418 protein-coding genes, 1 tRNA gene, 1 other RNA gene, 2 pseudogenes and 1 riboswitch (2 of these 423 running past the window's edge) are annotated in these 461,373 nt (G+C 59.8%); of the genes and pseudogenes, 210 read left to right on the plus strand and 212 right to left on the minus strand.

Going from position 1 to position 461,373, the window contains the following annotated elements:
* Together HNR03_RS11210 and HNR03_RS11215 are read left to right on the plus strand one after the other, a co-directional pair.
* Positions 1-2,765, plus strand: partial view of a bifunctional diguanylate cyclase/phosphodiesterase gene (locus tag HNR03_RS11210; RefSeq protein ID WP_222588711.1) — the 3' portion only. 982 nt of this gene lie to the left of the window's left edge; the window shows 2,765 of its 3,747 coding nt (coding positions 983-3,747); its start codon lies beyond the left edge, outside the window; the stop codon is at positions 2,763-2,765.
* A 15-nt stretch (positions 2,766-2,780) separates the two neighbouring features.
* A tRNA-Ile gene (locus HNR03_RS11215) sits at positions 2,781-2,857 on the plus strand.
* A gap of 374 nt (positions 2,858-3,231) precedes the next feature.
* Here the strand turns inward: HNR03_RS11215 and HNR03_RS11220 are convergent.
* The gene (locus HNR03_RS11220) at positions 3,232-3,426 is read right to left on the minus strand and encodes a hypothetical protein (RefSeq protein ID WP_222588712.1); all 195 of its coding nucleotides are present in this window, start codon (positions 3,424-3,426) and stop codon (positions 3,232-3,234) included.
* Positions 3,427-3,876: 450 nt separating this feature from the next.
* On the opposite strand from HNR03_RS11220, the gene HNR03_RS11225 reads away from it, so the two are divergent.
* Positions 3,877-4,188, plus strand: a complete 312-nt coding sequence (locus HNR03_RS11225; RefSeq protein ID WP_259153570.1) for a DUF3077 domain-containing protein — start codon at positions 3,877-3,879, stop codon at positions 4,186-4,188.
* A 266-nt stretch (positions 4,189-4,454) separates the two neighbouring features.
* Positions 4,455-4,895: a transcriptional regulator gene (locus HNR03_RS11230; RefSeq protein ID WP_259153572.1), complete on the plus strand. Its 441-nt coding sequence runs from the start codon at positions 4,455-4,457 to the stop codon at positions 4,893-4,895.
* Between the two features lie 41 nt (positions 4,896-4,936).
* Here HNR03_RS11230 and HNR03_RS11235 read toward each other — a convergent pair whose 3' ends face one another.
* Both HNR03_RS11235 and HNR03_RS11240 read right to left on the minus strand, forming a co-directional pair.
* Positions 4,937-5,587, minus strand: a complete 651-nt coding sequence (locus tag HNR03_RS11235) for a peptidase M41 (RefSeq protein WP_259154156.1) — start codon at positions 5,585-5,587, stop codon at positions 4,937-4,939.
* 145 nt (positions 5,588-5,732) lie between these two features.
* Positions 5,733-8,087: a glucose/quinate/shikimate family membrane-bound PQQ-dependent dehydrogenase gene (locus HNR03_RS11240; protein ID WP_259153573.1), complete on the minus strand. Its 2,355-nt coding sequence runs from the start codon at positions 8,085-8,087 to the stop codon at positions 5,733-5,735.
* Positions 8,088-8,261: 174 nt separating this feature from the next.
* Between HNR03_RS11240 and HNR03_RS11245 the strand changes: the two genes are divergently transcribed.
* From HNR03_RS11245 to HNR03_RS11290, 10 genes are all read left to right on the plus strand, one after another.
* Entirely contained in the window at positions 8,262-8,723 is a 462-nt protein-coding gene (locus tag HNR03_RS11245) for an Lrp/AsnC family transcriptional regulator (protein WP_090179061.1), read from the plus strand.
* 206 nt (positions 8,724-8,929) lie between these two features.
* Positions 8,930-10,612: an NAD(P)/FAD-dependent oxidoreductase gene (locus HNR03_RS11250; RefSeq protein WP_222588716.1), complete on the plus strand. Its 1,683-nt coding sequence runs from the start codon at positions 8,930-8,932 to the stop codon at positions 10,610-10,612.
* Positions 10,613-10,625: 13 nt separating this feature from the next.
* Positions 10,626-11,420, plus strand: a complete 795-nt coding sequence (locus HNR03_RS11255; protein WP_259153575.1) for a carbon-nitrogen hydrolase family protein — start codon at positions 10,626-10,628, stop codon at positions 11,418-11,420.
* Positions 11,421-11,468: 48 nt separating this feature from the next.
* A complete protein-coding gene (pqqF, locus tag HNR03_RS11260) occupies positions 11,469-13,895 on the plus strand; it encodes a pyrroloquinoline quinone biosynthesis protein PqqF (RefSeq protein WP_259153578.1) in 2,427 nt (808 codons plus the stop codon).
* Positions 13,896-14,050: 155 nt separating this feature from the next.
* A complete protein-coding gene (gene pqqA, locus HNR03_RS11265; protein WP_009045898.1) occupies positions 14,051-14,125 on the plus strand; it encodes a pyrroloquinoline quinone precursor peptide PqqA in 75 nt (24 codons plus the stop codon).
* A gap of 73 nt (positions 14,126-14,198) precedes the next feature.
* Positions 14,199-15,110 carry a pyrroloquinoline quinone biosynthesis protein PqqB gene (gene pqqB / locus HNR03_RS11270; protein WP_222588718.1) on the plus strand — a complete coding sequence of 304 codons (912 nt, stop codon included), beginning with the start codon at positions 14,199-14,201 and terminating at the stop codon, positions 15,108-15,110.
* Positions 15,111-15,249: 139 nt separating this feature from the next.
* The gene (gene pqqC, locus HNR03_RS11275; protein WP_208671161.1) at positions 15,250-16,002 is read left to right on the plus strand and encodes a pyrroloquinoline-quinone synthase PqqC; all 753 of its coding nucleotides are present in this window, start codon (positions 15,250-15,252) and stop codon (positions 16,000-16,002) included.
* On the plus strand, positions 15,999-16,274 hold the full coding sequence (gene pqqD, locus HNR03_RS11280; RefSeq protein WP_090179045.1) for a pyrroloquinoline quinone biosynthesis peptide chaperone PqqD: 276 nt from the start codon (positions 15,999-16,001) through the stop codon (positions 16,272-16,274). Before pqqC ends, pqqD begins: the two co-directional genes overlap by 4 nt.
* 4 nt (positions 16,275-16,278) lie before the next feature.
* Positions 16,279-17,421, plus strand: a complete 1,143-nt coding sequence (gene pqqE, locus HNR03_RS11285; protein ID WP_259154158.1) for a pyrroloquinoline quinone biosynthesis protein PqqE — start codon at positions 16,279-16,281, stop codon at positions 17,419-17,421.
* Entirely contained in the window at positions 17,387-19,219 is a 1,833-nt protein-coding gene (locus HNR03_RS11290) for a S9 family peptidase (protein WP_259153579.1), read from the plus strand. Before pqqE ends, HNR03_RS11290 begins: the two co-directional genes overlap by 35 nt.
* Positions 19,220-19,333: 114 nt before the next feature.
* On the opposite strand, the gene HNR03_RS11295 is transcribed toward HNR03_RS11290, so the two are convergent.
* Together HNR03_RS11295 and HNR03_RS11300 are read right to left on the minus strand one after the other, a co-directional pair.
* Positions 19,334-19,492 (minus strand): YqaE/Pmp3 family membrane protein, encoded by a 159-nt coding sequence (locus HNR03_RS11295; RefSeq protein WP_007904205.1) that lies wholly within the window; start codon positions 19,490-19,492, stop codon positions 19,334-19,336.
* Between the two features lie 204 nt (positions 19,493-19,696).
* Complete coding sequence (locus tag HNR03_RS11300; RefSeq protein WP_259153582.1) at positions 19,697-20,929, minus strand: aspartate aminotransferase family protein; 1,233 nt, start codon at positions 20,927-20,929, stop codon at positions 19,697-19,699.
* 169 nt (positions 20,930-21,098) lie between these two features.
* On the opposite strand from HNR03_RS11300, the gene HNR03_RS11305 reads away from it, so the two are divergent.
* Complete coding sequence (locus HNR03_RS11305) at positions 21,099-22,028, plus strand: LysR family transcriptional regulator (protein ID WP_259153583.1); 930 nt, start codon at positions 21,099-21,101, stop codon at positions 22,026-22,028.
* Positions 22,029-22,255: 227 nt separating this feature from the next.
* Here HNR03_RS11305 and HNR03_RS11310 read toward each other — a convergent pair whose 3' ends face one another.
* The 4 genes from HNR03_RS11310 to HNR03_RS11325 all read right to left on the minus strand — a co-directional run bounded on the left by HNR03_RS11310 (position 22,256) and on the right by HNR03_RS11325 (position 29,691).
* On the minus strand, positions 22,256-24,034 hold the full coding sequence (locus tag HNR03_RS11310) for an acyl-CoA dehydrogenase C-terminal domain-containing protein (RefSeq protein ID WP_090179022.1): 1,779 nt from the start codon (positions 24,032-24,034) through the stop codon (positions 22,256-22,258).
* A 188-nt stretch (positions 24,035-24,222) separates the two neighbouring features.
* Complete coding sequence (locus HNR03_RS11315; protein ID WP_259153584.1) at positions 24,223-26,019, minus strand: acyl-CoA dehydrogenase C-terminal domain-containing protein; 1,797 nt, start codon at positions 26,017-26,019, stop codon at positions 24,223-24,225.
* 90 nt (positions 26,020-26,109) lie between these two features.
* The gene (locus tag HNR03_RS11320; RefSeq protein WP_090179019.1) at positions 26,110-27,399 is read right to left on the minus strand and encodes a GGDEF domain-containing protein; all 1,290 of its coding nucleotides are present in this window, start codon (positions 27,397-27,399) and stop codon (positions 26,110-26,112) included.
* Positions 27,400-27,549: 150 nt separating this feature from the next.
* Positions 27,550-29,691 (minus strand): cytochrome-c peroxidase, encoded by a 2,142-nt coding sequence (locus HNR03_RS11325; protein ID WP_259154159.1) that lies wholly within the window; start codon positions 29,689-29,691, stop codon positions 27,550-27,552.
* A gap of 1,143 nt (positions 29,692-30,834) precedes the next feature.
* Here HNR03_RS11325 and HNR03_RS11330 point away from each other — a divergent pair.
* Entirely contained in the window at positions 30,835-32,610 is a 1,776-nt protein-coding gene (locus tag HNR03_RS11330) for a hypothetical protein (protein WP_259153588.1), read from the plus strand.
* A 76-nt stretch (positions 32,611-32,686) separates the two neighbouring features.
* On the opposite strand, the gene HNR03_RS11335 is transcribed toward HNR03_RS11330, so the two are convergent.
* From HNR03_RS11335 to bioB, 7 genes are all read right to left on the minus strand, one after another.
* A complete protein-coding gene (locus tag HNR03_RS11335; protein WP_090179015.1) occupies positions 32,687-34,492 on the minus strand; it encodes a phenylacyl-CoA dehydrogenase in 1,806 nt (601 codons plus the stop codon).
* Positions 34,493-34,770: 278 nt separating this feature from the next.
* Positions 34,771-35,067, minus strand: a complete 297-nt coding sequence (locus HNR03_RS11340; RefSeq protein WP_222588727.1) for a pyrroloquinoline quinone biosynthesis protein PqqE — start codon at positions 35,065-35,067, stop codon at positions 34,771-34,773.
* Between the two features lie 111 nt (positions 35,068-35,178).
* The gene (gene bioD / locus HNR03_RS11345) at positions 35,179-35,859 is read right to left on the minus strand and encodes a dethiobiotin synthase (RefSeq protein ID WP_222588728.1); all 681 of its coding nucleotides are present in this window, start codon (positions 35,857-35,859) and stop codon (positions 35,179-35,181) included.
* The gene (gene bioC / locus HNR03_RS11350) at positions 35,856-36,668 is read right to left on the minus strand and encodes a malonyl-ACP O-methyltransferase BioC (RefSeq protein ID WP_259153591.1); all 813 of its coding nucleotides are present in this window, start codon (positions 36,666-36,668) and stop codon (positions 35,856-35,858) included. Before bioC ends, bioD begins: the two co-directional genes overlap by 4 nt.
* Positions 36,661-37,392: an alpha/beta fold hydrolase gene (locus tag HNR03_RS11355; protein ID WP_259153594.1), complete on the minus strand. Its 732-nt coding sequence runs from the start codon at positions 37,390-37,392 to the stop codon at positions 36,661-36,663. The genes bioC and HNR03_RS11355 overlap by 8 nt, the downstream gene beginning before the upstream one ends.
* Positions 37,385-38,563, minus strand: a complete 1,179-nt coding sequence (gene bioF / locus HNR03_RS11360; protein ID WP_259153596.1) for an 8-amino-7-oxononanoate synthase — start codon at positions 38,561-38,563, stop codon at positions 37,385-37,387. The genes HNR03_RS11355 and bioF overlap by 8 nt, the downstream gene beginning before the upstream one ends.
* A gap of 156 nt (positions 38,564-38,719) precedes the next feature.
* Positions 38,720-39,775: a biotin synthase BioB gene (gene bioB, locus HNR03_RS11365; protein ID WP_090178993.1), complete on the minus strand. Its 1,056-nt coding sequence runs from the start codon at positions 39,773-39,775 to the stop codon at positions 38,720-38,722.
* A gap of 92 nt (positions 39,776-39,867) precedes the next feature.
* On the opposite strand from bioB, the gene HNR03_RS11370 reads away from it, so the two are divergent.
* From HNR03_RS11370 to rarD, 5 genes are all read left to right on the plus strand, one after another.
* Positions 39,868-40,608: a ComF family protein gene (locus HNR03_RS11370; protein ID WP_259153598.1), complete on the plus strand. Its 741-nt coding sequence runs from the start codon at positions 39,868-39,870 to the stop codon at positions 40,606-40,608.
* A gap of 89 nt (positions 40,609-40,697) precedes the next feature.
* The gene (locus HNR03_RS11375; protein WP_259153600.1) at positions 40,698-41,462 is read left to right on the plus strand and encodes a TOBE domain-containing protein; all 765 of its coding nucleotides are present in this window, start codon (positions 40,698-40,700) and stop codon (positions 41,460-41,462) included.
* 58 nt (positions 41,463-41,520) lie between these two features.
* The gene (locus tag HNR03_RS11380) at positions 41,521-43,422 is read left to right on the plus strand and encodes a PhoX family phosphatase (protein ID WP_259153601.1); all 1,902 of its coding nucleotides are present in this window, start codon (positions 41,521-41,523) and stop codon (positions 43,420-43,422) included.
* 206 nt (positions 43,423-43,628) lie between these two features.
* Positions 43,629-44,603, plus strand: a complete 975-nt coding sequence (locus tag HNR03_RS11385; RefSeq protein ID WP_222588735.1) for a serine/threonine protein kinase — start codon at positions 43,629-43,631, stop codon at positions 44,601-44,603.
* Positions 44,604-44,808: 205 nt separating this feature from the next.
* Positions 44,809-45,696 (plus strand): EamA family transporter RarD, encoded by an 888-nt coding sequence (gene rarD, locus HNR03_RS11390; protein WP_222588736.1) that lies wholly within the window; start codon positions 44,809-44,811, stop codon positions 45,694-45,696.
* Between the two features lie 215 nt (positions 45,697-45,911).
* Here rarD and HNR03_RS11395 read toward each other — a convergent pair whose 3' ends face one another.
* Positions 45,912-46,430, minus strand: coding sequence for a glycine cleavage system protein R (locus tag HNR03_RS11395; RefSeq protein WP_222588737.1), 519 nt, complete (start codon positions 46,428-46,430; stop codon positions 45,912-45,914).
* Positions 46,431-46,966: 536 nt separating this feature from the next.
* Between HNR03_RS11395 and HNR03_RS11400 the strand changes: the two genes are divergently transcribed.
* The gene (locus HNR03_RS11400; protein WP_259153602.1) at positions 46,967-49,144 is read left to right on the plus strand and encodes a malate synthase G; all 2,178 of its coding nucleotides are present in this window, start codon (positions 46,967-46,969) and stop codon (positions 49,142-49,144) included.
* A 58-nt stretch (positions 49,145-49,202) separates the two neighbouring features.
* Here HNR03_RS11400 and HNR03_RS11405 read toward each other — a convergent pair whose 3' ends face one another.
* Positions 49,203-49,661: a response regulator gene (locus HNR03_RS11405; RefSeq protein WP_259153604.1), complete on the minus strand. Its 459-nt coding sequence runs from the start codon at positions 49,659-49,661 to the stop codon at positions 49,203-49,205.
* 262 nt (positions 49,662-49,923) lie between these two features.
* Between HNR03_RS11405 and HNR03_RS11410 the strand changes: the two genes are divergently transcribed.
* From HNR03_RS11410 to HNR03_RS11450, 9 genes are all read left to right on the plus strand, one after another.
* The gene (locus tag HNR03_RS11410; protein ID WP_259153605.1) at positions 49,924-51,858 is read left to right on the plus strand and encodes a putative nucleotidyltransferase substrate binding domain-containing protein; all 1,935 of its coding nucleotides are present in this window, start codon (positions 49,924-49,926) and stop codon (positions 51,856-51,858) included.
* Positions 51,855-52,562, plus strand: a complete 708-nt coding sequence (locus HNR03_RS11415) for a PolC-type DNA polymerase III (protein WP_259153606.1) — start codon at positions 51,855-51,857, stop codon at positions 52,560-52,562. The genes HNR03_RS11410 and HNR03_RS11415 overlap by 4 nt, the downstream gene beginning before the upstream one ends.
* Positions 52,563-52,806: 244 nt before the next feature.
* Complete coding sequence (locus tag HNR03_RS11420; protein ID WP_259153607.1) at positions 52,807-53,325, plus strand: RNA polymerase sigma factor; 519 nt, start codon at positions 52,807-52,809, stop codon at positions 53,323-53,325.
* Positions 53,322-54,293: a FecR domain-containing protein gene (locus tag HNR03_RS11425; RefSeq protein ID WP_259153610.1), complete on the plus strand. Its 972-nt coding sequence runs from the start codon at positions 53,322-53,324 to the stop codon at positions 54,291-54,293. Before HNR03_RS11420 ends, HNR03_RS11425 begins: the two co-directional genes overlap by 4 nt.
* A gap of 230 nt (positions 54,294-54,523) precedes the next feature.
* Positions 54,524-56,950, plus strand: coding sequence for a TonB-dependent siderophore receptor (locus tag HNR03_RS11430; RefSeq protein ID WP_259153612.1), 2,427 nt, complete (start codon positions 54,524-54,526; stop codon positions 56,948-56,950).
* Between the two features lie 71 nt (positions 56,951-57,021).
* Positions 57,022-58,152 carry a PepSY domain-containing protein gene (locus HNR03_RS11435; RefSeq protein WP_259153613.1) on the plus strand — a complete coding sequence of 377 codons (1,131 nt, stop codon included), beginning with the start codon at positions 57,022-57,024 and terminating at the stop codon, positions 58,150-58,152.
* Positions 58,149-58,328, plus strand: coding sequence for a hypothetical protein (locus tag HNR03_RS11440; protein WP_259153616.1), 180 nt, complete (start codon positions 58,149-58,151; stop codon positions 58,326-58,328). The genes HNR03_RS11435 and HNR03_RS11440 overlap by 4 nt, the downstream gene beginning before the upstream one ends.
* Before the next feature lie 276 nt (positions 58,329-58,604).
* A complete protein-coding gene (locus HNR03_RS11445; protein ID WP_222588746.1) occupies positions 58,605-59,900 on the plus strand; it encodes an MFS transporter in 1,296 nt (431 codons plus the stop codon).
* Between the two features lie 184 nt (positions 59,901-60,084).
* Positions 60,085-60,714: a glutathione S-transferase gene (locus HNR03_RS11450; RefSeq protein ID WP_259153617.1), complete on the plus strand. Its 630-nt coding sequence runs from the start codon at positions 60,085-60,087 to the stop codon at positions 60,712-60,714.
* Positions 60,715-60,735: 21 nt separating this feature from the next.
* On the opposite strand, the gene HNR03_RS11455 is transcribed toward HNR03_RS11450, so the two are convergent.
* Complete coding sequence (locus tag HNR03_RS11455; protein WP_259153619.1) at positions 60,736-61,242, minus strand: ATP-dependent zinc protease; 507 nt, start codon at positions 61,240-61,242, stop codon at positions 60,736-60,738.
* A gap of 191 nt (positions 61,243-61,433) precedes the next feature.
* On the opposite strand from HNR03_RS11455, the gene HNR03_RS11460 reads away from it, so the two are divergent.
* On the plus strand, positions 61,434-62,321 hold the full coding sequence (locus HNR03_RS11460) for an acyltransferase (RefSeq protein ID WP_222588749.1): 888 nt from the start codon (positions 61,434-61,436) through the stop codon (positions 62,319-62,321).
* Position 62,322: 1 nt separating this feature from the next.
* Here the strand turns inward: HNR03_RS11460 and HNR03_RS11465 are convergent, their stop codons facing one another.
* Entirely contained in the window at positions 62,323-62,877 is a 555-nt protein-coding gene (locus HNR03_RS11465; RefSeq protein WP_259153620.1) for a DUF2780 domain-containing protein, read from the minus strand.
* A 217-nt stretch (positions 62,878-63,094) separates the two neighbouring features.
* On the opposite strand from HNR03_RS11465, the gene HNR03_RS11470 reads away from it, so the two are divergent.
* The 3 genes from HNR03_RS11470 to HNR03_RS11480 are packed head-to-tail and all read left to right on the plus strand — an operon-like array spanning position 63,095 to position 65,045.
* Positions 63,095-63,688, plus strand: a complete 594-nt coding sequence (locus HNR03_RS11470; protein WP_222588751.1) for a fasciclin domain-containing protein — start codon at positions 63,095-63,097, stop codon at positions 63,686-63,688.
* 53 nt (positions 63,689-63,741) lie between these two features.
* On the plus strand, positions 63,742-64,377 hold the full coding sequence (locus tag HNR03_RS11475; RefSeq protein ID WP_259153621.1) for a sigma-70 family RNA polymerase sigma factor: 636 nt from the start codon (positions 63,742-63,744) through the stop codon (positions 64,375-64,377).
* The gene (locus HNR03_RS11480) at positions 64,374-65,045 is read left to right on the plus strand and encodes an anti-sigma factor domain-containing protein (RefSeq protein ID WP_259153622.1); all 672 of its coding nucleotides are present in this window, start codon (positions 64,374-64,376) and stop codon (positions 65,043-65,045) included. Before HNR03_RS11475 ends, HNR03_RS11480 begins: the two co-directional genes overlap by 4 nt.
* A 130-nt stretch (positions 65,046-65,175) precedes the next feature.
* On the opposite strand, the gene fdhA is transcribed toward HNR03_RS11480, so the two are convergent.
* From fdhA to HNR03_RS11520, 8 genes are all read right to left on the minus strand, one after another.
* Positions 65,176-66,375 carry a formaldehyde dehydrogenase, glutathione-independent gene (fdhA, locus tag HNR03_RS11485; RefSeq protein WP_259153625.1) on the minus strand — a complete coding sequence of 400 codons (1,200 nt, stop codon included), beginning with the start codon at positions 66,373-66,375 and terminating at the stop codon, positions 65,176-65,178.
* Positions 66,376-66,600: 225 nt separating this feature from the next.
* Positions 66,601-67,458 carry a formyltetrahydrofolate deformylase gene (gene purU, locus HNR03_RS11490; protein WP_259153627.1) on the minus strand — a complete coding sequence of 286 codons (858 nt, stop codon included), beginning with the start codon at positions 67,456-67,458 and terminating at the stop codon, positions 66,601-66,603.
* Positions 67,459-67,628: 170 nt separating this feature from the next.
* Positions 67,629-68,261 (minus strand): sarcosine oxidase subunit gamma, encoded by a 633-nt coding sequence (locus HNR03_RS11495; RefSeq protein WP_222588756.1) that lies wholly within the window; start codon positions 68,259-68,261, stop codon positions 67,629-67,631.
* Positions 68,262-68,390: 129 nt separating this feature from the next.
* On the minus strand, positions 68,391-71,408 hold the full coding sequence (locus HNR03_RS11500) for a sarcosine oxidase subunit alpha (RefSeq protein ID WP_259153629.1): 3,018 nt from the start codon (positions 71,406-71,408) through the stop codon (positions 68,391-68,393).
* Positions 71,405-71,734: a sarcosine oxidase subunit delta gene (locus tag HNR03_RS11505; RefSeq protein WP_033053963.1), complete on the minus strand. Its 330-nt coding sequence runs from the start codon at positions 71,732-71,734 to the stop codon at positions 71,405-71,407. Before HNR03_RS11505 ends, HNR03_RS11500 begins: the two co-directional genes overlap by 4 nt.
* A 14-nt stretch (positions 71,735-71,748) precedes the next feature.
* Positions 71,749-72,999 carry a sarcosine oxidase subunit beta gene (locus HNR03_RS11510; protein ID WP_007947735.1) on the minus strand — a complete coding sequence of 417 codons (1,251 nt, stop codon included), beginning with the start codon at positions 72,997-72,999 and terminating at the stop codon, positions 71,749-71,751.
* A gap of 23 nt (positions 73,000-73,022) precedes the next feature.
* The gene (gene glyA, locus HNR03_RS11515) at positions 73,023-74,276 is read right to left on the minus strand and encodes a serine hydroxymethyltransferase (RefSeq protein WP_222588759.1); all 1,254 of its coding nucleotides are present in this window, start codon (positions 74,274-74,276) and stop codon (positions 73,023-73,025) included.
* A 285-nt stretch (positions 74,277-74,561) separates the two neighbouring features.
* Complete coding sequence (locus tag HNR03_RS11520) at positions 74,562-75,278, minus strand: conjugal transfer protein TraX (protein WP_259153631.1); 717 nt, start codon at positions 75,276-75,278, stop codon at positions 74,562-74,564.
* Positions 75,279-75,411: 133 nt separating this feature from the next.
* Here HNR03_RS11520 and HNR03_RS11525 point away from each other — a divergent pair, with 133 nt between their 5' ends.
* The 3 genes from HNR03_RS11525 to HNR03_RS11535 all read left to right on the plus strand — a co-directional run bounded on the left by HNR03_RS11525 (position 75,412) and on the right by HNR03_RS11535 (position 78,274).
* Positions 75,412-76,452 (plus strand): low specificity L-threonine aldolase, encoded by a 1,041-nt coding sequence (locus tag HNR03_RS11525; RefSeq protein WP_010467030.1) that lies wholly within the window; start codon positions 75,412-75,414, stop codon positions 76,450-76,452.
* Positions 76,453-76,712: 260 nt separating this feature from the next.
* Positions 76,713-77,246: an REP-associated tyrosine transposase gene (locus HNR03_RS11530; protein WP_259153633.1), complete on the plus strand. Its 534-nt coding sequence runs from the start codon at positions 76,713-76,715 to the stop codon at positions 77,244-77,246.
* A 203-nt stretch (positions 77,247-77,449) separates the two neighbouring features.
* On the plus strand, positions 77,450-78,274 hold the full coding sequence (locus HNR03_RS11535) for an NAD(P)-dependent oxidoreductase (protein WP_259153634.1): 825 nt from the start codon (positions 77,450-77,452) through the stop codon (positions 78,272-78,274).
* Positions 78,275-78,395: 121 nt separating this feature from the next.
* Here the strand turns inward: HNR03_RS11535 and gbcB are convergent, their stop codons facing one another.
* The gene (gene gbcB, locus HNR03_RS11540) at positions 78,396-79,496 is read right to left on the minus strand and encodes a glycine-betaine demethylase subunit GbcB (RefSeq protein WP_222588763.1); all 1,101 of its coding nucleotides are present in this window, start codon (positions 79,494-79,496) and stop codon (positions 78,396-78,398) included.
* Between the two features lie 281 nt (positions 79,497-79,777).
* Here gbcB and gbcA point away from each other — a divergent pair, with 281 nt between their 5' ends.
* Positions 79,778-81,073 (plus strand): glycine-betaine demethylase subunit GbcA, encoded by a 1,296-nt coding sequence (gene gbcA / locus HNR03_RS11545; RefSeq protein WP_259153635.1) that lies wholly within the window; start codon positions 79,778-79,780, stop codon positions 81,071-81,073.
* A gap of 793 nt (positions 81,074-81,866) precedes the next feature.
* Here gbcA and HNR03_RS11550 read toward each other — a convergent pair.
* The 8 genes from HNR03_RS11550 to HNR03_RS11585 form a co-directional block, all read right to left on the minus strand.
* Positions 81,867-82,964: a retropepsin-like aspartic protease gene (locus HNR03_RS11550; RefSeq protein WP_405046055.1), complete on the minus strand. Its 1,098-nt coding sequence runs from the start codon at positions 82,962-82,964 to the stop codon at positions 81,867-81,869.
* A 181-nt stretch (positions 82,965-83,145) separates the two neighbouring features.
* Positions 83,146-83,712 carry a GNAT family N-acetyltransferase gene (locus HNR03_RS11555; protein WP_222588766.1) on the minus strand — a complete coding sequence of 189 codons (567 nt, stop codon included), beginning with the start codon at positions 83,710-83,712 and terminating at the stop codon, positions 83,146-83,148.
* 22 nt (positions 83,713-83,734) lie between these two features.
* Positions 83,735-84,505 (minus strand): electron transfer flavoprotein subunit beta, encoded by a 771-nt coding sequence (locus tag HNR03_RS11560; protein WP_208671112.1) that lies wholly within the window; start codon positions 84,503-84,505, stop codon positions 83,735-83,737.
* Between the two features lie 15 nt (positions 84,506-84,520).
* On the minus strand, positions 84,521-85,741 hold the full coding sequence (locus tag HNR03_RS11565) for an electron transfer flavoprotein subunit alpha/FixB family protein (RefSeq protein ID WP_259153638.1): 1,221 nt from the start codon (positions 85,739-85,741) through the stop codon (positions 84,521-84,523).
* Positions 85,741-87,690: a dimethylglycine demethylation protein DgcB gene (dgcB, locus tag HNR03_RS11570; RefSeq protein ID WP_259153639.1), complete on the minus strand. Its 1,950-nt coding sequence runs from the start codon at positions 87,688-87,690 to the stop codon at positions 85,741-85,743. The genes HNR03_RS11565 and dgcB overlap by 1 nt, the downstream gene beginning before the upstream one ends.
* Positions 87,691-87,837: 147 nt before the next feature.
* Positions 87,838-89,898, minus strand: coding sequence for a dimethylglycine demethylation protein DgcA (gene dgcA, locus HNR03_RS11575; protein WP_090178865.1), 2,061 nt, complete (start codon positions 89,896-89,898; stop codon positions 87,838-87,840).
* 15 nt (positions 89,899-89,913) lie between these two features.
* A complete protein-coding gene (locus HNR03_RS11580; protein WP_007947752.1) occupies positions 89,914-90,444 on the minus strand; it encodes a DUF5943 domain-containing protein in 531 nt (176 codons plus the stop codon).
* An 82-nt stretch (positions 90,445-90,526) separates the two neighbouring features.
* On the minus strand, positions 90,527-91,504 hold the full coding sequence (locus HNR03_RS11585; RefSeq protein ID WP_008033250.1) for a dipeptidase: 978 nt from the start codon (positions 91,502-91,504) through the stop codon (positions 90,527-90,529).
* 235 nt (positions 91,505-91,739) lie between these two features.
* Here HNR03_RS11585 and HNR03_RS11590 point away from each other — a divergent pair, with 235 nt between their 5' ends.
* Positions 91,740-92,141, plus strand: a complete 402-nt coding sequence (locus tag HNR03_RS11590; RefSeq protein ID WP_222588769.1) for a lysozyme inhibitor LprI family protein — start codon at positions 91,740-91,742, stop codon at positions 92,139-92,141.
* Between the two features lie 4 nt (positions 92,142-92,145).
* Here HNR03_RS11590 and HNR03_RS11595 read toward each other — a convergent pair whose 3' ends face one another.
* Together HNR03_RS11595 and HNR03_RS11600 are read right to left on the minus strand one after the other, a co-directional pair.
* Complete coding sequence (locus HNR03_RS11595; protein ID WP_259153642.1) at positions 92,146-93,384, minus strand: type II toxin-antitoxin system HipA family toxin; 1,239 nt, start codon at positions 93,382-93,384, stop codon at positions 92,146-92,148.
* Complete coding sequence (locus HNR03_RS11600) at positions 93,381-93,677, minus strand: helix-turn-helix transcriptional regulator (protein ID WP_259153643.1); 297 nt, start codon at positions 93,675-93,677, stop codon at positions 93,381-93,383. Before HNR03_RS11600 ends, HNR03_RS11595 begins: the two co-directional genes overlap by 4 nt.
* A gap of 218 nt (positions 93,678-93,895) precedes the next feature.
* Between HNR03_RS11600 and HNR03_RS11605 the strand changes: the two genes are divergently transcribed.
* Entirely contained in the window at positions 93,896-94,312 is a 417-nt protein-coding gene (locus tag HNR03_RS11605; RefSeq protein WP_222588772.1) for a DUF3010 family protein, read from the plus strand.
* Between the two features lie 125 nt (positions 94,313-94,437).
* Here the strand turns inward: HNR03_RS11605 and HNR03_RS11610 are convergent, their stop codons facing one another.
* Entirely contained in the window at positions 94,438-95,397 is a 960-nt protein-coding gene (locus HNR03_RS11610; protein ID WP_222588773.1) for a GlxA family transcriptional regulator, read from the minus strand.
* A gap of 209 nt (positions 95,398-95,606) precedes the next feature.
* Here HNR03_RS11610 and HNR03_RS11615 point away from each other — a divergent pair, with 209 nt between their 5' ends.
* From HNR03_RS11615 to HNR03_RS11640, 6 genes are all read left to right on the plus strand, one after another.
* The gene (locus tag HNR03_RS11615) at positions 95,607-96,551 is read left to right on the plus strand and encodes a choline ABC transporter substrate-binding protein (RefSeq protein ID WP_090178843.1); all 945 of its coding nucleotides are present in this window, start codon (positions 95,607-95,609) and stop codon (positions 96,549-96,551) included.
* A 73-nt stretch (positions 96,552-96,624) separates the two neighbouring features.
* Positions 96,625-97,512 carry a 3-keto-5-aminohexanoate cleavage protein gene (locus HNR03_RS11620; protein WP_017341199.1) on the plus strand — a complete coding sequence of 296 codons (888 nt, stop codon included), beginning with the start codon at positions 96,625-96,627 and terminating at the stop codon, positions 97,510-97,512.
* Between the two features lie 142 nt (positions 97,513-97,654).
* Complete coding sequence (locus tag HNR03_RS11625) at positions 97,655-98,620, plus strand: L-carnitine dehydrogenase (protein WP_222588774.1); 966 nt, start codon at positions 97,655-97,657, stop codon at positions 98,618-98,620.
* A 135-nt stretch (positions 98,621-98,755) separates the two neighbouring features.
* Positions 98,756-99,232 carry a thioesterase family protein gene (locus HNR03_RS11630; protein ID WP_259153653.1) on the plus strand — a complete coding sequence of 159 codons (477 nt, stop codon included), beginning with the start codon at positions 98,756-98,758 and terminating at the stop codon, positions 99,230-99,232.
* Between the two features lie 14 nt (positions 99,233-99,246).
* On the plus strand, positions 99,247-100,410 hold the full coding sequence (locus tag HNR03_RS11635; RefSeq protein ID WP_259153654.1) for a gamma-butyrobetaine dioxygenase: 1,164 nt from the start codon (positions 99,247-99,249) through the stop codon (positions 100,408-100,410).
* A gap of 396 nt (positions 100,411-100,806) precedes the next feature.
* Positions 100,807-101,070: a hypothetical protein gene (locus HNR03_RS11640; RefSeq protein ID WP_090178830.1), complete on the plus strand. Its 264-nt coding sequence runs from the start codon at positions 100,807-100,809 to the stop codon at positions 101,068-101,070.
* 130 nt (positions 101,071-101,200) lie between these two features.
* Here HNR03_RS11640 and HNR03_RS11645 read toward each other — a convergent pair whose 3' ends face one another.
* A complete protein-coding gene (locus tag HNR03_RS11645; protein ID WP_090178827.1) occupies positions 101,201-102,304 on the minus strand; it encodes a GlxA family transcriptional regulator in 1,104 nt (367 codons plus the stop codon).
* A 540-nt stretch (positions 102,305-102,844) separates the two neighbouring features.
* Positions 102,845-104,221: an L-serine ammonia-lyase gene (locus HNR03_RS11650; RefSeq protein WP_222588777.1), complete on the minus strand. Its 1,377-nt coding sequence runs from the start codon at positions 104,219-104,221 to the stop codon at positions 102,845-102,847.
* A 435-nt stretch (positions 104,222-104,656) separates the two neighbouring features.
* Between HNR03_RS11650 and HNR03_RS11655 the strand changes: the two genes are divergently transcribed.
* The 3 genes from HNR03_RS11655 to choV all read left to right on the plus strand — a co-directional run bounded on the left by HNR03_RS11655 (position 104,657) and on the right by choV (position 107,691).
* Positions 104,657-105,604, plus strand: a complete 948-nt coding sequence (locus HNR03_RS11655; RefSeq protein WP_259153655.1) for a choline ABC transporter substrate-binding protein — start codon at positions 104,657-104,659, stop codon at positions 105,602-105,604.
* A gap of 66 nt (positions 105,605-105,670) precedes the next feature.
* Positions 105,671-106,516, plus strand: a complete 846-nt coding sequence (choW, locus tag HNR03_RS11660; RefSeq protein ID WP_090178816.1) for a choline ABC transporter permease subunit — start codon at positions 105,671-105,673, stop codon at positions 106,514-106,516.
* Positions 106,513-107,691, plus strand: coding sequence for a choline ABC transporter ATP-binding protein (gene choV, locus HNR03_RS11665; RefSeq protein ID WP_259153659.1), 1,179 nt, complete (start codon positions 106,513-106,515; stop codon positions 107,689-107,691). The genes choW and choV overlap by 4 nt, the downstream gene beginning before the upstream one ends.
* A 224-nt stretch (positions 107,692-107,915) precedes the next feature.
* Here the strand turns inward: choV and HNR03_RS11670 are convergent, their stop codons facing one another.
* The gene (locus tag HNR03_RS11670; RefSeq protein ID WP_259154163.1) at positions 107,916-109,865 is read right to left on the minus strand and encodes a BCCT family transporter; all 1,950 of its coding nucleotides are present in this window, start codon (positions 109,863-109,865) and stop codon (positions 107,916-107,918) included.
* A 378-nt stretch (positions 109,866-110,243) separates the two neighbouring features.
* Between HNR03_RS11670 and betI the strand changes: the two genes are divergently transcribed.
* The 9 genes from betI (at position 110,244) to yccS (ending at position 124,223) form a co-directional block, all read left to right on the plus strand.
* Positions 110,244-110,837, plus strand: coding sequence for a transcriptional regulator BetI (betI, locus tag HNR03_RS11675; RefSeq protein ID WP_259153660.1), 594 nt, complete (start codon positions 110,244-110,246; stop codon positions 110,835-110,837).
* Between the two features lie 109 nt (positions 110,838-110,946).
* A complete protein-coding gene (gene betB, locus HNR03_RS11680; protein WP_259153661.1) occupies positions 110,947-112,419 on the plus strand; it encodes a betaine-aldehyde dehydrogenase in 1,473 nt (490 codons plus the stop codon).
* Positions 112,420-112,570: 151 nt separating this feature from the next.
* Positions 112,571-114,274, plus strand: a complete 1,704-nt coding sequence (gene betA / locus HNR03_RS11685; RefSeq protein ID WP_259153669.1) for a choline dehydrogenase — start codon at positions 112,571-112,573, stop codon at positions 114,272-114,274.
* A 285-nt stretch (positions 114,275-114,559) separates the two neighbouring features.
* Positions 114,560-116,002, plus strand: a complete 1,443-nt coding sequence (locus tag HNR03_RS11690) for a TldD/PmbA family protein (protein WP_259153673.1) — start codon at positions 114,560-114,562, stop codon at positions 116,000-116,002.
* Positions 116,002-117,339 carry a TldD/PmbA family protein gene (locus HNR03_RS11695; RefSeq protein ID WP_259153675.1) on the plus strand — a complete coding sequence of 446 codons (1,338 nt, stop codon included), beginning with the start codon at positions 116,002-116,004 and terminating at the stop codon, positions 117,337-117,339. Before HNR03_RS11690 ends, HNR03_RS11695 begins: the two co-directional genes overlap by 1 nt.
* A 138-nt stretch (positions 117,340-117,477) precedes the next feature.
* Complete coding sequence (gene mdtD / locus HNR03_RS11700) at positions 117,478-118,905, plus strand: multidrug transporter subunit MdtD (protein ID WP_259153676.1); 1,428 nt, start codon at positions 117,478-117,480, stop codon at positions 118,903-118,905.
* Positions 118,906-119,153: 248 nt separating this feature from the next.
* Positions 119,154-120,491 carry an ATP-dependent RNA helicase DbpA gene (gene dbpA, locus HNR03_RS11705; protein WP_259154164.1) on the plus strand — a complete coding sequence of 446 codons (1,338 nt, stop codon included), beginning with the start codon at positions 119,154-119,156 and terminating at the stop codon, positions 120,489-120,491.
* Between the two features lie 144 nt (positions 120,492-120,635).
* The gene (locus HNR03_RS11710; protein ID WP_259153677.1) at positions 120,636-121,814 is read left to right on the plus strand and encodes an NAD(P)/FAD-dependent oxidoreductase; all 1,179 of its coding nucleotides are present in this window, start codon (positions 120,636-120,638) and stop codon (positions 121,812-121,814) included.
* A 225-nt stretch (positions 121,815-122,039) separates the two neighbouring features.
* Positions 122,040-124,223, plus strand: a complete 2,184-nt coding sequence (gene yccS / locus HNR03_RS11715; RefSeq protein WP_259153678.1) for a YccS family putative transporter — start codon at positions 122,040-122,042, stop codon at positions 124,221-124,223.
* 4 nt (positions 124,224-124,227) lie between these two features.
* Here yccS and HNR03_RS11720 read toward each other — a convergent pair whose 3' ends face one another.
* Positions 124,228-124,965 (minus strand): ABC transporter substrate-binding protein, encoded by a 738-nt coding sequence (locus HNR03_RS11720; protein WP_222588789.1) that lies wholly within the window; start codon positions 124,963-124,965, stop codon positions 124,228-124,230.
* Between the two features lie 257 nt (positions 124,966-125,222).
* On the opposite strand from HNR03_RS11720, the gene HNR03_RS11725 reads away from it, so the two are divergent.
* Positions 125,223-125,675 (plus strand): GNAT family N-acetyltransferase, encoded by a 453-nt coding sequence (locus HNR03_RS11725; protein WP_259153679.1) that lies wholly within the window; start codon positions 125,223-125,225, stop codon positions 125,673-125,675.
* A 124-nt stretch (positions 125,676-125,799) separates the two neighbouring features.
* On the opposite strand, the gene HNR03_RS11730 is transcribed toward HNR03_RS11725, so the two are convergent.
* From HNR03_RS11730 to HNR03_RS11740, 3 genes are read right to left on the minus strand one after another with little or no spacing between them, the layout of a single operon-like run.
* Entirely contained in the window at positions 125,800-126,096 is a 297-nt protein-coding gene (locus HNR03_RS11730) for a helix-turn-helix domain-containing protein (RefSeq protein ID WP_090178776.1), read from the minus strand.
* A gap of 32 nt (positions 126,097-126,128) precedes the next feature.
* Positions 126,129-126,620, minus strand: a complete 492-nt coding sequence (locus HNR03_RS11735; RefSeq protein WP_222588791.1) for a M48 family metallopeptidase — start codon at positions 126,618-126,620, stop codon at positions 126,129-126,131.
* Positions 126,621-126,667: 47 nt separating this feature from the next.
* Positions 126,668-128,791: a bifunctional diguanylate cyclase/phosphodiesterase gene (locus HNR03_RS11740; protein WP_222588792.1), complete on the minus strand. Its 2,124-nt coding sequence runs from the start codon at positions 128,789-128,791 to the stop codon at positions 126,668-126,670.
* 321 nt (positions 128,792-129,112) lie between these two features.
* Here HNR03_RS11740 and HNR03_RS11745 point away from each other — a divergent pair, with 321 nt between their 5' ends.
* A complete protein-coding gene (locus HNR03_RS11745) occupies positions 129,113-129,781 on the plus strand; it encodes a polysaccharide lyase family 7 protein (protein ID WP_259153688.1) in 669 nt (222 codons plus the stop codon).
* Between the two features lie 514 nt (positions 129,782-130,295).
* Positions 130,296-130,589 (plus strand): fructose-bisphosphate aldolase, encoded by a 294-nt coding sequence (locus HNR03_RS11750; RefSeq protein ID WP_259153689.1) that lies wholly within the window; start codon positions 130,296-130,298, stop codon positions 130,587-130,589.
* 55 nt (positions 130,590-130,644) lie between these two features.
* Here HNR03_RS11750 and HNR03_RS11755 read toward each other — a convergent pair whose 3' ends face one another.
* Positions 130,645-130,923: a hypothetical protein gene (locus HNR03_RS11755; RefSeq protein ID WP_259153695.1), complete on the minus strand. Its 279-nt coding sequence runs from the start codon at positions 130,921-130,923 to the stop codon at positions 130,645-130,647.
* A 276-nt stretch (positions 130,924-131,199) separates the two neighbouring features.
* On the opposite strand from HNR03_RS11755, the pseudogene HNR03_RS11760 reads away from it, so the two are divergent.
* Together HNR03_RS11760 and HNR03_RS11765 are read left to right on the plus strand one after the other, a co-directional pair.
* Positions 131,200-131,310 (plus strand): annotated as a pseudogene (locus tag HNR03_RS11760) (transposase); the annotation flags it as partial.
* A gap of 91 nt (positions 131,311-131,401) precedes the next feature.
* Positions 131,402-132,100 carry a transposase gene (locus HNR03_RS11765; protein ID WP_259153700.1) on the plus strand — a complete coding sequence of 233 codons (699 nt, stop codon included), beginning with the start codon at positions 131,402-131,404 and terminating at the stop codon, positions 132,098-132,100.
* Between the two features lie 631 nt (positions 132,101-132,731).
* Here HNR03_RS11765 and fba read toward each other — a convergent pair.
* The 6 genes from fba to tkt form a co-directional block, all read right to left on the minus strand.
* Positions 132,732-133,796, minus strand: a complete 1,065-nt coding sequence (gene fba / locus HNR03_RS11770) for a class II fructose-bisphosphate aldolase (protein ID WP_008151974.1) — start codon at positions 133,794-133,796, stop codon at positions 132,732-132,734.
* A 270-nt stretch (positions 133,797-134,066) separates the two neighbouring features.
* Positions 134,067-134,399 (minus strand): MliC family protein, encoded by a 333-nt coding sequence (locus HNR03_RS11775; RefSeq protein WP_222588796.1) that lies wholly within the window; start codon positions 134,397-134,399, stop codon positions 134,067-134,069.
* A gap of 56 nt (positions 134,400-134,455) precedes the next feature.
* Positions 134,456-134,677 (minus strand): hypothetical protein, encoded by a 222-nt coding sequence (locus tag HNR03_RS11780; RefSeq protein WP_222588797.1) that lies wholly within the window; start codon positions 134,675-134,677, stop codon positions 134,456-134,458.
* Positions 134,678-134,711: 34 nt separating this feature from the next.
* A complete protein-coding gene (locus HNR03_RS11785) occupies positions 134,712-135,875 on the minus strand; it encodes a phosphoglycerate kinase (RefSeq protein WP_208671083.1) in 1,164 nt (387 codons plus the stop codon).
* Between the two features lie 17 nt (positions 135,876-135,892).
* Positions 135,893-136,957 (minus strand): erythrose-4-phosphate dehydrogenase, encoded by a 1,065-nt coding sequence (gene epd, locus HNR03_RS11790; protein WP_222588798.1) that lies wholly within the window; start codon positions 136,955-136,957, stop codon positions 135,893-135,895.
* Positions 136,958-137,138: 181 nt separating this feature from the next.
* The gene (gene tkt / locus HNR03_RS11795) at positions 137,139-139,136 is read right to left on the minus strand and encodes a transketolase (RefSeq protein ID WP_222588799.1); all 1,998 of its coding nucleotides are present in this window, start codon (positions 139,134-139,136) and stop codon (positions 137,139-137,141) included.
* 273 nt (positions 139,137-139,409) lie between these two features.
* Between tkt and HNR03_RS11800 the strand changes: the two genes are divergently transcribed.
* From HNR03_RS11800 to HNR03_RS11815, 4 genes are all read left to right on the plus strand, one after another.
* Positions 139,410-140,405: a metalloregulator ArsR/SmtB family transcription factor gene (locus HNR03_RS11800; RefSeq protein WP_259153706.1), complete on the plus strand. Its 996-nt coding sequence runs from the start codon at positions 139,410-139,412 to the stop codon at positions 140,403-140,405.
* A gap of 18 nt (positions 140,406-140,423) precedes the next feature.
* Complete coding sequence (metK, locus tag HNR03_RS11805; RefSeq protein ID WP_259153707.1) at positions 140,424-141,614, plus strand: methionine adenosyltransferase; 1,191 nt, start codon at positions 140,424-140,426, stop codon at positions 141,612-141,614.
* Positions 141,615-141,773: 159 nt separating this feature from the next.
* On the plus strand, positions 141,774-143,447 hold the full coding sequence (gene ligB, locus HNR03_RS11810) for an NAD-dependent DNA ligase LigB (RefSeq protein WP_259153715.1): 1,674 nt from the start codon (positions 141,774-141,776) through the stop codon (positions 143,445-143,447).
* A 95-nt stretch (positions 143,448-143,542) separates the two neighbouring features.
* Positions 143,543-143,938 carry a DUF1090 domain-containing protein gene (locus HNR03_RS11815; protein WP_222588803.1) on the plus strand — a complete coding sequence of 132 codons (396 nt, stop codon included), beginning with the start codon at positions 143,543-143,545 and terminating at the stop codon, positions 143,936-143,938.
* A gap of 111 nt (positions 143,939-144,049) precedes the next feature.
* On the opposite strand, the gene HNR03_RS11820 is transcribed toward HNR03_RS11815, so the two are convergent.
* Complete coding sequence (locus tag HNR03_RS11820; protein WP_259153718.1) at positions 144,050-144,499, minus strand: cytochrome c; 450 nt, start codon at positions 144,497-144,499, stop codon at positions 144,050-144,052.
* 128 nt (positions 144,500-144,627) lie between these two features.
* Between HNR03_RS11820 and HNR03_RS11825 the strand changes: the two genes are divergently transcribed.
* Positions 144,628-145,812, plus strand: a complete 1,185-nt coding sequence (locus tag HNR03_RS11825; RefSeq protein WP_259153719.1) for a murein transglycosylase A — start codon at positions 144,628-144,630, stop codon at positions 145,810-145,812.
* Positions 145,813-145,940: 128 nt separating this feature from the next.
* On the opposite strand, the gene HNR03_RS11830 is transcribed toward HNR03_RS11825, so the two are convergent.
* Entirely contained in the window at positions 145,941-146,324 is a 384-nt protein-coding gene (locus tag HNR03_RS11830; RefSeq protein WP_259153720.1) for an MAPEG family protein, read from the minus strand.
* Between the two features lie 39 nt (positions 146,325-146,363).
* Positions 146,364-147,197 (minus strand): EamA family transporter, encoded by an 834-nt coding sequence (locus HNR03_RS11835; protein ID WP_090178729.1) that lies wholly within the window; start codon positions 147,195-147,197, stop codon positions 146,364-146,366.
* 218 nt (positions 147,198-147,415) lie between these two features.
* Between HNR03_RS11835 and HNR03_RS11840 the strand changes: the two genes are divergently transcribed.
* Entirely contained in the window at positions 147,416-148,585 is a 1,170-nt protein-coding gene (locus HNR03_RS11840) for an MFS transporter (RefSeq protein ID WP_222588807.1), read from the plus strand.
* 137 nt (positions 148,586-148,722) lie between these two features.
* Entirely contained in the window at positions 148,723-149,988 is a 1,266-nt protein-coding gene (locus tag HNR03_RS11845) for a sodium:proton antiporter (RefSeq protein ID WP_259153721.1), read from the plus strand.
* Here the strand turns inward: HNR03_RS11845 and HNR03_RS11850 are convergent, their stop codons facing one another.
* Positions 149,989-150,876, minus strand: coding sequence for a formate/nitrite transporter family protein (locus tag HNR03_RS11850; RefSeq protein ID WP_222588809.1), 888 nt, complete (start codon positions 150,874-150,876; stop codon positions 149,989-149,991).
* A gap of 200 nt (positions 150,877-151,076) precedes the next feature.
* Entirely contained in the window at positions 151,077-151,484 is a 408-nt protein-coding gene (locus HNR03_RS11855; protein WP_090178712.1) for an acyl-CoA thioesterase, read from the minus strand.
* Between the two features lie 190 nt (positions 151,485-151,674).
* A riboswitch (S-adenosyl-L-homocysteine riboswitch) is annotated at positions 151,675-151,777 on the plus strand.
* 23 nt (positions 151,778-151,800) lie between these two features.
* On the opposite strand from HNR03_RS11855, the gene ahcY reads away from it, so the two are divergent.
* From ahcY to HNR03_RS11875, 4 genes are all read left to right on the plus strand, one after another.
* Complete coding sequence (gene ahcY / locus HNR03_RS11860) at positions 151,801-153,210, plus strand: adenosylhomocysteinase (RefSeq protein WP_090178709.1); 1,410 nt, start codon at positions 151,801-151,803, stop codon at positions 153,208-153,210.
* Positions 153,211-153,395: 185 nt separating this feature from the next.
* The gene (gene metF, locus HNR03_RS11865) at positions 153,396-154,241 is read left to right on the plus strand and encodes a methylenetetrahydrofolate reductase [NAD(P)H] (protein ID WP_222588810.1); all 846 of its coding nucleotides are present in this window, start codon (positions 153,396-153,398) and stop codon (positions 154,239-154,241) included.
* A gap of 168 nt (positions 154,242-154,409) precedes the next feature.
* Positions 154,410-155,225, plus strand: a complete 816-nt coding sequence (locus HNR03_RS11870) for an ABC transporter substrate-binding protein (RefSeq protein WP_259153722.1) — start codon at positions 154,410-154,412, stop codon at positions 155,223-155,225.
* A gap of 223 nt (positions 155,226-155,448) precedes the next feature.
* A complete protein-coding gene (locus tag HNR03_RS11875) occupies positions 155,449-157,323 on the plus strand; it encodes a DEAD/DEAH box helicase (protein ID WP_222588812.1) in 1,875 nt (624 codons plus the stop codon).
* 234 nt (positions 157,324-157,557) lie between these two features.
* On the opposite strand, the gene HNR03_RS11880 is transcribed toward HNR03_RS11875, so the two are convergent.
* The 3 genes from HNR03_RS11880 to HNR03_RS11890 all read right to left on the minus strand — a co-directional run bounded on the left by HNR03_RS11880 (position 157,558) and on the right by HNR03_RS11890 (position 160,763).
* The gene (locus HNR03_RS11880) at positions 157,558-158,151 is read right to left on the minus strand and encodes a YceI family protein (RefSeq protein ID WP_027926598.1); all 594 of its coding nucleotides are present in this window, start codon (positions 158,149-158,151) and stop codon (positions 157,558-157,560) included.
* 32 nt (positions 158,152-158,183) lie between these two features.
* The gene (locus tag HNR03_RS11885) at positions 158,184-158,735 is read right to left on the minus strand and encodes a cytochrome b (RefSeq protein WP_222588813.1); all 552 of its coding nucleotides are present in this window, start codon (positions 158,733-158,735) and stop codon (positions 158,184-158,186) included.
* A gap of 267 nt (positions 158,736-159,002) precedes the next feature.
* Positions 159,003-160,763, minus strand: coding sequence for a flavin monoamine oxidase family protein (locus tag HNR03_RS11890; protein ID WP_222588814.1), 1,761 nt, complete (start codon positions 160,761-160,763; stop codon positions 159,003-159,005).
* Positions 160,764-160,986: 223 nt separating this feature from the next.
* Here HNR03_RS11890 and HNR03_RS11895 point away from each other — a divergent pair, with 223 nt between their 5' ends.
* Together HNR03_RS11895 and HNR03_RS11900 are read left to right on the plus strand one after the other, a co-directional pair.
* Entirely contained in the window at positions 160,987-162,393 is a 1,407-nt protein-coding gene (locus HNR03_RS11895) for an adenosylmethionine--8-amino-7-oxononanoate transaminase (RefSeq protein ID WP_259153723.1), read from the plus strand.
* Between the two features lie 134 nt (positions 162,394-162,527).
* Complete coding sequence (locus HNR03_RS11900; RefSeq protein WP_259153724.1) at positions 162,528-163,247, plus strand: 16S rRNA (uracil(1498)-N(3))-methyltransferase; 720 nt, start codon at positions 162,528-162,530, stop codon at positions 163,245-163,247.
* A gap of 115 nt (positions 163,248-163,362) precedes the next feature.
* Here HNR03_RS11900 and HNR03_RS11905 read toward each other — a convergent pair whose 3' ends face one another.
* The gene (locus HNR03_RS11905; protein WP_259153725.1) at positions 163,363-163,980 is read right to left on the minus strand and encodes a hemolysin III family protein; all 618 of its coding nucleotides are present in this window, start codon (positions 163,978-163,980) and stop codon (positions 163,363-163,365) included.
* 237 nt (positions 163,981-164,217) lie between these two features.
* Here HNR03_RS11905 and HNR03_RS11910 point away from each other — a divergent pair, with 237 nt between their 5' ends.
* Positions 164,218-165,132, plus strand: coding sequence for a LysR substrate-binding domain-containing protein (locus tag HNR03_RS11910; protein WP_222588817.1), 915 nt, complete (start codon positions 164,218-164,220; stop codon positions 165,130-165,132).
* Between the two features lie 117 nt (positions 165,133-165,249).
* Here the strand turns inward: HNR03_RS11910 and madM are convergent, their stop codons facing one another.
* From madM to pilG, 15 genes are all read right to left on the minus strand, one after another.
* A complete protein-coding gene (gene madM / locus HNR03_RS11915; protein ID WP_259153726.1) occupies positions 165,250-166,014 on the minus strand; it encodes a malonate transporter subunit MadM in 765 nt (254 codons plus the stop codon).
* A 1-nt stretch (position 166,015) separates the two neighbouring features.
* A complete protein-coding gene (gene madL, locus HNR03_RS11920) occupies positions 166,016-166,432 on the minus strand; it encodes a malonate transporter subunit MadL (RefSeq protein WP_208671061.1) in 417 nt (138 codons plus the stop codon).
* A 64-nt stretch (positions 166,433-166,496) separates the two neighbouring features.
* Complete coding sequence (mdcH, locus tag HNR03_RS11925) at positions 166,497-167,408, minus strand: malonate decarboxylase subunit epsilon (RefSeq protein ID WP_259153727.1); 912 nt, start codon at positions 167,406-167,408, stop codon at positions 166,497-166,499.
* Complete coding sequence (locus HNR03_RS11930) at positions 167,405-168,025, minus strand: malonate decarboxylase holo-ACP synthase (RefSeq protein WP_259153728.1); 621 nt, start codon at positions 168,023-168,025, stop codon at positions 167,405-167,407. Before HNR03_RS11930 ends, mdcH begins: the two co-directional genes overlap by 4 nt.
* Positions 168,019-168,822 carry a biotin-independent malonate decarboxylase subunit gamma gene (mdcE, locus tag HNR03_RS11935; RefSeq protein WP_259153729.1) on the minus strand — a complete coding sequence of 268 codons (804 nt, stop codon included), beginning with the start codon at positions 168,820-168,822 and terminating at the stop codon, positions 168,019-168,021. Before mdcE ends, HNR03_RS11930 begins: the two co-directional genes overlap by 7 nt.
* Positions 168,819-169,670 carry a biotin-independent malonate decarboxylase subunit beta gene (locus HNR03_RS11940; protein ID WP_259153730.1) on the minus strand — a complete coding sequence of 284 codons (852 nt, stop codon included), beginning with the start codon at positions 169,668-169,670 and terminating at the stop codon, positions 168,819-168,821. The genes mdcE and HNR03_RS11940 overlap by 4 nt, the downstream gene beginning before the upstream one ends.
* Positions 169,663-169,962 carry a malonate decarboxylase subunit delta gene (locus HNR03_RS11945; protein ID WP_259153731.1) on the minus strand — a complete coding sequence of 100 codons (300 nt, stop codon included), beginning with the start codon at positions 169,960-169,962 and terminating at the stop codon, positions 169,663-169,665. The genes HNR03_RS11940 and HNR03_RS11945 overlap by 8 nt, the downstream gene beginning before the upstream one ends.
* Positions 169,962-170,837: a triphosphoribosyl-dephospho-CoA synthase gene (locus HNR03_RS11950; RefSeq protein WP_259153732.1), complete on the minus strand. Its 876-nt coding sequence runs from the start codon at positions 170,835-170,837 to the stop codon at positions 169,962-169,964. The genes HNR03_RS11945 and HNR03_RS11950 overlap by 1 nt, the downstream gene beginning before the upstream one ends.
* Entirely contained in the window at positions 170,837-172,507 is a 1,671-nt protein-coding gene (gene mdcA, locus HNR03_RS11955; protein WP_259153733.1) for a malonate decarboxylase subunit alpha, read from the minus strand. Before mdcA ends, HNR03_RS11950 begins: the two co-directional genes overlap by 1 nt.
* A gap of 425 nt (positions 172,508-172,932) precedes the next feature.
* The gene (locus HNR03_RS11960) at positions 172,933-173,391 is read right to left on the minus strand and encodes a chemotaxis protein CheW (RefSeq protein ID WP_259153734.1); all 459 of its coding nucleotides are present in this window, start codon (positions 173,389-173,391) and stop codon (positions 172,933-172,935) included.
* Entirely contained in the window at positions 173,384-179,287 is a 5,904-nt protein-coding gene (locus HNR03_RS11965; RefSeq protein ID WP_259153735.1) for an Hpt domain-containing protein, read from the minus strand. The genes HNR03_RS11960 and HNR03_RS11965 overlap by 8 nt, the downstream gene beginning before the upstream one ends.
* Before the next feature lie 53 nt (positions 179,288-179,340).
* Entirely contained in the window at positions 179,341-181,398 is a 2,058-nt protein-coding gene (locus HNR03_RS11970; RefSeq protein ID WP_222588832.1) for a methyl-accepting chemotaxis protein, read from the minus strand.
* Positions 181,399-181,468: 70 nt separating this feature from the next.
* Positions 181,469-182,017: a chemotaxis protein CheW gene (locus HNR03_RS11975; protein WP_259153736.1), complete on the minus strand. Its 549-nt coding sequence runs from the start codon at positions 182,015-182,017 to the stop codon at positions 181,469-181,471.
* A 10-nt stretch (positions 182,018-182,027) separates the two neighbouring features.
* On the minus strand, positions 182,028-182,393 hold the full coding sequence (gene pilH / locus HNR03_RS11980; RefSeq protein ID WP_222588834.1) for a twitching motility response regulator PilH: 366 nt from the start codon (positions 182,391-182,393) through the stop codon (positions 182,028-182,030).
* Between the two features lie 57 nt (positions 182,394-182,450).
* On the minus strand, positions 182,451-182,855 hold the full coding sequence (gene pilG / locus HNR03_RS11985; protein WP_008152601.1) for a twitching motility response regulator PilG: 405 nt from the start codon (positions 182,853-182,855) through the stop codon (positions 182,451-182,453).
* A gap of 235 nt (positions 182,856-183,090) precedes the next feature.
* On the opposite strand from pilG, the gene gshB reads away from it, so the two are divergent.
* The 7 genes from gshB to HNR03_RS12020 all read left to right on the plus strand — a co-directional run bounded on the left by gshB (position 183,091) and on the right by HNR03_RS12020 (position 189,174).
* Positions 183,091-184,062 (plus strand): glutathione synthase, encoded by a 972-nt coding sequence (gshB, locus tag HNR03_RS11990; protein WP_222588835.1) that lies wholly within the window; start codon positions 183,091-183,093, stop codon positions 184,060-184,062.
* Positions 184,063-184,168: 106 nt separating this feature from the next.
* Positions 184,169-185,068 (plus strand): energy transducer TonB, encoded by a 900-nt coding sequence (locus tag HNR03_RS11995; protein ID WP_222588836.1) that lies wholly within the window; start codon positions 184,169-184,171, stop codon positions 185,066-185,068.
* Positions 185,069-185,260: 192 nt separating this feature from the next.
* Complete coding sequence (locus HNR03_RS12000) at positions 185,261-185,833, plus strand: YqgE/AlgH family protein (RefSeq protein WP_090178629.1); 573 nt, start codon at positions 185,261-185,263, stop codon at positions 185,831-185,833.
* Positions 185,833-186,270 (plus strand): Holliday junction resolvase RuvX, encoded by a 438-nt coding sequence (ruvX, locus tag HNR03_RS12005; RefSeq protein WP_090178626.1) that lies wholly within the window; start codon positions 185,833-185,835, stop codon positions 186,268-186,270. Before HNR03_RS12000 ends, ruvX begins: the two co-directional genes overlap by 1 nt.
* A 100-nt stretch (positions 186,271-186,370) precedes the next feature.
* Positions 186,371-186,874, plus strand: a complete 504-nt coding sequence (gene pyrR, locus HNR03_RS12010) for a bifunctional pyr operon transcriptional regulator/uracil phosphoribosyltransferase PyrR (protein WP_259153737.1) — start codon at positions 186,371-186,373, stop codon at positions 186,872-186,874.
* 27 nt (positions 186,875-186,901) lie between these two features.
* The gene (locus tag HNR03_RS12015; protein ID WP_222588839.1) at positions 186,902-187,906 is read left to right on the plus strand and encodes an aspartate carbamoyltransferase catalytic subunit; all 1,005 of its coding nucleotides are present in this window, start codon (positions 186,902-186,904) and stop codon (positions 187,904-187,906) included.
* Positions 187,903-189,174, plus strand: a complete 1,272-nt coding sequence (locus HNR03_RS12020) for a dihydroorotase (protein ID WP_259153738.1) — start codon at positions 187,903-187,905, stop codon at positions 189,172-189,174. Before HNR03_RS12015 ends, HNR03_RS12020 begins: the two co-directional genes overlap by 4 nt.
* A gap of 80 nt (positions 189,175-189,254) precedes the next feature.
* Here the strand turns inward: HNR03_RS12020 and HNR03_RS12025 are convergent, their stop codons facing one another.
* A complete protein-coding gene (locus tag HNR03_RS12025; RefSeq protein WP_090178619.1) occupies positions 189,255-189,686 on the minus strand; it encodes an NINE protein in 432 nt (143 codons plus the stop codon).
* A 250-nt stretch (positions 189,687-189,936) separates the two neighbouring features.
* Between HNR03_RS12025 and HNR03_RS12030 the strand changes: the two genes are divergently transcribed.
* On the plus strand, positions 189,937-190,557 hold the full coding sequence (locus tag HNR03_RS12030; protein ID WP_222588841.1) for a C40 family peptidase: 621 nt from the start codon (positions 189,937-189,939) through the stop codon (positions 190,555-190,557).
* A gap of 149 nt (positions 190,558-190,706) precedes the next feature.
* On the opposite strand, the gene HNR03_RS12035 is transcribed toward HNR03_RS12030, so the two are convergent.
* Complete coding sequence (locus HNR03_RS12035; protein ID WP_222588842.1) at positions 190,707-191,741, minus strand: type IV pilus twitching motility protein PilT; 1,035 nt, start codon at positions 191,739-191,741, stop codon at positions 190,707-190,709.
* 196 nt (positions 191,742-191,937) lie between these two features.
* On the opposite strand from HNR03_RS12035, the gene HNR03_RS12040 reads away from it, so the two are divergent.
* From HNR03_RS12040 to HNR03_RS12080, 9 genes are all read left to right on the plus strand, one after another.
* Positions 191,938-192,636, plus strand: a complete 699-nt coding sequence (locus tag HNR03_RS12040; protein WP_259153739.1) for a YggS family pyridoxal phosphate-dependent enzyme — start codon at positions 191,938-191,940, stop codon at positions 192,634-192,636.
* A 35-nt stretch (positions 192,637-192,671) separates the two neighbouring features.
* A complete protein-coding gene (gene proC, locus HNR03_RS12045; RefSeq protein ID WP_259153740.1) occupies positions 192,672-193,490 on the plus strand; it encodes a pyrroline-5-carboxylate reductase in 819 nt (272 codons plus the stop codon).
* A gap of 24 nt (positions 193,491-193,514) precedes the next feature.
* Positions 193,515-194,102 carry a YggT family protein gene (locus HNR03_RS12050; RefSeq protein ID WP_208671040.1) on the plus strand — a complete coding sequence of 196 codons (588 nt, stop codon included), beginning with the start codon at positions 193,515-193,517 and terminating at the stop codon, positions 194,100-194,102.
* Positions 194,103-194,295: 193 nt separating this feature from the next.
* Positions 194,296-195,435 carry a homoserine O-acetyltransferase gene (locus HNR03_RS12055; RefSeq protein WP_222588845.1) on the plus strand — a complete coding sequence of 380 codons (1,140 nt, stop codon included), beginning with the start codon at positions 194,296-194,298 and terminating at the stop codon, positions 195,433-195,435.
* 7 nt (positions 195,436-195,442) lie between these two features.
* Positions 195,443-196,063, plus strand: coding sequence for a methionine biosynthesis protein MetW (gene metW / locus HNR03_RS12060; RefSeq protein WP_046029734.1), 621 nt, complete (start codon positions 195,443-195,445; stop codon positions 196,061-196,063).
* 26 nt (positions 196,064-196,089) lie between these two features.
* Positions 196,090-196,524: a DUF4426 domain-containing protein gene (locus HNR03_RS12065; protein WP_222588846.1), complete on the plus strand. Its 435-nt coding sequence runs from the start codon at positions 196,090-196,092 to the stop codon at positions 196,522-196,524.
* A complete protein-coding gene (gene rdgB / locus HNR03_RS12070; RefSeq protein ID WP_090178590.1) occupies positions 196,521-197,117 on the plus strand; it encodes an RdgB/HAM1 family non-canonical purine NTP pyrophosphatase in 597 nt (198 codons plus the stop codon). Before HNR03_RS12065 ends, rdgB begins: the two co-directional genes overlap by 4 nt.
* Entirely contained in the window at positions 197,114-198,319 is a 1,206-nt protein-coding gene (hemW, locus tag HNR03_RS12075; protein ID WP_259153741.1) for a radical SAM family heme chaperone HemW, read from the plus strand. Before rdgB ends, hemW begins: the two co-directional genes overlap by 4 nt.
* Positions 198,320-198,341: 22 nt before the next feature.
* A complete protein-coding gene (locus HNR03_RS12080; protein ID WP_222588847.1) occupies positions 198,342-198,665 on the plus strand; it encodes a DUF3392 domain-containing protein in 324 nt (107 codons plus the stop codon).
* Positions 198,666-198,807: 142 nt separating this feature from the next.
* On the opposite strand, the gene trmB is transcribed toward HNR03_RS12080, so the two are convergent.
* The 4 genes from trmB to HNR03_RS12100 all read right to left on the minus strand — a co-directional run bounded on the left by trmB (position 198,808) and on the right by HNR03_RS12100 (position 201,050).
* Positions 198,808-199,533 (minus strand): tRNA (guanosine(46)-N7)-methyltransferase TrmB, encoded by a 726-nt coding sequence (gene trmB / locus HNR03_RS12085; protein ID WP_208671036.1) that lies wholly within the window; start codon positions 199,531-199,533, stop codon positions 198,808-198,810.
* Between the two features lie 9 nt (positions 199,534-199,542).
* Entirely contained in the window at positions 199,543-200,337 is a 795-nt protein-coding gene (locus HNR03_RS12090; protein WP_222588849.1) for a thiazole synthase, read from the minus strand.
* A 60-nt stretch (positions 200,338-200,397) separates the two neighbouring features.
* Positions 200,398-200,598, minus strand: a complete 201-nt coding sequence (gene thiS / locus HNR03_RS12095; protein WP_222588850.1) for a sulfur carrier protein ThiS — start codon at positions 200,596-200,598, stop codon at positions 200,398-200,400.
* Between the two features lie 71 nt (positions 200,599-200,669).
* Positions 200,670-201,050, minus strand: a complete 381-nt coding sequence (locus HNR03_RS12100; protein WP_259153744.1) for a DUF423 domain-containing protein — start codon at positions 201,048-201,050, stop codon at positions 200,670-200,672.
* A gap of 74 nt (positions 201,051-201,124) precedes the next feature.
* Here HNR03_RS12100 and mtgA point away from each other — a divergent pair, with 74 nt between their 5' ends.
* Positions 201,125-201,847, plus strand: a complete 723-nt coding sequence (gene mtgA / locus HNR03_RS12105; protein WP_259153749.1) for a monofunctional biosynthetic peptidoglycan transglycosylase — start codon at positions 201,125-201,127, stop codon at positions 201,845-201,847.
* A 192-nt stretch (positions 201,848-202,039) separates the two neighbouring features.
* Here mtgA and rpoH read toward each other — a convergent pair whose 3' ends face one another.
* The 4 genes from rpoH to ftsY all read right to left on the minus strand — a co-directional run bounded on the left by rpoH (position 202,040) and on the right by ftsY (position 206,208).
* A complete protein-coding gene (gene rpoH / locus HNR03_RS12110) occupies positions 202,040-202,894 on the minus strand; it encodes an RNA polymerase sigma factor RpoH (RefSeq protein WP_007897890.1) in 855 nt (284 codons plus the stop codon).
* A 112-nt stretch (positions 202,895-203,006) separates the two neighbouring features.
* Entirely contained in the window at positions 203,007-204,029 is a 1,023-nt protein-coding gene (gene ftsX, locus HNR03_RS12115) for a permease-like cell division protein FtsX (RefSeq protein ID WP_259153754.1), read from the minus strand.
* Positions 204,026-204,697, minus strand: coding sequence for a cell division ATP-binding protein FtsE (ftsE, locus tag HNR03_RS12120; protein ID WP_010466809.1), 672 nt, complete (start codon positions 204,695-204,697; stop codon positions 204,026-204,028). The genes ftsX and ftsE overlap by 4 nt, the downstream gene beginning before the upstream one ends.
* Positions 204,694-206,208 (minus strand): signal recognition particle-docking protein FtsY, encoded by a 1,515-nt coding sequence (gene ftsY, locus HNR03_RS12125; protein WP_259153760.1) that lies wholly within the window; start codon positions 206,206-206,208, stop codon positions 204,694-204,696. Before ftsY ends, ftsE begins: the two co-directional genes overlap by 4 nt.
* Before the next feature lie 344 nt (positions 206,209-206,552).
* Between ftsY and HNR03_RS12130 the strand changes: the two genes are divergently transcribed.
* From HNR03_RS12130 to HNR03_RS12150, 5 genes are read left to right on the plus strand one after another with little or no spacing between them, the layout of a single operon-like run.
* Positions 206,553-207,908, plus strand: coding sequence for a pitrilysin family protein (locus tag HNR03_RS12130; RefSeq protein ID WP_222588855.1), 1,356 nt, complete (start codon positions 206,553-206,555; stop codon positions 207,906-207,908).
* Positions 207,901-209,391: a pitrilysin family protein gene (locus HNR03_RS12135; protein ID WP_259153762.1), complete on the plus strand. Its 1,491-nt coding sequence runs from the start codon at positions 207,901-207,903 to the stop codon at positions 209,389-209,391. Before HNR03_RS12130 ends, HNR03_RS12135 begins: the two co-directional genes overlap by 8 nt.
* Positions 209,391-210,002, plus strand: coding sequence for a 16S rRNA (guanine(966)-N(2))-methyltransferase RsmD (rsmD, locus tag HNR03_RS12140; RefSeq protein WP_222588857.1), 612 nt, complete (start codon positions 209,391-209,393; stop codon positions 210,000-210,002). Before HNR03_RS12135 ends, rsmD begins: the two co-directional genes overlap by 1 nt.
* Positions 210,003-210,058: 56 nt before the next feature.
* A complete protein-coding gene (locus tag HNR03_RS12145; RefSeq protein WP_259153764.1) occupies positions 210,059-211,057 on the plus strand; it encodes a hydrolase in 999 nt (332 codons plus the stop codon).
* A gap of 3 nt (positions 211,058-211,060) precedes the next feature.
* Entirely contained in the window at positions 211,061-211,891 is an 831-nt protein-coding gene (locus tag HNR03_RS12150; protein ID WP_259153765.1) for an AraC family transcriptional regulator, read from the plus strand.
* A 126-nt stretch (positions 211,892-212,017) separates the two neighbouring features.
* Here HNR03_RS12150 and HNR03_RS12155 read toward each other — a convergent pair whose 3' ends face one another.
* Both HNR03_RS12155 and HNR03_RS12160 read right to left on the minus strand, forming a co-directional pair.
* Positions 212,018-212,872 (minus strand): sulfurtransferase, encoded by an 855-nt coding sequence (locus tag HNR03_RS12155; RefSeq protein ID WP_259153766.1) that lies wholly within the window; start codon positions 212,870-212,872, stop codon positions 212,018-212,020.
* Between the two features lie 33 nt (positions 212,873-212,905).
* Complete coding sequence (locus tag HNR03_RS12160; protein WP_222588861.1) at positions 212,906-213,577, minus strand: TetR/AcrR family transcriptional regulator; 672 nt, start codon at positions 213,575-213,577, stop codon at positions 212,906-212,908.
* A gap of 144 nt (positions 213,578-213,721) precedes the next feature.
* Here HNR03_RS12160 and HNR03_RS12165 point away from each other — a divergent pair, with 144 nt between their 5' ends.
* The 5 genes from HNR03_RS12165 (at position 213,722) to HNR03_RS12185 (ending at position 218,350) form a co-directional block, all read left to right on the plus strand.
* Complete coding sequence (locus HNR03_RS12165; protein WP_259153769.1) at positions 213,722-215,152, plus strand: coniferyl aldehyde dehydrogenase; 1,431 nt, start codon at positions 213,722-213,724, stop codon at positions 215,150-215,152.
* Between the two features lie 28 nt (positions 215,153-215,180).
* Positions 215,181-215,726 carry a twin-arginine translocation pathway signal protein gene (locus HNR03_RS12170; protein WP_259153770.1) on the plus strand — a complete coding sequence of 182 codons (546 nt, stop codon included), beginning with the start codon at positions 215,181-215,183 and terminating at the stop codon, positions 215,724-215,726.
* Positions 215,727-215,805: 79 nt separating this feature from the next.
* Complete coding sequence (locus HNR03_RS12175; protein ID WP_222588864.1) at positions 215,806-217,401, plus strand: GMC family oxidoreductase; 1,596 nt, start codon at positions 215,806-215,808, stop codon at positions 217,399-217,401.
* Between the two features lie 115 nt (positions 217,402-217,516).
* The gene (gene coaD, locus HNR03_RS12180) at positions 217,517-217,996 is read left to right on the plus strand and encodes a pantetheine-phosphate adenylyltransferase (RefSeq protein WP_007945531.1); all 480 of its coding nucleotides are present in this window, start codon (positions 217,517-217,519) and stop codon (positions 217,994-217,996) included.
* Positions 217,997-218,098: 102 nt separating this feature from the next.
* Complete coding sequence (locus HNR03_RS12185) at positions 218,099-218,350, plus strand: YfhL family 4Fe-4S dicluster ferredoxin (protein WP_008150569.1); 252 nt, start codon at positions 218,099-218,101, stop codon at positions 218,348-218,350.
* 132 nt (positions 218,351-218,482) lie between these two features.
* Here HNR03_RS12185 and HNR03_RS12190 read toward each other — a convergent pair whose 3' ends face one another.
* The 3 genes from HNR03_RS12190 to HNR03_RS12200 are packed head-to-tail and all read right to left on the minus strand — an operon-like array spanning position 218,483 to position 220,517.
* On the minus strand, positions 218,483-218,806 hold the full coding sequence (locus HNR03_RS12190) for a multidrug transporter (RefSeq protein WP_222588865.1): 324 nt from the start codon (positions 218,804-218,806) through the stop codon (positions 218,483-218,485).
* 54 nt (positions 218,807-218,860) lie between these two features.
* Positions 218,861-219,673, minus strand: a complete 813-nt coding sequence (gene mutM / locus HNR03_RS12195; RefSeq protein ID WP_090178527.1) for a bifunctional DNA-formamidopyrimidine glycosylase/DNA-(apurinic or apyrimidinic site) lyase — start codon at positions 219,671-219,673, stop codon at positions 218,861-218,863.
* A 28-nt stretch (positions 219,674-219,701) separates the two neighbouring features.
* Entirely contained in the window at positions 219,702-220,517 is an 816-nt protein-coding gene (locus HNR03_RS12200) for an HDOD domain-containing protein (protein WP_222590303.1), read from the minus strand.
* A 232-nt stretch (positions 220,518-220,749) separates the two neighbouring features.
* Between HNR03_RS12200 and HNR03_RS12205 the strand changes: the two genes are divergently transcribed.
* From HNR03_RS12205 to ilvD, 5 genes are all read left to right on the plus strand, one after another.
* A complete protein-coding gene (locus HNR03_RS12205) occupies positions 220,750-221,946 on the plus strand; it encodes a class I SAM-dependent rRNA methyltransferase (RefSeq protein ID WP_222588866.1) in 1,197 nt (398 codons plus the stop codon).
* Positions 221,947-222,369: 423 nt separating this feature from the next.
* A complete protein-coding gene (locus HNR03_RS12210) occupies positions 222,370-223,449 on the plus strand; it encodes a SagB/ThcOx family dehydrogenase (RefSeq protein ID WP_259153788.1) in 1,080 nt (359 codons plus the stop codon).
* Positions 223,446-224,423, plus strand: a complete 978-nt coding sequence (locus tag HNR03_RS12215; protein ID WP_259153791.1) for a diiron oxygenase — start codon at positions 223,446-223,448, stop codon at positions 224,421-224,423. Before HNR03_RS12210 ends, HNR03_RS12215 begins: the two co-directional genes overlap by 4 nt.
* The gene (locus HNR03_RS12220) at positions 224,416-225,621 is read left to right on the plus strand and encodes an MFS transporter (RefSeq protein ID WP_259153797.1); all 1,206 of its coding nucleotides are present in this window, start codon (positions 224,416-224,418) and stop codon (positions 225,619-225,621) included. Before HNR03_RS12215 ends, HNR03_RS12220 begins: the two co-directional genes overlap by 8 nt.
* A gap of 258 nt (positions 225,622-225,879) precedes the next feature.
* Positions 225,880-227,721, plus strand: coding sequence for a dihydroxy-acid dehydratase (ilvD, locus tag HNR03_RS12225; protein WP_090178511.1), 1,842 nt, complete (start codon positions 225,880-225,882; stop codon positions 227,719-227,721).
* Positions 227,722-227,927: 206 nt separating this feature from the next.
* Here ilvD and HNR03_RS12230 read toward each other — a convergent pair whose 3' ends face one another.
* Together HNR03_RS12230 and HNR03_RS12235 are read right to left on the minus strand one after the other, a co-directional pair.
* Positions 227,928-229,142, minus strand: a complete 1,215-nt coding sequence (locus HNR03_RS12230; RefSeq protein WP_259153799.1) for an SGNH/GDSL hydrolase family protein — start codon at positions 229,140-229,142, stop codon at positions 227,928-227,930.
* Between the two features lie 178 nt (positions 229,143-229,320).
* Positions 229,321-230,388: a haloacid dehalogenase-like hydrolase gene (locus HNR03_RS12235; RefSeq protein WP_259153800.1), complete on the minus strand. Its 1,068-nt coding sequence runs from the start codon at positions 230,386-230,388 to the stop codon at positions 229,321-229,323.
* A 254-nt stretch (positions 230,389-230,642) separates the two neighbouring features.
* On the opposite strand from HNR03_RS12235, the gene HNR03_RS12240 reads away from it, so the two are divergent.
* On the plus strand, positions 230,643-232,034 hold the full coding sequence (locus tag HNR03_RS12240) for an L-cystine transporter (RefSeq protein ID WP_259153802.1): 1,392 nt from the start codon (positions 230,643-230,645) through the stop codon (positions 232,032-232,034).
* 105 nt (positions 232,035-232,139) lie between these two features.
* Here HNR03_RS12240 and HNR03_RS12245 read toward each other — a convergent pair whose 3' ends face one another.
* Positions 232,140-232,652, minus strand: coding sequence for a dihydrofolate reductase (locus HNR03_RS12245; protein ID WP_259153804.1), 513 nt, complete (start codon positions 232,650-232,652; stop codon positions 232,140-232,142).
* Positions 232,653-232,737: 85 nt separating this feature from the next.
* On the opposite strand from HNR03_RS12245, the gene HNR03_RS12250 reads away from it, so the two are divergent.
* Positions 232,738-234,117 (plus strand): DUF2868 domain-containing protein, encoded by a 1,380-nt coding sequence (locus HNR03_RS12250; RefSeq protein WP_259153808.1) that lies wholly within the window; start codon positions 232,738-232,740, stop codon positions 234,115-234,117.
* Positions 234,110-235,486: a GTPase/DUF3482 domain-containing protein gene (locus HNR03_RS12255; RefSeq protein WP_259153809.1), complete on the plus strand. Its 1,377-nt coding sequence runs from the start codon at positions 234,110-234,112 to the stop codon at positions 235,484-235,486. The genes HNR03_RS12250 and HNR03_RS12255 overlap by 8 nt, the downstream gene beginning before the upstream one ends.
* Positions 235,487-235,728: 242 nt before the next feature.
* On the opposite strand, the gene HNR03_RS12260 is transcribed toward HNR03_RS12255, so the two are convergent.
* The 8 genes from HNR03_RS12260 to HNR03_RS12295 all read right to left on the minus strand — a co-directional run bounded on the left by HNR03_RS12260 (position 235,729) and on the right by HNR03_RS12295 (position 245,309).
* Positions 235,729-236,151 (minus strand): hypothetical protein, encoded by a 423-nt coding sequence (locus HNR03_RS12260; RefSeq protein ID WP_259153810.1) that lies wholly within the window; start codon positions 236,149-236,151, stop codon positions 235,729-235,731.
* 85 nt (positions 236,152-236,236) lie between these two features.
* Complete coding sequence (locus tag HNR03_RS12265) at positions 236,237-236,803, minus strand: phosphonate degradation HD-domain oxygenase (protein WP_259153811.1); 567 nt, start codon at positions 236,801-236,803, stop codon at positions 236,237-236,239.
* Positions 236,803-237,936, minus strand: a complete 1,134-nt coding sequence (locus HNR03_RS12270; RefSeq protein WP_259153813.1) for a TIGR03364 family FAD-dependent oxidoreductase — start codon at positions 237,934-237,936, stop codon at positions 236,803-236,805. Before HNR03_RS12270 ends, HNR03_RS12265 begins: the two co-directional genes overlap by 1 nt.
* A gap of 118 nt (positions 237,937-238,054) precedes the next feature.
* Entirely contained in the window at positions 238,055-239,080 is a 1,026-nt protein-coding gene (locus HNR03_RS12275; protein ID WP_259153815.1) for a putative 2-aminoethylphosphonate ABC transporter substrate-binding protein, read from the minus strand.
* Positions 239,081-239,118: 38 nt separating this feature from the next.
* Entirely contained in the window at positions 239,119-240,843 is a 1,725-nt protein-coding gene (locus HNR03_RS12280; protein WP_259153818.1) for a putative 2-aminoethylphosphonate ABC transporter permease subunit, read from the minus strand.
* Positions 240,843-241,919, minus strand: a complete 1,077-nt coding sequence (locus tag HNR03_RS12285) for a putative 2-aminoethylphosphonate ABC transporter ATP-binding protein (protein ID WP_090178477.1) — start codon at positions 241,917-241,919, stop codon at positions 240,843-240,845. The genes HNR03_RS12280 and HNR03_RS12285 overlap by 1 nt, the downstream gene beginning before the upstream one ends.
* Positions 241,920-242,143: 224 nt before the next feature.
* Complete coding sequence (locus HNR03_RS12290) at positions 242,144-243,007, minus strand: LysR family transcriptional regulator (protein WP_259153819.1); 864 nt, start codon at positions 243,005-243,007, stop codon at positions 242,144-242,146.
* A gap of 16 nt (positions 243,008-243,023) precedes the next feature.
* A complete protein-coding gene (locus HNR03_RS12295; protein WP_259153820.1) occupies positions 243,024-245,309 on the minus strand; it encodes a heavy metal translocating P-type ATPase in 2,286 nt (761 codons plus the stop codon).
* 84 nt (positions 245,310-245,393) lie between these two features.
* Between HNR03_RS12295 and cadR the strand changes: the two genes are divergently transcribed.
* Positions 245,394-245,843, plus strand: a complete 450-nt coding sequence (cadR, locus tag HNR03_RS12300; RefSeq protein ID WP_259153821.1) for a Cd(II)/Pb(II)-responsive transcriptional regulator — start codon at positions 245,394-245,396, stop codon at positions 245,841-245,843.
* A 128-nt stretch (positions 245,844-245,971) separates the two neighbouring features.
* On the opposite strand, the gene HNR03_RS12305 is transcribed toward cadR, so the two are convergent.
* The 3 genes from HNR03_RS12305 to HNR03_RS12315 form a co-directional block, all read right to left on the minus strand.
* Positions 245,972-246,943, minus strand: a complete 972-nt coding sequence (locus HNR03_RS12305; RefSeq protein ID WP_222588884.1) for a thymidylate synthase — start codon at positions 246,941-246,943, stop codon at positions 245,972-245,974.
* A gap of 47 nt (positions 246,944-246,990) precedes the next feature.
* Positions 246,991-247,803, minus strand: a complete 813-nt coding sequence (gene lgt / locus HNR03_RS12310) for a prolipoprotein diacylglyceryl transferase (RefSeq protein ID WP_090178463.1) — start codon at positions 247,801-247,803, stop codon at positions 246,991-246,993.
* 83 nt (positions 247,804-247,886) lie between these two features.
* Complete coding sequence (locus tag HNR03_RS12315; RefSeq protein ID WP_222588885.1) at positions 247,887-248,669, minus strand: sulfite exporter TauE/SafE family protein; 783 nt, start codon at positions 248,667-248,669, stop codon at positions 247,887-247,889.
* Between the two features lie 133 nt (positions 248,670-248,802).
* On the opposite strand from HNR03_RS12315, the gene HNR03_RS12320 reads away from it, so the two are divergent.
* On the plus strand, positions 248,803-249,549 hold the full coding sequence (locus HNR03_RS12320; RefSeq protein ID WP_259153823.1) for an NRDE family protein: 747 nt from the start codon (positions 248,803-248,805) through the stop codon (positions 249,547-249,549).
* A gap of 131 nt (positions 249,550-249,680) precedes the next feature.
* On the opposite strand, the gene ptsP is transcribed toward HNR03_RS12320, so the two are convergent.
* Positions 249,681-251,960, minus strand: coding sequence for a phosphoenolpyruvate--protein phosphotransferase (ptsP, locus tag HNR03_RS12325; protein ID WP_222588887.1), 2,280 nt, complete (start codon positions 251,958-251,960; stop codon positions 249,681-249,683).
* Between the two features lie 22 nt (positions 251,961-251,982).
* Positions 251,983-252,462: an RNA pyrophosphohydrolase gene (locus HNR03_RS12330; RefSeq protein ID WP_007945562.1), complete on the minus strand. Its 480-nt coding sequence runs from the start codon at positions 252,460-252,462 to the stop codon at positions 251,983-251,985.
* 143 nt (positions 252,463-252,605) lie between these two features.
* Between HNR03_RS12330 and HNR03_RS12335 the strand changes: the two genes are divergently transcribed.
* Positions 252,606-253,262 carry an HAD family phosphatase gene (locus HNR03_RS12335; RefSeq protein WP_259153831.1) on the plus strand — a complete coding sequence of 219 codons (657 nt, stop codon included), beginning with the start codon at positions 252,606-252,608 and terminating at the stop codon, positions 253,260-253,262.
* Between the two features lie 93 nt (positions 253,263-253,355).
* Here the strand turns inward: HNR03_RS12335 and HNR03_RS12340 are convergent, their stop codons facing one another.
* Positions 253,356-253,781 carry a DUF2269 domain-containing protein gene (locus HNR03_RS12340; protein ID WP_259153833.1) on the minus strand — a complete coding sequence of 142 codons (426 nt, stop codon included), beginning with the start codon at positions 253,779-253,781 and terminating at the stop codon, positions 253,356-253,358.
* A 39-nt stretch (positions 253,782-253,820) separates the two neighbouring features.
* On the minus strand, positions 253,821-255,335 hold the full coding sequence (gene ilvA / locus HNR03_RS12345; protein WP_222588890.1) for a threonine ammonia-lyase, biosynthetic: 1,515 nt from the start codon (positions 255,333-255,335) through the stop codon (positions 253,821-253,823).
* Positions 255,336-255,480: 145 nt separating this feature from the next.
* On the opposite strand from ilvA, the gene rpiA reads away from it, so the two are divergent.
* A complete protein-coding gene (gene rpiA / locus HNR03_RS12350) occupies positions 255,481-256,155 on the plus strand; it encodes a ribose-5-phosphate isomerase RpiA (protein ID WP_090188399.1) in 675 nt (224 codons plus the stop codon).
* Positions 256,156-256,282: 127 nt separating this feature from the next.
* Here rpiA and HNR03_RS12355 read toward each other — a convergent pair whose 3' ends face one another.
* The 4 genes from HNR03_RS12355 to HNR03_RS12370 all read right to left on the minus strand — a co-directional run bounded on the left by HNR03_RS12355 (position 256,283) and on the right by HNR03_RS12370 (position 260,523).
* Positions 256,283-257,200, minus strand: a complete 918-nt coding sequence (locus HNR03_RS12355; RefSeq protein ID WP_259153836.1) for an SdiA-regulated domain-containing protein — start codon at positions 257,198-257,200, stop codon at positions 256,283-256,285.
* A gap of 103 nt (positions 257,201-257,303) precedes the next feature.
* Entirely contained in the window at positions 257,304-258,227 is a 924-nt protein-coding gene (locus tag HNR03_RS12360) for an SdiA-regulated domain-containing protein (protein WP_259153837.1), read from the minus strand.
* A 198-nt stretch (positions 258,228-258,425) separates the two neighbouring features.
* Entirely contained in the window at positions 258,426-259,091 is a 666-nt protein-coding gene (locus HNR03_RS12365; RefSeq protein WP_222588893.1) for a fumarylacetoacetate hydrolase family protein, read from the minus strand.
* 37 nt (positions 259,092-259,128) lie between these two features.
* The gene (locus tag HNR03_RS12370; RefSeq protein WP_090178428.1) at positions 259,129-260,523 is read right to left on the minus strand and encodes an FAD-binding oxidoreductase; all 1,395 of its coding nucleotides are present in this window, start codon (positions 260,521-260,523) and stop codon (positions 259,129-259,131) included.
* A 200-nt stretch (positions 260,524-260,723) separates the two neighbouring features.
* On the opposite strand from HNR03_RS12370, the gene serA reads away from it, so the two are divergent.
* Positions 260,724-261,953 (plus strand): phosphoglycerate dehydrogenase, encoded by a 1,230-nt coding sequence (serA, locus tag HNR03_RS12375; RefSeq protein WP_222588894.1) that lies wholly within the window; start codon positions 260,724-260,726, stop codon positions 261,951-261,953.
* A gap of 62 nt (positions 261,954-262,015) precedes the next feature.
* On the opposite strand, the gene HNR03_RS12380 is transcribed toward serA, so the two are convergent.
* Positions 262,016-262,441 carry a DUF4399 domain-containing protein gene (locus HNR03_RS12380; RefSeq protein WP_259153840.1) on the minus strand — a complete coding sequence of 142 codons (426 nt, stop codon included), beginning with the start codon at positions 262,439-262,441 and terminating at the stop codon, positions 262,016-262,018.
* 136 nt (positions 262,442-262,577) lie between these two features.
* On the opposite strand from HNR03_RS12380, the gene HNR03_RS12385 reads away from it, so the two are divergent.
* On the plus strand, positions 262,578-263,165 hold the full coding sequence (locus tag HNR03_RS12385; protein ID WP_259153841.1) for a transporter substrate-binding domain-containing protein: 588 nt from the start codon (positions 262,578-262,580) through the stop codon (positions 263,163-263,165).
* A gap of 142 nt (positions 263,166-263,307) precedes the next feature.
* On the opposite strand, the gene HNR03_RS12390 is transcribed toward HNR03_RS12385, so the two are convergent.
* Entirely contained in the window at positions 263,308-263,793 is a 486-nt protein-coding gene (locus HNR03_RS12390) for a DUF523 domain-containing protein (RefSeq protein WP_259153844.1), read from the minus strand.
* 2 nt (positions 263,794-263,795) lie between these two features.
* On the minus strand, positions 263,796-264,428 hold the full coding sequence (locus HNR03_RS12395) for a 2OG-Fe(II) oxygenase (RefSeq protein WP_222588900.1): 633 nt from the start codon (positions 264,426-264,428) through the stop codon (positions 263,796-263,798).
* 123 nt (positions 264,429-264,551) lie between these two features.
* On the opposite strand from HNR03_RS12395, the gene HNR03_RS12400 reads away from it, so the two are divergent.
* Positions 264,552-265,304 (plus strand): DUF2059 domain-containing protein, encoded by a 753-nt coding sequence (locus tag HNR03_RS12400; RefSeq protein ID WP_222588901.1) that lies wholly within the window; start codon positions 264,552-264,554, stop codon positions 265,302-265,304.
* A 108-nt stretch (positions 265,305-265,412) separates the two neighbouring features.
* Here HNR03_RS12400 and HNR03_RS12405 read toward each other — a convergent pair whose 3' ends face one another.
* Entirely contained in the window at positions 265,413-266,360 is a 948-nt protein-coding gene (locus HNR03_RS12405; protein ID WP_259153845.1) for an alpha/beta hydrolase, read from the minus strand.
* A 96-nt stretch (positions 266,361-266,456) separates the two neighbouring features.
* Between HNR03_RS12405 and HNR03_RS12410 the strand changes: the two genes are divergently transcribed.
* Positions 266,457-267,035 carry a DUF6436 domain-containing protein gene (locus HNR03_RS12410; protein ID WP_259153847.1) on the plus strand — a complete coding sequence of 193 codons (579 nt, stop codon included), beginning with the start codon at positions 266,457-266,459 and terminating at the stop codon, positions 267,033-267,035.
* A 101-nt stretch (positions 267,036-267,136) separates the two neighbouring features.
* Positions 267,137-269,548: a penicillin acylase family protein gene (locus HNR03_RS12415; protein WP_259153849.1), complete on the plus strand. Its 2,412-nt coding sequence runs from the start codon at positions 267,137-267,139 to the stop codon at positions 269,546-269,548.
* 118 nt (positions 269,549-269,666) lie between these two features.
* Here the strand turns inward: HNR03_RS12415 and HNR03_RS12420 are convergent, their stop codons facing one another.
* Positions 269,667-270,632 carry a GlxA family transcriptional regulator gene (locus HNR03_RS12420; RefSeq protein ID WP_259153852.1) on the minus strand — a complete coding sequence of 322 codons (966 nt, stop codon included), beginning with the start codon at positions 270,630-270,632 and terminating at the stop codon, positions 269,667-269,669.
* Between the two features lie 315 nt (positions 270,633-270,947).
* Between HNR03_RS12420 and HNR03_RS12425 the strand changes: the two genes are divergently transcribed.
* The gene (locus HNR03_RS12425; protein ID WP_222588906.1) at positions 270,948-271,589 is read left to right on the plus strand and encodes an HD domain-containing protein; all 642 of its coding nucleotides are present in this window, start codon (positions 270,948-270,950) and stop codon (positions 271,587-271,589) included.
* Positions 271,590-271,720: 131 nt separating this feature from the next.
* Here HNR03_RS12425 and HNR03_RS12430 read toward each other — a convergent pair whose 3' ends face one another.
* From HNR03_RS12430 to HNR03_RS12465, 8 genes are all read right to left on the minus strand, one after another.
* Positions 271,721-272,611, minus strand: a complete 891-nt coding sequence (locus HNR03_RS12430; protein WP_090178391.1) for an ABC transporter permease subunit — start codon at positions 272,609-272,611, stop codon at positions 271,721-271,723.
* The gene (locus tag HNR03_RS12435) at positions 272,608-273,489 is read right to left on the minus strand and encodes an ABC transporter permease subunit (RefSeq protein ID WP_259154165.1); all 882 of its coding nucleotides are present in this window, start codon (positions 273,487-273,489) and stop codon (positions 272,608-272,610) included. The genes HNR03_RS12430 and HNR03_RS12435 overlap by 4 nt, the downstream gene beginning before the upstream one ends.
* A 35-nt stretch (positions 273,490-273,524) precedes the next feature.
* Entirely contained in the window at positions 273,525-274,667 is a 1,143-nt protein-coding gene (locus HNR03_RS12440) for an ABC transporter ATP-binding protein (RefSeq protein ID WP_208670983.1), read from the minus strand.
* Between the two features lie 69 nt (positions 274,668-274,736).
* Positions 274,737-275,834, minus strand: coding sequence for a polyamine ABC transporter substrate-binding protein (locus tag HNR03_RS12445; RefSeq protein ID WP_222588908.1), 1,098 nt, complete (start codon positions 275,832-275,834; stop codon positions 274,737-274,739).
* Positions 275,835-276,022: 188 nt separating this feature from the next.
* Positions 276,023-277,135 (minus strand): polyamine ABC transporter substrate-binding protein, encoded by a 1,113-nt coding sequence (locus tag HNR03_RS12450; protein ID WP_222588909.1) that lies wholly within the window; start codon positions 277,133-277,135, stop codon positions 276,023-276,025.
* A 169-nt stretch (positions 277,136-277,304) separates the two neighbouring features.
* Positions 277,305-278,669, minus strand: a complete 1,365-nt coding sequence (locus HNR03_RS12455; protein ID WP_222588910.1) for an aspartate aminotransferase family protein — start codon at positions 278,667-278,669, stop codon at positions 277,305-277,307.
* Positions 278,670-278,727: 58 nt separating this feature from the next.
* Positions 278,728-280,086 carry a glutamine synthetase family protein gene (locus tag HNR03_RS12460; RefSeq protein ID WP_222588911.1) on the minus strand — a complete coding sequence of 453 codons (1,359 nt, stop codon included), beginning with the start codon at positions 280,084-280,086 and terminating at the stop codon, positions 278,728-278,730.
* Positions 280,087-280,167: 81 nt separating this feature from the next.
* Positions 280,168-280,488: a gamma-glutamyl-gamma-aminobutyrate hydrolase family protein gene (locus HNR03_RS12465; protein ID WP_222588912.1), complete on the minus strand. Its 321-nt coding sequence runs from the start codon at positions 280,486-280,488 to the stop codon at positions 280,168-280,170.
* A gap of 278 nt (positions 280,489-280,766) precedes the next feature.
* Between HNR03_RS12465 and HNR03_RS12470 the strand changes: the two genes are divergently transcribed.
* Positions 280,767-282,143 (plus strand): glutamine synthetase family protein, encoded by a 1,377-nt coding sequence (locus tag HNR03_RS12470; RefSeq protein WP_259153858.1) that lies wholly within the window; start codon positions 280,767-280,769, stop codon positions 282,141-282,143.
* Between the two features lie 225 nt (positions 282,144-282,368).
* A complete protein-coding gene (locus tag HNR03_RS12475; RefSeq protein WP_259153860.1) occupies positions 282,369-283,007 on the plus strand; it encodes a TetR/AcrR family transcriptional regulator in 639 nt (212 codons plus the stop codon).
* A gap of 133 nt (positions 283,008-283,140) precedes the next feature.
* Here the strand turns inward: HNR03_RS12475 and HNR03_RS12480 are convergent, their stop codons facing one another.
* The 9 genes from HNR03_RS12480 to HNR03_RS12520 all read right to left on the minus strand — a co-directional run bounded on the left by HNR03_RS12480 (position 283,141) and on the right by HNR03_RS12520 (position 292,278).
* Entirely contained in the window at positions 283,141-283,356 is a 216-nt protein-coding gene (locus HNR03_RS12480; protein WP_003229256.1) for a molybdopterin-binding protein, read from the minus strand.
* A 107-nt stretch (positions 283,357-283,463) separates the two neighbouring features.
* Positions 283,464-284,270, minus strand: coding sequence for an aliphatic sulfonates ABC transporter ATP-binding protein (gene ssuB, locus HNR03_RS12485; RefSeq protein WP_259153866.1), 807 nt, complete (start codon positions 284,268-284,270; stop codon positions 283,464-283,466).
* The gene (ssuC, locus tag HNR03_RS12490; RefSeq protein WP_222588914.1) at positions 284,267-285,049 is read right to left on the minus strand and encodes an aliphatic sulfonate ABC transporter permease SsuC; all 783 of its coding nucleotides are present in this window, start codon (positions 285,047-285,049) and stop codon (positions 284,267-284,269) included. Before ssuC ends, ssuB begins: the two co-directional genes overlap by 4 nt.
* Positions 285,050-285,056: 7 nt before the next feature.
* Positions 285,057-286,205: an FMNH2-dependent alkanesulfonate monooxygenase gene (gene ssuD / locus HNR03_RS12495; RefSeq protein ID WP_008026018.1), complete on the minus strand. Its 1,149-nt coding sequence runs from the start codon at positions 286,203-286,205 to the stop codon at positions 285,057-285,059.
* A 40-nt stretch (positions 286,206-286,245) separates the two neighbouring features.
* Positions 286,246-287,211 (minus strand): sulfonate ABC transporter substrate-binding protein, encoded by a 966-nt coding sequence (locus tag HNR03_RS12500; protein WP_259153872.1) that lies wholly within the window; start codon positions 287,209-287,211, stop codon positions 286,246-286,248.
* A 131-nt stretch (positions 287,212-287,342) separates the two neighbouring features.
* The gene (gene ssuE / locus HNR03_RS12505) at positions 287,343-287,936 is read right to left on the minus strand and encodes an NADPH-dependent FMN reductase (protein WP_259153873.1); all 594 of its coding nucleotides are present in this window, start codon (positions 287,934-287,936) and stop codon (positions 287,343-287,345) included.
* Positions 287,937-288,243: 307 nt separating this feature from the next.
* Positions 288,244-288,882 carry a peroxiredoxin gene (locus tag HNR03_RS12510; RefSeq protein WP_259153874.1) on the minus strand — a complete coding sequence of 213 codons (639 nt, stop codon included), beginning with the start codon at positions 288,880-288,882 and terminating at the stop codon, positions 288,244-288,246.
* 321 nt (positions 288,883-289,203) lie between these two features.
* On the minus strand, positions 289,204-290,580 hold the full coding sequence (locus HNR03_RS12515; protein WP_222588917.1) for an OprD family porin: 1,377 nt from the start codon (positions 290,578-290,580) through the stop codon (positions 289,204-289,206).
* A gap of 357 nt (positions 290,581-290,937) precedes the next feature.
* Complete coding sequence (locus tag HNR03_RS12520; RefSeq protein WP_259153875.1) at positions 290,938-292,278, minus strand: OprD family porin; 1,341 nt, start codon at positions 292,276-292,278, stop codon at positions 290,938-290,940.
* 351 nt (positions 292,279-292,629) lie between these two features.
* Between HNR03_RS12520 and tauA the strand changes: the two genes are divergently transcribed.
* The gene (gene tauA, locus HNR03_RS12525) at positions 292,630-293,619 is read left to right on the plus strand and encodes a taurine ABC transporter substrate-binding protein (protein ID WP_222588919.1); all 990 of its coding nucleotides are present in this window, start codon (positions 292,630-292,632) and stop codon (positions 293,617-293,619) included.
* Between the two features lie 51 nt (positions 293,620-293,670).
* On the opposite strand, the gene argA is transcribed toward tauA, so the two are convergent.
* Positions 293,671-294,969: an amino-acid N-acetyltransferase gene (gene argA, locus HNR03_RS12530; protein ID WP_222588920.1), complete on the minus strand. Its 1,299-nt coding sequence runs from the start codon at positions 294,967-294,969 to the stop codon at positions 293,671-293,673.
* A 170-nt stretch (positions 294,970-295,139) separates the two neighbouring features.
* A complete protein-coding gene (gene argE / locus HNR03_RS12535) occupies positions 295,140-296,309 on the minus strand; it encodes an acetylornithine deacetylase (RefSeq protein WP_259153881.1) in 1,170 nt (389 codons plus the stop codon).
* 157 nt (positions 296,310-296,466) lie between these two features.
* Here argE and HNR03_RS12540 point away from each other — a divergent pair, with 157 nt between their 5' ends.
* Positions 296,467-297,834 carry an inorganic triphosphatase gene (locus tag HNR03_RS12540; protein WP_259153882.1) on the plus strand — a complete coding sequence of 456 codons (1,368 nt, stop codon included), beginning with the start codon at positions 296,467-296,469 and terminating at the stop codon, positions 297,832-297,834.
* Positions 297,835-297,953: 119 nt separating this feature from the next.
* Here HNR03_RS12540 and HNR03_RS12545 read toward each other — a convergent pair whose 3' ends face one another.
* A complete protein-coding gene (locus HNR03_RS12545) occupies positions 297,954-298,427 on the minus strand; it encodes an Lrp/AsnC family transcriptional regulator (protein WP_008012567.1) in 474 nt (157 codons plus the stop codon).
* Between the two features lie 126 nt (positions 298,428-298,553).
* Between HNR03_RS12545 and HNR03_RS12550 the strand changes: the two genes are divergently transcribed.
* The 3 genes from HNR03_RS12550 (at position 298,554) to HNR03_RS12560 (ending at position 301,155) form a co-directional block, all read left to right on the plus strand.
* Positions 298,554-298,892: a hypothetical protein gene (locus HNR03_RS12550; protein ID WP_222588923.1), complete on the plus strand. Its 339-nt coding sequence runs from the start codon at positions 298,554-298,556 to the stop codon at positions 298,890-298,892.
* Positions 298,893-298,982: 90 nt separating this feature from the next.
* The gene (locus tag HNR03_RS12555) at positions 298,983-300,767 is read left to right on the plus strand and encodes a GspE/PulE family protein (protein ID WP_259153889.1); all 1,785 of its coding nucleotides are present in this window, start codon (positions 298,983-298,985) and stop codon (positions 300,765-300,767) included.
* A 70-nt stretch (positions 300,768-300,837) separates the two neighbouring features.
* Positions 300,838-301,155 carry a DUF2388 domain-containing protein gene (locus HNR03_RS12560; protein WP_007951791.1) on the plus strand — a complete coding sequence of 106 codons (318 nt, stop codon included), beginning with the start codon at positions 300,838-300,840 and terminating at the stop codon, positions 301,153-301,155.
* A gap of 177 nt (positions 301,156-301,332) precedes the next feature.
* On the opposite strand, the gene gcvP is transcribed toward HNR03_RS12560, so the two are convergent.
* Positions 301,333-304,206: an aminomethyl-transferring glycine dehydrogenase gene (gcvP, locus tag HNR03_RS12565; protein ID WP_259153898.1), complete on the minus strand. Its 2,874-nt coding sequence runs from the start codon at positions 304,204-304,206 to the stop codon at positions 301,333-301,335.
* Positions 304,207-304,360: 154 nt separating this feature from the next.
* Between gcvP and HNR03_RS12570 the strand changes: the two genes are divergently transcribed.
* The gene (locus tag HNR03_RS12570; protein WP_259153899.1) at positions 304,361-305,503 is read left to right on the plus strand and encodes a DegT/DnrJ/EryC1/StrS aminotransferase family protein; all 1,143 of its coding nucleotides are present in this window, start codon (positions 304,361-304,363) and stop codon (positions 305,501-305,503) included.
* A 53-nt stretch (positions 305,504-305,556) separates the two neighbouring features.
* Here HNR03_RS12570 and gcvH read toward each other — a convergent pair whose 3' ends face one another.
* From gcvH to HNR03_RS12615, 9 genes are all read right to left on the minus strand, one after another.
* Positions 305,557-305,940 (minus strand): glycine cleavage system protein GcvH, encoded by a 384-nt coding sequence (gene gcvH, locus HNR03_RS12575; RefSeq protein ID WP_222588926.1) that lies wholly within the window; start codon positions 305,938-305,940, stop codon positions 305,557-305,559.
* A 50-nt stretch (positions 305,941-305,990) separates the two neighbouring features.
* The gene (gcvT, locus tag HNR03_RS12580) at positions 305,991-307,073 is read right to left on the minus strand and encodes a glycine cleavage system aminomethyltransferase GcvT (RefSeq protein ID WP_090178305.1); all 1,083 of its coding nucleotides are present in this window, start codon (positions 307,071-307,073) and stop codon (positions 305,991-305,993) included.
* Positions 307,074-307,228: 155 nt separating this feature from the next.
* On the minus strand, positions 307,229-308,845 hold the full coding sequence (locus HNR03_RS12585; RefSeq protein WP_259153900.1) for an iron ABC transporter permease: 1,617 nt from the start codon (positions 308,843-308,845) through the stop codon (positions 307,229-307,231).
* Between the two features lie 139 nt (positions 308,846-308,984).
* Positions 308,985-309,989, minus strand: a complete 1,005-nt coding sequence (locus tag HNR03_RS12590; RefSeq protein WP_259153901.1) for an extracellular solute-binding protein — start codon at positions 309,987-309,989, stop codon at positions 308,985-308,987.
* A 232-nt stretch (positions 309,990-310,221) separates the two neighbouring features.
* Complete coding sequence (locus HNR03_RS12595) at positions 310,222-311,439, minus strand: 2-octaprenyl-3-methyl-6-methoxy-1,4-benzoquinol hydroxylase (protein ID WP_259154166.1); 1,218 nt, start codon at positions 311,437-311,439, stop codon at positions 310,222-310,224.
* Positions 311,440-311,448: 9 nt separating this feature from the next.
* Positions 311,449-311,934 carry a DUF4442 domain-containing protein gene (locus HNR03_RS12600; RefSeq protein ID WP_208670957.1) on the minus strand — a complete coding sequence of 162 codons (486 nt, stop codon included), beginning with the start codon at positions 311,932-311,934 and terminating at the stop codon, positions 311,449-311,451.
* Positions 311,927-313,114 (minus strand): 2-octaprenyl-6-methoxyphenyl hydroxylase, encoded by a 1,188-nt coding sequence (gene ubiH, locus HNR03_RS12605; RefSeq protein ID WP_259153904.1) that lies wholly within the window; start codon positions 313,112-313,114, stop codon positions 311,927-311,929. The genes HNR03_RS12600 and ubiH overlap by 8 nt, the downstream gene beginning before the upstream one ends.
* The gene (pepP, locus tag HNR03_RS12610) at positions 313,111-314,445 is read right to left on the minus strand and encodes a Xaa-Pro aminopeptidase (RefSeq protein ID WP_259153905.1); all 1,335 of its coding nucleotides are present in this window, start codon (positions 314,443-314,445) and stop codon (positions 313,111-313,113) included. The genes ubiH and pepP overlap by 4 nt, the downstream gene beginning before the upstream one ends.
* Before the next feature lie 27 nt (positions 314,446-314,472).
* Positions 314,473-315,033 carry a YecA family protein gene (locus HNR03_RS12615; RefSeq protein WP_222588931.1) on the minus strand — a complete coding sequence of 187 codons (561 nt, stop codon included), beginning with the start codon at positions 315,031-315,033 and terminating at the stop codon, positions 314,473-314,475.
* Between the two features lie 126 nt (positions 315,034-315,159).
* On the opposite strand from HNR03_RS12615, the gene HNR03_RS12620 reads away from it, so the two are divergent.
* The 4 genes from HNR03_RS12620 (at position 315,160) to HNR03_RS12635 (ending at position 316,584) form a co-directional block, all read left to right on the plus strand.
* A complete protein-coding gene (locus HNR03_RS12620; RefSeq protein WP_003213954.1) occupies positions 315,160-315,369 on the plus strand; it encodes a TIGR02449 family protein in 210 nt (69 codons plus the stop codon).
* Positions 315,366-315,683: a cell division protein ZapA gene (locus HNR03_RS12625; protein WP_007942435.1), complete on the plus strand. Its 318-nt coding sequence runs from the start codon at positions 315,366-315,368 to the stop codon at positions 315,681-315,683. The genes HNR03_RS12620 and HNR03_RS12625 overlap by 4 nt, the downstream gene beginning before the upstream one ends.
* A 30-nt stretch (positions 315,684-315,713) precedes the next feature.
* Positions 315,714-315,892, plus strand: a non-coding RNA gene (ssrS, locus tag HNR03_RS12630) — 6S RNA.
* Positions 315,893-315,978: 86 nt separating this feature from the next.
* Positions 315,979-316,584 (plus strand): 5-formyltetrahydrofolate cyclo-ligase, encoded by a 606-nt coding sequence (locus HNR03_RS12635; protein WP_259154167.1) that lies wholly within the window; start codon positions 315,979-315,981, stop codon positions 316,582-316,584.
* A 34-nt stretch (positions 316,585-316,618) separates the two neighbouring features.
* Here the strand turns inward: HNR03_RS12635 and HNR03_RS12640 are convergent, their stop codons facing one another.
* Positions 316,619-316,768, minus strand: a complete 150-nt coding sequence (locus HNR03_RS12640; RefSeq protein WP_166655959.1) for a hypothetical protein — start codon at positions 316,766-316,768, stop codon at positions 316,619-316,621.
* A 195-nt stretch (positions 316,769-316,963) separates the two neighbouring features.
* On the opposite strand from HNR03_RS12640, the gene HNR03_RS12645 reads away from it, so the two are divergent.
* From HNR03_RS12645 to HNR03_RS12660, 4 genes are all read left to right on the plus strand, one after another.
* Positions 316,964-317,413, plus strand: coding sequence for an EVE domain-containing protein (locus tag HNR03_RS12645; protein WP_090178272.1), 450 nt, complete (start codon positions 316,964-316,966; stop codon positions 317,411-317,413).
* 129 nt (positions 317,414-317,542) lie between these two features.
* Entirely contained in the window at positions 317,543-318,508 is a 966-nt protein-coding gene (locus tag HNR03_RS12650) for an HlyD family secretion protein (protein ID WP_222588933.1), read from the plus strand.
* The gene (gene rbbA, locus HNR03_RS12655; protein WP_259153907.1) at positions 318,505-321,228 is read left to right on the plus strand and encodes a ribosome-associated ATPase/putative transporter RbbA; all 2,724 of its coding nucleotides are present in this window, start codon (positions 318,505-318,507) and stop codon (positions 321,226-321,228) included. The genes HNR03_RS12650 and rbbA overlap by 4 nt, the downstream gene beginning before the upstream one ends.
* The gene (locus HNR03_RS12660; protein WP_259153908.1) at positions 321,228-322,346 is read left to right on the plus strand and encodes an ABC transporter permease; all 1,119 of its coding nucleotides are present in this window, start codon (positions 321,228-321,230) and stop codon (positions 322,344-322,346) included. The genes rbbA and HNR03_RS12660 overlap by 1 nt, the downstream gene beginning before the upstream one ends.
* 962 nt (positions 322,347-323,308) lie before the next feature.
* Here HNR03_RS12660 and HNR03_RS12665 read toward each other — a convergent pair.
* Positions 323,309-323,716: a flagellar basal body-associated protein FliL gene (locus tag HNR03_RS12665; protein ID WP_259153909.1), complete on the minus strand. Its 408-nt coding sequence runs from the start codon at positions 323,714-323,716 to the stop codon at positions 323,309-323,311.
* A 150-nt stretch (positions 323,717-323,866) separates the two neighbouring features.
* Between HNR03_RS12665 and HNR03_RS12670 the strand changes: the two genes are divergently transcribed.
* On the plus strand, positions 323,867-324,844 hold the full coding sequence (locus tag HNR03_RS12670; RefSeq protein WP_259153910.1) for an NADPH:quinone oxidoreductase family protein: 978 nt from the start codon (positions 323,867-323,869) through the stop codon (positions 324,842-324,844).
* A 325-nt stretch (positions 324,845-325,169) separates the two neighbouring features.
* Complete coding sequence (gene glpT, locus HNR03_RS12675; RefSeq protein ID WP_259153911.1) at positions 325,170-326,519, plus strand: glycerol-3-phosphate transporter; 1,350 nt, start codon at positions 325,170-325,172, stop codon at positions 326,517-326,519.
* Here the strand turns inward: glpT and HNR03_RS12680 are convergent.
* The 7 genes from HNR03_RS12680 to HNR03_RS12710 all read right to left on the minus strand — a co-directional run bounded on the left by HNR03_RS12680 (position 326,495) and on the right by HNR03_RS12710 (position 332,790).
* Positions 326,495-327,163: a gamma-glutamylcyclotransferase gene (locus HNR03_RS12680; RefSeq protein ID WP_259153912.1), complete on the minus strand. Its 669-nt coding sequence runs from the start codon at positions 327,161-327,163 to the stop codon at positions 326,495-326,497. The two genes, glpT and HNR03_RS12680, sit on opposite strands and share 25 nt — an antisense overlap.
* A gap of 221 nt (positions 327,164-327,384) precedes the next feature.
* The gene (locus tag HNR03_RS12685; protein ID WP_259153913.1) at positions 327,385-328,353 is read right to left on the minus strand and encodes a CDP-6-deoxy-delta-3,4-glucoseen reductase; all 969 of its coding nucleotides are present in this window, start codon (positions 328,351-328,353) and stop codon (positions 327,385-327,387) included.
* Positions 328,353-329,819, minus strand: coding sequence for a 4-hydroxy-3-polyprenylbenzoate decarboxylase (gene ubiD, locus HNR03_RS12690; RefSeq protein WP_222588939.1), 1,467 nt, complete (start codon positions 329,817-329,819; stop codon positions 328,353-328,355). The genes HNR03_RS12685 and ubiD overlap by 1 nt, the downstream gene beginning before the upstream one ends.
* A gap of 69 nt (positions 329,820-329,888) precedes the next feature.
* Entirely contained in the window at positions 329,889-330,074 is a 186-nt protein-coding gene (locus tag HNR03_RS12695) for a hypothetical protein (protein ID WP_259154175.1), read from the minus strand.
* A 48-nt stretch (positions 330,075-330,122) separates the two neighbouring features.
* Positions 330,123-331,382: a transcription termination factor Rho gene (gene rho / locus HNR03_RS12700; protein WP_007942421.1), complete on the minus strand. Its 1,260-nt coding sequence runs from the start codon at positions 331,380-331,382 to the stop codon at positions 330,123-330,125.
* Between the two features lie 250 nt (positions 331,383-331,632).
* Complete coding sequence (trxA, locus tag HNR03_RS12705; RefSeq protein WP_003206727.1) at positions 331,633-331,962, minus strand: thioredoxin TrxA; 330 nt, start codon at positions 331,960-331,962, stop codon at positions 331,633-331,635.
* A gap of 120 nt (positions 331,963-332,082) precedes the next feature.
* A complete protein-coding gene (locus tag HNR03_RS12710) occupies positions 332,083-332,790 on the minus strand; it encodes a FadR/GntR family transcriptional regulator (RefSeq protein ID WP_259153930.1) in 708 nt (235 codons plus the stop codon).
* Positions 332,791-333,046: 256 nt separating this feature from the next.
* On the opposite strand from HNR03_RS12710, the gene HNR03_RS12715 reads away from it, so the two are divergent.
* The 5 genes from HNR03_RS12715 (at position 333,047) to ppx (ending at position 337,613) form a co-directional block, all read left to right on the plus strand.
* The gene (locus HNR03_RS12715) at positions 333,047-333,832 is read left to right on the plus strand and encodes a transporter substrate-binding domain-containing protein (protein WP_259153931.1); all 786 of its coding nucleotides are present in this window, start codon (positions 333,047-333,049) and stop codon (positions 333,830-333,832) included.
* Positions 333,833-333,853: 21 nt separating this feature from the next.
* Positions 333,854-334,522 carry an amino acid ABC transporter permease gene (locus tag HNR03_RS12720; protein WP_222588942.1) on the plus strand — a complete coding sequence of 223 codons (669 nt, stop codon included), beginning with the start codon at positions 333,854-333,856 and terminating at the stop codon, positions 334,520-334,522.
* Positions 334,519-335,169 carry an amino acid ABC transporter permease gene (locus HNR03_RS12725; protein WP_259153933.1) on the plus strand — a complete coding sequence of 217 codons (651 nt, stop codon included), beginning with the start codon at positions 334,519-334,521 and terminating at the stop codon, positions 335,167-335,169. The genes HNR03_RS12720 and HNR03_RS12725 overlap by 4 nt, the downstream gene beginning before the upstream one ends.
* Complete coding sequence (locus HNR03_RS12730) at positions 335,156-335,893, plus strand: amino acid ABC transporter ATP-binding protein (RefSeq protein ID WP_090178234.1); 738 nt, start codon at positions 335,156-335,158, stop codon at positions 335,891-335,893. The genes HNR03_RS12725 and HNR03_RS12730 overlap by 14 nt, the downstream gene beginning before the upstream one ends.
* Positions 335,894-336,110: 217 nt before the next feature.
* Complete coding sequence (gene ppx, locus HNR03_RS12735; RefSeq protein ID WP_259153935.1) at positions 336,111-337,613, plus strand: exopolyphosphatase; 1,503 nt, start codon at positions 336,111-336,113, stop codon at positions 337,611-337,613.
* Between the two features lie 154 nt (positions 337,614-337,767).
* Here ppx and ppk1 read toward each other — a convergent pair whose 3' ends face one another.
* Both ppk1 and hemB read right to left on the minus strand, forming a co-directional pair.
* Positions 337,768-339,996, minus strand: a complete 2,229-nt coding sequence (ppk1, locus tag HNR03_RS12740) for a polyphosphate kinase 1 (protein ID WP_259153937.1) — start codon at positions 339,994-339,996, stop codon at positions 337,768-337,770.
* 18 nt (positions 339,997-340,014) lie between these two features.
* Positions 340,015-341,028: a porphobilinogen synthase gene (hemB, locus tag HNR03_RS12745; RefSeq protein ID WP_259153939.1), complete on the minus strand. Its 1,014-nt coding sequence runs from the start codon at positions 341,026-341,028 to the stop codon at positions 340,015-340,017.
* A 205-nt stretch (positions 341,029-341,233) separates the two neighbouring features.
* Here hemB and HNR03_RS12750 point away from each other — a divergent pair, with 205 nt between their 5' ends.
* Positions 341,234-341,857 carry a DedA family protein gene (locus tag HNR03_RS12750; RefSeq protein ID WP_090178226.1) on the plus strand — a complete coding sequence of 208 codons (624 nt, stop codon included), beginning with the start codon at positions 341,234-341,236 and terminating at the stop codon, positions 341,855-341,857.
* Here the strand turns inward: HNR03_RS12750 and HNR03_RS12755 are convergent.
* Positions 341,838-343,073, minus strand: coding sequence for a sterol desaturase family protein (locus HNR03_RS12755; protein ID WP_259153942.1), 1,236 nt, complete (start codon positions 343,071-343,073; stop codon positions 341,838-341,840). The genes HNR03_RS12750 and HNR03_RS12755 overlap by 20 nt on opposite strands.
* Before the next feature lie 115 nt (positions 343,074-343,188).
* Between HNR03_RS12755 and elbB the strand changes: the two genes are divergently transcribed.
* Entirely contained in the window at positions 343,189-343,857 is a 669-nt protein-coding gene (elbB, locus tag HNR03_RS12760) for an isoprenoid biosynthesis glyoxalase ElbB (protein WP_259153945.1), read from the plus strand.
* 34 nt (positions 343,858-343,891) lie between these two features.
* Here the strand turns inward: elbB and HNR03_RS12765 are convergent, their stop codons facing one another.
* Together HNR03_RS12765 and HNR03_RS12770 are read right to left on the minus strand one after the other, a co-directional pair.
* Complete coding sequence (locus HNR03_RS12765; protein ID WP_150653930.1) at positions 343,892-344,347, minus strand: YaiI/YqxD family protein; 456 nt, start codon at positions 344,345-344,347, stop codon at positions 343,892-343,894.
* A gap of 107 nt (positions 344,348-344,454) precedes the next feature.
* Entirely contained in the window at positions 344,455-346,353 is a 1,899-nt protein-coding gene (locus HNR03_RS12770; protein WP_259153946.1) for an FTR1 family protein, read from the minus strand.
* A gap of 166 nt (positions 346,354-346,519) precedes the next feature.
* Here HNR03_RS12770 and HNR03_RS12775 point away from each other — a divergent pair, with 166 nt between their 5' ends.
* The 4 genes from HNR03_RS12775 to HNR03_RS12790 are packed head-to-tail and all read left to right on the plus strand — an operon-like array spanning position 346,520 to position 349,662.
* Positions 346,520-347,917, plus strand: a complete 1,398-nt coding sequence (locus HNR03_RS12775) for a COG3014 family protein (RefSeq protein WP_259153953.1) — start codon at positions 346,520-346,522, stop codon at positions 347,915-347,917.
* A gap of 12 nt (positions 347,918-347,929) precedes the next feature.
* Complete coding sequence (locus tag HNR03_RS12780) at positions 347,930-348,301, plus strand: YcfL family protein (protein WP_222588953.1); 372 nt, start codon at positions 347,930-347,932, stop codon at positions 348,299-348,301.
* A 23-nt stretch (positions 348,302-348,324) separates the two neighbouring features.
* Positions 348,325-348,915, plus strand: a complete 591-nt coding sequence (lpoB, locus tag HNR03_RS12785) for a penicillin-binding protein activator LpoB (RefSeq protein WP_090178206.1) — start codon at positions 348,325-348,327, stop codon at positions 348,913-348,915.
* A 3-nt stretch (positions 348,916-348,918) separates the two neighbouring features.
* Positions 348,919-349,662 carry a penicillin-binding protein activator LpoB gene (locus HNR03_RS12790; RefSeq protein WP_259153954.1) on the plus strand — a complete coding sequence of 248 codons (744 nt, stop codon included), beginning with the start codon at positions 348,919-348,921 and terminating at the stop codon, positions 349,660-349,662.
* A gap of 54 nt (positions 349,663-349,716) precedes the next feature.
* Here HNR03_RS12790 and rhtB read toward each other — a convergent pair whose 3' ends face one another.
* The 3 genes from rhtB to HNR03_RS12805 all read right to left on the minus strand — a co-directional run bounded on the left by rhtB (position 349,717) and on the right by HNR03_RS12805 (position 352,981).
* Positions 349,717-350,349 carry a homoserine/homoserine lactone efflux protein gene (rhtB, locus tag HNR03_RS12795; RefSeq protein ID WP_208670933.1) on the minus strand — a complete coding sequence of 211 codons (633 nt, stop codon included), beginning with the start codon at positions 350,347-350,349 and terminating at the stop codon, positions 349,717-349,719.
* A 140-nt stretch (positions 350,350-350,489) separates the two neighbouring features.
* Positions 350,490-351,071, minus strand: a complete 582-nt coding sequence (locus HNR03_RS12800; protein ID WP_259153957.1) for a mechanosensitive ion channel family protein — start codon at positions 351,069-351,071, stop codon at positions 350,490-350,492.
* Positions 351,071-352,981 carry an ATP-binding cassette domain-containing protein gene (locus HNR03_RS12805; protein WP_259153959.1) on the minus strand — a complete coding sequence of 637 codons (1,911 nt, stop codon included), beginning with the start codon at positions 352,979-352,981 and terminating at the stop codon, positions 351,071-351,073. The genes HNR03_RS12800 and HNR03_RS12805 overlap by 1 nt, the downstream gene beginning before the upstream one ends.
* 50 nt (positions 352,982-353,031) lie before the next feature.
* Between HNR03_RS12805 and HNR03_RS12810 the strand changes: the two genes are divergently transcribed.
* Complete coding sequence (locus HNR03_RS12810) at positions 353,032-353,496, plus strand: TIGR02444 family protein (RefSeq protein ID WP_259153960.1); 465 nt, start codon at positions 353,032-353,034, stop codon at positions 353,494-353,496.
* Here HNR03_RS12810 and HNR03_RS12815 read toward each other — a convergent pair.
* On the minus strand, positions 353,493-354,641 hold the full coding sequence (locus tag HNR03_RS12815; protein WP_259153961.1) for an AlgP family protein: 1,149 nt from the start codon (positions 354,639-354,641) through the stop codon (positions 353,493-353,495). The two genes, HNR03_RS12810 and HNR03_RS12815, sit on opposite strands and share 4 nt — an antisense overlap.
* Before the next feature lie 192 nt (positions 354,642-354,833).
* On the opposite strand from HNR03_RS12815, the gene HNR03_RS12820 reads away from it, so the two are divergent.
* On the plus strand, positions 354,834-355,499 hold the full coding sequence (locus HNR03_RS12820) for an FKBP-type peptidyl-prolyl cis-trans isomerase (protein WP_259153962.1): 666 nt from the start codon (positions 354,834-354,836) through the stop codon (positions 355,497-355,499).
* A 79-nt stretch (positions 355,500-355,578) separates the two neighbouring features.
* On the opposite strand, the gene HNR03_RS12825 is transcribed toward HNR03_RS12820, so the two are convergent.
* The 7 genes from HNR03_RS12825 to HNR03_RS12855 form a co-directional block, all read right to left on the minus strand.
* Complete coding sequence (locus HNR03_RS12825) at positions 355,579-356,037, minus strand: Rsd/AlgQ family anti-sigma factor (protein WP_064680385.1); 459 nt, start codon at positions 356,035-356,037, stop codon at positions 355,579-355,581.
* Positions 356,038-356,213: 176 nt separating this feature from the next.
* Positions 356,214-356,762, minus strand: coding sequence for a disulfide bond formation protein B (locus HNR03_RS12830; protein WP_259153963.1), 549 nt, complete (start codon positions 356,760-356,762; stop codon positions 356,214-356,216).
* Between the two features lie 264 nt (positions 356,763-357,026).
* On the minus strand, positions 357,027-358,265 hold the full coding sequence (locus tag HNR03_RS12835) for a heme biosynthesis protein HemY (protein WP_259153964.1): 1,239 nt from the start codon (positions 358,263-358,265) through the stop codon (positions 357,027-357,029).
* Positions 358,262-359,416, minus strand: coding sequence for a uroporphyrinogen-III C-methyltransferase (locus tag HNR03_RS12840; RefSeq protein ID WP_222588962.1), 1,155 nt, complete (start codon positions 359,414-359,416; stop codon positions 358,262-358,264). The genes HNR03_RS12835 and HNR03_RS12840 overlap by 4 nt, the downstream gene beginning before the upstream one ends.
* Before the next feature lie 16 nt (positions 359,417-359,432).
* Positions 359,433-360,200 (minus strand): uroporphyrinogen-III synthase, encoded by a 768-nt coding sequence (locus HNR03_RS12845; RefSeq protein ID WP_259153965.1) that lies wholly within the window; start codon positions 360,198-360,200, stop codon positions 359,433-359,435.
* Positions 360,197-361,138, minus strand: a complete 942-nt coding sequence (gene hemC, locus HNR03_RS12850; RefSeq protein ID WP_222588964.1) for a hydroxymethylbilane synthase — start codon at positions 361,136-361,138, stop codon at positions 360,197-360,199. Before hemC ends, HNR03_RS12845 begins: the two co-directional genes overlap by 4 nt.
* Before the next feature lie 138 nt (positions 361,139-361,276).
* Complete coding sequence (locus tag HNR03_RS12855) at positions 361,277-362,023, minus strand: LytTR family DNA-binding domain-containing protein (RefSeq protein WP_090178171.1); 747 nt, start codon at positions 362,021-362,023, stop codon at positions 361,277-361,279.
* Positions 362,024-362,482: 459 nt separating this feature from the next.
* Here HNR03_RS12855 and argH point away from each other — a divergent pair, with 459 nt between their 5' ends.
* Positions 362,483-363,877, plus strand: coding sequence for an argininosuccinate lyase (gene argH, locus HNR03_RS12865; protein WP_033060676.1), 1,395 nt, complete (start codon positions 362,483-362,485; stop codon positions 363,875-363,877).
* Positions 363,878-363,982: 105 nt separating this feature from the next.
* Here the strand turns inward: argH and HNR03_RS12870 are convergent, their stop codons facing one another.
* Entirely contained in the window at positions 363,983-364,642 is a 660-nt protein-coding gene (locus tag HNR03_RS12870; protein ID WP_259153966.1) for a glutathione S-transferase family protein, read from the minus strand.
* Between the two features lie 124 nt (positions 364,643-364,766).
* Between HNR03_RS12870 and HNR03_RS12875 the strand changes: the two genes are divergently transcribed.
* From HNR03_RS12875 to HNR03_RS12885, 3 genes are all read left to right on the plus strand, one after another.
* Positions 364,767-365,051, plus strand: a complete 285-nt coding sequence (locus HNR03_RS12875; RefSeq protein ID WP_007894899.1) for a hypothetical protein — start codon at positions 364,767-364,769, stop codon at positions 365,049-365,051.
* Positions 365,052-365,279: 228 nt separating this feature from the next.
* Positions 365,280-365,525 (plus strand): TIGR02647 family protein, encoded by a 246-nt coding sequence (locus tag HNR03_RS12880; protein ID WP_210641984.1) that lies wholly within the window; start codon positions 365,280-365,282, stop codon positions 365,523-365,525.
* 193 nt (positions 365,526-365,718) lie between these two features.
* Positions 365,719-368,562 carry a class I adenylate cyclase gene (locus HNR03_RS12885; RefSeq protein ID WP_259153972.1) on the plus strand — a complete coding sequence of 948 codons (2,844 nt, stop codon included), beginning with the start codon at positions 365,719-365,721 and terminating at the stop codon, positions 368,560-368,562.
* 7 nt (positions 368,563-368,569) lie between these two features.
* On the opposite strand, the gene rnk is transcribed toward HNR03_RS12885, so the two are convergent.
* The 3 genes from rnk to cyaY form a co-directional block, all read right to left on the minus strand.
* Positions 368,570-368,980: a nucleoside diphosphate kinase regulator gene (rnk, locus tag HNR03_RS12890; protein ID WP_222588968.1), complete on the minus strand. Its 411-nt coding sequence runs from the start codon at positions 368,978-368,980 to the stop codon at positions 368,570-368,572.
* Positions 368,981-369,169: 189 nt separating this feature from the next.
* Positions 369,170-369,382 carry a DUF1289 domain-containing protein gene (locus HNR03_RS12895; protein WP_222588969.1) on the minus strand — a complete coding sequence of 71 codons (213 nt, stop codon included), beginning with the start codon at positions 369,380-369,382 and terminating at the stop codon, positions 369,170-369,172.
* A 4-nt stretch (positions 369,383-369,386) separates the two neighbouring features.
* The gene (gene cyaY, locus HNR03_RS12900; protein ID WP_222588970.1) at positions 369,387-369,719 is read right to left on the minus strand and encodes an iron donor protein CyaY; all 333 of its coding nucleotides are present in this window, start codon (positions 369,717-369,719) and stop codon (positions 369,387-369,389) included.
* 329 nt (positions 369,720-370,048) lie between these two features.
* Here cyaY and HNR03_RS12905 point away from each other — a divergent pair, with 329 nt between their 5' ends.
* Genes HNR03_RS12905 through HNR03_RS12930 form a run of 6 tightly spaced genes read left to right on the plus strand, consistent with a single transcriptional unit; the run spans position 370,049 to position 374,659 of the window.
* On the plus strand, positions 370,049-370,222 hold the full coding sequence (locus HNR03_RS12905; protein ID WP_033060682.1) for an LPS translocon maturation chaperone LptM: 174 nt from the start codon (positions 370,049-370,051) through the stop codon (positions 370,220-370,222).
* Positions 370,223-370,231: 9 nt separating this feature from the next.
* A complete protein-coding gene (lysA, locus tag HNR03_RS12910; RefSeq protein WP_222588971.1) occupies positions 370,232-371,479 on the plus strand; it encodes a diaminopimelate decarboxylase in 1,248 nt (415 codons plus the stop codon).
* Between the two features lie 4 nt (positions 371,480-371,483).
* A complete protein-coding gene (gene dapF / locus HNR03_RS12915; RefSeq protein ID WP_222588972.1) occupies positions 371,484-372,314 on the plus strand; it encodes a diaminopimelate epimerase in 831 nt (276 codons plus the stop codon).
* Positions 372,315-372,327: 13 nt separating this feature from the next.
* A complete protein-coding gene (locus HNR03_RS12920; RefSeq protein WP_222588973.1) occupies positions 372,328-373,053 on the plus strand; it encodes a DUF484 family protein in 726 nt (241 codons plus the stop codon).
* A 2-nt stretch (positions 373,054-373,055) separates the two neighbouring features.
* Positions 373,056-373,955 (plus strand): tyrosine recombinase XerC, encoded by a 900-nt coding sequence (xerC, locus tag HNR03_RS12925; protein ID WP_090178141.1) that lies wholly within the window; start codon positions 373,056-373,058, stop codon positions 373,953-373,955.
* Positions 373,952-374,659 (plus strand): HAD family hydrolase, encoded by a 708-nt coding sequence (locus tag HNR03_RS12930; protein ID WP_259153976.1) that lies wholly within the window; start codon positions 373,952-373,954, stop codon positions 374,657-374,659. The genes xerC and HNR03_RS12930 overlap by 4 nt, the downstream gene beginning before the upstream one ends.
* A gap of 186 nt (positions 374,660-374,845) precedes the next feature.
* Here HNR03_RS12930 and sutA read toward each other — a convergent pair whose 3' ends face one another.
* From sutA to glnK, 4 genes are all read right to left on the minus strand, one after another.
* Positions 374,846-375,169: a transcriptional regulator SutA gene (gene sutA / locus HNR03_RS12935; RefSeq protein ID WP_090178135.1), complete on the minus strand. Its 324-nt coding sequence runs from the start codon at positions 375,167-375,169 to the stop codon at positions 374,846-374,848.
* A 101-nt stretch (positions 375,170-375,270) separates the two neighbouring features.
* On the minus strand, positions 375,271-375,696 hold the full coding sequence (locus tag HNR03_RS12940; protein WP_222588975.1) for a secondary thiamine-phosphate synthase enzyme YjbQ: 426 nt from the start codon (positions 375,694-375,696) through the stop codon (positions 375,271-375,273).
* A gap of 214 nt (positions 375,697-375,910) precedes the next feature.
* Positions 375,911-377,248 carry an ammonium transporter gene (locus HNR03_RS12945; RefSeq protein ID WP_222588976.1) on the minus strand — a complete coding sequence of 446 codons (1,338 nt, stop codon included), beginning with the start codon at positions 377,246-377,248 and terminating at the stop codon, positions 375,911-375,913.
* 37 nt (positions 377,249-377,285) lie between these two features.
* Positions 377,286-377,624: a P-II family nitrogen regulator gene (gene glnK, locus HNR03_RS12950; protein WP_002555808.1), complete on the minus strand. Its 339-nt coding sequence runs from the start codon at positions 377,622-377,624 to the stop codon at positions 377,286-377,288.
* Between the two features lie 417 nt (positions 377,625-378,041).
* Between glnK and HNR03_RS12955 the strand changes: the two genes are divergently transcribed.
* From HNR03_RS12955 to HNR03_RS12980, 6 genes are all read left to right on the plus strand, one after another.
* Positions 378,042-378,308 (plus strand): accessory factor UbiK family protein, encoded by a 267-nt coding sequence (locus HNR03_RS12955; protein ID WP_259153979.1) that lies wholly within the window; start codon positions 378,042-378,044, stop codon positions 378,306-378,308.
* 445 nt (positions 378,309-378,753) lie between these two features.
* Positions 378,754-379,275 (plus strand): Bro-N domain-containing protein, encoded by a 522-nt coding sequence (locus tag HNR03_RS12960; protein WP_259153981.1) that lies wholly within the window; start codon positions 378,754-378,756, stop codon positions 379,273-379,275.
* 211 nt (positions 379,276-379,486) lie between these two features.
* Positions 379,487-380,023, plus strand: a complete 537-nt coding sequence (locus HNR03_RS12965) for an N-acetyltransferase (RefSeq protein WP_259153982.1) — start codon at positions 379,487-379,489, stop codon at positions 380,021-380,023.
* 558 nt (positions 380,024-380,581) lie between these two features.
* Positions 380,582-382,075, plus strand: a complete 1,494-nt coding sequence (locus HNR03_RS12970) for a YifB family Mg chelatase-like AAA ATPase (protein ID WP_259153983.1) — start codon at positions 380,582-380,584, stop codon at positions 382,073-382,075.
* Between the two features lie 99 nt (positions 382,076-382,174).
* Complete coding sequence (locus HNR03_RS12975; RefSeq protein ID WP_259153984.1) at positions 382,175-382,708, plus strand: hypothetical protein; 534 nt, start codon at positions 382,175-382,177, stop codon at positions 382,706-382,708.
* On the plus strand, positions 382,695-382,997 hold the full coding sequence (locus tag HNR03_RS12980; RefSeq protein ID WP_090178112.1) for a hypothetical protein: 303 nt from the start codon (positions 382,695-382,697) through the stop codon (positions 382,995-382,997). Before HNR03_RS12975 ends, HNR03_RS12980 begins: the two co-directional genes overlap by 14 nt.
* A gap of 52 nt (positions 382,998-383,049) precedes the next feature.
* Here HNR03_RS12980 and HNR03_RS12985 read toward each other — a convergent pair whose 3' ends face one another.
* Positions 383,050-384,264 carry an aldose 1-epimerase family protein gene (locus HNR03_RS12985; RefSeq protein ID WP_259153988.1) on the minus strand — a complete coding sequence of 405 codons (1,215 nt, stop codon included), beginning with the start codon at positions 384,262-384,264 and terminating at the stop codon, positions 383,050-383,052.
* A 267-nt stretch (positions 384,265-384,531) separates the two neighbouring features.
* Between HNR03_RS12985 and HNR03_RS12990 the strand changes: the two genes are divergently transcribed.
* Genes HNR03_RS12990 through HNR03_RS13040 form a run of 11 tightly spaced genes read left to right on the plus strand, consistent with a single transcriptional unit; the run spans position 384,532 to position 400,967 of the window.
* A complete protein-coding gene (locus tag HNR03_RS12990) occupies positions 384,532-385,914 on the plus strand; it encodes an SrfA family protein (RefSeq protein ID WP_259153989.1) in 1,383 nt (460 codons plus the stop codon).
* A gap of 17 nt (positions 385,915-385,931) precedes the next feature.
* A complete protein-coding gene (locus HNR03_RS12995; RefSeq protein WP_259153992.1) occupies positions 385,932-388,997 on the plus strand; it encodes a virulence factor SrfB in 3,066 nt (1,021 codons plus the stop codon).
* Positions 388,994-391,708 carry a putative virulence factor gene (locus HNR03_RS13000; protein WP_222589002.1) on the plus strand — a complete coding sequence of 905 codons (2,715 nt, stop codon included), beginning with the start codon at positions 388,994-388,996 and terminating at the stop codon, positions 391,706-391,708. Before HNR03_RS12995 ends, HNR03_RS13000 begins: the two co-directional genes overlap by 4 nt.
* Positions 391,709-391,711: 3 nt before the next feature.
* Positions 391,712-392,743, plus strand: coding sequence for a hypothetical protein (locus HNR03_RS13005; RefSeq protein ID WP_259153994.1), 1,032 nt, complete (start codon positions 391,712-391,714; stop codon positions 392,741-392,743).
* Positions 392,743-394,734, plus strand: coding sequence for a vWA domain-containing protein (locus HNR03_RS13010; protein WP_259153997.1), 1,992 nt, complete (start codon positions 392,743-392,745; stop codon positions 394,732-394,734). The genes HNR03_RS13005 and HNR03_RS13010 overlap by 1 nt, the downstream gene beginning before the upstream one ends.
* Before the next feature lie 10 nt (positions 394,735-394,744).
* Positions 394,745-395,446: an ABC transporter ATP-binding protein gene (locus tag HNR03_RS13015; RefSeq protein WP_259153999.1), complete on the plus strand. Its 702-nt coding sequence runs from the start codon at positions 394,745-394,747 to the stop codon at positions 395,444-395,446.
* On the plus strand, positions 395,430-396,653 hold the full coding sequence (locus HNR03_RS13020; RefSeq protein WP_208670896.1) for an ABC transporter permease: 1,224 nt from the start codon (positions 395,430-395,432) through the stop codon (positions 396,651-396,653). Before HNR03_RS13015 ends, HNR03_RS13020 begins: the two co-directional genes overlap by 17 nt.
* Positions 396,643-398,187 (plus strand): formylglycine-generating enzyme family protein, encoded by a 1,545-nt coding sequence (locus HNR03_RS13025; RefSeq protein WP_259154003.1) that lies wholly within the window; start codon positions 396,643-396,645, stop codon positions 398,185-398,187. Before HNR03_RS13020 ends, HNR03_RS13025 begins: the two co-directional genes overlap by 11 nt.
* A gap of 46 nt (positions 398,188-398,233) precedes the next feature.
* Complete coding sequence (locus HNR03_RS13030) at positions 398,234-398,968, plus strand: hypothetical protein (RefSeq protein WP_259154005.1); 735 nt, start codon at positions 398,234-398,236, stop codon at positions 398,966-398,968.
* A gap of 4 nt (positions 398,969-398,972) precedes the next feature.
* Positions 398,973-399,479 carry a hypothetical protein gene (locus tag HNR03_RS13035; RefSeq protein ID WP_208670893.1) on the plus strand — a complete coding sequence of 169 codons (507 nt, stop codon included), beginning with the start codon at positions 398,973-398,975 and terminating at the stop codon, positions 399,477-399,479.
* 57 nt (positions 399,480-399,536) lie between these two features.
* Positions 399,537-400,967, plus strand: coding sequence for a VWA domain-containing protein (locus tag HNR03_RS13040; RefSeq protein WP_259154006.1), 1,431 nt, complete (start codon positions 399,537-399,539; stop codon positions 400,965-400,967).
* 123 nt (positions 400,968-401,090) lie between these two features.
* Here HNR03_RS13040 and HNR03_RS13045 read toward each other — a convergent pair whose 3' ends face one another.
* Both HNR03_RS13045 and HNR03_RS13050 read right to left on the minus strand, forming a co-directional pair.
* A complete protein-coding gene (locus HNR03_RS13045) occupies positions 401,091-403,067 on the minus strand; it encodes a methyl-accepting chemotaxis protein (protein WP_259154008.1) in 1,977 nt (658 codons plus the stop codon).
* A gap of 180 nt (positions 403,068-403,247) precedes the next feature.
* Positions 403,248-404,168 (minus strand): LysR substrate-binding domain-containing protein, encoded by a 921-nt coding sequence (locus tag HNR03_RS13050; protein WP_259154012.1) that lies wholly within the window; start codon positions 404,166-404,168, stop codon positions 403,248-403,250.
* A 178-nt stretch (positions 404,169-404,346) separates the two neighbouring features.
* Between HNR03_RS13050 and HNR03_RS13055 the strand changes: the two genes are divergently transcribed.
* Positions 404,347-405,741, plus strand: coding sequence for a NorM family multidrug efflux MATE transporter (locus tag HNR03_RS13055; RefSeq protein ID WP_259154013.1), 1,395 nt, complete (start codon positions 404,347-404,349; stop codon positions 405,739-405,741).
* A gap of 108 nt (positions 405,742-405,849) precedes the next feature.
* On the opposite strand, the gene HNR03_RS13060 is transcribed toward HNR03_RS13055, so the two are convergent.
* On the minus strand, positions 405,850-407,523 hold the full coding sequence (locus HNR03_RS13060; protein ID WP_259154015.1) for a bifunctional diguanylate cyclase/phosphodiesterase: 1,674 nt from the start codon (positions 407,521-407,523) through the stop codon (positions 405,850-405,852).
* 262 nt (positions 407,524-407,785) lie between these two features.
* Here HNR03_RS13060 and rep point away from each other — a divergent pair, with 262 nt between their 5' ends.
* Both rep and HNR03_RS13070 read left to right on the plus strand, forming a co-directional pair.
* On the plus strand, positions 407,786-409,795 hold the full coding sequence (gene rep, locus HNR03_RS13065) for a DNA helicase Rep (protein WP_208670888.1): 2,010 nt from the start codon (positions 407,786-407,788) through the stop codon (positions 409,793-409,795).
* A gap of 56 nt (positions 409,796-409,851) precedes the next feature.
* The gene (locus HNR03_RS13070; protein WP_007934646.1) at positions 409,852-410,424 is read left to right on the plus strand and encodes a xanthine phosphoribosyltransferase; all 573 of its coding nucleotides are present in this window, start codon (positions 409,852-409,854) and stop codon (positions 410,422-410,424) included.
* A gap of 129 nt (positions 410,425-410,553) precedes the next feature.
* Here the strand turns inward: HNR03_RS13070 and HNR03_RS13075 are convergent, their stop codons facing one another.
* The 6 genes from HNR03_RS13075 to dadA form a co-directional block, all read right to left on the minus strand.
* On the minus strand, positions 410,554-412,476 hold the full coding sequence (locus tag HNR03_RS13075) for an acetyl-CoA hydrolase/transferase C-terminal domain-containing protein (protein ID WP_259154019.1): 1,923 nt from the start codon (positions 412,474-412,476) through the stop codon (positions 410,554-410,556).
* Between the two features lie 134 nt (positions 412,477-412,610).
* Complete coding sequence (locus HNR03_RS13080; protein WP_259154168.1) at positions 412,611-413,024, minus strand: cytochrome c5 family protein; 414 nt, start codon at positions 413,022-413,024, stop codon at positions 412,611-412,613.
* A gap of 182 nt (positions 413,025-413,206) precedes the next feature.
* A complete protein-coding gene (locus HNR03_RS13085; RefSeq protein ID WP_007947433.1) occupies positions 413,207-413,755 on the minus strand; it encodes a cupin domain-containing protein in 549 nt (182 codons plus the stop codon).
* Between the two features lie 128 nt (positions 413,756-413,883).
* Entirely contained in the window at positions 413,884-414,957 is a 1,074-nt protein-coding gene (gene alr / locus HNR03_RS13090) for an alanine racemase (RefSeq protein ID WP_259154021.1), read from the minus strand.
* Between the two features lie 97 nt (positions 414,958-415,054).
* Entirely contained in the window at positions 415,055-415,408 is a 354-nt protein-coding gene (locus HNR03_RS13095; RefSeq protein ID WP_090178046.1) for a RidA family protein, read from the minus strand.
* Positions 415,380-416,684: a D-amino acid dehydrogenase gene (gene dadA / locus HNR03_RS13100; protein WP_259154022.1), complete on the minus strand. Its 1,305-nt coding sequence runs from the start codon at positions 416,682-416,684 to the stop codon at positions 415,380-415,382. Before dadA ends, HNR03_RS13095 begins: the two co-directional genes overlap by 29 nt.
* Positions 416,685-416,841: 157 nt before the next feature.
* On the opposite strand from dadA, the gene HNR03_RS13105 reads away from it, so the two are divergent.
* Positions 416,842-417,330 carry an Lrp/AsnC ligand binding domain-containing protein gene (locus HNR03_RS13105; RefSeq protein ID WP_003177284.1) on the plus strand — a complete coding sequence of 163 codons (489 nt, stop codon included), beginning with the start codon at positions 416,842-416,844 and terminating at the stop codon, positions 417,328-417,330.
* A 136-nt stretch (positions 417,331-417,466) separates the two neighbouring features.
* Here the strand turns inward: HNR03_RS13105 and HNR03_RS13110 are convergent, their stop codons facing one another.
* Positions 417,467-417,820, minus strand: coding sequence for a YkgJ family cysteine cluster protein (locus HNR03_RS13110; protein WP_064680422.1), 354 nt, complete (start codon positions 417,818-417,820; stop codon positions 417,467-417,469).
* Positions 417,821-417,967: 147 nt separating this feature from the next.
* On the opposite strand from HNR03_RS13110, the gene HNR03_RS13115 reads away from it, so the two are divergent.
* A complete protein-coding gene (locus HNR03_RS13115) occupies positions 417,968-419,281 on the plus strand; it encodes an FAD-binding oxidoreductase (protein WP_259154024.1) in 1,314 nt (437 codons plus the stop codon).
* Positions 419,282-419,393: 112 nt separating this feature from the next.
* Here HNR03_RS13115 and HNR03_RS13120 read toward each other — a convergent pair whose 3' ends face one another.
* A complete protein-coding gene (locus HNR03_RS13120; RefSeq protein ID WP_259154025.1) occupies positions 419,394-419,639 on the minus strand; it encodes a DUF1127 domain-containing protein in 246 nt (81 codons plus the stop codon).
* A gap of 179 nt (positions 419,640-419,818) precedes the next feature.
* Between HNR03_RS13120 and HNR03_RS13125 the strand changes: the two genes are divergently transcribed.
* On the plus strand, positions 419,819-421,240 hold the full coding sequence (locus HNR03_RS13125) for a PLP-dependent aminotransferase family protein (RefSeq protein ID WP_222589018.1): 1,422 nt from the start codon (positions 419,819-419,821) through the stop codon (positions 421,238-421,240).
* Between the two features lie 72 nt (positions 421,241-421,312).
* Positions 421,313-422,881 carry a phospholipase D family protein gene (locus tag HNR03_RS13130; RefSeq protein ID WP_259154028.1) on the plus strand — a complete coding sequence of 523 codons (1,569 nt, stop codon included), beginning with the start codon at positions 421,313-421,315 and terminating at the stop codon, positions 422,879-422,881.
* Positions 422,882-422,910: 29 nt separating this feature from the next.
* Here HNR03_RS13130 and HNR03_RS13135 read toward each other — a convergent pair whose 3' ends face one another.
* Positions 422,911-424,056: an MFS transporter gene (locus tag HNR03_RS13135; protein ID WP_259154029.1), complete on the minus strand. Its 1,146-nt coding sequence runs from the start codon at positions 424,054-424,056 to the stop codon at positions 422,911-422,913.
* A gap of 176 nt (positions 424,057-424,232) precedes the next feature.
* Positions 424,233-425,726: an aldehyde dehydrogenase gene (locus HNR03_RS13140; protein ID WP_084317776.1), complete on the minus strand. Its 1,494-nt coding sequence runs from the start codon at positions 425,724-425,726 to the stop codon at positions 424,233-424,235.
* Positions 425,727-425,963: 237 nt separating this feature from the next.
* On the opposite strand from HNR03_RS13140, the gene HNR03_RS13145 reads away from it, so the two are divergent.
* Positions 425,964-426,326 carry a cupin domain-containing protein gene (locus tag HNR03_RS13145; RefSeq protein WP_259154030.1) on the plus strand — a complete coding sequence of 121 codons (363 nt, stop codon included), beginning with the start codon at positions 425,964-425,966 and terminating at the stop codon, positions 426,324-426,326.
* Positions 426,327-426,513: 187 nt separating this feature from the next.
* Here HNR03_RS13145 and rpmG read toward each other — a convergent pair whose 3' ends face one another.
* Positions 426,514-426,669: a 50S ribosomal protein L33 gene (gene rpmG, locus HNR03_RS13150; RefSeq protein ID WP_007894709.1), complete on the minus strand. Its 156-nt coding sequence runs from the start codon at positions 426,667-426,669 to the stop codon at positions 426,514-426,516.
* An 11-nt stretch (positions 426,670-426,680) separates the two neighbouring features.
* Positions 426,681-426,914, minus strand: coding sequence for a 50S ribosomal protein L28 (gene rpmB, locus HNR03_RS13155; RefSeq protein WP_003176907.1), 234 nt, complete (start codon positions 426,912-426,914; stop codon positions 426,681-426,683).
* Between the two features lie 447 nt (positions 426,915-427,361).
* Here rpmB and HNR03_RS13160 point away from each other — a divergent pair, with 447 nt between their 5' ends.
* Positions 427,362-428,948, plus strand: a complete 1,587-nt coding sequence (locus HNR03_RS13160) for an ABC transporter substrate-binding protein (RefSeq protein WP_259154032.1) — start codon at positions 427,362-427,364, stop codon at positions 428,946-428,948.
* A 135-nt stretch (positions 428,949-429,083) separates the two neighbouring features.
* Here HNR03_RS13160 and radC read toward each other — a convergent pair whose 3' ends face one another.
* A complete protein-coding gene (gene radC / locus HNR03_RS13165; protein ID WP_090178019.1) occupies positions 429,084-429,758 on the minus strand; it encodes a DNA repair protein RadC in 675 nt (224 codons plus the stop codon).
* 136 nt (positions 429,759-429,894) lie between these two features.
* Between radC and coaBC the strand changes: the two genes are divergently transcribed.
* The 5 genes and pseudogenes from coaBC (at position 429,895) to HNR03_RS13190 (ending at position 434,549) form a co-directional block, all read left to right on the plus strand.
* The gene (gene coaBC, locus HNR03_RS13170; protein ID WP_090178016.1) at positions 429,895-431,103 is read left to right on the plus strand and encodes a bifunctional phosphopantothenoylcysteine decarboxylase/phosphopantothenate--cysteine ligase CoaBC; all 1,209 of its coding nucleotides are present in this window, start codon (positions 429,895-429,897) and stop codon (positions 431,101-431,103) included.
* 5 nt (positions 431,104-431,108) lie between these two features.
* Positions 431,109-431,564 (plus strand): dUTP diphosphatase, encoded by a 456-nt coding sequence (dut, locus tag HNR03_RS13175; RefSeq protein ID WP_059403885.1) that lies wholly within the window; start codon positions 431,109-431,111, stop codon positions 431,562-431,564.
* Between the two features lie 287 nt (positions 431,565-431,851).
* A pseudogene (locus HNR03_RS13180) lies at positions 431,852-433,225 on the plus strand (phosphomannomutase/phosphoglucomutase); the annotation flags it as partial.
* A gap of 25 nt (positions 433,226-433,250) precedes the next feature.
* Positions 433,251-434,156: an acetylglutamate kinase gene (gene argB / locus HNR03_RS13185; RefSeq protein ID WP_003229488.1), complete on the plus strand. Its 906-nt coding sequence runs from the start codon at positions 433,251-433,253 to the stop codon at positions 434,154-434,156.
* A 189-nt stretch (positions 434,157-434,345) separates the two neighbouring features.
* Positions 434,346-434,549 carry a zinc ribbon-containing protein gene (locus tag HNR03_RS13190; protein ID WP_259154033.1) on the plus strand — a complete coding sequence of 68 codons (204 nt, stop codon included), beginning with the start codon at positions 434,346-434,348 and terminating at the stop codon, positions 434,547-434,549.
* Between the two features lie 54 nt (positions 434,550-434,603).
* On the opposite strand, the gene pyrE is transcribed toward HNR03_RS13190, so the two are convergent.
* Positions 434,604-435,248: an orotate phosphoribosyltransferase gene (gene pyrE, locus HNR03_RS13195; RefSeq protein WP_090178008.1), complete on the minus strand. Its 645-nt coding sequence runs from the start codon at positions 435,246-435,248 to the stop codon at positions 434,604-434,606.
* An 82-nt stretch (positions 435,249-435,330) separates the two neighbouring features.
* On the opposite strand from pyrE, the gene HNR03_RS13200 reads away from it, so the two are divergent.
* The gene (locus HNR03_RS13200) at positions 435,331-436,110 is read left to right on the plus strand and encodes an exodeoxyribonuclease III (RefSeq protein ID WP_259154034.1); all 780 of its coding nucleotides are present in this window, start codon (positions 435,331-435,333) and stop codon (positions 436,108-436,110) included.
* A 175-nt stretch (positions 436,111-436,285) separates the two neighbouring features.
* On the opposite strand, the gene HNR03_RS13205 is transcribed toward HNR03_RS13200, so the two are convergent.
* Together HNR03_RS13205 and rph are read right to left on the minus strand one after the other, a co-directional pair.
* Positions 436,286-436,654 carry a DUF4870 domain-containing protein gene (locus tag HNR03_RS13205; protein ID WP_090178001.1) on the minus strand — a complete coding sequence of 123 codons (369 nt, stop codon included), beginning with the start codon at positions 436,652-436,654 and terminating at the stop codon, positions 436,286-436,288.
* Between the two features lie 27 nt (positions 436,655-436,681).
* The gene (gene rph, locus HNR03_RS13210) at positions 436,682-437,404 is read right to left on the minus strand and encodes a ribonuclease PH (RefSeq protein WP_010465211.1); all 723 of its coding nucleotides are present in this window, start codon (positions 437,402-437,404) and stop codon (positions 436,682-436,684) included.
* A 281-nt stretch (positions 437,405-437,685) separates the two neighbouring features.
* On the opposite strand from rph, the gene HNR03_RS13215 reads away from it, so the two are divergent.
* The 6 genes from HNR03_RS13215 to HNR03_RS13240 all read left to right on the plus strand — a co-directional run bounded on the left by HNR03_RS13215 (position 437,686) and on the right by HNR03_RS13240 (position 442,994).
* Complete coding sequence (locus tag HNR03_RS13215; RefSeq protein WP_090177998.1) at positions 437,686-438,549, plus strand: YicC/YloC family endoribonuclease; 864 nt, start codon at positions 437,686-437,688, stop codon at positions 438,547-438,549.
* A gap of 11 nt (positions 438,550-438,560) precedes the next feature.
* Complete coding sequence (gmk, locus tag HNR03_RS13220) at positions 438,561-439,181, plus strand: guanylate kinase (protein WP_208670868.1); 621 nt, start codon at positions 438,561-438,563, stop codon at positions 439,179-439,181.
* A gap of 168 nt (positions 439,182-439,349) precedes the next feature.
* A complete protein-coding gene (gene rpoZ, locus HNR03_RS13225) occupies positions 439,350-439,613 on the plus strand; it encodes a DNA-directed RNA polymerase subunit omega (RefSeq protein ID WP_003177259.1) in 264 nt (87 codons plus the stop codon).
* A 56-nt stretch (positions 439,614-439,669) separates the two neighbouring features.
* Positions 439,670-441,775 carry a bifunctional GTP diphosphokinase/guanosine-3',5'-bis pyrophosphate 3'-pyrophosphohydrolase gene (spoT, locus tag HNR03_RS13230; protein ID WP_090177991.1) on the plus strand — a complete coding sequence of 702 codons (2,106 nt, stop codon included), beginning with the start codon at positions 439,670-439,672 and terminating at the stop codon, positions 441,773-441,775.
* A 25-nt stretch (positions 441,776-441,800) separates the two neighbouring features.
* Positions 441,801-442,181: a RidA family protein gene (locus tag HNR03_RS13235; protein WP_003229509.1), complete on the plus strand. Its 381-nt coding sequence runs from the start codon at positions 441,801-441,803 to the stop codon at positions 442,179-442,181.
* A gap of 72 nt (positions 442,182-442,253) precedes the next feature.
* Positions 442,254-442,994 carry a hypothetical protein gene (locus HNR03_RS13240; protein ID WP_222589027.1) on the plus strand — a complete coding sequence of 247 codons (741 nt, stop codon included), beginning with the start codon at positions 442,254-442,256 and terminating at the stop codon, positions 442,992-442,994.
* A 140-nt stretch (positions 442,995-443,134) separates the two neighbouring features.
* On the opposite strand, the gene HNR03_RS13245 is transcribed toward HNR03_RS13240, so the two are convergent.
* A complete protein-coding gene (locus HNR03_RS13245; protein ID WP_259154036.1) occupies positions 443,135-443,992 on the minus strand; it encodes an SDR family oxidoreductase in 858 nt (285 codons plus the stop codon).
* A 189-nt stretch (positions 443,993-444,181) separates the two neighbouring features.
* On the opposite strand from HNR03_RS13245, the gene exbB reads away from it, so the two are divergent.
* From exbB to HNR03_RS13275, 6 genes are all read left to right on the plus strand, one after another.
* On the plus strand, positions 444,182-445,153 hold the full coding sequence (gene exbB / locus HNR03_RS13250; protein WP_259154037.1) for a tonB-system energizer ExbB: 972 nt from the start codon (positions 444,182-444,184) through the stop codon (positions 445,151-445,153).
* Positions 445,154-445,159: 6 nt separating this feature from the next.
* Positions 445,160-445,588, plus strand: coding sequence for a TonB system transport protein ExbD (gene exbD, locus HNR03_RS13255; RefSeq protein ID WP_109626740.1), 429 nt, complete (start codon positions 445,160-445,162; stop codon positions 445,586-445,588).
* Entirely contained in the window at positions 445,585-446,334 is a 750-nt protein-coding gene (locus tag HNR03_RS13260) for an energy transducer TonB (RefSeq protein WP_259154038.1), read from the plus strand. Before exbD ends, HNR03_RS13260 begins: the two co-directional genes overlap by 4 nt.
* 280 nt (positions 446,335-446,614) lie before the next feature.
* Positions 446,615-447,544: a hydrogen peroxide-inducible genes activator gene (locus HNR03_RS13265; protein WP_090177974.1), complete on the plus strand. Its 930-nt coding sequence runs from the start codon at positions 446,615-446,617 to the stop codon at positions 447,542-447,544.
* Positions 447,545-447,550: 6 nt separating this feature from the next.
* Positions 447,551-449,626 carry an ATP-dependent DNA helicase RecG gene (recG, locus tag HNR03_RS13270; protein WP_259154039.1) on the plus strand — a complete coding sequence of 692 codons (2,076 nt, stop codon included), beginning with the start codon at positions 447,551-447,553 and terminating at the stop codon, positions 449,624-449,626.
* Between the two features lie 78 nt (positions 449,627-449,704).
* Positions 449,705-451,105, plus strand: a complete 1,401-nt coding sequence (locus HNR03_RS13275) for an aminoacyl-tRNA deacylase and HDOD domain-containing protein (protein ID WP_259154040.1) — start codon at positions 449,705-449,707, stop codon at positions 451,103-451,105.
* 162 nt (positions 451,106-451,267) lie between these two features.
* On the opposite strand, the gene HNR03_RS13280 is transcribed toward HNR03_RS13275, so the two are convergent.
* Positions 451,268-451,651 carry a helicase gene (locus tag HNR03_RS13280; RefSeq protein ID WP_259154041.1) on the minus strand — a complete coding sequence of 128 codons (384 nt, stop codon included), beginning with the start codon at positions 451,649-451,651 and terminating at the stop codon, positions 451,268-451,270.
* Positions 451,652-452,137: 486 nt separating this feature from the next.
* Here HNR03_RS13280 and HNR03_RS13285 point away from each other — a divergent pair, with 486 nt between their 5' ends.
* Positions 452,138-452,518, plus strand: coding sequence for a DUF6124 family protein (locus HNR03_RS13285; RefSeq protein ID WP_259154043.1), 381 nt, complete (start codon positions 452,138-452,140; stop codon positions 452,516-452,518).
* Positions 452,519-452,587: 69 nt separating this feature from the next.
* Here the strand turns inward: HNR03_RS13285 and HNR03_RS13290 are convergent, their stop codons facing one another.
* From HNR03_RS13290 to tssM, 7 genes are all read right to left on the minus strand, one after another.
* Positions 452,588-453,697 (minus strand): hypothetical protein, encoded by a 1,110-nt coding sequence (locus HNR03_RS13290; RefSeq protein ID WP_259154044.1) that lies wholly within the window; start codon positions 453,695-453,697, stop codon positions 452,588-452,590.
* Between the two features lie 151 nt (positions 453,698-453,848).
* Positions 453,849-454,439, minus strand: coding sequence for a lysozyme inhibitor LprI family protein (locus tag HNR03_RS13295; protein WP_259154046.1), 591 nt, complete (start codon positions 454,437-454,439; stop codon positions 453,849-453,851).
* A complete protein-coding gene (locus HNR03_RS13300; RefSeq protein ID WP_259154047.1) occupies positions 454,421-457,072 on the minus strand; it encodes a pesticin C-terminus-like muramidase in 2,652 nt (883 codons plus the stop codon). Before HNR03_RS13300 ends, HNR03_RS13295 begins: the two co-directional genes overlap by 19 nt.
* Before the next feature lie 53 nt (positions 457,073-457,125).
* Positions 457,126-459,168: a type VI secretion system tip protein VgrG gene (locus HNR03_RS13305; RefSeq protein ID WP_259154048.1), complete on the minus strand. Its 2,043-nt coding sequence runs from the start codon at positions 459,166-459,168 to the stop codon at positions 457,126-457,128.
* Positions 459,169-459,196: 28 nt separating this feature from the next.
* Positions 459,197-460,213, minus strand: a complete 1,017-nt coding sequence (locus HNR03_RS13310; protein WP_222589041.1) for a serine/threonine-protein kinase — start codon at positions 460,211-460,213, stop codon at positions 459,197-459,199.
* Complete coding sequence (locus HNR03_RS13315) at positions 460,210-460,938, minus strand: PP2C family serine/threonine-protein phosphatase (RefSeq protein WP_222589042.1); 729 nt, start codon at positions 460,936-460,938, stop codon at positions 460,210-460,212. Before HNR03_RS13315 ends, HNR03_RS13310 begins: the two co-directional genes overlap by 4 nt.
* Positions 460,938-461,373, minus strand: the end of a protein-coding gene (gene tssM, locus HNR03_RS13320) for a type VI secretion system membrane subunit TssM (RefSeq protein WP_259154052.1). It continues 3,104 nt past the right edge of the window; only the last 436 of its 3,540 coding nucleotides appear in the window; its start codon lies off the right edge, out of view; it ends in the stop codon at positions 460,938-460,940. The genes HNR03_RS13315 and tssM overlap by 1 nt, the downstream gene beginning before the upstream one ends.

The raw sequence follows: 461,373 nt of genomic DNA on the forward strand, positions 1-461,373 counted from the left end.
CACGGATGAGCGATTACACCTACAGCTACGTGTCGCCCCATGCCGAAGCCCTGCTCGGTTATCCCCTTTCCCATTGGCTGATTCCAGGCTTCTGGCGCAACATCATTCACCCGGCAGACCTGACCCGAGCCCAGACGTTCTGCGATCACGAAGTGTTGGCCGGACGCGATTACAGCGTCGATTACCGGGTCATCACGGCCGATGGCCGGTGCCTTTGGGTGCGCGATATCGTCAGCCTGATCGAGCATGGTCACGAACCGGTGTTGCGCGGCTTGATGATCGACATCAGCGAAGCCAAGCGCACTGAAGAGGCATTACGCCTTTCCGAGCAAAAATTTGCTTCCGTGTTCAAGCAATGCCCGGACATCCTGGTGATTGCACGGCTGTCCGACGGCTGCCTGCTGGAGGTCAACAAAGCGTTCGAGGAGCAGATAGGCCTCAAGGCCGAAGACGTCATCGGCCAGACCGCTACCGACCTCAATATCTGGGGCATACCCGGTGTCGGCCCGGGTTTGTTGCAGCGCCTGCAGGCTGGCAGCATCCGCAACCTGGAAATGCCCTTTCGCCGCAACAACGGCCAGGTGTTTACCGGCCTGATTTCCGCCGAGCCTTTCGACCTCGATACGACGCCTGCCCTGGTCGTCGTGGTGCGCGATATCAGCCAGCTCAAGGAAACCCAGCAACAACTGCAAACCTCCGAAGAAAAATTCGCCAAGGCCTTCCACGCCTCCCCGGACGGATTGTTACTGTCCCGGCAGAGCGACGGGTTGCTGCTGGAGGTTAACGAAGGCTTCAGCCGCATCACAGGCTTCAACAGCGCCATGTCTGTGGACCGCTCAGCCCTGGAATTGGGGATTTGGGTCAATCTGAACGAACGCAAACAGATGCTCGACTTGCTGCATCGCGATGGTTTCGTTCGCGACTTCACCTGCCACATCCGCCGCAGCGACGGGCAGATTCGTCTCTGCGAAGTGTCCAGCCGTCCCTTGCCCATCGGCGATGAAGACTGCATGCTGACCATTGCGCGGGACATCACCGAGCGGCACCTGATGCAGGAAAAACTGCAGCAGGCGGCCACGGTGTTCGAGAGCACCGCCGAAGGCGTGTTGATCACCGATACCCAGCAGCACATCAGCGCGGTCAACCGCGCCTTTACCGAGATTACCGGCTACAGCGAGAGCGAAGCACTGGGCCACACCCCCCGCCTGCTCGCCTCCGGCCTGCACGACAGCGCGTTCTATGCGGCAATGTGGCACCAGTTGACGGCCGAAGGTCACTGGCAAGGCGAGATTTCCAACCGGCGCAAAAATGGCGAGCTCTACCCAAGCTGGCTGACCATCAGCGCCGTGCGCAACCGGGAAAAGTTCATCACCCACTTCGTAGCGGTGTTTGCGGACATTTCCAGCCTCAAGCACGCTCAAGCCAAACTCGATTACCAGGCGCACCACGATCCGCTGACCGGCCTGCCTAACCGCACGCTATTCGAGAGCCGCCTACTGACTGCGCTCAACACCCAACAGGAAAATGGCGGCCAGGGCGCAGTGCTGTTTCTCGACCTCGACCGTTTCAAACACATCAACGACAGCCTTGGCCATCCGGTCGGCGACCTATTGCTCAAGGGCATCGCCGTTCGCCTCAAGGAACAGTTGCGCGATATCGATACCGTTGCGCGGCTGGGCGGCGACGAATTCATCATTCTGCTGCCCGGCCTGCAGCAGTCCAGCGACGCAGACAATATTGCGACCAAGCTGCTTAATTGCTTCTCCGCCCCTTTCCAGGCCGGCGAACACGAATTTTTCATCAGCGCCAGCATTGGCACCAGCCTGTACCCCAGGGACGGCTGCGATGTCGCCACGCTGGTCAAGAACGCCGATGCCGCCATGTATCGCTCCAAGGCCAAGGGGCGTAACCGGGTCGAGAGCTACACCCGCGACCTCACGGCCCAGGCCAGCGAACGCGTGGCGCTGGAACATGAATTACGGCGCGCCATGGAACGCAATGAGCTGGTTCTCTACTACCAACCGAAAATCAGCCTCGAGGACCATCGACTGGTCGGCGCCGAAGCGCTCATACGCTGGCATCACCCGACCTTCGGTGCGGTGCCGCCGGAGCACTTCATTCCGTTGGCGGAAGAAAACGGCATGATCCTGCAAATCGGCGACTGGGTCCTGGAAACCGCCTGCCGACAGATGTACGAATGGAACCAGGTGTATGAAAGCGTCGGGCCACTGTCGGTCAACCTCGCCGGCGCTCAACTACGTCAGCCGAACCTGCTTGGACGAATCGAACAACTGCTCAATGACCACGGCCTGGCGCCAGGTTTTCTGCAACTGGAAATTACCGAAAACTTCATCATGAGCCAGGCCGAAGAAGCGCTGGCAGTGCTGCACCAACTCAAACACCTGGGCGTGCAATTGGCGATCGATGACTTCGGTACGGGCTACTCGTCCCTGAGCTACCTCAAGCGCCTGCCACTGGACATTCTCAAGATCGACCAGTCCTTCGTCCGCGGCCTGCCTGACGATCCGCACGATGCGGCGATCGTTCGGGCCATTATTGCCTTGGGTCGCAGCATGCAATTCACGGTCATCGCGGAGGGCGTCGAAACCCTGGCGCAGCAGCAATTCCTTGCCGAAGAAGGCTGTGAACAGATCCAGGGCTACATCGTCAGCCTGCCTCTGCCCCCGGATGAATTCGCCGCGACGTTTCTTCGTATAGCCGTATCGGATTTTTCGGATAGCACAGCCGAGAAACCATCGCTATAATCCGCGGCCTACTGAGGGCCTATAGCTCAGTTGGTTAGAGCAGAGGACTCATAATCCTTTGGTCCACGGTTCAAGTCCGTGTGGGCCCACCAAACAAGAAAGCCGCGCAAATGCGCGGCTTTCTGTTTTTCTGAGCTTAACGATTGGCCTAAGAGATCAGACCAGTCGAGCTAAAAAGGCGACAGCAACAAAAGTTACAAGAGCCAACGCGGCACCGAGGCCAAACGGCAGAAGGATCGCTCGGGTTGCGGTTGGGGTTGGGCTACGCATGTCTTCAGCCAAAGCGGCCACGTCACGGTGTAACTGTTCAATGCTGGCCTGAGTCGTTGGAGGTGTGGACATACTGCGTCTTCCTGCAGAGATCACGGGTCGCGCCTAATACGCTAACCCTTGTTAGGTAAGGTGGGCTGCTAAGCGGTAAAACTCAAGCATCCCCGATGATTGGTCGCTTCCATGCGTTGGAATTTTAAAGTTTGGACCACAGTCCGACGGCGGCGACAACGGCGGTCACCAGACCAGCGCCCACTGCGAACGGATACCAAAAAGCCTCCTGCCTAAGTTTGCTTTCTTCTGCCATAAACTTGCGGGTTTCGGCCATGAATTTCCGGATTTCGACTTGAAGCTTATCGAGCTCCAGATTATCGCGGTCATTTTGCAACATCAGTCATCCTATCGGGGCTCGGGTCGCGTCCTGTGCGCTGCTCCGCGGCGGAACGTGAGTCATTTTCCTTTCTGCCCTTAGGTTATATTTTACGCATTCGTCGGGTTATCGGATGACGTCCTCTAAGGTTGTAGGCAAACTCCGAGAATTGCGTAATGGGTGCGTTTGGGCACTTTGCCGCCTTGTTGGCGTTCTCTTCGACGGGATACTCTCCGGACGTCGCTGCAAATGCAGTGATCGGGTGTGGTAACCCGGCTAGGCAAAGTGCAACAGTGCTCCCATCACGATTTCATGCGTTTTTACGCCTGTAATCCTTCGTTATGGCGGCTGTGCGTGGGAGACCTTCGGGTCTGCCGGTTCCTTTGCTCTCCGGTTTACCACCCTGCGTACAGCTGCCACCCATTCGTGTGGTAACGAATGCGGCAGCTCCTCGTTTTAAGGAGCGAAACAATGAGCAAAACAAATCCGTCCACACCCTCAGACCTAAAAACCATCGGTTTCACCCCACTCATCTACTGCTCGGATCAGGCGTTGTTCAACGTCCGCGCTGGTGTCCCCATCGTCGAAGCGTTGTCACAAGCCTCCGATTTGCTGTTCCTCGCCAAATCTTTTGCCGAGGACGCAGCCTACGCAAAAGACACCGACCGCCACGCATGGGCCGCGCACTATCTGACAGCGATGGGTAAGGCGGTTATTGATGATGTGGTGAAGGTGTTGACACCTCGGCCTCCCCGGACCGAAACGGAATCCGAAGAACAGTAACGAGCCATCTCTGATGGGGCTCCCCAATATTTGAGCGGGTCATCACGATTGGGATGGCTGCTAGAGGCTTCTAGCAAATCTGTATATCTGCCTTCCTTTCACGGTTCCCCGCTTATCCGGCGCCGCGCTAATGCGCGGCTTTTCCGTTTCTAGCGCTCAAGTTTCCAAAGCGATTTTTCCGTCAGAAACATCTGAATTACCCAAAACGAATTCACCTCGACTTGCCAGCAAACTAAAGTCGAGGGTCAAAATAAAAGGTGGATTTTATGTACCACTACGTAGAAAGCGGCCTACCAAACGTATGGCTTAGCAATGGCTTCGTGGTGAAACAGACCGCATATGGCGAGTCTGTCGCCATCACGGATGTGAAGGGACTGCATGACGTTATCGGCAAGGCCATCGCTGAGAAGCCTTCAGTGCTGACGGGGGCTGAGTTTAGATTTTTAAGAAAAGAGCTTGGGCTGTCTCAGGAAAGCCTCGCCGAGATCGTCGGTTTGACGAGTCAAGCCGTAGCGATTTGGGAAAAAACCGACAAAATCCCAATCGTAAATGACCGGTATTTGCGTGGTCTTTATCTTGAAGCCAAAACTGGCGAAGCGGATCTGATGGCTGCTATCAATACAATCAACAAACTGGACCATGACCTTTATAAACTGAATCTGGAGTTCGAAGGCGAATGGCACAATCAGGCGAAAGTATGCGCATGAGCCTGACTACGTTGCTGACAGCCCCGGCAGAAATGCCGGGGTTAATAAGTTCTGACACCTGACGCAGGGATTGCCTGCACTAACCGCAGCCCATCAAGCACTTCCCTCGTCAACACCCCCTCATACGTATCCGCCGCCCTGCCCCATTGCTCCACAATGTCCATGCCGTCTACCAGCATCCGCGCCAATTTGGTAATCGTATCGGCCAGTTTTTCCACGATGGTTTGAGTCCGAAACCACAGGCGATCCGTTATCTCTTTCAGCTCAGCCGCTGTACGGTCAGATGAAGCCGCATCCGTATCGGGGTAAGTGATGTTGCGCAGCAAGTGTCCTAGCTCTCTTATTTTTGCGTAATCCTGTTCCGCCCCCTGCTCCCCTTTCAGGATCGTGGCCGCCTTGAGCTTATCGACGCGTTTGCCGGAAGACTGTTCCGAGGCCAATGACTGCCCCATCGCGCCAGCGAAGAGCACCATCATCCGGGCTTCGAGATAGTCCTTGATGGCGTCTATCGACGACATTGACCGCGCCAGGGTAATGGACGCGCCTGCTTGATGCCTCAAGTCCATGGTGACTGTCAGGGTTACGCCACCCGTTTCGAACCCCAAGGCGCGGGCGACGACGTAGTGCCCCATTTCGTGATGGGCAATCTGCACCGCATGATCCCGTACAGCGGAAGGCATTTTCTGCGTCATGTTCATCACCTCGCATCCCTCGATATCGCATTCGACTATGACTGTCTGTTCGTGTCCATCCCGGCATCCTTGCCCCACCCGGGTGGACTCCACAATAGAAAAAGCCGCGCAATGGCGCGGCTTTTTCGTACCTGCGATTCAGACCTTACTTGGGCAACGCGTAGGCAATCACGTAGTCGCCGCGATCCGGCGACTGACGAGCGCCACCAACTGTCAGCAGGATGTACTGCTTGCCGGTTTTAGGCGAAACGTAGGTCATCGGCCCCGACTGGCTACCGACGGGCAAACGCGACTTCCAGATCTCATTACCGTTGCCGGTATCGAAAGCACGCAGGTAGAAATCCTGAGTACCGGCGAAGAACAACAGGCCCGACTGGGTGGCCAGCGAAGCGCCAAGGGTCGGCATGCCGATCGGGATCGGCAGGTGCATGCGGATGCCCAACGGACCGGTGTCTTGTACGGTGCCGACCGGAACTTGCCACATCAGTTTGTGGGTCTTGAGATCGATGGCGGACATCGTGCCGAACGGCGGTTTCTGGCACGGAATGCCGGCCGCCGACAGGAAGCGTTCGCGCATGGCACCGAACGGCGTGCCTTCCTGCGGCACTACGCCCATTTCGATACCACTGGCCCCGGCGGCAATTTTGTTGCGCGGGATCATGTAGTTGGCCAGGCCCAGGCGCATGTCGTTGACGAACATGTAGTTCGTGTTCGGGTCCACCGAAACGCTGCCCCAGTTCATGCCTCCCAGCGAGCCCGGGAATTGCAACGCTCGATCAAGGCCCGGCGGGGTGTAGACGCCTTCGTGGCGCATGCCTTTGAACTGGATGCGGCACATCAACTGATCAAACGGCGTGGCCCCCCACATGTCCGACTCGGTCAGGGTTTTGTTGCCGATTGACGGCATGTCCACCGAGAACGGCTGGGTCGGCGAATAGCGTTCGCCGGGCACATTACCCTGTGGCACCGGACGCTCCTCGACGCGGGCGATTGGCACGCCGGTTTCGCGGTTGAGCAGGAAGATCTCGCCCTGTTTGGTGACTTGCGCCAAGGCCGGCTGCATGCCGCCTTTTTCGTCCGGCACGTCGTACAGCAGTGGCTGCGCCGGCAGATCGAAGTCCCACAAATCGTGGTGAGTGGTCTGGAAGTGCCAACGCACCTGACCGGTCTTCACGTCGATGGCAACGATGGACGAGTTCCACTTGTCATCGAATGCCGTGCGCTGGCCGCCGAAAAAGTCCGGTGTGGCGTTGCCGGTTGGCAGGTACACGAGACCAAGTTTGGCGTCGTAGGACATTGCTGACCAGACATTCGGCGTGCCACGGGTGTAGGTCTCACCGGCCGGCGGACGTTTGGTTGTGTTCGGGTTACCCGGATCCCAGGCCCACACCAGTTCACCACTGCGTACGTCGTATGCGCGGACAACGCCTGGCGGTTCGCCGGTGGAATAGTTATCGGCAACACGACCGCCGACAATCACCACATCACCCGCTACCAATGGGGTCGAGGTCTGCTGATAGTAACCGGGCTTCACTTCGCCCATGTCGGTGGTCAGATCGACCGTGCCTTTGTTGCCGAACTCTTCGCAGGGCTTGCCGGTGTCGGCATTGATCGCGATCAGACGCGCATCGCCGGTCGGCAGAAACAGGCGTTTCGTACAGGCAGTAGGCTGGGTGTCCGACGATGCAGGGGTTTCGGAATAGCCCAGGCCCCGGCAGCGTTGCCAGTTAGGCGCGGTGCCTTGCGGGTCGAATTTCCAGCGCTGAGTGCCGGTGTCGGCGTCCAGGGCGAAGACTTTGCCATAGGCAGTGCAGGTGTAGACCGTGTCGCCGATTTGCAGCGGCGTGTTCTGGTCTTCGGCACCGGCCCCGGTGCTTTGCGGGATGTCGCCGGTGCGGAAGGTCCACGCCACCTGCAACTTGTCGATATTGCCTTTGTTGATCTGATCCAGCGCGGCAAAACGGTTACCGGCCGTGGTGTTGCCCCAGTGGGCCCAGTCCTTCTGCTCGGAGCCGGGTGTGACCGGCGTTACAGCCGGTTCCGTGCTGGCTTTGACGACGTGAGTCGGCACGAACATGTACGCCATCGTGGCAACAACGCCGACGCCGAGGATACCGGCCAAACCATAAGCACCACGGCCCGCCGTCGCGCCCGAAGCACGTACCAGCGTCGGATAGACCAGCGCCACGACCAGGCCGATCACGGCAAAGGTCAGCACGCGCGAGACCAGCGGCCAGTATTCAAAACCGCCGTCCCAGACCGCCCAGATCGCTGTCAGGATCAACGCCACGCCATACAGCCACGCGCCTTGCGGCTTGCAACGGGCGATCATCAGGCCCGAAACCAGCATCGCCAGGCCCATCAGCAAGAAGTACGCGCTCCCGCCGAGCGACATCAGATAACCACCGCCGCCGGCCAGGCCGAGTCCGATCAACGCGATCAGGACACCCAGCCCCAACAGCAACCATTTGCCGCCGCCGGCAGCCCCAGAATTATTCATGTCGGAAATTATCCCCATTTGTGACAAGCGCGAAATGATGTACTACCTAGTTACTTATGGCAATTTGTCGCAGATAAAAATGTCCCGAACGGTACTGAGGCCAGATCAAACCTGCGTTGTGCGAGCCGTGCTGTAACATGCCAAATCAATGTTTTGTGTTGCTGGAGACGACCCTTGCCTGACACCCGCCCGCCTGTTCTTGACGAAATCGACCGCCAATTGATCGCGGCCTTGCAGATCAACGCTCGCGAAAGCGTGGCCATGCTCGCTCGCCAATTGGGCATCGCCCGCACCACGGTGACCTCGCGCCTGGCGCGACTGGAGAAAACCAAAGTTATCACCGGTTATGGCGTGCGGTTGGGTCAGCGGGTGGTCGATGGCGGCTTGCAAGCGTATGTCGGGATCACGGTGCAACCGCGCTCAGGCAAGGAAGTGCTGCGCCGGCTCAGCGCCATGGCACAGGTGCAGCAGCTGTGTGCGGTGAGTGGCGAATTTGATTATGTGGCGTGGTTGCGCACCGATTCGCCGGAGCAGCTGGATCAGTTGCTCGATCAGATCGGCAGCGTGGACGGGGTGGAGAAGACGACGACTTCGATCATCCTGAGCAGCAAGATTGATCGGGGGCAGCCGGTTTGATTTGCAGCGTCTTTGAGGGCCTCATCGCGAGCAGGCTCGCTCCCACATTAGTCGGTATGTAGTATCTGATCGTCATATTGATCAAGTATTCGGCAAAACGACGACACATTGCGTCTTATTAACGTGTTCTACGCTCTCTAGAATGGCTGCCATCTTTTCCTATACTCAGATGCGCATTCCGCGTCGGGTCGCCAGCAAGGTCAGCCATGAACAAGAACAATCGCCATCCTGCAGACGGTAAAAAACCAGTCACTATTTTCGGCCCGGACTTTCCGTTCGGCTTTGACGACTGGATCGAACACCCGGCTGGCCTGGGCACTATTCCTGCGCACAACCACGGCGCCGAAGTGGCGATTGTCGGCGCCGGTATCGCCGGCCTGGTAGCGGCTTACGAGTTGATGAAGCTGGGTCTCAAACCCGTCGTCTACGAAGCCTCGAAAATGGGCGGCCGCCTGCGCTCGCAGGCATTCAATGGCGCAGAAGGCATCATCGCCGAACTGGGCGGCATGCGTTTCCCGGTATCGTCCACCGCGTTTTATCACTATGTCGACAAGCTCGGCCTGCAAACCAAGCCCTTCCCGAACCCGCTGACGCCCGCGTCGGGCAGCACGGTGATCGACATCGAAGGCAAAACCCATTACGCGCAGAAACTGGCGGATCTTCCTGCACTGTTCCAGGAAGTGGCTGACGCTTGGGCGGACGCGCTGGAAGCCGGCTCGCAGTTCTCCGATATCCAGCAAGCCATCCGCGACCGCGATGTGCCGCGCCTCAAAGAGCTGTGGAACACCCTGGTTCCGCTGTGGGACGACCGCACTTTCTACGACTTCGTCGCCACCTCCAAAGCCTTTGCCAAGCTGTCGTTCCATCACCGCGAAGTGTTCGGCCAGGTCGGTTTCGGCACCGGCGGCTGGGACTCCGATTTCCCGAACTCGATGCTGGAAATCTTCCGTGTGGTGATGACCAACTGCGACGATCACCAGCACTTGGTGGTCGGCGGCGTGGAACAAGTGCCGCTGGGCATCTGGCGCCATGTGCCGGAGCGTTGCGTGCACTGGCCTGAAGGCACCAGCCTCAGTTCGTTGCACCGGGGCGCGCCACGCTCCGGGGTGAAGAAAATTGCCCACGCGCCTGGCGGCCGTTTTGCCGTCACCGACACCTATGGCGACACCCGCGAATACGCAGCGGTGCTGACCACCTGCCAGAGCTGGCTGCTGACCACGCAGATCGAATGCGATGAAACGCTGTTTTCGCAAAAAATGTGGATGGCCCTGGACCGCACCCGCTACATGCAATCGTCGAAAACCTTCGTGATGGTCGACCGCCCGTTCTGGAAGGACAAGGACCCTGAAACCGGCCGCGACCTGATGAGCATGACCCTGACCGATCGCCTGACCCGCGGCACGTACCTGTTCGACAACGGCGACGACAAGCCGGGCGTTATTTGCCTGTCGTACTCGTGGATGAGCGACGCGCTGAAAATGCTCCCGCATCCGGTTGAGAAACGCGTGAAACTGGCGCTGGACGCGTTGAAGAAGATCTACCCGAAAGTCGACATCGCCGCGCGCATCATCGGCGATCCGATCACCGTGTCGTGGGAAGCCGACCCGCATTTCCTCGGGGCTTTCAAAGGCGCCCTGCCCGGTCACTACCGCTACAACCAGCGCATGTACGCGCACTTCATGCAGGACGACATGCCGGCCGAGCAGCGCGGGATTTTCATTGCCGGTGACGACGTTTCGTGGACGCCGGCGTGGGTCGAAGGCGCGGTGCAGACCTCGCTCAACGCGGTGTGGGGCATCATGAAACACTTCGGCGGTGAAACTCACGCCGAGAACCCGGGTCCAGGTGATGTGTTCAACGAGATCGGTCCGATCGCCCTGCCCGAGTAAAAGGAATCGAGAAATGCGCGTAGCCCTGTACCAATGTCCACCGTTACCCCTGGATGTCGCCGGTAATCTGCAACGTTTGCATCAACTGGCGCTGGAGGCCAAGGGCGCAGACTTGCTGGTGCTGCCGGAGATGTTCCTGACCGGCTACAACATCGGCCTAGATGCGGTCAACGTGCTGGCCGAAGTGCACAACGGTGAATCGGCGCAGCAGATCGCGCGCATTGCCAAGACGGCGGGCATCGCCATTTTGTATGGCTACCCCGAGCGCACCGAAGACGGGCAGATCTACAACGCCGTGCAGCTGATCGACGCCAACGGCGAGCGCCTGTGCAACTACCGCAAGACTCACCTGTTCGGCGACCTCGATCACTCGATGTTCAGCGCCGGGCAAGACGAGTTTCCGCTGGTTGAACTTAACGGCTGGAAGCTCGGCTTTCTGATCTGCTACGACCTGGAGTTCCCGGAAAATGCTCGCCGCCTGGCCTTGGCCGGCGCCGAGCTGATTCTGGTGCCGACGGCGAACATGATTCCCTTCGACTTCGTGGCCGACGTCACCGTGCGTTCCCGCGCCTTCGAAAACCAGTGTTATGTGGCGTATGCCAACTATTGCGGGCAGGAAGGCGAGATCCACTACTGCGGCCAGAGCAGCATCGCCGCGCCGGATGGCAACCGTATCGCCCAGGCGGGCCTGGATGAAGCGTTGATTGTCGGCGAGTTGGACCGTCAGTTAATGATCGATTCCCGCGCGGCCAACCGCTATTTGATCGATCGTCGTCCCGAACTCTACGGTGCACTGAACAAGCGCTGAGCCCGCGTTATCCGCTAGCATTAGCGCTTCTCTGTTCTGGAAGTGCTCATGCCTGCGCTGAACCCCCCTCGCCCCCACACTGAAACCCTGGCCAACGGCCTGCGGGTGACGCTGCGTCATGCTCCAGATTTGAAGCGCTGCGCTGCTGCGTTGCGGGTTTCTGCGGGCAGTCACGACGTGCCATTGGCATGGCCAGGCCTGGCACACTTTCTCGAGCACCTGTTGTTTCTTGGCACCGAGCGTTTTCCTGCGGAACAAGGGCTGATGGCTTACGTCCAGGGTCATGGCGGGCAGGTGAATGCTCGGACCAGCGAGCGCACCACCGACTTCTTTTTCGAATTGCCACCGCACGCATTTGCCGCTGGCCTTGAGCGTCTGTCAGACATGCTCGCTCACCCGCGTATGAATCTGCACGATCAGCAGCGAGAACGGGAAGTGCTGCATGCAGAGTTTGTTGCCTGGTCGCAGGACGAGAAAGCGCAACAGCAATTGGCGCTGTTCGACGGACTGTCGCCGAGTCACCCGTTGCGTGGTTTTCATGCCGGTAACCGCGACAGCCTTCCCGTGCAGCAACTGCCGTTTCAGCAAGCGCTGAAGGATTTCCATCAGCAGTTTTATCGAACCGGACAGATGACGCTGAGCATGGCCGGCCCGCAAAGTATTGAAGAGTTCAAGCAAATGGCGCAGAGCTTCGGCGCGGCCATTCCTGCGGGAGCAAACATCCCACAAGTGGCCCCTGTGACGCTGATGGAGTCTTCACAGACAAGTTATCAACAGGTCAACGGACCCAGGCTCGATCTGCTGTTTGCTTTCGAATCGCTACTGCCTTCATCGGCCCAAGCGTTGGCGTTCCTGTGCCATTGGTTGAACGCCGCGAAACCCGGTGGGTTGCTGGCTGAATTGCGCTCGCGCGGTTTGGCTGAACATTTGAACGCCACACTGCTGTATCAGTTTGCCGGACAAGCCGTACTGCACATCGAGTTGACACAGGCGGCGCCGGCGAGCGCGATTCGCGAGAAACTCCTGGATTGGCTGGGCTTTTTTGCCTCGCAGCTAGACTGGGCTCGTCTGCGCGAAGAGTACGCCACGGTGCTTGAGCGCCAGCAACAAGTCAGTAGTGCTCTGGAATTGGCCCGGCGCGACAGCGAACAGCTTGAAGACGGGTTAACCGAGCAAGGCGTTGTAGCACTCAAGGACATCCTGAAGAAAATCGGCGCTGTGGATAACTTCATTGGCGACTGGCAACTGCCAGCGCCCAACCCGTTTTTACACGTCGAGGCACCGGCGCAAAATGCCGGGCTGATTCGCGGGCAAACCAGTAAACACCGGGGCCTGAGGACGTTTGCCCAGGACCGCTCGCGTAGTCGCCGGGAAAACTCTCCGATGCAGTTCAGCCAGGCCTTGCCGGACAACACGGCACAAGGTGCGATTTATCTGCGCTGGCGCCTCGAGTCCAAACCACACACCCGCCTTCAATACCATCTGGAAAATGGCCTGCAGTCGTTGCGCGAAGATGCACGTCAGGCTGGCGTTGACGTGTCTTTCAGCGTCTCAGGCAATGAATGGTTGCTGAAGATGACGGGGCTGCAGGCGCCGATGCCGACGGTCCTCGAACATGCGCTGAAAGCACTGACAACGCCTGACAGGGATTTCTCACAGGAAGAGCCGAAAAGCCCTGCACTGATACCGATTAAACACCTGCTCAAGGCACTGCCCGATCTTTGCCTCGAGCCTTCGGCAAGCTCTGGCGACTTGCAGCAACTGTGGTCGAGTGCGCGCTGGGAAGGCCTGGCGGTCGGCTTGTCAGCACACACGCAAGCGGCCTTAGGTTTGACTCTGAGCCGCGTGCCCGGCGTTGCCGACACCCAACCGTCTACGCCACCCTCGATCAACTCGCAGCGTCTGTGGACAACGCTCGACACCGGTTCCAGCGAACATGCATTGCTGCTCTTCTGCCCGGCGGCAACGCAGGACATCTGCGAAGAAGCCGTCTGGCGCTTGTTGGCGCTCGTCTGTCAGACCCCGATCTATCAGCGCCTGCGCGTGGAACTGCAACTGGGTTACGCGGTGTTCAGCGCATTGCGCCAGATCCATGGGCAGACCGGTATTGTGTTTGGTGTGCAATCTCCGGGCACCGCACCATTGAAGTTGCTGGAGCACATGGAACGTTTCCTGCGCGACTTGCCCGCCATGATCAGCGGAATCGAGGAGGCGACGTTCATCGCACAGCGTCAGGCGTTGTCCGATCAATTCAAGGAGGCAGCATTACCTTTGGCCCAAGCCGCCGAACTGCTCTGGCAGGGCAAGCAGGCTGGCCGTTCGTCGGATTACCTGACGCAGCTGCCCTTGTCGATTCTGGCCATCGATCGCGACGCCTTGGTCGCCGCCGCGCATAGACTGAGCAACGCCGAAGGTGGCTGGCGCTGCCTGGCCAGCAGCTCGGAACCGCAAGCGCCGTGGCAAGTGACAAAATGATCATTACCGCTGGCGCAATTAGCTTTTTCCGAGATAGCAGGCCAATCAATCGGTAATTTTGAGTAACATAGCCACCTAACTATCTGAACATCTCCGGCTGGAGGTGGACTATATGTATAGATCTCAACCGTCCCATCACCCTGAGGAGCGCTCCCATGTCCTGGTCCAAACCTGCTTACACCGACCTGCGTATCGGCTTTGAAGTCACCATGTACTTCGCAAGCCGCTAAGATTGTCGTGTGGTTCAGCGCCTCGGTATTGCCGAGGCGTTTTTATTTTCAGTGTTGAAATGATGGAGCGGCCATGTTTGTCCAGATTCTAGGTTCCGCCGCTGGCGGTGGTTTCCCGCAGTGGAACTGCAACTGCGTGAACTGTGCAGGTTTTCGCAACGGCACCCTCAGGGCCAAGGCGCGAACCCAGTCGTCCATCGCGATTTCCGATGACGGCGTGAACTGGATCCTGTGCAACGCATCACCGGACATCCGCGCCCAGCTTCAAAGCTTCACCCCGATGCAACCGGGCCGCGCCCTGCGCGATACCGGCATCGGCGCGATCATTCTGATGGACAGCCAGATCGACCACACCACCGGCCTGCTCAGCCTGCGCGAAGGTTGCCCGCACCAGGTCTGGTGCACCGACATGGTCCACGAAGACCTGAGCACCGGTTTCCCGCTGTTCACCATGCTGACCCACTGGAATGGCGGGCTGGACTGGAACCGCATCGAACTCGATCACAGTTTCACCATCCCGGCCTGCCCGAGTTTGCGCTTTACCCCGCTGCCCTTGCGCAGTGCTGCGCCACCCTATTCGCCGCATCGCTTCGATCCGCACCCGGGCGACAACATCGGCCTGATCGTCGAAGACCTCAACACCGGCGGCAAACTGTTCTACGCCCCGGGCCTGGGCAAAGTCGACGCGCCACTGCTGGAGATCATGGCCGCCAGCGATTGCCTGCTGGTGGACGGCACGATGTGGGATGACGACGAAATGCAACGCCGTGGCGTCGGCACTCGCACCGGTCGGGAAATGGGTCACCTGGCGCAAAACGGCCCTGGAGGCATGCTCGAAGTGCTGGAGCAATTGCCCAAGCAGCGCAAGGTGCTTATCCACATCAACAACACCAACCCGATTCTCGATGAGGATTCGCCGGAGCGCGCGGAGTTGGCTCGGCGCAAGGTTGAAGTGGCGTATGACGGCATGAGTATTGTGTTGTAGGACATCAAGACCGCGGCGCAGTCTATCGCCAGCAGGCTGGCTCCCACAGGGGAATGCGATCAACTGTGGGAGCCAGCCTGCTGGCGATAAGGCCGGTCCTGACACCAAAGAATCCACCGGTCGTACCCGGAGAACCGCAATGACTGACACCCCGATGTCCCCCGCCGAATTCGAAGCGGCCCTGCGCGCCAAGGGCGCGTATTACCACATTTATCACCCGTATCACGTGGCGATGTATGAAGGCCGGGCGACCCGCGAGCAGATCCAGGGCTGGGTCGCCAACCGGTTCTACTATCAGGTGAACATCCCCCTGAAAGACGCTGCCATCCTCGCCAATTGCCCGGATCGCGAGATCCGTCGCGAGTGGATTCAGCGTCTGCTCGATCATGACGGCGCGCCCGGCGAAGACGGCGGCATCGAAGCCTGGCTGCGCCTGGGCCAGGCCGTCGGCCTCGACCCGGATCAGTTGCGCTCCCAGGAACTGGTCCTGCCCGGCGTGCGTTTTGCCGTGGACGCCTACGTCAACTTCGCCCGCCGGGCCTGTTGGCAGGAAGCCGCCAGCAGTTCGCTGACCGAGCTGTTCGCCCCGCAGATTCACCAGTCACGTCTGGACAGCTGGCCGCAGCACTACCCGTGGATCGATCCGGCCGGCTACGAGTATTTCCGTACCCGCCTGGGCCAGGCGCGCCGCGATGTCGAGCACGGTCTGGCAATCACCTTGCAGCACTACACCACACGCGAAGGCCAGGAACGCATGCTGGAAATTCTCCAGTTCAAACTGGACATTCTTTGGAGCATGCTCGATGCCATGAGCATGGCTTACGAACTGAACCGCCCGCCGTATCACAGCGTGACCGGGCAACGGGTCTGGCATAAAGGAATCACCTTATGAGTTTCGATCGCAGCAAGATCCCGACCTGGCGCCAGGGTTACCGCTATCAATACGAACCGGCGCAGAAAGGCCATGTCCTTCTCTACCCGGAAGGCATGATCAAACTCAACGAGAGCGCCGCGCTGATCGGCGGCTTGATCGACGGTGAACGCGATGTTGCGGCGATCATCGCCAAACTCGACGAGCAGTTCCCCGGCGTGCCCGAACTCGGTGAAGACATCGAGCAATTCATGGAGGTCGCCCGTGCTCAGCACTGGATCGAACTTGTCTGATTCCGTGTCAGACACGTTACCGCCTAAACCTGAAATCGGCTTGCCGCTCTGGCTGCTCGCCGAACTGACATATCGTTGCCCGCTGCAATGTCCCTACTGCTCCAATCCGCTGGACTTCGCCGAGCAAGGCAAAGAGTTGAGCACCGAGCAGTGGATCAAGGTGTTCCGCGAAGCGCGGGAGATGGGCGCCGCGCAACTGGGCTTTTCCGGCGGCGAACCGCTGGTGCGCCAGGACCTCGCCGAACTGATCGCCGAGGCGCGCAACCTGGGTTTCTACACCAACCTGATCACCTCCGGCATCGGCCTCACCGAGCAGAAAATCAGCGACTTCAAGAAGGCCGGCCTGGACCATATCCAGATCAGCTTCCAGGCCAGCGACGAACAAGTGAACAACTTGTTGGCCGGCTCGAAAAAAGCCTTCGCACAGAAACTGGAAATGGCTCGCGCAGTGAAGGCCCACGGCTATCCGATGGTGCTGAACTTCGTGACCCATCGGCACAATATCGACAAGATCGACCGGATCATCGAGCTATGCATCGCCCTTGAGGCCGACTTCGTCGAACTCGCCACGTGCCAGTTCTACGGTTGGGCACAGCTCAATCGGGTCGGCCTGTTGCCGACCAAGGAACAGCTGGTCCGCGCCGAACGCATCACCAACGAATACCGCGCCAAACTCGAAGCCGAAGGGCATCCGTGCAAGCTGATTTTCGTCACGCCGGACTATTACGAAGAGCGCCCGAAAGCCTGCATGAACGGCTGGGGCAGTATCTTTCTGACAGTCACGCCAGATGGAACCGCACTGCCGTGTCACGGCGCCCGACAACTGCCGGTGCAGTTTCCCAATGTGCGCGATCACAGCATGCAGCACATTTGGTACGACTCGTTCGGCTTCAATCGCTTTCGCGGTTACGACTGGATGCCCGAGCCGTGCCGCTCCTGCGACGAGAAAGAAAAGGACTTCGGCGGCTGTCGCTGCCAGGCGTTCATGCTCACGGGTGACGCAAGCAATGCCGACCCGGTATGCAGCAAGTCCGAACATCACGGCGTGATCCTCAAGGCCCGCGAAGAAGCCGAGCACGCGACTCAGACCATCGAACAACTGGCCTTTCGCAATGAACGAAACTCACGACTCATCGCCAAGAGCTGAACCCTTCAGCGCAGCCCGGGCCGTCGCGGCCGGTATCGACTTCGCCGAGTTGCAGGTCGGCAAGCATGGCCTGTTCTGGAACGAGTACCGTCCCCAGGATGCCGCCTGCCGGATCTGGCATTGGCGCGATGGCCAGGCGCAGTGCCTGACGCCGACAGGCTTCAGCGTGCGCAGTCGCGTGTACGAATACGGCGGTGGCGCGTTTTGCCTGACCGATGACGGGATTGTTTTCGTCAACGAGGCCGACCAGCAGCTGTATCAGCAATCAATGGCTGGCGAGGCACCTGAAGTGCTGACGTCGGGGGAGTGCCGTTATGGTGACCTGCAGTTCGCCAGCGGGCAGGTGCTGGCGGTTGAAGAGCATCGCGATCGACATCGACTGGTGGCGATCGATGTAACAGACGGCCGGCGACACCTTCTGGCCGAAGGCGCCGATTTCTACGCCGCGCCGACACTGAGTCCCGACGCGCAACGATTGGCGTGGATCGAATGGAGCCGTCCGGATCAGCCATGGACCGCGACCCGCCTGATGGTTGCCGAACGTAAAAGCGAGGGTGGTTTCGCTCAATCGCGTTGCGTAGCGGGCGATGGCGTTCAGGAGTCGTTGCAACAACCCCGTTTCGATAGCGACGGCCGTCTGTTTTGCCTGACTGATCGCGGCGGTTATTGGCAGCCTTGGGTGGAGTCGGCGGACGGCCTGAGCCCACTGCCGAGCGCCACCGCCGATCATGGACCGGCGCCGTGGCAGTTGGGTGGCAGCACTTGGTTGCCGCTGGGCGACAGCAACTACCTGGCAAGCTGGACGGAAGGCGGGTTTGGTCGCTTGGGTTTATGCGGCGACGTCAGTGAGGATTTCACTGGTGACTACAGCCGCTTTCGCCATCTCGCCCTGGATGAGCAATTGATTTACTGCATCGCCGCATCGCCGGTCAGCCCTGCAGCGGTCATTGCTATCGACCGCACTACCCGGCAGGTCAACGTATTGGCCGGAGGCATTGCTCCGTTGCCCGCTGATCAGATCAGCGTCCCGCAAACCCTGCGCTACCCCAGCGGCGCGGGAGAAGCCCACGGTTTCTTCTATCCGGCGATGACCGCAGACGCAAAGCCGCCGCTGGTGGTGTTCATCCACGGCGGCCCGACTTCGGCCTGCTACCCGATGCTTGATCCACGCATCCAGTACTGGACGCAACGCGGCTTCGCCGTGGCCGACCTCAACTACCGTGGCAGCAGCGGCTATGGCCGGGAGTATCGCCAGGCCCTGCATTTAAGTTGGGGTGAGGTAGATGTAGAGGACGCCTGCGCTGTCGTCGCCCATCTCGCCGGACGCGGTTTGATCGACGGCGACAAGGCATTTATTCGCGGTGGCAGTGCCGGCGGCTACACCACTCTTTGCGCACTGGCCTTTCACAAGGTTTTCCGCGCTGGCGCCAGCCTCTACGGGGTCAGCGATCCGGTTGCACTGGGGCGCGCGACTCACAAATTCGAAGGCGATTATCTGGATTGGCTGATCGGCGATCCGCTGCTGGATGCCGAGCGCTACGCTGCGCGAACGCCGCTGCTGCATGCGCAGAACATCAGCGTACCCGTGATTTTCTTTCAGGGCGAACTGGACGCCGTGGTGGTGCCGCAACAGACCCGTGACATGGTCACCGCGCTGCAGGACAACGGAATTCTGGTGGAAGCGCATTACTACGCGGACGAACGCCACGGTTTTCGCAAGGCGCGGAACCAGGCCCATGCGCTCGAGCAGGAAGGGTCGTTTTATCGGCGGGTGATGGCGCTTGGGGGCAATGCCTGATTAGCGGCGCGGCCATCGCGAGCAGGCTCGCTCCCACATTGGATCTGCGGTGTTGCAGAAATCCCTGTAGGAGTGAGCCTGCTCGCGATAGCGGTCTATCTAAGGTCGCTAAACTCAGCGCTTGGCGATGATATACACCGCATGCACGATCCCCGGAATGTAACCGCACAACGTCAGCAGAATGTTCAGCCAGAACGCGCCGGCGAAACCGACTTGCAGAAACACACCCAATGGCGGCAACAGGATGGCAATGATGATTCGAATAAAGTCCATGGGGTAGCTCCTGATTGAAGTTGGCTCGTGTGAGCCACACAGTCAATCGACCAGCGTCATTCGTCAGGGTTCATTTGGAAGCCTGTAGACCACTGGAACCTAATGAATTTGCACACAAAAAAACGCCCCACGCGAAAAGATCCAACGTGGGGCGATGCGTTATTACCGCGAGACGGTTCGGAAATTCGTGTAGGTCGGGTCTGATCAGACTGCGATCCCTTTGCGGCATTGCAGTTGCGCGGTGCGCACTCGGGAGAAGGCACGGGCCAGTCGCAGGAGCATTTCGTCGATGTTGGCTTTGCTGACGGTGAGCGCCGGGGTAAAGCGCAGGCAGTCAGGTTGCGGGGCGGTGAGCAGCAAGCCTTCGTACAACGCTGATTTGACGACGGCATCAGCCGAATCGTCGGACAGGCTTAGCCCCCAAAGTAATCCTCGCCCGCGTAACTCGCCGTGACCATAACGATGGGACAAACGCTGCAAGCCTTCGCGCAGGTGCTGGCCGGTTTGCCCGACATGATCGAGAAAGCCCTGGTCTTGCACACTGTCGAGGACCACCAGCCCGGCGACCGTCATCAGTGCGTTGCCGTGATGGGTGCCCGCCAGGTCGCCGATGTCGAAACAGCACGCCTTGCCTCGCGCCAGCAACGCCGCCAATGGCACGCCACCACCGAGCCCGTCACCGAGGACGATGATGTCAGCCCGAACGCCGCAGGACTCTTCGGCAAGCAAGGCGCCACAGCGGCCAATGCCGGTTTGTACTTCGTCGAGGATCAACAAAATACCCAGTTCCCGGCACAGGCGTTCGACACCTTTGAGGTAAGACTCGGTGGCTGGAATCACTCCGGCTTCGCTCTGAATCGGTTCAAGCATGATTGCCACGGTCCGGGCATCGACCGCCGCGTGCATCGCCATAAGGTCATTGAAAGGAACGTGCTGGAAGTCTCCAGCAGAAGTCATCCCCGGACGTTGGCCATTACTGGCCACAATAATCCGAGAAGCTCCACCGCGATGACGTTGACCCCATTTACGCGCCAGTTGAATCGCTGCGTCACACGCCTCGCTGCCGCTGTTGAGCAGGTAGGCCTGATCACTGCCGGTATGGGCGCAAAGCTGCTCGGCAAGGCTGAGCATGCCGCGGTTATGCAAGCCGAATCCCGGATTGATCAGCGACCGGGCCTGCTCCGAAATCGCGTTGACCAGCACCGACGGGCTGTGCCCCAGGCTATTGGCGCCGCCGCCCTGTGAGAAATCCAGGTACGCGCGGTCATCGATGTCCCACAACCATGAGCCCTGGCCCCGGACGAAAATCTGGCTCGGCCGCTCGACACTGGGCATCAGGAACTCACTGGAAAGGTTGTCGCTACGCGATGGCCGGAAAGTATCGACGGCCAGGTCATCAAGACTTGGCGGATTGCGCCGCAAACTGAACAAATTCATGCAAAAAAGCCTCGTGAGAGGTTTTTTGTCTTACCTATGCAAACACCATCGAAGTAAACGGTATTCATCGCGTTCTATGGCCCTGTAAGCCTTGTGAATGCGGTTAGACTAGGCCCAGGCGAGGCGTTGAGCCATTTCGATTTCCCAGCATTTTCGATAAGTACACCTTATGGATTTCAAGCAACTGCGTTATTTCGTCGCGGTCTACGAAGAAGGCCACGTGGGCCGGGCCGCCGAGCGACTTTCCATCTCCCAGCCGGCACTGTCCCAGCAGATCCGTCAGCTGGAACAAAACCTTGATGTGAGCCTGTTCGAGCGCAGCAGCAAACGGTTGTTGCCCACGTTGGCCGCACACACGCTGTACAACCACGCCCTGCCTTTGCTCGATGGTTTGCAAAGGGCTCGCGAGGCGTTGGGCAATTTCAAGGGCCAGGCGTTACGTACCTTGGCCATCGGCGTGCTGCAAACGGTTCACAGCAGCCTGGTGCCCCAGATGCTTGAACGCGTGCGCAAGGCGCAGCCGCACCTGGTGGTGCAAATTTATGAATTGACCGGGCTGGAGATCGAACGCCGGCTGCTCAATGGCTCACTCGATATCGGTATTAGCTACCTGCCGCCTCGTCAGCCGGGTCTGCACGGCGTGATGCTGTACGAAGATGAACTGACGCTGGTGATCCCGGCGGACCACCCCTTGCGTGAATTCAAGAAAGTCTCGATGAGTCAGGCCGCCGAATTGCCGATGCTGTTGCTGGGGGAAGAGTTTCAGGTACGGCAGATCTGGCAAACACAGCTGGCCAATCTGGGACGGCGTTCGCAGGTGCAGGCGGAGCTGAACAACATGGCGGGGATACTCGACAGCTTGCCCCACACACGGCTGGCAACGGTCCTGCCGGGGCGCTCGCAAAAGGCGCTCGACAATAATGAACTGCTTTGGAAACCGCTGACCGAGCCGCGGGTGCCGCTGAAGGTCGGGTTGGTGTGCCGCGATGTGCAACGGCAACAAGCTTCGCTGGCCTTGTTGCGGACATTGCTGGAGGAAGTCATGAATGGGCCGGATGACCGCTTGAACAGCGCGCCAACTCTCGATGCACTGAGCTGAGTACTTTTCTGCAGGCAAAAGAAAACCCCGCCGAAGCGGGGCTTTGCAGACTGTTTCCCTGACATCCATTTCACTCCGCCGTCCTGGCAGAATCCTACGTGTCCGTGTTGTTGCTTTGCGCTTCCTGCGCGACGTCCATGTGAAGTAGATTAGCTCTGGATCCAATCTTCGCATATGGGAAAACAGCAGTACGTCATGTAAGAGAATGCTTACATGACGCTACATAGTTAGAACTGTGCGGCGTCCAGCAGGAACAGCGATTCGCTGCCGGCCTTCACCGACGCGCTCAACGAGTGAATGCGCGGCAGCAGGCGGGCGAAGTAGAACCGCGCCGTGCCCAACTTGCTCGCGTAGAAATCGTCCTGCGCTTCTTTGCCCAAGGCTGCCTTGGCCATCAATGCCCACATATAGGCGTAGGCTACGTAACCGAAGGTTTGCAGGTACTCGACCGACGCAGCGCCGATTTCGTTCGGGTTGCTTTTCGCGCGGTCCAGCAGCCAGGCGGTCAGTTCGTCGAGGGTGGTCACGGCATCGTTCAGCGGCTTGGTGAACTCCGCCAGGTCAGCGCTGGCCGTGGCGGTGAAATGACGAATCTCGTCGGCAAACAGGTTGTAGAACGCACCGCCGGTGCCGACGATCTTGCGTCCGACGAGGTCCAGCGCCTGAATGCCGTTGGTGCCTTCGTAGATCTGGGTGATACGCACGTCGCGCACCAGTTGCTCCTGGCCCCACTCACGGATGTAACCGTGGCCGCCAAAGATCTGTTGGCCATGAACCGTGGTTTCCAGGCCCAGATCGGTGAGGAACGCCTTGGCCACCGGGGTCAGCAATGCCACCAGGTCTTCAGCACGCTTGCGGGTGGTCGCGTCTTCGCTGAACTTGGCGGTGTCCAGTTGCATCGCCACGTAAGTCGAAAAGGCACGGCCGCCTTCGTTCGAGGCTTTCATGGTCAGCAACATGCGACGCACGTCCGGGTGGACGATGATCGGGTCAGCGACTTTGTCCTTGTTCTGCGCGCCGGTTGGCGAACGACTTTGCAGACGGTCGCGGGCGTACTCGATGGCGTTCTGGTAGGAGCGCTCGCCCGTGGCCAGGCCCTGGATACCGACGCCCAGACGCTCGTAGTTCATCATGGTGAACATGGCCGCCAGGCCTTTGTTCGGCTCACCGACCAGATAGCCCACGGCTTCGTCGAAGTTCATCACACAGGTCGCAGACGCCTGGATGCCCATCTTGTGTTCGATCGAACCGCAGTTCGCCGGGTTGCGCGCGCCCAGGCTGCCATCGGCATTGACCATGAACTTCGGCACCAGGAACAGCGAAATGCCTTTCGGCCCAGCCGGTGCATCCGGCAGCTTGGCCAGCACCAGGTGGATGATGTTTTCGGTGAGGTCGTGTTCACCACCGGTGATGAAGATCTTGGTGCCGCTGACTTTGTAGGAACCGTCGGCCTGAGGTTCGGCCTTGGTGCGGATGATCCCAAGGTCCGTGCCGGCGTGCGGCTCGGTCAGGCACATGGAACCGGCCCAGACGCCCGCGTACATGTTCGGCAGGTAAGCGGCTTTCAGCTCGTCGCTGGCGTGGGCGTTGATCGACAGGCAGGCGCCGGCGGTCAACATCGGGTATAGACCGAACGACAGACTCGCGGAGTTGACCATCTCTTCGACTTGCGCCGAAACCGCCTTGGGCATGCCCATGCCGCCGTAGGTCGGATCGCCACCGACACCGACCCAGCCGCCTTCAGCGTAAGTCTGATAAGCCTGTGGGAAACCTGCCGGCGTGGTGACGGCACCGTCCGCCCAATGGCAACCTTCTTCGTCAGCCGCACGGCTCAGCGGCGCGATGCTTTTGCTGGTGACTTTGCCGGCTTCTTCGAGAATGGCCTCGACGGTTTCCGCATCGACGGTATCGGCCAGCGCAGGCAGTTCGGCCCAGAGTTTGGCGACCTCGAATACTTCATTGAGGACGAAGCGCATATCGCGCAGGGGCGCTTTGTAGTCAGCCATGGCAAACCTCGCAAGATCTTTACAGGTGATTCGTAGGAATAGTGCTTTCGTTGGGTCGGAGTGTACCCCAACAACTTTTGCGACACATAGGGTCAGCCAGTGACCGTTTTGTAATGTTTAGTCACTGACTAAACAGTCATGAAAAAGCCCGCATTAGCGCGGGCTTCCTTTGTCACTGGTTTTAAAGATTAAAGCGCAAACAACTCCGCCGGCAGCTTCATCAGGCAATCACTGCCCGCCTCAATGGCGGCACGATGAGCGGCGGTGCGCGGCAGCAATCGCTTGAAGTAAAACTCGCTGGTCGCCAGTTTGCCCTTGCAGTAATCGGCATCGCCGCTGCCAGCATCGAGTTGGGTCTGGGCCACCAGCGCCATGCGCAGCCACAGATAGCCGAGGATGATGTAACCGCTGTACATCAGGTAATCCACCGACGCAGCACCGACTTCGTCCGGATTTTTCATCGCGGCCATGCCGACCTTGGTGGTCAACTCGCCCCACTGCTGGTTCAGCTCGTTGAGCTGTGCCACGTAGCTGGCCAGCTGCGGATGTTCAGCGTTCGCTGCGCAGAATTTGTGGACGATTTTGGTGAAGCCGCGCAACAGTTTGCCCTGGCTGCCAAGCACTTTGCGCCCGAGCAAATCCAGCGCCTGAATGCCGTTGGTGCCTTCATAGATCGGCGCAATCCGGCAGTCGCGAACCAACTGCTCCATGCCCCATTCGCGAATGAAGCCGTGACCGCCGAACACCTGCATGCCCAGGTTTGTCACCTCCAGCCCGGTGTCGGTCATGAAGGCTTTGCAGATTGGCGTGAGGAACGCCAGCAGGTCTTCGGCATCCTGGCGCGCGGATTCATCCGGACTCAGGTGCGCCGCGTCCAGCAGCTGCGCGGTGAAGTACGTCAGTGCGCGGTTGCCTTCGTTGAAGGCTTTCATAGTCAGCAGCATCCGCCGCACATCGGGATGAACGATGATCGGGTCGGCGGCTTTTTCGGGTGCTTTCGGACCGGTGAGCGAACGCATTTGCAGGCGATCATTGGCGTACTTGATCGCCCCCTGGAAACTGGCCTCGCCGAGACACAAGCCCTGCATCCCGGTGCCAAGCCGCGCATGGTTCATCATGGTGAACATGCAGTTCAAGCCCTTGTTCGGCTCACCGATCAAGAAGCCTTTGGCCTCATCGAAGTTCAGCACGCAGGTGGCCGACGCCTTGATGCCCATTTTGTGCTCGATGGACCCGCAGGAAACACCATTGCGCTCGCCCGCTTCACCCTCGGCATCGGGCAGGAATTTGGGAACGATGAACAACGAAATACCCTTGGTGCCCGCCGGAGCGTCCGGCAGTTTCGCCAACACCAGGTGAATGATGTTGTCGCTCATGTCGTGCTCGCCGGCAGAGATGAAAATCTTGCTGCCGGAGATCGCATAGCTGCCGTCGGCCGCGGGCACCGCACGGGTCTTGATGATGCCCAGGTCGGTGCCGCAGTGGGCTTCGGTCAGGCACATGGTGCCGGTCCACTGGCCTGCGGTGAGTTTGCTCAGGTAATTGTTTTTCTGTTCTTCGGTGCCGTGGGCGTGGATGGCTGACATCGCGCCGTGGGTCAGGCCGGGGTACATGCCCCAGGAGGTGTTGCTGGAGCCGACCATCTCGCTGATAACCAGCCCCAGCGAACTCGGCAGACCCTGACCGCCATACGCCGGATCAGCCGCCAGTCCATGCCAGCCGCCTTCCACGTATTGTGCGAATGCCTGCTTGAAGCCTGTAGGCGTCGTTACCACGCCATTGTCGAAATGGCAGCCTTCTTCGTCGCCGCTGCGATTGAGCGGCGCAAGAACGTTCTCGCAAAACTTCGCGCCTTCTTCGAGGATCGCATTGACCATGTCCGGGCTGGCGTCGGTGGCGCCCAGCGCTGCGTAGTTGGTGTGGAAGTCGAAGACGTGGTCGATCAGAAAGCGCATGTCGCGCAAGGGGGCTTTGTACTCGGGCATGGTCATTTCTCCGTCAGCAGATCATTCAAACCTACTGCCGCCCACCACGCCTCACAATCACAGTCCAGACGCTGAATGCGCCATCATCACTCAACCCGCAGCGGTGTCCATGCGTACCGCGCCACGGCGGCTCTGACCGAACGCCACCACACAGTTTCGCCCGGCACCCTTGGCGCTGTAGAGCGCTTCATCCGCGGACTTGAGCACTTTTTCAGGGGTGCGCTGATCCACTCGTTCGGCGACGCCAATGCTGACGGTGACCGAAACACTGGCAGCACCCGGGCCCGCGCGCCGCTGGCGACCTTGCTGGTCGTCCTGAGGGCGACTGTCCTGGTTGCGCAGCTGAATGTTGTACGTGGCGATGGATTCGCGAATGACTTCCAGGTGCGGCATGCACTCTTCAAGCGTCTTGCCCGCGAACACCAGCGCAAATTCCTCACCGCCATAGCGATACGCCCTACCGCCCCCACCGATTTTCGACAGCTTGCTGGCAACAAGTCGCAATACCTGGTCGCCGACGTCGTGACCGTGGGTGTCGTTGAATTTCTTGAAGTGATCGACGTCGCTCATGGCCAGCACATAATTGCGCCCCAACCGCTGCATCCGTTCATTCAAGGCTCGACGCCCCGGCAAACCGGTCAGTTCATCGCGAAAGGCCATTTGATAGGCCTCGTGGGCGACCGCTGCCGCAATCATCAGCATCACCTGACTGCACATGATGTTCAGGGTGAACGGCAGGATGAACGTTTTCGGCAGCGCCCAGAACAAACCCAGCAAACCCACCAATTGCGCGGCGTGCAAGGGTCTCGGGTTGCGCCAGTATTGCCAGCTCAGCAGCAGGAACGATGCGATGAACACCGGATAGGACAGCTGGATCAGGCTCATCCACGCACCATGCAGGGCTGGCCAGCGAATTTCCGACAGCCACAGCAGCAGAGCCTGTGGGTAACTTTGCTCCAGGCCCAACGCGATACTGCCGACGGCCAGCAAGACAGCGAAGCGCGCCACCATGTCCTGAAACAAGTGGGTGCGTTCCTGCCAGGCACCGAACACACCGAACATCAACGGCAACAAAAGGCAACACAGGTGAAACACCACGGCGGCGTCATCGCGGACTTTGCCGTTGTCGCGGTAATAGTCGGTCTGCGTATCGAGCAGGAAGTAGGCGATGTACACCGTGACCATCAGAAACAGCTCTCGCTGACGTCGGTAAACCGCGCAATACGCACCGCCGAGCAACAGCACCAACGTGGGCAAAACGTTGAACAGCGAGGTAAAGAAGACGTTGAGATCCTTGACGTAGGCAGCCGCCAGCCCCGCAAGCAATAGCAGCAAAGACGGTAAAAAATGGCTGAAACGTACAGCTGAAGAACGCGGCAAGGGTAAAGCTCCGACCGTCATAGCAATAGATGGCATTGTGCCCACGCACTGTAACGGCAGAAACCCCGATTTGCTGAGTGAAATACTGCGGAATTTACAAAGGGCGTCACTGGCGTCCATCAACCGCCAGTGACGCAAAGGGGATCAGGATTACAGGTCGTTGTTGAACGGTTGCAGTGGCCCCTCCAGACTTGGGCGACCTTCAGCACCGACCGGTTTGAGCTGGATTTCGGCATCCTGCGCTTGCCGGGTAGTGATCTTCGGACTCGCCGGCTTTTGCCCGACGGAGTTTTCATCACCCTTTTCGCCCTGTGGCAGCACCAGCGAAGGATGATCAAACGGTGCCCGTTCCCATGCGACCCGAGGATCGGTCAGTCCGACTTCCATGAATTTGACCAGTGCATCCACTTCATCCGGGGTGAGGTTCAGCCGAGTCATGTCCGGATCGAGGTTTGAGCCGTTGTGCTGATTAACCGTAGGGTGGTCAAAGCCACTGGTATTGCTGGCATCTTCACCACGCCGGTCGCCGCCACGGTTGTAGAACTCCATGACCTGACGCAGCGTCGCGCGACTGCCGTTGTGGAAATACGGTCCGGTCAACGCGATGTTACGCAGGGTCGGCGTCTTGAAGGCGCCATCGACCGCGTCGCGGAAACCGACATTCGGCTTGAGCGTCGCATCACAAGGGATCGCCGAGCTCAAACGCGCTTCGAAGGTGCATACATCGACCTCCAGCGGGTCAGGGATCTGGCCGCCCTGGAGTAGGGTGTTGTACTCGCGAGTGAAGGACAATGGATTGCCCCAGGCATCCGAGCCACCGAGGGCCAGGTCTTCCGACGTTGGACGCACCCCGGTGTTGTAGAAGCCGTTGTCATACAGCGTGGTCAGGTTGTCGGCCATAACCATGCGCTCGATCCGTTCCCGGGGATGGAACAGCAACCGGCTGCCGGCGTTGGTCAACTCCGCACCGCCGTGGCAACTGATGCACTTGCCCTTGCCCAGGAACAGATTCATGCCCTTGACCTGCTGGTCGTTCATGGCAGTATGATCGCCCTGCAAATAGGCATCCAACGGCGCCTGATCCGAGATCAGCGTGGATTCATACATCTGAATCGCCAGCCCGAAGAACAGCGGGAAATTCGCTTCCATCTGGGTGTAGGGCGCACCACCCAGCGAGACCTGCTGCGTCGCATTCCACAAGCGCGGCTGGAACGCGTTCTTGATCAGCTCACGGTAGGTCGGCCGGCGGGCGCCGGACACTGGGCCCAGTACCGAATCGGTAGACGAAATCCGCTGCTGCTTGAGCATCAAGGTGTCGAGCATGCGCCGGCCAATGTCGGCGAAGGTACGACCGCCGCAGGACATTTCCACCGGACTCCCGGGAGGCCCTACCGCTTGTGAAGCGGCGGAAGCATCCTTGAGTGCCAACCTGACTTTGGTCGCCACGCCACTGCGATCGCTGGTCACGAAAATCCCGGCGTCAGGATCGCGATTACCAAATGGAGAGAAGCCGTTGAAGACGTTATTGGCGCGGCCATCCCAAAAATTACGCACGTTGAACGCGGCATTGATCACCGTGGGTGCGTTGCGCCCGGTGCTGCGGCGAACATTGATGCCACCGACCTGGAAGATGCCGTCCGGTTGCTGAATGCACTTGTCGAAACGAGCCTGATGAGGTTTGACGAAGTTGGCGTCGAATACGCCTTGGGACCCAATCACATCGTCAGTCGAATAGACAATTGCCGAATTTCGATCCATCGGATCAGCCAACACATGGGTCGGGAAGTCATCTTTCTTCAGCAGGTAGTTTGGGCCGCCCTTACCTCCTGATTTGGTGGTGTAGCTTGGCACGTCGCCTGGAATGCCCGAGGCGGTGAACGGCTTGTTGAAGATCGACGAGACGTTCGCGTTGGTGTTCGCCTGACCTGGATTGATCTGGTTGGTGGTGCGGTGATCAACACCCGCGTGGAAGTGGCAGGAGGCGCAAGCCGTCGAACCGTCACTGCCGATCTCCATGTCCCAGAACAGTGCTTTGCCCAAGAGAACCGCCGCAGAGCGATTAAGCACGTAGTCAGTCATGAGGTCGACTTTGCGCCCGCCTTCGGTTCCCGACGGGTCGGGCGGTACCATCCCACGCAGCGATTGCAGAGTGGGCACGTCCGGTACAGGCGGATCGACCGCTACTGGGTCGGCGGCCCAGGCACTCGCGGCCGGTAAACCGATGGTCAATAGAACGCCCGCCATCGCACCGGCTAAACGGGTAATTCGATAGAGGTCCAAGTACTTAAACATCATGACATTCTCTATTCAATGCGGAGTAGCCAGGCTCCGGGATTGTCCTGTTGCGAGATGAACTCATCGCCACAATGCTTGCCGCTTGCACCAGTAGTTACACCACTCGAAATGGCTCGGGCAAGGCAACGCTTAACTGGCAAAGTACTCTCTTGGCTCAGGCTTGATTAAGACACTGCTCTGTCACACCGACGGTGCGCTTAACCGAACTTTAGCTGTAACAAAAGATTTCAACCGAAAAAAATCAAAAAATTTTTCTGAATCGATTCAAATAAAAATGCCTTGCAAACACACCCCACACACATAACAAAAAAACTACAAACGCCTCCCCCTCAAATTTGGTGAACTTCCCCCCAATACTGGGTAACAAACCCCAATGCGAGCAAACACCGGATTGCACATGAACCAAAACCATATGATTTTAAAGGAAAATATTTTTTAAGATTTATTTTACGGTTTGGCATAGCAAATGCTCAATCACTCTTCATGGAAACTAAATTAATTTACCGAACCGTATACAAGCCTGGTTATCAGGGGAATAGCCTTTTATAAGAATCAAACATTCCGCGCGTGCACTAGTTGCACTGCGCGAGCTATGGCTTTTATTTAACATCGCGACAAAAATTTTTGGTTAATACGCCAATACATTTTACTTGAAACATCATTTCGCCCGGAGTAGATATAGACAACCTTTCTCATTCACTACTTAGTGCCAGACTGATACAGCGAATACCTAAATCTCACTTCGCACACTCCCAATCCTGGGTATATATCCCCCCCTATGTTGGTGGGTATTAATTCGATAGTGTCATGGCGCAACATCATCCTTGGCCGCGCAGCCCGCAGTTTGAGTGTGTCGGCGGTTGTTTGTGTCTAATTGTTTCAAAACAGGCACGACAACTGCTTTGTACGTTTCAGGCTCAAGGAAATGTCTCTCGCGTTTGCGTCCATAACCGGCCGACGCAACGCAGGTGAAAGCATCCGAACGGCAAGTGTCAACCTCACGCAGGCACTTACACCGCTGGATCGGGCCAAAATTCGACACTCACGGCTTTGCGTTTTTCCTGCGCAGGATTCAGCGCATCAGCAAATCCAAGGGCTCGATTGGCCGGCAATTGGTCTTGCAAGATACTGGAGTGAGCCATGAGCTTATCTTTGTACGAAAAAACGCTCGGCATACCGCTGCTGCCCAACAAACGACTCAACGGCATCTTCAGTCGCCGAGCATTGCTCGCCAGTGCCGTCGCTGTCGCACTGACCATGGGTGGTGGCGGAGTTGCATTTGCCAAAAACGGAGCTGGCGGCGGTGGTGGCGGCGGGACTGCCAAGCCCCCGGGAACGCCCTCGCCGTTCACGACTCCCACACTGCCAGACCCGGTTTTTACAAACCCGACTGCGATACATGGGTTTGACGTTACAGGCTTTATCCAGAACATGACGCTGGACACCTCTAATGCGAATTGCCCCAATACCAGCGACCCGGGCCGCTATGGGGGGACCGTTCAATTAAACGGCGTCACGATTACTGTTCCTTGCAACACCGTTATACAGATGCCGGCCAACACCCTGACCTGGGCCGACTTCGTCAGGGGTGGAACCCTGGCGCTCGGAAAATCTGCGGCGGCCTACCCCTCGTTCGAGATTCATGTGGTGGGCAATAGCGTCTCCAACAAGCAGATTGCCGGGCTGATCTTTGTCTCCCAGCAATCAGTCAACGCGGGAAGCGGTTTCATTACCCGGATCGACTACACCAACGGCAACCTTGAAGTTGACAGCGGGAACCCGACGCAACCCACGATTATTCAGATCAACGACCCTAGCGGACGTTTTGGCCGTCCCCAAAGCCCCGACCCACGCTTCTCCGTCGATGATGCCAACCCGACCATCCATGCAGCCACCGGCTACCCGATGTGCGTGCCACGCACGATTTCCGGGGACGATGCGCTCTGCCCACAGAAAAACCGCCCAAAAGTGGTCACCCCGACCACGACCAACAACTGCCGCAATTTCAGCCAGGCCGGTGTCACACTTCCAGCCAGTGGGGAACTCTCGGCGCCCGCAGTGGGCCAGGTCTATTGCAGCCAGTACGTCATGAAGAGATTCAGCGATGCTACACGCACGGCGACGGACCCCGACCCGACACAACAGGCACCCTTTGAAGTCGGCGACTTCATCAGTTGGTCTGGTACGCTGTTCAAGTCGTCAACATCGGGAGCCCCGGACTTCATCTCAGCACACACGATCGAGGCGAATGTCGGGATCTACACTCAGCCTGGTTCGCAGCCCAGCTACCTGGCAATCGGGGAATTTGGCATCGGTACGGCCGACCCCGCCGCAACGGCCATCAACGGGGTAGCCCAAGAGACGCAGGACCGGATCTTCCTTGAAGCCTCGACCACCGACATCAAGACCCCGGTCGACATCTATCTGATAGATGTCAATCCATCGACAGGTGTGCAAACCAATCGCTGGGTTACACCCTTTGAGATGACGGGTGAATGCAACCCTGCGCTGGGCCTTGCGACCGGTTGCCTGGGAGCGTCGGGGGGCATTACCACACAGAACACGGGTCCTCAGCCACAACGCGCCAGATTACGTGCGACCAAAGCGCCAGCCGGGCTTCTTAGCCAGCCGACACGTACCTTGCGCGTCGTTGCGCGGTCACTTTGCGTGCCACAGCAAAGCTTATCCCAGACCGCCGTGGACAGTTGCCTCCAGAATGCGGGCAGGCTGACCGTCGCCAATGGACTGATTGCCGGACAGTATGTGGCACCGGTGTTTGAGTTCATCTTTCCGGAAGGCGTCAAGCCTGGCGATCCTGTAGTGCCTAACGACTTCTGGCATCTGCCGTTCATACGTAATGGCGAAGGCGTGAGCACCCCGACTGGCGTTGGCCCGCTGGATCCGACGCCATGGTGATCAAGGCCTGACCTCGGCGCAAAAAAAACCGCCGCTCCCGGAGGAAGCGGCGGTTTTTTAAGGACCGCGTTAAGGCTTAGTAGCCCAGCGCGAAGTCTTCTTCTTTCATGTCCATCAGGTTATTGGCGCCCGACAGCATGGTTGCAACGTGAGTGCGGGTACGCGGCAGGATGCGCTGGAAGTAGAAGCGCGCAGTCTGCAGCTTGGCGGTGTAGAACGCCTCTTCGGAAGTGCCGGCAGCCAGTTTCTCGGCAGCCAGGCGCGCCATGTCAGCCCAGAAGTAGGCCAGGCAGGCGTAACCGGAGTACATCAGGTAATCCACCGATGCCGCGCCGACTTCTTCGCGGTCTTTCATGGCAGCCATACCGACCTTCATGGTCAGCTCGCCCCACTCTTTGTTCAGCGCTGCCAAGGGCTCGACGAACTCTTTGACAGCTTCGTTGCCTTCGTTGGTCTGGCAGAACTTGTGGACGATCTTGGTGAAGCCTTTCAGAGCTTCGCCTTGAGTCATCAGCACTTTACGGCCCAGCAGGTCGAGTGCCTGGATACCCGTGGTGCCTTCGTACAGCATCGAAATGCGGCTGTCGCGAACGTTCTGCTCCATGCCCCACTCGGCGATGAAGCCGTGACCGCCGTAGATTTGCACGCCGTGGTTGGCGGATTCGAAGCCGACTTCGGTCATGAAGGCTTTGGCGATTGGCGTCATGAAGGCCAGCAGTGCGTCGGCTTTCTTCTTCTCTTCTTCGTCCACGCCGTATTTGACGATATCGACTTGTTTGGCAGTGAAGTAAACCATTGCACGGTTGCCTTCGGCGAACGCCTTCATGGTCAACAGCATGCGACGTACATCAGGGTGCACGATGATCGGGTCAGCGGCTTTTTCCGGCGCTTTCGGGCCAGTCAGGGAACGCATTTGCAGACGATCGCGAGCGTATTTCAGGCCGCCCTGGAAGCCGATCTCGGCGTGAGCCAGACCTTGCAGCGCGGTGCCCAGACGTGCGGTGTTCATAAAGGTGAACATGCAGTTCAGGCCTTTGTTCGCTGGGCCGATCAGGAAACCGGTGGCCGCGTCGAAGTTCATCACGCAGGTGGCGTTGCCGTGGATGCCCATCTTGTGTTCCAGGGAACCGCAGGTCACAGCGTTGCGAGCGCCGATCGAACCGTCTGCGTTTGGCATGAACTTGGGAACGATGAACAGCGAGATGCCTTTGGTGCCAGCCGGTGCATCCGGCAGACGTGCCAGCACGATGTGGACGATGTTGTCGGCCATGTCGTGTTCACCGGCCGAGATGAAGATCTTGGTGCCGCTGACTTTGTAGGAACCGTCGGCCTGAGGTTCAGCCTTGGTACGCAGCATGCCCAGGTCAGTGCCGCAGTGCGGTTCGGTCAGGCACATGGTGCCGGTCCATTCGCCGGACACCAGCTTGGTCAGGTAAGCCTCTTGCTGCTCAGGCGTGCCGTGTTCGGAAATGGTGTTCATCGCGCCATGCGACAGGCCTGGGTACATGCCCCACGACCAGTTGGCTTCGCCAACCATTTCGCTGACAGCCAGACCCAAAGATTCCGGCAGGCCTTGGCCGCCGTGCTCTACGTCGTGAGCCAGGCTTGGCCAGCCGCCTTCAACGAATTGCTTGTAGGCTTCTTTGAAGCCCGTTGGAGTTTTTACGCCGGACTCGCTCCAGGTGCAGCCTTCGGTGTCACCCACGCGGTTCAGCGGAGCCAGCACCTGCTCACAAAACTTGGCGCCTTCTTCGAGAATGGCGCTAACCATGTCTGGAGTTGCGTCTGCACAAGCCGGAAGGCTCTGATAGTGCGCTTCGTAGCCGAGCAGTTCGTCACGAACGAAGCGAATATCACGCAAGGGGGCCTTGTAGTCAGGCATAGCGATAAACCTCTGCTGATGTAACCGGGAATGAACGACCGTGTTGATTTGTTGTGACGGTCAAACAGTTGTTTGAAACATACGTTTACGCCCAAATCTTGTCAAGCGCCGATCTTTTGCCGTTCGTCATCACGCCAGACAAATGCTCGGCGCGCGACCGCGCACCGCCGTTGAACGAGCAACACGTTATGTAGGGAAGATTAGTTGAGAGAGAAGGACTTACGCACAAAAACGCCGCGAACAGTCGCGGCGTTTTGAGAGACGGATTCAGCGAGGGATCAAGCGAAGGTATCGATCAACGTTCCCAGCATTTCATCGGAAGCCTTGGCGACCTTTGCACCGGCCTCGACCTGGAACTTGCCTTGTGCCATCTCGACCATGTTGCTGGCCAGGTCCGATTGCTGACTGCGGTCTACCGAACGCAAACGATCGACCTGAGCTTCGGAAGACTGGCTCGTCACCGAACGTTCGACGGTATTGCCGGCGATCTGGCTCGAGGCCTGATCGACACGGTTCTGCCCTGCCTGAATAGCGTTCAGACCGGCATAAAAAGCGCTGTTTCCTGAGATTTCCATAAAGGACCTCGTCCTGCAAAGGATCAACAGTGGCCATTGAAACAGACCCACTGACAAAAGACCCGACAAAAACACTAATGGCACAGTGCCTTGTCATAGAGAGAACCGACGTCAGTCGAGCAAATCCAGCTGAAGATGCTCCGCCACCGCTTCGGCCGTCACCGATTTGAGTTTCGGCACGCGCCCAAGACAAGGCGCAGGAATCCGCTCGGCGAGGGTCGCGAGGTTCTCCTCCAGCCGCGAGGTCTTCGGATCGATGATATTCGCCACCCAACCTGCCAGCTGCAAACCGTCCTGGGCAATCGCTTCGGCCGTCAGCAGCGCATGATTGATGCAACCCAATCGCACGCCGACCACCAGAATCACCGGCAAGCCCAGCGCCTTCGCAAGGTCGGACAGATTGTCCTGATCGGCCAACGGCACGCGCCAGCCGCCAGCGCCTTCGATCAAGGTGAAATCGGCCTGCATGTCGAGAATCTCGAGCATGGGGGTCAACAGTGATTGCACCGTCAGTGCCACCCCGGCCTCCCGCGCCGCCAGATGCGGAGCGATCGCTGGCTCGAATGCAACCGGATTGACCTGTGCATAAGTCAAAGGCAATGAGCACTCGGCCAGCAGCGCCAGCGCATCGGCGTTGCGCAATCCCTTGGGCGTCACGTCGCAGCCCGAGGCGACCGGCTTGCCCGCCGCCGTACTCATGCCCGCCGATCGCGCAGCATGTAACAAGCCTGCAGCAACGGTGGTCTTGCCGACATCAGTGTCAGTGCCGGTGATGAAATAGGCTGCGCTCATACGGGTTTCTCCAACACGGCGTAGACCACCTGATAAGTCGCTGGCAGTCCTTTGGCCTCACGAAACTGCTCATAAGCCTCGATCAAGCCGAGGATACGCGCCCGACCGGTCAAACCACCCGGTCGACCGGGGTTCAGGTTGTGCGCACCCAACGCCTTGAGCTCATGGGTCAGGCTGCGCACGTCCGGGTAATACAACACGTGAGGAAGGGCCTGCAGACTTGTAATGCCCAGGCCACTGGCCGCACACAGCTGTTGATAAACGTCCAACTCGCGGAAGCGATTGACATGCACCATGCCATCCACCACACGCCAGCTGTCACGCAACTCGAACAACGTCCCTACACAAAGACTAGCAAACGCGAAAATCCCGCCCGGTTTGAGTACCCGGTACGCCTCGCTGAGCACCGATTCGAAGTCCGCACACCACTGCACCGCAAGGCTGGAGAAGATCAAGTCGCAGGTCGAGTCCCGCAGCGGCAATCGCTCCGCATCGCCGGCGATGAAATGGCTGGCGCCACCCAATGGTCGGGCGTGGTTGAGCATGCCTTCGGCAATGTCCATCGCCAAGCCGTTACCCGAGGGGAATCGCTCGCCCAAGGCCCGGCTGAAATACCCGGTGCCGCAGCCCAGATCCAGCCAGACACGCGGAACAAACTCGCCCGGCAAAAGGCTCAACAATTGGTTGCCGACATCGCGCTGCAATTGAGCGACGCTGTCGTAGCTCGCCGCCGCACGGGAAAAGGAGGCCGCTACCTGGCGCTTGTCGGGCAAGTCGCCGGGCAGATGGGGAAAAGATAAATCAGTCATCACCGGACTCGTGCAAAAAGGCCTGGATCGCCCCGGCCACGCCGTGGGGGTCTTCCAGAAGAAACGCATGGCTGGCCTGTTCGATCAGGCCGATTTCGACATCCGGCAGCAACGCCAGCAAGTCCCCCGCCGCTTCTGCCGGGACCAGCCCGTCGAGGCCGGCGAACAAATGCAGTTGTGGACCACGGAACGCCTGCAACGCCTGACGCGTATCCAGTTGTGCAAGCAGCTCCAGACCGTTCATGAGAATCGATGCAGACGTATTCGGCGCACCACCGAGCAACAATCGCGACAGTCCGCGCGGGTCTTCCGAGCCCTGAGCGCAAAGCAGCGAAAAGCGTTTCAACGTCAGGCGCGGATCAGCCTTGCAGCCGGCCAGAAACGCGTCAAAGGTCTCGCCGGCCATCGCGCTCGGCCATTGCTCATGGGCGACAAAAGAAGGGTTGCTCGCCAGCGTCAGCAAACCGCAGCAACGATCACCACGCCGCGCCGCCAACTCGGACGCGAGCATGCCGCCAAGCGACCAGCCGCCGAGCCACGTATCCTGCGGCACCGTTGAATCGAGTTCATCGAGCCATTCGTCAAGATCGCTTGATTGCAGTTCCGGCAACGGCTCGATCTCGACCCGCAGGTGTTCATCCAGCCCTTGCAGCGCTGCCGCCAAAGGCTCCAGCGGCGAAATGCCGAGACCCCAGCCGGGAAGCAGAATCAGTCGATCACGCATGGCTTGGCTCCGGTCCAAGTTGTTGAAAACAATCGGCCAGTCCATTCAACAATAGCTGTACCTGCGCCTCGCTGTGGGCGGCGGTCAGCGTCACACGAAGACGGGCGCTGCCGGCAGGCACGGTGGGCGGACGTATCGCCGTTACCATCAGACCGCGCTCACGCAGCATCTGCGACAACCGAACCGCACGCCCGGCGTCGCCGATCATGATTGGCTGGATCGGCGTGAAGCTGTCCATGAGTTCCAGGCCAATCTGCTCGGCGCCATGGCGGAACTGGCGGATCAGCGTTTTCAGATGCTCACGCCGCCAGTGCTCTGTGCGCAGCAACTCGAGACTCTTGAGCGTCGCGCAGGCCAGCGCCGGCGGTTGGCTGGTGGTGTAGATGTAGGGACGGGCAAACTGGATCAGGCTTTCGATCAGCTCTTCGCTGCCAGCGACAAACGCCCCGGCCGTACCGAAAGCCTTGCCGAGGGTCCCGACCAGCACCGGCACGTCTTCCTGGCTCAAACCGAAATGCTCGACGATCCCGCCGCCATTGGCACCCAGCGGACCAAACCCGTGAGCGTCATCGACCATCAGCCACGCCCCCTTGGCCTTGGCTTCCCGGGCCAGCGCCGGCAGGTCGGCGATATCGCCGTCCATGCTGAACACGCCGTCGGTGACCACCAGCGTATTGCCGGTCGCTTTCTCAAGACGTTTGGCAAGGCTCGCCGCGTCGTTGTGCAGATAGCGATTGAAACGCGCCCCCGACAACAAACCGGCATCGAGCAAAGACGCATGATTGAGACGGTCTTCCAGCACCGTATCGCCCTGCCCGACCAGCGCAGTGACCGCACCGAGATTGGCCATGTACCCGGTGGTGAACAGCAACGCACGCGGTCGACCGGTCAGATCGGCCAAGGCTTCTTCCAGCGCGTGATGCGGACTGCTATGACCGATGACCAGGTGCGAAGCCCCTCCGCCAACACCCCAACGAGACGCACCGTCGCGCCAGGCCTCAATCACCTGCGGGTGATTGGCCAGGCCCAGGTAATCGTTGTTGCAGAACGCCAGCAACGGCTGGCCGTCGACCACCACTTCCGGGCCTTGGGGGCTTTCGAGCAGCGGGCGCTGGCGATAAAGGTTTTCGGCACGACGGGCAGCAAGGCGTGCGGCGAGATCAAATGACATGCAGGCCTCGGCGGTCAGATCACAAACTCAATGTGGGAGCGGGCTTGCCCGCGATAGCGATCTATCAGCCGATATTTATGGTGATAGTGACGCCGTCATCGCGGGCAAGCCCGCTCCCACAGGGTTTTGCATTTATTCAGAAAGGTCGGGAAAGCTTCAAACAGCAGCGTTGTAAAACTGCTCGCTGCTCTTCTGCTCAACCAGTGCCTGTTCGATCGCGGCCTGATGCACCTCGTCTGCATGCTCTTCGCGTGCTTCCGGCAGGATGCCCAGGCGACCGAACAGTTGCATGTCCTTGTCGGCCTGCGGGTTGGCGGTGGTCAGCAGTTTGTCGCCGTAGAAAATCGAGTTGGCGCCAGCAAAGAAAGCCAGGGCTTGCATCTGCTCGTTCATCGCTTCGCGGCCGGCGGACAGGCGCACGTGGGATTGCGGCATCAGGATGCGTGCGACAGCGAGCATGCGGATGAAGTCGAACGGGTCGATATCGTCGGCATTTTCCAGGGGTGTACCCGCGACTTTCACCAGCATGTTGATCGGCACCGACTCCGGATGCTCTGGCAGGTTGGCCAGCTGGATCAGCAGGTTGGCGCGGTCATCAAGCGACTCGCCCATGCCAAGGATCCCGCCGGAGCAGATCTTCATCCCCGATTCACGCACATAGGCCAGGGTTTGCAGGCGCTCGCTGTAGGTGCGGGTGGTGATGATGCTGCCGTAGAACTCAGGCGAGGTGTCGAGGTTGTGGTTGTAGTAGTCGAGGCCGGCCTGGGCCAGCGCTGCGGTCTGGTCCTGATCCAGGCGACCGAGGGTCATGCAGGTTTCCAGGCCCATGGCCTTCACGCCCTTGACCATCTCCAGCACGTACGGCATGTCTTTGGCCGACGGGTGTTTCCACGCCGCACCCATGCAGAAACGAGTCGAACCGATGGCCTTGGCGCGAGCGGCCTCTTCGAGGACCTTCTGCACTTCCATCAGTTTTTCTTTTTCAAGACCGGTGTTGTAGTGGCCGGACTGTGGGCAATATTTGCAATCTTCCGGGCATGCGCCGGTTTTGATCGACAGCAGCGTCGACACCTGGACGCGGTTGGCGTCGAAGTGCGCGCGGTGCACCGTCTGCGCCTGGAACAACAGGTCGTTGAATGGCTGGACGAAGAGTGCTTTGACTTCGGCCAAAGACCAGTCATGACGCAGGGTTGCAGTGGTGCTGGCGCTCATGGGTGCTTCCTTTGTTTTATGCTTGGCAAGCGGCTGAGGGATGGAATACCCACAGACGCGACACGGATGTTCGGCATATTTAAGGAAGAGCGATGCGCTGTCAACCACGATACGAAGGACCGGTTTACATCTGGTTAAAAAACAAACAATTCTGTTTGCTTTGCTCGGAAGAGGCCGATGAGGCAACGCCCATCTGCATCGCCTGTGAAACCGAGTTGCCCTGGCTGGGTGATCAGTGCCGAACCTGCGCGCTGCCGTTACCCTCCGCCGGCCTGACCTGTGGCCAGTGCCTGAATCAACCGCCCGCCTTCGAGCAAGTCGCCGTGCCGTGGACTTACAGCTTTCCGGTGGACACCTTGATTACCCGTTTCAAACACTCAGCGAAGTGGCCACTTGGCCACCTGCTGGCCGAACTTCTTGCCCAATTCCTGCAACATCGCTTCGATGAGGACCTGAACCGGCCAGATGCACTGGTCCCAGTGCCGCTGGCCTCCAAGCGCTTGCGCCAGCGTGGTTTCAATCAAGCGGCGATGCTCGCCCGCTGGCTTGGCACCCGCCTTGACCTACCGTGTGACGAACGGATGCTGCTGAGAGTCCAGGACACCAGTGCGCAACAGGACCTGACTGCCGACGCTCGCAAAAAGAACCTGCGCAATGCCTTTGCCTTGGTGCCAGATGCGTCAATCAAGGGCCGGCATCTGGCATTGGTCGATGACGTGCTGACCACCGGTGCTACGGCGCAGGCTCTGGCCCGATTGCTAATGGATGCTGGCGCGGCACGAGTTGATGTCTATTGCCTGGCCCGCACACCCAAACCCGGTGACACAATTTAATCCGCTCCTACAAGAAGCGCGGCCTTACTTGACTCCCGGCACCCAAGCGGCGAACGTCCTCTCATCGCCACGACCCAAAGCACCTCGCCATGTCCCTGCCTACGTTGTTGTCCCAACACATTGTCCGCCGTCCCCAGCGCATCGCGTTGCTGCAACACATTGCCGAACAGGGTTCGATCACCCGCGCGGCGAAAAGCGCGGGGCTGAGTTACAAGGCGGCGTGGGATGCCATCGACGAGCTGAACAACCTCGCACAAAAACCGCTGGTGGAGCGCAGCGTCGGCGGTAAGGGCGGCGGTGGCGCCAGACTTTCCAGTGAAGGTGAGCGCGTATTGCGCCTTTATCAAAAGCTCCAAGCCTTGCAGGCCCAGGTACTGGAGGCCGCCGAGGAAGCCAGCGATCTGGACCTCCTCGGTCGGCTGATGCTCAGGACCAGCGCGCGTAATCAGTTGCATGGCAAGGTCCTGGCAATTGAAAGCCAGGGGCACAACGATCGAATCCGTCTTGAACTGGCCGAAGGCTTGACCCTCGATGCGCAGATCACGCACGACAGCACGGTGCGTCTGGAGCTGGAAACCGGCACTGAAGTCGTCGCATTGATCAAGGCAGGATGGCTGGAGTTGCTGGCTAATGATCACCAGGCAACACCTGGCAACAATATTCTGCACGGCACCATCGAAGCCATTCTCGATGCCCAGGACGGGCCCAGCGAAGTGCGCATCGGCCTGCCCAATGGCCAGACACTCTGCGCGCTGGCAGCACCGCTGCACTTGAAGGCACTTGGGCTGGCCCCTGACAAGCCGGTGCTGGTGCAGTTCGCGCCCTCCAACGTGTTGCTCGGGACACCGCTCTGAAACAAAAGCTTCATTAAGGCTCTTTAAGGTGGCTGCAAAAACCAGCAGGGAGCCTGATGTGAGCCTATTAGAAGAAGACCAGTCCACCGACCTCGAAAAAATGGTCGGTCTCAGCCGCCGCGGCTTCATCAGCGCCGGCGCCCTCTGCGGTGCGGCCATGTTTTTGGGGGGCAACCTGCTGAGCCGCAGCGTGCTGGCCGCGAGCGTCAGCGCCGGCACAAGCAAACTGTTGGGCTTTGACAGCATCCCTGCCGCCACCAGCGACGCCATCAGCCTGCCACCGGGTTACAAGTCTTCGGTGTTGATCAGTTGGGGCCAGCCGCTGCAAAAAGACGGTCCGGCGTTCGACCCCAGCGGCAACGGCACCGCGGAGCAGCAGGAAGTCCAGTTCGGCGACAACAACGACGGCATGAGCCTGTTCGAGTTTCCCGATGATAAAAACCGGGCGCTGATGGCAATCAACAACGAATACACCAACTACCGCTACCTCTACCCGCATGGCGGCATGCCGCAATCGGCCGAAGAAGTGCGCAAGGCGCTGGCCTGCGAAGGCGTGTCGGTGATTGAAGTGCAGCGCAAGAACGGTCAGTGGCAATTCGTCCAGGGCTCGCGCTACAACCGACGTATTCACGGCAACGCGCCGATCAGCCTCAGCGGCCCGGCCGCCGGCCACGAACTGCTTAAAACCAGCGCCGACCCTCACGGCAAAAATGTCCTCGGCACGTTCCAGAACTGCGCCAACGGCAAGACGCCATGGGGCACTTACCTGACTTGCGAAGAGAACTTCACCGACTGCTTCGGCAGCAGCAGTGCCGAGCAGAAATTCGACGCCGCGCAAAAGCGCTACGGCGCCGTGGCCGCCAGCAAAGAGATCAACTGGCACCCACACGACGATCGCTTCGACCTGGCGAAAAACCCCAACGAACTCAACCGTCACGGCTGGGTCGTGGAAATCGACCCGTTCGATCCGCAATCCACCCCGGTCAAACGCACCGCCCTGGGTCGCTTCAAACATGAAAACGCGGCCCTGGCCGAAACCCATGACGGCCGCGCCGTGGTGTACATGGGCGACGACGAACGTGGCGAGTTCATCTACAAATTCGTCAGCCGCGACAAGATCAACCACAAAAACCCCAAGGCCAACCGCGACCTGCTGGACCACGGCACCTTGTACGTGGCGCGTTTCGACGCGGGCGACGGCAACGCCGACCATCCGAAAGGCCAGGGCGAGTGGATTGAACTGAGCCACGGCAAAAACGGCATCGACGCCAGCAGTGGTTTTGCCGATCAGGCCGAAGTACTGATTCACGCGCGCCTCGCTGCCAGCGTGGTGAAAGCCACGCGCATGGACCGCCCGGAATGGATCGTCGTCAGCCCCAAGGATGGCCAGGTCTATTGCACGCTGACCAACAACGCCAAACGCGGCGAGGACGGTCAGCCGGTGGGCGGGCCGAACCCTCGTGAGAAAAACGTTTACGGACAGATTCTGCGCTGGCGCACTGACCGGGACGATCACGGCTCTAAAAGCTTTGCTTGGGACCTGTTTGTGGTCGCCGGCAACCCGGGCGTCCACGCAGGTACGCCGAAGGGCGGTTCCTCGAATATCACACCGCAGAACATGTTCAACAGCCCGGACGGTCTGGGCTTCGACAAGGCCGGACGTTTGTGGATTCTCACCGATGGCGATTCGAGCAACGCCGGTGACTTTGCCGGCATGGGTAACAATCAGATGCTGTGTGCCGACCCGGTAACCGGGGAAATACGCCGCTTCATGGTCGGGCCGATCGGCTGCGAGGTCACGGGGATCAGTTTTTCGCCGGATCAGAAAACGCTGTTCGTCGGGATTCAGCATCCGGGGGAAAACGGCGGATCGACATTCCCTGAGCACCTGCCTGACGGCAAGCCGCGGTCGTCGGTGATGGCGATTACGCGTGAAGATGGCGGAGTCGTCGGCGCCTGATCAGGCCTTATCGCGGGCAAGCCCGCTCCCACATGGGCCTGTGTTGTGCACACGATTTGTGCCACAAAGCAGATCCCTGTGGGAGCGGGCTTGCCCGCGATGGCGTCAGTCCAAACACCGCACATCTCAACCCACCCCCTAAAGAAGCCCCGTCTGCGCTACCATGCTTGGCCGGACGCGGCAGCCTGCTGCGCGCAGGAGTCAGCATGGCCCACCCGTTTGCAACCCTCACCCCAGACCTCGTGCTCGATGCCGTCGAAAGCATCGGCTTTCTCAGCGACGCGCGCATCCTGGCGCTCAACAGCTATGAGAACCGCGTCTATCAAGTCGGCATCGAAGACTCCGAGCCGCTGATCGCCAAGTTCTACCGTCCGCAGCGCTGGACCAACGAAGCGATTCTCGAAGAGCACCAGTTCACCTTCGAACTCGCCGAGTGCGATGTGCCGGTGGTCGCGCCGATGATTCACAACGGTGCCAGCCTGCACGAACACGCCGGTTTCCGCTTCACCCTGTTCCCCCGCCGTGGCGGCCGTGCGCCGGAGCCGGGCAACCTCGATCAGCTGTATCGCCTGGGCCAATTGCTCGGACGACTGCACGCGGTCGGTGCGACCAAGCCGTTCGAGCACCGTGAGGCGCTCGGGGTAAAAAACTTCGGTCATGATTCCCTGACCACCTTGCTCGAAGGCAATTTCATCCCCAAAAGCCTGCTGCCGGCCTACGAGTCCGTAGCCCGCGACCTGCTCAAGCGAGTCGAAGAGGTCTACAAGGCCACGCCGCACCAGAACATCCGCATGCACGGCGACTGCCATCCCGGCAACATGATGTGCCGCGACGAGATGTTCCACATCGTCGACCTCGACGACTGCCGCATGGGCCCGGCGGTACAAGACATCTGGATGATGCTGGCGGGTGATCGTCAGGAATGTCTCGGTCAGTTGTCGGAATTGATGGACGGCTACAACGAGTTTCATGACTTCGACCCGCGCGAATTGGCGCTGATCGAGCCGCTGCGGGCGTTGCGCCTGATGCATTACAGCGCCTGGCTCGCACGCCGCTGGGATGACCCGGCGTTCCCGCACAGTTTCCCGTGGTTCGGCAGTGAACGGTATTGGGGCGATCAGGTGTTGGCGTTGCGCGAGCAACTCGCTGCACTGAATGAAGAGCCACTTAAACTCTTCTGACTCACCCTGACCCCCTGTGGGAGCGAGCCTGCTCGCGATAGCGGTTGATCAATCAACATCGATGTCGACTGACTCGACGCTATCGCGAGCAGGCTCACTCCTACAGGTATTGTGTTCACAATTGCCCAACCTATTCAGGCAGGACATTCGCCGACAAATCTCCTTACAATCCCCCCTTTGTTAGCTGCCTAAGCAAGGATTCTGCATGCAAGCTGCCAACCCGCGTCGCGGGTACATCCTGGGCCTGAGTGCCTACATCATCTGGGGACTTTTCCCGATTTACTTCAAAGCCATCGCCTCGGTGCCGGCCGTAGAAATCATCATCCACCGCGTACTCTGGTCCGCGCTGTTCGGTACCTTGTTGCTGATGGTCTGGAAACACCCCGGCTGGTGGCGCGAGCTGCGCGAGAACCCTAAACGCCTGGCGATCCTGGCCCTGAGCGGCACGCTGATCGCCGCCAACTGGCTGACTTACGTCTGGTCGGTGAACAACGGACGGATGCTCGAAGCCAGCCTCGGTTACTACATCAACCCGCTGGTGAACGTGCTGCTGGGGATGTTGATTCTCGGTGAACGGCTACGGCGCATGCAGTGGCTGGCGGTAGCACTCGCCGCCATTGGCGTGGCGCAACAGGTGTGGCAGGTCGGCACTCTGCCGTGGGTGTCACTGGTGTTGGCACTGACCTTTGGTTTCTACGGATTGATCCGCAAGCAAGCACCGGTCAAGGCGTTGCCGGGGCTGGTGGTGGAAACCTGGATGCTGGTGCCGATTGCCATCGCCTGGTTGCTGTTCAATCAGACAGCTACCAGCGCGCAGCCTGAGTTCTGGACGACCTCCCAAGCCTGGTGGCTAGTGGCGGCAGGTCCCGTGACGCTGGTGCCGCTGGTGTGTTTCAACGCCGCCGCACGGCATTTGCCCTACACCACGCTGGGATTTCTCCAGTATGTGGCGCCGACATTGGTGCTGCTGCTGGCCGTCTTGCTGTTTGGTGAACAAATGTCGCCGAGCACCTTGGTGACGTTCATCTTTATCTGGACCGGCCTGGCGGTTTACACCGTCGATGCCGTGATCAGCATGCGCCGCCGTAGCTGATCAGAAAACGTACAAACCTCTGCAGGCCACGTTGTCCGTGGCCTGCATCATTCCTTCCCAAGGTTATCCACAGCGTGATCCCCGGCGTTTGTGTGCAACTTATTGAAACTGCTGGTTTTTTGATCAATTCCTGAAGAACCCCGGCCCGTGTGGCCTGGCGGGCTGTCTCTACAGGTTATCCACAGGCAGGTGCACGTATAACTTGGATAACCTGCTCAAACTTCGCTGCGCAGTACCAATTCCACCATCAGATCGTCGGCCAGGGTTTCCAGACGCGACTGCAATACGTCCAGAGACAAGGTCAGCGGCACCGCAAGAATCGCTTCGGCGTGGAACAGCGGCTCGCTGCTCATCGGCGCCGGGCGGACTTCAGTCACCAGACGCTCCAGGTTCACCCCTTGCTCGCTCAACAGACGGGTAATGTCGCGGACGATCCCCGGACGATCATTGCCCACCAGTTCCATGGCGATCGGTTTCCAGGTGCAGGATTGCTCGATGCTGCTTTCGGCGATCATTACGCGAATGCCTTGAGCTGACAGCGCCTTCAGGGCATCGACCAATTCATCGTAGGCCTCGGCCGGCACGCCCACGCGAAGAATTCCGGCGAACTGGCCGGCCATGCGCGACATGCGGCTCTCCAGCCAGTTGCCGCCGTGCTCGGCAATGCATTGGGCAATGCGCTCGACCTGCCCAGGCTTGTCCGGAGCGAAAACAGTGAGTACGAGGTGGTCCATGGCGCAGCCCTCTTTTGTTATAGAAACAGAAGTATAGGCAAGGCTTGATCCTGCGCTGAATCAACTGACGCCATCGCGAGCAGGCTCACTCCTACAGGTTCTGTGCTGTACCTGTGGGAGCGAGCTTGCTCGAGATTGGAGCGCCGCCGACAAACCTGCCGACCACAAATCGTGTACAAGTTTTTATATTTAACTGGAACAATCCGATAGTTTTTTGAGAACATCCCGTGCCCCGTCGTGACTGCAATGCGTCATGGGGTCGCAGAACGACGTAATTAGTCTAATTTTCACAACCGCAATTCATCATGTAGTATGCCGCAGCGCGCACTACATAACGTTGGATCGATGTCTGCCACAGGCACAGTCGCATCCCTGAAAGCCCTATCAGCAAGGCCTCAAAGCCGTTGATCGGTTCCATCCCAGCCGCCCGAAATGGCATGTACTGGTGGAAGGGGTTTGTGGTTTAAATAGCCCGAGGCTTCATTGTTAATTTGAAGAGCTGAAAAGCGAAATAGCTGAGCAGAGTGAGGCAAGCAATGACTGAACACGTTCAAGTCGGTGGCCTGCAGGTCGCCAAAGTCCTGTTCGACTTCGTGAACAACGAAGCCATTCCCGGTACCGGCCTCACCGCCGATAAGTTCTGGGCCGGTGCCGACAAGGTCATTCATGACCTGGCCCCGAAGAACAAAGCCCTACTCGCCAAACGCGATGATATCCAGGCTCGTATCGATGGCTGGCACCAATCCCGTGCCGGTCAACCACACGACGCCGTGGCCTATAAAGCCTTCTTGCAAGACATCGGTTATCTGCTGCCAGAAGCGGCCGATTTCCAGGTCACGACGCAAAACGTCGACGACGAAATCGCCCGCATGGCTGGCCCGCAACTCGTGGTGCCGGTCATGAATGCCCGTTTCGCACTCAATGCCTCGAACGCCCGCTGGGGTTCGCTGTATGACGCGCTCTACGGCACCGACGCCATCAGCGAAGCCAACGGCGCGGAAAAAGGCAAAGGCTACAACAAGGTTCGCGGCGACAAGGTTATCGCCTTCGCCCGCGCCTTCCTCGACGAAGCGGCGCCCTTGGCGGCCGGCTCCCATGTCGACTCCACCGGCTACAAGATCGTTGACGGCAAACTGGTCGTTGCCCTTAAAGGCGGCAGCAACAGCGGCCTGCGCAACGATGCCCAGCTGATCGGTTTCCATGGCGATGCCTCGGCACCGACTGCGATCCTGCTGAAAAACAACGGCCTGCACTTCGAAATCCAGATCGATGCCAGCACTCCGGTCGGCCAGACCGACGCTGCCGGCGTCAAAGACATCCTGATGGAAGCTGCGCTGACCACCATCATGGACTGCGAAGACTCCGTTGCCGCTGTCGATGCCGATGACAAAGTGGTGATCTACCGCAACTGGCTCGGCCTGATGAAGGGCGACCTGGCGGAAGAAGTCTCCAAGGGTGGCCAGACCTTTACCCGCACGATGAACGCCGACCGCACCTACACCGGTGTCGACGGCAAGGAACTGAGCCTGCACGGTCGTTCGCTGCTGTTCGTGCGCAACGTCGGTCACCTGATGACCATCGATGCGATTCTCGATAAAGACGGCAACGAAGTGCCGGAAGGCATTCTCGACGGCCTGATCACCAGCCTGGCGGCGATTCACAGCCTCAATGGCAACAGCTCGCGCAAGAACAGCCGTACCGGCTCGGTCTACATCGTCAAACCGAAGATGCACGGTCCGGAAGAAGCCGCGTTCACCAACGAGCTGTTCGGTCGCATCGAAGAAGTCCTGGGCCTGGCACGCAACACGCTGAAAGTCGGGATCATGGACGAGGAGCGCCGCACCACGGTCAACCTCAAGGCGTGCATCAAGGCAGCGAGCGAGCGTGTGGTGTTCATCAACACCGGTTTCCTCGACCGCACGGGCGATGAAATCCACACCTCCATGGAGGCCGGCCCGATGGTGCGCAAGGCCGACATGAAGGCCGAGAAGTGGATCGGCGCCTACGAGAACTGGAACGTCGATATCGGCTTGAGCACCGGCCTGCAAGGTCGCGCCCAGATCGGTAAAGGCATGTGGGCAATGCCCGACCTGATGGCGGCGATGCTCGAACAGAAAATCGCCCACCCGCTGGCCGGCGCCAACACTGCATGGGTTCCATCGCCGACCGCCGCTGCGTTGCACGCGCTGCATTACCACAAGGTCGACGTGTTCGCCCGTCAGGCCGAACTGGCCAAACGTGCGCGCGCTTCGGTGGACGACATCCTGACCATCCCGCTGGCCGTCAACCCGAACTGGACGCCAGAGCAGATCAAGAACGAACTGGACAACAACGCCCAGGGCATTCTCGGTTACGTGGTGCGCTGGATCGATCAGGGCGTGGGTTGCTCGAAAGTGCCGGACATCAACGACGTCGGCCTGATGGAAGACCGTGCGACGCTGCGTATTTCCAGCCAGCACATCGCCAACTGGCTGCGTCACGGCATCGTCACCGAAGCGCAAGTGATGGAAAGCCTCAAGCGCATGGCGCCGGTGGTTGATCGTCAGAACGCCAATGACGCGCTGTACCGTCCGCTGGCACCGAACTTCGACAGCAATATTGCCTTCCAGGCAGCGGTCGAATTGGTGGTCGAAGGCACCAAACAGCCGAACGGCTACACCGAGCCGGTTCTGCACCGTCGTCGTCGCGAGTTCAAGGCTGCCAACGGCCTGTAACTGAACCCTGACGCCGGACAAAAAAAGGCCCTGATCGAAAGATCAGGGCCTTTTTGTTTCAATCCGGTACATCCATTTCCAATCCCAACTCATGCTTGACCAGCTCCAACAGCTTGCCGGTATCGACAGGTTTGAGCAGGAAGTCGACCACGCTCAAGTGCATCGCGGCGATTGCATCTTTTACGTCGGCGTCACCGGAAACGATGATGAACGGCATTGCCGCCCGAACCGATTCACGAACCTGGCGGATCAGGTCCAGGCCATCGACATGCCCCATGCGCAGGTCGGTAATCACCAAACCGATCGAAGGCTTCTCTTCCAGCATCTTGAGGGCGGTTTCGCCACTGGCAGCAATCATGCAGCGGACGCCATTGAGTCCGAGAATCTCCGAAAGCAACTCTCGCGCGTCCTTGTCGTCATCGACGATCAGTACTCGCTGTGGTGGCAAATCGGGTTCGAGCATGACTGCACTCAGCGCCTCGCGCTCGGCGTCACTCAAAATATCGTGGTCGGACATGGCTTTCTCTACGGTTTCAATTCAATCCCCTAGCACAATCGTCAGACATCGCTAAGCAGACCTTCAATGTGCACTTCGTCGGAAACTATTCCTATAGCCAATGTAGGGGGTTTTTCCCGTATTTGCGTCAGACATTTCCTAACTTCCGACACTCGCACGCCCTACCTAGACTTACGTCCAATGGGCACCCTACGCGCAGGGGCCGACCATGACGGAGTCACCCGACCACAACAATTCAAAAAAAAGACTGCGGTAATAGGTTATGAGTAAAGCGGACGCCTTCACCCAGGCAGGGAAAACCGCGGTGTTGCAGAACATCCAGGGCACCTTGCAATTTCTCCAGCGCTTCCCGCCCTTCAATCAAATGGAACACGCTCACCTGGCGTACCTGGTTGAACAATGTCAGCTACGTTTTTATGCCCCGGGCGAAAGCATCATCAAACCCGCCGACGGGCCGGTCGAGCATTTCTACATCGTCAAGCAAGGCCGGGTCGTGGGTGAGCGCCCGCACACGGCCAAGGGTGGGACCGAGACTACGTTTGAAATCACCACCGGCGAGTGCTTCCCCCTCGCGGCGCTGCTGGGTGAGCGTGCGACCCGCACCGAACACCTGGCCGCCGAAGACACCTTTTGCCTGCAGCTGAACAAGCTGGCGTTCATCAAACTGTTCGCGCTGTCCAACGCCTTCCGCGACTTTGCCCTGCGCGGCGTCAGCAGCCTGCTCGATCAGGTCAACCAGCAAGTCCAGCAAAAGGCCGTGGAAACCCTCGGCACTCAATACTCGCTGAACACACGCCTGGGCGAACTGGCCATGCGTCACCCGGTAACCTGCAGCTGCGCCACCCCGTTGCGTGAAGCCGTGAGCCTGATGCATGAGCAACAGGTCGGCAGCATCGTGATCGTCGACGAGCATAAAGCGCCGCTGGGGATTTTCACCTTGCGCGACCTGCGTCATGTGGTGGCCGACGGCATCAATGATTTCAACGAGGCCATCGAGCACCACATGACCCGCGCGCCGTTTTTCCTGACGCCGGACCACAGCGCCTTCGATGCGGCGATCGCCATGACCGAACGGCACATCGCCCACGTCTGCCTGGTGAAGGACCATCGTCTGTGCGGCGTGGTGTCCGAGCGGGATCTGTTTTCCCTGCAACGGGTGGACCTCGTGCACTTGGCACGGACCATTCGCAGTGCGCAGAAAGTGGAAAACCTGGTGGCGCTGCGCGGCGAGATCGGCCAACTGGTCGAACGCATGCTGGCGCACGGCGCGTCGTCGACCCAGATCACTCACATCATCACCCTGCTCAACGACCATACCGTGTGCCGGGTGATCGAACTGACCCTCGCCGAAAAAGGCGACCCTGGCGTGCCGTTCAGTTGGCTGTGCTTCGGCAGTGAAGGCCGCCGCGAACAGACGCTACACACCGATCAGGACAACGGCATCCTGTTCGAAGCCCGGGACGCGGCTCATGCGGCGGAGATTCGTGGCAAGTTGCTGCCCATCGCCCAGCAGATCAACCAAAGCCTGGCGCTGTGTGGCTTCACGCTGTGCAAAGGCAACATCATGGCCGGCAACCCCGAGTTGTGTTTGTCGCGTGCTGAATGGGCGCGGCGTTTTGCAGCCTTTATCCGCGAGGCGACACCGGAGAACCTGCTGGGATCGAGCATTTATTTCGACCTGCGCGTGGTCTGGGGCGATGAGCAAGGTTGCGAGCAGTTGCGCAAAGGGATTCTCGATCAGGTCGGCGACAATCGATTGTTCCAGCGAATGATGGCCGAGAATGCGTTGCGCAACCGGCCGCCGGTAGGACGTTTCCGCGAGTTTGTGCTGGCGCGCAAGAATGGCGAAAAAGCCACGCTGGATTTGAAAGTCCAGGGGCTGACGCCCTTCGTTGATGCCGCCCGACTGCTGGCATTGGCCCACGGAATCGAAGCGAACAATACCCTGGAGCGTTTTCGTCAATTGGTCGCCAAGGAAGTGATCGAACGACTGGACGGCGCGGCCTATGAAGAGGCCTACCACTTCATCCAGCAAACCCGTATGCAACAGCATCAGCTGCAAACCCGGGAGAACTTGCCCTACTCCAACCGGGTCGATCCGGACAGCCTCAATCATCTGGATCGGCGGATCCTGCGTGAATCCCTGCGTCAGGCTCAACGCCTGCAAAGCAGCCTGGCCCTGCGGTATCAGCTATGAGCCTGTTTTCATGGCTGCGTCCGGCGGGTCCAAGCCTTCCCGGAGAACTCCAGCAACGTCTGCAACGGTTGCCTTCGGCCCCGGAGCTGAGTGAATGCAGCCTGCGCGAGCAACGCTGGGTAGTGCTGGATCTGGAAACCACCGGGCTGAACCTGAACAGGGATCGAGTGCTGTCCATCGGTGCAGTGGTGATTGAGGACGGGGCGATTGATTTCAGCCAGCAGTTCGAACGCACGCTGCAATGCGCCGACCTGAAACTGGCCCCCAGCGTGTTGATTCATGGCCTGGGGCCCAGCGCGATTGCCGCTGGCAGCGATCCGGCGCAGGCGCTGCTCGATTTCATGGAGTTTGTCGGTGACAGTCCGGTGCTGGCATTTCATGCACCCTTCGATCAACACATGCTCGGGCGCGCGCTCAAAGACCACCTGGGCTACAAGTTGCAACATCCGTTTCTGGATGTGGCGGACATCGCACCGCTGCTGTGTCCTCAGGCGCACATTCGCGACGCCGGGCTGGATAACTGGATCGACTGGTTCAAGCTTGAAGTCTTCGAACGCCACAACGCCAGTGCCGATGCGCTGGCCACTGCCGAGTTGGCGTTGATTCTGTTCAGCCGCGCACGGCAGCAGCAGATTCACAGCCCGCTGAATTTGCAGCAGCGGGTGAATCAGTGGAAACGCCGGCAGCGCGCACCGTCGTTCTGATATCCCGTCCCCCGGTAGGAGCTGTCGAGTGAAACGAGGCTGCGATCTTTTGACTTTTATTTTTTAAAAACAAGATCAAAAGATCGCAGCCTCGTTTCACTCGACAGCTCCTACACAGCTCCTGCACAAATCCTACGGGCTTCTCCCACCTGACCTGACCAGTGGCCAATTGCTTACCTTCCTCGCCTCTGCCACAATCGCGAATAATTCTCGTTAGTTAATACTTCCCAATCGGTGATGCCGCGTGTCGTCAGTCCAAAGCCCTCAGAGTGAGCTCGTTGGTGCGTTATATCGCGACCATCGCGGTTGGCTCTTGGCCTGGCTACGACGCAACGTGGCCTGTCCGCAACGGGCCGAAGACCTGAGTCAGGACACCTTCGTGCGGTTGCTGGGCCGCGACGAGCTGAAGGAACCTCGCGAACCACGGGCGTTTCTGGTGGCGATCGCCAAAGGCTTGCTGTTCGACTATTTCCGCCGCGCAGCGCTGGAACAGGCCTACCTCACCGAATTGATGCTGATCCCCGAAGGCGAACAACCGTCAGTGGAAGAACAGCTGTTGATTCTCGAAGACCTGAAAAACATCGACCGCCTGCTCGGCAAACTGTCGAGCAAGGCGCGGGCAGCGTTTCTGTTTAACCGTCTCGACGGCCTTGGCCATGCCGACATCGCCGAACGCCTGGGCGTGTCGGTGCCTCGGGTTCGCCAGTACCTGGCCCAAGGCATTCGTCAGTGCTACATCGCGTTGTACGGTGAACCGGTATGAATCCGGTCAGTTCCAAACCGGTGTCCGCCCATGTGCTGGACGCGGCGATTGCCTGGCAATTGTCCCTCGATTCCGGCAACCCGGTGGAGCGCGAAGAATTCGCCAAATGGCACGCTGCCCACGAAGAACATGCTCGTGCCTGGCACCAACTGGGCATGCTCGACCAGCGTTTCAGCGTCGCCAGCGGCCCGGCCCGCACGGCACTGTTGCAGTCGCGCGAAAGCATTCGCCGCCGGGTGCGCAAACTGGGCAGCGGCGTGGCCAGCCTTGTTGCAGTGATCGGATTGGCGCTATTCGCCGGTGATCGTTTTCTGCCCATCGACTATTGGCTGGCCGACCAACGCACCGCCACCGGCGAGCAACGCACCCTGCGACTGACTGACGGCACGCTGATCAACCTCAACACCCACAGCGCCATCGACGTGCGCTTCGATGAAAAGGAGCGGCTGATCGTCCTTCAGGAAGGGGAAATTCTCGTCGAGACCGGTCATGGTGATGCCCGGCCATTTATCGTCGAGACCCGCGAAGGCAGCCTGCGCGCACTCGGCACCCGCTTCCTCGTCCGGCGCGAAGACGACGGCACGCGCCTGAGCGTGTTGCAGTCAGCGGTGGCCGCGCATCCGCAATCAAGTCCTGAAGAACAGATTCTGCATGAAGGCCAGCAAGTGCTGATGCGCGGCAATGGCCTGGGACCGATCACCACGCTCAACCTCGGCGCCGATGCCTGGACCCGCGGCATGCTGGTGGTGGACAACGCGCGACTGGAAGATCTGGTGCATGAACTCGCCCGCTACCGTCGCGGGCACCTGGGGATTGCGCCCGAGATCGCCGACCTGCGAATCACCGGCAGCTTCCCGCTGCACGACACCGACAAGGCCCTCAACGCGCTGCTGCCGACCTTGCCGGTGCAGATCGAACAGCACACGCCGTGGTGGGTGACGGTGGCGAAGGTTCAAACCAACCCCTGAGGATCGTTCCCACGCTCTGCGTGGGAATGCAGCCCGTGACGCTCCGCGTCACATGCCGAAGCGGACGCAGAGCGTCCATGGATGCATTCCCACGCAGAGCGTGGGAACGATCATGTTATGTGTAACGGCTCGCTATCTAAATACAAATTATTTTCATCCAGCCCTATCACTTTTGGAATCTCGTGCGGCACCTAGGCAATTGAGAAATATTTCCATTCAGGAGCCGCTGTATGTCCCGTTCGCTCGACACCCTGTTGCGTCCCAGCTTGCTGGCAGTCGCCATTGCCTTTTGTGCCCCTCTGGCCAGCAGCCCGCTGATCGCCGCTGAACAGGCGTCCAGCGTTCGCGCCTACGACCTGCCGGCCGCGCCATTGGCCAGCACCCTGAATCAGATCGCCAGCCAGGCCGGCCTGGCGCTGTCGTTGAATCCGTCGTTGGCGGCGGGCAAGACCTCGGCACCGGTGAAGGGTCAGTTCGACGCTGCCGGCGCGCTGCGTGAAGCCTTGCGTGGCAGCGGTCTGCAACTGGAACAAAGCAGCGCTGGCACCTACAGTCTGGTCGCCATTCCCGAGGGCGTGCTGGCCCTGCCGGAAACCGCCGTCATCGGCGTCGAAAATACCGAAAGTGCCTGGGGGCCGGTCGACGGCTACCTGGCGACCCGCACCGCCGCTGGCACCAAGACCGACACCGCGCTGGTCGAAGCGCCGCGCTCGATTTCGATTGCCACCCGCCAGCAGATGGACGATCGCAACGTGCAGAACCTCGATGATGCCGTGCGCTACATGCCCGGCATCGTCGCCAGCAGCTACGGCAGTGACACCCGCGCCGACTGGTTGCGCGTGCGCGGTTTCGAACCGACCCAGTTCCTGGACGGCTTGCCGCTGCCCAAAGGCGTGTATGCCAACCCGAAACAGGAAACCTGGAACCTCGAGCGCCTCGCCCTGCTGCGTGGCCCGGCTTCATCGGTGTACGGCCAGACCCCGCCGGGCGGCCTGCTGGACATGATCAGTCGTCGTCCCACTGCGCAAGACAGCCATGAGATCGAGCTGCAATACGGCAGCGACAACCAGCGCCAGATCAACTTCGCCAGCACCGGCAAGATCGACGACGCAGGCCAGTTTCTCTACAGCCTGAGCGGTGTGGTGCGCGACAGCGGCACACAGATCGACCACGTCGACAACAAGCGCTACAACATTGCGCCAAGCCTGACCTGGAACATCGACGACGACACCTCGTTCACCCTGCTCACGCAATTCACCCGCGACGATACCGGTATCACCAGCCAGTTCCTGCCGGTGCAGGGCACCAAGATCGACATGCCGTTTGGCAAGGTGTCCCATCACAAGAACCTGGGCGATCCGGATTGGGAATTCTACGACCGCACCTATTACGCGCTGGGTTATGCGTTTGAGCATCGCCTGAACGATGTCTGGCAATTCAGGCAGAACCTGCGTTACACCAAATCGGACCTGTCGTTCCAGGCTCTCACGGTCGGCTCTTACCCGTTTACGCAGGTGGATAACCAAGGAAACGTCGGGCGCACCAGCACCACCGTCGACGAAGACATCAGCCAGTTCGCCGTGGATAACAACTTCCAGGCTGACTTCGCCACCGGCGATGTGCGCCACACCCTGCTGCTCGGTCTCGACCACCAGCGCAGCAACACCAACTACACCTCGATTTTCGGTGACGGGCTGACCACCAACGTCAACAACCCGATCTATGGCCAGCCCATCGTTCGTCCGCCGCGCTCCTCCGCGTTCTACGACTACGACCAAAAAACCCACCAGACCGGCGTGTACGTGCAGGACCAGATGGCCCTCGATCAATGGCGCCTGACCCTCGGCGGCCGTGAAGACTGGGTGCACACCGGCACAACATTCTTCAACAAGGGCGATGCCACCAACACCGAGCGCGACAAGGCGTTCAGCGGCAACGCGGCGCTCAGCTATGTGTTTGATTCGGGGTTTGTGCCGTACCTGTCCTATGCCGAATCCTTCCAGCCAACCACCGGCGCCCTGGCCTCGGCCACCGAATCGTTCAAGCCAACCGAAGGCAAGCAGTGGGAGCTGGGCGTGAAATACCAGCCGCCGGGCAGTAAAACCCTGCTCAGCGCGGCGGTGTATGACCTGACCCAGAAAAACGTTTCCGTCACCACCACCGTCGGCTCCACGCCGATCACCAGCCAGACCGGCGAAGTGAAGGTCAAGGGCCTGGAACTGGAAGCGGTGTCCGACGTGACCGACAACCTGAAAATCATCGCCGCCTACACCCTGGCCAAGTCCGAAGTACAAAAAGGCGATTTCAAAGGCAATCGCCTGCAACTGATACCTAACCAGCAAGCGTCGCTGTGGGCCGATTACACCTGGCACAACGGCGTGCTCGACGGCTTCGGCCTCGGCGCCGGCGCCCGCTATACCGGCAACACGTATGGCGACCAGGCCAACACCTTTCTGGGCAAGGCCGACGCCTACACCGTGTTCGACGCGGCGGTGCATTACGACCTCGGTCGTCTGGACAACAGCCTGAAAGGCGCATCGCTGGCTCTCAACGCGACCAACCTGTTGGACAAGGACTACATCTCCACCTGCGACAGTTTCTACTGCTACTACGGCGACCAGCGCAGTGTCGTCGCCAGTGCGACTTACAAGTGGTAATGGCCTGATTTGTCACGCCCAAGACCGAGCCGTCCAACAAGGACGGCTTTGGTATTTCTGAAGGCTATGAGATGAAAAGCAAAACGATTCGACGCTGGTCCTGCGTCCACACCTGGACCAGCCTGATCTGCACGGTATTTCTGCTGATGCTGGCGCTGACCGGCCTGCCGTTGATCTTTCACCATGAGATCGACCACCTGCTGGGCGATGCTGCGCAGTTGAAGCAGATGCCGGCAGACACGCCGCAGCTGAATTTGCAGCAGTTGGTGCTGGCGGCTGAAAAACATCGCCCTGGCGACGTCCTGCAATATTTCGGCTTTGACGAAGACGAGCCCAACGCTGCAATCACCATCATGGCAGCCACTGCCGGCACCGAGCCGAACTCGTCGCACACCTTCATGCTCGACGCCCGTACCGGTGAAGCGCTGGAGATGCCGTCGGCCAATGGCGGTTTCATGATGGTGATGTTGCGCCTGCACGTGGACATGTTTGCCGGGCTGCCGGGCAAGTTACTGCTGGCGTTCATGGGATTGATGTTTGTCGCGGCCATTGTTTCCGGAACGGTGCTGTACCTGCCGTTCATGCGCCGCTTGAAATTCGCCACCGTGCGCCAGGACAAGTCGACTCGCCTGCGCTGGCTCGACCTGCACAACCTGATCGGCGTGGTCACCCTGACGTGGGCGTTGGTCGTGGGTGTGACCGGGGTGATCAGTGCCTGCGCCGACCTGCTGATCGCCGCCTGGCGCAACGACAGCCTGAGTGCGATGGTCGCGCCGTATCGGGACGCGCCGCCGCTGACGCAATTGGCCCCCGCGACCCGTTTGCTCGACATCGCCAAGGAAGTCGCACCGGGCATGACGCCTGATTTCATCGCCTTCCCCGGCACCCGATTTTCCAGCGAGCACCATTACGCGGTGTTCATGAAAGGCAGCACCCAGCTGACATCGCACCTGCTGACCCCGGTGCTGATCGACGCCAGCACCCTGCAAGTCACGGCAGTGGCCGAACGACCGTGGTACATGGACGCCATGGGCATGTCGCAACCGCTGCATTTCGGTGATTACGGCGGCATGCCGATGAAAATCCTCTGGGCGACCCTGGATGTGCTGACAATTATTGTCCTGGGCAGCGGGGTTTATCTGTGGGTGGTGCGGCGCAAGACGGCGAAACCGGTGGTGAAATACGCGCAGGCTCAATCATGAGGCCAAGGCAGTCGAACTTCTGGAAGGTGTTTGCCACACCCACCGTCATCGCCCTGCTCAGCGCCGCGGGGTTATTCGCCGCGCTGCTGGGGGATGGCGTGTGGGACGCCTTGAGCTGGCTTGGCCTGGGCATCCCCGCTGTCCTCGCCCTGCGCGGCCTGCTGCAACGCCGCTGATCCTTGTGGGAGCGAGCTTGCTCGCGATGAGGCCTTCACATTCAGCATCGATGTTGAATGGAATTCCGCCATCGCGAGCAAGCTCGCTCCCACAGTCGGTATAAACCCTTCGGTCATACGACGACATCATTCCCCCGCCCGTCGCCTGAACCCGCAAATTCTTTGACATATTTATTGACAGTTTCGCCCTTGCACTTCTATAAAGGCGCATGTTGTACGACAACCTACAACAAACCTTGTTTAACACCAAAATCCAAAAATAATCATGGTGAAGCAATGAAAGTCAAAGGCATCCGCTGGTGGATGGTCGGCCTGGTGACAGCCGGCCTGATGGTCAACTACCTGGCTCGCAATACCCTCTCAGTGGCCGCTCCGACCCTGATGAGCGAAATGAACATCTCCACCGAGCAGTACTCGCACATCGTGGTTGCATGGCAAGTTTGCTATGCGCTGATGCAACCGGTGGCGGGCTACATCATCGATGCCATCGGCACCAAAATGGGCTTTGCGATCTTCGCCTTCGCCTGGTCGATTGCCTGTGCGGCAGCGGCAATGGCGTCAGGCTGGCAAGGGCTGGCATTCGTTCGGGGCCTGTTGGGCCTGACGGAAGCGGCCGGTTTGCCGGCAGCGGTCAAAGCCTCGACCGAATGGTTTCCGGCCAAGGAGCGTTCGGTCGCGATTGGCTGGTTCAACATCGGCTCCTCGATCGGCGCACTGCTGGCGCCGCCGCTGGTGGTTTGGGCGATTCTGCACAGTGGCTGGGAACTGGCATTCCTGATCGTCGGGGGGCTGGGCATTGTCTGGAGCTTCCTCTGGCTGATCCTCTACAAACATCCACGCGATCAAAAACGCCTGAGCGATGAAGAACGCGATTACATCCTCAGCGGCCAGGAAGATCACTTCAAAGACCCCACCACGAAAAAGGGCAGCTGGAAGAAGATCATCGGCAGCCGCAACTTCTACGCCATCGCCAGTGCGCGGATGCTCTCAGAGCCCGCCTGGCAGACGTTCAACGCCTGGATCCCGCTGTACCTGATGACCGAACGGCACATGAACATCAAAGAGATCGCGATGTTCGCCTGGCTGCCGTTTCTGGCCGCCGACCTTGGCTGCGTCCTTGGCGGTTACCTGAGCCCGTTGTTCCACAAGCACTGCAAAGTATCGTTGTTCACCTCGCGCAAAATGGTCCTGCTGTTCGGTGCCTCGTGCATGATCGGCCCGGCCTGCATCGGCCTGGTGGCCAGCCCCTACACCGCGATCGCGCTGCTGTGCGTCGGCGGCTTCGCTCACCAGACATTGTCCGGCGCGCTGTATGCGATCACCTCCGACTCGTTCGGCAAGAATGAAGTGGCCACCGCCACCGGCATGGGCGGGATGTTCGGCTACCTGGGCGCTGCGGCCTTCACCATGGTGTTCGGCGTCATGGTGACCAAGATCGGTTACAGCCCACTCTTCGTGGTGCTGGCGATTTTCGACATCGTGGCCGCGTTCATCGTCTGGACCGTCGCCCGCGAACTGAAGCCACAGCAGACTGCTTCGGGTCCACAAGCCACCTTGCAACCGGCAACCTGAACATAACCCTGTGTGGGAGCAAGCCTGCTCGCGATAGCGGTGTATCAGTCGACATTTCTGTTGCCTGTCATACCGCCATCGCGAGCAGGCTCACTCCCACAGGGATTTTGTGTTCGCTGCTCATCTTGAGCTATCGCTTTAACGCGCTATGCTGCCCGGCACTGCCCCACACCGAGATGCTGCCATGTCCGCCCCCAGCATGACCCTGTTCCACAATTCCTTATCGCCCTTCGTTCGCAAAGTCATGGTGCTGCTGCACGAAACCGGTCAGACCGACCGCGTGGCGTTGCAAGACTGCGTGCTGACACCGGTGAGCCCGGATCCGGCCCTCAATGAAGACAACCCGCTGGGCAAGATTCCGGCCCTGCGTCTGGCCGACGGCAACGTCATCCATGACAGCCGGGTCATCCTCGATTACCTCGATCACCAACACGTCGGCAATCCGCTGATTCCTCGCGACGGATCGGCCCGCTGGCGGCGCCTGACCCTGGCCTCCATGGCCGACGGGATCATGGACGCTTCGGTGATGGTTCGTTACGAAGTCGCCCTGCGCCCGCCGGAGAAACACTGGGATGCGTGGCTCGATGGCCAGCGCGACAAGATCAGGCGTGCCTTGGCATTGCTGGAGAAAGAGGCGATTGCCGAACTGACCAGCCATTTCGATGTGGCGGCAATCAGCGTGGCGTGTGCGTTGGGTTACCTCGACTTGCGCCACCCGGACCTGGCGTGGCGCGAGACGAATCCGCAGTTGGCGGCCTGGTATTTTGAGGTGAGTCAGCGGCCTTCGATGTTGGCGACGATGCCGAAGGTTTAGAGCTTCACTGGCTGTCCTGCCTCAGCAGTCGGGTTTGTCGGCTGTGAAACGTCGTGCCGGATTGACCGCTGCGCCGAATTCACGCAAGGCCTTGGCGCCGATCAACAGTGGATAATTGAAGCTGCTGCGGTCGGTGAGGTTGACCTCGACGGTGCGCTTGACGTTGCCCAGGCAAAGTTCGAGATCGACCACTGGACGCTTGGTCGGTGCGCTCACGTTCGCGTCATCGTCTTCTTCTTCGGAGCGGGTCTTGATCTTGCTGATCCGCGCGACTTTGTGTTCGTAGACCTTGTTGCTCGCGTCTTTGGTGGCGAGGCGAAAACGCACCCACTCTTCGCCGTCGCGAGTGAAGGTTTCGATGTCCTTGGCCGACAGCGAGGCGGTCAGGGCGCCGGTGTCCATCTTGGCCTTTAAGACCTGGCCACCGATTTCCGGCAGCGCAATGTATTCGTAGCGCCCGTACAGGGTCGGCTCAGCGGCCAGGACTGGCAGGGCCACGAGGGAAAGCAGTGCTAGGAGGGATTTCACGTATTGGGCATCCATAAGGAGTGGGCAGCGGGATTTTAGACCTTGATTGGATAGATCGTTCCCACGCGCTGCGGGGAATGATTTGTGTAGCCAGACTAAAGGTTCAAAGGTGAAACATTCGTCACCGCCGATTTGGCCTGACGCCCGAAGCTGCATATCATGGCGCGCCCAAATGCTTACAAGAGTCTCTTATGCGCCGCCTGCTCACCGGCTGTTTCGTTACCTTGCTGCTGTTGCTCAACACCCTGGTCCTGTTCGGACCGCTGATGGTGTTCGCACTGCTCAAACTGGTCCTGCCCGGGCGCTTTCGCGACTATGCCTCATGGGCAGTGATGTGGATCGCCGAGACCTGGGCCGAAATCGACAAGCTGATCTTCCGCCTGTGCATCCCCACCCAATGGGACATCAGGGGTGGCGATGAGCTGCGCCGCGATACGTCATATCTGGTGATCAGTAACCATCAATCCTGGGTCGATATCCCGGCGCTGATCCAGACCCTCAACCGGCGTACGCCGTTCTTCAAGTTCTTCCTCAAGAAAGAGCTGATCTGGGTACCGTTCCTGGGGCTGGCGTGGTGGGCGCTGGATTATCCGTTCATGAAGCGCTACAGCAAGGCGTTTCTGGCGAAAAACCCGGAGCTGGCCGGCAAGGACCTGGAGATCACCAAACAAGCCTGCGAGCTGTACAAGCGCCAGCCAGTGACGGTGGTCAATTATCTGGAAGGCACCCGCTACACCGCAGCGAAAAGCACCCAGCAGCAATCACCGTTCACCCATTTGCTCAAGCCCAAGGCGGGCGGCGTGGCGTTTGTGCTGGCAGCGATGGGCGAACAGCTGGACGCCATTCTTGATGTGACGGTGGTGTATCCGCAGCAAAAGATTCCGGGTTTCTGGGACTTGATCAGTGGCAACGTGCCGCGGGTCATCATCGACATCAAGACCCGCGAACTCGACCCGGCACTGTGGCAGGGCGATTACGAGAACGACCCGGTGTTTCGCCAGACGATCCAGAATTGGGTCAACCACCTCTGGATCGAAAAGGATCGGCGCATCGACGCTTTGCGCGCCGAGAACCGTTAGATCAGATGCCGGAGCCGGCGCCCCAGATCCCGCCCAGACTGTTCAGCAGCGAACCGCCTACGCCCTGCTGACCGAAGTATTGCAACAGCACCGGGGCAAACTGGCCGATCATGCCGGCGTCCATCCCCAATGCGCTGAACGCGCTACTCAAATCCGTGGTGTTCTTCACGGAGCCCAAGGCGTTGCCCAGACCGGCCGCGTTGCCGGAAGACCCGAGCAAACCTGCCAGCGCACCCAGCTCACCGCCGCCGGACAATATGTCGATCCCCGGAACGCTTTTGGCAAGTTCCGAGTAATCGGTGGAGCTCAGTTGATTTTTTGCCAGCCCCAGCATCGCCCCGGCGCCCCCAATGGCTTGTTCTGGCGTGACATTCAATTCGCTGAGAGCACTCAGCAGGTCAGCCGTTTGTGGAGTCTGCGCGGCTGAGGCTGCGGTGTTATCACCCTTCATACCGGAAATGGCACTGGCCGCATCACTGAGGTTGAACTGAGCAAAGACCGGGCTGGCGGCCAGAGTCATCAGCGAAACCAATGCAAAACCGCGTGAAATCTTCATCCAGACATCCTCTTGTGCCAAGAAAACCGCCCGGCAAGCGGGCGGCGAAAAACTGCCTGTTTGACTGGCATCCCGGGGGATTGTTCCCAGTCCTGGCGAGCGTCTGACGAACCGTTAAAAAAGAATGTTTCGTCGCTGCATCCAGTATGACCCTGCCCACGTATATCAAGCACGGACAGACACTCCTGGCCGATTCTCCCCACAAAGGATCATCACCATGAAACGCACTTCGATCAAAACACCCCTGATTGCCAGCCTGCTGACCTTCGCCCTTGGCGGGGCACTCGCACTGAACACCGTGCAAGCCGCAGACATGAGCCACGATTCAGTCATCGTCGGTGGCCAGAGCATGATGCCGGGCAAGGACATCATCGATAATGCCGTCAACTCCGCCGACCACACCACGCTGGTGGCCGCCGTCAAAGCCGCAGGCCTGGTCGATACCCTCAAGGGCAAAGGCCCGTTCACCGTATTCGCGCCGGTCAACTCGGCGTTCGCAGCGCTGCCTGCCGGCACCGTCGATACTCTGCTCAAGCCCGCCAACAAGGCAACCCTGACTCACGTTCTCACCTATCACGTCGTCGCCGGAAAACTCGACATGATGACCCTCGCCGAGAAGATCAAGGCCGGTGGCGGCAAAGCCGAGCTGACCACCGTCGCCGGCGGCAAACTGTGGGCGATGATGAACGGCCCGCACAACATCACCATCAAGGATGAAAAAGGTGACGTCGCCGACATCACCACCTATGACGTGTATCAATCCAACGGCGTGATTCAGGTCATCGACAAAGTGCTGATGCCAAAAAGCTGAGCCCAACCGCCGACCTTGAACATCAGGGTCGGCGGTTTCCCGAGGTGTCTGCCGTGAATGGAACAACTGCGCGCCGTCAACTAACCTCTGCCTGCAACAAGAACCATGCGCAGTCCGCGCCGATTGTCCGGAGAATCACTATTTCCACCGCCGACACCGATCAACTCAGGCAACTCCTGGCCCAGTGTTCACTGGGTGACCGTCGCGCGTTCGAGACGCTTTACCGTAGCGTCGGCCCACGCTTGCACGGTGTTGCCCTGCGTTTCATGGGGCGTGCGGATCTGGCCGAAGAAGTGCTGCAGGAAAGCTTCGTGCGCATCTGGAACAATGCCTCGCGCTATGAGGCGCACCTGTCCGCGCCGTTGACCTGGATGATCAACATCACCCGCAACCAGGCCATCGACCAGTTACGCAAACACCGTGACCGGCCATTGAGCGAACTCGAAGAACAAGCGCTGGTGGATGAAAGCCCGTCGGCCCACGAACAGTTAGCCAGCGCACGTGAAGCCGGTGCTTTGAAGCGCTGCCTGGAAAGCCTCGAAGGCATGCAGCGCCAATCGATCACTGTCGCTTACTTCCAGGGTTTGTCCTGCTCTGAGCTTGCCGAACATCTGGCCGCGCCGCTGGGCTCGGTGAAATCCTGGATCCGCCGCGGTATGGAGCGACTGCGCAGGTGCCTTGAATCATGAACTATCAAACTCCGACCCTGCGCCGCGCCCTCGCCGCCGATTACGCCATCGGCTTGATGCCTGCCGCCGCTCGTCGGCGTTTCGAACAGTTATTGCTGGAGGATGCGGCATTGCGCGTGGAACTGGCGCAATGGCAGGAAAGCCTCGCCAGTCTGACCGACGCGTTGCCAGAGCAGCCGGTGCCAGATCGCGTTTGGAAAGGCATCACCGCGAGAATCGAACCGCAGGTGCTTCATGTGCCAGAGAAGCGTCCGTTCTGGAACTGGCTGCGGGTGACGGCGGCAGTGTGTTCGCTGGTGATTGCCGTGACGCTGGGCGTGATCTACAACCGTGACAGCGCGCGTTACAGCGCCACGTTGCTGACCGCCGACGCACAGCCTGCGCTGAAGGTCGAAGCCCACAAGAACTACCTGAACGTCGAACCGCTCACCCTCGCCGCCGTCGAACCGGGGCGCAGTCTGGAGCTGTGGGCAATTGCGGATGGAAAACCCGTTTCCCTCGGCGTGATTCCGGCTGACGGCAAAGGTCGCGTAGCGCTGAACGATGCGCAGAAAGCGTTGATCGCCAAACCGATTACGTTGGCGGTGAGTCTTGAGCCCAAAGGGGGTTCGCCGACGGGGCAACCGACAGGACCCGTTCTATATCAAGGAGCGTTGGTGGTCCTCTAATGATCGTTCCCACGCTCTGCGTGGGAATGCAGAGCGTCACAGGAGGCGTTACCACGCAGAGCGTGGGAACGATCATTATCGAACAAAAAAACGGCGACCCGAGGGTCGCCGTTTTGTATTGCGTGAAGTCTTACGCCGCGCTGAACAGTTTGTGTGGATCGATCACAAACTTCTTCGGCACGCCCGCATCGAACTCACCGTAACCACGTGGTGCGTCATCCAGGCTGATGACTTCCACGCCAACGATGTCGGCGATGTGAATGCGGTCCCACATGATCGCCTGCATCAGCTGACGGTTGTACTTCATCACAGGCGTCTGGCCGGTGTGGAAGCTGTGGGATTTTGCCCAGCCCAGACCGAAGCGAATGCTCAGGCTGCCCATTTTCGCGGCGGCATCCACTGCACCTGGATCTTCGGTCACGTACAGGCCCGGGATACCGATTTTGCCCGCCACACGCACCACGCCCATCAACGAGTTGAGCACGGTGGCCGGAGCCTCGTGTTTCACGCCGTCATGGCCGTGACCGCGCGCTTCGAAGCCTACGGCGTCGACGGCGCAATCCACTTCTGGCTCGCCCAACAGTGCAGCGATTTGCTCGTGCAGCGGGGTGTCCAGGGACAGGTCGGCGATTTCAAAACCCTGCGCCTTGGCGTGTGCCAGGCGAACGGTATTGACGTCACCGATGATCACTACCGCCGCGCCCAGCAGGCGTGCGGAAGCGGCAGCCGCCAAGCCGACCGGACCGGCACCGGCGATGTATACGGTGCTGCCAGGGCCAACGCCGGCGGTCACTGCGCCGTGGTAACCGGTCGGCAGGATGTCGGAGAGGCAGGTCAGGTCGCGGATTTTTTCCATCGCGCGATCGCGATCAGGCAGTTTCAGCAGGTTGAAGTCGGCGTACGGCACCATCGCGTACTCCGCCTGGCCGCCGGTCCAGTCGCCCATGTCGACATAACCGTAGGCACCGCCCGGACGCGCCGGGTTAACGCTGAGGCAAACACCGGTATGCATTTCCTTGCAGGAACGGCAGCGCCCGCAAGCCACGTTGAACGGTACGGAAACCAGGTCGCCGATCTGCAGGTTCTCGACGTCGCTGCCCTTCTCGATCACTTCACCGGTGATCTCGTGACCCAGCACCAGACCGGTCTGAGCGGTGGTACGACCGCGCACCATGTGCTGGTCGGAACCACAGATGTTGGTGGAAACCACACGCAGGATGACAGCATGGTTGATCTTCCTGCCGCGCGGGTCCTGCATTTTTGGATAGTCGATTTTCTGTACTTCGACTTTGCCACTGCCGAGATACACCACACCACGATTGCCAGACATGCTTTCACCTCGCTGTTGTTTTTATGTAGCGGTCGCGTCGCCATGGATCGGCGGCGCGTTGATTGCTCTGGTTTGTTGCCTGTGTCTTGCGTTGTCCTTTAGGGCCTCATCGCGAGCAGGCTCGCTCCCACAGTGGATCTTTGTTGTGCCCGGGATCTATGTACTGTCACAACCTCCTGTGGGAGCGAGCCTGCTCGCGATGGGTCGCGAAGCGGCCCCAAAAATCTAGAGAACGACCGTGCGATTGGCGTTCAAAAACACTCGTCGTTCAATGTGATAACCCACAGCCCGCGCCAGGGTCAGCCCTTCGATATCCCGCCCCTTGGCGATCAGATCTTCCGGGTAATGACTGTGGTCCACGGCCTCTACGCCCTGGGCGATGATCGGGCCTTCGTCCAGGTCGTTATTGATGTAATGCGCCGTGGCGCCAACCAGTTTCACGCCCTTGTTGTAGGCCTGGTGATAAGGCTTGGCGCCTTTGAAACCGGGCAGCAGGGAGTGGTGAATATTGATCGCCTTGCCGTCGAGTTTGCGGCACAGCTCCGGCGACAGCACTTGCATGTAGCGGGCAAGAATCACCAGTTCCGCGCCGGACTCTTCGATGACCTGCCACACCTGGCGCTCTTGCGACGGCTTGTCGTTCGGGTCCAGGGGGAAGTGGTAATACGGAATCTGGTGCCAGTCGGCCAGCGGCTTGAGGTCGGGGTGGTTGGAGACCACGGCGGCCACGTCCATCGACAACTGGCCGATGCGCTGGCGGTAGAGCAAGTCGTTTAGGCAGTGGTCGGCCTTGGAGACCATGATCACCACTTTTGGCCGGTAATTCGGCGCAGTCAGCTCGAAGACCATGCCGAAGGCTTTGCCACGTTCTTCCAACCCGAGACGAAATGCCTGTTCATCAAAGCCGTCGGGCTGGCGGAATTCCACGCGAATGAAGAAACGGCCCGAGAGCCGGTCATCAAAAGAGTGGTGCTCGGTGACGTAGCAGCCCTGCTCGAACAGAAAGCGCGTCACCGCGTCCACGGTGCCGAGAACGCTTGGGCAGTCGGCGGTCAGAATCCATGTGTCTGGGGCGCGGCTCATAGTGCGGTGACTCCTGAGGCATCGATAAACGAAAGCTGCATCTTGTGGGAGCGAGCCTGCTCGCGATGGAGGTTAACGATAACGCGTACTTCCTGAATCAACGCGCTGCCCTAAAGTCCATCGCGAGCAGGCTCGCTCCCACAGTTGATCGCCTCCATGACTGACTCTGATCAGGCCTGAACGCTAAGCCCGTATTCGGCGGCAGCATCCTGCAACCACAACCACCAGTAGTCCGAGAAGCTGCGACGAATCAGCAGTTCCCAGGTGTCTTCGGCGGTATGGCGGATCACCAGTTGCGACTTGGCAAACACGGTGCCCACAGCCTTGCCGACCGGGAAACTGTTGGGGTGCACGTCGTAGCTGGTGGACTTCATCAGCACCTGGCGCACGTTCGGGCCGCTCAGTTCGAGGATCTGCTGACCACCGCTGACGTTGGTGATTGCGATGTGCAGGTCGCCCAGCGCTTCACGCAGTTTTTTCTCGGCGGCGAACTCTTCACCGGTCGGCACGATCAGCAGCCATTCATCCGGCCCCATCCATTGCAGGCTGGTTTCGCCTTTGACGACGACGGTCAGCGCAGCGGGCAGTTCGATGCCGAGGGCTTTGTGCACGCCTGCTGCGAAAGCCGCATCGTGGCCATCGCCACGAATGGTCAGGTGGCCGAGGAGTTTTTTCTCACGCACGATCACGCCGGCGTTCTTGCGGCCCTTGCCCACCAGGCTTTGCAGGCCTGCGTGATGCAGCGACGACTCGGCCTTGGCCCCGTTGGTTGGGCGTTGTTGGTAAACATTGGCTGCGGTCATAAAGCACCTTTCTTTTGTTGATCGTTCCCACGCTCTGCGTGGGAATGCCGCCATGGACGCTCTGCGTCCGCTCTTGGGACGCGGAGCGTCCCGGGATGCATTCCCACGCAGAGCGTGGGAACGATCGACTTACACGTTCTGGCGATCACCTTTTGGATCGAAGAACACCGAAGAAACGATTTCCGCCTCGATCACGCTGCCGTCGGCCAGCGGTGCGAACACACGCTCACCGATGCGCTTCAAGCCGCCCTTGACCACGCCCATGGCAAACGAATAGCCGAGGGAGTTGTGCAAGTAGCTGGAGGTGACGTGACCGACCATGGTCATCGGGATCGCCTGCTTGGCGTTGAACACCAGTTGCGCACCTTCCGGCAGCCATACGTTCGGATCGATCGGCTTCAGCCCCACCAACTGTTTGCGCTGATCACGTACGCAGTCTTCACGGTTCATGCCGCGCTGGCCAATCCACGAGAACGGTTTGGTGCGACCCACACACCAGCCCATGTTCAGGTCGTCCGGGGTCATCGAGCTGTCAGTGTCCTGACCTACGATGATGAAACCCTTCTCGGCCCGCAGGATGTGCATGGTTTCAGTGCCATACGGGGTCAGGTTGTACTTCTTGCCAGCCTCGGCGATTTTCTCGAGCACGCCCATGGCGTAGTCGGCCTGTACGTTGACTTCGAACGACAGCTCACCGGTAAACGAAATCCGGAAAATCCGCGCCGGCACACCGCCGACCAGGGCTTCTTTCCAGGTCATGAACGGGAAGGCTTCGTTGCTCAAATCGGCGTCGGTGACTTCGCTGAGCAGCTTGCGGCTGTTCGGCCCGGACAGGGTCATGGTTGCCCAGTGATCCGTCACGGAAGTGAAGTACACCTTCAGGTCCGGCCATTCGGTCTGGTGGTAGATTTCCAGCCATTGCAGCACGCGTGCAGCGCCGCCGGTGGTGGTGGTCATCACGAAATGGTTGTCGGCCAAGCAGGCAGTTACGCCGTCGTCGAACACCATGCCGTCTTCTTTACACATCAGGCCGTAACGCGCCTTGCCCACGTCGAGCTTGGTCCAGGCGTTGGTGTAGACGCGGTTCAGGAACTCGCGGGTGTCCGGGCCCTGGATGTCGATCTTGCCCAGGGTCGAAGCGTCCAGCAGGCCAACGCTGTCGCGCACGGCTTTGCATTCGCGTTTCACCGCGGCATGCATGTCTTCACCGCTTTTCGGGAAGTACCACGGACGTTTCCACTGGCCGACATCTTCAAACTCGGCGCCGTTCTTCACGTGCCAGTGATGCAGCGCGGTGTGACGGACAGGTTCGAAAATGTGCCCACAGTGACGGCCGGCCACAGCCCCGAAAGTTACCGGTGTGTAGTTCGGACGGAACATGGTGGTGCCCATCTGCGGGATGGTCACGTTCAACGAACGGGCGGCGATGGCCAGGCCGTTGACGTTGCCGAGTTTTCCCTGGTCAGTGCCGAAGCCCAGTGCGGTATAGCGTTTAACGTGCTCGACCGACTCGAAGCCTTCGCGGGTCGCCAGTTCGATGGCGGCGGCGGTGACGTCGTTTTGCAGGTCGACGAATTGCTTCGGCGCACGTGCGGTGTTCTTTTCGTGCGGTACCTGGAACAGCGCCAGGGTCGGCTCTTCCAGACGGCTCAGGGCTTTTGGCAAGGTGCCTTCGACCACACTGAAACCGGCTTCGCTGGCTGCGCGAGCGCCGCCTTCAAAACCATCGGCCAGGGAATCGCCCAGACCATAGACGCCGTTGATGCCACCAACGCACACGCGTTTCTGTGGTGCTTCGCCCGGTACGAAACCGAGGATGTCTTCACGCCAGATCGGCTTGCCACCCAAGTGCGAAGCCAGGTGAACGACCGGGCTGTAGCCGCCGGAGCTGGCCACCAGGTCGCACTCAAGCCATTCGCCAGGGCTGGTGACTTTGTGTCCTTTGACATCGATGGCGGCCACGCGAGCGGCGGTCACATGCTTGCTGCCACGGGCCTCGATCACAGCGCTGCCGGTCAGGATGCGGATGCCTTTGGCGCGCGCTTCTTCAACCAGCGCACCGCGCGGGTTGCTGCGCGCATCGGCGATGGCCACGACTTGCAGGCTGGCGTCGAGCCAATCCAGGGCCACGCGGTAGGCATGGTCGTTGTTGGTCGACAGCACCAGTTTCTTGCCTGGAGCCACACCGTAACGACGCACATAAGTCGACACAGCGCCGGCGAGCATGTTGCCCGGCACGTCGTTGTTGCCGTAGACCAGTGGACGCTCGTGAGCGCCGGTCGCCAGCACCACGCGCTTGGCGCGAACACGGTGGATGCGCTGACGCACCTGGCCAATCGGAGCGCGGTCGCCGAGGTGATCGGTCAGGCGCTCGTGAATGGTCAGGAAGTTGTGGTCGTGGTAACCGTTGACCGTGGCGCGCGGCAACAGCAGCACGTCCGGGGTGTTCTTCAGCTCGGCGATGACGCTGGCGACCCATTCGGTAGCCGGCTTGCCGTCGAGGCTTTCGCGGGAGTCGAGCAGGCTGCCGCCGAACTCTTCCTGCTCATCGGCCAGAATGACGCGAGCGCCGCTGCGGGCAGCCGCCAGTGCAGCAGCCAGACCCGCAGGACCAGCGCCGACGATCAGCACGTCGCAGTGCTGGTTCATGTAGTCGTAGGTGTCCGGATCGTTTTCGGTCGGCGAACGGCCAAGACCTGCGGCCTTACGAATGTACTTCTCGTAAGTCATCCAGAACGATTGCGGATACATGAAAGTTTTGTAGTAGAAGCCCGGTGGCATCAGCTTGCCGCCGACCTTGCCGAGAATCCCCATCATGTCGTTGTTCACGCTCGGCCAGCCGTTGGTGCTGGTGGCGACCAGGCCTTGATACAACGCTTGTTGCGTGGCGCGTACGTTAGGGATCTGCGTGGCTTCGGTCGCGCCGATCTGCAGCACGGCGTTCGGCTCTTCGGCGCCTGCAGCGAAAATGCCGCGCGGACGGGAGTACTTGAAGCTGCGACCGATAATGTCGACGCCGTTGGCCAGCAGTGCAGCGGCCAGCGAGTCGCCTTCAAAGCCTTTGTAGACCTGGCCGTTGAAGGTGAAGCTCAGCACTTTGTTGCGGTCGATCCGTCCGCCATTGGACAGGCGATTGATCTGGCTCATACCTTCTCTCCCAGAGCCGTGGCGGCCGCTTTCGGGCTATCGGTCTTGTCGGTGAACTGTGGCTTGGCGCCGATTTTGTACGTTTCCAGAATCTCGTAGGTCACGGTGTCACGGGTGGCGTTGAAGTACTGACGGCAACCGGCAACGTGGTCCCACAGTTCGTGGTGCAGACCGCGAGGGTTGTCGCGGAAGAACATGTAGTCGCCCCACTCCTCGTCGGTGCAGCTGTTCGGATCCAGTGGACGCGGGATGTGCGCCTGGCCGGATGCGTGGAATTCCTCTTCAGAGCGCAGCTCGCCGCAGTGAGGACAGAAGATATGCAACATGGGGATTTCTCCTGTTAGTGGGCAACCGCAGCAGCGCCGTGTTCATCGATCAACGCACCGTTGTGGAAACGGTCGATGGAGAAAGGTGCAGCCAATGGGTGCATTTCACCCTTGGCCAGACTCGCGGCAAATACGTTGCCCGAGCCAGGTGTTGCCTTGAAGCCACCGGTGCCCCAACCGCAGTTGAAGAACATGTTCGGAACCGGGGTTTTCGAAATGATCGGGCACGCATCCGGCGTGGTGTCGACGATGCCGCCCCACTGACGGTTCATGCGTACGCGGGACAATACCGGGAACATCTCGACGATGGCCTGGATGGTGTGCTCGATCACCGGGTACGAACCACGCTGGCCGTAGCCGTTGTAGCCGTCGATGCCGGCACCGATCACCAGGTCGCCCTTGTCGGACTGGCTGATATAACCGTGTACTGCGTTGGACATGATCACGCTGTCGATAATCGGCTTGATCGGCTCGGACACCAGCGCTTGCAACGGATGGGATTCGATCGGCAGGCGGAAACCGGCGAGTTTGGCCATGTGCCCGGAGTTACCGGCAGTCACCACACCGACGCGCTTGGCGCCGATGAAGCCCTTGTTGGTTTCAACACCGATGCACACGCCGTTTTCCTTACGGAAACCGATCACTTCGGTCTGCTGGATCAGGTCCACGCCCAAGGCATCGGCGGCACGGGCAAAGCCCCACGCCACGGCATCGTGACGGGCCACGCCGCCGCGGCGCTGGACGGTTGCGCCCATCACCGGGTAGCGGGTGTTCTTGGAGCAGTCGAGGTACGGAATCTCGTCGGCCACTTGTTTGGCATCGAGCAGCTCACCGTCAACGCCGTTGAGGCGGTTGGCGCTGACCCGACGCTCGGAATCACGAATGTCCTGCAGGGTGTGGCACAGGTTGTAAACGCCACGCTGGGAGAACATCACGTTGTAGTTCAGGTCCTGGGACAGGCCTTCCCACAGTTTCATCGCGTGTTCGTACAGGTGCGCCGACTCGTCCCACAGGTAGTTGGAGCGAACGATGGTGGTGTTGCGCGCGGTGTTACCGCCGCCCAGCCAGCCTTTCTCGACCACGGCCACGTTGGTGATGCCGTGTTCCTTGGCCAGGTAGTAGGCGGTCGCCAGACCATGCCCGCCACCGCCGACGATGACCACGTCATAGACCTTTTTAGGGGTCGGCGTGCGCCACATCTTCTGCCAGTTTTCGTGATGGCTGAGGGAGTGTTTGAAGAGGCCGAAGCCCGAGTAGCGTTGCATAGTCATTTACTCCAAAACCGCGCTCAGCGATAAACCGGGAAGTCTGCGCACAGGGCCGACACTTGCTGCGCGACATTCGCTTCCACGTCGGCGTCACCGAGGTTGTCGAGGATGTCGCAGATCCAGCCGGCCAGTTGAACGCACTGGGTCACCTTGAAGCCGCGAGTGGTCACAGCCGGGGTGCCGATACGCAGGCCGGAGGTCACGAACGGTGACTGTGGATCGTTCGGGACAGCGTTCTTGTTCACAGTGATGTGGGCGCGACCGAGTGCTGCATCCGCCTCTTTGCCGGTGAGGCCCTGACGGATCAGGCTGACCAGGAACAGGTGGTTATCGGTGCCGCCGGACACTACATCGTAGCCGCGTTTCATAAACACGCCGGCCATGGCCTGGGCGTTGTCGATCACTTGTTGCTGGTAAGCCTTGAAGCTCGGCTCCAGCGCTTCCTTGAAGCACACCGCTTTACCAGCGATGACGTGCATCAGCGGGCCACCCTGGGCACCCGGGAATACGGCGGCGTTGAGCTTTTTCTCGATTTCTTCGTTGGCCTTGCACAGGATCAGGCCGCCACGTGGACCGCGCAGGGTCTTGTGGGTAGTGGTGGTGACCACATCGGCGTACGGCAGCGGGTTCGGGTACAGACCGGCAGCAACCAGACCGGCGACGTGAGCCATGTCGACGAACAGCAGCGCACCGACCTTATCGGCGATCTGACGGAAACGCGGGAAGTCGAGGGTCTTGGAGTAAGCAGAGAAGCCGGCAACGATCATCTTCGGCTTGCATTCAACCGCCAGACGCTCGACTTCGTCGTAATCGATCAACCCGGTTTTGGTGTCGATGCCGTACTGAACGGCGTTGTACAGTTTGCCCGAGGACGACACTTTGGCGCCGTGGGTCAGGTGACCACCGTGGGCCAGGCTCATGCCGAGAATGGTATCGCCTGGCTGGATCAGGGCCAGATACACAGCGCTGTTGGCCGAAGAGCCGGAGTGCGGCTGCACGTTGGCGTAGTCGGCACCGAACAGTTGCTTGGCGCGTTCGATGGCCAGGGCTTCAACCTTGTCGACGTGCTCGCAGCCACCGTAGTAGCGCTTGCCCGGATAACCTTCGGCGTATTTGTTGGTCAGGCCGCTGCCTTGCGCTTCCATCACGCGTTTGCTGGTGTAGTTCTCTGACGCGATCAGCTCGATGTGATCTTCCTGGCGTTGCTCCTCGGCATTCATCGCCGCCAGCAGTGCATCGTCGTAACCCTGGATCTGGTCTTGCTTGCTGAACATCGCGTCTCTCCCAGCGGCATCTATGCGCCATTCGTCTCGGTAAGGCACCGGTGTTTCGACAGTGCCCTTTGAATGCGATGGTATGACCGGCGCAGACAGGCCAAATGCCTACGGACGCCACGCAAAGGTGCGTTTACGACATGGGCTGAAATGGCTGACCGGACTCAATCTTCGATTCAGCGAAGATCCCCTGTGGGAGTGGGCTTGCCCGCGATGGCGGGGTCACATCCGCCATTGATGTCGGCTGACCCACCGCTATCGCGGGCAAGCCCGCTCCCACAAGGGTTAGGCGGCGATATGCCGGACGAGTAACAGCAGTAGAAAATGCAGCGGATACAAGGCATACGCCCAACGGCGCATCGGTGGCGGCTTGAGATGCTTGGCATGTCGCAACACGACCAATCCCAGCAATGGCGCAATCAGACAAGCGACAATCCCGAGAGCGGCGGCCGTGTTACCGAACAGGGCGGCCTGATACAACACCTCCCATTGATTAGCCGCCAGACACACCAGCCCGGGCAACAGGCTGAAATACCAGGGCTGCTTGATCACCCATAACATCGCCAACGGCAACAGCACGCCGAACAGACCAAACATCAGGTGCTCGGAAAACAGCGCCGCCAGCAGTAACGCGCCAGCTGCAAACAGACGCGTTTGCAGGGTTCGGTCCTGCCAGCCACGTGCCACCAGCAAACCCAGCGCCAAAGTGGGCATCACGTTCAACGTGTCGGGATCAGGTATGAACATCCGGTAGGGAATTTCGCTGATGGCACTAAACAGCAGCAACCAACCCAGATAACGCCACTGGCCTTCAGTTGCCTGGCTCCGGGCACGGGACAGATTGGCCGCCATCGCCAGGCAAAACCACGGGAATGCCAACCTGCCCGGCACATACAGGATATCGACGGAATAACCGACATATCGCAGGTGATCGAGCACCATGCACAACAGCGCCATCCACTTGAGCAGATCCAGTGCCCTATCCCTTTGCGTCATGTGCATAATTGCCCGTCGTCTTTGTATTGTTCTGTCAGACGCATCCCGTGTGCTCGCCGGATGATCTTCGGTAAAGTGCGCACCATCATTGACCACGACACGCTTCACCATAAGCGTCTCGATCACGGAAAGCAGGGCCATGACCGATAAGAGCCAACAATTCGCCAGCGACAACTATTCCGGTATCTGCCCTGAAGCCTGGGCTGCCATGGAACAGGCCAACCACGGCCACCAGCGCGCTTACGGCGACGATGAATGGACCGCTCGCGCGTCCGATGATTTCCGCAAATTGTTCGAAACCGACTGCGAAGTGTTCTTCGCCTTCAACGGCACCGCCGCCAACTCCCTGGCCCTGTCGTCGCTGTGCCAGAGTTACCACAGCGTGATCTGCTCGGAAACCGCTCACGTCGAAACCGACGAATGCGGCGCACCGGAATTCTTCTCCAACGGCTCCAAGCTGCTGATCGCCCGCACCGAAAACGGCAAGCTGACCCCGGAATCGATCCGCGAGGTCGCCCTCAAGCGCCAGGACATTCACTACCCCAAACCCCGCGTAGTGACCCTGACCCAGGCCACCGAAGTCGGCAGCGTCTATACCCCGGAAGAAATCCGCGCCATCAGCGCGACCTGCAAAGAACTGGGCCTGAACCTGCACATGGACGGCGCGCGTTTCTCCAACGCCTGCGCCTTCCTCGGTTGTTCGCCAGCGGACCTGACCTGGAAGGCCGGCGTCGACGTGTTGTGCTTCGGCGGCACGAAAAACGGCATGGCGGTGGGTGAGGCGATTCTGTTCTTCAACCACAAACTGGCCGAAGACTTCGACTACCGCTGCAAACAGGCCGGGCAACTGGCCTCGAAGATGCGCTTCCTCTCGGCGCCGTGGGTCGGGATTCTGGAAAACGACGCCTGGCTCAAATACGCCCGCCACGCCAACCATTGCGCGCAACTGCTGGCGGAACTGGTCAGCGACATTCCCGGCGTGGAACTGATGTTCCCGGTGCAGGCCAACGGCGTGTTCCTGCAACTCTCGGAACCGGCCATCGCCGCACTGACCGCCAAGGGCTGGCGCTTCTACACCTTCATCGGCAACGGCGGCGCACGCTTCATGTGCTCCTGGGACACCGAAGAAGAACGCGTGCGCGAATTGGCGGCCGACATCCGGGAAGTGATGTCCCACTAACTCCACACCTGATCGTTGCCTGATCGTTCCCACGCTCCGCGTGGGAATGCCTCTCGGGACGCTCCGCGTTCCTGCCTCACCACCTGCGCAGAGCGGGACACCGTTGTGACGCAGAGCGTCACGGGCTGCATTCCCACGCAGAGCGTGGGAACGATCATTACGGGCGTGTCGCAATTTCCCACTTGCTTCGCGTCGCTGTCTGCTAGACCCATCACACCAAGGCGCTCACCCTAGCCATTCCCGCGCAAAGGAATGCACTAATGGGCCGAAGCCGCTACACCATCACCGAACCCGACAAACCCCACTTCCTCACCTGCACTCTCATGGAATGGCTGCCGCTGTTCATCCGCCCCTACATCGTCGATCACCTGCTCAATTGCTGGCGCTATCAACAAACTCATCAAGATCTAAAGCTGTATGGCTATGTGGTCCTGGAGAACCATCTGCACTTCATTGCCGAGGCCCCAGACCTGGGCAAATGCCTCAGCCAATTCAAGTCCTTTACTGCCCGACAAATCATCGACGACCTGCAATGCAAAGGTGCCGAACGTGCATTGCAGCGTCTGCGCTTCAGCAAACGCGCGCACAAACAGGACAGGGTTTATCAGCTTTGGCAGGAAGGTTCACACGCAGAGATGGTGTACAGCGAACCGGTGATGCGCCAAAAGCTCGATTACATCCATTACAACCCGGTGAAGCGTGGGTATGTGGATTTGCCGGAGCAATGGCGTTATTCCAGCGCGAGGAATTACGCGGGGATGGATGGCCTGATCGAGATTCAGCGCTGGTTTTGAGGCGTGATCGTTCCCACGCTCCGCGTGGGAATGCCTCTCGGGACGCTCCGCGTTCCAGCCTCACCACCTGCGCAGAGCCGGACACCGTTGTGACGCAGAGCGTCACGGGCTGCATTCCCACGCGGAGCGTGGGAACGATCAGTCGTGGCGTACGCCTTGGTCTACATTAATCCGCTCACATAACAATAATCAGGAGCGTACGCATGTCATTGAAAGGCAAAACCCTGTTCATTACCGGCGCCAGTCGCGGGATTGGTCGTGAGATTGCGCTGCGGGCCGCGCGGGACGGGGCCAACATTGTGATTGCCGCCAAGAGCGCCGAACCGCATCCCAAATTGCCGGGCACGATTTTCAGTGTGGCCAAGGAAGTCGAAGCCGCCGGTGGCAAGGCGCTGGCCCTGCAAGTGGATGTACGCGATGAAATCGCGGTGCGTGAAGCCCTGGCCAAGGCCAACGAACATTTCGGCGGCATTGATGCGCTGATCAACAACGCCGGCGCGATCAAGCTGACCGGAGTTCAACACATCGAACTCAAGCGCTTCGACCTGATGCACCAGATCAACACCCGCGCCGTGCTGCTGTGCAGCCAGGCCGCTCTGCCCTACTTGAAGAAGAGCCACGGACACATCCTCAGCATTTCCCCGCCACTGAACCTGGCAAGCAAATGGTTCGCCCAGTACAGCCCTTATACCGTGACCAAATATGGCATGAGCATGCTGACGCTGGGCATGAGCGAGGAGTTCGAGAACTACGGCATCAGCGTCAATTCGCTGTGGCCGCAAACGATGATTGCGACCGCCGCCATCGAATTCCAGCTGGGTTCACGCGAATCCTTCAAGCACGCGCGAACGCCGGCGATCATGGCGGATGCGGCGCATGTGATTCTGGACAGCAGCAGTCGCAGCATTACCGGGCGGTTGCTGATTGATGAAGAGATTTTGCGGGAACATGGAGTGACGGAGTTTGAGGGGTATCGGTTTGAGCCGGACTCGACGGACACGCTGATGCCAGACCTGTTTGTCGACTGAAAACACCACCTCTGTGGGAGCGGGCTTGCTCGCGAAAGCGATTATTCATTCAACATATTTGTCGACTGAAATGACGCCTTCGCGAGCAAGCCCGCTCCCACAAGAGGATAGAGGGTGTTGCTTAAAACTCGATGCGCACATCGCCCTTCGGCACGCTGCAGCACGACAGGATGTAACCCTCGGCTTCGTCTTCCTCGGTAATCCCGCCGTTGTGGTCCATTTCGACCTCGCCCCCCAGCTTCAGCACCTTGCAAGTGCCACAGATGCCCATCCCGCAGGCCTTCGGAATCAGCAGGCCGAGCTTGGCCGCCGCCGCATGCACGGTTTCACCCGGGGCCACGCGAATGCTCTTGCCAGAGGAGATAAATTCGACTTGATGCAGGTCCGCCAAATCGACTTCCGGTGCGTCCGCCGCTTGTTCGGCTTGCTCCACCGCATCGGCACGGGCTTCCGGTGGCGTCGCGCCGAAAGATTCCTCGTGATAGCGCTTCATGTCGAAGCCAGCCGCTTCGAGCATGCGCTTGACCGCGTTCATGTACGGCGTCGGGCCGCAGCAGAACACTTCGCGCTCCATGAAGTCCGGCGCCATCAACTCGAGCATCTTATGGTTCAGGTAACCGCGATAACCGGCCCACGGCTCGCCCAGACCATGCTTCTCGCAGATCAGGTGCAGGCTGAAGTTATCGATCCGCGACGCCATGTGTTCCAGCTCGCGGTGATAAATGATGTCTTTTGGCGAACGGGCGCTGTGGATAAACACCATGTCGACATTGCCGTTGGTGTCGTAGAACCAGCGCGCCATCGACATGACCGGCGTGATACCGACACCGCCGCTGAGGTACAAAACCTTCGGCGCGGTGAAATCCATGGCGTTGAACAGCCCGACCGGTCCGTGCACGGCCAGCTCCTGGCCTTCATGCAGGGTGTCGTGCAGCCAGTTCGAAACCTTGCCGCCCGGCACGCGCTTGATCGTTACCGAAAAGCTGTACGGCACCGATGGCGAACTGGAAATGGTGTAGGAGCGCATGATCGGCACGCCTTCGATTTCCAGCTCCAGGGTGACAAACTGCCCCGGCTTGAAGAAGAACAGGATCGGTTGGTCGGCCATAAAGCAGAAGGTGCGCACATCCCAGGTTTCCTGGATGACTTTGACGCAACGGACAATGTGGCGGCCATTGGCCCAGGTCTGGGTAGTTACCGGATTCAGGAAGCTGTTGGACATGCTGTTCTCCACCGCCGATGGTCGGCCTTATGTTGGCGATTCTGCGTATAGCGCGAATCACCCATTTACCTATCTGCGACATTCACATACTTATCGCGACCAGCCTGCAACTACCGGGGGTTGCGCGTCGGGAACAGATTGGGCCATGTCGCCCATGGATAAGGTTCTGCCCAGCGCCGGCCCCACACTCGCCCCATACCAAGACACAACCTTTACACCTTGCGTAGCAACCCTGATCAGCCACTTTCGCGGCCACGCAGATGGCCTTGAGGAAATACACGATGGACGTCACCACTACCCTGAGCCTGGGCGATCCACTGGAACCCGCACGCAAGGCCACCGCGCAGATGCTACAAGAGCGCGAGCGTACTTTTTCCCTGCCGCAACCGTTCTACTCTGACGAGCGGCTGTTTGATATCGACATGCAGGAAATCTTCCAGAAAGAGTGGTTGATCGCTGGCATGACCTGCGAGATCCCGACCAAGGGCAACTTCCTGACCCTGGAAGTCGGCAAGAACCCGATCATCGTGATTCGTGGCGCCGACGGCGTGGTGCACGCATTCCACAACGTCTGCCGCCATCGCGGTTCGCGGCTGTGCACCACTGAAAAAGGCAAGGTCGCCAAACTGGTTTGCCACTACCACCAGTGGACCTACGAACTGGACGGTCGCCTGCTGTTCGCCGGCACCGAAATGGGCGACGACTTCGACATGAAGCAGTACGGCCTCAAACCGGTCAACGTCAAGACTGCCGGTGGCTACATCTTCATCAGCCTGTCGGAGAACCCACCCGCCATTGATGACTTCCTGTCGACGCTGAGCCATTACATGGAACCGTACGACATGGAAAACACCAAGGTGGCCATCCAGACCACCTTGTTCGAAAAAGCCAACTGGAAACTGGTGCTGGAAAACAACCGCGAGTGCTACCACTGCAACGCGTCGCACCCGGCACTGCTGAAAACCCTGCTTGAATGGGACGACGTTACCGACCCACGCGCCGACCAGGCGTTCAAAGACCACGTCGCGGCCTCTGCCGCTGCCTGGGAAGCCGAGAAGATTCCATACGCTCACGCCAGCTTCGGCCTGCGTAACCGCATCGTGCGCATGCCGCTGCTAAAGGGCACCGTGTCGATGACCCTGGACGGCAAGCAAGCCTGCAACAAACTGATGGGCCGGATCCAGAACCCTGACCTGGGCTCTATGCGCATCCTGCACCTGCCGCACTCGTGGAACCATTGCATGGGCGACCACGTCATCGTCTTTACCGTGTGGCCGATCAGTGCGCAGGAAACCATGGTCACCACCAAGTGGATCGTGCACAAGGACGCGGTCGAAGGCGTGGATTACGATGTAGAACGCATGCGTAAGGTTTGGGATGAAACCAACAACGAGGACCGTCGCCTGGCCGAAGAGAACCAGCGCGGCATCAACTCCACCGCTTACCAGCCAGGGCCTTACTCCAAGACCTATGAATTTGGCGTGGTGAACTTTGTGGACTGGTACAGCGAGCGCCTGCTGAACAACCTCGGCGCTGAGCCTGCGCCGTACCTCAAAGGCGTTCCGGTTCAAGGCTAAAACCTCAACAGCATCGCGGGCAAGCCCGCTCCCACAGTTTTGATGTCATTCACTAACATATGTGAACACCATCAGTCCCATGTGGGAGCGAGCCTGCTCGCGATGGCGGCTTCCCTGTCACACCTTCTCTCCTGCAACACCCCCTTTCCTGATTTAGAACTGTACGAAATATGACCTATTCCGTTCAGGCCTATACCGCACGTGGCTCCCAGCCTTCCGCAAACAAGTTATCCACACCTCCACCCACAGCAAATGGGGACAAGTGTGGTTTTAGTGCAAACTTTCTCCACAGAAACCGAAGAAAATCCGTGACTTATCCAGAACCCGGGTTTTGACCAGCGATTGGTTGTTTTTTGATCTAAGCCTTGAAAGGCACGGACTACGTGGCCTGTAGAGGATGGCAAACACCTTATCCACAGAAGCGCCAACAGACTTTGGGGGCAACTCCAGAGCATCTGTGGAAAACCACTGAAAGCCGCGATTAATCGGGGTTTGCGTTGTATTTAACGGTGCAAACCGATGATTTGATCGTTTTTTAATCAGAACCCTGATAAGACCGTTTTATAAGGCCTGTAGCGGTTAGCGAACATCTTATCCACAGAAGCGCCAACAGAGATTGGGGGCAACTATGCTTGCGCGAGCAAACTTATCCTCAGGAAAAAACCAGTAAAAACCGTAAGTTAGCCTGGTTATTTTTTGTACGAAGGCTTGCACGCCCCTATTTACCTGGGGTGCAGCAAGGGGCAAACATGTTATCCACAGAAGCGCTAACAGGGATTGTGGGTAAGCGCGATCAGATCCTGTTGAAACATGACCGACCCGCGTCGAGATCCAGATTCAACTCATAGTCATCGAATGCGCGCCACCCGAACAAAATCGACGGTACGTACTTGCCGCGCAGCATGGACGGCGGAATCGTGAAGTCCGGGTAGAATTTGTAAGTGATCAGCCGGGTGTGCCCTGACAGGCTCAATTCGCCCCTGTAGGTTTGATAGAGCGGGTTATTGACGACGCTGATGGGCTTGTTGCCCGGAGCGGCCGACGTCAGGTAATCAACATTGCCAGTGTCAATAATTGCCAATGTGGCCTTGCGGTCCAGGCGTGCCGCGATGGTCAGCCACTGGTTGATATCCATACGCTCATACGTAATGTGCGAGTCACAGCGTTCTGGCGGCTCGGCATTGAGCACCAAGGTCTTTTTCGTGACTTTCAGGCGCCCCAGCTTACCGATCAAATCGAGCCCTAATAAGTTGTCCCGGTCGCTGACGAACACCAGCACATTCCTGAACTCGCTTCCGCCGATCTTCAGGGACTTGAAAATCCCGAGCTTGGCAGACAGTCCGTGCTCTCCGTAAAAGGTGCTGTAGCCATAATGGGAGTCGCCCAACAAGGTGATCCCCATCCGCTTGGCGGTGTCGATATTGACGCGGGTTTGCGGCGCTCCCGTGTCCACAATGAAGCGTGACGAGGCGCCATTGGCCGCGCTGACATCAATGTAGGGAAACACCTCATCGGTCACATCACCGTCACGGGGATAAGGATGAATCGCCAGCTCTTCGCGATGCCTGGACCTGGTCACCGAAAAATCACCGACCGAGCGCAGCGCCGCGATGGACTCGTTACCAAACATGGAAAACAGGGCGTTGAGCTCGGGATCTTTAGCGATGGTCTGGGCGTGACGTCGCTTGATCGCCAAGTAGTAGTCGGGAATCTGGTTTGCCGCTTTCGCCTCGAACATGCGGGCGAAAACCGACACTGAGCAATCGAGGTTTTTTCCAGCATCCGACACGTCGTCGCATTGCTGCCTCATTTGCGCCAGCGAAGCTTTTTTTCCCTGCTCAGACGCCAGCCAGGTGTAGAAATCTACCGATGCCTTGCCGGCCTGCGCCATCGCACACGGCGCTGCGCACAGGCAAAACGCAAACAGCAGCAGAGACGACGTTAGGGAGATGCCGCCGATCCGACCTGTCTGACGCCGACCGACCGCTGCCATCGTCAACCCATTCTTGAAAACGAGTTTTATGAATTAGCGCTGCTGCGAACCCGGGCAGCTCATAGTGAAATGTAGCTCACTACGGCCGATACATCAGATAGGCCTCACCCGTGACCCGAATCATCGGATGCGGCGTGATCTGGCAGGTATCAACGACACGAAAGCCATGCCGCTCGTAAAAGCGTCGGGCGCCGGTGTTTGCGGCGTAGTCGATCAGGCTCAAGCCATTGAGCCCCAACTGATTGGCACGGTCGTAAGCGTAAGCCAGAAACTGCTTGCCCAGGCCCTGATTGCGCCACTCTTCATGCAGCGCCAGGCTGGAAATGTAGAGGGTGTCGGGAATCTCCATCGTGGCGTAGGGCGCCAGGACCGGATCGGTCACGGGAGCCGCCATCGGATCGTGACGCATGATGTAGCTGTGCATCATGCCGATGACCTGCCCGTTGGCTTCGGCAATCAGGCAGTTCTGATAAGAAAAGTCCACGTCGTCACGGGCATAACGCAGAGCACCGACGTCAAGCAGATCCTGGCCCGGCTCTGCTATCTGGCTCCAGATGTAATCCGCAGCGCCTTCTGATGAAATCTGGAACAAACGCGCAATCTCTCGCGCATCGCTGCGCCGCGCCGAACGAAACTCAACTGCCATTTTCCTGCCCCCAACAAGACCGCTAGCGAACCACGCCTTCTTCGATCAGCAACTTGAGAATCGCCTCGGCCCCCGCCTCGGCACTCAACCCTTTGAGCACTTGCCCGCCGCCGCCACTGGCCTTGGCCGTTGCCGCTTTCATCCGGTCCGCGCCGCTCTTGGCCTTGATCACCTTCAAGCGCTTTGGCCGTGGCTTGGCCGGTTGCAGCGTTGCGACCGCGAGCAGTTCATCGTCGATGACTTCCACTTCGTCCGCCTGCAACACACCACGCCGGGCCGGCCCATAGGCGCTCTGCCGAGGCTTCGGCGCGGCGTTATCCACAGTGGCCAGAAACGGCAGGCGCACTTTCAAGCGACGGCGCTGACCACGGGGCAAGGCTTGCAGCACCAGGGCCGAACTGCCGTCGATGGATTCCACTTGCGCCAACCCCACCACCAACGGCCAGCCGAGGCTTTCCGCGAGCAGGAACGGCAGCATGCCCGAGCCTTCACCGGTTTCCGCCTGACTGCCGGTCAGCACCACCTGCGCCCCGGCGTCGCGTAAATACGCGGTCAAGGCCGGCAATGCATCGGCGCCAGCAGGTTGTTCAAGCACATGCAGCTGCTCCAGGCCCATGCCCAGATAAGCGCGCAATGCAGGCTCGGCGACGTCGCCGGCATGCAACACTTGCAGGTTATCCCCAGCCAGTTGCAGACCCAGTTCCACGGCGCGGGCGTCCTGCTCGGCGCGGCGTGGCCGGCCGGAGGTCGGGTGGGCACCGATGGACACCAGGCTGATGATTTTCGTGCTCATAACCCTTTCCTTTCCTTAAGCCGCATCGCGCTTGGCTTCGTTGCGGTAAGCCTCTACCGCCGCGATCAAGGCTTGAAGAATCTCGGCACTTTCGCCGATCACCGACAGGTCGGCCCGTTTGATCATGTCGCAGCCAGGGTCGAGGTTGATCGCCACCACCTTGTCGCAGGCTCCGATGCCTTGCAGGTGCTGGATCGCTCCGGAAATTCCCACCGCCACGTAGACCCGCGCGGTTACCCAGGTGCCCGACGCGCCGACCTGACGGTCTCGCGCCATGAAGCCATCGTCCACCGCCACTCGGGAGGCGCCTTCGGTGGCGCCCAAGGCTTGGGCAGTCCTGTGGAAAAGTCCCCAGTCCTTGACCCCGTTGCCGCCGGAGAAGATGAACTCGGCTTCGGCCATCGGAATCGCCGCCGGATCCACCGCCACCGCGCCCAAATCTTCGATGCGCGACAGGCTGCGTGCGACGGCTGTGGATAACTCCACCGGCAACGCTTCATGACGAGTTTCACTGACCGGTTCGGCGCACTCGGCAGCCGCCAGAATCAAGCGTGCCACCGGGCGCGCAAGGTCCTGCAAACCAGCGCCGGCGCGGCCGATGCATTCCTGATCCTTGACCTGCCAGACCCGCGTGGCCGGGCGTTCGCCCAGTGCCGCGGCGAAGCGTCGACCCAGTTCACCACCACCGCTGCGACTGTCCGGCAGCAACCAGTGACGCGGACTGAACTGGTTATCCACAGCCCGCAGACCCTGGACCCGTTGTTCTGGTGCATAACCGCTGAATTCGTCGCCTTCCAGTACCAGCAAGCGATCGACGCCAGCCGTGGCAAAGGCATTTTCTTTGTGTTCACCGAAAACCACGGCCAACACCGCGCCATCCTTGCCGGCCAGTTGATGCGCCAGGCCGAGCAAGTCGCGATCGTGGCTGCTCAAGCGGCCGCCGACCATGTCCGGCACCACGCTGATGTAGAACGCGGGTGCAGCCACTTGATGCAGCGGCAATTGCACTTCAACCGCGGCCGAGCGCTTAGTCGCCCCGCCCTGTTGTGCGCCACTGCGGTCGATGCGCTTGATGCCGTTGGGGCCGATAAACCCGATGCCATGCAGATTTTTACGGATGACTCCGTTAGGGCCCATCCAGCTGTGTTGCGCCGGTTGCATGGCCGCGTGGAGCGGGTGCAGACGGTTGCGGGCGATCCATTCAGCGCGAGGATCGCGGCGGATAATGTCGCTCATCAATGCACCTCCGCAGGTTCACGTTTGGCCGGTGCCGAAGGCTTTCCCGGCGCTGCGTCTTCGAGCAGCGCATCGGCGACCAGTTCAGCAATGTCCTTGATCAGCGGTCGCGGTTCGACCACGCCTTCAAGCATTGCGGTGCACTGTGGGCAACCCACGGCCACCAGCTCAGCGCCCGTCTCGCGGATGTCTTCCATGCGCATGTCGGGGATCCGTTGCTTGCCCGGGATGTCGGTGATCGGCGCACCGCCGCCACCGCCGCAGCAGCGCGAACGGAAACCGGAGCGTTGCATCTCTTTGACTTCAATCCCTAGGGCGCGCAGCACTTCACGCGGTGCCTCGTATTCACCGTTGTAGCGGCCGAGGTAGCACGGGTCGTGATAGGTGACGCTGCTGCCTTTGTGCTGGCCGAGGTTCAGGGCGCCAGCGCCAATGATTTCGGCCATGTAGGTGCTGTGATGCTGCACGAGATAGTTGCCATCGAAGGCGCCGTACTCGTTTTTCAGCACGTGAAAGCTGTGCGGGTCGCAGGTGACGATACGGTTGAAGTTGTACTTGGCCAGGGTCTGGATGTTGCGCTTGGCCAACAGCTGGAAGGTCGCTTCGTCGCCCAGACGTCGGGCTACGTCACCGCTGTCGCGTTCTTCAAGACCGAGCACCGCGAAGTCGACCTTGGCCGCTTTCAGCACTTTGACGAAGGCACGCAGGGTGCGCTGGTTGCGCATGTCGAACGCACCGTCGCCAACCCAGAACAGCACGTCGACCGACTTCTTCTCGCTCATCAGATTGAGGTTCAGGTCCGCCGCCCAGTTCATCCGCCCGCCCGGAGCGAAGCCGCCCGGGTTGTCGGTGGCGATCAGGTTTTCCAGGACTTCGGCGCCCTTGTTCGGCGTCGCGCCTTTTTCCAGGGTCAGGTGACGGCGCATGTCGACGATGGCGTCGACGTGCTCGATCATCATCGGGCATTCCTCGACGCAGGCGCGGCAAGTGGTGCAGGACCACAGGGTTTCAGCGTCCACCAGGCCGTTGACTATCGGTTGATGCGGATTGCCGGCGTGCTCGCCAATCGCTTTGCCAGGATACGGACTGCCAGCGAACTTGGCGTCGGTGCCGCCAGCGAGGCCGACGACCATGTCCTGAATCAGTTTTTTCGGGTTCAGCGGCTGGCCAGCAGCGAACGCCGGGCACGCGGCCTCGCATTTACCGCACTGCACGCAAGCGTCGAAGCCGAGCAATTGGTTCCAGGTGAAATCCTTGGGTTTTTCCACGCCCAGCGGCGCGTTCGGATCGTTGAGGTCCAGCGGTTTCAAACCGGTGGAACGGCCGCCGCCAAAGCGTTCGGCGCGACGGTGCCAAGCCAGGTGAAGGGCGCCGGCGAAGGCGTGCTTCATCGGCCCGCCCCAGGTCATGCCGAAGAACAGTTCCGAAACGCCCCACAGCACGCCCACACCGAGAATCGCAGCCAAGACCCAACCGCCAAAGTTTTCCGGGAGGATGCCAGCGACCGGCAGGGTCAACAGGAAGAAGCTCGCCGAGAACGCCAGCAGGCTTTTCGGCAGGCGCATCCACGGGCCTTTGGACAGACGGGCCGGCGGGTTGCGTCGACGCAGGTAAACGAAGATCGCACCGACGAACATCACGGCCGTCATCAGCAACAGGGCATAACCGAGGATGCGGTTATGCAGGCCGAAGCCGTGAACCAGAATCGCCAGCACGATGGATGCCACCGCGCCACCGGCCGTGGCGACGTGGGTGTTGGCGATGTATTTGTCCCGCGCGACGACGTGGTGCAAGTCGACCATGTAGCGCTTGGGCATGGCGAACAGGCCGCCAATCAGGTCGACTTTCGAAGCCCGGCCTCGGCGCCACATAGCCACCCGCCGCAACGCGCCCAGAACCGCAAGGCCCAGGGCAGCGAACAACAGGATTGGAAGAAGGGTGTTCAACATGGTGGAGCTCCCAAAGACCGCAGGGTCAATGATCGTTCCCACGCTCTGCGTGGGAATGCAGCCCGGGACGCTCTGCGTCCCAAGAGCGGACGCAGAGCGTCCATTGAGGCATTCCCACGCAGAGCGTGGGAACGATCAGTTCGTGGCTTAGAAATCCTTGCACAACCGCAGCGCGTCATAAATGGCGGCGTGGGTGTTGCGCTGCGCCACGCAGTCGCCGATGCGGAACAGCAAGTAGCCGTCGCCCGCCTGGCTCAGCGAAGGTTGTGGCTTGATCGCGAACAGGGCTTCGATGTCCATCTGGCCTTTGTTGCGCGAGCCTTCCTTCAGCGCGTAGTAGATTTCTTCGTCCGGACGCACGCCGTTTTCGACGACAACCTGGTCCACCACCCGCTCCTCTTTGGCGCCGGTGTATTCGTTTTCCAGCACCGCTACCAGCTTGTCGCCTTCGCGGTAGACCTTCTCCAGCATCATGTCCCCGGTCATGATCACTTCTTTGGGGTACATGCTGCGGTAGTAAGTCGGGAACGAGGTGCCGCCAATCGCTACGCCCGGCTTGATGTCGTCAGTGACGATCTCGACCTGGCTGCCCTTGTCGGCGAGGAAGTCGGCAGTCGACATCCCGGTGAACTCGCAAATGGTGTCGTAGACCAGCACGTTCTTGCCCGGTGCAACCTTGCCATCGAGGATGTCCCAGCTGCTGACCACCAGGCCTTCGGCCGCGCCCCAATGCTCGTTCTGCTCCAGGAATGGATGACCGCCAACGGCGAGCACCACCACGTCAGGACGCAGGTCGAGAATGGTCGCCGCATCGGCGGCCACGCCCAGGCGCAGGTCGACTTTCAAACGCGCCAGTTCCAGCTGGAACCAGCGAGTGATGCCGGCGATCTGGTCCCGTTGCGGGGCTTTCGAGGCAGTGGTGATCTGCCCGCCGATGAATTCTTTCTTCTCGAACAGGGTCACGTCGTGGCCACGTTCAGCGGAGACGCGCGCTGCTTCCATCCCGGCAGGACCGGCACCGACCACCACAACCTTGCGCTTTACACCGGTCGACTTCTCGATGATGTGCGGCACGCCCATGTATTCACGGGAGGTCGCGGCGTTCTGGATGCACAGCACGTCCAGGCCTTGGTATTGACGGTCGATGCAATAGTTGGCGCCGACACACTGCTTGATCTGGTCGACCTGACCCATCTTGATCTTGGCGATCAAGTGCGGGTCGGCAATGTGAGCACGGGTCATGCCGACCATGTCCACGTAGCCGCCTTCCAGAATACGGGTCGCCTGGTTCGGGTCTTTGATGTTCTGCGCGTGCAGCACCGGAGCCTTCACCACTTCCTTGATACCGGCCGCCAAGTGCAGGAACGGCTCCGGCGGATAACTCATGTTCGGAATAACGTTGGCCAGGGTGTTGTGGGTGTCGCAACCCGAACCCACCACGCCGATGAAGTCGATCATGCCGGTGTCGTCGTAATACTTGGCGATCTGCTTCATGTCTTCGTGGGACAAGCCGTCCGGGTGGAACTCGTCACCACACAGACGGATGCCGACACAGAAATCCGGACCGACTTCCTTGCGAACAGCCTTCAGGACTTCCAGGCCAAAACGCATGCGGTTCTCGAAGCTGCCACCCCACTCGTCGGTACGCTTGTTGACTCGCGGGCTCCAGAACTGGTCGATCATGTGCTGGTGCACAGCAGACAGTTCGACGCCGTCCAGGCCACCGGCCTTGGCCCGCGCCGCAGCGCTGGCGTAGTTGCCGATCACCCGCCAGATTTCTTCCGGCTCGATGGTTTTGCAGGTCGCACGGTGCACCGGTTCACGGATACCCGATGGTGACAGCAGGGTTGGCCAATGCTCGCCATCCCAACGCGAGCGTCGGCCCATGTGGGTAATCTGGATCATGATCTTGGCGCCATGCTTGTGCATGGCATCGGCCAGGTTTTGGAAGTGCGGGATGATCCGGTCGTCGGCCAGGTTGACCGACTTCCACCAGCCTTGCGGGCTGTCGATGGCCACACTGGAAGAACCGCCGCAAATCGCCAGGCCGATCCCGCCCTTGGCTTTCTCTTCGTAATACTTGACGTACCGGTCGGTGGTCATGCCGCCGTCGGTGGCATAAACCTCGGCGTGCGCGGTGCTGAGCACGCGGTTGCGGATGGTCAGTTTGCCGATCTGGATCGGCTGGAACATTGCTTCGAAAGCCATGGCGGGTTCCTCGACTTACAACGGCTTGACGGTGAACAGGCCGTCGTCGTGGCCTTCTTCGGAGCCACCGTAAACCTGTTCGGCAACGGTGCGGATCTTGCTGCCGCGGGCCTGCAGGATCTGGTCCATGGCACCGGCAAACCAGCCAGTGAACATGTAGTCGACCTTGCGTCCGACCTTGCCGTACACGTAGACAAATGCCGAGTGTTCGAGCTTGACGCTGGCGGTGCCTTTGTCGAGGTCGATGTCCTGAATTTTGAACAGGCCCCAACCGCGTTGCGACAGGCGCTTCATGTAGTGCTCGAACACCGCGACGCCTTCCAGGCCGTGGCATTCAGCTTCTTTTTCACACCAGTGCCAGGCGGACTTGTAGCCGGCCTTGTAGAGGATTTCAGCGTAGGCTTCGGCGCCCAGCACTTCCTCGATGCCCATGTGGTTATTGACGAAGAAGTGACGCGGCACGTACAGCATGGGCAGGGCGTCGGAGGTCCAGACACCAGTTTCGCTGTCGACTTCGATTGGCAATTGCGGGGCGATCTTGGCCATGGAAACTTAACTCCAGAAAAATTTTGGTGTTGCCCCCGGCGCGGACGGCCGGGGGAAAGGATTCAGAGGGGGGGGCGGTGGCTTATTCGCCCCAGACATCTTTCAAGACGTTGACCCAGTTCTCGCCCATGATCTTGCGGACCACGCGCTCGGAATGGCCGCGCTTGAGCAGGGTTTCGGTCAGGTTCGGGAACTCGCCGACGGTGCGGATGCCCAGCGGGTTGATGATCTTGCCGAAACTGGTCAGACGGCGGGCGTAGCCCTTGTCATGGGTCAGGTATTCGAAGAAGTCCTGGCCATGGCCCTGGGTGAAGTCGGTGCCGATGCCGATGGCGTCTTCGCCGACGATGTTCATGGTGTATTCGATGGCCTCGGCGTAGTCGTCGATGGTCGAATCGATGCCTTTGGCCAGGAATGGCGCAAACATGGTCACACCGACGAAACCGCCGTGGTCGGCGATGAACTTCAGTTCTTCATCGGATTTGTTGCGCGGGTGGATTTTCAGACCCGACGGCAGGCAATGGGAGTAGCAGACCGGCTTCTTGGATTCGAGGATGACTTCTTCGGAGGTTTTCGAACCGACGTGGGACAGGTCGCACATGACGCCAACGCGGTTCATCTCGGCAACGATCTCACGACCGAAGCCCGACAGGCCGCCATCGCGCTCGTAGCAGCCGGTGCCGACCAGGTTCTGGGTGTTGTAGCACATCTGCACGATACCGACGCCCAGCTGCTTGAACACCTCGACATAGCCGATCTGGTCTTCAAAGGCGTGAGCATTCTGGAACCCGAACAGGATGCCGGTCTTGCCTTGCTCCTTGGCCTTGCGGATATCGGCGGTGGTACGCACCGGAATCACCAGGTCGCTGTTCTCGCGGATCAGCTTCTGGCTGGCGGCGATGTTGTTGACGGTGGCCTGGAAGCCCTCCCACACCGACACGGTGCAGTTGGCAGCAGTCAGACCGCCCTTGCGCATGTCTTCAAACAGCTCGCGGTTCCACTTGGCAATAATCAGCCCGTCGATAACGATGCTGTCGGCGTGCAATTCGGCTGGGCTCATCAGGCTGTCCCCTATTAGCGATTCATGCGCCGAATCGTGTGCCGGCGCTTTGGGGCCAGCATATGCCTGAGGGACGGGGCAGCCGGGTGCAAAAACGACAGGGGGTTTGCCGAAAGCGTCAATCCGCGACAAAGGGTCGTCGCCGGGCATGATCACGCACCTGTTCAAGGGCCTGCGCATGGGCCAGAATTCGCCGCATCACTGAATATGCATTGGAAAAAGGGGCGGCGGCGCAATGAAATCAATCTTCCTGGCTTTGGCACTGATAGCGACCGGCGTACAGGCGGCTGAAGAGTCCGACATTAACCCGTGCGATGCGGTCGAAAACGACGTCCAGACCCTGGAATGCTCGGCCTACAGCAGAACCACCGCGGAAGATCTGCTGAAAGACAACTACAAAAGCCTGAACGAACGCATGCAAACGACATACAGCAAGAACCCGGCGCAACTGGCCGACATCACCGCCAAGCTCAAGACCGCACAACAGCAATGGATCAAGACCCGGGACGCAGACTGCGCAGTTGAAGCGTTCCCGGCGACCAGCGGTAGCAAGGCATTTACCATCGCGCAAAATGATTGCGTGGCGCGGATGAGCGATGAGCGGTCGGAGTTTTTGGAGTCGATTGGGCAGGAGTGATGCATTAGAGCGCCTGCCACACAGACTCAAGCGAGGTCAGCAGTGTTTGGTTCGTCGTTTTATCGATGCCCAGATCGACGCAACAGGCATTCCACCCGGAAAAAGCATCCAGCGTTTGTTCCATGTAGCGCTCGGGCGCAAGGAAACTGAACGGTTTGCACACTTCGATGAGCGCCTTGCGTGAGGGTTTGCCTCTTCCCGCGAATGCTGTGGTGTGTTCGTTGCCGCGCCCAGCGGTGTTGGAAAAGGTCAGGTCGTAGGCCGGCGCCATTTTCCAGCCATCCTTATCGCCAAAAAACGAGAAGTTCTTCGCGTGATCGTCGTGGTTGTGAGCGAGAGCGTTGAACACCATCAATCGGGCCATTTTCTCGACCTCTGCCGCGTCCTTGGTCATTGCCCAGGTCGCTCGCAGTAAATCACTGTAATCGAGGCTTGGTGTCCGGAAGTCGGCGTATAGAATCGCTGCGGCGGTAAGCATGTGGCGCTTGGCACCGTCCTTCCGATCGAAGCGTTTCGTGGCGAAGAATTGCTCTGCACCCTTTGTGGTTTCTACCTGAAACAGTTTCGACTCGGAAATTTCGATCCCTGCTCGACGGGCCATCAGAGCATAAACCTGCTCAATGGCGCCGCTGTCTCGATGTTCCTCTTCACAGCGAAACTTGATTAACCAATGCTCAAAACCCTCGGGCATTTTGCCAAATGACGAAACGGCACGCTGTTTGTCCGGGGAAAGACCAATTACCGCTTTAGGACGTGCACCACCGGGGGAACCGCCTGCCAGTCGCAGAGATTTGATGACCTCGTCCGTGCTGCCTGAAAGTATCGTTTGTGAAGCCTCGTAGAGGGCAGCCAAGTCGAGGTCTTCGTCTGCCTCAACGGTTTCGGACATCGGCACGTATTCCAGCGCGCCCATGCTGCGATTGCCCATGTAGGCCAGACGATCCAGCGGACCGATTGCGTGGCGCTCGACACCCAATTGACTGCGCAAGAATCGATCCATTAGCAGCAGTCCCCAACAATCGGGCAACGAATCGCTGAACGCGCCGTGCAGACCGTCGAACAGCAGCGGATCAGCTGCGCCCTGGGGCTTGATCGAAAAATCCATATGAAACGGCGCGAGGTTGAACCCTTTCGCCAGCCAGCCTGGGTCATAAGAAAAAAACACGCCCTGACGAGGAATCGCGACCATCTCGCCGACGCGTGATCCTTGGAGCATGACGCTGATTGCGTTGACGGATTTCATTGTCGGCCACGAGCCCTTTCGTAGTTTTTCAGTTCCTGAAGCGTCAGCGATTGAGCCGATGCGAACAAATTTGTCAGGGGTTCTTCTGCTCCGAGGCAGATAGCGATCAGTAACAGGCCATCCAAAGAGATTTTGCCGGTGGTTTCAAAGCGCTTGATATTCGACTCGGGGACACCTGACTTTTGCGCCAGCGTGCGCCGCGAAAGGTTTTTACTAAGCCTCAGCCGTTTGGCATTTCCGGCGATCTGTAAAGCGATTTCGCCAGGGGAGTAAAGGATATGGGTAAGGGCCACGAGTTGACCTCAAGAAGGATGTGAGCAAGTGTAGCAGCGAGACAGGTAGAGAGTATTTAACGGACAACATTTAATCTTTTATGAAGATAAAAAGCTATTAATAGACATTATTTTACCCATTAAATAGCTACGATAATTACCCTTCGAATATTTTGCGTACACGCTACATTTGTCATTTGAGCTATAAGCTCCGCGTCTACCTACCGGGAAACACATAAATGAAAATCTGCGGCATCGAAATCAAAGGCAGCGAAGCGATCATCGCCGTGGCCTCCCTCGACGGTCAGGCACTGAGCCACGTCGCCCTGGCTACCAAGAAAATCGCCCTCGACGATGATGACGAAGCCGCCAACGTCAAAGTCTTTGCCGCTCAGGTGGCCTCGTTTGTACGTGAGAATTCCATTGATCGGATTGCGATCAAGAAGCGCAGCAAGAAAGGCGAGTTCGCCGGTGGGCCGACCACGTTCAAGATCGAGGGCATTTTCCAGTTGCTGGAGAGTTGCGAGGTGACGCTGCTGTCACCGCAGACGATCAATGCGCAGGCAAAAAAACACAATTTCGAACTGCCGGCGACGCTGAACAAGTATCAGCATGAGGCTTACAAGGCCGCGTGCTCAGCCTTAATGAAGAAGTAAGATAAACGCAAATCAAATGTGGGAGCGGGCTTGCTCGCGAAGACGGTGTACCAGCCAACATCAATGTTGGATGACGGACTGCTTTCGCGAGCAAGCCCGCTCCCACATTTCGTTTTGCGCTTGGCTCAAACCAGCTCTCGCCCATCCCCCAACCGTCGGCGATCCTCCCGCGGGCACCGCTCAAACTTCGCCCGATAACTGCGGGTGAAATACGACGGCGATTCAAACCCGCACGCAATGCTCACTTCCAGCACGCTCATGTCGGTCTGGCGCAGCAACTGCCGCGCCTTCTCCAGCCTCAACCGCAGGTAGAAATTGCTCGGCGTGTCGTTCAAGTGCAGCCGAAACAGGCGCTCCAGTTGCCGGCGCGTTACCTTGATCGATTCGGCCAGCTCAAGCGTGCTCAGCGGCGGTTCGCTGTGCTGTTCCATCTCGCCAATCACATGCACCAGCTTCTTGTTGCTGATGCCATAGCGCGTGGCGACTTCCATGCGCTGGTGGTCTTTGCGCGGGCGGATGCGCCCGAGTACGAATTGTTCGCTGACCTGGATCGCCAGTTGCGGGCCATGGGCCTGGGCGATGAGGTCGAGCATCAGGTCGATGGACGCGGTGCCGCCCGCCGAGGTGATGCGCCGGCGATCGATCTCGAACAGCTCCTGGGTGACGCTGAGCTGCGGATACGACTCCTTGAAGGCGTCGATGGCTTCCCAGTGCAGGGTCAGGCGATGGCCGTCGAGCAGCCCTGCTTCGGCGAGGATGAAACTGCCGGTGTCGATGGCGCCAAGCGTCACGCCTTCGTTGTCCAGCCGACGCAACCAGTGCTCCAGCGCCGGGGTTGCGAACTTCAAGGGTTCGAAACCGGCGACCACCAAGAGCGTCGCACCTTTCTTTAGCGGTTCCAGCGCCGCGTCGGCGTTGACCGACATGCCGTTGCTGGCCAGCACCGCCCCGCCGTCCGCGCTCAATACATGCCAGCGATACAGCTCGCCGCGAAAGCGATTGGCGACCCGCAGCGGCTCGATGGCCGAGATAAATCCAATCGCCGAGAAACCCGGCATCAACAAGAAGTAGAAATCCTGGGACATGGAGCGCACTCGATAGGCGGGTAATGTCAGGGCGGGTAGCGTGTTGACGTTGATACGCCACTTGCAAGCGGCAATCAAGAGCACAGGTCGCTGCAGTGCAAGAGCTGGTCGCCGCAGTGCGCTTTCACGGGGGCGTAGCTGCGTAACTTGGCATCACCGGCGCACGAAGATGCCGGGACCCACAATAACGACTGCCGAGGAAACCTGAGATGAAACGACTGATCAGCAGCTGTGTTCTTGCACTCAGCGGTACCGCTTTCCTGAGCGCCAGTGTCATGGCGGCCGAACCTGCTTCATGCCAGAACGTACGCATGGGCGTCGTGAACTGGACCGATGTGATCGCCACCAGCGCCATGACCCAGGTACTGCTCGACGGCCTCGGCTACAACACCAAACAAACCAGCGCCTCCCAGCAAATCATCTTCGCCGGGATCCGCGACCAGCGCCTGGATCTGTTCCTGGGCTACTGGAACCCGCTGATGACCCAGACCATCTCCCCGTTCGTCGATGGCAAGCAGGTCAAAGTGCTTGAAGCGCCTAGCCTCAAAGACGCCCGCGCCACCCTCGCCGTTCCGACTTACCTTGCCGACAAGGGCCTGAAAACCTTCGCCGACATCGCCAAGTTCGAGAAAGAGCTGGGCGGCAAGATCTACGGCATCGAGCCAGGTTCGGGCGCCAACACCCAGATCAAGGAAATGATCGCCAAGAACCAGTTTGGCCTCGGCAAATTCCAACTCGTCGAATCCAGTGAAGCCGGGATGCTGTCGGCGGTTACCCGCGCCACCAAACGCAACGAAGCCATTGTGTTCTTCGGCTGGGCGCCGCACCCGATGAACGTCAACGTGAAGATGACTTACCTCACCGGCAGCGAAGATGCCCTGGGCCCGAACGAAGGCATGGCCACCGTCTGGACCGTCACCTCGCCGAACTACGCGCAGCAATGCCCGAACATCGGCAAGTTGCTGAGCAACCTGACGTACACCGCCGAAGACGAGAGCCGGATGATGCAGCCATTGCTGGATCACAAGGACGCCTTCGAATCGGCCAAGCAATGGCTCAAGGATCATCCGCAAGACAAGCAACGCTGGCTGGAAGGTGTGACCACCTTCGATGGCAAACCGGCGGCTGAAAACCTGCAACTGACCAGTAAATAAACCGAACCGAACCACCGATTCGCAGCCCGACCGGGCTGCGAACGGGACCACCACGCCTGCAAGGAACCATCAAATGAACCACGACGTCATCATCACCTGCGCACTCACCGGTGCTGGCGACACGACCAGCAAGAGCCCACACGTGCCGGTCACTCCGAAACAAATCGCCGCTGCCGCCGTTGAAGCGGCCAAGGCCGGCGCCACGGTGGTCCACTGCCACGTACGCAACCCCGAAACCGGCAAATTCAGCCGTGACGTGGCGCTGTACCGTGAAGTGATGGAGCGTATCCGCGAGGCGGACGTCGACATCATCGTCAACCTCACCGCCGGCATGGGCGGCGACCTGGAAATCGGCGCTGGCGAGAACCCGATGGAGTTCGGCCCGAACACCGATCTGGTCGGCCCGCTGACCCGTCTGGCGCACGTCGAAGAATTGCTGCCGGAAATCTGCACCCTGGACTGCGGCACCCTGAACTTCGGTGACGGCGACACCATCTACGTGTCCACCCCTGCCCAGCTGCGTGCTGGCGCCAAACGCATTCAAGAGCTGGGCGTAAAAGCCGAGCTGGAAATTTTCGACACCGGTCACCTGTGGTTCGCCAAACAGTTGATCAAGGAAGGCCTGCTCGACGACCCGCTGTTCCAGCTCTGCCTGGGCATCCCGTGGGGCGCGCCGGCCGACACCACCACCATGAAAGCCATGGTCGACAACCTGCCCGCCAACGCGGTGTGGGCCGGCTTCGGCATTGGCCGCATGCAGATGCCGATGGCGGCGCAAGCCGTGCTGCTCGGTGGCAACGTGCGAGTCGGGCTGGAAGACAACATCTGGCTGGACAAGGGCGTACTGGCGACCAACGGCCAACTGGTCGAACGCGCCTCGGAAATCCTCAGCCGTCTCGGCGCCCGTGTTCTGACACCGGCTGAAGGCCGGGCAAAAATGGGCCTGACCAAGCGCGGCTAACTGCTGACAACTCTTTCCAACTGTGGGAGCGGGCTTGCTCGCGAAGAGGCCGTTACATCCGACATCTCTGTCGACTGACACTCCGCTTTCGCGAGCAAGCCCGCTCCCACATTGGATCACCGAATTCTTTTAGGACGTCGCCATGACCTTCATCACCGAAATCAAAACCTTCGCCGCCCTGGGCAGCGGTGTCATCGGCAGCGGCTGGGTATCCCGCGCCCTCGCCCACGGCCTCGACGTAGTGGCTTGGGACCCGGCGCCCGGTGCCGAAGCCGCACTGCGTAAACGCGTCGCCAATGCTTGGGGCGCGCTGGAGAAACAAGGCCTGGCACCGGGTGCCTCGCAGGACCGTCTGCGCTTTGTCGCGACCATCGAAGAGTGTGTTCGCGATGCGGATTTCATTCAGGAAAGCGCCCCCGAGCGTCTGGACCTGAAACTGGAACTGCACAGCAAAATCAGCGCGGCGGCCAAGCCCAATGCCCTGATCGGTTCGAGCACGTCGGGCCTGTTGCCGAGCGAGTTTTACGAGAGCTCGACGCACCCGGAACGCTGCGTGGTCGGCCACCCGTTCAACCCGGTTTACCTGCTGCCGTTGGTGGAAGTGGTCGGAGGCAAAAATACCGCGCCGGAAGCCGTTCAAGCGGCGATGAAAGTGTATGAATCCCTAGGCATGCGTCCACTGCATGTGCGCAAGGAAGTGCCCGGCTTTATTGCCGACCGTTTGCTCGAAGCGCTCTGGCGCGAGGCGCTGCACCTGGTCAACGACGGTGTCGCGACCACTGGTGAAATCGACGATGCGATCCGCTTTGGCGCGGGCCTGCGCTGGTCGTTCATGGGCACTTTCCTGACCTACACTCTGGCCGGCGGCGATGCGGGCATGCGGCACTTCATGGCGCAGTTCGGTCCGGCATTGCAGTTGCCATGGACGTATCTGCCCGCACCGGAACTGACCGACAAGTTGATTGATGACGTGGTCGACGGCACCAGCGATCAGTTAGGCAAACACAGCATTTCGGCGCTGGAGCGCTATCGTGATGATTGCTTGCTGGCGGTGCTCGAAGCGGTGAAGACCACCAAAGAGAAGCACGGGATGGCGTTTAGCGAGTAATGAGCCAACAGGGCCGGCCCCATCGCGAGCAGGCTCGCTCCCACAAGGGATCTGCGTCGTTCACAGAACCACTGTGGGAGCGAGCCTGCTCGCGATAGCGGCTGTCCAGTCACCACACATGCGGGATCACTCATCATGCCCACCCTCACCACCTACCAAACCAAAATCATCCCCGACTGGGTCGACTACAACGGCCACCTGCGCGACGCCTTCTACCTGCTGATTTTCAGCTACGCCACCGATGCCCTGATGGATCGGCTGGGCATGGACAGCAACAATCGCGAAGCCAGCGGCAACTCGCTGTTCACCCTCGAACTGCACCTCAACTACCTGCACGAAGTGAAGCTCGACGCCGACGTCGAAGTGCGAACCCAGATCATTGGCCACGACAGCAAACGCCTGCACCTCTATCACAGCCTGTATCTGGTGGGAGATGACAAGGAACTGGCCGGCAACGAGCAAATGCTGCTCCACGTTGATCTCGCCGGCCCGCGCTCAGCACCGTTCAGCGAAGTAACGCTGAGCAAGCTGCAAGCCATCGTCGCCGAGCAAACCGACCTTCCCGCCCCCGACTACATTGGCCGAGTGATCGCGTTACCGACTAAAAAATAACAAGGAGATCGCCATTGAACACCGCCGCCGCTTTTGCCGACTTCCGTACTTACCCGTTGATCAGCGCGTTGACCGCCGTGCAAACCCTGGCGGACCGTATTCACGTGCAATGGGCTGACGGTCGTCTCAGCCCTTTCCATCACCAATGGTTGCGCGACAACTGCCCGTGCCCGCTGTGCGTCTACACCGTAACGCGCGAACAGGTGCTGGAAATCGTCGACGTCGCGCAAGACCTGACGCCTTCAAAGGCTGATGTCGATGCCGAAGGTTGCCTCAACATCGAGTGGCAAGACGGCCACCTCAGCCGCTTCGATCCCGGCTGGTTACGCGCTCACGCCTATGACGACGAGTCCCGCGCCGAACGTCGCGCAGCCAAGCCCAAAAGCCAGCTGTGGAACAGCAACCTGAAGCTGCCGGTATTCGACTACCAGGCGCTGATGAACGACAACGACGCCTTGCTGCAATGGCTGTTGGCGGTGCGCGACATCGGCCTGACCCAAGTGCGCGGCGTACCCACCGAACCCGGCTCGTTGAAGCTGATCGCCCAGCGGATTTCCTTCATCCGCGAGAGCAATTTCGGCGTGCTGTTCAACGTGCAATCCAAGGCCGATGCCGACAGTAACGCCTACACCGCTTTCAACCTGCCATTGCACAGCGACTTGCCGACCCGGGAGTTGCAACCGGGGCTGCAATTTCTGCATTGCCTGGTCAATGACGCCGAGGGCGGCGAGAGCATTTTCGTCGACGGTTTCGCCATTGCCCACGCCTTGCGCGAGGAAGATCCCGAGTCGTTCAACGCCTTGTGTGAAATCCCCGTGGAGTTTCGCAACAAGGACCGCCACAGCGACTATCGCTGCCTGGCGCCGATCATCGCTCTGGATGCATTGGGGCAGGTTTCGGAGATCCGCATGGCGAACTTTTTGCGCGGGCCGTTTGATGCGTCGATGGAAGACATGCCCAAGCTCTATCGCGCTTATCGGCGCTTTATTGCCATGACCCGCGAAGCGCGTTTCCGGGTGATGACGCGGCTCAACCCCGGCGAATTGTGGTGCTTCGATAACCGCCGCACGCTGCACGCCCGCAACGCCTTCGACCCCGCCACCGGCGCCCGGCATTTCCAGGGTTGCTACATCGATCGTGATGAATTGCTGTCGCGGATATTGGTGTTGCAACGTTAGACCGCGTCACCGTTCATCGCGAGCAAGCTCGCTCCCACAGGGATTTGCATCGGACACAGTATTTGTGCACGACACAGTTCCAATGTGGGAGCGAGCTTGCTCGCGATGGCGTTAGTCCATACACCATATCTCCCTGATTCACAGGCAAAAAAAACCCCGATCAAGCCGTGACAAGATCGGAGCTGAGGAGGGTACTGTTGAGGAGCCGTTGCGCGAGGGTGACCAAACCTTCGTGTAGCCAGCTGAATCCAGTGTGCCCACTCCCTTGAATCACAAGTTAGCCGAAAACGACCTGTTCATAGGTATTGCGGCCATTGCGACAAATCGTCCTTGCCGCCACTTCGCACCCCTATGAGAATCGAACCAAGACACCGTTCCCTAAAGAAGGATTGCGTCATGATGCACGCCGATTTGATAGACCAGGAAGACCTGTTGGGCCAGCTGAAATCATTGGGTTTTCAAGTGCCGAGCGGGGCCACGGCCGAGCAGGCTTGCGAGTGCGCAGTGCGAGGCTTGAACGATGAACGGGCAATGACACTGCGTACGATGGTCAAGCAGATGTACACCAGCAGCGCGACCATCCTGCCAGCCGTGCGCCAGGCGATCGACAAGCAATTGTTGCCAGCGTTGGCGGCCTACCAGCAGAGCCGTAGCGCCTGAATACTTCCTCCACTGATCGTTCCCACGCTCTGCGTGGGAATGCAGCCCGGGACGCTCCGCGTCCCTGCCGAAGCGGACGCAGAGCGTCCATTGAGGCATTTCCACGCAGAGCGTGGGAACGATCAGAGCATCAGAGCCTTACGCTGGCGAACGTCGACTCATTACGCGCCTGACTCAACGCCGACAACGGCCCGGACAACGGCGACAGTACCAAGGCTTGTGGCAGCGGCATCATCGCCACCTGTTGCGTGGTGTTCGAACCTACGCGCTCGTCACGTGGCGGAATGCCGAAGTATTCGCGGTAGCACTTGGAGAAGTGCGGCGTGGACACGAAGCCACAGACCGACGCCACTTCGATGATCGACATCGGCGTTTGCTTGAGCAGTTGCCGAGCCCGGATCAGGCGCAGTTTCAGGTAGTAACGCGACGGCGAGCAGTGCAGGTATTTCTGGAACAGACGCTCCAGCTGACGACGCGAAACAGCGACATACACCGCCAGTTCATCGAGGTCGATCGGCTCTTCCAGATTGGCTTCCATCAGCGCGACGATTTCCTGCAATTTCGGCTGATTGGTCCCCAGCATGTGCTTGAGCGGCACGCGCTGGTGATCCTGCTCGTTGCGGATGCGCTCGTAGACGAACATTTCCGAGATCGCGGCGGACAGTTCACGACCGTGATCGCGGCTGATCAGGTGCAGCATCATGTCCAGTGGCGCGGTGCCGCCGGAACTAGTGAAACGGTTACGGTCGAGGGTGAACAAGCGGGTGCTCATGGCCACACGGGGGAAGGCTTCCTGCATCGAGGCCAGGCATTCCCAGTGCACGCTGCAATCGAATCCGTCCAGCAGGCCGGCGCACGCCAGGGCCCAGCTGCCGGTGCAGACCGCACCAAGACGGCGCGACTGGCGAGCCTGGCTTTGCAACCATGACACGTGTTCGCGGGTCACGGTGCGCTGAATGCCGATACCGCCGCAGACAATGATGGTGTCCAGGGGTGGCGCTTTGTGCATGGAGCAATCGGGGGTGATCTGCAGACCGTCACTGGCCCAGACCTGACCGCCATCGACGGTGAGCGTCGACCAGCGATACAACTCGCGACCGGACAATTGGTTGGCCATGCGCAGTGGTTCTACTGCGGAAGCCAGAGAAATAAGCGTGAAATTGTCCAGCAGCAGAAAGCCGATGGATTGAGGCGCACGGTTCTGGGGTTGGGCCCCTGAGTTGAACGTCGTCATCGCGGTATCTCCTCACACAAAGCGGGTGATGGCCTCAGGCGGAGGCTCTTGTTATTGCCATCGTTCTCGCGTGGGAGACGGGCTTTGTAATGACAGAGCAATTGCCATGCCTAAAGTTGAATGGGCATTCAATAACTCCTGAAAACGACGTCGCGGCGTGTCTATATAAGCCGTGCGCAGAGTGGGGGTTATAAGTGCCATTATCGGCGGGAAGCGCTCTGCCCCGTTGGGCTTGAGCAAATCGGTAGCACTTGTGGGAACAGGGCTACAGCGACCTGAGGGAGAGTGTCACCGCAAGCACAGGTGACAGGCGGTAATGGCCATTTTGGATCCCTGGCCATGGATGAGTCACTTATCTGTAAGCGACGCGCCAAAACGTGGCGCGTTTTGAATTCGGTGTTCACTTAGCGCGCAGTTTTGACTGGTCTGGCGCTATCGCAGGCAAGCCCGCTCCCACAAGGATTTTTGGTGTGCCTTAGTTCTCGGCCACACAACAAATCCTGTGGGAGCGGGCTTGCTCGCGATGGGGTCAACTCAATCTCAACACTCGACCGCGCTGACCGCCAATCCACCGCGCGATGTCTCTTTGTATTTGTCATGCATGTCCGCACCGGTATCACGCATGGTCCGGATCACCCGATCCAGCGAGATAAAGTGCTGACCATCACCGCGCAACGCCATCTGCGCCGCGTTGATCGCTTTTACGGCCGCAATCGCATTGCGCTCGATGCACGGCACCTGAACCAGCCCGCCCACCGGATCGCAGGTCAAACCGAGGTTATGTTCCAGACCGATCTCCGCCGCGTTGCACAGCTGCTCCGGCGTGGCGCCGAGAATCTCCGCCAACCCCGCCGCCGCCATCGCACAGGCCGAACCGACTTCACCCTGGCAACCGACTTCGGCACCGGAGATCGAAGCGTTTTTCTTGCAAAGAATCCCCACCGCGGCGGCACTGAGGAAATAGTCGACCACGTTGGCGTCCGTCACCGCTTCACTGAACTTCATGAAGTAATGCAGAACCGCCGGAATAATCCCCGCCGCGCCGTTGGTCGGTGCTGTCACCATGCGCCCGCCGGCGGCGTTTTCTTCGTTGACCGCGAGGGCGAAAAGATTGACCCACTCCATGGCGCTCAAGGTCGAGCCAATGACATTGGGTTTACCCAACTCTTGAAGACTGCGATGCAATTTGGCCGCACGACGACGCACATTCAATCCGCCGGGCAGGATGCCTTCGTGCTTGAGGCCCTGGTCAACGCAATCCTGCATGGCGCGCCAGAGTTTCATCAGGCCGCTGCGGATTTCTTCTTCGCTGCGCCAGACCTTTTCGTTGGCCATCATCAATTCAGCCACGCGCAGGTTGTGCTGCTTGCAAAGACTGAGCAGTTCGACGGCGCTGGAGAAATCGTACGGCAATACTGTGCTGTCCAGATCGACCACGCCGCTGGACGCCTGCGCTTCATCGACGACAAAACCGCCGCCGATGGAATAGTAGGTGTCGCGATGCAGTTCGCCGTCATCGCCTTCGACAATCAGGGTCATGGCGTTGGGATGGAATGGCAGGTTTTCGTCGATCAGGCGCATGTCCCGGGCCCAGATGAACGGGACCGACAAGCGACCGTCTAGCAACAAGGTGTGGGTTTCGCGCAGGGTTTCGATACGAATGCCGATTTGCGACGGATCGATCGCATCCGGCCACTCGCCCATCAGGCCCATGATCACGGCGTTGTCGCTGCCGTGACCGATGCCGGTAGCCGACAACGACCCGTAAAGCTGAACTTCGACGCGCCGTACTTGTTCCAAAAGACCCTGCTCACGCAAACCTTGCACGAACAGCGCGGCGGCCCGCATAGGCCCCACGGTGTGCGAACTGGAAGGGCCGATGCCGATTTTGAACAGGTCGAAAACACTGATAGCCATTACTGCCGAACTCCTGGATGTGCCGACTCCAGACGCAAAGGCGCCCAGTGGCGGAGCTGCTACGCTCAAGCTGCAATCCGCCGAGATGGCCGCATCATCAGGCTTTTGTCATGTCGTTCGACGTCTCACACCGACGCACTCATGCCCACTAACGCCGCGAGGCGGCGACGCAATGTTTTCGCCGTTTTTTAGCGGATCAGAGGGGGAAAAAGGGCTGAAAAAAGCTGTAAACGACGTCACCGACACTGGATGCGACCATCCCTGTACTGGTTACGACGCCCCCTGTAGGCGTCAGATTTTCACTGGTACATGATCGTATCGACTCGATTGCAAGGCGCCGTGGTAGAGCTGTCTCCAAAACGCCATCCAACCGCAACCTATAAGTGCGGTGGTCCAGTCGGAACACTGCCAAAAAAAACACCAAGGAGTCCATCCATGAAAGGTTCCCCGTCGTTGTTGTTGGCCGCCATGCTGAGTCTGCCGTTACTGGCTCAAGCTGCAGAACCCGCTCAGTGCAGTACCGTAAACTTCTCTGATGTCGGCTGGACCGACATTACCGCAACAACCGCCACCACCAGCGTCGTGCTCGACGCCCTCGGCTACAAGACCAAAACCACGATGATTTCCGTGCCGGTGACCTACAAGTCCCTGGCCGACGGCAAGAACATGGACGTGTTCCTCGGTAACTGGATGCCGACCATGGAAAACGACATCAAGGCTTACCGTGATGCCGGCACCGTCGATGTCGTGCGCACCAACCTGACCGGCGCCAAGTACACCCTCGCCGTGCCGCAAGCGCTGTACGACAAAGGGCTGCATGACTTCGCCGACATCGCCAAATTCAAGAAAGAGCTCGACGGCAAGATCTATGGCATCGAACCTGGAAACGACGGTAACCGCCTGATCCAGAGTATGATCGACAAGAACGCCTTCGGCCTTAAAGACGCTGGTTTCAAAGTGGTCGAGTCCAGTGAAGCCGGCATGTTGTCGCAGGTTGACCGCGCCCAAAAACGCGACACCGCCGTGGTGTTCCTCGGCTGGGCGCCGCACCCGATGAACAAACGCTTCAAGATCCAATACCTCACCGGTGGTGACGATTTCTTCGGACCGGACTTCGGTGCCGCCACCGTGGCGACCAACACCCGCAAGGGGTACGTCCAGGAATGCAGCAACGTTGGACAGTTGCTGAAAAACCTGGAGTTCACCGTCGACATGGAGAGCTCGCTGATGGGCAACATCCTGGATGACAAAATGAAGCCTGACGCGGCCGCCAAGGCCTGGCTGAAAAAGAACCCACAGGTCCTCGATACCTGGCTCGCTGGCGTGACCACCATTGACGGTAAACCAGGCCTGGAGGCCGTTAAAGCCAAGCTCGCGCAGTAATCGCTTACGCCGGGCGGGTTCGCTCGCCCGGGCTGTTTATTTCCTTGCATGCGGACGTTCACTACCATGCTGATTGATCAGAAAATCCCTTTAGGCCAGTACATCGCGGGCTTCGTTGAATGGTTGACGCAACACGGCGCCAGCACGTTCGACGCAATCGCCGTGTCACTGGAAACGATGATCCACGGCGTGACTTTTGCGCTGACCTGGTTCAACCCGCTGGCATTGATCGGCCTCATCGCGCTACTGGCACACTTCATTCAACGAAAGTGGGGGCTGACCGTATTCGTCATCGCCTCCTTCTTGCTGATCCTCAATCTGGGGTACTGGCAGGAAACCATGGAAACCCTCGCCCAGGTGCTCTTCGCTACCCTGGTCTGCGTAGTCATCGGCGTGCCGTTGGGCATCGTCGCTGCGCATAAACCGATGTTCTACACATTGATGCGTCCGGTGCTCGATCTCATGCAGACCGTGCCGACCTTCGTGTACCTCATTCCTACCCTGACCCTCTTCGGTCTGGGTGTGGTCCCGGGCCTGATCTCAACGGTAGTGTTCGCGATTGCCGCGCCTATCCGCCTGACTTACCTGGGTATTCGCGATGTTCCGGAAGAACTGATGGACGCCGGCAAGGCCTTTGGCTGCTCGCGACGTCAGCTGCTCTCGCGAATCGAACTGCCCCACGCCATGCCAAGCATCGCGGCCGGTATCACCCAGTGCATCATGCTGTCGTTGTCGATGGTGGTGATCGCGGCACTGGTGGGCGCCGACGGCCTGGGCAAACCCGTGGTCAACGCACTGAACACTGCTGATATCGCCCTGGGCTTCGAAGCAGGCCTGGCGATCGTACTGCTGGCGATCATGCTCGACCGTATCTGCAAACAACCCGACGCCAAAGTAGGGGGTGACGCATGAGCATTATTCGCTTCGATAACGTCGACGTTATCTTCTCCAAGGATCCACGCGAGGCTCTCAAGCTGCTGGATCAAGGCATGACCCGTAACGAGATCCTGAAAAAGACCGGGCAGATCGTAGGCGTGGAAAAAGCCAGCCTGGATGTCGAAAAAGGTGAAATCTGCGTACTGATGGGCCTGTCCGGCTCCGGCAAGTCCAGTTTGCTGCGCTGCATCAACGGCCTCAACACGGTCAGCCGTGGCAAGCTGTTCGTCGAGCACGAAGGCAGGCAGATAGACATTGCCTCCTGCACCCCGGCGGAACTGAAAATGATGCGCACCAAGCGCATTGCGATGGTGTTTCAGAAGTTCGCCCTGATGCCTTGGCTGACCGTTCGCGAGAACATCAGCTTCGGTCTGGAAATGCAGGGGCGCCCTGAAAAAGAGCGGCGCAAACTGGTGGACGACAAGCTTGAGCTGGTGGGCCTGACCCAATGGCGCAACAAGAAACCCAACGAGCTGTCCGGCGGTATGCAACAACGTGTGGGCCTGGCCCGCGCCTTGGCGATGGACGCCGACATCCTGCTGATGGACGAACCGTTCTCGGCACTCGACCCACTGATCCGCCAAGGCCTGCAAGACGAACTGCTGGAACTGCAACGCAAGCTGCACAAAACCATCGTGTTCGTGAGTCACGACCTCGATGAGGCCCTGAAGCTCGGCAGCCGTATCGCGATCATGAAAGACGGTCGGATCATCCAGTACAGCAAGCCGGAAGAGATCGTCTTGAACCCGGCGGACGACTACGTGCGGACCTTCGTGGCCCACACCAACCCGCTGAACGTTCTGTGCGGTCGCAGCCTGATGCGCACCCTGGACAACTGCAAACGCATCAACGGCTCCGTCTGCCTCGATCCGGGCGGCGATTCGTGGCTGGACCTGGCCGAAGGCAACACCATCAAGGGTGCCCGTCAGAACGGTGCGAGCCTGGATCTGCAGAACTGGATTCCAGGGCAAGCGGTTGAAGGCCTGGGCCGTCGCCCAACGCTGGTGGACTCGAACATCGGCATGCGTGATGCATTGCAGATTCGTTATCAGACCGGCAACAAACTGGTGCTGCACGACAACAACAAAGTGGTCGGGATTCTCGGCGACAGCGAGCTGTATCACGCGCTGCTCGGCAAGAACCTGGGGTAAGGCAGCAGACACAAAAACGCCGCGAGAGGATCGCGGCGTGATCGTTCCCACGCTCCGCGTGGGAATGCATCCTGTGACGCTCCGCGTCACGATTCAAAAGCGGACGCAGAGCGTCCGTGGCGGCATTCCCACGCAGAGCGTGGGAACGATCAGGCACAAAAAAGGGGCTCAACTTGAGCCCCTTTGTGTTCCTGCGCCAAGCGCAGGAACGATCATCTCGCTACTCAGCTATAAACCCGGCCAAGGAGCTGCCGATGGCTTTCAAACTGATCGAGCACGTCACGGGTGATTTGATCCGCAGTAAAGCCCATCAGGTCATAGTCCTGGCTGCCGTTGTGCAGGTAGACCTCGGCGCGGTAATAGCGCGCACGCGGTTCATCGGCACTTTCCGCCGACACCGTATCGCTCGCCGCTGCCAGATAGCCATCCAGGCTCACTTCGTAGACAAAAGGGTTGCCCTCTTCCATCTCGATCCGCACGCCCATGCAACGCTTGGACTTGCCCAGCAGCGTTTGCACATCCAGCCCTTGGGCACGCAATTGCACCGCCGCATCTTCCAGCGCCGGGCTGACCTGCTTATCCATGAAGCGCTGAACGATCGACTGGTTCGGTTGCAGATCCAATTGGGTCAAACGCTCGCTGAAACCACGACGACCGCGCGCAGCCAGTTCCGCCTGCTCCTGTTCGATCTGCACGTCCTGGCGCATCGCCTTGTGCAAGCCGAACATGAAGAACACCAGCACCACCGAGAACGGCAGACCGGCCAGCACCACCATGGTTTGCATGGCTTCGAAGTTACCGGCGAACAGCAGGCCGATGGTCACCAGAGTAATCACCGCCGACCAGAAAATCCGCAGCCAGTGCGGCGCATCTTCGTCGACATTGCCGCCCTTGCAGGAAAGGTTGGCCATCATCACCGCGCCGGAATCCGCCGGGGTCAGGAACAGCACGAAACCGACAAAGATCGACACGCCGATCACAATCTTCGACGCCGGGTAATGCTCAAGCAGTTGGTAGATCGCCATGGACGGCTGTTCGAGCGCCGTCTTCCCAAGCTCCACCGCCCCATGGTTCATCACCAGGTCCAGGGCCGAGTTACCGAAGATCGACAGCCACGCCAGGGTGAAACCCAGCGGGATCAGCAGTACGCCAGCCACCAGCTCACGCACCGTACGACCACGGGAAATACGCGCGATGAACATGCCGACGAATGGGGCCCAGGAAATCCACCAGGCCCAGTAGAACAAGGTCCACAGGCCCAACCAGCGGTCGGACTTCTCACTGTCGCCTTCGTACACGTAGAGATCGAAGGTTTTCAGCACCACACCGTTCAGGTAGTCACCGATGTTTTGCACGAAGCCATTGAGCAGGTGCAGGGTCGGGCCGAACAGCAGCACGAAAATCAGCAAACCGCTGAACAGCACGATGTTCAGGTTGGACAGACGGCGAATGCCGTTTTCCACGCCCGACACGGCGGCGATGGTCGCCACGGTGCTCATCACGATGATCACGATCAGCAGGTTGGTGTTGCTGTGTGCCATGCCGAACAGGTTTTCCAGGCCCGAGGACACTTGCAGCGAACCAATCCCCAGGTTCGTCACCAGCCCCAGCAGGGTCACGAACATGCCGAAGCCGTCCACGGCATGACCGGCCGCGCCTTTGACCCAGCGCTCGCCCACCAGCGGATACAGCGCCGAACGCAACGCCAGCGGCTGGTTGTGACGGTACGCAAAGTACGCCACGGCCAAGCCGACCAGGGCGTAAATCGCCCAGCCATGCAGGCCCCAGTGCAGGAACGTCAGTTGCACGGCCTGACGCGCGGCCATGTTGCTGGCCGAAACGCCTTCCGGCGGATTGAAGTAGTGGTCCAGCGGCTCCGAAGCACCGAAGTACAAGAGCGAGATGCCGATACCCGACGAGAACAGCATCCCCGCCCAGGCGCCGTAGCTGAAGTCCGGGGTGTCATCCTTGCTGCCCAGTTTGAGTTTGCCGTAGGACGAAAACGCCAGGCCGACGACGAATACCAGATAAGCGGCAATCACCACCATGTAGTACCAGCCGAAGCTGCGGGACAACCAGGCCTGGGCAATACCGAGCAATCTGCCAGCCTCTTGCGGGGCGATGATCAGAATGGCGGTCAACAACAGGATCAGCGCGGTAGAGGTGTAGAACACCCAACCGTTGACCGTCACCTTCTCGGGCGGGGTCTTTATAAGAGAGGCAGAACTCATGGCACAGATGCTCCAGGCAGTGCGAGAGAAGAACACAAGGCAACGCGTTACCCGACCAATCGGTTAGTTGGCAGCCGACCGGCGGGTGATATAAAGACACCCCGAAAAAAGCCCGAAGCCCGTGAGCGCCAGTGCGCACGGGTTTCGAGCATTTTGTGATGTCGGTTTTCCGCTAACTACGAGCAGGAAAAACCTGTAGGCAGCGACGAATTGTCGCAGATCTTATTCTTTGTTGATTGAACGTTCAATCAAAACAAAATAGACTGGCCCTCAATCCGGTAGGCGTATTCGTCCACCGAGAGGCCTAAGGAGATGTGCAAGATGCCCAAGGTCGGTATGCAACCCATCCGTCGCCAGCAATTGATCGAAGCCACGCTACTGGCCGTCGATCAGGTCGGAATGGGGGACGCCAGCATTGCGCTGATCGCCCGTTTGGCCGGTGTCTCGAACGGCATCATCAGTCACTATTTTCAGGACAAGAATGGCCTGATCGCCGCCACGATGCGGTATCTGATGAGTGTCCTCAGCGAGAACGTCACCGCGCGCCGTCAGGCGCTGACAGATGACAGCCCGCGGGCGCATCTGCAGGTGATTATCGAAGGCAACTTCGACGCCAGCCAGGTCAATGGCCCGGCAATGAAAACCTGGTTGGCCTTCTGGGCCACCAGCATGCACCAGCCGTCTTTGCACAGGTTGCAGCGGATCAACGATCACCGTCTGTATTCCAACCTGTGCTGCCAGTTCCGCCGTGCGTTGCCGCTTGATCAAGCGCGCAGCGCCGCCCGGGGCCTGGCAGCCCTCATTGACGGTTTGTGGTTGCGCGGCGCGCTGTCGGGAGATGCTTTCGACACCGAGCAGGCGCAACGGATCGCTTACGAATACATGGATATCCAATTGGCCAAGCAGGTGAGTTAGAGCACACATAAAACGCTCAACCACCTGAACCGCCACTGATCAGCGATGCCCAGGCTACACGGCACGCCCAGTGGTCAACGCCAACCACTTATGCACTTGCGAGGACTTTATGGCCCGTTTCGAACTGCAAAAACTCTACATCGATGGCGGCTACAGTGACGCCAGCAGCGACGCCACCTTCGAAGCCATCAACCCGGCTAACGGTGAAGTCCTCGCAATCGTTCAGCGTGCGACCAAGGAAGACGTCGAGCGCGCTGTGGTCAGCGCCGAAAAGGGCCAGAAAATCTGGGCTGCGATGACCGCCATGGAGCGTTCGCGCATCCTGCGCCGTGCCGTCGACATCCTGCGCGAGCGCAACGATGAACTGGCCGCCCTGGAAACCCTGGACACCGGCAAATCGTTCTCCGAAACCAAGTATGTCGACATCGTTACCGGTGCCGACGTGCTGGAATACTACGCAGGCCTGGTGCCCGCCATCGAAGGCGAGCAGATCCCGCTGCGCACCACTTCGTTCGTCTACACCCGTCGCGAGCCGCTGGGCGTCGTCGCCGGTATCGGCGCGTGGAACTACCCGATCCAGATCGCCCTGTGGAAATCCGCGCCTGCCCTGGCAGCCGGTAACGCAATGATCTTCAAGCCAAGCGAAGTCACCTCGCTGACCACGCTGAAACTGGCCGAGATCTACACCGAAGCAGGCCTTCCGGCTGGCGTGTTCAACGTCTTGACCGGCAGCGGTCGTGAAGTCGGCACCTGGCTGACCGAGCATCCACGCATCGAAAAAATCTCCTTCACCGGCGGCACCGACACCGGCAAGAAGGTCATGGCCAGCGCTTCCGCTTCGTCGCTCAAAGACGTGACCATGGAGCTGGGCGGCAAATCTCCGCTGATCATTTTCGACGACGCCGACCTCGACCGCGCCGCCGACACCGCGATGATGGCCAACTTCTACAGCTCGGGCCAGGTCTGCACCAACGGCACTCGCGTGTTCGTACCAAGCCACCTGAAGGCTGCCTTCGAAGCCAAGATCGTTGAACGCGTTGCGCGCATCCGCGTCGGCAACCCGGAAGACGAGAACACCAACTTCGGTCCGCTGGTGAGCTTCGCCCACATGGAAAGCGTGCTGGGCTACATCGCCAAAGGTAAGGAAGAAGGCGCTCGCGTACTGTGCGGCGGCGACCGTCTGACCGAAGGCGAATTCGCCAAAGGCGCGTTCGTGGCACCGACCGTGTTCACCGACTGCACCGATGAGATGACCATCGTTCGCGAAGAAATCTTCGGCCCGGTGATGAGCATCCTGACTTACGAAACCGAAGAAGAAGTGATCCGTCGTGCCAACGACACCGACTTCGGTCTCGCCGCCGGTGTCGTCACCAAGGACCTGAACCGCGCCCACCGCGTGATTCATCAACTGGAAGCCGGTATCTGCTGGATCAACGCCTGGGGCGAATCCGACGCCAAGATGCCGGTTGGTGGCTACAAGCAGTCGGGCGTGGGCCGTGAAAACGGGATCAGCTCTCTCAACAACTTCACGCGCATTAAATCGGTACAGGTCGAACTGGGCGATTACGCCTCGGTTTTCTAAGCAGGCAACTGATTCGCCTGCCAGGCCGTCATCGCCAGCAGGCTGGCTCCCACAGGATTACACATCCCCCTGTGGGAGCCAGCCTGCTGGCGATCGAGTGCGCAGCACTCGCCGTGGCCAGACCTGACCAACTTCAAAGAGGGTGCATTCAATGTCCCAAGAATTCGATTACATCATTATCGGTGCCGGCTCGGCCGGTAACACCCTGGCGACCCGTCTGACTGAAGACGAAGGCGTCACCGTCCTGCTGCTCGAAGCGGGCGGGCCGGACTACCGCATGGATTTTCGCACGCAAATGCCGGCGGCCCTGGCGTTCCCGTTGCAAGGCCGTCGCTACAACTGGGCCTACGAAACCGATCCAGAGCCACATATGGATGGTCGCCGGATGGAATGCGGTCGCGGCAAGGGCCTGGGTGGATCTTCGCTGATCAACGGCATGTGCTACATCCGCGGCAACGCGATGGACTACGACAACTGGTCGAAACTGCCGGGTCTGGAAGACTGGTCGTACCTCGATTGCCTGCCGTATTTCCGCAAGGCCGAGACCCGTGACATCGGTCCGAACGACTACCACGGTGGCGACGGCCCGGTCAGCGTGACCACGCCCAAAGCCGGCAACAACCCGCTGTTCCATGCGATGGTTGAAGCAGGCGTGCAGGCCGGTTACCCGCGCACCGAAGACCTCAACGGTTACCAGCAGGAAGGCTTCGGTCCGATGGACCGCACCGTGACGCCGAACGGCCGTCGCGCCAGCACCGCTCGCGGTTACCTGGACATCGCCAAAAAGCGTTCGACGCTGACCATCATCACCCACGCCCTGACCGACAAGATCCTGTTCGAAGGCAAGCGTGCCGTCGGCGTGCGTTACCTGATCGGTGCGGCTGAAGAGCGTGTTGAAGCCCGCGCCCGCAAAGAAGTGCTGCTGTGCTCCGGCGCCATCGCTTCGCCGCAGATCCTGCAACGCTCCGGTGTCGGCCCGGCCGAACTGCTGAAAAAACTCGACATCCCGGTGGTCCACGACCTGCCGGGCGTTGGCGAAAACCTGCAGGATCACCTCGAGCTGTACCTGCAATACGCCTGCACCCAACCGGTCTCGCTGTACCCGTCGCTGCTCTGGTACAACCAGCCAGCTATCGGGGCAGAGTGGCTGTTCAACGGCACCGGCATCGGCGCCAGCAACCAGTTCGAAGCCGGCGGTTTCATCCGCACCCGTCCGGAATTCGATTGGCCGAACATCCAGTACCACTTCCTGCCGGTCGCAATTAACTACAACGGCAGCAACGGCGTGAAAGAACACGGCTTCCAGGCGCATATGGGCTCCATGCGTTCGCCGAGCAGGGGTCGCATCCAGGCCAAGTCCAAGGATCCGCGCGAGTACCCGAGCATCCTGTTCAACTACATGGCCACCGAGCAGGACTGGCAGGAGTTCCGTGACGGCATCCGCCTGACCCGTGAAATCATGCAGCAGCCTGCACTGGACGCATTCCGTGGCCGCGAAATCAGCCCGGGCATCGACGTGCAAACCGATGAGCAGCTCGACAAGTTCATCCGCGAACACGCCGAAACCGCGTTCCACCCGTCCTGCTCGTGCAAGATGGGCACCGACGAAATGGCTGTGGTCGATGGCGAAGGTCGTGTGCATGGCATGCAAGCCCTGCGCGTGGTCGATGCTTCGATCATGCCGATCATCACCACCGGCAACCTGAACGCGCCAACGATCATGATTGCCGAGAAAATCGCCGACAAGATCCGTGGTCGCAAGCCATTGCCGCGTAGCAAGGCAGCTTACTTCGTGGCCGGCGATACGCCAGTGCGTGGCAAGCCGTTGCGTGATGTGAGCCCGACTGCGCAGTAATTCGTAACACCGCGGTGCTGCCTTCGCGAGCAAGCCCGCTCCCACACTGGATCTCGGGTGAGCACAAATTTTGTGTTCACTGAAAATCCAGTGTGGGAGCGGGCTTGCTCGCGAAGGGGTCCTACCAAACAACACATCCCCATCCGACACCCCCAGGTAATCCTTTCCTACACCGCTCCACTCTTGATATCGCTCCCCGCACAGGCCTAATCTAGCGCCACGCAAACGTTTCACCCCCCTTCGCAACACCGCTACACCGCCACTCCATACCAAGGAGGTTCCCGAATGTTCGATTTCCACCCCCAGCTCAAGCAGCGTTTCGCTGCCTTGCGCACGGGCGCTGAATTCTTTTCGCTGCGTTATGTGCGCGAATCCGGCCAGTACCTGTCGGTGCGCAAGAATGTCGCCGAACCTCCGAGCCTGAGCCGTGACGAAGGCGCGATGCTGACCGTACGCGTCAACGGTGTCGAAGCCTACGCCGCGACCAACGACCTGTCCCAACAAGGCCTGCAAGCCGCACTGGAGAAGGCCGAGCAACAAGCGCGACGCCTCAAGCCCCACGCCTTGCTGGACTTGCGCGAACAAGCCGTTTCCAGCGACCGCGCCGACTATTTCTCGCCGAACCTCGACCAGCCCATCCCGTCCCTGAGCGATTGCTACCAATTGCTCGGCGCCGAATCCGCGTCCGTGCCCAAGGACGAGCGACTGGTGAACTGGCAGGTGAGCATCGGCATCACCCACGTCGAGCAGATCTACCTCAACAGCGCCGGCGCCGAACTGCGTCAGGCGCAACGGTTCGTCTACCCGGGCCTGGATGTCACCGCCTACGACGGCAGCGACAGCCAGACCCGCAGCCTTGGTCGCGAGAACTTCGGCCAGCAAGGCAGCGCTGATGTGATCAGCCGTTGCGGGCTGATCGGTGCCGGCCCGAAAGTCGCCGACCAGGCGTTGCAATTGCTGCTGGCGCCCAACACTCCGCAAGGTCCGCGCGACCTGCTGCTGATGCCCGACCAGATGATGCTGCAGATCCACGAATCCATCGGCCATCCGCTGGAGCTGGATCGCATCCTCGGCGATGAACGCAATTACGCCGGCACAAGTTTCGTCAAGGCAGAAGATTTCGGTCATCTGCAATACGGCTCGAAACTGCTCAACGTGACCTTCGATCCGGACATTCCCGAACAGCTCGCCAGCTACGGCCATGACGACGACGGCACGGCCGCGAGCAAACAGTTTCTGATCAAGGAAGGCTTGCTGCTGCGTCCATTGGGCGGCGCGCTTTCGCAATTCCGTGCCGGCATGGACGGCGTCGCCAACAGCCGCGCCTGCGGGTGGAATCGCCCGCCCATCGACCGCATGGCCAACCTGAACATCGAGCCCGGCGATCAACCGCTGGAGCAACTGATCGGCAACATCGAGCACGGCATCATGATGTCGACCAACCGCTCATGGTCGATCGACGATGCACGCAATAAATTCCAGTTCGGTTGCGAATGGGCGCAGTTGATCGAAAACGGTGAGCTCAAAGGCGTGGTGAAGAACCCGAACTATCGGGCGATTTCCGCGCAATTCTGGAAGAGTCTCAGCGCCGTCGGCGACGCCAGCACCTTCAAGGTCCTGGGCACACCGAACTGCGGCAAGGGTGAACCGAACCAGGTGATCCGCGTCGGTCATGCCTCGCCGGCCTGCGTGTTCAGCAACGTTGATGTGTTTGGGGGAGACGCCTGATGAGTACGTCCAACAATCAGGCCGCCTCGTTCAAGGCCTTGGTGACCTGGCTGCGCGATGCGATTCGCGAGCCGGAGCAATTCACCCTCAGCTACGCCGCCGAATCCTCGGCCTTCGTGCGCTTCAACCACGCCAAGGTGCGTCAGGCCGGACAGGTGCAGCAAGCGAGCGTCGGTTTCAAACTGATCAACGAAGGCCGGCATGCCGACCTCCACATCACCCTGGCCGGCGACGCTGAAGTCGACCGTCAGCGACTGGCGGAAGGGTTGCAACAGTTACGTGAAACACTGCCGCTGCTGCCGAAGGATCCGTACCTGCTGCTCAATCACAACGGCTGGCAGAGCAAGAACGTGCAGGAGCGCCCGCTGCCGGACACTGAACACGTGGTCGCTGAAATCACCCGGGCGGCCGAAGGGCTGGACCTGGTGGGTTTCTATGCCGCCGGGCCGATCAGTCGTGGCTTCGCCAGTTCGGCAGGTGCGTTCGGCTGGCATCAGGCTAACAGCTTCAACTTTGACTTCAGCCTGTTCCATGACAATGGCCAAGCGGTGAAAGCCAGCTACGCCGGGCACGACTGGAGCAGCGAAGGGTTTGCCAGGCGCTTTGCCCAGGCGCGCGAACAGTTGGCGTTTCTGGGCAGGCCGCAACGCACCCTCGCGCCCGGTCAGTATCGCGCCTACCTGGCGCCCGCTGCCCTGGGAGAAATCATGGACATGCTCGGCTGGGGCGGTTTCTCGGCGCAGTCGATTGCCAGCAAACACAGTCCGCTGCAGAAACTGTACGCGGGAGACAGTTCGTTCAGCCCGCTGGTGTCGGTCGATGAAAAGGTCAGCGGCTCGTTGAGCCCGGCGTTTTCCGGCGAAGGTTATCCGCGCAGCGATCTTGGCTTGATTGTCGAAGGCAAGGCTGGGGCGCAGATGGTCAATTCACGCAGCGCAGCCGAGTACGGCCTGACGGCCAATGGCGCCGGTGGCGGTGAAATGCCGAGCGCACTGAACATGGCGGCGGGCACATTGCCTGACGCCGAGATTCTCAAGCAACTGGGCACCGGGCTGTACATCAGCAACCTCTGGTACCTGAACTACTCCGACCAACCGGCGGCGCGCCTGACCGGCATGACGCGGTTTGCGACCTTCTGGGTCGAGAACGGCGAGATCCAGGCGCCGGTGAGTACGATGCGCTTTGATGACAGTGCTTACAGCTTGCTCGGTTCGCACCTGGAAGCATTGACCGAGGAGCGGGAGCTGATGTTATCCGCCAGTACTTACAGCCAGCGAGCCACGGCTTCGTCGTTGTTGCCGGGTGCGCTGGTCAGCCGGTTGACCTTGACCCTCTGATACCGATCGTTCCCACGCTCCGCGTGGGAATGCAGCCCGGGACGCTTTGCGTCCCTGCCGAAGCGGACGCGGAGCGTCCATTGAGGCATTCCCACGCAGAGCGTGGGAACGATCAACGTTCAAATCAAATGAGGTCCCATGCCCAACCGCCAACCTCTCGACGCTGTCACCGCCCGCTGGGTGCCGTGGGTCGTCGCCATCGCTTTCTTCATGCAATCCCTCGACGGGACCATTCTCAACACCGCCCTACCCGCCATGGCTCGCGATCTGGCCGAGGATCCGCTGCGCATGCAAGGCGTGATCATCGCCTACATGCTCACCGTCGCCTTGCTGATCCCCGCCTCCGGCTGGATCGCTGACCGCTTCGGCACCAAGAAAATCTTCTTCGGCGCCATCCTGCTGTTCAGCCTCGGCTCACTGCTTTGCGCGTTGTCGAGCACCTTGAGCATGCTGATCGGTGCCCGGGTGATTCAGGGCCTGGGCGGTGCGCTGATGCTGCCGGTCGGGCGGCTGGTGGTCCTGCGCGCCTACCCGCGCTCGGAACTGGTGCGGATCATGGGATTCATCACCATTCCCGGACTGCTCGGCCCGTTGATCGGCCCGACCATGGGCGGCTGGATGGTGGAATACCTGACCTGGCACTGGATCTTCCTGATCAACCTGCCAGTGGGTGCCGTCGGCTGCTACGCCGTATGGAAATTCATCCCTGACCTGCGCGGCACCGAACGCACGCGTTTCGACAGCCTGGGCTTTTTGCTGTTTGGCGCGGCGATGGTGCTGATCACCATCGCCATGGAAGGCCTGGGTGAACTGCACCTGCCGCACTTGCGCGTGATGTTGCTGCTGTTCGGCGGCATGGCGTGCCTGGCGGCGTATTGGTTGCGGGCCGGGCACACCGAGAATCCGTTGTTCGCGCCGTCACTGTTCAAGACCCGGACCTTTGCCGTGGGCATTCTCGGCAACCTGTTCGCCCGCTTGGGCAGCGGCGCGTTGCCGTTCCTCGTACCGTTGTTGCTGCAAGTGGCGCTGGGTTATTCGCCGTCCCAGGCGGGGATGAGCATGCTGCCGCTGGCCGCTGCGGCGATGGTCGCCAAGTCGGTGGCGCGACCGCTGATCGAACGCTTGGGCTATCGCATCGTACTGACCGGCAACACCTTGGCGCTGGGGCTGATGCTGGCGAGCATGGGCCTGGTCAGTGAGCACACGCCGTACTGGTTATTGCTGGGGATGCTGGCCATTCTCGGCGCGATCAACTCGTTGCAGTTCACCGCGATGAACACCGTGACCCTGATCGACCTCGACGATGCCAGCGCCAGCAGCGGCAACAGCCTGCTGTCGGTGGTCGCGCAATTGTCCCTGAGCCTGGGGGTTGCCTGCGCCGGTGCGCTGCTCGGTGGCTTCACCGCAGAAATCGGCAACGATGGTGTCGACACGGTGCTGGGTGCCTTCCAGCTGACCTTTGTGACCGTCGGAATCATGGCAATGCTGGCGGCGACGATCTTCTCCCAGCTGTCAAAGGAAGACGGACGGCGCGTCAAACGTCCAGAGGAGCACATCGAACCTTAGTTTCTGGACGAGAAGTGCCTGCGCTCGACCATGCTGCGTTGAAAACAGACTCGAAATGCTCATTGGCTAAAGCCAACTCCGCTTTCTCGTCTATTTTCGCCTTGCCTGGTCATCGCTCGGCGACTTCTCGTCCGGAAACTACGGGCCAATGGCCACGGGACTGATACACTGCGCGACATTTTGTTTTGCAGGCCAGTCCCGTGACCACCATCGCCACCGCTTTTAATACTTTGCCGCTGTCCGCCGCCATGCTGGCTAACCTCGACTCGCTCGGTTATACCCAGATGACGCCGATCCAGGCGCAAAGCTTGCCGGTGATCCTCAAGGGGATGGATCTGATCGCCCAGGCCAAGACCGGCAGCGGCAAGACCGCCGCCTTCGGTATCGGTCTGCTGAACCCGATCAATCCGCGCTTCTTCGGTTGCCAGGCGCTGGTCATCTGCCCAACGCGCGAACTGGCTGACCAGGTCGCCAAGGAAATCCGTCGCCTGGCCCGCTCCGAAGACAACATCAAGGTCCTGACCCTCTGTGGCGGCGTGTCGTTCGGCCCGCAGATCGGTTCGCTTGAGCACGGCGCGCACATCATCGTCGGCACCCCGGGCCGGATCCAGCAGCACCTGCGCAAGGGTTCGCTGGTACTTCATGGCCTGAACACGCTGATCCTCGACGAAGCCGACCGCATGCTCGACATGGGCTTCTACGATTCCATCGAAGAAATCATCGCCCAGTGCCCGGAACGCCGCCAGACCCTGCTGTTCTCCGCCACTTACCCGGTGGGCATCAAGCAGCTGGCGTCGAAGTTCATGCGTAACCCGCAGCAAGTGAAGGCCGAGGCGTTCCACGACGACACGCAGATCGAGCAGCGCTTCTACGAGATCTCCCCGGATGAGCGCATGGACGCGGTGGTCAAAGTCCTCGCGCATCACCGTCCGGCCTCCTGCGTTGCGTTCTGCTTCACCAAGCAGCAGGTTCAGGAAACCGTCGATCACCTGACCTCCAAAGGCATTTCTGCCGTCGGCCTGCATGGCGATCTGGAACAGCGTGACCGTGACCAGGTATTGGCCATGTTCGCCAACCGCAGCACTTCGGTACTGGTCGCTACCGACGTCGCCGCCCGTGGCCTCGACATCGATGCGCTGGACATGGTGATCAACGTCGAACTGGCGCGTGATTCGGAAATCCACATTCACCGCGTCGGCCGTACCGGTCGTGCTGGCGAGAAAGGTATTGCGATCAGCCTGGTCGCGCCGTCCGAAGCGCACCGCGCACAGGCCATCGAGCAACTGCAGAAGTCGCCATTGAGCTGGGATCAGCTGGACAACCTCAAATCCCAGGGCGGCTCACCGCTGCTGCCGGTAATGAGCACGCTGGTGATTGGCGCGGGCCGTAAAGACAAAGTGCGTCCGGGTGACATTCTGGGTGCATTGACGGGCGATGCCGGCATTCCGGGCGCTCAGGTCGGCAAGATCGCGATTTTCGATTTCCAGGCCTATGTGGCCGTGGAACGCGGGATCGCCAAGCAGGCCTTGCAGCGCCTGAACGATGGCAAGATCAAAGGCCGTTCGCTGCGCGTGCGTATCCTCTAAGAACGCTACGGCCCCTGTGGGAGCTGGCCTGCCAGCGATGGCATCGACTCGGTCCGACTGGTAAACCGAGTCGATGCTATCGCTGGCAGGCCAGCTCCCACATTTGATTGCATTCCAGATCAGCTCTTGTGTGAGGACACCGTTTTGCGCTCTACCGAAGTCGTGATCATTGGCGCTGGCGCCGCAGGGTTGATGTGCGCGCTGACCGCCGCCGGGCGTGGGCGCAAGGTGCTGTTGCTCGACCATGCGAACAAGGCCGGCAAGAAAATCCTGATGTCGGGCGGTGGCCGCTGCAATTTCACCAACATGTACACCGAACCGGGCAATTTTCTCTCGCAGAACGAGCACTTCTGCAAATCCGCACTGGCGCGCTACACCCAGTGGGATTTCATCGGCATGGTCGCCAAGCACGGCGTGCCGTACCACGAGAAAAAACTCGGCCAGCTGTTCTGCGATAACAAATCCAGCGACATCCTCGAGATGCTGCTCAATGAGTGCGATCAGGTCGGCGTGAGCTTGCACCTGGACACCTCGATCCAGACCATCGAGAAGCTCGAAAGCGGTTATCTGCTGGACACCACGCTAGGCCAGATCACCTGTGAATCGTTGGTCATCGCCACGGGCGGACTGTCGATCCCGACGCTGGGTGCGACCGGTTTCGGTTATCAGGTGGCCAAGCAGTTCGGTCACGATCTGCTGCCGACCCGCGCTGGCCTGGTGCCGTTCACCATCACCGATCAGCTCAAAGAGCTGTGCACCGAGTTGTCCGGTACATCAGTGGATTGCCTGGTCAGCTGCAATGACCAGAGCTTTCGCGAGAACATCCTGTTCACCCACCGAGGTCTCAGCGGCCCGGCGATTTTGCAGATTTCCTCGTTCTGGGAATCCGGCGACACGGTCGAAATCAACCTGATGCCGGACCACGACGTGCCGAGCTGGCTGCAACAGCAGCAAGCTGAACGCCCGAACAGTGAGTTGAAGACCTTGCTCGGTGAAATCTTCACCAAGAAAATGGCCAACCTGCTGGCGGACAACTGGTTCGTGTCCAAACCGATGAAGCAATACACCCATGCGGAAATTGCCGACATCGGCGAAAAACTGGCGAGCTGGAAAGTGGTGCCGGCCGGCACCGAAGGTTATCGCACGGCCGAAGTGACCCTGGGCGGCGTGGATACCCGCGAAGTCTCGTCCAAGACCATGGAATCGCTGAAAAGCCCCGGCTTGTATTTCATCGGCGAAGTGCTCGACGTCACCGGGCATCTGGGCGGGTTCAACTTCCAGTGGGCCTGGGCCTCGGGCTACGCCGCCGCGCAGTTCGTCTGACCTGCAAAAAACAAAACTGTGGGAGCGAGCCTGCTCGCGATAGCGGTCTGACAGGCAACATCGATGCTGCATGTGCTGGCCTCATCGCGAGCAGGCTCGCTCCCACATTTGTTATGCACTGATAGGTAAGGAACAGATTTTGCTGTCAGATGTGATCGGCGCCATTGCGTCGGCGTCATTACTGGCTCAATTTAGCGTCATCGCCTCGGAAGGCCCTCGCACTTCATGTCATCGACCCCTTTTAGTCAGTCTCTGCGCCGCCTCTGGGCGTTGGATAAATTCAGCTACAGCGTGCGGGTGTTCATCGCCCTGACCGGCAGCATGGCTGTCTGTTGGTATCAGGATGAAATGGGGCTGCTGATTCCGTTGTTCCTGGGGATCATCGCCAGCGCCCTGGCCGAGACCGACGACAGTTGGCAGGGCCGCCTCAACGCGCTGGCCGTGACGCTGGTGTGTTTCAGCGTTGCTGCCTTCTCCGTCGAATTGCTGTTCCCCTACCCGATCGTTTTCGTCATCGCCCTGGCGCTGGCCAGTTTCGGCCTGACCATGCTCGGCGCCCTCGGCGAACGCTATGGCGCGATTGCCTCGGCAACGTTGATTCTGTCGGTCTACACCATGATCGGCGTGGACCAACGCGGCGGCGCGGTCACCGATTTCTGGCACGAGCCGGTGCTGCTGGTGGCCGGCGCGGCCTGGTACGGTTTGCTGTCGGTGCTGTGGCAGGCGCTGTTCTCCAATCAGCCGGTGCAGCAAAGCCTGGCGCGACTGTTCCGCGAATTAGGCTATTACCTGAAGCTCAAGGCTTCATTGTTCGAGCCGATCCGGCAACTGGACGTAGAGGCGCGTCGACTGGAACTGGCCCAGCAAAACGGTCGGGTGGTGGCGGCGCTCAACGCTGCCAAGGAAATCATCCTGCATCGGGTCGGCAATGGTCGGCCGGGGTCGAAGGTCAGCCGCTACCTCAAGCTGTACTTCCTCGCTCAAGACATCCATGAGCGCGCCAGTTCCTCGCATTATCCTTACAACGCACTGGCCGAGGCGTTCTTCCACAGCGACGTGCTGTTCCGCTGTCAGCGCCTGCTGCGCCAGCAAGGCAAAGCCTGCCGCGCCTTGGCCGAATCGATCCAGATGCGCCAGCCCTTCGTCTATGACGCCAGCTTCGCCGAAGCCCTGAGCGATCTGCACGCCTCGCTCGAGCACCTGCGCATCCAGAGCAATCCGGCCTGGCGGGGTCTGTTGCGTTCATTGCGCGCACTGGCCGCCAACCTTGGCACCCTCGACCGTTTGCTCAGCGATGCCAGCAACCCCGACGCCTTGGCCGACGCCACCGACAGCAGCCTGCTCGACCGTTCGCCGCGCAACCTCAAGGATGTGTGGATTCGCTTGCGCACGCAGCTGACGCCGACCTCGCTGCTGTTTCGCCATGCATTGCGCCTGCCCCTGGCCTTGAGCATCGGCTACGGCATGGTGCATTTGATTCACCCGTCGCAGGGTTACTGGATCATCCTCACCACGCTGTTTGTCTGTCAGCCGAACTATGGCGCGACCCGGCGCAAACTCGGTCAGCGAATCATCGGCACGGCGATTGGCCTGACCTTGGCCTGGGCACTGTTCGATCTGTTCCCCAACCCGTTGATTCAGTCGTGCTTCGCGATTGCCGCCGGGGTGGTGTTCTTTATCAACCGCACCACCCGCTACACCCTGGCCACGGCCGCAATCACCCTGATGGTGCTGTTCTGCTTCAACCAGGTCGGGGACGGTTACGGGCTGTTCCTGCCGCGACTGTTCGACACCTTGCTCGGCAGCCTCATCGCCGGGCTCGCGGTGTTCCTGTTCCTGCCGGACTGGCAGGGCCGACGCCTGAACAAAGTGCTGGCCAACACCCTGACCTGCAACAGCATTTACCTGCGCCAGATCATGCAGCAATACGCCGCCGGAAAAAGCGATGACCTGGCGTATCGCCTGGCCCGACGCAACGCGCACAACGCAGACGCGGCGCTGTCGACCACGCTGGCGAACATGTTGATGGAACCGGGGCATTTTCGTAAGGAAGCGGATGTCGGGTTTCGCTTCCTGGTGCTGTCGCACACCTTGCTCAGTTACTTGTCAGGCTTGGGTGCGCACCGCGAAACCCAACTACCGGCGGATGTGCGCGAGCACCTGATCGACGGTGCGGGCGTGAGCCTGGCCGCCAGCATCGACGAGATCGCCCAGGGCCTGACAAACAAACTCCCGATAGCGATTCAGAGTGATGCGGAAGAAGCGCTGGCCAATGAACTGGAACAGATGCCGGATGAAATCGATGAAGGCCAGCGATTGGTGCAGACGCAGTTGGCGTTGATTTGCCGACAGTTGGGACCCTTGCGCACGCTGGCGGCGCACCTGATCAAGGACACCAGCGAAACCTGAGATCTCACATCCCGTGCTGCTTGATCAACCGCTCATAACTCCCATCCGCCTTCATCTCGGCAATCTCGCGGTCGAAGTTGGCGACAATCTGTTCATGCTGCGGATTTTTCAGGCTGACCAGTATGTGCAGGCTGTTCTCGCTCAATGGCTTGGGCAGGAATTCCACGGCATTGCGCACCTTGGATGATTCCCGAGCCAGGTAATAACGGGCGACGTATTCGTCTTCCAGCGTCAACTTGACCCGGTCCGCCGCCACCATGCGCACGGCCATCGCGAAGTTATGCACCGGGACTTTCTGCAGCGACACGTCTTCATCGAATGCCGCCGAGTAGGCATAACCGCGCACCACCGCAATCGGATAGGTGTGCAGTTGCTGCAGGTTGTTGAACTCGATCGGTGCATCCTTGCGCTTCAGGAAGCGCACGCGGTTGAGCAGGTACTCTCCCGAAAACTGCCCCAGCTTGGTGCGATCCTCGGTGTACCAGGCGTTGACCAACACGTCGTAACGTCCTTCACCAAGGCCCAACAAGGCTCGCGCCCAGGGCACCTGCTCGAAATCACTGGCATAGCCGGCCCGGGCCAGCGCGGTGCTGACGATATCCGTGGCCAAGCCGCCATTGACCAGCGTGGCATCGGTAAAGGGCGGCCAGGCGTCGGCCACCAGGCGCAATTTTTCCGCTGCCGCGCTCTGTGCCAGCAACAGCAATCCGATCAAAGCAAACGCTCGATGCAATCGCGGCATGCTTGAAAATCCTTAGCGGGCGGATTGCCCGGCGTATTTTTCAGCCAAACTCCAAGATCCATGTACCGACAAGCCAGGTACTCTACGTTAGCTCATTGGAGCCACTGCACAGCGCTCAATCGCAGATTACACAAAGAAGACAACGCCGCGCGAAATGAATGATGGCATTTTGGCCTTTGTCACAGATTTAGCCGCCATAAAGACATCCATCGACAGGACGCTTAGTATCGGAGCGACATTGCTCAAGGAATGTGAAGATGACAATTGATTGGGTCTGCAAACACCACAGCGATCTGGGCAAGGAACAGCTGTATGCGATTTTGCAGTTGCGTGCGCAAGTGTTCGTCGTCGAACAGCGATGCGCTTATCAGGATGTCGATGGACAGGATCTGGAAGGTGACACCTGCCATTTGATGGCGTGGGACGAGGATCAACTGGTGGGGTATCTGCGATTGCTCGATCCGCAAACCCAGGGCGGCGACGTGGTGATCGGCCGCGTGATCATTGCGCCTCAGGCGCGTGGCACCGGGCTTGGGCATGCATTGATGGAGCAGGCGATGAAGCAGGCGCAAAAGCATTGGCCTGATGTGCCGATCTATCTCTCGGCCCAGGCGCATTTACAGGGGTATTACGGGCGGTACGGGTTTGTGGTGTCGGGGGAGGAGTTTCTTGAGGATGATATTCCGCATATCGGGATGCGTCGCCCGTAATGATCGTTCCCACGTCGAGGCGTCGAACCGTCTGCGTGGGAATGCAGCCCGGGACGCTCTGCGTCCCAAGAGCGGACGCAGAGCGTCCATTGAGGCATTCCCACGCAGAGCGTGGGAACGATCCTCAGGGATATTCGAGCACCGCTTTGATCTGCCGAAGATTGCGCTCGATCCATCCGCGATCAATCGCTCCCCACTCGCGAATCCGATAGCGCCCCGCATGATTGCGTGCGCCCTCTTCCTGTTCAAATTCGCAAATGATGTCCAGGTCCGCCAATGCGGCGATGGTGTCCTGCGCCGTGCGCCGGGGCATGCCGGTCACTTCGGTCAGCGCCGGGACGCTGCTCGCCAGCCCGCTGTCGATCAGGTACGCCACGTATAAACGGCGGTAGAAGCTGCTCTTGGTCTTGCTGACATCCATTCAAACACTCCAGGCTGAGATCTTTTGATCTTTTACTGCATATCCCGCCAGGTCAGGTACACCCGCAGATCGAACTCCACCTGGTGATACCCCGGCAACATGTGTTCGCAGAGTTTGTAGAACGCCTTGTTGTGATCCGACTCCTTGAAGTGCGCCAGTTCATGCACCACGATCATTTTCAGAAATTCGGAGGGCGCTTCCTTGAACAACGAGGCCACCCGGATTTCCTTCTTGGCCTTGAGCTTGCCGCCCTGCACCCTCGAAATCGTGGTGTGCAGGCCGAGGGCGCGATGGGTCAGGTCCAGGCGGTTGTCGAACAACACCTTATCGATGGCCGGCGCGTTACGCAGGTATTCCTGTTTGAGCTCCAGCGCATAGGTGTACAGCGCCTTGTCGCTCTGTACAGCGTGTTGTTCCGGGTAGCGATTGCTCAGGTAATCGCCCAGCCGACCTTCGGCGATCAGCTGGCGCACCTGATCCTGCAACGCAGCGGGATAGGCCTGGAGGTATTTCAACGCAGTCATTGAGGTCGGCAACACACGATCACGAAAAGATCGCCAGTGTAGCGAATTCAACGGGGCAGCGCGCTCCAGTCAAACGGCTGCACAAAGTCGCCGGCGTCCTCGGCCATCATCGGCCGCCCCACCAGAAAACCCTGCACATACTGGCAACCATTGGCTTGCAGCCATTCATATTGCGTAACGGTTTCAACCCCTTCGGCAATCACCAGCATCCCGTATTGCTTACACAGGTCGATCACATTGCGCACCAACGCCGCGTCCCGCTCGGACTCCGGCAGCCGGGCAATCAAATGCCGGTCGAACTTGAGCGTGTCCAGTTCCAGGTCGCGCAGATGAGCCAGCGAGCACGGCCCGGAGCCGAAGTCGTCCAGTGCCACCCGCACCCCAAGATTGCGCAGCAGACGCAGCGTTTTGCGGGTTTCCTCGGGATTTTGCATCAACGCGTCTTCCGTCACTTCGACTTCCAGACATCGCGGCTGCAAGCCATGACGTTCAATCACCTGGCGCAATTCGGTGACCAGGTTGGGCATGCCGAACTGGGTGCTGCTCAAACTGACGCCCAGCACCAGATCCTCGGCAAACAGGGTTTCCCAGGCTTTGCGCTGTCCGGCACCGCGATGATAGATCCAGCTGCCAAGACGACTGATAAGGCGCGCCTCTTCCAGCAACGGCAAAAACAGCCCCGGCGGTACGTCGCCCACGCTTGGATGCTGCCAACGCAACAAGGCCTCAAACCCGCGAATCTGCCCGCCATCGATGGCCACTTGCGGCTGATACACCAGATTGAAATCACGGTTTTCGATGGCCGTGCGCACACTCTCTTCAAGCATCAATCGCGAGCGCGCCCGTCCATTCATTTCGTGATCGTAAAACCGGTATTGCTGGCGGCCAGCGCGCTTGGCCTCATACATCGCGATGTCCGACGCACGCAACAAGCCATCGAGATTGGCCCCGCAATCCGGAAAAGTAGCGATGCCGATGCTGGCGCCCAAGGCGATATCCAGCCCATCGATCTGCTGACAGATCGACACCCGCTCGATGAGCTTCTCGGCAATCTTCGCCGCTTGTTCCGGGAATTCCAGGTCCAGCAACGCGGTGAACTCGTCGCCGCCCATGCGCGCCAGAATGTCGAAGGGCCGCAGACACGCCTTCAATTGCTCGGACACCCAGCGCAACACCCGGTCCCCGGCATCGTGGCCGAGGGAGTCGTTGACGCGCTTGAAGCCGTCGAGGTCCAGGTACAACAGCACCCATGCGCTGTCGGACCGTTCGCCACGCAACAGCAGGTTTTCGACGGTCTGATAGAAGCCGCGACGATTGAGCAGCCCGGTCAATGGATCGGTCACCGCCTGGAATTCCAGCTGCTGATGCAGATGGCGCACCACCGACATGTCCAGCACCGTGACGACCATCGCATGCTGTTCGCTGGGCAACGGCGCGCAAGACAGCGCCACCGGCACCTGCTGGCCAGGCGCGGTGCGCAACAGCGCGTCGTGCAGGCGCAAGGTTTCACCGCGCTTGTAACCGGTATAAAGCTCAGAATCGGCCCACACCGGGATATGCGGTTTCTGCAGGAAATCGAGGAATTCCTTGCCTTGCAGATCCTGCACCGTGGCGTTAAGCAGCCGTGACATCGCCGGATTGGCAAAGCGGATCAAACCGTCTTCCCCCACCACCAGGATGCCCTCGGCGGCGTTGTCCAGCACTGAAGCATTAAACGCGCGAGCGACCTCCAGATCGCGGCTCAGGCGCTGCAACGCACGGCGGTTGCGCTGGTGCTCGAGCAACGCCTGGACTTTGGGCTTGAGAATTTGCGGGTCAAACGGTTTGAACAGGTAATCCACCGCACCACTGGCATAGCCCTTGATCACGGCGTCCTGAGACTGTTCGTTGGCGGTGAGAAAAATAATCGGAGTGAGGCGGGTTCGCTGACTGCCGCGCATCAGACGCGCGACTTCAAAACCGTCCATGCCCGGCATCTGCACATCCAGCAGCACCAGGTCGACGTCATGTTCGAGTAAAAGACTCAGGGCTTCAAAGCCGGAAGCCGCGGTGATGACCTGCCAATCCTGGCGTTGAAGTAACGCCCGCATGCTGATCAGGTTTTCAGGGTAGTCATCGACAATTAAAAGGATCGAGTTGCCTTCAGCTGGCGTGGGGTGCGCGCATTCCATGCTGCTTCTCTTGTTCGGGGCGTCAGGCCGGTTTCTCGTGAAAACCGGACAAATACTGAGACTTCACTCTAGACCGGGATCCGCAAAAGCAGAAGCTGTCAGTGCGCCATCATTTAACCATCAGGTTCATTTGCCGACTAACGGTCACCGCTAAAAGCCCCTGAAACCGGGAAAGATGGCCTTTTGACAGGATTTTGGCGTCAGCCACCTGTCGATCCGCTGTTAACAAATTGAACTTCTACGATTATAAAGACCCCCCCCCAATGCTTGTGCTAGAGCTTCTGGTACGCGCGTGCAGTAAAATTTGTGGAAGCTTTTCCTATGATCGATCTCGCAACCTGGAACCTCAGCGTTCCTGTCGGCAACCCGCCGTACACCGTTGACACGCCGAAACTGGTTAAAGGCTTCAAGGATCAATACTTCCACTCCAACACCGGCACACTGTTTTTCTGGGCCCCCGTCACCGGCTCAAAAACTGAAAATGCCAAATACCCCCGTACCGAACTTCGCGAAACCTACAGTAATGGCACCCTGAAAAACTGGCTCTACCCGGACGCCGACAACTTACTGCACGCCACCCTGGCGGTGAACCAGGTGCCGAGTTCGGGCAAAGTCGTCATCGGCCAGATCCATGCCTATGAAAGCCAGAAGCCTTTGATCAAGCTTGAGTATCAGTACAAGACCAGCACCTCGACCGGCAACATCGTCGCCAAAGTGCGCATGCACCCGGATGACGGCGAAGGCAGGGTGATCACCATTGCTACTGGCGTGAGGCTGGATCAGGAATTCTCCTACCTCATTCACTTGAGCCATCGCGGTGCGCTCGGCATCAGCGCTGCGGGCAATCAATGGGACACCGACATCAGCAAGACCTGGAGCGTAAAACCGCTGTATTTCAAGGCTGGGGTTTATGTGCAGGACCACACCGGTTACACCAGCGAAGGCGCGCAAGTGACGTTCAGCAAGCTGGATATTGATCACGATAAGTAAGCCCCGCAGCTCGTAATCCCTGTAGCAGCTGCCGAGCGGCTGCTACAGCGTCCGAAAAACGCGTAGGACGTCTCCGACTGTGGCGAGGGAGCTTGCTTCCGCTGAGCGGCGAAGCAGCCCCAAACCTTGCCACCTGATTCCCACAGACACGCCACGCCCCCGATTTACGGCGCCTGCGCCGCCGAACGGGAGCAAGCTCCCTCGCCACAATGACCGCATACAGGTCCTACAGCCCGGTTGCGGCTACCCGAATCGCTGCCTAAAGTTGGCCCGTCGCTGACCATTGTTGGCGACAGGGTTTCGCAGCCCTAACGATACGTGTAGTAACCTAGCGCCTCGAAAAAAGGGGCGCGTCAACACTCGCTCCCCTTCTTTATGGTGGCTGTGTGTGGGAGACCTTCGGGTCTGCCGGGTTCCCGTATCCCTGGTCTGCGAACCCGCACATAGCTACCACCTCAATCGTTTCGCAGCGAACGGTAGTAGCTCTTCTTTCAGATACGAGGAAGATTTACTTATGCCAATGAACAATCCGCCACGCCGCTTCACCCCAATGTCCCAACTGGCCACCGACTATCCCGTCCTTCTCATCGACAGCGACGCCCCGCTACGCGAACTCCATAACTGCGTCAGCGAACGTCTCAATGCCGTACTCAAATACTTGAATCTTATGGCCTGCACCAGCCTGCCGGACTACGCCGAGAACGACATCAACACCGTTACCAATATCGCGCGGATCCTTGTTCAGGATATTGCTGATGTGTTTGGGGTGATTGAGCAGCGAGGGTTTGAAGCGCCTAGGGGCCAGTAGCCGACTTTCAGATCATAAAAAACCCGCGTTTAGCGGGTTTTTTAATGTGCGAGCCTTATACCACTTTCGAGTTAAAACCAATTTTCGAATAGCTTACGAGTTTTACAGCGGCAGTAATTTTTTGCTCATCCCCACCCTGCAATCTAACGACCAGATCATCGGAGTCAACTTCAACTAAAATACCAACCTCCTCAACTGAAAGGCCGCCCCCTTCGCCAACGGTATATTTAATAAGATCGCCAGGAGTTACGTTATTTTTAATTTGTTGCCAGACGGGGAGCGTTACCGGCGCCGGACCGCGCGCCTGCATTTTTGGTTTTTTTTGTTCATCCATGATGCGTTTCCTTATAAAAATGTAGAAACATGAAATAAGTGGGAGGGTTTATTTTCCGATTACCTCTTACGACCAGTTAGAGGATATAACTGTACTACCATTTCGGCACCTGTAAGAACTAACAGTTTTTTAGAAGAATCAGCGATAGGATCTCATCCAAAAACAAAGGAACAAAGGGGACGGAACAAAGGGACGGAACAAAGGGGACAGATTTATTATTTAATCGATTGTCTGCTGCTATGCTTCAACCATCACTACAAGGACGTAGGAGGCTATATGCCCAGAATGGGACGTGTTGTGTTACCTAATTATCCGCATCATGTCGTGCAACGAGGCAACAATAAGCAGGTTGTGTTCGCCGAGCCGGGGGACTTCCAGCGCTACCTCGAAACAAAGGGGACAGATTTATTATTTATATTATTTAATCGATTGTCTGCTGCTATGCTTCAACCATCACTACAAGGACGTAGGAGGCTATATGCCCAGAATGGGACGTGTTGTGTTACCTAATTATCCGCATCATGTCGTGCAACGAGGCCACAATAAGCAGGTCGTGTTCGCCGAGCCGGGGGACTTCCAGCGCTACCTCGAGGACCTGCGAGAGCTCAAAGCGCTATACAACGTTAAAGTTTATGCATTCTGCTTGATGACCAATCATGTCCATCTACTGCTCGCACCAGGAAATTCCGCAGCGAGCCTCGGACAATTGATGAAAGGCCTGGCAGGCCGAATGACACGCTATCGCAACAAGCTGGAGGGACGCTCCGGCACCTTGTGGGAAAGTCGGTACAAATCCAGCGTGGTTCAAACCAACACCTATTTGCTGGTTTGTAGTCGATACATCGAACTGAACCCGGTGCGAGCGCAAATGGTTCAGCATGCACAGGATTACCCTTGGTCGAGTCTGCACCTGCGCCTCAATGAAACGGCTGAAAATCATTGGCTGGATGAGGATCTTTGCTTCACCGAACTCGGCGCAACCCATACCGAACGTCTTGCCCGCTACACCTCCTTTATGGAACAGACGATTCCTCCCTCGGAGTTGCAGTTAATCAGAGGCGCCCTTCAGCGCGGACAATTGACGGGCAACCCTCGATTCACAGACGAGATAGAAAGTATCACTGGAACGCGAATATCACATCGCGCGCGAGGCAGGCCTACGAAGCAAACCGAATAGAGGCACCAAAGCCAGGGGACAATTAAATAAATCCAATTAATTAAATCCGTCCCCTTTTCTTACTTTTCTTAGAAAGCTTTTTTTCTGTGCATCAACGACTCAGAACCGTTTTCTTATCGCAAAAAAATATTAAAAACTGTCATTTATTACAGGTGCGATCAGAGGAGCCGGCACCTAATCTTGTCCATGCAACATGCAAAGCAGAAAAATGGATATCAAACAATGAATACTTCCACTTTTCTGCCTCAATTAAACAATGGAGATGGTTAATCATGGCAGTTACAAGCATCCGTTTAAACTACTGTTCTGCGCCAGGAAGCGCTGTGGTTTCCGGCACACTTAGCAGACCGCACGACCCAGTTTATGCATGTATAGCAGGTCATGGAGGTCTGCTTGGATCCGCCATGGCTGATAGCGAAGGGAAATTTACTATTAATATTTCTGCCCCTGCCGGCACTTACAACGCACAGCTAACCGACGTGCCGGGCGGGACAGGGGCATGGTCAACTCCGATCACAATCAGCACTCAATAACGGCGTTTTACTGAAACACTAGTTGTTCACTTAAGAATATGCACGCCTAAAAAAACCCGCCTCACGGCGGGTTTTTCATACAGCTAAACGCTAAAAACTTAGTTCACCTTAGCGTTCAACTCACCCTTCAAATACCGCTGATACATCCCTTCCAACGAGATCGGTTTGATCTTCGAAGCATTACCGGCAGTACCAAAAGCCTCATAACGAGCAATACAAACATCACGCATCGCAGTCACCGTCGCGCCGAAGAACTTACGCGGATCGAACTCGCTCGGGTTGGTGGCCATCAGGCGACGCATCGCACCGGTGGATGCCAGACGCAGGTCAGTGTCGATGTTGACCTTACGCACGCCGTGCTTGATGCCTTCGACGATTTCTTCAACCGGCACGCCGTAGGTTTCTTTGATGTCGCCGCCGTACTGGTTGATGATCGCCAGCCAGTCTTGTGGAACCGAAGACGAACCGTGCATCACCAGGTGGGTGTTCGGGATGCGTTTGTGGATTTCTTTGATGCGGTCGATGGCCAGCACGTCGCCGGTAGGTGGCTTGGTGAACTTGTAGGCGCCGTGGCTGGTGCCGATGGCGATGGCCAGGGCATCGACCTGGGTGCGTTTGACGAAGTCAGCGGCTTCTTCCGGGTCGGTCAGCATTTGGCTGTGATCCAGAACGCCTTCGGCGCCGATGCCGTCTTCTTCACCGGCCATGCCGGTTTCCAGCGAACCCAGGCAGCCCAGCTCGCCTTCTACCGATACGCCGCAGGCGTGAGCCATGGCCACGGTTTGTTGGGTGACGCGGATGTTGTAGTCGTAGTCGGTCGGGGTCTTGCCGTCTTCGCCCAGGGAACCGTCCATCATCACCGAGCTGAAGCCCAGTTGGATGGAGCGCTGGCAGACGTCAGGGCTGGTGCCGTGGTCCTGGTGCATGCACACCGGGATGTGCGGGAATTCTTCGATTGCCGCCAGGATCAGGTGACGCAGGAACGGAGCGCCGGCGTATTTGCGAGCACCGGCCGAGGCCTGGACGATCACCGGGGAGTCAGTCTTGTCAGCGGCTTCCATGATGGCGCGCATCTGCTCAAGGTTGTTGACGTTGAAGGCTGGAACGCCGTAGCCGAACTCGGCTGCGTGGTCCAACATCTGGCGCATGCTGATAAGTGCCATTGTGTATGTCTCTCCCGGTTTGGGTCGTTAATCGTGCCAGCCTGCCGTAGCGGCGGCGGCTATTCAAGTTATTGCAGATCGGGGGTTGGCCCGGGCTGCGAATTCGGTGTTGCCTGAATCTTGAGTACCTACACAGATCCATTGTGGGAGCGGGCTTGCTCGCGAATGCGGTCTTACATTCAATATTGCTGCAAGCTGACCTACAGCTTTCGCGAGCAAGCCCGCTCCCACATTTGGATCTGTTTCCACATTAGGCCTGTGGTGTGTCAATTACTGCGCTTTACAACCGCGGCCGATCAAATCATTGGTGGCGACCCAGTAAACCAGGCCTTCCTCACCTTTTTGGTGAAACGCCAGCATGTCGTTGCTGTACAGCGAACCCGACGCGCCCGGCTCCTGCTTCAAGCGGTAGACCTGATCGGCTCCACCCAGGCGCACGTCGACTTCCTTGCGGCTGTCGTCGGTGTAGCGCCAAAGCACTTTGGCCTGGCTGTCACAGGTCCAGGTGGTCCAGTTGTCCGTCGATTCGGCAGGCTTGAACAGGTTGAAATTTGCACAACCTGCCAGCAATGCCAACGCCGTAACGGCGATAAAACCTTTCATCCATGTTCCTCGACTGACGGCGCACGCTGCCAGCCCTGAGTAATGAGTCAGACCCGTCAAGGGCAACCATGTTCCTTGGAGGGTGTCTGTGTCTCGTATTTATCCAGGCCATCAGGCCCCGCGCGCTTATTGATCACCGGGTTGGTTTCCGCTTGCCAGTCAGCCTGGTAGCAGCCTTTTTCCACCGATTGCGGCGCGGGTTCCGGCGTGGCTTTGGGGTTACTCCCGCAAGCCGCCAGCATACCCGCAGCGATCAACAGCGCTAAGGTCTTGACCATGTGAACACTCCCTTGCCTGGTCAAATGGGCGGCCTCAGGCCTTGGCCCGGCTTTCCAGGACTTCAACGGCTGGCAACACTTTGCCCTCGACGAATTCGAGGAACGCGCCGCCACCGGTAGAAATGTAGGAGATCTGGTCAGCAACGCCATACTTATCGATGGCTGCCAGGGTGTCGCCGCCGCCAGCGATGGAGAATGCCGAACTTTGTGCGATGGCCTCGGCCAGGACTTTGGTGCCGTTACCGAACTGGTCGAATTCGAACACGCCCACCGGGCCGTTCCACAGGATGGTCTTGGACGACTTCAGCAGCTCGGCGAAATTCGCCGCGGTCTGCGGGCCGATGTCCAGGATCATGTCGTCGGCAGCCACGTCGGCGATCAGCTTGACGGTGGCCGTCGCGCTTTCAGCGAATTCCTTGGCGACCACCACGTCCACCGGCAACGGCACGCTGACTTTGGCGGCGATTTCGCGAGCGGTGTCCAGCAGGTCCGGTTCGTACAGGGACTTGCCGACCGGGTGACCGGCAGCGGCGAGGAAGGTGTTGGCAATGCCGCCACCGACGATCAGCTGGTTGCAGATCTGGCTCAGGCTGTTGAGCACGTCGAGTTTGGTCGACACCTTGGAACCGGCAACGATTGCTGCCATTGGCTGGGCCGGCGAACCCAGGGCTTTGCCCAAGGCGTCCAGTTCAGCGGCCAGCAGCGGACCTGCGGCGGCGACTTTGGCGAACTTGGCCACGCCGTGGGTCGAACCCTCGGCGCGGTGGGCGGTGCCGAAGGCGTCCATCACGAACACGTCGCACAGGGCAGCGTATTGCTGGGCCAGTTCGTCGGCGTTCTTTTTCTCGCCCTTGTTGAAGCGCACGTTTTCGAACAGCACGATGTCGCCGGCCTTGACGTCAACGCCGCCCAGGTAGTCAGCCACCAGCGGCACTTCGCGGCCCAGGGCCTTGCTCAGGTAGTCAGCAACAGGCTTGAGGCTGTTCTCGGCCGAGAACTCGCCTTCGGTCGGACGGCCAAGGTGCGAGCAGACCATCACGGCCGCGCCTTTTTCCAGGGCCAGCTTGATGGTCGGCAGCGAGGCCAGGATTCGCGCATCGCTGGTGACAACACCGTCCTTGACTGGGACGTTGAGGTCTTCGCGAATCAGTACGCGCTTACCTTGCAGATCGAGGTCGGACATCTTCAACACGGTCATGGGTCGCATTTCCTGAGTTACAGTTTCTGAGAAACAGGGAGTGGAGAGGCTATTTGCAGATAGTGTTCTGCTACGTCCAGCATTCGGTTGGCAAAACCCCATTCGTTGTCGAACCAGGCCAGGATGTTCACCAGCCGTGGGCCGGAAACTCGGGTCTGACTGGCATCGACAATCGCCGAATGTGGGTCATGATTGAAATCACAGCTTGCATGGGGAAGCTCGGTATAGGCCAGAAGGCCTTTGAGCGGGCCGCTGGTGGCGGCCTCGCGCAGAATCCGGTTGACCTCGGTGGCGTCGGTGTCGCTTACGGTCTGCATCGTGATATCGAGGCAAGACACGTTAACGGTCGGCACCCGCACGGCTTTGGCCTGAATTCGCCCGGCAAGTTCCGGCAGCAGGCGCTCAATGCCTCGCGCCAGACCAGTGGACACCGGAATCACCGACTGGAACGCTGAACGCGTGCGGCGCAGGTCTTCATGATGATAGGCATCGATGACTGGCTGATCGTTCATTGCCGAGTGAATGGTGGTGATCGACACGTATTCCAGACCAATGGCCTGATCCAGCAGGCGCAACAGCGGCACGCCGCAGTTGGTGGTGCAGGACGCGTTGGACACCAGCAGCTCGTCGCCGGTCAGGCAATCCTGGTTCACGCCGAAGACGATGGTGGCGTCGACATCCGCCTCGCTGGCCATCGGCTGGGAAAACAATACACGTGGCGCACCGGCATCGAGGAAGCGCTGGCCATCGGCCCGCGTGTGGTAGGCGCCGGAGCACTCCAGCACCAGATCGACGCCCAGAGACGCCCAATCGATACCTTCAGGGGTGGCACTGCGAAGGACCTTCACGCAGTCGCCATTAATATGCAGACAATCGCCCTCAACCCTCACTTCACCGGGAAAACGCCCGTGAGTGGAGTCGAAGCGTGTCAGGTATTCGATGCTGGCCATGTCAGCCAGATCGTTGATCGCGACAATTTCAAACCCGGCCTTCGCTCCTCGCTCGAACAAAGCACGCAAGACACAACGACCGATCCGGCCGTAGCCGTTGAGTGCAACTTTGTAGGGACGCGGTTGAGGCATGGGGTTCTCGATTACCGTGGTGAATCTGTCAGTGTTGTGCTGACTGGACCAACGCTATCGCGAGCAAGCCCGCTCCCACATTGGGTTTGTGTTGTGAACACTGCTCGTGTCACACAACAAATCCCCTGTGGGAGCGAGCTTGCTCGCGATGGCGTCAGCCCGGACAACGCAGCTGTCGGACTTAGTCTTCCAGCAGCTCTTCAGCCTGACCCAGGATGTTTTCCAGGGTGAAGCCGAACTCTTCGAACAAGGCTGGCGCTGGCGCCGACTCGCCGTAGGTGGTCATGCCGATCACGCGGCCTTCCAGGCCCACGTATTTGTACCAGTAGTCCGCGTGAGCGGCTTCGATGGCGATACGGGCGCTGACTTGCAACGGCAGAACGGCTTGCTTGTAGCCGGCATCCTGGGCATCGAACACGCTGGTGCACGGCATCGAAACGACGCGAACCTTGCGGCCTTGCTCGGTGAGCTTGTCGTAAGCCTGAACCGCCAGGCCCACTTCCGAACCGGTAGAGATCAGGATCAGCTCAGGCTCGCCTGCGCAGTCCTTCAACACGTAACCGCCACGGGCGATGTCGGCGATCTGCAGCGCGCTGCGTTCCTGATGCTGCAGGTTCTGACGCGAGAAGATCAGCGCCGAAGGGCCGTCCTTGCGCTCGATGGCTGCTTTCCAGCAAACGGCCGATTCAACGGCATCGGCTGGACGCCAGGTGTCGAGGTTCGGCGTGCTGCGCAGGCTGGTCAGTTGCTCGACCGGTTGGTGAGTCGGGCCGTCTTCGCCCAGGCCGATGGAGTCGTGGGTGTAAACGAACACCACGCGCTTTTTCATCAGCGAAGCCATGCGCACAGCGTTGCGGGCGTATTCCATGAACATCAGGAAGGTCGCGCCGTAAGGCACCAGACCACCATGCAAAGCCACGCCGTTCATGATCGCGCTCATGCCGAATTCGCGAACGCCGTAGTACATGTAGTTGCCGCTGGCGTCTTCAGCCGAAACACCTTTGCAACCTTTCCACAGGGTCAGGTTGGAACCGGCCAGGTCAGCGGAGCCGCCCAGCAGTTCAGGCAACAGCGGGCCATAGGCATTGAGTGCGTTCTGGCTGGCTTTACGGCTGGCGATGGTTTCGCCCTTGGCCGCGACTTCAGCAATGTAAGCCGAAGCTTTTTCAGCGAAGTCTTCCGGCAGATCGCCACCCAGGCGACGAACCAGTTCGTTGGCCAGCTCAGGGAAAGCGGCGGAGTAGGCAGCGAAACGCTGGTCCCACTCGGCTTCGGCTGCGCGGCCGGCTTCCTTGGCGTCCCACTCGGCATAAATGTCAGCCGGGATTTCGAACGGGCCGTAGTTCCATTTCAGTGCAGCACGGGTCAGAGCGATTTCCGCGTCACCCAATGGGGCGCCGTGGCAGTCTTCTTTGCCTTGCTTGTTCGGCGAACCGAAACCGATGGTGGTCTTGCAGCAGATCAGGGTTGGCTGATCGCTTTTACGCGCGGTTTCGATCGCGATCTTGATCTCTTCCGGATCGTGACCGTCGACGTTGCGGATCACTTGCCAGTTGTAGGCTTCGAAGCGCTTAGGGGTGTCATCGGTGAACCAGCCTTCGACTTCGCCGTCGATGGAAATGCCGTTGTCATCGTAGAAGGCGATCAGTTTGCCCAGACCCAAAGTACCGGCCAGGGAGCCGACTTCGTGGGAAATGCCTTCCATCATGCAGCCATCACCCAGGAACACGTAGGTGTGGTGATCGACAACGTTGTGGCCAGGACGGTTGAACTGCGCCGCCAGGACTTTTTCAGCCAGGGCGAAACCCACCGCGTTGGCCAGGCCTTGGCCCAGTGGACCGGTGGTGGTTTCAACGCCCGGGGTGTAGCCGAATTCCGGGTGACCCGGGGTGCGGCTGTGCAGCTGGCGGAAGTTTTTCAGGTCATCGATCGACAGGTCGTAGCCGGTCAGGTGCAGCAGCGAGTAGATCAACATCGAGCCGTGACCGTTGGACAGCACGAAGCGGTCACGGTCGGCGAACGATGGATTGCTCGGGTTGTGCTTCAGGTAGTCACGCCAAAGTACTTCGGCGATATCCGCCATACCCATCGGGGCACCGGGATGGCCGCTGTTGGCTTTTTGCACGGCATCCATGCTGAGGGCACGAATGGCGTTGGCACGCTCACGACGGCTGGGCATCGCTGTTCTCCTGCGGGTTCTGTATCGAGAGTGAATAAAACGAAACGGAAAAAAGGCGAGCATTTTCCCTCACCCACCCGCCTCGGGGCAATGACAGATAGTCATCCAGAGGCGTTTTTCCAAAGGATAACGACGGTTTCGACTGATGAAACCTTTCCGCTATCCGTTTGTTGACTGAAGCTAACGCCGAGAAGTGCCATCTATCGAGCAATATCAAAACTTTTTGATATTGCCCTTGCGATGATTTCTGCCCGTCACTAGACTGCTGGCCTTATGAATTTACGTGCGCCTTCCATTCAAACTGACGATTGCGATGAGCTGGCGGCCCTGTGCAAGGCCGGCGGTGATCCTCTGCGGCTGAATGTATTGCGCGCGCTGGCCAACGACTCGTTCGGCGTGCTGGAACTGGCGCAGATCTTCGGCATCGGCCAGTCCGGCATGAGTCACCACCTCAAGGTCCTGGCCCAGGCCGACCTGGTGGCGACTCGCCGCGAAGGTAACGCGATTTTCTATCGTCGCGCCCTGCCCCACACCGATCTGCTGGGCGGCAAGCTGCACACTGCCTTGCTGGAAGAAGCGGACAACCTGACCCTTCCCGCCGATGTGCAGGCGCGGATCGCTCAAGTCCACGGGCAACGAGCAGCGGCCAGCCAGGATTTTTTCTCGCGGGTGGCGGAGAAGTTTCGCGCCCAGCAAGACTTGATCGCCGGCCTGCCGCAGTACCGCGAAAGCGTGGTGGCATTGCTCGACAAGTTGAGTTTCAGCGAGGGCGCCACGGCCATCGAAGTCGGCCCCGGCGACGGCGGATTCCTGCCGGAACTGGCGCGCCGCTTCAGCCAGGTCACCGCGCTGGACAACAGCCCGGCGATGCTCGAACTGGCGCGCCAGGTCTGCGAACGTGAAATGTTGGCTAACGTCAGCCTGCAACTGGCCGATGCATTGAATGGCGTCAGTCTCAAGGCCGATTGCGTTGTACTGAACATGGTGCTGCACCATTTCGCCGCGCCGGCGGATGCGCTCAAGCACATGGCCGACTTGCTGCAACCGGGCGGTAGCCTGCTCGTGACAGAGTTATGTAGCCACAACCAGAGTTGGGCCAGGGAGGCCTGCGGTGATCTCTGGTTGGGGTTTGAACAGGACGATTTGGCCCGTTGGGCCACCGCTGCGGGACTCGTTCCCGGGGAAAGCCTCTATGTAGGCTTACGTAATGGTTTCCAGATCCAGGTCCGCCATTTTCAGCGACCGGCTGGCGACACTCACCATCGGTAAATTCAGGAAAAAATCGAGATGAGCGAATACTCCCTCTTCACCTCCGAGTCCGTGTCCGAAGGGCATCCGGACAAAATCGCCGACCAGATTTCCGATGCGGTGCTGGACGCCATCATTGCTGAAGACAAGTTCGCCCGTGTGGCGTGCGAAACGCTGGTCAAGACCGGCGTGGCAATCATTGCAGGTGAAGTCACCACGTCGGCCTGGGTCGACCTGGAAGAAATCGTGCGTAACGTCATTCTGGACATCGGCTACAACAGCTCCGATGTCGGCTTCGACGGCGCTACTTGCGGCGTGATGAACATCATCGGCAAGCAATCCCCTGACATCAACCAGGGCGTTGACCGTGCCAAGCCTGAAGATCAGGGCGCTGGCGACCAGGGCCTGATGTTCGGCTACGCCAGCAACGAAACCGACGTGCTGATGCCCGCACCGATCACGTTCTCGCACCAGCTTGTGCAACGGCAAGCCGAAGCCCGTAAATCCGGCCTGCTGCCTTGGCTGCGCCCGGACGCCAAGTCCCAAGTGACTTGCCGTTACGAAGGCGGCAAGGTTGTGGGTATCGACGCCGTTGTCCTGTCGACCCAGCACAACCCTGACGTGTCGTACAAAGACCTGCGCGAAGGCGTGATGGAGCTGATCGTCAAGCACGTGCTGCCTGCCGAACTGCTGAGCAAAGACACCCAGTTCCACATCAACCCGACTGGCCAGTTCATCATCGGCGGCCCGGTGGGCGACTGCGGCCTGACCGGTCGCAAGATCATCGTCGACAGCTACGGCGGCATGGCTCGCCATGGTGGCGGCGCGTTCTCCGGCAAGGATCCATCGAAGGTTGACCGTTCGGCGGCCTACGCCGGTCGTTACGTGGCCAAGAACATCGTCGCTGCCGGCCTTGCCGAGCGTTGCGAGATTCAGGTTTCCTACGCTATCGGTGTTGCCCAGCCTACATCGATCTCGTTGAACACCTTCGGCACCGGCAAAATCAGCGACGACAAAATCGTCAAACTGGTTCGCGAAGTGTTCGACCTGCGTCCATACGCAATCACCACCATGCTTGACCTGCTGCACCCGATGTACCAGGAAACCGCTGCGTACGGCCACTTCGGTCGCACCCCGGCGACCAAGACTGTGGGCGAAGACACTTTCACCACTTTCACCTGGGAAAAAACCGACCGCGCCGACGACCTGCGTCTGGCTGCCGGCCTGTAAGACTTTCCCAGCGGTACCCAAAGCCCTGCACGGTTCGCCGTGCGGGGCTTTTTATTGCCCTCTCTTTCAAACCGACACACGCTGAAAAACGATCAAGCGCCTTACCCCGCAATTCCGTCCTAGCCTTCAGGCACCCCACTTTGAGCAAGGACGCTCACGATGCTTCTGCGCCTGTTTACCGTTACCTTCCTGACCTTGCTTTGCCTGAACTCTAATGCCGCCGACTGCCCCGACTGGCCACCCGCCCGTGCCTTGGACGAAATCACCGCGTTGCAAAAGCAGATCGACCTCTGGGACGAACACTATCACCGGGGCGGGCGCTCATTGGTCGCCGACGAAATCTATGATCAGTCCCGCGCGCAACTGAACGAATGGCGAGATTGTTTTGACCTCGGACTGGCGCCGGAACCGTTGCGCACCGCTGGCGGCAAGATCGCCCACCCGGTCGCCCACACCGGGCTGGACAAGTTGCGTGATGCTCAGGCGGTAGAACACTGGCTGCGTGATCGAAACGATATCTGGGTCCAACCCAAGGTCGATGGGGTGGCGGTGACGCTGATCTATCGCAACGGTGTGCTGCATCAAGCGATCAGTCGCGGCGACGGGGTAAACGGACAGGACTGGACCTCCTCGGCAAGACAGATCGCGCAGATTCCTCAAACGTTGCCCCAACCGCTGGACGTGCTGGTGCAAGGCGAACTTTATTGGCGCCTGACCGACCACATGCAAGCCCAGGCCGGCAGCCTCAATGCTCGCTCCACGGTGGCCGGGTTGATGGCGCGCAAACATCTCAACACCGAACAGGCCGAAGGGATCGGGTTGTTTGTCTGGGACTGGCCGCAGGGCCCGGCCACGTTGCCGGCACGCGTGGCGGCCCTGGATGAGTTAGGTTTCCCGAGTACGGTGCCCTACAGCCAGCCGATCAAAACGTTTGCTGACGCCGAGCGTTGGCGCGATCACTGGTATCGCGCGCCGCTGCCGTTCGCCAGCGATGGCATTGTGTTGCGTCAAAGCCAGCGTCCACCGGCGGAACGCTGGCAGGCGCGGCCGTCCTTCTGGAGTGTTGCCTGGAAGTATCCATTCGCCCAGGTGCTGGCAGAAGTGCGCAAGGTCCACTTCAACATTGGTCGAACGGGGCGAATTACGCCGGTGCTGGATCTGACGCCGGTCAAGCTCGATGACCGACAGATCAAGCGCGTCAGCGTCAGTTCTCTGCAACGCTGGACGGACATGGACATTCGCCCCGGCGACCAAGTGTCCATCAGCCTCGCAGGACTGACCATTCCAAGACTCGAGGGCGTTGTGCTGCGCAGTACCGAGCGCGCCGAACTGAATGTTCCGTCAGCGTCAGACTTTCATCATTTGAGTTGTTGGCAACCCACATCAGGCTGCGAGAGCCAATTCCTCGCGCGCCTGACCTGGCTCGGCAGCAAGCAGGGGCTGGCGTTGCCTCACGTCGGACGCGGTACCTGGGAGAAACTTTTGGACACAGGCCACCTGAACGGCCTTCTGGATTGGTTGACCCTCGACGCTCAAGAGCTTGCTACCATTGACGGCTTCGGTGAGCGCAGCAGCGCCCGACTTTTAGACAGTTTCAGCAGCGCCCGCCAACGTCCATTTACTCGCTGGCTCAAAGCCTTGGGGTTACCGCCGACAGGTCAGGCACGGCTTGGCGATTCATGGAAGGACCTGGCGCAACGAAATACCGAACAATGGCAGGCAGAACCTGGTATCGGCCCGGGACGCGCGGCGCAATTGAACGCGTTTTTCCGCGATCCGCAGGTTCTGGCACTGAGTGAAACATTACACATGGCCGGTATTAACGGATTCTGAACGCAGACGTCTCGCCAGCCGGGAACCCAAAGGTGCCAATGGGCTCCAACGCCCATCGCCACATCGACACGATCGCCTTTGCTCATGGAGCTTTTATGAAATTTCTTTCACCGCTCGCCTTGTTGACCCTTTGCAGCGTGTTGGCCGCACCACTGATGGCCGCCGAAGAAGCCCCGGAGCTGACCGGTTGCGCGGCCAAGAAACAGGGGATCATCAATCAGATCGAGCTGGCCAAATCCCACGGTAATGCAGATCAGCAGGCCGGCCTCGAGACGGCCCTGAGCGAAGTCACCGCCCATTGCACCGATGCCTCGTTGAAGAAGGAACGGGAAAACAAGGTGCTCGACGCCAAGCATGAAGTCAGCAAGCGTCAGGCCGACCTCGACAAAGCCATGAAGAATGGCGATCCCGACAAGATCAACAAACGTAAAGACAAACTCGCCGAGTCCCGCAAGGAATTGCAGGACGCGCTCGATGAACTGGATAAGTAAGTCTCAGGATAATTGATCGTTCCCACGCTCTGCGTCACTGGACGCGGAGCGTCCCTTGAGGCATTCCCACGCGGAGCATGGGAACGATCAACTCAGAGCTTCAAACGAGCATCAATGATTCCGAAACTCTTTATGACACGCGCTGCAGGCATCTTCGACCTTTTGCACGGCCGGCCCCAGGTTACTGGCCTTGTAAGGCTGAACCTTGCTGGCAGTCACCAGCTCGCCTGTTGCGGTTTCAAGGGTGCGGGCCATTTCCTGGAAACGTGCCTGCTGTTGCCACACGTTGTCCTTGGCGCTGGTGTGATCTTCTTCACGCACCTGCGGGAAATGCTTCCAGGGCTCATGGGACAACGTATCGAGTTTCACGGCGCCGTCGGCGAACTTCGGACCGTCGAACGGAATGCGACCACGCAACATGCCGCCCAGGTCTTCACCGGTCTTGAGCATCTGCTTGAAGATCGCCTTGCGCTGACCCAGCGGAGAATTCGGGTCAACACCACCGCAAGCGGACAGGGCCAGACAGGCCAGCAATACAACAGAAAGTCTTTTAAGAGTCATGTTGGCTTCAGATCACGGGAAACGGCCGCCAGTATCCTCGCGTCGCCGGCAAAGACCAATAGCCCTATTATCAATACGGGTTGCTTGAGCGCATGGAGCACTCAGGCAACCGGCAAAGGAAATACTCCATGAATAGCCTTTTCAAGGCGTGGCGTCACAATCTGGCCTGGACACTTCCGATGGTGGCCGTGCTCGCGGGCTGCACCGGCGGCGACAACAAAGCGCCCAAGACCCACGCGCTGGCCACCTATTCCAGCGCCACCTGGGAAGCACTGCCGGCAGTGACCGACAACGACCTCGTCGCCGGCTTCGGCTCGTGGCGCAGCGCCTGCACGCGACTCAAGGCCGACCCGATCTGGGGTTCGACCTGCGCGGCTTCCGCCAATGTGCCGCAAACCGCCAATGACATCCGCGCTTTCCTCAAGCAGAACCTCGACGTCTACGGTCTGCGCGCCGCCAATGACAACGCCAACGGATTGATCACCGGCTATTACGAACCGGTCTACCCCGGCAGCCTGACCCAGACCGAGACAGCGAACATTCCGGTGTACGGCGTACCTGACGACATGATCATCGTCTCGCTGGACAGCATCTACCCGGAACTCAAGGGCAAACGCCTGCGCGGACGACTCGAAGGTCGCGTACTCAAGCCTTACGACGATGCGGCAACGATTGAAACCAAAGGGGTCAAGGCACCGGTCGTGGCCTGGCTGACCGATCCGATGAACCTGCAATTCCTGCAAATCCAGGGTTCGGGCCGCATTCAACTCGACGACGGGCGCCAACTGCGCATTGCGTATGCCGACCAGAATGGCCATCCGTATCGTCCCATCGGCCGTTGGCTGGTGGAGCAAGGCGAACTGAAAAAAGAAGACGTGACCATGGGCGCGATCAGCACTTGGGCCAAGGCCAACCCGTCGCGGATTCCCCAATTGCTGGGCAGCAACCCGAGCTACGTGTTCTTCACCCGTAACCCGGACAGCAACGAAGGCCCACGGGGCTCGCTGAACGTTCCACTGACTGCCGGTTACAGCGCAGCCGTGGACCGCAAAGTGATTCCGCTGGGCAGCCTGCTGTGGTTGTCGACCACTAAACCGGATGGCACCGCATTGGTAAGGCCGGTTGCGGCTCAAGACACCGGTGGCGCGATTGCCGGCGAAGTGCGTGCGGACTTGTTCTGGGGCACTGGCGAGGCGGCCGGGCAACTGGCCGGGGACATGAAGCAGCAGGGGCAAATCTGGATGCTATGGCCAAAAGGTGCGCCGCTGCCGCAAGTGCCTCAAGTGGCCGATGTGGCGAAGGCCAATCCGTAACTCTTGTATTAGCAGTCCGTTAGTCATCGCGAGCAGGCTCGCTCCCACATTGGATCGATGCAACACCAGAGATCAACTGTGGGAGCGGGCTTGCCCGCGATGAGGCCAGCAAAATCACCTCAATATTCTCAGATCGACACCACAAAGAAACTGGCGATCAACCCCATCCCCACAAACCACATCAGCGACCGCAAGATCGCCCAGTCCGCCAGGTAGCAAATGATGTAGAGCAACCGGCTGGTGATGAACAACACCGACAACACATTGATCGTCACCAGCTCGGCATTGCCCACCAGGTGCGCCACGATCACTGCCGCCGCAAAGGCGGGAGTCACCTCAAAGCCGTTCAGTTGCGCCGCATGCGCGCGTCGGCCCACACCATTGAGCGATTCGAGAAAGTCCCGGGGGTCATGGTTGTCTTTCAACGTGTACCTGCCACTGACCTTGGCAATAGCCGTGCAGATGTAAGGCAAAAAAATCGCGATCAAAATGCACCACAGAGCAACCGTCATATGCTGTCCTTTTCAAATTTCAAAAAATGCAGGGCGCCGTCAAAACTTCATGACCAGCATGCCGATCAGCACCAGCCCACAGGCTAAGAGCCGTGGCCGGCCGAAAGGTTCTTTCAGGTAACGCATGCCGAACAGCACCACCAGTATCACGCTGATTTCGCGCAATGCCGCCGCTTCGGCAATTGACCCCAGCTGCATCGCCCATAGCACCAAAGCGTAGCTGAACAACACGCAAAACCCGACCGCCAGTCCCAGCCGCCACTGTTCCCGCCAGAACAGCATGAACGCCGGCCGCTTGCTCACCAGCGCCAGCAACGGGAACGGCCAGGCGCTGAGCAGCGTGACCCAGACCAGGTAATCCAGGGGGTGCGACCAACGCCGCAGCGCCTGGCCATCGATGTAGGTGTAGCAGCCGATGCACAGGCCGATCAACGCCACCACCGGCAACATCGACCAAGGCAACCGCGCGCCGCCGCCGCCCTGCCATAACAGGCAAAGCATGCCGAACGGGATCAACAGAATCCCGAAGACCTGCTGGTTCGTCAGTACTTCGCCAGCGAAGATCAGTGTCAGTGCCAGCACCACCAGCGGTGACAAACCGCGCATCAGCGGATAGACCAACCCGAGGTCGCCGACCCGGTACGCCTGGATCAGCAAATAGCGATACAGCAATTCGAACGCCGCCGACGCCAGAATCCATGGCCAAATCTCAATCGGCGGTAATGCCACAAAGGGCAGCATCAGAGCGACGAACAGCAGCGCCACGCTGTCCATGCAGGCCACCACCAGCAACCGTTCGGCACTGAATTTGATCAGGGTATTCCACGCAGCGTGCAACAGCGCCGCCACCAACACCAACACCGTCGCAAGCACGGCACACTCCTTATTTTGTTGTTGTTCCCTTCCAGACACGCCCGGATTATTGATTCGCCATAGGCTCGCAGCTGTTTATACTGCAAGCGACCACGCCGCACTCAGTTGCGCACAGACTAATTCCAATAATTTCTGCCCCTGCCCGCTCTCCTCGAGAACGGTCATCGGCATGCGTATGCCTGATCAGAGCGTCAAGACTACCGACAGAGACCTTGCGCATGCCACTCGCCTTGCTTGCCCTCGCTGTTGCCGCTTTCGGCATCGGCACCACTGAATTCGTCATCATGGGTTTGCTTCCCGATGTCGCCCGCGACCTCGCCGTGAGCATTCCCCACGCAGGCCTGCTGATTACCGGCTACGCCCTGGGCGTGGTATTCGGCGCGCCGATCCTCGCGATCGGCACCGCCAACATGCCGCGCAAAGCCACGTTGCTGGGCATGACGCTGATGTTCATCCTCGGTAACGTGCTGTGTGCGCTGGCGCCGAACTACGCCACGCTGATGGCCGCGCGAGTGGTCACTGCGTTGTGCCACGGGGCGTTCTTCGGTATCGGTTCGGTGGTTGCGGCGGGCCTGGTCGCCCCGAACAAGCGGGCGCAAGCGATTGCCATGATGTTCACCGGCCTGACGCTGGCCAACGTGCTCGGCGTGCCGTTGGGCACCGCGCTCGGTCAATACGCCGGCTGGCGCTCGACGTTCTGGGCGGTCTCGGTGATCGGTGTGATTGCCGCCATCGCGCAATGGGCCTGGCTGCCAAAGCACATCGCAATGGACAAGGCCAACCTCGCCAGCGAGTTCAAAGTGCTGGGCAAGGTCAATGTGTTGTTGGCATTGGGCATGAGCGTGCTGGCGTCGACCAGTCTGTTCAGCGTGTTCACTTATATCGCGCCGATCCTGCAGGACATCACCGGCGTCAGCCCGCATGGCGTGACCATCATGCTGCTGTTGTTTGGCGTCGGCCTGACCGCGGGCAGCATGCTGGGCGGCCGCTTGGCGGACAGCCGCTTGCTGCCGTCACTGGTCGGCATGGCGTTGGCCGTAGCGGTCGTACTGGCTGCTTTCAGCCAGACCAGTCACTCGGTCATTCCGGCGGCGATCACGCTGGTGTTGTGGGGCATCTTCGCTTTTGCCCTGTGCCCGATTCTGCAATTGCTGATCATCGACCAAGCGCATGAAGCACCGAACCTGGGATCAACGCTGAACCAGAGCGCCTTCAATCTCGGCAACGCGGCTGGTGCGTGGATCGGCGGGCTGGTGGTGGCCAGCGGCGCGGACCTGGCAGACCTGCCATGGACCGGCGCCTTTGTGAGTGGCTTGACCGTGCTGACCGCGCTTTTCTTTATTTACCTGCAACGTCGCAGCGCGGCTGCGGTCAATGTGTCCGGCTGAACCATTGCGTCGTGCAAGCTCGTTCCCGCTTGACTGCGTAGATCCCTGTGGGAGCGAGCCTGCTCGCGATGAAGCTGACGCGGTAACCTGCCGATTTACGCAATCGCTATCTCCTACCTCCCATCCAAGGACCCCGGATGCTTGAACTTGTCGCTGCATTCATTTGCCTCACCACGCTCCTCACCTACGTAAACTTCCGTTTCATCGGCCTGCCCCCGACCATTGGCGTGATGGTCACGGCCCTGATGTTTTCCCTGCTGCTGCAAGGCCTGAGTCTGCTCGGCTACCCCGGCCTCGAAGATCGGGTCCAGCAGTTGATCAGCCAGATCGACTTTGGCGATCTGTTGATGAACTGGATGCTGTCCTTCCTGCTGTTCGCTGGCGCCCTGCACGTCAACCTCAATGACCTGCGCGATTATCGCTGGCCCATCGGTTTGCTGGCGACGGTCGGCGTATTGATCGCCACCGCAGTGATCGGCAGCCTCGCCTATTACATTTTTGCCCTGTTCGGCTGGCACGTGAGCTTTCTCTATTGCCTGCTGTTCGGCGCGTTGATTTCTCCCACCGACCCGATCGCGGTGCTCGGCGTGCTACGGACCGCCAATGCGTCCAAGCCCCTGAAAACCACCATCGTCGGTGAGTCGCTGTTCAACGATGGCACCGCCGTGGTGGTTTTCACCGTGCTGCTGGGCATTGCTCAACTCGGCGAAACCCCGACCGTCGGCGCCACGGCGATGCTGTTCGCTCATGAGGCGATTGGCGGCGTGCTGTTCGGTGGGCTGATCGGCTATCTGGCGTACCTGATGATCAACAGCATCGAGCAGCATCAGATCGAAGTCATGCTGACCCTGGCGCTGGTGATCGGCGGCTCGGCCATGGCGTCGGAGCTGCATGTGTCTGCACCAATCGCGATGGTGGTCGCCGGACTGATCATCGGTAACCTGGGCCGCAACCTGGCGATGAACGACATGACGCGAAAGTACCTGGACGGTTTCTGGGAACTGCTCGACGACATGCTCAACGCCCTGCTGTTCGCCCTGATCGGCATGGAATTGTTGCTGCTGCCGTTCAGTTGGCTGCATGCGCTGGCCGCGGGTTTGCTGGCGCTGGCGATTCTGCTGTCGCGCCTGCTGACAGTCGCACCGGCCATCCTTCTGATGCGGCGCTGGCGCACGGTGCCGCGCGGAACGATCCGGATTCTGACCTGGGGTGGCTTGCGCGGTGGTGTTTCGGTTGCGCTCGCCCTGGCCCTGCCGCTGGGGCCGGAGCGTGACTTGCTGCTGAGCATCACCTACATCGTGGTGCTGTCATCGATCCTGTTGCAGGGTCTGAGCATTGGCAAACTGGTCAAGTTCGTGACCCGGGATGAGCCTGCGCCAGCGGCACAGGCCGAGCATCACTGATCAGTCTTTGCGTTTCTGCGGATCGGGGGCCGCGCCCTGATTCGCAGTGTTCTTCGGCGGTCCGCTTTCGCTGCGGATCTGCGCATGGCTGATCAGCGCGAAGATGAAGCTGCCGCCGATGATGTTGCCCGCCAGTGTCGGTCCGGCAAACACCAGCCAGAAATCCTTCCACGGCAACTCGCCGGCAAACACCAGGTAAGAAACCTCGGCGGACCCGACCACGATATGGGTGAAATCCCCCAGCGCCATGAGGTAGGTGATGAGGATGATGATCCACATCTTTGCGCTTTCCATGGACGGAATCATCCAGACCATGGTGGCAATCATCCAGCCGGAGACGATGCCCTTGGCGAACATCTGGCTGGCGCTGTTTTCCATGATCTTGCGTCCGATCTCGAGAAAGGCCAGGTCGGTCTTGCTGTCGAAAATCGGCAAATGCAACATCACGTAGGCCACCAGCAAGGTGCCGCAGAGGTTGCCGACCAGCACGACACTCCACAAACGCAGCAACCGGCCGACATTGCTCAATGTGGGCTTGGTCATGATCGGCAGCACGGCCGTCAGGGTGTTTTCGGTGAACAATTGCTGGCGGGCAAGGATGACCGCGAGAAACCCTGCGCAGTAGCCGAAACTGGCGATCACTTTAAACGCTTCGCCGTCAGGCAACCGAGAGTTGAGCAGCCCCATGGCCATCAACGACAACCCCATGGTCAGGCCGGCGGCCAACGCCGACCACCATAAGGCAGCGACACTGCGTTCCAGCTCCTGATCGCCCTGGGTACGAATGATCTCGTGCAGCACCGCCGCGCGCGGTGGCTGGTTCTTGTCGACGTCTTTCTGCTCTTCAGGCGAGAGATTCGGGGTCTTGCCGTCTTTTTGCGTGTCCATAAAGCTCCGGAACCAGTGGTGTGTCATGAAGGTACGACACGCGGGTTTCGGAGCTGTTCACTGCCCTCAACAGATCGTTCTCATACTCTGCGCGGGAATGCCTCAATGGACGCTCTGCGTCCGCTCTTGGGACGCGGAGCGTCCCGGGCTGCATTCCCACGCAGAGCGTGGGAACGATCAGCGATCAGCCGCCGCCGAGGTTACTTGGTGACCAATTCATCTTCCTTGAACTGGTCTTTGACGTACTTGATCTCGGTGCGCCCGTGCGGTGCCGGCAGTCCGTCTTCGCCGAGGTTGACGAAGACCATCCTCTCGACGGTCAGGATGCTCTTGCGGGTGATCTTGTTGCGCACTTCGCAGGTCAGGGTAATCGAGGTGCGGCCAAATTCGGTGGCGGTGATCCCCAGCTCAATGATGTCGCCTTGGCGCGAGGCGCTGACGAAGTTGATTTCGGAAATGTACTTGGTCACCACGCGTTGATTGCCCAACTGGACGATGGCGTATATCGCCGCCTCTTCGTCGATCCAGCGCAGCAGGCTGCCGCCGAACAGGGTGCCGTTGGGGTTCAGGTCTTCGGGTTTTACCCATTTGCGGGTGTGGAAATTCATGGGGGGCTCCGGGCTTGAGGTGCTTGGGCAACAGGTTATGCCCCCCAGCTTCAAGTTTTAAGCGACAAGCTGCAAGTTAAAAGCAGATTCGCTTTTACTTGCCGCTTGTAGCTTGTCGCTTGCCACTAGCCGGATAAAGAAAGCTATAATCGCCACCGTTTTAGAACGGCTACTGCCGTTTTCCCGCCACCTGTCCGAGGGGCGCTGCAGCAGGTTCGACCTGTCAGGCTCGGATGGGGCGTTGACTGGCCATGATCGGCCGGACACTAAACGCACAACGGCGCCCATTCGCATACATTACGAATGGAGGCTCTTCATGAGCGCTGTTATCACGCCTGCAGATTTTAACGATTACAAAGTAGCTGACATGTCCCTGGCTGCCTGGGGCCGTCGCGAGACCATCATCGCCGAATCCGAAATGCCTGCCCTGATGGGTCTGCGTCGCAAATACGCCAGCGAGCAGCCGCTCAAAGGCGCAAAAATCCTCGGCTGCATCCACATGACCATTCAGACTGCCGTGCTGATCGAAACCCTGGTTGCCCTGGGTGCCGAAGTACGCTGGTCGTCCTGCAACATTTTCTCGACTCAAGACCAGGCCGCTGCCGCTATCGCCGCTGCCGGCATCCCGGTTTTCGCCTGGAAAGGCGAGACTGAAGCTGAGTACGAGTGGTGCCTGGAGCAAACCATCCTCAAAGATGGCGCGCCTTGGGATGCCAACATGATCCTCGACGACGGCGGCGACCTGACCGAGCTGCTGCACAAGAAATACCCGGCCATCCTGGACCGCGTCCACGGTGTGACCGAAGAAACCACCACCGGCGTTCACCGCCTGCTGGACATGCTGGCAAAGGGCGAGCTGAAAATCCCGGCCATCAACGTCAACGACTCGGTGACCAAGTCCAAGAACGACAACAAGTACGGCTGCCGTCATAGCCTGAACGACGCGATCAAGCGCGGCACCGACCACCTGCTGTCCGGCAAGCAAGCGCTGGTCATCGGTTACGGTGACGTGGGCAAGGGCTCCGCTCAGTCCCTGCGTCAGGAAGGCATGATCGTCAAGGTCTCCGAAGTCGACCCGATCTGCGCCATGCAAGCCTGCATGGACGGCTACGAGCTGGTTTCGCCGTTCATCGACGGCATCAACGACGGTACCGAAGCCAGCATCGACAAAGCCCTGCTGGGCAAGATCGACCTGATCGTGACCACCACCGGCAACGTCAATGTTTGCGACGCAAACATGCTCAAAGCCCTGAAGAAGCGCGCTGTTGTCTGCAACATCGGCCACTTCGACAACGAAATCGACACCGCTTTCATGCGCAAGAACTGGGCATGGGAAGAAGTGAAGCCTCAGGTTCACAAGATCCACCGTACCGGTCCTGGCGCGTTCGACGCCCAGAACGACGACTACCTGATCCTGCTGGCCGAAGGCCGTCTGGTTAACCTGGGTAACGCTACCGGTCACCCAAGCCGCATCATGGACGGTTCGTTCGCCAACCAGGTGCTGGCTCAGATCTTCCTGTTCGGTCAAAAGTACGCCGACCTGTCGCCAGCCCAGAAAGCCGAGCGCCTGACCGTTGAAGTACTGCCGAAGAAACTCGACGAAGAAGTGGCTCTGGAAATGGTTCGCGGTTTCGGCGGCGTAGTGACTCGACTGACCAAGACCCAGGCCGACTACATCGGCGTGACCGTCGAAGGCCCGTTCAAGCCGCACGCTTACCGGTACTGACAGCAGCTGCAAGTGGCAAGCTTCAAGCGGCAAGTAAAAGCGTTTCGTTTACTTGAGGTTTGAGGCTTGTTGCTCGCTTCTTCATCGCTATTACGCAGCCGTTAGTTGCGGGTTTCAACGACGAGAGTCGGCGCTACGCCCTCTTGTAGCTTGCAACTTGCAACTTGCAGCTGGAGGCCCTCTCCATGTCCCAAGACCGTCGCTACAGCTTCGAGTTCTTCCCTACGAAGACCGACGCTGGGCATGAAAAGCTGCTCGCCACTGCTCGTCAGCTGGCTACGTACAACCCCGATTTCTTCTCCTGCACCTATGGCGCTGGCGGTTCGACCCGTGATCGAACCCTCAATACCGTGTTGCAACTCGAAAGCGAAGTCAAAGTCCCTGCCGCACCGCACCTGTCCTGCGTTGGCGACAGCAAGGCCGACCTGCGCGGCCTGCTGGCTCAATACAAGACCGCCGGCATCAAGCGTATCGTCGCCCTGCGCGGTGACCTGCCGTCGGGCATGGGCATGGCCAGCGGCGAATTGCGCCACGCCAACGACCTGGTTGAATTCATTCGTGAAGAGACCGGCGATCATTTCCATATCGAAGTCGCCGCCTACCCGGAAATGCATCCGCAAGCGCGCAATTTCGAAGACGATCTGAACAACTTCGTGCGCAAGGCCAACGCTGGCGCCAACAGCGCCATCACCCAGTACTTCTTCAACGCCGACAGCTACTTCTACTTCGTCGAGCGTGTACGGGCGAAGGGCGTGAACATCCCGATCGTGCCAGGCATCATGCCGATCACCAACTACAGCAAGCTCGCGCGCTTCTCCGACGCCTGCGGCGCGGAAATCCCGCGCTGGATCCGCAAGCAACTGGAAGCCTACGGCGACGACACCCAGAGCATTCAAGCCTTTGGCGAACAAGTCATCACCGAAATGTGCGAACGCCTGTTGCAAGGTGGCGCACCGGGGCTGCACTTCTACACATTGAATCAGGCTGAAGCGAGTCTGGCAGTGTGGAACAACCTGAAGTTGCCGCGCTAAAAGCAGGATCAAGAGATCGCAGCCTCGTTTTACTCGACAGCTCCTGCACAAATCCCTGTAGGAGCTGTCGAGTGAAACGAGGCTGCGATCTTTTGCGTTTAACGCCCGAACCAGAGCTTCTGGATCCAGTTTCTGGCTCTTTATGATTTCTCGTCGTAATCTCAAGCCATGCCTCTGATCGCGCAGTTACTCACCGTGTTTCTTTTTACTTGCCTGAGCTTTGCCGCCCGGGGCGAGAAGCTGCGCATTGTCACGGAACCGTGGGCGCCGTACGTGTACGAGGAAAACGGTAAATCCCTGGGCCTGGATTACGAAACCACGGCCATCGTCTTCAAACGCCTGGGGATCGAGGTGGACTGGCAGTTCCTGCCATGGAAACGCTGCCTTTCGATGCTTGAAACGGGTCAAGCGGACGGTGCGCTGGATATTTTCCACAGCGACGAACGCGACGCGACGCTGCTCTACCCCAGCGAACCGCTGTCGGAAGTCGAGTTCGTAATGTTCTACGCCAACGAGCGCCCTCACCCCTTCCGCACCCTGGACGACCTCAAAGGCCTGACCATCGGCACCTCGCCCGGTTATCTGTACAGCCAGGACTTCAGGGAATCGACCTTGTTCACACGGGAACCTGCACCGACTCATGAGGCCAACTTCGGCAAACTGGTGCGCGGGCGGATCGACTTGCTGATCACCGATCGCCGGGTCGGTCAGCATTTGCTCGATGAGCTGGGCATCCGCGACAAGATCACTGAAAACCCTACCGTCATCAGCCACCAGAGCCAGTTTTTGGCAGTACGCCGCAATGCCGGCATGGATTTGCTGGTGCAGCGCTTCGGTGCCGAACTCAAGCGCTTCAAGCGCGAGCCCGCCTATGCCGAGCTGAGCGCCCGATACGGCGCCGATCCAGTCAACAATGTGAAAGCGGCCAGCGCCTCCTCGCCCCTCGTAAAAACCGTTGAGCAGCAGGAAAGCGGCGCGCAGTGATTGCTCTGTTATACTCCGGCCTTCCCGCCAGGCTCACGCCCGGACGCTCGGAATCGTTCAAGGCATCTCGACCCCGCTACAGCGCAGCTTTTCAGCCCGCGCGAGCGCTCCAGACGAGCCTTCGAAACCCAGCAGGACCGGACGGGATTGCGTTCCTCTTAAACGCCATTCGCGCCAGGCAAGACTCCCATTGGGCCAAGCCCTAACTAAAACAGGATTACTCATGTCCTTTGCTTCCCTCGGTCTCTCCGAGGCTTTAGTCCGCGCCATCGAGGCAGCGGGCTATACCGAGCCTACTCCGGTGCAACAGCGGGCCATTCCCGCCGTGTTGCAAGGTCGCGACCTGATGGTCGCGGCACAGACAGGTACTGGTAAAACCGGCGGCTTCGCCCTTCCGATTCTGGAGCGGTTGTTCCCCAATGGTCACCCGGACAAATCCCAGCGTCACGGCCCGCGCCAACCACGCGTACTGGTCCTGACCCCTACCCGCGAACTCGCGGCTCAAGTGCACGAGAGCTTCAAGGTCTATGCCCGTGACCTGAAGTTCGTCAGCGCCTGCATCTTCGGCGGCGTCGGCATGAACCCACAGGTTCAGGCCATGTCCCGCGGTGTCGACGTGCTGGTGGCCTGCCCTGGCCGCCTGCTCGACCTCGCCGGCCAAGGCAGCGTCGATTTGTCTCACGTGGAAATCCTCGTGCTGGACGAAGCCGACCGCATGCTCGACATGGGCTTTGTCCATGACGTGAAGAAGGTCCTGGCCCGTCTGCCGAGCAAACGTCAGAACCTGCTGTTCTCGGCGACGTTCTCCAAAGACATCACCGACCTTGCCGGCAAGCTGCTGCACAACCCGGAACGCATCGAAGTCACGCCGCCGAACACCACGGTCGAGCGCATCGAACAGCGCGTATTCCGTCTGCCGGCCAACCACAAGCGTTCGCTGCTGGCGCATTTGATCACCGCAGGCGCCTGGGAACAGGTGCTGGTGTTCACCCGCACCAAACACGGCGCCAACCGCCTGGCCGAGTACCTGGACAAACACGGCCTCTCCGCCGTCGCGATCCACGGCAACAAGAGCCAGAACGCGCGCACCAAAGCCCTGGCCGACTTCAAGGCTGGCGAAGTGCGCATCCTGGTTGCCACCGACATCGCTGCTCGCGGTCTGGACATTGACCAGTTGCCACACGTGGTCAACTTCGAACTGCCGAACGTCGATGAAGATTACGTCCACCGTATCGGCCGTACTGGCCGCGCCGGTCGTTCGGGCGAGGCGATCTCGCTGGTCGCTCCCGACGAAGAAAAGCTGCTCAAAAGCATCGAGCGCATGACCAAGCAGAAGATTGCCGACGGCAATCTGATGGGCTTCGACTCCAGCGCTGTAGAAGCCGAGAAACCTGAAGTCCGCGAGCGTCCGGATGTGCGTAACCCGCGCAACCCACGTGGCCCGCGCGGCGACGGTCCGACCGGCACAGGCGGTGGCGGCGGTCGTAAAGACAAAGGCAAGGACAAGGGCGGCAAGGAAAAACCGGCGGCCACTGGTCGCGGCGATCGTCCGGCCCGTGAACACAAGCCACGCGAAGGCACACCGGCTCGCGAGCAACAGCGTCCGGCGCCACGCGCTGCCGCTGACCGTGCTCCGGACGAGTTCCTGGACGACGACGTGGATAACTTCGGTAACCGCGTTGATTACGTGCCTCAGGCCAAACCGGCCCAGGGCCGTGGCCGCCGTCCGGGTGCTCCGGCACAAGGCGCGGCAGCTGGCACAGGCGCTCCACGCACCGGCGGCAAGCCTCAGGGTCGCCAAAGCGGTCCACGCAGCAGCGACGGCGCGACCACTGGCACACCGCCGGCCAAGCGCAGCGGCCCACGCAACGGCGCTCCACGTGACGGTCAGGCCCGTCGCGAAGAGTCGCGCAACCGTCGTCCGGCTCGTGACGATCAGCCGCGTTCGGAACCAGCCGTGCAAAACCCGCGCGGCCCGGCACCGAAGATCATTCACAAGGAGTCGAAAACCGATCGTTTCCCGACTCCTGAGCAACTTGATCAACTGCCAGGCCGTCCTCGCGGTGAAAAACCAGCCTTGCTGACCCGCAATCGCTAAGTTATCGCCGCAATGAAAAATGCCCCTGATCGCAAGATCCGGGGCATTTTTTTAGCCTGACAAATAATCCCTGTAGGAGTGAGCCTGCTCGCGATGGCGTCAGGTCAGTCGACATTAGTATTGAATGAGCCACCGCCATCGCGAGCAGGCTCACTCCTACAAGGGATTTATGTTCGGCAATAAAAAACGCCCCTGACCGTGAGGCCGGGGGCGTTTTTGTGTCAGGCGAAAAAATTACTTCGCTTTCACACCTTCAAAGGTGACGTACAGATCAACAGCATCGGACTGTGGACCCAGGTCCATCATCTTGCCGAAATCAGAACGCTTGATGCTGGTAGTGCCTTCAAAACCGGCACGGTAGCCGCCCCATGGATCCTTGCCTTCACCCAGGAAAGTGGCCTTGACCACGACTGGCTTGGTGACACCCGCAATGGTCAGGTCGCCGGCCACGTCGGCAGTGACTTTACCGTCGGCATTTTTGCCGGTGGTTTTAACGCTGGTAGACACGAACGTGGCTTTAGGGAAATCAGCCACTTTCAGGAAGTCTTTGCTGGAGATGTGCTTGTCGCGTTCAGCGTTGTTGGTAAACACGCTGGCGGTGTTCACGTTGAACTCGATCTTGCTGTCTTCAGGCTTGGCTGCGTCGAAGCTGAACTTGCCGTCGATGTCCTTGAAGGTACCGGTGATGTAGCTGTAGCCCAGGTGGCTGATCTTGAAGTCGACGAAGGCGTGCTGCCCGGTTTTGTCGACAACATAGTCAGCCGCCATCACGTTGGCGGACAACAGTGCAGAACCGATTGCCAGAGCGGCGAGAGTCTTTTTCAACATGTCTTGTATTCCTTGAGGGGCTAAGTTGAACGTCAGGCTTTACGACCCAGCATTCGTTTCAGTGTCACATCACGATCGATAAAGTGGTGCTTCAAAGCTGCCAACGCATGGAGACCGGAAAAAATCACCAGCAACCAGGCCAGGTAGAGATGAATCGCACCGGCGTTATCTGCCTGGTCCGGTAGCCCGGAAACCAGTGCAGGCACTTCAAACCAGTCAAACACCGGAATCCCGACACCTTCGGCGGTGGAAATCAGGTAACCGGCAATCATCACAGCGAACAAACAGAGATACAGAAAGGCATGCCCGAACTTGGCGCCAAGGCGCGTCATGCGGCTGTAACTGCTCAGCGTAGGCGGCGGTGGGCTGATGAAGCGCCACAATACGCGCAATACCATGACAGCCAGCAGGATCAAACCGATGCTCTTGTGCAGATCAGGTCCTGCCTTGCGCCATGGATCGTAGTAGCCGAGACCGACCATCCACAAACCCAGGCCGAACAAACCGAATACTGCCAGCGCTACGCCCCAGTGCATGAAGATGCTGACCCAGCCGTAGCGAGAAGTAGAGTTTCGTAGTTGCATTGCCGAGTCCCTGTAAGTGCTGGCCCAAGACTATCGATTTACTTATCGAATTAAAGCGGAAAATTTCGCTTTGAAATATCGAGAAATACGATCAAGAGTCTGTAAGGCATCTGTTAAGGAAAGATTAAAGACCCAGTGTGCGGAAAAAATCGAAGTCCACCTAATGAACACTTCCGCCACTTGGTTTATTCGATTCTTTGAACCTGGTTTTCTTCCGGCATAAAAAAAGCGCGGCATCTGTGCCGCGCTTTTCTTCACCCCAAAGCCTTACTGCGCTTTGGTTTCAGTCGCTGCCGGGGCAGTCGCAGCAGGTTTAGCCGCGGGTTTCTTGGCCGCTGGTTTGGCCGCTGCCTTTTTAGTCTCGGTTTTGGCCGCAGGTTTCTTCGCACCATGTTTGGTTGCGGCTTTTTTAGCGGGCTCGGCTTTGGTCGGCTCCACAGGCTTCGGTGCTTCCACGGGCGCAGGGGCCGGTGTTGGCACTGGAGCGGGCGTCGGTGCTGGCGGAGTTACAGGCTCTGGCGCCTTGACCGGTTCCGGTTTCTTGTCATCACTCGACGAACCACTGAACAGGTTGGTGAAGAAGTTGCCTTTCTTCGCCGCCACCGCGCCGGCTGCAACAGCCGTCGCTGCCGGAACCACCTTCGCTGGCTCAAACGACTTGCCGGCGGCCAGGTCTTCAACCTGGCTGGCTGCACGCTGACCGGTGCGCAATGCGCCTTCCAGAGTGCCCGGGTACAAGGTGTCGGTGTGCTCACCGGCGAACGCTACGCGTTGCAGCGGACGTTCCCACAAGCGCCAGTATTTGCTGATCTGGCCAGGACCGAAGGCCAGGTAAGCGCCGCCCATCGACGGGTCGGTGCTGTAGCGGCGGATTTCATAACCGGTGAACGAACCGCGTGCCTGTGGATAAAACGCGTGCAGACGAATCAGCACCTGATCGGCCATCTGCTTGTCGCCGAAGGCCTGCATCACCCGCGCGTTGTCGCCGGAAATGTTGATCACCACGTTGGCGCCGCCTTTCAACGCCGGCTCGACCCACAACATGCCCAGGCCGGTGTTGCTGTAGATCTCACCGGACATGCGCGCCTTGCTTTCCCACACAGGCGTCTTGAACTTCAGCATGATCTGGTCGCGCCAGCCGTAGTTGGTGCCGCTGATGGCGCCCATGTGCTGAGCATCCAGGGACGGGGTCATCTGGATCTTGCTCAGGGCACGCAATGGCACTGCAACCACGACGTAATCCGCCTGATAGCCAACGCTGCCGACTTTGACGGTCACGCCGTCCTTGTCCTGCGTGATGCTCGACACCGGGGAACTGGTCTTGATGGTTTTCAGCTGTTTGACGAAGGCCTGGGCCAACACCGGGCTACCACCGAGCAGGCGCGAAGCGCGCAGGTCACGGTCGGAGACGCCAAGGTAGACACGGTTTTGCTGTGCGAAGTACAGCAGCGACAGGCGCGAAGGCTCGTCATAACGGGTACGGATCTGCTGATTCACCAGCTGACGTGCAGTGGCGGGCAGGCTCAGACGATCAAGCCAGTTGGCCACGTTGATCTGGTCCAGCGCGAACAAGGTGTTGTTGGCGGCCGGATTCTGTGGGTCTTCAATCGAGCGTGCCAGGTCATCCAGGGTTTTTTCGTAGCGCTTGAGCGCATCGCTGGTGGCCGGTTCCTTGGTCGCCAGGTCGGCAGCGGTGTAATACACGCCGTCGATCAGGTAGCCCGGCGTCCGCACGAATTCAGGGGCTGGCGTGGTGCTCAGCTTGAAGGTCGATACGTATTTGTTCAGGACCGGCTGGGTCTTGTCGTTGCCGATCCATTCACTGGTGGCCATACCGGAGCGACCGCCCAGGCTCGGCTTGGCTTCCAGCAGGGTCACCTGCCAGCCTTTGTTCTGCAGTTCGTAAGCTGCGGTGAGGCCCGAGAGCCCGCCGCCGATCACGATCGCGGTTTTATCCTTGGCCAGCGCAGACACGCTGAACAGCCCCAACATCACCAGCGCACAGGCGCGCAGCCAACCAGCAGACATTCAGCGAACTCCGGAAATACACGAGGAAATAGCGGTTTTAGGAGCCAGACGACTCAAAGAACCGCGAAGAATACGTCAGCCATCAAAAGGCCGCCAGCGACGTCTTTACTCCCTATACAAAGTAGTTCAAACCACACAATAGGTTGTCCCCAGGCGACGCATTGCATAGGCTTGCGCGATTGTTTGCCCGCGCATGTCGCGAGCCGCCTCGAGGAGACTGAAAATGGGCCTGAATAATCAGTGGATGCAACGCGATCTCGCTGTGTTGTGGCATCCCTGTACCCAGATGAAAGACCACGAACAGCTGCCGCTGATCCCGATCAAGCGCGGTGAAGGCGTTTGGCTGGAAGACTTCGAAGGCAAACGCTACCTCGACGCAGTCAGTTCCTGGTGGGTCAACGTGTTTGGCCACGCCAACCCGCGCATCAACCAGCGCATCAAGGATCAGGTCGACCAACTGGAACACGTGATTCTGGCCGGTTTCAGCCATCAGCCAGTGATTGAGCTGTCCGAGCGCCTGGTGAAGATGACCCCGGAAGGCCTGACCCGATGCTTCTACGCCGATAACGGTTCGTCCTGCATCGAAGTCGCGCTGAAAATGAGCTTTCACTACTGGCTCAACCGCGGCCAGCCAAACAAGAAGCGCTTCGTCACGCTGACCAACAGCTACCACGGCGAAACCATGGCCGCGATGTCGGTGGGCGACGTGCCGCTGTTCACCGAGACTTACAAGGCGCTGCTGCTCGATACCATCAAGGTGCCGAGCCCCGATTGCTACCTGCGCCCCGAAGGCATGAGCTGGGAGGAACACTCGCGCAACATGTTCGCCGCCATGGAACAGACCCTGGCCGAGCATCACGACACCGTCGCCGCGGTGATCGTCGAGCCGCTGATCCAGGGCGCCGGCGGCATGCGCATGTATCACCCGGTGTACCTCAAACTGCTGCGCGAAGCCTGCGACCGCTACGGCGTGCACCTGATCCACGACGAAATCGCCGTCGGCTTCGGTCGCACCGGGACGATGTTCGCCTGTGAGCAGGCAGGCATCCGTCCAGATTTTCTCTGCCTGTCCAAAGCCCTGACCGGCGGTTATCTGCCGCTGGCGGCGTGCGTGACGACCGAGGATGTCTACAGCGCTTTCTACGACGACTACCCGACCCTGCGCGCCTTCCTGCATTCGCACAGCTACACCGGCAATCCGCTGGCGTGCGCGGCCGCCCTGGCGACGCTGGATATCTTCGAAGAAGACAACGTCATCGAAAACAACAAAGCCCTGGCGCAGCGCATGGCCTCCTCCACCGCGCACCTGGTCGATCACCCGAACGTGTCGGAAGTGCGCCAGACCGGCATGGTGCTGGCCATCGAGATGGTCAAGGACAAAGCAACGAAAGAAGCTTATCCGTGGCAGGAACGTCGCGGCTTGAAGGTGTTCCAGCATGCATTGGAGCGCGGTGCTTTACTTCGTCCATTGGGCAGCGTGGTGTATTTCCTGCCGCCGTACGTGATTACGCCCGAGCAGATCGACTTTCTGGCCGAAGTGGCCAGCGAAGGCATCGACATCGCGACCCGCAACAGCGTCAGCGTTTCAGTGCCGAAGGACTTTCACCCGGGCTTCCGCGATCCGGGCTAATTGAGCAACGCTCGTTCCCACGCTCTGCGTGGGAATGCAGCCCGGGACGCTCTGCGTCCCAAAAGCGGACGCAGAGCGTCCGGTGAGGCATTCCCACGCAGAGCGTGGGAACGATCAATTCAAAGAGAACCCGCATGAGACTGTCCCGCTTCTTTATCGACGCCCCCTTGAGCACTGGCGAACACGAGTTGCCTGAGGCCCAGGCCCATTACATCAGTCGCGTGCTGCGCATGGCCGAAGGTGATGCGCTGCAGCTGTTCGACGGCTCGGGCCATGAGTTTCGCGCCACACTGGTGGAGGTCGGCAAGAAGCGCGTCGTGGTGCAAATCGATGAAAGTTTCGCCGGTCAGGTCGAGTCGCCCTTGCAGATCCATCTTGGCCAGGGCCTGTCCCGTGGCGAGCGCATGGACTGGGCGATTCAGAAGGCGACCGAACTGGGCGTCACTGAAATCACCCCGATCTTCAGCGACCGTTGCGAAGTCCGGCTCAAGGACGAACGCGCCGACAAACGCCTGATGCATTGGCGCCAAGTGGCAATCAGCGCATGTGAACAATGCGGGCGCTCGCGGGTGCCGGTGATTCATCCACCGCTGCTGCTGGCGGACTGGTTGAAGCAGACCGAGGCAGAACTGAAGTTGGTGCTGCATCCAGTGGCTGAGCCGCTGGTGAGCCATGCCAAGCCGGCAACATTGGCATTCCTGATTGGCCCCGAGGGTGGGTTGTCGGATGCTGAAGTGGATCAGGCTCAGTCTGCAGGCTTTCACGCCGCCCGCCTCGGCCCTCGGGTGTTGCGCACTGAGACTGCGCCGGTCGTAGCGTTGGCAGTGGCGCAACAACTGTGGGGCGACTTCTAGGCTCCGATCGTTCCCACGCTCTGCGTGGGAATGCAGCCCGTGACGCTCCGCGTCACTGGACGCAGAGCGTCCCTAGAGGCATTCCCACGCAGAGCGTGGGAACGATCACTTAGGTTCAAAGGACGTAAAACAGAATCGCCACAAAGTGCAGCAAACTCCCAGCGATCACGAACAGATGCCAGATCCCGTGCGCATGCCGCAGGCGATGGTCCAGGGCAAAAAAGATAATCCCCACGGTGTACAAGATGCCGCCCGACGCCAGCCAGGCGAACCCCGCAGTACCCAGCGCGGCAATGAGCGGCTTGACCGCCACCAGCACGATCCAGCCCATCACGGCGTAAATCACGATCGACAGAATTCGCGCTTCCGAGCGCGGCTTGATCTCTTGCAGGATGCCAATCAACGCCAGGCCCCAGACAATCCCGAACAACGTCCAGCCCCACGGCCCGCGCAGGGTGACCAGGCAGAAAGGTGTGTAGCTGCCGGCAATCAGCAGGTAGATCGAAAAGTGATCGACCTTCTGCATGATCGCTTTCTTGCGCCCGCGCACGCTGTGATACACGGTAGATGCGCTGTAGAGCACCATCAAGGTAAACCCGTAAATCGCCACGCTGACGATCTTCCATGGGCTGCCGTCCATGCTGGCAATCACCAGCATCCACACCACCCCGACCGTCGCCGCCACCGCCCCGACCAGATGCGTCCAGGCATTCAATCTTTCCCCGTGATACATGTATTGCTCACCTCTGAATTCGCTACAACATTGCGCAAGGCTCAAGCCTTGAGCGTAAAAGCGCAATGTTTCAAACACAAATCCCCTGTAGGAGCTGTCGAGTGAAACGAGGCTGCGATCGTTTGACTTTGATTTTTTAGAAACAAGATCAAAAGATCGCAGCCTCGTTTCACTCGACAGCTCCTACAAGAAGCCGCATGCGTGCACAATCGAGCTATTCGAATAAGAGCGATGCCCATGCTGATTGACGAAGAGTTGACCCTGAAAAAACTCGAGGTGTTCCTGGCCTTCATGCGCACCGGCAATCTGGCCCGGGCAGCCGCCGAGTTGCAGACCAGCAACGTCAGCGTGCACCGAGCCATCCATTCACTGGAAAGCGCCCTGCGCTGCCCGCTGTTCAAACACGAAGGGCGCAATCTCACCCCGCTGGAAAGCGCTTATGTCCTGGAAGAACGGGCACAAAAGCTGATTCAGGACGTGGTCGAAACCGTGCGCCTGACCCGTGAAGCCGCCGGGTTCTCCGCTGAACGCTTCAAGCTTGGCTCGCTGTATTCGCTGACCGTGAAAACCGTGCCGCAACTGATCATGGGCCTGAAGATCCGTCGCAGCGAGCTCAACATCGACCTGATCCTCGGCTCGAATTTCGACCTGTTGTACAAGCTCAAGAACATGGAAGTCGACGCGATTCTGGTGTCCCTGGACGACAGCGTCAACGACCCGGACTGCGAGCAGATCCAGCTGTTTTCCGACGACATTTTCCTCGCCACGCCGGCGGATTCGAAATTCGCCCAACGCACGGAAGTCGACCTGGCCGAGGTCCGCGACGAGACGTTCATTACCCTGACCCAGGGTTTTGCCACGCATCAGGACGGCAATCGGGTGTTCAAGCAGGCGGGGTTCGAGCCGAAGGTGGCGATGCAGGTCAACGACATCTTCACCCTGCTGAGCATGGTCAGCTCCGGGGTCGGTTATGCGTTGCTGCCGGGGAGGATTGCGGCGGTGTACGAGAATCGGGTGAAGCTGATTCCGTTGCAGGAAAAGTATCGGTTGCAGCAGCACATCGGCGTGGTGTTCTTGAAGGCCAAGGAGCGCGATCCGAACTTGCTGGCGCTGCTGGCGGAGTGTCGGATGTATGCCAATCGGCATGCTTAAGACCGAGTTGATCGTTCCCACGCTCTGCGTGGGAATGCAGCCCGGGACGCTCTGCGTCCCAAAGCGGACGCAGAGCGTCCATAGAGGCATTCCCACGCAGAGCGTGGGAACGATCAGTCAGCCGACAATCCCGCGAACAATGAAGTACAACAACGAAGGCCCAAGCAGGCACCCAAGCCCAGTGTGGAACGTCGCCGTCAACGCGCCATAAGGCACCAGCCGCCGATCCGTTGCCGCCAACCCGGCCGTCACGCCACTCACTGTCCCGGCCAGACCGCCAAAGACCATCGCCGAGCGCGGGTTATCCAGGCCCATCCATTTCGCCGCCATCGGCGTGCCGACCATCACGAAAATCGCCTTGATCAGCCCGGTGGCAATCGACAACGCCACCACATCCGAACTCGCGCCAATCGCCGCACCGGTCACTGGCCCGACGATGTAAGTCACCGCGCCCGCGCCAATGGTGGTCATGCTGATCGCATCGCGGTAACCGAACGCCCAGGCAATGCTCGCCCCGACAATGAACGGCAGGATCGTGCCCAGCAACAGCGCAATCGCGCCGATCAAACCGGCCTTTTTCGCTTCGGTGGCTTGCACTTCGAACGCTGTCGCAACGATGGCAAAGTCTCGCAGCATGGCGCCGCCCATCAGGCCGATGCCGGAAAACAGCGACAGGTCCGCCAGGCCTTTTTGCCCACCGGTCATGGTGCCGCCGACCCAGGCCAATACCAGGCCAATCACAATGGCAATCGCCGAACCGTGAATCCGCCCGAACGTCAGGCGCTTGGACAACACCACCGACACCCACATGATCACGCCGATAAAGGCAAACGCTGTGATCAGACTGTTATTGACCAGGCCCTTCTGAATGAGATCCCACATATCAGCGGCCTCCTACTGGGGTGCCGACCGGTGTGATGTCCACCGGTTCATCGGGCAAAGGTTCACCTTTGTGAGTCCGGCTGATCAAGGCAATGGTGCAGCCGCAAATCACGACCGAGCCGATGGCCGCCAGCACCGCCACCGGGCCACCGTGCAGAGCCGCGACGACGTTCTGTTGCGCAGCCATCGCGACCACCACCGGAATGTACATCGCGCCCCAGAAACCGACGCCCATCTCGCAATCCTTGGTCATGCCGCCGCGTTTTTGCATCCACAACCGCGCGCAGATCAGCAGGATCATCGCTATGCCGACGCCACCGACGTTTGATTTCACGCCGAGCAACACACCGAGCAGGTCACCCAATATCACCCCTGCCAGCGTACAGATCGCCAACAGCGCCACACCGTAAATAATCATTGTTGTAGTCCTCAAAGTGCATCGTCGAATGTTGTTTTTGTTGTTCGAAGGCCTGAGTCGGTGTTTAAGGTTGGCGGCTTCCCTCCTCACGCAACAGCGCCTGCAAGGTATCGAGGCGCGCACCGTCGAAGGCAATCACGGTGCCCTGCTCGAACACCCGGCGCGCCAGCCCGGTCAACACCGCACCGGGCGGCAGTTCGATCTGTAGACGTACGCCGCGCTCGTAGGCGCTTTGCACCGTGCCGCGCCAATCCACCACGCGGCACATGTTGAACGCCAGGTCGTCGCGCAAGGCGTCAATGTTGATGACGGGCCGGGCGCGACTGCCGCTCAGGTAACCCAGAGTCGGTGTTTTCAACTGCACGTTGGCGAAGGCTTCGGCCAGGGTTTTGGCCGGGGCATCCAACAAAGGACAATGCGACGGCACACTCACGGCCAGGCGCTTGGCCAGGCCAGCACCGCGACGTTTCGCCAACTGCGCGACGGCTGCCATCGCCCCATCGCTGCCGGCAATGACCACTTGGTTATCGGCGTTGATATTGGCCAGATACACCGGCCTATCGACACTGTGAACCTGCGCCAGTAAACCTTCCACGGTCGCCAGATCCAGGCCGATGATCGCGGTCATGCCGTAGCCCTGTGGATATGCCTGCTGCATCAGTTCGCCGCGCAGGCGCACCAGCAGTAATGCATCGCTGAAGCTCAATGCGCCTGCCACCACCGCCGCCGGATAGGCGCCGATGGACAATCCCGCGACGTAATCTGGTGCCATCGATAACTGGCGCGACGCCGCAACACCGGCAATCAACAGGCAGAGTTGAACCGCCCGTGTCGACTTCAACGCTTCGGCAGAATCCAGCAGCAACGCATCCTCGCCGAGCACCTCGCTCGCCTCGATCAATGTCTCACGAGGCAAACCGTGGAGCATGCCCGGCTGCTGCGCGCCTTGGCCGGGGAACACCAGCAAACTGCTCACGCTGCTTGCTCCTGCGGGTTCCACGGATCGATTACCAGACAGGCTTCGCCGGCTCTTTTCAGCAATACACGCGGCGCAGAACCGGCCCATTCACGCAGCGCGACGGCACCGAAAGGTGTTTGCAACTGCATGTCCACCGGGCACACAGCCGCCTCAAGCATTTTCAGCAGGTCCCGCGCCTGAGAACGCGCCAGCGGTTGCGGCGTGCGCAGGATCAAGTCCAGATCACTGCCCTCGTGCAGGGCTTGAATACCACTGGCCAGCTCAAAACCGGCGCTGCCGCTGACGCCCCACACCCAACCGCAGCCATCGAGCAGCGGCCGCAGTTGATGGAGGGCGTGTACGGCTGGCAAATCCCGATCAATCAAGACATGGCAAAGCGCTTCCGGTTTCACGCAGCGGGAAATCACATCGACTGACATCACCGTTGCATGGCGCTGCTCACGCAACCGCCCACGCACCCCGACCGCCACTTGCCCCTGCGCGCTCAACGCGCGCCGAACCACCACCGGCTGACCCGCACCGAGCGAGTCGATCACCCATGAAGGCGCGTGCGCAGGCAACTGCTCCGGAGTCATGCCCCAGAGCAGGTCGTGGGCCAGAAGCGTGTTCACCACTGCGCTCTCAGCAATTGGCGAACCGTGCTCGACGCTGCGCGATTGGTGGCGCCCAAGCGGCTGCTCAAGTCGCGACCGTTGGCGGCGACATCGTCAATCGCCAGGCTCAGGCATTCGGAAACCCGCGCCAGATCGGCCGATGTCGGTTGTTCGATCTGCTCCACCGACAAGGTTTCCCACAGCAGTCCAAGGCTGGCGTAGCTGTCGATGTCATAGGCCATCGGCGGCACGCTGGCGGCCAACACTTCAAGTTCCTCGACGCTGCGCAGCGTCACCCGCGCCGCCGACGCCTTGCCCATGGCATGCACCATCACACCCGGATCACGCAGCGCGATCAACCGATTGGCCTGATACCCGTGCGCCAGAAACGCGCCGGACATCGCCTTGCCCACCAGCAAACCGATCACCGCATGGCCGGCCAGTCGGGCGCGGGCATAGCTGTCCGCCGCACCGGCCAATGCCTGATGAATGCCGAGTGCTTCTTCGCGCCGACCGTAGGCCTGGCTCGGCACATCGACGATGGCGATCAAGGCGCGCTTGTGCGCTTTGTCAGCATCAGCGCTGATGACGTCATCCACCGCTTTGGCCAAGCCCCAGCCTTCCAGCAGCCCGACCTCGCCATTGCGCGCACGGACGAACCGGTTGTCAGGATCAGCCACCACGGCGATGAAGCGAACGGGCCGGTCACCCAACACGCCGTCAGCCACCTTCAACGAAGCCGGCAAACCCTCCACCGGTTTTGCCCCCGCACTCAAGGCGTTAAACCAGTTCAGGCCTCTCAGGGAATACGTGCTCATGAGCGCTCTCCTTGATACAGATCGCGAACCACTGACGGCTCGATTTGCGGTGCGGCGTCCAGACGGGCCAGCCGTTGCAGGTACAACTCGGCCTGACGACTGCGCTGTTGCACTGGCAAACCGCGCTTGAGCAATTGGCTGACCTGTTGCTGAACCTGCGCCACATCGTCGGCAACAAAACCATCCACTAAACCGCTGGCGAAACGTTGCTCGCCACCGGTCAGGCTCCAGATAAAAGGACGATCCCGGGAGTCGTATTCCTCAAGCCCGGCTTCCTGTTCGATCACTTGCGGACCGTTCAGGCCCAGACGCGCTTCCTGGGTCACCAGCAAATAGCTGCACAGCCCGGCAGCAATCGACATCCCGCCAAAGCAACCGACGCTGCCGGCGACCACGCCAACCACCGGTTGGTACTGGCGCAGATCGACAATCGCCGCATGAATATCGGCAATCGCCGCCAGCCCGAGATTGGCTTCCTGCAAGCGCACACCACCGGTTTCCAGCAGCAACACGGCGCGGGTCGGGATGCCGTTGCGGTTGTCTTCGGCGGCCAGTTCCAAGGCGCCGGCCATCTTCGCCCCGCCGACTTCGCCAAGGCTGCCGCCCTGGAACGCGCCTTCAATGGCGGCGATGACCACCGGCAAACCATCGATGCTGCCCTTGGCAATTACCACGCCGTCATCGGCCTGCGGCACCACGCCCTGACGCGACAGCCACGGCGACATGACCCGTTGAAACGGGTCGAGCAACTCGCGGTAGGTGCCGGCGTCGAGCAAGGCCTTGGCCCGTTGTCGGGCACCGAGTTCGACGAAGCTGTGTTTGTTGAGGAGTTCTGCATTGTCAGTCATGGCTGATCTCCTCGAAGCCTTGTTCCAGACGCAAACGCACCACGCCCGGGGTCGCGCCGAAATCGTGGATATCGATGGCCATCGCCGGCGGTGTCTGGCCGTCGAACATCCGCGTAAACAGATGCTGCCAGCGTTGTTCGGCGCCATTGACCGAGGTCTGCACCTTGATCGTCAGTGTGCCGGACTGACCCGGTTCGATCATCACTTCCAGATCGCCCGAGCCGACGCAGCCCACCAGCGTGCGGCCCCGTGATGGCTGACCAGCAGGAAATTCAAAGGATAAGGTTTCCATCAAAAAGCTCCCTGGATAACGCCGTCGCAGGACTCGATACGGTCGATGAACAGGCAGGCTGCGAGCAAGTCGGCAGCGCCGCCGGGCGAGGCATTCAATGCGATTAATTGTTGGTCCAGCTCATGCAGACGGCGGCGACCGGCGAGGCTGGCACTGCCGCCTGCGTCGAGCACGGCTTGAGCACCGAGTTGCATGGTGTGCAGGCCTTGCTCGCCCGCGCGGTAGAGCACGCAGGTGTCGGCCAGTTGGGTCATGATCGCCAGCAAGGCATCGAGCCGAGCGTTCTGTTCGCCGTGGCCGGAGGCGCGGCTGCGTTTGAGTTGTGGCAGCGCGCGTTGAATCACCGCCGGGAAACCCAGCTGTGCTTCTTCACGGGCACCGCGTGCACCATAACGTTGGGCGACCTGGGCACCGTGGCTCAAGGGACGTGGCGCGTAACGGTCGTCGAGCAAGGCCAGGCGTGCGGCGCGCAAAGCGACTGCGCTCGCGTCACTGGATTGAGGTTCCAGCGCGGCGCCAGTGACCAAAAGACCCAACGCCCAGATTGCTCCGCGATGGGTGTTCACGTCGCGGGTGGTGGCGAGCATCTCTTGCTCCCCGTCACGACCGATCTGTCCAATGGCTTCGCGCAATGGCAGACCGACCTCGCCAAATTCGATGGCAGCTTCGGCCATTTCCTTGAACGCTGGCCACAAGGACAGCGCCGAGGCGTGCATCAGTCCCAGGTGCAAATCGGTGTGCGCGCCATTGCCGCGACGGTCGACCAGCGCCGGTTTCGGCGACAGGTCTGCTTCGTCTATCAGCGCGTCCACGGCCATATCCGCCAGCCGTTCAGCCAGGGTGAGGGTTTTCGGTTGCAGGTTGAATGCGTGCATTACCAGCTCCTGAACTTGGCGGGCGGGTTGTAGAGACCGCCGGACCACTCGACCAGATCGGCCACGCTCTTGGCGGCGAGCAGTTCGCGGGTGGCATCGGTGCGGCGGATACCGAGGTCTTCGGGCAAGGCGATCAGGCCTTCGCGGCGCATGCGCGCGGTGTCTTTGGGGTTATGGCGCAGGCCGATGACCGTCACACCGGCGACCGCGGCGATCATCGCCTGGCGCTCTTCCAGCGAACGCGCCTTGTACAGGTAGGCGATGCCTTCTTCGGTCAGCAGGTGAGTGACGTCGTCGCCGTAGACCATGATCGGCGCCAGCGGCATGCCGCTTTTTTTCGCCACGTCGATGGCATCGAGGGTTTCGACGAAGGTCGGCTTACCGCCCTCCTGGAAGGTCTCGACCATTTGCACCACAAGTTTTTTACCGCGTTCGAGCATCGGTTCGGCCACGTCGGTGTGGCGCATGTCGAGCCAGGCCGGGGTGCTGTGACGGCGACCGCGCGGGTCGTGGCCCATGTTCGGCGCCCCGCCGAAACCGGCCAGGCGCCCGCGTGTCACGGTGGAGGAATGGCCATCGCCATCGACTTGCAGGGTCGCACCGATGAACAGGTCCACCGCGTATTGCCCGGCGAGCTGACTGAACATCCGGTTGGAGCGCAGCGAGCCATCGCGCCCGGTGAAAAACACATCCGGCCGCGCCGCGATGTAGTTTTCCATCCCCAGTTCGGTGCCGAAGCAATGCACGCTTTCGACCCAGCCACTTTCGATGGCCGGGATCAGGGTCGGGTGCGGATTGAGGGTCCAGTTGCGGCAGATCTTGCCTTTGAGGCCCAGGGATTCGCCGTAGGTCGGCAGGATCAATTCAATGGCGGCGGTGTTGAAACCGATGCCGTGGTTCAACGACTGGACGTTGTGTTTTTCATAGATCCCACGGATCGCCATCATCGCCATCAACACGTGCACAGGCTTGATGTGGCGTGGGTCGCGGGTGAACAGCGGCTCGATGTAGAACGGCTTGTCGGCCACCACCACGAAATCAACCCAGGATGCGGGGATGTCGACGCGAGGCAGGTCGCTGACATCGTCCACCAATTGGTTGACCTGAACGATGACGATGCCGTCGCTGAAGGCCGCCGGTTCAATCAATGCCGGGGTGTCTTCGGTGCTGGGGCCGGTGTAGATGTTGCCGGCGCGGTCGGCCATGAAACCGGCCGAAAGCACGACGTTGGGGATCAGGTCCACCACCAGCCGCGCATAGAGTTCGATGTACGTGTGAATCGCGCCGATTTCCAGCAGGCCGTCTTCCAGCAACTGGCTGATGCGCAGGCTCTGGGTGCCGGCGAAGGAGAAGTCGAGCTTGCGGGCAATGCCGCGCTCGAACAGGTCCAGGTGCTCGGAGCGACCGACGCTGGGCATGATCATGTGCAGGTCATGCAGCTTGGCCGGATCGGCCTTGACCAGGGAGCGAGAGAGGAAATCCGCCTGCTTCTGGTTATTGCCCTCCAGCACCACACGGTCGCCGGGCAGGATCAATGCCTCCAGCGCGGCGACTATTTTGTCGGTGGGCAACACCACACCGTCGGCCAGATCCCGCACAAGCGCCATACGCCGCTGCTTTTCGCTGCGCCGCCGCGTCCATCGCGAGTCGGGGGATATTGTTGTTGTCATGACCACTCCACGGGTTCGCTGTCGTGGGTGTCACCTTAGGAGCGTTGGGTGGACGGCATCAATCAAGCACAGAGACAGATCGTTACGCTTGGAGTAATGGTTGACTGGGCTGACGCCATCGCGAGCAGGCTCGCTCCCACATTGGATCTGCGGCGCCCACAAACCCCTGTGGGAGCGAGCCTGCTCGCGATGAGGCCCTAACAATCGCCGCAGTGTTCAGTGAGAGAGTGCAATGATCGATCAGTCCCAAAAAAGGACCGATCGGTCCCTTTTTGGGACTCTTCAACTTTCGCCGGCCGATCGGTTTTTTTGTCATGATCGTTCCCACGCTCTGCGTGGGAATGCAGCCCGGGACGCTCTGCGTCCCATCCAGAGCCGAACGCGGAGCGTCCGTTGAGGCATTCCCACGCAGAGCGTGGGAACGATCAGTGGGCTAACCCCGCTTTAACAAGCAATTCCTCCAACGCCAGCAAATCCGGCACCTTGGCCACTTGCTCCCCGACCTGCACCGCCGCCTGTTCCAACGGACACAACGGCACGTCCACATAGCTCAACTGGCTGTCGAGTTTGTAGGAGCGTGGAATCCCTTGCACCAGCAACGCGATGAATTTCAGCTCCGGTCGTCCACCGAGGGCATTGAGAATGACGATTCGTGCCCGTTCGCCGATGACGATTTTCTGGTCGCATGCCGACTCGAAACTGAGCAGCGGAATCTGCCGATCTCGCCACTGCACCAGCCCCAGGTACCACGGCGGTGTATCCAGATCGAACGCCCCCGGCTGATAGTCGATCAACTCCGCCACCGCGACGTTGGGCAGGATCAGGTTGCGGTCGGCCAGAGGCAACAGCAGACCGGTGAGGTTGCTGGTGCGTTGTTCATGCATGGGTTTTGCTCCATAGGGCAATGCTTTCGAGCAGCACCGATTCCTGGTACGGCTTGCCGAGGTAGTCGTTGACGCCGATGGCCATGGCGCGGTCGCGGTGTTTCTGCCCGGTGCGCGAGGTGATCATGATGATCGGCAGGTGTTGTAATCGTTCATCAGCGCGCACCTGAGTCGCCACTTCGAAGCCGTCCATGCGTGGCATTTCGATGTCCAGCAGCATCACGTCGGGCATGTGTTCCTGGAGCAGCAGCATGGCGTCGACACCGTCCTTGGCCGTCAGCACGTTCATGCCGTGACGTTCGAGCAGACGACTGGTGACCTTGCGCACCGTGACCGAATCGTCGACCACCAGCACCAGCAGCGGTTTATGCGGTTCGACCTCGACATCTTCCGACATTGGCCGTTGTGGCACGCGCGCCTGCATGGCGCGGATTGGCGCCAACAAGTCGAGAATCAGCACCACCCGCCCGTCCCCCAGAATCGTTGCCCCGGACAAACCCTGCACCGCGGCAAACTGCGGACCGAGACTTTTCACCACGATCTCGCGGGTTCCGGCCATGGCGTCGACATGCACGGCGATGTGCCGTTCGTTGCATTGCACCAGCAATACCGGCAGCGGCAGGCTCTGGCCCAGCAATTTCGGGCGTGTGCTTGTTTTCAGCAATTCACCCAGGTAGCAAAGCTCATACGTTTGCCCGGCGTATTGGTAGGTCGGTGGATCGAGCCGGTAATGGCCTTCGAGTTCGTTGGGCAGCACGCGAACAATGCCGTCGATGGTGTTGAGTGGAATCGCGTACAGGTCATCCAGGCACTGCACCATCAGGGCCCGGTTGACCGAGACGGTGAACGGCAGACGGATGCGAAAGTGCACGCCCTGGCCAGGCACCGAATCGATGCTCATGGTGCCGCCGAGCTGCCGGACTTCTTCGTGAACCACGTCCATGCCCACGCCACGCCCGGATATCTGGGTGATTTTCTCGGCGGTGGAGAACCCCGGCTGCAGGATGAATTGCAGCACGTCGTGGTCGCTGAGATCGGCGTCCGGCGCCAGCAACCCGCGTTTGATTGCCTTGCGCCGCACAGCTTCCAGCGGCACACCGGCGCCGTCGTCGCGGATGTCGAAAATGATGTCGCCGCCTTCTCGGGACAGGTCGAGGGTGATGCGGCCTTGAGCTGGTTTGCCGGCCGCAATCCGCGCCTCGGTCGATTCCAGGCCGTGGTCCACGGCGTTACGTAGCATGTGTTCCAGCGGCGCGGCCATGCGCTCAAGCACGTTGCGGTCCATCTCGCCTTCGGCGTTGCCGACCACAAACTCGACGTCTTTGCCCAGCTCACTGGAGACTTGGCGCACGATGCGTTTCAGGCGCGGCAGCATGCGTTCGAACGGCACCATGCGCGTGCGCATCAGGCCTTCCTGCAATTCGGTGTTGATGCGGCCCTGCTGTTGCAGCAGGTTTTCCGCGTCCTGATTGCGTCGATCGAGGGTTTCCTTGAGGTCGAGCAGGTCGGAAGCAGACTCGAAAAGCGCCCGCGACAGTTGCTGCAACTGCGAGTGACGGTCCATTTCCAGCGGGTCGAATTCTTCGTAGCCCAGGCGTTCGGCATCGACTTGCTGACGACTGAGAATTCGTCCCTGGGTTTCGGTATCGAGCCGGCGCAGTTGATCGCGCATGCGCTCGATAGTGGTTTCCATCTCGTTCAGGGCCACCCGCGCATCGTTGACCTGCTGTTCGATACGGCCACGGAAGATCGATGTTTCACCGGCCAGGTTGACCAGGTCGTCGAGCAGTTCTGCCGAGACCTTGACCATGTCCGCGCCCGCCTCGCTCAGTGGCGAGGCGGTCTCGGCCTTGGGTATGGCGACGGGCGCCACCACTGGCGTATCGAGAACAGCGGGATGACTGAAGTTCTTGATCGCATCGATCAACTGATCGGCCGGTGGCAGAGGTTGCCCGGCGCGCGTGGCATCGAGCATTTGTGCCAGTCGGTCGTGACTGCTTTGCAGGAGGGAAAACAGCGCCGGGGTCGGTTGCAGCACGCCAGCGGACAGGCCTTCGTAAAGAAACTCGAGCTCATGGGCCAAGTCGCCGATGGGGGCAATTTCCACCATCCGCGCGCCCCCCTTGAGCGTGTGCAGATCGCGCAGCAGGGTTTCCACCTCCTGGCGGTTGGTCGGTTCGGCTTGCCAGCGCACCAGTGCCGCGCCCGAGTTTTCGATGATGTCGAAACCTTCCTCGAGAAAGATCTCCAGCAGCTCGGGGTCATGGCCGGGCGAGTCGTTGGCCGGCGCGGGATGCGCCGCTTCGGCACCGATGACGTTGCCTTGTCGGAACGTGCGAATCGCCTCGATCAGATCGTCCGGGGCACTCAGCGTGTGCTGGTTCTGCAGTTGATCAAGCAGCACCGCGAGCCGGTCATGGCTCTGTTGCAGCAGCTGCGCAAGGGTTTCACTGTGACTGTAACGGCGGTCCACCAAGCCTTCGTAAAGACTTTCCAGTTCATGGGCCAGATCGCCGACCGGCTCGACCTCGGCCATCCTCGCGCCGCCCTTGAGGGTGTGCAAATCCCGCTGCAAGGATGACAACGGCGCGGCGTTGTCCGGATCGCCCAGCCAGCGCTGCAAGGCCTGGCCAGCACTCTCGAGGATATCCACCGCTTCTTCGAGGAAGATCGAAACAATCTCATCGTCCAGCTCGACCTGAGTCGCCGTCTGTTGCAGTTCGGCGGTGGCGCTGCCGAGTTCGCGAATGCTCAGCGTACGGCTGCCATCGCTGCGGATCAGGCCCATGGACGACGGATCAAGGCTTTCATCGAGCAAGCCGCGCAAGGCCCGGATGCGTTCCGGTTGCGGACTGACTTCCTGGCCGGCGGCCAGTTCGTCGAGCATGTTGATCAGCGCTTCATGGGCACTTTGCGCCTCATGGAAAAACCGCTCACTGACCGCCAGGCTGCTCTCTTCCACCGCGCCGTACAGGTCGAGCAAGGCTTCGCAGAGTTCATCTACCGGATGCAGATCGGCCAGGTGTGCGCCTTCGCCCAAGGTGGTCAATTCGTCGAGCAACGCGCTGAGTTCCTGACGCTCGCCGGGGTGTTGTTGCCAGCGTTGCAACAGGCTCTCGGCGTCCAGCAGGATGTCCATGCCCTGGGCCAGGAAGTTATTGATCAGCTGCGGATCACGCTTGGTGCGTTGTGCCGTGCTCGGCGCCTTCAAGAGCGCTTCCAGGCGTTCGGCGAGCAACGATTTTGTGCGTTCGATCAACGAAGGAGCGCCCGCAATCTCGGCCAGCGGATCATCCTTGAGTTGCCGCAGCCCGAGGCGGAACAACCCTTCGGCTTCCAACAGCAACTCGACTTCATCCAGATCGAGGGCGATCAGGTGGGCTTTGTATTCACGGGCCAGTTGATCCAAGGGTGTGGCCAGTTCGGCAATCGGCAACACGCCGGCCATCGAGGCGCTGCCCTTCAAGGTGTGCAGCGCCCGCTGCAACTCGTCGCTGGCCTGCAACGGCACATGCTCGGCGGCCTGATCGAGGAAGCGGTTGAGGCTGGCGAGATGGGTTTCGGCTTCCTTACGGAAGATCTCCAGCAACAGCGGATCGAGGGCCGCGACGTCCTGGGTATCTTCATCGCTGGCAGGCGTCTCGCCCTTGGCGAGGGCGTGGGCGCGAGCAGCCAGATGGTCGACTTCGTTGCTTTGGCGCTGGGCGTTGGCGGCGAATTCGGCCACCAGTTTCGGCAGCAGCTTCAATGCATCGCCAAGCAGTTGCTGGACAGCAGGGCCAGGCGCAACGCTGTGCTCCAGCACGCGGTTGAGCAGGTTTTCCATCGCCCAGGCCAGCTCGCCCAGCACCAGCGCGCGCACCATCCGGCCACTGCCTTTCAAGGTGTGGAATGCCCGGCGCAATTCACTCAAGGCGGCCTGATCGTCGGGATTGGCCACCCAGCGCGGCAGGTAATCCCGGAGGACTTCCAGCACTTCATCGGTTTCTTCGAGGAACACTTCGCGCAGTTCATCGTCCACCGGCTCCTCACCGGCGGGCGGCGGCAACAGGCTGCCGGGAATGTTCAGCGCGGGCGGATTGACCGACGATACCGGGCTGGCCAGGACATCGGCGAGCGACTTGACGGTGTCGGGATCATCCAGCGCCTGCAAGTCCTGCATGACCTGGGCTTCAGTCGGGCTGAGCACGTCTTCGAGCATCGGCACGTGCTGTTCGCTGGGGAAAAACCCGAGTGAGGCCAGGCTTTTTTCCGCCACGTCGAGCAGTTGTTCGCCCGGCGCTTCGGGGTCGTCGCTCAGCCGCTCAAGGTAATACTCGATGCTGGTGATAACGTCAGCGAGGCTGTCCAGTTCCTGCCAACCGGGCTGGCCCGGTTCCAGCAGCAGATGCTCGCGGATGAAGTGATTGCAGGTTTCGATCAGGCTCGCCGCACGGCTCAGCGGAATCATCGACAGCGCGCCGCGCACTTGGGTCAGCAACGCCGGCAATGCCTGCAACTGCTGGCGGTCCCAGTCGGCGTCGATGTAGTCGACGATCATGTCCTTGGCCTGTTGCAGGCAGATGCGGGCTTCCTTGATCACAATCTGATGGATCTGCGTCAGGTCGATGGTCGGCAGGTGACTGTCTTCCTGGCTTTCCGGCTCGACGGTGCCGACCATGCCGGCCAGCGTTGCTTCGACGTAGAGCAAGGCCCCGGCGACGTCCATGAGGATGGCGTCGTTGGGTTCGCGCTGGCCCTGTGCGAGGCTCAGCACCACCGCCAGTTGATCGATGATGACTTTGCGCGGCTGGCCGAAACCCAGCACCGCCAGGGTGTCGGCGATTTGCCGCAGCGGCGCCAGCAGGTTGCCAAGGTCCGAGGTGTGCTGGCGGTCGCTGCGCACGAACAGGTCCAGGTGTTCCTTGACCCGCACCAGTTCTTCACAGAGCGCGGCCAGGACCGAGCGCATGGCGTCGCGGTCGGGGCCGGCCAGGCGTGCGCGTTCTTCGTCGACCATTGCACTGTCAGGCAGCGCGTCGTCCAGTCCGTAGCGATCTTTCATGGTCAGCATCTGCCCGGTGGGGTGTTCGGCTTTGGCAATGTAGAACAGCAAACTTTTAAGCAGCTCCGGCGGTGCCGGCTGATTGATTGCGCTCATGCCTTGTTCAAGCAGGCGCTTGAGTTCTTTGTCGGCGTCCTTGAACAGGCTGCGCAAGGCCGGACTGTTGGCGATCGCGCCGGCGCGCATGCCTTCGACCAGCGCCGAGGCAACGTGCCATAACGGGCTCAGCGGCGCATCGGCGCACAGCCCTTCCAGGCGTGAAAAAACCTTGGCCAGGTAATCGAGGTTGGTCTCGCCATCCTGCTCACGCAGCAATCCAACCAGGGCCATCTGCAACATTTGTCGCAACTTGCGCAGCACATTTGGCAAATCCGCCGGTTCCAGCAGTGCCAGCGATTCTTCGCCGAGCGGCGGCAGGTCCGGCAACTGCGGGCTGAACAGACTGGTTTCCGATAACAGGCTTTCGCCCCGGGCGCTGCGCAGGTCATTGATCAACGGCAGCACGACCAAGGGCAAATCGCGGCGCGCGCCTTGGACCCGGTCGAGGTAGATCGGCAGTTGTCCGAGTGCTTGCATCAACAGATGGATCGCCTCGTCGCGATGGCCGACGCGGTTGTTCAGCAAGGCGCTCGTCAGTTGCTCCATCTCTTCGGCGAGCAAGGCCGCGCCGTAGAACTCGACCATCTGCAAACTGCCGTGAACCTGGTGGATGCACGCCAGGCAATCGCTCAGCATGTGCGTCGCCTGAGGGTCATCCAGCAGGTTTTCGATAGCCTGATGAGCCACTTTCAGCGTTTCGGCAATCTCGCCTTTGACCCATTCAAGGGCCACATAGTCGTGCCGATCACCCATAACCACTCCAAATCACTGCTCTACTCAAGAAAAAGCATTCGCCCAGCGGCGCTTCACACTTTGTCCGCAGCCTGCACCTTGGCGGCCGGCAACGTGAAACCGGACACCGAACGCCGCAGCTGGCTGGCCATTTTCGCCAGATTACCGATGCTTTCGGCGGTGGCGGTAGAACCCGACGAGGTCTGCGTGGTGATCTGCTGGATCACGTTCATCGTCAGGGAAATCTGCCCCGCCGAAGACGTCTGCTGCTGCGCCGCGTTGGAAATACTCTGGATCAGCGCCGCCAGGGTCTTGGACACGCCTTCGATTTCTTCCAGGGCCACTCCGGCATCGTGCGCCAGACGCGCGCCACGCACCACTTCGGTGGTGGTTTGCTCCATCGAAATGACCGCTTCGTTGGTGTCAGCCTGAATCGCCCGCACCAGGGTTTCGATCTGCCGGGTCGCGGCGGACGAGCGCTCGGCCAGGCGCTGCACTTCGTCGGCCACCACCGCAAAACCACGCCCGGCGTCACCGGCCATGGAAGCCTGAATGGCCGCGTTGAGCGCGAGGATGTTGGTCTGGTCGGCAATGTCGTCAATCAAGCTGACAATATCGCCAATTTCCTGAGAAGACTCGCCAAGACGCTTGATGCGTTTGGCGGTGTCCTGGATCTGCTCGCGAATGTTGTCCATACCGTGGATGGTGTTGTGCACCACCTCGTTGCCCTTGTTGGCAATTTCCACCGAGCGCTCGGCCACCGCCGAGGATTCGGCGGCGTTGGCCGACACTTGGTCGATGGACTGGGCCATGTCGTTGATCGCGGTGGACGCTTCGCTGATCTGTTGCGCCTGATGCTCCGACGCCTGGGCCAGGTGCATGGCGGTGGCCTGGGTTTCCTGCACGGCGGCGGCCACCTGGCCGGCGGTGAGGTTGATGGTCGCGACCAGATCGCGCAGTTGATCGACGGAATAGTTGATCGAGTCGGCGATGGTCCCGGTGAAGTCTTCGGTCACCGAGGCGGTGACGGTCAGGTCGCCGTCGGCCAGATCCTCGATCTCGTCGAGCAGGCGCATGATCGCGGTCTGGTTGCGCTCGTTCTTTTCCGCGGTTTCACGCAGCTGGCGATTGGTTTCGCGCACCATCACCAGGCCGATGAGGATGATCGACATCAGCGCCAGCAGGCCCAGCACGTAGCCGCCGAGGGTATCGGTGTCGCGCCCGCCGGCCAGGTTCTCGAACCCGGTGGCCAGGTGCGAGGCTTCGTCAAGCAGGGTTTGCGACAGGGTAAAGATATTGGTCGCCGATTCACGAACCTTGAACAGCTCCGGCGAGGTTTCGAGGATTTCATCCACAGAGCCGGAGACAAACTCGAACAGCTCGGAAATCTCGGTCAGGCGAGCGCGCGCATCGCGGTCTTCGACCTGGCTGACCCGCAATGCCGCATTGCCCTGGAGCATGCCGTTGAGCACCTGACCGAATCGCGCGGCGTCACGACCGAACGCGTCGGCGGCCTGCTGCGAGTTTTCATCGCCGGACAGTACGGTGTTGACCGCGCCGAGAATACGTTCGGCGAGCAACGACTGACGCTGGGCCATGGCCACCTGAGCCGCCGGCGCGCCCCGTTGCAGGAGGATTTCGACGACTTTTTCGTACTCGACCTGCAACTGCGGCACGGTTTCGGCCAGCGTCGCGGCGACCTGGTGCAGCGACAGCACGGTCTGCTCACTGGAGAGAATCGCATCGGTGTTTTTCAGCAGGCGCTCCCAGTCCTGCTGCACGGCGCGCATTTCCGGGCGCACGGTGGACGGTGCTGGCGGCAGGCCGGTGGCCGGGTCGCCCTTCTTCAGGTAACCCCAGCGCTGGGCAAAATCGTTGCGCGCATCGCTGAGCAACTTGAACGCTGCAGCCTTGCCGGCGGCGGCTTCAGTGGCGTTCTTGGCAATGCGCTGGGACAGCACGCGCAGCTCGCCGGCGTGGCCGATGTACTGTTTGTCGTACGAGGCTTGCGTATTGAGGTAAGCGAAGTTGGCGAACAGCAGCATGATGAAGATGATCAGCGCGATGAACAGCACGATGATCTGCGAGCGGCTGCGCGATGCTTCCGGCTTGCCTGTTGTTGTTTTGATCATCGGTCCTCGCCTGTTAACCAACCTTTAGAACCCACCGAAGATCCCGTGTGGGACTGTAGGACTGTAGGGGTTATACCGCCACATGCATAAAGCTCTGCGATTGCGCCAACGCAAACGGGCTGAACACCTGCCAATCCTGCTCGCGCTGAAACCGGCCTTTGATGAACGGTGCTATCGGGCCGCTCAAGTTCGCTGCCGGCTCCAGGCTGTCCTGGTCAAAGTGCTGCAAGCCGACGACTTCATCGACCAGCAACCCGGCAAACACCTCGTTATGTTCTACCACCAACACGCGACGTTGTTTGCGCACCGCTGACAGTTCATGGCTGGCGTCATTACCCGCGAAGAAACCACACAAGTCCATGATCGGCAGCAATCGCCCGCGCAAGTTGGCCACGCCCCTGACCCAGGGTTTCACCCCAGGAAGCTGAGTGAAACGCGGTTCATGCAGGACCTCGCTGACTTCGCCCATCGGCGCCACGTACCAGGCCTCGCCCAGGCGAAACCCGATACCGCTCCAGCGGTCCTGTCGGGTCGGCTGCGACGGCAAATCCGCCGCCAGCAGGCGACAGCGCTGATCAATCTGCAGCAGCCGTTCGAACGCCGTCAGCGACTCGGTCATGACGGGGCGATCAATCGGGCAATACGTTGTTCAGGGTTTTGATCAGGGTGTCTTCGTCGACCGGTTTGGTCAGGTAGTCCCTGGCGCCTTGGCGCGTGCCCCAGACCTTGTCGGTTTCCTGATCCTTGGTGGTGATGATGATCACCGGAATGTGCCCGGTTTCCGGGTCTTTGGTCAGCTGGCGGGTCGCCTGGAAGCCATTGAGGCCGGGCATGACGATGTCCATCAGGACCGCGTCCGGTTTTTCCTGACGAGCCAGGGCCACGCCGTCGGCGCCGTTTTCGGCTTTCAACACTTCATGACCGTGCTTTTCCAGCATGCCGGTCAGTTTGTACATTTCGGTCGGCGAGTCATCGACGATCAGAATACGTGCCATGGTCTTCCCCATTCTTGTCGACGCCGGACCCACTGGCCGAACGTCACTGTGAGTGTCCTACTGCGGCAAAACGGCGGCAAAGCCCGGAACATGGGCCTGGATCGCGTTCAGCAGTTCTTCCTTGCTGAAAGGCTTGGTCAAAAACTGGTCGGAGCCGACAATGCGCCCCTTGGCCTTGTCGAACAGCCCGTCCTTGGACGACAGCATAATCACTGGCGTGGACTTGAACGCACTGTTGTTCTTGATTAAAGCGCAGGTCTGATAGCCATCCAGACGCGGCATCATGATGTCGACAAAGATAATGCCGGGGTGATTGTCGGCAATCTTGGCCAGGGCATCGAAACCGTCGATGGCCGTGATGACTTCACACCCCACATTCTTCAACAGCGTTTCGGCGGTACGGCGAATCGTTTTCGAATCGTCGATCACCATGACCTTCAAGGCGCTGGAATGCTGTTCCATAAATGCTCTACCGTCGCCTTTGCGAATCAATTTGTCCGTTTACGGATCTTCGGTGGCTCGAAACCCTTGATACTCAAGGGCCAGCATGACATGGCAGCCTTTTTAGCACAGTCTCCCACTCCAATCTATCGGGGGACCGGCACCGTGGTTTTTCCTTGACCGGGAACACCGTGGGCGCCAATCTGACGCCACTTTTTCGTGTCCATTCGGACCACCCTATTTCGAGGAAACACCCATGAGCGTTCGCGTCGGGATTGTCATGGACCCTATCGCCAGCATTTCCTATAAAAAGGATAGCTCGCTGGCCATGCTGCTGGCCGCGCAGAAGCGCGGCTGGGAACTGTTCTATATGGAACAGGCCGATTTGTACCAGGCCGAGGGCGAAGCCCGGGCGCGGATGCGTCCGCTGAAAGTGTTCGCCGATCCGCAAAAATGGTTCGAACTGGAAGCCGAGACCGACGCCCTGTTGAGCGATCTGGACGTGATCCTGATGCGCAAGGATCCGCCGTTCGACATGGAATTCGTCTACTCCACTTATCTGCTCGAACAAGCCGAGCGCGCAGGCGTACTGGTGGTCAACAAGCCGCAGAGCCTGCGCGACTGCAACGAAAAGCTGTTCGCCACGTTGTTCCCGCAGTGCACGCCGCCGACCATCGTCAGCCGTCGCCCGGACGTACTGCGCGAGTTCGCCGATCACCACGGTGATGTGATCCTCAAACCGCTGGACGGCATGGGCGGTTCGTCGATCTTCCGTCACACCGCCGGTCACCCGAACCTGTCGGTGATCCTTGAAACCCTGACCTTGCATGGCAAGCAGCAGATCATGATCCAGGGTTACCTGCCGGCGATCGTCGACGGCGACAAACGCATCCTGATGATCGACGGCGAGCCGGTGGATTACTGCCTGGCGCGGATTCCGGCGGCGGGTGAAACCCGTGGCAACCTCGCAGCCGGTGGCCGTGGCGAAGCCCGCCCACTGACCGAGAAGGATCGCTGGATCGCCGCGCAAGTCGGCCCGACCCTGCGTGAAAAAGGCCTGCTGTTCGTCGGTCTGGACGTGATCGGTGAGCACCTGACGGAGATCAACGTCACCAGCCCGACCTGCATTCGCGAGATTGATAATGCCTTCGGCACCGACATCGGTGGGCTGCTGATGGATGCGATCGAGAAGAAGCTGCAAGCTGCAAGCCTCAAGCCGCAAACTTGAAATACGCGACATACAGCTTGTCGCTTCAAACTTGTAGCTTGAAGCTAAAAACCAACATTGCGTTATCATGCCGGGCTTGTAAAAACGCGATGTTGGTTTTTTTCTGATGACACTCCCGTCCGATCTTCCCGTTGAACTCGCCCATCGTGGCGTGCGCCCGGCCGATCGCCTCGGATTTACCCTTTTTCTCGCGGCGCTGATTCACCTGGCCTTGCTGTTGGGCGTCGGCTTTACGATGGTCGAACCCAAGCAGATCAGCAAAACCCTGGAAATCACCCTCGCCACCTTCAAAAGCGAAAAGAAGCCTGCGAAAGCCGATTTCCTTGCCCAGGAAAATCAGGAAGGCAGCGGCACCCTGGATAAAAAGGCCATTCCCAAGACCACCGAGGTCGCGCCTTTCCAGGACAACAAGGTGCAAAAAGTCACCCCACCGCCAGCCGCCAAGCCTGAAGTGCAGGAAGCGCCGCCCAAGGCAGCCGTGACGACCGTCGCGCCGAAGCCGAAAAAAGCCGCCGCCAAGACCGAAGAGGTCAAACCCCAGACCAAACCCGCCGTGGCCGCGCCGACGTTCGACAGTGAACAGCTGTCCAGCGACATCGCCAGCCTGGAAGCGGAACTGGCCAACGAACAGCAGCTATACGCCAAGCGCCCGCGCATTCACCGCCTGAGCGCGGCCTCGACCATGCGTGACAAGGGTGCCTGGTATAAAGACGAATGGCGCAAGAAGGTCGAGCGCATCGGCAACCTGAACTACCCCGACGAGGCGCGGCGCAAGCAGATCTATGGCAATTTGCGACTGATGGTCTCGATCAACCGCGACGGCTCGCTGTATGAAGTGTTGGTGCTCGAATCCTCCGGGCAACCGCTGCTGGATCAGGCGGCCCAGCGTATTGTGCGACTGGCGGCACCGTTTTCACCGTTTACCGGGGATTTGTCGGATATCGACCGTCTGGAAATCATCCGTACGTGGAAGTTTGCCCCTGGGGACAGGCTTTCCAGTAACTGACCACCGCAAAACCCCTTGTGGGAGCGGGCTTGCTCGCGATAGCGGTCTTATATTCGACATCAATGCTGAATGTAAATCCGTCATCGCGAGCAAGCTCGCTCCCACATTTGATCTGCGTCGACTACCGAATTGGGGCATTTCCTGTGCATCCCCAGCTTGTCAGTTTGCCCCTCCAACGCCACACTAGCGCACATGAAGAACGTCAGCCCCAGCTACCTCAAGCATCACTTCCTGATCGCCATGCCTCACATGGCCGACCCGAACTTTGCGCACACCTTGACCTACATCGTCGAGCACACGGCCAATGGCGCCATGGGGCTGGTGGTCAACCGTCCGCAAGACTTGAATCTGGCCGATATCCTCGAGCAACTGCGCCCCGATATCGAACCGCCGACGCTCTGCCAGCATGTGCCGATCTTCATCGGCGGCCCGGTGCAGACCGATCGCGGTTTTGTCCTGCACCCCTCTGGCAAGACGTTTCAGGCGACCGTTGATCTGGAGGGCGATCTTTCCTTGTCGACCTCCCAGGACGTGCTGTTCGCCATTGCCGATGGCGTCGGCCCGCCGAAAAGCCTGATTGCCCTCGGTTATGCCGGCTGGGAAGCCGGACAACTGGAGGCCGAGCTGGCACAGAACGCCTGGCTGACTTGCCCGTTCGATGCCGCCATCCTGTTCAACACCAGCAGCGAACTTCGCCTGGAAGCAGCGGCCAAGCGCCTCGGCGTCAACCTCAGCCTGCTCACCAGTCAGGCGGGGCACGCCTGATGGCCCTGCGCCTGATTCTGGGTTTCGACTACGGCACCAAACAGATCGGCGTGGCGGTCGGCCAGGTAATTACCGGCCAGGCCCGCGAACTGTGCACCTTGAAGGCGCAAAACGGGATTCCCGACTGGAATCAGGTCGAAGCGCTGATCAAGGAATGGAAACCCGATGCCGTGGTGGTCGGCTTGCCGCTGAACATGGACGGCACGCCCAGCGACATGTGCCTGCGAGCCGAGAAATTCGCCCGCCGCTTGAACGGCCGCTACAACCTGCCCTTCTATACCCACGATGAGCGCCTGACCACGTTCGAAGCCAAGGGCGAGCGCCGTGATCGCGGCGGGCAAAAGGGCAGTTACCGCGACAACCCGGTCGATGCCATCGCCGCGGCCCTGCTGCTGCAAGGCTGGCTCGACGAAAACAGCGCGCTGTTCGAGTCCTGACCGCATCTAATTCTGAAGGGCCGCCGCAAGCGACTCTCTATAGCGACAACCCGAGCCATCACTCAAGCAACATCCGGCTCGGGCCCAAGAAGGAGCAACCATGAGCCTGCCCAATCCCGCCGAACTGATCAGCCAGATGGCGATCCGTCTCAAGGCATACCTGGAACACCGTGGCATCAGCGCACCGCGTTACATCGGTATTCGCACCGGTGGCGTCTGGGTCGCCCAGGCGTTGCTCGATGAACTGGGCAGCGATGCGCCGCTCGGCACCCTGGACGTGTCCTTCTATCGTGACGACTTCAGCCAGAACGGCCTGCACCCGCAAGTACGCCCCTCGGCGTTGCCGTTCGAGATCGAAGGCCAGCACCTGGTGCTGATCGACGACGTGTTGATGAGCGGTCGCACCATCCGCGCCGCGATGAATGAACTGTTCGACTACGGCCGCCCGGCCAGCGTGACGCTGGTGTGCCTGCTGGATCTGGACGCTGGCGAACTGCCGATCCGTCCCAACGTGGTCGGGGCGACGTTGTCGCTGGCAGCTCACGAACGCGTGAAGCTGTCCGGCCCCGAACTGAAGCTCGAACTGCAAGACCTCGCCCTTTAATTCGCCCTATTGAGAGTCCCCCTCGCGATGACGCCTCTACACACCAAGCGCCCGCTGCAGCTCAATGATCAGGGCCAGCTGCGCCACTTCCTCTCGCTCGACGGTTTGCGCCGCGAGCTGCTGACGGAAATCCTCGACACCGCCGACTCGTTCCTCGAAGTCGGCGCCCGGGCGGTGAAGAAGGTCCCGTTGCTGCGCGGCAAGACCGTGTGCAACGTGTTCTTCGAAAACTCCACCCGCACCCGCACCACCTTCGAGCTGGCAGCCCAACGGCTCTCGGCCGACGTGATCACCCTGAACGTGTCGACGTCGTCGGCGAGCAAGGGCGAAACCCTGCTCGACACCTTGCGCAACCTCGAAGCGATGGCTGCCGACATGTTCGTCGTGCGTCACGGTGATTCAGGCGCGGCGCATTTCATTGCCGAGCATGTCTGCCCGCAAGTGGCGATCATCAACGGCGGCGATGGCCGTCACGCGCACCCGACCCAAGGCATGCTCGACATGCTGACCATCCGTCGGCACAAGGGTGGCTTCGAAAACCTCTCGGTAGCCATCGTCGGCGACATCCTGCACTCACGCGTCGCGCGCTCGAACATGCTCGCGCTGAAAACCCTGGGTTGCCCGGACATCCGCGTGATCGCGCCAAAAACCCTGCTGCCGATCGGCATCGAGCAATACGGCGTGAAGGTGTACACCGACATGACCGAAGGCCTGAAAGATGTCGACGTGGTGATCATGTTGCGCCTGCAACGTGAGCGCATGGCCGGCGGCCTGCTGCCGAGCGAAGGTGAGTTCTATCGCTTGTTCGGCCTCACCACCGCACGCCTGGCCGGGGCCAAGCCGGACTGCATCGTCATGCACCCGGGACCGATCAACCGTGGGGTGGAAATTGAGTCGGCGGTGGCCGACGGTCCGCATTCGGTGATCCTCAACCAGGTGACCTACGGCATCGCCATTCGTATGGCCGTGCTGTCGATGGCCATGAGCGGGCAAACTGCCCAGCGCCAATTTGAGCAGGAGAACGCCCAGTGAAGCTCAGCATTCTCGGCGCCCGTGTTATCGATCCTGCCAGCGGCCTGGATCAAGTGACTGATATCCATGTTGAAGCCTGCAAGATCGTCGCCCTGGGCGCCGCTCCGGCCGGTTTTGTCCCCATCGACACCATTGATGCCAAAGGTCTGGTGGCAGCCCCGGGTCTGGTTGACCTGAACGTCGCCCTGCGTGAGCCGGGCTACAGCCGCAAAGGCTCGATTGTCAGTGAAACCCGCGCCGCCGCAGCCGGTGGCGTGACCAGCCTGTGCTGCCCGCCGAAAACCAAGCCGGTGCTGGACACCTCGGCGGTGGCCGAACTGATCCTCGACCGCGCTCGCGAAGCCGGCAACACCAAAGTCTTCCCGGTTGGCGCACTGAGCAAAGGCCTGGACGGCGAGCAACTGGCCGAGCTGGTCGCCTTGCGCGATGCCGGTTGCGTGGCTTTCGGCAACGGTCTGGAGAGCTTCCGCAATACCCGCACGCTGTGCCGGGCGCTGGAATACGCAGCGACGTTCGACCTCACGGTGATTTTCAATTCGCAGGACCATGACCTGGCCGAAGGCGGTTTGGCTCACGAAGGCCCGACCGCCAGCTTCCTCGGTTTGCCGGGCATTCCGGAAACGGCGGAAACCGTGGCCCTGGCCCGGGACCTGCTGCTGGTCGAGCAAAGCGGCGTGCGCGCGCACTTCAGCCAGCTCACCAGCGCGCGCGGTGTGGCGCTGATTGCTCAGGCTCAGGCTCGCGGTTTGCCGGTGACTGCCGATGTGGCGCTGTATCAGCTGATCCTGACCGACGAAGCACTGATCGACTTCAGCAGCCTCTATCACGTCCAGCCGCCGCTGCGCACTCGCGCTGACCGCGACGGCCTGCGTGCAGCCGTGAAGTCCGGGGTTGTGTCCGCGATCTCCAGCCATCACCAGCCGCACGAACGGGATGCCAAGCTGGCCCCGTTCGGCGCGACCGAGCCGGGCATCAGCAGTGTTGAACTGTTGCTGCCGCTGGCGATGACGCTGGTGGAGGATGGTTTGCTGGACTTGCCGACGTTGCTCGCACGCTTGAGCGCCGGGCCTGCCGAGGCGTTGCGCCTGCCTGCGGGCAAGTTGGCGGTAGGTGGGCCGGCGGACATCGTGCTGTTCGACCCTGCGGCGTCGACCATTGCCGGTGAAACCTGGCTGTCCAAGGGCGAGAACTGCCCGTTCATTGGCCATAGCCTGCCAGGTGTGGTGCGTTACACCCTGGTGGATGGGCGGATCAGCCACCAGGCGTAAGACCGCGTTGTACTCAATCGCGAGCAGGCTTGCTCCCACATGGATCTAATCGCTGTGGGAGCGAGCCTGCTCAAGATGGCTTACTGGAAAGTGCCTCTGTTCTGCGCGTTGCGCACAGATACCTGGTCATTCAAGGTCCAGAAGTCATACAGCACCCCAACGAAGAACAACCCGCCCGTCACCAGGTACAGCAGACCGCTGATCCACTTCCCCTGATACATCCGGTGTACGCCGAACACCCCCAGAAACGTCAGCAGAATCCACGCCACGTTGTATTCGATGGGCCCGGCAGTGAACCGCAGGTCCGCTTCGCGGTCCATGGCAGGGATCAGAAATACGTCAATCAGCCAGCCGATACCCAACAAACCGAACGTGAAGAACCAGATTGTCCCTGTGACCGGCTTGCCGTAGTAGAACCGATGAGCCCCGGTGAAACCGAAAATCCACAGCAGGTAACCGATCACCTTGCTGTGCGTATCTTGATGCGGGCCAGCCTGTTGATAGGTGTTCATGAAGGACCTCGAATCACGCGATAGATAAATATTCTTTAATTCTTTGTGACTTTTTTACAGGTTGCCGACGTATGGCAAATGCTACTGTGTCTCCCGTCAAAGCCTTGTAGCACCTGACTTCTGTCAGACAATTGCGTCCATTTACCGCTTATTTGGTTCCGTTACCCCCTAGGTTGAATCGACCAACGGCCTCGGAACGGACAAAAAAGCTGTTATAAAGTTGCGCGCTTCCCCATATGAGCCCTGCCTAATGCGTCCATTTTTCAAGACATGGCTAACCATTTGCCTTTTGATGCCACTGGCCGCCCACGCCACCAATCGTGAGCAACGTCTTCCAAACGTTAATGGTTACACCCCAAAATCACACGTTTCTGCTCCTTCGAGCAAAAACAAACACAATGCAAAATTCTCAACGCAGTTGAGCAAAGCCAACGGCAAACTTGTTCCGCCAATGGCGACCAAGACAAGCAGCAATGTGTTGAGCCGCGCCGTGAATGTCCTCGGCACACCTTATCGTTGGGGCGGCAGCACCCCAAGTAAAGGGTTCGATTGCAGTGGTTTGGTGAAATACGCGTTTAACGACGCCACGTTTGACCTGCCGCGTACATCCAACGCAATGGCCAGTGGTCATGGCGAGAAGGTCAATCGTAACGATTTGAAGCCGGGCGACCTGATCTTCTTCAACATCAAGAGCCGTCGGGTCAATCACGTCGCCATTTACCTGGGCAACGACCGCTTCATCCACGCACCCCGTCGTGGCAAGTCGGTCACTATCGACACCTTGAAGAAGCCGTACTGGGAAAGCCACTATGTGGTTGCCAAGCGGGTTCTGCCTAAAGAACCGAATCAGATGCGCGTCGTTCAGCGCTGAATTGAAATCCCGGGCCTGTCCCGGGATGATCGTTCCCACGCTCTGCGTGGGAATGCCTCAACGGACGCTCCGCGTTCGGCTCTGAAAGGGACGCGGAGCGTCCCGGGCTGCATTCCCACGCAGAGCGTGGGAACGATCAATCTCTCATCCTAAAAATTATCCGGCGACCGCGCCTTCTCCCGCGCATGCTCGCGGCTGATCACGCCCTTGGTCACCAGATCCTTCAGGCACATATCCAGCGTTTGCATGCCTAGCGACCCTCCCGTCTGAATCGACGAGTACATCTGCGCCACCTTGTCTTCGCGGATCAGGTTACGGATCGCCGACGTACCGAGCATGATTTCGTGCGCCGCTACTCGCCCGCCGCCGATTTTCTTGATCAGTGTCTGCGACACCACCGCCAGCAACGACTCGGACAGCATCGAACGCACCATCGACTTCTCATCGCCCGGAAACACATCCACGACCCGGTCGATGGTTTTCGCCGCCGATGTGGTGTGCAGCGTGCCGAACACCAGGTGACCAGTCTCGGCAGCCGTCAGCGCCAGGCGGATGGTTTCCAGGTCACGCATCTCCCCCACCAGAATTACATCCGGATCCTCGCGCAATGCCGAGCGCAGGGCCGTGGCGAAGCTGCGGGTGTCGCGATGAACTTCGCGCTGGTTGATCAGGCATTTGCGTGATTCATGGACGAACTCGATCGGATCCTCAATGGTGAGGATATGGTGATGCCGATGGTTGTTCAGGTAATCGATCATCGCCGCCAGGGTGGTGGATTTGCCTGAGCCGGTCGGGCCGGTGACCAGCACCAGTCCGCGAGGCGCCTCGGTAATCTTGCGAAACACTTCGCCCATGCCCAGCTCGTCCATGCTCAGGACCTTCGACGGAATGGTCCGGAACACTGCGCCGGCACCGCGATTCTGGTTGAAGGCGTTAACCCGAAACCGTGCGACGCCAGGCACTTCAAAGGAAAAGTCGGTTTCCAGGTGTTTCTCGAAGTCCACCCGCTGGGTGTCATTCATGATGTCGTAGATCAGCTCGTGCACCTGCTTGTGGTCCAGGGCCGGCAAGTTGATGCGCCGCACGTCGCCGTCGACGCGAATCATCGGTGGCAGGCCGGCAGACAGGTGCAAGTCGGACGCGCCCTGTTTAGCGCTGAAGGCCAGCAGCTCAGTGATATCCATAGCGCTCCTCAATTCCAGTAGAATGCCGCCAACCTCAGACCCGCTGGCGCCTTGATCCCAGTCTGAAAAGTCGCCGAGCGATGATCAGGCAAGGCAAAAGTCGGCGAAGAAGCGATGTTGACGTTAGTCAATGAGCATTCTGAGTCGAGTTTTAACGCCGCATGATCGAGTGCAGGCACTTTTCAGGCAGGATCGAATGTCCACGATAGCAGACAACATAGCCCTGGTTAGTTCACGCATCCGTGCCGCCGCCCTCGCCGCCCACCGCGACGAGCACAGCGTCCAGTTGCTGGCCGTAAGCAAGACCAAGCCCGCCGAGGCCCTGCGCGAGGCGTATGCCGCCGGCCTGCGCGACTTTGGCGAGAACTACCTGCAGGAAGCCTTGGGCAAACAGCTCGAACTGGCCGACCTGCCCTTGATCTGGCACTTCATCGGCCCCATTCAATCGAACAAGACTCGCGCTATCGCCGAGCACTTCGCCTGGGTGCACTCCGTGGATCGTTTGAAAATCGCACAACGCCTGTCCGAACAACGTCCTGCCGATTTGCCACCACTGAACATCTGCATCCAGGTCAACGTCAGCGGTGAAGCCAGCAAATCCGGCTGCACGCCGGCCGATCTGCCCGCGCTGGCCAAGGCCATCAGCGAACTGCCGCGCATCACGTTGCGCGGATTGATGGCAATCCCCGAGCCGACCGACGATCGCGCCGCCCAGGATGCCGCGTTTGCTGCCGTGCGCGACTTGATGAAAAGCACGCAAGCCAGCCTGAACCTGCCGCTCGACACACTTTCCATGGGCATGAGCCACGACCTTGAGTCGGCCATCGCCATGGGCGCCACCTGGGTCCGCATCGGTACGGCCTTGTTTGGTGCCCGCGACTACAGTCAGCCTTGAACCATGGCCGACACACTTCTCTATAAGGACCTGACATGAGCAAGACACGTATTGCCTTTATCGGTGCCGGCAACATGGCCGCCAGCCTGATCGGCGGCCTGCGCGCCAAGGGTCTGGACGCCGCGCAGATCCGCGCCAGCGATCCGGGTGCCGAAACCCGCGCCAAAGTGAACGCCGAACACGGCATCGAAGTATTCGCCGACAACGCCGATGCCATTCACGGCGCGGACGTGGTCGTGCTGGCGGTCAAACCGCAGGCAATGAAGGCAGTGTGCGAAGCGATTCGTCCACACCTCAAGCCGAATCAACTGGTGGTCTCGATTGCCGCGGGCATCACCTGCGCCAGCATGAACACCTGGCTCGGCGCCCAGCCGATCGTACGCTGCATGCCCAACACCCCGGCGCTGCTGCGCCAAGGCGTGAGCGGTTTGTTTGCCACCGCCCAAGTCAACGCGCAACAACGCCAGCAGGCTCAAGAGCTGCTGTCGGCCGTGGGCGTTGCCCTGTGGCTTGACGAAGAGCAGCAACTGGACGCAGTCACCGCAGTGTCCGGCTCGGGCCCTGCGTACTTCTTCCTGCTGATCGAAGCCATGACCGCTGCCGGCGTGAAACTCGGCCTGCCAGCGGACATCGCCGCCCAACTGACCCTGCAAACCGCGCTGGGCGCCGCTCACATGGCCGTCGCCAGCGATGTCGATGCAGCCGAACTGCGCCGTCGCGTGACGTCGCCAGCGGGCACCACGGAAGCTGCAATCAAGTCATTCCAGGCCGACGGCTTCGAAGCGTTGGTTGAAAAAGCACTCGGCGCCGCCGCACATCGTTCGGCCGAGATGGCTGAGCAACTCGGCCGCTAATCAGCTCTTATAAAGGAATCAAAGATGCTCGGACTCAATGACGCTGCCGTTTTCATCATTAAAACCTTAGGCAGCCTGTACCTGCTGATCGTGCTGATGCGCTTCATCCTGCAACTGGTTCGGGCGAACTTCTACAACCCGCTCTGCCAGTTCATCGTCAAGGCCACTCAACCGCTGCTAAAGCCTCTGCGCCGGGTTATCCCGAGCATGTTCGGGCTGGACATGTCGTCGCTGGTGCTGGCGCTGATCATTCAAATGCTGTTGATCGCGGTCATCCTGTTCCTCAAGGGCTTCCTGGTCGACTGGGTGCTGCTGATACCTTGGGCACTGATCGCGCTGTTCTCGCTGTTCCTGAACATTATTTTCTACGCCATGATCATCAGCGTGATCCTGTCCTGGGTCGCCCCAGGCAGCCACAATCCCGGTGCCGAGTTGGTCGCGCAGATTACTGAACCGGTGCTTGCCCCGTTCCGTCGGATCATTCCGAACCTGGGCGGCCTCGATATTTCGCCGATCTTTGCGTTCATCGCGATCCAGTTGCTGCAAAGCTGGCTGATCCCACGCCTGGCCTACTTTGCCTTCATGCCACAGGGGCTGCTCGGCCTGATCTGATCGGCAGGCCCACCGCGTCATCGTTCATCGCGAGCAGGCTCGCTCCCACAGGATTGATTCAGTCCATGTGGGAGTGAGCCTGCTCGCGATTGCAACACCACGATCTGACTGAATGAAATCAGGCCCGCCCTTTGCTTGCTGCTCGGGGCAGCGGTCTTTAGACTTACGCCTCATTTCAACGAGAGCAGGGTCGATGCCAACTGCCTTTCCCGCCGATTCTGTTGGTCTGGTGACGCCGCAAGTGGCGCACTTCAGCGAGCCCCTGGCCTTGGCCTGTGGCCGTTCGCTTCCAGCCTACGACCTGATTTACGAGACCTACGGCACGCTGAACGCCTCGGCGAGCAACGCCGTGCTGATTTGCCACGCCTTGTCGGGTCACCATCACGCCGCAGGCTTCCACAGCCCCGACGACCGCAAACCCGGCTGGTGGGACAGCTGCATCGGCCCCGGCAAGCCGATCGACACCAACAAATTCTTCGTGGTCAGCCTGAACAACCTCGGCGGTTGCAACGGTTCCACTGGCCCGAGCAGCATCAATCCAGAAACCGGCAAGCCCTTCGGCGCCGATTTCCCGGTGCTGACCGTGGAAGACTGGGTGCACAGCCAGGCGCGCCTGGCCGATCGCATCGGCATCCGACAATGGGCCGCGGTGATTGGCGGCAGTCTCGGTGGTATGCAGGCGATGCAATGGAGCATCACTTACCCCGATCGCATTCGCCATTGCCTGGCCATTGCCTCGGCACCCAAGTTGTCGGCGCAGAACATCGCCTTCAACGAAGTCGCACGCCAGGCAATCCTCACCGACCCCGACTTTCACGGCGGTTCGTTCCAGGAAGCGGGCGTGATCCCCAAGCGCGGCTTGATGCTTGCGCGGATGGTTGGCCACATCACGTATTTGTCGGATGACTCGATGGGCGAGAAATTCGGCCGTGGGCTCAAAAGCGAGAAGCTCAACTACGACTTCCACAGCGTCGAGTTCCAGGTCGAAAGCTACCTGCGCTATCAGGGCGAAGAGTTCTCCGGGCGTTTCGACGCCAACACGTACTTGTTGATGACCAAGGCCCTGGACTATTTCGACCCGGCGGCAAATTTCGACGATGACCTGGCGAAAACCTTCGCCAATGCCCAGGCCAAGTTCTGCGTGATGTCCTTCACCACCGACTGGCGCTTCTCCCCTGCCCGCTCGCGGGAACTGGTGGACGCGCTGATGGCGGCCAAGAAAGACGTCTGCTACCTCGAGATCGACGCTCCGCAAGGCCACGACGCCTTCCTGATTCCGATCCCGCGCTACTTGCAGGCCTTCAGCAATTACATGAACCGAATTTCGCTTTGAGGAAGACATGAGAGCCGATCTGGAAATCATCCAGGAATGGATCCCCGCCGGCAGCCGCGTGCTCGACCTCGGTTGCGGTGACGGCGAGTTGCTGACCTGGTTGCGTGACCACAAGCAAGTCACCGGCTATGGCCTGGAAAACGACCCGGACAACATTGCCGAGTGCGTGGCCAAGGGCATCAACGTGATCGAGCAGGACCTGGACAAGGGCCTGGGCAACTTCGCCAGCAACAGCTTTGACATCGTGGTCATGACCCAGGCGCTGCAAGCCGTGCATTACCCGGACAAGATCCTCGACGAAATGCTGCGCGTCGGTCGCCAGTGCATCATCACCTTCCCCAACTTCGGTCACTGGCGCTGCCGCTGGTACCTGGCGAGCAAGGGCCGGATGCCGGTGTCCGAGTTCCTGCCATACACCTGGTACAACACGCCGAACATCCACTTTTGCACCTTCGAAGACTTTGAAGCGTTATGCCGCGAACGTGAAGCCAAGGTCATTGATCGGCTTGCCGTGGATCAACAGCACCGCCACGGGTGGGCCAGTAAGCTATGGCCTAATCTGTTAGGTGAGATCGGTATTTACCGTGTCAGCAGCCCCGGGCTGCAGGATCACAAGGTCGCTGTCTGAACCACGACATTCCAAGGAGAACGAACATGGGTCGTCTAGCGCTGTTTTTACTCACTGCCTGCCTGAGCGTCACCGCCATGGCCGCCGACGTCATCAAAAGCGAACGCCAGGAAACATTTGGCGATGTGACAGTGCACTACAACACTTTCAACTCGACTTATCTGACCCCGGACATCGCCAAGGCCGCCGAGCTGATCCGCAGCAAGAACCAGGGCGTGATCAACGTGTCGGTGATCAAGGACGGCAAGCCGCAGATGGCGCAGGTGAGTGGTTCGGTGAAAGACCTGACCAGCCAGAGCGTGCCATTGAACTTCAAACAGATCACCGAACAGGGCGCGATTTACTACATCGCCCAATACCCGGTGGATCAGCAGGAAATCCGCACCTTCGAGATCAAGGTGCAGAACGGCGATAAAATCAACACCATCAATTTCAACCAAGAGCTTTTCCCCGGCGAATGATCAACTTCACGCAACTCGTATTGGCCAGCCACAACGCCGGCAAACTCAAGGAACTCCAGGCCATGCTCGGCGAATCGGTGCAACTGCGCTCGATCGGCGAGTTCAGCAGCGTCGAGCCTGAAGAAACCGGCCTGTCGTTTGTCGAGAACGCCATCCTCAAGGCCCGCAACGCCGCGCGCATTTCCGGGTTGCCGGCATTGGCCGACGATTCGGGGCTGGCGGTGGATTTCCTTGGTGGTGCGCCGGGCATCTATTCCGCTCGTTATGCCGATGGCAAAGGCGATGCGGCGAACAACGCCAAATTGCTCGACGCGTTGAAAGACGTCCCGCAAGCCGAGCGCGGCGCGCAGTTCGTCTGTGTGCTGGCGCTGGTGCGCCACGCCGATGACCCACTGCCGATCCTCTGCGAAGGCTTGTGGCACGGGCGCATCCTGACCCAAGCCAGTGGCGAACACGGCTTTGGTTACGATCCGCTGTTCTGGGTGCCTGAGCGCGATTGCTCCAGCGCCGAGTTGAGCCCGAGCGACAAGAACCTCATCAGCCACCGCGCCCGTGCAATGGATCTGCTGCGCCAGCGTCTGGGCTTGAAATGACCCACGATTCCTCTGCGTCGCCGCTGATCTTCGGCGGTGGCGCCCAATCGCCTCGGGCCGCGCTCCCCGTGCTGCCGCCCCTGGCGTTGTACATCCACATCCCGTGGTGTGTGCGCAAATGCCCTTATTGCGACTTCAACTCCCACACCGCGAGCCCCGTGCTGCCGGAAGAAGAGTATGTCGACGCGTTGCTGGCCGACCTCGATCAGGACCTTCATGCCGTTTACGGTCGCGAACTGAGCTCGATTTTCTTTGGTGGCGGCACGCCGAGCCTGTTCAGCGCCGATGCCTTGGGGCGTTTACTCAAGGGCGTCGAGCAGCGCATTCCGTTTGCCAGCGACATCGAAATCACTCTGGAAGCCAATCCGGGAACGTTCGAGCAAGAGAAGTTCCTCGCCTACCGCGCGCTGGGCATCAATCGCCTGTCGATCGGGATCCAGAGTTTCCAGGAAGAAAAACTCAAGGCCCTGGGCCGCATTCACAACGGCGACGAAGCGGTGCGTGCCGCCGGCATGGCGCGCCAGGCCGGGTTCGATAACTTCAACCTGGACTTGATGCACGGCTTGCCCGATCAGTCGCTGGAGGACGCCCTGAGCGACCTGCGCCAGGCCATCGCCCTGAAGCCGACGCACCTATCCTGGTATCAGCTGACGCTGGAGCCGAACACGGTGTTCTGGAACCAGCCGCCGACGCTGCCGGAAGACGACACACTGTGGGACATTCAGGAAGCCGGCCAGGCTCTGCTCGCTGAACACGGTTACGCGCAATACGAAGTCTCCGCCTATGCCCTGCCCGGTCGTGCGGCGCGGCACAACCTCAATTACTGGAGCTTCGGCGACTTCATCGGCATCGGCGCCGGCGCCCACGGCAAACTCAGCCATCCGGACGGACGCATTGTGCGCACCTGGAAGACGCGACTGCCGAAGGATTACCTCAACCCGGCCAAAAGCTTCAAGGCTGGCGAGAAAGCGCTGACCAATGACGAACTGCCGTTCGAGTTCCTGATGAACGCCTTGCGCCTGACCGAGGGCGTCGAGTCGCAGTTGTATCCGCAGCGCACCGGGCTGAGCCTGGACAGCCTCGCCGAAGGCCGCCGCGAAGCCGAACAAAGTGGCTTGTTGCAGGTCGAACCGTCACGTCTGGCGGCCACGATGCGCGGACAACTCTTTCTCAATGACTTGCTGCAGACATTTCTGAGCTGATTTCAGCCTTAAGGGAAAACGAATGGATTTGATACTCGACCTGCTCGCCACCGCATCCCGCTGGAGCCGTAGCAACCTGTCGGAAATCGCCCTGGCGCTGGTGGGCTGCCTGCTAGTGCTGTTCGGCGCCGACATCAAAGGCTGGGTCGACCAACGCCTGGGCAGCATCGCCGGCGCCTTGCGCGTCCCGCTGATGGCTCTGGTGTGCATGGTCGGCAGCGGCTTGGCGCTGATCTACGCCACGCCATGGATCATCAGAGGCCTGAGCCAGTTCAACAACTACAGCCTGGCGCCAGTGTTGTTGGTCGTACTGGTGCTCATCGGCGTGGTCGCTGACCGCCGCTGAGGGCAGACGATCGTTCCCACGCTCTGCGTGGGAATGCAGCCCGGGACGCTCCGCGTCCCAACAGCGGACGCAGAGCGTCCATTGAGGCATTCCCACGCGGACGGTTCGACGCCTCGACGTGGGAACGATCATTGCGTATCGCTTAAGACTGCTTTTCGAACTTCAGATCCCACACGCCATGCCCAAGACGTTCGCCGCGGCGTTCGAACTTGGTGATCGGGCGTTCGGTTGGGCGCGGGACGCACTTGCCGTCTTCGGCCAGGTTGCGATAACCCGGTGCAACGTTCATCACTTCCAGCATGTACTCGGCGTACGGTTCCCAGTCGGTGGCCATGTGCAGAATGCCGCCCACTTTCAACTTGCTGCGCACCAGTTCAGCGAACGACGCCTGAACGATACGACGCTTGTGGTGACGGCTCTTGTGCCACGGATCCGGGAAAAACAGCATCAGGCGATCGAGGCTGTTGTCGGCGATGCAACGGTTGAGCACTTCGATCGCGTCGCAATCGTAGACTCGCAGGTTGGTCAGGCCTTGGGTGAGCACGCCATTGAGCAGCGCGCCAACACCCGGACGGTGAACTTCCACGCCAATGAAATCCTGTTCCGGCGAGGCTGCGGCCATTTCAAGCAACGAATGGCCCATGCCGAAACCAATTTCCAGGGAACGTGGCGCCGAACGGCCGAACACCTGGTCGAAGTCCACCGGCGCGTCGGCCAATGGCAGGACAAACAGCGGCGTGCCCTGCTCCAGGCCTTTTTGCTGGCCTTCGGTCATGCGCCCGGCGCGCATCACGAAACTCTTGATGCGGCGGTGTTGGCGCTCGTCGCCTTCTTCCGTCTGGATTGGCGTGTCGTTTGATTCAGTCATCAATAGCTCTTACTTGATCAGACCATCCAGCGGCGAAGAGGCGCTGGCATAGAGTTTTTTCGGCATGCGGCCCGCGAGGTAGGCCAGGCGGCCCGCGACGATGGCGTGTTTCATGGCTTCGGCCATCATGATTGGCTGCTGGGCGTGGGCGATGGCCGAGTTCATCAGCACCGCTTCGCAACCCAGTTCCATGGCGATGGTCGCGTCGGAAGCGGTACCGACTCCGGCGTCAACCAGCACGGGAATCTTGGCTTCTTCAAGGATGATCTGCAGGTTGTACGGGTTGCAGATCCCCAGGCCTGTACCGATCAGACCGGCCAGCGGCATCACTGCGATAACGCCGATTTCCGCCAGTTGACGGGCAATGATCGGGTCATCGCTGGTGTAAACCATCACGTCGAAACCTTCCTTGACCAGCACTTCGGCGGCCTTGAGGGTTTCGATCACGTTGGGGAACAGGGTTTTCTGGTCGGCCAGCACTTCCAGCTTCACCAGGTTGTGGCCGCCGAGCAGTTCGCGGGCCAGGCGGCAGGTGCGCACGGCTTCGATAGCGTCGAAGCAACCTGCGGTGTTCGGCAGGAAGGTGTAGCGATCCGGCGACAGGACTTCAAGCAGATTCGGTTCGCCCGCGTTCTGGCCAAGGTTGGTGCGGCGCACGGCGAATGTGACGATCTCGGCACCCGAGGCCTCGATGGCCAGGCGGGTTTCTTCCATGTCGCGGTATTTGCCGGTACCCACCAGCAAACGCGACTGGTAAGTACGACCCGCCAGGACGAAAGGCTTGTCGCTACGAACGATGCTCATGGGAAATCCTCTGTAGGGGTGAGGTTCTTGCAGAATTCTGTGCCCTTGCGGGCCGGGCTACTAGCCGCCGCCGATGGCGTGCACGACTTCGACGTTGTCGCCGTCGTTGAGAACGGTGTCGGCATGCTGGCTGCGCGGGACGATATCCAGATTGAGTTCGACCGCCACCCGGCGTCCGGTCAGTTCCAGACGGGTCAGCAGGGCCGCAACGGTTTCACCGTCGGGCAGTTCAAGGGATTCGCCGTTCAACTGAATGCGCATACCGAATGCCGCCATCATTTTTAGGGGGTGGCATTCTAGCCCGATCATGACCTAAAGGTCAGCAACAAGCGTCAAGCGGTAAGCTGCAAGCGCCAGGCGGCAAAGCCCAGGCAAAACCAGCCAATCAGGAATGCCAGGCCGCCAAAAGGCGTGATGATGCCAAGCTTGCTCACGCCAGTGATCGTCAGCAGATACAAGCTGCCGGAGAACAACAGGATGCCGATGGCAAAGGACGCACCAGCCCAAGTGATCAGGCGCCCCGGCATCTGCGTGGCCAGCAGCGCGACGCCCAGCAATGCCAAGGTGTGCACCAGTTGGTAGGTGACGCCTGTATGGAAAATCGCCAGGTATTCAGGGGTCAGACGGTTTTTCAGGCCGTGGGCGGCGAACGCGCCAAGGGCAACGCCGGTGAAGCCAAAGAAAGCGGCCAGCATCAAAAAGCCACGCAGCATGAAGAACTCCAGTCAGACTCGATCAACAGGGTCTGTATAATGGCCCGCTCAACGGGTTCGGCCAAGCCATCTCTATGCTGCGTTTATTTTTGCAACGATTCATCAAAGCCCTGCTGTGGTTCGCGGGCGGCAGCATAGTGCTGGTCCTGATTTTTCGCGTGGTGCCACCGCCGGGAACGGCGCTGATGGTCGAGCGCAAGGTCGAATCCTGGTTCGACGGCGAACCCATCGATCTGCAACGGACCTGGCAGCCTTGGGATGAGATCTCCGATGACCTGAAAGTCGCGGTGATTGCCGGCGAGGATCAGAAATTCCCGGAGCATTGGGGTTTTGACTTCGGCGCGATCCAGGCGGCGCTGGCCCACAACGAACTCGGCGGATCGATTCGTGGCGCCAGCACCTTGAGCCAGCAAGTGTCGAAGAACCTGTTTCTGTGGTCCGGACGCAGCTGGCTGCGTAAAGGCCTGGAAGCCTGGTTTACCGGGCTGATCGAAGTGTTCTGGCCCAAGCAGCGAATTCTTGAGGTGTATCTGAACAGCGTCGAGTGGGACGACGGAGTGTTCGGCGCCGAAGCAGCGGCCCGGCATCACTTTGGTGTCAGCGCTAAAGGTCTCAGCCGTCAACAATCAAGCTTGCTGGCCGCCGTACTGCCAAACCCGCGAGTGTGGAGCGCCAGCCATCCGACCAACTATGTTGCACGTCGGGCCGGATGGATTCGGCAGCAGATGAGTCAGTTGGGTGGCGAAAGCTATCTGCTGGAGCTCAACAATTCGCGGCGGGCGCCTTGGGATCAATAACACCGAAAATCCCCTTGTGGGAGCGGGCTTGCTCGCGAATGCGGTGCGTTAGGCATCATTATTGCTGAATGACACACCGCATTCGCGAGCAAGCCCGCTCCCACATTGGTTTTGTGGTGGTGCAGGAAAAACGGGCTGAAACAAAAACGCCCCGATCAATGATCGGGGCGTTTTTTATTGCCGGTTCGCAGGTCAGGCCGCGATCGACAACTTGAGCTTGTTCATCGCGCTTTTCTCAAGCTGACGAATACGCTCGGCCGACACGTTGTACTTCTGCGCCAGGTCATGCAGCGTGGCTTTCTCTTCAGCCAACCAGCGCTGGTAGAGGATGTCACGGCTGCGGTCGTCCAGCACTTCGAGCGCTTCGTGCAGGTTGTGATTGGAGTTGTCACTCCAGTCGGCATCTTCCAGTTGACGGGCCGGGTCGTACCGGTGGTCTTCCAGATAGTTGGCCGGCGACTGGAAAGCGCTGTCATCGTCTGCTTCCGCAGCCGGATCGAAGGCCATGTCATGGCCGGTCAGGCGACTTTCCATCTCGCGCACTTCCCGAGGCTCCACACCGAGGCTTTCCGCCACGCGGTGGACTTCCTCGTTGTTCAGCCACGCCAGACGCTTCTTCTGGCTGCGCAGGTTGAAGAACAGCTTGCGCTGGGCCTTGGTGGTCGCGACTTTCACAATGCGCCAGTTGCGCAGGATGAACTCGTGAATTTCCGCCTTGATCCAGTGCACAGCGAACGACACCAGGCGCACACCCATTTCCGGGTTGAAACGCTTCACGGCCTTCATCAGGCCGACGTTGCCTTCCTGGATCAGGTCAGCCTGAGCCAGGCCGTAGCCGGAATAGCTACGGGCGATATGTACAACAAAACGCAGGTGGGCGAGCACCATCTGCCGAGCCGCCCCCAAATCCTGCTCATAATAGAGACTCTCGGCCAGTTCACGCTCCTGCTCCGGCGTCAGCAATGGAATGCTGTTGACGGTGTGCACGTAGGCCTCCAGGTTCGCACCCGGGACCAGAGCATATGCAGGTTGCAAAGAATTGGTCATACGAAAAAACCTCCGACTTACAAACTCGTGCAGTTCAGCACTGCGAAAATTGACCGGAAACCGAAAGACAAGTTCCCATAAACGCTGAAAGGTCAATACGAGCAAAATGATACTACTTAGGCGCAAGCTCCCTCAGGTGGCGTGCGACTGCAATCCATGCACCGATATACCCCAACAGCACCGCGCCAAGCAAGAGAGACAGACCGTCGGCAACCGGCACGCCGGCCAGCGCAAAATTACTGCCATACAAACCGGCCAGCCCGACTACCGCCTCGTTGAGCCAGTTCAGCCCAAACGCCAATACGCCCCAGGAAAGTATCCCCGCACCGAAGCCATACAACGCACCCATATACAGAAAGGGCCTGCGCACATAGCTGTCAGTGCCGCCCACGAGTTTAATCACTTCTATCTCTGTGCGGCGGTTTTCAATATGAAGACGAATGGTATTGCCTATCACCAAAAGTAATGCAGAAACCAGAAGCACGGTCAGACCGAAGACAAAACGGTCACCCAGCTTGAGAATTGCCGCCAGACGCTCGACCCAGACTAGATCAAGTTGCGCCTGTTGTACCTTCGGCAGCTCGGAAAGTTTTTGTCGTAATGCTTCAAGGGCCGGCTTGTCGACCTCTTTAGGGGTCACCAGAACCACGCCGGGCAACGGGTTTTCCGGCAGCTCCTTGAGCGCCTCGCCAAGACCGGACTGTTGCTGGAATTCTTCCAGCGCCTGATCGCGACCGACATATTCAGCGTCCGCCACACCGGGCATGCCTTTGATCTGCTCTCGCAACGACTCGCCCTCGGCAGGGCTGGCCTCGATTTTCAGGTACAACGAAATCTGCGCCGCACGCTGCCAGGATCCGCCCAGGCGCTCGACGTTGCTTAGCAAAAGTGACAGGCCCATCGGCAAGCTCAGGGCAACCGCCATCACCATGCAGGTGAAAAAGCTGCCAATCGGCTGCTTGCCCAGACGGCGCAGGCTGTCCATAAGACTGGCGCGATGGCTTTCGACCCAGGCACGAAACAGCGTGGCGAAGTCCGGGCCGTCGTCATCGTCGCGCTTTTTCTTCTGCGGCTGCGGATCGGCGGCCTTCGGGGCCACTCGTTCGGAAACCTTGGGGCTGCGTGTCGCACTCATACGCCAGCCTCCCCGTCGCCGATCAATCGCCCGCGCTGCAGGGTCAACATGCGATGACGCATACGGGCGATAAGTGCCAGGTCGTGACTGGCGATCAGCACGCTGGTGCCCAAGCGGTTGATGTCTTCGAACACGCCCATGATCTCGGCCGCCAGACGCGGGTCGAGGTTACCGGTCGGTTCGTCCGCCAGCAGCAAGGCCGGACGGTGAACAATGGCGCGGGCAATGCCGACGCGCTGCTGCTGGCCAGTCGACAGGTCGCCGGGGTACAGATCGGTTTTGTCCGACAGCGCCACGCGCTCAAGCGCCGAATCCACGCGCTTGACGATTTCGGCCTTCGACAAGCCAAGGATCTGCAATGGCAACGCGACGTTATTGAACACCGTGCGATCGAACAGCAATTGGTGGTTCTGGAACACCACGCCGATCTGTCGGCGCAGGTATGGAATCTGCGCATTGCTGATGGTGGCCAGGTCCTGGCCGGCCAGCAGCAATTTGCCGGTGGTCGGACGTTCCATCGCCAGCAGCAGGCGCAACAACGTGCTTTTACCGGCACCGGAGTGGCCGGTCACAAACAAGAATTCGCCCCGTCGGACTCGAAAGCTCAGCTCATGCAAGCCGACGTGACCGTTCGGGTAGCGTTTACCGACCTGTTCGAAACGAATCATGAACGCTCCCGCTCGGCAAACAGTGCCTGGACAAAGGGTTCTGCTTCAAAAGTTCGCAAATCATCGATGCCTTCACCGACGCCGATATAGCGAATCGGCAGGCCAAACTGCTTGGCCAGGGCGAAAATCACCCCACCCTTGGCCGTGCCATCGAGCTTGGTCAGCGCCAGGCCGGTCAGTTCGACGGTCTGGTTGAATTGCTTGGCCTGGCTGATCGCGTTCTGCCCGGTCCCGGCGTCGAGCACCAGTAGCACTTCGTGCGGCGCATCGGCGTCGAGTTTGCTGATGACCCGGCGAACCTTCTTCAACTCTTCCATCAAATTGTCTTTGGTGTGCAGGCGACCGGCGGTGTCGGCGATCAGCACATCAATGCCTCGGGCCTTGGCGGCTTGCACGGCGTCGAAGATAACCGAAGCCGAGTCCGCGCCGGTGTGCTGGGCGATGACCGGGATCTTGTTGCGCTCGCCCCAGACCTGCAATTGCTCGACCGCTGCAGCGCGGAAGGTATCGCCGGCCGCCAGCATGACTTTCTTGCCTTCGAGCTGCAGCTTCTTCGCCAGCTTGCCGATGGTGGTGGTCTTGCCGGCACCGTTGACGCCAACCACCAGAATCACGAATGGCTTGTTTTGCGAGGTGATTTTCAGCGGTTGCTCGACAGGCTTGAGCATCGCCGCGAGCTCAGCTTGCAGGGACTTGTACAGCGCATCGGCATCGGCCAGTTCTTTACGTGCGACTTTCTGAGTCAGGCGCTGGATGATCACCGAGGTCGCTTCGACGCCAACGTCGGCGGTCAGCAAGCGGGTTTCGATGTCTTCGAGCAGCTCGTCATCGATGATCTTCTTGCCCAGGAACAGCGCGGCCATGCCTTCGCCAATGGTGGCGCTGGTCTTGGACAGACCTTGCTTGAGGCGGGCGAAGAAACCGGCTTTGGTTTCGGCCGGTGTTTCAACCGGGGCGACAGGCGCAGCGACTGCGGGAACGACCACAGGTGCAGGAGCCGGAGCCGGAGCCGGAGCCGGAGCAACAAATACAGGCGCAACAGGCTGCGGAGCAGGCGGCGGCACAACCGGCGCAGGCTCAGCCACCACGACCGGCGTTACAACCGGCTCAACCACCGGAACCTGAACAGGCTCGGGCGCAAAAGCAGTCGGCGCCGGAATCGGCGGGGTAACGTGTGGCGCCAACTCGTCTGCAACCAACGCCACCGGCTCTTCGGCCACGGGCAATGTCAGCCATGGCTCGGCGATGGGCGCCAGCGGTGCCTGGGTCACGACTTCGGCGACCCGATCAGGCTCGGCCTCGGTCACCGGCTGCAACACGGGCTCGGCGATCGGCAGAACTATCGGTGCGAGCTCTTCTTCTATAACCGGAACCGGCGCTGGAGTTGGCTCAGGAAGTGGTTGTGGCTGTTCGACGACGGGTTCCTGCGGCTTTTTGCGCAGCCATCCGAACAGGCTTTTCTTCTCGCCAGCCGCAGCTGGGGTCTTCTTGTCGTCGTTGGAACCAAACATGGAGGACGGCTATCTCACGGTAGCGACGCGCCAAAGGGCGCCCCGGCAAATAAATATTCGATGCAGAACAGACTGCGATTGACCCAGCTTGTTCACGCGCAACATTTTGTCGAAGTGCTCACGGCACTTCAAAGGTCGACTAATACGAAGGACTGGAACGGCATCGTCGGCGAAAACGCTGAGTTTAGCTGACAAATTCAAAGCTTCCGCAGGTAACCCATGCAACCTTCCGGCCGATCAAAGGCCTGATAGGCGTGGCCGCCAGTAAAACGGACCAGTATCCTAGCACCCTCTCGCCCGCCGACGCTAAGACCAAGCGGGCAGCCCAACAGGTTTAAAAACGAATGAATGCTCTAGCCCGCCGCGCTGCAGGCCTGCTGCTCAGCACAGTTTGTCTGCCCCTCTCGGCCCTGGCCGCCGACCCGCAACCCACTCACGAATTCACCCTCGACAACGGTTTGAAGGTGGTTGTGCGCGAAGACCATCGTGCGCCCGTGGTGGTTTCCCAAGTCTGGTACAAGGTCGGCTCAAGCTACGAGACGCCAGGCCAGACCGGTCTGTCCCACGCCCTGGAACACATGATGTTCAAGGGCACTGAGAAAGTCGGTCCCGGTGAAGCGTCGCTGATCCTGCGCGACCTCGGCGCCGAAGAGAACGCGTTCACCAGTGACGACTTCACTGCGTACTATCAAGTATTGGCCCGCGACCGCCTGGGCGTGGCCTTTGAACTGGAAGCCGACCGGATGGCCAATTTGCGCCTGCCGGCCGACGAGTTCGCCCGCGAAATCGAAGTCATTAAAGAAGAACGTCGTCTGCGCACTGACGACAAACCGATGTCAAAGGCCTACGAACGCTTCAAGGCCATGGCGTACCCGGCCAGCGGCTATCACACGCCGACCATCGGCTGGATGGCTGATCTGGACCGCATGAAGGTCGAGGAGCTGCGCCACTGGTATCAATCCTGGTATGTGCCCAACAACGCCACGCTGGTGGTGGTGGGCGACGTGACCCCGGACGAAGTCAAAGCCCTGGCCCAGCGCTATTTCGGCCCGATCGCCAAACGCGACGTGCCCCCTGCGAAAATCCCGGTGGAGCTGGCCGAGCCGGGTGAGCGCCAGATCACCCTGCACGTGCAGACCCAATTGCCGAGCCTGATGCTGGGCTTCAACGTGCCAAGCATCGCCACCGCCCAAGACAAACGCCTGGTGAATGCCTTGCGCCTGATCTCGGCCCTGCTCGACGGCGGCTACAGCGGACGTATCCCGACGCAACTGGAGCGTGGCGAAGAGCTGGTGTCCGGCGGTTCGTCGAGTTACGACGCCTACACCCGTGGCGACAGCCTGTTCACGTTGTCGGCGACGCCCAATACCCAGAAAAAGAAAACCATGGCTCAGGCCGAAGCGGGCCTGTGGAAACTGCTCGAACAGCTGAAAACCACCGCGCCGTCTGCTGAAGAACTGGAGCGCGTAAGGGCTCAAGTCATCGCGGGGCTGGTTTACGAGCGTGATTCGATCACCAGTCAGGCCACTTCGATTGGCCAACTGGAAACCGTTGGCCTGTCCTGGAAACTGATGGACACCGAACTCGCCGACCTCGAAGGCGTGACCCCGGAAGATATTCAGAAAGCCGCCAAGCTGTATTTCACCCGCGAACGTCTCAGCGTCGCCCATGTCCTGCCACCGGAGACGACTCATGAGTGAGCGTAAGAAATCACGTTTGGCCCTGATCGGCCTGATCGCTGTCGCCCTGATCGGGTCCACGGCGTTTTATTTCTCGAAAAGCCAGGACCCCAAGGCCAGCGAAGTCCTCGACAAGGCCAAGTCCAGCCAGAAGCTGCAATCGCTGGCCGAACTGGACGGCAAGGCCCCCAGCCACCGCTCCCTCGACGTACAAACCTGGAACACCGCCGAAGGCGCCAAGGTGCTGTTCGTCGAAGCCCGCGAATTGCCAATGTTCGACCTGCGCCTGATCTTTGCCGCCGGCAGCAGCCAGGACGGTGAAGCCCCAGGCTTGGCCGTGTTGACTAACGGCATGCTCAACGAAGGCGTGGCCGGCAAGGATGTCGGCGCAATTGCCCAGGGCTTTGAAGGCCTGGGTGCCGACTTCGGCAACGGCGCATTCAAGGACATGGCGCTGGCTTCGTTGCGCAGCCTCAGCGCCGCCGACAAACGCGAGCCTGCGCTGAAGCTGTTCTCCGAAGTCATCGGCAAACCGACCTTCCCCGCCGACTCCTTCGCGCGCATCAAGAACCAGATGCTGGCCGGCTTCGAGTACCAGAAGCAGAACCCGGGCAAACTGGCGAGCCTGGAACTGATGAATCGCTTGTACGGCGACCATCCGTACGCGCATTCCAGTGACGGCACGGCGAAATCCATTCCGGCGATTACCGTGGCGCAACTCAAGGCGTTCCACCAAAAAGCCTACGCCGCTGGCAACGTGGTGATTGCGTTGGTCGGTGACCTGTCCCGCGCCGAGGCCGAGACCATCGCCGCCCAGGTCTCCAGTGCACTGCCCAAAGGTCCGGCGCTGGCGAAAATCGCACAACCGCAAGAACCGAAAGCCAGCGTCAGCCACATCGAGTTCCCGTCCAAGCAGACCAACCTGATGCTCGCGCAACTGGGCATCGACCGTGACGACCCGGACTACGCCGCGCTGTCCCTGGGCAACCAGATCCTCGGCGGCGGTGGTTTCGGCACGCGATTGATGAGTGAAGTGCGCGAGAAGCGCGGCTTGGCGTACGGCGTGTATTCGGGTTTCACTCCGATGCAGGCGCGCGGCCCGTTCATGATCAACCTGCAAACCCGCGCCGAGATGAGCGAAGGTACGCTCAAACTGGTGCAGGACGTACTCGCCGACTACCTTAAAACCGGACCGACCGAGAAAGAACTCGACGACGCCAAGCGTGAACTGGCCGGCAGCTTCCCGCTGTCCACCGCCAGCAATGCCGACATTGTCGGCCAAATCGGCGCCATGGGTTTCTACAACCTGCCGCTGAGCTATCTGGATGACTTTATGCGCGAGTCCCAGAGCCTGACCGTCGAGCAGGTCAAAGCCGCACTGAACAAACACCTGAGCACGGACAAAATGGTCGTCGTCAGCGCTGGCCCGACCGTGCCGCAAAAGCCGTTACCGGCCCCATCTGATAAACCTGCCGAGCAGCCGCTCGGGGTTCCGGAGCATTAATGGCCACTCGTCCAAAGAAACCTGTTCACAACGTGCACAACGGCGTGAACCAACTGCGCATCATCGGCGGCGAATGGGGCAGCCGGAAACTGAGCTTCCCCGATGCACCGGGCTTGCGCCCGACCCCGGACCGGGTGCGTGAAACCCTGTTTAACTGGCTCGCGCCGTACGTGGCCGGGGCCAAAGTGTTCGACCCGTTCGCCGGCAGCGGCGCGTTGTTCCTCGAAGCCTTGTCCCGTGGCGCGGCCATGGGCCAGGCGCTGGACGCCAGCAACATTGCGGTCGCCAGCATCAAGGAGCATCTAGGCACGTTGCGCTGCACCACCGGCCAGATCCAGACCGCCGATGCCTTGCGCTACCTGGAGACCCAGGCCGCAACGGCCTACGACCTGGTGTTCCTCGACCCGCCGTTCAACCAGAACCTGCTGCCCGGCGTCTGCGCGCTGCTGGAGGAGCGTCAGTGGCTGGCCAACGAGGCCTGGATCTACACTGAAAGCGAGAACGCGCCATCGAGCCTTGGCTTGCCAGGCAACTGGCGCCTGCACCGGGAGCAGAAATCCGGGCGGGTGTATTACGCGCTGTGGCAACGTATGGCAGAGATCGCCGGTTAACCGATCGGCCTGAAAAAGGTGCGCACCGGTTGCGCACCGCTGCATCGAGAATAAACGTGCCCCATCCGCCTGAACGTTTCACGCCCGCCTTCGGCCTCGGCAATCCGCACTTGCAAACCTTGTGGGGACCGCTGTGGCGCAAAACCACGCACATCGAACGCGAGCGCGAACGCCTGTGGCTTGAGGATGGCGACTTTCTCGATATGGACTGGCACGGCCCGCACACCGCCAATGCGCCGCTGGTGCTGGTGTTGCACGGACTGACCGGCTCTTCGAATTCGCCTTACGTGGCCGGTGTGCAGAAAGCACTCGGTGCCCAAGGCTGGGCCAGCGTCGCGCTGAACTGGCGTGGCTGCTCCGGCGAACCCAATCTGTTGCCACGCAGCTACCATTCCGGCGCCAGCGAAGACCTGGCCGAAGCCATCAAACACCTGCGAGCCAAGCGCCCTCTCGCACCGTTGTATGCAGTCGGCTATTCCCTGGGCGGCAACGTCCTGCTCAAGCACCTGGGCGAAACCGGCAGTGACAGCGGCGTGCTTGGCGCAGTGGCGGTGTCGGTGCCGTTTCGCCTGGATCAATGCGCGGATCGGATAGGCCAGGGTTTTTCGAAGATCTATCAGGCGCATTTCATGCGCGAGATGGTGGCTTACATCAAGAACAAGCAGCGCCAGTTCCAGCATGACGGACACGAAGAGGGACTGGCAGCCCTGGCGGCGCTGGGCTCGCTGGAAAACATGCGCACCTTCTGGGATTTCGATGGCCGGGTCACGGCTCCGCTGAATGGTTTCGTCGATGCCCATGATTACTACCGCCGCGCTTCGAGCCGCTATTTCCTTGGCGAAATTCGCACGCCGACCTTGATCATCCATGCGGCTGACGATCCCTTTGTCTTTCCTCATAGCCTGCCGCAACCGCAAGAATTGTCCGATTGCACGCAATTCGAATTGCAGACCAAGGGCGGACATGTCGGCTTTGTCGATGGCTCATTCCGGCATCCGGGTTATTACCTCGAACGGCGCATCCCGCAGTGGCTGAGTGCCGTGGGCCGCGAGTAGGTCATGGAAACCGATCAGGGCGAGTCGATCCACTTCTGGCAAACGGCGCCTTTGGCCGGGGTCGAGCTGTTGTCCGCGCGCTACATCGAGCATCGCTTCGCGCCCCATGTGCACGACGGCTATGTGATCGGCATGATCATGGCCGGGGCCCAGCGTTATCGCTATCGCGGCGCCGAACATCTGGCAGGCAGCGGCACGCTGGTAGTGATCAATCCCGACGAACTGCATACCGGGCACAAAGGCACGGAGAACGGCTGGCTGTACCGGGCGTTTTATCCCGACAGCGCTCAGATTCTCTCGCTGCTGGACGAGCTGGAATTGCCGAGCAACAACCTGCCGGCCTTTGGCGCCACGTTGTACCGCGATCCAGACCTGGTGAAGGGCTTCTGCCAATTGCATCGCTTGCTGGAAAGTCCGTCCACAGCGCTGCAACAGCAGACGGTCTGGCGAGAAATGATGCTGTTGCTGCTGCAACGTCACGCAGCCGTACCGATTGCGGGCAAACCGGGCAAGGAACATCGGGCGGTGACGCAGGCCAAGGATCTGCTGCAAGCGCAGTTGGCGGCACCGCCTTCGCTGGAAGAACTGGCGGCGGCGGTCAACCTCTCGCCGTTCCACTTCGCCCGGGTATTTCGTCGCGCCACGGGCATGCCGCCGCACACCTGGCTGATGCAGCAACGCATCGCCCGGGCGAGGGGGTTGTTACAGGGTGGATGTTTGCCGCTGGAGGTGGCGATGCAATTGGGCTTTGCCGACCAGAGTCACCTGAGTCGACAGTTCAAGCAGGTCTACGGGGTTGGCCCGGGGGCGTATCGCAGTGCCCGGTTAAGTTGAAATCTCAAAAACAACCTATAACCCTGTGGGAGCGAGCTTGCTCGCGATAGCGGTATAACAATCAGCATTAATGGTGAATGTAAAACCGCTATCGCGAGCAAGCTCGCTCCCACAGGGGATGTGTGCTTATTCGCCTTTTGCGATGCCGTGCGCTGGATCGTTGATCCATTCGCTCCACGACCCGGCATACAACGGGGCCAGCGGATATCCCGCCAGGCACAGGGCAAACAGGTTGTGGCAAGCCGTCACGCCTGAACCGCAGTACGCCACCAGATCGCTGGGTGATCGATTGCCCAGTTTCGCGGCAAACCGTTGTTTGAGCTGCTCGGCCGGCAGGAAACGCCCGTCACTGCCCAGGTTGTCGGTGAACGCCGCACATTGTGCGCCGGGGATGTGCCCGGCAATCGGGTCGATCGGTTCGACTTCGCCTTTGAAGCGCGGCAAGGCGCGAGCATCAAGCAAAGTCAGCGCGGGTTGGCCGAGACGCTGTTGAAGCTGCTCGGCGCTCAGGACCAGCGCACTGTCCGGCGTTCCGGTGAAAGTGCCGCGCCGGGTGTCGCACGCATCCAGACTCAGTGGCAAACCCGCCGCATGCCAGGCCTTGAGCCCGCCATCGAGGATAAACACGCCCTCACGCTTGCCCAGCCAGGCCAGCAACCACCACGCCCGCGCCGCAAAGGCACCGGGGCCGTCGTCGTACAAAACCACTTCGCTGTCGGCGTTGATGCCCCAGGCCTGCAGACGCTCGATCAACTCTTCAGGCTTCGGTAACGGATGGCGCCCGGTCACACCCTTGACCACCGGCCCGCTCAAGTCACGCTCCAGATCGGCGAACCTGGCCCCGGCGATATGCCCTTCGGCATAGCTGCGCTGACCGTAGTCCGGGTCTTCGAGGGCAAAACGACAATCCAGAATCACCAGCCCAGGCTGGTCCTTTTTCAGGTCCAGTGCTTGCGGGCTGATCAGTTGCGCAATGGGCATAACGGGCTCCTGTGACTAAGTCGGTTTCAAATCCTACTGCACTTCTTCCAGGGCCTGGGCCAACGGCACGTAAAACTCTTCATACAGCGCATTCACGGCATCACGAGACTGGTCCGTGACGAAGCCGGCTTCAAGCACCAGCACCTGATACACGCCACGCTTGATCGCCTGCTCGCTCAGGTGATTGGAGTTTTCCCGCGTGGTGCACAGGAAACGCACCCAGGACGTCAGGATGATCCAGGCATTGAGCGTCAGGGATTCGATCTGAACCTTGTCCATTTGCAGGATGCCAGCCTCGACGAAGCCCGCGTAGATATGCGTGCCATGGATCAGACAGCGCTGGGAAAAACGCCGATAACGGGCAGCCAGTTCCGGATCGCTGTCGAGCAGGTGCTCAAGGTCTCGGTGCAGGAAGCGGTAGCGCCACATCGCGGCCAGCAGTTCCTGAAGGTAGAAGCGCTTGTCCTCGACCGTGGCCGCACGACCCTGGGGCGGGCGCAGGAAGCTGTCCACAAGGCTTTCGTACTCACTGAACAACACGGCGATGATCGCCTGCTTGTTAGGGAAGTGGTAGTACAGGTTGCCCGGGGAAATTTCCATGTGGGCAGCAATGTGGTTGGTGCTGATGCTGCGCTCACCCTGCTGATTGAACAGCTCCAGGCTGTTCTGCACGATGCGCTCGCTGGTTTTGATCCGAGGGGCCATGGCTTGAGCTTTAATTAAGAGTGCGTTGACGGGCATCTTACGACCTATCCGCGGGTGGATAAACAAAGCTGCACCAGGATGTCATTTGACTTTCTAGAGCATAGACTCTAGAAAGTGCTGATTACAATAAATCCGGAGCCGATCATGACTGCTGACATTGCCTACCTGCAGAATCCGCAGCAGCCCCTGGAGGCTCTCCAAACCCTGTTCGACGCGCAACGCGCAGCCTACGCCGCCAACCCGATGCCGCCGGCTGCCCAGCGCCAGCAATGGCTCAAGGCCCTACGGGATATGTTGAGCAATGAGCGCGAGGTGCTGATCGATGCCATCAGCCAGGACTTCAGCCACCGCAGTGCCGATGAAACCCTGCTCGCCGAACTGATGCCCAGCCTGCACGGCATTCATTACGCCAGTCAGCACCTCAAAAGTTGGATGAAACCTTCGCGGCGCAAGGTCGGCATCGCTTTTCAGCCGGCGTCGGCCAAAGTTGTCTACCAGCCGCTGGGCGTGGTCGGCGTAATTGTGCCGTGGAACTACCCGCTGTATCTGGCCATCGGCCCGTTGGTGGGTGCGCTGTCGGCAGGCAATCGGGTGATGCTCAAACTCAGCGAGTCGACCCCCGCCACCGGTTTGCTGCTCAAGGATTTATTCGCTCGGATCTTCCCCGAAGACCTGGTTTGCGTGGTGCTGGGCGAAGCCGATGTCGGCGTGGCCTTCTCCAGATTGCGTTTCGATCACCTGCTGTTCACCGGCGCCACCAGCGTCGGTAAACACGTGATGCGCGCGGCGGCCGAGAACCTGACGCCCGTGACCCTCGAACTCGGCGGCAAATCCCCAGCCATTGTTTCGCGCGATGTGCCGCTCAAGGACGCAGCCGAACGCATCGCTTTCGGCAAAACCCTGAACGCCGGGCAAACCTGTGTTGCCCCGGACTACGTGCTGGTGCCTGAGGATCGCGTCGGCGGATTCGTCGACGCCTATCGTCAGGCGGTGCGCGGGTTTTATCCGACACTGGCCGACAACCCGGACTACACCGCCATCATCAACGACCGGCAACTGGCGCGGCTCAACGGCTATATCAGCGATGCCACCAGCAAGGGCGCGTTGCTGATTCCGCTGTTCGATCAAGGCCAGGGCCGACGCATGAGCCACAGCGTGTTGCTCAATGTCAGTGACGACATGACTGTGATGCAGGACGAAATCTTCGGCCCGGTGCTGCCCATCGTGCCGTACGCGGATCTGGATCAGGCATTTGCCTACATCAACCAGCGCCCTCGCCCGCTGGCGTTGTATTACTTCGGCTACGACAAACGCGAACAACAGCGTGTGCTCCACGAGACCCATTCCGGGGGTGTTTGCCTCAACGACACGCTGCTGCATGTCGCCCAGGACGATATGCCGTTCGGTGGCATTGGCGCCTCGGGCATGGGCCATTACCACGGTCACGAAGGTTTCCTGACCTTCAGCAAGGCCAAGGGTGTGCTGATCAAACAGCGCTTCAACGCGGCGAAACTGATTTATCCGCCGTACGGCAAAGCGATTCAGAAACTGATCCAGAAGCTGTTTATCCGCTAACGCTCACCACTGCCGGGTAATAACAATAATGAGCCCCAGCCTGCCTGCAACACCCGCGCTGTCCCGGCGCGGCCTGCTTAAATTCAGCCTCGGTGCGAGCGCTTTTCTGGCCACGGCCGGATTGGGCGCAAGCCTCAGCGGCTGCTCGTCCAGTATTCCTGCCGACGGTTTTGCGATCCTGCGCCGCGCCGACCTGCTGTTTCTTCGGGCGCTGGTGCCGGTGATGCTCAACGGCGCGGTGGCCATCGAGAAAATGCCGAATGCCGTCGCTGACACCCTGCACAGCCTGGACAACTCCCTGAATCACTTGTCGCCGGAAATGCTCAAGCTGACTCAACAATTGTTCGATGTGCTGGGGATGGCCGTGACGCGCGGACCGCTGACCGGGATCTGGGGCAGTTGGGAAAATGCCAGTGCCGATGAGATCCGGCACTTCCTCGATCGCTGGGAAAACAGTTCGTTGAGCCTGTTGCGCATGGGGCATAGCTCGTTGCTGCAACTGGTGATGATGGCGTGGTACAGCCGTGCGCAATCGTGGGTGCACTGCGGGTATCCGGGGCCGCCTACGGTTTAAGACCGTGTCGCGTCTATCGCGAGCAGGCTCGCTCCCACATTGACCGTGTTCATCCAAAAAACAATAAGAGAACCTGAGAATGCCCGTACCCGATCCGTTCCGCGAAGGCATGGCCCGTGGCTGGAAAACCCACAACGGCTCGCAACTGACCCAGGACCTGACCCTCGAAGCGGACGTGGCGATCATCGGCAGCGGTGCCGGTGGCGGGACCACCGCCGAAATCCTCAGCGCCGCCGGCTACAAGGTGCTGCTGATCGAAGAAGGCCCGCTCAAGACCAGCAGCGACTTCAAGATGCTTGAGGACCAGGCCTACACCAGCCTCTATCAGGAAGGCATCGGGCGCATGAGCAAGGATGGCGCGATCACCATCCTCCAGGGCCGCGCGGTGGGCGGAACCACGCTGATCAATTGGACATCGAGCTTTCGCACTCCGGACCCGACCCTCGAACACTGGGCCAGGGAACATGACGTCAAAGGCCACAGCTCCGTCGAGATGGCCCCCTGGTTCGAAAAAATGGAACAACGCCTGGGCGTCGCACCGTGGAGGGTGCCACCCAATGCCAACAATGACGTGATCCGCAAAGGCTGCGAAAAGCTCGGATACAGCTGGCATGTGATTCCGCGCAACGTCCGCGGCTGCTGGAACCTCGGCTATTGCGGCATGGGCTGCCCGACCAACGCCAAGCAATCCATGATGGTCACGACCATTCCGGCGACCCTGGAAAACGGCGGCGAGCTGCTTTATCTGGCCCGTGCTGAAACGCTTTCGATCAAAGACGGCAAGGTCTCCGGGCTCAAATGTGTCGCGATGGATGAACGCTGCGTTGCCCCCACCGGCAAGACAATCACGGTCAAGGCGCGGCATTACGTACTGGCCGGCGGCGGAATCAACAGCCCGGCGCTGCTCCTGCGCTCAGACGCACCCGATCCGCACAAACGCTTGGGCAAGCGTACGTTCCTGCACCTGGTGAACATGTCGGCCGGGCTGTTCGACGACGTCATCAACCCGTTCTATGGCGCGCCGCAGTCGATCTATTCCGACCATTTCCAATGGCAGGACGGCACCACCGGCAAGATGTCCTACAAACTTGAAGTACCGCCACTGCACCCGGCGCTGGCGACCACGTTGCTCGGTGGTTTCGGCGAGGAAAACGCCCGACACATGGAAAACCTGCCCCATACCCACGCCATGCTGGCGTTGTTGCGCGACGGTTTCCACCCAGACAGCCCCGGCGGCAGCGTCGAGTTGCGCGGTGACAACACGCCGGTGCTCGACTATCAGGTTTCAGCATATGCCTGGGACGGTTTGCGCCGGGCCTTCCACAGCATGGCCGAGATCCAGTTCGCCGGCGGCGCCAGCGCCGTCATGCCGATGCACGCCGACGCTCGCTATGTGAAAACCCTGGCCGAAGCGCGCACGCTGATCGACGGTTTGAGCCTGGAGTTGTATCGCACTCGCTTGGGCAGCGCTCATGTGATGGGCGGTTGCGCGATGGGCGAAGACCCGAAAAACGCGGTGACCGACAGCCTCGGTCGTCATCATCAACTGAGCAATCTGTCGATCCACGATGGCTCGCTATTCCCCACCAGCATTGGTGCAAACCCGCAATTGTCGGTCTACGGGCTGACGGCGCAACTGGCCACTTCGCTCGCCGAACGTTTGAAAAACCCATGAAAAGAGCGAATATTCCCATCGTCTATAGTGCTTTGTTACCCAACAGGCGACTTGGCCGACCGGGAAGGCTGCGATACCATCCGACTCCCCAACGGACTCCCGCCAGGACGACGCGATGAACCGAGTGTTGTACCCAGGTACCTTCGACCCTATTACCAAGGGCCATGGCGACTTGGTCGAACGCGCCGCGCGCCTGTTCGATCATGTGATCATCGCCGTCGCTGCCAGCCCGAAGAAAAACCCGTTGTTTCCCCTGGAACAGCGTGTGGAGCTGGCCCGCGAGGTCACTAAACATTTGCCGAACGTTGAAGTCGTCGGTTTCTCGACGCTGCTCGCGCACTTCGCCAAAGAGAAGAACGCCAACGTGTTCCTGCGTGGTTTGCGCGCGGTGTCGGACTTCGAATACGAATTCCAGCTGGCCAACATGAACCGTCAACTGGCGCCGGATGTGGAAAGTCTGTTTCTTACACCGTCCGAACGTTATTCGTTCATTTCCTCGACGCTGGTCCGTGAAATCGCCGCGCTGGGTGGTGATATCACCAAGTTCGTCCACCCTGCGGTGGCGGATGCCCTCACCGAGCGCTTCAAGAAGTAACGACCGCTCAAGCGGCGCCCGCGTGCACTGCGGGCGCCAATGCGGCACAATTGCGCGCATTGGTTTATTGCGCCAGGGCTCTGCGCCCCGGCTGGAGTTAGCATGTCCCTGATCATCACCGACGATTGCATCAACTGCGACGTCTGCGAACCCGAGTGCCCGAACGCCGCCATTTCCCAAGGCGAAGAGATCTACGTGATCGACCCGAACCTGTGCACGCAGTGCGTCGGTCACTACGACGAACCTCAGTGCCAGCAGGTCTGCCCGGTGGATTGCATTCCACTGGACGAGGCGCATCCGGAGACTGAAGAGCAGTTGATGGAGAAGTACCGCAAGCTTACCGGCAAGGCTTGATTCAGATAGTTTTGTAGCGACAGTGCCGGCCTCATCGCGAGCAAGCTCGCTCCCACATTAGACCGCGATCAACTGTGGGAGCGAGCTTGCTCGCGATGAGGTCATCAGCCACACAAAAAAATCCAGCTGACTTCACTCCCGCTGCTCAAACCCCTCCCCGATACACCCCAGGCACCGCACAAACGCCGCTTTCGCCGGATCCACCACCAGCGCCTGCCCGGCATCGCCGATGCCACCGCCCAGTGCGGTGAACGGCAACGACACGACAAACACCCCGGCACCGATCACCGTCGCCACGACCAGCAAAGGTCGGGCGATCAGTAAGTCACCGATCATGGCGTACGCCGGGGGATTCTGGATGGTGTAGCGCGGGTCACCGCTGCCGTTGCTGGCCGCCAGCGCGGGAGCACCGATGCTCAGCAGCAGCGCAACGACAAGGGTTCGAAACGAATTCATGGCACGGTCCTTCGGCTAGGCAGTGAGAACAATGACTATAGACCCTGGGACGTGTCAGCTCTGGCAACGCGGGCAAAAGACGCTGGCGCGCTGCCCCAGTTTCACTTCCCGAAGCTCTGTGCCACAGACTTTGCACTGTGCGCCGCCACGGCCATAGACAAACAATTCCTGCTGGAAATAACCCGGCTGACCGTCGCCGCCGATGAAGTCGCGCAGCGTGGTGCCACCGCGCTCGATAGCGGCGGCCAGAATGCGCTTGATCTCGATCGCCAGCTTCAAATAGCGTGCCCGGGAAATGCTCTTGGCCTCGCGGCGCGGATCGATGCCTGCGGCGAACAAGGCTTCGGTCGCATAGATATTGCCGACCCCGACCACTACCGCGTTATCCATGATGAACGGCTTGACCGCCATGGAGCGTCCGCGCGATTGCTGGAACAAGCGTTCGCCATCGAACAGGTCGGTCAACGGCTCCGGCCCCAGGCGAATCAGTAGTTCGTGATTGAGCGGATCGAGGCTCCAGAGCATCGCGCCAAACCGTCTCGGGTCGGTGTAACGCAGGGCCAGGCCCGACTCCAACTCGATGTCCACATGCTCATGCTTGGCCGCCGGCATGCCGACTTCCACCAGCCGCAAATTCCCCGACATGCCCAAATGGCTGATCAGCGTACCGACCTCGGCATTGATCAACAGGTACTTGGCGCGTCGTTCCACCAGCACGATGCGCTGGCCGGACAACCGCACATCGAGGTCCTCAGGAATCGGCCAGCGCAAACGGCGGTCACGCACGATCACCCGGCTGACGCGCTGGCCCTCCAGGTGGGGTGCAATTCCGCGGCGAGTGGTTTCGACTTCTGGCAGTTCAGGCATGCTGTTCTCGAATCAGGCTGTCCGACCCTCAGCGGTGAGTGCCGAGGTCGCGGATCGTTTGTTTGAGGGTGTCGAAGTCGTAGTCCGAGAGGCCGACATAATCGAGCACCAGAGGTGCGATGCTATTCCATTCATGGTCTTCGGTCTGACTACCCAGCACCCGGTACGACGCACAAATGTGTTCGGCCATTTTCAAGATCGCCAGCAGGTTCTTGAGCTGGGCGTTACGCGAAGACTCGTCGCTGAAAATCGCCAACGCATTGTGGTGATTGGCGATGGCCGCACTCACATGCTCCGGCAGGCGCCAGGATTTGGCGGTGTAGTACCCGACGACGGCGTGGTTGGTATTGAACACCCGATTTTCGGTGTCGACCACTCGGCACTCGGCACTGGCGTTGGCGTAAGCCTCCTCCACCACGCTCATGTAATTGGGGAAACGCTGCAGCATCAGGGGCACGCCGCAGTCGTGGAACAGACCCAACGCATACGCCTCGTCACCTGCCTGGGCGCCGATACGCTTGGCCAGGGTCAGGCACGTCATTGCCACGTCCTGGGACGTATCCCAGAACCGGTTCAAGGTGACGATGGTGTCGTCGTTCATCTCGCCCTTGATCGACTGCGCGTTGATCAGGTTGATGACCGAGCGGCTACCCAGCAGATTCACCGCACGCTGGATCGAGGCAATCTTGTTGCTCAAGCCGTAATACGGCGAGTTGATGATCTTCAGCAAAGCCCCAGAGAGTCCCGGGTCCTGGGAGATCAGCTTGGCGATCACCTCCAGGTCTGGGTCGGGCATGTACTGCTCCATCTGCAAATCCACCATGATCTGCGGTTGGGCCGGCACGCTGATGCCTTGCAGGGACTGTTGGATCTGTTCGGTCGTCAGCTCTTGGGACATAAGTACACACTCTGGGTCAGGCGGCGATTCTAACCCTTATAAAGTTGGATCCGACACCTTGGCGGCGACATCGCCCGCAGTTTAATCAAATGCCCGGCGGCCTCACCGCATGTCCATCCGCCAAACCGTGGCCTTGCGCAACACGCTATACTCCCGCTCTTTTTTCCGGAGCGACGTCATGTCCCTGCCTAGCCTGCGCCTCAAAGCCAACGCCGACCGTCGCCTGCGAAACGGCCACCTGTGGGTCTACAGCAATGAAATCGATGTAGCCGCCACCCCGTTACACGCCTTCAAGGCCGGTGACCAGGCGATCCTCGAAGCGGCCGGCGGCAAGACGCTGGGCATCGTTGCCATGAGCCCGAACAACCTGATCTGCGCACGTCTGCTGTCGCGCGACATCAAGCTGCCATTGGACAAATCGCTGCTGGTGCATCGCCTGAACGTCGCCCTGTCCCTGCGCGACCGCCTGTTCGACAAGCCGTTCTACCGCCTGGTCTACGGTGACTCGGACCTGCTGCCGGGCCTGGTGGTCGACCGTTTCGGCGACATCCTGGTGGTGCAGATCGCTTCGGCGACCATGGAAGCCCATAAAGAAGACGTGATCGCGGCGCTGACCCAAGTGCTCAAGCCAAGCGGCATTCTGTTCAAGAATGACTCCGCGGCCCGTGACGCCGAAGGCCTCAACCGTTACGTCGAAACCGTGTTCGGCCTGGTGCCGGAGTGGGTAGCGCTGGAAGAGAACGGCGTGAAATTCGAAGCGCCGGTCATCCAGGGCCAGAAAACCGGCTGGTTCTACGATCACCGCATGAACCGCGCGCGCCTGGCGCCTTACGCCAAAGGCAAACGCGTACTGGACCTGTACAGCTACATCGGCGGCTGGGGCGTGCAAGCGGCCGCTTTCGGTGCCAGTGAAGTGTTCTGCGTCGACGCCTCCGCCTTCGCCCTCGACGGCGTCGAGCGCAACGCCGCGCTGAACGGTTTCGCCGAGAAAATGACCTGCATCGAAGGCGACGTGTTCGAAGCCCTGAAAGAGCTGAAAGCCAGCGAAGAACGTTTCGACGTGATCGTGGCCGATCCTCCGGCGTTCATCAAACGCAAGAAAGACATGAAGAACGGTGAAGGCGCTTACCGTCGCCTGAACGAGCAAGCCATGCGCCTGCTCAGCAAGGACGGCATCCTGGTCAGCGCTTCGTGCTCGATGCACCTGCCGGAAGATGACCTGCAGAACATCCTGCTGACCAGCGCCCGTCACCTGGATCGCAACATCCAGATGCTCGAGCGTGGCGGTCAGGGCCCGGATCATCCGGTTCACCCGGCCATCGCCGAAACCCGCTACATCAAAAGCATCACCTGCCGTCTGCTGCCAAACAGCTGATCAAGCCGGTTTTGAAGGGGGGAGCCAATCGGCTCCCCTTCTGTTATCTGTTATTTAATTCCTGGCGTCCTACCCTGGCAGCCTACTGGCTTGCAGGAAGTTTCCCTGTACTTCTTGTTTTACCGGATAGAACTTACAAAATTAATTGTTCTGTAGGACCGATCCGACACAATTACTAGAAGCCTCTTACCTAATATCTCCTTGATAAGCCTCCATTACTATCTATGATTGAGTTGTCACCACGAGGTGGCGCTCACTTTCAATTACAAGGAGTTCCAACATGAAAGCAATTACTCTGGAAGCTAACAAAATCGCCAACCTGGCTTTTCTGGTTGCTCCAAAAGCCCGCTAAGTAGATAAAACGCTGGGGAGTGCCGGCTACCCAGCGTTTCCGACGCAGTGTCCAGAGAGAGCGCGATCCACATGCATATAAACCCGCATCTATTCATACTTCCGCGCACGCCCGGTCAAATTGTCTGGGATTACAAGAATCACAAACAATTTGAACTCAACCTGAAGTATTCAACCCGACTCGCCGAACTTATCGACGACCCGAACAACTTCAATGGCCAACATACTATTGATGCACAACTTCTAAGTGCGGGCATCATATCAACGACAACGCTCGTCACAGTTGAATGGGGTTGGGATGAACTGTCGAAGATATTTCATATCGGCACCAAGAACATCCCTTGCAACCATGTACCACACGATATTCATGAATGGTCGAAACAGTATCTCGACCATTGCACCGAGGTGTTGACCACACCCGCACCGCAAGCACGAGCCTGCGAACGCTCGGCGGACGCGCTGACGGTCCTGCCAAAACCTTGCAGGCTGCCGCAAGGCTCGCTGGCAGAGGCTCTGATCAAGCGAAAAACCTGTCGCGCCTTCACCGGTGAAGCCGTTTCCCTGGAGTCCGTCAGCACGCTTTTATACCTGTCTCTCGGCTATCTGCATGAACGTGAAAACGACATCGACGACGGCGTCGTCGAAGGTCTCGGCGCGCGTCGAAGCAGCCCCTCGGGTGGCGGGCTGAATGCATGCGAAGGTTTTCTTCTGGTGCAAAACGTCATTGGCCTCGAACCCGGCCTTTACGCCTATCGCCCCGCCGAACACACGCTGAGTTTCATCAGACCATTGCCTGTTCAGCCGTTGGGGCAGCTGCTTTGCGGGCAGCATTTCATCAACAACTTGCCCGTCGGGCTATTCATCACCAGCCGCTTCGACAAGCTGTGGTGGAAATACGAACACTCGCGCGCCTACCGAATGGCCTACGTCGAGGCCGGTCATATTTCCCAGACGTTTCAATTGGTGGCCACCGCGCAGGGGTTGCACACCTGGTTAACGGGCGCATTGACCGACAATCAGGTCGAAGCACTGCTGGGACTTGAAGACAGCGCGGAGCAGCCGCTGTTTTTTGTCGGCTGTGGCCAGAGCGACGGGCAGGTGATGTGCATGGAGTTAAAAGCGCTGTTGAACGCTCAGGGGCAGGAACAATGACCGGCTCCAATACCGCGCCCGCCTACGCCCCCGCCTCGTGGGCCCAGCGCTTCACCCTCGGCGACTGGAATACCCGAGCCTCGGTAAGAACCAGCCAGCACAACTACCGGCTACCTCTGGATCTGGCGCAACAACTGGAAACCCGCCACTGGTTTCCACCGGCGTTTCTGCCTTACCTGAATCACCCGGAGATCAAGGCAGCCGGTAAAACGCTTGCTCATCGCCTGTGCGCCAACCATTTGGTGTATTTCCTCGACTACACCACCCTGCTTGAGCACCGGATCGTCAACCGATCCGTTGAAACCATCATCCACAATGAGCTCGGCGTCTCCATTCCTTCACGAATGAAAACGGCTGCGCTTCAGCTCTACACGGACGAGGGTTACCACGCACTGTTCTCCCATCAACTCGCCGAACAAATTGCCGACTGCTACGGCATCACCGATCGACCGGTCGTGCCTCAACGGATAGCCCGGCTGAACGCCCTGATCGATGGTGCACCGGACAAACACAAAGCGCTGGCCTGGTTTCTCGTCGGATTCGTCTCGGAGACGATCATTGCCAAGGAATTGCTCGACGTTTGTCGCGACGAACTGGTGTGTAGCGTTCAGGCAATGCTCAGAGACCACCTCACCGACGAGGCGCGACACAGCCGTTATTTTTCTGAGGTGTTCCACTTCCTGTGGTTGCAGCTCAGTAGCGGTCAACGCACGTTCACCGCCAGGTTGCTCCTGGAAATCCTGCTGGTTTTCTTTGAAGCGGATGAACGCTGGCTTGGCGAAAGCCTGCGCAGCGCCGGCCTTGGTGAGGCGTTTGTCGTAGAGATACTGTGCGAGCTGACGTCCCCGTCCGCCTGCCAGCGCCGTGCTCGATCAGGTGCTGGCGCGACGTTGAGCGCATTGAACAAAGCGGGATTCTTCGACCTGCCTGCCAATCGCCAGCTGTTCTCCAGGGCAGGGCTTTTCGATGAGTGAAGGGAAAGAGAGCGTTGCTATAAAAAAACGTCGAGCGGCGGTCATTCTGTTGCTGACGATGGTATTACTCGGTGTATTTCCCCTCGACGTATTGCTGCCTTCCTTCCCCGCGCTGGCTGAACATTTCCGGACCACGCCAGCCGACATCGCCCTTTCCATCAGCTTGTTCGCGATCGGCATCTCGCTGTCTCAACTGCTGATCGGACCGCTCTCGGATGTCATCGGGCGCAAGGGCTTGCTGCTGGCGGGCATGGTGGTCTCCATAGTTGGCGCGCTGGGTTGTGTGACGTCGACCGAGTACGCCTGGTTCCTCATGTTCAGGTTAGTCCAGGCGATCGGCTGCGGCTGTTTTGTCCTCTCGCAGGCACTGGTTCAGGACCTGTTCGACGGCAAGGAACGCGACCAACTGCGGATTCTCATGGTCACCGCCAGCGGTATCTTCATTTCAGTTTCGCCACTGGCAGGCACCGTGCTGCAACACGCCATGGACTGGCCGGGGAGCTTTATAGCCTTTATCGCGTTGGCCGCGGCGGTGTTCCTCAAGGCCTGTTTCTTTCTTGAAAACCTGCGCCCCGCTACCGCCCCCAGCCAAGGCATGCTCCAGTCGTACCGAATGATCTGTCGCGACGCAGGTTTCCTCGGTTATTGGCTGATCGCCGCCATCGCCTTCACCTGCCACTTTTCCTTCATTGTCATCTCGCCGCTGATCTTCATGGAGCAGTTACAGCTTTCGCCGTACGAATTCTCCCTGACCCTGCTGTTTTACGGCGTGGCCTACCTGTTCGGCGGAGTCGTCGCTCGAGTGCTTGCCAACCGGATCGCACCGAACACGCAAATCATTGTGGGTCTTGGCCTGATCTTCCTTTCGGGCATCTTGATGCTCTGGCTATCGGCAACGCTGGGGCTTTCAATCCAGACAATACTGATCCCGATGATCGTCTGCACCGCTGGCACAACCATCGCCCGTCCGGTCGCGACGTCCAAAGCCATGGACATATTCCCGGACAACGCCGGCACGTCGGCCTCGGCCGGCAACACCCTGGTATTTGTCTTCGGTGGAATGGTCAGCGCGCTGATCAACTTGAGCGCCAGTCATCTGCCGGTGACGCTTGCCTTCAGTTTCCTGGCATTGAGCGCCGTGGGAATAGGCCTCAATGCGCTGATCAGCCGACGGCATCAGGCAATGAGTACCGACTGATGCCTGCCAGTCGTCATCCCGCACGCCCCGTCACCGCCAGATCAACGCTTCCCGGCATTCCCTCCTGACGCCAGCCGTGTAGAATCGCGACATTCATCGCCAGTCATCCCCCGGCGGGTTTATGAGCTCAAGCTGAAGCGCGCGGCGATCCCGCAAAGTTATCGGCAACTTCCGGACACACGGCCATTTCTGGGTGTTCCAGACGTCAATAGAAGCTCACTTCCCTTTTGATACCTGATTAGCCGCCCGGAGTGCTTCATGCCTGATTACCGCTCGAAAACATCCACCCACGGCCGCAATATGGCCGGTGCCCGCGCACTGTGGCGCGCCACGGGGATGAAAGATGACGACTTCAAAAAGCCGATCATCGCCATTGCCAACTCCTTCACCCAGTTCGTACCGGGCCATGTCCACCTCAAGGACCTCGGTCAACTGGTCGCCCGCGAGATCGAACGCGCGGGCGGTGTCGCCAAGGAATTCAACACCATCGCCGTGGATGACGGCATCGCCATGGGCCACGACGGCATGCTGTATTCGCTGCCGAGCCGCGAGATCATCGCCGACTCCGTCGAGTACATGGTCAACGCCCACTGCGCCGACGCCATCGTCTGCATCTCCAACTGCGACAAGATCACCCCCGGCATGCTGATGGCCGCCCTGCGCCTGAACATCCCGGTGATCTTCGTTTCCGGCGGCCCGATGGAAGCCGGCAAGACCAAACTCGCCTCCCACGGCCTCGACCTGGTCGACGCCATGGTGATCGCCGCCGACTCCAGCGCTTCTGACGAGAAAGTCGCCGAGTACGAGCGTAGCGCCTGCCCGACGTGCGGCTCGTGCTCCGGCATGTTCACCGCCAACTCGATGAACTGCCTGGTTGAAGCCCTGGGCCTGGCATTGCCGGGCAACGGTTCGACCCTCGCCACCCACAGTGACCGCGAACAGCTGTTCCTGCAGGCCGGCCGCACCATCGTCGAGCTGTGCAAGCGTTACTACGGCGAGAACGACGAGTCGGTCTTGCCGCGCAACATCGCCAACTTCAAGGCATTCGAAAATGCCATGACCCTGGACATCGCCATGGGCGGTTCCACCAACACCATCCTGCACTTGCTGGCTGCGGCCCAGGAAGCCGAGATCGATTTCGACCTGCGCGACATCGACCGTCTCTCCCGTCACGTGCCGCAACTGTGCAAAGTCGCGCCGAATATCCAGAAGTACCACATGGAAGACGTGCACCGTGCCGGCGGGATCTTCAGCATCCTCGGCTCGCTGGCCCGTGGCGGCCTGCTGCACACCGAACTGCCGACCGTACACAGCAAGACTCTGGCAGAAGGCATCGCCAAGTGGGACATCACCCAGACCGACGACGAAGCCGTGCATCACTTCTTCAAGGCCGGTCCTGCGGGCATTCCGACGCAGACTGCATTCAGCCAGTCGACCCGCTGGGAAACCCTGGATGACGACCGTGAAAACGGCTGCATCCGCAGTGTCGAACATGCTTACTCGAAAGAAGGCGGCCTGGCCGTTCTCTACGGCAACATCGCGCTGGACGGCTGTGTGGTGAAAACCGCCGGCGTCGACGAATCGATCCACGTCTTCGAAGGCAACGCGAAGATCTTCGAAAGCCAGGACAGCGCCGTACGCGGCATCCTCGCTGACGAAGTGAAGGCCGGCGACATCGTGATCATTCGTTACGAAGGCCCGAAAGGCGGTCCGGGCATGCAGGAAATGCTGTACCCGACGTCTTACCTGAAATCCAAAGGCCTGGGCAAAGCTTGCGCCCTGCTCACCGACGGCCGTTTCTCCGGCGGCACCTCGGGCCTGTCCATCGGCCACGCTTCTCCGGAAGCGGCAGCGGGCGGCGCGATTGGTCTGGTGCAGGACGGCGATAAAGTGCTGATCGACATTCCGAACCGCTCGATCAACCTGTTGATCAGCGACGAAGAGATGGCCGGACGCCGTGCCGAGCAGGATCAGAAAGGCTGGAAGCCAGTGGAAAAACGTCCGCGTAAAGTGACTACGGCCCTGAAAGCCTACGCCCTGCTGGCGACCAGCGCCGACAAGGGTGCTGTGCGTAACAAGGCGATGCTCGACGGGCTGTAACCCTTAACCGTCGAACGAAAAAATACCCCGCACTTGGCGGGGTATTTTTTTGTCGATCGTTCCCACGCTCTGCGTGGGCATGCAGCCCGTGACGCTCCGCGTCACTGGACGCGGAGCGTCCCTTGAGGCATTCCCACGCGGGAGCGTGGGAACGATCATCATGCCCCGCCAAGTGCGGGGCTTTTTTATGGTGATGAGATCTCGCTTCAAGGCCCCACCAGCAGGGATTGCAGATACTCGTAAAGTTCGCCGGCGCTTTTTTTATAACCTTCACCATTCAGGTGAATCAGATCATTTTGAGCCAAATGCGCTGCCTGCCAGCGCTCAATTGAACAGGCGCCGCCCATGTAACCTTGCCAGTCCCAGAACAAGGCCGCGGCCTTCAGTGCTGCTTGTCTTTGAATTTGAATGATCTGAGCCAGTTTTGCCGGTTGGCGCCCGGCGCATGAGTCAGCGGACCGTTGTTTTATCGAGTCTGCTGGCCCGACCAGCAAGATCACGGTATCAGGCAAGGCGCGTCGCAACAGGGCAAGCTTTTCGCTCAGGTCAGCCTCATAAAGTGTCAGGTCCAGATCGTCATCAAATGCTTCATTCCCCCCATACGCGAGTACCAGCAAGTCCGGGCGCAAGGCTTGCAGTGTGCTTAGCCAGCCGTCTTGCCACTTGTCGAGAATCTTCAACATCGCACCATTGACACCTAATGCGGAGTACGTGACCCCATTCTCCGTCAAAGACTCGATGTTCCAACCTCCCAGTTCTACGTCCTGACTCGAGGCTATCACCAGATCCACTGGCAGACTTACGGGTTGGATAGCCGGGCTGAAACGCCACTTTCCGGATGTCGGCAACAACTCGACACTGGTCGAGCTCCCTCCAGCACTGGCGATCAGTTGGCTATTGGAGAGCGCACGGTACAGCGCCGAAATTCTATATACGCCTTCGTTCGACGTTCGTGATTCGATATGTACCCCTGCCTTCGGGCCCATGGGTAGCGACAGATACCCCCCCAATGGAAACTCGCCGCTGTACTGATTGCGACTGGAAACCAGACGCCATTGCCCATCTACCGTCGACAGAACAATTTGATCGTAACGAGTGCCTGGTACAGGCATCGCCGCGATAAAGCCTATGCCGCCGGCGCCATATTGTTGCTGGAACAGGCGGCGCATTTCGCCGGTGAACAAATCGGCAGCCGTGTGAGAGTCGCCCAGTTGCACAATACTGATCGACGTATTGCGCGAGGCCTTTAGTTTGCCCACCAGCTTACTCAAGTTCAGGGGCGCGGCCCCTTGAGGCACGCCTGGTGAAATGACGTGATCATTTCCCGGCATCAACTCAGCCGCTGCACTAGTGCAAAGCCAGCCATATCCGCTCAACGTGGCGATAACCCACGCGATAAAGACCCGATTTAATCGTCGCATGCCCCCGTTCCTTCGGTCGTCGCCCGAACCAACTGCCCCAGCGCCAATCACCCAGTGACTAACCAATGAATATAGGCAGCAGACAGCCACTGCGCGTCGTTATTGCGAACAATAAAAAGCCCCGCATTGGCGGGGCCTGTCGCGTCCACACACTGTGCAGGGGCGATTATCGTGGCCTTTACTGAATCTCTTCCGGCTTGACGATCACCCAGTTCTTGTCTGCCGTCACAGGCAACCCTTCCTTGGCCTGGGCTGTCGCGTTTTTGGCCATCATGCCGTTCATCTGGGTCATGTATTTGTCTTTGCGGTTGACCCACAAGTGGATGCCGCCCTTGGCCACGTCAACGCTGTGGAACAGCATGTAACCGTCGCTGCTTGGGGTGTCGCCGCCAACCAATACCGGTTTTTTCCACTCGTCGATGTAGGTCAGGATTGCGGCTTGCTTGCCCGCCATCCAGGTAGCCGGTGTCCACAGGTACGGCGTCAGCTCCAGGCCCAGGTTGGCCTTCTCGTCATACTTGCCCGCCGTGATTTGCTTGCGTGCGGTGGTCAGCTCGCCAGTCTTGCGGTCCTTGAGCATCGTGGTCACGCCGATGACGTTCTGCGGTTTGACGTTGTAGCCGTACTTCGGATCGGCAGCGACCATGCGCACCAGTTCTTCGGAGGCGGCGGTCATCACGTAGACCTCGATGCCGTTCTCCATCAACTTGTTATAGAGCTCAGCCTGGCCGGTAAATACTTTCGGCGGGTTGACGTCGAGGTTTTTGACTACATCGCCGTCGTAGTACGTGGTCGGTACCGGTTTGCCGGAGGCCATCAACTCATCGACATACCCTTTGAGCTCGGTGAGGGTGAAGCCGGAGAACACCTGGGCGACCCATGGGTAGCAGACCATGTCGTCGACTTCGCAGAGGCGATAGTAGTAGCTGAACAGGCTTTCCTTGTGGTCGGCGGTGTCTTTGAATGGAATCAGTTTCAGGGAGGGATCGAGTTTCTCGCGGGTGATCAGGCCCTTGTTTTCCATGAACGGCAACAACGATTCTTCGAGGTCGTAGCGGTAACTGGTGTTGTCCATGTCGAATACCGCGAAATTACCTTTGTTGGCGTTGGCCGCAATCATCGCGTCCAGTGCCTTGGCCTGATCGGCAGGCCAATGCTTCAAATCCGTGGCGAAGGCCTGACCGGCCAGGCCAAGGCCAAAACTCAATCCCAACGCAGCAGCCAGAAATTTCGGTGCGAACTTCATCGGCATGATTCCCTTATAAAAGATCCTGATGTAGAGGCATCGACGCTAACAAATAAGTGTGACAGTCACCGTCTGTCAGCGACTGCTCACGTCCCTATTGCGCCAGCTGCATCCCTGAGAGCGACGCGTGCTTATTCCAAAAACGACGGATTCCATACGTTTTTGATATTAATTCATTGGAAATCAAACTGTTAGGCTTGCCGGTCGCAGCCACCCCGGAAGGTGACTGGCACCTGTCTTATCGGAGCTTTCCCATGAATCTGCCGCTGATCCTCAATCTGCTGGTGTTCCTCGCCCTGCTGTTTGGCCTGGCGCAAACCCGTCACACGAACTGGAGCCTGGCGAAAAAAGTCCTGCTCGCACTGGCGTTGGGTGTGGTATTCGGCGTTGCCCTGCACGGCGTTTACGGCGCGGGCAACCCAGTGCTGAAAGCCTCGATCGGCTGGTTCGATCTGGTGGGCAACGGTTACGTGCAGTTGCTGCAAATGATCGTGATCCCGCTGGTGTTCGCCTCGATCCTCAGCGCTGTGGCGCGGCTGCACAACGCGTCGTCGCTGGGCAAGATCAGTTTCCTGACCATTGGCACCTTGCTGTTCACCACCGCCATCGCGGCGCTGATCGGCATCGGCTTGACCAACCTGTTCGGCCTGACCGCTGAAGGCCTGGTGGCCGGCACTCAGGAAATGGCCCGCCTGCAAACCATTCAGACCGACTACGCGGGCAAGGTGGCCGACCTGAATGTGCCGCAGCTGCTGCTGTCGTTCATTCCGCAAAACCCGTTTGCCGATCTGGCTCGCGCCAAGCCGACCTCGATCATCAGCGTGGTGATCTTCGCGGCGTTCCTCGGTGTCGCCGCCTTGCAGCTGTTGAAAGATGACGTGGAAAAAGGTCAGAAAGTGATCAACGCCATCGACACCCTGCAAGCCTGGGTGATGCGCCTGGTGCGTCTGGTGATGAAGCTGACGCCTTACGGCGTATTGGCGCTGATGACCAAAGTGGTCGCCGGCTCCAACCTGCAAGACATCATCAAGCTTGGCAGTTTCGTGGTGGTTTCTTACATCGGCCTGGGCCTGATGTTCGTGGTCCATGGCCTGCTGGTGTCGGCGGCCGGGATCAATCCGCTGCGCTTCTTCCGCAAGATCTGGCCGGTGCTGACCTTTGCCTTCACCAGCCGCTCAAGTGCGGCGACGATCCCGCTGAGCATCGAAGCGCAGACCAGTCGCTTGGGCATCCCGCAGTCCATCGCCAGTTTCGCCGCTTCGTTTGGTGCGACCATTGGCCAGAACGGCTGCGCCGGCTTGTACCCGGCCATGTTGGCGGTGATGGTGGCGCCGACCGTGGGCATCAATCCGCTGGACCCGCTGTGGATCGCGACGCTGGTGGCGATTGTGACGCTGAGTTCGGCGGGCGTGGCGGGCGTGGGCGGTGGCGCGACCTTTGCGGCGCTGATCGTGCTGCCGGCAATGGGGTTGCCGGTGTCATTGGTGGCGTTGCTGATTTCAGTAGAGCCGCTGATTGATATGGGGCGTACGGCATTGAACGTGAGCGGTTCGATCACGGCCGGGGCGATTACCAGCCAGATCATGCAGCAGACCGATAAAGAATTGCTGGATGCGGATGAGCATGCGGAGTTGGCTCACGCTTGACTGATCGTTCCCACGCTCCCGCGTGGGGATGCCTCAAGGGACGCTCCACGTCCAGTGACGCGGAGCGTCACGGGCTGCATTCCCACGCAGAGCGTGGGAACGATCTCAAGTGCGTTCCCACACTTCGAAGTTGTATGCCGGCTTATCACCCTCTGCCGGATTCGGAACATTCGACACCAGCTTCCATTCCTTCAAATCAAACTCCGGAAACCACGCATCTCCCTCAGGGCTGAGCGCGACGCGCGTCAAATAAAGCCGATCCGCCTGAGCCAACCCCTGCGCATACAACTGCGCCCCGCCAATGAGCATCAACTCGTCGACGCCCTGCTCTTTCGCCCATGCTTGGGCGCGAATCACCGCAGCTTCCAGCGACGGATAAACCTCCGCGCCTTCCAGCACCAGATCTACCTGACGGCTGACCACGATGTTCAATCGGCCCGGCAACGGACGACCGAGGGAATCCCAGGTCTTGCGACCCATGATGATCGGCTTGCCCAGGGTGGTGGCCTTGAAGTATTTGAAGTCCCCCGGCAAGTGCCAGGGCATGCTGTTGTCGACACCGATCACACGGTTTTCACCGAGGGCTGCGATCAGGCTGAGGGGGAGTGATTTAGTCATGTCGGCGAGGATACCAGAGCCTCCCGTACCCCGATAAGCACCACAGCGGTTATGCTCACAGCTCAATTGAGCAACGGAATGTCGCGTGACTGAACTGACGCCACTGCAAAACCTCTGGTTGACCGAAACCGTGCGCCTGCGTGAAGAACACGCCGGGCCCCTGGAGGATCTGGAAGCCAACCGACTGGCCCGCAGCGCCGGTGGCGATCTGCCGACGCGGATTCAGCATCGGGCCATCTGGCTGGCCGAACGCGACGGCCTGGCCGCAGCCCTCAAGCATTGGCTGCAAGGCGCGCGACTGGCGCTGATCGTCCTCGCGGTGCTGGCCGTGGTCAGCGGCGCCGGCCTGGGGTTTGCCGCGCTGGGCGACGGACAGACGCCGGTCAATGTGTTCTGGGCCTTGGGTAGTCTGCTCGGGCTGAACCTGATTCTTTTACTGAGCTGGGCGCTGGGCCTGATGTTCGCCGGCGAACACGGCGACACCCTTGGGCGCTTGTGGTTATGGCTCAGCGAGAAACTCGCCCGCGACGCCAAAGCAGCGCAATTGGCGCCGGCCCTGCTCTTGTTATTGCAACGCCAGAAACTCAATCGCTGGGCAATCGGCGTCCTGGTCAACAGCCTGTGGTTGCTGGCGATGCTCAGTGCCCTGGCGATTCTGCTGACGCTGATGGCGACCCGGCGCTACGGTTTCGTCTGGGAAACCACCCTGCTTAGCGCCGACACCTTCGTGGCGATGACCCAAGCCCTCGGCACTCTGCCTTCCATACTCGGTTTCAACGTCCCGACGGTGGAAATGATCCGCGCCAGCGGCGACACCGCGCTCAATATCGAAAGCGCCCGCCAGGCCTGGGCCACATGGCTGGTCGGGGTTCTGGTGGTTTACGGTGTGTTGCCGCGCCTGCTGCTTGCGCTGTTCTGCCTGTGGCGCTGGAAAACCGGGCAAGCCGCCTTGCGCCTGGACCTGAACCTGCCCGGCTACGCTCAATTGCGTGAACGCCTGATGCCCACCAGCGAACGCTTGGGCATCAGTGATGCCGCGCCGGACAACCTTCATCAGATCGAAAGCAGCGTCAGCGAACTGCAAAGCGATGGCGCGCTATTGGTGGCCATCGAGCTGGACGATCAACGCCCGTGGCCGCCGCAACTGCCCAGAAACGTGAACAATGCCGGCATTCTCGACAGTCGTGAATCTCGCCACAAACTCCTCGAACAGCTGAGTCGCTTCCCGCCCGAGCGGTTGGCCATCGCCTGTGATCCACGGCGTTCGCCGGACCGTGGCAGTCTTGCACTGATTGCCGAGCTGGCGCGTAACGCGGCCGCGACGCGAGTCTGGTTATTGCAAGCGCCCAACGGTGAAGCGCTGGATTCCGAACGTTTGGGCGACTGGCACGTGGCACTGCAACAACTGAACCTGCCATTCGCCGACTGCGCGCCGATGAACTGGCTGGAGAGCGGCCATGACTAATCCGTGGAAAGCGCCGTTGAAGCTCGCCGTGGTCGGCCACACCAATGTCGGTAAAACCTCATTGCTGCGCACGTTAACCCGGGATGTCGGGTTCGGCGAAGTGTCCCATCGCCCCAGCACCACGCGCCATGTCGAAGGCGCACGGTTATCGGTGGACGGCGAGCCGTTGCTCGACCTTTTCGATACGCCGGGCCTGGAAGACGCCATCGCCCTGCTCGACTATCTCGAGCGCCTGGAACGTCCCGGCGAACGCCTCGACGGCCCGGCACGTTTGGCGCGATTTCTTGACGGCAGCGAAGCGCGCCAACGGTTCGAGCAGGAAGCCAAGGTGCTGCGACAACTGCTCACCTGCGACGCCGGTCTCTACGTGATCGATGCCCGGGAGCCGGTGCTGGCCAAGTACCGCGACGAACTGGAAGTGTTGGCCAGTTGCGGCAAACCGCTGCTGCCGGTGCTCAATTTCGTCAGCAGCGCCAACCACCGCGAGCCGGACTGGCGTGAAGCGCTGGCGCGCCTGGGCCTGCACGCCTTGGTGCGTTTTGACAGCGTGGCGCCGCCAGAAGATGGCGAACGTCGCCTCTATGAAAGCCTCGCGCTGCTGCTGGAAGGCTCACGGGAACAACTGGAACGCTTGATCGCCGACCAACAGGCCCAGCGCCTGGCCCGGGAGCAAAGTGCGGCGCGACTGATTGCCGAATTATTGATCGATTGCGCAGCCTACCGGCGTAGCGTGGTCAGCGATGCCGCGCAAGAACAGCACGCCATCAGTGAATTGCGCAAAGCCGTTCGACAACGGGAACAACGCTGCGTCGAAGCGCTGCTCAAGCTGTACGCCTTTCGTCCACAGGACGCCGCGGCCAGTGACCTGCCTCTGCTCGATGGCCGTTGGGGCGATGACTTGTTCAACCCCGAAACCCTCAAACAACTGGGCGTTCGGGTCGGCGGCGGCATCGCGGCCGGTGCGGCAGCCGGCGCTGGCGTCGATTTGCTGGTGGGTGGTCTGACCCTCGGCGCGGCAGCCTTGGCCGGCGCGATTGCCGGCGGCGCCCTGCAAACCGCACGCAGTTATGGCAGTCGATTGATGGGCAAGATCAAGGGCCAGCGGGAGCTGACGGTGGACGACAGCGTGTTGCGCCTGTTGGCGTTGCGTCAGCGACAGCTTTTGCAGGCACTGAATGCACGCGGCCATGCCGCGATGGACAGCATCAAGCTCGCCACGCCCCAGGACAAGACCTGGCGCGAAGGCAAGTTGCCCGAAGCGCTGAACAAGGCTCGGGCACATCCGCAGTGGTCTTCGCTGAACAAGCAGCCCAGGTTGAGCCAGGCTGAACGGCAGGAGCAAATCGAGGTGTTGGCGCAACAACTCTGAGCCTGATCGTTCCCACGCTCCCGCGTGGGAATGAAGCCCGTGACGCTCTGCGTCACTGGACGCAGAGCGTCCCTTGAGGCATTCCCACGCAGAGCGTGGGAACGATCAACCTTGGTGACTGTGGTGTTTGGACTGGCCCCATCGCGAGCAGGCTCGCTCCCACATTAGAACTACGAGCGACGCAAAACCCCTGTGGGAGCGAGCCTGCTCGCGATGGCCGTGACTCGGTATCGAGAGGAACGTCACCAGTCGAGCTTCAGATACTCCCGCGCCAACGACCTGACCCGATTGCGATCGGTGCGATTCGCACGCCCGTCATTGTCGACATCCGAGCTCAACATCAGCTCCAAATCCCCATCGTTATCAAGATCACGAGCCGCTGCCTTGTAGGCAATGGTCGGTCCCTCATGAAAATGCAGTCGTACAGCTTCCGGCGTACCGTCGCCGGTCGTGTTTTCAGCAAAGATCCGTAAATGCCGCTCTTCATTCTCCCCGCCGTTGAACCAGGCACATTTCAAATACGTTTTGCCGAAGTTCTTGAGCCGGTGACGCTCAGTCTCAGTGGCCTCGCGCAGCCCGTGTTCATCTTCGTGAAACCGAAAATGAAGCGTGTCTGCCTGACCCTTCCCGCTCACATCCTGTGCAATCACTTTCAAATAACGCATCCATGCGCTCCTGTTCGAAACGTCCAGACTGAGCCTTTGTTGCAGGCGGCTCCATCAACCGTTTCCCTATCCGGTGTGAGACAACTCAGCGCGCCTCGCCAGACAACAGCGTGACGGCCTTGCGCTTCAAGATCTCAAGATCAATCACCGGCACCCACATCTCCTTGGCCCGTTCATCCCACTGGCGCATCCGCAGACTGACTTCGCACAACGGATCTTTCTCGAACGCCTCCGCCTCGGACTCGCTCATCACTCCACCCTGAAATGCCAGCGTGCGGCGACTGGCTTCGCTCAGGCGCTCGTAGTACCCGGGCTCCTTGAGTGTCAGATAACGCTTGGCCTGCACGTGATATTCCACCAGTCGCGCCAAGCGTTCACCGAACCCTGCGCGACGCAGGTAATCGGCACCCAGACGCTCGTGACTGACCACGCCGAAGCCTTCCATGTTCTCGGCGCTCTGCGCGCAGATATGCCCGATGTCGTGGAAAAAAGCGGCCAGCACCACTTCATCATCGAAACCTTCGGCCATCGCCAGGTCGGCTGCCTGGGACATGTGCTCGATCTGCGACACCGGTTCACCGATGTAATCACTGTCGCCAAAGCGCTCATACAGTCCGAAGACTTCGGCGATCACTTGCTGATGACGCTCCATCAACCTTCCCCCAACAACTGTGCAATGTTGCGATCAGCCATCGCCGGCCCGACACTCATGCCGACGCCGGTGTGCATCAGCGCCACGCTCACACCCGGCAGCGGACGCAGGAACGAGAACGGTCCCGGCCCTCGTGAACCATAGACGCCCTGCCAGCGCTCGATCACTTGCACTTTGCAGCCCAAGGTCTGCTCAGCCAGTTCAAGCATCCAGTTGTCCACTTGCTCGGCATTGAACGGTGACGGGTCGCTGCCGTAGTGGTGGGAATCGCCGATGATCAGTTCACCGTAAGGCGTCGGACTGATCAGCAGGTGGATGCCGTTTTCATGCAGGTGCGGTTCGTCTCGCAAGATGTTTGCCTGCACGGCCGCCGCTTCCGGCAGATCGGCGAAGGCGCCGTAGTGCACGCAACTCAAACCGGTGAGCAACGCGTGTTGCAGATTGAGGTTGATGTGCGGACGGGCCCGGAGCATTTGCAGGCGGCAGATTTGCGGATTGAGTTCGGCGATCGGCTCGGCCAGCAAGGTCTGATAATCGTGGCCGGAGCAGACAATGATCTGCTCGGCGCTGAAGCTGCCGGCGGTACTGTGCAGACGGCCAGGCTCGATGTCGCGCACCAGTGTGGAAAAGTGAAACTCGACGCCGAGTTCGCGGCGCAGGAAATCGATCAGTGCAGGAATTGCTTCGCGCGAATACAGCTGCTGATCGTCCATGCCGTGCAACGCGGCGCGGTGATGGCTGAACTGGCCACCGTACAAATCCCGCAGCGCGGCACCGCGCAGAAGCTCGACGTTGTAGTTGTGTTCCACTGCGCGGCCGTTGCAAAAGGCTTGCAGCAGATGTTCTTCGGCTTCGGTGCGGGCGAACAGGTATGAGCCGTTGCGCTTGAGTTGCAGGCCGGCGAGTTGTGCCCACTGGCCCCAGATCTCACGGCTGGCCTTGGCCAGTTCGAGCATAACGCCCGGAGGTTGGCCGGTGACGAGTGCCTGGCCGAAGTTGCGCACCGAGGCGCCCAAAGGCGTTTCGCTGCGTTCGAAAACGGTGACCTTGAGGCCGCGTCTGGCGGCGGCATAGGCGTGGGACAGGCCGAGGATGCCAGCGCCTACGATCAGCATGTCGTTGTGTTGTGTCATTGGGTTTTGTCCTGAATGACAGACCGCATTCGCGAGCAAGCCCGCTCCCACAGGGGAACGCATTCCAAATGTGGGAGCGGGCTTGCTCGCGAAGAGGCCCTGTCAGCCGATGAAGAGCTTACTTGGCGACCACTTTCTCGGACTTGCCGTCATAGCGCTTGCGCCACTCGGCCAGGATCTCGTCGCGGTTTTTCGAGGCCCAGGCAAAGTCGTTCTTGATCAAGCGCTGCTCATAATCCGCCGGCAATTCGGTCTGCGGCTTGGCAATGCCCGGCTGCGCGAGGACGGCGAAGTTTTCTTTGTAAAGCTCCATCGCCGCCGGGCTGGCAGAGAAGTCAGCGAGTTTTTTCGCGGCGTCTTCATGGGGAGTGCCCTTGATCACAGCCGTCGCTTCAATCTCCCAACCCAGGCCTTCTTTCGGCAGGATGATGTCCAGCGGCGCACCTTGGCGCTTCAGCTGAACGGCCGGGTATTCGAAGGAAATACCAATCGGGAATTCACCCGCCGCTGCCAGTTTGCAAGGCTTGGAACCGGAATGAACGTACTGGCCGATGTTCTGGTGAAGAGCGTCCATGTAAGCCCAGCCCTGCTTCTCGCCGAAGGTTTGCAGCCAGGCGCTGACGTCGAGAAAACCGGTGCCGGACGAGGCTGGGTTGGGCATGACGATCTTGCCTTTGTACTCAGGCTTGGTCAGGTCCTGCCAACTCACCGGTTTGCTCAGGCCCTGCTTCTCGGCTTCGACCGTGTTGAAGCAGATCGTGGCAGCCCAGACGTCCATGCCGACCCAGGCCGGCGGATTGGCGGCATCGCGGTAGTTGCCGCCGATCTTGCCGAGGTCCTTCGGCGCGTAGCTTTGCAGCATGCCTTGCTGGTCGAGGATCGCCAGGCTGGAGGCGGCCAGACCCCACACGGCGTCAGCCTGCGGGCGGGCTTTTTCGGCCAGCAGCTTGGCGGTGATGATCCCTGTGGAATCGCGTACCCACTTGATCTCGACGTCCGGATTGGCCTTTTCGAAGGCATCCTTGTAGGTCTTCAATTGCTCGGCTTCGAGGGCGGTGTACACCGTCAACTCGGTTTTCGCCGCGAAGGCGTTCAGGCTGAAAGCGGTGAGGACAGCAGCGGCCAGGGCCAGGGGCTTGAACATGATCTTTTCCTGTTTTTGAGTTGAGGGGTTGTACGGAATCAATGACCGGGCGCGGTCTGCCGCCAGGCCTGGGAGCGGCGCAGCAAACCGCGCGAGGCCCAGGCCAGCAGCAGGGACACGCCCGCCGAGGTGAAGAGAATCAGGGTCGACATCGCCGCCGCGCCGCCGACGTTGCCAGCGTCGTCCATGTTCAGCACCGCGACCGCCGCGAGAATGGTGTCGGGGCTGTAGAGGAAGATCGCCGCCGAGACGGTGGTCATGGCCGAGACGAACAGGTAGCGCACGATATCCAGCAGCGCCGGCAGGCAGATCGGCACGGTGACGCGCAGGTAATGCCGATACAGCGGCGCCTTGAGCGACAGCGCGGCAGCTTCGAACTCGGCATCGAGTTGGCGCAGCGCGGTGGTGGCCGTCATTTGCGCGGTGGTCAAATAATGCGCAATGGTGCAGACCACCAGCAGGGTCATGGTCCCGTAGAGCACATGCAGCGGGTTGCCGTTGAGGTTGAAGAAAAAGACGTAACCCAGGCCCAGCACGAGGCCGGGCACCGCCATCGGTACGAAGCTGAGCATGCGCAGCGTCAGATTCAGCCCGCGCTGGCCACGGGTTTTCTCCATCAGGTAGGCGCCGGTGAAGATCAGCACGCTGCCGATCAACGCCGTGCAAATGGCCATCTTCACGCTGTTGCCGTAGGCCAGCCAACCGCCGCCCGCCGTGTCGTTGAACTGGTAATGGTTGAGCGACAGCGACAGGTTGTACGGCCAGAATTTCACCAACGACGAAAACACCGCCATGCCGAACACCAGCAGCAACACCGCGCAGATCAGCAGCACGATGGCCAGGTAGCAACCGTCGCGCAGCTTTGACGGTGCCGGTTGGAAGACTTGCGCGCGGCCGCTCATGGCGTTGCCGTGACGCCGGCGCAACCAGGCGTCGACACCGAAACTGAACAGTGCCGGCAACAACAAGACCATGCCGATCAACGCGCCGCGCCCAAACTGTTGCTGGCCGACCACGGCTTTGTAGGCTTCCAGCGCCAGGACTTGGTAATCACCACCGACCACCACGGGCACGCCAAAGTCGGTGATGGTTAGGGTGAACACCAGACAGAATGCGGCGAACACTGCCTGACGGGTGGCCGGCCAAGTGATGCTGCGAAAGGCTTTAGCCGGGCTGGCGCCCATGCTTGAGGCGGCATCGAACAGCCGCGCATCCGCCAGGGACAACGCTGACAGCAAAATCATCAAGGCGTGTGGGAAGGTGTAGATGACCTCGCCCAGAACGATGCCCCAAAAGCCGTAGATGTTGTCCGAGAGCAAACCGCGCAGCATGCCTTGATTGCCGAACAGATAAACCAGCGCAATGCCCGGCAACATCGACGGCGCCATCAACGGCAATAACGACATGCCCCGCCAGATGCCTTTGCCGGGAATCAATGTGCGTTGCAGCGCGTAGGCAAACAGGTACGCCAGCGGTACGACGATGGCCGCGACACTGAGGGAAACTTTCAGGCTGTTGCCGAGCAACCAGTGGAAGTTCGCACTGGTCACCAGCTCACGGGCGGCGACCAGGCCTCCGCCCTGTCCGGCTTCGGAACTGAAGCCGCGCCAGAAGATCGCCAGCAACGGCATCAACACTGCGATGCCCAGCAGCACCAGCAACAGCACCTTGCCGCCGACCACGAACAGCCGGTCGCCAATCTCGGCACGGGAAGTCTGCCGAACCTGCTTGTGCGGTATCGGCAGCGCGACGTTCGCGCTCATCAGGCAAATACCTGCAGGCTGCGTGGCGGCAAGGCGACCATGATCTGCTGCGCGCCGAGACGTGGCATGTCTTGCGGTGCCAATTCCGCCAGCAGTGCATGACCTGGCAATTGATCGAGCTCGAAGCTCATGCGGCAGCGGTTGCCGAGGAAGGTGATTTCGCGAACCTTGGCCGGGAACAGGTTTTCTTCATGCACCGGCGGGTTGACGTTGATGGCTTCCGGACGGCAGAACAAACGGCCCGACGCGGTTTTGGCGCTGCCTTCGGCCAGGCGCATGTTCATCCCGCCGACCTGGGCATGGCTGTCGCTGCTGCGCTGGAATGGCAGCCAGTTGCCCTGACCGACGAACTCAGCCACAAACGGTGTGGCCGGGCGATCGTAGATTTCCTGTGGCGTGGCGTATTGCTCGACCTTGCCGTTGTTCATCACGGCAATGCGGTCGGCCATCAGCATGGCCTCGTCCTGATTGTGCGTGACCATCAGGGTGGTGACGCCGAGGTTGCGTTGCAGTTGGCGCAGTTCGGTGCACAGGTGCTCGCGGACCCGGGCGTCGAGGGCGGACATCGGTTCGTCCAGCAACAACAAGGACGGTGCTGGTGCCAAGGCGCGAGCCAGTGCAACTCGCTGCTGTTGGCCGCCGGACAATTGGCCCGGGTATTTTTTCTCACTGCCGATCAGGCCGACCAGTTCCAGCATTTGACCGACACGCTGACGCACTTCATCGCGACCACTGCCGGCAAGGCCGTAGGCAATGTTCGCTTCGACGGTGAGATTGGGGAACAGCGCGTAGGACTGGAACAGAATGCCGTAGTCCCGGGCTTGCGGCGCCAGGTGGGAAACGTCGCGATCACCAAGGTACAACTCGCCACTGTCCTGTTTTTCCAGACCGGCGATGCACCGCAGCAACGTGGTTTTGCCACAGCCCGACGGGCCGAGCAGGCACACCAGTTCACCGGCTGCCACGTCGAGGGAAACGTTATCCAGCGCGGTGAAGGCGCCAAAGCGTTTCTGCACGCCACGCACCTTCATCGGTGCGCCGGGGTTGGTCAAGGCAGTTGCGATCGAATGGTTCATGGACAGGCCTCATCAAGCAGATGAAGGCCATCCTAGGGATGTAATGCGTCCGTCATGTGGCAGTAAGGCAAAAACGGCTGATAGTGGTATTCAAGGATTTGGGTTCAGGTCAGGTGGCGCCTGAACTGACGCCATCGCGAGCAAGCTCGCTCCCACAGGGGAACGCATTTCAAAATGTGGGAGCGAGCTTGCTCGCGATGAGGCCAGACAAGGCAACCGAGATATCAGGCAGGCGCCATTTCCTGCGCCAGGCCGAGAAACGCCGCCGGCAACCGCGCGCTTTTTCGTTCCTTGAGGCAATACAGATACTCGGGAATCTGCGGCGCATTCTCGAGGGTCAGCACGCGAAGTTGTGGGTCGTGTGGCACTTCCTGCCGGGCAATGATGCTGATGCCGATGTTGCGCAGCACCGCTTCACGAATCGATTCACGGCTGCCAATCTCCAGCAGCGGCCCGAAACTCACACCTGCATTGGCCAGCAATTCCTCGGTCAGGCGCCGGGTGGTGGAGCCCGGTTCCCTCATCAACAACGTGTGCCCGGCCAACGCACTGAGCGGCACATGCTCATGCACCGCCAGCGGATGATTGCGGTGCACCGCCAGCACCAGCGGATCACTGCCGAGCACCCGGCGAATCAAGCGCGCATCGTCCAGCAACTGTGACGACGCCGCGACGTCCACCCGGTATTCCTCCAGCGCTTCGAGCACTTGCTGGGAGTTGCCGATTTCCACCGACACTTCCACGTGCGGCAAACGCTCGCGGAAGGTTTTCAACAGATCGAGGATGTAATACGGCGCGGTGGCAGCGATGCGCAGCGTGCCCTGGACCTGGCCGCTGTTGCGCAGGAAAAACTCGATGTCGGCTTCCTGTTGCAACAGCGCCTTGACCATCGGCAGCAGGCGCGCGCCTTCATCGCTGACGCTGAGGCGGCGTCCGCCCCGGTAGAACAGCTCAACCGAGTACTGACTTTCCAGGTTACGGATCTGCGTTGTCACGGTGGGTTGGCTCAGACCAAGCTTTTTCGCCGCCAAAGTGATGCTGCCCAGACGGGCCACCATATAAAACGCCTTCAGCTCGGCACTCAGCACACCCGTCCCCCATCGTTTATTTGCGCAACAGGCGCAAACCGTTGAACACCACCAACAGGCTCACGCCCATGTCGGCGAACACCGCCATCCACATGGTGGCGATCCCGGCGAAGGTTACCCCAAGAAAGATCACCTTGATGATCAACGCGAGGGCAATGTTCTGTTTGAGGATGCTCGAGGTTTGCCGCGACAGTCGGATGAAAGTCGGAATCTTGCGCAGATCATCGTCCATCAGGGCGACATCAGCAGTCTCGATGGCGGTATCGGTACCCGCGGCAGCCATGGCGAAACCGATCTCGGCCCGCGCCAACGCCGGCGCATCGTTGATGCCATCGCCGACCATGCCGACATGGTGACCTCGTGCATAAAGCGCTTCGATGGCTTGCAGTTTTTCAGCCGGCAGCAGATCGCCTCTGGCCACATCGATGCCCACTTGCTCGGCAATCGCCTGCGCAGTGTGGACGTTGTCGCCGGTCAGCATCAGGGTTTTGATGCCCAGGTCGTGCAATTGCCGGATCGCCTCGCGGCTGGACTCCTTCACGGTGTCGGCCACGGCGAACAGCGCCAGCGGGCCAGACTTGTCGAGCAACAACACCACGGACTTGCCCTGTTTCTCCAGCGCAAACAGCTTTTCTTCCAGCGCAGGCGAACACAGGTTCAACTCTTCTACCAAGCGGTGGTTACCGAGGTGGTAGACCTGACCGTTGATCTCGCCCCGTACACCCCGCCCGGCCAGCGCCTCGAAGTTATCCACAACGAGCGGCATGGATTGTTTATCCACAGCCGCGTTGGCGATGGCCAGCGACACCGGGTGATCCGAGCGACCGGCTAACGCTGCGGCAATCGCCGGGGCGGTTTCCTCGGCGGTCGGATCGAGTGACAGATAATCGGTCTGCACCGGTTTGCCATGTGTGATCGTGCCGGTCTTGTCCAAAGCCAGGTAATCGAGCTTGTATCCGCCCTCCAGATAGACACCGCCCTTGACCAGAATGCCTTTGCGCGCCGCCGCGGCGAGGCCGCTGACAATGGTTACCGGCGTGGAAATCACCAGTGCACAAGGGCAGGCGACTACCAGCAAGACCAGCGCCCGGTAGATCCAGTCGAACCAGACGGCGCCCATGAACAACGGCGGGATGACCGCGACAGCCAAGGCCAGGAGGAACACCGACGGGGTGTAGATTTTCGAGAACTGATCGACGAAGCGCTGGGTCGGCGCCCGTGCGCCTTGGGCCTGCTCCACCGCGTGGATGATCCGCGCCAGGGTCGAGTTATTGGCCGCAGCGGTCACGGTGTATTCCAATGAGCCCGACTGGTTGATGGTGCCCGCGAAGACTTTGTCACCGACGGTTTTCTCCACCGGCAGGCTTTCGCCGGTGATCGGCGCCTGATCGATGGTTGAACTGCCCGACACCACTTCGCCGTCCAGGCCGACCCGCTCGCCGGGACGCACTCGCACCCGCGCGCCCAGTTCGATGGTTTTGACGTCTTGTTCGACCCAATTCCCGTCGGCCTGCAGCACCGTGGCCTGCTCCGGCGCCATTTGCATCAGGCCGCCAATGGCGTTGCGGGCCCGGTCCAGCGACTTGGCTTCGATCAACTCGGCAACCGTGAACAGGAACATCACCATCGCCGCTTCCGGCCATTGGCCGATCAGGATCGCACCCGTCACCGCGATGCTCATCAGTGCGTTGATGTTCAGGTTGAGGTTCTTGAGCGCGATCCAACCCTTTTTGTAAGTGGTCAGGCCGCCGCTGAGGATCGAGACCAGCGCGATGATTGCCACGACCCAGGTCGGCGCCGCATTGGTGAAGTGGATCACTTCAGCGGCAAGCGCAGCGACACCGGACAGCGCCAGGGGCCACCAGTGTTTTTTCTCGGGAACGGGGGCCGGCGTATCGGTGCCTTGATCCATCGGCTCGGCGACCATGCCCAGCGACTTGATCGCCTCGATGATCGGCGCCGTGTTCGGAAGGTCGTGGGTGACGCCCAATACGCGGTTGATCAGGTTGAATTCCAGCTGCTGCACACCGGAGAGCTTGCCCAGTTTGTTCTGGATCAGCGTCTGCTCGGTCGGGCAGTCCATCGCGTCGATGCGAAAACTGCTCAGCCGCGCGCCAGCGGTCTGAGTTTCGCTCAGCAACACCCGCGACGGTGCTGCGACTTTGGCCGAACAGCAGGAATCCCCGTGGCCGCCGTGCTCGTGCTTCTGCACAGGCTGCAGCTTGTGGCTGTGATCGTGATCGTGATCGTGATCGTGATCGTGATCAGCCTCGGGTTTGTGGGTGTGAAGGGAATCGCTCATTGGTCGCGTCCATAAAGGTGCCTGTTGCCAAGTAAAGACCCTGTAGCCACTATAGGGTCAAGCAACCATTTGGAGATTGTCGCAATGAAGATCGGAGAACTGGCCAAACTGACCGATTGCGCTGTCGAAACCATCCGCTATTACGAGCGCGAAAACCTGCTGCCGGAGCCCGCCCGCAGCGATGGCAACTACCGCGTCTACACCCAGGCCCACGCCGAACGCCTGACCTTTATCCGCAATTGCCGCACCCTCGACATGACGCTCGAGGAAATCCGCAGCCTGCTGGCCCTGCGCGACAGCCCGCAGGATCAGTGCGAAAACGTCAATGCGTTGATCGACGAACACATTCATCACGTCAAGTTGCGGATCGACGGGCTGCTGGCATTGCAGACGCAATTGCTCGACCTGCGCCAACGCTGTGGCGAAGGGCCGGATATTGATCAGTGCGGGATTTTGCAGCGGCTGGAGGTGAGTGGCGGGGTTGTGTCGACGGAGGTTGAGCATTCCCATGTGGGCCGCAGCCACGGCCACTAAAACACCGCATGATCGTTCCCGCGCTCTGCGTGGGAATGAATCCCGTGACGCTCTGCGTCACAGTGGACGCGGAGCGTCCATGGCGGCATTCCCACGCGGAGCGTGGGAACGATCATCCTATCAGGGCTTCAGACCGCCATCGGCGCGGTCATTGGGGCGTGGTGCTGATAACCCTCAAGCGAGAAATCCCCCGGTTCGATCAACTCCAGCCACTCCGGCTGATAAACACCGGTCTTGGCGAATTCCGGCACACGATCACTGATCACCAGTTTCGGCATCGGGAACGGCTCGCGCTTGAGCTGTTCATTGAGCATGTCCAGGTGGTTTTCGTAGACGTGGGCATCACCGATGAAATAGGTGAACCAGCGCGGCGTGTAACCGGTCAGGCGACCGATCAGGCTCAGCAGCGCAGCGCCTTCGGTGAGGTTGAACGGCGTGCCCAGGCCCAGGTCGTTGGAGCGGATGTAGAGCGTCAGAGAAATCTCTTTGGTCTCTACATTCGGGTGGAACTGGTAGAGCAAGTGGCACGGCGGCAAGGCCATTTCGTCGAGCTGCGCAACGTTCCAGCCGTGGAACAGGATACGGCGGCTGCCCGGGTCCTTGATGATGGTGTCGACGCACTGGCGGATCTGGTCGATGGCCTTGTACAGCACCACATAGGCCTGACCGTTTTCTTCGCCTTCAGCGATCTGCCGATAACCCTGGCTCAGCGTCTGCTCGATGGCGGCTTTATTGCTGACCGGAATCTGTTTGTACGCCGGCCATTTGCGCCATTGCACGCCGTAGATCTCGCCGAGGTCATCCTCGCCCTGACGGAACGGGTTGGCCAGCCACTGGGCGTTTTCGTTGGCGTTCTGATCCCAGACCTTGCAGCCCAGCGCACGGAATTCTGCGGCGTTGTTCACCCCACGCAGGAAACCGCACATCTCGCCGATGGCCGACTTGAAGGCCATCTTGCGGGTGGTGATCGCCGGAAAACCTTCCTTCAGGTCATAGCGCAGCATCGCGCCGGGGAAGCTGATGGTGTTTACGCCAGTGCGGTTGGCCTGCTTGGTGCCGTTCTTGATGACGTGGGCGACCAGTTCGAGATATTGCTTCATGAGTTACCTGTGTCCTTGAACCCGGGGCCAACGCCCCGGGATCGAATTTATACTGCCGCCGCTGGGGCCGCCGGGGCGCGGTGATAGGCCAGCCAGATCAGGAACAGCCCGGCGACGATCATCGGAACGCACAGCACCTGGCCCATGGTCAGCCAGTTCCAGGCCAGATAGCCCAGTTGCGCATCCGGCACGCGGACGAATTCGACGATGAAACGGAAGATGCCGTAAAACAGCGCGAACATCCCGGACACGGCCATGGTTGGCCGCGGCTTGCGCGAGAACAGCCAGAGAATCAGGAACAGCGCCACACCTTCCAGTGCGAATTGATACAGCTGCGACGGGTGACGCGGCAACTGCGCCGGATCGCTGAACGGCGGGAAGATCATCGCCCACGGCACGTCGGTCGGCTTGCCCCACAACTCTGCATTGATGAAGTTGCCGATACGCCCGGCGCCCAGGCCAATCGGCACCATCGGCGCGACAAAATCCATCAGCTGGAAGAACGACTTGCCGTTCTTTCTCCCGAACCACAACGCTGCCAGCATCACGCCGATAAAACCGCCGTGGAACGACATGCCGCCCTTCCACACTTCAAAAATCAGCGTCGGGTTGGCGAGATAAGCGTGCAGATCGTAGAACAGCACATAACCGAGACGGCCGCCGACAATGACGCCCATCGACATCCAGAAGACCATGTCGGAAAGCTTTTCCTTGGTCCAGGTCGGGTCGAAGCGGTTGAGCCGGCGTGACGCCAGCAACCACGCACCGCCAATGCCGATCAGGTACATCAAACCGTACCAGTGGATTTTCAGCGGACCGATGGCCAGGGCCACCGGGTCGATCTGCGGGTAAGGCAGCATTGCGACTCCTTGTTAGAGTTGAAACCTTCAAAATTCCCGGGCGACGCTGTCACGCCAGGATTAAGCCAGGATTGCGGTAAGGGTCAGAGCAGAAAATTCAGGCCCACGCAGAACAGCAAAGCGGCGAACAGTCTTTTCAGCAACTTCGGCGACAGCCTGTGGGCCAGTCGCGCGCCAATGCGGGCAAAGAACATGCTGGTCAGGGCAATCCCCAACAACGCCGGCAAATAAATGAAACCGAGACTATGGGCCGGCAGCAATGGATCGTGCCACCCCAGAATCATGAAACTTAACGCACTGGCCAAGGCAATCGGCAGCCCGCAGGCCGATGATGTCGCCACGGCCTGCTGCATCGGCACGCTGCGCCAGGTCAGGAACGGCACGGTCAGCGAGCCGCCGCCAATGCCGAAAATCGCCGAAGCCCAGCCAATCACACTGCCGGCCACGGTCAGACCCACTTTACCCGGCACCGTTCGGCTGGCCTTGGGTTTGACATCCAGCGCCAGTTGCGCGGCGATGACCAGGGCGAACACGCCGATGATCTTTTGCAGGTTCGGGCCGGAGATAGCCTCCGCCGTCAACGCGCCGAAACCGGCACCGATCAGAATACCGACGGTCAGCCAGACAAATATCGGCCAACGCACAGCGCCGCGACGATGGTGTTCGCGCACCGCGTTGACCGACGTAAAGATAATCGTGGCCAGGGAGGTACCGACCGCCAGGTGGGTCAGGATCGATGGATCGAAGCCTTGCAAGGTAAAACTGAACACCAGCACCGGGACGATAATGATCCCGCCGCCAACCCCGAACAGCCCGGCCAGCACGCCTGCGCAGGCGCCCAGCGCCAGATAGAGCAGAAATTCCATGACCTTCCCTATGTGCTTCTCAAAAAAAGCTGCGGCATGGTAACGGATGCAGGGGCCAAGGCTCCACTGGATGGCGATGGATAGAAGCAAGATGTCTGCGTAAAGTGAGCAAAAAACACACAAGGACCACCTTATGTGCCTGATTGTTTTCGCCTGGCGGCCGGGTCACGCCCAACCGCTGATCGTCGCGGCCAACCGCGACGAATTCTATGCCCGGCCCAGCCAGCCGCTGGCGCAATGGCCGCACGCCCCCCACGTCTATGCCGGGCGCGACCTGGAAGCTGGCGGTACTTGGCTCGGTATCGGCGCCAATGGACGCTTCGCGGCGCTGACCAATATTCGCGATCCGCATCAACCGCCCTCGCGCAAATCACGGGGTGAGCTGGTGGCGGGTTTTCTGTTGGGCGAGATGTCGATTGACGACTACTTAGACGATGTTGTCAGACGTTCGCTCGAATACGCCGGGTTTAACCTGCTGATCGGCAACGCCAATGAGTTGTGGCACTTCAATGCCCGGGAGCCTGAGGCGGTGATGCTGCCACCGGGTGTCTATGGGTTGTCGAACGCCGGGCTGGATACGCCGTGGCCAAAACTGCTCAAGACGCGAGCGGCACTGGAGACCGTGCTGGAAGATCCACAGCCCCAGGCTTTGCTGGCCTTGCTGAATGATCCGCAGACAGCGCCCTTTGTCGAGCTGCCAGACACCGGAGTGGGTTTGGCGACTGAGACATTGTTGTCGAGCGTGTTTATTGCCAGTCCGACTTATGGGACGCGAGCAAGTACGGCGTTGATTGTTCACGCGGACGGGACGCGGCATATGGTCGAAAGAAGTTTCGGGCCGTATGGCGGGCACTTGGGGGAAGTGGAGATCAGGGTTTAGATCGTTGTTGACTGGACTGGCCCCATCGCGAGCAAGCTCGCTCCCACATTGGTCTCTGGTGTTCACAAATAATGTGTTCACTGAAGATCGAATGTGGGAGCGAGCTTGCTCGCGATGGGGCCATCAGCCATTTAAAGGGTTTTGACCGACGCCGGATTGATCATCCGCGCCAACCCGAGGTTCTTCAGCGCCAGTTGCAGCGAGCTGTGGATAACTTGCGGGTTGTCGATGGTCATCAGCTCGGCGAGCAATTCCTTGGCCTTGCTCAGGTTGATCTGACGCAGCATCCACTTCACTTTCGGCAAGTTGGTGGCGTTCATCGACAGGCTGTCGAAACCCATCGCCATCAACAGCACGGCAGCCGCCGGGTCACCGGCCATCTCACCGCAGATACTCACCGGCTTGCCTTCGGCGTGGGCATCGCGCACCACGTTCTGCAAGGCTTGAAGCACTGCCGGGTGCAGGTAATCGTAGAGGTCGGCCACTCGCGGGTTGTTGCGATCCACGGCCAGCAGATACTGGGTAAGGTCGTTGGAACCCACGGACAGGAAGTCCACTTGCCGCGCCAGTTCCTTGGTCTGGTACACCGCCGCCGGAATCTCGATCATTACCCCAATCGGCGGCATCGGCACGTCAGTGCCTTCGTCGCGGACTTCGCCCCAGGCCCGGTGAATCAGGTGCAGGGCTTCTTCGAGTTCGTGAGTACCGGAGATCATCGGCAGCAGAATCCGCAGGTTGTTCAGGCCTTCGCTGGCCTTGAGCATGGCGCGGGTCTGGACCAGGAAGATTTCCGGGTGGTCGAGGGTGACGCGAATGCCGCGCCAGCCGAGGAACGGGTTGTCTTCCTTGATCGGGAAATACGACAGCGCCTTGTCACCGCCGATGTCCAGGCTGCGCATGGTTACCGGTTGCGGGTGGAACGCGGCGAGTTGCTCGCGGTAGATCGCCAACTGCTCCTTTTCGCTGGGGAACCTCTGGTTGATCATGAACGGCACTTCGGTGCGGTACAGACCGACGCCTTCAGCGCCGCGTTTCTGCGCCCGCGCCACGTCCGCCAGCAGGCCGGTGTTGACCCACAGCGGCATGCGGTGGCCATCGAGGGTCACGCACGGCAGGTCGCGCAGGGTGTCGAGACCGAGCGCCAGTTGTTTCTCTTCTTCCACCACCTCGGCGAATTGCTTGCGCAACACTTCGCTGGGGTTGGTATAGACCTCGCCGCGGGTGCCATCGACGATCAATTCGATGCCGTCGACCTTGGCGTACGGCAGGTCGACCAGACCCATCACCGTCGGGATGCCCATCGCCCGGGCGAGTATCGCGACGTGGGAGTTACCCGAGCCGAGGACCGAGACCAGACCGACCAGCGTGCCTTCCGGCACCTCGCCGAGCATTGCCGGCGTCAGCTCTTCGCTGACCAGAATGGTTTTTTCCGGGTAAACCAGATTCTGCTGACGCTCTTCCTGCAGATACGCCAGCAAACGCCGGCCAAGGTCCTTGACGTCCGAGGCGCGCTCACGCAGGTAGGCGTCGTCCATCAATTCGAAACGGTTGACGTGCTCAGTGACCACTTGGCGCAACGCACCCTGGGCCCACTGGCCAGTCCTGATCACGGTCGTGACTTCGTTGCCCAGTGCGGCATCGTCGAGCATCATCAAATAGACGTCGAACAAGGCCCGCTCTTCGGGACGCAGCTGCGAGGCCAATTTGGCCGACAACGCTCGCATGTCGGCGCGCACGCCTTCGATGGCGGTCTTGAACAACGCCAGTTCGGCGTCGATGTCGGAAATGGTCTTGTCCGGCACCACGTCCAGATCGGCCGGCGGCAGCATGACCACCGCGGTACCGACCGCCGCACCCGGCGAACCCGGTACGCCGATGAACTTGGCTTCCTGGATGCCTTTGCCCTGGCGGCCCAGGCCACGGATCGAACCGGTGGCCTCGGCGTGGGCGATAACGCCGGCGAGCTGCGCGCTCATGGTCACGAGGAAGGCTTCTTCACCTTCATCGAACTGGCGGCGTTCCTTTTGCTGAATGACCAACACGCCGACGACGCGGCGGTGGTGAATGATCGGCGCCCCGAGGAAAGAGGCATAGCGCTCTTCACCCGTCTCGGCGAAGTAACGGTAGCGCGGGTGATCCGCGGCATTTTCGAGGTTCAGGGGTTCTTCACGCGTGCCGACCAGGCCGACCAGACCTTCGTTGGGTGCCATGCTGACTTTGCCGATCGAGCGCTTGTTCAAGCCCTCGGTTGCCATCAGCACGAAGCGGTTGGTCTCAGGGTCAAGCAGGTAGACCGAGCAGACCTGGCTGCCCATGGCCTCTTTGACGCGCAATACAATAATGCCCAACGCCGCCTTGAGATCCTTGGCGGAGTTAACTTCCTGGACGATCTTGCGCAGCGTATTGAGCATGGCTCGGGGTCGAACTCCGTCGTCAGTCGCGCGTTAAAAGGCGCGGGGCAAGCTCTTTGAGAGCGCGTCGATACACCTCGCGCTTGAATGTCACCACCTGGCCCAACGGATACCAATAGCTGACCCAGCGCCAGCCATCGAATTCCGGTTTACCGGTCAAATCCATCCGCACCCGCTGCTCGTTGGAGATCAGGCGCAGGAGAAACCATTTCTGTTTCTGGCCGATGCACAGCGGTTGGCTGTGCGTCCTGACCAGACGTTGCGGCAAACGATAGCGCAACCAGCCCCGGGTGCAGGCGAGAATTTCAACATCTTCGCGCTCAAGCCCCACTTCTTCGTTCAACTCGCGGTACAAGGCGTCTTCCGGCGTCTCCTGAGGGTTGATACCACCCTGTGGAAACTGCCAGGCATCTTGATTGATACGGCGAGCCCATAGCACCTGTCCGGCATCATTCGTGAGAATGATCCCGACATTGGGGCGGAAACCATCGGGGTCGATCACGGCAACAACCTCGCAAACGCATGTCGCCGCATTGTTCCACAAAGGTTGTGAAGGCAGCAACGAGCCGACCGAGCTTATGTGCACTCTTGTGAAAAGTCCGTATTCTGGGCACCTTTCTACAGACTTTTCAGCGAGTAACTGCAATGCGCCTGGCTTTATTCGACTTGGACAACACCCTCCTGGGCGGCGACAGCGACCACGCCTGGGGCGATTACCTGTGCGAGCGCGGCTTTCTAGACGCCGTGGCCTACAAGGCTCGCAATGACGAGTTCTACCAGGATTACCTGGCCGGCAAGCTGGACAACGACGCTTACCTGAACTTCTGCCTGGAGGTCCTCGGCCGCACCGAGATGGCCACCCTGGACCAATGGCACCTGGATTACATGCGCGACTGCATCGAACCGATCGTGCTGCCCAAGGCTATCGAACTGCTGGATAAACACCGTGAAGCCGGCGACAAACTGGTGATCATCACGGCCACCAACCGTTTTGTGACCGGGCCGATTGCCCAGCGACTGGGGGTCGAAACCTTGATCGCCACGGAATGCGAAATGATCGACGGCCGTTATACCGGGCGCAGCACCGACGTTCCGTGCTTTCGCGAAGGCAAGGTGACGCGACTCAATCGCTGGCTGGAAGAGACCGGGCATTCGCTGGAAGACAGTTACTTCTACAGCGACTCGATGAATGATTTGTCACTTCTGGAGGAAGTGGCGAATCCGGTTGCAGTCGATCCTGATCCGAATCTGCGTGCCGAAGCCGAGAAACGTGGCTGGCCGGTGATTACTCTGCGCGACTGAAACTGCTATCGCGAGCAGGCTCACTCCTACAGGGGAACGCATTCCAATGTGGGAGCGAGCCTGCTCGCGATTGGGTCGATGCGGTCCCAAGCTTTAAACAGGCTTGGCACCCATCAACCCGGCAATAGCGATAAAGCAGACAAAGCTGAGCAGCGCGAGGGCGAAAGTGAACTTGCCATTACCGCCCTGCGCCTTGCGCAGCTTGTTAAGCCGCACCAGCATCCAGAACCATGCCAACGCCGCCACGGTGTAGAGCACGCTGGACGCCAGCAACCAGGTCTGCCCCAACGGCCAGCCCACCAGATGCACCATCCACCATCCCGTGACCGGCATACTCAGCAATGCCAGCCCCATCAGCAGCCAGATAAGCCCTCGCGGCCGCTGCAATGTGCGCGCGGGCGCCGTCGGATCGCCATTACGCCGCGTGCGCCAGACCCAGATCCCCATGCCCAACGCACACAGCAGCAACACGACCGTCGAGACGACGTGAGCCACTTTCAGGGCGGTTAACGTTTCCATTGTTCGATTTCCTTATGGGCTGCCCATCAGCGTAGCCGCTCAGCCGAGAAACAGCTGATAGGCCGGGTTGTCGCTTTCGTCCCAGTACGGGTAGCCGATTTCCTCAAGCGCTGCCGGCACCAGGTGACGCTCATCGTGCGGCACTTGCAGACCCGCGACCACACGGCCATCCGCCGCGCCGTGGTTGCGGTAGTGAAACATCGAAATGTTCCAGCGTCCGCCCAGTTTGTTGAGGAAGTTGAACAGCGCGCCCGGACGCTCCGGGAATTCGAAGCGCAGAATCACTTCATCGACCACATGGGCCGCACGACCGCCCACCATATGGCGAATGTGCAGTTTGGCCAGTTCGTTGTCAGTCAGATCCAGTACCGGGAAACCCTGCTCGCCGAGGCTGGCGATTAGCGCACTGCGCGGGTCGGTTTCCGGGTGCGTCTGCACGCCAACAAAGATGTGCGCTTCGCTGCCGGTGTTGTAGCGGTAGTTGAATTCGGTGATCTGGCGCTTGCCGATGGCTTCGCAGAACGCCTTGAAGCTGCCCGGCTTCTCGGGGATGGTCACGGCGATGATGGCTTCTCGCCCCTCGCCCAGCTCCGCGCGCTCGGCGACATGGCGCAAGCGGTCGAAGTTGACGTTGGCGCCCGAGTCGATGGCGACGAAGGTCTGCCCGGTGACACCATTGAGCTCGACGTACTTCTTGATCCCCGCCACGCCCAACGCGCCGGCAGGTTCGGTGATCGAGCGGGTATCGTCGTAGATATCCTTGATTGCCGCGCAAATTTCGTCAGTGCTGACGGTGATGACATCGTCGACATAGTCTTTGCAGATTTCGAAGGTGTGCTGACCGATCTGGGCCACTGCAACACCATCGGCGAAGATACCCACGGTCGGCAAAATCACGCGCTCGCCGGCCGCCATGGCGGCTTGCAGGCAGTTGGAGTCGTCCGGCTCGACGCCGATGATCTTGATGTCCGGGCGCAGGTATTTCACATACGCCGCGATGCCGGCGATCAGCCCGCCGCCACCGACCGGAACGAAAATCGCATCGAGACGCCCCGGGTGCTGACGCAGAATTTCCATCGCCACCGTGCCCTGCCCGGCAATGGTGTGCGGATCGTCATACGGGTGGATGTAGACGTAGCCTTTTTCGTCGACCAGTTTCAGCGAGTAAGCCAGGGCTTCGGGGAACGAATCCCCGTGCAGCACCACTTTGCCACCACGGGAGCGCACGCCTTCGACTTTGATTTCCGGGGTGGTCTTGGGCATCACGATGGTGGCTTTGACGCCCAACACTTTCGCCGCCAAGGCCAGGCCTTGCGCGTGATTGCCCGCCGAGGCGGTGACCACGCCGCGTGCGCGCTCTTCATCGCTCAGCTGGGTGAGCTTGTTGTAGGCGCCGCGAATCTTGAACGAGAACACCGGCTGCAAGTCTTCGCGCTTGAGCCAGACACTGTTGCCCAGCCGCTCGGAGAGCTGACGGGCAGTCTGCAATGGGGTTTCTACGGCAACGTCATAAACGCGCGAGGTGAGGATCTTTTTGACGTACTGTTCGAGCATCGGAAAGCATCACTGAGCGGGTTGGGCAGGGCCAACGAGTCTAACCCGCCTTTCGGCCGGGCGACCACACGAATCCAGAGGTTTTAGCCGGGCAAGGGGCTATAATGCCGGCCTTTCCGTTCCCCTTGCCCGCTTCGGAGCCCGCATGACCCAGGATCAACTCAAACAGGCAGTGGCTCAAGCCGCCGTCGACTTCATCCTCCCGAAACTCGACGACAAGAGCATCGTCGGGGTCGGCACCGGCTCCACCGCCAACTGCTTCATCGATGCACTGGCCCAGCACAAGGGCGCGTTCGATGGCGCCGTCGCCAGTTCCGAAGCCACCGCCGCCCGCCTCAAGGGCCACGGCATTCCGGTGTATGAACTGAACACCGTCAGCGACCTGGAGTTCTACGTCGACGGCGCCGACGAAAGTGACGAGCACTTGCACCTGATCAAGGGCGGCGGCGCAGCCCTGACCCGCGAAAAGATTGTGGCGGCCGTGGCCAAGACCTTCATCTGCATTGCCGACGCCAGCAAACTGGTGCCGGTACTCGGCGCGTTCCCGCTGCCGGTCGAAGTGATCCCGATGGCTCGCAGCCACGTGGCCCGCGAACTGGTGAAGCTCGGCGGCGACCCGGTTTACCGTGAAGGCGTGCTGACCGACAACGGCAACATCATCCTCGACGTCTTCAACATGCAGATCACCAACCCGGTAGAGCTGGAAAAGCAGATCAACGCCATTGTTGGCGTGGTCACCAACGGCTTGTTCGCGGCACGTCCGGCGGATCTGCTGCTGCTGGGCACCAGCGAAGGCGTCAAAACCCTGCGCGCCAAGTAATCCCAACGCAAAAAAAACTTGTGGGAGCGGGCTTGCTCGCGAATGCGGTGGGTCAGTCGACATCTTTATTGACTGACACACCGCATTCGCGAGCAAGCCCGCTCCCACAGTGGTTTTGTGGTGCAGGTCAGGGCTGTGCTGGTTTTTTGAAGACGTAAAACAGGTTTGGCTCGCTCACCAGGTACAGGTTGCCGTCGTCGTCCATCGCGATGCCTTCCGCTTGTGGCACTGACTTTTGCAGCCCCTGACGCCCCTTGCTCAGGGACAGGGTACTGAGCGGTCGCCCATCGACATCCAGCTCCAGAATCAATCGAGACTCGTCGGACAGCGCCAGCAAATGGCCGCTGCGCTCGTCGTATTGCAGACTGGAAAGATCTCGCACGAACATTCCGGCATCACGCTTGGGGTTGTTGACCACGTGCACAGCGTAGGATTTCTCCGGATTGTAATGCGGGAAGCCCTGCACCTCGTAGATCAGCATCGGGTCGCGCTCCTTGGCCACAAACAGGCGCTTGCCCACCGAATCGTAAGCCAGGCCTTCGAAGCCCTTGTTGCTGCCCATATGCACGCCGAGGGTCATCTGCTCGGCATCCGCGGCATCGAGGAACGCCGTGTCTTTCTCAAGGTGAATCTTGATCAGCCGTTGCTGGCTCTCGTCGGTGATCACGTAGGTGTCGGCGCTGATGAACTCCACCGCCTCCGGGTCGCCAAAACCAATCAACGCAACGCGCCGCAGGATTTTGCCTTCAAGGGACAGCTCGACCAGCTCTGAATTTTTGTTGGTAACCGTGAACAGGCTTTTGCGCACCGGATCAAACGTCAGCGCGGAGACATTATCGTCCAGCCCGTCGATCACCCGTGCATCGATGTCCACTCGGAATTGATCCAGACCAATGGATTCGCTGCTTTGCGGCTGCCAAAGCGCATTCAGGTTGAACCACGCACGCTCGAACAGACGCATGTATTGGCCGACTGCAATCAGAGCAATCAGCGCAATCACTGACAGGATCAAAATGAGGAATTTGGGACGCGCAAGTCGACGCATTCAGGCGAGCTCGAAAACAAAACGGGCGGATGAAATATCACGCCCGTATGAACTCAAGCTTAATGGCCAGTGGCTTGCGACCACAACAGCGGGTTTGTGGCGATTACTTCTTCTTTTCGAAGCGGTAGAACAGGTTCGGCTCACTCACCATGTACAGGTTACCCGCCTCGTCCATGGTCACGCCTTCGGCACGTGGAATAGTGTTCTTCAGGCCGTTGAAGCCACCCAGCAGGGCGATGAAACTGACTTGTTCGCCCTTTTTATCCAGTTCCATCAACAAGTGAGAGTCGGCGGACAGCACCAGCATGTGACCGGTGCGCGGGTCGATGGCCAGGGCCGACAGGTTGCGCATGTCCAGCGCATGGCTGGCCAGCTTCAGCTTGTCACCGGTAAGGACTCGGCCGTCACCTTTCCAGGCAAACAATGCCGGCGGACGCTCTTCGCCCAGCAGCAGCTGCTGGTTTTGCGAATCCCAGGTGACACCTTCAAAGGCCTTGTTCTGGTCTTTCGAAGGCCCAAGATCGTACTTCGTAAAATTATCGATGTTCAATTCACGGGTGTCGGCATCGACCTTGACGATGGTGATCAAGTGCGAGCGCTCATCGACAATCGCCAGCAGGCCATTGCCCAGCACGGTGACGCCTTCCGGGTTGCTCCAGCCCACCAAGGGCATTTTGCGCAGCACGTCGCCTTGCAAGTTCAGCTCGACGAGGAACGGGTTCTTGCCCATGACCGAAAACAGGGTCTTGGTCTGCGGGTCGTAGGCCAGGTCCGAGGCCTCGTCCTTTTCCATACCCGGCAGCAATTTGCCGTCGATCACCGCTCGGTAATCCGGTAGCCAGACACTGGCCTGACGCTCGGCCGGACTCTTGAATTGCTCTTTCACCCAGAGTACGCCGCGATCATCCCAATGCATTGCAAAGGCGACGCCGTATGCGACGGCCGCCACCAGCAGCCAGATATACCAACGCAAGGCGAACCGTGGGCGACGGGAAGTTTTGAAAGTGGGCAGCGGTTGGGTGGCCATTCGGGGTCCGTTCCAGAAATTCAGGCTAAAGGTAATAGCACAAGTGGGCCGGCTGGGAGGCCCGGATCCGCGGAATTATCCAGAGACGATGTGAAAAAAACGGCAAATGGCGGATGACCCTTCCGCCGCCAGACCTGATACCACAAGAAACCAATGTGGGAGCGAGACCGCTCCCACACGGGGTTTGCGGTGTTTCGGTTAGCGCACGCTGCTGGTGAAGCGGCTGGCGCCCGGCAATTCCAGCACGATGTCATCACCAACATTCAGCGGACCGACGCCCACCGGGGTGCCCGTCAGGATCACATCACCGGCCTGCAGCGAGAAGCAGCCGGCCATGTACTGGATCATCGGCACGATCGGGTTGAGCATGTCTTTGCTGTTGCCATCCTGGCGCACTTCACCATTGATGGTCAGGCGGATGCCGATGTCGGTCAGGTCGGCAAAGGTGCTGCCGGCCACAAACGGCGCAATCACTGCCGCACCGTCGAAGGACTTGGCGATTTCCCATGGCAAGCCTTTGGATTTCAGCTCGGCCTGCTTGTCGCGCAGGGTCAGGTCCAGGGCCGGGGCAAAACCGGAAATCGCATCCAGCACTTCTTCACGGCTTGGTTTGGTCGACAGAGGCTTGCCGATCAACACGGCAATTTCCGCTTCGTAATGCACCGAACCGCGCTCGGTCGGAATGCTGAAACTGCCTTCCAGCGGCACCACGCAACTGCCCGGCTTGATGAACAGCAACGGTTCGGTAGGCACCGGGTTGTCCAGTTCCTTGGCGTGTTCGGCGTAGTTGCGGCCGATACAAACCACTTTCCCCAGCGGGAAATGAATACGCGTGCCGTCGACATACTGGTGCTGATAGCTCATTGACCGACTCCTGGTTCGTAGCGCTTAAGTTCGAAAGTCAAACAGCGAAAATCTTGCCCGGGTTCATGATCCCGTTCGGGTCGAACACTGCCTTGACCGCTTTCATGTACTCGATCTCGACCGGCGAGCGGCTGTAGGTCAGGTAATCACGCTTGGTCATGCCCACGCCGTGTTCGGCGGAAATCGAACCGTTGTACTTCTCGACGGTTTCGAACACCCACTTGTTCACGGTGGCGCACTTGGCGAAGAACTCGTCCTTGCTCAGGTTATCCGGCTTGAGGATGTTCAAGTGCAGGTTGCCGTCGCCGATGTGACCGAACCAGACGATTTCGAAATCCGGATAGTGTTCACCGACGATGGCGTCGATTTCCTTCAGGAACGCCGGGACTTTCGATACGGTGACCGAGATGTCGTTCTTGTACGGCGTCCAGTGCGAAATGGTTTCGGAGATGTATTCGCGCAGCTTCCACAGGTTCTGCAGTTGGGTTTCGCTCTGGCTCATCACGCCGTCCAGCACCCAGCCCTGCTCAACGCAGTGTTCGAAGGTTTCCAGGGCGTGGTTGGCCACTTCTTCGGTGGTCGCTTCGAATTCCAGCAGCGCGTAGAACGGGCAATCGGTTTCGAATGGCGCCGGCACGTCACCGCGCGCCATGACCTTGGCCAGGGCTTTATCGGAGAAGAATTCGAAGGCGGTCAGGTCGAGCTTGCTCTGGAAGGCGTGCAGAACCGGCATGATCGAGTCGAAATCAGTGGTACCAAGCACCATCGCGGTGAGATTTTTCGGGGCACGGTCCAGGCGCATGGTCGCTTCGACCACAAAACCGAGGGTGCCTTCAGCGCCGATGAACAGCTGACGCATGTCGTAGCCGGTGGCGTTCTTGATCAGGTCGCGGTTCAGTTCGAGCAGATCGCCCTTGCCGGTGACGACCTTCATGCCTGCCACCCAGTTGCGGGTCATGCCGTAGCGAATCACCTTGATCCCGCCGGCATTGGTGCCGATATTGCCGCCAATCTGGCTGGAACCCGCCGAAGCGAAGTCCACCGGGTAATACAGGCCTTTCTCTTCGGCGACGTTCTGCAAGTGTTCGGTGACCACGCCTGGCTGGCAGACCGCGGTGCGGTCGGTCATGTTCACTTCGAGAATCTGGTTCATGTAGTCGAAGGACACAACGACTTCGCCATTGGCGGCGACCGCCGCGGCGGAAAGCCCGGTGCGACCACCGGATGGCACCAGCGCCACCTTGTGTTCATTGGCCCAGCGCACAATGGCCTGGACCTGCTCGGTGGTCTTGGGGAACACAATGGCAGTCGGGGCCGGGGCGAAATGCTTGGTCCAATCCTTACCGTAAGCATTCAGGGAGTCGGCATCGGTCAGCACCTTGCCAGGCTCAACCAGGGTCTTCAGCTCTTCAATCAAGGCAGGATTGGTCATCGACAGAACTCTCGAACAATTCATGGTCATCCTGAGAACGCTTCACGTCGCAGGAATGAGTGTTTAGCGGGGTGCATATGCTAGCATACCGACCCCGCAGCATAGTGCCCAACGGCCTTCTGCGGCGACGGCATTCTTGCCGTTCGGGTCAGCGTCTGCTGGCTTCCTGCCATTTTTCTCCGGGATACAGGTTTACGCAGATGAGCAAGACTTCTCTCGATAAGAGCAAGATCAAGTTCCTTCTTCTCGAAGGCGTCCACCAATCGGCTGTCGACGTCCTCAAGGCGGCGGGCTACACCAGCATCGAGTACCTTACAGGTTCTCTGCCGGAAGCCCAGCTCAAGGAAAAGATCGCTGATGCGCACTTCATCGGCATTCGCTCCCGCACTCAACTAACCGAAGAAATCTTCGATCACGCGAAGAAACTGGTCGCTGTCGGCTGTTTCTGCATCGGAACCAACCAGGTCGACCTGAACGCTGCTCGCGAACGCGGTATCGCGGTGTTCAACGCGCCGTACTCCAACACTCGCTCCGTTGCCGAGCTGGTGCTGGCCGAAGCGATCCTGTTGCTGCGCGGCATCCCTGAGAAGAACGCTTCCTGCCACCGTGGCGGCTGGATCAAGAGCGCTGCCAACTCCTTCGAAATCCGCGGCAAGAAGCTGGGCATCGTCGGTTACGGTTCGATCGGTACTCAATTGTCGGTCCTGGCTGAAGGCCTGGGCATGCAGGTGTACTTCTACGACACCGTGACCAAGCTGCCACTGGGTAACGCCACCCAGGTCGGCAACCTGCACGAACTGCTGGGCATGTCCGACATCGTCACCCTGCACGTTCCGGAAACCGCTGCGACCCAGTGGATGATCGGCGAGAAGGAAATCCGCGCCATCAAGAAGGGCGGCATCCTGATCAACGCCGCGCGCGGCACCGTGGTCGAACTGGACGCCCTGGCGGACGCGATCAAGGACAAGCACCTGATCGGCGCGGCCATCGACGTTTTCCCGGTGGAGCCTCGCTCCAACGACGAAGAGTTCGAAAGCCCGCTGCGTGGCCTGGACAACGTGATCCTGACCCCGCACATCGGCGGCTCCACCGCTGAGGCGCAAGCCAACATCGGTCTGGAAGTGGCGGAAAAACTGGTCAAGTACAGCGACAACGGTACGTCGGTATCGTCGGTAAACTTCCCGGAAGTGGCCCTGCCGGCTCACCCTGGCAAGCACCGTCTGTTGCACATCCACGAGAACATCCCGGGTGTGATGAGCGAGATCAACAAGGTCTTCGCCGAAAACGGCATCAACATCTCCGGTCAGTTCCTGCAGACCAACGAGAAAGTCGGCTACGTGGTGATCGACGTCGACGCCGAGTACTCGGAAATGGCGCAAGAGAAGCTGCAGCACATCAACGGCACCATCCGTTGCCGCGTGTTGTTCTGACAGTGACTTGAGCGAAAAAAAAGGAGCCCTTCGGGGCTCCTTTTTTCATGGGCGCTACACTGTCACTTAACGTTGACGGTGATTTTCTTCGACACGATTGGCGGATCGAACGGCATGTGGCCGCTGTCGCCCAACTCCAGCTGCAAGGTGTGCTTGCCCGGGGCCAATTTGATTTCAGCCTGGGTCTGCGCCTTGCCGAAGTGCATGTGGTTGGCATCATTCGGAATCGGCGCGCCGGCGGCAGGCATTTTGTCGACATCGATCAGCAGATGGTGGTGACCGGTGTTCTTGGTCACATCACCGGCCGGAGCCAGCGAGACATCCTTGACACCGAATTTGACGGTGAAGTTTTCCGGGACAGTGGCGCCGTCTTCGGGAGATACGATGAACACTTCCGCACCTTTCGGCGCCGGAGTCGCAGCGCTGGCCAGCACCGACACACCCATCAACAGGCCAGCCAATGCTGCTCGTGACATAAACGTTTTCATTCTCTTCTCCAGTTTTTCCGTAAAATCGGCGTGGCCATGACAACTTCACGGCCATTTGTTGTCGAAGGCACTCGACAACCATAGCAAAGCGAGCCTGACTCAGAGCATCGCAATAAATGTATTCAAAGGAGTGACCATGCGCTTTTTGCCTGGCCTGATCTGCCTGCTACCCCTCTTGAGCCCTTTGGCTCATGCCGAACTGATTGACGATGTAAACGACCGTGGCGAACTGCGCATTGCCCTTGAGGCTAATACACCGCCGTTCAATTTCAAGGACGACGGCAAACTCACGGGCTTCGAAGTCGAACTGGGCCAACTACTGGCCAGCGAGCTGGATGTGCGAACCGACTTCGTCGTGACTGACTCCAGCGACCTGTTGTCCGGCGTTGAAACCGGCAAGTACGACATCGCCATCAACCACATAGAAATGACCCCGGATTTGAAGGATCGTTTCGACTTCACCGAACCTTACATTCGCACCCATGCGCAATTGATCGCGCAGAAAGACGACACACCGCGTTCAATCCTGCTGGTGCAGTCGCTGACGGAAGAAAAGCCCAAAGCCGCCCCGGCGGTGAGCCTGGCGATTCCGTTTCAGAAGGGTAACCCGGCGTTCCACGCCAGCCTGGAAAACGCCTTGCAGCGGATCAAGACGGATGGGCGACTGCAGAAGCTGGAGCAGAAATGGTTTGGTGCGGATACGAATGTGGCGCCCAAACCCTGACCTCAGGGCTGATGAGTAACCTTGTAGGAGCTGTCGAGTGAAACGAGGCTGCGATCTTTTGATTTTGCCTTTTAAAAACAAGATCTAAAGATCGCAGCCTCGTTTCACTCGACAGCTCCTACAGGGGTTTTGTGTGGGTCCGTTAGTCTTGTGTGGCTAACGCTGCCGCCGCTTCGGGCAGCTCCAACTCACTGAAGACTTGAACGCCATGACGCTTGAGCAACGCTGCCGTCACCCCTTCGCCACTGACTTTCACGCCGCTGAACGTCCCGTCATACGTGAACAGATTCCCGCAGGACGGGCTGTTGGCCTTGAGCACCGCGATGCGGATGCCGTGCTTTTGCACCAGCTCCAGCGCCTGATAAGCCCCGGATAGAAACGCCGCACTGACATCCTCGCCCGCGGTCGTGATCACCGACGCATGGCCATCGAGCACTTCAGCGCCCTGCCCGCCGGGGATTTCCGCTGCCGCTCTGGGGGTCGGCAAGCCTCCCGCGACTTCCGGGCACAACGGCACGACGCGACCTTCGTCGAGCCACTGTTGAAGCTGATCAAACGGCCCGCTCGCCCCGCCGTCGTAACGTACGCGGTGGCCCAACAGGCAGCGGCTTACCAGAATTTTCTGCATGCTCAGAACGGCTCGTTACCACGGCGCCGGAACCAGCCCGTCAATGACAGGCGATCCCGGGTCGCGGGCAGGACTTCATGGGGCACCTCGCCCGACAGAAACACCACCAGGCATCCGCCGGTGGGCACCACATCGTGCTCGACGCCTCCCTCCAGGTACATGCGCAACTGGCCACCGTGCTCGGGCAACCAGGCGTCATTGAGGTAGATCACCGCTGACACCATGCGCCGATCGTCATCGCGGAAACGGTCGACATGCTTGAGGTAGAAGGCGCCGGGCGGGTACAGCGCGAAATGGCTTTCGAAGTCTTCCAGTCCCAGGAACAACCCGCGATTCATCGCCTCGCGCAGACTGTCCATCAAGCTCAGATAACGGTCGCAAGCCTCATTCTCACCGGGTTCAAGCCATTGAATATGGTCGCCGCGAATCCCCTCGCGAATCTCCGACGTCGGCCCGCGCCCGACGGCCGCCGGGGCCAATTCGCCTTCGGCTGCACGTTTATGGCACTCAGCCGCCAACACTCGGGTCAGATCCAGAGGCAGGAAGATATTCTGCTGCGACCAGCCGCGTTCGGCCAGGTCGTCGACGATACGTAACAGCAGCGGGTGATCAGAGGATATTTGCATGGCGCGCATAGTATTCCTGTGCCTGCAAATCCGACAGAGCCGCGCAGCGGAGGATTTGTCGGATTACTGATACGAATTCTCGACAAGTACGAAAGCCGCACGGAGAATAGTCGCCTGCTGACAGGAGTCCCTATGCGCCGTTTGCTTTTTTCACTGCTGATACTCTGTGTTTTGCCCGCATGGGCAGACGGCCACGACCAGTTGTACAAGGTCGCCGGTTGGCCAGATCAGCGCGCGCATTTCAACGACGCGCTCTCGGCGGCGCAGCAGCGCTACCAGAACAGCCTGCCACCGGCGGTGTTTCAGGCCCTGGTCAACAACAGCAATCAGCGTTTCGCTCCTCAGGCTGTGGATCAACGCGCCGAAGCACAATTGCGCAAAAGCCTCACCGACCCGAAACCCGCACTGACCTTCTTTCAATCCCCCTTGGGCAAAAAAATCGTCGCCGCCGAACTGCTGGCGACCCGCCGCGATCAGCTGGCGAAAAATGCCAAGGGGTTACCCAAGATTCAAGCCAGTGACAGCCGTACACTGATCATCGGCCATCTGGCCCAGGCCCTGCCCGCCCGCGAAGCTGGTGCCGAGGTCAGCCTGGCGATCGCCGGCGTTGCGGCGGACAGCCTCAGCTCGATGATTCCCGGTTTGCTCGGCAATGGTCAGGCGCAAGGCATGCTCAATGGTCAGCGCCAGCGCTTGATGGACCAGATCGGCGCGGACCTGAACAACACGCTGTTGTATGTCTATCGCGATCTGTCGGATGAAGAACTGGAAGAGTTCGCCACGTTCGCCGAGTCCGCCGAGGGCAAGGCTTATTATCAGGCAGCGTTGGCGGCGATTCGGGCAGGGCTGGCGGTGGGGCAGGAGACTTCGAGTCTTTCCCAGTAATCTTCGGCGCCTGATAAATCGCTATCGCGAGCAAGCTCGCTCCCACAAGGTCATGTTCGCCGGACAACTGTGGGAGCGAGCTTGCTCGCGATGAGGCCCTGACAGTCGCTAAATATTTCGCCCCTTGATCCGCTTCGTCAAAAACCCGAAATACTCCTCCCGCAACGCCAGCGTCTCATTCGCCAGATGATGCCGCGCCTGCGGCAGCATCAGCACCTGCGGCCGATCGAACTTGGCCTTCAACACCTCAAGGTTATGCTCCCAGTCCACCGTCATGTCCGATTGCCCCTGCACGATCAATGGACGTCGCGAACTGTTTGGTGCGGCCTCGATGCGTTTGATCCACCGCGCCAGTGCGCCGACCCAGGCAGTCGGCAGTCTTAACGGCTGCAACGGATCGGCTTGCAGGAACGGCAAGAAGTCAGGGTCGTTGGAGTTCTCGCTGAAGCGTCGGGCGATCGCTTTGACGAAGGGTTTGAGCAGGTAATAGCTGAGCTGCGACCAGCCCCAGGCACGCGGCCGAACCAGTGGCGAGAGCAAAATCAACTGCCCCTGGGCCGGGCTGCTCGCCCCCTGATTCAGCACATGATCGATCACGATCGCCCCGCCGGTACTTTGCCCGCACAAATGCCACGGTTGCGGTAAATCAAGGGCCACGGCATCGGCGAACAACCCTTGCAGGGTGTGCTGATACTCGGCGAAATCCTTGATGCTGGCTCGCTCGCCACTGGACAAACCATGGCCGGGCAAGTCGCAGGCAATCACCGCAAAGCCTTGATCCAGTGCCCACTCGATCACATGCCGATAGAGTCCGGTGTGATCGTAGAAGCCGTGGAACAGAAACAGCGTCGCCTTCGCTTGCTCGGGCCACCAGACCTGGCTGACCACTTGATAGCCATCGACCTCGAAGCGCCCCAGCCCGCGACGCAGCGTTCGCCCGGCGAATTCCAGCCCGTAAAACCGCTGGTACGCCAGGGCTTCTGCCGAAAGCGGCTGCCACTCGGCCAATGGCCGCAAGCTGGCGCGCAGATGATCGGGGTCGAAAGTGGCAGGCATGTACGATTCCAGACGCTAAACAGACTTTATGGGCCTGCGATATTCATCTGTCGCGGCAAGCATGGCAAGCTAGCCGACCTTCGAGGATTGAAACCCATGCGTCCGGCCTATCGCACCACACTGCTTGCCAGCCTGCTCGCCCTCGTGTGTGCTGGCGTGTTGTGGGCTGCGTATGACTGGTTTCAGGGTCGCTACCTGCGCGCGTTCAGTTCACACACCGCCGTGTTTTCAGGCGATCCACTGCGCCTGCCCGACGAACTCGCCGGCCCCGGCCCCATCCGCCTGGTGCATTTTTGGGATCCTGCCTGCCCGTGCAATGTCGGCAACCAGCAACACCTGACCGAACTGGTTGAGCAGTATGCGTCGCGCGGCGTCGAGTTTTATTCGGTACAAAAGCCCGGCAGCCATGGTCAGTTGCCCAGCACCCTGAGCCGCCTGAAAACCATCACCGTACTCCCGGGTTCCGAACAGATCCCCGCCAGCCCTGCGGTGGCGATCTGGGACCGCAGCGGCAAACTGGCGTATTTCGGCCCGTACAGCGAAGGCCTGACCTGCAATTCGAACAACAGCTTTATCGAACCCATTCTGCAAGCACTGAGCGAAGGTCGCACGGTAGGCGCGACCCATACGCTGGCCGTCGGCTGCTACTGCCCTTGGCAAGCGGATGTGAAGTAAGGCATTCCTGACTTTTCCAGGACCGCGATGCCCGGCACAGGAGGTCTGTGCTACATGTTGCAGCCCACGACGGCGGCAATCCCGAAGAACAAGGAGTCTCCATGAAACGCGTCCTGACCGTACTTGTATTGCTGATCGTCACGCTCGTCATCGGGGTTGGCGGGTACGTGTACATCAAGCAGCCGACGCGCCAGGGCCAAGTGGAACTTCAACGCCTGCAAGGTTCGGTGACGGTGCGCTACGACGAGCGCGGCGTGCCGCACATCCGTGCCGAAAACGAAACCGATCTTTACCGCACCCTCGGCTACGTGCAGGCCCAGGACCGGTTGTTCCAGATGGAAGCCATGCGCCGCCTCGCCCGGGGCGAACTGGCCGAAGTGCTCGGCCCGAAACTGCTGGACACCGACAAACTGTTCCGCAGCCTGCGCATTCGTGAACGCGCCGAAAGCTATGTGGCCGCCCTGGATCGTCAGTCACCGGCGTGGAAGGCGCTGGAAGCCTATCTGGATGGCATCAATCAATATCAGGACACTCACGCGGCGCCCATCGAGTTCGACGTGCTGGGCATCCACAAGCGTCCTTTTACGGCGCAAGACAGCATCAGTGTTGCCGGCTACATGGCGTACAGCTTTGCCGCAGCGTTTCGCACCGAACCGTTGCTGACCTACGTGCGCGATCAACTGGGCGCCGAGTACCTGAACATTTTTGACCTCGACTGGCAGCCCAAAGGCGTGCTGGCCAAGACCCGCCCAGCTGCCGCCCCCGCGCTTGCCGCCAATGACTGGAAAGACCTGAACGCCCTCGCCCGCCTGAGTGAACAGGCATTGGCCGAGAACGGCTTGCCGCAATTCGAAGGCAGTAACGCCTGGGTGATTTCCGGCAACCGAAGCAAAAGCGGCAAACCGCTGCTGGCCGGGGATCCGCACATTCGCTTCTCGGTGCCGTCGGCGTGGTACGAAGCGCAATTGTCGGCACCGGGCTTTGAGCTATACGGTCATCATCAGGCGCTGGTGCCATTCGCCTTTCTCGGCCACAACCTGGATTTCGGCTGGAGCCTGACCATGTTCCAGAACGATGACCTCGACCTGATCGCCGAGAAGATCAACCCGGACAACCCGAACCAGGTCTGGTATCGCGGCAATTGGGTGGACATGGTCAATACCGAGCAACAGATCGCGGTGAAAGGCCAGGCACCGGTCACGCTGACACTGCGCCAGTCACCCCACGGCCCGATCATCAATGACGTGCTCGGCACTGCCGCTGGCAAGACACCGATCGCCATGTGGTGGGCGTTCCTTGAAACACCCAATCCGATCCTCGACGGCTTCTACCAGCTCAACCGCGCCGACACCCTGGCCAAGGCGCGCGCCGCAGCGGCCAAGGTTCAGGCGCCGGGGTTGAACATCGTCTATGCCAACGCCAAGGGCGATATTGGCTGGTGGGCCTCGGCGCTGCTGCCCAAGCGTGCGGCCGGAGTGAAGCCCGGGTTCATTCTCGACGGCAGCACCAGTCAGGCGGACAAGGAAGGTTTCTACCCGTTCAGCACCAACCCCCAGGAAGAGAACCCGGCGCGTGGCTATATCGTTTCGGCCAACTTCCAGCCTGTGTCGCCGACCGGCATGGAGATTCCCGGTTACTACAACCTCGCCGATCGCGGCCAGCAACTCAATCGCCAGCTTGGCGACAAGAACGTGAAGTGGGACAACGACGCCAACCAGAAACTGCAACTGGGCACCACCACCGCCTATGGCCCTCGATTGCTGGCGCCGCTGTTGCCGGTACTGCGTGAAGTGGTGAGCGATCCGGCCGAACTCAAACTGGTCGAGCAACTGGCCCGGTGGCAAGGCGATTACCCGCTGGAGTCCACCAGCGCCACGCTGTTCAACCAGTTCCTGTTCAATCTGGCCGACGCGACGATGCACGATGAACTGGGCAACGATTTTTTTGAAACCCTGCTCTCGACCCGAGTGATTGATGCCGCGTTGCCGCGGCTGGCGGCCAACCCCGATTCACCGTGGTGGGACAACCGCAACACCCTCGGCAAGGAAACCCGTGCCGACACGGTCAAGGTCGCGTGGCAGGCGAGCATCGCCCATCTCAAGACCGTCCTGGGCCCTGACTTCACGCAATGGCAGTGGGGCAAGGCGCACACCCTGACGCATGGCCATCCGCTGGGAACGCAAAAGCCGCTGGAGCGGATTTTCAACGTCGGCCCGTTCGCAGCGCCCGGCACCCACGAAGTGCCGAACAACCTCTCCGCCAAGATCGGACCGGCGCCATGGCCAGTGACGTACGGACCGTCAACACGGCGCCTGGTCGACTTTGCCGATCCGGCCCACAGCCTGACCATCAACCCGGTCGGCCAGAGCGGCGTACCGTTCGACAGCCATTATGAGGATCAGGCCGAGGCGTATGTCGAAGGGATTTATTACCAGGCGCATTTCAATGAAGAAGAAGTCACGGCCAATACGCGCAGTACGTTGAAGTTTTTGCCGGCGCGGGCGGCACCTTAGATTTTTGTTGGCTGGGCTGACGCCTTCGCGGGCAAGCCCGCTCCCACAGGGATTGCGTTGCAACTGTGGGAGCGGGCTTGCTCGCGATGAGGGACTCAAGAACAACGCAAATACCTGCTCAAACCATCGCCGCAAAATTCTGCCTGAACTGCTGCGGCGTCACCCCAAGCCTGCGATTGAACACGCTGCGCATGTGCTGGGCGTCGCGAAATCCGCATTGGTACGCCACGGTTTTCAGCGGTGAGCGGGTGCTTTCAAGCAGCACCCGCGCCGCATCCACCCTCGCCCGCTCGACGAATTCCGCCGGGGTGACTTTCGCTTCCTTGGCGAACACCCTGGAAAAGTTGCGGGCGCTCATGTTGGCCGCGTTTGCCAGGTCGGCGATGGTCAGGTCGCCAGTGAGGTTGGCCAGCACGTAAAGCTGAACCAGCGCCACCGCCGAGGTCGGCTCGGCGTGCGGCGTGAGAAACGGGCTGAACTGCGATTGCCCGCCCGAACGCTGGGTAAACACCACCAGGCGTTTGGCCACGCTCAAGGCCACTTCCGGTCCGTAGTCTTGAGCCAGCAGATACAACGACAAGTCGATCCCGGCCGTGACCCCGGCCGAGGTGTAAAGCTCGCCGTCCTGCACGTACAGCCGATCGGCGTCCACCTGCGTCGACGGGCATAACGCGGCCAATGCTGGGGCATCATTCCAATGCGTGGTGACGGTTCGCCCCTCAAGCAACCCGGCGCGGGCAAGCATGAACGCACCGTTGCAGATCGAACCAAAGCGCCGCGCAGCCCCACACGCATCGCGCAACCAGGCATCGAACGCCACACCGAAATTCGTGAACGGTAACTGCGGGCCGCCGGCTACCAGCAGCAAGTCATAAGCTTCCAGCGCCTCGCTGAAATGTCGATGGGCATTGAGCGACAGACCGTTGGAACACGGCATCACTCCGTGCTCGACACCGATCACCTCCAACCGGTAATGGTCTTGCGGCTCAAGGAAGCGATTGGCCTCGCTAAACACATCCATGGGACCGGTGACGTCCAGCGACTGGACGCCCGCGAACACCACGATGGCAACGGTTTTACTCATGGCAGGAAACGCCCTCAAGGGTGGATGCCGCAATGACGGCAAACACAAAACCTGTGGGAGCGAGCCTGCTCGCGAAGAGGCCTGATCAGTCGACAGCTATGTTGAACGATCAACCGAAATCGCGAGCAGGCTCGCTCCCACAGGGACCGCAATTACCCTGCAACCCTAGCCAATCCGCGCGCAACAAGCGAGGTTGGCGCGATATGCATGCTCATTGGCCGGGATCGCAGCCATGGATCGATTGTCCGGTCCGGGGGCCCGGAACAGACTTGTTCCATCAGCGCCGCCACGGCGTTCCCCACGAGGAAAGCACCTATGAGCAGCACCATCGCCGGTATCCAAATCCCCGACAGCGCCTTAGCCAGGGCCACCACTGAATACATTCGCGACGCAGAGCCTGACCTGCTTTACCACCATTCACGCCGGGTGTTTCTGTTCGGCGCCTTGAGCGGCGAGCGCAAGCAATTGGCCTACGATCCGGAGTTGTTGTACGTCGGCGCGATGTTCCATGACCTGGGCCTGGTGGAAGGCCATCGCACTGACGACGAGCGTTTCGAAGTCGACAGCGCCAACGCCGCCAAGGCATTTCTCAAGCCGTATGGTTTGTCCGACGACGATATCGAGCAGGTGTGGCTGTCGATCGCGCTGCACACGACACCGGGCGTGCCGCAGCACTTGCGGCCTAACGTTGCGCTGGTGACTGCCGGCGTCGAGATGGACGTGTTGGGCATCGATTACGCGGCGTTCCCCACTGCACAGCGTGAGGCGGTGGTGCATGCGCATCCACGGGGAGAGGGTTTCAAGGAATGCATCCTGTGTGCGTTCGCCAACGGCTTCAAGCACAAACCGGACACCACGTTCGGCACCGTGAATGCCGACGTGCTGGTGGACAGCGAGCCGGGGTTCAAGCCGATGAACTTCGTCGAGATCATCCGCAAATCCCCTTGGGTTTCCTAAAACAAATGTGGGAGCGAGCTTGCTCGCGATGAGGCCATGTCAGTCGACAAAGATGTTGACTGATAGACCGCTATCGCGAGCAGGCTCGCTCCCACATTGGATCGGGTTGGCCACGTAATTGTGGCCAACCTTTATGCCGCTTCCGGTGCCGGGGCGCGACGCACGTCCGGTTGTTTCCAGGAGTCGGCAGCGCCTTCTTCGATCGCTTGCTGGATTGCACGCTTGCGACTTTCTTCGGCACGGCGGCTGAAGAACCAGACCAGGAACGTCATCAGCGAAACCGCCAACAGAATCAGGCTGGCCACGGCGTTGATCTCGGGTTTCACGCCCAGGCGCACCGCCGAGAACACTTCCATCGGCAAGGTCGTCGAGCCAGGGCCCGACACGAAGCTGGCCAACACCAGGTCATCCAGCGACAGGGCAAAAGACATCATGCCGCCGGCGCCCAGGGATGGCGCGATCATCGGGATGGTGATCAGGAAGAACACCTTCCACGGCCGCGCACCGAGGTCCATGGCCGCTTCTTCGATGGACAGGTCCAGCTCACGCAAGCGCGCCGATACCACCACCGCTACATACGCCGCACAGAATGTAGTGTGGGCGATCCAGATGGTGACGATGCCGCGTTCCTGCGGCCAACCGATCATCTGCGCCATGGCCACAAACAACAGCAACAGCGACAGACCGGTGATCACTTCGGGCATCACCAATGGCGCTGTCACCAGTCCACCGAACAGCGTGCGACCCTTGAAGCGAGTGATTCGCGTCAGGACAAACGCCGCCAAGGTACCCAGCACCACCGCTGCTACCGCCGTGTAGCAGGCGATTTCCAGCGAGCGCACCACCGAGCCCATCAGCTGGGTGTTGTCCATCAAGCCGACGTACCACTTGATCGACCAGCCGCCCCATACCGTTACCAGTTTGGAGGCGTTGAACGAGTAGATCACCAGGATCAGCATCGGTGCGTAGATGAACAGCAGACCCAACACCAGCATCAAGCTTGAGAAACGAAAGCGCTTCATTCTTTGCCCTCCATTTCTTTGGCCTGACTACGGTTGAACAGGATGATCGGCACAATCAGGATCGCCAGCATCACCACCGCCAGGGCAGACGCCACAGGCCAGTCACGGTTATTGAAGAACTCTTGCCAGAGCACTTTACCGATCATCAGGGTTTCCGGACCGCCCAGCAGTTCCGGGATCACGAACTCACCCACGACCGGAATGAACACCAGCATGCAACCGGCGACGATGCCGTTCTTGGACAGCGGAATGGTGATTTTCCAGAAGCTGTTGAACGTACTCGAACCCAGGTCCGACGCGGCTTCCAGCAAGCTGGCATCGTGTTTCACGAGGTTGGCGTAGAGCGGCAGGATCATGAATGGCAGGTACGAATAAACGACGCCGATGTACACCGCAAGGTTGGTGTTGAGGATCTGCAGTGGTTCGTTGATCCAGCCCATGCTCATCAGGAAACCATTAAGCAGACCGTTGTTGCTGAGGATGCCCATCCACGCATAGACGCGGATCAGGATCGCGGTCCAGGTCGGCATCATGATCAGCAGCACCAGCACCGTTTGCAGCTCTTTACGGGCACTGGCGATGGCGTAGGCCATCGGGTAGCCGATCAGCAAACAGAGGACGGTGCTGATCAGCGCCATCTTCAACGAGCCAAGGTAAGCGGCGATGTACAACTCGTCGCCGGCCAGCATCGCGTAGTTGCTCAAGTTGAGCAGCAACTGCAGCTTCTGTTCGGCATAGCTGTAGATTTCGGTATACGGCGGAATGGCTACGTCGGCTTCGGCGAAGCTGATCTTCAGGACGATGAAGAACGGCAGCATGAAGAACATGAACAGCCAGATGAATGGAACCCCGATGACCATCTGACGGCCACCGGGAATTATTCGATTGAAACGGCGTTTCAATTTGCGCATGTTCATGAGCGAAGTACCACGCCGCTATCGTCTTCCCAATACACGTAAACCTGGTCACCCCAGGTTGGGCGCTGGCCACGGCGCTCGGCGTTGGCGACGAAAGACTGGACGATCTTGCCGCTCGGCAGTTCGACGTAGAACACCGAGTGGCCACCGAGGTAGGCGATGTCGTGCACCTTGCCGCTGGACCAGTTGTATTCGCAAGTCGGCATGGTCGGCGTCACCAGCAGTTTTTCCGGACGGATCGCGTAGGTCACGGATTTGTCCTGCACCGAGGTGCTGATGCCGTGGCCGACGTAGATCTGGCGATCCAGGTCCTTGCAAGTGATGGTCGCGTGGCCTTCGGCGTCGTCGATCACTTCACCGTCGAAGATGTTGACGTTGCCGATGAATTCACAGACCAGGCGGCTGGTCGGGGTTTCGTAGATGTCGATCGGGCTGCCGATCTGCGCGATCCAGCCCAGGTGCATGATCGCGATGCGCTCGGCCATGGTCATGGCCTCTTCCTGGTCGTGGGTCACCATGACGCAGGTTACGCCGACGCGCTCGATGATCTCGACCAGTTCGAGCTGCATTTGCGAACGCAGTTTCTTGTCCAGTGCGCCCATAGGTTCGTCGAGCAGCAACAGCTTCGGACGCTTGGCCAGGGAGCGCGCCAGGGCGACACGCTGACGCTGGCCACCGGACAGCTGGTGCGGCTTGCGCTTGGCGTATTGCGTCATCTGAACCAGCTTGAGCATGTCCGCGACACGGGCATCGACTTCAGCGGCGGGGATTTTGTCCTGCTTGAGGCCGAAGGCGATGTTCTGCGCCACGGTCATGTGCGGGAACAACGCATAGGACTGAAACATCATGTTGATCGGCCGCTCGTAGGGCGGCATGTCGGTGATGTCTACGCCATCGAGGAAAATACGCCCCTCCGTAGGCCGTTCGAAGCCTGCGAGCATGCGCAGCAACGTGGATTTGCCCGATCCCGAACCGCCGAGCAGGGCGAAAATCTCGCCTTTCTTGATTTCCAGGGACACATCGTCCACGGCAATCGTCTCGTCGAACTTCTTCGTGACCCGGTCGATTTTGACCAACACCTGTTTAGGTGTCTGGTCGCCCTCGAGGGCTTTCTTATAGGCGCCGGAGGCAACTGCCATTTACGAAACTCCCAACAAATTTGCAGTTCGCTCAAGGTGAGCCAACCTTGGATAATTTGAGCCTTGCAGCTATTTACCCGACTTGACCTTGGTCCAGCTGCGGGTCATCAAACGTTGAATGTTTGGTGGTAACTCGACTGACACGTAGGTCTTGTCGAGGATTGCTTGCGGTGGATAAACCGACTCGTCAGTGCGGATGGACTGTTCCATCAATTTGTCCGAGCCGGGGTTGGGGTTCGCATAGCCAACAGAATCACTGACCTGTGCGATCACCTCGGGTTTCAACAAGTAGTTGATGAAGGCGTGGGCTTCCTTGACGTTGGCCGCATCCTTGGGGATCGCCAGCATGTCGAACCAGAGCGCGCCGCCCTCTTTGGGAATGGAGTAGGCGATGTTCATGCCTTTGCCGGCCTCAGTCGCCCGGGCCTTGGCCTGAAACATGTCACCGGAAAAACCGATCGCGATGCAGATATCGCCATTGGCCAGGTCCGCGATGTACTTGGACGAGTGGAAGTACGTCACGTAAGGCCGCACCGCCAGCAACTTGGCTTCGGCCTTCTTGTAGTCTTCGGGGTTGGTGCTGTTGGCGTTGAGGCCCATGTAGTTGAGGACCGTGGGCATCATTTCATCGGCGGAGTCGAGGAACGCCACGCCACAGCTTTGCAGCTTCTTGATGTTTTCCGGTTCGAACACCGCACTCCAGGAATCGATCTTGTCGACGCCCAATACCGCCTTGATCTTGTCGACGTTGTAACCGATGCCGTTGGTGCCCCAAAGGTACGGTACGGCGTATTGGTTACCCGGATCGTTTTGCTCAAGACGCTTGAGCAGCACCGGGTCGAGATTGGCATAGTTGCTCAGCTTCGACTTGTCGAGCTTCTGGAACGCGCCAGCCTTGATCTGCTTGCCAAGGAAGTGATTGGACGGCACGACCACGTCGTAACCAGTGCGCCCGGCCAGCAACTTGCCTTCCAGGGTTTCGTTAGAGTCGAAAACGTCATAAACCGGCTTGATGCCGGATTCTTTCTGGAAGTCGGCCAGGGTCGTCGAACCGATGTAGTCCGACCAATTATAAATATGCACGGTACTTGCGGCCTGGACGCTGACAGCCAGTGTCAGTCCGGCGCCGACCAGCACGGCATTGCGCAACAAAGAAAAAACAGGCAAGTGGAGGTCCTCTAAAATTAGTTGGGCCCAAGTTGCCCCGCGTTACATGACAGTCATGGCTGCCCAGCAACAAAACCGGCGCGCAACTTACCCTCGAAAAACCGTTCCAGCAAAACTTTCTGTCATTTAATTACACCTGCTGCCGTCACCGCGCAGGCGACGACAGCAGGTTATTGCCTCAAACCGGCTTATTTACCCGATTTGATCTTGGTCCAGCTGCGCGTCAGGATCCGCTGGGTCGCGGCCGGCAAGTCGGCAATCGCGTACAGCTTGGCCTGCACGTCCGCCGGCGGGTAGATACCCGGGTCGCTGGTGATGTCTTTATTGACCAGTGCGGTGGCGGCGGCGTTACCGTTCGGGAAGCGCACGGCGTTGGTGATCGCAGCCATGACTTCCGGCTTCTGCAGGTAGGTCATGAACTTGTAGGCGCCTTCGACGTTTTCGGCATCTTTAGGGATGGCGACCATGTCGTAGAAGCTGCCTGCACCTTCTTTCGGAATGTTGTAGCTGACTTTCACCTTGTCACCGGCTTCGGCGGCACGGGACTTGGCCTGATAGACGTCACCCGAATAACCGACTGCGACGCAAATGTTGCCGTTGGCCAGGTCGGAGATGTACTTGGAGGAGTGGAAGTAAGCGATCGAAGGACGGACTTTCAGCAGCAGCGCTTCAGCCTTGTCGATGTCTTCTTTCTTCTGGGTGTCGGTTGGCAGGCCCAGGTAGTGCAGCGCTGCCGGGATCATCTCGGTTGGCGAATCCAGCAGGCTGATACCGCAAGACTTCAGTTTGGCGGCGTTTTCAGGCTTGAAGATCAGGTCCCAGGAGTTGGTTGGAGCATCGGCACCCAATGCAGCCTTGACCTTCTCGGCGTTGAAGCCGATACCGATCGAACCCCACATGTAAGGGAAGGCGTGTTCGTTGCCCGGGTCGCTCACCGATACCGCTTTGAGCAGGTCAGGGTTCAGGTTCTTCCAGTTAGGCAGTTTGGACTTGTCCAGCTTCTGGTAAACGCCGGCCTTGATCTGCTTGGCCAGGAAGTTGTTCGACGGTACGACGATGTCGTAACCGGACTTGCCTGCCAGCAACTTGGCTTCCAGAGTTTCGTTGCTGTCAAAAACGTCGTACACCACCTTGATCCCGGACTCTTTTTCAAAGTTCGCGATGGTGTCCGGTGCAATATAGTCGGACCAGTTGTATACGTGCAGGACCTTGTCGTCCGCCTGCACCGCGCCCGCCATCATGCCCATCAGGGACATGGCGAGGAGAGTCTTGCCAGCAAACTTTTTGCCTAATGCCTTCATTCGTAATGCTCCAAATTTTTCTTTTTTGAACCACTTTGTTCAGCGGCCGAACCCGGACAACTGGAACCGCGACTAGTCTGGCAAGATCCGAGGCGGTCTTTCAAGGAAAGCCCGCCCTTCAAGACTGCTCTGAGCGAAAGTTTCATGTGTTCCGCTCAGAGCCTAGCACTTAGCCCTGCAACGCACTCAGGGTCAGGTCCAGGCACTTGCGTGCCTTGGTCACCAACTCATCGATTTCTGCCGGTGTAATCACCAGCGGTGGAGCAATGATCATGGTGTCGCCCACGGCGCGCATGATCAGGCCGTTGTCGAAGCAGAACTGACGGCAAATCATGCCGACGCCCTTGCCTTCGTAACGCTTGCGCGTGGCTTTGTCCTGAACCAGCTCGATGGCCCCCAACAAGCCCACTCCACGCACTTCTCCCACCAACGGGTGATCGTTCAGTTCCCGTAGACGCTTTTGCAAATAGGGTGCCGTTTCAGCATGAACGCGCTCGATAATTTTTTCTTCGCGCAGAATGCGGATGTTTTCCAGTGCGACCGCAGCGGCCACCGGGTGCCCCGAATAAGTGAAACCGTGGTTGAAATCGCCGCCTTCATTGAGCACCGCGACCACTTCGTCACGCACGATCAGGCCACCCATTGGGATGTAGCCGGACGTCAGGCCTTTGGCGATGGTCATCATGTCGGGCTTGAGGTCGTAGAAATCGGTACCGAACCACTCACCGGTGCGGCCAAAACCACAGATCACTTCGTCAGCCACGAACAGAATGTCGTACTTGGCGAGGATTTCCTTGATGCGCGGCCAGTAGGTGTCAGGCGGAATGATCACGCCGCCGGCACCCTGGATCGGCTCGGCAATAAAGGCACCGACGTTGTCGACGCCGATCTCGAGAATTTTTTCTTCCAACTGGTTGGCTGCCCACACACCGAACTCTTCCGGTGTCATGTCGCCGCCTTCAGCGAACCAGTAAGGCTGGGCGATATGGACGATGCCCGGGATCGGCAAGTCGCCTTGTTCGTGCATGTAGGTCATGCCACCCAGGCTCGCGCCGGCCACGGTGGAACCGTGATAACCGTTCTTGCGGCTGATGATGACTTTCTTCTTCGGCTGGCCCTTGATCGCCCAGTAGTGACGAACCATACGCAGCATGGTGTCGTTGCCTTCGGAGCCGGAACCGGTGAAGAACACGTGGTTCATGCCTTCCGGCGCGATGTCGGCGATGGCCTTGGCCAGTTCCAGCACCGGCGGGTGAGCGGTCTGGAAGAACAGGTTGTAGTAAGGCAGTTCGCGCATCTGTTTGCTGGCAGCGTCCGCCAGTTCATCGCGACCGTAGCCGATGGCGACACACCACAGGCCTGCCATGCCGTCGAGGATCTTGTTGCCTTCGCTGTCCCAGAGGTAAACCCCTTTGGCGTTGGTGATGATGCGCGGGCCTTTCTCTTTCAACTGCTTGAAGTCGCTGAACGGGGCCAGGTGGTGATCGTTGCTCAGGGCCTGCCATTCACGGGTTTGTGGATTGTTGCTGGTCATACGAATCTCCTAAAAAAAATCAGGTGAAAGCGCCGTCGACAGCACGGCGCCCGGCGCATCAGACGGCGAAGAGCAGGAATTCCCGCTCCCAGGAGCTGATCACGCGCTTGAAGTTTTCATGCTCGGCCCGCTTGACCGCGACGTAGCCAGTGATGAATTTCTTGCCCAGGTATTTCTCGACGGTCGCGCTGTTTTCCATGCGTTCCAGCGCGTCTTCGATGGTCAGTGGCAGGCGCAGGTTGCGGCGTTCATAGCCACGACCTACCACCGGCGCACTCGGCTCCAGGCCTTCGACCATGCCGATGTAACCGCAGAGCAGGCTCGCGGCAATCGCCAGGTACGGGTTGGCATCGGCGCCCGGCAGGCGGTTTTCCACCCGACGGTTTTGCGGCCCGGCATCCGGAACCCGCAGGCCCACGGTACGGTTCTCTTCGCCCCATTCCACGTTCACCGGCGCCGAGGTGTCCGGCAGGAAGCGGCGGAACGAATTGACGTTTGGCGCGAACAGCGGCAACAGCTCGGGGATGAGTTTCTGCAGGCCACCGATGTGGTGCAGGAACAGTTGGCTCATGGTCCCGTCTTCATTGGAGAAAACGTTCTTGCCGGTCTCGATGTCGATGATGCTCTGGTGCAAGTGCATGGCGCTGCCCGGCTCGCCGGTCATGGGCTTGGCCATGAACGTGGCGGCAACGTCGTGCTTGAGCGCGGCTTCACGCATCGTGCGCTTGAACACCAGGATCTGGTCGGCCAGGGACAGGGCGTCGCCGTGACGGAAGTTGATTTCCATCTGCGCCGTGCCGTCTTCGTGGATCAGCGTATCGAGGTCCAGCTCCTGCAATTCGCACCAGTCGTAGACGTCTTCGAACAGCGGATCAAATTCGTTCGCCGCTTCAATGGAGAACGATTGACGACCGGTTTCCGGGCGACCGGAACGGCCAATCGGCGGTTGCAGCGGGTAGTCCGGATCGTCACTGCGCTTGGTCAGGTAGAACTCCATTTCCGGCGCCACGATCGGCTGCCAGCCTCTGTCGGCATAGAGTTTGAGCACCTTTTTGAGCACGTTGCGCGGCGACAGCTCGATCGGGTTGCCTTGCTTGTCATAGGTGTCGTGGATCACCTGGGCGGTCGGCTCGATGGCCCACGGCACCATGAACACGGCGTTGGCATCCGGGCGGCAGATCATGTCGATGTCGGCCGGATCGAGCAGTTCGTAATAGATGTCGTCTTCGACGTAGTCGCCGGTCACGGTCTGCAACAGAACGCTCTCGGGCAGACGCATGCCTTTTTCGGCGATGAACTTGTTGGTCGGCGAAATCTTGCCCCGGGTGATCCCGGTCAGATCGGCGATCATGCATTCGACTTCTGTGATCTTGTGGTCTTTCAACCAATCGGTGAGCTGGTCGAGGTTGTGACTCATAAATGCCTCTAGGCTTTGAGTTTCCTGACTCTCGCAAGTCAGGCGATGTTTGACGCATGGGCGTCGCGTTGAAACGGGTGTCTACGACAAGCTATCGTGTTTTTTTTCGGACCGCTCGGCAAATGCCAGGCGTGCAGAATCACGAGCGGTGCCCTGCGCAATCGCCGAGCCGCTATTGTGAATCGGTTCTATATTGAATGAAGTAACCGTAATGGGGGTGTCATCGCGCCTGTCCAGAATATCGGACGGGGATACGTCATCGATCAGCATCGGGAGGATTGCCGGAAAGCCCGGGGCCGCTGAGGCCACGGCATGGGCGCAAGTGTCGCCACTGATGTGATAAGCATGCAGACCGATCTGCCTAGAGCAGATGGCGACGCCGATTAACGGCAGGCGAGACATGAAACACCCCGGTATTATTGCTGTTATGGGTTTGATTCGAGCTTAGCCTTGTTCATTTTTTTACACAACACCCCCGTAAAAAATACAACACGGCCCGCTCAAGCCTGCGGCCGCCAAAGCACTGAACAGCATAAAAACGCCCCAAACTGCCTCAAAAAAGCCCTACGAGCGCTTTTTTGGGGCAAAAAAGGCCTCGCTTGACTTCGGCATGCCGTTCGGGTTGACTGGAATCCGAAGAGATCAATGATTGATATTTTTAACAACAAAGGTGTTGCATCATGTCGGTACCCCCGCGTGCCGTTCAGCTTAACGAAGCGAACGCGTTCCTTAAGGAACATCCTGAGGTTCTGTACGTTGACCTTCTGATTGCGGATATGAATGGTGTGGTGCGCGGCAAGCGCATAGAACGCACCAGCCTCCACAAGGTTTACGAGAAAGGCATCAACCTGCCGGCCTCTCTATTTGCTCTGGATATCAATGGCTCGACGGTCGAAAGCACCGGTCTGGGTCTGGACATCGGCGATGCTGACCGAATCTGCTATCCAATCCCTGACACCCTCTGCAATGAGCCTTGGCAGAAGCGCCCTACCGCGCAGCTGTTAATGACCATGCACGAACTCGAAGGTCAGCCATTCTTTGCCGACCCGCGAGAAGTGCTGGCCAATGTCGTGCGCAAGTTCGACGAGATGGGCCTGACCATCTGCGCTGCGTTCGAACTGGAGTTCTACCTGATCGACCAGGAGAACGTGAACGGTCGCCCGCAACCACCACGCTCGCCAGTGTCCGGCAAACGCCCGCACTCGACACAGGTCTACCTGATCGACGACCTCGACGAATACGTCGACTGCCTCCAGGACATTCTGGAAGGTGCGAAAGAGCAAGGCATCCCGGCCGACGCCATCGTCAAGGAAAGTGCCCCGGCGCAGTTCGAAGTGAACCTGCACCACGTGGCTGACCCGATCAAGGCCTGCGACTACGCGGTCCTGCTCAAGCGCCTGATCAAGAACATCGCCTACGACCATGAAATGGACACCACGTTCATGGCCAAGCCTTACCCGGGCCAAGCGGGCAACGGTCTGCATGTCCACATCTCGATTCTTGATAAAGACGGCAAAAACATTTTTGCCAGCGAGGATCCCGAGCAGAACGCCGCACTGCGTCACGCGATCGGCGGTGTGCTCGAGACCCTACCCGCACAGATGGCTTTCCTCTGCCCGAACGTCAACTCCTACCGTCGTTTCGGCGCACAGTTCTACGTGCCGAACTCGCCGTGCTGGGGCCTGGACAACCGCACCGTGGCGATCCGCGTGCCGACCGGTGCCTCCGATGCCGTGCGCATCGAGCACCGTGTGGCCGGCGCCGACGCCAACCCGTACCTGCTGATGGCTTCGGTCCTGGCAGGCGTGCACCACGGCCTGACCAACAAGATCGAGCCGGGCGCGCCCGTGGAAGGCAACTCCTACGAGCAGAACGAGCAAAGCCTGCCGAACAACCTGCGCGATGCGTTGCGTGAGCTGGACGACAGCGAAGTCATGGCCAAGTACATCGATCCGAAATACATCGATATCTTCGTGGCCTGCAAGGAAAGTGAGCTGGAGGAGTTCGAACACTCCATCTCCGACCTTGAGTACAACTGGTACCTGCATACCGTGTAAGCGGTTGCAGTAAAAACAACGCCGCAAGCCTTACAGCTTGCGGCGTTTTTTTTTGCCGCCTGCGGCGGATCGCTAGCAGGCTAGCTCCCACAGTTGATCTCCAGTGAACATAAATTCTGTATACACCGCAAATCCCTGTGGGAGCTAGCCTGCTAGCGATGGCGTCCTGGCAGACAACACGGATGCCTGCTCGTACAATGCCCGCTGCCCCGCAGGAGGACTTCAATGACGCGCACCGCCACCATCCGCAAACCCCGCGCACGCAGTCAGGCCCGGATCGACTCGATACTCGATGCCGCCCGCACGCTGCTGGCAGCCGAAGGCGTGGCGAGTCTGTCGATCTACAGCGTCGCCGAACGCGCGCAGATCCCGCCCTCCTCCGTCTACCACTTCTTCGCTAGCGTCCCGGCCCTGCTCGAAGCGCTGACAGCCGACGTCCACGCCGCGTTTCGCGCCTGCCTGCAAGCGCCCATCGATCACAGCGCACTCAAAGGCTGGCGCGACCTGTCGCGAATCGTGGAACAACGCATGCTCGACATCTACGATCAGGACGCCGCCGCCCGCCAACTCATTCTCGCCCAGCACGGGCTGACCGAAGTCACCCAGGCTGACCGTCAGCACGACATCGAGTTGGGCGATCTGATGCACAAACTGTTCGATCACCACTTCGAATTGCCGAAGCTGCCGACCGAGGTTGACGTGTTTGCGCTGGCGATGGAGTTGGGCGATCGGGTCTATGCACGCTCGGTGCAGCAGCACGGGCAGATCACGCCACGCATGGCGGAAGAAGGGATGCGAGTATTTGATGCGTATCTGGGGCTTTATCTGCCACCGTACCTGCTCAAGCGCACCTTCCCCTCGTAATGATCGTTCCCTCGCTCCGCGTGGGAATGCAGCCCGGGACGCTCTGCGTCCCAAAAACCGAACGCGGAGCGTCCCAAGAGGCATTCCCACGCAGAGCGTGGGAATGATCTGGCCGCCAACCTCACTGACTGACTTACAACTTGGCGATCGACACCTCGGTGGATTTCACGAAGGCGATCACTTCGCTGCCGACCACCAGTTCCAGCTCTTTGACCGAGCGGGTAGTAATCACCGAAGTGACGATGCCGGAAGCGGTCTGCACGTCGATTTCCGACAGCACGTCACCCAGCACGATTTCCTTGATTGAGCCTTTGAACTGGTTACGAACGTTGATGGCTTTGATAGTCATGCGATTTCTCCTCGAGTCGAAATGAGCTGCAAGCTCCAAGCGACAAGCCGCAAGAAGAAGCAGAACGCTTTTACTTGCCGCTTGAAGCTTGCAACTTACCGCTGCTTCTATTGCGCCCATCGCAGTTGCGTAGGCAAGGGTGAAACAGGTTCCGGTTCCGGCGGCTGGCCAGGCAGCGACAGCACGCGATTGAGCACTTCGGCTTCCAGCGCCGCCAGCCGATGAGAGCCGCGCAAGCGAGGGCGCGGGAGCTCAACGTGCAGGTCGAGGCCGACTTCGCCCTCTTCGATCAGGATCACCCGATCGGCAATCGCTACCGCTTCACTGACGTCATGGGTCACCAGCAACACGGTGAAGCCGTGCTTCTGCCAGAGCCGTTCGATCAGTTGCTGCATTTCAATTCGGGTCAGGGCATCCAGTGCGCCCAGTGGCTCGTCGAGCAACAGCAAGCGCGGTTGATGAATCAGCGCGCGGGCCAGGGCCACGCGTTGCTTCTGGCCACCGGACAGGGCCGCCGGCCACTCGTTGGCGCGATCCGCCAGGCCGACCGACTCCAACGCTTCCAGCGCTTGTGGGCGCCAGTTGCCCTTGAGCCCGAGACCGACGTTGTCGATGACTTTTTTCCATGGCAGCAGACGTGCTTCCTGGAACATCAATCGGGTGTCTTCCCGCGCATCGTTCAGCGGCGCGGAACCGGCCAGCAGTTCGCCGCCGGTGGGTTTGTCCAGACCGGCGAGCAAGCGCAACAAGGTGCTTTTGCCGCAACCGCTGCGACCGACCACGGCGACAAACTGACCCGCCGGGATGTGCAGATCGATCTCGCGCAGCACTTGCCGCGAACCAAACGTCTTTTGTAGTTTGCGCACCACCAGCGGAATACCGCGCAGCAGGCGTGGAGGTTGTTGAGCCGTCATGCCGCACCTCCCTTGGCAACCTGATAAGCCGGATGCCAGCGCAGCCAGACGCGCTCAAGGCCACGGGCCGCGAGGTCGGCGAGTTTGCCGAGCACCGCGTACAAAAGAATCGCCAGCACCACCACATCAGTCTGCAAGAACTCCCGCGCATTCATCGCCAGGTAGCCGATGCCGGAGCTGGCGGAGATGGTTTCTGCCACGATCAGCGTCAACCACATGAAGCCAAGGGCGAAGCGCACGCCGACCAGAATCGACGGCAGTGCCCCCGGCAAAATCACCTGACGGAACAGGCTGAAACCGGACAAGCCATAACTGCGCGACATTTCCACCAACGCCGGATCAACGTTGCGGATGCCGTGATAGGTGTTCAGGTAAATCGGAAACAACGTACCCAGCGCCACCAGAAAAATCTTTGCTGACTCGTCGATGCCGAACCACAGGATTACCAGCGGTATCAACGCCAGATGCGGCACGTTGCGGATCATCTGCACCGAACTGTCGAGCAGGCGTTCGCCCCATTTCGACAGGCCGGTGATAAAACCCAGCGCCAGGCCGATGCTGCCACCGATGGTGAAACCCAGCGCCGCGCGCCAGCCGCTGATTGCCAGGTGCGTCCAGATTTCTCCGCTACGCACCAGGCTCACGCCGGCTTCGATGACTGCGATAGGTGCCGGCAGAATCCGTGTCGACAACCAGCCCGCCGACACTGACAACTGCCACACCGCCAGCAGCAACACCGGCAACGCCCAGGGCGCGAGGTTATGAATGATTTTCTTCATGTGCGCCTCAGCTCTGGGACGCGGCTTTGGGAAGAATGTCGTTGGCGACCATCTCGCCGAACGGGCTGACGTAACCGGCGCTTTTCGGCAGCTCTGGGCGTTCGATGTCCAAATGCGGGAACAGCAATTCGGCGACGCGATAGGACTCTTCCAGGTGTGGATAACCGGAGAAGATGAAAGTGTCGATGCCCAAGTCTGCGTATTCCTTCACGCGAGCGGCCACGGTCGGACCATCGCCCACTAATGCTGTACCGGCACCGCCGCGCACCAGACCGACACCGGCCCACAGGTTGGGGCTGACTTCCAGGTTGTCACGGCTGCCGCCATGCAGCGCGGCCATGCGTTGCTGGCCGACCGAGTCGAAGCGCGCCAGAGAAGCCTGGGCGCGAGCGATGGTGTCGTCGTCCAGGTGCGAGATCAGTCGATCCGCCGCTTGCCACGCTTCGGCATTGGTTTCGCGCACGATCACATGCAGACGAATACCGAAGCGCACGGTGCGTCCCAGCTTCGCGGCTTTGGCGCGCACTTGTTCGATCTTCTCGGCAACGGCGGCCGGCGGTTCGCCCCAGGTCAGGACCATTTCCACCTGCTCTGCCGCCAAGTCTTGCGCCGCTTCCGACGAGCCGCCGAAATACAGTGGCGGACGCGGTTGCTGAATCGGCGGATAGAGCAACTTGGCGCCCTTCACGCTGATGTGCTGACCGTCGTAATCAACGGTTTCGCCTTCCAGCACACGGCGCCAGATGCGGGTGAATTCCACCGAGGCCTGATAGCGTTCTTCGTGAGTCAGAAACAAACCGTCGCCGGCCAATTCTTCCGGATCACCGCCGGTAACCAGGTTGAACAGCGCACGGCCTCCCGACAAACGATCCAGGGTCGCAGCCTGACGCGCGGCCACCGTCGGGGAAATGATCCCGGGGCGCAGTGCGACAAGAAACTTCAAACGCTGGGTCACCGGGATCAACGACGCGGCCACCAGCCACGAGTCTTCGCACGAGCGACCGGTGGGAATCAGCACCCCGCCGAAGCCCAGGCGATCCGCCGCTTGCGCGACCTGTTGCAGGTAACCGTGGTCGACGGCGCGAGCGCCTTCGGCGGTGCCAAGGTAATGGCCGTCGCCGTGGGTAGGCAGGAACCAGAAGATATTAAGGCTCATGGAGTGGTCTCCTTAGGGAATCGAGTGACTGGGCTTTTGGTTACTGGGCTTTGGCAACGGCTGCCGGGGGCGTCCAGATCACGTCTTTGATGCTCAGCGGCTTCGGAATCAGCTTCAGTTGATAGAAGCTGTCGGCGATTTTCTGCTGCGCGGCGACCACTTCAGGCGTGAGGAACAGCGCTCCGTAGCCCTGGCGTTTCACCGAGGTCAGGGTGATGTCCGCTGGCAGGCCGAGCAGAGGCGAAACCTGTTGGGTCACGTCTTCAGGATTGGCCTTGGACCACTCGCCGACCGCGCGCACTTCTTCCACGAGGGTCTTGATCACCTCAGGGTTTTTCTGTGCGTAAGGCTTGGTTGCCAGGTAGAACTGGTGGTTGTCGACGATGCCCTGGCCATCGCGCAGGGTGCGCGCTTGCAGTTGTTGTTCGGCGGCGGCCTGGTACGGATCCCAGATCACCCAGGCGTCGACGCTGCCACGTTCGAACGCGGCGCGGGCATCGGCCGGCGGCAGGAAAACGGTCTGGATGTCGGTGTATTTGAGGCCGGCGTCTTCAAGCGCACGAACCAACAGGTAGTGAACGTTGGAGCCTTTGTTCAGAACGACTTTCTTGCCCTTGAGGTCCTGCACCGATTTGATCGGCGAGTCCTTTGGCACCAGGATCGCTTCGCTGTGGGGTGCGGGTGGTTCGTAGGCGACGTAGAGCAGATCGGCGCCTGCCGCTTGAGCGAATACCGGAGGGGTTTCGCCAGTCACACCGAAGTCGATGGAGCCGACGTTCAGGCCTTCGAGTAATTGCGGGCCACCGGGGAATTCAGTCCATTGCACGTCCACCCCTTGGGCGGCGAGGCGTTTTTCGAGGGTGCCTTTGGCTTTGAGTAGCACCAGCGTGCCGTATTTCTGATAGCCGATTCGCAACGTCTCGGCTTGAGCTTGAGTGATGGCGCCGAAGGACACAGCCGCAATAAACAGAGCGACCAGACCACGACGCAAAATGACAGTGCGCATAGCGCTCTCCTTTTTGCAGTAGGGTTTTGGCTGCACCTGCTAAGCCGTTAGCGGCTGAGTAAGGTGATTTTTTGTTCGAAAAGTGCCTGCGCTTCGCTCGGCGACTTTTCAAACTAAAAAATTAAAAAGCGTCAAATGCTCCAGCGAGCACTCAACAAACGTTCATTCAACAGGTTCGGATCGAGCGGCTTGGGCCGTCGGGCCATGGCGCTGAAAAACAGCTCCAGCGATTCAGTCAGTCGTTGTTCCAGCTCTGGCGCCAACTGCGCCTGGGCGCTGCCTTCGCCATACGCGATCTGGCTGTCTACGGCGAAAATCCCGTGGAGCATTTCCTGTGCTTTCAGCGCCGACAGCACCGGTTTGAGCGCGTAATCAACCGCCAGCATGTGGGCGATGCTGCCGCCGGTGGCCATCGGCAAGACCACCTTGTGCGCCAGGGCGCGTTCGGGCAGCAGGTCCAGCACGGTTTTCAGAGCGCCGGAGAACGATGCCTTGTAAACCGGCGTGGCGATCAGCAGGCCATCCGAGTTTTCGATCTGTTGCAGCAGGTCGATCACCTTCGGGCTGTCGAAGCGTGCGTGCAGCAAGTCTTCGGCCGGGAAGTCCCGTACCTGATAACTCACCACTTCCACACCTTGCTCCTGCAACCAGCGTTGGGAGCGCTCCAGCAGCACCCCGGAACGGGAGCGTTGGCTCGGACTGCCACCGAGTGAGACGACCAGCATTCAGACGATTCCTTGAAGGGTGTTGGCGATTCGCAGTTTGCGATCTCGCTTGGATGGAAGTGACCTTAACAGGTGATTGTTATATCCATAAATCATATTTATTCATTTGGTTATTCGTTGTAGATCTATGCAGACAGACTTTTCCAGGCAAAAAAAAGGCCGTAAAAAACGGCCCGAAATTCCCTGCTTTATGGTGATCGTTCCCACGCTCCGCGTGGGAATGCAGCCCGTGACGCTCCGCGTCACTGGACGCGGAGCGTCCCTTGAGGCATTCCCACGCAGAGCGTGGGAACGATAGTTAGCTGAGTTATCGATTGGGTTGTGGCGTCAGGCGCAGGTACGGCTTCACCGCGCGATACCCCTTGGGAAAACGTTTGTTGATTTCGTCTTCATCTTTGAGCGACGGCACGATCACCACTTCATCACCGTCCTGCCAGTTGGCCGGTGTGGCCACCTTGTAGTTGTCGGTGAGTTGCAGCGAGTCGATCACCCGCAGGATCTCGTGGAAGTTGCGCCCGGTGCTTGCCGGGTAGGTAATCGTCAGCCGAACCTTTTTGTTCGGGTCGATCACGAACAGCGAGCGCACGGTCAGGGTGTCGTTGGCATTCGGATGAATCAGGTCGTAGAGGTCCGAGACCTTGCGATCGGCATCGGCAAGGATCGGGAAATTGACCAGCGTGTTCTGGGTTTCGTTGATGTCCTCGATCCACTTGTGGTGCGAATCCACGGGGTCCACGGACAGGGCAATGGCTTTGACGCCGCGATGGGCAAACTCATCCTTGAGCTTTGCAGTGAAGCCCAACTCGGTGGTGCACACCGGGGTGAAGTCCGCCGGATGGGAAAACAGCACGCCCCAGCTATCGCCCAGCCATTCGTGAAAACGGAGGGTGCCGGCGCTGGAATCCTGTTCGAAGTCGGGGGCAATATCGCCCAGTCTGAGGCTCATGGTGCTGCTCCTGGTGAGTGCTTGTTGAGCTCAACTGTGCCTAAGTTTCTTATGGATTAAAAAGAATAAATATCCATTTATTTAGACCATAAATGAATATTAAAGATCTGTTCACTGGACCTTGGTGAACATCGAGACGACTATCGCTCACAAGGTTCGAGAAGGCCTTGAGTTGCTGCAAAGAGGGAAACATTCAAGGCGGGATTACGGGGGTGAGCTCGCCTTGAAACGTAAAAGCCCCGCCCGGCGAGATGCCGGGCGGGGCTTTTTTTTACCTCGATTAGCCACTGTGGGAGCGAGCAGGCTCGCTCCCACACGCTATTACAACAGCGGGATCGAGTAGCTGACGATCAGACGGTTTTCGTCCTGGTCGCGCTGGCCTGGAACATCGTTACGCCACATGGCGTTTTTCCACGTCAGGCCCAGGTTTTTCAGTGGACCAGCCTGGACGACGTACGCCAGGGTCAGGTCGCGTTCCCACTCGGAACGGCCGGAGCCGGCCACAGCGGTGCTGGTGCTGCTGATGGTGTCGATGTTGTCACCACGCAGGTAGACGATGCCGGCAGTCGCGCCGGGCAGGCCAACCTTGGCGAAGTCGTACGAGTAGCGAGCTTGCCAGGTACGTTCACCGGCGCGGGCGAACTTGGCGATCTGCGAGTCGGTGATGATGTAAGCCGACGAGCCGTCACCCTGGTTCAGCCAAGGAAAGTCGCTGCTGCCGTTGCTGACCTGGTAACCGCCACCGAAGGTGTGACCGGCAACGGAGTACAGGAACAGGCCGCTGTACAGGTTGTTGTCGACCTTGCCCTTACCGGCACGGAAGCTTTGATAGTTACCGCTGCTGAAGTAAGCCGAGTCGTGACCATTGGCACCGTCATCGGAGCTGTTGAAGTAACGCAAGTCAGACTTCAACACGCCCGGGCCGATGGCCCAGTTGTGAACCAGACCCAGGAAGTGCTGCTTGTAGAAGTCTTCCAGGTTGCCGTAGTAGTACTGGGCCGTCAGGTCTTTGGTGAGTTTATAGTCGCCACCGCCGTAGATGAACTTGTTGCTGTGACGGCCAGAAGAGGTAGGAGAGTTCGCACCGGCAATCGACAACTCTTCGTTGTTGCTGGAGTTACGACCCTTGACGTGCTCGATCTGACCGCCGACCAGTGTCAGGTCCTTGATCTCGTTCGAGGTGATCTGGCCACCCTGGAAGGTTTGCGGCAGCAGACGACCATCGTTGGTCACGATTACCGGCAGTTTTGGCTGCAGGGTGCCCAGCTTCAGTTCGGTCTGGGAGATCTTGGCTTTTGCAGTCAGGCCCAGGCTGGAGAAGTTATCAACCGCTTCACCGTTGGACTTGCTTGGGAAAACCGTGCCGCCGTAAGAGGTGGCAGTGGCGCCGTTGGTGCCGCCGCCCGAATCCAGACGTACGCCCAGCAGGCCGATGGCATCGATACCGAAGCCGACGGTGCCTTGGGTGTAACCGGAGATGAAGCGCAGGTCGAAACCCTGGCCCCATTCTTCGTTCTTGCTCTGGACACCGGCAGCCTTGTTGGCCGCAGTGCCGGCAGCGCTGTCACGGTTATCGGTGTTGATGTAGAAGTTGCGCAGCCCCAAAGTAGCCTTGCTGTCTTCGATGAAACCGGCGGCGCTCGCCTGCTGCGCCAAAACCCCTACGGCCACAGCCAGGGCCAAGGTGGACTTGTTCATTGTTTCGCTCCTATCGTTTCTAATTTTTAGGTCCTGGGTCGAATGCCCCGGATCCTGAAGTGCGCGTGTAGCGCCAGATCGCACGTCCACCGGACTGCGTGTATCTAGTGTCGTGGTCTGTCCCACGTGATTCGGGCCGGCATGTTAAACCTAAAAATATCTATTTAATTATTTTTCATGCCATTCAGGAATATAGATAGGCGCCGTGACACAGGCTATCGGCCCGACTGCCGCCCACTTTAGGCGTTTACGCTAAAAGCCAAAAAGAATATAAAATTACTAAGTGATATCTATTTGGAATATGCCAGGACAAAAAAAAGCCTCGCCCGAAGGCGAGGCTCTTTTTTTGGATGGTACTTACAGGAAGCTGTAGGTGTAGTTGAAGATCAAACGAGTCTGGTCTTGATCCAGGGTGCTGGTGTTGCCACGGTAGGTACCGTGACGCAGCGTTGTACCAAACCCTTTCAGCAAGCCTGTTTGAATCACGTAGTCGATACGCGCGTCGGTCTCGTGCTCGCTCAGGTCTTTACCAGTACCGTTGGTAGCCTTGATGTCCTGGCCATTCAGGTAAGCGATCGAAGCTTTCAGACCTGGGACACCCAGTGAGGCGAAGTCATAGGAGTACTGACCGAACGTGGTGTTTTCACCGGCACGGATAAAGCTGCCAACCGTGGCATCGGTAAACGAGTAGAAGCTGGAGCCGCCGGCACCTTCTTGACGACCCTTGTCATCAACAAGACTGCCCTGGTTCAGGAAAACGAAGCCGCCGTCATCGTTGACACGTTGGTGCCCGAGCAGGAACGCGTTACCGCCCAGGGTGTACGTGAACATGGCGCTCCAGGTCTTGTTGTCAACCTCGCCCGGGGTCTTGGCAAAACCGTTGTTGTTGTTGAAGCGGTAGCCGGCGTCGCCGTTCTTACCGTCAGAGCGGCTATCGAAATAGCGAATGTCGGTCTTGAAGGATTGGTTGGGAGCGATCGGGTAAACGTGCACCAGGCCGAGGAAGTTCTGCTTGTAGTAGTCTTCCAGGTTTGCGTAGTAGTACTGCAGCAACAGGTCTTTGGTCACTTTCCAGTCAGCACCCGCGTAACGGAACTGGTTGCTGTCCTGCGTACCGCCTGCTACCGCCAAGCCAGTTCTGTTGGAGGAGGCGCGACCCGAGGCGTGCTCCAGTTGACCCAAGTTGAAGGTCACGTTGTCGATTTCCTTCGAGGTGATGGTGCCACCGTCAAAGGTCTGAGGCAGCAAACGGCTGTCGTTCGATAGCAGAATCGGCAACTGGGGTGCCAGAGCGCCACCCAGGTGGGCTTCGGTCTTCGAGAAGCGCGCCTTGACGTTACCATCCAAACGGCTCCACTCATCCGCCGAAGCATTGCCATCGCTAGGGAAGAAGGAGTTGGCGTTACCCACCGGGTGATGACCCTTGCCGCCATCCAGATGGATACCCACAAGCGCTTGGGCGTCAATACCAAAACCAACGGTACCCGGGGTGAAACCGGACAGGTAATCGAACTTGAGCCCTTCAGCGGTTTCGCGCTGTCTGTTAGCAGCCGTACTCGGACCTTCACGCATGTCAGCGTCGTAATACATGGTGCGGGAGCTAACGGAAGCCTTGCTGTCTTCCAGGAAACCCGCGGCGCCTGCCTGCTGCGCCATAACCCCTACTGCCACGGCCAGGGCCAAGGTGGACTTGTTCATTGTTCAGCTCCTCTCGTTTCTAATTCTTGTGTTCCTGGCCCTGAGTCGAATGCCCGGGATCCTAAGATGCGCGATTAGCGCCAGACCGTGACCCACAAGTCAATCGTAACCATGTGTGTCTACGACCATCGTCTAACCCCCATTAAATTCGCTCCTGCCGGGACGTCCGCCCAAAAAGAAATCACCCAATTCTTTTTAATACCCTTTAGGAATTTAGCTCCGCGCTTTCCCCTTGAACCGGGGCATGGCACCGGCTCATAAGCTAATTCCTAAATGGTATTTGTTAGCCTTTTTTTAGATCGATTAGCTTTGATGTAACCCCGTAATCAAACCCAATCGAAAGGCAGCGCCATGACGACCAAACGCGCACTATCCAGCTTAATTGTTACAGTTTATGTATTGCTAGTGGTTTCTTCGAGCGCTCACGCGGAGAACCTCACCGTGGGCTATCAAACCGGCATCGACCCCAGCAAAGTCGCCCAGGCTGACGGCACTTACGAGCAAACCATAGGCCAGAAAATCGACTGGCGCCGGTTTAATAGCGGCCCGGAAGTGGTCACGGCGATTGCTTCGGGTGACGTACAGATCGGCAACCTCGGTTCAAGTCCGCTGGCGGCAGCCGCTTCGCGCAATTTACCGATCGTGGCGTTTATCGTTTCCGCCCAGATCAACGCGGCGGAAGCACTGGTGGTGCGCAACGGCAGCGGCATCGAGAAACCGCAGGATCTGATCGGCAAGACCATCGCTACGCCATTCGTTTCAACCTCCCACTACAGCTTGCTCGGCGCGTTGAAGCATTGGGGGCTGGATGCCTCGAAAGTCAAAGTGGTGAACCTGCAACCGGCGGAAATCGCGGCGGCGTGGAAGCGTGGCGACATTGATGGCGCGTTTGTCTGGTCGCCGGCGCTGGGGGAAATCCGCAAGACAGGCAAGACCTTGACCGACGCAGCACAAGTCGGCCAATGGGGTGCACCAACGTTCGAGGTGTGGGTGGCGCGCAAGGATTACGCGCAGAAGCATCCAGACGTAGTGGCCAAGTTCGCCAAGGTCACGCTGGACTCTTTCGCCGACTATGCCGCGCATAAAGACAGCTGGACGGCGGACTCGGTGCCCGTGCAGAAAATCGCCAAACTGACCGGTGCCAATGCCGCTGATGTGCCGGAGCTGCTGGCCGGTTCCGCGTTCCCGGATGCCAAGGCGCAACAGACCACCGCGTTGCTGGACGGTGGCACAGCCAAGGCCATTGGCGAGACGGCGAAATTTTTGAAGGAGCAAGGGAAGGTCGAGACGGTACTGCCGGATTATTCGGCGTATGTCAGCGCGAAGTTCGTTGCTGAATAACACACGTAATGATCGTTCCCACGTCGACGCCTCGACGTGGGAACGAGCAGGTCACAGGGACTTTTCGAAGATCTTCGAATTACGCTGATAGTTGTACAGCGAAGCCCGCGCCGACGGCAGGCGCTCGACGCTGCTTGGCTCGAAACCACGTTCGCGGAACCAGTGAGCGGTGCGGGTCGTCAACACGAACAAGGTTTTCAACCCCTGGGCCCGGGCACGGGTTTCGATGCGTTCCAGTAGCTCATCACCGCGACCGCCATGGCGATACTCCGGGTTCACCGCCAGACAGGCCAACTCCCCGGCATCCGAATCGGCAATCTGATACAGCGCCGCACACGCGATGATCATGCCTTCGCGCTCGACCACGCTGAACTGTTCGATCTCACGCTCCAGGACCTCGCGAGAACGGCGCACAAGAATGCCCTGCTCTTCGAGCGGACTGATCAAGTCCAGCAAACCGCCGACGTCTTCAATCGCCGCTTCGCGAACAACCTCGAATTGCTCTTGGGCGACCAGCGTACCGCCACCGTCGCGGGTGAACAGTTCGGTCAGCAGCGCACCGTCTTCGGCGTAGCTGACGATATGGCTGCGCGCCACGCCGCCCCGGCAAGCCTCTGCCGCAGCATCCAGCAGTTCAGCCTGATAGTTGCTGCCCAGGCGCTGCAAATGCGCCGGCACTTGTTGCGGGCGCAATTCGCGAACCAGACGACCGTTTTCATCGATCAGCCCCAAGTCGGCACCGAACAGCAGCAATTTATCCGCCCCCAGATCGATGGCCGCGCGGGTGGCGACGTCTTCACACGCCAGGTTGAAGATCTCACCGGTTGGCGAGTAGCCCAACGGCGAGAGCAGCACGATGGAGCGCTCGTCCAGCAGACGATTGATGCCCTTGCGGTCGACCCGGCGCACTTCGCCGGTGTGATGATAATCGACGCCTTCGAGCACACCGATCGGCCGTGCGGTCACCAGGTTGCCGCTGGCCACCCGCAGACGCGAGCCCTGCATTGGCGACGAGGCCATGTCCATCGACAGCCGCGCTTCGATGGCGATCCGCAGTTGGCCTACCGCATCGATCACGCACTCAAGCGTTGCGGCATCGGTGATGCGCATGCCGTGGTGGTAATGCGGGATCAAGCCGCGGGCAGCAAGACGGGTTTCGATTTGCGGACGTGAACCGTGGACCAGCACCAGCCGCACACCCAGGCTGTGCAGCAGCACCAGGTCGTGGACGATGTTGCCGAAGTTGGGGTGCTCGACGCCATCGCCGGGCAGCATGACGACGAAGGTGCAATCCCGGTGGGCATTGATGTAAGGCGAAGCGTGGCGAAGCCAATTAACGTATTCGGGCATGAACCTGGGCCTGTAATAAATAGCAGCCAAAAAATGGGTGAAACTGAAATGCACAGTGGGCTGATGGTTATCGTCGGAACAGGCTTGGCGACACGCGCGCTCTCCTCATGAATACAGGTTGGGACACTGGCAATTTACAAGGATTGCCAGCCATGACACAGGGGTTTCATTCAACTGACTGGCATCGGTGTTTTGGCCGGTGTCAGGCAGTAATGTTCAATCAATGAACGTAATAGATGCACGGTAGGCTGCAAACGTGACATTTCGAGGTATTCCCCCGGTTGGTGCGCACACGCGATATCACCCGGGCCGAGCACCAGCGTTTCACAGCCAAGGCGCTGAAGATAAGGCGCTTCGGTGCCGAACGCCACTGCTTCGGCCCGATGGCCGGTGAGCTTCTCCGCGACCCGGACCAATTCGGCGTCTTCGGCCTGCTCGAACGGCGGCACTTCGGGAAACAGCGGCGCGTAGTCGATCTTCACCTGATGGCGTTCGGCAACCGGCTTGAGCCGCTGCAAAATCTCCGCCCGTAACGCTTTGGGGTCCATGCCTGGCAACGGTCTCAGGTCGAACTCCAGCGAGCACTGGCCGCAAATACGGTTGGGATTGTCGCCGCCATGGATGCAGCCGAGATTCAGGGTCGGCGTCGGCACGCCGAACTGTGGATTGCGGAACTCGCGCTGCCACAACAGGCGCAGGCCACGCAGTTCGCCGATGGCATCGTGCATGGCTTCGAGGGCGCTGTGACCCAGGCGTGGGTCCGAGGAATGACCGCTCTGCCCGAGGATGTCGATACGCTCCATCATGATGCCTTTGTGCATGCGGATCGGCTTGAGCCCGGTCGGCTCGCCAATCACCGCTGCGCGCCCCAACGGACGCCCGGCTTCGGCCAGCGCGCGGGCACCGGACATGGAGCTTTCCTCATCGCAAGTGGCGAGGATCAACAGCGGCTGCTTGAACGGCTGGTCGAGCAGCGGTATGACGGCTTCGATGGCCAGGGCGAAAAAGCCCTTCATGTCGCAACTGCCCAATCCGACCCAGCGACCATCGACTTCGGTGAGCTTCAGCGGATCGGTCTGCCACAGGGCGCCATCAAAGGGCACGGTGTCACTGTGGCCCGCCAGCACCAGGCCGCCGGGACCGGAGCCGAAACTGGCCAGCAAGTTGAATTTGCCGGGGCTGACCTGCTGGATGTCGCAGGCAAAACCCAGGTCGCCAAGCCACGTCGCCAGCAAATCGATGACAGGACGGTTGGTCTGATCGAGGCTGGGCTGTGTACAACTGACGGACGGTGCGGCGATCAGCGCAGCGAACTGATCTTTCATGGACGGCAAAGGCATCGCTGACTCCCACTCCCGAATTGAAGTCCATCATAGAGCCATCTGGCGACAGGAATAAACCGCCGCGGCGCGGAGGATGATCGAGTCCTGTACACTGCACGACCTTGGCAGCCACACATTCCCCCCGGCTGCGCTCCCGATCCTGGATTTTCCGGCCATGCAGAAAGAAACTGAAATCAAACTCCGCGTCAGCCGCGAAACCCTCGCCGCCCTGCGCGAGCACCCGCTCCTGAAAAAACGCAACAAAAGTGGCTGGGAACGCCGTGAGTTGATGAACCAATACTTCGACACGCCTGAGCGCGACCTGGCCCGCGCCAAGGTTGCCCTGCGCCTGCGCAAGGATGGCGATGAAGTGATTCAAACGCTCAAGACCCGTGGCCACAGCGTCGCCGGTCTGTCCGAGCGTAACGAATACGACTGGAACCTGCCCAAAGCCAAACTCGACGTGAAGAAACTTGATGGCGAATGCTGGCCCGAAGAGTTGGCCGAGCTGGACAAGAAAACCCTGAAGCCGATTTTCACCACCGACTTCGTGCGCGAACGCGCTGAAATCGCCTGGGGCCGTGGCAAGACCAAAGTGGTCATCGAAGCCGCGCTGGACCTGGGCCACGTGGTGGTGGGCAAGCAGAAAGAAGAAATCTGCGAGCTGGAACTGGAACTGCGCGAAGGCGAGCCCGCCGCGTTGCTGGAACTGGCCGCCGAACTGGCCGCGACCCTGGCCCTGATGCCGTGTGACATCAGCAAGGCCGAGCGCGGTTATCGCTTGTACGACGCCAACAGCTACTCGCTGAGCCTGCCCGCGCCGCAGATCACCGCCGAAACGCCGCTGGACGACGCCTTCGCTGCCTTGGCCTGGCACTTGCTGAGCAGCAGCCAGCGTCTGGCCGAACAGTACCGCTTCAATGGCCATTGGCGCCTGTTGCTGGACTGGGTCGAAAACCTGGCGGAATTGCGCGCACTGTTGAGCAGTCTGGGCCAGGCCGCACCGCGTCAGTCGACTCACGATTTGCGCATAGCGCTGGATGCCTTGCTCGAAGACTGGCGTCCACTGGTGCAAGCCGGTATCGACGACGAAGACGTGCGCAAAGCCGCGCCGGAGCAGTTCCTTGAGGAACTGGAAGACCCACGCTGGGGCTTGTTCTCGCTTAACACCTCGCGCTGGTTGCTGGCCCGCACCTGGACTGCCGACCGTAACGTGCGTGGCAACCGCCAGGGCGCTGCGCAACTGGGCAGCTGGTTGCCGCGCCTGCTGGGTGAAGAAGCCACGTCCCTGCAATTGCAGCGTTATCAGCAGCAGCCAGAAGACCTGGCTGAGCAATTGCCGCGCATCGAGCGCATTCAGGCCTGGCTGCACCACGCCCGTAACGTGCTGGACATCCCGGAAATGGATCGCCTGTACGGTGAGCTGAAGCTGTTGGCGCAACTGGCCAACGAGCCAATCACCGATGAATCGCTGGATGCGCGCAAGCAGCAGGCGATTGCGGTGTATCAGAATCGTGCGTGGAAGATGCTGCTGCGCATGTGATACCCGGCGCTGATCGTTCCCACGCTCTGCGTGGGAATGCAGCCGGTGACGCTCCGCGTCACCTGGACGCGGAGCGTCCCTTGAGGCATTACCACGCAGAGCGTGGGAACGATCAATCCTTAACCCCGCAACACCGGCAAACTCGTCGTCGACTTGATCTCCGACAACGCCACAATCGAGTTCACCTCCTGTATCCCCGGCACCATCGACAGCTTCTCGAAGAAAAAGCGCTCATACGCCTCGATGTCCGCCGTCACGATCCGCAGCAAGAAATCCACCGACCCCATCAGCACGTAACACTCCAGCACTTCGGGAAAACCGCGAATCGCTTCGGTGAACTCAGTGAAGTTCGAACGCCCGTGCGCGTTGAGTTTGATCTCGGCAAAAATCTGCGTGTTAAGCCCGATCTTCTTGCGATCAAGCAGCGTCACCTGACCGCGAATGATGCCCTCCTCTTTCATGCGCTGAATCCGCCGCCAGCACGGCGACTGCGAGAGCCCCACCTGTTCGGCGATCTGTGCACTGGAGAGCGAAGCGTCCTCCTGCAGCAACGCCAGAATCTTGCGGTCATAGCCATCCAGCTCGCTGTGCATAATAAAACCTTCAATCAACGCATTATTGAATTAAACGATTCGATAAATCGCCAATACGACCAATCATAGATAAGAAATGCCCGGCAACGAATGTAAAAATTCCTCCAGAGAATATGGAGATCGACCATGCCCCCTTTGGAAGCCGTCAACACCCTGCCCACTCGCGCCGATGTCTGGAACGTCAGCAACGCCCACTGCCGCGTCCACTATCAATTGCTGGCCGAGGCCGAGCCGGACCTGCTGTGCAGAGCCCTCAACTTTTTTGCGTTGCAGTGCCTGACGCCGCAACAGGTCAATGTGCAGCGCACGGACGGTCGGCTGGCGATCGATATCGTCATGGACGGCCTGAGCTGGCATCGGGCCGAAGTGATCGCGGAAAAACTACGTAACTTGATCAGTGTGTTTTCGGTAGACCTGCAAACCGCTGATGCGGCCTGGAATGAACCGGTTCAAGCGGCGGGCTGACAAACCTCGACACGGCTTCGTCGAGTAGTGGCCCAACGGTAGGTGGCTGCGCGACTATCCTTTGCGCACCGTTGTTCATGAGGTGCCCGCATGTCCGTTCAACTCGCCATTCAGGACCGCTGGCTGGATCTCAATGATTTGCTGCGCGAACTGGTCGCCCAAGGCTTCATCAGCCAGGACTCGGCCGAGCAAGCGCTCAATGCCCGCCGTCGCCATGCCGCCAGTGGCCAGATGCATCCACTGGAATTCATCGCCAGCCAGCACCTGGACGACCTCAGCCGTCCCGGTAAACACCTGGACTTGGAAAGCCTGACCCTGTGGCTGTCACAACAGGCCGGTCAGCCTTACCTGCGCATCGACCCGCTGAAAATCAACGTTGCGGCCATTACACCGTTGATGTCCTATGCCTTCGCCCAACGACACAAGATTCTGGCGGTGTCCGTCGACCGCGACGCGGTGACCGTGGCCAGCGCCCAACCGTACGTCAACGGCTGGGAAGCCGACCTGACCCACGTGTTGAAGCTGCCGATCAAACGCGTAGTGGCCAACCCGGTGGACATCCAGCGCTTCAGCGTCGAGTTTTTCCGTCTGGCCAAATCGGTCAGCGGCGCGACCACCACCGATCAAAAAACGAGCAACCTGGGCAACTTCGAACAACTGCTCAATCTCGGTGCCAGCGACCAGGAACCGGACGCCAACGACGCGCACATCGTCAACATCGTCGACTGGTTGTTCCAATACGCATTCCAGCAACGCGCCAGCGATATCCACATCGAACCCCGGCGCGAGCAAGGCACCGTGCGTTTTCGCATCGACGGCGTGCTGCACAACGTCTACCAATTCCCGCCGCAGGTAACGATGGCGATCGTCAGTCGCCTGAAAAGCCTCGGCCGGATGAACGTCGCGGAAAAGCGCAAACCCCAGGACGGTCGGGTGAAAACCAAGACGCCGGACGGCGGCGAAGTCGAGTTGCGGCTGTCGACATTGCCGACCGCGTTTGGCGAAAAAATGGTCATGCGGATCTTTGACCCGGAAGTGCTGCTCAAGAATTTCGACCAATTGGGGTTTTCCGCCGAAGACCTGCGCCGCTGGCAGGACATGACCCGCCAGCCCAACGGCATCATTCTGGTCACCGGGCCGACCGGTTCAGGCAAAACCACGACGCTGTACACCACGCTCAAGAAACTGGCGACGCCGGAGGTCAACCTCTGCACCATCGAAGACCCGATCGAGATGGTCGAGCCCGCCTTCAATCAGATGCAGGTCCAGCACAACATCGACCTGACCTTCGCCGCCGGTGTACGCGCGCTGATGCGACAGGACCCGGACATCATCATGATCGGCGAGATCCGCGACCTCGAAACCGCTGAAATGGCGATTCAGGCCGCGCTCACCGGTCACTTGGTGCTCTCGACGCTGCACACCAACGATGCGCCGAGCGCCATCAGTCGCCTGCTCGAACTCGGCGTGCCGCATTACCTGATCAAAGCCACGGTGCTCGGCGTCATGGCCCAGCGACTGGTGCGAACCTTGTGCCCCGATTGCAAGGCCCCGCTGACCTTGGGCGAAGAAGACTGGCAAACCCTGACCAAACCCTGGCAAGCGCCACTGCCCACCAATGCCCAGCGCGCCATCGGCTGCCTGGAATGCCGCGACACCGGCTATCGCGGTCGCGCCGGGGTCTACGAAATCATGCAACTGACTGACGGCGTCAAAGCGCTGATCAATCCCGATACCGATTTGCTCGCGGTGCGGCGACAGGCGTTCAAGGAAGGCATGCGCAGCCTGCGATTGTCGGGGGCACAGAAAGTGGCGGCAGGATTGACCACGGTCGAGGAGGTTTTACGGGTGACACCACAGAGCGAGCAGAAGTAGGCTGGGCGTCACGGAACTCGATTGAGGGAATGGCAATCAAATCCCGTAGTTAACCCAGTGGAGTACCCCTATGCGTCTCAAACTTGCTGTCGCTACCCTCGCCTTGTTGTCCCTTCCAGTCGGTTCGGCGATGGCCGATAGCTTTTGGCGTAACGTCATTTCGTCCGGTGCAACCACCGGTTCGACGTACCTGACTTTCAAGGATCACAAGCTGATCGTTGCAGCCCAGGACGATGCTGGCAGCTTTGTTGCCAGTGATGGCGGTATTCGCGGTCCTTATCTGGAAGCCGCGATGCAGAAAGTCCGCGCCGACAACCCAGGCCTGCAGGCCACGGACATGGAACTGGCGAACGCGATCCTGGCGAAGAACGCCGTTGCTTCCGAGTAAGCGTTCCGGCTGAACAAAAATGCCGCTCATATGAGCGGCATTTTTTTGCCCACTGCAAAACCCCTGTGGGAGCGAGCCTGCTCACGATAGCGGTAGATCAGCCAACCTCATCAGCGACTGGTACTCCGCTATCGCGAGCAGGCTCACTCCCACAGGGGATTTGTGTTGGCCGGTAAATCAGCGGTAATCGTCTACCGGCACGCAGGCACAGAACAAATTGCGATCGCCATAAACGTTATCCACCCGATTCACCGCCGGCCAATATTTGTGCGCCCTGGTGTGTGCATCCGGCGTCACCGCTTGCTCAATGCTGTAAGGCCGCTCCCACACCCCGGTGATATCGGCCAAGGTATGCGGCGCACGCTTGAGCGGGTTGTCTTCGGCTGACCAGTTGCCATTCTGCACTTCGGTGATCTCGGCGCGGATACTCAGCATCGCGCCGATAAACCGGTCCAGCTCGGCCTTCGATTCACTCTCGGTCGGCTCGACCATCAACGTCCCCGGTACCGGGAACGACATGGTCGGCGCATGGAAGCCGTAATCCATCAAACGCTTGGCGACGTCCTCTTCGCTGATACCGGTCAGCGCCTTCATCGGCCGCAAATCCAGAATGCATTCGTGAGCCACTCGTTCGTTGCGCCCGGTGTAAAGCACTGGAAACGCGCCGGACAAATGCTGCGCCAGGTAATTTGCGGAAAGGATCGCCACCTCGCTCGCATCCGCCAGTTGCGGCCCCATCATCGCAATGTACATCCAGCTGATCGGCAGAATGCTCGCACTGCCCCAAGGCGCCGAACTGACCGCGCCGTTCTGCGCCAGCGGTCCGTCGATGGGCACCACCGGGTGATTGGCGACAAACGGCGCCAAGTGCGCGCGCACCCCGATCGGTCCCATGCCTGGCCCGCCGCCGCCGTGGGGAATGCAGAAGGTTTTATGCAGGTTCATGTGCGACACGTCGGCGCCAATGTCCGCCGGCCGCGCCAATCCGACCTGGGCATTGAGGTTGGCGCCATCCATGTACACCTGGCCGCCGTGACTGTGGATAACTTCACATATCTCGCTGATGCCTTCCTCGTACACGCCATGGGTCGAAGGATAGGTGGCCATCAGGCAGCCGAGTTTGTCGCCCGCCTCCGCGGCTTTGCCTTTGAGGTCATCCAGATCGACGTTGCCCGCCTCATCGCACTCGACGATCACCACGCGCATCCCGGCCATTTGTGCCGAAGCCGGGTTGGTGCCGTGAGCCGACGACGGGATCAGGCAGATATCCCGTGCCCCCTGTTGACGACTCTCGTGGTATTTGCGAATGGCCAGCAACCCCGCGTACTCGCCTTGAGCGCCGGAGTTGGGCTGCATGCAGATCGCATCGAAACCGGTAATCGCGCACAACCAACGCTCCAGTTCTTCGATCATCAGCCCATAACCCACCGCTTGCTCCCTCGGTGCAAACGGGTGCAGGTTGGCAAATTTCGGCCAGGTGATGGGAATCATCTCGCTGGTGGCATTGAGTTTCATGGTGCAAGAACCGAGAGGAATCATCGACTGGTTCAACGCCAGGTCTTTGTTCTCCAGTTGCTTGAGATAGCGCAGCATCTCGGTTTCGCTGTGATGGGTGCTGAACACCGGATGGCGCAGATAAGGCGAGGTGCGCAGCAGCTCGACGGGAATGCCGCAAACCACGGTTTCGGCGTCCAGTTCGTCGACGTTGAGTCCATGATCGGAGCCAAGGAAAACATCGAACAACTTGGCGACCGTGGTTTGGTCGCAGGTTTCGTCGAGGCTCAGCGCCAATTGCCCGCGCCCCAGAATCCGCAGGTTGATCTGCGCGGCCTGGGCGCTTTCGATGATAGCGGTCTGCGTACCTCCAACCTCCAGGGTCAAGGTGTCGAAGAAGTGTTTGTTGAGCCGGGTGATGCCGTGGCGTTCGAGACCGGTCGCGAGGATGCAGGTCAGCCGGTGCACCCGCTGGGCAATCCGCTTCAAGCCTTCGGGGCCGTGATAAACCGCATAGAAGCTGGCGATATTGGCCAGCAGCACTTGCGCGGTACAGATGTTCGAATTGGCCTTCTCCCGACGAATATGCTGCTCGCGGGTTTGCAGGGCCATACGCAACGCGGTGTTGCCGCGCGAGTCCTTCGAGACGCCGATGATGCGCCCGGGAATGGCTCGTTTGTATTCATCGCGACTGGCGAAAAAAGCCGCGTGAGGACCGCCGTAACCCATGGGCACGCCGAAACGCTGGGATGAACCGAACACCACATCGGCCCCCAGTTCTCCCGGAGGCGTCAGCAACAGCAGGCTCAGCAAGTCTGTGGCGACGCACGCCAGGGCTTGCTGGGCATGCAGGTGATCGATCAATGGACGCAGGTCGCGAATCTCGCCGTGGGTGTCGGGATATTGCAGCAACGCGCCGAATACCTGATGGGTTTTCAGGTTATCCAGCGCATCAATGATCAACTCGAAACCGAAGCCTTCGGCGCGGGTCTGCACCACGGAAATAGTCTGCGGGTGGCAATTCTCGTCAACGAAGAACACATTGCTCTTGGACTTGGCGACACGTTTGGCCAAGGCCATGGCTTCAGCGGCGGCCGTGGCCTCATCGAGCAACGAAGCATTGGCCAGTTCGAGGCCCGTGAGGTCGATGGTCAATTGCTGGAAATTGAGCAGCGCCTCGAGCCGGCCTTGCGCGATTTCCGGTTGGTAAGGCGTATAGGCAGTGTACCAACCAGGATTTTCCAGCACGTTGCGCGCAATGACATTCGGCGTGAGCGTGCCGTGGTAGCCCATGCCGATCAGGCTGGTCCAGACCTGGTTCTGTTCGGCGTAGCCGCGCAGCTTGGCCAGCGCGGCTTCTTCGTCGAGGGCGGGCGGCAAGTCGAGCATCCGGTTCAGGCGGATTCCCGGCGGAACTGTTTGCTCGATCAGCTCCACTCGACTGCCCAGACCGAGACTGTCGAGCATCGCCTGCTGTTCGGCGGCATCGGGCCCCAGGTGGCGGCGAAGAAAGGCATTGGGATCGCGTAACTGGCTCAAGGATGGCAACTGGGACATGACGGGCTCTCTCTTGACTGGCGCTCAACGTCGATGCAACACGGTCAAAGCAGCATAGCAGTCGATAATCATGCGGAGGGGCGTAGCGCGGTTGGCCAATTCGCATCATCATGTTCGGCGTATGCCTTACGTCCGCTGATCGGTGTCCATACTTATGAGCCAACTGCCTTTTCTGCCCTTCTCCAAACCCACCATTGATGAGACCACAATCGCCGCTGTCGGCGATGTCTTGCGTTCAGGCTGGATTACCAGCGGCCCCAAGGTTCAGGCCTTTGAAGCGCAACTCTCGGAATATTTCGGAGGGCGCACAGTGCGCACCTTCAACTCCGGCACCTGCACCATGGAAATCGCCTTGCGCATCGCCGGGATCGGACCGGGCGATGAAGTGATCACCACGCCGATCTCCTGGGTAGCCACCGCCAACGTGATTCTGGAGGTCGGCGCCACGCCAGTGTTTGCCGACATCGACCCGGTCACTCGCAACATCGACCTGGATCAGCTTGAAGCCGCCATTACCCCGCGCACCAAAGCCATTATCCCGGTGTACCTCGCCGGGCTGCCGGTGGACATGACGCGCCTTTACGCACTGGCGAAAAAGCACGGTTTACGGGTAGTGGAAGACGCGGCCCAGGCGCTGGGCTCGAGCTGGAACGGACAGCGCATCGGCGCAACCGGCGACTTCGTGTCCTTCAGTTTTCAGGCCAACAAAAACGTCACCTCCTCGGAGGGCGGTTGCCTGGTGCTGAACACGGCCGAAGAAACCCGACTGGCGGAAAAGTACCGATTACAGGGTGTAACCCGCACCGGTTTCGATGGGCTGGACGTGGATGTGTTGGGCGGAAAATTCAACATGACCGATGTCGCGGCGGCTATTGGCCTGGGTCAGTTTGCTCACATCGAGGCGATTACGGCTCATCGCCGTGAGCTGGCCAAGCACTATTTCGCCTGCTTTGGCGAGGACTTCGAAGCCCAATACGGCGCTCAACTGCCCCCGGCGGATTTCGAGAACAGCAATTGGCATTTATTCCAGCTGGTGCTGCCGGAACGCAAGGATGGCCTCGCGGCACGGGCCACATTCATGGAGCAGATGCAGGCATTGGGTGTCGGTATTGGCTATCACTACCCGCCGATTCATCTGCTGAGCCTTTACCGCGAGCGCGGATTCAAGGAAGGCATGTTCCCGGTAGCAGAACGGGTCGGACGCCTGATTGTTTCGCTGCCGATGTTTACGGCCATGAGCAAAGCGGATGTCGAGCGATCGGTGGCAGCGGTGAAGACGGTTTTGCGAGCTGCCTGAAAAAAACCCCAAAAAAAAGCCTCGAGTGATCGAGGCTTTTGCTTGTCTGGGGCTTACTCGCCGATGGCGGCTTTGTAGCCTGCAGCATCGAGCAGCTTGTCCAGATCGGCGGCGTTGCTTGGCTTGAGCTTGAAGATCCAGGCGCCGTACGGGTCGGAGTTGAGCAATTCAGGCGACCCGCTCAGTTCTTCGTTGACCGCGATCACTTCACCGGCAATCGGTGAGTAGATGTCAGAGGCGGCTTTAACCGACTCCACCACGCCGGCCTGATCTTCGGCAGCAAACACTTTGCCGACTTCGGTCAGTTCAACGAATACCACATCGCCCAAGGCTTCCTGAGCGTGATCGCTGATGCCCACGGTGACGGTGCCATCGGCTTCCAGACGGGCCCATTCGTGACTTTCGGCAAAACGCAGGTCGGCAGGGATATCGCTCATGTTCTGTATCCTCAAGAAAATTGTCAGCGGTCGTTGCCCGCCAAAAAAGGTTAGATCAAGGTTTTGCCGTGGCGTACGAAGGTCGGTTTGACCACTCGGACCGGGTACCATTTGCCACGGATTTCCACTTCTGCGCGGTCGGCAGTTGCCATCGGCACGCGCGCCAGTGCAATCGACTTGCTAAGCGTAGGAGAGAAACTACCACTGGTGATCTCTCCTTCGCCAACATTGGCGATGCGGACCACTTGATGAGCGCGCAAAACACCACGCTCCTCAAGGACCAGACCGACCAGTTTGTGCTGAACGCCACCCGCCCGCTCGGCTTCCAGAGCAGTGCGACCGATGAACTGGCGCGTGGCCGGTTCCCAGGCAATGCTCCACGCCATATTCGAGGCCAGTGGTGAAACGTCTTGATGAATGTCCTGGCCGTACAGGTTCATGCCGGCTTCCACGCGCAAGGTGTCGCGCGCGCCCAAGCCGATTGGCGAAATCCCGGCGCCCACCAGATCGTTGAAGAAACCCGGTGCCTGATTGGCCGGCAGAACGATTTCGAGCCCGTCTTCGCCGGTGTAACCAGTGCGCGCAATGAACCAGTCACCGTCGGCCAGTCCTTCGAAGGGCTTGAGCATCTGGATCAGGTTGCTGCGGGACTGGGTCACCAGTTCGGAGATTTTATGCCGCGCATGGGGGCCCTGAATGGCCAGCATTGCCAATTCGGAGCGCTCGTTGAGCTGCACATCGAAACCGTCGAGATGAGCCTGCATCCAGGCGAGGTCCTGATTGCGGGTGGAGGCGTTGACCACCAACCGATAACCGTCCTCGAGTCGATAGACGATCATGTCGTCGACGATTCCGCCACGCTCATTGAGCATGGTGCTGTACAAGGCACGGCCGGGGCTGTGCAGGCGCGCGACATCATTGGCCAGTAAATGCTGGAGCCAGGCTTTGGCCTGGGCACCGCTGACGTCGATCACGGTCATGTGGGATACATCGAATACCCCGCAATCGCGGCGCACCTGATGGTGTTCCTCGACCTGCGAGCCGTAATGCAAAGGCATATCCCAACCGCCAAAATCGACCATCTTCGCGCCGAGGGCGAGATGAAGGTCATACAGAGGCGTACGCTGTCCCATGGGTTTCTCCTTCCGGGCGTGGCGAAGGTGCGGACAGGTGCTTGACCATTGAAAGCCTTGAAATACAAGGCTTCCAGCCGATCTCAGCTACCGGGTCCGAAGGACGGACCGCACCGAATGCCGCGCATTGTAGCCTCAAGGTGTAGGACTGGCACCTAGGCGTTTCGATGCGCCGAACGTCGAATCAATCCGATGACCGGTAGAAGCCCGACCAAAACCAGCGTCAAGGCCGGGAGCGAGGCCCTCGCCCACTCCCCTTCGCTGGTCATTTCAAATATCCGTACGGCCAGCGTGTCCCAGCCAAACGGGCGCATCAGCAGGGTTGCGGGCATTTCCTTGAGCACATCGACGAATACCAGAAGCGCCGCACTCAACGTGCCGGGCAGCAGTAACGGCAGATACACTTTGAAAAACAGTCGTGGCCCACTGACCCCAAGACTACGTGCTGCTTCGGGCAAAGATGGCCGTATTCGCGCCAGGCTGTTTTCCAGCGGCCCATAGGCCACGGCAATGAAACGCACCAGATAGGCCAGCAATAATGCCGACAGACTGCCCAGCAACAGCGGCTTGCCTGCTCCGCCGAGCCAACCTGATAGAGGAATCACCAGCTCCCGGTCCAGATAACTGAACGCCAGCATGATCGACACCGCCAGCACCGAACCGGGCAGCGCATAGCCGAGATTGGCCAGGCTGACCCCGATACGGATCGACCGGGTCGGCGCCAGGCGCCGGGCAAACGCCAGCACCAGGGCAATGCTGACGGTGATCAACGCCGCCATGCCACCCAGGTACAGGGTGTGAACGATCAGTGCGGCGTAGCGCTCATCCAGATCGAAGCGCCCACGCTGCCAGAACCACACCATCAGTTGCAGCATCGGAATGACAAAGGCACAGGCGAACACCAGACCGCACCAGCTCATGGCAACCACAGCTTTAAAACCGCGCAGGTGATACAGCGCTTTGACCCGTGGCCGTTCGTTACTCGCCCGATTCGCCCCGCGCGCCCTGCGTTCGCCATACAGCACCAGCATCACCACCAAGAGCAACAGGCTGGCCAGTTGTGCGGCGCTGGAGAGGCTGAAGAACCCGTACCAGGTTTTGTAGATCGCGGTCGTGAACGTGTCGAAGTTGAACACCGATACGGCACCAAAATCCGCCAGGGTTTCCATCAACGCCAGCGCCACGCCGGCGCCGATGGCTGGGCGCGCCATTGGCAAGGCAACTCGCCAGAAGGCCTGCCACGGTGATTGTCCCAAGACCCGCGCCGCTTCCATCAAGCCTTTGCCCTGGGCCAGGAACGCGCTGCGCGCCAGCAGGTAAACGTAGGGATAGAACACCAGCACCAAAACGATGATCACGCCGCCGGTGGAGCGCACTCGCGGTAGCCGCAGGCCGTTGCCGAGCCATTCGCGCATCAGGGTTTGCACGGGGCCGGCGAAATCCAGCAGGCCGACAAAAACAAACGCCAGCACGTAGGCAGGAATGGCAAAGGGCAGCATCAGCGCCCAATCCAGCCAGCGCCGGCCGGGGAATTCGCAGAGACTTGTGAGCCAGGCGAGACTGACGCCCAACAGCGACACACCGACACCGACGCCAAGCACCAGGGTCAGCGTGTTGCCCAGCAAGCGCGGCATCTGGGTGTCCCAGAGGTGGGACCAGATTTGATGATCGATGGTTTGCCAGGACAAAAGCAGAACGCTTAGTGGCAGCAGGACCAGCGCGGCGATGGCGAAGACCAGGGGATACCAGCGGCGTTGGGCGGGGTGGGCCACGGGGGTTCTCTAGAATTGTTAAATGATTGTGCCCACGCTCTGCGTGGGCACACATCTTGTGACGCTCTGCGTCACGCTTCGACGCGGAGCGTCGGGGGATGCATTCCCACGCAGAGCGTGGGAACGATCAGCAGTAGTGTCAGTTCCAGCCTGCGCGATCCATCATGCGAATCGCTTCGGCCTGGCGCTTGCCGGCAATTTCCACTGGCAAGGTATCCGCGACAAACTTGCCCCAGCTCGCGACTTCCGCGGAGGGCTGAACCTCAGGGTTGGCCGGGAATTCCTGGTTCACGTCAGCGAAGATCCGCTGCGCTTCAGGTGTGGTCATCCACTCCACCAAGGCTTTGGCGGCTTCTGGATGCGGTGCATGCTTGGTCAGGCCGATGCCTGACAGGTTGACGTGCACACCACGATCCCCCTGGTTCGGCCAGAACAGCTTCACCGCCAGGTCAGGTTTCTGCTTGTGCAGGCGGCCGTAGTAGTACGTGTTGACGATGCCGACGTCGCACTGGCCCGCGTTGATGGCTTCCAGTACCGCGATGTCGTCGGAGAAGACGTCGGTAGACAGGTTGTTGACCCAGCCTTTGAGGATCTTCTCGGTTTTGTCGGCACCGTGCACTTCGATCATGGTGGCGGTCAGGGACTGGTTGTAGACCTTCTTCGCCGTGCGCAGGCACAGGCGTCCTTCCCAGTTTTTGTCAGCCAGACCTTCATAGGTGGTGAGCTCGCCCGGCTTCACCCGATCAGTGGAATAAGCGATGGTTCGCGCGCGCAGGCTCAGGCCGGTCCAGGCATGGGCGGAAGAGCGGTATTGCAGCGGGATGTTGGCGTCGATCACCTTGGAGGTGAACGGTTGCAGGATGCCCATCTGCTCAGCCTGCCAGAGGTTACCGGCATCGACGGTGAGCAGCAGGTCGGCGGTGGCGTTCTCGCCCTCGGCCTTGATGCGCTGCATCAACGGCGCTTCCTTGTCGGTGATGAATTTCACCTGCACACCGGTTTTCGCGGTGTAGGCATCAAAGACCGGTTTGATCAGCTCGTCGATACGCGAGGAGTAAACCACCACCTCGTCAGCGGCCTGTGTGGCAGTGCTGCCAATCAGGGTCAGGGCGAGTGCGGTCAGTAGACGCTTCGGTGCCAACATGGGAGCGATCTCACGATTGAAAAAATGAGGCCAAATGATAAGGACTCACATTTAGCTTCTCAATCGAACAGTTCGCGGAGGAGTTACCAGATGTTGCACCGCTGGAAATTGGCGGTGGAATGTTCCGGCCCCATCGCGAGCAGGCTCGCTCCCACAAGGGATCTTCAGTGTTCACAAAACCAATGTGGGAGCGAGCCTGCTCGCGATGGGGCCATCAGCCGCAATGAAGTGATCAGGCCTTGGCCAGTGCCGGCAGGTCCCCGATCAACCCCAACGCCTCGCGCACAAACAGTGCCTTGGCCTCGGGCATCTGATCGACCATCTTCAAGCCTGCGTTACGCAACCAGCGCACCGGCAACGGATCGGCCTGGAACAAGCGCTCGAAGCCTTCCATCGCCGCCATCAAGGCCAGGTTGTGCGGCATGCGCCGACGCTCATAGCGACTGAGTACTTTCACATCCGCCAACCGCTCGCCACGTTCTGCCGCCTGCAACAGCACTTCGGCCAGGACGGCGGCATCGAGGAAGCCCAGGTTGACGCCCTGCCCGGCCAGCGGGTGGATGGTGTGGGCGGCGTCGCCGATCAATGCCAGGCCCTCGGCCACGTATCGCTTGGCATGACGCTGGCGCAGCGGGACGCACAGACGCGGATCGGCGCTTTGAACCGTGCCGAGCCGGCCTTCGAAGGCTCGCTCCAGCTCACGGCAGAACGCATCATCGTCCAGCGCCATCAAGCGCTCGGCTTCGCTCGGCGTGGTCGACCAGACGATCGAACACCAATCCTGTTGTCCGTCGCGGTCCAACGGTAGAAACGCCAGCGGACCGTTGTCCGTAAAGCGCTGCCACGCAGTCATTTGATGCGGTCTGGAGCTGCGCACGCTGGTGACAATCGCGTGATGCAGATAATCCCACTCGCGCGTTGCCACGCCGGTCAGGCGCCGCACGGCTGAGTTGGCGCCATCGGCCGCAATGACCAGCGGCGCACGCAAGGTGCGGCCATCAGCCAGGGTCAGCAGCCAGTCGTCGCCGGAACGACGCATCTGCTCAAGGCGGGCATTGGCCAGCATGCCCAGGTCGCAGTCGTGCAAACGATCGAGCAAGGCGTCCTGAACCACGCGATTCTCGACGATATGCCCGAGCACATCGGCATGCACGCTGGCGGCCGAGAAGTGGATTTGCCCGGTGCCGCTGCCATCCCAGACATGCATGTCGGTGTAAGGGCTGCTGCGCCGGCTGGCGATGCCGTCCCAGACGCCGAGGCGTTCGAGAATCCGTTGGCTGGCAGCCGACAGGGCGCTCACCCGTGGCTCGAACGGCGCTTGCCCGTCGAAGGGTTTGACGCTCATCGGGCTGCCATCGAGCAGCAGGACTTCCAGCCCGCTGTCCTGCAACGCCAGCGCCAAGGCGCTGCCGACCATTCCGGCCCCGACAATCAGCAGATCTGCGCGCATTTCCATGCTTTAAGCCTGTCTCGCTTGCGGCTTGCGCCGCACGTAAAGGGTTTTTCCGACCCGCGCCACCAAGTGACCGGCACCGTCATGAATATCGACCTGCAACTGCGGCAGGTATTTTTCGCCATTGGCCGTCTGCCGGCGGATCTCGTCGAGCAAGGTGTCGTCGATCGTGAAACGGGCGAATACAGGGCCTTTGCCCGGCGTGATGAAATCGATGTCGGCGGCCTTGTCCCAGACGATGTAACGGTGACCGAGGTTTTCCATCAGCATCAGCATGAAAAACGGGTCGACCATCGAATACAGGCTGCCGCCAAACTGGGTGCCGACGTAGTTGCGGTTGTACCAGCTCAGGCCCATGGACACTTTGATGTCCCGAAAGTCATCACTGATGTGCTGAACCCGAACCCCGGCGCCCAGGTAAGGCGGGTAAAAGGTCATGAACCAGCGCATCAACCGCGCTTTGCCGAACGTGTCGGTCAGCCACTTAAGCATCGGGACGCGTACCCAGCCCCATGGCTTGCCGGGCGAACCAGCGCTTGGCCGGAGGCAGCAGATCGAGGCCGAGCAAGCCGATATTCCGGCCCAGTGAAACCAGCGGCTGGGTGCTGCCAAACAATCGGGTGACCTGATCCGAGAAACCCACGGTGAGGTTCTGATCCAGGCGCTGGCGCTCGCGGTAAGCCTGCAAGGTCGCAAAGTCGCCGGGCGCTGTCTCGCTGGCCAACAAGGCATCGGCCAACGCCTGGGCATCGCGCAAGGACAGGTTGAAACCCTGGCCGGCGATCGGGTGCAAGCTGTGGGCGGCGTTGCCAAGAATTGCCAGGTGCGGGCGCACCTGCTCTTCGGCCTCGATCAATGTCAGCGGGTAAAGATGCCGCGCGCCCACCTGTTTCAGGGTACCGAGGCGATAACCGAACACGCCCTGCAATTCACTGAGAAAGCTGCGCTCATCGAGCGCCGCCAACCGTTGCGCGTCCATCCCCAGGCGGGTCCAGACCAGGGCGCAGCGGTTTTCCGGCAGCGGCAGCAACGCCATCGGACCGTCGTCGGTAAAGCGCTCGAACGCCATGCCGTTGTGGGCTTCACTCGGGGTGATATTGGCGATCAGGGCGCTCTGGTTGTACGGACGCTTCCTGATGCCGATCCCCAACTGCTCGCGCAGGCCGGAACGGCCGCCATCGGCCAGCACCGCAAGGTCGCATTCGAGGATGGTTTCGTCGTCGAGGGTCAGGCGATAGCCGTCGGTCAACGGCTCCATGCGTGTCACTTCTGCCGGGCAACGCCAAGTGACCACGTCCTTGTCCAGGCCTTGCCAGAGGCATTGGCCCAGCCAGGCGTTTTCCACCACATAGCCCAGCGCCGGAACGCCTTCTTCCATCGCGGACAAGCGCGCGGTGGAAAAACGCCCACGGTCGGAGACATGAATCTGCTTGATCGGTTCGGCGCGACGGGAGATTTCCTGCCACACGCCCAACCGTTGATAAATCTGCTTGGCACCGTAGGACAACGCCGAAGAACGGGCGTCATAGCTCGGCTGATAAGTGTGGCCGGGAGCAAACGGCTCGATCAGTACGATCTTCCAGCCGCGCGCCTTGGCCCCGGCCTGCAGGGCCAACGCCAGACTGGCGCCCACCAGGCCGCCACCGATAATCGCCAGATTGACTCGACTCATGCCGCGTGCGCCCGTGCAGCAGCCATCAAGGCCTCGATCTCGGCGACAGTTTTTGGCACGCCGTTGGTCAGGATTTCACAACCGGTTTTGGTCACTACCACGTCATCCTCGATGCGCACGCCGATGCCGCGCCATTTCTTCGCTACGTTCTGGTTGTCCGGGGAGATGTAGATCCCCGGTTCAACGGTCAGCGCCATGCCGACTTCCAGCACGCGCCATTCGCCGCCGACCTTGTAATCGCCGACGTCATGCACATCCATGCCCAGCCAGTGGCCGGCACGGTGCATATAAAAGGCTTTATAGGCTTCGCTGGCGATCAGCTCGTCGACGTCGCCTTGCAACAGGCCCAACTTCACCAGACCGGATGTAATCACCCGGACCGTGGCTTCGTGCGCCTGATTCCAGTGTTTGTTCGGGGCGATCTCGGCGAAAGCGGCTTCCTGGGACGCCAGCACCAACTCGTAGATCGCCTTCTGCTCAGGTGAATACTTGCCATTGACCGGCCAGGTGCGGGTGATGTCGCTGGCATAGCAGTCGATCTCGCAACCGGCATCGATCAGCACCAAATCGCCATCCTTGAGCACGGCGTCATTCTCCTGGTAATGCAGGATGCAGCTGTTGCGCCCCGACGCGACGATCGAACCGTACGCCGGCATCTTCGCCCCGCCCTTGCGGAATTCGTAATCGAGTTCTGCTTCGAGGCTGAACTCGTGCAGCCCGGCCCGGCTGGCCTGCATGGCGCGGATATGCGCCTGGGCGGATATCCGCGCGGCTTCGCGCATCACCTTCACTTCTGCCGCCGATTTATACAGGCGCATGTCGTGAAGCAGATGATCCAGGGCAACGAATTCGTTCGGTGGCTGCGCGCCGAGGTGCGCCTTGGAGCGGATCACGTTGATCCAGTCCATCAGGTGACGGTCGAATTCCGGGTTGCTGCCCATGGCCGAATAGACTCGGTCACGGCCTTCGATAAGGCCCGGCAGGATGTCGTCGATATCGGTGATCGGGAACGCGTCGTCAGCGCCGAAATCGCGAATCGCGCCTTCCTGGCCGGCACGCAGACCATCCCACAACTCGCGCTCGGCGTTGCGCTCACGGCAGAACAGCACGTATTCGCCGTGCTCTCGGCCAGGCATCAGGACGATGACGGCTTGAGGCTCGGGGAAACCGCTGAGGTACTGGAAGTCGCTGTCCTGGCGATAGACATGCTCGACGTCGCGGTTGCGGATAGCCACCGCGGCGGCGGGCAGGATCGCAATGCTGTTGGGTTCCATCTGCGCCATCAAGGCCTTGCGGCGACGGCTGTATTCCGATTTCGGGATATGAATCATGGGCAGATGGCTTTCCCTGGCAAACGATTAATGCAGCGACGGTTTGGCCGCGGCCGGCGCATCTGCTTTTTTGGTTTCGGAGAACAGCAGCAATGGCGCGACCCGCAGGTATTCCATCACTTCCATATAGTCGGTTTCACCGTCTTCGGACTCTTCCAGGGCATCTTGCACCTGGGAAATCGCCGCCAGGTCCTGCAACACTTCGGTGGCCTCGGTGCTCAGCATGCTGCTGTCACGGCAGTTCAGACCGAAACCGCTGAGGAAACCCTGGCACCATTGGCCCAGTGCCACGGCACGGTCAGCCAGCGGTTCGTCATCGGTCGGCAGCAGCAGAACGACGGTCACGTCGTCGCCGGTGAGCTCGCCCTTGACCATCTCCTGCAAGCCGATCAGGGCGTTGCGGACATTGTCCTGTGGCTCGTTTTCGAGCAGTTCGGCAGCATCGACCAGCCAGCCTTCGGCGTCGAAACCTGCACCGGCGCAACTGCGGCCGAGCAACAGGCCGTGCAGTTCGGCAGGCGAGACGTTATGACCGCTGGAAGTCAGCAGGGTGGCGAAGGCTTGGTACGGGGAATTCTGAATGGGCATGGTAGCTAGGCGCCAGACGGCGCTATGTCTAGAATGAAGGCCTTGTATCCTACATCGACAGACTCGCCAAGACTATTAAAGGCTGTCCGCCATCTACCATCCATCAGACCGAATTCAGTGGACACAATGGAAGACACCGACCTGCAAGCGCTGATGGCAAGACTCGAACTGCTAATTAATCGGGTCGAGCAACTAAAGAGTCAAAACGGACTCCTATTAGCTCAGGAAAAAACCTGGCGCGAGGAACGCGCTCACCTCATTGAAAAGAACGAAATCGCCCGGCGTAAGGTCGAATCAATGATTTCGCGCCTCAAGGCCCTGGAGCAAGACTCATGAGTTCAAGCAATAGCGTTACCGTGCAGATCCTCGATAAAGAATATTCGATCATCTGCCCGCAAGAGGAGCGCAGCAACCTGGTGAGCGCCGCCCGTTACCTGGACGGCAAGATGCGCGAAATCCGCAGCAGCGGTAAAGTCATCGGTGCTGATCGCATTGCCGTGATGGCTGCACTGAACATCACCCACGATCTTCTGCACAAGGAAGAACGCCCGGATGTGCAGGCCAGCGGCTCGACCCGCGAGCAGGTTCGCGACCTGCTCGATCGCGTCGATCTGGTGCTCGCCACTGATCCGGATGTCACCAAGGGCTGATTCGGCGGACAGCTTGGGTTATACTCGCATCACTCCCTGGGGTGCTTGCCAGTTGACCACGTCCCTGAGCCGATTCGCACTACCCTGGAAGTTGCACGTTGGGCTGGTGTGCATGTCCGCTAGACGGAAAGCCTTAAAGCCTACTGCATCTTCCACCTTGAACTTTCGGGTTCAAGGGCTAAGTCAGCAGCGGTTCATCCGGGGAGCCTGATTTGTGTCCGATGCCGGTTTAATTACCGGCATCGGCTTTTTTACGGGTACGCTTTATGTACTCGTCCTGCCGAAGCCTGAATCCATGAACGAACCTGCGCTGCTACCCCGCCCGCAACTTCGACGCATGCTGCGCAAGGCCCGCCGCGCACTGACCCCCAGTCAGCAGCGCCAGGCAGCTCGCGGGTTGTACAAGCAGTTGGCCCAACAGCCATTGTTTCGTCGCGCAAAACACATCTCCCTGTACCTGCCCACCGACGGTGAAATCGATCCGCGCCTGTTGCTGCGCGCCGCGCAACGCCGGGGCAAGGCGACGTATTTGCCGGTGCTCAGTGCCTGGCCGCGGACCAAAATGGTTTTCCAGCGAATCCGTCCCGGCGAGACACTCAAACCCAACCGTTTTCGCATTCTCGAACCCCGGGCCAATATTGCCCGGCAACGCAAGGTATGGGCGCTAGACCTGGTGTTGCTGCCATTGGTAGGGTTTGACGATGTCGGCGGACGCCTCGGCATGGGCGGTGGTTTCTATGATCGAAGCCTGGCCTATATGGCGCGCCGCCAAACCTGGCGCAAGCCAACGCTGCTGGGACTGGCCCATGAATGTCAGAAAGTCGAACGTTTGGCTCAAGCGAGCTGGGATGTGCCGTTGCAAGGAACGGTGACAGACAGGGCGTGGTATTTCGCAGTCTAGACGCCACTGGTATCAGCGGCGTCCGAAGACGGGTTCAGCGTTTGAAAGCCGAGGGTTGTTGCTGGGCGATTTCGATTGGCGCGTCGGTCTTGTTGCTCCACAAGCTTTGGGCATAGCCAGTGGTTACGACGCCGAGGCCGAACAAAATAACCAAAATCCATAGTAAATCCGGTTTGCGTTTCATCGATTGCCCCCCAAAGGCACATCAACACGATGACAGCAGCGGTTTCCGTTGTAGGCCGTGCAGCAGCGTCAAGCTTAGAAGGCCGGCATTTTGCGACAACGTGAACTGACACGCAAACGCTGGCGTCAACCGACCGTCGGTTTGTCATAAAATCGCCCGACAACTTGCCCAACCACCTCGCAAGGAGCAAAAACGATGGCCTACTGGCTGATGAAATCCGAGCCCGACGAGCTCTCGATCAAAGACCTCGAGAAGCTGGGTCGAGCGCGCTGGGACGGGGTTCGCAACTATCAGGCGCGCAACTTTTTGCGTGCGATGGCGGTGGGCGACGAGTTTTTCTTCTATCACTCCAGCTGCCCCGAGCCCGGGATTGCCGGAATCGGCAAGATTGTCGAAGCCGCGTACCCGGACCCGACGGCACTGGAGCCTGAAAGCCATTACTACGACCCGAAGGCCAGCGCAGAAAAAAACGCCTGGAGCGCCATTGATGTCGCGCATGTCGAGACGTTTGCCAAGGTGTTGAAGCTCGATTATCTGAAGCAGCAGACGGCGTTGGAGCAGATGCCGCTGGTGCAGAAAGGCTCGAGATTGTCGGTCATGCCGGTGACCGCCGAGCAGTGGGCGGCCGTTCTCGATCTACGCTAAAAAATCAAAACCACTTCGCCATCACTTTTTCGCGCGGAACCGGGTTAGCCTGTGTCCCAGTTGACTGGCATCAACTCGCCCCGGCGTTTGCTCTGCCAGACTAGGACGCAATAGCCGCAGGATGCCAGCATGTCGACTCACAGCCGCTCTTCGATACTCTTTGCCAGCGCCTTGCTGGTTTTACTGCTGGCCGCCGGGGGCTTCGGTTACTGGAAGTCGATGCATGACCGGTTGCCCGAAGGCTTGTACGTCGGCAACGGCCGGCTCGAGGCCACGGAAGTGCAGATCGCCAGCAAAACACCTGGTCGACTGGCCGAAGTGCTGGTCAATGAAGGCGACAAGGTCAGCAAAGGCCAACTGCTGGCCCGGATGGACACGCGCACCCTCGAAGCCCAGCGCGAACAGGCGCAAGCCGAGGTGTTGCGTGCGCGGGAAAACCTTTCCGCTGCCCAGGCCAACGTGCAACTGCGCCAGAGCGAACAACTGCTCGCGCAACAGGAACTCAAACGGTCTCAGGAACTGTTCAAACACGGTTTCGTGAGCGGCCAGATCATTGATCAGCAGCAAGCCCGCCTGGACACCGGCGGTGCAGCCGTCGCAGCAGCCCGAGCACAAGTCTCGGCGGTCGGCGCAGCGATCGGAGCGGCGCAGGCCCAGGTCGCCATGTTGACCAGCGAAATCGATGACAGCAGCCTGCGCGCGCCCATCGACGGAGTGATCCAGTTGCGCATGGCCGAACCCGGCGAAGTGCTCGGCGCTGGCGGACGAGTGCTATTGCTGATCGACCCCAGCGACCAATACATGAACCTTTACCTCTCGGCCTCCATCACCGGACGCCTGGCAGTCGGCGAAGAAGCGCGGATCCTCCTCGACGCCCTGCCCGACCATCCGCTGCCGGCAAAAATCAGCTTCGTCGCGGCCAAGTCGCAATTCACCCCCAAGGAAGTCGAGACGCGCGACGAGCGGCAAAAACTGGTGTTCCGCGTCAAGTTGCGCCTGACCGACCCGAGCGCCCTGCCTCAGGCTAAACCGGGCATGCCGGGCGCCGGTTACGTGCGCACGGCGCCGATCAACTGGCCGGCCAACCTGCAATGACCGTCCTGGCGCTGCAAGCGACCGGCATCAACCACCGTTACGGCAAGCAGCACGCACTCAGTGACATCCTGTTCAGCCTGCCGGCAGGCACCCGCTGCGGGTTGATCGGCCCCGATGGTGCCGGCAAGTCGAGCTTGCTGGGACTGATCGCAGGCGTGAAAACCCTGCAGGACGGTCAACTGGAAGTACTGGGCGGCTCGATCCAGGATCGCCGCCACCGCACGAGTCTCTATCCCCGAATCGCCTTCATGCCCCAAGGCCTGGGCGGCAACCTATACCCTGATTTGTCGATCAGCGAGAACATCCACTTTTTCGCCACCCTGTTCGGCCTGTCGAAAGCCGAATTCGATGAGCGCATGCACAGCCTGTTGCTGGCCACCGACCTGCTGCGGTTCGCCGATCGCCCGGCGGGCAAACTCTCGGGTGGCATGAAACAGAAACTCGGTCTGTGTTGCGCGTTGATCCATGAACCGGACCTGCTGATCCTCGATGAACCAACGACCGGCGTAGACCCGTTATCCCGCCGACGTTTCTGGGAGTTGGTCGACGACGTTCGCCGCCAACGCCCGCAACTGACGTTGCTGGTCGCCACCGCCTATATGGAAGAAGCCGAGCAATTCGAACACTGCCTGATGCTCGACGGCGGCAAACTGATTGCCACGGGACTGACCAGCGAATTGGCTGCCGCGACGCCCAGCGGCAAACTCGACGAAGCGTTCACCCACTTTCAGGGCGCCAGCGGCCACGACAACCTGCCGCTGGTGATACCACCCAGAACCACCGCCAGCACGGACATCGCCATCGAGGCCCACGGCCTGACCTTGCGCTTCGGCGACTTTACTGCGGTGGATAACGTCAGCTTCGCCATCGGTCGCGGTGAGATTTTCGGCTTTCTCGGCTCCAACGGCTGCGGCAAGACCACCACCATGAAAGTCCTCACCGGGTTGATGCCCGCCACTGAAGGCAGCGCCACCCTGCTGGGCAATCCGGTAAACGCCAAGGACCTGGCCACCCGCAAACGGGTCGGTTTCATGTCCCAGAGTTTCTCGCTGTATGGCGAACTCAGTGTGCGACAGAACCTGGACTTGCATGCGCGACTGTTCGATTTGCCCAAGGTCGACAGCGCCCGACGCATTGACGAACTCATCCAACGCTTCAACTTGGGCAGCGTCGCCGATCAGCCGTCCGGCGCCCTGCCCTTGGGTTTGCGTCAACGACTGTCGCTGGCCGTGGCGGTGTTGCATCGCCCGGAAGTGCTGATCCTCGACGAACCCACCTCCGGCGTGGATCCGGCCGCGCGAGACGACTTTTGGCGGTTGCTGATCGAACTGTCCCGCGAGCAAGGCGTAACCATTTTCCTCTCCACGCATTTCATGAATGAAGCCCAGCGCTGCGACCGCATCTCGTTCATGCACGCCGGCAAGGTACTGGCCTGTGACACCCCGGCGGCCTTGCAACAACAGTTCAAGGGCGAAACGCTGGAAGCAGCGTTTGTCACTTGCCTGGAACAGGCCCAAGGCACAAGCGAAACACCGACGCCTGCGGTGCCCACCGAAGTAGCCGTCGCACCGCCTCCACCGATGAAGCAACGTGGATTCAGTGTCGCTCGCCTGGTGGCAGTGGCCAGCCGCGAAGCCAAGGAGTTGCTGCGCGATAAAGTGCGAATGGCGTTCGCTTTGCTCGGGGCGATCTTCATGATGGTGATCTTCGGCTACGGGATTTCCCTGGACGTGGAAAAACTCGCTTTCGCCGTGTTCGATCAGGACCAGACGCCGCAAAGCCGCACCTATCTGGAAGCGTTCCGCAGCTCGCGATACTTCGCCGAACAAGCGCCGATTCGCGACACCAAAGAGCTGCATCGACGCCTTCAACGCTCGGAAATCAAATTGGCGCTGGAAGTGCCGCCAGGTTTTGGCCGGGATTTGTACGCCGGACGTCAACCGGCCGTGGCAGCCTGGCTCGATGGCGGCATGCCGTTTCGCGCGGAGACCAGCCGCAATTATGTGGAGGCGGTGCATCAGGCCAACATTGAACAACTGGCCGAACAGAGCAGCCCCGCGCTGAATCGACAAGCCGCGGCCACACTGCAAACCCGATTCCGCTACAACCAGGATGTCGTCAGCGTCAACGCCATCGGCCCCGGGGTGATGGCGCTGATTCTCGCGTTCATTCCGGCCATGCTCACGGCATTGGGGATCGTGCGGGAAAAGGAGCTGGGTTCGATCACCAACTTCTACGCCACGCCGCTGACACGCCTGGAATTCCTGCTCGGTAAACAAGCGCCGTACCTGGCGGTCAGTCTGATCAACCTCGCGGTGCTGACGGCCATGAACCGCTGGTTGTTCGGCGTACCATTCAAAGGCAGCGGGCTGACCCTGGCCTTCGGCGGGCTGCTGTATGTGCTGGCAACGACCAGCATGGGCCTGCTGATCTCGGCATTCACCCGCACCCAGATCGCGGCCATCCTCGGCACGATGATCATCACCAGCCTGCCGACTATCCAGTTTTCCGGGCTGATCGTGCCGCGCTCTTCCCTGGAAGGCGCCGCCGCAGTGATGGGCATGCTGTTTCCGGCCGGTTACTTTCTCGATATCGCCGTCGGCACCTTCACCAAAGCGCTCGACCTGCGACAGTTATGGCCCCAATGCCTGGCGCTTTTCGGGTTCTTTCTCGCCTTTACCGGGCTGAGCCTGGTGATGCTGAAAAAGCAGGAGGCCTGATGCACAAGCTTGCGCATATTTTTCGGCTGGGCCTCAAGGAGCTGACCAGCCTGCGGCACGACAGCGTGTTGCTGGTGTTCCTGTTCTACGCCTTTACCGTGGCGATCTATATGCCCGCCGCCGGCTCTGTGATTGGCGTGCACAACGCCAGCGTCGCGATGGTGGACGAAGATCACAGCCACCTGTCACGCCAACTGGCGCAAGCGCTGCAACCGCCGGAGTTCCAGCGACCGGTGCTGTTGCCTTACGGGCAACTCGATCAGGTCATGGACAGCGGGAAATACACCTTCGTGATCAATGTGCCGGCGAATTTCCAGGCGGATCTGTTGGCCGGTCGCCAACCGGCGGTGCAAGTGAACGTGGATGCCACGGCCATGAGCCAGGCGTTCATGGGCGCGGGTTACATCGGGCGGATCTTCCAGCGCGAACTGCTCAATTACGGCGGGCAAAACGATCCGGCCAATCAGGCACCGGTCCTGCTGACCACCCGCTCGCTGTTCAATACCAATCTGGAAGGTGGCTGGTTCCTGGCGGTGATTCAGATCGTCAACAACATCACCATTCTGGCCATCATCCTGACCGGCACGGCACTGCTGCGCGAGCGTGAACATGGCACCCTCGATCACTTGCTGGTGCTGCCGTTGACCGCGTTGGAAATCATGCTGGCGAAAATCTGGAGCAACATGCTGGTGGTCGTCGTGTGCACTTGGATTTCGCTGGAAGTGATTGTCAAAGGCGCACTGGGCGTGCCATTGGCGGGCTCCATGAGCCTGTTTTTGATGGTCACCGCGGTTTATCTGTTCGCCAGTACGGCGCTGGGGATTTTCCTCGCGACCCTGGCCCGCTCGACTCCGCAATTCGGCCTGTTGGCCATTCCGGTGATCATTCCGATGTTGTTGCTGTCCGGTGGCAGCACGCCGCTGGACAGCATGCCGCAATGGCTGCAATGGGTGATGCAGGGTTCGCCATCAACGCATTTTGTCAGCCTTGGCGCTGCCATTCTGTTTCGCGATGCCGGGCTGAGTGTGGTCTGGCCGGATCTGTTGGCATTGGCCGTCATCGGGCTGCTGTTCTTTGCGATTGCGTTGATGCGGTTTCGCAAGAGCCTGGCGTCTTGAATGGCGGGCGATTTTGGGGGTGGGGTTGGGGGTAGGGTTGGGGGTGGGTACATATCCGTTTTTGGGGTAACGGCGGCTATTGGTTCCGCCCTGACGGCGGGTTACTTGGAAGAGCGCCAAGTAACCAAGCGCTTGCGCCCCTGACGTACGGTGCCTCGCCTAGGCTCGGCATTCCCTCACTCCGGTCCTGCTCCGTGGGCCCGCCGCCATCGGCCATCCATGGCCGGGGGCGGCTAACCCGGCATCCATGCCGGGTTGCCCACTACGCAGAACCTGCGTTCGGCCTCCCGACGGAGCAGATCAAGATCAAGATCAAAAGCGCAAGGCGAGCTAACGCTCGGCCTGATGAGTGGTGAGGAGCAAAAGCTCTGCGCCGGCCTGCTCTGCTTTATGTGGGAGTGAGCCTGCTCGCGATGCTGTTGCTGTTGATCGTTCCCACGCTCCGCGTGGGAATGCCGCCGGGGACGCTCTGCGTTCCGCTGTCGACACCAGGCTTGAGTCTTGCGCAAGGGTGACGCGGAGCGTCACGGGATGCATTCCCACGCAGAGCGTGGGAACGATCAGGGTCAGGATCACGACGCGCAAGCGTTGAAGAACCAGGCCGGCCCGTAGGCCGCCTCGCTTTGCTTTTGCGGTGCACGCCCCCTCGTGAGGCCGAGCGCAGGTTCTGCGCAGAGGGCAACCCGGCATGGATGCCGGGTTAGCCGCCCCCGGCCATGGATGGCCGATGGCGGCGGGCCCACGGAGCAGGACCGGAGCGAGGGCATGCCGAGCCTAGGCGAGGCACCGAACGTCAGGGGCAAAAGCGCTTGGTTACTTGGCGCTTCTCCAAGTGACCCGCCGTCAGGGCGGAACCCTAAGCCGCCGTTACCGCAGAAACGGATATGCCCCCAATCCCAAACCCCAAACCCCAAACCCCAAAACCATCTTAAGTGAACAGCACTGCTCGCAAACGGGAGTGCTTACTGAATGATCAGATTGTTGAACAGCAAATCCTCAACCACCGGCTTACCCGTTTCATCGTTCATCACTTGCTGAGTCTGCTTCAGGGCTTCCTGACGCAGCTTCTCCTTGGCCTCAACGTTGTTCATCGTCTCGGTAGTCTGCTGTGCGAACAACGCGACCAACTGATTGCGAATCAACGGCTCGTTGGCCTTCACCGCTTTGGTGGCATCCTCACCGGTCACGCGCAATGCCACGTCGGCCTTGTAGACCTTGAGCTTCGGCGTACCGTCCAGCCCGTAATTGCCCACGAACGGCGGGCTCAGGGTGATGTAATTGACCTTCGGAGCTTCACCTTCTTTGGCTTCTTCGGCCATCGCTGCCACAGGCAGAGACAGGGCCAGCAACAACATGATCCACACTTTCACAATTCGCTCCTTATCCGGTTTGCGGCCTAGCATAACGACCCGCCGCTCAAGCACAAGCTTATGGCTGACTATCAGGGTCGGGCATGCTCGTTGACCCATCGACTCACACACCTACACTTATCGGCCATCACTCCCAAAGGAATAGCCCTGATGAAAGCCGTGCTGTGCAAAGCCTTCGGCCCTGCCGAATCGCTGGTGCTGGAAGAGGTCGCCAGCCCTGTCGCGAAGAAGAATGAAATCCTGCTGGACGTGCACGCCGCCGGGGTGAATTTCCCGGACACGCTGATCATCGAGGGCAAATACCAGTTCAAGCCGCCCTTCCCGTTCTCGCCGGGCGGCGAGGCGGCCGGCGTGGTCAGTGCAGTGGGTGAAAAGGTCAGCCACCTCAAGGTCGGTGACCGGGTCATGGCCCTGACCGGTTGGGGCAGCTTCGCCGAACAGGTCGCGGTGCCAGGCTACAACGTCCTGCCGATTCCACCTTCGATGGACTTCAACACCGCCGCCGCCTTCAGCATGACCTACGGCACGTCGATGCACGCGCTCAAGCAACGCGCCAACCTGCAACCAGGCGAAACCCTGCTGGTGCTCGGTGCTTCCGGCGGTGTCGGCCTGGCCGCGGTGGAAATCGGCAAGGCCATGGGCGCCCGCGTGATCGCCGCCGCCAGCAGCACCGAGAAACTGGCCGTGGCTAAGGCTGCCGGCGCCGATGAACTGATCAACTACAGCGAAACCAGCCTCAAGGACGAAATCAAACGCCTGACCGACGGCCAAGGCGCCGATGTTATTTACGATCCGGTCGGCGGCGATCTGTTTGACCAGGCCGTGCGCGCCATCGCCTGGAACGGCCGCCTGCTGGTGGTCGGCTTCGCCAGCGGCCGGATCCCGGAATTCCCGGTGAATCTGGCGCTGCTCAAGGGTGCCGCCGTGGTCGGTGTGTTCTGGGGCTCGTTTGCCCAGCGCCAGCCGCAGGACAACGCGGCCAACTTCCAGCAACTGTTTGACTGGTTTGCCGAAGGCAAGTTGAAGCCGTTGGTGTCTCAGGTGTATCCGCTGAGCAATGCGGCACAGGCGATCAATGATCTTGGCCAGCGCAAAGCGGTCGGCAAAGTGGTGGTTCAGGTTCGCTGAGCCAGGAAAAGCGGTCTGGTTTACCCAGGCCGCTTTTTTATTGTCGGGGGTCAGAGCAACGTGCCTGTTCAGTTTGGCGATCAACGCCGGGGGCTGCTCACCCTTCAACTGCTACGTATCAATCACATTCAAACAAAAAGCTCGTGTGTAGCGGCATAGGACGATTCCCATACCGTCCTCCAGTTATACCTGAGCGACATGTTCGTAAAAGAACATGAGATCCCCATGATTTCTGCTGTTTTGCTAATGCGAACCGATGCTATTTTCGGTAACGAAACTGTAACATTCGCATCCGCAGTCAAAACAAGAAATCTGGAGCTCTTGAATGTTTGCTTTCTTTCGTCCTGCCGCACATCAGGCTCCGTTGCCTGAAGAAAAAATAGACAGCACCTACCGACGCCTTCGCTGGCAGATCTTCGCCGGGATTTTTATTGGCTATGCGGGTTACTACCTGCTGCGCAAGAACTTCACGCTGGCGTTCCCGGATCTGATCGCCCAGGGCTATACAAAAGGCCAACTGGGTGTGGCCATGTCGGCGATTGCGATCGCCTACGGCCTGTCCAAGTTTTTGATGGGCATTGTCTCCGACCGCTCCAACCCACGTTACTTCCTGCCCTTCGGCCTGGTGGTCTCTGCCGGAGTGATGTTCGTTTTCGGTTTCGCGCCATGGGCAACGTCCAGCGTGACCATGATGTTCATCCTGTTGTTCATCAACGGTTGGGCTCAAGGCATGGGCTGGCCGCCGAGCGGCCGGACCATGGTGCACTGGTGGTCGCAGAAAGAACGCGGTCAGGTGGTGTCAGTGTGGAACACCGCGCATAACGTCGGCGGCGGCTTGATCGGCCCGCTGGCGATTCTTGGCATGGGCTGGTTCAACGACTGGCACAGCAAGTTCTATGTCCCGGCGGCCGTGGCGCTGCTGGTCGCCGTATTTGCCTTCATTGTGATGCGCGATACGCCGCAATCGACCGGCTTGCCGCCGATCGAGAAGTATAAGAACGACTACCCGGAAGGCTACGACGCCAGCCACGAAGAAGAATTCAGCGCCAAGGACATCTTCGTCAAATACGTACTGCGCAACAAAATGCTCTGGTTTATCGCCTTGGCCAACGTCTTTGTGTACTTGCTGCGCTACGGCATCCTGGACTGGGCGCCGACCTATCTAAAAGAGGTCAAGCACTTCGACTTCGACAAGACCTCGTGGGCGTACTTCCTGTACGAGTGGGCAGGCATTCCCGGCACGCTGTTGTGCGGCTGGATGTCGGACAAGATCTTCCGTGGCAACCGTGGCCTGACCGGCATGGTGTTCATGGCGTTGGTCACCGTTGCGACAATCGTGTATTGGCTCAATCCGCCGGGCAACCCGATGATCGACATGATCTCGCTGTTCGCCATCGGCTTCCTGATCTACGGCCCGGTGATGCTGGTCGGCTTGCAGGCGCTGGAACTGGTGCCGAAGAAAGCCGCGGGTACGGCGGCGGGCTTTACCGGTCTGTTCGGCTACTTAGGTGGTTCAGTCGCAGCCAGCGCCCTGATGGGTTACACCGTGGACTATTTCGGATGGGACGGCGGCTTCATTCTGCTGGTCGTTGCCTGCCTGCTGGCGATGGTGTTCCTGGCGCCCACATTGGGCCACAAGAACGTCGCCAGTCAGACTCGCGAAGCGATCGCCTGATCGGCTTTTGACTTGCAGCGCTTGAGCCGCGCCTCCAGATTCCGGTCTGGCATGGCGTGGCTACGCAGGGCGTTGGCGGTCTGCTCGACATAATCGCGAGTGGTGCCGTAACGCCCGCAAGCGTATTCGAACACATGACTCAGCACGTGATCCGGCAAGTTGCCGGCATAGCTGGGCAGGTGTCGTTCCAATACAAAACCCAACGCCTGAACCTGGCTTCCATCTTCGAGACGGCAGTTGAGCCAGTGTGGGCGATAGGACGGGAATGGCATTTCGCGTTGCCACAAGGCATAGAGCGACGCTTCAAGTTGTTCTTCAGGCAAGCGATAAGCGAAGCCGCTGCAGGAACCACCCCGATCCAGACCAAAAACCAGCCCTGGCACTTCGGGGGTGCCGCGATGTTCGTGGGACCACAGGTACAAACCGCGATGGTAGCCATGCACTCGGCCGCGAACACGCTCGACCGCCGGGCATTCGGGGCGCCAGATCAGCGAACCATAAGCAAACAGCCAGACCGGCCCGCCCTTGTGGCGCGCCATGGTCGATTGCATCGAGCTGAGCAATTGTTCGTGCGTAAGCTGCGGTCCCAGATCGAGCCGCGGAGGGTAAGCCGGATTCAAAAACCCAGATTCAATGGCACTCATGGCGAATAGCGTTCAGCTCCCCGCGAATAAAGAATTACTTAATAGAACGCACCGCTGTAACAATAAGGCACATATGTTTTAAGGCAATTTAAGTGCCATGCACTGTTTTTGAATAATTACCTGAACGAGTTATAACCTACCGGCATTTATATAAATCTATAAATACCGATCGGCTATATAGAGAGTTATAACGATTTAAAATCGAGGATCAAGATCGAGGATCAAGATCGCGGCGCATACGCAAAAACGTCTGCGCGCATCTGGTGAGCGTCCATCCCCGCTTCCACCAGCGCATCCAGCGTGCCGTAGACCATCGCCGGTGAGCCACTGGCGTAGACATGCAAGGCCTTCAGGTCCGGGAAATCTTCGCACACCGCCTCGTGCAGCATCCCGCAACGCCCTTGCCAGCCGCATTGATCGCTGACGACTTTATGCAGGAACAGGTTGGGCAGCTTCAGCCACTCATCCCAATGTTCGATTTCATAAAAGTCTTCAGGACGGCGCACGCCCCAATACAGATGCACGGGGTGCTTGAAGCCGGTTGCCCGGCAATGTTCGATCAGGCTGTGGATCTGGCCCATGCCTGTACCAGCGGCGATCAGCACCAGCGGACCGTCGGGCAATTCCGCCAGGTGGGTGTCGCCGAACGGCATCTCGATGCGCACCATCGGATTGCGCCGAAGTTGCTCGATCAGATTCAGCGCACTGCTTTCGCGCGCCAGCACATGGATTTCCAGGTCGCGCCCCGAGTGCGGTGCCGAGGCCAGGGAGAAGGCGGATTTCTCGCCGTTCTCGCGCTCGATCATCAAATACTGACCGGCGTGATAGCGCGGCGGCTTGCCGGCCGGCGCTCGCAGGTGCACGCGAAAGGTATCCCCGCCGACGTCCCTGCATTCAATGACCTGACACGACAAGCTGCGCACCGGCAGTTCTCCCAGCGCAAGCACGCCATCCCACAGCACGATGCAGTCTTCCAGCGGCTCTGCTATGCAAGTGTAGAACTCGCCATGATCGCGCACACCGCCGGCCTGTTCGACCCGCCCTTCCACCAGCAAGGCCGCGCACACATGGCAATTGCCGTTGCGGCAGCTTTGCGGGCATTCATAGCCCAGGCGCCGCGCGCCATCGAGAATCCGCTCGCCGGGCAATATCTCAAGCACTGCTCCGGAGGGCTGCAAGGTTACACGCATCAATCTATTCCTAACTGATTCCAGATGGCATCGATCCGTTGGGTCACGGCTTCGTCCTTGACGATGACCCGGCCCCACTCGCGAGTGGTTTCGCCCGGCCATTTATGCGTGGCATCGAGCCCCATCTTCGACCCCAGGCCGGAGACCGGCGAGGCGAAGTCGAGGTAGTCGATCGGCGTGTTGTCGATCATCACCGTGTCGCGCTTGGGGTCCATGCGCGTAGTGATGGCCCAGACCACGTCGTTCCAGTCTCGCGCGTTAATGTCGTCGTCTGTGACGATAACGAACTTGGTGTACATGAACTGTCGCAAAAACGACCAGACACCGAGCATTACCCGCTTGGCGTGACCCGGATACGACTTCTTCATGGTCACGATGGCCATGCGGTAGGAGCAGCCTTCGGGCGGCAGGTAGAAGTCGGTGATTTCGGGGAACTGTTTCTGCAGGATCGGCACGAACACTTCGTTCAGCGCCACGCCCAGAATCGCCGGCTCATCCGGCGGACGGCCAGTGTAGGTGCTGTGATAAATCGGTTTGATCCGGTGGGTGATGCGCTCGACGGTGAACACCGGGAAGCTGTCGACTTCATTGTAGTAACCGGTGTGATCGCCGTAAGGACCTTCATCAGCCATCTCGCCCGGATGGATCACGCCTTCCAGGATGATCTCGGCGGTGGCCGGCACTTGCAGGTCGTTGCCGCGGCACTTCACCAGTTCGGTGCGGTTGCCGCGCAGCAGACCGGCGAATGCATATTCGGAGAGGCTGTCCGGCACCGGCGTCACGGCGCCAAGAATGGTCGCAGGGTCAGCACCCAGTGCCACGGACACCGGAAATGGCTGGCCGGGATGCTTTTCGCACCACTCACGGTAATCCAGCGCGCCGCCACGGTGGCTCAGCCAGCGCATGATCACCTTGTTGCGACCAATCACTTGCTGGCGATAAATGCCGAGATTCTGGCGATCCTTGTTCGGGCCTTTGGTGACGGTCAGGCCCCAAGTGATCAACGGACCGACATCGCCTGGCCAGCAAGTCTGCACCGGCAGCATCGCGAGGTCGACGTCGTCGCCTTCAATCACCACTTCCTGGCACACCGCGTCTTTGACGACTTTCGGCGCCATGGCGATGATCTTGCGGAAGATCGGCAGTTTGGACCAGGCATCCTTCAAGCCCTTCGGTGGCTCGGGTTCTTTGAGGAACGCCAGCAACTTGCCGATTTCGCGCAGCTCGCTGACCGCCTCGGCCCCCATACCCATGGCCACCCGCTCGGGGGTGCCGAACAGGTTGCCGAGGACCGGGATGTCGTACCCGGTCGGGTTTTCGAACAGCAGCGCCGGGCCTTTTGCCCGTAACGTGCGATCACAGACTTCGGTCATCTCCAGCACTGGAGAGACGGGGATCTTGATGCGTTTCAACTCTCCGCGCTGCTCAAGCTGCTGCACGAAATCCCGAAGGTCCTTGAATTTCATTGACGATGGCACCCCTAAAATAGGCGTACATCCTACCTGCTCTGCCGCCCGCTGGCAGCTTATCGCTGCTTACTTGGCCGCATTCACGTTGCCGTTGCTCAGAGCTGCCAGGGTTTGCAAGCGCTTGAACAGCGGCTCAAGCACCGGCGCGATGAAGCAGGCACCGACCTCAGACAGCTGATTGTCATCGGTATACAGCGAGTGAACATCGAGCTCGACGCGGCAAAGTCCTGCGTCATCAAACTTTTCAGGCAAAAAAAATGGCGCCCCGAAGGGCGCCATTCCTGACGGCTGAAAACCGTCTTACTTACGTTTCATCGACAAGAAGAACTCGTCGTTGGTCTTGGTCGTCTTCAGCTTGTCGACCAGGAACTCGATGGCAGCGATTTCGTCCATCGGGTGCAGCAGCTTGCGCAGGATCCACATACGCTGCAACTCGTCGTCGGCGGTCAGCAACTCTTCGCGGCGGGTGCCGGAACGGTTGATGTTGATGGCCGGGAAGACGCGTTTTTCAGCGATACGACGATCCAGAGGCAGTTCCATGTTGCCGGTGCCTTTGAATTCTTCGTAGATCACTTCATCCATCTTCGAGCCGGTTTCAACCAGCGCGGTGGCGATGATGGTCAGCGAGCCGCCTTCTTCGATGTTCCGTGCAGCGCCGAAGAAACGTTTCGGTTTCTCCAGTGCGTGAGCATCGACACCACCGGTGAGGACTTTGCCGGAGCTCGGGATCACGGTGTTGTAGGCGCGGGCCAGACGGGTGATGGAGTCGAGCAGGATCACCACGTCTTTCTTGTGTTCGACCAGGCGCTTGGCCTTCTCGATCACCATTTCGGCAACCTGCACGTGGCGGGTTGGCGGTTCGTCGAACGTCGAGGCAACCACTTCGCCGCGCACGGTGCGCTGCATTTCGGTTACTTCTTCCGGACGCTCATCGATCAGCAACACGATCAGATGAACTTCAGGGTTGTTACGTGCGATGTTCGCCGCGATGTTCTGCAGCATGATCGTCTTGCCCGCTTTGGGCGGTGCAACGATCAGACCGCGCTGGCCTTTGCCGATCGGGGCGCACAGGTCGATGACACGACCGGTCAAGTCTTCGGTGGAACCGTTGCCGGCTTCCATCTTCATGCGAACGGTCGGGAACAGCGGGGTCAGGTTCTCGAAGAGAATCTTGTTTTTCGCGTTCTCGGGACGATCGTAGTTGATCGTGTCGACCTTGAGCAGTGCGAAATAACGCTCGCCTTCCTTTGGAGGGCGGATCTTGCCAACGATGGTGTCACCGGTGCGCAAGTTGAAACGGCGGATCTGGCTCGGCGAGACGTAAATATCGTCTGGGCCGGCGAGATAGGAAGCGTCAGCGGAGCGCAGGAAGCCGAAGCCGTCCTGGAGAATCTCCAGCACGCCATCACCGGAGATTTCCTCGCCGCTTTTCGCGTGCTTTTTGAGCAGGGAGAAAATCACGTCCTGCTTGCGCGAACGGGCCATATTTTCTATGCCCATCTGTTCGGCCAATTCGAGCAGTTCGGTAATCGGCTTTTGCTTGAGTTCAGTCAGATTCATATAGGAATGACGTAATCATTTATGGAGGGGGGGAAATTAAGCTTTTGGCTTAATGAGGCCGCGCCGCAGAGAAGGCGACAGGATCGCGTACTTATTCGAAAAGGAGTGCGTCGGCGACGGCTAGCAGGGGGCAATGGAGAAACCAGTGCGGGGCCGAATGTACCACCTGAGTTTCAGAGCGTCTAGCCCTGAATAACGAAAAGGCCCCGCAATGTGCGGGGCCTTTTTTTCGGACACTTTACAACGACGCTTAGATGTTGGCGTCGAGGAAAGCAGCCAGTTGCGACTTCGACAGTGCGCCGACCTTGGTCGCTTCAACGTTGCCGTTCTTGAACAGCATCAGGGTCGGGATGCCACGTACGCCATGCTTGGCCGGGGTTTCCTGGTTTTCATCGATGTTCAGCTTGGCAACGGTCAGCTTGCCTTTGTAGGTTTCAGCAATTTCGTCCAGAACAGGAGCGATCATTTTGCAAGGGCCGCACCATTCAGCCCAGTAGTCGACCAGTACAGCGCCTTCGGCCTTGAGTACGTCGGCCTCGAAGCTAGCGTCGCTAACGTGTTTGATAAGATCGCTGCTCATGGAAGTCTCCAGGTTGTAAGCAAAAAAACGTGGCCCATCATAGCCGCCCTTCCCTCGTTCAGGAAGGTGCAGATGATTGAGTCTCGCTATGGTGGCGCATGAGTTTGGGTATAGCTCAAGTCAGGAGGTGGCGGGAGCGACGAAGGCAATTCCTGTACGCAGTGCCGCGTTGCGCACATGCTCATGCATGGCCTTCTGTGCCGCGGAGGACGAGCGCCGAGCCAGCGCACGAAGGATTTTACGGTGTTCCTGCCAGGTTTCGAGGGCCCTTTCGGCCCGGATGAACGGTAGCTTCTGGCTTTCCAGAAAGATCTCGGCGCTGGCCGTCAGGATGCTCAGCATCGCCTGATTGCCGCTGGCGAGCAGGATCCGCCGGTGGAATTCGAAGTCCAGTCGCGCTGCCGCCTCGAAATCACCGGCCTTCAGTTCGTTGCGCATGGCAGCGACGTTGTCTTCCAGCGCATCGAGTTCCTGCGTACTCAGGGTCCCGGCGGCCAAACCGGCGGCGAAACCCTCCAGGGCATAGCGCAACTGGAAGATATCCAGCGGTGAGGCCTGGGCCGCGAACGGCCAGCTCAACGCGGCTTCTGACCGTGACAGGTCCACCGGCGACTGCACGAACACGCCTTTACCGGGCTGAATGCTGATCACGCCCAACGCACTCAACGACGACAGCGCCTCGCGCAACGACGCACGGCTGACTCCCAACTGCACCGCCAGGTCCCGCTGCGAGGGCAAGGCATCGCCTGGCCCAAAACCCTGCTCGGTGATGAGTTTGCGGATGGCTTGCAGCGCCACTTCAGGTACGGCTCGGGAGATCGAGTTCATGTTTTTTCAGACGGACCAGGCGAATGTGCCGCTAGTTTTAAAGCTATTCGCGACGCCCGGCAAGTCGTGCCCCATGGGGGTTCGAAGGTTCAGGCCGATGCGCCATCGGGGTGCGAATCCCGGCGCAACTGTTCAGACCAGTAAGACCGAATCAACCCAGCAAAACCGTGGCCTGCAACCCCCAAAACCGATTCTTGGCATGGCCCGTGCTCTGTCGATCCGCAGAAATTACTTCTCGCCGATCCGGAGATTTGCCATGACCCTGCGTTACAGCGCCCTCCTCGCCTCCCTGTTTGCCAGCCTGATGCTGAGCCAGGTGCCCGCCCATGCCGACGGACTGGAGGACGTGGTCAAACGCGGCGTCCTCAAGGTGGCCGTGCCACAGGACTTCCCGCCATTCGGCTCGGTTGGCTCCGACATGAAACCGCGCGGCCTCGATATCGACACCGCCAAGCTGCTGGCCGACCAACTCAAGGTCAAACTCGAACTGACCCCGGTCAACAGCACCAACCGCATCCCGTTCCTGACCACCGGCAAGGTCGACCTGGTGATTTCAAGCCTCGGTAAAAACCCGGAGCGCGAGAAAGTCATCGACTTCTCAAGTGCCTACGCGCCGTTCTATCTCGCCGTGTTCGGCCCGCCAGACGCCGACATCAAAAGCCTCGACGACCTCAAGGGCAAGACCATCAGCGTCACCCGTGGCGCCATCGAAGACATCGAACTGACCAAAGTCGCCCCCGAAGGCGTGACCATCAAGCGCTTTGAAGACAATAACTCGACCATCGCCGCGTACCTCGCCGGGCAAGTCGACCTGATCGCCAGCGGCAACGTGGTGATGGTCGCGATCAGCGAAAAAAGTCCGAAGCGTGTGCCTGCGTTGAAAGTGAAGCTCAAGGATTCGCCGGTCTATGTCGGCGTGAACAAGAACGAGCCGGCGCTGCTGGGCAAGGTCAACCAGATCCTCGCGACCGCCAAGTCTGACGGTGCGCTGGAGAAAAACTCCCGAACCTGGCTCAAAGAGCCGCTGCCGGCCGATCTCTGATCGTCGCTCGGGAGATTTGATATGGCCTATCAGTTCGACTTCATACCGGTGGTGCAAAACACCGACCTGCTGCTGCGCGGTGCGCTGTTCACCCTTGAGTTGACGGCCATCGGCGCGGTGCTGGGCGTAGGGCTGGGCATCGTCGGGGCGTTGGTGCGGGCGTGGAACATTCGCCCGTTCTCGGTGATTTTCGGGATTTACGTCGAGTTGATCCGCAACACGCCGTTTCTGGTGCAGTTGTTTTTCATCTTCTTCGGCTTGCCGTCGCTGGGCCTGCAGATTTCAGAATGGCAGGCGGCGGTGCTGGCGATGGTGATCAACCTGGGGGCTTACTCGACCGAGATCATTCGCGCGGGCATTCAGGCGATTCCCCGTGGACAGCTCGAAGCCGCTGCCGCGCTGGCGATGACCCGCTTCGAAGCCTTTCGCCACGTGATCTTGCTGCCGGCGCTGGGCAAGGTCTGGCCGGCGCTGAGCAGCCAGATCATCATCGTCATGCTCGGCTCGGCGGTCTGTTCGCAGATCGCCACCGAAGAACTGAGCTTCGCCGCCAACTTCATTCAATCGCGCAACTTCCGCGCGTTTGAAACCTACGCCCTGACCACGCTGCTTTATCTGTGCATGGCCTTGCTGATCCGCCAACTGCTGAACTGGATCGGTCGGCGCTACATCGCAAGGAGCAGCCAATGAGCGATTTCACCTTCTGGGACGTCGTGCGCAACCTGCTCACCGGCCTGCAATGGACGCTGGCACTGTCGCTGGTGGCGTTTATTGGCGGCGGCTTGATCGGTTTGCTGATCATGGTCATGCGCATTTCGAAAAAGTCCCTGCCACGCAACGTCGCCCGCACCTACATCGAACTGTTTCAGGGCACGCCGTTGTTGATGCAGCTGTTTCTGGTGTTCTTCGGTGTGGCCCTGGCCGGCGTGGAGATTTCACCGTGGATGGCGGCGGCGCTGGCCCTGACGCTGTTTACCAGTGCTTACCTGGCGGAGATCTGGCGCGGCTGCGTCGAGTCGATTCCCAACGGCCAATGGGAAGCCTCGTCGAGCCTGGCGCTCAACCCGCTGGAGCAATTGCGCTACGTGATCCTGCCGCAAGCCCTGCGCATCGCCGTGGCTCCGACGGTGGGATTTTCGGTGCAAGTGGTCAAAGGCACCGCCGTGACCTCGATCATCGGCTTCACAGAACTGACCAAGACCGGCGGCATGCTCGCCAACGCGACTTTCGAACCGTTCATGGTCTACGGCCTCGTGGCCCTTGGCTATTTCCTGCTCTGCTACCCCTTGTCCCTCAGCGCGCGCTACCTGGAAAGGAGACTGCATGCCTCTGCTTAGAATTTCGGCCCTGCATAAATATTACGGCGACCACCATGTGCTCAAAGGCATCGACCTGAGCGTCGAGGAAGGCCAGGTCGTGGCGATCATCGGCCGTAGCGGCTCGGGCAAATCGACGTTACTGCGCACGCTCAATGGCCTGGAGTCGATCAACGATGGCGTGATTGAAGTCGACGGTGAATACCTGGATGCCGCTCGCGCCGACCTGCGCAGCTTGCGGCAGAAAGTCGGGATGGTGTTTCAGCAGTTCAACCTGTTCCCGCACCTGACCGTGGGCGAGAACGTCATGCTCGCGCCGCAAGTGGTGCAGAAAGTGCCTAAAGCCAAAGCGGCCGTGCTGGCCCGGGAGATGCTGGAGCGGGTCGGGCTGGGGGAGAAGTTTGACGCTTTCCCGGATCGGCTGTCAGGTGGACAGCAGCAGCGAGTGGCGATTGCCCGGGCCCTGGCGATGTCGCCAAAAGTGTTGCTGTGCGACGAGATCACCTCGGCGCTGGACCCGGAACTGGTCAACGAGGTGCTCAGCGTGGTTCGCCAACTGGCCAGGGAGGGGATGACCTTGATTATGGTCACCCATGAGATGCGTTTTGCCCGGGAGGTTGGGGATAAGTTGGTGTTCATGCATCAGGGCAAGGTGCATGAGGTGGGGGATCCGAAGGTGTTGTTCGCCAATCCGCAGACGGCGGAGCTGGCGAATTTTATCGGAACGGTTGAGGCGGCGGTCTGAAGGGCGCCATCGCGAGCAAGCCCGCTCCCACATTGGTTCTGTGTCGTACGCGAGATGGATGACTGCACAGAAAACCTGTGGGAGCGAGCCTGCTCGCGATTGGCCACCCAGCGGTCACCGGTATGACTGCGCTGGATCAAGGCATTGAACGCTACGCGTTGGCGCCAGCGTTTGATCGTGGCACGATGTCGAGGTAATCGACCGAGACCCCCTGATCATGCCGCAATCCCAAGCCAAGAATCTGTCCCTGATCGCCGCGATCGACCTGGGCTCCAACAGCTTTCACATGGTCGTGGCCAAGGCCCAGAATGGCGAAATCCGTATTCTCGAACGTCTCGGGGAGAAGGTTCAGCTGGCCGCCGGCATCGACGAAGAGCGTCAGCTCAGCGAAGAATCCATGCAACGCGGGCTCGATTGCCTCAAGCGTTTTGCCCAACTGATCAACGGTATGCCTCCAGGCGCCGTGCGGATCGTCGGCACCAACGCCCTACGTGAAGCCCGTAACCGTAACGAATTCATCCGCCGCGCCGAAGAAATCCTCGGTCACCCGGTGGAAGTCATCTCCGGCCGTGAAGAAGCGCGCCTGATCTACCTAGGCGTGTCCCACACCCTTGCCGACACCCCGGGCAAACGCCTGGTCGCCGACATCGGCGGCGGCAGTACCGAGTTCATCATCGGCCAGCGCTTCGAACCGCTGCTGCGCGAAAGCCTGCAAATGGGCTGCGTCAGTTATACCCAGCGTTATTTCAAGGACGGCAAGATCACCCCGGCCCGTTACGCCCAGGCGTACACCGCGGCGCGACTGGAGATCATGAGCATCGAGCACGCCCTGCACCGCCTGACCTGGGATGAAGCCATCGGCTCCTCGGGCACCATTCGCGCCATTGGCCTGGCGCTGAAGGCCGGCGGCCACGGTGCCGGTGAGGTCAATGCCGAAGGCCTGGCCTGGCTCAAGCGCAAACTGTTCAAACTCGGCGACGTCGAGAAGATCGACTTTGAAGGCATCAAGCCCGACCGTCGGACGATTTTCCCCGCTGGTCTGGCGATTCTCGAAGCGATCTTCGACGCCCTCGAGCTGCAACGCATGGACCACTGTGAAGGCGCCCTGCGCGAAGGAGTGCTCTACGACCTGCTGGGCCGTCATCATCACGAAGACGTCCGTGAGCGCACGCTCAGCTCCTTGATGGAGCGTTATCACGTCGATCTGGAACAAGCGGCACGCGTTGAGCGCAAAGCGCTGCATGCCTTTGATCAGGTCGCCGAAGACTGGGATCTGGACGACGGCGTCTGGCGTGAATTGCTGGGCTGGGCGGCCAAGGTGCATGAAGTGGGCCTGGACATCGCCCACTATCAGTACCACAAGCACGGCGCCTACTTGATCGAGCACTCGGACCTGGCCGGGTTCTCCCGCGAAGACCAGTTGATGCTCGCGCTACTGGTACGGGGCCACCGTCGCAATATTCCCAAGGACAAGTTTGCCGAGTTCGGCGACGAAGGCATCAAGCTGATTCGCCTGTGCGTGCTGCTGCGCTTTGCGATCCTGTTCCATCACATCCGCGGCACCCAGGAAATGCCTCAGGTGATGCTGCAAGCCAACGGCGAGAACCTCGATGTGCTGTTCCCGGAAAACTGGCTGGACGAAAACCAGCTGACCCAGGCCGACTTCGCCCTGGAAGCGGAATGGCTGACCCGCGTAGGGTTCATCCTGAACGTTCGCTAAAAACGTTCGCTGAAATAAAAAAGGCCTTCTTCGGAAGGCCTTTTTTGTGTCCGCGATTCGGCAGACGACGCCCCCCCCTGTGGGAGCGAGCTTGCTCGCGATAGCGGACTGACCGTCAACATAAATGTTGAATATGCTGCCCCCATCGCGAGCGTTAACGCACCGCCAGGATCGGGCTGCCCAGACGCTCCAGCAACGTCGCCTGCGCACTGCGCGGGTTCTGGTTGCCGGTTGGTGTGTTGCGGATGTAACGACCGTCCGCCTGCAAGCTCCAGCTGTGGGTGTTGTCGGTCAGGTAAAGCTCCAGCTCCTTCTTGACCCGCATGATCAGCTTCTTGCCTTCCACCGGGAAGCAAGTCTCGACGCGCTTGTCGAGGTTGCGCTCCATCCAGTCGGCGCTGGAGAGGAACATCTGTTCTTCACCGCCATTGAGGAAGTAGAAGACCCGGGTGTGCTCCAGGAAACGACCGATGATCGAGCGTACGTGGATGTTGTGCGAGACCCCGGCGATGCCCGGACGCAGGCAGCACATGCCGCGCACCACCAGATCGATACGCACCCCGGACTGGCTGGCCTTGTACAACGCGCGGATGATCTTAGGATCGGTCAGCGAGTTGAACTTGGCGATGATGTGCGCCGGTTTGCCGTCGAGGGCGAACTGGGTTTCGCGGGCAATCATGTCGAGCATGCCCTTCTTCAGCGTGAACGGCGCGTGCAACAGCTTCTTCATGCGCAGGGTTTTGCCCATGCCGATCAGCTGGCTGAACAGTTTGCCGACGTCTTCGCACAAGGCGTCATCGGACGTCAGCAGGCTGTAGTCGGTGTACAGACGGGCGTTGGCCGCGTGGTAGTTGCCAGTCCCCAAGTGGGCGTAGCGCACGATTTCGCCAGCCTCGCGACGCAGGATCAGCATCATCTTGGCGTGAGTCTTGAAGCCGACCACACCGTAAATCACCACCGCACCGGCCGCTTGCAGACGGCTGGCCAGTTGCAGGTTGGACTCTTCGTCGAACCGTGCGCGCAATTCAATCACCGCGGTGACTTCCTTGCCGTTGCGCGCCGCATCCACCAACGCATCAACGATTTCCGAGTTGGCACCGGAACGGTAAAGGGTTTGACGGACCGCCAACACATGCGGGTCCTTGGCAGCCTGACGCAGCAGGTCGACCACCGGGGTAAACGACTCGAACGGGTGCAGCAGCAGAATGTCCTGCTTGCTGATCACGCTGAAAATGTTCTCGCTGTTTTGCAGCAGTTTCGGAATCTGCGGCGTGAACGGCGTGTATTGCAGCGCGCGCTGGCTGTCCAGGCCGGTGATGCTGAACAACCGGGTCAGGTTGACCGGACCGTTGACCTGATACAGCTCGGTTTCGTGCAGGTTGAACTGCTTGAGCAAGTAGTCGGAAAGTTGTTTCGGGCACGTGTCGGCCACTTCCAGGCGCACCGCATCACCGTAGCGACGGGAGAACAATTCACCGCGCAGCGCGCGGGCCAGGTCTTCGACATCTTCGGTGTCGACCGCGAGATCGGCGTTTCGGGTCAGGCGGAACTGGTAGCAGCCCTTGACCTTCATGCCCTGGAACAGGTCATCGGCGTGCGCGTGGATCATTGACGACAGGAACACATAGTTGTCGCCAGCCCCGCCCACTTCTTCCGGCAGTTTGATGATACGCGGCAACAGGCGCGGTGCCGGAATGATCGCCAGCCCGGAATCGCGACCAAAGGCGTCGATACCTTCGAGCTCGACGATGAAGTTCAGGCTCTTGTTCACCAGCAACGGGAACGGGTGCGTCGGGTCGAGGCCGATCGGGGTGATGATCGGAGCGATCTCGTCGCGGAAATAGCGGCGCACCCAGGTTTTGATCTTGGTGTTCCAGTGACGACGACGGATGAAGCGGACCTGATGTTTTTCCAGTTCCGGCAACAGGATGTCGTTGAGGATCGCGTATTGGCGGTCGACGTGACCATGTACCAGCTCGCTGATGCGGGCCAGGGCCTGATGCGGTTGCAGGCCATCGGCGCCCGCCTGTTCACGGGCGAAGGTGATCTGCTTCTTCAGGCCGGCCACACGAATTTCGAAGAACTCGTCCAGGTTGCTGGAGAAGATCAGCAAAAACTTCAGCCGTTCCAGCAAGGGATAGGACTCGTCCAGCGCCTGTTCCAGCACGCGGATATTGAACTGCAGTTGCGACAGCTCGCGGTGGATATACAGGCTACTGTCATCCAGACCGGGAATGGCAATCGCCGGGGCCACCGCTGCGGCTGCGCCATCGGCCACCACCACGACGGGAGCTGGTTCCAGCTCCGGCGGGGTCTCGGTGATTTGCTCCACCAGGGGTTGAGCGTCTTTTACGGCAACTTCAGTGAGTCCTTCGGTATTCATGGAATGTTCCTGTGAGGGCTATTTTTGCTCTCGTAACAATTGAGCGGCACGCACGGCAAAGTAAGTCAGGATGCCATCAGCCCCTGCTCGTTTAAAAGCGGTCAGGGATTCGAGGATAACCCCTTCACTCAACCAGCCATTCTGTATCGCCGCCATGTGCATGGCGTATTCACCGCTGACCTGATAAACAAAGGTCGGCACTTTAAATTCTTCTTTGACCCGGTAAAGGATATCCAGGTACGGCATGCCAGGCTTGACCATGACCATGTCTGCGCCTTCTGACAAGTCCGCAGCCACTTCATGCAGGGCTTCATTGCTGTTGGCCGGGTCCATCTGATAAGACGCCTTGTTGGCCTTGCCCAGGTTCAGCGCCGACCCCACCGCATCGCGGAACGGGCCGTAATAGGCGCTGGCGTACTTGGCCGAGTAAGCCATGATCCGCACGTTAACGTGATCGGCCAGCTCCAGCGCTTCGCGAATCGCCTGGATGCGACCGTCCATCATGTCCGATGGGGCCACCACCTGAGCACCGGCTTCGGCGTGGGACAAGGCCTGCTTGACCAGCGCGTCGACGGTGATGTCGTTCTGCACATAGCCTTCCTCGTCGAGAATGCCGTCCTGACCGTGGGTGGTGAACGGATCCAGGGCGACGTCAGTGATCACACCGAGCTCAGGGAACTGCGCACGCAAGGCGCGAGTGGCGCGCTGGGCGATACCGTCGGGGCTCCAGGCTTCAGCGGCGTCCAGGGACTTGAGTTCCGGCGGCGTCACCGGGAACAGCGCCAGCGCGGGAATCCCCAGTTCGACCCACTTGGCCGCCTCTTCAAGTAACAGATCAATGGTCAGGCGTTCGACGCCCGGCATCGACGCTACAGCTTCGCGACGGTTTTCACCGTCCAGCACAAATACCGGCAGGATCAGGTCATCGACGGTCAACACGTTTTCACGAACCAGTCGACGCGAAAAATCATCACGACGGTTGCGGCGCAGGCGGGTTGCAGGAAACAAACGGTTGGCGGGGGTAAAGCTCACGGCAGACTCCTGAGCCCGCTGGGGGCGAGCGTGACAGTTATAAGCGACCATTATGACCGTCGTATTACAGTTATGTGCACCCCTGTGGCAGGTAGTCGCATTCCATTGTCCTTGTAGGAAATGTTCACGTCGAGACACATTTGGACACTTTCATGAATGTGCACGAAGGGTTAGGCTGCGCGTTCATTTCGCCAGCATCCAGACAATGCTCCAACAATTTCTTCAGGAATTCGGCTACTTCGCCCTGTTTCTCGGTACGTTCTTCGAAGGCGAAACCATTCTGGTTCTCGCAGGCTTCCTCGCGTTCCGCGGATACATGGACATCCAGATCGTCACGATTGTGGCGTTCTGTGGCAGTTATGCCGGTGATCAGCTGTGGTATTTCCTCGGGCGTAAGCACGGCCGCAAATTGCTCGCGCGCAAACCGCGCTGGCAATTGATGGGTGACCGCGCGCTGGAACATATTCGTAAACACCCGGACATCTGGGTGCTGAGCTTCCGCTTCGTCTATGGCCTGCGTACGGTGATGCCGGTGGCCATCGGCCTGTCGGGTTATCCGCCAGGACGTTATTTGCTGCTCAACGGGATTGGTGCTGCAGTCTGGGCCGCCGCGCTGGCTGCTGCCGCATATCACTTCGGCGCGGTGCTTGAAGGCATGCTGGGCAGCGTCAAGAAGTACGAGCTGTGGGTGCTCGGTGCCCTGCTCCTGCTGGGGCTGTGCCTGTGGCTGCGCCGCCGCTTCAAGAATGCCCGCCTGGCGAAGAAGATCTACGCCGACGAGCAGGCTGAACTGGCCAAGGCTGCCGAGACTAAGACGCCAGTCGAGTAAAGCGGTTTCTGCAACAGTAGAGACCGATCCCGCTGAGCAGGCTGTAACTGAGCAAGCCGACCCAACCCACCGCGCTGGCCGGCCACAACCCGACCAGCGGCGCCAGCCACACCAGCGGCACGTTCGATGCCAGCCGCAGCAGTTCCAGCTTCAGCGCCTGCGGGCGATTCTCCAGGGCCATGCCCAATGTAAACAGACCCAGCGCCACGGCACTCCAGCCGAGCACCAGCGCCGCGGTCGGCAAACTCGGTTCTAGATTCATCAGGTAGCTGCCCAGCGCGATGTAGACACAGAACTGCACCGCCACATACAGCTGCTGGCGCCCGTCCACTGGCACCTCGAATTTACGGAACTGGCTCAAGTCCGGCTTGCTCATCGGGTACCTGGCCGCCACATCCGCCGGCCGCCAACCGGTGCGCATGAACCAGATCCGCACCTTGTCCCACTTGCTTTCGGCCCGCCGCGCATCGTCCCAGAGCTGCGCGTAAAACTGCACGTTGGCCCACAACGGATTCCAGCTCGCCAGGGGCGTGGTCACGCCGAAGATGACCGGTTCGTTTTCATCCTCTTCCTGGAACGAGCCAAATAGGCGGTCCCAAATAATGAACACCCCGCCGTAGTTGCGATCCATGTAGAGAGCGTTCTGCGCATGGTGGGCCCGATGATTGGACGGCGTCACGAAGAACCACTCGAACCAGCCAAGCTTGGGAATGTGCCGCGTATGCACCCAGAACTGATACAGCAGGTTCAACGCCGCAACGCTGACAAACACCAGCAGCGGCACCCCGACCACCGCCATCGGCAAGTAGAAAATCCAGCTCAACAGGAAACCGGTACTGGTCTGGCGCAAGGCTGTGGAGAGGTTGTAGTCCTCGCTCTGGTGATGCACCGAGTGCGCGGCCCAGAGGATGTTGCGCTCATGGCCCATGCGATGCAGCCAGTAGTAACAGAAGTCATAGAGGACAAAGGCAAACACCCAGACCCAGACGCTGTCGGCAGAGAGTTCGAACAGCGCCAGATGCTTGAGGGCGAAGGCGTAGGTGACCAGGCCGACACCCTTGGTCAGCAGGCCGGTGGTGGTCGACAACACGCCGGTGCTGATGCTGTTGATCGCGTCCGCCACCCGATAGTTGCTCACCCCGCGCCAACGATCAGCGAGCAGCTCGACGGCAATCAACACAAAGAAGAACGGCACCGCATACAGAATGAAGTCCATGACGCGCCCTGATCGGAATCTTGAGGACAGATGCTAGGTGTAGCCGTGAATTAACCCTATGGCAACGAGTGACAAATTAGTGGACATTTAACGCCATGAATCTGGAGAAAAACCCATGAGCAAAAAAATCGCAGTGATCCTTTCCGGTTGTGGCGTGTATGACGGCGCCGAGATCCACGAAAGCGTGATCACCCTGCTGCGACTCGACCAGCGTGGCGCTCAGGTGCAATGCTTTGCCCCCAATATCGCGCAGTTGCATGTGATCAATCACCTGACCGGCGACGAAATGCCCGAGTCGCGTAATGTGCTGGTGGAGTCGGCGCGGATTGCCCGGGGCAACATCAAGGATATTCGTGAGGCCAACGTCGAAGACTTCGACGCGCTGATCGTGCCTGGCGGTTTCGGCGCGGCCAAGAATCTGTCGAACTTCGCCATCGAAGGCGCTGGGTGCACGGTGCAACCGGATGTCCTGGCCTTGACCGAAGCGTTCGCCGAAGCGGGGAAACCGGTCGGCCTGATCTGCATTTCGCCAGCGCTGGCGGCCAAGATCTATGGGCCGGGCGTGACCTGCACCATCGGTAATGACGCCGATACCGCTGCCGCCATGAACAAGATGGGCGCGACCCACGCTGACTGCGCGGTGACCGACATTGTTGAAGACAAGGCGCGCAAACTGGTCAGCACCCCGGCTTATATGCTGGCTCAATCGATCAGCGAAGCGGCGTCGGGGATCAACAAACTGATCGACCGCGTCCTTGAACTGACCCACGAGAATGATGTGTAACACGGACTAAGTGGGAGCGGGCTCTTTGCAAGGCTCAGGCTTTGCGTGTCAGCCGTGTCAGGATCCGGTCCAGCGCATTGGCGAACGCTTGCTTCTCCCGCTCGCCAAACGGCGCTGGCCCGCCACTCATTTGACCTTGTTCACGCAAATCGGTGAACAGGTTGCGCACCGCCAGCCGGTCGCCCATGTTTTGCGCATCGAACTCCTTGCCTCGCGGGTCCAGCGCTGCGACGCCCTTCTTCACCAGCCGATCCGCCAGCGGTACATCGCTGCAAATCACCAGTTCACCCGGCACCGCGTGCTCCACCAGATAATCGTCCGCTGCATCCGGGCCACTCGGCACCACGATCAGCTTGACCAGGGCCAGGCCCGGCTTGATCTGCGGCTGTCCCGCCACCAGCACCACTTCGAACTGACGCTTGAGCGCAAACTTCACCACCAGATCCTTGGCCGCCCGTGGACAGGCGTCTGCATCGATCCAGACACGCATTGTGTTTTCCTCTTTTGAAAAGCATCGCGGGCAAGCCCGCTCCCGCAAGGTTAACGCTAAACCTGTGGGAGCGGGCTTGCCCGCGAATATGAGCGCAGCGAATGCTCTTAAGAAGCCGGCACCCGCCGCTTCTCCGCCATCCAGCTACGCCCATACAACACGATGATCGCAATGATCGCCACCGCCTGGGCACTCAGCGAATACGCATCCGCGTGGATCCCCAGCCAATCGAAGTCGAAGAACGCCACCGGCCGAGTGCCAAAGATGCCGGCTTCCTGCAATGCCTTCACGCCATGTCCGGCAAACACTACCGACAATGCACAGAGCAAACCGGCGTTGATGCTGAAGAACAACGCCAGCGGCAACTTCGCCGAACCCCGCAGGATCACCCAGGCCAGGCCGACCAGCAGCACCAGCGCCGTCGCACCACCGGCGAGCACCGCGTTATGCCCCGCAGGCCCAGCCTGCAACCATAAGGTCTCGTAGAACAAAATCACTTCGAACAGTTCGCGATACACCGAGAAGAACGCCAGCGTCGCAAACCCGAAACGTCCGCCACCGCCCACCAGACTGCTCTTTATGTAATCCTGCCAGGCCGCGGCGTGGCGACGGTCGTGCATCCACACGCCGAGCCAGAGGACCATGACGGCAGCAAACAACGCTGTCGCACCTTCCAGCAATTCCCGTTGCGATCCGCTGACATCGATCGCATAGGCCGCCACCGCCCAGGTCCCCAGGCCCGCCAACAGCGCCAGGCCCCAACCGATGTTGACACTGCGCACCGCCGATTGCTGGCCGGTATTGCGCAGGAATGCGAGGATCGCCGCCAGCACCAGAATCGCTTCCAGCCCTTCACGCAGCAGAATCAGCAGGCCGGAGATATAACTCAGGGACCAGCTCAAGCCATCACTGCCCAACAAACCCGCCGACTGCTTCAACTTGGCCTTGGCCGCGTCCAGACGCAGCTGCGCCTCGGCCGCCGGCAAACCGTCCTGCAACGACTGACGGTAAGCCATCAGCGATTTCTCGGTGTCCTTGCGCACGTTGGCATCGACGTTGTCCAACGAGCTTTCAACCAGCTCGAAGCCCTCCAGATACGCCGCTACCGACAGGTCATAGGCTTGATCGTGATCGCCGGCACGGTAGGCGGCGATGCTCTTGTCCAACGTGGCGGCGGTGTAATCGAGCAATTGTGCCGGGCCACGCTTGACCTGCGCCGGTTGTGCGCGCTGTGCACGGAAGGTCGCCGCAGCTTGTGGGCCGTCAGCGGCCAGCACTTCGGCCGGGGTCTGACGGGCCAGGTCGGCAATGTTGTAGGTTTTTTCGGCTTTGGTTATGGCCGGGGCGGCACTGAAGCTGGCAATGTAGGTCGCCAGGTCCCAGCGCTGCCGATCATCCAGCTGATCGGCGAAGGCCGGCATGTCGGTGCCTTCGACGCCCATCCCCAAGGTGTTGTAGATCGCATACAAACTCAGGCGATCCAGTCGCGAGGCATCACGCAGATTGGCCGGTGGCGGCGTCAGACCGACACCGGCCGGGCCATCACCGCCCCCCGTATCACCATGACAAACCGAACAATGCTGAGCGTACAGTGGCGCACCCCGTGTCGGATCCGGGGTAATGATCGGCGCCTGGCTGACTTCATAAGCCACGGCCAGTTTCGCACCGAGCTGGCGGGCCTGGCGGGCGACGTCCGCACCGTCCTGACGCGCAGAAATGGCGTTACGCAGCGTGCTGATGCCCTGCTCCAGCCCGTCTTTTTCCGGCTTGGCCGGCATTGCAGCGATCAAGCCTTGCAACACCTTGATGAATTCCAGCTGCTCGCGGTATTCACCCTCATCAATGACCTTGCCCGCTTGCACCGTGTCCGGGTAATCCGCGCCGATGTAATCGAGCAAATGCAGCGCTTGCGGCGCACCTTCTACGGTGTCAGCCAGCAGATTGAAACTGCACAAGGCAAACAGGGGAAACACCAGCCAGGCCAGAAATCGGGACGGGGCAGTCATTAATGAATCTCAATTGGGAATACGAAGTAATACATTGTTCACTTCCGATGTCATTCACTCAAGCTTTGTCTGCGGCGGCCGCTGAAGTGCAGGAACAAAGTGCCATCATTCAAGTCTATAATTTGCCGCCTCATGGCGGCTTATTTTCAAGGAAGACACACCGCAAATGGCCAACCGCCTGCGCTTCATGTTTGTACTCAGTGCGTGCCTGCTACTGAGTGGCTGTCCTACCATGCGTGACTACAACGCCGAACTGAACGAGACCCTCGATTATTTCAAGGCCGGTCAGCTCGACGATGCGGTTGCCGTACTCGACCGCAACAACCCCATTCCTCCGGGCGACCTGCTTTATCACTTCGAAAAAGGCGAATTGCTGCGCCTCAGCGGTAATTTCCCCGACAGTTATCAACATTGGGACTACGCCGACCGGTTGATCGAAGGGTGGGACAATTCGCCCATGTTCGTCCCCTTCAAAAAATTCACCGAGTTCAACAGTTACAGCGCCAACGACAAGGTGCGCTTATACGATGGCTACGATTTCGAGAGAGTCGCCCTGACCACGCAAATGGCCCTGATGCTGCTCTCCGGCTCCGAAACGGAACTGGCGCGCGTCATGATCAAGAAAACCCACGAGCGCGAAGCAACCATTGCCGACAAACGTGACAAGCAATATCTGGAACTGGAAACCCAGGCGAAAGAGCAAGGGGTCGCGATGAAATTCCAGGACCTTCAGGGCTACCCGGTAGCGACCCTCGATGCCCCAGAAGTGATCGCACTGAAAAACAGCTACCAGAGTGCGTTCAGCCATTACCTCGCCGGTTTCATCTATGAAACGCTGGACGAGAAAGACCTCGCCGCGCCGGGCTATCGCCAAGCCATTGAACTGCGCCCCGATACGCCGCTGCTCGAACAATCATTGCGTAACCTGGCCAAATCCCCGCTGAAGGCGGGTGAAAGTGATGTCCTGCTGATTGTGCAAACCGGGCTGGCGCCGGCTCGCAGTTCGGTGCGCGTGCCGATTTCGGTAGATGTCGAGGGTGAAACCTACATCACTAACATGTCGTTCCCGATCATCGTCCCCGACACCTCCACGCCCCCCGTGGACTTCGTTATGGTGGACGGCAAAAAACACAAGCTGACGCTGCTCAACAGCTTCGGCGACATGTCACGGCGCACCTTGCGTGACGACATGCCGGGCATTATTCAACGCACGCTCCATCGCGCCCGGTCCAATGTCGAATACCTGGCTTATCTGAAAAAACACAGGCCCGAGAAGCTTGAGGAAACACTCCTGCTGCAGACGCAACGCGAGGATGCCGACACCCGCGTCTGGCGCACACTGCCGGACAAGACGCTGGTCGCCCGCCTGCGACTTAAGAAAGGCGTGCATCAACTGACCGTGCCCAATGCGCCGGACGCAACACCGGTCAGCTTCAAGGTGGAACAGACACATCAAGCCTTCAGCTTGCGCGCGGTGGGTCGCCGCAGATTCGCCGCTGATATTGCCTTGCAACTCGCCCCCCTTCCCGCACCGCAGGCTGCAGCCAGCCCTGCCCGCCCCTGAACGGAGAATTTCATGGGATTGAAACGCTTCGCCATTGTCGCGCTGGCCCTGTTGGCTGGTTGCGCTACCCCACCGCCACCGGAGCCGGGCAGTGCCGCCAGCAAAGTGCTGGCCACTGGACCGATTGAGGACGTGGCAATCGGTCCCATGCGCATGGCCAGGGAGAACGGTTTCCTGACAGTCAGTGCGCAGCTGAGCAACACCGACACCCACAATCGAACGCTCTATTACCGCTATTTGTGGATGGGGCCGGAAGGTTTTCCAGTGGCCGAAGCCGACACCTGGAAAAGCTTGACCCTGTACGCCGGGCAAACCAGTTTTGTGCCGGCCATTGCGCCCGTGCCCCAAGCCGTGGATTTCCGCCTGGAGATCAATACGCCGTGAACCGCCCACTTGAGACCTTGCCCATGTTTTTACGCGTTTCGTCCCTGACCCTGGCCGCGCTGCTGATCGGTGGCTGCGCCGAGAATCGCTCGCCTGTGCTGGGCAGTGGCAACATCAGCTACGGCGACCCGAAAGCTGTTGAACTGGTGACCAACGAATTCGGCTCGACCGACCTGCAGATGATCGCTGAAAGTATGACCCGCTCGCTCGCGCAGTCAGGCGTTCTGAAAGGGCGGCCGGTGGTTCAGGTCTACGACGTGATGAACAAGACCAGCGAGTACATCGATACCCGCGAGATCACCACGTCGATCAAGACCCAACTGATGCGTTCCGGCACCGCGCGCTTTGCCAGCGACAACACGGACATGCAGAGCCAGGTCGACCACCTCAAATTGCAGAACCAGAGCGGGCTGTACAAAAAAAGCACGGTGGCCAAAACCGGCAACATGATCGCTGCCCGCTACCGCCTGGAAGGCTCGATCAGTTCGATCATCAAGCGCAGCAACGACTACAAGGACGTCTTCTACAAATTCAGCCTGCAGTTGGTCGACGTCGAAAGCGGGCTGGCCGAGTGGATGGACGAGAAAGAAATCCGCAAAACCACGGAGCGCTAAGCAATGCGTGCATGGATTGGCATCATGGCCCTGGCCTGCGCCGTTAGCGCCCAGGCAGGCCCGAAAATCGCCGTTACCGACCTTGCCTACGAAGCCAGCGTGGATCAATACGTCCACGTGATCTCGGCCCGGGACAACCATCAGCAGGATTATTACGGGGCCAGCGGCTCGTCCAGCTATGACGAGTACACGACGCAGAACAGCTATCTGGAACAGACCGAAATCCGTCGTTTCAGTGGCGACATCAAAGGCCAGATGCTCAAGACCGGCAGGTTCCAGTTAATTCAAGGCACGCCCTACACCGCCAGCGCCAAAAGCGATGTGTACGACGTGATCAAGCGCATCAAGGCTGGCCAATTTGAAGGGGCCGAATACGTGTTGTTCGGCACACTGTCGGACATCGATTTCACCGAGGACATGAATGAACTGGCCATGACCGACGGCTATTCGGCAGTGCTGGCACTCACTCTGGTCGCGGATTTCAGCCTGATCAACACCAGGACGTACGAGATCACCTCGGCGTTCACCGCCATGGGAGAAGCCCAGGACATTAAACTGGTGAATGATCGTGATATCCACGTATCGCTGAACCGCCCGCGAGTGGTGCGGGACGTGTCCAGGTCCTTGGGAGAGGACGTGGCTCGCCAATTGATCGAACAGCTCGGGGATGGCAGGTATGTACCGTCGGGGCAACCAGAACCACGCAATGACCTGCCGCCGGATACCGCGCCAGTCATTCTGCGCTGAACCCTGGAACGAAAAAGGCGACCTCTCGGGTCGCCTTTTGTATGGCTGATGGTTTTACACCGCCGCTTTGCGCAGAGTCGCCATAAACGCCGCAGCACCAATGAACAGACCGGCAAACGTGCGGTTCATGCGTTTTTGCTGTTTGGGCGTACGCAACAAGCGCAATACCTTCGACGCCAGCCCGGTGTAACCGGCCATGACGATCAGGTCAACGCAGACCATGGTCACGCCGATGATCAGGTACTGAGCCAGCAGCGGAGCATGCGGATCAATGAACTGCGGCAACACCGCCAGCATGAAGACCAGCGCCTTGGGGTTGCTGATGTTGACCAGGAATCCCCGGAACACCAACGCCATCGGCTTGCCAATCTGGCGCACCGCCGCGTCGTCGCTCATGTCGCTGGGCAGCGCGCGCCATTGCTTGACCGCGAGGTACACCAGGTACGCCACGCCAAACCATTTGATCGCGTAAAAAGCTGAAGCAGACGCCGTGAGAATCGCGCCAACACCGGCGCCAACTATCGCGATCTGCACCGCCAGACCTATTTGCAGGCCCAGCGCATTCCAGTAACCACGCCAGAAACCGTATTGCAGACCGCTGGACATCGACGCAATGGCGCCGGCACCGGGAGACAAACTGATCACCCAGCAGGCAGCAAAAAACGCCAGCCATGTTTGAAGCTCCATCGCACACCTCGACTCAGACTCGTATCAGACGTCTAAGCTAATGCGGCTTTGGGCCGATGACCACCGATTTTTTGCAGGATGTTGCGGCTGCCGACCAGTGTTTACGGCTTCAGGCTCGCAAATGCGGTCTATCAGAAGACCTACTTCTCAAACCCGCTCGAAGGAATCACATCACTGCCGCGCCAGCGTCGAACCGAGCGCTGGAAGAACAGGCTGTTGGGCACTTGCACCATGGCGCTACCAGTGCCGAGCTCTTGCGCTTCGATCAGCGTGGTGTAAAGCAGATTGATCGCCACGACCCGACCTTTGACGCCAGGCTTGTCGGTGGTGTCCACCAGTTCGACCACATCGCCGAGGCGGAACGGGCCAACTGTGAAGATCAAAACGGCACACAGCAGATTGGAGAGCACGCTCCACATGGCGAAGAACGCCACCGCAGCGACGGCCACAAACCCGGACAACGCCGTCCAGAGCACCGTCGCCGACACGCCAAGGCGTTCCAGCACGAAAATCAACGCGCTGCCCATGATCAGCCAGCGCAACCCGCCGCGCAGCGGCATGAGCAACTGCGGCGGAAACGGGTAGCGATCCCCAAGACGGGTCAGGCATTTGGCGACGAAGCGCTGGGCGACGTAGCCGGCCAGCAGGATCAACAGGATTTGCGCGACGAGCCAGATCGGCTCGATCCACACCGCCGGCAGTGGCAGCTTGAAGGCTTCCATCAGGACAGCGCCTCCAGCTCCGCCTGCATGCTTTCAAGCAGTTCCAGGGCTTCCATCCAGGCTTCTTCCAGCTCGGCTTCACGCACCTTCAGCTTGGCCTGTTCCGCCAGCAGGTCACGCAAATCGTTCTTGCGTGCTGGTTCGTAAATGTCGCTGTCGCCAAGACTCGTGTCGATCTTCGCCAGCTTCTCGTGCAGCTTGCCCAGCTCGGCTTCAAGCTTGTCAGCTTCGCGCTTGTGCGGCGCCAGTTGCTGACGCAACGCAGCAGCGGCCTGGCGCTGGGCTTTCTTGTCAGTCTTGTCCGGATTGACCGGGGTATTGCTGACCGGGGCATTGCGCTGACGGTAGTCGACCAGCCAACGGGCGTAGTCTTCCAGGTCACCGTCGAACTCCTCGACCTTGCCGTCGGCCACCAGGTAGAAATTGTCAGTGGTGCTTTTGAGCAGATGACGATCGTGGGAGACCACCAATACCGCGCCACTGAATTCCTGCAGGGCCATGGTCAGCGCCAGGCGCATTTCCAGGTCCAGGTGGTTGGTCGGTTCGTCGAGCAGCAACAGGTTCGGTCGATCCCAGGCAATCAAGGCCAGGGCCAGGCGGGCCTTTTCACCACCGGAGAAATTTAGCACCGGTTCATCGATACGCGCGCCACGGAAGTCGAAACCACCGAGGAAGTCGCGCAAGGTCTGCTCGCGTTCGGTCGGCGCCAGGCGCTGCAAGTGCAGCAACGGGCTGGCCTTGGAGTCCAGAGAATCCAGTTGATGCTGGGCAAAGTAGCCCACGACGGTGTTCTCACCGCGCGTCAGGCGACCGGACAACGGTTCGAGTTCACCGGCGAGGTTTTTGATCAGGGTCGACTTACCGGCGCCGTTTGGCCCGAGCAAACCGATCCGCGCCCCCGGAGTCAGTTGCAGCTTGACCTTCTCCAGCACCGCTTTGTCGCCGTAACCCAGACGAGCATCCGACAAATCAATCAATGGGCTGGAGATTTTCTGCGATTCGCGGAAGACGAAGTCGAACGGCGAATCGACGTGGGCGGCGGACAGTTCTTCCATCCGCTCCAGCGCCTTGATCCGGCTCTGCGCCTGACGGGCCTTGGTGGCCTGGGCCTTGAAGCGGGCGATGTAGCTTTCCATGTGCGCGCGTTGCGCCTGTTGCTTCTCGTAGGCTTGCTGTTGCTGCGCCAGACGTTCGGCACGGGCGCGTTCAAAGGCGCTGTAACCACCGCGATACAGGGTGATTTTGCGTTGATCAACATGGGCGACGTGATCGACCACGGCATCGAGGAAATCCCGGTCGTGGGAAATCAACAGTAAGGTGCCGGGGTAGCTTTTGAGCCACTCTTCGAGCCAGATGATGGCGTCGAGGTCCAAGTGGTTGGTCGGTTCGTCGAGCAGCAGCAAGTCCGATGGGCACATCAAAGCCTGCGCCAGGTTCAGACGCATCCTCCAGCCACCAGAGAAATCTCCTACCGGGCGATCCATCTGTTCATTGGTGAATCCGAGGCCGGCCAGCAGTTTGCGGGCTCGGGCATCGGCGGTGTAACCGTCGGCGCTGTCGAGTTCCGAGTGCAGGCGGGCCTGAGCCGCGCCGTCATGCGCGGCTTCGGCCGCGGCGAGGTCTCGTTGCACCTCACGCAGGCGCAGGTCGCCATCGAGCACGTAGTCGACCGCCAGGCGTTCGAGCGTCTCGATTTCCTGGCGCATGTGGGCGATGCGCCAGTCGGCCGGCAGGAAGCAGTCACCCGAGTCCGGGTGCAGTTCACCCCGGATCAAGGCGAACAGGCTCGATTTGCCGGCGCCGTTGGCACCGATTAGGCCGGCTTTGTGGCCGGCGTGCAGGGTCAGCTCAGCGTCTTCTAGCAGACGTTGAGGGCCACGCTGTAAAGTCAGGTTCTGAAGTCGAATCATAATGGCGGCGGAGTCTACCAGCTTCGCTCGCAACTGGCGCGAGTAGCACTATGTCCTCTGACCTGTGGAGCTTTTCCCTGACCACCTACGCCCGTCCCGGCGTTGAACGTTCGTGCCTGCACTTACAGTCGGCGGGGGTGAACGTGTGCCTGCTGCTGTGCGGGTTGTGGCTGGAAGAACGTGGCGTGACCTGTAACGAACAACGCTTGCAGCAGCTTCGCGACGTAGCCGGGCCTTGGGACGCGGAGGTCGTGCAACCGTTGCGAGCTTTACGCCGACAATGGAAAGCCGCCGCGAGCGAGGACGCCGGGCTGGATGAATTACGCGAACAAGTGAAGACACTGGAGATGGAAGCCGAACGGCATTTGTTGTCGCGGCTGGAGCGTTTGGCGCAGAGTTGGCCGCAGTATGAGGCGACCGACTCAACGGCCTGGCTGGAAGGTGTGGCGGCAGGCGCCGCACACCTGGACCGCGACGCGCTGCATCAGCTGCGCGTCGCGGCAACCGGCACTTAGGAAGCGCTGGTTGGGGTGGTGCTGGTGCTCGACGCGGCGGCTGGCGTTGGCGCAGGCGTAGTTGTCGAGGTTGTTGCTGGCGCCGGAGCAGCCGATGCAGCAGGTGCCGGAGTCGAAGTCGCTGGCTTTGTAACTGGCGCAGTGGCTGGCTTGGCAGTAGCGACCGGCTTTTTCACGGCTGGTTTGGCTGCAGGTTTTGCAGCTGGCTTCGCAGCGGCGGGTTTAGCTGCAGCTGGTTTTGCGGCGGTGGGTTTTACCGCAGCTTTTGTAGCCGGTTTGGCTGCAGCGGTTTTTGCCGCGGCTGGCTTGGCAGCAGGTTTGGCAGCAGCAGTTCTGGCAGTCGGTTTTGCAACTGCAGTTTTAGCAGCCGGTTTGGCAGCGGCTGCTTTAACGGCTGGCTTGGCAGCAGGTTTGGCAGCAGCAGTTTTCGCGGCTGGTTTTGCGGCCGATCTAGCAGCTGGTTTTGCCGCTGCGGTTTTCGCTACAGCCGGTTTGGCAGCAGCGGTTTTTGCAGCTGGTTTAGCAGCGGCTGTTTTTGCAGCAACTGGCTTGGCGGCAGGTTTGGCAGCCGTCGCTTTAGCAGCTGGTTTGGCAGCGCTGGCAGCGACTGGTTTTCTTGCCGCCGGTTTTGCCGCAGGCTTGGCTGCAGCTTTCACCGGTGCCTTGGCAGCAGGCTTGGCCGGTGCTTTTGCAGCAGCCGGTTTGGCAGCAGCTTTCTTGGCCGGTGCCGCAGCTGGCTTGGCCGAACGCAGGGACAACGCCTTGACGACAGCCTCTTGTACACGACCGACGCCCTGGGCCAATTTCAGGCTTTCTTGAGCATCGCGCTTGAGTTGCAGAATGTAGCTGCGCGTTTCGGATTGACGATCTTTGAGGGCATCGAGCAAGTCCTCAAGTTCTTTCACCGCATCCTTGGCTTTGGTTTGCGCCTTGGCTTTTCCAGCTGCTGCGGCGTCCTGCAATTTGGTACGGGACTTGTGCAATTTCTCCTGCGCTTTTCCGCGCTGCTTTTCCAGTTTGGCGAGCAGTTTTTCAGCATCAGCCAAGGCTTGCGAACAAGCGGTTTCCAAATGCTCGAGCAGACTGCCCGAGAGTTGTTGGAGTAAGTGCAACGGGGTATTTACTGGCTTCTTGGTGGCCGACATGGTTTACCTCCTGGCTGACGTGGGTGCGGCTCATACTAGACCTCTGCAGACACCGCCGCTAGGGCATGTTGACAGTATCGAAAGCGCTGCGTTGCAACGAATCGAAAATCTTCTGCACTTGCGCAAAACCAGTTTACCTTCGAGCGCTTTCACACTGGCATAATCCACCGCATCTCAGGTCGGAGAGTGCCCATGTCGCGCTACCTTTTTTTATCGCTGTGCGTGTTTTTTTCCGTTGCCCAGGCCGCGGAAAAAACCACTGCAAATGACGCTCACGATCTCGCTTACAGCCTGGGTGCGAGCTTGGGCGAACGCTTGCGCCAAGAGGTTCCGGACCTGCAAATCCAGGCACTGCTCGACGGCTTGCAGCAAGCCTACCAAGGCAAACCGCTGGCGTTGAAAGACGAGCAGATTGAACAGATTCTTGCCCTGCATGAAGCGCAAGTCGCCGAGCAGTCCTCCGTCCCGCAAAGTGAAGTTGCGCTTGAAAAAGAGCAGCATTTTCTCGCCGAGGAAAAAGCCAGGCCCGGTGTTCGCGAACTGGCGGATGGAATTTTACTGACGGAGTTGGCGCCGGGCACTGGAGCGAAGGCTGGCCCTAACGGCAAGGTCGAAGTGGTGTATATCGGACGCCTTCCGGACGGCACCGTGTTCGACCAGAACAGCAAGCCGCAATGGTTCAGTCTCGACAGCGTAATCAGCGGCTGGCGCAGCGCCTTGCAAAACATGCCGGTCGGCGCGAAATGGCGACTGGTGATTCCATCGTCTCAAGCCTATGGCGCGGACGGTGCCGGCGACCTGATCGCGCCGTTTACGCCGCTGGTGTTTGAAGTCGAATTGCGCGGCGTCACGAGCTGATAGCCAGAAACGAAAAACGGCGCGCATCGCGCACCGTTTTTCAGCTTCCCTTTGGGAGGGAGGATCTTGCAGGGAAGGCTCAGGCCTGAACCGAGTCCTCTTCCTTGTGAGCGGTGTGCAGCACTTCGATCAGACAATCTTCCAACTCGAAGCGCTCGTGCAACAGCCCGCCCAGCTCCTTGAATTTCTCCGCGACGCATTTGCCTGCATCACACAGATCGTTGAACGCGAGCAGCTTCTCGGTAATGACATCGATGCGCGGGTAAATGGTCTCTGCGAGTTCCAGACCACGCTTGTCGTTGAAGGCTTTGGCCTCCCCGGTCAGCTGTTCGTAGATCTCGAAGTGCCCGGCAGACACGTAGTCAACCAGCACTCCGCAAAATTCCTGCAAAGGTTTTCGATTTTCGCCCAAAGCCTCTGGCTTGGCACCGAGAGCATCGTAGGCTCGAACCAGTTCGTGACGCTCCTGCAACCAGCGATCGATCAGCAGATGCACTCCACCCCAACGTTCCTGAGCATTCTGACAACTTTCGAGCATGGTGATCTCTCTTCCCTTGTGGGTCATGCTGCCCTACACCTGTCGCAGACTTGAAATCAAGAAACGATCAGGCAGAGCGTCATCGAGCAACATAATTCCAATGACACGTGCGGGCCAGATTATGCCCGCGCGACAATGGCTTCAAGGTACGCAGGAGATAAAGTTCATACAAGTGTTTAATCTCCCGCCGGCGCCCGGTGCGACGACGTGCCGCTGAGCGGTCGTTTGCAGGCAAGCCAGACAATGCGCAGCAGCTGATAGATCCCCAGGATCGTCATCGCCATGAACAGCAGCAGACTCCATTCCGGGAGGCTCAAATCGAACAGCGTCCAGGAGATTTCTGCGCAATCCGCGTCTCCGTTGAACATTTTCGTCACTTGGCACAACCACGGTAAGTCCTCATAACCCCCCCCGGGATTGACCGGACAAGCCGAGAGCTGCAACGGATCGCTCTGCAGTAAAACCTGTCGCCACGCGGTGACCGTACCCGCAAGACTGCAGAACAGACCGAGTAGCCAATAGAGGAAGTTCCCGAAGCGACCGGGGCCATGTACCGAACCCACCAGGCAGACACCAGCGAACAATGCCAGGCAAAGTCGCTGCAAAAGGCACAATCCGCAAGGCTTGAGACCGACCGCATATTCCAGGTAATAGGAAACACCCAAGGCCAGGGCACCTGCAATGAAAGCCATGAAAAACAAGGAGCGTGAGCAGGCCAAAAACATGGCTTATCCGTAACAGTAGAGACAGGCTGTTACGGTAGAGGAAAGCGCGCCAGCCTTTCAAGGCAGGCCAGCACGGACACTTCACCAAAAGTGTAGGGAATTCCCGACAGAAGCTAGAGGACTTGGTGTAGTCCCCTGTAGGACGATGCCTATCAGGGACTACAGCACCAAACATTCAAGCCGTTTCAGGTCGAAGAACGGGCTCAAAAATCAACTCTCGTCCCGGTAGTAGCTGCGCAATGCTACAGCTACGGGGCACCGGTTTCAGGCGTAAACGGGAGCCGGCAGCGGTGCCGCCAACAAACGCTCATCCAGCAGCCCCAGACCTTCCTGAAACAACTGGTTGCTGCGTTCCGTGTCGCCCAGTTGCGCGAGCAACCGTGCCAGTTCGGCACACGCCTCGGGATTGCGCTGCACCCGCAAACTGCTTTCCAGATAGTCCCGCGCCTTACCCCACAGACTGCTTTGCAGACACAAGCGGCCGAGTGTCAGTAACAGGCTCGGGTCTGCCGGGTGATCCTTGAGCCAACCTTCGGCAGTGTGCAACTGACGCGCCGGATCGCTGCCGCGAACCAGGCCGTAGAGACGCGCCAGGTGACTGTTGTACTCACGCTTGAGGGCCGTGCGCAGAACCTCTTCAGCTTCGACTTGTGCGCCCAACTGCCGCAACTGCTCGGCGTAGGCCAGCACCAGCTGTGGCTCCTGGCGCTGAGCTGAAGTGAGCTGCTGCCAGGCGCGATTAAGCGATTGCAGACCGACCGTGCCGTCCTCGTCCTGACGCGCCGCCAGCGTAAGGTTTTCACCCCAGGCCCGGCGCTCCAGCTCGGTCAGTTCGGCGGGTGGCAAGACTTTATCCTTGCGTAGCTCCGGCAGCAGACGAATCACTGCCGACCAATCGCCGCGCTGCTGGTGCAGGCGCTGCAACTGGCGCAAGGTCTGGACGTTATGAGGATGGCGCTCGTGCATCGCTTGCAGCGTCGCCAGGGCGCCTTCGGTGTCGCCTCGATCGGTCTGCAACTGGGCATGGCTCAACGCGATGGCCAGTTCGGCCTGGGGCTGACGCTCAAGGGCGCGCTCCAGCAAGTTGTCGCTTTCCTCGTAAAGACCTTGTTCATTGGCGGCACGCGCCGCGCCGAGGTAGTAGAGCAGCGGTTGGCGCTCGGCTTCGGCGGCGCGATGCAGATGACGCTGCGCACTGGCCCAGCGCCCCTCGGCAAGGTCCAGCTGGCCGTGCTCGATCGCCACTTGGACCCGTCGACTGCGATTGCGTCGGGACCAGGGATTGACCACGCCGCTGGACGTCGTCACCAGGCCGATCAACGCCTTGATACCCCAGAACACCAGCCAGAGCACCGCGACCAGCGCCAGGGTTGCCCACAGGCTCGATTCATAGCGAAAGGTTCTGTAGGCGATCAACACGTAACCGGAATGCTCGGCGATCGCCAGGCCCAGCGCGGCGGCCGCCGCGATGACCAGGAACACGATCACATAGAGACGTTTCATGGCGTGGCCTCCTGCGCAGCGTTCGCAGCAGGTTTGGCCATTGGCTTGATCGAATCTTCGGCGTTCACATTGCGGCGCTCCAGATAACCCTGCACCGTGCTCAACGTTGCGGTCAGGTCCGGCGTAATGACGGTGACCGGCTGCTTGCTCAACTCGCCCACCTGCTCAAGCATGACTTTGCTTTGCGGGTTGTCCGGGTTGAAATTGCCTTTCAGTACGTCACGCGCCTCGGCCAGCGCCTGGGTATAAACCGCGGCCTGACCATTGAGCGCGGCCCATTGCGCTTGCTCAAGCGCCAGGCTCAGGGCCAGACGCACCTGACTCAGGCTCTGCCCTGCCAGTAACGGACGAATGTTCTTGTCGGCATTGAAGTCGATACGGATGTAGCGCGAAATCTGATCCCACCATTGCGCCCAACGACTGGCGCCGTCGCCATCGGCGGTCAGGCCTAACAACGACTCACCGCGATCCTTGTACTCGGGCGCCAGCTCAGTGAGGTTAATGACCTGATCACGCAAAGCGCCCAGTCGCAGGAACAGTCCGGTGCGATCCGGTTGTTCGGTGCTGCGCAGAGCCACCAGGGTTTTGGCCACTTGCTCGCGAGCGGCAAAGGAACCCGGGTCATTCTGTTCACGAAGAATTTCATCGGCGCCCTGCACCAGGGCCTGAGCGCTGCTGATGTCCTGCAGCGCGGAAAGGCGCAGGCTGGCCAGACGCAACAAGTGTTCCGCTTCGGCCAGACGCCAATCCTTGCGACTGGCACCGAGGACGGTTTCCAGACGCTGGTTCAGGCGTTGCTGATCTGCTTGAAGCTGAATCACCAGACGGCTGCGAGCGTCCAGTTCCTCGGCCGCGGGCAGTTGCTCAAGGCGCGCACTCAGTCGCTGCTCGTTAAGTTTCAGACTTTGCGCCTGATCGCTCAACGCCTGGACCTGGCTCAATTGCTGCTGGGTATTGGCTTGCAGGTGACGCACCTGCCAGACACCCCAACCGCCTACGGCAACACCGGCAGCGCCCAACAGCAGCGCGACGATTGCCAGCCCATTGCCCCGGCGCTGCACAGCAGCGGGTGGTGGTGTTTGAACCGGTGCATCAACCGGCGTATCAAGCACCGGCTGGACGTCATCTTTAGGCAAGGCTGTTTCGCTCACGTATCCATCCTTTGCATTAAAAAACGGGTTCGGGATGCTCCCGCAACGCCGTCAGCAAAGCCGCGGCACTGGCGCCACGACAATCCACAACTGTCAGGGCCCCGGCGGCACGTGCCAGCTCGGCGACCCTGGGGCTTGGAACAAACAACGGCAATCGCGCCAGCGCAGGCCAGGCATCACCCGCCAATTGGCGCAGGTGCTCAAAACCCTGTCCACTGCTGACCACCAGCCCGTTCAAGCGTTCCGCTTCAATCCGGTCAGGCAACGCCGTCGGCGGGTACTGAGGCAGCCCCCGACGGTACAACTCCAGATACTCGACACTAGCACCAAGCTCGCGCAAACGCTCAGCCAGCAACTCACGACCACCCTCCCCGCGCATGATCAACACGCGTGAAAAGGGTCGAACGACAGCCTCGCGCAACGACGCAAGTTCAAGCAAGGCTTCACTGTCATCGCCCTCGGCAGGAAAACTCACATTCAACCGGTTTTCCGCGAGAACCTGCGCGGTCGCCGCGCCCACGCTGAACCAGCTTGGGCTTGGTGGCTGCGGCCCATATCGATTGAGCAAGTCAACGCCGATTCGAGCGGCCGGCTTGCTGACCACGATCACCGCGTCAAACCGGTTCAGCCCCTGAATGACGTCGCGCATTGTGTCAGAGACCGGGATCGGGGCTATTTCCAAAAGCGGCAAGCTGCTGCTGAAAATCCCCACTTGCGCCAACGCGCCACTCAACGCCGCTGACTCATCCGCAGGGCGTGTCAGCAGCAGGCGCCAACCCGTCACTCGTGACCTGCCTCGCCGTAGACCGCTTTGAGGATGTCGTTGGCACCCTGGCTCAGCAAGTCTTCGGCGACTTGTACGCCCAAGGCTTCTGCGTCACCGCGCGGCGCACGGGCCTCGGCGCTGAGCAACAGGCCGCCGCTCGGATCGCCCACCAGGCCGCGCAACCAGAGTTGCTCGCCTTCAAGCACGGCGTAACAGGCGATCGGCACTTGGCAGCCGCCATTCAAATGTTTGTTGAGAGCGCGTTCAGCGATCACCCGAGTGGCGGTGTCCTGGTGATGCAGCGGCGCCAGCAACGCGTGGATTTCGCTGTCGGCGCTGCGGCATTCAATACCGACTGCGCCTTGGCCACCGGCTGGCAAGCTATCGTCGACGCTGATCGCCGAGGTAATGCGATCTTCAAAGCCGAGGCGAATCAGGCCGGCCGCCGCCAGGATGATAGCGTCGTATTCGCCGGCATCGAGCTTGGCCAGACGGGTGTTGACGTTGCCGCGCAGGAAACGGATTTCCAGGTCCGGGCGACGGGTCAACAATTGGGCCTGGCGACGCAGGCTCGACGTACCGACGATGCTGCCCGGTGGTAACGCATCCAGGCTGGCAAACGTGTTGGAGACGAAGGCATCACGCGGGTCTTCGCGCTCGCAGATGCAAAACAGACCGAGGCCTTCAGGGAAGTCCATCGGCACGTCTTTCATGGAGTGCACCGCGATGTCGGCTTCGTTTTCCAACAGCGCGGTTTCCAGTTCCTTGACGAACAGGCCCTTGCCACCGATTTTCGACAGCGGCGAGTCGAGCAGCTTGTCGCCGCGACTGACCATGGGCACCAGCGTCACGAGCAGACCCGGATGGGCCTCGATCAGACGGGCTTTGACGTATTCGGCCTGCCACAGGGCGAGAGCACTTTTGCGGGTGGCGATGCGGATTTCGCGAGAGGACATGGATCAATCCGTACTGAATAGATACGGCGGATAATAACAGCTCAGCCAAATCCACTTTGACTTGTATCAGACACTGCGCGGCCTCCCTGGCCTGGAATGTCCAGCAATCGGGTATGAAATCCGCCTGCGAACAGCGTATTAAAGCTGTTGCATCATTTTTCGCACGCCGGCCACATGGCGACGGCTGACGATCAGGGCGTCACCGTTCAGGCCTTTGAGGAACAGCTGAAAATGCCCCAGAGGCGTGCGTTGCAGGCGCTCGATACGCTCGCGAGCGACCAGTGCATTACGGTGGATTCGCACGAATCGATCGCCGAACTCATCTTCAAGGGCCTTGAGCGGCTCATCCAGCAGTACTTCGCCGCCTTCGTGGCGCAAGGTCACGTACTTATGGTCGGCAATGAAGTACACCACCTGACCCAAGGGGATCAGCTCAATGCCTTTACGGGTACGGGCACTGATATGGCTACGCGGGCCGCTGCCGGTTTCGGCGGCAGGACGGGTCAGGGCTGCGAGCTGGACGCGATTGGGCCGCTCGGCTTTTTTCAATGCTTCTTGCAAATGTTCAGTTCGCACAGGCTTCACCAGATAGCCCACGGCGCTGGCCTGCAGGGCTTCCACGGCAAATTCATCGGGCCCGGTGCAAAACACCACGGCGGGCGGGGTTTCGCGTTCGCACAACCGGGCAGCCACTTGCAGGCCATCAAGGCCCGGCATACGGATATCGAGCAGCACGATATCCGGCTTGTGGCTGTCGATCAGCGCCAACGCCTCTTCGCCGTTCGTGGCGCTGGGCTCCAGGACACTGTATCCCTCAAGTTCGCCAACCATTCGGCTCAGGCGCTCGCGGGCTAGGGGTTCGTCATCAACGATCAGGACATTCATATTGCGCTGGATTCCTGCGTGAGTCTCGCACAAGGATAGCGTAGACAGGGGAAGTGACGTCCGTCACCGCGATCCACGCTAAGACTGGCGCGAGGGCCAAAAAGTGCCGCGAGACCGGCGGCTAAATTTTCAACTGCCGAATAATTGGAGGCTCTGGCCCGCGTTAGCGAGGTATCGCCGTAGGGATTGCCGATACACAATATGAACACCCCTCTTCTTATAGTCAGCGGCAGCGCCCAGAAGTGCGCTGATCCTACTGTCCAACTGTAGACGGTTGCCGAGACGATATTGCTCAATTGAAAAATATCGTTGTGCAATTTCCCACAAGGCCTGTCCTGAGTATGGACCGGGGGATGAGAAAAAAACGTGTCGACCAGTGTCAGCGACAGGATTGGCAACCCTGTTATTATCCGCGACAGCTTCCAACGACATTTTTCTCCAGCCGATACGAGCGAATTCATGAGCACTGACAAGACCAATCAGTCCTGGGGCGGCCGCTTCAGTGAACCCGTCGACGCCTTCGTCGCCCGCTTCACCGCCTCCGTCACTTTCGACCAGCGCCTGTATCGCCACGACATCATGGGTTCGATCGCCCACGCCACCATGCTGGCCAAGGTCGGCGTGCTGACCGATGCCGAGCGCGACAGCATCACCGATGGCCTGAAGACCATCCAGGGTGAAATCGAGGCCGGCCAGTTCGACTGGCGCATCGACCTCGAAGACGTGCACATGAACATCGAGGCGCGCCTGACCGACCGCATCGGCGTCACCGGTAAAAAGCTGCACACCGGCCGTAGCCGTAACGACCAGGTGGCCACCGACATCCGCCTGTGGCTGCGTGACGAGATCGACCTGATCCTGAGCGAAATCACCCGCCTGCAAAAAGGCTTGCTGGAACAGGCCGAGCGCGAAGCGGGCAGCATCATGCCGGGCTTCACTCACCTGCAAACCGCACAGCCGGTGACCTTCGGGCACCACATGTTGGCCTGGTTCGAAATGCTCAGCCGCGACTACGAACGCCTGGTCGACTGCCGCAAGCGCACCAATCGCATGCCATTGGGCAGCGCGGCGCTGGCCGGCACCACCTACCCGATCGACCGTGAATACACCGCTCAGCTTTTGGGCTTCGACGCCGTCGGCGGCAACTCGCTGGACAACGTGTCCGATCGCGACTTCGCCATCGAGTTCTGCTCGGCCGCGAGCATCGCGATGATGCACCTGTCGCGCTTCTCCGAAGAGCTGGTGCTGTGGACCAGCGCGCAATTCCAGTTCATCGATCTGCCGGACCGTTTCTGCACCGGCAGCTCGATCATGCCGCAAAAGAAAAACCCGGACGTGCCAGAGCTGGTTCGCGGCAAGACCGGCCGTGTGTTCGGCGCCCTGATGGGCCTGTTGACCTTGATGAAAGGCCAGCCACTGGCCTACAACAAGGACAACCAGGAAGACAAGGAACCCCTGTTCGACGCCGCCGACACCTTGCGCGACTCGCTGCGGGCCTTTGCCGACATGATCCCGGCGATCAAGCCCAAGCACGCGATGATGCGCGAAGCGGCCCTGCGCGGTTTCTCCACCGCCACCGACCTGGCCGATTATCTGGTGCGTCGTGGCCTGCCGTTCCGTGACTGCCACGAAATCGTTGGTCATGCCGTGAAGTACGGCGTGGAAAGCGGTAAAGACCTGGCGGAAATGAGCCTGGAAGAGCTGCGCAAGTTCAGCGACCAGATCGATCAGGATGTATTTGCCGTGCTGACCCTGGAAGGCTCGGTCAATGCCCGTGACCATATCGGCGGCACCGCGCCGGCGCAGGTCAAGAAGGCAGTGGCGCGCGGCCAGGCGCTGCTCGCCAGCCGTTAAGGCAAAAGCCAAGAACATCGCGAGCAGGCTCGCTCCCACAGGTTCAGCGTGATCCTTGTGGGAGCGAGCCTGCTCGCGATGACTGACTTCAGAAGCTTACAAAACTCACTTTTTGGACGCGACCATCGCCATAAACGCTGGCATCGCCGCTTCCTTGTCCGCTGCAATTTTCTTCACGTTCGGATTCTGCTCCAGACGCTCCAGCAGCGCCTTGGCTCCCGGCATATCGGCCAGCAGATCGATATCGAACAGCTTCTGCCCCACCGCACAGGCCAGTGGCACGCTGTACAGGAAATACAAATCGGCAAGGCTCAGATGCTCCCCCGCCACATAAGGAGCGAATTTGCCGTGCCTGCCCAAGGCAGCAAACCCCAGCAACAGCTCCGCCTTGGTCTTGTCCTTGATCGCGTCCGGCACCTGCATGCCGAAAAACGCCTGGGGAAAACAGGCACGAGCAGGCAACTCGATGTACAGCTCGATTTCCTTGGCCAGCGCCAGCACTTGCGCCCGCTCGAATGGATCGCTTGGCAATAGCGGCGTGCCCGCCTGGCTTTGCTCGATGTATTCAAGAATCACGGCGGTTTCGTTGATAAAACCTTGTTCGACGCCCAGCACCGGCACTTTTCCGCGCGGGCTGACGGCCAGCGCCTCGGGACTATTGCCGCCATAAAAAGGCACTTCTTCAAACGGCAGTCCCTTCTCCAGCAGCGCCAGCTTCACCATGTTGTAGTAGTTACTGACGGGAAAACCATAAAGCTTGAGCATCACATAGCCTCCAGGCCGTGCGGGGTTGGCAGTGCCTGTTTATAGAACGCCATGGCGATTCTTGCCAGCAGCATCACAGCGCTGAATGCAGGTAAACTGGCCGCCTTAACTTGAGGAGCCTGCCATGAGCGAGCCAACTGATATCGAGATCGACGAAGAAGAGTTCGCCGAAAACACCCTGATCGAAGCCATCGAAAACCAGATTGAAAGCGACAACCCGCCAGCGGCCAAGGCCACCTTCAACAAGCTGACCCTGGTGGGTTACGAGCGTGAAGAAATCCTCAACCTGATGGCTCACGTGTTAGCGGTAGAAATCGACGCGATTCTGGAAGAAGACCGCGCGTTCAACACCGAATGGTACGAAACAGCGCTGCGTGCCCTGCCGGAATTGCCGCCGGAAAAGAAGTAAATCGGACACCGTTGGGAGCGTGCAACGCGCTCCCAACACAGTTTGTCACGAAACATTCCTGCCTTCCCCCAGCCCCTGACTACACTGGTACGCACCCCGCTGCCGCAGCACCCGCCGGGGAATGCTTCCCCAAGGCGAAAAAACCCTGATGCAGGTACTGGACATGCCGCACGAGTGGGCTCACCTTAGGGGCGCTGTCGTCCAATTCCTAGAAAGTCTGGAGTCCTTATGTCGCTTACCCCTGAGTTGGTTGCCGAACTGGAAATCCTTGCCCTCTTCAACCTGGACAGTTCCCAGGAAGGTTTGAAAATTCATCAGACCGCTGCCCCGAAAGCCATTGCTGCCGCTCAACGCCTGTACGAAAAAGAACTGATCGACCAGCCCGATGGCGGTTATCTGACCAGTCTGGGTCGTGACGCCGCACAAAACATACAAACCGTTCTGACGATTCTGAGCGTCCAGGAAACAGCCTGAACATCAACGCATCGCCCACGGAAACCCCTGCCACGGGATTTCCGCGGGCACACCTGGCTTCCTGCTGTCGCCGCACGATAAAAATCTGACGTCAAAAACACAAAATCAGCTTAAAAGTCCCGGGCACGAGGCGCTAAACTGCCCCTCATCCGCAGACCCTGCGTCCGAGCCACGCGAGCCGGTTTGAGCTGACATGACCCGCACCCACGAAATCCGCCCCGATCTGGACGAGGGAATCGACCGCAAGGTTCTAAGTCAACTGCGCGCACGATTTCTGAAACTCAACGAAGGTCGCATGGCCCGCGCCATGGAAGGGCTGTCGACGCGCCAACAAACAGTGCTGACGCTGCTGCCACTGTTTTTCCACGTCAATCATCCGCTGTTGCCAGGTTATGTGTCGGGCAGCACGCCGGCGGGGCTGGCGAATTTCGAGCCTGACGCCAACGCCCTCGCTGAAGCCCAACGCCTGACCCGATCGTTTTCCTATAAGCCGCGCCACGGCAGCAATCCGCCGCGACCGATTCACGGCCTGTTCCTGATGGGCAGCCTGGGCACCCTGGCCCAGGCCGATCAGAGCGACATGGATGTGTGGGTCTGTCACGCGCCGGACCTGAGCGAAAATGAACTCGGCGAGCTGCGTAAAAAGTGCCAGTTGCTTGAAGTCTGGGCCGCCAGCCAAGGTGCCGAGGCGCATTTCTTTCTGATCGATCCAACGCGCTTCGTGCTCGGCGAGCGCGACACGCAGCTGAGTTCGGAAGACTGCGGCACCACTCAGCACTACCTGTTGCTGGACGAGTTCTACCGCACCGCCATCTGGCTGGCCGGACGCACGCCCATCTGGTGGCTGGTGCCGGTCTACGAGGAAGCGGCCTACGACCGTTACACCCACACGCTGCTGTCCAAGCGTTTCATTCGGGCTGATGAGTCTCTGGATCTGGGCCATCTGGCCTACATCCCGCCCGGCGAATTCATCGGTGCCGGGCTCTGGCAGTTGTTCAAGGGCATCGAGTCGCCGTACAAGTCCGTGCTCAAGCTGTTGCTGACCGAGGTCTACGCCAGCGAACATCCTAAAGTGCATTGCCTGAGCCTGCGCTTCAAGCAAGCGGTGTTCGCCAATCAGCTGGACCTCGATGAGCTTGATCCCTATATCGTGGTTTATCGGCGCATCGAGGAATACCTCACGGCCCGCGGCGAGCCTGAACGGCTTGAACTGGTGCGCCGCGCGCTGTACCTGAAGGTCAACCGCAAGCTCACCGGCAGCAGTCGCACCCAGAGTTGGCAGCGTTCACTGCTTGAGCGGCTGGCTCATGAATGGAATTGGGATCAGCGGCAACTGGCGCTGCTCGACAGCCGCAGCCAATGGAAGGTCCGCCAGGTCAGCGCAGAGCGCCGCGCCCTGGTCAACGAGCTGAACTACAGCTACCGCTTCCTGACCCAGTTTGCTCGCAACGAACAAACCGTCAGCCTGATCAACAAACGCGACCTCAATGTGCTGGGTCGACGGCTGTACGCGGCTTTTGAGCGCAAAGCCGACAAAGTCGAGTTCATCAACCCGGGCATCGCCCCGGATCTGGCCGAAGACACCCTGACGCTGGTTCAGGCACCCAACAAAAAAGAGCCGGGGAACGTTCAGTGGTGTTTGTACAACGGCAGCCTGGCCGCCCATGAGTGGGAACATTTCGCGCCGATCAAGCGCAGCCGCCAATTGCTGGAGTTGCTGACCTGGTGCCATCGTAACGGTGTGATCGACAGCAGCACCCGTCTCGCCTTGCACCCCGGCACCAGCGACTTGAGTGAGTTTGAACTGTTCAACCTGCTCGGCAGCCTGCAACAGACCATCGCCCTGCCCTTGGTAACGGTTGCCGAAGAGCCGTTGCTGCGCCCCAGCGTGCCAAGTGAAGTGCTGATTCTGGTGAACGTCGGCGTCGATCCGCTCAAGCATCACCGCGACCTGAACATCCTGATGACCACCGAGCGCACCGACTCCTTGAGCTACGCCGGGGTCCGCGAGAATCTGGTACTGACCCTGGACCAGGTCACGCTTAATAGCTGGAACGAAGTGCTGGTCAGCCGCTACGACGGGCCTCATGCGCTGCTCGACTGCCTGCGCGACTACCTCAACAATCTCCTTGGCGGAGCACAACAACCCAAGTTGCGGGTTCGCTGCTTTTGCCACAACCGCGCGCAATTCATCGCACGCCGGGTCGAAGAGGTCCTCGACACCGCGCAGAACCTGCTGCTGAGCAACCTCAATCATCGCTACCTGATACAGGTCCAGCAGCATTACCACGTGCTGGAGCTGGTGCCCGGACAGGTCAATCACGTCGCCCTCGCCACGCTGCCAGCGCTGCTGGATTACCTCGGCGAAGAACTGGCGAGCTACAGCCCGCTGCAGCTGGACCCGATGGCGCTGGAAGATCACGACCTGGCGTTGCTTCTGCCCATGGGCCAGCCTGAGTGCATTCAGGTGTTCTACCGCGTCTATGAACAGCACGCTGATGTGTACGTGCTGGATGAGTTCAATGCGTTGTGGCAACAGCGTTTGCCTTATCACGACGAACAAAGCCTGCTGGTGCCGCTGCAACGGTTCCTGCAATCGATTCAATACCGACGCGATGCGCTGCTACCCATGAACAGCACCCAGCCCCTGAGCCTGGACACGCTGTACTACCAGCTATTGCCGTCAGGCCCCGGACGCGCTCGCCGGGTCGAGGCCCGAGCCGCACCGCAAACCCCGATCGACAAGCCGTTCTATGACGTACAGGCCATCGTCGGCAAAGCCGCACCGGGGCAGGTGCAGGTCACGTTGTATTGCAATCAGCGGGAGTTTTCGGAGCTTGAATATGGCGACCAACTGTTCAGCGTGGTCGCCCAGGAGATCGTCGAGCAGCGCCGTGAAGTCGAGCGCTATCGCTGCTACATCACCGACCTGGACCTGTCGGGCCTGATCGGTGATGGGCATGGCTCAAGCAATTTGTATCTGCGCTACAAGGCTGATCTTGAGCGCGCACTGAACGAGGCGCTCGAGCAGGTCTAAGACAGGGTCATTCCGGGAAGTGGCCGCCATTGGCAGGCTGTGATTCAACTTCCAGCAGGGTCAGTTTCAGGGTTTTGCCCCCCGGTGCCGGCCAGTCGATGTGCTGCCCGACCTTGAGACCCAGCAGCGCGCTGCCAACCGGCGCCAGAATGGAAATCTTGCCTTCATCGGCGTTGGCATCCTTGGGATAAACCAGCGTCAGGTGATAGTCCTTGCCACTGATTTCTTCACGGCAATGCACACGTGAATTCATGGTCACGACATCGGCAGGCACTTCTTCGTGACTGACCAGGTTATCGGCACGGTCCAGTTCGGTTTGCAGCGCGATAACGCCCGGCAGCGTGTCATCCAGGCTGTCGATCAGGCGCTCCAGACGTTGTACGTCCAGACGAGTAAGGGTGATGGAAGGTTCAGTCATGATAAAGGCAGACTCCTTTCTTCTGCGCAGAAAAAGCAAAACCCCGCCAGAAAAAGGCGGGGTTTTCACGAGCCTCGATGGGTTGAGGCGTTTCTGGACACTATCACAGCTCAATAAATATACAAGTCAGGGCGACCAAGCCCCGATTTGTCCTTTGCAAGCTGAGTCAAAGGAGGCCCTGCAGCAGGGTCAGGCGCAGGATTTGCGCTGGGTCGCCTGGGCGCAAATCGCTCGCCGGCGATCGTCATCCGCCGAGCGCCATTCGCGGATGTCTTCGACATGGCGAAAACAGCCGAGGCAGACCTTTTGCTCGTCCAGCCGACAGACACCGCTGCAAGGAGACGGCACTGCCGGGCTGACATTGCTGTAAAGCGGCTTGGGCGGACGAACGGGCTGGGTCACGACCTCACAGACCTTCGAAATCGAGATCGACATCAGCCTGCTGCTTGACGATGCGCTCGAGCATCTCGCCCAGTTGCTCTTCGCTCTTGTCGCACATCCAGCGCTCGCTCTCTTCGTCATAGTCGAAGTGGAAGCCACCGGACACCGCCGCGAGCCACAGCTGGCGCAACGGTTCCTGGCGGCTGAAGATCAACTGACTGCCATTTTCGAACTTGACGGTGAGAACACCGGCCGAGCTCTCCAGATCGATATCCAGATCACTCTCGTCGAAAATATCTTCCAGCATTTGCTGGGTGGTATCGACCAGATCGTGGAAACGGGCTTCGGTCAAACTCATTGCGGCAACCTCAAAAAATGTCTGTTCACGCTCAAGCGCCGCAAGATACGGGCGAGCCCCGACGATTGCAAAGGATAACGATCAAGCACCGATATAGGTACATCAAACACAGTAAATGTGGGAGCGGGCTCGCCCGCGAAGGGGTCAGCAGTTTCAACATCTTTGTTGACTGACACTCCGTCATCGCGAGCAGGCTCGCTCCCACAATGGATTGCACATAACTGATGGACATCTTCCAAGCCCCGCCGGACGGGAGCTCCGTTACATAGGCAAGCTGCCGGGTGGCCGGTATACTCCGGCGCAATTAACGCATTTTCAAGGATTTCGCCATGAAGCGCCTGATCTCTTCCCTTGCTGCGCTCGTCGCGGTTGCTTGCCTTGTGTCGGCCTGCGGTCAAAAAGGCCCGCTGTACCTGCCTGACGATTCCCAGGATCCAGCCGAGCAAGCCCAATCCTCGCAAAAGAGCCCGTCGAAAGCACACAAGCACGACGTCTACCAATAAGGGAACGCCATGGACGCTTTTAACTACCGTGACGGTGAGCTGTTCGCGGAAGGTGTTGCCCTGTCGGCCATCGCCGAGCGCTTTGGCACGCCGACTTATGTCTACTCCCGTGCCCACATCGAAGCCCAGTACCTGGCGTATGCCGATGCGCTGGTCGGCATGCCGCACCTCGTCTGCTTCGCGGTCAAGGCCAACTCCAACCTGGGTGTGCTGAATGTCCTGGCGCGATTGGGCGCCGGTTTCGACATCGTCTCCCGTGGTGAGCTGGAACGCGTCCTAGCCGCTGGGGGCAGCCCCGACAAGATCGTGTTCTCCGGCGTCGGCAAGACCCGTGATGACATGCGTCGCGCCCTGGAAGTCGGCGTGCATTGCTTCAACGTCGAATCCACCGACGAGCTGGAACGCCTGCAAGTGGTCGCCGCCGAGCTGGGTGTTCGCGCGCCGATCTCGCTGCGTGTGAACCCGGACGTCGATGCCGGTACCCACCCGTACATTTCCACCGGTCTCAAAGAGAACAAGTTCGGCATCGCCATCGCCGACGCCGAAGACGTGTACGTCCGCGCCGCGCAGCTGCCGAACCTGGAAGTGGTCGGCGTCGATTGCCACATCGGTTCGCAACTGACCACCCTGCCTCCGTTCATCGATGCCCTCGACCGCCTGCTGGGCCTGGTCGATCGCCTCGGCGATTGCGGCATTTACCTGCGCCACATCGATCTCGGTGGCGGCTTGGGCGTGCGTTATCGCGATGAAGAGCCGCCGCTGGCTGCCGACTACATCAAAGCCGTGCGCGAGCGTCTCGACGGTCGTGACCTGGCACTGGTGTTTGAGCCGGGCCGCTTTATCGTCGCAAACGCCGGCGTGCTGCTGACTCAGGTCGAGTACCTCAAGCACACCGAACACAAAGACTTCGCCATCGTCGACGCGGCCATGAACGACCTGATCCGCCCGGCGCTGTACCAGGCCTGGATGGACGTCACCGCCGTGCGCCCGCGCACCACTGCCGCGCGTGCCTATGACATCGTCGGCCCGATCTGCGAGACCGGCGACTTCCTGGCCAAGGATCGTGAACTGGCCCTGGAAGAAGGCGACCTGTTGGCCGTGCATTCGGCCGGCGCCTATGGGTTTGTCATGAGTTCCAACTACAACACCCGTGGCCGCGCCGCTGAAGTGTTGGTGGACGGTGATCAGGCAATCGAAGTGCGTCGCCGTGAGACGGTAGCCGAGTTGTTTGCTGGCGAAAGCCTGCTGCCGGAGTAACCCCATGCTGCTGCGTTTTACCAAGATGCACGGCCTGGGCAACGACTTCATGGTCCTCGACCTGGTCAGCCAGCACGCGCATATCCTGCCCAAGCACGCGAAGCTTTGGGGCGATCGGCACACGGGCATCGGTTTCGACCAGTTGCTGATCGTCGAAGCGCCGAGCAACCCGGACGTTGATTTCCGTTACCGGATCTTCAACTCCGACGGCTCCGAAGTGGAACAGTGCGGCAACGGTGCGCGCTGTTTTGCCCGCTTCGTGCTCGACAAGCGCCTGACCGCCAAGCGGCAGATTCGCGTCGAGACCAAAAGCGGCATCATCGAGCTGGATATCCGCAGCGACGGCCAGATCGGTGTCAACATGGGCGCGCCACGCCTGGTGCCGGCCGAGATTCCATTCGACGCGCCAGAACAGGCGCTGAGTTATAAACTCGATGTCGATGGCACCACGGTCGAACTGGCCGCCGTGTCCATGGGCAACCCCCATGCCGTGCTCCGGGTCAGCGACATCAATAACGCACCGGTGCATGAACTGGGGCCGAAAATCGAACACCACCCGCGCTTCCCGGCGCGGGTCAATGTCGGTTTTCTCCAGGTCATCGACCGCAACCGCGCGCAGTTGCGCGTCTGGGAACGTGGCGCCGGGGAAACCCAGGCCTGCGGCACCGGCGCTTGCGCAGCTGCAGTGGCTGCGATCAGCCAGGGGTGGATGGATTCGCCGCTATTGATCGACCTGCCCGGCGGGCGCCTGTCCATTGAGTGGGCAGGCCCAGGCCAACCGGTCATGATGACCGGCCCGGCAGTGCGCGTTTATGAAGGACAAGTGCGTCTTTGAGAGAGTCGAATCCATGAAAGATAAGCCCCAGGTTCCCGCCCTACAGCCCGACGAATCCCCTTCCGAAAGCCTTGAGGCGGCGGCAGTTGCCGCGTACCTGGAGGCTCATCCGGATTTCTTCGTCGAGCACGAAGAACTGCTCCCGGCCTTGCGCATTCCGCACCAGCGTGGCGATACCGTCTCGCTGGTCGAGCGCCAGATGAAGATCCTGCGCGACCGCAACATCGAGTTGCGTCATCGCCTCTCGCACTTGATGGACGTGGCCCGCGACAACGACCGCCTGTTCGACAAGACCCGCCGCCTGATTCTCGCGCTGATGGACGCCAACAGCCTGGAAGACGTGGTGATCAGCGTCGAAGACAGCTTGCGCCAGGACTTCCAGGTGCCCTTTGTCAGCCTGATCCTGCTGGGTGACAATCCCATGCCGGTCGGCCGCTGGGCGACCCATGCCGAAGCACAAACGGCCATTGGCGGTTTGCTCTCGGAAGATAAAAGCGTCAGCGGCAGCCTGCGCGATCACGAACTGGACTTCCTGTTCGGCGAAGAACAGCGCAAGCAGATCGGCTCGACCGCCGTCGTCGCCATCAGCCATCAAGGCATCCACGGCGTCCTGGCCATCGCCAGTCGCGATCCGCAGCACTATAAAAGCTCGGTTGGCACGCTGTTCCTGAGCTACATCGCCGAAGTCATGGGCCGGGTGCTGCCACGGGTCAACAGTTCCCTGCGCTCGGTACGCTGATCGTGGAACGGCAACTGGACGCTTACTGCGAACACCTGCGCAGTGAGCGCCAGGTGTCGCCCCACACGCTGTACGCCTACCGCCGCGATCTCGACAAAGTGCTCGGCTGGTGCGTCAAACAGAACATCAGCAGTTGGGCTGCCCTGGACATTCAACGCTTGCGCAGCCTGATCGCACGCCTGCATTCACAGGGTCAATCGTCCCGCAGCCTTGCGCGCCTGCTCTCGGCAGTGCGCGGGCTCTATCACTATCTGAACCGCGAAGGCCTGTGCGATCACGACCCGGCCAATGGCCTGGCACCGCCCAAAGGCGAACGCCGGCTGCCTAAAACCCTCGATACCGACCGCGCACTGCAACTGCTCGAAGGCGCCGTGGAGGATGATTTCCTCGCGCGCCGGGATCAGGCCATTCTGGAGCTGTTCTATTCCTCGGGCTTGCGGCTATCGGAACTGACCGGACTCAATCTGGATCAGCTGGATCTGGCCGACGGCATGGTTCAAGTGCTCGGCAAGGGCAGCAAGACCCGACTGCTTCCGGTGGGTAAAAAGGCTCGCGAAGCGCTGGAGCTGTGGCTGCCGTTGCGAGCCATGACCAACCCGGCGGATGATGCAGTGTTTGTCAGCCAGCAAGGCCGGCGCCTTGGCCCACGGGCCATTCAGGTACGGGTCAAGGCAGCCGGTGAGCGCGAGCTGGGGCAAAACCTGCACCCGCACATGCTGCGACATTCCTTCGCCAGCCATTTGCTGGAGTCCTCCCAGGACCTGCGGGCGGTGCAGGAACTGCTGGGCCACTCGGACATCAAGACTACTCAGATCTATACCCACCTGGACTTCCAGCACCTGGCAACGGTCTACGACAGCGCCCATCCACGGGCCAAACGCATTAAGGGCGATGATTCATGACCATCCAATTGATCACCTTCGACCTCGACGACACCCTTTGGGACACCGCTCCGGTGATCGTCAGCGCCGAAGCCGTACTGCGTGAATGGCTGACCGAGCATGCACCCAACCTGGGCGCGGTGCCGGTGGAGCATCTGTGGACGATTCGCGAGCGTATTCTGGGGAGCGAACCGGGCCTCAAACACCGCATCAGCGCGCTACGCCGCCGGGTGCTGTTCCATGCGCTGGAAGAAGCCGGCTACGACCATGACCAGGCTTCTGATCTGGCCGACAAAAGTTTTGAAGTGTTTCTGCACGCACGGCACCAGATCGAGGTGTTCCCCGACGTCGAGCCGACGCTGGGTACGCTGGCCAAGCACTACGCCCTCGGCGTGGTCACCAACGGCAACGCCGATGTGCGCCGGCTCGGGCTGGCGGACTACTTCAAGTTTGCGTTGTGCGCCGAAGACATCGGCATCGCCAAACCCGATGCGCGACTGTTTCATGAGGCATTGCAGCGTGGCGGGGCGACGCCGGAGACCGCGGTGCATATCGGTGATCATCCTGGAGATGACATTGCCGGAGCACAGCAGGCGGGATTGCGGGCGATCTGGTTCAACCCGGCGGGCAAGGCCTGGGAAGCCGAGAAGGCACCGGATGCCGAGATTCGCAGCTTGACCGAGTTGCCGGCGTTGTTGGCCCTCTGGAACTCCGTCTCGGCCTGACGCAAAACCTGTGGGAGCGAGCTTGCTCGCGATCGCGGTGTGACATTCAACATTGATATTGGCTGACACTCCGCTATCGCGAGCAAGCTCGCTCCCACAGGGGATCACCGCAGGCCCACGATTTGTTCCGCCCATGAAAAAGCCCGCAGCGACGGCGGGCTTTTTCAGCAAGCAGGTAGCAGGCGCTTAGATAGGCCGGCTGCCGTACTTGTTGTCAGGCTTCTTGGGAGGATCGGCGACCACATTGGCCTCCACTTCCTGCACCTTGCCGCCCCGCGCCAGAAACTCTTCCATGGCCTTGGCCAGGGCGTCGCGTTCCTTGTTCTTGGCTTCAACGCTCGGCAGCTCATCGACCGAGACCGCTGCCTTGGCTTTGCCTTTGGCGGTCGGAACGGGCGTATCACCGCCGTCGTCTTCAGCGACGTCTTCGGCCGCTGCTTCCAGACCTTCTTCGGTTTCGTCGTCGTCGCCTACTTCGAGGTCGTCGTTTTCCAGATCATCGTCGCTCATGTTCTACCTCATGACTTGCGAAAAGCAGATTAGTTATAGCCCAGCTTCGCCATCTGTCGAAGGCCGCCGGAAAAATTCAATAGCCGTTGGTGACCAGCGGCTCATGCCTCTTCACCGTGCACGGTGGCGAGGACTTTACGGGCACCGCCAAAATCACGGTGCTCGCCCAGATAAACGCCTTGCCAGGTCCCCAGCGCCAGTCGGCCCGCCGAAATCGGCAAACTGAGCTGACAGCCAAGCACACTGGCCTTGAAGTGCGCCGGGAGGTCGTCCAGGCCTTCGTCGTTATGCTCATAGCCGTCTGTTCCTTGTGGGATCAGACGATTGAAGAATCGTTCGAAGTCGCGACGTACCGCCGGATCGGCGTTCTCGTTGATGGTCAACGACGCCGAGGTATGCTGCAGCCACAAATGCAACAGGCCGACCCGGCACGCCTTTATTTCAGGCAAGCCGGCGAGTAACTCGTCCGTTACCAGATGAAAGCCCCGGGGCCTTGCCCGCAGGGTTATCAGAGTCTGTTGCCACATACAGTTCTCCGCACGTTCGGGGCGCATTCTAGCGCGCTCTGGGAAAAAACAAAGGCCCTAATATTCCTTCAATCATGTAAGCCATTGGCCGCAGAAAAACGCCCGCCGTAAACACCACTAAACATGTAGGAAAAAACCTTTCAGCAGTTCCTTCATGGACAAATCCCGGACAAAAAAATGCCCGGCAAGCCGGGCAAGTTTTTTATGCGCGTGCTTACAAGTTGTAGCCGCGTTCGTTGTGCAGCGCCAGGTCGATGCCGACAGCCTCTTCTTCTTCCGTGATACGCAGGCCCATGACAGCGTCCAGGACCTTGAGAATGATGAAGGTGACGATCGCGGTGTAGATCACCGTGAAGCCCACGCCTTTGCACTGAATCCAGACTTGTGCGGCGATGTCGGTCACGGTGCCGAAGCCACCCAGGGACGGTGCAGCGAAGACACCGGTCAGGATCGCGCCGAGGATACCGCCGATACCGTGCACACCGAAGGCGTCCAGGGAATCGTCATAACCGAGTTTGCGTTTCAGGGTGGTGGCGCAGAAGAAGCACACCACGCCCGCTGCCAGACCGATGATCATCGAGCCCATTGGGCCAACGGTACCTGCCGCCGGAGTGATCGCAACCAGACCGGCAACCACGCCCGAAGCGATACCCAGTGCGCTAGGTTTACCGTGGGTCAGCCACTCGGCAAACATCCAGCCCAAGGCTGCTGCGGCGGTAGCGATCTGAGTCACCAGCATCGCCATGCCGGCAGTGCCGTTGGCAGCAGCAGCAGAACCTGCGTTGAAACCGAACCAGCCGACCCACAACATCGCGGCGCCCATCAGGGTGTAGCCGAGGTTGTGCGGAGCCATCGGGGTGGTCGGAAAACCTTTACGCTTGCCCAACACCAGGCAGGCAACCAGGCCGGCCACACCGGCGTTGATATGCACCACGGTGCCGCCGGCGAAATCGAGCACGCCCCAGTCGCCCAACAACGAACCCGGACCGCTCCAGACCATGTGCGCAATCGGCGCGTAAACCACGGTGAACCAGATCCCCATGAACACCAGCATCGCGGAGAACTTCATCCGTTCTGCAAACGCACCGACGATCAGCGCCGGAGTGATGATGGCAAACGTCATCTGGTAGGTGACAAACACCGCCTCAGGAAACAGCGCCGCCGGGCCAGTAATGCTGGCAGGCGTGATGCCCGCGAGGAAGGCCTTGGCAAAGCTGCCGACAAAGGAGTTGAGGTTGACGACGTTGGCTTCCATCCCCGTGGTATCGAACGCCATGCTGTAGCCATAAATGAACCACAGGATGGTGACCAGGCCGGTAATGGCGAAGCATTGCATCATCAACGAAAGAACGTTTTTGGAACGAACCATGCCGCCGTAGAACAGCGCGAGGCCGGGAATGGTCATGAACAGCACAAGGGCTGTCGAGGTCATCATCCAGGCGGTATCGCCGGAATTGAGGACTGGAGGCGCCGCCGGATCTGCCGCCATAGCCAGGCCGGGCATTACGAGGGACAACAGGGCTCCTAGCCCTGCGAATTTACGCAGAGTCATATTGTTTTCTCCTGGGGCGTTGGGTTTGTGGCGGCTTTTAAATCGCGTCGGTATCGGTTTCGCCGGTACGGATGCGAATCGCCTGTTCCAGATTGACCACGAAGATCTTGCCGTCACCGATCTTGCCGGTGTTGGCAGCCTTGGTTATCGCCTCGATAACCCGGTCCAGATCCTTGTCGTCAATGGCGACATCGATCTTCACCTTGGGCAGAAAATCGACCACGTACTCCGCGCCGCGGTACAGCTCGGTGTGACCCTTCTGCCGACCGAAGCCTTTGACTTCAGTAACGGTAATGCCCTGCACGCCGATCTCGGACAGCGATTCGCGCACGTCGTCCAGTTTGAACGGCTTGATGATGGCAGTGACTAGCTTCATGAAAACTCTCTCCCGAATTGGTGGACTTGCCCCAGGAAAACAAACCCGACTCAAGTCTAAGCGCAGTGCCTGGCTTTGTAACGCATCGTCGACCTTACCTGCCCGTCCGACGCCAGCTAACCGCTCCTCACGAAACAACTCCCCGTTCCGCTTGGCGCACTGCATTCGTCACAGCGACTGCATCAGTGCATGGGTTACTACTGACTAAGCAGAAAGCTTGCCATCTCCACAAAACCTACTGTTTTCAAGCCTTTGGCCGCAGATACCCACCACATCACCGCAACACCTGACGCGTTACGCACAACAACGGTGCGATGCCGTCCGTCCGCATGCGCGAAAAGCGTGCATCCCTGCCGCTGGAATTGACTATAGACACTGCGTGATACACTGCCCGCCATTGTTGACAGGACATTTGCCATGCTCGCACCCAAAGACTTCCTCGACGCCCTGACCGGCACCGCCTCACGCCTTTTCAGCGGCGAAACCCCATTGCCGAAAAGCGAAATCGAAAGCCAGTTCAAGGCTTTGTTGCAGAGTGGCTTCAGCAAGCTGGATCTGGTGAGTCGCGAAGAGTTCGACAGCCAGATGGTCGTGCTGGCGCGGACCCGGGCACGGTTGGAGAGTCTTGAGGCGAAGATGGCGGAGCTCGAAGCGAAGCTGAATCCGCCTGCCGAATCCGAGTAACTGAATGATCGTTCCCGCGCTCTGCGTGGGAATGCCGCCAGGGACGCTCCGCGTTCCGCTTTGGGATGTGACGCAGAGCGTCACGGGATGCATGCCCACGCAGAGCGTGGGAACGATCATTCGTCCTCCGCCCCGCCACCATCTCGGCAACGTCCTACAAAGATCACACCGCCGTCCGATAGCGCCGCGAAGCCTAGGTTCCTAAGCTCATCTCAGCTGAATATTCAGCACTGGGTTTGGCGACCTGGATAGCATCTAAACGCATCGCGACCACGTTCGAATCAGGGAATTATTCCCATCTCGAATTATGGCGGCTGTGCGTGGGAGACCTTCGGGTCTGCCGGTTTCCGGATGCACCGGTTCGCCAACCCGCGCATAGCTGCCACCCTTTTCGTTTGGCGACGATCAGAGGCAGTTTCCTTAATTCGCATCCGGGAGCTGCACCATGAATGAAAACTATCTAATCCCTCACGTCTTCACCCGCCACAAACTCCACCTTCACGCGCTTTTGATCGAAAACCAGCCTTGGTTCAGCGCCCGAGACCTGGGTCGTCTGCTTCGCCTCTTCCTCGACGAACGCGCCGTCCGCAAACTCGATCCCGACCAGCACCAGACCTTGCGGATACTCATCCACGGCACCCTCGAAAACACCCTGCTGATCAGCGAATCCGGCGTCTACGCCCTGCTCGTCTACCACTACTGCCCCGAATACCGAGGCCTGCGCGAATGGCTGACCCACGACGTAGTGCCAGCCCTCAGAGACGCCCAACAACCCACCGCAACCGAACGCCCGATCCTTAGCCTGCTGAACTGGCCCGAGATGTCGTTGAGTTTGTTGCACTGGAATAACCAGCCGTGGATTCGATTGCAGGATGTTCCGCAGATGCTGGCGGATAGTGAACGGCCGCAGTCTGCGGTTTATGCGCCGTGGTGGAAACGTGCTTCGCGGATGTTGCAATCGCTTTAACAACCAATAGCACCACACAAACTGCATATGTATGTCTTCTGGCAGCACTAGCCTACGGCTAACGCTGCCATTTCCTACATCTGAAAGCTTTTGATCTAACGCCCTTCAATAATCCCAGTTCGGTCCTACAGAACGCGGCTCCCGCGCCTGATTACGGAGCACTCTCCAGCCCTTTATCTTTCATCGCCCTGATCCCAACAGAACACGAGCGATGAGAAGAAAAGGAAAAGGTACGGAACTGCGCGACCAGACTCTCAAATCGAACGCAAGGAAGCTCGCGCACAAAACCTTCGCCAAAGACTGTGCAGCTCAAGGTCTAGAGATAGATATGTCGGTCATCAGTTTTGATCCTATTACCTCTGCTGCGATAGATGCCTCTCATCTGTGGACAGAAGCAGTCCTGTATCCATGGGATAGCATCCCGGGCTGGAAGTGTAAGGACGCCAAGGGTTTCGATTTGGCGATCTGGTATGCACAAATGCTATGTGGCCTGTGCTATGCAACCCCAAGAAGGAGCACTGTTTGCATAAAGATCATCCTTTTGCAGGGGCACCCGGACAAAACTCATCCACTTCGCGGATCGATCGCTCAAATGGCGCTATTGGCGGCAGAATTTTATGCGCGGATGCTGGGGTGCAAAGAGATCGAGATACAAGATCCTGCCCCTAACGTTGTCTCGTACTATCAGGAGCTCGGATTCAATTTTGACGAGACCAACCGCCTTGTCATTTACGTGGATGGCCAATAACATCAACTCATGATCCAGACACACGAGATGTCTATGAACTCAAAAAAACGAAAGGCCAAGCTGTTATTAATTTATGAGTTTCATGTCGAGGCGCTCCGTTTGGCCGGAAACGTGTCTGCGAATCAACGACGCTTTCTTGAAGTCGGTGCAACTCGAGGCAAAGAACTTGAGCCTGCCGGCCTGCTAGCCGGAGTAAGAATCTGAACCCAGCTGTGCCCAACAGAGTCACCCGCTTGGTTCGGTAACGTGAGTGTGTCTGTTGAGGATTTGCAGGTCTTAGCCTCACCGAAGCCCGCACATAAAAAACCGCTTCTTTTAAGCGGTTTTTTTTCGCCTTCGATTCAGATTTCGCCACCGTCCTTCATAGATCCAGGCAACGTCCTACAACAACCTCATCCCGCGACTGATTACGTCGCAAATCCCCACTCCCTTACGCTTCACCCATCAGAAAGACACTCGCAACATCCTGCGAAGATTTGGCACCTGCGCCATCACGCGCCCCCGACTACCCTTCAAAAAACCGCAGGAAGCGGTTCCCGTAAAGTTCAAGGAACGACCATGTCCCTCTCCATCGTCCACAGCCGCGCCCAGATTGGCGTGGATGCGCCCGCCGTTACCGTCGAAGTCCATCTGGCCAACGGCTTGCCATCGCTGACGATGGTCGGTTTGCCCGAAGCGGCGGTGAAGGAAAGTAAGGATCGGGTACGCAGCGCGATCATCAACTCGGGTCTGCAATTCCCGGCGCGGCGCATCACGCTGAATCTCGCGCCTGCGGACTTACCGAAGGACGGCGGACGTTTCGATCTGGCGATTGCATTGGGGATTCTGTCAGCCAGTGTGCAGGTGCCGACGTTGACGCTGGATGACATTGAATGCCTGGGAGAGTTGGCGTTGTCCGGCGCGGTACGTGCCGTCAGAGGTGTGTTGCCGGCTGCACTGGCTGCACGCAAAGCCGGGCGTTCGTTGATGGTGCCGCGGGCGAACGCCGAGGAGGCGTGCCTGGCGTCCGGGTTGAAGGTGTTTGCCGTGGACCACCTGCTGGAAGCCGTTGCGCACTTCAACGGACATACGCCGGTTGAACCCTACGTTTCCAATGGCTTGCTCTACGCCAGCAAACCCTATCCGGACTTGAATGAGGTGCAGGGGCAAATCTCGGCCAAGCGCGCCTTGCTGATTGCGGCGGCCGGGGCTCACAACTTGCTGTTTAGCGGACCGCCGGGCACCGGGAAAACCCTGTTGGCGAGTCGTTTGCCAGGTTTGCTTCCTCCATTGGCTGAAAACGAGGCGTTGGAAGTCGCAGCCATTCAATCCGTCACCAGTTGCGTGCCCTTGAGCCACTGGCCGCAAAGACCCTTCCGTCAGCCCCATCACTCCGCCTCGGGTCCGGCCTTGGTTGGTGGCGGTTCGAAGCCGCAACCCGGCGAAATCACCCTCGCCCATCATGGCGTGTTGTTCCTCGACGAACTTCCGGAATTCGATCGCAAGGTGCTGGAGGTGTTAAGGGAACCGCTGGAGTCCGGGCACATCGTGATTTCCCGCGCCAAGGATCGCGTGAGGTTTCCGGCGCGCTTTCAATTGGTAGCCGCGATGAACCCGTGCCCCTGTGGATATCTTGGCGAACCCAGCGGCAAATGCAGTTGTACACCGGACATGGTCCAGCGTTATCGCAACAAATTGTCGGGGCCGCTGCTGGATCGGATCGACCTGCACCTGACTGTCGCCCGAGAAGCCACGGCTCTGAATCCTGCGCTCAAACCCGGTGACGACACCGCCACTGCTGCGGTACTGGTCGCAGACGCCCGGGAGCTTCAAAACAAACGCCAAGGCTGTGCCAACGCATTCCTTGATTTGCCAGGGCTGCGTCGACACTGCAAGTTATCCACAACCGACGAGGCGTGGCTGGAAACTGCTTGCGAGCGTTTGACCTTGTCACTCAGGTCAGCCCATCGACTGCTCAAGGTCGCACGCACGTTGGCGGACCTTGAACAAGTAAATGCAATTACACGCGAGCATTTGGCGGAAGCGCTGCAATATCGGCCGACCTCAGCGTAATTGATGACCATCACAGCAAATCATTCAGATCACTTAAGAGAGCGTCAGTAATAAATGGAGTTACTAAAGAGTCATTGGATCAGATTCGTTTATTGCCTGATGAGCATTGCCATCGTGTGGACTGCACTCCTGCAGCAGGAAATCGTTGTCGCCTCTCCGACGTCGCTAAATAACTTTTCCTACGTTGGCACGGTGATAACTATCGTTGCGCTAATCATTTCAATATCCGAAGTTCTGCACAGTGTTCGTTACTCACGCAGCATCAGTGCAGAGGCCAAGAAAGTGCTGAAGGAAGCAAAGGCTGTAGAAGGCGCCTCAGCCGTCAGCGAATGCCTTGCGACGCTCAATGAAGCAGCAGGTTATGTGGACACTGAAAACTATCCATTGGCGCTGAAGTGCTATCAGCATTTCAGAATTCTATTTGCCAAAATACCCGGTACAGGTCAGGAGTTCGAAAGGATTGACAATATCCTTGGAGAAACTGAAATCACCATCAGAAAAGGGATTTTCGCGACGGCAAACGCTCCGCTCGAAAAACCGATCAGAATTCTTCTTCACCACAATCTTGAAAACATCAAAGAAAACCTCGAAAAGGTTAACCCGGCCAGAGGGCGTCAATATGCTACCGCCTAGATTTCTCGATTTCATCAAAGCACTCACCGCGAGAACGGAGAGAGGAGAATTCTCCTGGAGTTATGACGACAACAACTCATTTGTGAAACTCAAGGAAAATGACTTTTCTCTTTCATTGCGTTACAGCTTCAACGCCGACGAGAAATATGCGGAGTACGTTATCTATTACATCGATGAGATCGGAAATAAGGAGCATCGATTTTATACCAACCAAACCTGGAACGACTTCGATTTCATCAGGCGTCTGTTTGATGCGGCACAAGCCTCAGAAATGAGACTTCCTTTTTAACCTTTTGATGAGCGGTGAACACAGACTTCCACCGCTCATCTCGCAAGGCCGCTTACTCCTTGGTCAAATCCACCAACGGCGCCTGCCTTACCTCAGTCTCCCGACCACCCTGAATATCGCTCACCGTCTTCAAAGCCTTATCCACCGCCCCTTTATCCGCCAGCAAGCTATACCGGATCTGAAACTGCTTCTGCTCTTTAACCCCAATCATCGGCACCAGACCAAGCGGCCGCTGATACCGGCGGTTGTAGGAAAAGCTAGTCCCAGGCTCCAATCCGGTGACATAACCCTGCCCTTGCGTATCGGTGTTTTTCCACAGCGAAAACACTGGCAACTGCTGAGTATTAAACCCAACCGACACTCCAAGGCTCCCGGCCTTGTTATGCAGCACGGTCAGCGTATCGCCCTTGGCGTCGCCGTAAGGCACGACGTTGTAAACCGTCTCGTCGTAGTCCTTGGTCGGCGCACGGTAAGTCTGCCAATCCGGCAAATCCCCTTTGGCCTTGTCGTTGAATGGCGACACTTGTTTCACCGGCGCAACAAACCGCGCGCCCTGTTCCAGGAAAGGAGTGCTGAAGTTGCTGTGGTACAGCGCCTGGTATTCCTTTGGATAGTCGCCGTTGTTGGTCAGCGTGTCGTTGAGGGCGAACGCGACGCTGCCGGGTTCGGTGACCAACTCGGTCGCGACGGAGAAGTCGACTTTCTTGAACGCCTGCTCTTTCAGCTCGCCACGCAGGCTGATGGCGTAAGGCGGTTTTTCGTCGATGTGCAGGGTGACTTTGCTGGCGGGGATGTTGGCGGCGCGGCCGTGCAGGGTCAGGAGTTCGCCGTTGTCGATGCCGGGGTGGCCGACCCATTCGTAACCACAGCGGGCGACCAGTTCGTTGAAGCCTTCGAGCCAACCCAGTCCGCCTCGGCCGTTGAGTTCGATGAAGGACGGATTGACCACGTCCTTGACCGGCGAATCCCAGCCCATGCGCACAGTTCCGACCGACGCCTGCAAGACATTCATCCCGCGAGTCGGCACCACCGAGAGTTTCATCGTGCCGTTATCGATGTCGACGATGCTGACGCCCTCTTGCCGACCGCCGTGCAAGGTGCGAAGGGTCACGGAAAAAGGTCGGTCGGTCTTCACCCCGAGTTGTTGGCTGGTGATCTGCCAATTCTGGGGAGCCTTGTCGCTGTCGAGCAGCACGTAATCCCAGGCCAGGGCGTGAGAGGCAGCGGTGAGCGCCCCGAAGGCGATAGCGAGTTTGAGCGGGTTCATGGAGAAAGCCTTTCTTGGAGTTGTGCGTTTTTTATAACGCTGATGAAACGTTTCAGCAAGCTTAAAAAAGCCCCCCTCCTAGCCTTCCCAAGTCAATTCAAATTGACCTCATGCAACCTCTGCACACTTACGCTAGTCTCATACGGTTTTGGACCTCCGCTAATTGACGGCGACATCATTATGACATTAAGGTCACCAGCTAATTGCAGGAGCAAGCGCAGACACCTTTGTCTGTCAATTTTGCGCAACGGAACATATGGAGTTTGAATGCGCGGGGCACTATTACGCAGCGGTAAGAGCGGGTCATTCATTGCCCTGGGCGAAACAGGTCAACCGGTCTACCGGGCTGCCTTGCAATTGCGCGAAGCCATTCGCCGCAAAAATCCTGAGTTGGTCGATCATCTGGCCATCCCTCAAAGCGATGAGCTCGGTAACCAGATCGACTGGTACAGCGGCCTCGACGGCGATGTAATTCCGTGGAGCAGTGCGACCGAAGAAGAACGCGCCCCTGCCCGCCGCCAACTTGAAGCGCTGAAAACCGCGCTCGAAGAGTTGAGCCAGCGTTTCCTGGTCACTGATTCCGGCGAACCGCAGCAAGGCGACAAAGCCGTGTTCGGCAAGCTGCTCAAGCGCGTCATTCATTTCCCCGACGAGAATTTCGTCTACCTGGTGCAGGGCAAACCGGTGCTGACCTTTTGGGGTTTCGAGCATGCCGGTAACGGTACTCGCGATCCCCTGCACTGCCTCTATCAGGTTCCGCCCGCGTTCACGCTTCCACCTGAGGTCGAACCCGCGCCTGCTGTAGTGCCTGTCGTGCCGGTGGTTGCCCGTCCATGGTGGCGTCGCTGGTGGTGGCTGTTACTGCTGCCACTCCTGCTGCTGCTTTTGTGGCTGCTGCTCGGCCTGCGCGGTTGCGTGCCGATTCCGTCGGTGGCGGTAGACCTGCTGCCTGAGGGCATCGTGCCGGTGGAAAAACAACTGGAAGAGCCGAAACTGACTGGCAATGTCACGACGTTGAATGGCGTTCCGGTGAACGGCACTGTGGTGGGCTCCACCACGGGAACCGACACCGCCGTGACCGGAACTCATGGCGTGGAAGCGCCGGCGGTCGAAGGTAGCGAGGCTGACACAGCGCCCGCCGGCGTGACCCAAGATCCCGGCAAAGACCCGGCAGCAGACCCGGCCGCCGAATTGCCAACCACGCCACCCGAAAACAAAACTGCGCCGCCGGATATCACATCGCCCGAGGCCGAAAAATCCACCGCCACAAAACCCGGCCCGCCCCTGAGCATTCCGCCAGATGCAGCCGACGGTGCCGCCAAGTTCCTCGACGGTCAGTTCCGCGCCGGTGCCGGTATTCAGGATCGCCGAACCGGCAAACCCCTGCGTCTGGAGTACCAGCTCAAGGACGGCAAGGGCGAAGTCACCGTGCACCAGGCCGACGGCACCAAGTGCAGCGGGCCAGTGAGCGCTACCATGAAGGGAGGCAGCCTGGCCATCGACAGCCAGGGTCAGGCCGTGTGCGCCGACGGCAGCACTTACGACATGCCCAAGGTCAACTGCCGCAAAGGGGCGACCACAGTCGCAGACTGCACCGGCGGTTATGGCAAAGAACAATTCCCCATGTCCATGCGGCACGTGGCCGAATAAAAACGGAATAACCCGACATGTTGCCTGAAGTCACTCAATTCGAAGACACCGTCACGCTGGTCAGCGATACCGGCATTCAGTTCATGGATTTCGCCCTGCGCCTGGATCCTCGCAAAGAACCGGCGGGCGAGTTCGCGCCGATGATCAGCGGGTTGATCTGCCGCCTGTCGTACAACGAAGAGAAAGACTTCTTTTTCTACGAGCCGGAGCCGGAAAAGGTCGAGAAGGCCAAACCTGCGTTCAGCGTCGACATGAAAAGCAGCCTCGAGCTGCTCGATGGTGTCTGGCTGCCGACCCCGTTTTTCCGCTTCATGCCGCCCCATCGCTTCGATGAAGGTCCGACCAACTGGTCGCGCATGCGCCTGGTGAAACTGGCGACACCCGACATTGACGGCAACACCCACCGTCTGACGATGGCGTTCGACAGCCGTGCGATGCCCAAGCGTGACGGCACTGCTTACCTGGCGCCAAACGAAGAAGACATCAGCTCTGGCGTGTCCTTCAAACTGGCGACCAAGGCCAGCGAGACCCGTTGGTTCCTGGCCCAGCCGTGGGTCAACGAATGGCTGCTGGAAGTCTTCAACGAGGGCAATGCCCACCGTTCGCGCGCAGAACTGGACAACGATATCCGCGCCAACTATCACCTGGCGCACTACCTCAATTTGCTCAGCCTGTTGAGCACACCGTCAGCCGCCCAGCAATCGACGGTCCGTGCAAAAGTTGAAATACCCGAGCTGAAAGTGGTCGCCAACGACAGCAACGGCTTGGTCAAACCGATTCCGGTGGACCTGGTGCTGGACGTCGGCAACTCGCGCACCTGCGGCATTCTGATCGAGAACCACGGTCAGGCCGGCTCCGGGCTGAAGCAGAATTACGTGCTGGAACTGCGCGACCTGATCACCCCTGAGCACACCTACAACCTGCCGTTCGAAAGCCGCGTCGAATTCGCCCAGGCGTATTTCGGCAAGGACCATTGCTCGGTCAAGAGCGGCCGGCACGATGCCTTCCAGTGGGCGACGATCGCCCGGGTCGGCAACGAGGCCAGCCGTCTGGCCAGCCGTCGTCGCGGCACCGAAGGCTCCACCGGCCTCTCCAGTCCGAAACGTTACTTGTGGGATGAAAACGCCTACGGCCACGGCTGGCGCTTCAACTGCTCGTACATCAAGACCGACAGTGAACCGTACGCCACCGCCGCGCCGTTCTCGCACCTGATCAACGAAACCGGCGAGGCGCTTTACAGCCTCGAAGAAGACGATCGTCTGCCGGTGTTCATGCCGCGTTATTCGCGCAGCTCGCTGATGACCTTCATGCTCGCCGAAGTGCTGGCCCAGGCGCTCTCGCAAATCAACAGCCCGGCCCAGCGCTCGCGCCAGGGGCATACCCGTGTGCCGCGCCAGCTCAACAGCATCACCCTGACCGTGCCGCCGGGCATGCCCCAGGCCGAGCGCAGCATTCTCAACGAACGCATGCTGCAAGCCATCGGCCTGGTGTGGAAAAGCCTCGGCTGGCATACCGGCGAGGAAGACCCTCATTTGGATCAGGCCGTCAGCCCGCGCACGCCGATCCCCAGCATCCGCGTGGAATGGGACGAGGCCTCGTGTGGCCAGTTGGTGTACCTGTACACCGAGGTCAACGAGAATTTCGCCGGTCACCCGGAAGAGTTTTTCGACACCATCGCCCGGCCTGACAAGGTCGATCGCGAACGCATCACCCTGGCGACCATCGACATCGGCGGCGGTACTACCGACCTGGTGATCACCGACTACCGCCTCGACCGCGCCGGCAACACCGGCAGCGGCAGCAACGTGCACATCGTGCCCGAGCAGCGTTTTCGCGATGGCTTCAAAGTGGCCGGTGATGACATCCTGCTGGACGTTATTCAGGACTTCATCCTGCCGAGCTTCGAAAAAGCCTTGCAGAACGCCGGCGTGAAAGCCCCGGATTCGCTGATGTCGCGGCTGTGCGGCGACGAATCGGTCAGCGCCCAGGACATGATCCTGCGCCAGCAATTGAACCTGCAGGTGTTCGTCCCGCTTGGCCTGGCGCTGCTCAAGGCGTACGAGCACTACGATCCGCAGGTCCCGCAAGAAGTCACCCCGCAAAGCTATCGCCAGTTGCTCGGTGACAACGCGATCAGCCAGACCGTGCTCGACTACGTCAACGCCGCCGTGCGCCGCGATGTCGGTGGTCAGAACGGTTTCGACCTGTATGCCGCGCCGATCAGCTTCGACCTGCAGAAGCTCCACGCCGCGTTCCTCAACGACCAGATCAACATCACCAAGATTCTCGGTGCGCTATGCGAAGTGGTCGCGCATTACCCGTGCGACGTCCTGCTACTGACTGGCCGCCCTTCGCGCCTGCCCGGCATCCAGGCGTTCATTCGCAAGGTGCTGCCGCTGCCACCGGGCCGCATTCTGGCGCTGCAAAACTACCGCACCGGCGGCTGGTATCCGTTCCACAAGAACGGCCGGATCGATGACCCGAAAAGCACCGCGTCAGTCGGCGCGATGCTCTGCCTGCTCTGTGCCAACCATAGCGTGCCGAACTTCTACTTCCGTGCGTCGGCGCTCAAGCCGTATTCGACGGTCAAGAACATCGGCGTGATCGACCTGAACAACGTGATCAAGGATGCCGACGTGCTGTACCGCGACATCCAGTCCGAAGACTACAAAATCAAGCTGCCGGAAATCGGCGTGGGTGAAGCCGCCGACACGCCACAACTGGAAATGCGCGGCGATCTGCGCCTCGGTTTCCGCCAACTGGCCGCTGACCGCTGGGCCGCCTCGCCGCTGTACACCTTGCGGTTCACCAAGGCCGGTCGGGAGAAGTTTTCCCGGGCGATCGGTGAAAACGGCAGTGCGCCGTTGCTCAAGGTACGGTTCGAGGTCAAGCCGGCGGACAAGTACACCCGCAAGCAGGATCTGGTCAGCGACCGCCTCTCGGTTCGCAACATCGAATCCAACTGTAACAACGTCAACTTCAACCCGCGCAGCGACCTCGAGCTGGAACTCAACACCATGCTCGACGCCGGCCTGAGCGAGACCAAGTACTGGCTCGACAGTGGAAGTGTGAAACGCAAATGAATGACCTGACCCCCGATCAAACTCAGCTCTCTGCCAGTTGGGCCGCTGTTTATGAAGGCGCCGGTCAGGCGCTGGACTGGATTGCCCAGACGCGCGGCAACGCGCCGCGCCTGGACAGCGAAGCCGACAACCTGAACATCCGCCTGCATCGTGCCCGCAACCTGGCTCACAGCCTGGGTCGCGTGGCCTGCACGCCGATGACTATCGGCTTTTTCGGCTTGTCCCAGGCCGGTAAGTCCTACCTGATTTCGGCGCTGGCGGCCGGTCAGAACGGCAAACTGGAAACCGATTTCGGTGGCCAGCGCCTGGACTTCATCAAGCACATCAACCCGGTGGGTGGTGGCAAGGAAGCCACCGGCCTGGTGACGCGGTTCAGTCGTCGCGCCACGCCGAGCCAGGATCCGCAGTTCCCGGTCGAGCTGACGCTGTTCAAGGAAATCGAGCTGGCGAAGATTCTCGCCAACTCCTGGTTCAAGGATTTCGACCTTGAACGGATTTCCTACGAGATCGACGAAGAGCGCATCCAGCGCGTACTGAAACCGTTCGAAGGACGCGAGACCGGACCGTTGCAACCGGGCGTCAGTGCCGACGACCTGGTGTCGCTGTGGGATTACCTGCGGGATAACTTCCGCAACTCGGTGAAAAAGCTTGAGCACCTGTATTGGCCGACGGCGTTGCAATTGGCGCCGCGCCTGAACTTCCAGGAACGCGCCGAGCTGTTTTCGATCCTTTGGGGTGAGCAAAGCGAGCTGACGCGTGTGTACCAGCAACTGGCCGGTGCGCTGCACAGGCTGGGTCTGCCCGAAACCGTGTTCGCCCCGCTGCACGCCTTGGTGAGTTTCGAAAACGACACCTACAGCCAGCGCGACAGCATCATGAACGTCGACATCCTCGAGCGCTTCGGCAGTCCGCAGGACTTGCCGATAGACGTGCGTCCCCAGGTCGATGGTCGCCTGCAAAACAGTCAGGGCATCCCGGTCGCGCAACTGGCGGCACTGACCGCCGAGATGACCTTCGGCCTGATCGAGGCTCCGGCGGACGACATCGTCAACCAGGTCGACTTGCTGGACTTCCCCGGTTATCGCGGACGCAAGAAGCTGCACGAGATCGCCGACTCCCGCGACCCGGAATCCAGCACCAAGGACAACTCCGTCTCGCAGCTGATTCTGCGTGGCAAAGTTGCTTACCTGTTCGAACGCTACACCGATAATCAGGAAATGAACGCGCTGGTGGTCTGCACCGGCTCGACCAAGCAGAGCGACGTCAATGATGTCGGCCCGGTACTGACGCGCTGGATCGAGAAGACTCAAGGCGCCGATGCCGCCGCTCGCAGCAAACGCGACACCGGCCTGATCTGGGCGCTGACCATGCTCGACCTGCGCATCACCAACTCGCTGAGTCTGACCCCTGATCAGTACGACGAGAGCTGGAACGGCATGGTCAAGCTGACCATGCTCGAGCGCTTCGGCAGCCTGAGCTGGATGAACGATTGGGCCGGCACACCGTTCCAGAACACCTTCCTGGTGCGCAAACCGCGGATGGACGCGGCGTTCATCGTACAAGATGAAAGCGGCGCCGAAACCGGCCTCAATGCCAGCTATCAGGATCGTGTCGACGCTTTGGGCGCGAGCTTTGCTGACAACGAACTGGTGCGCAAACACATCAACAGTCCCGCCAATGCCTGGAAAGAAATGCTGCGCAACGATGACGGTGGCATCAGCCACTTCAGCAGCAGCTTCAAGGGCGTGGCCAACATTGAATTCAAGTTGCAACGCATCCGCGAGCAATTGAGCGAATGCCTCGAAGGCCTGACCACTCACGGCCTGAGCACCTGGTACCACGCCGACGCCGATGGTGCCGCCGCCGCGAAGAAAGCCCAGGCACAAATGATTCTGACCGGCCTCGGCCGTCGCCCGGCAGTGCTCGGCGAGCTGATCGATCAACTCGACATGCCGAGCGAAGAGGTGCGCGACCTGTACCTCAGCGGTGTGTATGAAACCGATGACGAGCCGGCCGCGAACGATGAACCTGTCGCCCCGACACCGAGCCAGAGCCTGTACGGCAACGACGCCGGGTTTGATTTCGATTTCGGTGATGACACAAGCCCTGCAGCACCGGTCAGCAACAACAACGCCGGCGCCCTGGCGCCCGAGCTGCAAAGCAACGAGCACCGTTTCGCCAAAGCCGCCTTCAAGGCCTGGATCGCGCATTTGCGTGAACTGACCACCCGCCAAAGCCTGCTCAATCTGCTCGGTCTGGAAAAGGCCTTGCTCGAAGCGGTGGTCGACGAACTGATCACCGCCGGCTATCGCCAGGACTTGCCGGGGCAACTGAGCCGCGCCGTCCTCAAGCGTGCACAAAGTGGCGCGCGGCGCGATCAACTGGTCGAGCGTCAGGTATTCGAAGTGCAACGTGTGCTGCGTGATTTCGTGTCCTGGTTCGGCTACCTGCAGAAACCGGTGAACGAGCGCCCGAACAGCCGCGCCGGTGCCAAGGCGCCGCTGTTCTCGTTCTACACCGACGTTGGTCCGGGACAAGTGCCCGTGCTGCCAGCACAGCCGGCGAACCAGGCGCAGCGCTACCTCGGCGACTGGCTCTCGGGCCTGGCCTATATCACGCAGGACAATGCCGGCCATGGTGCCGGACGTGAAATCACCCCTGAACAGAACGAACGGCTGGGCAAAGTGCTCACAGCCTTCGCAGCGAGATAAGTAATGCCAATTCGTGTCGACCTGCTCGCGTTAGAGCCCAATGTGCCTGGCAAGGCCCGCCTTACTGTGAAGAAGTGGCAGGGTGGCGAGGAACAGCTGGAGTTTTCCATTCAGCGTAACCAGGACGGTTTTTACCTCCAGGACCACAAGGCCTGGAGCAACAATCCATTCTGGTTCAAGGTCTCGCGTTTCAACGTCACGGCCAGCGGCGATGGCCTGGAAGCGCAGGTCGGCCCGGACGTGGTCGACCCGCTGCTCGAAGGTGGCGCCAACTCGCAATTCCAGATTGAACTGCGCGAGCAGAGCCACGGCCACGCCGACAAAGGCGTGGTTCGCCCAGGCGTTGGCGTGTTGCCGTCCACGGCCGGCGGTCAGACGCGCTCGACGTATGGCGGCGCCGAACTGACCGCGCCGAGTGCACCGGCACCGGAAATCCTGGAAATCCCGGAGCTGCCTGAGCTGGTCCTGTCCTCCGCCGAGCCCGAAGTGGAGCTGGAGTCAGTGCCCCACGAGCCCGACTACGCACCACCTCCCCGTCCGGTGAAGAAAAGCAACAAAGGCCTGATCGGCCTGCTGATTGTCGTGCTGTTGTTGCTGGCTGCGGGTGGCGGATTCTGGTTCTACAAACGCACCCCGGCGCCTGCCCCGGTGGCCGCCAACCCTGCCGCCGCACCGGCCGGCGCTGATGCTCAAGCCTGTACCGTGGAGAGCATGAACAGCCTGCCTGAATTGACCTTCGTCCAGACCTGCATCAAGGCGGCGCCCGACAGTGCCAAGTTGCTGGAGATCATCAACCAGGCCAAGGCCGGCAAACACTGCGGCGTCGCCCAACGGCTGTACGCCAACCGTGCCCAGGCCGGTGACGCGCTGATCGCCAACGCTTATGCCCGCGAATACGACCCTAAATACCTGAAGGCCAGCGAGTGCTTCCCGACTGCCGACAACGCCACCGCCGCCTATTGGTACGAAACCATCCTCACCCAGGACCCGAACAACACCGAAGCCAAGCAGCGTTTCGAGGAGTTGCAGAAGTGATGCGTTCTCCCCTGAGTCGATTCCTGTTGAGCGGCGCCGCCCTGTTGGCGCTGTGCATCAGCCCGCTGTCCCAGGCCGATGACAAACCGCTGATCCAGGCTGGTAAAAAAACCTTGTTCCAGCGCGTGCTGACTACCCCCGGCTGCAAGATCAGCCCGACGGCGGGCGGTGCCGCCGGTGACGAACAGCCGGTGTTCAGCCGCTTTTATGTGTACGAACGCGCCCAAGCGAACAACGCGGAATGGCTGAAAGTCGGCCCCGACAGTTATGGCAAAACCATTGGCTGGTTGCCCGCCGGCTGCACCACCGACTGGAAAATGCAGCTGACGCTGGCCTTCACGAACCCGGCCAACCGCGACCGGCTGCTGTTTTTCAAGGACCGCGCCACCGTCGAAGGCATCCTTGATGCGCCGGACCCGGTCAGCAAAGTCGCGCCACTGCGGGCCACACTGAAAAAAGGCCAAAAAGCACCGGGCGTACTGGCTGAAGAACCTGAATACTTTGTCGACCTGCAAAAGCAGTTCTACCTGCTGCCGGTGCTCAGTGGCGAAGAAGTCATGACCGAAAGCGGTTTCCGCACGCGCCTGCTCAACGTCGCGTCAGTCAGCAAGCCGGATGACAAGAATGCCACGGGCGGTGCGGCAAACATCGCGGCCGGCGGCAAGGCAGCAGCGGACAAAACGTCCAACCAACTGAAAGAATTCAGTGCGGCGGTGGTGTTTGTCATCGACTCGACGATTTCGATGGACCCGTACATCGACCGCACCCGCGAGGCGATCCGCAAGGTTTATCAGCAGATCGAAGCGCAGAACCTCGGCAAGCAGGTCAAGTTCGGCATGGTCGCTTTCCGCTCCAACACCCAAGCGGTGCCGGGGCTCGAATACACCACCAAGATGTACGCCGACCCTACCAAGGTGAAAGACAGCGCCGACTTCCTCGCCAAGGTCGCCGACCTCAAGCAGGCCAAAGTCTCCAGCAGCAGCTTCGATGAAGACGCCTTTGCCGGTGTCATGGAGAGCATCGACAAGGTCGACTGGAGCCAGTTCGGCGCACGCTACGTGGTGCTGATCACCGACGCAGGCGCCATCGAAGGCGACGACAAATTGTCGAAGACCGGTTTGAGCGCCTCGCAGGTTCGCCTCGAAGCGGCCAATCCGGGCGTGGCGATCTACACGCTGCACCTGAAAACCCCAGCCGGGGTCAAGGATCACGCCAAGGCCGAGGCGCAGTACCGGAACCTGTCGACCTACCCAGGCACCAACACCTCGCTGTATTACCCGGTGAACGCCGGTGACGTTCAGGAGTTCGGGCACAAGGTCGACGCCTTGGCCACCGCGATCACCTCCCAGGTGAAAGCCGCCTACATGGGTGAAGACGCCATCGGCAGCGCCGCGAACGCCAAGCAGGACCCGGCCGAGAAGAAAATGCTTGAGGACGCGGCCCTGATCGGCCACGCCATGCAACTGGCCTATCTCGGTGAGAAGACCAACAGCAAGGCGCCGCCAGTGTTCAAGGCGTGGATCACCGACCGTGACCTGATCAAGCAGAACATCCCCACCACCGACGTGCGGGTGCTGCTGACCAAGTCCCAGCTCAGCGACCTGAGCGACGTGATGAAGAAAATTCTCGACGCTGCCAACGAAGGCCTGATTTCGCCGACGGAAATGTTTGATCGCCTGCGTTCGGTTGCCGCGACCATGGGCGCCGATCCGAATCAGCTCAAGCAGAACAGCAACGCCAAACTGGCGGACATGGGCGTGCTCGGTGAGTACCTGGAGGACCTGCCCTATCAGAGCGAAGTGCTGAACCTGGACGAAGAAACCTGGAAGAGCTGGGACGGTCTGGCGCAAGAGAAATTCATCCGAACGCTGAACACCAAACTTCGGCATTACCAGCGTTACAACGCTGACGTCGACCGTTGGGTGGCTTTAGCCAAGGACAGCGATGCGCGGGATAACGTGTACCCCGTGCCACTGGAAATGATGCCTTAACGAGACGCTGATGCTCGATATCAAGAACCTGCTGGTGCGCCGTGGTGAAGGCGCGCTGGCCCATCACGTGCGCCTGCCCCACTTGCAGATCGGTGCCGGGGAAATCCTCGCCATTACCGGCGAGAGCGGCAGCGGCAAAAGCACGTTGCTCGAAGCCATCGGCCTATTGCTGGCGCCGATGGAGCTCGAGCGGTTTCGGTTGGGCGCGGCGCAGGGTCAGGATATCGCCCAACTGCTAGCCAACGACGACCAGCCAGCCTTGGCGACCGTGCGCTCGCGACACTTGGGGTTCATTTTGCAGAGTGGCGGCTTGCTGCCGTTCCTGAGCGTACGGGACAACATCAGCCTGCCGCGCCGGTTGCTCGGGATGCCGGCAAAGAGCGAGCACATCGACCATGCGGTTGACGTGTTGCGCCTGCAAGGATTGCTGGATAAAAAACCCCAGGCCTTGTCGATCGGCGAGCGTCAGCGCGTTGCCTGCGTGCGGGCAATTGCCCATGAACCGTTGTTGCTGTTGGCCGACGAACCCACCGCTGCGCTCGACCCCCACAGCGCCCGGCGCTTGTTCGAGTTGTTGCTGAGCCTGGTGTCGAGCATGGGTTTGAGCGCGCTTGTTGTGTCCCATGACTGGGCCTTGCTGAAGGATTTCGGCTTGCCGCGACTCGGTGCGATCAGCCGTGAGGGAGAGACATCGTTTGAACCGATGGACTGAACGACTGCGCCTGCTGGTCTCACTGGCCCTGCAAGACCTCTGGCACGACCGCAAGGTGTCGCTGTGCATCGCCGCGTCGCTGGTGGCTGTGATTGCGCCGTTGTTGCTGCTGTTCGGGCTCAAGCACGGGGTGGTCAGCCAGTTGCAGGACGAACTGCTGCGCGACCCGCGCAACCTTGAAGTGAAGATGCTCAGCAACGGCAACTACGACACGGCCTGGATCGAGCGTTTGCGCCTGCGCCCCGAAACCGGTTTTGCCCTCGGCCAGACGCGCTCGCTCAATACCCAGGCTGACCTGCTGATCGGCATGCAACGGTTTGTAGAAGGCGCCGAGATCATCGCCACCGAACCGGGCGATCCACAGCTGAACCTGTCGTCGCTAACCCCTGTCGGTAATCAAGTGATCCTCAGCGCCAGCGCCGCGCAACGTTTACAAGCCAAGGCCGGCGACAGTGTGCAACTGCGTGCGTTGCGTCGTCTGGAAGGTGTCAATGAACGAGGAGAGATGACCCTGACGGTACTGGCGGTGCTCGACGGCGCCCGCTTCGGCCGCGCGGCCGGGTTTGTCGCCCCGCCGCTGCTGCTGGATCTGGAGCGCTTTCGCGACGGTTATCAGGTCAGCGCATTCGGCATCGAAACCGGCAAGCCTTTGGGCGATCTGCAACCGCTGTATGCCCGCGCTCGCGTCTATGCCCGTGACATCGATCAAGTCGCACCGCTGGAGCATTGGCTCAACGAACAACACATCGAAACGTCGAGCCGGTTGGCCGACATCGACAACGTCAAAGCCATCAACCATGTGCTGGGGCTGATCTTCGGTGTGATCGCCATGGCGGCGCTGATTGGCTGCGTGGCGTCAATGGTCGGCGCGTTTCTGGCCAACATCGACCGCAAACGCAAAAGTCTCGCGGTCCTGCGTCTGTTAGGTTTCAAGCGTCGTGCTGTTGGCGGTTTCGTGGTCCTGCAAGCGCTGGCACTGAGCCTGGCCGGCTACGTTGGCGGACTGGGGTTTTATGCCGTCGGCAGTCATCTGTTCGACTATTTGCTCGGCAGCAGTCAGGCCACCGGCACCTTCGTTTGCCACATCACTGTCTGGCATGGCCTTGCCGCCCTGCTCCTGACTTTTTTGGTCGCTGCATTGGTGGCCGTGATCGGCGCCCTGCGAGCCATCAACATCCAACCTGCGGAGAGTCTGCGTGAGCTATAAACGTTTTGGCTTGCTGTTACCCCTGAGCCTCGGCTATTTGCTCGACGCCTCGGCGGCGGGCTGGGAAGAGAAGTTTTACAACCCGATGCCGGACGCTGCCGATGTGGTGCTGCCGATGCCCTGCGAAGGCTCGATGGTGTTTCGCAAGGTGTTCATCCCGGTGGCCGGGCCGCTCGACGACTACCCGATCAACATTGGTCAGGACGGCGCGGAATACGGCTACGTCGAACAGACTCGACCGACGTTCATCGCCGGTAGCTTTACGGGTGGCAAGAACGACAAATCCCGCTATTACCTGATGGCCAAGTACGAGATGAGTCAGCTGCAATACGCCGCGCTGACCGAAGCCACCTGCCCCACCGCCGCCACCAAACTACGCGTGCCGCAGACGGCCGTGAGCTGGGTGCAAGCCATCGAAGCCGCCGACAAGTACAACCTGTGGCTGCGCAAAAACGCGGCCGACAAGTTGCCCAAGGAAGACGGCGCGCAGGGCTTCTTGCGCTTGCCGACTGAAGTCGAGTGGGAGTTCGCCGCACGTGGTGGGCTGGAAGTCGGTGCTGCAGAGTTTCGCGACACGCACTACCCAATGCCTGAGGGCATCAATGCCTATGAGTGGTTCGCCGGGGCGCAATCGTCCAACGGCAAAGTGCAGTTGTCCGGTCTGCAAAAGCCCAATCCGTTGGGTCTGCATGACATGCTCGGCAACGTCGACGAAATGATGTTCGAGCCGTTTCGCCTGAACAAACTTGATCGCCAGCACGGTCAGGCCGGCGGCTATGTGGTGCGAGGCGGCAACTACCTGACCGCCCAGGCCGACCTGCGAACTGCGTTGCGCAAGGAAGAGCCGTATTACAACGCCGACGGTCAGGTGAAAAACAAAACCACCGGCCTGCGCCTGGTGCTGGTCTCACCGACCCTGACTTCTCGCGAGCGTGTCGCCAGCATCGAAAGCAGCTGGAAAAAACTCGGCACCGGCAGCAAGGAAACCGAATCGGCCGACAAAGGCACGGTGCAATCCCTGAACTCGCTGGCCTCGGGCGTGGAAGACAAGGCGCTCAAGGAAAAACTCCAGGCCCTGGAAAACCAATTGCGCGCCAGCAACCAGCAGCAGGAAGAAACCCGCGATCAGGCGATCCGCGCCAGCCTCAACCTGGGTGCGTTCCTGTGCACCAAGATGCTCGACGACGGCCAATACGTGGATTTCTTGCAAAAGAACTACAAACTCAATTGCGAAAGCGCTGAAAAAGACGCTAGCTGCGACATGCGCAAAGGCAAGCTTGAGGAGCAGAAGGATCGCCTGCATAAACTCAGCCGTTACTACGCCAGCAGCCTGGTGGAATCGGCGACCTTGTACGGCCAGCCGCTGCTTGAAGCGCAGGTCCCGGTGATGGAAGAAATCATCACCCGCAACAAACAGCTGCAAGAACTCAAACCCTATTTGCGCACCCACTGGGCCAATCAGAAGACCTTCCTGCAAAAGCAGAAAATCGACACGGACGCCTGGCTGACCAGTTGTAAAACCGTCACTCAATAACTCACCTCAACAAAAACAGTTAACACCGTCATCAAGGAGTCTCACCATGTCGCGCAGCCTTTGGACTCGCTTCAAGCTACAAATCGCTTTCGTTGTCGCCGGCAGCCTGCTGCTGACTGGTTGCGCCAACACCGGTAGCTCCATGCTCGGCGACAGCGACGGAACCGACCCCCGCCTGACCCAGGGCCAGGACGCTGAGTTCTTCAGCAAGTCCGGCTACCAGGCCTGCGCCGTCGGTGCCGGTGTCGGCATCCTCGCTTGCGCACTGTCCAACAGCAACAACAAGGGTGTGTGCGCCATCGCCGCCGGTATTACCGCGTGTGGCGTGGCCATGGGCGCGAACTACTATCTGGATCAGCGTCGCAGCGAATACGCCGACACCTCAACCCGCTTGGCAAAAATGAACAGCGACGTCGAACAAGACACCCAGAACGTGATCGCCCGTACTGCGACCGCTCAGCAAGTGATCAATGACGACCAGGCGCAGATCGCCCAGATCAAAAAGGACATCGCCAACAAGAAAGTCGACAAAGCCAAGGCCCAGGTGCAAATCGCCGAGATCGATTCCAACATCGCGCGCCTGCGCAAAGACCTCGGCAACATGCGCACCAAAGTCACCGAGTACACCAAAGTGGCAGACGCCGAGCGTGCACAAGGCGCCACCGGCGCCGAGATCAAGCAGGTGGACATGAACATTAAGAAAATGAACCAGAAAGTCGCCACCCTGCAAAAGGAAGTCGACGGTCTGTACTCCCAACGCTCCGCGATCACCTTGGGCTAAGCACATGACGCTACGACCACTGGCGCTCCTCACCGCCGTCCTGGCTTTGAGCGGTTGCGCGACCAAGCCCGGCGAATGCGATGCGACCAATCGCGACAGCAGCATGCTGACCAAAATGAACTGCGACTACTCCGGCGGCTACAGCGATCAGGTCAAGCAGAAAGAACAGGCCCTGTCTGCCTCTCGCCAGGAAAACGCCATGTTCCGCCAGGTCTACGAGAACATTCAGGCCCAGCAACTAAGCACCAAGACCGACCTGGCCAGCCAGCAGAAATCCCAGGCGGCGCTGAACCAGTCGCTGAGTCAGTTGCTGTCCTCCCTGAAAGCCCGGCATGCCAATGAAAGCCAGGTGCAGAAGCAGATCGCCGGGCTTGAGCAGCAGCTCAAGGCCTCGCAGGCGGCGCCCGCGACCAAGGCCTCGCCCGCGACGCTGGCCGCCAAGCAGGAGCAGCTGAAGGTCTTGCAGAAAAAGGTCAACCAACTGCAATTCAGCCTCGGTTACGAAGAGTAACTTTTCACCCCGCCGGCCTCCCGAGGGAGGCCGGCACCTTTTTCAGGAATCGTCGTCATGCAGCGGGTCATCAGGGATGCGCAAGCCACACCGGAGGGGATGAGTGCGCTGCAAGCCAAAGTCGCCCTCATCCAGAAACACTTTCCGCCGACCATCGCCAGCCTCTTCGCCATTCCGCGAATGGGCAGCGGTGACGTGCTGGAATGGTGGACCGAACTGGGTGGTCAACCCACGCCCTATGCCGACCTCAACGAGGACGCGCAACGACGTTTGCTGGAAACCTATGAAGTGCGTCAAACGTCCCTAGGACAGCTGGCGGACGAACTGCAAAGACGCGGTCAAGCGACGGAAGCGCAAGACCTGCGCAGCCTGCTCGGCACGCCCGAACTGGACAAGCTTTACAGCCTTAATGGCGAGCCGCTGGTGGTGCGCTGGAACCAGCGTCCGCCCAAACCGATCGTGCCGCCGGTGGTTCCTGTCGTGCCGGTCGTACCGCCGTCGCGCCGTGGCTGGTGGATTGCGGCGGCCCTGCTGGCGCTGCTGTTGTTGCTTCTGGCGCTGTGGCTCTGGTGGTTCCTGCACCGTGAACCGGTTGTCGTGGTTTCACCGGTAGCGCCGGTGGTGACGCCTGTGGAGAAACCGGTAGAGAAACCGGCTGAACCGGTTCCCGAGCCTGTCGTGGAACCGGAACCTGCTCCGGAACCAGAACCGGTGCCCGAACCAAAACCAGTGCCGCCACCCAAGCCGGTCCCACCACCAAAACCGGTCGTGGCCGCGCCGCCACCGCCACCTCCACCTCCAGCCCCGACGCTGGATAACTACGCATGCCGCAAAAAAGCGCCTGATGCCGTGCCCCCGCAATTTGTCGTGGTACTGGACACCTCGGGTTCGATGGATTTGAACATCAAGTCGGTGAAAGCCGACGAGGACTGGTTCTTCGGCAACGAGCTGAACAAGTACCTGGACCCGAACCGCACCATGCAGATCTTCGCCAAGCCCAGCCGCATGGACGTCGCCAAGGAATCGCTGGCGGGCATGATCAATGGGCTGGACCCGAAGATCGACACGCGCCTGATCACCTTCGCCGGTTGCGAAAGAACACCGGACCAGGGCGTGTTCAAGCTTGGCGACCGCCCGCGGCTGATCAACGGGATTCGCGGCCTGGTTCCCAACGATGGCACACCACTGGCTGACAGCCTGGCCTACGCCGCCAGCAAGGTCGACGGGCGCAATAACGATGCAGTGATCGTGATGTTCGTCGACGGCGAGGACGGTTGCAATAAAGACGCCTGCGCGGTATCCCGTCGCATCGCCAGGGAACAGCCACGCCTGCGGGTCAACGTGGTGAAAATCGGCACCGGTGGCCCGTCACGTTGCATCGCTGAAAATACCGGTGGCCGGGTTTACAGCAGCACCAATGCGGCTGAGCTGGGTAGCCAGTTGAAACAGGCGACGAAGGAAGTGTCGAGTAATGCCAAGTGCGACTAGTTGTGGGCCTATCCTGAATTGAGGTGACCCCATCGCGAGCAAGCTCGCTCCCACACTGGATTTGTGATCGACACAAAACCCTGTGGGAGCGAGCTTGCTCGCGAAGGCGATTTCAGCCGCTACTCAACGAAACCGGTCAACCTCTTGACGCAAGTCCGCCGCCAGCTTCTCCAGCTCTTTAGCGGTAACGGCCAGGTTCGACACCACTTCACGCTGCTCGCTGTTGGCCAGCGCAATGCTTTGCAGGTTGCTGCTGAGCAAGGTCGCGGTGCTGCTCTGTTCCTGAGTCGCCGTGGTGATCGCCGCGAATTGCTCGCCGGCCGAGCGGCTTTGTTCGTCGATGCGCGCCAGGGCCGAGGCCACGTTGGCGTTACGCGACAGGCCTTCCTGCATTAACAGGTTGCCTTGCTCCATGGTGCTGATCGCGTTACCGGTTTCCTGCTGGATGCTATGAATCATCACGGAAATTTCATCGGTGGCCTGGCGAGTGCGCGACGCCAGGTTGCGCACCTCATCAGCCACCACCGCAAAGCCGCGACCTTGCTCGCCGGCACGCGCCGCTTCGATGGCCGCGTTCAGCGCCAGCAGGTTGGTTTGTTCGGCGATCGAGGTAATCACGCCGACGATGCCGCCTATTTCCTGGGAGCGCTGACCGAGGGTGTTGATCACGGTGGCGGTGCTGTTCAGGGCGCCAGCGATTTGCTCCAGAGACGAGGACGCTTCGTCCATTGACGTGCGACCGATCTGGGTTTGTTGTGCGTTTTCCTGGGCCAGGCGCTGGGTGCTGCCCATGTTGTCGGCGATGTTAAGCGAGGTTGCACTGAACTCTTCCACGGCACCGGCCATGCTGGTGATTTCGCCGGACTGTTGCTCCATCCCTTCATACGCACCGCCGGACAAGCCGGACAACGCCTGAGCGCGGCTGTTGACCTCGCCGGAGGCCTTGCGGATGTGCTCGACCATCGTCGACAGCGCTTGGCTCATCTGGTTGAAGGCGCGGGCCAGCTGACCAATCTCGTCATTGCTAGACACGTTCAGGCGAACGCTCAGATCACCGGCGCCCAGCGCTTCGGCCTGGCGCACCAGATCGCCCAGCGGCGCGAGTTTGCTGCGCAGCAACCAGACCGCCGAACCCACGGCAATCAACATCGCCAGCAAACTGCCGATCGCCAGTTGAATGCCAACGCTCCAGGTCACGGCGCTGATTTCGGTTTTTGGCATGCTCGCCACCACCGACCAAGGGCCGCCGTCGAACGGCACGGCCACGCTGTAGAAGTCTTCGGACTTGTCGCTCCAGAAATCGCCCTTGCCCGGCTTTTTCGCCAGGCCGGTGATGGCCGGGACTGCTTTATCGAGCGCCTGCACGCCCGCAATCGGCACCAGCCACTTGTTCTGCTCATCCAGCAGCGCCAGGGAACCGGTCTGGCCGATGCGGAAGCGTTTGAGGTTTTCGAACTGCGCGTTCTGCGCATCGGTGTAATCGAACCCTACGAACAACACGGCAATCACCTTGCCGCTGCTGTCGCGTACAGGGGTGTACTGAGTCATGTAGGAGCGATCGAAGAGCAAGGCGCGACCGACGTAGCTCTGGCCCGCCATCAACCGCGCATAGGCCGGGTTGGCGTGATCCAGCAAGGTGCCGATGGCCCGGTTGCCATCCTGCTTGGTCAGGGAGGTACTGACCCGGACAAAGTCTTCGCCACTGCGCACGAACACTGTCGCGACGCCCGCCGTCATTTGCTTGAACTCGTCGACTTCCTTGAAGTTGTTGTTCAACACTTCGCTGCCCAGGTGCAAGCCCGGTGCCTGCGTACCCGCCACGGCCAAAGGCTCATCCGGGTGCAAGCTCAGACCCGCACTGAAGCGTTTCTCGAACAGGCCGGCCAGGCGCTGGGTGCTTTCACGCAACGTGCCGTGAAAGGTGCTCAATTGGTCGGCCAGCAACCGGGCTTCGCTCGCCAGGTGCTCCTCGCGGGTGGCGAGGTTGGCGCTGTCCAGCGAACGCAGGGCGAATACGGTACTGCCAGTGATGACAATCGCCAGAATCACGGCAAGCGCAAGACCAAGCTGTGAGGCGATCCGGGCACGGGGTTGAGACATGACAGCTCCTGGCCGAGCGACCAGATAATCCTGATCACGATGCACACTCGGCAATATTCAAAGGGAATTGCGACGAACCTGCACGAAGGCTCCATCTGCAGATATTCGGCGGCAAACCTGAATACTTGAGTAAAAAACGAGGATATGGCTCAAGGCCGCTACCACTGGAGCTCTATCGATTCAGCTCAGGTGATCGACATCCGGTAAATCCATGGCCCGGACCTCCCCGAGCAGGAAATCGCTGAGGCGGCGCAAACGTTCACCTCCCGGACGGGTTTTCGGCCAGACCAGGTAATAATTCTCACCGCTGGCCACGGCGGTCGGCCACGGCAAACTCAGACGACCCTGCGCGACATCTTCCGCCACCATCAGCAAATCGCCCATGGACACACCGTAACCCCGGGCTGCCGCGATCATGCCCAGCTCCAGTGTGTCGAAGACCTGCCCGCCCTTGAGCGACACCTGATCATCCACGCCCATGCGCACCAGCCACGTGCGCCAGTCGCGGCGGTCCGGCGTCGGGTGCAGCAGTTCGGTACTGGCCAGACGCGCAACGTCCCACGGCTGATCCTTCAACAGATTGGGCGCGCCCACGGGAATCAGCTCCTCGGGAAACAACAACGTCGCCTCCCAGTCCGGCGGGAAATGCCCGTTGCTGAGGATCACCGCGCAGTCGAACGGTTCTTGATTGAAGTCCACCGAATCGATGTCCATCCAGGCGCTGGTCAGTTGCACCTCGTTGCCCGGCTGCAAGTGGCGAAAACGGCTGAGCCGCGCCAGCAACCAGCGCATGGTCAGCGTCGACGGGGCTTTCATGCGCAGGATGTCGTCTTCGGCGCGCAAGGTATTGCAGGCACGTTCCAGGGCGGTAAAACCGTCACGAATGCCGGGAAGGATCAGGCGCGCCGACTCTGTCAATTGCAGGTTGCGTCCGCTGCGGTGAAACAGACGACAGGCGAAATGCTCTTCGAGCGTACGAATATGCCGACTGACCGCACTTTGGGTGATCGACAGTTCTTCCGCCGCACGGGTAAACGAGCTATGCCGCGCCGCCGCTTCAAATGCGCGCAAGGCATACAACGGTGGAAGACGACGGGACATCGGCAAAGCTCCTGAGGCGCAGTTGCACAACGTTAGCAGAAACCTGTCAGCATGAGTTTGACTCATGCCACCCATCCTTTTTATCCCTTTGTGCAATCCCCGTGAAGCGCCGAGAATCAGCGTTCTCCTGATTTCCTTGGGGTTTCCTTTTTCTCTTCGATAGTCGAGCGTGATGATCATGCAGCATCCAGCACGTACCGAACTCTGGGCCATCCTGCGGCTGGCGGGGCCGCTGATTGCCTCGCAGTTGGCGCACATGCTGATGGTCCTCACCGACACCTTGATGATGGCGCGCCTGAGTCCCGAAGCGCTGGCCGGTGGTGGCCTGGGTGCGGCGACGTATTCGTTTGTGTCGATCTTCTGCATCGGCGTGATCGCCGCAGTCGGCACCCTGGTGGCGATCCGTCAGGGCGCCGGCGATATCCTCGGTGCTGCGCGACTGACCCAGGCCGGGTTGTGGCTGGCCTGGCTGATGGCGCTGGTGGCCGGGTTGCTGCTGTGGAACCTCAAACCAGTGCTGCTGCTATTCGGCCAGACCGAAACCAACGTCCACGCTGCCGGCCAGTTCCTGCTGATCCTGCCGTTCGCCCTGCCCGGCTACCTGAGCTTCATGGCCCTGCGCGGATTCACCAGCGCCATCGGCCGGGCGACGCCGGTGATGGTCATCAGCCTGGGCGGCACCGTGGCCAACTTTCTGCTCAACTATGCGTTGATCACCGGGATGTTCGGCCTGCCAAAACTGGGCCTGATGGGCATCGGTCTGGTCACGGCCATCGTCGCCAACCTGATGGCCGTGGCGCTGGCGCTGCACATCCGTCGGCATCCAGCCTACGACGCTTATCCGCTGCGCCAGGGCCTGTCGCGGCCTAACCGTCAGTACTTGAAAGAGCTGTGGCGCCTCGGCCTGCCCATCGGTGGCACCTACGCGGTCGAAGTCGGGTTGTTTGCGTTCGCGGCGCTGTGCATGGGCACCATGGGCAGCACGCAACTGGCCGCGCACCAGATCGCCCTGCAGATTGTTTCCGTGGCGTTCATGGTACCGGCGGGGATTTCCTATGCGATCACCATGCGCATCGGCAAGCATTACGGCGCCGGGCAGTTGCTGGGTGCGCGGCTGGCGGGTCGGGTCGGGATTGCGTTCGGGGCTGCGTCGATGCTCGGCTTCGCGATGGTATTCTGGTTGTTGCCCAATCAGTTGATCGGCTTGTTCCTGGACCACAACGACCCGGCATTTCGCGACGTCATCAACCTCGCTGTGAGCCTGCTGGCGGTCGCCGCATGGTTCGAGCTGTTCGACGGTACGCAAACCATCGCCATGGGCTGCATTCGCGGGCTCAAGGACGCCAAGACCACGTTCCTGGTCGGACTCGGCTGCTATTGGCTGATCGGGGCACCGGCCGCATGGTGGATGGCGTTCAATTTGAACGGGGGGCCAACGGGCGTCTGGTGGGGGTTGGCGCTGGGCCTGGCGTGCTCGGCGGTGAGTCTGACGCTGGCGTTCGAGTGGAAGATGAAGCGGATGATTCGGCGCGAGCCTGCGTCGCAGCGTTTCGAGATCCCCCAGACCGAATGAAGATCCCTGTAGGAGTGAGCCTGCTCGCGATGAGGCCGTGTCAGTTAACATTCATGTTGACTGATATTGCGCTATCGCGAGCAGGCTCACTCCTACAGGGGTTTTGGTTCAGCTCACGACGCCCAGCGCCGGCTGCTGGTCGCTGTCAAACGTCAAATACTCAACCAGTTCCGTCAGCGGCAGCGGCTTGCTGATCAGGTAACCCTGCACCTGATCGCAACCAAACCCTCGCAGCAAATTCAGTTGTTCTGTGGTTTCCACACCTTCAGCGACCACTTCAAGATTGAGGTTGTGCGCCAGGTTGATCATCGCGTGCACCAGTTTGCGATTCTCTTCACGTTCTTCCATGCCGCCGACGAAGCTCTTGTCGACCTTGAGCAGGGCAATCGGCAGGCTGTTGAGGTGCACGAAGGACGAGAACCCGGTGCCGAAGTCATCCAGAGAAAAGCGCACGCCCAGCCGCCCGAGCGCATCCATGGTCTGCTTCACCAGGTCGCTGCGGCGCATCACCGCGGTTTCGGTCAGCTCGAACTCCAGCCATTGCGCCTCGACGCCGCGCTCGGCAATCAGCCGGCTCAGGGTCGACAACAATTGGCTGTCCTGGAACTGACGGAACGACAGATTGATCGCCATGTGCAACGCCGGCAACCCGCGCTCGCGCAGCGCCTGCATGTCGCGCAGGGCGCGGGAAATCACCCAGTAACCGAGCGGCACGATCAAACCGCTTTGCTCGGCCAGCGGCACGAATTCGCTGGGGGCCAACAAACCACGCTCGGCATGGCGCCAGCGCACCAGCGCTTCGAGGCCGACGATTTTGCCGTCCTCAAGGTTCAGGCGTGGCTGGTAATGCAGCTCCAGTTCGTCACGACGCAAGGCACGGCGCAGCTCGCTTTCGAGATCGGCCATGCTGCGGGCATTACGGTTGATGCGTTCATTGAAGATATGAAAGGTGCAGCCCTGAGTGCTTTTGGCTTGCTGCATGGCGATGTGCGCGTGCCACATCAGAGGGTCGGCGCCAGCCTGGGCCCGGGCATGGGCGATGCCCAGGCTGGAACCGATCAACAGGCTTTCGCCATCGACCCAATAAGGTTCGGCCAGGGCTTCGGTGATGCGTTCGGCCATCCATTCGGCGCGTTGCGGCGCACGACGGGTGTCGATCAGCAGAGCGAATTCGTCGCTGCCAAGTCGTGCCAGTTGATCGCTGGCCTCAAGCTGACTTTTCAGCCGCGCGACCACTTGCAGGATCAACCGGTCGCCGGCCTGATGGCCGAGGGCATCGTTGGCGTGACGGAAGTTGTCGAGATCCAGGTGCCCGAGGGCCAGGCCGCGGCCGTCGTTTTCCGCCAGACGCGCTGCCAGCAAGGTCTGGAAACCCTGACGGTTGGCGATGCCGGTGAGCGGGTCTTGCTCGGCCAGACGCTGCAAGGTGTTTTCCAGCACACCGCGCTCACGCACGTGGCGCAGGCAACGGCGCAGCATGCCGGGATCGAGATGATCGCGCACCAGCCAGTCGCTCACGCCATCGGGCGGCGACGTCGGTTCGTGCTCGAGCAGCAACACCGTCGGCAGGTTGCAACGGCCGGGCGCAGGCTGCAGGGCAGGAATCGTCAACAACACCGCACCGCGGTTGTCATCGAACAGACTGCTGACCGAGTCCCAGCTCGGAGCGCTGATGAGCACGGCCGAGCTCCCCATCGGAGCCAGACACTCGCGCAACAACGCTGCCCACGCTGGCTCTTCGGCCAGTAGCAGCAAACGCAAGGGTTCGACAGGCGTAGACAAGCTAGCTCCCTAGACTCTGCAAAGATGTAGGCGGCAGGCATTATGCCGCGCCGCCAACCAATGACCAAATGACATCAGTTTTCAAGCGAGGCTTTGTGTCTGGAATACGAACATTAGCCGCATATTCACCGCGCATCCTGCTTGAAAGTATCAAAACCGGCAAATAGAGATAGCGCAGTACGTCACAAGTCGGAGAGAGCAGCACAATTCGCTGAGCCTGTTAAAATGCCGGCCCATTTCACAAATGACTCCCTGACTACGCATGTCCCGACTCAATCCCCGGCAGCAAGAAGCCGTGAGCTACGTCGGCGGCCCTCTTTTGGTGCTCGCCGGTGCAGGCTCCGGCAAGACCAGCGTGATCACTCGCAAAATTGCGCACTTGATCCAGAACTGCGGCATTCGCGCCCAGTACATCGTCGCCATGACCTTCACCAACAAGGCCGCGCGCGAGATGAAGGAACGGGTCGGCACCCTGCTCAAGGGCGGCGAAGGCCGTGGCTTGACCGTGTGCACCTTCCACAACCTGGGCCTGAACATCATCCGCAAGGAACACGTGCGGCTGGGCTACAAACCGGGCTTCTCGATCTTCGACGAGACCGACGTCAAAGCTCTCATGACCGACATCATGCAGAAGGAATATGCCGGCGACGACGGCGTCGACGAGATCAAGAACATGATCGGCTCGTGGAAAAACGACCTGATCCTGCCGGCCGAAGCCCTGGAAAACGCACGCAACCCCAAGGAGCAGACCGCCGCCATCGTCTACACCCACTATCAGCGCACGCTCAAGGCGTTCAACGCGGTGGACTTCGACGACCTGATCCTGCTGCCGGTGAAGCTGTTCCAGGAACACGCCGACATTCTCGAAAAGTGGCAGAACAAAGTCCGCTACCTGCTGGTGGACGAATACCAGGACACAAACGCCAGCCAGTATTTGCTGGTGAAGTTGCTGATCGGCACGCGTAACCAGTTCACCGTGGTGGGCGACGATGACCAGTCGATCTACGCCTGGCGTGGGGCGCGGCCGGAAAACCTGATGTTGCTCAAGGACGACTATCCGTCCCTGAAAGTGGTCATGCTGGAGCAGAACTATCGCTCCACCAGCCGCATCCTGCGCTGCGCCAACGTGCTGATCTCCAACAACCCGCACGAATTCGAAAAGCAGCTGTGGAGCGAAATGGGCCACGGCGACGAGATCCGCGTGATCCGCTGCCGCAACGAAGACGCCGAAGCCGAGCGCGTGGCCGTGGAACTGCTGACCCTGCACTTGCGCACGGACCGGCCGTACAGCGATTTCGCGATCCTGTATCGCGGTAACTACCAGGCCAAGCTGATCGAGCTGAAGCTGCAACACCACCAGATTCCGTATCGACTGTCCGGCGGCAACAGCTTTTTCGGTCGCCAGGAAGTAAAAGACCTGATGGCCTACTTCCGCCTGATCGTGAACCCGGATGACGACAACGCCTTCCTGCGAGTGATCAACGTTCCGCGCCGGGAAATCGGTTCGACCACGCTGGAAAAACTGGGCAACTACGCCACCGAACGCAAGATCTCGATGTACGCCGCCACCGACGAAATCGGCCTGGGCGAACACCTGGATGCGCGCTTCACCGATCGCCTGTCGCGCTTCAAGCGTTTCATGGACAAGGTACGCGAACAGTGCGCCGGCGAAGACCCGATCTCGGCGCTGCGCAGCATGGTCATGGACATCGACTACGAGAACTGGCTGCGCACCAACAGCTCCAGCGACAAGGCCGCCGATTACCGCATGGGCAACGTCTGGTTCCTGATCGAAGCGTTGAAGAACACGCTGGAGAAGGACGAAGAAGGCGAGATGACCGTCGAAGACGCCATCGGCAAACTGGTGCTGCGCGACATGCTGGAACGTCAGCAGGAAGAGGAAGACGGCGCCGAAGGTGTGCAGATGATGACCTTGCACGCGTCCAAGGGCCTGGAATTCCCGTACGTGTTCATCATGGGCATGGAAGAGGAAATCCTCCCGCACCGCTCCAGCATCGAAGCCGACACCATCGAAGAGGAACGCCGGCTGGCCTACGTCGGGATTACCCGGGCACGTCAGACCCTGGCCTTCACCTTCGCCGCCAAGCGCAAGCAATACGGCGAGATCATCGATTGCGCGCCGAGCCGCTTCCTCGATGAGTTGCCGCCGGACGATCTGGCCTGGGAAGGCACCGACGACACGCCCGTCGAGGTCAAGGCCGTTCGTGGCAATACCGCATTGGCGGATATACGCGCGATGTTAAAGCGCTAGAATCGACTACTTTTTAACCAGCCTTGGACGCACCGCCGTCCTTTGAGGAAAGCTTCATGGAAGCACTGCACAAGAAAATTCGCGAAGAAGGCATCGTGCTTTCCGACCAGGTCCTGAAAGTCGACGCCTTTTTGAACCACCAGATTGATCCGGCCCTGATGAAGCTGATCGGCGACGAATTCGCCACGCTGTTCAAGGACTCGGGGATCACCAAGATCGTCACCATCGAAGCCTCGGGCATTGCCCCGGCGATCATGACCGGCCTGAACCTGGGCGTCCCGGTGATTTTTGCGCGTAAGCATCAATCCCTGACCCTGACCGAAAACCTGCTGTCGGCGACCGTCTACTCGTTCACCAAGCAGACCGAAAGCACCGTGGCCATCTCCCCGCGCCACCTGACCAGCAGCGACCGCGTGCTGATCATCGATGACTTCCTGGCCAACGGTAAGGCATCGCAAGCGCTGATCTCGATCATCAAACAGGCTGGCGCCACCGTTGCCGGTTTGGGGATCGTGATCGAGAAATCGTTCCAGGGCGGCCGTGCGGAACTGGATGCGCAGGGTTATCGCGTTGAATCGCTGGCTCGCGTTCAGTCGCTGAAGGATGGCGTGGTTACCTTCATCGAATAACCAGCAGCAACCGCATTTCCCCTGTGGGAGCCAGCCTGCTGGCGATGGCGTCGTGTCAGTCAAAACCTTCATGACTGAAAGATAGCCATCGCCAGCAGGCTGGCTCCCACAGTTGTTTTGTGTTGGCTGTTATTGCGTGGTGGCCTTCAGGCCGGTGAGCAACAGTCGCTGAAACAAGTCCTCTTTCAAGCCTTCCGGATTGGTCAGCTGCATCCGCTCCAGATGCTCGGGAAACGCCGCAGGTTCTGGCGCATCCAGCGCTGCCTTGCCCAGTTCCAGAATCTCCGTCAGCTTGAATTTGCTCTTCAGCCAGTTCAGCGCCCGCAACAGATCCCGCTCCACCTCAGTGAAATCGCACCCCAGCGGATATTCCGGAAACAGGTTCGGGTGCCGTGCCTGAATCGCCTGCAAACGCTGCGGGCTGTTGTCGGCAAAACGTGGATCGATACGGAAATTCTTCGGCAACTTGCCAACGCTCTGCGCCTGCTCGATCAATCCCGGCTGAAAGCGAGAGTCGCTGATGTTGAGCAATGCCTCGATCACCGCCGCGTCGGTCTTGCCGCGTAAATCGGCGATGCCGTACTCGGTCACCACGATGTCGCGTAAATGCCGAGGGATCGTGCAGTGGCCGTATTCCCAGACGATATTCGAACTGACTTCACCCCCCGACTCGCGCCAGCTGCGCAGGATCAAAACCGAACGCGCGCCTTCCAGCGCATGGCCCTGGGCGACGAAGTTGTATTGTCCGCCAACCCCGCTGAGCACCCGCCCGTCTTCCAGTTGATCAGCCACGCCCGCGCCGAGCAGGGTCACGGTGAACGCGGAGTTGATGAAGCGCGCATCGAGGCGCTGCAAGCGTTTGAGCTCTTCCTGACCGTAGAGCTCGTTGATGTAGCTGATGCGGGTCATGTTGAATTCGAGCCGCTTGTTTTGCGGCAGTTCGCGCAAGCGCTCGTAGTAACTGCGCGGCCCGAGGAAGAACCCGCCGTGCACCGAAATGCCGTCGTTTTGCGCGGCTTCGTCCAGGGTGCCGGCATTCGCCTGTTGCTGGGTCGGCACATCCGGGTAGACCTTGCGCCGCACGATCCCGGCGTCGGCCAACACCAGCAAACCGTTGACGAACATTTCGCTGCAACCGTAGAGGCCTTTGACGAAGGGCTCGACACCGCCTTCGCGGTCTATCAATTGCGCCCACTGGCTGAGATTGATATCTGCCAGCAAGGCTTTGTAACCGTCATTGTCAGCCTGCCGCGCCAACAAGGCGGCGGTCAGGGCATCGCCCATGGAGCCAATGCCGATCTGCAACGTGCCGCCATCGCGCACCAGGGTGCTGGCGTGCAAGCCGATGAAGTGATCCTGGAACCCGACCGGCATGTTCGGCGTCGAGAACAACGTGCTGCTGTCCTTCTCGTCGATCAGCAAGTCGAAAGCGTCGATGCCGACTTCCGCATCCCCGGGCATATAGGGCAAGTCATTGTGCACCTGGCCGACCAGCAGGATCGTCTCCCCCGCTGCCCGCCGTTTGGCGATCATCGGAAACAGGTCGAGGGTGATGTCCGGGTTGCAGCTCAGACTCAGGCGATCGGGATGCTCGCCATGGCTGGCCACCAACTGCGCCACCAGGTTCAAACCGGCGGCATTGATGTCCCGCGCAGCATGACTGTAGTTGCTGCTGACGTAATCCTGTTGGGCTGAGGCGCTATGCAGAAGGCTGCCCGGTTGCATGAAAAATTGATGCACATGAATGTTGCTCGGCAGGCTGTCGTGCTGCAGTCCCGCGAGGAAATCCAGTTCCGGATAGTCGCCAAACACCCGCTCGATGAAGGGTTCGAGAAAGCGCTTTTGCAAACCGTCGCCCAAGGCAGGACGACCCAGGCACAGGGCGGTGTAGATCGTCAGCTGCCGCTCGGGCAATTGCGCGACGCGCTGGAACAGCGCATTGACGAAATGGTTGGGTTTACCCAGACCGAGTGGCAGACCCATGTGGATATGCGCCGGCAACCGAGCCAACACATCATCGACCGCTTGCTCGATAGAACACAGCTGCACCATCTGATCTTCCCTTACATTCCGTGAATTGGGGTTGGACCGAGCTTGCCGTGTCTTTGCTGCAATGAATAGCCTGCGAGGCTAAATCGCGGGCACAAAAAAGCCGCTCTTAGCGGCTTTTTGTTGAGGAGGCAGGCTTATTTCAGGCCGGACATCTTCTGGATGGCGCCTTTGAGCTCGGCGTCGGAGCAATCGGCGCAGGTGCCTTTAGGCGGCATCGAGTTGATACCGGTAATGGCTTTGGCCAGGATGCCGTCGAGGCCGCCTTGGTGATCCGCACGCTCTTTCCAGGCCGCAGCGTCGCCGATTTTCGGCGAGCCCAACAGGCCGGTGCCGTGGCAAGCGTTGCAATGTTTTGCAATCACTTCATCAGGGGTCTTGGCACCGCCGCCGCCAGCAGAGGCAGCCACTTCCATCCCTTTGCACTCTTGACCCGTCACACAGACCTGGCCGACTGGTTCAAGGCGCTTGGCAATATCGTCGTTCGTCGCAGCTTGAGCGCTGACAGCCCATAGGGCCAATACGGTTGCTGGTGCAGCCAGCATTTTCATAATTAGATTCACGCGTTCACCCTCAATGGTGGCTAGTCACGCCCACGGCCACGGTTCGCAGGCGGGCGCAAGTATAACGGTAAGCCCGCCGCACTGAAACAACCCCAAAGTCGAAGGGGTCTTGTGACGCGGCGGAAAAACACTTCGGGTGCCGCCGCCATACTGGCAGGACGCCTCTTCCCTTAGAAATTGGCTGGCGTGGCTGCGCTGATTAGTCGCGCCGGCGCATCGAACGGATTACGGAAACGGTGTGGCTTGGTACTTTCAAAGTAGTAGCTGTCGCCGGCTTCGAGCACAAAAGTTTCGAGCCCGACCACCAATTCCAGTCGCCCTTCTACCAAAATCCCGGTCTCCTCGCCCTCATGGGTGAGCATCTCGTCACCGGTGTCGGCGCCAGGCGGGTAGATTTCATTGAGGAATGCGATAGCCCGGCTCGGATGAGCCCGGCCGACCAGTTTCATGGTCACTGCGCCATCGGAAATATCGATCAGCTCGTTGGCCTTGTAGACGATCTGCGTCGGTTTTTCCTGCAGGATTTCTTCGGAAAAGAACTCGACCATGGACATGGGAATCCCGCCCAGGACTTTCCTCAGCGAACTGATCGAGGGACTGACGCTGTTCTTCTCGATCATCGAAATCGTGCTGTTGGTCACACCCGCGCGCTTGGCGAGCTCACGCTGGGAAAGTCCTTTGAGCTTACGGATGGATTGCAGTCGTTCACCGACGTCCAATGCTAGCGCCTCCAGGGATTCAGGTTGTTTGAATATTGAGCGTTATCATGGCGAGAGCGTTCAGTATTTACAACACTTGGACCTGAATCCTGTTCAGCGAGGCGACTTCCGGTTCGCGGCGTTTGGCCTTAACCCTCGGAATAGAGCATTGGCACCCGGCGCAGGTTGCAGAAGATCTGGTAAGGAATCGTCCCGGCGGCCACCGCGACATCACTGGCGAGGATGTTTTTGCCCCACAACTCGACAGTCGAGCCCAGACCGGCCTGCGGTACATCGGTCAGATCGATGCAGAGCATGTCCATCGACACCCGGCCGATCAACTGACTGCGTTGCCCGGCGACCAACACCGGCGTGCCGGTCGGCGCCTGCCGCGGATAACCATCGGCGTAACCCATGGCCACCACGCCGACGCGCATCGGCTTTGGCGTAATGAATTTAGCACCGTAACCAATCGGTTCACCGGCCGGCAGTTCCCGCACGCAGATCACTTTCGATTCCAGCGTCATCACCGGCTGCAGGCGCGATGCCACGGCGTTGGCTTCCTCGAACGGCGTCGCGCCGTAGAGCATGATGCCGGGACGAACCCAGTCGCTCGGAATCTGCGGCCAACCCAGGACCGCTGGCGAGTTGCGCAGACTGATCTCGGCCGACAAGCCTTTACGCGCCGCTTCGAACACCGCGACTTGCTCGACGCTGGCCTGATCGTGCAGCTCGTCGGCCCGGGCGAAGTGGCTCATCAGCACAATCTTCGCTACCTTGCCGCTGGCCAGCAGCCGTTGATAGGCCGCCTGATAATCCTTTGGGTGCAGCCCCACGCGGTGCATGCCCGAATCCAGCTTGAGCCAGACCGTGATCGGCTTGCTCAGCGCGGCCTTCTCGATGGCTTCGAGCTGCCACAACGAATGCACTACGCACCAGAAATCATGCTCGACGATCAGCGACAATTCATCGGCTTCGAAAAAACCTTCGAGCAACAATACCGGCGCACGAATACCGGCGGCACGCAGCTCTAACGCCTCTTCGATACACGCCACGGCGAATCCGTCCGCCTCGGCTTCCAGCGCCTGGGCGCAACGCACCGCGCCATGGCCGTAGGCATCGGCCTTGATCACCGCGAGGGCCTTGGCCCCGGTGATTTCACGGGCGATCTGGTAGTTGTGACGCAGGGCTTGAAGGTCGATCAGGGCACGGGCTGGACGCATGGCGGCAGACTTCTAGGCGGTCATGGGAATAAAAAACCGGCGCTGGCTGGCGGCGTGAACCGCCACCAGCACCGGAAGAGGGATCTTTCTTGCAGGCTTATGGCAGAGCGGCGACAACCGACAGCTCAACCAGGATCTCGGGTTCACACAGCTTCGACTCAACGGTGGCGCGGGCCGGAGCGACGCCTTTTGGCAGCCACTTGTCCCACACCGCATTCATGCCTTCGAAGTGCGCATCAATGTCCTTCAGGTAAATCGTCACCGACAGCAAGTGGTTCTTGTCGGTCCCGGCCAGATCCAGCAAGCGCTCGATGTTGGCGAGGGTTTCACGGGTCTGCTGTTCAATCCCGGCGCTCATATCGTCGCCGACTTGCCCTGCCAGATACACGGTACCGTTATGGTTGACGATCTGGCTCATGCGCTCATTGGTGAGCTGGCGCTGGATTGACATGTTTTGCGGACTCCTGGGTTTTCTTACCGTAACGGGAAATATCGAGGCCTTCGGCGCTGATCTGCGGCGTTTTCTTCGCCATCAGGTCAGCCAGCAAGCGACCGGAGCCACAAGCCATGGTCCAGCCGAGTGTGCCGTGACCGGTGTTCAGGAACAGATTCTTGAACGGTGTGGCGCCAACGATTGGCGTGCCATCCGGGGTAGTCGGGCGCAGACCGGTCCAGAAACTGGCCTGGGCCAGATCGCCGCCCTGAGGATAGAGGTCGTTGACGATCATCTCCAGGGTTTCGCGCCGACGCGGGTTCAGCGACAGGTCAAAACCGGCGATTTCAGCCATGCCGCCGACGCGGATGCGGTTGTCGAAACGGGTGATCGCGACCTTGTAGGTCTCGTCGAGAATGGTCGACGTCGGGGCCATCGCCGGGTTGGTGATCGGCACGGTCAGCGAGTAACCCTTGAGCGGATAAACTGGTGCCTTGATCCCCAGTGGCTTGAGCAATTGCGGCGAGTAGCTGCCGAGGGCCAGCACGTAGCGATCAGCGGTTTCCAGCTTGCCGTCGATCCACACGCCGTTGATGCGGTCACCGGCGAAATCGAGTTTCTGGATATCCTGGCCGAAACGGAATTCCACGCCCATTTTGACGGCCATTTCGGCCAGGCGAGTGGTGAACATCTGGCAGTCGCCCGTCTGATCGTTCGGCAGACGCAGGGCACCGGCGAGGATGTCGGTAACGCTGGCCAGTGCCGGCTCAACGCGGGCAATGCCGGCGCGGTCGAGCAGTTCGAACGGTACGCCGGACTCTTTCAGCACGGAGATGTCTTTCGCCGCGCCATCGAGCTGGGCCTGAGTACGGAACAGCTGGGTCGTCCCAAGGCTGCGGCCTTCATAGGCAATGCCGGTTTCGGCGCGCAATTCGTCGAGGCAGTCACGGCTGTACTCGGACAGACGGACCATGCGCTCCTTGTTCACCGCATAACGGTTGGCGGTGCAGTTACGCAGCATTTGCGCCATCCACAGGTATTGATCGATGTCGGCAGTGGCCTTGATCGCCAGCGGTGCGTGGCGCTGCAGCAGCCACTTGATGGCCTTGAGCGGCACGCCCGGCGCAGCCCACGGTGAGGCATAACCCGGCGAGACCTGCCCGGCGTTGGCGAAACTGGTCTCCATGGCAGCGGCTGGCTGACGGTCCACCACCACCACTTCGAACCCGGCACGGGCCAGATAATAAGCACTGGTGGTACCGATGACGCCGCTACCCAAGACCATAACGCGCATTTTCATATCCCTCATCGCGGCTTGCCGCTGACGTTCGTAGTTGTAGAGCATTGATGTGCGCAGTGTAAAAAAGATTAGGCAGTGCATTTCACTATATAACTGCCTATATTTGGCGAGAATTCTCGGCAAAAACCCTTTTCACGGAGGCGCATCCCCTATGCGTACCAACACTCAAACCAAACGTGAGCTGGACAAGATCGACCGCAACATCCTGCGGATCCTGCAAGCGGACGGCCGCATCTCCTTCACCGAGCTTGGGGAAAAGGTCGGGCTCTCGACCACGCCATGTACCGAGCGGGTGCGGCGACTGGAGCGTGAAGGGATCATCATGGGCTACAACGCCCGGCTCAATCCGCAGCACCTCAAGGGCAGTCTCCTGGTGTTCGTCGAGATCAGTCTGGATTACAAGTCGGGCGATACTTTCGAGGAGTTTCGCCGCGCGGTGCTCAAACTGCCCCATGTGCTGGAATGTCACTTGGTGTCAGGGGATTTCGACTATCTGGTGAAGGCGCGGATTTCCGAGATGGCCTCGTACCGCAAGCTGCTGGGCGACATTCTGCTCAAGCTGCCGCATGTGCGCGAATCCAAAAGCTATATCGTGATGGAAGAGGTGAAAGAGAGCCTTAGCTTGCCGATTCCGGATTGAGCCCACAGAGATCGTTCCCACGCTCTGCGTGGGAATGCAGCCCGGGACGCTCTGCGTCCCATCCAGAGCCGAACGCAGAGCGTCCGAAGAGGCATTCCCACGCGGAGCGTGGGAACGATCAAACCTCGGTCTTCCCTCAGACGAGGACCTGTCGGGTAGACGCCATGTACTCATGAATCTGCTTCTCCACCCGCGGATGAATCAGCTCCACCGGCCCCCGCCCATTGGGGCACGGCAAGGTCTTTGTGGTGCCGAACAGCCGGCAAATCAGCGGACGCTCGTCATACACCGTGCAGCCGTCGGGCCCCAGGTGCACGCAATTGAGTTCATCCATCGCCGCATCCTGCTCGGCCCGGGTCTTGCGCGGCAGGCGCGACATTTCTTCCGGTGAAGTGGTTACCGGGCCACAGCAGTCATGACAGCCGGGCACGCACTCGAACGAGGGAATCTGCTGACGCAGCGTGCGAATTTTCTGACTGTTGCAACTCATCGAAGCGCTAACCAATGGCGGGATAGACCGGGATTCTGACGCAAAAGCCCCGATCCAGACAGCAGCAACTGACCAATGTTGCCCGTGCCGGAAGGTCCGGCTTATGCTCCGTCAAATTTTCTCGACACAAGAATCAGGAAGACGCACATGAATGCCCGTGCCCAGCAACCTGCTCCAAGCCACCGGCACGCTGCCTCTTATTACGCGGCCAGCAGCCTGCCGCAACCCGATCATCCGGTGTTGCAAGGAGAGCAGGTGGCCGATGTGTGCGTGGTCGGCGGCGGATTTTCGGGGCTGAACACGGCGCTGGAGCTGGCCGAACGCGGATTCAGCGTGGTGCTGCTGGAAGCGCACAAGATTGGCTGGGGCGCCAGCGGACGCAATGGCGGGCAGTTGATTCGCGGCGTCGGTCACGGGCTCGATCAGTTCACTAACGTCATCGGTGCCGACGGCGTGCGCCAGATGAAACTCATGGGCCTGGAGGCGGTGGAGATCGTCCGCCAGCGCGTCGCGCGTTTTCAGATCCCCTGCGACCTGACCTGGGGCTACTGCGATCTGGCGAACAAGCCTCGCGATCTTGAAGGTTTTGCCGAAGACGCCGAAGAACTGCGCAGCCTCGGTTACTGCTACGAGACCCGTCTGTTGCAAGCCAATGAAATGCACTCGGTGGTGGGGTCCGACCGCTACGTCGGCGGCTTGATCGACATGGGCTCCGGCCATCTGCACCCGCTGAACCTGGCGCTGGGTGAAGCGGCAGCCGCGCAGCAGTTGGGGGTGAAACTGTTCGAACAATCGGCCGTGACCCGCATCGATTACGGCCCCGAGGTCAAGGTCCATACCGCCCAAGGCTCGGTCCGCGCGAAAACATTGGTGCTGGGCTGCAATGCCTACCTCAATGAACTCAATCCCGAACTCAGCGGCAAGGTGCTGCCCGCCGGTAGCTACATCATTGCCACCGAGCCATTGAGTGAGGAACTGGCGCACTCGCTGCTGCCACAGAACATGGCGGTCTGCGATCAGCGAGTGGCGCTGGATTACTACCGGCTTTCGGCGGATCGGCGTTTGTTGTTCGGTGGCGCTTGCCACTATTCGGGCCGCGACCCGAAAGACATCGGTGCCTACATGCGCCCGAAGATGCTGGAAGTTTTCCCGCAATTGGCCCAGGTGAAGATCGACTATCAATGGGGCGGGATGATCGGCATTGGCGCGAATCGATTGCCGCAGATCGGCCGGCTCAAGGATCAGCCGAATGTGTATTACGCCCAGGCATATTCGGGCCATGGGGTAAATGCCACGCACTTGGCGGGCAAGTTGTTGGCTGAAGCGATCAGTGGGCAGCAGAGCGGCGGGTTTGATCTGTTCGCCCGGGTTCCCCATGTCACCTTCCCCGGGGGCAAGCATTTGCGTTCGCCGTTGTTGGCGCTGGGGATGTTGTGGCATCGGCTTAAAGAGTTGGTCTGACCTGATCGTTCCCACGCTCCTGCGTGGGAATGCATCCCGTGACGCTCTGCGTCACAGCGGACGCGGAGCGTCCGAGGCGGCATTCCCACGCGGAGCGTGGGAACGATCATTACTAGATCCGCCAGAAGGGCTTCAAGCCTTCCTCCCGCGCCTGCTCGCGACTCAACCCGACATCCCTGAGTTGGTCCGGCGTCAGCTCAAGCAACGTCTTGCGCGTGTGCAGGCGATGCCAGAACAGACCCCAGCGACTCAGGCCGGACGGTGCGTTGCGCATGACCGCCTCGCGCGCGCCGTTGTGTTGCCCTGCCGCAAGTTCCTGACTGTGTAACGTCAGCCGCACATCGCTCAAGCCGTTCATTTTGATTGCTCCTGTTTACTTGGGTAGCCAGAGCTTTCATGATGCGCGGACGGCGAAAAGCATTACAGATTCAACACAACTGTATTAACTCCATACAGATTAGGTGCTTCTGCCACTGAATCCTGTATTTTTGCCCCATCTGTACTGGTTAACCGAATCACCCAAACCGAGACTGCGCCATGACCCTTTACGTCAACCTCGCCGAATTGCTCGGCACGCGTATCGAACAGGGCTTCTATCGCCCCGGTGACCGGCTGCCCTCGGTCCGGGCATTGAGTGTTGAACATGGCGTCAGCCTGAGCACGGTCCAGCAGGCCTATCGCATGCTGGAAGACAGCGGGCTGGCGACGCCCAAACCCAAGTCCGGCTATTTCGTGCCGGTAGGTCGCGAATTACCCGAGTTGCCGGCGATTGGCCGCCCGGCCCAGCGCCCGGTGGATATTTCGCAATGGGATCAGGTGCTGGAGCTGATCCGCGCCGTGCCGCGCAAGGATGTTGTGCAATTGGGCCGGGGCATGCCGGACATCACCACGCCGACCATGAAACCGCTGCTGCGCAACCTTGCGCGAATCAGTCGCCGCCAGGACATGCCCGGCCTGTATTACGACAACATCTACGGCACCCTCGAACTGCGCGAGCAGATCGCCCGCCTGCTGCTCGATTCCGGTTGCCAATTGACTGCCAGCGATCTGGTGATTACCACGGGTTGCCACGAAGCGCTGTCCACCAGCATTCGCTCCATTTGCGAGCCCGGCGACATCGTGGCGGTGGACTCGCCGAGCTTTCACGGCGCCATGCAGACCCTCAAGGGCCTGGGCATGAAGGCGCTGGAAATCCCGACCGACCCGATTACCGGGATCAGCCTCGATGCGCTCGAACTGGCCCTGGAACAATGGCCGATCAAGGCCATACAGTTGACCCCAAACTGCAACAACCCGCTGGGCTACATCATGCCGGAGTCGCGAAAACGTGCGTTGTTGACGCTCGCACAGCGTTTCGACGTGGCGATCATCGAAGACGATGTGTATGGCGAACTCTCCTACAGCTACCCACGCCCGCGCACGATCAAATCCTTCGACGAGGACGGCCGCGTCCTGCTCTGCAGCTCTTTTTCCAAGACGCTGGCGCCGGGCTTGCGCATTGGCTGGGTTGCACCCGGCCGATACCTGGAGCGGGTGCTGCACATGAAATACATCAGCACCGGTTCGACCGCGCCGCAGCCGCAGATCGCTATCGCCGAATTTCTCAAGGCCGGGCATTTCGAACCGCATTTGCGGCGGATGCGCACGCAATACCAGCGCAATCGAGACCTGATGATTGACTGGGTCACCCGCTACTTCCCCGCCGGCACCCGCGCCAGCCGTCCGCAAGGCAGCTTCATGCTGTGGGTTGAACTGCCGGAAAGCTTCGACACCCTGAAACTGAATCGTGCCCTGCACGATCAAGGCGTACAGATTGCCGTCGGCAGTATCTTTTCCGCCTCAGGCAAATACCGCAATTGCCTGCGCATGAACTACGCTGCCAAGCCCACACCGCAGATCGAAGACGCGGTGCGCAAGGTCGGCGCAGCCGCCATCAAGCTACTGGCGCAAAACGACTGAACGCCAGACTGACCTTTCTCGCAAAACCAGCGTCCATATCCCGATAACTGCCGCCACTCGGAACGATCTCACGTGAGATTCAGACAGCCACTGCCCGCTCTTCTGCTACTCACCTCGTTTCTTGGTGGCTGCGCGACCCTCGACGTTCCTCGCGAACCGAGCCAGGCGTTGCCCGCCAGCGACTCGGCATTCGGCCGCTCGATCCAGGCCCAGGCCGCACCTCATCAAGGGCAGTCCGGCTTTCGCCTGTTGTCCAACAGCACCGAAGCCTTCACCGCCCGCGCCGAGTTGATACGCAACGCTCGAAGCAGCCTCGATTTGCAGTACTACATCGTTCATGACGGCATCAGCACGCGGATGCTGATTGAGGAGTTGCTGAAGGCTGCCGACCGTGGCGTACGAGTGCGGATCCTGCTCGATGACACCACCAGCGATGGCCTCGACCGGATCATCGCGACACTGGCGGCGCATCCGAACATCCAGATTCGTCTGTTCAACCCGCTGAACCTTGGTCGCAGCACTGGCGTGACGCGCACCGCCGGACGGGTGCTCAATCTCTCGCAGCAGCACCGACGCATGCACAACAAACTGTGGCTGGCGGACAACAGTGTGGCCATTGTGGGCGGACGCAATCTGGGGGATGAGTATTTCGATGCCGAACCCAATCTGAACTTCACCGACATCGACATGCTCAGCGTCGGGCCGGTCGCTGAACAGCTCGGGCACAGTTTCGACCAATACTGGAACAGCGCGCTGAGCAAGCCGATCGACGAGTTTCTCTCAAGCAGGCCCACCGCAACGGACCTGGCAAACACCCGCACGCAGCTGGAAGAGTCACTGCAAGAAACCCGTAAACAGAATCACGCGCTCTATAAGCAACTCATGAGGTTCACCACCCATCCGCGCCTGGACATTTGGCGCCGGGAGCTGATCTGGGCCTGGAACCAGGCGCTATGGGACGCGCCGAGCAAGGTATTGGCAAAGGGCGAACCTGATCCGCATTTGCTGCTGACCACGCAGTTGGCGCCCGAGCTTAAAGGTGTCAGTAAAGAGCTGATCATGATCTCGGCGTACTTCGTCCCCGGACAGCCGGGGCTGGTGTACCTGACAGGCCGCGCAGATGCCGGGGTGTCGGTGAAGCTGCTGACCAACTCGCTGGAAGCCACTGACGTGCCGGCTGTGCACGGCGGTTATGCACCGTATCGCAAGGCGTTGCTGGAACACGGCGTGCAGTTGTTCGAACTGCGGCGCCAGCCGGGTGCGGGTGGAGGCAGCGGTCCGCATGTGTTTCACAGCAAGGCCTACCGTGGCTCCGATTCCAGCCTGCACAGCAAGGCGATGATCTTCGACCAGCAGAAGTCCTTTGTCGGTTCGTTCAATTTCGACCCGCGCTCGGTGCTGTGGAACACCGAGGTCGGCGTGTTGGTGGACAGCCCCGAGCTGGCAGCGCGTGTTCGCGAACTGGCGATGCAAGGCATGGCGCCACCCCTGAGTTATCAGGCGAAACTGGAAAACGGCAAGGTGGTCTGGGTCACCGAAGACAACGGCAAGCTGCACACCCTGACCACCGAACCGGGCAGCTGGTGGCGGCGGTTCGAATCTTGGATGAGCACGACCGTAGGCCTGGAGCGGATGCTCTGACAGGGCGATTGGCTGACTGAAGGTCAGCTTCAAGCCGGTTCAGTCACCGCGCCAAACGCGCCTTGTCGCGACAACAGAATCACCAGGCCCAATGCACCCGCCGCCATCAGCAACGGCAATGCATGCCCGCTGATCCACTGGCTGCCCGCCCCCGCCGCCAACGGTCCGACCAGACAACCAATCCCCCATAGCTGCGCGATATGGGCATTGGCGCGGACCAGCGCATCGTCGCGATAACGCTCGCCGATCAGGATCAGTGACAAGGTAAACAAGCCGCCAGCACTGGCACCAAACAGCACCCACAGCGGCCAGATCAGCAACGTATCGATGAGCAGCGGAATCGCCAGGCTCGATACCAGCAACACCACGGCGCACCCGGTGAACAGCGTGCGACGGGACAAGCGATCCGCCAGCGCGCCAATCGGCAATTGCAGCAAGGCATCGCCAACCACCACAGTGCTGACCATCGCCAGTGCGATGTCCGTGCTGAAGCCCTGGCGCAGGCAGTAGACCGGTAACAAGGTCAGGATCATCGCTTCAAACGCCGCGAACAACGACACCGCCCAGGCAATCGCCGGCAAGCCACGGCAGAAGCCCAACAAGTCGCTGAAAGTCACACTGCAGGCTTCGCTGGTGGGGGCGCCGCTGCGACCCAGCAACAGGAGCGGCGCGGCCGTGAGCAAGCCGACGCCGACCCAGAATCCGTAATCGTGATCCGTGCCCAACACGCCGAGCAGCAATGGCCCGGCCAACTGGCTCAACGCATAACTGCTGCCGTACAACGCCACCAGCCGCCCGCGCCATTGCTCGACCACCAGTTGATTGATCCAGCTTTCACCGAGGATAAAGACCAGCGTCAGGATCACCCCGATCATCAACCGCAACAGCAACCAGATCGGATAGCTCGGTAACAGCGCCAGCAAACCGATGGACAACGCCCCGCCCCACAGGCACATACGCATCAGATTGGCCGTGCCCAGACGCGCCGCCAGATGGCTGGAAATCTTCGCGCCCAGCAACACGCCAATGGCCGGCATCGCCGCCATCACACCGATGGCAAATGAACCGTAGCCCCAGCTTTCCAGGCGAAACGACACCAGCGGCATGCTGACACCCAAGGCCAGGCCGACACTCAAGACAGACGCCAACACGGCGAAATAAGTCGCCCAACGCATGTTCCACGCTCCTGTGGATATTTTTATGTACAACACAAAACAATGTGGGAGCGAGCCTGCTCGCGATTGCAGTTTCACATTCAACATTGACGTCGACTGTCAGACCGCTATCGCGAGCAAGCTCGCTCCCACAGGGGATCTTCGTTGTGCTTGGCCCCGCGGGGCCTGCTACAAATTTACAACTTGATCCAGGTCGCCTTCAGCTCGGTGTACTTGTCGAACGCGTGCAGCGACTTGTCACGGCCGTTACCGGACTGTTTGAAGCCACCGAACGGAGCAGTCATGTCGCCACCGTCGTACTGGTTGACCCAAACGCTACCAGCACGCAGCGCCCGCGCGGTCAGGTGAGCCTTGGAGATGTCCTTGGTCCACACCGCTGCGGCCAGGCCATACGGCGTGTCGTTGGCAATCGCTATGGCTTCTTCGGCCGTATCGAATGCGATCACCGACAGTACCGGACCAAAAATCTCTTCCTGGGCGATTTTCATCGCGTTGCTCACACCGTCGAAAATCGTCGGTTCAACGTAAGTGCCGCCGGTTTCCTGAAGCGTGCGCTTGCCGCCCGCCACCAGCTTGGCACCGTCGGCATGGCCGGACTCAATGTAGGACAGCACGGTGTTCATCTGCTGGGTATCGACCAGAGCGCCGACGTTGGTCGCCGGGTCCAGCGGATTGCCTGGCTTCCAGGTTTTCAGCGCTTCGATCACCAGCGGCAGGAAAGTGTCCTTGATCGAACGCTCGACCAGCAGACGCGAACCGGCGGTGCAGACTTCGCCCTGGTTGAAGGCAATGGCGCCTGCGGCCGCTTCGGCTGCGGCTTGCAGGTCCGGGGCATCGGCGAACACGATGTTCGGGCTCTTGCCGCCGGCTTCAAGCCAGACGCGCTTCATGTTTGATTCGCCGGAGTAGATCAGCAGTTGCTTGGCGATCTTGGTCGAACCGGTGAACACCAGGGTGTCGACATCGTTGTGCAGGGCCAGGGCCTTGCCGACGGTGTGACCGTATCCCGGCAGCACGTTCAGCACGCCTTTCGGGATGCCGGCTTCAACGGCCAGGGCCGCGATGCGAATAGCCGTCAGCGGCGATTTTTCGGATGGCTTGAGGATTACCGAGTTGCCGGTGGACAGCGCCGGGCCGAGTTTCCAGCAAGCCATCATCAGCGGGAAGTTCCAAGGCACGATGGCGCCAACCACGCCGACCGGTTCGCGAGTCACCAGACCCAACTGATCGTGCGGGGTGGCGGCGACTTCGTCGTAAATCTTGTCGATGGCTTCACCGCTCCAGCTCAGGGCTTGCGCCGCGCCGGGAACGTCGATGTACAGGGAGTCGCTGATCGGCTTGCCCATGTCCAGGGTTTCAAGCAGGGCCAGCTCTTCGGCGTGCTGTTTCAGCAGGCCGGCGAAACGGATCATGGTGGCTTTGCGTTTGGTCGGCGCCAGGCGCGACCAGACGCCGGAATTGAAGGTGGCGCGGGCGTTTTCAACAGCGCGCTGGGCGTCGGCGGCGTCACAGCTGGCAATCTTGCCCAGCAGACGGCCATCGACCGGGCTGATGCACTCGAAGGTCTCGCTGGAGACGGCATCGGTGTATTCGCCATTGATATAGGCACGGCCTTCGATCTTCAGATCGCGAGCACGTTGTTCCCAATCGGCACGAGTCAGGGTGGTCATTCGAGTGTCCTCCTCTTGTTGAATACGAGCGCCCCGCGCTCTTCGCGGGCGTCCTCAGGAATTCTGCCCGGCCAGCCTGCATTTTCGGCCCAAGGCAACCGCCACCCTAAACCAGCCACCCCTCATGTTTCAATATATTTGACATAAGGCCGGCAAACGGCCTTGCGATGTTCATTTTAATAAACATAGACTTTGGGCTTTCCAGCCATAGCGCCGCAATCACGGGGGATTAGAACAATGAATATCCAGGATGTCGTCGACTTCAGCCAAGCCAAAACCGAGCCCGAACGCTATAAACCGGACCAGGCGAAAATCCTCAAAGGCGACCCGGAACAAGTGGTCTACAACCACTACAACAGCCCTTGCGGCCAGTTGAACGCGGGTGTTTGGGAAGGTGCGGTTGGCCAGTGGCTGGTGAATTTCACCGAGCACGAATACTGCGAGATCGTTCAGGGCGTCTCAGTGCTGCGCGACAATGACGGCAACAGCAAAACCGTGCGCGCGGGTGATCGCTTCGTGATTCCGGCCGGGTTCCGGGGCACCTGGGAAGTGCTGGAAACGTGCCGCAAGATCTATGTCGCGTTTGAGCAGAAAGCCTGAGGATTTGCGTTGCCCTGGCCGGCCCCATCGCGAGCAAGCTCGCTCCCACAGGGGATCGGTGTCGATCATAAAACCTGTGGGAGCGAGCTTGCTCGCGATGAGGCCCTGACCAGCACGACAAAATTCAGGCAACAAAAAAGGCCCGTATCTCGCGATACGGGCCTTTTTTGTAAGAGGGAAAAATCAATTACTTGATTTTGCCTTCTTTGTAGATCACGTGCTTACGAACAACCGGATCAAATTTCTTGATCTCGATTTTGTCCGGAGTAGTGCGCTTGTTCTTGTCGGTAGTGTAGAAGTGACCAGTACCGGCGCTCGAAATCAAACGAATCAATTCACGCATGATTAGCTCCCTTAGATCTTGCCAGCGGCGCGGATTTCGGCCAGCACGACAGTGATGCCGCGCTTGTCGATGATACGCATGCCTTTGGCAGATACGCGCAGACGCACGAAACGTTTCTCTTCTTCAACCCAGAAGCGGTGATGCTGCAGGTTCGGCAGGAAACGACGACGGGTTTTGTTGTTTGCGTGGGAAATGTTATTCCCAGTCACCGGACCCTTACCGGTAACTTGACATACTCTCGACATGCCTCAGCCCTCTAAAACCACATGCCCAACCCGGCATGGGTTGGCCGCTTAATCTCTCAGTCATTTGGCGCCAGGCGCCGCGTTTCTTTAGAGGTCTTACCGGCTACACCTACAAGTGAAGGAACCGGGCCCCTAGAAAAGAGCGCTGCTTTATACCAGAAAGACTGGAGAGCAACAACTTTCCGTGTGCACAGACTTTATGAAAACCCGATTTTTCTGGCTCCAAGCGCCTTGAATAAAGGCTATCGTCGATAAAGACCGCTCGTCGCAGAGAATCGGCCAACAGGCCAATCCAGGGTTTTCCTCGGTCCGCGCGCACCGAAAACAATCGCACATACTCCCCTTAAAATGAAAAAGGGGATAGTCATTTGCAAAAGAGCCCTCTAGGGTAAGCCTTTTCCAGACTGCACTTGCAGATGGGCCTTCGATCTGTAAAGGAATCCGACCATGCGCCTCGCTGCCCTACCGCTGCTGCTTGCCCCGCTTCTATTGAGCCCGCTGGCCCATGCCGCCGCCCTGACCGTCTGCACCGAGGCCAGCCCTGAAGGGTTTGACGTGGTGCAATACAACTCGCTGACCACCACCAACGCCTCGGCCGATGTGCTGATGGATCGCCTGGTGGACTTCGATACCGCCAGCGGCAAAGTGGTCGCCAGCCTCGCAGACAGCTGGGAAGTCTCGCCCGATGGGCTGACCTACGTGTTCAAACTGCACCCGCAGGTGAAATTTCACCGCACTGAATATTTCAGCCCGACGCGTGAGCTGACCGCCGAAGACGTGAAGTTCAGTTTCGACCGCATGCTCGACCCGGCGCATCCTTGGCACAAAGTGGCTCAAAGCGGTTACCCGCACGCCCAGTCGATGCAGTTGCCGGCGCTGATCAAGAAGATCGATGCACTTGACCCGCTGACCATACGCTTCACCCTCGACCACCCGGACTCGACCTTCCTCGCGACCCTGAGCATGGGCTTCGCTTCGATCTATTCAGCTGAATACGCCGACAAGCTGCTCAAGGCCGGCACCCCGGAAAAATTTAACAGCCAGCCGATCGGCAGTGGTCCGTTCGTGTTCACGCGGTTCCAGAAAGACGCTTCGATTCGCTACAAGGCCAACCCGGACTACTTCCGCGGCAAGCCTTCGGTGGACCCGCTGATCTTCGCCATTACCCCGGATGCCAACGTGCGGCTGCAGAAACTGCGCCGCAATGAATGCCAGATCGCCTTGTCACCCAAGCCTCTGGACGTACAGGCCGCGCTGAAAGAGCCGACGTTGAAAGTCGAAAAGACTGACGCCTTCATGACCGCGTTCGTCGGCATCAACAGCCAACATCCGCCGCTGGATAAACCTGAAGTGCGCCAGGCCATCAACCTCGCATTCGACAAGGCCAACTACGTCAAAGCCGTTTTCGAAGACACCGCCGAGCCCGCCAATGGCCCGTACCCGCCCAACACCTGGAGCTACGCCAAAGGCTTGCCGGGCTATCCCCATGATGTCGAGAAAGCCAAGGCATTGATGGCCAAGGCCGGACTCAAGGACGGCTTCCAGACCACCATCTGGACCCGCCCGTCGGGCAGCCTGCTGAATCCGAACCCGAGCCTGGGCGCCCAATTGCTGCAGTCCGACCTCGCGGAAATCGGCATTCAGGCTGAGATCCGCGTGATCGAATGGGGCGAGCTGATTCGCCGCGCCAAGGCGGGTGAGCACGACCTGCTGTTCATGGGCTGGGCCGGCGATAACGGAGACCCTGACAACTTCCTCACACCGCAGTTTTCCTGCGCCGCGGTCAAGTCCGGCACCAACTTCGCGCGCTACTGCAGCCCGGACCTGGACAAGCTGATCAGCGCTGGCAAGACCACCGGCGAACAAGGTGTGCGCACCAAGCTCTACGAACAGGCCCAGGCGCAGATCCAGCAGCAGGCACTGTGGCTGCCGCTGGCTCACCCGACGGCCTTCGCGCTGACGCGCAAGGATGTCGAGGGTTACTCGGTGAGCCCGTTTGGCCGTCAGGATTACTCCAAGGTCAACCTCAAGTAATCCGACACAACACAAATCCCTGTGGGAGCGAGCCTGCTCGCGATTGCGGAGTATCAGTCACTCAACAATCGACTGACACGACGCCATCGCGAGCAGGCTCGCTCCCACAAGGGCTCGATTAATCCTCCCCTCCTCCTACATCCACCCGTACTCAGCCATCGACAGCGGCTCCCCGTCCCCGATGATGAAATGGTCAAGCACCCGCACATCAATCAGCTCCAATGCCTCTTGCAGGCGCTTGGTCAGCGTTCGGTCGGCTTGACTGGGGTTGGTATTACCTGACGGATGGTTGTGACAAAGGATCAACGCGGCGGCGTTGTGGGCCAGCGTGCGTTTGACCACTTGCCTCGGATAAACACTGGTGTTGTCGATGGAGCCGCGAAACAGCACCTCAAAGGCCAGGACTTGATGCCTGGAATCCAGAAAAAGACAGCCGAACACCTCATGGGGCTCGTGGCGCAGCATTGATTTCAGGTAATCGCGAACGGCCTGTGGATTTTCCAGCGCCGACTTTTGCCGTGCGCGCTCGGCCAGATGCCGCCGGCCCATTTCCTGGGCCGCTTGCAGCTGAGCAAATTTCGCAGGCCCGAGCCCCAACTGGCTACTGAATGCAGCTTGATCGGCCTCGAGTAACGAGCGCAGGCTGCCAAACTGATTCAACAGGTGTCGCGCCAGATCCACCGCGCTTTTACCCGATACACCGGTTCGTAAAAAAATCGCCAACAGCTCGGCGTCCGAAAGGCTCCCCGAGCCCAGCTCAAGCAACCTCTCCCGCGGCCGCTCGGCCGCCGGCCAATCACGAATACTCATAGCACCTCCCTGGAATGTGGGCGCCGCTGTTCCATAGCGGTCGCTGTGATATCGTAGCCCATCTTTTTTGCGGGCGATTTCATCCCTGGGGAGGGGGTATCGCCATGCAGCAACCATCGAAATGAAAGGCAGACCTATGCAGCGGCTGTATCGGAAACGCATCGTTCTGGGCGTCGGCGGCGGCATCGCTGCCTACAAGAGCGCCGACCTGGTTCGCCGCCTGATCGACCAGGGCGCCGAAGTGCGCGTGGTCATGACCCGTGGCGGCAGCGAGTTCATCACGCCGTTGACCATGCAGGCGCTGTCCGGCCACCCGGTCCACCTCGACCTGCTGGACCCGGCAGCTGAAGCCGCGATGGGCCACATCGAGCTGGCCAAATGGGCCGACATGGTGCTAATCGCCCCTGCCACCGCGGACCTGATCGCCCGCCTGGCCCAAGGCATCGCCGACGACCTGTTGACCACGCTGGTGCTGGCCACCGACGCTGTGGTCGCCATTGCCCCGGCGATGAACCAGGCCATGTGGCGCGATCCGGCGACCCAGGCCAACCTGAAAACCCTCGAGAGCCGCGACATCAAAGCCTTCGGCCCAGCCTCCGGCAGCCAGGCCTGTGGCGACGTGGGTCTTGGCCGCATGCTCGAAGCCGTCGAACTTGCCCAATGCGCGGCGGACTGCTTCAAGCGTCAGGCATTGACCGGCAAACACGTGCTGATCACCGCCGGCCCGACCCAGGAAAACATTGACCCGGTGCGCTACATCACCAACCACAGCTCCGGAAAAATGGGCTTTGCCCTGGCCGAAGCCGCGGTGGAAGCCGGCGCCCGTGTGACGTTGATCACCGGCCCCGTGCACCTGCCGACCCCGGACCGCGTCACCCGCATCGACGTGGTCAGCGCTCGCGACATGCTCGCTGCCTGTGAAGCCGCGATCCCTTGCGACCTGTTCATCGCCTCGGCAGCAGTCGCGGACTACCGCCCGGAAGTCGTCGCCCCACAGAAGCTCAAGAAAGACCCTACGAACGGCGACGGCTTGTTGCTACAGATGGTGCGTAACCCGGACATCCTGGCCACCATCGCCACGCGCCCCGACCGTCCGTTCAGTGTCGGTTTCGCCGCCGAAACCGAACACCTGCTCGACTACGCTGCCCGCAAGTTGAAAGACAAGAACCTCGATTTGATCGTCGCCAACGACGTCGCCAACCCGAGCATTGGCTTCAACAGCGAAGAAAACGCCTGCAGCGTGATCGACCGTGAGCTTCACGCCACACTCTTCGCCCAGACCAGCAAGAGCAAGATTGCTCGCCAGCTGATCACCTTTATCGCCGAACGTCTGAACCAGGTTTAATTTACATGCACGCTTTGCAAGCCAAGATCCTCGACCCTCGCATCGGTACCGAATTCCCGTTGCCGCAGTACGCCACTCCAGGCTCCGCCGGCCTGGACCTGCGCGCCATGCTGGAAAAAGACACCGTGATCAAGCCGGGCGAAACCGTGCTGATCCCGACCGGCCTGTCCGTTTACATTGGCGATCCCGGTTTGGCGGCGCTGATCCTGCCGCGCTCCGGCCTGGGCCATAAACACGGCATCGTGCTGGGCAATCTGGTCGGCTTGATCGACTCCGACTACCAGGGCCCGCTGATGGTGTCGTGCTGGAACCGCGGCCAGACCGATTTCAACATGGTGGTGGGCGAGCGTTTGGCCCAACTGGTGCTGGTGCCGGTGGTTCAAGCACACTTCGAGATGGTCGAAGAGTTCGTCGAAACCGAACGTGGTGCGGGCGGTTTCGGGCATTCGGGTAGCCACTGATTCCAGGTGTTCAGGCTGGGCGCGCTGCCCGGCCTGAACCTTGTCTTCGGTCTGCCAAGGCAACATTCGCACAAAGTTCATCTGGAAGGTTTAGTGCCCAAAATCAAGGCATTGACCGGTCATTACCTCGTAAACGCAGGTGGCATGGCCTTTACACACCACGAACTCTCAGTGGAAAACGCCGTCATACCCTTCAGTTTGAGCCGGCCGACGCATTTTTCGCAGGCCTGTCCAGTCACTTTCGAGATGGAGCATTCCTACAGATGAGCAACCCAGCCCAAGTCCCACCCAAGTTTCCGGACAGCATCTTCCGCGCCTACGACATTCGTGGCACCGTCCCGGAATTCTTGAACGCTGAAACCGCTTATTGGCTCGGTCGTGCCATTGGTGCCCAGAGTCTGGCCCAGGACGAACCGAACGTTTCAGTCGGCCGCGACGGTCGCCTGTCCGGTCCGGAGCTGGTCGAGCAACTGATCAAGGGCCTGGCCGACAGTGGTTGTCACGTCAGCGACGTCGGCCTGGTGCCAACGCCTGCGCTGTATTACGCCGCCAACGTGCTGGCCGGCAAATCGGGGGTGATGCTCACCGGCAGCCATAACCCGTCGAACTACAACGGCTTCAAGATCGTGATCGCTGGCGATACCCTGGCCAACGAACAGATCCAGGCCCTGCATGACCGTCTCAAGACCAACAACCTGAGCAGCGGCAAGGGCAGCATCACCCAGGTCGAGATTCTCGATCGCTACAACACCGAAATCGTCCAGGACATCAAGCTGGCTCGCCGCCTCAAAGTGGTGGTCGACTGTGGCAACGGCGCGGCCGGCGTGATCGCCCCGCAACTGATCGAAGCGCTGAACTGCGAAGTGATCCCGCTGTTCTGCGACGTCGACGGCAACTTCCCCAACCACCACCCGGACCCGGGCAAGCCTGAAAACCTCGTCGACCTGATCGCCAAGGTCAAGGAAACCAACGCTGACCTGGGCCTGGCGTTCGATGGCGACGGCGACCGCGTGGGTGTTGTGACCAACACTGGCAGCATCGTCTACCCGGACCGCTTGCTGATGCTGTTTGCCCGCGACGTACTGGCGCGCAACGCCAACGCGGAAATCATCTTCGACGTCAAATGCACCCGCCGCCTGACACCGCTGATCAAGGAATACGGCGGCCGTCCGCTGATGTGGAAAACTGGTCACTCGCTGATCAAAAAGAAAATGAAGCAAACCGGTGCCCTGTTGGCCGGCGAAATGAGCGGGCACATCTTCTTCAAGGAACGCTGGTTCGGTTTTGACGACGGCATTTACAGCGCCGCGCGTCTGCTGGAGATCCTCAGCAAGGAAAAATCCACCGCGGAAGAGCTGTTTGCGACCTTCCCGAACGATATTTCTACGCCGGAAATCAATATCCATGTGACCGAAGAGAGCAAATTCAGCATCATTGATGCATTGCACGATGCGAAGTGGGGCGAAGGCGCCGACCTGACCACCATTGACGGCGTGCGAGTCGACTACGCCAAAGGCTGGGGCCTGGTACGCGCATCCAACACCACACCGGTGCTGGTGCTGCGTTTCGAGGCCGATGACGAGGCTGAACTGCAGCGCATCAAGGACGTATTCAAAGTCCAGCTGAAGCGTGTTGCACCTGATCTCCAATTACCGTTCTGATTTAACGAAGCACCCGGAGCCCTGAATGACCCTCGAACGCGAAGCCGCCGCCCATACCGCCCAGGTCCTGTCCGAAGCGTTGCCTTACATCCGACGCTATGTCGGCAAGACCCTGGTGATCAAATACGGCGGCAACGCGATGGAAAGCGAGGAGCTGAAAACCGGCTTCGCCCGTGACATCGTGCTGATGAAAGCCGTGGGCATCAACCCGGTGGTGGTTCATGGCGGCGGCCCGCAAATCGGCGACCTGCTCAAGCGCCTGTCGATCGAAAGCCACTTCGTCGACGGCATGCGCGTCACCGACGCAGCAACCATGGATGTGGTGGAAATGGTCCTCGGCGGCCAGGTCAACAAGAGCATCGTCAATCTGATCAACCGTCACGGCGGCAGCGCCATCGGCCTGACCGGTAAAGACGCCGGGCTGATTCGTGCGAAGAAACTGACCGTCACCCGCCAGACCCCGGAGATGACCCAACCGGAAATCATCGACATCGGCCAAGTGGGCGAAGTGGTCGGGATCAACACCGAGCTACTGAACCTGCTGGTCAAAGGCAACTTCATCCCGGTGATCGCGCCAATCGGCGTCGGCGAGAACGGCGAGTCGTACAACATCAATGCTGACCTGGTGGCCGGCAAGGTCGCCGAAGCGCTGAAAGCCGAGAAGCTGATGCTGCTGACCAACATCGCCGGCCTGATGGACAAGTCGGGCACGGTCCTGACCGGCCTGAGCACCCAGCAAGTCGACGACCTGATTGCCGACGGTACGATCTACGGCGGCATGCTGCCCAAGATCCGTTGCGCACTGGAAGCGGTACAGGGCGGCGTGGGCAGCTCGCTGATCATCGATGGCCGGGTGCCAAATGCGATTCTGCTGGAGATCTTCACCGATACCGGTGTGGGTACTTTGATCAGCAATCGCAAGCGTCCCTGATTCAAGAACGACAAAAGACCGCAGCCTTCGCCGGCACCTACGGAAGTACGAATATTCTGTAGGCGCTGGCGAAGACTGCGGTCTTTTTTATGCGCGCCGGAAGCGTCCTACCTAACTCAGCGAAACATCCGACATCGTGCCAGCATCAATCCGCATAGGATCTTCCCTGTATCCACAGGAGAGTTACCCATGCAAAAAGACTACGTTCCTTACGGCAGTGATGTTTCAGCAGGCACTTTTGAATGTGTGGACTGCGGGCATCGGTATTCGAATCAGGCAAAGACCTCGATTCCGCCTTGCCCTCAGCGCCTTAAATCAACGCACACGCGAAACGGATGGAAAGTTCTGACCGGTCAGGGCGACGCGGTGAAAGACCCATATCCAAACAGGTAAAACGAAGTTTGGTTTTCCAATGAAAAAAGGCCCTGTTCTCACAGGGCCTTTTCTTTAGACGCCGAACTGTGCCCGGTAGGCCTCTACAGCAGGCAAATGCTGCTTGAGCTGAGGATCGTCCGCCAGGAATTCCAGCACCTGGTTCAACGAAACAATGCTGATCACCGGAATGCCGAAGTCGCGCTCCACTTCTTGGATCGCGGACAGCTCGCCATTGCCACGCTCTTGACGGTTCAAAGCGATCAGCACGCCCGCCGCCTTGGCGCCGTCCTGGGAAGCGATGATCTGCATCACTTCACGGATCGCCGTACCAGCAGTAATCACGTCATCGATGATCAGCACATCGCCGGTCAATGGCGCGCCAACCAGACTGCCGCCTTCGCCGTGGGCCTTGGCCTCTTTGCGGTTGAAGCACCAAGGCAAATCTCGGTCGTGATGTTCGGCCAGGGCCACTGCGGTGGTCGCCGCCAACGGGATGCCTTTGTACGCCGGGCCAAACAGTACGTCGAACGGGATTCCACTCTCGACGATGGCCGCCGCGTAGAAACGACCCAGCTGCGCAAGGGCCTTGCCTGTGTTGAACAGGCCGGCATTGAAGAAGTAAGGACTGGTGCGTCCGGACTTCAGGGTGAACTCACCGAAGCGCAAAACGCCGCGATCGATGGCAAAACGAATGAAATCGCGCTGATACGCTTGCATGAAAAAAACCCCAAATACCACGGATTTAGCTAATTAGGTTGACGCCGTGTATCATACACGCACGCGATTTTTGGGGCCATTTATGCGGATCATCAGTGTGAACGTCAATGGTATTCAGGCTGCAGTGGAGCGAGGGTTGCTCAGTTGGCTGCAAGCACAGAATGCCGACGTCATCTGCCTGCAGGACACCCGCGCCTCCGCCTTTGAACTGGACGATCCAGCCTTCCAACTGGATGGCTACTTCCTTTATGCCTGCGAAGCCGAAGTTCCCGCCCAGGGTGGCGTGGCTTTGTATTCGCGGTTGCAACCGAAGGCAGTCATCAGCGGTCTCGGGTTCGAGACGGCCGACCGCTACGGGCGCTACCTGCAAGCCGATTTCGATAAGGTCAGCATCGCGACCTTGCTGCTCCCTTCGGGGCAGAATGGCGATGAAGATTTGAACCAGAAGTTCAAGCTAATGGACGACTTCGCCCGTTATCTGGATAAACAGCGGCGCAAACGTCGCGAGTACATTTACTGTGGCTCGCTGTACGTCGCGCACCAGAAGCTGGATATCAAGAACTGGCGCGACAGCCAGCAATCCCCGGGCTTCCTGGCACCTGAACGTGCCTGGATGGACGAGATTGTCGGGAACATGGGTTATGTCGATGCCCTGCGCGAAGTCAGCCGTGAAGGCGACCAGTACAGCTGGTGGCCGGACAACGAACAGGCTGAGATGCTCAATCTCGGCTGGCGTTTCGACTATCAGCTGCTGACCCCAGGCTTGCGCCGTTTTGTTCGCAGCGCACGCCTGCCACGTCAGCCGCGGTTCTCGCAGCACGCACCACTGATCGTGGACTACGACTGGACGCTGACGATCTAAGCGTCGTTTCGCAGATACAAAAAAGCCGACAGCAGTGTCGGCTTTTTTGTGTGCGCTGATTTCTATTGTGGGAGCGGGCTTGCTCGCGAAGGCGGTTTAACATTCAACATTGAAGTTGATTGACCCACCGCTTTCGCGAGCAAGCCCGCTCCCACATAGGGATTTGTGTCGTGGCTTATTTGATCAACCGCCAGGTGAACGGATACCGATACGGAACCCCTTCATTGGCTTTCACGCCCGCGATGATCGTCAGCACCAACGCGCCAATCGCCACCAGACCGAACAGGAAGAACCCGATGATCACCACCATCAGCAGGAAGCAGATGGCGGAGGCAATGGCGACGGTGATCTGAAAGTTCAGCGCCTCCTTGCCCTGTGCATCGACAAACGGGTCCATCTCGCGCTTCATCTGCCAGAGAATCAGCGGGCCGATCAATGTGCCGAATGGAATCCAGATCCCCAGCAAGGCGGACAGGTGACAAAACATCGCCCACTGCCGAACGTCTTTGCTCGGGATGGGAAGTAGCTGCTGCTCGTCACTCATGGTGTCCTCCTTGCGTGGAACATCCGATCAGTCGGCCAGTGCGGCCTTTTGCAGTTCGAAGATCTCGGTCATGCCTTTCTTCGCCAGCTCCAGCATAGCGTTCAGCTCTTCGGGCTGGAACGGTGCGCCTTCAGCTGTGCCCTGGACTTCGATGAAGCCGCCGGTGCTGGTCATCACCACGTTCAGGTCGGTCTCGGCAGCCGAGTCTTCCAGATAGTCGAGGTCGAGGACCGGTTCGCCCTGGTACATGCCAACCGAAACAGCAGCGATCATTTGCTTGAGCGGGTCGCCACCTTTCAGGCCGCCACGCTTCTTGATCACTTTCAAGGCATCGACCAGCGCAACCATGGCGCCGGTGATGGACGCAGTGCGGGTGCCGCCATCTGCCTGGATCACGTCGCAGTCGACGTACAGGGTGACGTCGCCCAGCTTGGACATGTCCAGGGAGGCGCGCAGGGAACGACCGATCAGACGCTGGATTTCCAGGGTGCGGCCGCCTTGCTTGCCGCGGCTCGCCTCACGCTGGTTACGCTCGCCGGTGGCGCGCGGCAGCATGCCGTATTCGGCGGTCAACCAGCCCTGGCCCTGACCTTTGAGGAAACGCGGCACGCCATTTTCAACGCTGACGGTGCAGATGACTTTGGTATCACCGAACTCGACCAGCACAGAACCCTCGGCGTGTTTGGTGTAGTTGCGGGTAATGCGGATCGAGCGGAGCTGATCGGCAGCGCGACCACTTGGACGTTTCATAGGGAATACCTGTACTGGGGACGGAAAACTGCCGAGCATTATAGAGCCGCCGGCCGAGACTGGGCACGTCTAAAAAATCTGCCCGACGATTGAAGGCCCTGATCAGAGCTTGGGACACCGCTTTACCGACGGCCTGCAGCCCTTTGTCACGCCGTGTGTTTGGGCGCATCCGCCCCACTGCGCTACAATCCTGCGCCATTGCTGCCTCTGGGCTTAAATTCATTTAGATCGGGTCTGCGAAACCTTTGGTAACGCATGAACCTGCATTGCGAGGTACCTCCATGGTGCACAGCATGACCGCCTTCGCCCGTGTCGAAAAAGCCGGCGCCCAAGGCACGCTGAGCTGGGAACTGCGCTCGGTCAACAGTCGCTACCTGGAGCCGCACTTGCGTCTGCCGGAGTCGTTTCGCGACCTCGAGGGCGCCGTACGCGAAGCGCTGCGCCAGGGCATATCCCGAGGCAAACTCGAATGCACCCTGCGCTTTACCGAAGAAAACACTGACAAGCCACTGCAAGTGGACCGCGAGCGCGCCGCCCAATTGGTCGCCGCCGCCGAGACGATCGCCAGCCTGATCAAGAACCCGGCCGCGCTCAATCCACTGGAAGTCCTGGCCTGGCCTGGCGTGCTGGTAGGCGATGCGACAGACCCGCAAGCCTTGAACGCCGAGGCACTGGCACTGTTCAACGAAGGCTTGAAAGAACTCAAGGCCGGCCGCGAGCGCGAAGGCGCGGAGCTGGCGCGGCTGATCAGCGATCGGTTGACCGCCATCGAAGCAGACGTTGTCACCTTGCGTGAACTGGTGCCGCAAATGCTCGCGACCCAACGCCAGAAAGTCCTCGACCGCTTTGCCGACATGAAGGCCGAGATGGACCCGCAGCGGCTCGAACAGGAAATGGTCATGCTCGCGCAAAAGAGCGACGTCGCCGAAGAACTGGATCGCCTGAGCACTCACATCATCGAAGTTCGCCGGGTGCTCAAGTCCGGTGGCGCTGCCGGTCGGCGCCTGGACTTCCTGATGCAGGAACTCAACCGCGAAGCCAACACACTGGGCTCCAAAGCCTTCGACCCGCGCAGCACACAGGCGGCGGTCAACCTCAAAGTGTTGATCGAGCAGATGCGCGAACAAGTGCAGAATATTGAGTAAGGCAAACAGACATGACCCACAGCACCGGCACCCTGTACATCATTTCCGCCCCTTCGGGCGCGGGCAAGAGCAGCCTGGTCAAGGCCCTCACTGACACCAACCCGGAGATTCGCGTATCGATTTCCCACACCACCCGCGCCATGCGTCCGGGTGAAGTGGACGGCGTGAACTACCACTTCGTGAGCCGCGAAGCCTTTGTGAAAATGGGCGAGCACGGTGATTTCCTGGAGCGCGCCGAGGTATTCGGCAACTTCTACGGCACCTCGCAAAGCCATCTGCAGCAAACGCTGGACGAAGGTCACGACCTGATTCTGGAAATCGACTGGCAAGGCGCCGAGCAAGTGCGCAAGCTGATGCCCCAGGCGCGTTCGATCTTCATTCTGCCGCCATCGCTGCAAGCCTTGCACCAGCGCCTGACCAACCGTGGCCAGGACAGCGACGAGATCATTGCCGGCCGGATGCGTGAAGCCGTCAACGAAATGAGCCACTATGTCGAGTACGACTACCTGATCATCAATGACGATTTCTCCCACGCACTGGATGACCTGAAGGCGATTTTCCGTGCCAATCAACTGCAACAGAAGCGCCAACAGGTGCGTTTCGGCATGTTGCTGGCTGAATTGCTGGGCTGAAACAGCGCTTCCCAAAACCGCTGCAAGGGCTTTACATTGGCACTTGCAGCGCGTTGAAGAGCTTGGTCAAAAAATCAGCGCTTCCCTAAACGCTGGTGATTTTTTAAACTGTTGAGTCCGCTCGCCCAACCGGGCAGCGCGCATATTGCATTCGCTCCGAGGAATACCATGGCCCGCGTAACCGTTGAAGATTGCCTAGAACACGTGGAAAACCGCTTTGAGCTGGTCATGCTCTCTACCAAGCGTGCCCGTCAACTGGCCACCGGTGGCAAAGAGCCCCTGGTTCAGTGGGAAAACGACAAGCCTACCGTAGTAGCGCTGCGTGAAATCGCTGAAGGCCTGATGAGCTACGAGTTCATCGCCAATGCTGAAATCGTCGAAGACGAACCGCTGTTCGCAGCGTTCGAGGACGAGTCCAACGAGGCCGTCTAAGCCATGCCTGGTCGACGTAGCACGGCGCGGGGTCACAGCGAACGGCAGGATTCATCATGCCGAGCATAGACGCCCTCGCCGATCGCTTATCGACCTACCTCGGCAAGGACCAGGTCAATCTGGTCCGCCGAGCGTACTTCTACGCCGAACAAGCCCACGACGGCCAACGCCGCCGTAGCGGTGAGGCGTACGTCACGCATCCTCTTGCGGTGGCGAACATTCTTGCCGACATGCACATGGACCATCAGAGTTTGATGGCTGCGATGCTGCATGACGTGATCGAAGACACCGGTATTGCCAAAGAAGCGCTGCAAGCGCAGTTCGGTGAAACCGTGGCCGAACTGGTCGATGGGGTCAGCAAACTGACCCAGATGAACTTCGAGACCAAAGCCGAAGCCCAAGCCGAAAACTTCCAGAAAATGGCCATGGCCATGGCCCGCGACATTCGCGTGATCCTGGTCAAGCTGGCTGACCGCCTGCACAACATGCGCACGCTGGAAGTCCTGTCTGGCGAAAAACGCCGACGGATCGCCAAGGAAACCCTCGAAATCTATGCGCCCATCGCCAACCGGCTGGGCATGCACGCCATCCGCATAGAATTCGAAGACCTGGGCTTCAAGGCCATGCACCCGATGCGTTCCGCGCGGATCAACCAGGCGGTCAAACGCGCCCGGGGCAATCGCAAGGAAATCGTCAACAAGATCGAGGAATCCCTCAGCCACTGCCTGGCCATCGATGGCATTCAGGGCGAGGTCAGCGGTCGTCAGAAACACCTCTACGGCATCTACAAGAAAATGCGCGGCAAGCGTCGGGCCTTCAACGAGATCATGGACGTGTATGCGTTCCGGATCATCGTCGACAAGGTCGACACCTGCTATCGCGTGCTGGGTGCTGTGCACAATTTGTACAAACCGTTGCCGGGGCGCTTCAAGGATTACATCGCGATCCCCAAGGCCAACGGCTACCAGTCGCTGCACACCACGCTGTTCGGCATGCACGGTGTTCCGATCGAGATCCAGATCCGCACCCGTGAAATGGAAGAGATGGCCAACAACGGCATCGCTGCCCATTGGCTGTATAAATCCAGCGGCGACGAGCAGCCCAAAGGCACTCACGCTCGTGCCCGGCAGTGGGTCAAGGGCGTGCTGGAAATGCAGCAACGCGCCGGCAACTCGCTGGAATTCATCGAGAGCGTGAAGATCGACCTCTTCCCGGACGAGGTCTACGTGTTCACGCCCAAAGGCCGGATCATGGAGCTGCCAAAGGGCTCCACGGCGGTCGACTTCGCTTACGCGGTGCACACCGACGTGGGCAACAGCTGCATCGCCTGCCGGATCAACCGTCGTCTCGCACCGCTGTCCGAACCGCTGCAAAGCGGCTCCACGGTCGAGATCGTCAGCGCACCCGGCGCACGGCCGAACCCGGCGTGGCTGAACTTTGTGGTCACCGGCAAGGCGCGCACGCACATCCGCCACGCGCTGAAACTGCAACGCCGCTCCGAGTCCATCAGCCTGGGCGAACGCCTGTTGAACAAAGTGCTGAATGGCTTCGACAGCTCGCTGGAAAAAGTCCCGGCCGAGCGCGTCAAGGCAATGCTCACCGAATACCGCCTGGAACTGATCGAAGACCTGCTCGAAGACATCGGCCTGGGCAATCGCATGGCTTATGTGGTCGCCCGCCGCCTGCTCGGCGAAGGCGAACAGCTGCCAAGTCCGGAAGGCCCGCTGGCGATTCGCGGCACCGAAGGCCTGGTCCTCAGCTACGCCAAGTGTTGCACGCCGATCCCGGGCGACCCGATTGTCGGTCACCTCTCGGCAGGCAAAGGCATGGTTGTGCACCTCGACAACTGCCGCAACATCAGCGAGATCCGCCACAACCCGGAAAAATGCATCCAGCTCTCGTGGGCCAAGGATGTCACCGGCGAATTCAACGTCGAGCTGCGTGTCGAGCTGGAACACCAGCGCGGCCTGATCGCCCTGTTGGCCAGCAGCGTCAACGCGGCCGACGGCAATATCGAAAAAATCAGCATGGACGAACGCGATGGTCGTATCAGCGTGGTCCAACTGGTGGTCAGCGTGCACGACCGCGTGCACCTGGCCCGCGTGATCAAGAAACTGCGCGCACTGACCGGGGTGATTCGCATCACCCGCATGCGCGCGTAAGCCAACCTATTACAAGGAGTCATTCATGACCAAGACTGTTATCACCAGCGACAAGGCCCCGGCCGCTATCGGTACTTACTCCCAGGCGATCAAGGCTGGCAACACCGTTTACATGTCGGGTCAGATTCCTCTGGACCCAAAAACCATGGAACTGGTCGAAGGCTTCGAAGCCCAGACCGTCCAGGTGTTCGAGAACCTCAAAGCCGTCGCCGAAGCGGCTGGCGGTTCGTTCAAGGACATCGTCAAACTGAACATCTTCCTCACCGACCTGAGCCACTTCGCCAAGGTCAACGAGATCATGGGCAAATACTTCGACCAACCTTACCCTGCCCGCGCCGCCATCGGCGTTGCAGCCCTGCCAAAGGGTTCGCAGGTCGAGATGGATGCCATTCTGGTCATCGAGTAAATGCGTACGGCGCAGCCTTTTGAGGTTGCGCCTGCCGATCTTGTAAAAAAAGGGTTCTGAAAGGATTCCAAAATGCGCAAAGCGCTAGCTCTCTCGCTGGTTGCCCTGTTCCTGGGCGGCTGTGCCAGCAATCCGGCCGATCGTGATATCAGCGGCACCTGGATCAATCAGGCCGCAATCGACGCTGCGGCCAAAGGCGGTCCCCTGCGTGAAGCGCTCCAGGCCTACGGTCCGAACCTTGAGTGGAACGTCAACACCAAGGCCGCTCAGGCTCGCTACACCAACGGCTTTGAAAATGTCGAAGGCAAGCTGCTGGGCGAAGAGTCCGGCGGATGGAAAGTCGACTTTTATGGCAGCTCCGCAAGCGAACTCAAGCGAGACGGCAAGCGACTGAACCAGGCCGCCAACGACAACGAACCGGAGCAGGTCTTTGATCGTGCGCTGATTCAGGTGCCGGACGGCGCACCGATTGGCGCCAGCTTCGAACGCGCGCTGTACACCGCCTACATGGGCGGCAACTGGAAAATCGTCAGCGGTCCGGGCGAAGGCAGTTCCGTGCAATTCCAGGCCGATGGCCAGGTTGCCGGTCTTCCGGGTGCCGATCGTTATGCCTTGTGCCTGGCGGGCGATTGCGCCTCGATGAGCGGCGGCAATGACAACATGTGGCTGCAACTCAGCGGCCAAGGCAACACCTGGATCTTTGCGCGCAAAGGCAAAGAGCTGGAAATTCTGCAGGCCGTGAATACTGCACAGGCAGACGAAATGCCTCAGTTCACGCCCGGCGAGCGCAAATGGTTGCTGGAAAAGCAGTAACCCTGCCCTGAAGCCAACAGATAACCCTGTGGGAGCGGGCTTGCCCGCGATGGCGGTGTAACAGTCAACCAGGATGTTGAATGTTATGGCCTCATCGCGGGCAAGCCCGCTCCCACAGTTGTTTTAGGGTGTATTGGGGGTCAGCAGCGCCCTTCGATAATCGCAGCGTAGCCTTCACGATAAGTCGAATATTTCGGAGCCCACCCCAAGGCCTTCGCCCGGGCATTACTGCACTGCTTGCTGCCAGTACGGCGCACGCTCGCATCTTCAGACCATTCGGTGACACCCAAATACTCGCGCAACCAGCCCACCACTTCCGCCAGTGGTGCAGGCGCATCGTCGACACCGATATAGACGTCATCCAGCGCCACGCCGCGTCGATCCGCCTCAAGCAGAAACGCCATCAGCCCCGCCGCGTCATCGGCGTGAATGCGATTGCCATACAGCGGCGGATCAACAGCCACGCGATAACCGCGACGAACCTGGGTCAGCAGCCATTCGCGTCCCGGGCCGTAAATGCCGGTCAAGCGCACGATGCTGGCAGGGATACCGCTGTTGAGCGCAATTTGTTCAGCCTCCAGCATCAATCGCCCCGAATAGCCTGCTGCGATGGTCTCAGAAGTCTCGTCGACCCACTCGCCATCCTGCTGGCCATACACACTGCTGCTGGAAACGAACAGCAGGCGATTGGGCACCTGACCGTAGTCGTCCAGCCACTCCAGCACATGCTGTAAACCCTCAACATAAGCGGCGCGGTAACCGGCCTCATCGTGATCGGTAGCGGCCGCGCAATACACGAGGTAATCCACCGCCCCAATGGGCCAGGTTTCCGGACAGTCCTTATTGAACAAGTCGCCGGCAACGCCAATGACCCCCTCGGGCAGGCGCGAGATGTCACGCCTCAAGCCATGAACCTCCCAACCGGAGTTCAGCAATTGCGTGGCCAGACGACTGCCGACATCACCACAGCCGGCAATCAAAACAGAAGGCGCGGACATCAAGAAACTCCTCTTGGAAAGCCACAGACTAGCGCCAGCAATGGACGAGCGGCTAGCGATGAAAGAAAAAAGAGACGCTTTCACTTTTGTTAACAAGAATTAATTGCAATAATACCCGCCACTTTTGTTCTCGGCCTCACGAGGCCTGGAAGAACATTTACCCTATTTTCTCTCTCAGGTCCGGCCAGCATGACATGCAATCAATTCTCCGCTTCGCCAACCAAACGACCTCGCGCCTGGAGCGTTGCGGCCGCCCTGCTGCTCAGCCTGATGCTGGCGCCCATCGCCGCTTTCGCTGATGCACAAGCGCCTGGGACTCCGGCCACCAGCGCTGCTGCTCCAGCGCCCGCCGATCACACCGCACCAACCGTAGCGCCTGCCGCGACCGACCCGGCGCAGGCAGTAGTCGCCCAGGACGCTCCTGAAGTCCTTGAAGCCGACAACAGCCTGGGCATGGCCCACGACCTCTCGCCGTGGGGCATGTACCAGAACGCTGACATCATTGTGAAAATCGTGATGATCGGCCTGGCCATCGCTTCGATCATCACCTGGACCATCTGGATCGCCAAGGGTTTCGAGCTGATAGGCGCCAAGCGTCGTCTGCGCAGCGAAATCGTCCACCTGAAAAAAGCCACCACCCTCAGAGAAGCCAGTGCGACCGCCACCAAGCCTGGCACCCTCGCCAACCTGCTGGTCCATGACGCCCTGGAAGAGATGCGCCTGTCGGTCAACAGCCGCGAGAAAGAGGGCATCAAGGAACGCGTTGCCTTCCGTCTGGAGCGCCTGGTTGCAGCCTGCGGTCGCAACATGAGCAGCGGCACCGGCGTCCTCGCCACCATTGGTTCCACCGCGCCATTCGTAGGTCTGTTCGGTACCGTGTGGGGCATCATGAACAGCTTCATCGGCATCGCCAAAACCCAAACCACCAACCTCGCCGTCGTCGCCCCCGGCATCGCCGAAGCCCTGCTGGCCACTGCGTTGGGTCTGGTCGCGGCCATTCCTGCGGTAGTGATCTACAACGTCTTCGCCCGCTCGATCGCCGGTTACAAGGCGCAAGTGTCCGATGCCTCGGCTGAAGTCCTGCTGCTGGTCAGCCGTGACCTCGATCACCTGCCGACCGCCGAGCGCACCACGCAACCCCACATGGTCAAAGTAGGGTAATCCGCCATGGGCTTGCATTTGAAAGAAGGCGCAGACGACGATCTGGCCGAGAACCACGAAATCAACGTCACGCCGTTTATCGACGTGATGCTGGTGCTGCTGATCATCTTCATGGTGGCGGCGCCATTGGCCACCGTGGACATCAAGGTCGACCTGCCGGCCTCCAGTGCCAAACCGGCACCTCGGCCAGAGAAACCGGTGTTCCTCAGCGTCAAGGCTGACCAGCGCCTGTACCTCGGCGAAGAGGAAGTGAAGGCCGAAGCACTCGGCGCCACTCTCGACGCCAGGACTCAGGGCAAGAAAGACACGACGATCTTCTTCCAGGCCGATAAAGGCGTGGATTACGGCGACCTCATGAGCGTGATGGACAACCTGCGCTCCGCCGGTTACCTGAAGGTGGGCCTGGTCGGACTCGAGACGGCAGTCAAGAAATGATCACGACGCGCCATAAGCTGACGCGTTATAGCGCGAGCCTGGCCGTGGTGCTGGGCGTCCATGCGCTGGCCATTGCGCTGGCGATAAACTGGACTGCGCGCCCACCCGTCGAGCTGCCTCCGCAGGCGATGATGGTCGAGCTGGCACCGGTTCCCGCGCCACCACCACCGGCACCGCCGAAGGTCATAACGCCGCCACAGCCACCGGCCCCGGTGGAAGAGCTGCCGATCCCGAAACTGGCAGAAGTGCCGAAGGCCGAGATCGCCGTGCCGAAACCGGTCAAACCCAAGCCCAAGCCGCAACCGCCCAAGCCTGTGGAGAAAAAGCCGGAGCCGCCGAAGGAGAAACCGTCCGAGGAAAAGCCTAGCGACGCGCAACCGACCCAGGCGCCGACGGAGAAATCCGCCCAACCGGCACCCGGTCCATCGCCAGCGCAACAGGCTGCCAAAGCCAGCTGGGAAGGCACTTTGCTTGCGCACTTGGGCAAGTACAAAAAGTATCCATCCAGCGCACAGTCGCGGGGCAAGGAAGGTGTGAACCGTCTGCGCTTCGTCGTGGATGGTGAAGGTAATGTGGTGTCATTCGAACTGGTGGGCCTCTCTGGCAATGCCGATCTGGACCGGGCCACTCTGGAAATGATCAGACGCGCACAGCCTCTGCCCAAGCCCCCGGCCGACATGCTGAAAAACGGCCCCATCGAAATCGTTGCACCGTTTGTTTATTCGCTGGATAGACGCCGCCGCTAAACGCAATACCGACCCCTGTGGGAGCGGGCTTGCCCGCGATAGCGGGTTAACATTCAACGAATTTGCTGGATGTATTTCCCTCATCGCGGGCAAGCCCGCTCCCACAAGGTTATCTGCTAGGCGGAAGACTCCAGCCAATAAAGGCACCGAAAGGTGCCTTTTTCATACCTGCCAGCGGCAAACCGGCATTACCCAGTGTCACTCACCACACCCAGTCTGATAACGTGCGTCTATCGATTGCAGCCGGTATGCTTGGCCCGCAACTTCATGGACGCTTGCTATGACCCTCACAGAATTACGCTACATCGTTACCCTCGCCCAAGAGCAGCACTTTGGCCATGCGGCCGAGCGTTGCCACGTCAGTCAGCCGACCCTGTCGGTGGGCGTGAAAAAGCTTGAAGACGAACTCGGTGTGCTGATTTTCGAGCGCAGCAAGAGTGCCGTGCGCCTGACCCCGGTCGGCGAAGGCATCGTGGCCCAGGCGCAGAAAGTCCTGGAACAAGCCCAAGGCATCCGCGAACTGGCCCAGGCCGGCAAGAACCAGCTGACCGCCCCGCTGAAAGTCGGCGCTATCTACACCGTTGGTCCGTACCTGTTCCCGCACCTGATTCCGCAACTGCACCGGGTCGCCCCGCAGATGCCGTTGTACATCGAAGAAAACTTCACCCACGTGCTGCGCGACAAACTGCGCAACGGCGAGCTCGACGCGATCATCATCGCCCTGCCGTTCAACGAAGCAGACGTCCTGACATTGCAGCTCTACGACGAGCCGTTCTACGTCCTGATGCCGGCCCAGCACCCGTGGACGCAAAAAGAGTCCATCGACGCCGCCCTGCTCAATGACAAGAGCTTGCTGCTGCTCGGCGAAGGCCACTGCTTCCGCGATCAAGTGCTCGAAGCCTGCCCGACCCTGGCCAAAGGCAACGACGGCGCCAAGCACACCACGGTGGAATCCAGCTCCCTGGAAACCATCCGCCACATGGTTGCGTCCGGCCTCGGCATTTCGATCCTGCCGTTGTCGGCCGTGGACAGCCATCACTACGCCCCGGGCGTGATTGAAGTGCGCCCACTGTCGCCGCCAGTGCCGTTCCGCACCGTGGCCATTGCCTGGCGCGCGAGCTTCCCGCGACCGAAGGCGATTGAAATCCTCGCTGACTCCATTCGCCTGTGCTCGGTGGCCAAGCCGTCCGCGCCGGTGGTTGCGGCTTAAGTCGCGATGACCGAGTTGTCGCAAGTGTCGGTGACGGCACTCAAGGGTGTCGGCGAGGCCATGGCCGAGAAACTGGCCAAGGTCGGCCTGGAAAATCTCCAGGACGTGCTGTTCCACCTGCCCCTGCGCTATCAGGACCGCACGCGTGTCGTCCCGATCGGCCATTTGCGACCGGGGCAAGACGCCGTGATCGAAGGCACCGTCAGCGGCGCCGACGTGGTCATGGGCCGGCGCCGCAGTCTTGTCGTTCGCTTGCAGGACGGCACCGGCGGGCTCAGCCTGCGCTTCTACCATTTTAGCAACGCCCAGAAAGAAGGCCTCAAGCGCGGCACGCGGATTCGCTGCTACGGCGAAGCGCGGCCCGGCGCGTCAGGGTTGGAAATCTATCATCCGGAATACCGCGCCATCACTGGCGACGAGCCGCCGCCGGTGGATGAAACCCTGACCCCGGTCTACCCGCTTACCGAAGGCCTGACCCAACAACGCTTGCGCCAGTTGTGCATGCAAACCCTGACGCTGCTCGGCCCCACCAGCCTGCCCGACTGGTTGCCGACAGAACTGGCCCGCGACTATCAACTCGCGCCACTGGCCGATGCGATCCGCTACCTGCATCACCCGCCCGCCGATGCCGACGTCGATGAACTCGCCCTCGGTCATCATTGGGCGCAGCACCGTTTGGCCTTCGAAGAACTGCTGACCCATCAACTGTCCCAGCAACGCCTGCGCGAGAGCATGCGTTCCCTGCGCGCGCCAGCGATGCCGAAAGCCACCAGGCTGCCGGCGCAATACCTCGCCAATCTGGGCTTCACGCCAACCGGTGCCCAGCAACGGGTCGGTAACGAAATCGCGTACGACCTCAGCCAGCATGAACCGATGCTGCGCCTGATTCAGGGCGACGTCGGTGCGGGCAAAACCGTGGTCGCCGCCCTCGCCGCGCTTCAGGCGCTCGAGTCGGGTTACCAAGTGGCGCTGATGGCGCCCACGGAAATCCTCGCCGAACAGCACTTCATCACCTTCAAGCGCTGGCTCGAACCGTTGGGCATCGAAGTCGCGTGGCTGGCCGGCAAGCTCAAGGGCAAGAATCGCGTGGCCGCGCTGGAACAGATCGCCAACGGCGCACCGATGGTGGTCGGCACGCACGCTCTGTTCCAGGAAGAAGTGCAGTTCAAGAACCTCGCGCTGGCGATCATCGACGAACAACACCGCTTCGGCGTGCAGCAGCGTCTGGCGTTGCGGCAGAAAGGCGTCGGCGGGCGGATGTGTCCGCATCAGCTGATCATGACCGCCACGCCGATCCCTCGGACGCTGGCCATGAGCGCCTACGCCGACCTCGACACGTCGATCCTCGACGAACTGCCGCCCGGCCGAACCCCGGTCAACACCGTGTTGGTCACCGATACACGGCGCGTGGAAGTCATCGAACGCGTGCGCGGTGCCTGTGCCGAAGGGCGCCAGGCCTATTGGGTGTGCACGCTGATCGAAGAGTCGGAAGAGCTGACCTGCCAAGCGGCAGAAACCACTTACGAAGACCTCACCGCCGCCCTCGGCGAGTTGAAGGTCGGCCTGATCCACGGCCGCATGAAGCCCGCCGAAAAAGCCGCCGTCATGGCTGAATTCAAGGCCGGCAACCTGCAACTGCTGGTCGCCACCACGGTGATCGAAGTCGGCGTCGATGTACCGAACGCCAGCCTGATGATCATTGAAAACCCCGAACGCCTGGGTCTTGCGCAATTGCACCAGCTACGCGGCCGTGTCGGTCGAGGCAGCGCCGCCAGTCATTGCGTGCTGCTCTACCATCCGCCGCTGTCGCAGATCGGTCGTCAACGCCTGGGCATCATGCGCGAAACCAACGACGGTTTTGTCATCGCCGAAAAAGACCTCGAACTGCGTGGCCCCGGCGAAATGCTCGGCACGCGCCAGACCGGCCTGCTGCAATTCAAGGTCGCCGACCTGATGCGCGACGCTGACTTGTTACCCGCCGTACGCGACGCCGCCCAAGCGTTGCTGGAGCGCTGGCCGGATCATGTCAGCCCGTTGCTAGACCGCTGGCTGCGTCATGGGCAGCAATACGGCCAAGTGTGAGCACCGTCGCAGTTTGTAGACGATGCTTTTAAACAAGCTGGTTATACTCCTGCAATTGTTTGAATACGGATACAGACTATGACTGAAGCTGCCCTCGCCCCGGAACCCCTGCACGCTCCGTCTGTTATTCGGTTGCTGCTGGGCAAAATGGGCATTGCCTACGAAGAAGTCCTCGATCACCACGGCCTCAACGCCTCGCGCAAAGTGCAGGCGGTGCTGGTGGACGACGCGGTCGGCGCCTTGATGGTGCTGTTCCCACAAAGCCAATTGCTGGACCTCAATCGCCTCGCCGAACTGACGGGCCGACGCCTCACCGCCGTGCCCACCGAACGCCTGGTCAAAATGCTCGGCAAACACAACCTGAGCATGCTGCCCGGCCTGCCGGCGCTGACCAGCTCGCCATGCCTGTACGAAGAAAGCCTCCTGCGCGAACCGAAGTTGCTGATCAACTCGGGCGAGCCAGGCGTGCTGCTGGAAATCACCAGCGAAGATTTCAAGAGCATGCTGACCAAGGCCAGCGCCGCCAATTTCGGCGAGAACCTGACCAGCATCCGCCCGAACCTCGACCGCCCCGACGATGACCGCGAGGAAATCACCCAGGCCGTCCAGGCGTTCACCGCGCGACGTATCCAGCAACGCCTGGAAGCCACCATCGAAATTCCGCCGCTGGCCGAGACCGCGCAGAAAATCATCAAACTGCGCGTCGACCCCAACGCCACTATCGACGACATCACCGGCGTCGTTGAAACCGACCCGGCGCTGGCCGCGCAAGTTGTCAGCTGGGCCGCGTCGCCGTACTACGCCTCGCCGGGCAAGATTCGTTCAGTGGAAGACGCCATCGTGCGCGTGCTGGGTTTCGACCTGGTGATCAACCTCGCGCTGGGCCTGGCCCTGGGCAAAACCCTGAGCCTGCCCAAAGACCACCCGCAACAAACCACGCCGTACTGGCAGCAATCGATCTACACCGCCGCCGTCATCGAAGGCCTGACCCGCGCCATGCCCCGCGCCCAGCGCCCGGAAGCCGGCCTGACCTACCTCGCCGGCCTGCTGCACAACTTCGGCTACTTGCTGCTGGCCCACGTCTTCCCGCCGCACTTCTCGCTGATCTGCCGTCACCTGGAGGTCAACCCGCACCTGTGCCACAGCTACGTCGAGCAACACCTGCTCGGCATCAGCCGCGAACAGATCGGCTCCTGGCTGATGCGCTACTGGGACATGCCCGAAGAACTGGCCACCGCGCTGCGCTTCCAGCACGACCCGGGCTACGACGGCGACTACGCCGAATACCCGAACCTCGTGTGTCTGGCGGTGCGCCTGTTGCGTAGCCGTGGGATTGGCTCCGGGCCGGATGAAGACATCCCCGACGCCCTGCTGGAACGCGTCGGCCTGACCCGCGACAAAGCCAACGACGTCGTCAGCAAAGTGCTTGAGGCTGAAGTGCTGCTGCGCGAACTGGCTTCGCAGTTCAGCCAGCCCTAAAAGTAATCGCGAGCAGGCTCGCTCCCACAAGGATCACCTAAATCCCTGTGGGAGCGAGCCTGCTCGCGATGAATCCAACTCGGTCTTTCGGCTTTAGATCGTTCCCACACTCTGCGTGGGAATGCATCCCGTGACGCTCCGCGACACCCCATCACACGAAACTCAAGCCTTAGCCTTCGCCTTCCTCGGCTTCAAATACTTGGTCAGCCCCTGAAACCAGATCACCAGCGCCGGATTCCCCTTGATCTGAATCGACTTGTCCTGAATCCCCGTCATAAACGCCAGTTGCTTGTTCTTCGCCTGCATCGTGTCAAAGCCATACGCCGCATCCTTGAACGCAATCGCAAACGCCGGCTCGGCATACACGCCCGACTTGCTGGTAATACGCTGATCCTTCACAAAGAAATGCCGCGCCACTTTCCCGTCCAGGGTCTGTAGCTGGAACACCAATTCCTTGTCACCCAACTGCTGCTGAAACGCAGGATTAGTCCGACTGGCCTTACCCATCAACAAACCCAGCATCCACAGAAGAAAACGAAATTTCATGCGCACAGCCTCAAGAGAAAAGTGAACGGCTGGCGCAGTGTAGCGGCTTCAAGCGAGAACGCCACTGTTGTGCAGTGATAGCGGAAGATGCCGTAGTTTTTGACGCTGATGACTACCAAGTCATTGAAGAAACGCTGGTGTTTAAAAGCGAAGATCTTTTGAAGTTTCTACGTGCGACGCTATCGGAAGTTTCCTGCAACACGTGGCGCTGTTCGTGAACTAGGCAGCCCTGGGCATCATCGATAGGCTTTGTTCGTCGCCGCAAAATCGGTGACACGGACGTGCAAGTCTGTGATCGGCACACAATCGGTTATGGCTATTCACCGAGCGTTTTCTTATGCTCGCGAATTGTTATGGCGGCTGTGTGTGGGAGGCCTTCGGGTCTGCCGGTTTGCCGATTCCGGTCTTGCACACCTATACACAGCTGCCACCTCATTCGAAGCGCAAGCGAAACGGTGTTTAGCTCCTAATATCGGTACTACTCATATGATCAAGCCAACGCCCAATCCACCAGAACACGAAGACACATCCCCCTACGAATCCAGCGATTCGAAGAAATTCCACGAAGCAGCCGAACGCGCCCTCGACCACCATTTCGCCCCCTCCAGCGATAAACCAAAGCCTCGCAAAGGCAACCTCTTCGCCGTCTCCCCCAACATAGACACCGAAGCCCTCTTGGCCAACGCCTCGGAAGACCTGCTGTCCATCAGCGCCATCGCCGCCAACCTGGCCGACGACGTGGACGGCGCACGACGCTCCGTAGCCTTGGCGCTAAGCAGATTGGCGGATGGGGTTCGGTTGTTGGTGGAGCGAGCGCTGGACCACATTGATTCGCCGAATCCGGCGGAGCATCGGGCGAAGGTGTAGCGGAGCCACGGGATAAAAAAAGGGGACGTTGAGTCCCCTTTCTGCAACTACTTTTGCATGCCATCAAAACTAGCGAAAATCTTCCGCACTTTTAGGAAGCGACTCCATACCCTGCATCGCAGCCCGACTAACGGAGGCATGACCACCCGCGCCACAGGACTGCCGGAATACAACCTTGTCGCCCTTGAGCACCGTCAAAGAACTCACAAAGGCCTGGTTAACGAGGTAGTTATAAGCCCCCTTTTTGAACTTGATAATGTTCAGGTTAACGCTGCCTTCCGACGCATTGACCACGAAGAACTTGTCCTTGGGAGGCGCGCTGTTCTGCGGGTAGAGCATTTCTATTTTTCCCGGCATACCGTAACGGTACTGAACAGCACCGGCCGCAGGTTTGTTATTTCCCCACGCACAAACGGAAACCGTCTTTCCTCCCGTCAACAGGCAGCTGAAATAAATGTCTTCGTCTGCAGAACATAGCGTTTCATTCTGCTCGTCAGTCAATAGTGCAGGCTGTACTGCAACGCGCTCTTGCCATTGTGTGCCGGAGACACAATTCGATAGGCAAGCCAACGTCGAGATATCCGGTTCCTCGCTTCCAGCAAACAGATAAGTCGCGGAACCAGCGCGGATGCGAGCTTTGTAAACGGGGACACTGACGGTCAGTCCTTTGGCGGGCGCGGTCACGCTGGAGCTCTGCCCCGAGACAACCATACCTTCCGCATCACCGCATAATGCACGCAAAGCGGCATCACTGAACGAATCATCTGAAGGGCGGGCGAACAGCTTGGTATCGGCACGGCAGTCGTAACCGTGCCAGTACGGCCCCATACCCGGGTTGATATCCATCGAGAAAACATAGGCTCCCTCGAGCGCCACTCTTCCATTGTCATAGTCAAAAATCAGCCATCGACGAGACTTCGCTTGGGAGAAATTTTCGTTCTCCAAAATGTACCGATCACCATCGCGATACAGTTCGAAGGAATTCATGGCCCCGACCGACTCTGCTGTGTCTGATAGCTTGTCACCGGAATTGGCATCCACCAGATAGTTGTTAGCGTCCAACACCAATGCGCAATCGCTACCGGCCTGACTACAGGACTTGAGTGACGGGAACACCGGTTCTGCGGCCGCAGGCAAAGAAACCAGCAACAACGTCGCCAACCAAAGTCTTTTCAACATACCTCCCTATTTATGAATACGGCCCTGACGGCACAAAAAAATGACCGCAAAAAAGTGGCAACTTTATTTACCGATAGCTAACCTATTTTAAATAAATTTGCCCCATTTTTTCTTTAAACAAGCCTATCGAATCTAGGTCTCTAATATTCAACTAGTAGATTGGCATCTGAAATCGCATTCTTGCCAAGCATCTCTCATGGGGCTCTCCATATAATTTTTGGGTCATGGCGCAATTTTTTTCAGCATACTCTTTCCAAGACGCTCCAAAGTCTGCATCTCCGCCCACGAACTCAATAGCCTTAGGATAATTCATCGCGGTAGCTTTCTCATTAACCACTGAGACCGCTTTATAAAAGCCATCTCCAATAACACCAGTGCGGAGATACACGAGTTCACTCAACCGAAAACTCGTAAACTGTTTTATACAGGAAAGACTGTCTATAGGAGACTCTGCAGCTCCACCCCCCTCATAATTGCAGTAACCTTCTTTCAACTTAATCCAGCTTTTCTGAGCAGCTAGCAATTCAGGCCTTAACGATGGATCTAGCTCGGATGATAGTGCCTTATACTGCTCATTGAGCACCTTATCAACTTTGGCAAAAGCTGCCTGAGAACAGATAATAATGTCAGGATTCGTTAAATTCGCAGAATTACACTTAGTATCCGCCAACGCAAAACCCATTGAGACGGAGAAAATGGAGACAGCAACAAACGTCTTATTAATTACTTCCAGCAACTGCATTTTAATGCCTCCTCAAAGTAGACCGCTTCTTTTTCACGCCTTGTCGCCACCCCAACTGTTTGAGAATCATTTTCCCAAAGCCTCTTCATACTTCGAAGTCGCGAAGGTATTAACTCAGGATTGTCGCTATCGAAATCTTCTTTTATCTGCTTCATCTCCAGTCGAGCCGCCGCTTTTGCTGGAGTGCTCCCGCTTAACGCGTTACCTCTATTTACGATGAGAGAGAGCAATACCCCCTGACAGTCGGGATGCAAATTTATCGCTTTAGGGTACACATTAACAACCTGTTGAGCATATCTTCTCTTCATGATAACCGCTAACTTCAGCGCATTATCTTTGCTTATCGATATAGAACTTACATTGTGAACAAAGTCTCTTGCATCTTGGCCTTTTTTACCCAATGCACCCTTCAAGCTTTCTATTTCATTTTCTGTGTATAGATCTTTAAGCTCAGCGTCTACCATTGCAGCAGTTTGCTGTCCAAGATCATAGCCATAACCGATAGTCACACCACTATTATTATCGGTCAGAGCGTACGGATGCTCCCTATATGCCTCAGTCGCCAAGAGAAATTCAAATAGCTTCTTGGACACCACATAGGGCCCTACCGTTGTATCTAATGTGTACACTTCCGACTTACATTTTTCAGGACATCCAGACTGGAAATTCCCTAATAATCCAATTGGGTTAATATGTTGTACGTTCGCGGCACTGGTGATTCCGCTTACTCCTACCAGTTTATCCCACCAACTCAAACGCTCAATCCGCGCCTTTTCCTCAAGCCACCCCTTATGCGGGTCTGAGTCGCTGTGCCCCATCAGTTCATCGAGGGCATCCCACTTATCTTTTTTGAACTGCCACTCACTCTCATAACGAGTAACCATCTGAGAGATGGCTTGAGAAAACCAAGGCTTACCTAATGCTTCTTTTATTTCAGAAAGATTAAGTTTTTTATCGCCATTTTTATCGAGTATTTTATACAACCGTTGTTTCGCAGGTCCGTCGTTAGCGGCCCCGACATTCGGTAGGTAAGTCGCGCGCTCCTCTTCACTTAAACTTTCCTGTGCGTGCAAGAATGCAGCCAGATGATCTTCATTACTGACGGTTTCCTCGATAAAACTGAAACCCTCCCACTCAAACGGCGAATGACGTGTCAACGTGATATCCGGCTCCGCAAACCAGCCGTTGATTTCGTTGCCCTCCGCATCTCCGAGTAGTCCATCCAGACGCCACCAAAGCGTGTAGGTCGTGGTCCCCCCCATAACAATAGGCACTTTGATTTTCTTGTCGGCAGGCAATGCTTCAAGGACTCCGACAGGAACGATATAGTCAGAACCAACCTTTTTGTGTGCATCGGTCACTTTAGGTGGGTTCGTTGCGCTCATGCCTTGTACGTGAGTAATCAACGGGCTGTCTTTTGGAATCTTAAGTAGTGTCTTTTCCTTTGCCGGCAAGCTAGCAGCCTTGGACTTGCTCAACTCTGTAAATGCCTTGACGTCCTCGCAGCTGAAGACTTCCAGGTGCAACAGGTTCTTGGGAGCAGGATCAGAGTGGCTCTGATACTTCCCTACATGACCAATCAGGCTCCCAGCTTTTACAGGGAATGGGCGTTCCAGGACATGGACCGCATTTTTTTCTGCCGGCTCCCTTTTGGTCTCAAGAAACCCTTCCCAGATATAACCGAGCACGCCGTTGGCTGCGGTCAACGCAGGACGGGGATTTCCACTGACGATTTCCAGTAGCTTCTGATACTTGCCGCTTGTTCCGTCATTGCCGATCTTCACTTGAGTTCCAATCGGCAGAATGGATGTAGTAGCACTCGATTGGTTAGCAGCCTCATGCACGGCGAGGCCTTTTTGAGGCGGAGTCATCGCGTCTTTCGCAGCACTACCGATGACGTAGCTATTGGGTGTTGAACCCGCCGTCATTTCTTTTTTGAAGACCCAACCGGTTCCCGACGGAAGGCTAGCGTCGGCGGGAGTGACACTCACCACCTTGAGCCACCCATGATCTTCTTCGCCCGTTTCTACAACAGTGCCTCGAGGCAATACGGCCAAAACAGTGCCATAGCCAGGTTTTCCCTTCTGCTCCTGACGAACCCTCAATCCAAGAATTTCGTCTTTCGCTGTAGATTTAACCTGCCAAGTACCACCGCTCCAGAAGATCGGTCGGCCCAAGGCAGGGGTTTCGTTGTATGTCTTCCAATCTAGCAAATGCATGTAAAGACTAAAAAAGGTGAGGCTGGGCTGCGGGGCCGCTGCCGCTGGTTGCGCGCCAGCAGCTGCCGGCGCAGGAGGAGCGGGAACCTCGAGACGATGCTTAACCAACACAAAGGCAGTTGAAAATACCGAGTGCGACGAGCCGAAATCAGATTTTGGATAGGTCTCATCAATCCGATAAGCAACAACCTCACCATCAGCAATGCACCTGACTTCCGTCAGATCCCTCACCAATCCAGTGGCCTCATCAAAGTGAACACCACCATGCCAAAGGCCATTGGCCCCTAATGGGTAGTAACCATCCTTGGCCTTCGCCAGTGCCTTATAGAACTGCTGCGGATCCGTCGCTTCTACGGTTCCTACTTTCAGTGGATACGCCCATTTCTCTACTTTGCTTGTCGTTGTGTCAGTCATTACCAATTACCTGAATTCTGATCCCTGGTGGCTTGGATTGCCGTCGGTGTTTATTAGCCGGAAAAATTAAGCATTCGTTTTGGCTTGCGCTTGATCTGTTCCTCAGACGCATTCCCCAACGCCTGATCCATCAAACTCCCCGCCTTATCCTTATCCGCAGCCCCCGGCAGCACCGGCGGCTTAATCCCGATCCCCGTCCCATTCCCCGCCGATCCACCCGCATTAATCTTCACCACCGGCCCAACAACCGTCACCCCACCGGCATCCAGCTTGATAAAACTCCCGCCACCCAAAATGGTGAGTTCGCTGCCAGCTTCAATAACAATCTTCGCCCCAGCCTTCAGATGAATCTCTTTCCCAACACTCGTCAGCTGCGCAGTCCCGAGCTTCACATGCTGGTTCTGCCCAATCGTCAGGTGATCATCCAGGCGCGCTTCAACTTTGCGGTCGGCGATGGTGGTGCGGTGTTCTTCGGCTTTCAGTTCGGTGTAGGTGTTCTTCACCACCGTGTCATGCCGCTCATTGCCGACGCGAATCTTCTGATCATGCTCAATGTTTTCATCCCAATCCCGCTGGGCATGAATGAAGATCTGCTCGGCGCCTTTCTTGTCTTCAATGCGCAGTTCGTTGAACCCGCCGCCCCCCGGAGAGCTGAGGGTTTTGAAGACGGTGCGAGTCTTGTTCGCTGGCAGTTCGTAGGGAACCTGGTTTTCCTTGTGGTACAGGCAACCGGTCACCAGTGGCTGATCGGGGTCGCCTTCGAGGAAGGTGACGAGGACTTCCATGCCGATGCGCGGAATGACGATGGCGCCATAGCGATCCCCGGCCCAACTCGAAGAGACGCGCATCCAGCAGCTGGTTTTGTCATCCGCCAACCCTTCGCGGTCCCAGTGGAATTGCACTTTGATGCGGCCGTATTGGTCGCAGTGGATTTCTTCGCCCTTGGGGCCGGTGACCATGGCGGTCTGGCTGCCGAGGACGCAGGGTTTGGGGTGTTGCAGCGCCGGGCGGTAGAACACGTTCCACGGGGTGGCGAGGAAGCGGTTGCGGTAGCCCTGGTGGAAGTCGTCTTTGTTGTCGGTGGTGTCGCTGGTCACGGACTCTTCGAGGACTTGCGGTTGTTTGCCTTCGTGGACGATTTCGGTGAGCAGCCAGAGGTCGTTCCACTCGGTGCGCGGGTGGTCGGACATTTCCAGGAAGTGGCCGCTGACGAGGGTGGTCTGGTCGCCACGGCCTTCGGCTTGCTGGTAGTCGGCGCGGTGGCGTTCGAGGGCGCGTTGGCTGAGGAATTTGCCGCGCGCGCGGTCGAGGAAGCGGCCGGGGTAGTCGTAATCTTCGAGGTCTGGCTCGGTGCTTTCGCCGTCGGGTTTATAGCCGGCTTCGAGTTGCAGGCGTGGTTTTTCGAAGTCGTAGTCGCGGCGGGTGACGCGGCCGGTGCGGGTTTCGAGGCGCAGTTTGAAGCCTTTGATCACCGGCTCGTCGGCGACCATGCCGCTGCCTTGCACATAAGCTGTTGGCTGGCCGAGTTTCGGGAACACGGTCTGGTCGTCGCCGAATACCAAAAGATGACCTTTGGAACTGTGCTGGAAGTGGTAGTGAATGCCTTCCTCTTCGCACAGGCGCTGGACGAAGTGCAGGTCGGTTTCGTCGTATTGCACGCAGTAGTCGCGGTCCGGGCAGGGCTGGCTCAACTGGAATTTGTAGGCGTTGCCCTTGATGCCGTGCTCATCGAGGATCAGTGCGATGATTTTCGGCGCGGACATCTGCTGATAGATGCGCTGGTTGGTGCGGTGATGCAGGTATTGCAGCTGCGGAACCAGGGAGATTTTGTAGCGGGTCAGGCGTTTGCCGGCGTCGCCTTGGGCGACGCGGTAGATCTGGCCGTGGATGCCGGAACCTTTCGGATCGAACGCCAGAAACGCCTGCTTGTGCAGGAGCTTTTCCAGGTCCAGGTCGGGGTTTTCGCTGACCAGTTCCAGGTCGAAGCGATACGGCTGGCTGATGCCTTCGGTGCCGGTGAACGACAGCACTTGCAGGTCGCCGGCATAGTCTTCGACTGTGAGGCTGAAATGCGTTTCGTTAGCTGAGTTGAACATTGCTTGCTCCCTGTTCGGTAGTCATCCGTTACGCCCGCAGTCGAAGGCGTTGCAGCAAAGACGAAGTGGCGCCCATGGCGTCACGCAATTGAGCGGCGGTGATGGTGCGCTTGGCCGCATCGAAAGCCAGCGCCGTTCGCAGGGCTGGCCAGCAGTGTTTCGGAAGATTGCGCGGTGCGTGCAGCTCGCGGTCGAGTTGACCGTCGCGGGCCTCGACCGACGACATGCGGCGGAAGGGGTGTTTGCCGCCCGCCAGTTCGTAGAGCACGCAGGCCACGCCATACACATCGGCGCTGGCCGACAGTGGTTGGCCTTCAAGCAGTTCGGGGGCGGCGTAGCCCGGGGTCCAGGCGTTGAAACGGTCGCGGCTCAGGTGTGGCAGGCCGGGCAGGATGCCCTCTTCGGCCTGGCCCAGGCCAAAGTCGAACAGGCGCACGCCTTCTTCGCTGAGCATCACGTTGCTCGGTTTCATGTCACCGTGCAGCACACCGCGAGCGTGGGCGTAGGCCAGCGCGTCGAGCAGCGGCAACGCGATGTCGCGCAGTTCTTTCCACGGCAGGCCAAGGGGCCGCTCGCAGAGGAGTTTGTCCAGGGTCAGCCCACGCATGAGTTCCATGGTGATGAAGGCGCGCTGGCAATCGGTGTCCACTTCAAAGCTGTGCAAGCGCAGTACGTTGTCGTGGCGCAGGCGCCGGATCAGGGCGAACTCGCTGTAGAGCAAGGCGCTGGCATCCGGCGATTCGGCAAATTCTTCGCTGAGGATTTTCAGCGCGATGTAAGGGTCGGGATCGCCGAACTGTTCGCTCAGCAAGTCCCGTGCGCGGTAAACCGCGCCCATGCCACCGGCACCGAGCAGGCGCTCGATGCGGTAACGGCCCGCAAGCACGTCGGGCATTTCGCCGATGCTGGCCTTGGTTGGCGCCAGCGCGGGTTCGGCCTTGTGCGGCTTGTCGTTCAGAGACTTGGCGAACGCAAAGTAAGTCAGGTTACTGTCTTGCTCTTCGCTCACCAGCAGGTCGTCGAGGGGTGGCATGAGTTCAGTCATTGGCGGATCACCACGGCAGTCAGGTTGTCCCGCGCCGAGCCACGCAGAGCGCCGTCGAACAGACGCTCCAACGCAACGTGCGGCGCGGTCAGGCTCAGGGCGTTGCCCAAGGCATCGCTGCTGAGCCCTTGGTACAAACCGTCGCTGCACAACAGGAACGTATCGCCGGGATAAACCTCGAGTTCAAGCACGTCCAGCGTCAACACATCAGCCGCACCGACCGCACGGGTCAGCGCATGGGCGGAAGGATGCGCACGGGCGTCTTCGAGGCTCATCTGTTGCTCGTCCATGAGTTGCTGTTGCAGCGAATGGTCCTTGGACAGCTGATACAAACGCTGGCCGCGCCACAGGTAGCAACGGCTGTCGCCGGCCCAGATACAGGCCGCGCGATTGCCTTCCACCAACAGCGCCACCACGGTGCTGCCCATGATGCTGTCGTGGCGCCCGGCGGTGACGGTCAACTCCTGACCCAAACGGCGGTTGAGCCAGTGCAGGCACTGGCGAATGCCTTTGAGTCGTTCGTCGAAGCCGTCCTGCACCGGCAATTCCGCCAGGCTGGCGACGATCAACTGGCTGGCGATGTCGCCCCCCTGATGACCGCCCATGCCGTCCGCGACCACCCACAGCCCCTGCTGTGGACAGTCGAGAAAAGCATCTTCGTTGCGTGCCCGAACCTTGCCGGCATCGGTACGCGCAGCGCTGCGCCAAGGACTGGCAACCAGCATCAGAGCTGCACCGGCATACGGAAGGTACGCAGCACGCCCATGTCGAACGGGTTCGGCGTGCGCTGACTCGACAGCAAGTAGTTGGCGCGCAGGCCGCCCACGTCCGCCTTGAGCACCATCACGTCGCGACCGTTCAGATACTCGGTCTGCATCAGATCGAACAAGCGGAACAGCGACCAAGGGCCGGAGTTCTTCTCGATGCCGATCGGGCGGCCGGCCATTTTGTCGAGGACCAGGCTGGTGCGACCGTCTTCAGCGTCGGTCGGCCATTTGAACGATACCGGCACGATCGGGCCGTGGCGGTATTCGATGGTCTTGTCGCCAAACTTGAACTCGGAGCGGCTGACAGCGGGGTCGAGGGTGTACGGCTCCAGTTTGAACTGCACTTGCGGCTCGGCCGGGTTGGCCGAGAAGAAGCTCTGGCGAATCACTTGG

This window comes from Pseudomonas sp. JAI111, assembly GCF_024809425.1.
GTDB lineage: Bacteria > Pseudomonadota > Gammaproteobacteria > Pseudomonadales > Pseudomonadaceae > Aquipseudomonas.

Coding starts and splice junctions, on each gene's coding strand:
- HNR03_RS11220 (WP_222588712.1), bottom strand. CDS start 3,426: ATGTTGCAAAATGACCGCGATAATCTGGAGCTCGATAAGCTTCAAGTC.
- HNR03_RS11225 (WP_259153570.1), top strand. CDS start 3,877: ATGAGCAAAACAAATCCGTCCACACCCTCAGACCTAAAAACCATCGGT.
- HNR03_RS11230 (WP_259153572.1), top strand. CDS start 4,455: ATGTACCACTACGTAGAAAGCGGCCTACCAAACGTATGGCTTAGCAAT.
- HNR03_RS11235 (WP_259154156.1), bottom strand. CDS start 5,587: ATGACGCAGAAAATGCCTTCCGCTGTACGGGATCATGCGGTGCAGATT.
- HNR03_RS11240 (WP_259153573.1), bottom strand. CDS start 8,087: ATGAATAATTCTGGGGCTGCCGGCGGCGGCAAATGGTTGCTGTTGGGG.
- HNR03_RS11250 (WP_222588716.1), top strand. CDS start 8,930: ATGAACAAGAACAATCGCCATCCTGCAGACGGTAAAAAACCAGTCACT.
- HNR03_RS11255 (WP_259153575.1), top strand. CDS start 10,626: ATGCGCGTAGCCCTGTACCAATGTCCACCGTTACCCCTGGATGTCGCC.
- pqqF (WP_259153578.1), top strand. CDS start 11,469: ATGCCTGCGCTGAACCCCCCTCGCCCCCACACTGAAACCCTGGCCAAC.
- pqqB (WP_222588718.1), top strand. CDS start 14,199: ATGTTTGTCCAGATTCTAGGTTCCGCCGCTGGCGGTGGTTTCCCGCAG.
- pqqC (WP_208671161.1), top strand. CDS start 15,250: ATGACTGACACCCCGATGTCCCCCGCCGAATTCGAAGCGGCCCTGCGC.
- pqqD (WP_090179045.1), top strand. CDS start 15,999: ATGAGTTTCGATCGCAGCAAGATCCCGACCTGGCGCCAGGGTTACCGC.
- HNR03_RS11290 (WP_259153579.1), top strand. CDS start 17,387: ATGAACGAAACTCACGACTCATCGCCAAGAGCTGAACCCTTCAGCGCA.
- HNR03_RS11295 (WP_007904205.1), bottom strand. CDS start 19,492: ATGGACTTTATTCGAATCATCATTGCCATCCTGTTGCCGCCATTGGGT.
- HNR03_RS11300 (WP_259153582.1), bottom strand. CDS start 20,929: ATGAATTTGTTCAGTTTGCGGCGCAATCCGCCAAGTCTTGATGACCTG.
- HNR03_RS11305 (WP_259153583.1), top strand. CDS start 21,099: ATGGATTTCAAGCAACTGCGTTATTTCGTCGCGGTCTACGAAGAAGGC.
- HNR03_RS11310 (WP_090179022.1), bottom strand. CDS start 24,034: ATGGCTGACTACAAAGCGCCCCTGCGCGATATGCGCTTCGTCCTCAAT.
- HNR03_RS11315 (WP_259153584.1), bottom strand. CDS start 26,019: ATGCCCGAGTACAAAGCCCCCTTGCGCGACATGCGCTTTCTGATCGAC.
- HNR03_RS11325 (WP_259154159.1), bottom strand. CDS start 29,691: ATGTTTAAGTACTTGGACCTCTATCGAATTACCCGTTTAGCCGGTGCG.
- HNR03_RS11330 (WP_259153588.1), top strand. CDS start 30,835: ATGAGCTTATCTTTGTACGAAAAAACGCTCGGCATACCGCTGCTGCCC.
- HNR03_RS11335 (WP_090179015.1), bottom strand. CDS start 34,492: ATGCCTGACTACAAGGCCCCCTTGCGTGATATTCGCTTCGTTCGTGAC.
- HNR03_RS11340 (WP_222588727.1), bottom strand. CDS start 35,067: ATGGAAATCTCAGGAAACAGCGCTTTTTATGCCGGTCTGAACGCTATT.
- bioD (WP_222588728.1), bottom strand. CDS start 35,859: ATGAGCGCAGCCTATTTCATCACCGGCACTGACACTGATGTCGGCAAG.
- bioC (WP_259153591.1), bottom strand. CDS start 36,668: ATGACTGATTTATCTTTTCCCCATCTGCCCGGCGACTTGCCCGACAAG.
- HNR03_RS11355 (WP_259153594.1), bottom strand. CDS start 37,392: ATGCGTGATCGACTGATTCTGCTTCCCGGCTGGGGTCTCGGCATTTCG.
- bioF (WP_259153596.1), bottom strand. CDS start 38,563: ATGTCATTTGATCTCGCCGCACGCCTTGCTGCCCGTCGTGCCGAAAAC.
- bioB (WP_090178993.1), bottom strand. CDS start 39,775: ATGAGCGCCAGCACCACTGCAACCCTGCGTCATGACTGGTCTTTGGCC.
- HNR03_RS11370 (WP_259153598.1), top strand. CDS start 39,868: ATGCGCTGTCAACCACGATACGAAGGACCGGTTTACATCTGGTTAAAA.
- HNR03_RS11375 (WP_259153600.1), top strand. CDS start 40,698: ATGTCCCTGCCTACGTTGTTGTCCCAACACATTGTCCGCCGTCCCCAG.
- HNR03_RS11385 (WP_222588735.1), top strand. CDS start 43,629: ATGGCCCACCCGTTTGCAACCCTCACCCCAGACCTCGTGCTCGATGCC.
- rarD (WP_222588736.1), top strand. CDS start 44,809: ATGCAAGCTGCCAACCCGCGTCGCGGGTACATCCTGGGCCTGAGTGCC.
- HNR03_RS11395 (WP_222588737.1), bottom strand. CDS start 46,430: ATGGACCACCTCGTACTCACTGTTTTCGCTCCGGACAAGCCTGGGCAG.
- HNR03_RS11400 (WP_259153602.1), top strand. CDS start 46,967: ATGACTGAACACGTTCAAGTCGGTGGCCTGCAGGTCGCCAAAGTCCTG.
- HNR03_RS11405 (WP_259153604.1), bottom strand. CDS start 49,661: ATGTCCGACCACGATATTTTGAGTGACGCCGAGCGCGAGGCGCTGAGT.
- HNR03_RS11410 (WP_259153605.1), top strand. CDS start 49,924: ATGAGTAAAGCGGACGCCTTCACCCAGGCAGGGAAAACCGCGGTGTTG.
- HNR03_RS11415 (WP_259153606.1), top strand. CDS start 51,855: ATGAGCCTGTTTTCATGGCTGCGTCCGGCGGGTCCAAGCCTTCCCGGA.
- HNR03_RS11425 (WP_259153610.1), top strand. CDS start 53,322: ATGAATCCGGTCAGTTCCAAACCGGTGTCCGCCCATGTGCTGGACGCG.
- HNR03_RS11430 (WP_259153612.1), top strand. CDS start 54,524: ATGTCCCGTTCGCTCGACACCCTGTTGCGTCCCAGCTTGCTGGCAGTC.
- HNR03_RS11435 (WP_259153613.1), top strand. CDS start 57,022: ATGAAAAGCAAAACGATTCGACGCTGGTCCTGCGTCCACACCTGGACC.
- HNR03_RS11440 (WP_259153616.1), top strand. CDS start 58,149: ATGAGGCCAAGGCAGTCGAACTTCTGGAAGGTGTTTGCCACACCCACC.
- HNR03_RS11445 (WP_222588746.1), top strand. CDS start 58,605: ATGAAAGTCAAAGGCATCCGCTGGTGGATGGTCGGCCTGGTGACAGCC.
- HNR03_RS11450 (WP_259153617.1), top strand. CDS start 60,085: ATGTCCGCCCCCAGCATGACCCTGTTCCACAATTCCTTATCGCCCTTC.
- HNR03_RS11460 (WP_222588749.1), top strand. CDS start 61,434: ATGCGCCGCCTGCTCACCGGCTGTTTCGTTACCTTGCTGCTGTTGCTC.
- HNR03_RS11465 (WP_259153620.1), bottom strand. CDS start 62,877: ATGAAGATTTCACGCGGTTTTGCATTGGTTTCGCTGATGACTCTGGCC.
- HNR03_RS11470 (WP_222588751.1), top strand. CDS start 63,095: ATGAAACGCACTTCGATCAAAACACCCCTGATTGCCAGCCTGCTGACC.
- HNR03_RS11480 (WP_259153622.1), top strand. CDS start 64,374: ATGAACTATCAAACTCCGACCCTGCGCCGCGCCCTCGCCGCCGATTAC.
- fdhA (WP_259153625.1), bottom strand. CDS start 66,375: ATGTCTGGCAATCGTGGTGTGGTGTATCTCGGCAGTGGCAAAGTCGAA.
- purU (WP_259153627.1), bottom strand. CDS start 67,458: ATGAGCCGCGCCCCAGACACATGGATTCTGACCGCCGACTGCCCAAGC.
- HNR03_RS11495 (WP_222588756.1), bottom strand. CDS start 68,261: ATGACCGCAGCCAATGTTTACCAACAACGCCCAACCAACGGGGCCAAG.
- HNR03_RS11500 (WP_259153629.1), bottom strand. CDS start 71,408: ATGAGCCAGATCAATCGCCTGTCCAATGGCGGACGGATCGACCGCAAC.
- HNR03_RS11505 (WP_033053963.1), bottom strand. CDS start 71,734: ATGTTGCATATCTTCTGTCCTCACTGCGGCGAGCTGCGCTCTGAAGAG.
- HNR03_RS11510 (WP_007947735.1), bottom strand. CDS start 72,999: ATGCAACGCTACTCGGGCTTCGGCCTCTTCAAACACTCCCTCAGCCAT.
- glyA (WP_222588759.1), bottom strand. CDS start 74,276: ATGTTCAGCAAGCAAGACCAGATCCAGGGTTACGACGATGCACTGCTG.
- HNR03_RS11520 (WP_259153631.1), bottom strand. CDS start 75,278: ATGCACATGACGCAAAGGGATAGGGCACTGGATCTGCTCAAGTGGATG.
- HNR03_RS11525 (WP_010467030.1), top strand. CDS start 75,412: ATGACCGATAAGAGCCAACAATTCGCCAGCGACAACTATTCCGGTATC.
- HNR03_RS11530 (WP_259153633.1), top strand. CDS start 76,713: ATGGGCCGAAGCCGCTACACCATCACCGAACCCGACAAACCCCACTTC.
- HNR03_RS11535 (WP_259153634.1), top strand. CDS start 77,450: ATGTCATTGAAAGGCAAAACCCTGTTCATTACCGGCGCCAGTCGCGGG.
- gbcB (WP_222588763.1), bottom strand. CDS start 79,496: ATGTCCAACAGCTTCCTGAATCCGGTAACTACCCAGACCTGGGCCAAT.
- gbcA (WP_259153635.1), top strand. CDS start 79,778: ATGGACGTCACCACTACCCTGAGCCTGGGCGATCCACTGGAACCCGCA.
- HNR03_RS11550 (WP_405046055.1), bottom strand. CDS start 82,964: ATGGCGCAGGCCGGCAAGGCATCGGTAGATTTCTACACCTGGCTGGCG.
- HNR03_RS11555 (WP_222588766.1), bottom strand. CDS start 83,712: ATGGCAGTTGAGTTTCGTTCGGCGCGGCGCAGCGATGCGCGAGAGATT.
- HNR03_RS11560 (WP_208671112.1), bottom strand. CDS start 84,505: ATGAGCACGAAAATCATCAGCCTGGTGTCCATCGGTGCCCACCCGACC.
- HNR03_RS11565 (WP_259153638.1), bottom strand. CDS start 85,741: ATGAGCGACATTATCCGCCGCGATCCTCGCGCTGAATGGATCGCCCGC.
- dgcB (WP_259153639.1), bottom strand. CDS start 87,690: ATGTTGAACACCCTTCTTCCAATCCTGTTGTTCGCTGCCCTGGGCCTT.
- dgcA (WP_090178865.1), bottom strand. CDS start 89,898: ATGGCTTTCGAAGCAATGTTCCAGCCGATCCAGATCGGCAAACTGACC.
- HNR03_RS11580 (WP_007947752.1), bottom strand. CDS start 90,444: ATGGCCAAGATCGCCCCGCAATTGCCAATCGAAGTCGACAGCGAAACT.
- HNR03_RS11585 (WP_008033250.1), bottom strand. CDS start 91,504: ATGAGCCCAGCCGAATTGCACGCCGACAGCATCGTTATCGACGGGCTG.
- HNR03_RS11590 (WP_222588769.1), top strand. CDS start 91,740: ATGAAATCAATCTTCCTGGCTTTGGCACTGATAGCGACCGGCGTACAG.
- HNR03_RS11595 (WP_259153642.1), bottom strand. CDS start 93,384: ATGAAATCCGTCAACGCAATCAGCGTCATGCTCCAAGGATCACGCGTC.
- HNR03_RS11605 (WP_222588772.1), top strand. CDS start 93,896: ATGAAAATCTGCGGCATCGAAATCAAAGGCAGCGAAGCGATCATCGCC.
- HNR03_RS11610 (WP_222588773.1), bottom strand. CDS start 95,397: ATGTCCCAGGATTTCTACTTCTTGTTGATGCCGGGTTTCTCGGCGATT.
- HNR03_RS11615 (WP_090178843.1), top strand. CDS start 95,607: ATGAAACGACTGATCAGCAGCTGTGTTCTTGCACTCAGCGGTACCGCT.
- HNR03_RS11620 (WP_017341199.1), top strand. CDS start 96,625: ATGAACCACGACGTCATCATCACCTGCGCACTCACCGGTGCTGGCGAC.
- HNR03_RS11625 (WP_222588774.1), top strand. CDS start 97,655: ATGACCTTCATCACCGAAATCAAAACCTTCGCCGCCCTGGGCAGCGGT.
- HNR03_RS11630 (WP_259153653.1), top strand. CDS start 98,756: ATGCCCACCCTCACCACCTACCAAACCAAAATCATCCCCGACTGGGTC.
- HNR03_RS11640 (WP_090178830.1), top strand. CDS start 100,807: ATGATGCACGCCGATTTGATAGACCAGGAAGACCTGTTGGGCCAGCTG.
- HNR03_RS11645 (WP_090178827.1), bottom strand. CDS start 102,304: ATGACGACGTTCAACTCAGGGGCCCAACCCCAGAACCGTGCGCCTCAA.
- HNR03_RS11650 (WP_222588777.1), bottom strand. CDS start 104,221: ATGGCTATCAGTGTTTTCGACCTGTTCAAAATCGGCATCGGCCCTTCC.
- HNR03_RS11655 (WP_259153655.1), top strand. CDS start 104,657: ATGAAAGGTTCCCCGTCGTTGTTGTTGGCCGCCATGCTGAGTCTGCCG.
- choW (WP_090178816.1), top strand. CDS start 105,671: ATGCTGATTGATCAGAAAATCCCTTTAGGCCAGTACATCGCGGGCTTC.
- choV (WP_259153659.1), top strand. CDS start 106,513: ATGAGCATTATTCGCTTCGATAACGTCGACGTTATCTTCTCCAAGGAT.
- betI (WP_259153660.1), top strand. CDS start 110,244: ATGCCCAAGGTCGGTATGCAACCCATCCGTCGCCAGCAATTGATCGAA.
- betB (WP_259153661.1), top strand. CDS start 110,947: ATGGCCCGTTTCGAACTGCAAAAACTCTACATCGATGGCGGCTACAGT.
- betA (WP_259153669.1), top strand. CDS start 112,571: ATGTCCCAAGAATTCGATTACATCATTATCGGTGCCGGCTCGGCCGGT.
- HNR03_RS11690 (WP_259153673.1), top strand. CDS start 114,560: ATGTTCGATTTCCACCCCCAGCTCAAGCAGCGTTTCGCTGCCTTGCGC.
- HNR03_RS11695 (WP_259153675.1), top strand. CDS start 116,002: ATGAGTACGTCCAACAATCAGGCCGCCTCGTTCAAGGCCTTGGTGACC.
- mdtD (WP_259153676.1), top strand. CDS start 117,478: ATGCCCAACCGCCAACCTCTCGACGCTGTCACCGCCCGCTGGGTGCCG.
- dbpA (WP_259154164.1), top strand. CDS start 119,154: ATGCTGGCTAACCTCGACTCGCTCGGTTATACCCAGATGACGCCGATC.
- yccS (WP_259153678.1), top strand. CDS start 122,040: ATGTCATCGACCCCTTTTAGTCAGTCTCTGCGCCGCCTCTGGGCGTTG.
- HNR03_RS11720 (WP_222588789.1), bottom strand. CDS start 124,965: ATGCCGCGATTGCATCGAGCGTTTGCTTTGATCGGATTGCTGTTGCTG.
- HNR03_RS11725 (WP_259153679.1), top strand. CDS start 125,223: ATGACAATTGATTGGGTCTGCAAACACCACAGCGATCTGGGCAAGGAA.
- HNR03_RS11730 (WP_090178776.1), bottom strand. CDS start 126,096: ATGGATGTCAGCAAGACCAAGAGCAGCTTCTACCGCCGTTTATACGTG.
- HNR03_RS11735 (WP_222588791.1), bottom strand. CDS start 126,620: ATGACTGCGTTGAAATACCTCCAGGCCTATCCCGCTGCGTTGCAGGAT.
- HNR03_RS11740 (WP_222588792.1), bottom strand. CDS start 128,791: ATGGAATGCGCGCACCCCACGCCAGCTGAAGGCAACTCGATCCTTTTA.
- HNR03_RS11745 (WP_259153688.1), top strand. CDS start 129,113: ATGATCGATCTCGCAACCTGGAACCTCAGCGTTCCTGTCGGCAACCCG.
- HNR03_RS11750 (WP_259153689.1), top strand. CDS start 130,296: ATGCCAATGAACAATCCGCCACGCCGCTTCACCCCAATGTCCCAACTG.
- HNR03_RS11755 (WP_259153695.1), bottom strand. CDS start 130,923: ATGGATGAACAAAAAAAACCAAAAATGCAGGCGCGCGGTCCGGCGCCG.
- HNR03_RS11765 (WP_259153700.1), top strand. CDS start 131,402: ATGCCCAGAATGGGACGTGTTGTGTTACCTAATTATCCGCATCATGTC.
- fba (WP_008151974.1), bottom strand. CDS start 133,796: ATGGCACTTATCAGCATGCGCCAGATGTTGGACCACGCAGCCGAGTTC.
- HNR03_RS11775 (WP_222588796.1), bottom strand. CDS start 134,399: ATGAAAGGTTTTATCGCCGTTACGGCGTTGGCATTGCTGGCAGGTTGT.
- HNR03_RS11780 (WP_222588797.1), bottom strand. CDS start 134,677: ATGGTCAAGACCTTAGCGCTGTTGATCGCTGCGGGTATGCTGGCGGCT.
- HNR03_RS11785 (WP_208671083.1), bottom strand. CDS start 135,875: ATGACCGTGTTGAAGATGTCCGACCTCGATCTGCAAGGTAAGCGCGTA.
- epd (WP_222588798.1), bottom strand. CDS start 136,957: ATGCCTCAACCGCGTCCCTACAAAGTTGCACTCAACGGCTACGGCCGG.
- tkt (WP_222588799.1), bottom strand. CDS start 139,136: ATGCCCAGCCGTCGTGAGCGTGCCAACGCCATTCGTGCCCTCAGCATG.
- HNR03_RS11800 (WP_259153706.1), top strand. CDS start 139,410: ATGAATTTACGTGCGCCTTCCATTCAAACTGACGATTGCGATGAGCTG.
- metK (WP_259153707.1), top strand. CDS start 140,424: ATGAGCGAATACTCCCTCTTCACCTCCGAGTCCGTGTCCGAAGGGCAT.
- ligB (WP_259153715.1), top strand. CDS start 141,774: ATGCTTCTGCGCCTGTTTACCGTTACCTTCCTGACCTTGCTTTGCCTG.
- HNR03_RS11815 (WP_222588803.1), top strand. CDS start 143,543: ATGAAATTTCTTTCACCGCTCGCCTTGTTGACCCTTTGCAGCGTGTTG.
- HNR03_RS11820 (WP_259153718.1), bottom strand. CDS start 144,499: ATGACTCTTAAAAGACTTTCTGTTGTATTGCTGGCCTGTCTGGCCCTG.
- HNR03_RS11825 (WP_259153719.1), top strand. CDS start 144,628: ATGAATAGCCTTTTCAAGGCGTGGCGTCACAATCTGGCCTGGACACTT.
- HNR03_RS11830 (WP_259153720.1), bottom strand. CDS start 146,324: ATGACGGTTGCTCTGTGGTGCATTTTGATCGCGATTTTTTTGCCTTAC.
- HNR03_RS11840 (WP_222588807.1), top strand. CDS start 147,416: ATGCCACTCGCCTTGCTTGCCCTCGCTGTTGCCGCTTTCGGCATCGGC.
- HNR03_RS11845 (WP_259153721.1), top strand. CDS start 148,723: ATGCTTGAACTTGTCGCTGCATTCATTTGCCTCACCACGCTCCTCACC.
- HNR03_RS11850 (WP_222588809.1), bottom strand. CDS start 150,876: ATGGACACGCAAAAAGACGGCAAGACCCCGAATCTCTCGCCTGAAGAG.
- HNR03_RS11855 (WP_090178712.1), bottom strand. CDS start 151,484: ATGAATTTCCACACCCGCAAATGGGTAAAACCCGAAGACCTGAACCCC.
- ahcY (WP_090178709.1), top strand. CDS start 151,801: ATGAGCGCTGTTATCACGCCTGCAGATTTTAACGATTACAAAGTAGCT.
- metF (WP_222588810.1), top strand. CDS start 153,396: ATGTCCCAAGACCGTCGCTACAGCTTCGAGTTCTTCCCTACGAAGACC.
- HNR03_RS11870 (WP_259153722.1), top strand. CDS start 154,410: ATGCCTCTGATCGCGCAGTTACTCACCGTGTTTCTTTTTACTTGCCTG.
- HNR03_RS11875 (WP_222588812.1), top strand. CDS start 155,449: ATGTCCTTTGCTTCCCTCGGTCTCTCCGAGGCTTTAGTCCGCGCCATC.
- HNR03_RS11880 (WP_027926598.1), bottom strand. CDS start 158,151: ATGTTGAAAAAGACTCTCGCCGCTCTGGCAATCGGTTCTGCACTGTTG.
- HNR03_RS11885 (WP_222588813.1), bottom strand. CDS start 158,735: ATGCAACTACGAAACTCTACTTCTCGCTACGGCTGGGTCAGCATCTTC.
- HNR03_RS11890 (WP_222588814.1), bottom strand. CDS start 160,763: ATGTCTGCTGGTTGGCTGCGCGCCTGTGCGCTGGTGATGTTGGGGCTG.
- HNR03_RS11895 (WP_259153723.1), top strand. CDS start 160,987: ATGGGCCTGAATAATCAGTGGATGCAACGCGATCTCGCTGTGTTGTGG.
- HNR03_RS11900 (WP_259153724.1), top strand. CDS start 162,528: ATGAGACTGTCCCGCTTCTTTATCGACGCCCCCTTGAGCACTGGCGAA.
- HNR03_RS11905 (WP_259153725.1), bottom strand. CDS start 163,980: ATGTATCACGGGGAAAGATTGAATGCCTGGACGCATCTGGTCGGGGCG.
- HNR03_RS11910 (WP_222588817.1), top strand. CDS start 164,218: ATGCTGATTGACGAAGAGTTGACCCTGAAAAAACTCGAGGTGTTCCTG.
- madM (WP_259153726.1), bottom strand. CDS start 166,014: ATGTGGGATCTCATTCAGAAGGGCCTGGTCAATAACAGTCTGATCACA.
- madL (WP_208671061.1), bottom strand. CDS start 166,432: ATGATTATTTACGGTGTGGCGCTGTTGGCGATCTGTACGCTGGCAGGG.
- mdcE (WP_259153729.1), bottom strand. CDS start 168,822: ATGAGCACGTATTCCCTGAGAGGCCTGAACTGGTTTAACGCCTTGAGT.
- HNR03_RS11940 (WP_259153730.1), bottom strand. CDS start 169,670: ATGACTGACAATGCAGAACTCCTCAACAAACACAGCTTCGTCGAACTC.
- HNR03_RS11945 (WP_259153731.1), bottom strand. CDS start 169,962: ATGGAAACCTTATCCTTTGAATTTCCTGCTGGTCAGCCATCACGGGGC.
- HNR03_RS11950 (WP_259153732.1), bottom strand. CDS start 170,837: ATGCACGCATTCAACCTGCAACCGAAAACCCTCACCCTGGCTGAACGG.
- mdcA (WP_259153733.1), bottom strand. CDS start 172,507: ATGACAACAACAATATCCCCCGACTCGCGATGGACGCGGCGGCGCAGC.
- HNR03_RS11960 (WP_259153734.1), bottom strand. CDS start 173,391: ATGCATGAACAACGCACCAGCAACCTCACCGGTCTGCTGTTGCCTCTG.
- HNR03_RS11965 (WP_259153735.1), bottom strand. CDS start 179,287: ATGGGTGATCGGCACGACTATGTGGCCCTTGAATGGGTCAAAGGCGAG.
- HNR03_RS11970 (WP_222588832.1), bottom strand. CDS start 181,398: ATGATCAAAACAACAACAGGCAAGCCGGAAGCATCGCGCAGCCGCTCG.
- HNR03_RS11975 (WP_259153736.1), bottom strand. CDS start 182,017: ATGACCGAGTCGCTGACGGCGTTCGAACGGCTGCTGCAGATTGATCAG.
- pilH (WP_222588834.1), bottom strand. CDS start 182,393: ATGGCACGTATTCTGATCGTCGATGACTCGCCGACCGAAATGTACAAA.
- pilG (WP_008152601.1), bottom strand. CDS start 182,855: ATGGAACAGCATTCCAGCGCCTTGAAGGTCATGGTGATCGACGATTCG.
- gshB (WP_222588835.1), top strand. CDS start 183,091: ATGAGCGTTCGCGTCGGGATTGTCATGGACCCTATCGCCAGCATTTCC.
- HNR03_RS11995 (WP_222588836.1), top strand. CDS start 184,169: ATGACACTCCCGTCCGATCTTCCCGTTGAACTCGCCCATCGTGGCGTG.
- HNR03_RS12000 (WP_090178629.1), top strand. CDS start 185,261: ATGAAGAACGTCAGCCCCAGCTACCTCAAGCATCACTTCCTGATCGCC.
- ruvX (WP_090178626.1), top strand. CDS start 185,833: ATGGCCCTGCGCCTGATTCTGGGTTTCGACTACGGCACCAAACAGATC.
- pyrR (WP_259153737.1), top strand. CDS start 186,371: ATGAGCCTGCCCAATCCCGCCGAACTGATCAGCCAGATGGCGATCCGT.
- HNR03_RS12015 (WP_222588839.1), top strand. CDS start 186,902: ATGACGCCTCTACACACCAAGCGCCCGCTGCAGCTCAATGATCAGGGC.
- HNR03_RS12025 (WP_090178619.1), bottom strand. CDS start 189,686: ATGAACACCTATCAACAGGCTGGCCCGCATCAAGATACGCACAGCAAG.
- HNR03_RS12030 (WP_222588841.1), top strand. CDS start 189,937: ATGCGTCCATTTTTCAAGACATGGCTAACCATTTGCCTTTTGATGCCA.
- HNR03_RS12035 (WP_222588842.1), bottom strand. CDS start 191,741: ATGGATATCACTGAGCTGCTGGCCTTCAGCGCTAAACAGGGCGCGTCC.
- HNR03_RS12040 (WP_259153739.1), top strand. CDS start 191,938: ATGTCCACGATAGCAGACAACATAGCCCTGGTTAGTTCACGCATCCGT.
- proC (WP_259153740.1), top strand. CDS start 192,672: ATGAGCAAGACACGTATTGCCTTTATCGGTGCCGGCAACATGGCCGCC.
- HNR03_RS12050 (WP_208671040.1), top strand. CDS start 193,515: ATGCTCGGACTCAATGACGCTGCCGTTTTCATCATTAAAACCTTAGGC.
- HNR03_RS12055 (WP_222588845.1), top strand. CDS start 194,296: ATGCCAACTGCCTTTCCCGCCGATTCTGTTGGTCTGGTGACGCCGCAA.
- metW (WP_046029734.1), top strand. CDS start 195,443: ATGAGAGCCGATCTGGAAATCATCCAGGAATGGATCCCCGCCGGCAGC.
- HNR03_RS12065 (WP_222588846.1), top strand. CDS start 196,090: ATGGGTCGTCTAGCGCTGTTTTTACTCACTGCCTGCCTGAGCGTCACC.
- rdgB (WP_090178590.1), top strand. CDS start 196,521: ATGATCAACTTCACGCAACTCGTATTGGCCAGCCACAACGCCGGCAAA.
- hemW (WP_259153741.1), top strand. CDS start 197,114: ATGACCCACGATTCCTCTGCGTCGCCGCTGATCTTCGGCGGTGGCGCC.
- HNR03_RS12080 (WP_222588847.1), top strand. CDS start 198,342: ATGGATTTGATACTCGACCTGCTCGCCACCGCATCCCGCTGGAGCCGT.
- trmB (WP_208671036.1), bottom strand. CDS start 199,533: ATGACTGAATCAAACGACACGCCAATCCAGACGGAAGAAGGCGACGAG.
- HNR03_RS12090 (WP_222588849.1), bottom strand. CDS start 200,337: ATGAGCATCGTTCGTAGCGACAAGCCTTTCGTCCTGGCGGGTCGTACT.
- thiS (WP_222588850.1), bottom strand. CDS start 200,598: ATGCGCATTCAGTTGAACGGCGAATCCCTTGAACTGCCCGACGGTGAA.
- HNR03_RS12100 (WP_259153744.1), bottom strand. CDS start 201,050: ATGCTGCGTGGCTTTTTGATGCTGGCCGCTTTCTTTGGCTTCACCGGC.
- mtgA (WP_259153749.1), top strand. CDS start 201,125: ATGCTGCGTTTATTTTTGCAACGATTCATCAAAGCCCTGCTGTGGTTC.
- rpoH (WP_007897890.1), bottom strand. CDS start 202,894: ATGACCAATTCTTTGCAACCTGCATATGCTCTGGTCCCGGGTGCGAAC.
- ftsX (WP_259153754.1), bottom strand. CDS start 204,029: ATGAGTGCGACACGCAGCCCCAAGGTTTCCGAACGAGTGGCCCCGAAG.
- ftsE (WP_010466809.1), bottom strand. CDS start 204,697: ATGATTCGTTTCGAACAGGTCGGTAAACGCTACCCGAACGGTCACGTC.
- ftsY (WP_259153760.1), bottom strand. CDS start 206,208: ATGTTTGGTTCCAACGACGACAAGAAGACCCCAGCTGCGGCTGGCGAG.
- HNR03_RS12130 (WP_222588855.1), top strand. CDS start 206,553: ATGAATGCTCTAGCCCGCCGCGCTGCAGGCCTGCTGCTCAGCACAGTT.
- HNR03_RS12135 (WP_259153762.1), top strand. CDS start 207,901: ATGAGTGAGCGTAAGAAATCACGTTTGGCCCTGATCGGCCTGATCGCT.
- rsmD (WP_222588857.1), top strand. CDS start 209,391: ATGGCCACTCGTCCAAAGAAACCTGTTCACAACGTGCACAACGGCGTG.
- HNR03_RS12150 (WP_259153765.1), top strand. CDS start 211,061: ATGGAAACCGATCAGGGCGAGTCGATCCACTTCTGGCAAACGGCGCCT.
- HNR03_RS12155 (WP_259153766.1), bottom strand. CDS start 212,872: ATGCCCATTGCGCAACTGATCAGCCCGCAAGCACTGGACCTGAAAAAG.
- HNR03_RS12160 (WP_222588861.1), bottom strand. CDS start 213,577: ATGGCCCCTCGGATCAAAACCAGCGAGCGCATCGTGCAGAACAGCCTG.
- HNR03_RS12165 (WP_259153769.1), top strand. CDS start 213,722: ATGACTGCTGACATTGCCTACCTGCAGAATCCGCAGCAGCCCCTGGAG.
- HNR03_RS12170 (WP_259153770.1), top strand. CDS start 215,181: ATGAGCCCCAGCCTGCCTGCAACACCCGCGCTGTCCCGGCGCGGCCTG.
- HNR03_RS12175 (WP_222588864.1), top strand. CDS start 215,806: ATGCCCGTACCCGATCCGTTCCGCGAAGGCATGGCCCGTGGCTGGAAA.
- coaD (WP_007945531.1), top strand. CDS start 217,517: ATGAACCGAGTGTTGTACCCAGGTACCTTCGACCCTATTACCAAGGGC.
- HNR03_RS12185 (WP_008150569.1), top strand. CDS start 218,099: ATGTCCCTGATCATCACCGACGATTGCATCAACTGCGACGTCTGCGAA.
- HNR03_RS12190 (WP_222588865.1), bottom strand. CDS start 218,806: ATGAATTCGTTTCGAACCCTTGTCGTTGCGCTGCTGCTGAGCATCGGT.
- mutM (WP_090178527.1), bottom strand. CDS start 219,673: ATGCCTGAACTGCCAGAAGTCGAAACCACTCGCCGCGGAATTGCACCC.
- HNR03_RS12205 (WP_222588866.1), top strand. CDS start 220,750: ATGTCCCTGCCTAGCCTGCGCCTCAAAGCCAACGCCGACCGTCGCCTG.
- HNR03_RS12210 (WP_259153788.1), top strand. CDS start 222,370: ATGCATATAAACCCGCATCTATTCATACTTCCGCGCACGCCCGGTCAA.
- HNR03_RS12215 (WP_259153791.1), top strand. CDS start 223,446: ATGACCGGCTCCAATACCGCGCCCGCCTACGCCCCCGCCTCGTGGGCC.
- HNR03_RS12220 (WP_259153797.1), top strand. CDS start 224,416: ATGAGTGAAGGGAAAGAGAGCGTTGCTATAAAAAAACGTCGAGCGGCG.
- ilvD (WP_090178511.1), top strand. CDS start 225,880: ATGCCTGATTACCGCTCGAAAACATCCACCCACGGCCGCAATATGGCC.
- HNR03_RS12230 (WP_259153799.1), bottom strand. CDS start 229,142: ATGCGACGATTAAATCGGGTCTTTATCGCGTGGGTTATCGCCACGTTG.
- HNR03_RS12235 (WP_259153800.1), bottom strand. CDS start 230,388: ATGAAGTTCGCACCGAAATTTCTGGCTGCTGCGTTGGGATTGAGTTTT.
- HNR03_RS12240 (WP_259153802.1), top strand. CDS start 230,643: ATGAATCTGCCGCTGATCCTCAATCTGCTGGTGTTCCTCGCCCTGCTG.
- HNR03_RS12245 (WP_259153804.1), bottom strand. CDS start 232,652: ATGACTAAATCACTCCCCCTCAGCCTGATCGCAGCCCTCGGTGAAAAC.
- HNR03_RS12255 (WP_259153809.1), top strand. CDS start 234,110: ATGACTAATCCGTGGAAAGCGCCGTTGAAGCTCGCCGTGGTCGGCCAC.
- HNR03_RS12260 (WP_259153810.1), bottom strand. CDS start 236,151: ATGCGTTATTTGAAAGTGATTGCACAGGATGTGAGCGGGAAGGGTCAG.
- HNR03_RS12265 (WP_259153811.1), bottom strand. CDS start 236,803: ATGGAGCGTCATCAGCAAGTGATCGCCGAAGTCTTCGGACTGTATGAG.
- HNR03_RS12270 (WP_259153813.1), bottom strand. CDS start 237,936: ATGACACAACACAACGACATGCTGATCGTAGGCGCTGGCATCCTCGGC.
- HNR03_RS12275 (WP_259153815.1), bottom strand. CDS start 239,080: ATGTTCAAGCCCCTGGCCCTGGCCGCTGCTGTCCTCACCGCTTTCAGC.
- HNR03_RS12280 (WP_259153818.1), bottom strand. CDS start 240,843: ATGAGCGCGAACGTCGCGCTGCCGATACCGCACAAGCAGGTTCGGCAG.
- HNR03_RS12285 (WP_090178477.1), bottom strand. CDS start 241,919: ATGAACCATTCGATCGCAACTGCCTTGACCAACCCCGGCGCACCGATG.
- HNR03_RS12295 (WP_259153820.1), bottom strand. CDS start 245,309: ATGAGCGATTCCCTTCACACCCACAAACCCGAGGCTGATCACGATCAC.
- cadR (WP_259153821.1), top strand. CDS start 245,394: ATGAAGATCGGAGAACTGGCCAAACTGACCGATTGCGCTGTCGAAACC.
- HNR03_RS12305 (WP_222588884.1), bottom strand. CDS start 246,943: ATGAAGCAATATCTCGAACTGGTCGCCCACGTCATCAAGAACGGCACC.
- lgt (WP_090178463.1), bottom strand. CDS start 247,803: ATGCTGCCTTACCCGCAGATCGACCCGGTGGCCCTGGCCATCGGTCCG.
- HNR03_RS12315 (WP_222588885.1), bottom strand. CDS start 248,669: ATGGAATTTCTGCTCTATCTGGCGCTGGGCGCCTGCGCAGGCGTGCTG.
- HNR03_RS12320 (WP_259153823.1), top strand. CDS start 248,803: ATGTGCCTGATTGTTTTCGCCTGGCGGCCGGGTCACGCCCAACCGCTG.
- ptsP (WP_222588887.1), bottom strand. CDS start 251,960: ATGCTCAATACGCTGCGCAAGATCGTCCAGGAAGTTAACTCCGCCAAG.
- HNR03_RS12335 (WP_259153831.1), top strand. CDS start 252,606: ATGCGCCTGGCTTTATTCGACTTGGACAACACCCTCCTGGGCGGCGAC.
- HNR03_RS12340 (WP_259153833.1), bottom strand. CDS start 253,781: ATGGAAACGTTAACCGCCCTGAAAGTGGCTCACGTCGTCTCGACGGTC.
- ilvA (WP_222588890.1), bottom strand. CDS start 255,335: ATGCTCGAACAGTACGTCAAAAAGATCCTCACCTCGCGCGTTTATGAC.
- rpiA (WP_090188399.1), top strand. CDS start 255,481: ATGACCCAGGATCAACTCAAACAGGCAGTGGCTCAAGCCGCCGTCGAC.
- HNR03_RS12355 (WP_259153836.1), bottom strand. CDS start 257,200: ATGCGTCGACTTGCGCGTCCCAAATTCCTCATTTTGATCCTGTCAGTG.
- HNR03_RS12360 (WP_259153837.1), bottom strand. CDS start 258,227: ATGGCCACCCAACCGCTGCCCACTTTCAAAACTTCCCGTCGCCCACGG.
- HNR03_RS12365 (WP_222588893.1), bottom strand. CDS start 259,091: ATGAGCTATCAGCACCAGTATGTCGACGGCACGCGTATTCATTTCCCG.
- HNR03_RS12370 (WP_090178428.1), bottom strand. CDS start 260,523: ATGACCAATCCTGCCTTGATTGAAGAGCTGAAGACCCTGGTTGAGCCT.
- serA (WP_222588894.1), top strand. CDS start 260,724: ATGAGCAAGACTTCTCTCGATAAGAGCAAGATCAAGTTCCTTCTTCTC.
- HNR03_RS12380 (WP_259153840.1), bottom strand. CDS start 262,441: ATGAAAACGTTTATGTCACGAGCAGCATTGGCTGGCCTGTTGATGGGT.
- HNR03_RS12385 (WP_259153841.1), top strand. CDS start 262,578: ATGCGCTTTTTGCCTGGCCTGATCTGCCTGCTACCCCTCTTGAGCCCT.
- HNR03_RS12390 (WP_259153844.1), bottom strand. CDS start 263,793: ATGCAGAAAATTCTGGTAAGCCGCTGCCTGTTGGGCCACCGCGTACGT.
- HNR03_RS12395 (WP_222588900.1), bottom strand. CDS start 264,428: ATGCGCGCCATGCAAATATCCTCTGATCACCCGCTGCTGTTACGTATC.
- HNR03_RS12400 (WP_222588901.1), top strand. CDS start 264,552: ATGCGCCGTTTGCTTTTTTCACTGCTGATACTCTGTGTTTTGCCCGCA.
- HNR03_RS12405 (WP_259153845.1), bottom strand. CDS start 266,360: ATGCCTGCCACTTTCGACCCCGATCATCTGCGCGCCAGCTTGCGGCCA.
- HNR03_RS12410 (WP_259153847.1), top strand. CDS start 266,457: ATGCGTCCGGCCTATCGCACCACACTGCTTGCCAGCCTGCTCGCCCTC.
- HNR03_RS12415 (WP_259153849.1), top strand. CDS start 267,137: ATGAAACGCGTCCTGACCGTACTTGTATTGCTGATCGTCACGCTCGTC.
- HNR03_RS12420 (WP_259153852.1), bottom strand. CDS start 270,632: ATGAGTAAAACCGTTGCCATCGTGGTGTTCGCGGGCGTCCAGTCGCTG.
- HNR03_RS12425 (WP_222588906.1), top strand. CDS start 270,948: ATGAGCAGCACCATCGCCGGTATCCAAATCCCCGACAGCGCCTTAGCC.
- HNR03_RS12430 (WP_090178391.1), bottom strand. CDS start 272,611: ATGAAGCGCTTTCGTTTCTCAAGCTTGATGCTGGTGTTGGGTCTGCTG.
- HNR03_RS12440 (WP_208670983.1), bottom strand. CDS start 274,667: ATGGCAGTTGCCTCCGGCGCCTATAAGAAAGCCCTCGAGGGCGACCAG.
- HNR03_RS12450 (WP_222588909.1), bottom strand. CDS start 277,135: ATGAAGGCATTAGGCAAAAAGTTTGCTGGCAAGACTCTCCTCGCCATG.
- HNR03_RS12455 (WP_222588910.1), bottom strand. CDS start 278,669: ATGACCAGCAACAATCCACAAACCCGTGAATGGCAGGCCCTGAGCAAC.
- HNR03_RS12460 (WP_222588911.1), bottom strand. CDS start 280,086: ATGAGTCACAACCTCGACCAGCTCACCGATTGGTTGAAAGACCACAAG.
- HNR03_RS12465 (WP_222588912.1), bottom strand. CDS start 280,488: ATGTCTCGCCTGCCGTTAATCGGCGTCGCCATCTGCTCTAGGCAGATC.
- HNR03_RS12470 (WP_259153858.1), top strand. CDS start 280,767: ATGTCGGTACCCCCGCGTGCCGTTCAGCTTAACGAAGCGAACGCGTTC.
- HNR03_RS12475 (WP_259153860.1), top strand. CDS start 282,369: ATGACGCGCACCGCCACCATCCGCAAACCCCGCGCACGCAGTCAGGCC.
- HNR03_RS12480 (WP_003229256.1), bottom strand. CDS start 283,356: ATGACTATCAAAGCCATCAACGTTCGTAACCAGTTCAAAGGCTCAATC.
- ssuB (WP_259153866.1), bottom strand. CDS start 284,270: ATGACGGCTCAACAACCTCCACGCCTGCTGCGCGGTATTCCGCTGGTG.
- ssuC (WP_222588914.1), bottom strand. CDS start 285,049: ATGAAGAAAATCATTCATAACCTCGCGCCCTGGGCGTTGCCGGTGTTG.
- ssuD (WP_008026018.1), bottom strand. CDS start 286,205: ATGAGCCTTAATATCTTCTGGTTCCTGCCTACCCACGGCGACGGCCAT.
- HNR03_RS12500 (WP_259153872.1), bottom strand. CDS start 287,211: ATGCGCACTGTCATTTTGCGTCGTGGTCTGGTCGCTCTGTTTATTGCG.
- ssuE (WP_259153873.1), bottom strand. CDS start 287,936: ATGCTGGTCGTCTCACTCGGTGGCAGTCCGAGCCAACGCTCCCGTTCC.
- HNR03_RS12510 (WP_259153874.1), bottom strand. CDS start 288,882: ATGAGCCTCAGACTGGGCGATATTGCCCCCGACTTCGAACAGGATTCC.
- HNR03_RS12515 (WP_222588917.1), bottom strand. CDS start 290,580: ATGAACAAGTCCACCTTGGCCCTGGCTGTGGCCGTAGGGGTTTTGGCG.
- HNR03_RS12520 (WP_259153875.1), bottom strand. CDS start 292,278: ATGAACAAGTCCACCTTGGCCCTGGCCGTGGCAGTAGGGGTTATGGCG.
- tauA (WP_222588919.1), top strand. CDS start 292,630: ATGACGACCAAACGCGCACTATCCAGCTTAATTGTTACAGTTTATGTA.
- argA (WP_222588920.1), bottom strand. CDS start 294,969: ATGCCCGAATACGTTAATTGGCTTCGCCACGCTTCGCCTTACATCAAT.
- argE (WP_259153881.1), bottom strand. CDS start 296,309: ATGCCTTTGCCGTCCATGAAAGATCAGTTCGCTGCGCTGATCGCCGCA.
- HNR03_RS12540 (WP_259153882.1), top strand. CDS start 296,467: ATGCAGAAAGAAACTGAAATCAAACTCCGCGTCAGCCGCGAAACCCTC.
- HNR03_RS12545 (WP_008012567.1), bottom strand. CDS start 298,427: ATGCACAGCGAGCTGGATGGCTATGACCGCAAGATTCTGGCGTTGCTG.
- HNR03_RS12550 (WP_222588923.1), top strand. CDS start 298,554: ATGCCCCCTTTGGAAGCCGTCAACACCCTGCCCACTCGCGCCGATGTC.
- HNR03_RS12555 (WP_259153889.1), top strand. CDS start 298,983: ATGTCCGTTCAACTCGCCATTCAGGACCGCTGGCTGGATCTCAATGAT.
- HNR03_RS12560 (WP_007951791.1), top strand. CDS start 300,838: ATGCGTCTCAAACTTGCTGTCGCTACCCTCGCCTTGTTGTCCCTTCCA.
- gcvP (WP_259153898.1), bottom strand. CDS start 304,206: ATGTCCCAGTTGCCATCCTTGAGCCAGTTACGCGATCCCAATGCCTTT.
- HNR03_RS12570 (WP_259153899.1), top strand. CDS start 304,361: ATGAGCCAACTGCCTTTTCTGCCCTTCTCCAAACCCACCATTGATGAG.
- gcvH (WP_222588926.1), bottom strand. CDS start 305,940: ATGAGCGATATCCCTGCCGACCTGCGTTTTGCCGAAAGTCACGAATGG.
- gcvT (WP_090178305.1), bottom strand. CDS start 307,073: ATGGGACAGCGTACGCCTCTGTATGACCTTCATCTCGCCCTCGGCGCG.
- HNR03_RS12590 (WP_259153901.1), bottom strand. CDS start 309,989: ATGTTGGCACCGAAGCGTCTACTGACCGCACTCGCCCTGACCCTGATT.
- HNR03_RS12595 (WP_259154166.1), bottom strand. CDS start 311,439: ATGCGCGCAGATCTGCTGATTGTCGGGGCCGGAATGGTCGGCAGCGCC.
- HNR03_RS12600 (WP_208670957.1), bottom strand. CDS start 311,934: ATGCTTAAGTGGCTGACCGACACGTTCGGCAAAGCGCGGTTGATGCGC.
- ubiH (WP_259153904.1), bottom strand. CDS start 313,114: ATGAGTCGAGTCAATCTGGCGATTATCGGTGGCGGCCTGGTGGGCGCC.
- pepP (WP_259153905.1), bottom strand. CDS start 314,445: ATGATTCATATCCCGAAATCGGAATACAGCCGTCGCCGCAAGGCCTTG.
- HNR03_RS12615 (WP_222588931.1), bottom strand. CDS start 315,033: ATGCCCATTCAGAATTCCCCGTACCAAGCCTTCGCCACCCTGCTGACT.
- HNR03_RS12620 (WP_003213954.1), top strand. CDS start 315,160: ATGGAAGACACCGACCTGCAAGCGCTGATGGCAAGACTCGAACTGCTA.
- HNR03_RS12625 (WP_007942435.1), top strand. CDS start 315,366: ATGAGTTCAAGCAATAGCGTTACCGTGCAGATCCTCGATAAAGAATAT.
- HNR03_RS12635 (WP_259154167.1), top strand. CDS start 315,979: ATGAACGAACCTGCGCTGCTACCCCGCCCGCAACTTCGACGCATGCTG.
- HNR03_RS12640 (WP_166655959.1), bottom strand. CDS start 316,768: ATGAAACGCAAACCGGATTTACTATGGATTTTGGTTATTTTGTTCGGC.
- HNR03_RS12645 (WP_090178272.1), top strand. CDS start 316,964: ATGGCCTACTGGCTGATGAAATCCGAGCCCGACGAGCTCTCGATCAAA.
- HNR03_RS12650 (WP_222588933.1), top strand. CDS start 317,543: ATGTCGACTCACAGCCGCTCTTCGATACTCTTTGCCAGCGCCTTGCTG.
- rbbA (WP_259153907.1), top strand. CDS start 318,505: ATGACCGTCCTGGCGCTGCAAGCGACCGGCATCAACCACCGTTACGGC.
- HNR03_RS12660 (WP_259153908.1), top strand. CDS start 321,228: ATGCACAAGCTTGCGCATATTTTTCGGCTGGGCCTCAAGGAGCTGACC.
- HNR03_RS12670 (WP_259153910.1), top strand. CDS start 323,867: ATGAAAGCCGTGCTGTGCAAAGCCTTCGGCCCTGCCGAATCGCTGGTG.
- glpT (WP_259153911.1), top strand. CDS start 325,170: ATGTTTGCTTTCTTTCGTCCTGCCGCACATCAGGCTCCGTTGCCTGAA.
- HNR03_RS12680 (WP_259153912.1), bottom strand. CDS start 327,163: ATGAGTGCCATTGAATCTGGGTTTTTGAATCCGGCTTACCCTCCGCGG.
- HNR03_RS12685 (WP_259153913.1), bottom strand. CDS start 328,353: ATGCGTGTAACCTTGCAGCCCTCCGGAGCAGTGCTTGAGATATTGCCC.
- ubiD (WP_222588939.1), bottom strand. CDS start 329,819: ATGAAATTCAAGGACCTTCGGGATTTCGTGCAGCAGCTTGAGCAGCGC.
- rho (WP_007942421.1), bottom strand. CDS start 331,382: ATGAATCTGACTGAACTCAAGCAAAAGCCGATTACCGAACTGCTCGAA.
- trxA (WP_003206727.1), bottom strand. CDS start 331,962: ATGAGCAGCGATCTTATCAAACACGTTAGCGACGCTAGCTTCGAGGCC.
- HNR03_RS12710 (WP_259153930.1), bottom strand. CDS start 332,790: ATGAACTCGATCTCCCGAGCCGTACCTGAAGTGGCGCTGCAAGCCATC.
- HNR03_RS12715 (WP_259153931.1), top strand. CDS start 333,047: ATGACCCTGCGTTACAGCGCCCTCCTCGCCTCCCTGTTTGCCAGCCTG.
- HNR03_RS12720 (WP_222588942.1), top strand. CDS start 333,854: ATGGCCTATCAGTTCGACTTCATACCGGTGGTGCAAAACACCGACCTG.
- HNR03_RS12725 (WP_259153933.1), top strand. CDS start 334,519: ATGAGCGATTTCACCTTCTGGGACGTCGTGCGCAACCTGCTCACCGGC.
- HNR03_RS12730 (WP_090178234.1), top strand. CDS start 335,156: ATGCCTCTGCTTAGAATTTCGGCCCTGCATAAATATTACGGCGACCAC.
- ppx (WP_259153935.1), top strand. CDS start 336,111: ATGCCGCAATCCCAAGCCAAGAATCTGTCCCTGATCGCCGCGATCGAC.
- ppk1 (WP_259153937.1), bottom strand. CDS start 339,996: ATGAATACCGAAGGACTCACTGAAGTTGCCGTAAAAGACGCTCAACCC.
- HNR03_RS12750 (WP_090178226.1), top strand. CDS start 341,234: ATGCTCCAACAATTTCTTCAGGAATTCGGCTACTTCGCCCTGTTTCTC.
- HNR03_RS12755 (WP_259153942.1), bottom strand. CDS start 343,073: ATGGACTTCATTCTGTATGCGGTGCCGTTCTTCTTTGTGTTGATTGCC.
- elbB (WP_259153945.1), top strand. CDS start 343,189: ATGAGCAAAAAAATCGCAGTGATCCTTTCCGGTTGTGGCGTGTATGAC.
- HNR03_RS12765 (WP_150653930.1), bottom strand. CDS start 344,347: ATGCGTGTCTGGATCGATGCAGACGCCTGTCCACGGGCGGCCAAGGAT.
- HNR03_RS12770 (WP_259153946.1), bottom strand. CDS start 346,353: ATGACTGCCCCGTCCCGATTTCTGGCCTGGCTGGTGTTTCCCCTGTTT.
- HNR03_RS12775 (WP_259153953.1), top strand. CDS start 346,520: ATGGCCAACCGCCTGCGCTTCATGTTTGTACTCAGTGCGTGCCTGCTA.
- HNR03_RS12780 (WP_222588953.1), top strand. CDS start 347,930: ATGGGATTGAAACGCTTCGCCATTGTCGCGCTGGCCCTGTTGGCTGGT.
- lpoB (WP_090178206.1), top strand. CDS start 348,325: ATGTTTTTACGCGTTTCGTCCCTGACCCTGGCCGCGCTGCTGATCGGT.
- HNR03_RS12790 (WP_259153954.1), top strand. CDS start 348,919: ATGCGTGCATGGATTGGCATCATGGCCCTGGCCTGCGCCGTTAGCGCC.
- rhtB (WP_208670933.1), bottom strand. CDS start 350,349: ATGGAGCTTCAAACATGGCTGGCGTTTTTTGCTGCCTGCTGGGTGATC.
- HNR03_RS12800 (WP_259153957.1), bottom strand. CDS start 351,071: ATGGAAGCCTTCAAGCTGCCACTGCCGGCGGTGTGGATCGAGCCGATC.
- HNR03_RS12805 (WP_259153959.1), bottom strand. CDS start 352,981: ATGATTCGACTTCAGAACCTGACTTTACAGCGTGGCCCTCAACGTCTG.
- HNR03_RS12810 (WP_259153960.1), top strand. CDS start 353,032: ATGTCCTCTGACCTGTGGAGCTTTTCCCTGACCACCTACGCCCGTCCC.
- HNR03_RS12815 (WP_259153961.1), bottom strand. CDS start 354,641: ATGTCGGCCACCAAGAAGCCAGTAAATACCCCGTTGCACTTACTCCAA.
- HNR03_RS12820 (WP_259153962.1), top strand. CDS start 354,834: ATGTCGCGCTACCTTTTTTTATCGCTGTGCGTGTTTTTTTCCGTTGCC.
- HNR03_RS12825 (WP_064680385.1), bottom strand. CDS start 356,037: ATGCTCGAAAGTTGTCAGAATGCTCAGGAACGTTGGGGTGGAGTGCAT.
- HNR03_RS12830 (WP_259153963.1), bottom strand. CDS start 356,762: ATGTTTTTGGCCTGCTCACGCTCCTTGTTTTTCATGGCTTTCATTGCA.
- HNR03_RS12835 (WP_259153964.1), bottom strand. CDS start 358,265: ATGAAACGTCTCTATGTGATCGTGTTCCTGGTCATCGCGGCGGCCGCC.
- hemC (WP_222588964.1), bottom strand. CDS start 361,138: ATGTCCTCTCGCGAAATCCGCATCGCCACCCGCAAAAGTGCTCTCGCC.
- HNR03_RS12855 (WP_090178171.1), bottom strand. CDS start 362,023: ATGAATGTCCTGATCGTTGATGACGAACCCCTAGCCCGCGAGCGCCTG.
- argH (WP_033060676.1), top strand. CDS start 362,483: ATGAGCACTGACAAGACCAATCAGTCCTGGGGCGGCCGCTTCAGTGAA.
- HNR03_RS12870 (WP_259153966.1), bottom strand. CDS start 364,642: ATGCTCAAGCTTTATGGTTTTCCCGTCAGTAACTACTACAACATGGTG.
- HNR03_RS12875 (WP_007894899.1), top strand. CDS start 364,767: ATGAGCGAGCCAACTGATATCGAGATCGACGAAGAAGAGTTCGCCGAA.
- HNR03_RS12880 (WP_210641984.1), top strand. CDS start 365,280: ATGTCGCTTACCCCTGAGTTGGTTGCCGAACTGGAAATCCTTGCCCTC.
- HNR03_RS12885 (WP_259153972.1), top strand. CDS start 365,719: ATGACCCGCACCCACGAAATCCGCCCCGATCTGGACGAGGGAATCGAC.
- rnk (WP_222588968.1), bottom strand. CDS start 368,980: ATGACTGAACCTTCCATCACCCTTACTCGTCTGGACGTACAACGTCTG.
- cyaY (WP_222588970.1), bottom strand. CDS start 369,719: ATGAGTTTGACCGAAGCCCGTTTCCACGATCTGGTCGATACCACCCAG.
- HNR03_RS12905 (WP_033060682.1), top strand. CDS start 370,049: ATGAAGCGCCTGATCTCTTCCCTTGCTGCGCTCGTCGCGGTTGCTTGC.
- lysA (WP_222588971.1), top strand. CDS start 370,232: ATGGACGCTTTTAACTACCGTGACGGTGAGCTGTTCGCGGAAGGTGTT.
- dapF (WP_222588972.1), top strand. CDS start 371,484: ATGCTGCTGCGTTTTACCAAGATGCACGGCCTGGGCAACGACTTCATG.
- HNR03_RS12920 (WP_222588973.1), top strand. CDS start 372,328: ATGAAAGATAAGCCCCAGGTTCCCGCCCTACAGCCCGACGAATCCCCT.
- HNR03_RS12930 (WP_259153976.1), top strand. CDS start 373,952: ATGACCATCCAATTGATCACCTTCGACCTCGACGACACCCTTTGGGAC.
- sutA (WP_090178135.1), bottom strand. CDS start 375,169: ATGAGCGACGATGATCTGGAAAACGACGACCTCGAAGTAGGCGACGAC.
- HNR03_RS12940 (WP_222588975.1), bottom strand. CDS start 375,696: ATGTGGCAACAGACTCTGATAACCCTGCGGGCAAGGCCCCGGGGCTTT.
- HNR03_RS12945 (WP_222588976.1), bottom strand. CDS start 377,248: ATGACTCTGCGTAAATTCGCAGGGCTAGGAGCCCTGTTGTCCCTCGTA.
- glnK (WP_002555808.1), bottom strand. CDS start 377,624: ATGAAGCTAGTCACTGCCATCATCAAGCCGTTCAAACTGGACGACGTG.
- HNR03_RS12955 (WP_259153979.1), top strand. CDS start 378,042: ATGCTCGCACCCAAAGACTTCCTCGACGCCCTGACCGGCACCGCCTCA.
- HNR03_RS12960 (WP_259153981.1), top strand. CDS start 378,754: ATGAATGAAAACTATCTAATCCCTCACGTCTTCACCCGCCACAAACTC.
- HNR03_RS12965 (WP_259153982.1), top strand. CDS start 379,487: ATGAGAAGAAAAGGAAAAGGTACGGAACTGCGCGACCAGACTCTCAAA.
- HNR03_RS12970 (WP_259153983.1), top strand. CDS start 380,582: ATGTCCCTCTCCATCGTCCACAGCCGCGCCCAGATTGGCGTGGATGCG.
- HNR03_RS12975 (WP_259153984.1), top strand. CDS start 382,175: ATGAGCATTGCCATCGTGTGGACTGCACTCCTGCAGCAGGAAATCGTT.
- HNR03_RS12980 (WP_090178112.1), top strand. CDS start 382,695: ATGCTACCGCCTAGATTTCTCGATTTCATCAAAGCACTCACCGCGAGA.
- HNR03_RS12985 (WP_259153988.1), bottom strand. CDS start 384,264: ATGAACCCGCTCAAACTCGCTATCGCCTTCGGGGCGCTCACCGCTGCC.
- HNR03_RS12990 (WP_259153989.1), top strand. CDS start 384,532: ATGCGCGGGGCACTATTACGCAGCGGTAAGAGCGGGTCATTCATTGCC.
- HNR03_RS12995 (WP_259153992.1), top strand. CDS start 385,932: ATGTTGCCTGAAGTCACTCAATTCGAAGACACCGTCACGCTGGTCAGC.
- HNR03_RS13000 (WP_222589002.1), top strand. CDS start 388,994: ATGAATGACCTGACCCCCGATCAAACTCAGCTCTCTGCCAGTTGGGCC.
- HNR03_RS13005 (WP_259153994.1), top strand. CDS start 391,712: ATGCCAATTCGTGTCGACCTGCTCGCGTTAGAGCCCAATGTGCCTGGC.
- HNR03_RS13010 (WP_259153997.1), top strand. CDS start 392,743: ATGCGTTCTCCCCTGAGTCGATTCCTGTTGAGCGGCGCCGCCCTGTTG.
- HNR03_RS13015 (WP_259153999.1), top strand. CDS start 394,745: ATGCTCGATATCAAGAACCTGCTGGTGCGCCGTGGTGAAGGCGCGCTG.
- HNR03_RS13030 (WP_259154005.1), top strand. CDS start 398,234: ATGTCGCGCAGCCTTTGGACTCGCTTCAAGCTACAAATCGCTTTCGTT.
- HNR03_RS13035 (WP_208670893.1), top strand. CDS start 398,973: ATGACGCTACGACCACTGGCGCTCCTCACCGCCGTCCTGGCTTTGAGC.
- HNR03_RS13040 (WP_259154006.1), top strand. CDS start 399,537: ATGCAGCGGGTCATCAGGGATGCGCAAGCCACACCGGAGGGGATGAGT.
- HNR03_RS13045 (WP_259154008.1), bottom strand. CDS start 403,067: ATGTCTCAACCCCGTGCCCGGATCGCCTCACAGCTTGGTCTTGCGCTT.
- HNR03_RS13050 (WP_259154012.1), bottom strand. CDS start 404,168: ATGTCCCGTCGTCTTCCACCGTTGTATGCCTTGCGCGCATTTGAAGCG.
- HNR03_RS13055 (WP_259154013.1), top strand. CDS start 404,347: ATGCAGCATCCAGCACGTACCGAACTCTGGGCCATCCTGCGGCTGGCG.
- rep (WP_208670888.1), top strand. CDS start 407,786: ATGTCCCGACTCAATCCCCGGCAGCAAGAAGCCGTGAGCTACGTCGGC.
- HNR03_RS13070 (WP_007934646.1), top strand. CDS start 409,852: ATGGAAGCACTGCACAAGAAAATTCGCGAAGAAGGCATCGTGCTTTCC.
- HNR03_RS13075 (WP_259154019.1), bottom strand. CDS start 412,476: ATGGTGCAGCTGTGTTCTATCGAGCAAGCGGTCGATGATGTGTTGGCT.
- HNR03_RS13080 (WP_259154168.1), bottom strand. CDS start 413,024: ATGAAAATGCTGGCTGCACCAGCAACCGTATTGGCCCTATGGGCTGTC.
- alr (WP_259154021.1), bottom strand. CDS start 414,957: ATGCGTCCAGCCCGTGCCCTGATCGACCTTCAAGCCCTGCGTCACAAC.
- HNR03_RS13095 (WP_090178046.1), bottom strand. CDS start 415,408: ATGTCAATCCAGCGCCAGCTCACCAATGAGCGCATGAGCCAGATCGTC.
- dadA (WP_259154022.1), bottom strand. CDS start 416,684: ATGCGCGTTATGGTCTTGGGTAGCGGCGTCATCGGTACCACCAGTGCT.
- HNR03_RS13105 (WP_003177284.1), top strand. CDS start 416,842: ATGCGTACCAACACTCAAACCAAACGTGAGCTGGACAAGATCGACCGC.
- HNR03_RS13110 (WP_064680422.1), bottom strand. CDS start 417,820: ATGAGTTGCAACAGTCAGAAAATTCGCACGCTGCGTCAGCAGATTCCC.
- HNR03_RS13115 (WP_259154024.1), top strand. CDS start 417,968: ATGAATGCCCGTGCCCAGCAACCTGCTCCAAGCCACCGGCACGCTGCC.
- HNR03_RS13120 (WP_259154025.1), bottom strand. CDS start 419,639: ATGAACGGCTTGAGCGATGTGCGGCTGACGTTACACAGTCAGGAACTT.
- HNR03_RS13125 (WP_222589018.1), top strand. CDS start 419,819: ATGACCCTTTACGTCAACCTCGCCGAATTGCTCGGCACGCGTATCGAA.
- HNR03_RS13135 (WP_259154029.1), bottom strand. CDS start 424,056: ATGCGTTGGGCGACTTATTTCGCCGTGTTGGCGTCTGTCTTGAGTGTC.
- HNR03_RS13140 (WP_084317776.1), bottom strand. CDS start 425,726: ATGACCACCCTGACTCGTGCCGATTGGGAACAACGTGCTCGCGATCTG.
- HNR03_RS13145 (WP_259154030.1), top strand. CDS start 425,964: ATGAATATCCAGGATGTCGTCGACTTCAGCCAAGCCAAAACCGAGCCC.
- rpmG (WP_007894709.1), bottom strand. CDS start 426,669: ATGCGTGAATTGATTCGTTTGATTTCGAGCGCCGGTACTGGTCACTTC.
- rpmB (WP_003176907.1), bottom strand. CDS start 426,914: ATGTCGAGAGTATGTCAAGTTACCGGTAAGGGTCCGGTGACTGGGAAT.
- HNR03_RS13160 (WP_259154032.1), top strand. CDS start 427,362: ATGCGCCTCGCTGCCCTACCGCTGCTGCTTGCCCCGCTTCTATTGAGC.
- radC (WP_090178019.1), bottom strand. CDS start 429,758: ATGAGTATTCGTGATTGGCCGGCGGCCGAGCGGCCGCGGGAGAGGTTG.
- coaBC (WP_090178016.1), top strand. CDS start 429,895: ATGCAGCGGCTGTATCGGAAACGCATCGTTCTGGGCGTCGGCGGCGGC.
- dut (WP_059403885.1), top strand. CDS start 431,109: ATGCACGCTTTGCAAGCCAAGATCCTCGACCCTCGCATCGGTACCGAA.
- argB (WP_003229488.1), top strand. CDS start 433,251: ATGACCCTCGAACGCGAAGCCGCCGCCCATACCGCCCAGGTCCTGTCC.
- HNR03_RS13190 (WP_259154033.1), top strand. CDS start 434,346: ATGCAAAAAGACTACGTTCCTTACGGCAGTGATGTTTCAGCAGGCACT.
- pyrE (WP_090178008.1), bottom strand. CDS start 435,248: ATGCAAGCGTATCAGCGCGATTTCATTCGTTTTGCCATCGATCGCGGC.
- HNR03_RS13200 (WP_259154034.1), top strand. CDS start 435,331: ATGCGGATCATCAGTGTGAACGTCAATGGTATTCAGGCTGCAGTGGAG.
- HNR03_RS13205 (WP_090178001.1), bottom strand. CDS start 436,654: ATGAGTGACGAGCAGCAGCTACTTCCCATCCCGAGCAAAGACGTTCGG.
- rph (WP_010465211.1), bottom strand. CDS start 437,404: ATGAAACGTCCAAGTGGTCGCGCTGCCGATCAGCTCCGCTCGATCCGC.
- HNR03_RS13215 (WP_090177998.1), top strand. CDS start 437,686: ATGGTGCACAGCATGACCGCCTTCGCCCGTGTCGAAAAAGCCGGCGCC.
- gmk (WP_208670868.1), top strand. CDS start 438,561: ATGACCCACAGCACCGGCACCCTGTACATCATTTCCGCCCCTTCGGGC.
- rpoZ (WP_003177259.1), top strand. CDS start 439,350: ATGGCCCGCGTAACCGTTGAAGATTGCCTAGAACACGTGGAAAACCGC.
- spoT (WP_090177991.1), top strand. CDS start 439,670: ATGCCGAGCATAGACGCCCTCGCCGATCGCTTATCGACCTACCTCGGC.
- HNR03_RS13235 (WP_003229509.1), top strand. CDS start 441,801: ATGACCAAGACTGTTATCACCAGCGACAAGGCCCCGGCCGCTATCGGT.
- HNR03_RS13240 (WP_222589027.1), top strand. CDS start 442,254: ATGCGCAAAGCGCTAGCTCTCTCGCTGGTTGCCCTGTTCCTGGGCGGC.
- HNR03_RS13245 (WP_259154036.1), bottom strand. CDS start 443,992: ATGTCCGCGCCTTCTGTTTTGATTGCCGGCTGTGGTGATGTCGGCAGT.
- exbB (WP_259154037.1), top strand. CDS start 444,182: ATGACATGCAATCAATTCTCCGCTTCGCCAACCAAACGACCTCGCGCC.
- exbD (WP_109626740.1), top strand. CDS start 445,160: ATGGGCTTGCATTTGAAAGAAGGCGCAGACGACGATCTGGCCGAGAAC.
- HNR03_RS13260 (WP_259154038.1), top strand. CDS start 445,585: ATGATCACGACGCGCCATAAGCTGACGCGTTATAGCGCGAGCCTGGCC.
- HNR03_RS13265 (WP_090177974.1), top strand. CDS start 446,615: ATGACCCTCACAGAATTACGCTACATCGTTACCCTCGCCCAAGAGCAG.
- recG (WP_259154039.1), top strand. CDS start 447,551: ATGACCGAGTTGTCGCAAGTGTCGGTGACGGCACTCAAGGGTGTCGGC.
- HNR03_RS13275 (WP_259154040.1), top strand. CDS start 449,705: ATGACTGAAGCTGCCCTCGCCCCGGAACCCCTGCACGCTCCGTCTGTT.
- HNR03_RS13280 (WP_259154041.1), bottom strand. CDS start 451,651: ATGAAATTTCGTTTTCTTCTGTGGATGCTGGGTTTGTTGATGGGTAAG.
- HNR03_RS13285 (WP_259154043.1), top strand. CDS start 452,138: ATGATCAAGCCAACGCCCAATCCACCAGAACACGAAGACACATCCCCC.
- HNR03_RS13290 (WP_259154044.1), bottom strand. CDS start 453,697: ATGTTGAAAAGACTTTGGTTGGCGACGTTGTTGCTGGTTTCTTTGCCT.
- HNR03_RS13295 (WP_259154046.1), bottom strand. CDS start 454,439: ATGCAGTTGCTGGAAGTAATTAATAAGACGTTTGTTGCTGTCTCCATT.
- HNR03_RS13300 (WP_259154047.1), bottom strand. CDS start 457,072: ATGACTGACACAACGACAAGCAAAGTAGAGAAATGGGCGTATCCACTG.
- HNR03_RS13305 (WP_259154048.1), bottom strand. CDS start 459,168: ATGTTCAACTCAGCTAACGAAACGCATTTCAGCCTCACAGTCGAAGAC.
- HNR03_RS13310 (WP_222589041.1), bottom strand. CDS start 460,213: ATGACTGAACTCATGCCACCCCTCGACGACCTGCTGGTGAGCGAAGAG.
- HNR03_RS13315 (WP_222589042.1), bottom strand. CDS start 460,938: ATGCTGGTTGCCAGTCCTTGGCGCAGCGCTGCGCGTACCGATGCCGGC.